Source organism: Rhizobium sp. 16-488-2b (assembly GCF_017741815.1).
GTDB lineage: Bacteria > Pseudomonadota > Alphaproteobacteria > Rhizobiales > Rhizobiaceae > Rhizobium.
This window is the reverse complement of record NZ_JAGHMF010000008.1, coordinates 1-398,541: the sequence shown is the minus strand read 5'-3', so window position 1 is coordinate 398,541 and position 398,541 is coordinate 1. Positions and strand designations below refer to the sequence as shown.

The window sequence follows — 398,541 nt, the reverse complement described above, 5'->3', positions numbered from 1 at the left end:
TCCCAAAGGGATTTACGCTGGCGCGGGGTGGAGCAGCCCGGTAGCTCGTCAGGCTCATAACCTGAAGGCCGCAGGTTCAAATCCTGCCCCCGCAACCAAATCCTTATCTCCCCAGAACCTCAACACTATCGCTGGCGGGAAGACTTCATCTTCCCTGGCGATGGTAGCTCCTCGTCCTGCGGACCATAACCTGAAGGCCGCAGGGTCTAAGCCTGACAACGCAACCAAAATCCCTTCCAAAAACACAATAAACATGAGACCTGTCGGCTCGCAGACTTATCCTGTAATAAAAATAGCGACACTGCCGCCCGAGTCCCTCATCGAGTTCGACCAACAGAAAATGGGAGAGGTAAGCTCGTCGGATCCGCTCCGGTTCGAAAGGTTGGTTAGTTCGGCGTGTCCAGAGGCTTTAACGTTCAGTCCGTGGCGAGCAACCGAGCCAATGTCTCCTCAAGCAACTCGGGAACAGCCGGCTTTCCGAGCCACATACCTTTGTCAAATGCGTGCCTTGCCTCATCGTCGACTTCGGCGCCGGAATAGACGACGAAGGGCACGTTTGCGTCGGACAGTGCTGCTACGACATCGATACAGAGACCGTCGTTCAATCTTGGATCGACAACCGCGACTTGGGGCTTGTTGGACGCCAGCCATATCAACGCCTCCGCTTGGGTGTCGAAAGAGGTTACTGAAGATGCGCCGTAGCCCCTGAGCATGTCTTCCATGTCGAGCGCAATGAAAGGCTCGTTTTCGAGGACGAGTACATCTCCAAGCTTCATCGCTGCGGCTCCCCTCCAATCACCACGTTGACCGAGATCTCCGTTCGGGCAATCGCACTTTACCGTGTCGCGAGCTGTTGCGCTGTTCTGTACGCTATCGGACGGTAACATCTGGTGGTCTCAAACGTTCTCCGCCTGAAATGGAGAATAATCTCATGACAGATACCACGGTGAAACGTCGGGCAACGTCAAATCTGGCTCAAAAGATCGAAGCGCGCGCCCGGACAGATAAAATTGCGCGCGAGACGATCGCTGAAGAATCTCGGCGCCGGAATGCCAAGACTGAACGGCTGCGGGTCGCGCGGATTCAGGCACAAGAACAAGAGAGGCAATTGTAATCGTGGGTGATCCGGATTGTCGTTCGATGCCCTGAGGATTTCAGCAACGGCGCCAGACCCTGAAGCCTTGGCGAATGTAAACGTGGGGAACAATCAGCGCAATTACCAGTTGATCACCGAGTTGCCAGTCTCTTCGGATAATGCCCATGACCTATGCCGTCCCTGCACCCGCGCTGCGGGCATTCAAATCTTCCTTCCGCTCAATCCCCCTACATTTCGCCGCTGCCTGTTTCATCGGCGCGCTTCTCACCGATATCGCCTATTGGCGAACGATGCAGATGATGTGGACCAACTTCTCCGCGTGGCTCCTGCTTGCCGGGGCTGTACTTGGTGCCGTCGGATTGCTGGCAGGGATGATCGATGCGGCGCGGGGTCTTCTTGCGCTGAGGACTGCGGCGGGTTGGCTCTATGTTGTCGGGAATCTCATCGTGTTTGGCCTCGCCATCTTCAACTCCTTCGTTCATAGCCGTGACGCCTGGACATCAGTGATGCCGCTCGGATTGGCTCTCTCTGTGGTGACTGTCTTGCTGGTGCTGATCGTTGCAGTGCTGGGCGCGCGCGTTCGACGCCTCGCTGCGGGAGGATGGTAAAATGAAGCTTCTGTCTCAGCGATATCGCATATTCACCGCCGGCCTGTTCGCAAGCGCCGGACTACTGGCGCTAGCCGGGTGCAGTGACAATGAGCCGGAGCCGACGGAGATCGGCCCTAACCCGAAACTTCCGGCCCAGGCCGAATATTTCGTGCCGCCGATGAACGTCGCGAAGGTGGTCGGCTGGAAAGATGGCGAGACACCGAAGGTGGCAGCAGGGCTAAAGGTCCAAGCTCTGGCCACCGGGCTTTCACATCCTCGTTCCGTCTACACGCTTCCAAACGGCGACATTCTGGCCGTCGAATCCACGGCGCCAAAGGGCGAGCCGATCACACGGCCCAAAGACCTGATCGTAGGCTGGGTGCAATCCCTGGCGACAGGAGGTGGCGGTGGCGGTGGCGGAGGCGAGGCCAGCAACCGTATTACGTTACTTCGCGACGCCGATGGAGATGGTGTGGCTGAGACGCGGGAGGTGTTTCTCGATCATCTGAGTTCGCCTTTCGGCGTGGCGCTGGTCGGAGGCGATCTCTATGTCGCCAACACTGACGCAATTATCCGTTACCCCTACCGCGAGGGCGATACCAAAATCAGCGACCCCGGCACGGTTCTCACCGAGCTGCCGGGCGGCCCGATCGACCATCACTGGACGAAGAGCCTCGTGGCTAGCGACGACGGTAACCTGCTTTATGTCGGCGTAGGCTCCAACAGCAACATCACGGAAAACGGCATCGAAGCGGAGAAGAACCGAGCCGCGATCTGGGAGGTCGACCGTCAATCGGGCCGTCACCGGATTTTTGCTGCCGGCCTGCGCAATCCTAACGGATTGAGCCTGGAGCCGCAGACGAAAGCGCTCTGGACCGTCGTGAATGAAAGAGACGAGCTCGGCCCGAACCTCGTGCCAGACTACATGACCTCGGTAAAGGATGGCGGCTTTTATGGCTGGCCATATAGCTATTACGGGCAGAATGTCGATCCGCGCGTGATGCCGCAGCGTCCGGATCTGGTCGCAAAGGCGATCGTCCCCGACTATGCGTTGAGCTCGCACGTCGCCCCGCTCGGCATGGCATTCTATACCGCCAACAATCTGCCCGAGACCTATCGAGGCGGCGCTTTCATTGGCGAGCACGGCAGTTGGAACAGGCATGCCTTCAACGGCTACAAGGTCGTATTCGTGCCATTCAAGGATGGAAAGCCTGATGGCTCGCCGCAGGATGTGGTGACCGGTTTCCTTAGCGATCAAAACCAGGCGCGAGGCCGACCCGTCGGCATTGGCGTTGATGGTAAGGGGGCGTTATTGGTCGCCGATGACGTCGGCAACACGATCTGGCGGGTGACCGCGCAGTGAACCGATACGATCGGCCGGTGAGAAGCCGGTGATTGCGCGGCGACGCATTGCGACAGAGGCCAGCAATTCGCTGACTGTTCTCGGCGTCTATTTCTGGCTGAGGCCGAAAATCGAACGGTCGTTGTTCGAGATCAGAAGACGGCCAGTTTGCGGGCGATCGGTTGTGTTTTTGGCCGGCCGCGCCTAAACATCGTTGAGATGTCAAAACGATCAGGCAGCGCCGACTTGCCGCTTCACGGCGGACGCGTTCCCCCATGGCTGGGCGAGCGCATGACCAAGCTTGGCGTTCTTATCGCGGAAGCGATTATCCACCACTATGGCCGCGATGAGTTCTTGCGCCGACTATCTCACCCGTTCTGGTTCCAGTCGTTTGGATCCGTCATGGGCATGGACTGGCACTCTTCCGGTATCACGACCAGTGTGCTGGGGTCGCTAAAACGCGGTTTGAAACCGCGGGCCAGGGAGCTTGGGCTCCATGTCTGCGGTGGCCGCGGCTCCCATTCGCGGAAAACGCCGGACGAACTTGTTGATGTCGGGCATCGCGTGGGTCTCGATGGCGCCGGGCTCGCCAATGTCAGCCGCCTCGTGGCGAAGGTTGATAGCGCTGCGGTTCAGGACGGATTTGATCTCTACCTGCATGGCTTCATCGTTGCCGACGACGGCAAGTGGGTTGTCGTGCAGCAGGGGATGAACGACGCGACCCGCCACGCGAGACGGTATCATTGGCTTTCCGAGGGGCTGGAAAGCTTCATCGATTCTCCGCACAGCGCGATCGAGGGGCGAACGCAGGGCGATATCATCAATCTCGCCGACAAGCGCGCGGAGCGTTCTCGCGGTGGACAACTGGATATCCTTGCTTCGCTCGGACCGGATAGAATTGTTCGGGAAGCGTCCGCGCTCGCCCGCAAAGTCGAGGCAGTACCTGCGCCGGAACCGACACAACTGTCGCTGCCACACCTGGTCATGCCCGCTCATCACGATGTCCGCGAGACGGATGTTAACATGAAGCGGCTGCATGGCAGCCTGGCGGCAGCGGCGGATCGCGGTCCCGTCGACTTCCAGGAGTTGCTGATGGTCCCAGGCGTGGGAGCGCGAACGGTCCGGGCGCTTGCGATGGTGGCGGAAGTGGTCCACGGCGCTCCCTGTCGTTTTTCAGATCCCGCGCGATTTTCGATCGCTCATGGCGGCAAGGACCGGCATCCGTTTCCGGTGCCGCTGAAGGTCTATGACGAAACTATCAGCGTCATGAGATCAGCCGTTGCGAAGGGGCGACTTGGGCGCGAGGAAGAACTTGCAGCCCTGCAACGCCTGGATATCCAGGCGCGGCAGCTTGAGCGTTATGTCACGGGGCCTGATCTCAAGGAGATCATCGCGGGCGAATTCCGAGATAGCGCGAGCTTCGGCGGCCGCAGCGTGTTCGGCTGGGAGGAATGACCGGTCGCATCTTGGCTGGTCATTCTCAAAGTGCTCTTGATGCTAGATCATGATCTCGCCGCCGGTCACTGGAATGACCGCGCCGGTCATGTAGCTCCCGAGCTCAGATGCCAGGAGCACATAGGCGCCCGCCAATTCCGCCGGCTGACCGGCGCGGCCGATCAGTGTTTGCTCGCCGAACTTGGTGGTCTTCTCCGGTGGCATCGTGGATGGAATCAGCGGCGTCCAGATTGGCCCCGGCGCCACGGCGTTGACCCGAATGCCTTTCTCGGCGACCATTTCCGCTAGTCCAGCGGTGAAATTTGAAATGGCGCCCTTGGTTGACGCGTAGGCAAGCAGGTGTGCCGACGGTTGTCGAGACTGGATTGATGTCGTGTTTATGATCGAACTGCCTGAGCGCATGTAAGGAATGGCGGCCTTCGACAAGAAGAATGGCGCGTAAATATTGGTCCGAAACGTCCGGTCCCATTCCTCGTCAGTGATGTCCCCGATATCGGCGTAGGTCCGCTGAAACGCGGCGTTGTTCACAAGGACGTCGATGGCGCCAAGTTCTCGCACAGTGTGCTGGACGAGATCCTTGCAGTGATCTTCCGACGTGATATCGCCTGGGACGACGACCGCCTGCCGGCCTGCGTCGCGGACCCACTTTGCCGTATCCTCGGCATCCTCTGTTTCGTCGAGGAAGGAAATCACGATATCGGCACCCTCACGGGCAAACGCTATCGCCACTGCCTTGCCGATGCCCGAATCCGCCCCCGTGATTAGGGCGACCTTTCCATCGAGCCTTCCGTTACCGCGGTAGGAACGCTCACCGTGGTCGGGAATGGGCTGCATCTGTGCCGTGCTGCCGGGTGGCTGTTGTCGCTGTTCGGGGTAGGGCGGTGCTGGTCTGCGGTCATCGCTCATGATTGCCTCCTGTCGCTGTTGGGAACCAAACCTCCGCGAGCGACAACAGTTCCTCATAACGACCATTTTCACGCCGGCGACTTTGGTCGTGATGGAACCTGTCTCCGAACTCTAAGTTTGCATTTGGAGATCGCGCTTGTGTCAACCGGACGCGACAGGGATGGTGAACGCAGCGGTTTTTCCGGTTTCTCGCTGCGGGCAACGAAACGCCAGGCGAGCATCCCACCTGTCCAAGCTGCGATTTCGCCTACGAGGTACCGGGCCGAGGGACGCAAGGAACAAAGCTGCGGTGGCGAAGTTAGGTTTCGTAGCAAAGGAGAATGCTAATGAATCATACAAATCACGTGCGTCTCAGCGCTGCCGAGTTGACGGCCGAAAATCTTCAAGGAGCGACCGTCTATGGCGCTGACGACCACAAGGTCGGCTCCGTGGATCACATCCACGGAACGAACTCGGTCGTTATCGATGTCGGCGGTTTTCTCGGGATCGGTGCGAAGCCGGTAGCCGTTCCGTTTTCGGACCTCGACTGGATGCGCGACGAAGATGGCGATGTCCACGCGGTGACAAGCTGGACGAAAGATCAGCTAAAGGCGATGCCCGAGCATCGCGATTGAGAAGGCTGGCCCGGTTCAATGCCGGGCCTTTTCATGGCCTATTTTTTGATCCCCGCGTGGCCTGCCTTGGTGCGATCCACATTCGCTACCGTCGTCGGTCACAAGCGAAGCTTAGCCTGCTAATGCCGGGCAAAGTTTGTACGGTAATGACAGAACCAGCGCGCGCTGGAACCTTCCGCGGGGAGCGATGTTTCTTTGCATCTGCAGGGAGGGAAACATGCCGATCACCAAGTGGGGAAATCCAGTTATCATCGTGAATGGGGTAAGCCGGGAGACTGTAGCAGGTCCCTTTGAAGCTATGATCCATCTGACGGATGGCTGGCCAGAGCGCACCAGCGCGTCATTTATCGAGGCTCGAAACGCGTGCCGTGCTGCAGTGGCAGGCCGCATCGACGGCGATGTCGCTCGCACCAAGTTTTTAGCTGCGGTGGAAGCGGCCAAGTTGCGTGTGCACTGACATTCATTTTCGTCGGGTACATTAGGAGCCGCTGCTTGGCGGGCTTCCAACTGAAAATGTTTCATCTGTGCGCTACCGTACAAAATTCGGCGGACGACTGCGGCTCGTTATACTCGTGGAGCATACGGGCGGCCAGCCATTCTTTAAATCGTCGTCAGCTCAAACCTGACGCGACTTGTGCTTGGCTGTCCTTGCCTTCCGCCGACTCCTTCATATTTCCCAAAGACAAACGCCCCTTGGCGACGAACTTCCAGGAACACACCTTGCCAGCAACTCTTTCTTCCGGAAACAAAGGCCTTGATATCATCCTGAAGGGTGGATTGCCGTCACGGCGCCTTTACCTTGTTGAAGGAGCGCCAGGTTCGGGGAAGACCACGCTGGCGCTTCAGTTTTTGCGAGAAGGCGTCCGTCAGGGTGAGCGAGCGCTCTATATCACGCTGTCGGAAACGGAGGAGGAATTGTCCGCCGTCGCGAACTCCCATGGGTGGGACATAAAGGAGTTCGACGTCTTTGAATTCAATTCGGCGTCGGACATTTTCGGCGAAGGACGCGAACAATCCATCCTGCATCCATGGGAGATGGAGCTGACCGAGACGATCCGGTTGATCCAGGATGAAGTCGAACGGGTCAAGCCGAAACGGGTGGTGTTCGACAGCCTCTCCGAAATGCGCCTGTTGGCACAAGACCCGCTGCGCTATCGCCGGCAGGTTCTTGCATTGAAGCAGTTTTTCTCGGGACGCGACACGACCGTGCTTCTGATTGACGACATGACCGGCAACGCGGAAGAGCGGGATGCTCACCTCCATAGTCTCTGTCATGGTGTCATCACCCTCGAACGTCTGACGTTGGATTTCGGCGCCGCCCGCCGCCGCATGCAGGTGCAGAAGCTGCGTGGCGTCGATTTCACCGCCGGATACCACGACTTCACCATTAAGAAAGGTGGGCTCGAAATCTATCCGCGCCTCATCGCCGCCGCCCATCACGCGGATTTTTCCGGAGAAGTGACGGCGAGCGGCGTGGTCGAGTTGGACCGTCTTTTGGGCGGTGGTCCGCGACGGGGAACCAGTACGCTTCTGACCGGGCCGGCCGGCTGCGGCAAGACCACGATCGCCCTGCAATATCTCTTCGCAGCCTGTGAGCGCGGCGAGCCTTGTATTGTTTATGAATTCGACGAACGGATCGGAACGCTGCTTGCCCGTGCCAAGGCATTCAGCCTCGACCTTCAGCCCCATATGGATAGCGGTCTGCTCGTTGTCGAGCAGGTCGACCCGGCGGAGATTTCTCCCGGCGAGTTTGCGACCCGCGTTCGCAGTGAAGTGGAGGCGAGGGGCGCGCGGGTGGTGGTGATCGACAGCCTGAACGGCTACATGGCCGCCATGCCGCAGGAGCAGCACCTGATCTTGCAGATGCACGAACTGCTGTCCTATCTCAGCCAGAAAGGCGTCGTGACTTTCCTGATCAACCCGCAGAACGGTCTCGTTGGAAGCATGTCGACCAACCTGAATGTGTCCTACATTGCGGATACCGTGGTGTTGCTTCGCTTCTTTGAGGCGGAAGGGCGTGTCAGAAAAGCAATATCCGTGTTGAAGAACCGCAGCGGAATGCATGAGGACACCATTCGCGAACTGCGCATTGATAGTGGCGGCATCAGGGTTGGCGAGCCGCTTGCGCAGTTCAGGGGAATTCTGACGGGGACACCCGAATACATGGGCGCGCGAGCCCCGCTGATGGAAGATCGCGAACGTGATGGCTGAGCGACTGCGAGAAGGTCGCCGAATTCTCGTCAGTGCTCCGTTTGGGCGCGATGCCGATAGCGTCGCGACGCTTTTACGACAGGAAGACTACGACGTCGTCGTCTGTCGCGATATCGCCGAGGTGGCCAACGCGATCGACGAGAGTATTGGCGCAATCCTCCTCACGGAAGAAGCCCTCGTCAAGGATGTCGATAAGCTCAGGTCGGCGCTGGACGCTCAGCCTTCGTGGTCAGATGTTCCTTTCGTGCTTCTGGCAGCGCCTCGCACCAGCCGAACGCCGAACGGGCGTCTGTCGCAGTTGGCGCTGTTTGATCTCGCAAGCAATAGCGTGGTTCTGGAACGGCCGCTTGGAAGGGCCTCGCTTTTCAGTGCCGTGGCATCTGCAATGCGATTGCGCTCCAAGCAGTTTCAGATGCGTGACCGCCTGGCGGAACTGGACGAGAGCGAAACCCGGCTACGCCTTGCCACCAGTGCCGCTGGTGTCGGCACTTGGGATTTCGACCTCATCACCGGTGAGCTGAGATGGGACAAGCGCTGCCGGGCGATGTTCGGAATTCTCTCCGATCGACAGGTTTCCTACGAAGCGGGCTTTTTGGCCGGACTACACCCCGACGACCGCGAGAGGTCAGACCAAGCCGTCAAGGATGCGCTGCGGCCCGGCGGTTCAGGAGAATATGAGATCGACTACCGGACGATCGGCATAGAAGACGGTGTCGAACGCTGGATCGCGGCGAAAGGCGGTACAATTTTCGTTGACGGCAAGGCCGTTCGGTTCGTCGGCACGGCCATCGACATCAGTGAACGCAAGCGGACGCAGGAGGCGCTAACTAGGTCGGAGGCTGCATTGCGTCTCGAGCGTGAGGCGCTCGATGATCTCAACCGAAATCTCGAGGCGCGTGTCGCGCAGCGCACCGCGGAACTCGAGGAGGAGATGGGGGCGCGCAGCCGGGCCGAGGAAGCGCTTCGCCAGGCGCAGAAGATGGAAGCGATTGGCCAGTTGACTGGCGGGATCGCTCACGATTTCAACAATATGCTGACCGGTATTATCGGCGGTATCAATCTCGCCAAGCGCCGCATCGCTTCCGGTCGCGTCGAGGAGGTTGGGCGCTTCATGGATGCCGCCACGGAGTCGGCGCACAGGGCCGCTGCGCTCATTGCCAGACTTCTTGCCTTCTCGCGCCGGCAGACTCTCGACGCAACGTCGCTTGACGTGGCAGCTCAGCTCCTCGCTACGAAGGAACTCCTGGAACGAACCCTTCCTGAAACCATCGCAATAGAGCTGAAAGTCACGGCTGACGTGGGATATGCCATGGCGGACGCCAATCAGCTTGAAAGCGCTCTGCTGAACCTTGCGGTCAACGCGCGCGACGCCATGCCTGATGGCGGGCGTCTTACGATCACCGCGGAGCAATGCCGGGTCGCGGCATCGGAAGCCGGTGGGCTTGACGCGGGGAACTACGTGATGATCGCCGTAGACGATACCGGCGTGGGGATGCCCCCGGAAATTCTGGAGAAGGTCTTCGATCCTTTTTTCACGACAAAGCCGATCGGGCAGGGCACCGGTTTGGGCTTGTCAATGATTTACGGCTTCGCGCAGCAGTCGGGCGGTCAGGTCCGCATTGACAGTTCCCCCGGACGAGGCACGTCGATCAAGCTTTATCTGCCGGCTGCATTGGGCGCTGAGACGCAAGAAGAGCAAGGCGATGCCGAAAGCCCTTCGGAGGGCAGCGGCCAGACCGTGCTCGTCGTCGAAGACGACGACGCTGTTCGTCTGTTGATATGCGAGGTACTCACCGACCTGTCATATCGTGTTCTTGAGGCCGAGGACGCCGATGCCGCGCTTCGCACACTGACTGCGACGGGGAAAATCGATCTTATGGTTTCGGATGTTGGCCTGCCAGGCATGAACGGCAGGCAGCTTGCCGACGTTGCGCGTCAGCATAGGCCGGATCTGCCGGTTCTCTTCGTCACCGGATATGCGGAAAACGCTGCCACCAAGGCAAGCTTCCTGGGAGCCAACATGGCTATGATCGGTAAGCCCTTCGCTGTTGAAGCGCTTGCATCGAAGATCAGTGAGATGGTGAACCCTGCCCAAGGGGTCGAGCAAGCGTAGCTGCTTAGGGCACATAATCAGAGACCACAGGGCCCGCTTCTGCAGGCCCTGGTAGCCGTGTTGCCAGCCGGGCGACCGAACGCCTCATCTACTTGCAGGTATTTGCCGGGTCGGTGCCGGTTGCATTGTTGGTGGTCGATGGATTGGTCGTTCCGCCAGCACTGCGTCTTGCGCAGTCATTGGCGTCGCCCCCGGATGCGCCGGAATTCTGGCCATTCATGTTGGTGTCGTTGTTCATTCCATTGCCAGTGTTCTGACCGCTGCCGCCGTTGCCGCTATTCGAGCCGGCACCGTTCGTGCCGCCTGTTACGCCGGTGCCGGTGCCGCTTGAGGCGCCAGAGCCTCCAGAGCCGGTACCGCCACTTCCCGATCCTCCGGATGACTGGGCCATGGCGGATGTCGCCAAGCCAATCGACAGAAATGAGACCGCGAGAATTTTCGTGAGCATCGGGATTTCCTCCATTTGATTGCTTACCCGAACCCAACTTGGAGAAGAGGTAGTAGTTCCCGCGAGAGGGACAAAGTCTGTCTAAGCGCGAGGTACCCACGCTACCCCGCAATGCATCTGATGCAGAAATGTCTGCCAGCGTACCCAAGAACATCAAGAACGGCAGGATGTTATACAGCCGACATATTTCAGCGTGTGAGGAATGTTCGCATGCCTCATCCGGTATCATCGAAGTCTCATGTTCGCCTCTGACCAATCAACCATGCACAACCGGCTGTTGGCTCGCCTGCCTAACGCAGAATTTCAAGCTATCCTTGGCAGTCTGGAAATGATCGACCTTCGACAGGGTCACGTCATCGTCAACGCGAACGGGCCCATCGACTACGTCTATTTTTTGTGTAGCGGTATCGGTTCAGTCATCACCGTGTCTTCGGATGGAAATCAGGCGGAGGCGGGGATGTTCGGGCGAGAAGGATTTTCTCCTACATCAGCGGGCGTCGGCGGGACTGTGAGTGTCCACGAGGTGCTGATGCAGGTCGCCGGTTGGGGCTACAGGATGACGTTGGACGCAACGCTCGAAGCAATCGCGTCCTATCCCAACTTCGCAAACCTCCTTGCGAGGTTCATCCAGACGTTTGCATCGCAGATCTCCTACACGGTGCTGTCGAACGTCAACTACCAGATCGACATACGGCTTGCCCGATGGCTTCTCATGTCACATGACCGCGTCGATGGTGACGAGATAGCGCTAACCCATGACTTCATTTCCCTGATGCTCGGTGTCAGGCGCCCGAGTGTCACGACTGCTCTGCACGTTCTTGAGGGAGAGAAATTCATCCGCTCCGAACGAGGTCTCATCACCATTCGCGACAGACGTGGGTTGGAGGAGTTTGCCGGCGATTCCTATGGCAGGCCCGAGGAAGAGTATCGGCGCCTCATTGGAAAATTCTAGCGCGGCAGATCGGACGGGCATGCAGCCGACGTTGGCTGACGTCCTATGCCGTTCTGTACGCTGGCAGACGATCGATTGCCTTCCGTTCATCGCCCTATATTCTTGGCCGCATGCAAAAAGCAGAGAGCCCACAGCTTCGCCGGCGCGAGTCCATCAGTGCTGAGGAGCGGCAGAGACGACGTGAAGCAACCTCGGAGAACGCACTGGCTGCAATCAAGGCCGAGGCGGAAGCGCGGCGCCTGAAGACAGAGCGCCTTCGAGCTGCGCGCGAGGCCGCTCCGCCTCCAAACGACGACGATGCCGTTGATCAGGTATGACGTTACGGTCGGTCACCTGAGGACTTAGTCAAATTTGATGACGTCTCGGAATGGAACTGTACTGAGAACGTTTCCCTTTTCGTCGGTAATCTCAAATCGCATCCCATCTATACGCTGATCATACAAAATAAGTTCGGCGACCATTTCGCGCGCGGATTTCGTTGCTTCTCGCCTCGCTGCTTCGAGCGATGGAAGGTCAATCCCTTCGTCGTCGGCATCGAAACTCTCGTCTGAACGGACATTGAAATAGAAAAGCATTTTGTCCTCCATAAGCGGACGAAACGAAGGCTGGCGGTCAGCGGTTCCATGGAAAGTAAACGGCATCAGCCGCTTATGGGACTCTCTAAAGCTCATTCTTCGTACCGGCGCCGAGCAAGCGCTCGAACTCGCGTTCAGGCAGCCCATAACAACCGGCCGCAAATCGCTCCAGACCCCTGCGGTTAATGACGATGATCGTTCCGCGGTTCGAACGAATAAGTTTGTGGCCTTCGAGAATGTGAAGCGCTGTCGTCACACTCGGTCGACGGATGCCGAGGAGAAAGGCGATGTATTCGTGCGTGATCTCAAGGACGTCTGCTTTCACCCGGTCGTGGCACATGAGTATCCAGCGAGCCAACCGCTTCTCGACACGAAATTTGGCGTTGGCGAGCGCGGTGTAAGAGACCTGCACGGCGAAAACGTGCATGAACTTGATGAACGGGATTTGAAGCGTGGCGCTTTGTTCAGTCGCCTCGCGCATCCTGTCCACGGCGATACGATATCCGCGGCCAGCAACCTGCATTTCTATGAGGTATGGCACCACCCTGTCGCCAATGACCGTTGATGTCGGCACAAACCCTTCGCTGCCAAACATACCGGCCTCCGCCTTCTTCCCGTCGGGGAGCACGCTCATTACGGCGCCGATACCACTATTGGGAAAGTAGACGTACTCAAGCAAGGTGTCAGGGCGAGCGATTGGAAATCGGGAAGGCATTTCAACTTCTTCCAGATATGGTGCCAGAAGCTTAAAATCCTGGTCGCTCAAGGATCGCAGAATCCGGTTTGACATCTGTGCTTTTTGCATTCGTTCGATCAACTCCGCCTGTCGATGCGCGTCACGGCTCTGACGCACCGCACTATCAAATTGTCAGGACAATTCGGACGACAAGGTCGAAGGGAGGAAAATGCTCGCTAGTGTCACGCGTGAAGGTCGACGGTTACTCGCTTTTATTGAGCTACACTCGGGACACACCGTGTTTCCACAAAACGCCAAAGTGCGGCGCCTATGATCGCCGGCAGGGACCAGCAGACACTGCATCAGTTTCAACCACTGCCCGGCGAGACGCTGGCCTCGTCCTTTTCGGGCAACGAACCTGTCCCTGGGGTCTTCGTCTCGTCGGTGAGATGATCTTGTGCATGCGGACCGGCGGCCGGGTGATCCTGAGGTTTTGCAGGCTTTCTGTCCGTTTCCTCGATCTCGCGTTGCGCCTTCTTGTCCTTGTCCATGACGCACTCCCTCGATCAAACCCGAGGAATGGGCTGGTCCAACCGGAGCCCGCCCATTTCACGCTCTTCGGGAGACTTCTCACCCTCAGCGACGTCGCGTTGATGGCCCGTAGGCAAAACGTCGTCGCGAATGTCGTCGGGCAGTTCCTGATCCAGTTCGTAGGCGCGAACGCGGGGCGAGGTTTCATGGGTGCTGCGCGCGTAGGTGCCTACGCCTGCTGCTTGCGTGGCTGCCTCTGCCTCATTGAGACCTGGCTCGCCGGTAAAGCTCGGGGCCGCCGTGACTTGGCTCGCTGTCCAGCCGTCTTCTCTCCATAGGTCGGCGCGCTCGTCCATGTCGATGGCGCCATGCTCGTCCAGAATGTCATGGGCGGTTTCGTATGTCGCATCGTCGACCGAGGCCGATACCAGGAAGCCACCCCGGCGAAGGCCTTCCGCATACATGGAGCGGTCCTCGTCAGGAAAGAACCAGTCCTTCAGCGCATCGAAGAAACCGCCGCGATCGTCTGCCGCGACATTGGCTTTCTCGGCATCAGCTTCGTAGCCGGCCATGAGGCGGGCATTTGCGACGCCCGCATCGTTGAGACGCTCGACAGCACTTTCTGCGTCGGATCGGGTGCCAAAGAATGCGGTGAGGGTGCTTTTCGCGATGCCGTGCGAGGCGTCGCTCGTGTTTTCGTTGTAAAGGTTGGCCATGGTTTCCTCCATCCATTGATATTCGGGCAACTCGCATGGGGCACCAATGTTCCGTGTGTTGCTGGAAGTTGACTCAGTTTGGCTCTGGGGAGCGCGGCTTCCGGGGGGAGTCTACCCGCGCGGTATGTCGACCTGGCCATTCTGCTCGCCATCCCAATAATATACGGACGACGCCGACACCTTTATCAGGACGAGGCCGGGCGTTTGGGTGCCATCAGGGAACCAGCGGCCGAGACCGGAAACCCAATGCGCTTCGAAGACCTCCTTATCCCTGACGATCGACGCCATTCCTTGGATCGCGATGAAGATGCCCGGCTTGCCCAGAAGGCTCGGAGGCTCCGTGAAGGTAAGAGAGACATCATCGATGCCGTTGATCTCGCTGATCTTGCGAGTGTCCTCATAAGAGAAGAACCAGGAAACGCCGTCGTACTCCACGTCGCCATTGTTGCTCATCGGGCGGCTGGAAATTTTACCCGACCCGCTCTGGGTCGATAGCATGCAGAAGTCGATCTTCCTGATCTTGGATGCGAGGTCTTCGAAAGTCATCGTGGACATGGCTGATCTCCCGTTTTCGTGTGCGGGATATCGTCCACGAGACCCGATTGTTCCGATACGCAGCAAACCTTTTGCGCAGACCGACGTTGTGTCTGTGGGCAACGAGGAGATCAGCAATGACCCAATTTGAAAACAGACAGAGCGAAAAGGTGACCGAAACCGCAACCGAGGCCAGACAGGGCAGCTATGGCAGGCCGGTCTTGATGGTGCTGGTCTGCAGTCTCGTCCTTGCGCTGCTTGCATGGGGTGGCGTTGAAATGTGGGGTGAGCGTCAGGACACCGACACCAACCCGACGGCGTCAACCAAGCAGGATCCGATCAATTCTCAGCCATCGGGACCCGGCGCCTTCGACAACAACGCGGCTGATGGTAGTGGCCGCCCCCCGCAGGCGACTGATCGCAGCCCCAACCCCTAGGGTTATGGAGGCACACCAACGCAGGTAACGATGCCAAAAAGCTTTGCAGTAGCTTTGCCCGCGCCAGCACATCGCCACGGCGAAGAGCGTGCGCGCGGGCTCTGCGGTCAACGTTTTGGGAGAGCATCCTCTTCATATTGCTGCGTCCCAGGAAGAGGCGGCAACCAATTCTCTCGCCGTTTCGTCCACACTTCCATTTCGGGAGTCAGTCCGCTTGGGGCGTTGTCCAGCGATCCAAAACGAATCTCGACGTCATCATCGTTTAGGCAAAATAGGCGTCCTCCGCAGCGCGGGCAAAAGCTCCGACCTGCGAATGTCGATATCTCACCGGAATAGGTGAACGCATCGCGACGCCAATGGGCGAAGGAGGTGAATGAAGATCCGCTTTCTTTCCGGCAGTCCGCGCAATGACAAATTCCTATACGAAAGGGTTCGCCATCAGCCTGGTACCGTACCGCGCCACAGAGGCAGCCTCCCAAAAAAGTCATGCCTGTAACCTCCTTGACTTTGCCTGCACCCCGATTGGCTATGCAACCAACTCTCCGCACTCGTCAGCGATGCGCTGGCGTGCGCGGTTGACGCGGCTTTTGACGGTCCCCGCCGCGCAATGAAAGTGCTCGGCAGCCTGTTCATAGGTGCCTCCATCGATGAAGACGAACTCGAAAGCGGACCTGAATGGCTCCTTGAGGCCACCGCACGCGCGTTCCAGTTCATGGCCGCGTAGTCGCCACTCTTGATCGGCAGCAACGCTGCCGGCGTCTGAGACGCACTCTTCCAATCCGACCATCTCACGCTTGCTGACGCGAAAACGCGTGCAGAACAGATTTCGCATGATTGTAAAAAGCCAGGATTTGAGGTTGGAACCGGGCCGAAATTTGTCGATGTTGCCGAGCGCTCTGGTCAGCGTTTCCTGAACGAGATCGTCTACATCGCTCTGGCTGCGGTGAAATGTTCTGGCAAAAGAATTCAGGGCAGGGATGAGGTCGACGACATCCTCTTCAAAGGAATTCGTCGTTTGTCGAGAAATCATAGCGCGTCCTCCAATGGATGAGGAAGCGTGCCAATGCAGCTTTGTTCCGTTCTTCCGACGCTCTGTACGGTTTCGACATGGCACGGGGGCATTGGCGGGGAGGACGTCTCTTCCGTCCATAGACTAAGTGTGCGGAACCGTACGCTCAAGCCTGTCGCAATTGCAAAGGCCGAGGGGCGCTACATTTCATCCCGATGAACGCGCAAGAAAACAAGACCGCGTTAATCGTCGAGGACGAACTGTTCATCGTGCTTGAGCTTGAGGAGACGCTGCAGGAGCTTGGATATGACGAGGTCGTCGCTTTTTCCGAGGTCGGTCCCACAATGTCTTGGCTTCGGTGCGTGATACCCGACATTGCAATCATTGATTACCATCTGAAGGGTGAGATCGCAGATGACCTCATCCAGGCTCTTGCGGGTTCAAATATCCCGACAGTCATCTACTCCGGCCGCTCGCTGGATCTCGACGCGGACAGCGACGTGCTCAAGGCGTGTGAGTGGCTTACAAAGCCGGCCGACGAAAGAATGCTTGCGACTGCGATCTCGCGAGCATGTGGTCTCGCAGAACCAGCGACCGTTCGCTAGTTTGGAATTGCATTCGCCGCCTCACGAATACGCGGGAACTTTGGCGGCCGTCATCGGTTGAACTTAGTCGAAAAGTTTGCGGAGGAGACGGCATGTCGTTCATGACGATCGATCGCTTGAAGGTGACCAATCATCTTCTCAAGCGCCTTCCAGAAGCGGCCTCCGGAACGTTACAGCCCCATATGGAGCGTATGAATCTGCCCGTGCGCCATTCCCTGATCGCGCCCAACCGCCGAACCGAATTCGTGTATTTCGTCGAATCCGGCATCGCATCTGTGGTGGCCAACAGCGAAAGCGGTCAGAGCGTCGAGGTCGGGCATCTCGGGCGTGAGGCGATGGCTGGCGGGCATGTGATACTCAAGGCTGACCGCACACCAACCAGCACCTACATGCAGGTCGGTGGCGAAGGAATCCGAATTCCCGTCTCGGCTTTCAACAAGGCTCTCGCGGTCAACGACGACGCCCGCGATCTTTTTCTGCGGTTCATGCAGTATCTGTCGATCCAGGTCGCTCAATCGGCTCTCGCAAACGCCCGCTATGACGTGCCGGCGCGCTTAGCGCGCTGGCTGCTGATGTCTCATGACCGGGTCGATTCCGACGATCTTCCGCTGACGCACGAATTCCTGGCACTGATGCTCGGCGTCAGGCGCTCGGGCGTAACAGACCAGTTGCACATCGCCGAAGGCATTCACGCGATCAAGGCCACGCGCGGCAATATCCGCATCCTCGACCGACAAAAGCTTATGCAGATTGCCGGCGACTGTTACGGGTTGCCGGAGCGCGAATATGCGCGCCTCGTCGCCGTCGACGAGCCAGTCATGTAGCAGCCAGATCGGACGACGCTGATGCCTATCTACTATTTTCATGTCGTCGGCCATGGAAGCCGGATCGAAGATCTGGAGGGTACGGACTGCGCCGATTTGTCGGCTGCGAAAGAGGAAGCGGTTGCCTGTGCGCGAGATCTGATGGCGCATGCCATCCGCCAGGGACGGGATATCTCGTCGCGATCAATCGAAGTGCGCGATGCCCGCGGTGGCGTCGTACTGACGCTGCCTTTTCGTCAGGCGATCAGCGAGGCCGAATAGTTCCATTCAACGGCTTGCGAAACAGGTCCTCATAGATTGCTTCCGGCGTACCGTAACTGCCGGCGGCGATGGTCTCCAGCTTCCGCCGGTCGAGAATGCGGACATTCCCACGGGTCGCCCTTATCGCATGTATGCCCTCGAGGATGTGCAGTTCGTTGGTGATGCCGGACCGTCGCACGCCGAGCATAAGCGCCAAGAACTCATGGGTGAGCGGGAGATCATCGCGCAACAGCCGATCTTGCACCATAAGCAGCCAGCGCGACAGCCTTTCGTTAATGCTGTAACGGGCGTTCGCCAAGGCGGAGTTGGCGAGTTGCAGTGCGGCATAGTGGTTGTACCGCAGCAGCAGTTCGAGCAGCAGCGCGTCGGCGTCGGTAGCCTGCCGCAGACAGTCTATAGGCAGAGCATAACCATGCCCTGCCACCTGCATGAAGGTCCGGTTCGGCGTTGTGTCGGCGCCAAGTACGATATGGGCGGCGGACATGCCCTCGAAGCCTATATGTCCAACCTCGACGCTTTCACCGTCGGCACTCATCGCGATCATCGAGGCGAGGCCGCTTTCGATGAAATAAGCATGGAAGGGCCGCTCGTTGGTCTGCACCAGTACCTTTCGCGACGGCAGTTCGACTGGTTGCAGATGGGGGATCAGGGCGGACAGACTGTTTTCAGGAAGGGCGCGTAAGATCCTGTTCCTGATGTCCGTCATTTCAAAGCCTGCCATTGCCATCCCCGAGTCGCCGATCTATCGGCCCCGGCGCTGACAATAGGCGGGAAAGGCTTGGCTATTCCATAGGGCGACCGCGTCTGTGCGGTTTCGACAATTGAGCGCCTGTGAGAGCTAAGCCTTTGCTTCTACGGAATTTGCGCTGTCATGTAATTGGCTGGGAACGGCTTTGGCGCTGGTTGTCGGGCTGGGCTCAGAGCGCATCGAGCGGATAGGTTATGCCTGCATAGTGAACAGGGTTTCCGGATCTGTCGCGGAAGCATCGGCCGAGCGCGACGACGTGTCGTGTTTCGCCAAAACCATCCTCCACTCGATACTCCTCAAAGTATGGCATGCCACCAATGACGGCGTCCGACATCGACTTGGCGACACGGCCTCGGTCGTCGGGATGAATACGGTCGACATAGCGGTCAACGGGCAGCCCGACCAGTGTCTCATCGGCATCGAGACCAAAGAGGTCGGCCAACGCAGTATCTGCGTAAAGAACATTCCTTTCCAGGCACCACGTCCAGATGCCGGGTTCATCCGTCAATTCAGTAGAATTCATCGTGTTATGCGCCTTTCAAGTTCGTTACCCCGGTAAGCGGCCACTCAACCCAAGGGTGGTTCAGCGAATAACTGGTGCGAGTCGCTGCGGTTTGCCAGCGATGGTCATGGAACGTACATTCTCGATCGCGAATTTAGCGAGTTGCGAATGGCGCTATGGCAAGGCACTAGCGTCAGGCAAGCACGTTCGCTTCGATCGCCGCGGCGATGACTGCCTCTTTGGCTGCCTCGCAGGGCATGCCGGAGGCTCGAGCTTGGAGGCATCGGCGCCGTGCTGTATCGAGCACAAGCGAATCCGTCAGTGGCCAGCGGTGGCGGAAGTAATGCAATGCCTCGTCTGGACCGTGGATGAGTTCGGAGTGGCCGTTGCCGATCCGCACGGAGATAGGCGCTGCCCAGTGAGTTTCCACGGGCTTGGCATTGATCGTCATGTTGCACGTCCAATCCGGGACGCCATCGTCCCTCACGGCGTTCGTCGCCTCCACACCGAACAACGACCGCGCGGCGGTGTTCCCCGGTTGAGATGGCCTTCTCGATTGTTGGCTCGGTGGGGCTGTCGGTCAGTTGATGGTCGAGCGATTTTCAAACCCGATGACCGAAAATTGCGACCTCAATCCATCGACGATCGCGGTCGCATCGCGACCTGAACGGCCGGACGTCCACCGGATTTCGAACATCAGTGCGTCGCTGTCATCAATCTCCTGCAGCGTGGTGAAGCAGGCGGTAGAATCTGGGGGCAATGCCGCTCGGATGTCCGGGATGGGAGCGCCCTTCGGGACCTTGATTGTCACTGAGCTCTTCTCTTCGCACGACATCCATCGCTGAATGTGTCTCAGCGGCGCGAGAACGAGAAGGGTGAGGGCCGTGGCGGCTGAACCGATGACGATCTGCCCGCCTCCGAAGCAGAGCCCGATCGCTGTTATCACCCAGAGCGTTGCCGCGGTCGTCACCCCGGTCGCGATGTCGCCGCGACGCAGAATTGCGCCGCCGCCGATGAAGCCGACACCCGTCAATATTCCGAGCGGAAAGCGCAGGATATCCATCGAGCCGTTGGCACTTTGGCTCGTGGCCAACAGCATGTTGGCCTGGATCATCGAGATGCAGGCCGCGAGCCCGACAAGGGTGGTTGTGCGCAGCCCGGCCGCGTGACCACCTTGTTCCCTGTTTGCGCCAATCAAGATGCCGGCCACCAGTGTCGCCCCGATACGCAGAGCGATCTCCGGCCAGTCGGGCGTGGTCGGCATCAGGTCAAGCACGGCGCGATCCTATTTTTCAGCGCGGCTGAGAAGAATACGCATCTCCTCGAAGCGGCGCTTGCGATCACCGTCGTCGACGGTCGGCGAATAACAGGTGCTGGATACGCAGAAGCGCGCTAGGTTGTGCGGCTTGTCCGCCTTATCGAATTCGCATTCGAAAATATCGGTCATCTCGGCCGGCGCCGTACCCTGGCGCGTCGAGTAGGACATGCGGACACCCGGTGGCTTCAACTCGGGAAAGGACTGGACTGTGCCGATGGCGAGCTGATCGGACATGAAGAAGCTCTTGGCAACGGATTTGCAGGTATCCTCGAGCTCGCTTGATTGCGCCATCGCTCCCGCGGGCATCGCGAACACGGCAAATGCAAAGAATATGATCGGCTTACGCACTGGTACTTCCTCCACTGTCTCTGCCGATGGAGGTAGAGCAGCGAGGCCAAAAGCAAATGGCGGTCCGTGCGATAGCCAAGAGGCACCAGACTGTCCATCTGCTAGGTGCCGTGTGAAGTATGCTTTCCGGGCAGGTCGAAGGCTACTCGTATCTATCGCGGAGCCCTGTGGTCCGATGGGCTTTGGCGGTGCAATGATTCGACCGCCTACGTCGTCATCGCATTGAGCTTGAAACGCCGCCCTGTCTCTGCAGGTCTTCCCGCGTATCGACATCGATGACCGCCGCTTCCCCAATCTCGACTTCCAATATGTCGAGGTCAGAGGTGTCAATCAGCGCCTTGGCACCGCGATCCCCCTGCAACGTCAAAGCTTGCGGATAGAGCGCCTTTGGTAGGATTACTGGATTGCCGGGAGTGCCAGCGTGGCTCGCGCGGATGATCGAACGCCCTTCTGAGCGTTCGAACGTCGTGATCAACCGATCCAGGTTCTCTACCGTGATGGCCGGCATGTCCGCCAGGAGGATCAGAGCTCCGTCATGATCCATCACTCCGGGGATTTTCAGGCCCGCGACCAGAGAGCTTGCCATCCCGGACGCAAAAGCCGGATTGAAGGCGACCGTGACGTCGAGGCTGGCAAGGCAATCCTCGATGTCTTCGTGACGGAAGCCCGTGACCGCATAGACATGCTCCGCCTTGCTTTCGGTCGCTCGCAAGGCGACACGCCGCACCAGCGGAATGCCGTCAAATTTCGCGAGCAGCTTATGGCCGATATCAGGCGACATCCGGCTCGATCTGCCAGCGGCAAGGATGACGATAGCGACTGAAATGCCAGGCCTGCGTGGTCGCTCTGGAAAGTCCCGTTCGTTGGTCATGCAGCACGCTCCAATCGTATCTCCCGCGCCTGCCGATCATCAGGCCTTTGAATGAATGCGCAAACCGTCCATGATCAGGCGAACGATCCTGTGTGCCCGTTCGCGCCAGTCGGGCGTGTCCGGGATCGAGTAGATGCCGAACAGCGTGTAGAGAACGTCGCCCGCTACGATATCGCCCTTCACCGTACCCGCCTCGATCGCTGCACGAAGAAGCTTTTCGAACGCTGCAGTCATGCGCGTCGTTCCCTCCGTAAAGAGAGCGGCGTTCGAGGTGAACAAGAGCTTCAGGCTTTTGGCCATGCCGCGTTTTGCCGCCATGTAGCTGACGAAACGGTGCATCCACTCATCGAGCGCAATATCGGGTGCCTTTTCGGCTAAGAGCTCGGCAGCGGCGCCAGCGAGCAACTCCAATTCATGTCGATAGGCCGCCTCGACGAGATGTTCGCGGGTGGGAAAGTGTCGATAAAGCGTACCGATGCCGACGCCTGCCTGCCGGGCAATCTCTTCAAGCGAAACATCCGCGCCGCGTTCAGCAAAGGCTTGCGAGGCAACCTCGACCAGCTTGGCGCGATTGCGTTGCGCATCGGCACGTAACCGCGGCTGTTCCTGCGCTTGCGATGCATCCTCTTTCGGTAACAATTTCCCACCCCACGACGGGGCTTGACGAAACTTCGCCAGCCACTACCTATAAACGGAGGCTCCTCCGTTTGTGTCGGGGTGCCATCCAATTTCTAGTGAGGATTGGGATGGATGTCATGTCCAAACTGGTGGAACGGGTTGCTATGTCAACCTGTGATGTTCGCGAATTCCAAGTGTTCCCGACGTTTGAGGCTAGGCACGCTGCGGTCGGTGGGAGCGTTTGATTATGATATCGACACACCGAGGGGATCGTAACCCAGAAGGTCGACAGGCGTTCCCTGAGCGGCTAAACGATCGACAGCCACAACTCGAACGACCTTTCGGCGAGAAGATATCGCCCGCGCCGGCCAAAGCGTTCTCGACGGATTCTACGGTCGAGGTTCTCGATTTCGCGGTGAAGGCAACGCTCGCGGGCCGACAAGTTGCGTTCTGCACGCTCGTCGAAATTCGCGGCGGTTCGTCACGTGCTCTGGGCGCTCATATGGTGGTGGCCGATGACGGCTTGTACTGCGGTTACGTCTCCGGCGGCTGTACCGAGGCGGCAGTTGCTGCCGAAGCCTTGCAGGCGATATCCCAAGGGTGTGATCGGTTCGTCATGCTGGGCGAGGGTTCCCCGTTCTTCGATATTGTCTTGCCGTGTGGAGGCGGGGTTACCGTTGCCGTTCACATTGTGCGAGACATTCGACCGATCCGAGATGTGATCGAAGGGCTGGGCTGTCGGCGATATGTTGGCTTGGCTTATAGTCCGAGCAACCAATCGCTTTCCGTCGTTTCAGGAAAGGCTGACACGGGTTGGGATGGTGAGGCTTTTCTGACATTTTACCACCCTGCTGTCCGAGTTCTCCTTTCAGGCCGCACGCTGGAGGTCGAGATTGCCGCGAAGGTGGCGCAGGCTGCAGGTTACGATGTCCTTCAATATGATGCAGCCGCCGGCGAGCCACCTGACGACACGCTGATCGATGCGGACACTGCCGTTGCGCTCCTACAGCACGATCTGGACCTTGAAATGCCGATTCTCGAAGCCGCCTTGCGTGGCCAGCCGTTTTATTTGGGTGCCTTGGGCAGCAGTCGAACCCACGAAAAGAGGATGGAGCGGCTTCGAGAACAGGGACATTCGCAGGAGGCGATCGACCGGATCAAGGCGCCGATCGGCCTGTTCGGCCGTGCCCGTGACGCCCATTCGCTGGCGCTTTCGGTGGTTGCGGATATTGCCGCTTGTCGCCAAGCCGCATTGATGCGGGCTTGACCGAATTTTGTCCGGTGGGCGGGCGCGTTGCTCGAAACCGGCAAAATTCTCGTCTCACGGGGGGATCAAATGGCCGCGAACATCCGTTTCGTTCCTGCGGCTCACCATTGCCAATGCTTTTCAAGCGCCAATGCTCTTCAGTCAAAGGAGATGTCTCATGCATTTTATCATCAATGGAGAGGATATCGAGGTGGAAGCGGACATCCGCACCTCATTGCTCGATCTCATGCGCAATTATCTGGGTTTGATGGGGACCAAGAAGGGTTGCGATCAAGGAGCATGCGGCGCCTGCACCGTGTTGGTGGATGGCGAACGGATCAATTCCTGTCTGGCACTGGCGGTTCAGTATCAGGGTCGCAGCATCACCACGGTCGAAGGGCTTGCGGTCAATGGCAATCTCCATCCGCTGCAGCAAGCCTTTATCGAACATGACGGCTTTCAATGCGGCTATTGCACACCGGGCCAGCTCTGTTCCGCCATCGGGATGGCGGGCGAGATCGAACGGAACATCCCCAGCGCTGTAACCGGCGATCTCACCGCAGCCGACACTCCGATCGACGAGCGTGAAATCCGCGAGCGCATGAGCGGCAATCTCTGTCGATGCGGCGCCTACAACGGCATTGTCGAAGCAATCTCAGAAACGTTGGCCCACCGGACGGCCGCTCCGACTGACGAAAGGGTGCGGGCATGAATATCTTTTCCTATCAGCAGGCGTCCGACGCCGCTTCCGCTATCACCCTGAAAAAGGCCGGCCCCGCCGCGAAGTATCTGGGCGGTGGCACAAACCTCGTCGATCTGATGCGTGAAACGGTCGAACAGCCGGAGATGCTCGTCGATGTCACACACCTTCCCGGCGATATCGAACAGCGTGCCGACGGCAGCCTCCTGATCGGCGCTTCAGCGAAAAACACGGCGCTCGCCGCGCATCCTGCGGTTCGGTCCGATTTCCCGTTGCTTTCGCGCTCCATCCTGGCGGGCGCAAGCGCGCAGATCCGTAACGTCGCGACGGTCGGCGGCAATATTCTGCAACGCACCCGCTGTCGCTATTTTTACGACAACGCGGCGCGCTGCAACAAACGCCAGCCGCAAGTTGGATGCGACGCGCTTGAAGGGTTCAATCGCTACCACGCTATTCTCGGTGCATCCGATAGCTGTGTCGCCACTCATCCCTCGGACATGTGCGTCGCTCTCGTCGCGCTTGACGCGGTGGTTCATCTGCAGGGACCGGCCGGTAGCCGCAGCATGCCGCTGGCAGAACTGCATCGTCTGCCGGGCGATCGTCCCGAGATTGAGACGGAATTGCAGCCTGATGAATTGATCACGGCTATCGAAATCCCGCCGCTCGGCTTTGCACACCGCTCGACCTACCGAAAGGTTCGCGATCGCGCCAGCTATGCCTTCGCGCTGATATCGGTCGCCGTCGCGCTCGATATCGACGAAGCGGGCACGGTGCGTGACGTGCGCCTCGCGCTAGGCGGCGTTGCCCACAAGCCATGGCGAGCGATGAAGGCGGAAGCCGCGCTGAAGGGACAGCTTGCCGGCACGGAAAGCTTCCGCGCTGCCGCCGAGGCCGAACTCGCCGATGCCGTCGCTCTCAGCGAAAATGGGTTCAAGATCGAACTGGCGAAACGCACGATAGTCGCCGTGCTTGACGAATTGAAGGGAGACAACGCATGAGCGTCCAACCTGAAGCCGATAGCAACAAGCCCGGCCGCTGGCAACCTGCTGTCACACCCGATCCGATGCTGCGCAAACATGGCGCTCTCGGGCAGCCTGTCTCGCGTGTCGATGGTCCTTTGAAGGTACAGGGAAAGGCGCGTTTTGCCGCCGAGTTTGCTTATGAAAACATAAGCTATGCGGCACTTGCCTTCACCAGCATTGCGCGCGGAAAAATCACCAAGCTCGACGTGGCGGCTGCGGAAGCGGCGCCGGGCGTCATTCTCGTCATGACCTATCACAATGCGCCGCGCATGACGGCGCCGTCGTTGATGATGTCTTCTCCGACGGCTGCCGGCGCCAGCGACCTGCCGGTGATGCAGAATGACGAGATCCACTGGAATGGCCAGCCCATAGCCCTCGTTTTGGCCGAAACGCAGGAGCAGGCGGATTATGCGGCCTCGCTGATCAAGGCGAGCTACGCAAGCCTGCCTGCCGTGACTTCGTTCGATGAGGCGAAACAAACGCCGCGGCAGTTGGAAACGCTGCTTGGTCAGCCGCCGGTGCTGGAGATCGGCGATGCCGAAAAAGCGCTCGCCAACGCCGAGGTCAAGGTGGATCTGACCTATCGGACCCCGCGGCACAACCACAATGCCATCGAACTGCATGCGGCGACGGTGGCCTGGAAGGGTGACGCGCTGCACTTGCATGATGCCAGCCAGTTGATTGATCTGACTGCCGGCCAACTCGGCGACATTTTCGGCCTCGAACCCGGCAAAGTGCGCGTGACCTCACCCTATGTCGGTGGCGGTTTCGGCGGCAAATGTCTGTGGGATCATCAAATCCTTGCCATCGCGGCATCCAGACTCGCCGAGCGGCCGGTGCGCATCATGCTCTCACGCGAAGGCGTTTTTCGGATTGTTGGCGGTCGCACGGTGACGGAGCAGAGAGTTGCACTCGGGGCCCGGGCGGATGGCACGCTGGATGCGCTGATCCATACCGGCACCGCGGCAATGACACTGCACAATTCCTGCCCGGAACAGTTCACCTTCCCGGCTCGCCATCTCTACGCGGCCAAGACATTCAAGCTCGCGCAGGATGTCGCCGACATGGACATGCTCGCCAACACTTTTATGCGTGCACCCGGTGAGTCCGTCGGGACCTTTGCGCTCGAATGTGCGCTCGACGAGCTGGCAGAAAAACTGGGCCTCGACCCGATCGAATTGCGTCGTCGGATCGAGCCGGAAAAGGACCCGACCACAGGCAAACCGTTTTCGTCACGCTACTTGATCGAAGCCTATGAACAGGGCGCCGAGCGTTTCGGCTGGCGGAACCGCAGCCGGACGCCGCGGCAGAAACGCGAGGGCGAATGGCTGATCGGCATGGGCTGCGCCACCGCGACCTATCCCTATCATCGCTTCCCTGGTGGCGCGGTAAAGATCAGGCTGACGGCGGAAGGTCAGGTCACCGTCTCGACCGCGGTGCACGACATGGGCATGGGCACGGCGACAGCCCAGGCTCAGCACATCGCCGCCCGTCTCGGAGTGCCGATGGAGAAAGTCACTTTTGAATACGGCGACAGCAGCCTGCCGCGTGGGGTAATCGCCGGTGGATCGACCCAGACTGCATCGATCGGCGGTGCGGTGATCGCGGCGACGGAAGTCTTTGTCGAGGAGTTGATCAAGCTCGCCGGCAACGACTCGCCACTGGCCGGACTTTCGCTCGCCGATGTCGAGCCACGCGATGGTGGTCTTGGCCATCGCGACGATCCGGACCGTTTCGAGAGTTATCAGTCCATTCTAAACCGTGCCGGCCGCGATGAACTGGCCTGTCAGGCCGAGGCACCGCCGCCGGCGGAGATGGAGGCCTTCTCCATGCACTCCTACGGGGCTCAGTTCTGTGAGGTCAAGGTCAGTGCCCTGACGGGCGAAATCCGCGTGTCGCGTTTTCTCGGCTCTTTCGACGCCGGCCAGATCCTTAACGCCAAGACGGCAACCAGCCAGTTCAAGGGCGGCATCGTGATGGGTATTGGTCTGGCGCTTACCGAAGAGACAAATTTCGACGAGCGGACTGGCAGGATCGTCAATGCTTCGCTTGCTGAATATCATGTGCCAGTGCAGATGGACGTTCCGACGATCGACATCTTATACACGAACACCCCTGATCCGCAGGCGCCGATGGGCGCGCGCGGCATTGGCGAGATCGGTATTACGGGGGTAGGCGCGGCAGTCGCCAACGCCGTTTACAACGCGACCGGCATCCGGGTGCGCGACCTGCCTATCACTTTGGATAAGGTACTTTGACGGCCGGGGCGCAGGCAGCGATGGAGTTTTCGTCGCCTGCGCGTCGCCAACGCGAGTTGGCATGATCGATTGCTGGTATGAGGCAATGATGTCCTTCATTGCCTCGCAGCCAAACAATTAGGTGGGCTTTGCCCTCGATCCAAACGATAGACGTGGAGGTCTGGAAGTATGCTATTGGCGGGCCAAGTCCGCGGGCTCGCGGTTCGCACACCGTCTTCGGGCGTGCCGCATGCGACATTGAGATAGCCGTTCATTGCGGTCTGGCGGAGGAGCAGCAATCGAAGCAATTACAAGTGTGTGTGTATTGGGCCCTCAACCAATCTTCTCGCCAGAAGCACACAGACTTACTGATGGTCCCAACATTGTCGCGACGACGTTGCCGGCGCGTTTGGCGTCCACGTGGCCGTATGATGGCTGCACAGTCATGGCTGCCGGCGTGCGGCCCAGTTCAAGCCCCGCCGCAGTATCCGCGGCATATGGGGATGATCGAATTCGGCGGCGATGTGACCGAGGGCTGAATAGAAGACGCGGCCGGTGCCAAATCGGCGCTTGAAGACGACCGGCATCGTGACGTTGCGGGCTGCCGGGTCATGTTCGCCGGTGAAAGTGGTGGTTGCGAGGATTTCGATCGAGGGGTCGTAGTGCAGGTAATATTGCTCGGACCGATAGTCGAAGTCTGGAATTCCCCGCATCACACAATCCTCCGGGCGCGTCACGGCAACACGAAAATCGATGATGTTGCCGGGATGGGCGACCCAGGTCACGCCTGAGACATAGCGGAACGGGGCGCTGTCCTTGAATGAGGTCGCGAGCGAGCCGTGGTGTCCACCGAGCCCAAGTCCTCCGCGTACGGCTTCCACGACGGCGTCGGCATGGGCCTTTTCGAGGCTCTCGCCCGTGATTACGGGTACGAGAAGATCGGCTTGAGCGAGCCTCGGCGAACCGAAGATGCCGAGATCGTTGGTGACTTCGGTCTGGAAGCCATCTTCGGCAAGCAGGCCGGCAACGATGCGAGCGCATTGCTCCGGCTCGTGACCCTTCCAGCCGCCCCAAACGATGATCGCCTTGCGCATGATCTTTCCCTATCTCTGATGTGCTGAACCGCCGGGCTGCGGCGCGCCGGCGGTCCACAAATTTGCACGATATCAGCTGCGGATCGTGGCTTTCCCTTCTTCGACCAGCCGCGCCGCCGCTTCGGCGGGCGTCGTGCGCTCGAACGCCAGCTCGTCGGCAATCGGGCGCAGCACGCGCTGGTCGAACTCCGTCGATCCCAAAGGCGCGGGTGCCGGATAGTCGCCCACCAGGTCCTTGAGCAGGTTCACGTATTTCACGGTATCCTGCTCTGTCGGGTTCAGGTTCGGCAAAATCGCCTCGCGGACTGCCGGCGACAGCGGCACGCCGCGCTCGACACCCAGGATCTTGCCGGCCTCCGGGTCATTGACGAAGAAGCTGATGAACTGTGCGGCGGCTTCGCCGTTCTTCGTGGTCGCACCAACGCTCCAGATGAGAGCCGGGCGATAGTAGTGGCCTGATGGGCCGCCTTTCTTCTCGCGGGGCAGCATGGTGATGGCGAGCTTGTTCTTCGAGAGGAGCTGGTAGCCCACGAGCTGGTTGGAATAGGCCATGCCCATTGCCGACTTGCCGAGCGCGAGGCAATTTGTGTCGATCGTGTTCTGGTCCAGCGTCTGCACATCGGCGGCGACGGTTCCGCCCTTCTTCCGCAGATCCTCCCAGAAGCTGTACCACTCCTTGGCGTCTTCGACGTCAAAGCCAAGCGTCGCGTCCTTGTACAGGCTCTTTCCGCGCTGGCGCAGCCAGGCGTCGAACACGTAGGTGTAGCGCGCGCCGTAGGGGCCGCCCGCGTAATTGGTCTTGCCGACCGCCTTCGTGAGCTCGACCGCCAGCTTGGCGTATTCATCCCAGGTAAGATCCGGCGTGGGCAAGGGGATGCCGGCCGTTTCGAATGCCGTCTGATCGAAGAAGAGCGCGAAGGAATTTAGGCCAAGACCCACGCCGTAGAGCTTTTCGTCCACGGTCGTCAGTCTCAGTATGTCCTTGCCGAAGGCATCGATCTTCAACGTCGAGGGCACGAATTCATCGAGCGGCAGGCAGGCGCCGCGCTTCGAGTAATCCGAGATCGTTCCGGGCTCGAGTTGGAACACATCCGCGATCGAGCGGCCGGCCATCTGTGTCGCGAGCTTGGTCCAATAGCCGTCCCCGCTAAGAGATTCGCCGATGATCGACACGCCAGGTGTCTTGCCTTGATAAAGCCGGGCGACGTCGAGCGTGCGCTTTGCCCGATCGTTCGAGCCCCACCACATGGCGCGCAGCTGTGTGTCCGCCGCGAAGGCCGGCATGCCGGCGCCGAGTGCAAGGCCGCTCGCCACGCCGGCGGAGCCCATCAGAAATGAACGTCGATTGATCTGCATGCTGATTCCTCCGGTTGTCTGCCCGGCGTCCTCCAACGCCTTTCGGGCATGTGGTGGGAAGAGTACGCAAAAACTTTCCGTTTGCAACAGAATACATTTATGTTGCAAATTTGCATAATTTGCATAACTCTGCGTTTATGAGTGATATTAAATCAAAGCGGCCGCGTCAGGCCGATATTGCCGCCGCCGCAGGCGTTTCCGTATCGACCGTGTCGCGTGTGCTGGCGAATGAGCCTGGTATCAGCGAAAGCGTTCGGCAGCACATCTTGCGCATTGCGGCCGAGCATGGCTACCAGACCAAAGGCTCCTCGGAACCAATGCCGGGTGGTCTTGCCTTGATTGCCAGTGACGGCGCAACAGGTGGGCTCAGCGTCTTTTACGAAACGATCGTGGAAGGCTTGCGCGTGGGTGCGGCGGAGGCGGGAATGTCCTTCGAAGTCCGGCTGGTGCGTGAGGATCGCGCCATGCCTGATGTCATTCGCGACCAGATGAAGGCCACGAACGCGGAAGGCCTGTTCCTGGTCGGTATCGATCCCAACCCTGCGCTTCGACAGTGGATCGAGGCGGAGAAGATTCCGGTCGTTCTCGTCAATGGCACTGATCCGCAGCTTCGCCTCGACGGTGTCTCTCCCGCCAACTTCTTCGGCGCCCTTCAGGCCGGCGAGAGGTTGCTTGCGGCGGGACATCGCAAAATCCTGCATTTCACCGGTTCACATCGCCATACCATCCGCGAACGCCTCAGGGGCTTCGACGCGGCGATCGCCACCGTGGAGGGAGCCGCGAGCCGGATGGTTCCGATGAGTTTCCAAGGCAGCGCCAGCCGGGAAGCTCATGAATTGATGGCCGCCATCCTGGGTGAAAACGCGGGCTTCACTGCCGCTTTCTGCATGAACGACTTCATTGCTGTCGGTGTTCTGGAGGCCGTCACCGAGGCGGGCCTTCGTGTGCCGGAAGACTTCGCGATCGTCGGCTTCGACGATCTGCCCTGCGCCTTGATGACCAACCCGCCGCTCTCCACCATGCGCGTCGATCGGGGCGCTCTCGGCCGCGAGGCCATCGGCTTGATGATCGACAGGTTCCAAGACCGGACAGCGCCGGCGCGTCACGTATGCCATGCGGTCGTCCCCGTTGTGGGGGGTACCGTACCAATGCCGAAAACCGATGAGTGATAGAGATGACCTATGATCCGGCCAGCGCCAATCCGTTAGCAGGCAACCCGCTGGAGACGCGCGAGGACATGAGCCGCGCGCTCCTCGACCTCTTCGATCCGTTGCTCCCCTATTTCTCGAAGGGCAATGCACGCGTTCGCCTGGATGGTGCCGGCGCCCATTTTGACCGCGCGGCCGCGGACTTGGAAGGGTTTGCCCGTCCTCTCTGGGGTTTGGCGCCGCTTGGAGCTGGAAAAGGCGATTTTGCCCATTGGCAGCGTTTTGCGGAGGGGCTTGCGAACGGCACGGATCCGGAGCACCCGGAATATTGGGGCGCGGTCAACGGGCGCGACCAGCGCATGGTCGAGCTCGCGGCGCTCGGTTTCGCGCTGGCGCTTGTCCCCGACAAGATCTGGGAGCCTCTGAGCGAGCCGGCGCGGGCAAATGTCATCGCCTATCTCAAGCATGCTCGGCAGTTCGATTATGCCGACAATAACTGGAAGTTCTTCCGCATCTTCGTCGACATCGCTCTTGATCGCGTCGGCGCCGAGTTCGACCGCGGCCTGACGAGGCAATATCTCGAGGAGCTCGAGGGCTTCTATATCGGTGACGGCTGGTATCGCGACGGGAACGTGCGCCGCATCGACCACTACATTCCCTTCGCCATGCATTTCTATGGGCTGATCTATTCCAAGCTTGTTGATGACGACTACGCGAAGCGCTACCGCGAACGTGCCGTTCTGTTCGCTAAAGATTTTCGCAACTGGTTTGCACCTGATGGCGCGACTATCCCCTTCGGCCGCAGCCTGACTTATCGTTTCGCTTGCGCCGGCTTCTGGTCGGCGCTCGCCTTTGCCGATCTGGAGGCGCTGCCCTGGGGCGAGATCAAGCACCTTTGCCTGCAGCACCTGCGCTGGTGGAAGGACAAGCCGATGACCAATCGCGACGGCATCCTGTCGATCGGCTTCGGGTATCCAAACCTGCTGATGTCGGAAAGCTACAACTCGGCGGGATCGCCCTATTGGGCGTTCAAGGCCTTTCTGCCGCTGGCGATCGCGGATGACCACCCGTTCTGGACCGCGAAGGAGAAGGCGCCTGCACCAAGCGAAAGCGTCTCGCCGCAGCGCCATCCCGGCATGGTGCTGATGCGGGCAGGTGGCGATGTCGTCGCCCTGTCTTCGGGACAAGAAAATCTCCAGATGCGGTTTGGGACCGAGAAATACGCGAAGTTCGCATATTCGGCACGCTATGGCTTCAGCGTCGAAGCCGATGAACGGAGCTTCGCCGGCGGTGCATTCGATTCCGCGCTCGCCTTCAGCGACGACGGATTGCACTACCGCGTGCGCGAGACGAACGTCGAAGCAAAGCTCGCCGGCGACGTGCTCTATTCAAGATGGTCGCCATTCAAGAGTGTTTCCGTCGAAACCTGGCTGATCCCCGCAGCGCCCTGGCACATCCGCGTCCACAAGATCAATTCGCCGCGCCCGCTGCAAACCGCTGAAGGCGGCTTTGCGATTGCCAAGCGAGACTTCGATCTGGATGTGCTTGAGGTAGGGCCGGGCAGCGCCCACGTCATCGGCGATGCCGACTTCTCCGGCATTGTCGATCTGGGTTCGACAGTGAAGCGAGCTGGGCTGGCGCAGAAAGCTCTGCCGAACACCAACCTGATCGTCGCCAAAACGCTTATCCCTCAATTGCGCGGTGAAATCCCGGCCGGTGAAACCGTCCTCATCACCGCCGTGCTCGCGTTGGATGACCCGGCCGAGGCTTCCGGCGCATGGACTACGCCTCCGGCGGCACCTGACATCTCGGCGCTTGAGGCCCGCATAGCGAAGGACGGCATAACCGTCAGCGCCATAGAAGCGCCGGGGCAGATGCTATGAGCCGACCGGGTATCGCGCTTGCCATGCACCCAGGGCGGACAGAGCACGTTCTCCCCGATCGCCTTCTCGACCGGCTGGAAAGTGTGGGCCGACTGCTCGACCGGGAGCCGTTGCAGACCTTTGTCGACGGACGCGCCAAGCGCATATTGCCCGAAACGGAAATCCTCATAACCGGATGGGGCGCCCCATATGTCGGCGGCGATGTGCTTTCGGTAGCCGTAGGGCTGAAGATGATCGCCCATGCGGCGGGAACGGTGAAGGGCTTGATCGACGAAGACGTGTTTCGCGCAGGCATCGCCATCAGTCATGCGGCCGAGGCGAACGCGGTCCCGGTGGCCGAATTCACGCTTGCCGCCATCCTCTTCGCCGGCAAGCAGGTTTTCCGATTTCGCGACACTTACGTCGCGGACCGCAACCGTGATCGCACCCATCCGATGCAGCGGCTTGCGATCGGAAACTACGACCGCACCGTTGGCATCATCGGCGCGTCGCGCATCGGCCGGCGCGTGATCGATCTGCTGAAGCCCTTCAATTTCAAGGTCATCCTTTTTGACCCGACGTTGAGTGCACCGGAGTGCGCGGCGATCGGGGCCGAGAAGGCTGACCTCGATACCCTGATGCGCGGCGCCGACATCGTCTCGCTGCACGCGCCCTCGCTGCCATCGACACGTCATATGATCGATGCCCAGAGGCTGGCGCTGATGAAGGACGGCGCGACGCTCATCAATACGGCACGCGGCGCCCTCATCGACGAGGCTGCACTTCTCGCCACGCTTTCGGCCGGTCGGATTGACGCGATCATAGATGTGACCGACCCTGAGATCCCGGAAGCAGCATCCGCGTTCTACGAGTTGCCGAACGTGTTCCTGACACCACATATCGCAGGCGCCGTCGGCCTCGAGCGGACGCGATTGGGCGAAATGGCGGTCGACGAGATAGAGCGATACGCGAGCGGTCAGCCACTCGAATACGCGATCACCTTGGCCGACCTCGATAAGATGGCTTGAGAGGCGGTCGTGTTCGTGCCAACTCGGTCTGACTAGCCGTTCAGTTGATACCGGAGCCGAGACAGATCAGAGACAGCGCTCCAGCACCAACTATCTTCCATTGCGGTCGGGCGAAATGCTATAGCTCGCATATGAAAATCCTCATCGTCGAAGACAATAAAGAGCTCGCCGATTGGCTCGCGAAGGCTCTGCGCCAGGCACAATATGCGGTCGACATTGCCTTCGATGGCGAGGATGCGGAATTGATGCTGAAGGTCGCGCGCTACTCGGCTGTTATCCTCGACCTTTCCATCCCGAAGATCGACGGCATGACGCTTCTGAAGCGGCTCCGGCAAAGCGGTGAGAGGGTTCCAGTCATCATCCTGACGGCAAATGCCAGCCTCGACGGTCGTGTCGCGGGTCTCGATAGCGGTGCCGATGATTACCTTGCGAAGCCCTTCGAGATCGCTGAGCTCGAGGCGCGCATAAGAGCAATTGTCCGCCGCGGACAGGATCGCGCCGCGCCGGAGGTGGTGGTCGGCGATCTTGTCTTTGCCGGTGCCACGCGACAGTTCTCCCTCAAAGGCGAACCGCTTGCGCTGACTCCCAGGGAGCACGCCGTTCTCGAACATCTGATAACGCGCGTCGGAACGACGGTCTCCAAGGCCGCCCTTTCTGAAAGCATCTTCGGTTTCGACGACGAAGCCGACCCGAGTGCCATCGAGATCTACGTCCACCGATTGCGCAAGAAGCTCGAGGCGAGCTCGGCCCAGATCGCGACGTTGCGTGGTCTCGGATATCTGTTGCGGGACGCGTCCTAGGATGCGTCGTCTGCGGGGCATGCTGATCGCTGTCTGGGCGCTGCGGCAGAGTTTGCGCGCCCAGCTTCTGGCCTGGGTTGTCCTCACCCTCATCGGCGCCATCTGCTTCAATCTCTACGAAAGCTACCAGACGGCCGACCAGACGGCGAAGCTCGTCACCGACCGCACGTTGTTGAGCTCCGCCCGGGTGATCGCGGAAGCGGTGCGGGTCGACGAGGGCGGCAATGTTGAGGCGGACATTCCGCCGGCCGCACTTGAGATGTTCGATACCGGCTATGGAGACCAGGTTTTCTACCAGATCATCACCGCCTGGGGAAACCTGATTGGCGGCTTTCCGGACCTGCCGCTGCCGACGGTCGACCGCACGGGGCAGGATCTGGCGTTCCGGAATTCGACCGTTCGGGCGCTGACGCTCAATCATCCTGTCGTCGGGCTTCCCGATAACGGTGCCATCTCCGTCACCGTCGCGAGCACCCATAACAGTCAATACGCTTTGCGTAGGCGCTTATGGTTGGATGATTTTTCCAAGCAGTTCGTGCTCGTGCTGCTTGCAGGAGCGGTTACGATCGTCGGGCTGCAGCGGGGGCTGGCGCCTGCGCTGCGGCTGCGCGATGCCGTGCGCGCCCGCGGACGCGAACGATTGGATCCGCTTTCGCCCAAGATGGTGCAGACCGAATTTCAGCCGCTGGTGCATGCCTTGAACGACCATATGGAGCGCGTTCAAAACCAGATGGCCGCACAGCGGCGATTTGTTTCGAATGCCGCTCATCAACTGCGAACGCCGCTGGCCCTGATGTCGATGCAGGCCGGCGTCGCGGCACGGGAGACGGACGACGCCAGCCGCGAAGAGGCGCTGCAGGCCTTGCGCGGCAGCATTCGCCATGTTTCCCGTCTTGCCAGTCAGCTGCTTACGCTGTCGCGCGCCGAGCCGGGCAGCCGGCGGCCGCGAAGCGAGACCATCGATCTCGCAACCACGGCCAGGGACATCGTCGCCGCGCATGCCGAGCAGGCGCTACAGCGCGATATCGATCTTGGCCTCGAAGTTTCAGATTCCGGTCCCGTCGAGGGCGATGGGACGATGCTGCGCGAGATGCTCGTCAACCTCGTCGACAATGCCATTCGCTATACCCGCCCTGGCGGCACCGTGACGGTTTCCGTTGCCCGGGCGGGTGATATCGCCGTGCTCGATGTCGAGGACAATGGACCGGGTATTCCAGCGGCCGAGCGCGAGCAGGTCTTCGAGCGGTTTTATCGGGTGCTCGGCACTGAGGGTGAAGGGAGCGGCTTGGGGCTGGCGATCGTTCGCGAAGTGGTCGACGGCGCCGGCGGCGAGGTCATTCTTGCCGAGGCGGATGGCGGCGGCCTCGTGGTGAGCGTGCGGCTTCCGATCGCGGTTGCGAAGCAGGGCAGGGATAAGCAGGCATAAAGAAGGTCGGACCTTTCGATCCGACCTTTAGAGAGCCTGGGAGGATGGGCGCTCTTACTGGGAGTCCATGTGCTGCTGCGGACGCCATTTGGCGAGGCGGTCTTCGATGATCGTCATGATGTATTCCGCGACAAGCGTTACAACCATGACCAGCAGGATCGCGGCGAACATGCCGGCCGCGTCGAAGGTGCCCTTGGCGATCGAAATCAGCTGACCGATGCCGAAACGGGCGCCGACGAACTCGCCGACGATCGCGCCGATGATGGCGAAGCCGAACGACACGTGCAGGCTGGCGAAGATCCAGCTCATGGCCGAGGGGATCACCACCGTGCGCGTGACCTCCCAGTCGGAAGCGCCGAGGATGCGGGCATTGGCGATCATGTTGCGGTCTGCTTCTCGCACGCCCTGGAAGGCGTTTGCGAAAACCACGAAGAACACCATGATGAAGGCGAGCGCCACCTTCGACGGAAGCCCGAGGCCCATGATCATGATGAAGATCGGGGCAAGGACGACACGCGGGATCGAATTGATCGCCTTGATGTAGACCGAGAAGATGTCCGACAGGAAGCGGTTGCGGCCAAGGCCGATGCCGACAAAGACGCCGGTGATCGAGCCCGCGAAGAAGCCGATCAGCGCCTCTTCCATCGTGACCCACAGATTGTACCAGAGCGAACCTTCGGTCGTGCCTTCCGTTGCCCATTCGTAGAGGCGTTGAACGACGCCGCTCGGGCTCGAATAGAAGAATGGGTCGATCCACTGCATGTTGGAGGAAAGCTCCCACATGCCGATGACGAAAACGAGGATGGCGATCTGCCAGAAGCGCACGAGCGCGTTGCGACGCTTCATCGCCTTCATTGCGGATGCTTCGATTTCCGCGTCCGATGTTCCCGGGCGGAAGAGTGCGGCGGAGCCGACGCTAAGAGTTGTATCAGCCATTGTCTCCTCCTCAGGCGGCTTCGCTTGCGCGGCGGTAGCTGGTTTCTACCTCTTCGCGCAGGTCGTCCCAGATCGTCTTGCAATAGTCGATGAAGCTCTGTTCGTAGCGGATCTCCGATACGACGCGTGGCCGCGGAAGATCGATCTGGTAAACGGATTTCACGGTCGCGGGGCCCGCCGTCAGCACGTAAACCTTGTCGGCAAGCGCCACGGCTTCCTCGAGATCGTGGGTCACGAAGATGACTGATGCCTTCCGTTCGGCCCAGAGCTTCAGGAGCTCTTCGTGCATGACGGTCCGCGTCTGCACATCGAGCGCCGAGAACGGCTCGTCCATCAACAGGATTTCCGGCTCGTTGATGAAAGTCTGTGCCAGCGAAACGCGCTTGCGCATGCCGCCGGAAAGCTGGTGTGGGTAGTGATGCAGGAACTTCGACAGGCCGACGCGAGCAAGCCAGTCCTTGGCGCTCGTTTCCGCTGCCGCCTTCGACTTCCCGCGAAATGACGGTCCAGCCATGACGTTGTCGATCACGTTCTTCCAGGGGAACAGCGCATCGGTCTGGAAGGCGAACCCGACGCGGCGGTCGATGCCGGTGATCGGCCCACCCATAAGGCGGACTTCACCGGCGCTCGGGCGGGCAAGGCCGGTCACGAGGTTGAGCGTCGTCGACTTTCCGCATCCGGTCGGGCCGACGACCGCGACGAACTCGCCGCGTTCGACGGTCATGTTGAAGTCGCGAAGCGCGGTCAGCGATTTTCCGGTCGGCGAGACAAAGCGGCGGCTGACATTGATCAGCTCGACGGCGGGCGTCGTTGTGTTTTCCTGTTGCATGGCGAATACCTATGCGTGCCTCTGCGGGCGTGCACGCAGTGCCCATAGCGCGCTGGCGGTCCCGCCGATCGGCGGGCCACCCGTCGCGACGGAAGTTACTTCGCGTTCTTGACGAACTCGGTCGTGTAGGTCTTGGAAAGGTCGATCTGCTTGCCCTTCACGTTCTTGGAGAACTCGGACAGCACGGCCAGAACCGTCCTCGGACCATCCTCAGGCATGACGCCATCAGGCGTGAACATGCCCTTACCTTCGTCGAGCGCCTTGATGTATCCGTCCTTGTCGCCGACGTAGAAGTCCTTCGGCATCTTGTCGGCGATTTCGGCCGCCGAATGCGTGTTGATGAACTTCAGCGTCTTTACGAAGGCGTTGGCAAGCTTCTGGGTTTCTTCCTTGTGCTCGTCGACCCAGGAGGTCTCGAGATAGAGCGAAGCGGCGGGATAGGTGCCGCCGAGGGCCTGGCGCGTTGCTTCAGGCGTACGCATGTCGACGAGAACCTTGGCTTCGCCAGTCTTCAGCATGCGCGAGATCGTCGGCTCGGTTGTCATGCCGGCCTGGATCTGGTCTTGCTGCATGGCGGCGATGAAGGTGCCGCCGGCGCCGACTGGAACCGTCACGACATCGCCCGGCTGCAGGCCGGCATTGGATGCCATGTAGAGCGTGAGGAAATTGGTCGAGGAGCCGAGACCGGTGACGCCCAGCGTTTTGCCCTTGAAATCGGCCGGCGACTTGATTTCGGGATGCTTGGTGGAAACGAGCTCGACTTCACCCGGAGCCTGGCTGAACTGGACGATGGATTCGACGAACTTGCCCTTGGCCTGCAGGTCGACACAGTGGTCGTAGAAGCCGACGACGCCCTGAACGGCGCCCGCGAGCAGCTGGTTCTCGGCATCGACGCCGGCGGCTTCGTTCAGAAGCTCGACATCGAGGCCTTCATCCTTGAAGTAGCCGAGGCTTTCGGCGAGCTTGGCGGGCAGGTAGATCTGCTTTTCATAGCCGCCGACCATGATGGTGATCTTGTCGGCCGCGTGCGCGGCGGGCGCGCCGAAGGCTGCTGCGGCGACGATTGCAGAAAGTGCGATTCCGTTGAAAAGGTTGCGTGTCAAACGCATGAAAGTCTCCTCCGAATATAATTCTGGCGCATCGCACTTCGTCACGAACATTGTGCCTCCTCCACGATGCAGCCTTGTAGCTATCCGGTCCAAGCTTTCAACCAGCTTTCAGCGCCGCGCCCCAGGTTCAAGAAAAGAGAACCTACCTGTTCTCTCGTCCCGAGCGCGATGCCGACGGTCTAATGGAATGATAGAATTTCGGCAGATCGCGATCACAGGAGCGTGATGGCTGTAACCATTCACCCAGAGATTACGAACAACGGCATGTGACCCTGTCGCATGGCGCGGCGGGCACGCATTTGGGAGACCACCATGAATACGCATCTTTTCACAACCTTTGCCAGCGTCACCCTGCTCGGCATTTCGCTGGTCGCCGGCGGCGCCAGTGCGCAGTCGAACTCGGACGCGATGAAGAAGCCCGACAGCATGAAATCGGACATGACGAATAGCGATAATATGATGTCTGGTTCCATGAAGGCCACCGGTATGAAGATGGGCAACACGAAGGCCGACTGCACCCACAAGGCCGGCATGGAAAAAAACAGCATGAAGAAGGCGGACATGATGAAGCACTGCGATGCGATGAAGTAATCATGCTGGCGCTCCTGCCGTTGCACCAGCTGGAGCGCCACCCGTCGGCAAGAGCGGCGTTGAGCATCACCTATACTATTGGTCGCTCTGTAGAAGATTGGTAAACAGGCCTTCTAAGGACAGGAGGGCTGTAAGTGTCCATGTTATTGAAAAGCTTAGCCGCCAAGCTTGGCGACGATCTCGTTCTTGCCGATGGTGAAAGCATGGATCGTTACCTGCGAGACTGGCATCGCGACACCGTCGGTGCGGCCCTCGCCGTGCTCCGGCCTCGATCGGTAACCGACGCTGCTGACGCGGTACGGGCATGCCGCGATCTCGGGCTCGCCATCGTGCCACAGGGTGGTAACACCGGTCTCGTGCACGGAGCGCTACCGCAATCGCCATCGGACCATGTCGTTTTAAGCCTGGAGCGGCTGAACACGATTCGCGCCATTGCTCCCGACGATTTCTCGATGACGGTAGAGGCTGGCTGCATCCTGTCCACGGCGAAGGAGTGCGCCGCGGAACACGGCATGTTCTTTCCGCTTGCACTGGGCGCGCAGGGTAGCTGCCAGATCGGTGGCAATGTCAGCACCAATGCCGGCGGGATCAATGTCCTGCGGTATGGCATGACTCGCGATCTTGTACTGGGCCTCGAGGTCGTGCTGCCGAATGGCGAGATCTGGAACGGTCTTTCGACGCTGCGCAAGGACAATCGCGGGATCGATCTGAAGCAGTTGTTCATCGGTTCGGAAGGCACGCTCGGCATCATCACGGCCGCCTCGCTGAAGCTCACACCCCTGCCGACGCAGCGTGAGACCGCGTTGCTCGCAGTAGCCTCTCTCGATGACGCCGTTGCGCTCTATCGCCTGGCACGGCGGGAATGCTGCGATCTGATGTCGGCGTTCGAGTTCATGCCGCCCGAGGCGTTCCCTTTGGCGCAGGCGGCCATGCCGGATCTGGTGATGCCGCTTTCCGGGGAATATGAGGCCTATGTCCTGATGGAGCTCGGTGGATCGGGGCTGGTCGACATGGCGGATCTGATGCGGCGGTTTCTCGAGCTCGGAATGGAAAAGGGCCTCATTCTCGATGGTGTCATCGCCGCTTCGGAGAGCCAAGCGAAGGCCTTATGGAGCTTTCGCGAAGGCATGGTCGAGGGGCAGGTCAAGCGTGGCCGTCATCTGCGCACCGATGTATCGGTCTCGCTCTCCAACCTTGCGGCCTTCGTGGCCGAGGCGGAAGCCGAGCTTGCACGCGTTCTACCCCAGTGCCTGTCAATATCCTACGGGCATGTCGGGGACGGCAATGTGCACCTGAATGTTCTGCCGCCGGCAGGAACGCCCGACGGCGAACGCGACATGATCATCAAGCGCGCCAAGACCATCATCAACGACGTTCTTTTCCGTTACCAGGGAAGTATCAGCGCCGAGCATGGGATCGGGCGTGAAAAGATGGATGACTTCCGCGCCGGATTGCAGCCGACGCAGGTGCAGCTGCTTGCCGCTTTGAAGACGGCGATCGATCCGGATTGGCGAATGAACCCCGGCGTTTTGTTCTGATTGGATCAGATCGGCTGCATCTTACGCATGTCGCTCAGCTGACGCTTCATCTGGTTGATGCGGGTCCGCTCGCTTTCGGGCCGGCGCATGGCGACGCTGGTCGAGAGGATGTCTATGACCACGAGCGCTGCGATGCGCGATATGGTCGGTGTATACATGTTCGTGTTTTCGAGCGTCTCCACGATCAATGCTACGTCCGAATAATGCGTCAACGGCGATTCCGAACCGGTCAGACAGATGACGATCGCGCCGTTGTCGCGCGCGATGCGGGCGATCTCGATGATCGATCGGGTGGTGCCGGTATTCGAGATGACGAAAGCGACATCGCCTTCCTTCATCATAGAGGCGACCATCAGTTGCTGGTGGGAATCGAGTTCGGCGCCGCACGGTACGCCGAAAAGCGGGAACTTCTGCTGCGCGTCGCGCGCAACGATGCCGGAAGCTCCAAAGCCGAAGAATACGATCGATCGAGCCGCGGCCAGAATGTCGATGGCCTTGTGAAGGGCGGTCTTGTCGAGCTTCGAGCGGGCCCAGTCGAGACTGGTCATGGTGTAGTCGAAAATTTTCTCGGCGATAACCTCGGGCTCGTCGGTGTCCAGAAGCACCGAGTGCGTTGCCGGCGTGCCAAAGGCGAGGCTTTGCGCGAGGCGGATCTTGAGATCCTGGAACCCATTGCAGCCGACCGCCGTGGCAAAGCGGAGGACCGTGGGCTGGCTGACCTCGGCTAGCGCCGCCGTTTCGCCGACGGTCGCATTCATGATCCGGCGCGGATCGTCGAGAACGACGTCAGCAACCTTGCGATCCGATTTGCGCAATTCGGGCCGCATCGTCCTGATGACTTCGATGATGTTGCGGCCGTTGCTGCTTCTGATGTCGCTATCCATCCGGATCGCCTTTCCTGCACTCTTAGCTGCGAAGGCTAGAAGCTTAGAGGTTTAAGAGCAAGGTCGCGTCGTGCAACGAGAGGCCGGTTACGACTTCTGCAGGGTGTATAAGATGTCTGTCTTGGCGCGGTGCAGGCCGATACCGGTAGTCGTGGCAATCTCGGCGTCGATTATCTCCGGCTGCTCGGTATTGAAATCGAAGAGCCCGTAATGATGTGCGATCAGGTCGGTCGCGCCCACATACCGGGTAACCGCAATCGCTTCGTGAAGCGAAAAGTTCCCAGGTACGCCGTTTTGCGAAAGCTCGGCGCGTCTGCCATTGACCGGCAGGAGAGCAACATCCGGCCGCAACCGGCGCACCTCGTCCTCAAGCCCGTCGAAGGGAATGCAGTCGCCGGAGTGCCAGATGCAGGTCCCTTCGGTCCGGATGGCATAGCCGAGAAATCGGTGGTTGCCGTCCGTGTCCGTTTCCAGCGTCTCATGCGCGGCGCGCGTCGGCATGATCTCGATATCCAGAGGCGGCGAGATGGGTTCGCTGGCGCGCGCGAGAATGAGCCGATCGCCTTGTGCGCCCGAGCGCTCCATGGCCTGGGCCGCAACCGCGCGGGGTGCGATCAATCTGGCGCGAGGATTGGCCGAGAGCAGCAATGGCAAGGTGCCGGGATCCATGTGGTCGGTGTGGGCGTGCGTACAAAGCACGAGATCGACATGTAAAACCTCGTCAGGGAGCACGGGCGGCGGCATCATGCGCACATGCGGTCGCGCCGTGTTTCGGTACTTTGCGGCCAGGCTGTCGGAAAGATAGGGATCGATGACAAGCCGCATGCCGGCAATGTCGATGACGAATCCAGCCTGACCGAGCCAGTATACTTCCACTTGCCCGGTCGTTGGCCGCTTCAGTCGCGCGGTCAGCGGTTCTTGTATCGGCGTTTCCTTCAACCTGGCGCGCATGGTGAGGCCTCAGGCTGACAAGACGGAGAGCAGGTTGTCAGCCGCTATTCGTGTGGCGCGGTCAACGCTTTCCGCGGTGAAGCCGCCTATGTGGCTCGTTGCGATCACGCGTTCATGCGCGGCCAGCTCAAGCGAAACAGGTGGCTCCTGCTCGAAGACGTCGGTGGCATAGGAGCCGATCTGCCCGAGATCGAGCGCATCGATCAAGGCGTCCTCGTCCACCAGCCGTGCGCGTGCCGTGTTGACGATGACCTGTCCTCTTTTCGCCGAGAAGATACGGCCTCGATCGAGGAAGGTGGAGCCGTCGCGGGGCAGGGGGCAATGCAGGCTAAGGATATCGGCCTCGGCAACGATATCGTCGACCTCGGCATAGGAAAATGCGCTCGACGGAAGATCGAGATTCGGTCGCGCCGGATCGAATGCGACAACGCGCGCGCCAAGCGCAATCACCATGCGGGCGACCTCCCGCCCGATCGCGCCGCAGCCGATGATGCCGACGGTGCGGCCATGGATTTCAGCACCCCGCAACCTCGGCCAGCCACCGGCCTTGATGCCGGCATCCGAATGCGGAATGGAACGCAGGGCGCTGAAGATCAGGCCGATGGTGAGCTCCGCCACCCCCATGGAATTGGCGCCCTCGGCGATCATCACCTTCACGCCACGCTCCTTGAGCATGTCGATCGGGAGGTTGTCGACGCCCACGCCGTTGCGGCTGATGACCTTCAAGGCCGCGGCCGCTTCGATGATTTTCGGGGTCACCGGCTCGACGCCGGCGAGCCAGCCGACGCAGCCGGGCACCAGATCGATCAATTCCTGCTCGTTCGGCATCGCGCCCGCGGTGGAATAGACGATCTCGAAGCCCTGCTCGCGCATCCGCTCGACATCGGGATGCGGCTCCTGCGTCAATGAACGCGGCGTGACGAGAATACGCTGGTTCATGCTCATCTCCCCGCAGCCTGAATGGCGATCTCGGATATACGATCGAACGAAAGACCCGATGTCGGGATCGCGACGTCGAAGACCTCGGCGATGACCTGCGTCCAGCCGTGGATGAAATAGGTCCAGCCGTCCTCGATGTGCAGCGATAGCTCTTTCTGCTGACGACGGGCCTGGTCGAGAAAGACGAGGTCGCCGCGGTAATTGAGATCCCAGACAACGGCACGTTCGGGGAAGACGGCGGCATCCGTCAGGGGTGAGCCGGGCGCGTCCTTGCCGAGGCCGGTGGCATTGATGACGAGCGAGCCGGGTTTCAAGGTGGCGAGAACCTTGTCGTTGTCTTCAGGGCGTTCGGCCAGCAGATACTCTACCGGCACGTCGAACTCGACCTGCTCGTGAATGCGCTTGATCTCGTCCAGACGATGCTGGCTGCGATTGGTCACGATGATACGCGACGGCACGTTCCTGCCGCGGCTCTTTCGCATCAGATGCCAGGTCAGCGCGATTGTCGATCCTCCGGCGCCCATCGAGAACAGATCGGCGTCGTTATCGGCGAAGTAGGTTTCTCCCAGAAAGCCGTCGATCGACAGGCCGGACGAGATCGGATCCTTGGCGTGGCAGATCAGCTTTCCGTCCCGTTTCGAAATGCAGCTGGTTTCGTCCATCAGCAGCGCATGCTGGTCGATCACGTCGAACATGTCCCTGCAAGCGTGAAAGAGGTCGATCTTGTGGGTGGTGACGAGCGCGCCCATGGACAGCGGGTCATCACGAATGAATTCGACTGCCTTGCGATAGGCAGCGGGATCGTCGTGCAGCTTGAAATCGATGCCCTTGATCGCGGCGCCCTTCAGTCCGAGATACTCCGCCCAGGCGGGAAAGACCTTCATGATCGAGCTTTTGCCTGTCGTCACGCCGATGAAGTAGAGCGTCGGGCTGGTTGCGGGTTCGTATGTGCTCACGCGCGCTTCTCCAGAGCTTCCTTTGCGACCTTGACGGCAGCTGCGGCGTTTCTCGCGATATCCTTGAAGCGGCCTTCACGAATGTCTTCGGTCTTGGCGATCCAGGTGCCACCCACCGCGATCACCTGGCGCAGCGCCAGCCACTCGCCGATCGTTGCCTCGGTGACGCCGCCCGTCGGGATGAAGCGAATACCGAGATGGGCGAAGGGGGCGGAAATGCCCGCCAGCGCCTTCGGGCCGCCCGCCACGCCGGCGGGGAAGAACTTCGCCAGTCGCACGCCGCGCGCGGCCGCAAGCGTCAGATCCGATGGCGTCATGATCCCCGGGCAGAAGGGCAGGTTCTCGGTTTTGGCGGCATCGACGATGTCGGGATCGAACCCCGGCGCCAGGGCGAAACGGGCACCGGATGCGATTGCCTTCTTCAGATTGGCCCGGTCGAGGATGGTACCTGCGCCGATGCACAATTCGGGGCGGGCGTCGCGCATGGCGGCCAGAACGTCGGCTGCGGCTTCGGTTCGGAAGGTGATCTCGGCCACCGGCAATCCGCCTTCAAGCAGCGCGTCGGCGAGTGCCACCGCATCCGAGGCGCGCTCGATGGCGATAACGGGAACGACGCCGAGACCGGCGATGAGGTCGATAGGATGTGTCATGGCATTCTCCGCAAGCTCTTGTCGATCAGGTGTAGGATTTCATCAGCGCGCGAACCGTTTCCTCGTTGCGCGGCTGATAGGCGGGGTTCTCGATGAGTTTCCAGCCGTCGGCTCCGTCGCTCACGACGCGGTGGCGCATGCCACGGGAGGATTCGATGATCCCGTAATCCTGGCCGCTATCAGAGGGGTAGGCGAAGACCATCACCAGATCCTCGTTGCCGATGTTGACGGAGCGGTGAATCCAGAAGGGGGGCACGTAGCAGATGGTCTGCGGCCCGATCTCGACGATGCGCGTCTCGCCTGCCGGCGATTCGAGCTGCATCAGTCCGAGGCCCTTCTGGCCGTAATAAATCTCGGGCCGGTCCGCCTTGGCGTGGATATGTCCGCGCGTCAGAAAGAATTCGTCGGCGATCTTGCCTGGGCTCATGCGCGTAACGCCGTAGATGAGGTCGCCGCTGTGCGTTCCCGGGCGGAAATCCTCCACGTCATAGACGACGACATCGCCGAGCTTTTCGAAAGCCGCGTCGAACGCAGCTTCGTCGGCGTAAAGCCCATTGAGATCGCTCAGGCGCTTCTCGTAGCGCCCGGTGTTTCCGCTCATTCCGCCGCCGATCGTGTCGACAACGCTTGAGACTGGTTCCCGCATCATCATGCATCCTCCGTTTGGTAGTGAAATTACATAAATAGATATGAAAACACGTGCAAGCGAAATTTTTAGGCTATATTGCACTGCAAAAACGTAGAAATTGAACAAAAAATATGTTGACGGGAAAAATTCATGTAACTACGCTACATTTTAGCCAGGAGATGGCTTGCGCTTGAAGGCGCTCACCCGGAGGAGAAACGAAAATGAAAAAGACTGTAATGACGCTTGCGCTCTGCGCAGCCGCATCGGTACTTGCCATGGCGACCGCGCAGGCGGCCGATTGCAAGATCGGCATCTCGATGAAGACGCTGGACGCGCCGTATTTCGCCGCACAGGAAGTCTCGGCGAAGAAGCATGCCGAAGAGCTCGGCTGCGAAGTAATCTCCGTCGATGGCCAGAACGATCTCAACAAGCAGGTCGCCGACGTCGAAGACATGGTCGCGCAGGGCATCGGCGCGCTGATCATCAATCCGCGCGACAGCAAGGGTCTTGTTCCGGCCGTCAACGCCGCCACCGCGGCGGGCGTCAAGGTCTTCGTGATCGACTCGACGATCGACGCGCAGGCGAATTTCGTAACCCTGGTCCAGTCCTCGAACTCGCAGAACGGCCTTCTGGTCGGTCAGTGGCTCGCCGATGCGACCAAGGGCAAGGAACTCAAGATCGCGCTGATCTCCGGTGACAAGGGCAATGAAGTCGGCCAGGAGCGCCGCTTGGGCGTGCTGGCAGGTCTGACCGAAGGCCAGCTGCGCAACGAAGGCCGTGCCAACTTCACGGTGGTCGGCCAGGGTTGGGGCGCCTGGACCAATGAAGGCGGCCTGAAGGCCATGGAAGACCTTCTGACCGCGAACCCCGACGTCAACGTCGTGCTCGGCGAAAACGACTCCATGGTGCTCGGCGCGCAGAAGGCGCTCGAGCAGGCAAACAAGTCGGGTGACGTGCTGTTCCTGGCGGCCGCAGATGGCCAGAAGGAGGCGTTGCAGGCGATCAAGGATGGCAAGTATGGCGCGACCGGTCTCAATGATCCGGCGCTCGTCGCCGCCACCGCCGTCGATCTCGCCAAGAAGGCGCTCGATGGCAAGCTGCCCGGCGATATCTCCAAGATCACCTACACGACGCCGACCGCGATCACCAAGGACAACGTCGACAAGTACCTGAAGAAGGACGCGGTATTCTAAGACCGGATCCTCCCTGTGGCCGGCGCGACTTCGTCCTCGCCGGCCATCCATTCAATGACCTCCGAAGCCGGCTCGCGCCGGTGCCGCCGCAGAGCGCGGCTTGGTCGTGACAGGCAGAATGTGACGCTATGGAAACTGTTGTTGAGCTGACCGGCATCCGGAAATCCTTCGGAGGGGTACGCGCCCTTCAAGGCGTGGATTTCGCGTTGCGCAGCGGTGAGGTTCACGCCCTGCTCGGCGAGAACGGCGCCGGCAAATCGACGCTGATGCGCGTTCTGGGTGGCGAATATGTACCGGAATCGGGAAGCGTGAAGGTTCGCGGGGCCGAGCAGCGGTTCAAGGGGCCGATGGACGCGCTCGACAAGGGCATCGCCATCATTCACCAGGAAATGGCGTTGGCGACGGATCTCACGGTGGCGGAGAACATCTTCCTCGCCGAGATACCCTCGGTCATTTCCTGGCGGGACCTGAACCGGCGCGCAGCGGAGCTTATCTCCAGCCTTGGCTTTTCGATCTCGCCATCCGCGACCGTGTCCGATCTGTCCGTCGCTCATCAGCAGGTCGTCGAAATCGCCAAGGCGCTCTCCAAGAATGCCAGCGTGATGGTGTTCGACGAGCCGACGGCGGTTCTGTCCGTGCAGGATGCCGAACGCCTGCTCGGCATCATCCGGACGCTGCGGGAGCGCGGCGTCGGCATCATCTACATCTCTCACCGCCTCGACGAGGTGTTCCGCATCGCCGACCGCATCACGGTCATGAAGGACGGTGCGTCGGTCCAGACCGTCGAGCGAAAGGACGTCGCGATCGATGACGTCATCCGCATGATGGTCGGCCGATCGCTGAAGGCTCTTTTCGGCGACGATCTCGAACGGCCGATCGGCGAGGAAGTGCTGCGGATCGAGGAGCTCTCGGATGGCGCGCGTATCCGTGGCGCGTCGCTCACGGTTAGGGCGGGCGAGATCGTCGGGCTTGGAGGCTTGGTTGGCGCCGGTCGTACCGAGCTGGTGCGCCTTATCTTCGGCGCCGAGAAGGCCCGTTCGGGCAAGATCTTTCTGCATGGCAAGGAAGTGCGCGTGAACAATCCGCGCGCCGCCGTTAAGGCAGGGATCGGGCTTGTTCCCGAAAGCCGGAAGGAGCAGGGGCTCGTTCTCGATTTTCCGATCCGCGTCAACGCGACGATGTCGAAGCTAGGGCCGCTGGTCAATGCGTTCGGTTTCGTGCGGCGGGCGGCAGAAGGCGCGACTGTCGAGAAGCTGGCAGCGCGCCTGCGCATCAAGGCCGGCAGCCTCAACGATCCCGCATCGAGCCTTTCCGGCGGTAATCAGCAGAAGGTCGTGCTTGCCAAGTGGTTTCACGCCGATGGCGACCTTCTGATCTTCGACGAGCCGACCCGCGGCGTCGATGTCGGCGCAAAGACCGAGATCTATTCGCTCATCAAGTCGCTGGCAGCCGAGGGCAGGGCGGTGCTCGTCATCTCGTCCGAACATATCGAGCTCTTCGGGCTGTGCGACCGCATTCTCGTCATGCGTGAGGGAGAACTGACGGGGTCGCTCGACCCGCAAGACTACACCGAAGAGAAACTGCTGAAGCTGGCGATGGTCAATACCGTCTCACAGGCCGAAGCCACCGCGACCAGCAACTGATTGGGTTAAAGCCGTGACCGAACTCACCGAAACCGCTCACCGTTCGCCTTCGCTGAACATTTCCAACATCCTGCACCGCTACGGCACGCTGGCCATCCTGATCGCCCTGCTGATCGTGGCGACCTCGATGTCCGACGTATTCCTGACCCAGCGCAACATTATCAACGTTCTCCGACAAAGCGCCGGCACCAGCCTCATGGCGATCGGCATGCTCTTCGTCATCCTCACCCGGGGCATCGATCTCTCGGTCGGTTCGGTGGCGGCACTGGGCAGCGTCTTGTCGGCGATCGTCATTCAGGACTACGGTACCGGCGGAGCGGTCGCGACCGCGCTGATCGCCGGCGCAGCCTGCGGCCTTGTCTCAGGTATCCTCGTCGCGTTCCTCAAACTGCCGCCCTTCGTCACGACGCTTGCGATGATGACTGTTGCGCGTGGTCTCTCCCTGATCGTCTCCGCTGGACAGCCCATTCAGATGGGCGACGCCGGGGTCTGGATCACGACCTTTGGCTCCGGCTCTATCGCAACCATTCCCTATCCCGTCATGCTAATGGCGGTTGTCTTCGTCATCGCCGGTATCGTCCTGACTTTCACGCGCTTCGGCCGCCTGGTAAAGGCGATCGGCTCGAATGTCGAGGCTGTCAGGCTGTCCGGTATTCCGGTCGCCTATTACACGACAGCGGTCTATGTGATCTCCGGAGTTCTCGCGGCCGCAGCCGGTATCGTTTCAACGAGCCGCACGGGCATCGGTTCGGCCAATATTGGCGTCGGTTCGGAGCTCGATGCAATCGCTGCCGTCGTCATCGGCGGCGCCAGCCTGATGGGCGGTCGCGGTGGCGTCATGAACACCTTCATTGGCGTGCTTGTACTTGGCATTATCGCTAATATGATGAACCTTGCCCGCGTGCCCGGCTATCACCAGCAGGTCTTCATGGGCTGCATCATCATCGGCGCGATGCTCCTGCAATATGCCTCCAACTGGTTTCGCAAGTAGTGTCCGCCTCCTGCAGGGGTAAATAGCATGCCAAGTGATCTCTTCCTTGCCATCGACGTCGGCACCGGCAGCGTTCGCGCCGCCCTCGTCGACACCAGGGGCAAAATTCTTGCGGTCTGCAGCCGCGAGCACGAGCAAATCGTTCCGCAATTCGGCTGGGCGGAGCAGCGTCCGGCGGATTGGTGGGCGGGCGTCGTCGCCACGGTCCGCGAGGTTCTGGGACAGGTTGCCGATGCGCGCTCTCGCGTGGTTGCCGTCGCCGCCTGCGGCCAGATGCACGGGACAGTGCTCGTCGGGGACGATGGGGAACTGGTGCGCGAGACCGCGCCGCTCTGGAACGACAAGCGCACCGTCGATTATGTAACGGCCTTCGAGGCCGCGCATGCGCCGAGCGATTATCTGGCCGATTGCGCCAACCCACCGACGCCCGCCTGGCCCGGCTTCAAGCTGCAATGGCTGCGCGACAACGATGCGTCGGCCTATAGCAAGGCATCCGCCGTGCTGATGCCGAAAGATTATGTCAATCTGCGCCTGACCGGCGAGATCGCCATGGATCGCAACGATGGCGGCGCAAGCTTCTTGATGGATCCCCGCAGCGGAGACTGGTCGCGAAAGATGATCGCGCTGCTCGGGCTCGACGCCGATAAGCTGGCGCCGCTTCGCAATCCGACGGAGATACTCGGTACCGTCAGTGAAAGCGCTGCGATCGAGACGGGGCTGCGCCAGGGCACGCCGGTGCTGGTTGGCGGGGCCGATTATCCGGTGGCCTTGCTAGGGTCCGGCGTCTGCCGTCCTGGCGTGGGTTCGGAGGTCATGGGAACGTCGGCGATCATCACTGCGATCGCCGCCAAGCCGCTTTTGGATCCCTCCATCTGCAACGTCGGCACCGTTGAAGGCAACTGGGGCGCCTTCATGCTGCTGGAATCCGGCGGCGACGCCATGCGCTGGGCAAGACGGGCGTTCGACGAGAAGAAGTCCTCCTATGAAGACATCGTCGCAAAGGCAGCCGAGGCGCCTGCCGGTTCCGACCGGCTGTTCTTCATGCCCTATCTCACTGGCGAGCGGCTTGGCGAGCATCGCAATGCGCGCGCGCAATTCTTCGGGATCGGTGCCGCGCATGGCCTTGCGCATATGCACCGCGCCGTTCTCGAAGGCGTCGCCTTCGCCACCAAGCGCCACATCAACATTCTCGATCGCATATCCGGTGCACCGCTTGAGCAGGTCATCGCGTCGGGTGGCGGGGCGAAAACCGAACTCTGGATGAAGATCAAGGCCAGCGTCTACGGCATTCCGATTCTCGTTCCATCCGAGCCGGAATGCGGCCTGGTTGGCTGCGCGATCATGGCGGCTGCGGCGACGGGGCATTTTTCAAGCGTCGAGGATGCAGCCGGGGCCTTTGTCTCCTACGCGCAGGAGATCACACCCGATCCGCGCTGGGCTGAAACCTATCGGCCGATGCAGGCCTTCTTCGAAAAGCTCTACGCACACAGCCAGGTCCTCTACGACGATCTCGACGGGCTGCCGCAATGACGGAAAGAGCCGTACTTTTCGACATGGACGGCACCCTCGTCGATAGCGAGGGGCTGCATTTTGATGCCATGAAACAAGCTCTGCTGCAGATGGGATATCGCGTGCCTGATGCGCTCGCCGATCGCATGACCGGCATGAGCGGTGCAGATTGCCACGCACTGTTGCGGGAGACGATCGGCTTCGAGCCATCCTTCGAAGACTATGTCGAAGGCAAGTATCGCTGCTATCTGGCGGACGCCGCCAGACTGGAGCGCCGCCATGGAGTCGATGCCGTTCTGAGACTGCTTGCGGAAACACGGACGCCCTTCGCCATCATTTCGAATTCGGACCGCATGCTGGTCGATGCCAACCTGCGGGCCGTTGGCCTGCAGCAGCCCGGCCTTGTGACCGTCAGCCGAAACGACGTGGTGCGCGGAAAGCCGGATCCCGAACCCTATCTCAGGGCGGCGCATCTGCTTGGCGTCCGCCCCGAAAACTGCATCGTGGTCGAGGACAGCATCCCCGGCGCCGTTGCCGGTCTTGCCGCGGGAATGACCGTCATCGGCTGGCCGGAGCCACACAGGACCGACCTCGTCTTTCCGCCGTCCGCGATCCTGGCCGATCCCAACGATCTGGCTTCGACGCTCGCCGGCATGCTCTCTCCTTCTTCTCTACAAACGACCCTTCAAGGATGCGACTGATGTATCTCGATAAGTTCAAGCTCACCGACAAGATTGCCGTCGTCACCGGCGCCGCGCGCGGGATTGGCTATGCCGCCGTCGAGGCGCTGGCGGAAGCTGGAGCAAAAGTCGTGCTGACGGACATGAACGATGCGCTTCTCAAGGATGCGACGGCGACGCTTGCCGCCAAGGGGTACTCGGTCGACAGCGTTGTGCTCGACGTTACCGATGTAAAAGCCGTGCAGGCGGTCCATGACGAGATCGTCGCCCGCCATGGCCGGGTCGACATTCTCGTCAACAATGCCGGCATCGCGATCAGCAATCATCCGGCCGAAACCATGGCCGACGACATCTGGAACAAGGTGATCGACGTCAACCTCAATGGCGTCTTCTGGTGCTGCAGGGCGTTCGGCAAGTCGATGCTCGATCGCAGCTCCGGCACCATCGTCAATGTCGGCTCGATGTCCGGCTTCGTCGTCAATCGCCCACAGGAGCAGGCGAACTACAATGCCTCCAAGGCTGCTGTCCACCATCTGACGAAGTCGCTCGCCGCCGAGTGGGGCGCGCGCGGCGTTCGCGTCAATTCGGTGGCGCCCACCTATATTGACACGGAAATGAACAAGTACGTCTACGAGGATGCCGAGATGTACCGTCACTGGGTCGGCGGCACCCCGATGAACCGGCTTGGCCGCACCGATGAGGTTGCCTCCGTTATCCTGTTCCTCGCCAGCGACGCATCCAGCCTGATGACCGGATCGATCGTGCTCGCCGATGGAGGCTACGTATGCTGGTGACGGCTGACATCAAGCCGCGCGGCACACGCTTCCCCGGCCGCTATATCCAGGCGGCGGGTGCGATCGGGCTGCTGGGGCAGGAAGCGCACTCCTATGGGAAACGGGCCGTGGCCCTGCTCGACCGTGGCATTTTCGGCATGCTCGAAAAATCCGTGTCGGACGCGTTCGATGGTCGCGCCGATGTCGAGGTCGTGCGTCACGGAGGAGAGTGCTCGGAAGCTGAAATCGCCAGCCTCGTCGCTCGTGCCAGGACTGCCGCAGCCGATGTCGTCATCGGTATCGGTGGCGGCAAGGCGCTCGATACGGCAAAGGCGGCTGCCCGCGATCTCCGATTACCAGTGATCGTGGTGCCGACGATCGCCGCTTCGGATGCGCCGTGCAGCGCGCTCGCGGTCGTCTACAACCAGGACGGCACGGTCGCGTATGACAGCTTCCTGCCTGCCAATCCCGACCTGGTTCTTGTCGATACGGCCCTGATCGCTGCCGCGCCCGCGCGCTTCCTGTCGGCCGGGATCGGTGATGCGCTGGCAACATGGTACGAGGCGGATGCGTGCCGTCAAAGCGGTGCGATGAACTGCATGAAAATGCCGGGTTTGCCGCTTGCATTCGAGGTGGCGCGGTTCTGCCGGGAAACGATCCTGGAATTCGGCGCCTCGGCGCTCTCAGAATGCGATGCGAAGACGGCTGGCCCTGCAATCGAGCGGGTCGTCGAAGCCAATATCCTCCTGTCGGGGATCGGATTTGAATCCGGCGGCGTGGCGGCCGCGCACGCGATCCATCACGGGCTTTGCGAACTGGAGGACGTGCATCATCACTTGCACGGTGAAAAGGTTGCGATCGGCGTGCTGGCCGGATTGAAGATCCAGGGCCGGCATGACGAGTTCATGCGGGTTCGCGATTTTTGCCGATCGGTCCGGTTGCCGACGCAGCTGGCGGATATCGGGATTGCCGAGGCTTCGCAGGAGAAGCTGGAAATTGTCGCTCGGCGCGCCTGCCGCGCCGGTGAAATCATCCACAACGAGCCGATGCCGGTCACCGAAGCGATGGTGATCGAGGCGCTGGCGGCGTTGATCTGATCGATGGAGTAAGAGTGATGGGTAGAAACGAGGCGTTCGCGCCGAATTTTCTTGATGGCCAGACGGTAGTGGTCTCGGGCGGCACAAGCGGCATCGGGCTGGCCGTTGCGCAAGGCTTCGCCGGTGCGGGGGCCCGCGTGCTCGCCACCGGCAGTTCCGAACGCCGGCTTGACGATGCCCGATCAAGCTCGTCAGGCTCTATCGTGTTCTCAAGGCTGGACGTTCGGGACGGCGTCGCGGTCGATCGGTTCTTTGCCGATTTGCCGTCGCTCGATGTGCTGGTCAATTGCCAGGGCATCGCGCGCCCGGACAGCGAGTGGGACGAGGATGTCTTTCTCGATGTCATGGACGTCAATCTGAGCAGCGCCATGCGTCTCTCCCGTGCCGCCTTTCCGTTGCTCAGGAAGAGCGGGGGAAGCATTGTCAATTTCGCGTCGATGCTGAGCTATCTGGCCGATGAAAGCGTTCCCGCCTACACAGCCAGCAAGACGGGCATCGTCGGGCTGACGCGTACGATGGCGCACAAGTACGGCCGCGACGGCGTACGTGTGAACGCGGTTGCGCCGGGCTATCACCGCACGGAGATGACGAAGCCGTTGTGGTCGCAGCCGGACAGCGAAGCGAAGATCGCCGAGCGATCGGCGCTGAAACGCTGGGGCACGGCAGACGATCTCGTCGGCCCGATCCTATTCCTGTGCTCGCCAGCCGCCACCTTCGTCACTGGTGTCACCTTGCCGGTCGACGGTGGTTACAGCGTCGGATGAAGAGATAGCTTGCTAAATCACGGCTGATTGAACCAATCCACGGAACCAGGGTTGTCATTGAAGTCGCTTAACTGAAATCTCCTCGGCGTAGACGCCCAGGAGATTTTGTTTTTGGACCTCCGTCTCAAGCTCGCCGCCACACAGCCTCTCAAGATAATTAAAGAACATGGCGGCGATGGTCGCCCGATGTTCGTTGCCCGTGTGAGTAAAACATTCTGTTTGCGACAGTATTTCGTCGCATCTCGCTGCGCGAATACAACCTAGTGGGCGTATATGATGCAACATCCTAAGCATGGCGATGAAGCATTTCAATGAAGCATTCTCAGCTTCAATGGTTGAATGACAGGGCCTCTTTGTCCGAATAGCTTTCCACTTGCGGCCCGCCAATACATCAACGATGTTGGCGGCTTCTGCATTCAAACGTTGTGGGGCGTGGCATGCATATGGACTGTAATTCCATTATTTGCGACATCTACGATGCAGCGACAAGCGACCAAGATTGGTCATCCCTGGCGCAACGTCTGTTCCGGTTCTTTGATGCAGAAGCGGGGACGTTTCGTTTCCGAGATGGCGGCGGCCGCTACACCAACGTCTTTGAGACATCCTCGACTGGCGAAGACAGGTACAGCGCCTACTATCTTCATATCGATCCGGTTCGATCGGCTATATCGCGGATTAAACCCGCTGCATCCGGGGCGGAGACCGTGGTGCTCGTCGACGAAGTCGTCGATGGCGAACGTTATCGTCGATCCGAGTTCTATCAGGATTTCGCCAAGCCGAATGGTCGGGAAAACATGCTCATCGGTCTCGTTGGCGACAGCGAGCACACCGTCATGAGCTTCTTTCGAGATGGAAGGGCTTTCGGGAACCGAGAGAGGAGTGCGCTGGCGCAACTCATGCCGCATGTCCGCCGCGGGCTGAGAATGCGCCAAAAGCTATTTGAGACGGAGCTTGCATCGCGCCTAACATATGCGGCTTTCGACGCCTTGCCCGGAAGTGCTGTCGTTGTTGATGGCGATTGCAATGTGCTGTTCGCGAACACAGCGGCTAACCGGACGTTGTCCTGCAAAGGATTTCCGATTTCTCTGTCCAAGCTGGCGACCGGAAGTACACGACTCGTGGTCGATCAGGGCGAGGGTGCGAAGCTTCGGCAAATAGTCCGCAGCGCTGCCAATGATGGGAGCGGTGGTGCAGTTCGGATCGAATTCGACGCCATGGAGAATGGTCGCATGGGCCAACTCGCTGTCTTTGCCACACCTTTGCCGGCGCATGGAAGCAGCCCCGCCGTTGGGACGCCGGTCCTTGTGCTAATCAATGACATCTCGCAGCCGCGATCGGCGCCGCCGCGCGTTTTCAGTGAATTGTTCGGGTTGAGCGCAGCCGAGGGCGCTGTAGCGGCAGCCCTGTTAGGTGGGCAAACGGCCGAGATAGTTGCGCGAGATCGTCAGGTCTCGCTCGACACAGTGCGCACACAGATACGGACGGTGCTGCGCAAGACCGACGCGGCAAACCTTCGTGACTTCGAGCGTATCGGCGCGCTGCTGGGAACCTATGTCCATTGAGCTTGGCACTGTGGTTTAACCTCATTCCGTTAGTCACCAGTTCTGAGGATGTAGCTTTTCGGCCGTGGTCGTAGGTAACGCACAAGCTCTTCGATTGGCGTTCGTCGGGATCGAAGAGCACTGTGGTCGTTTTTACGGAGGTCACGATGATTGCTGATACAATCAGGATTATTCTTGCACACTTGCCGGCGTTCCTTTTTATCGCCGCCATCATCTGCGCTACGTTGATCAAGCGCGATCAGCACTGGTCACGTCGATACCTGTCTTGGATCCTGCTGCTGGCCGTGGGTGTCGATGGCCTGTGGGCGGGTATTTTCCATGTGTTCTTCCCGGAGATAGCATCAGCGCAAATCGGATGGCAGCAGAGCCCGTTCGAGTTTGAAGTCGGTATTGCCGATACAGCACTGGGCGCGGTCGCCGTTCTGGCATTCTGGCGAAGCTTGTCATTTCAAAGCGCAGTCGCGGTCTATGCGGTCATCTTCTATGGTGGGGTGACTTTTGGCCATTTTGTGCAAGCGTTTCAGAACAAAGACTACGCAGCCGATAATTTCGGCCTGTTGCTCGCTCTTACGATTGCCCGTGCCATCGCGTTGTCGATCCTGTTGTGGGCAGCCTGGAAACAATCCCCATCCGAGCGACATCTGGAGAGCTACCGTGCTCGCGCATAGCTCCAAGGATGCCGGCGGCAGTTGATCGGGTTGCAAGGACTATGGGCTGGCGAGGAATTGAGCCATTGTCTCGCTTGATCGCGGGAGCAGTCTCGCCCTCGCCGGGATCATCCCGACGCTCCACCTCAACACGGGTCTGATATTGCCCGCTTTGACCTGCGTGCTTGGCTTGGCGTCGCGACGATCGTATGCGCTGTTCTGAACAAGATCAGTTGATCCTTGCGCAACTGAAATGCGATCAGGACGCGTCGCACGTCATGGTCGGCGGCGCGTTGTCACTCAACGTCGTGTCATACAGGCTCGCGGAACTCCCCTTGACCCACCAGACGTATTTCCCCGCCGCGTAGCGTGCTCCCGATCCGGAAATCACCGACGCGAACACCAGTGGTTGCGTCTGCTTGGGTACAGGTACCAACGCGAGAAAGTTCGGGTCGGCGTTGACGTAGGACACCGCAAGATTGCCTGCGGAGCCGCAGTTGTAGCTTACCTGCGTACGTTCGATTTTTGCCTTGCTGTGAAGCTCAATCGTTCCGCTTTCCGCGGCCGTGGCCAAGTTTACCAGTAGGCAGGAAGCGGTGAAGCAACTGATAACAGCCAGAAGTTTCATGTCTTGATCCTCAATTGCTCGCCCAAGGGCGGACGCGCATCGACAAACGCGGTGGTCACTGATCAGTTGCCGAAGCTCCGAGGTCATTATGTCTGATCCAAGGTCTGATTTTACCATTTTCTGCCCGATAGCCGCGAAATAATCGGATCTTGTTTTCATCGCATACCCAGAAGTGGTGATGCGGCATCGGATCGATATCGGCTATCCCCGGCCATCGGAGCACATCGACCGGCCATCAGTGGCCTGGGGCGCTCTCCGGTTGGCGGCCGACGCTCTCCCAAGACGACGATCGTCCGACAGACCAGCATTCAGCCATAGTCCAATCGAAATGCAGATTGAGTGCGCGCAACCCGTCCGCAGCATTCAACACATCTGGAGTGAACATGAATACGAAATTTGCAGTCATTCTTGGCGCTGCCGCACTGTTCGCGGCACCGTCTATCTCTACCGCAGCGCCGCTGATGCCTACGATCGAAGCACCTTCCGCGGTCACTTTGGTCGCTGGCGGTTGCGGCCCCAATGCGTGGCGCGGTCCTTATGGCGGTTGCCGCACCACCCCGTTTTATGGTCGGCTCCCGAACGGCTACTATCAAGAGCGCCCCGTCGCCAGCAACGCGTGCCCGCCCGGATACTGGCGCGGTCCTTGGGGGCATTGCCGCAACACGCCCTATCACGGTCGCCTGCCTAACGGCACCTGGAAGTAAGCGCGGAGCCGACAGATGACTGCCTCGAAACTCTCCGGCGGGCTTGCGCTCGCATTGGCCCTGGTTGCCACTTCCGTAGTCCCAGGCCATGCCGACGTTGCCAAGATCGGTATCCTCTCCTGTGACGTGTCCGAGAGCGTGGATGAAATCCTCGCTCGCAAGCAGTCGCTGACCTGCCAGTTCAAGCCCGATGGCGGCCAATCGGAAACCTATGTCGGAAACATAGACGAATACGGCGTCGAGATCGGCAAGGTCGATCAAGGACACCTGATCTGGGGCGTCGCGTCGGCGACGCGCGGTATCCCTCAGGGTGCGCTTGCGGGCACGTATGTCGGCGTCGCCGCGGGCGCCGCGCTCGGCGTGGGCGCCGGAGCGACTGCTTTGGTCGGCGGCAACGATCAGTCGTTTTCGCTGCAGCCGATCTCCGTCGATGGCGAGACCGGCATCAACATCGCAACCGGCGTCGTCAAGGTGACGCTCACGGCGGCAAACTGAACAATCCTCACCAACTCGGAGAACTGAAATGACCGAACTCACACTTTCACGCAGAAACATGCTTGCCGCTGCGGGCGTTGTGCTCGCCGCAGGCTCGGCTGCTGCCCTCGTATCGTCTCCTGCCATGGCGGACCAAGGCAATATGGACGCCGCATTGCGCCAGCTCCAGAACGCATTGAATTCGCTTCACCGGGCGACGCCGAACAAGGGCGGGCACAAGGAGCGTGCCGCCGAACTGGTCATGCAGGCTATGGCCGAAGTTCAGGCCGGCATCGACTATGCCGCCGAGCATGGTGGCGGCTGACCGCCGAGCCTTCCGCAACGGAACTCACAAAGGATTTCGACAATGATACGCATGAATCCAATCGGACTGTTGTTCGCCGGCTCGCTCACGCTACTGGCGGGAACCGCGCTGGGGCAGGATGCTGCCAAGGCACCGCATGTGCCCCTGCAAAAGACCGTCGGACAGGTCAGCCAGCAGGCGCCTGTCGCATCACTCCTCGTCGTCAACGCCGACGGCGCGAAGCTGGAAGGCGACAAGTTGGTCCTGACGGGCGTTGCCACCAACTCGATCATCTTCTCCGATCGTCCGACACGCGCCGCCGGTCACATCGCGACCGACGAAATCGTCAAGCAATGGGGCGCTGGCGCCGACAGCTTCGACAAGGATCCGCCGAACGCAACGGTGTCGGTTCTTGGCGGCGGCACGAATGTCAGCGACGCCGTGGTTACGCTCAGATCGCCCAAGCTTGATGGCACGACGCTGACGTTCGACGTTTCCGTGCTGGAAGGCAATCTGACCGGCGCGACCGGTCCTGCTGCCGTGTTCATCGATCATTGGCGCGGCTGGAACAACGCTGGCTGGTACGCACTCGGCGCCGCCTCCGGTGCGGCAATCGGCGCATCTTTGGCCGGGCCTCGCTACGTCGAGCCCTACTATCCGGCGCCGGCATACTATCCTCCTGCAAGCCCATGCCCTCCCGGTTACTGGCTTGGTCCATGGGGCCATTGCCGGGATACGCCGTATCATGGCCGTCTGCCGGATGGTCAGTGGCAGTGATGACGACAGGGGCGGCCATCGCCGCCCCGTCTCAAGCTTCATGCAGCGCTCTTTGAAATCAAGGAACTGGGCGAGTAGCCCCTTGTTGGACGACCATCATGACTCGAATCCGATTCGTAGAGCCGCGCAGGCACAGGTTGGTAAGGGCGAAGGACACGCTCCGGCTGTTGCTGGGATATGGACTTGCGGCTCTTGTCGTGTGGGGATTCCTTACCTTGGGTTCGGCGAGAGCCCAAGACGCGTTCTACCAGCCCGAGAGCGGTGAACTCGCAGGGCGTCCCGGTTCCGTCATCCGCTCGGAGGCCATGCCGTTTTCTCCGCAAGGTGCCACGGCGTCGCGTATCCTCTACCGTTCGGTCGGCCTGCACGGAGAGCTGATCGCGGTCTCCGGTGTCTTGATCGTGCCGGCCGATGGCAACAGCCCAAACCGTCCGATCGTCGCCTGGGCACATCCGACCAGCGGTGTTGCCACGGCCTGCGCGCCGTCTCTAACCCGCGGCGTCTATCGACAGATCCAAGGCCTTGAGCAACTGCTGCAACAGGGATTTGCTGTTGTTGCAACGGACTATCCCGGTCTCGGCGGCCCCGGTGTCCACCCTTACCTGATTGGCAACAGCGAAGGCCGCTCCGTGCTCGATTCCGTCCGTGCCGCGCGCGATCTGCTCGGTGAACGAGAGCCGACACGCTTTGCCGTCTGGGGCCACTCGCAGGGAGGGCAGGCGGCGCTTTACGCAGGCTTGTTGGCATCCACCTACGCGCCCGAGCTTAAACTGGTTGGCGTTGCCGCGGCAGCACCGGCAACCGATCTCAGCACGCTGATGCGCGACGACTTCGCCTCGAGCGGGGGCAGAGGGCTGACGGCCCTTACGCTTTGGTCCTGGTCACGGGTCTTCGACATCAAGCTCGACAATATTGTCGACGCGAATGCGATGCCCACGGTCGACACCCTTGCAGGCGGCTGCATCGAGACGATTTTCGACCTGTTGGAACGACGTCTCGAGGAACGCCCGCTAGCCAAGGACTTCCTGACGGTCACCGATATAAGCGCGGCGGAGCCGTGGAACGCCTTGCTGAAACGGAACACGCCCGGCCTCCTCCCAAGGCAGATTCCTATCTTCCTTGCACAAGGATTGGCCGATGGCATCGTTCGTCCCGACGTGACCATCTCCTATGTTCGCCGTCTCTGTGACAATGGCAGCAGCGTGGATTTCGTGACGCTTCCAAAAGTCGGACATGGCTTCATTGCACGTGACACAGCGAAAGACGCCGCCAAATGGATTGACGACAGGTTCGCAAGCGCAGCCGCACCCAGTGCATGCGCGCAGCTCCCGCAGGCAGTCGAAGCGGATTGAGCGATGAATGCTCATCTTCTCGCCGTCGGAACTTTTGAAACTCGGAATTCCTGTGGTCAAAGCCTTTGCCCAGGGATCTTCCAATGGTGTGAGCCTCCATCCTGATGATGCCCAAGGAGCGCGCATCCGCCTGATGGTCAGGTGATGTTCGTCAGTGGTCCGAAGAGTGGGGTACTCCGCAATCAATGCCGTCTATTCGCAATCGGGCGCAAGGCCCGATGTAATCGTCTATGGCAGCGACGAGATTGCGCGCGGCCTCATCGTTGGGGATCGTGCCGCTTCCTTGCCGCAGTGATTTCAATCGAGGCCATTAGGCCAAGCTGCTGCGTTCTTGGCTCTTTGGCGACAATCCGATCGGAGGATCGGAGCACAGAGACGTGCCGTGTCGACGCACGGCTTTCCGCGCTCATTATACACTTTCCAGCTTCGCGCGCGACGTTGCCAAACTCGCCGTGCCCGACATCGCTCGTGGGCGAGGTCCGGCATGAGTAAAGCCCTCTCCAGAAAACAATCAAATGCGAGATTGACATTTGTCGAAATGTAATTGACACTTGTAAAAATCGCTCCAATGGAGAGGGCGCGATAGTCCATCGATCCACCTGAACGGTAGACGATGTTGGGAGGAGTTGAGGTGGAATATCTTCTTGATGTCGAGGGACTGAAGAAGTCCTTCAATGGTGTCGCGGCCCTGCGCGACGGACGTTTTCAGCTCAAGGCTGGGTCCGTGCACGCGCTATGCGGTGGCAATGGCGCCGGAAAATCCACGTTCCTCAAGATCCTGATGGGCATCCACAAGCGCGACGCTGGCTCGATTCGTCGCCGTGGCGTGGACGTGGAGTTCTCCGGTCCGGCGGCGGCCTTGGCATCGGGTATCGCCATCATTGAGCAGGAGCTCAGCCCCGTTCCGCACATGACAGTCGCGGAAAACATCTATCTGGGCAGGGAGCCGTCGGGTCGTTTCGGCGGCATCGATTTCAAGACGATGAACCAGAATGCGCAGCGGCTGCTGGAGCAACTCGAGTTCAACATCCGCCCGACGCAGTTCATGATGAACCTGTCGGTCGCGCAGATCCAGCTGGTCGAGATCGCCAAGGCGCTGAGCCACGATGCTGAAGTGATCTTCATGGACGAGCCGACCTCGGCAATCGGCGAGAAGGAAGCGCAGCAGCTTTTCAAGACCATCGAGCGATTGAAAGCTGCCGGAAAGGGTGTCGTTTACGTCTCCCACCGCCTGTCCGAGATTTTCCAGATTGCCGACGCCTACACCGTGTTCCGTGATGGTTTGTACATCGGTGCGGGCGACCTTGCGGATATCGATCGTCCTGAATTGATCCGGATGATCGTCGGCCGTGAACTCGGCGAAGAATACGTCAAGACCAACACGCCGACCGACGTCACCGGGCTTGAGGTCGCGGGTTTGAGCGCGACGGGCAAGGTCGAGGATGTGTCCTTCGCCGTCAAGAAAGGCGAGATTTTCGGTATTTACGGGCTGATGGGCTCCGGCCGCTCGGAGATCTTCAATTGCCTGTTCGGTCTCGACCGGATGGACAAGGGTGAGATCAAGCTTGATGGCAAGGCGATCACCGTCAGCAAGCCGGTCGACGCGATGGAGCACGGGCTTGCCTTTGTCACCGAGGATCGCAAGCTGACGGGCCTCAATCTCGTCGACAGCGTCAGGGGCAACATCGCGCTCGCCAGCCTGCCGGAATTCAGCCCGGGCTTCGTCATGCGTCGCGGCCAGGAGCAGGCTGCCAGCCAAAAGATGATCGAACGCTTCGGTATCAAGACCGCGCGCGACACCATGGCGGTGTCGGGGTTATCAGGCGGCAACCAGCAGAAGGTCGTTCTCGGCAAGTGGTTCCTGCGCAACCCGAAGGTGTTGTTGCTGGACGAGCCGACGCGCGGCGTCGATGTCGGCGCCAAGCGCGAGATTTACCGCATCATCTGCGAATTCGCGGCCGCGGGAGGCACGGTGGTGATGATTTCATCGGAGATCGACGAGGTGCTCGGCATGTCCGACCGCATCCTCGTCATGCGCAACGGTCGCTCGGCGGGCGTCTATCCGCGGTCCGAGACCGACGCGCAGGCGCTGGTGCATCTGTCGACGTAATCGGCGCACCGCGAATTTCTCAATACGGATCGGCATGGGAAGAGGTCAGAAACAGTGTCCCTTACAGATAACAAACCAACGACGGGCTGGTTCAACTCGGATCGCCGCAGGCTGCTCATTCAGGAATACGGCATCTTTCTCGCCTTCCTGCTTCTGTCCGTGATCCTGTCGTTTTCCAACGAGTACTTCCTCACGGCCGGCAATATCTCGAACGTGCTGTTGCAGACGTCGATCAACGGTGTTCTCGCGATCGGCATGACCTTCGTCATCCTGACGCGCGGCATCGATCTGTCTGTCGGGTCGGTCGTGGCGCTTGCAGGCATCGTCAGCGCCAGTTTCGTCACGACCTCGGCAACAGCCGGTATTGCGGGTGCGCCTTATCCTGCAGCCGTCGCTTTGCTGGTCGGTATCGGCGTGGGCCTGGCCTGTGGCGCCATCGTCGGTTTCATCGTGTCCCGCTTCGCCGTTCCAGCCTTCGTAGCCACGCTCGGCATGCTGTCGGCGGCGCGTGGCATGACCCTGATCTATGGTGGCGGAAAGCCTGTGCCGGCGCTGATCCCGGAGTTTCGCTGGATTGGCACCGGAAACATCCTCGGCGTGCCTATGCCGGTGGTCATTCTTGCCGTCGTCTTCATCGTGTCCTGGTGGGTCCTGACGCGCACGCGCTTTGGCCGCTACATCTATGCCGTTGGCGGCAACCCGCATGCCGCGATCACCTCGGGCATCAACGTCACCCGCATCCGGTTCGCCGTCTACGGCATCTCGGGCTCGCTTGCAGGTCTCGCCGGCATGATACTGTCCGCCCGCACGGGATCGGCGCTGCCGCAGGCCGGCATCGCCTACGAACTCGATGCCATCGCAGCCGTGGTCATCGGTGGCACCAGCCTCTCGGGCGGTGTCGGTCGGGTTACCGGAACGCTGATCGGCGCGCTCATCATCGGCGTTATGAACAACGGCCTCGATCTGATGGGTATCCAATCCTACTACCAGCAGGTGCTCAAGGGCGCGCTCATCGTCGGCGCCGTCATGCTGGATCAGAAGCGAAATCAAGGTCTTTGACCTGATAATTCGGATCGCATCCGCGATCCGTTGGCAAACCGCGCGTCATACCGGCGACCGGACATCTCTATGGAGGAGAAACAGATGAAGAAGTTGATGCTCGCACTTATCGCCAGTGCGGCGATCCTTACTGCGCCTGCCATGGCCCAGGAAAAGAAGCTGAAGATCGGCGCCACGACCTACGGCCTGAACGCCGAGTTCATGCAGATCTGGTCGGCCGCGTTGAAGCAGCATCCGGCAGTGAAGAGCGGTCAGGTGGAGCTGACGGTGTTCGACGGCCGCTATGACGCGCTGGTCCAGCAGGAACAGTTCAACACCATGATCACGCAGAAGTTCGACGCGATCATCTTCGTGCCGATGGATATCGAAGCCGGTGCCGCTGCCGTTCAGGCCGCCCATGATGCCGGTATCCCTGTTGTCGGCTCCAACGCCCGCGTCAACTCCGATCTCCTGACCTCCTATGTCGGCTCGAACGACGTGGAAGCAGGCGAACTCGAAGCCAAGGCTGTTCTCGACAAGATGGGTTGCAAGGGCAACCTGGTCATCCTCGAAGGCCCGATCGGACAGTCCGGCCAGATCCAGCGCCTTGAAGGCAACGAAAAGGCGCTCAAGGCGTGCCCTGACGTCAAGGTTCTCGAAAAGCAGACCGCCAACTGGTCGCGCGCCGAAGCCCAGACCTTGATGGAAAACTGGCTGACGTCGCATCCGGGCCAGATCAACGGTGTCATCGGCCAGAACGACGAAATGGCGCTCGGCGCGATCGAGGCGATCAAGGCTGCAAACCTGAAGGTTGAAGACTTCGCAATCGCCGGCGTCGACGGCGTCACCGATGCCATCAATGCCGTCAAGCGCGGCGAAATGGCCTCGATCCTGCAGGATGCCAACGCACAGGCACAGGGCGCGCTCGATGTCGCCATCAAGGCCGCGAACAAGGACGCCAAGCCGGAATCGGCGATCTGGACCCAGTATCCGGAAATGAAGTGGGAAGATGGCGCCTCCAAGGACTATCTCGTCCCCTGGACGCCGGTCACCAAGGAAAATGCCGACAAGCTGCTTGAATCCCGCAAGTAACGAACGCAAAGCCAGGGCGGTATCACGCCGCCCTGGCATCCACATCGCAAGGGCTTGAAGAGATGACAGACACTGCTCCCCAGATTGACCTCAATTTCCCCCTGACAGGCAAGATTGCCGTCGTGACCGGCGCTGCATCCGGGATCGGCTCGGCGATCTCCGACGCGCTGACGGCAAAAGGTGCCACGGTAGCCGTGCTCGATATCAACGCCGATATCGCCGCTGCCAAGGCGACCGCGCTCGGTGGCGGTGCAAAATCCTTCGTCTGTGACGTCTCCCAGCCGGACTCGGTCAATCGCGCCATATCGGATGTCGTCGCCGCGTTCGGCCGCATCGACATTGCCGTCAACAGCGCCGGCGTCGTCTTCCTGGCGCCCGCCGAAGATCTGTCGCTCGACTATTGGGACAAGACGATCAACATCAATCTCAAAGGCAGCTTTCTCGTCACCCAGGCTGTCGGTCGCGCCATGATCGCTGCAGGAAAAGGCGGCAAGATCATCAATCTCGCGTCGCAGGCGGGTACCGTCGCGATCGAGGAGCATGTTGCCTACTGCGCCTCGAAATTCGGTGTCATCGGCATGTCGAAGACCTTCGCTGCCGAATGGGGCAAGTACGGGATCACCGTCAACACCATCTCGCCGACCGTGGTCCTGACCGAACTCGGCAAGAAGGCCTGGGCTGGTGAAAAGGGAGAGGCCGCCAAGAAGCGCATTCCGACCGGCCGTTTCGCCTATCCCGAGGAGATCGCCGCCGCCGCCGTTTTCCTGGTTTCGGACGGCGCGAACATGATCAACGGCGCCGATCTTCTGATCGATGGCGGCTACACAATTCTCTGAGCCGAAGCGCCAGGACATTTTCAAGGAGACTTCATGCAACGGTTCGTCAACAATCCCGATCTCGTCGTCGAGGATACAGTCAAGGGTTTCATCAAGGCCCATTCCGATATCGTGCGGCTTGCCGAAAATCCGCGCGTCGTTGTCGCCAAGAACGCGCCGGTGAGCGGCAAGGTCGGCGTGATCACCGGCGGTGGCTCCGGCCACGAGCCCGGCTTCATGGGCTACACCGGCAAGAACATGCTTGATGCCGTTGCCGTCGGCGAATTGTTCTCTTCCCCGACCGCCAAGAGCTTCCATGATGCCATTCGCGCGGCTGACGGCGGGGCAGGCGTGGTTTGCCTCTACGGCAATTATGCCGGCGACAATATGAACGTGAAGATGGCAACGAAGCTCGCCGCCAAGGATGGTATCGAGGTTGCGACCGTCGTTGCCAACGACGACGTCTGCTCGGCGCCGCTGTCGGAGCGCGAAAAGCGCCGCGGTGTTGCCGGCGAAATCTTCATGTGGAAGATCGGTAGCGCCAAGGCGACGCAGGGCGGCAGCCTCGAAGAGGTTCGCGCCGCTGCCCAGAAGGCGATCGACAACTGCCGCTCGATCGGCGTCGGCCTCGGCCCGTGTACCCTGCCGGCCGTCGGTCATCCGAATTTCCAGATCGAGCCGGGCACGATGGAGGTCGGTATCGGCCATCACGGCGAGCCTGGTGTACGCGTCGAGCCGCTGAAGCAGGCCGCAGACGTCGCGAAGGATATGTGCAAGATCGTTCTCGATGATCACAACCTTCCCGCCGGCACGGAGGTTGCGGTCCTCGTCTCGGGCCTAGGCGCCACACCGCTCAACGAACTCTATATCCTGAACGACACCATCGAGAGCGAGATCACCGGCCGGGGCCTCGTCGTCTACAAAACCTATGTCGGCAACTATTTCACATCGCTTGAAATGGTCGGCGCGACGTTGACGGTCTTTGCGCTCGATGCTGAGACCAAGCCGCTTCTCGACCTCGAAACGTCCTGCACAATCTTGCTCTGAGGAACTCTGACATGCAAACTTTCAAGAACGCCTCGGCGGGCGCGATCGTCCTTTCGCTGGCGGAACGCATCATCGAAAATCGGGCCTATCTCAGCGAGATCGACGGCAAGATCGGCGATGGCGACCACGGGGTCAACATGGCCAAGGGCTTTGGCATGGCGGCGGAGCGGCTTAAGGGGCAGGACCCCTCGCTCAGTGGTGCCTTTGAAACGCTCGGCACGCTGCTGATGACGGAGATTGGCGGCTCGATGGGCCCGCTTTACGGGGTGATGTTCACCGAATTCGGCGAGACGCTCGAAGGCAAGGACGCGGTGGACGCCAGGTTGTTCAGCCAGATGCTGCATGCCGGTCTGGATGGCATTCAGTCGATCGGGTCGGCCAAGGTTGGCGACAAGACGCTGATCGACGCCTTCGTTCCGGCGGTCAATGCCTTCGACGAGGCCACGGCGTCTGGGAAGTCATTCGCGGATGCACTCTCGGCCCTTGCCGACGCGGCCGAAAAGGGACGCGATTCGACAATCGACCTCGTCGCGAAAATTGGCCGTGCCAGCCGTCTCGGCGAGCGGTCGCTCGGCATTCTGGACGCAGGCGCCACCTCCTGCGCTCTCATTTTGAAGGAGATTTCCGTGGGCGTCTCTTCTCGCCTGGAAAATGCTTGATCTCGCAGTCTGTTTCCCAAGACAGCGCGGCCCGTCCTTTGGCGGTGGGTCGCGCGCCGCGCGGTTGCAAACGGGCCGCATTGGCGGCATCTTCCCGGCACATCTAAGCGGGAGTTCATTCCAGAGTGGCAACGGTTAAGACACAGCAGGCGAGAAAAGCCGGCGCAGGCAAGAGCGATCTCGCACAGGCACCGGATGCGATGCCGCTGCGCTATGGCGACGACCCCTATGTCTGGGCGTGCTGGCTCTATTACGAGGATGGGCTGACGCAGGGCGAGATCGCCGACGTCATGGGCATATCCCGCGCAACCGTGAACAGCTACCTCGCCGAAGCGCGTGAGCGCGGCATTGTCAACATCGCGATCGAGCCTGCCCGCCTTGCTTCACTGACGGTAGCGCAGGCACTCAAACGGCATTTTGGCCTGACGGACTGTCTTGTCGTTCCGAGCGAGGATACCGCCAGACCGTTGATCGACAGGATCGGTGCCGCAGGTGGTCAGGCGTTGCATCGGCTGGTCAAGTCGGGCGATACGATCGCCGTGTCGTGGGGGCGTACGGTGCTGGCGATAAGCGAGCACGCAGAGGTTCCCGGCTTGCAGGACGTGACGGTCGTGCAGGCGACCGGCGGTACGCGCGCGAGCTTTGCCTATACACCAGAGCTCTGTGCGACGGCGCTCGCCAACGCCATCAACGGCAAGCTGATCAATATTTCCGCGCCCGCCATTGTCTCCGCCCCCGGCGTGCGCGATGCATTTCTGCAGGAGCCCCTGATCGAGAGCCAGTTCGACGCGCTTGCCGCCGCCAACAAGGCACTTTTTGGTATTTCTTCGCTGCGTCCCAATTCCACCATCCATACCAGCGGCTTTTTCGAATCCGTTCCGCTGCAGGATTATCTTGCCAAGGGCGCCGTCGGCGTGGTGGCCGGTCGTTTCATCGATGTGCATGGCCGCGCGGTGGCAGGGCCGCTCGACGATCGAACGATCGGCATTTCCCTTGAGATGCTCAAGAACATCGATTTGCGTATCGCCGCCGCAGGTGGCTTCGACAAGGTGCCAGCCATCCTTGCGGCTTTGCGCGGCGGCTATGTCAACGTGCTGATCACGGATGCCGCGACCGGCCGCGGCATTCTCAATGCCGATGGCGTGACCGATATCGATCAGCGGTCGTCGCAGCGTCTGCGGCCCGAAAGTCAAGCGCCGTTGCCATCCGCTGCGCGAATGCGCGTGAAGAAGTTTCTGAACGATCCGGACAAGATCGTCGAGGAGATGCTGGATGGCGTGGTGCGTGCGCATCGCAATTATCTGTCGCCGATCGACAAATCCAATCGCGCCCTGATCGCGCGGGACGGGCCGAGACCTGGAAAGGTCGGCCTGGTCATCGGCGGCGGATCCGGACACGAGCCGGGCTTCCTGGGCTATATCGGCAAGGGGCTTGCCGATGCCGTTGCGGTCGGGAACATCTTCTCGTCGCCTCCTCCGATCCCCATCCTTCATTGCGCGAAGGCGGCATCGGGTGGCGCGGGCGTTCTTTTCGTCTACGGCAACTATGCCGGCGACGTGATGAACTTCGAGATGGCCGCGGAGATGGCCGAGACGGCGGGTATTCCAATCCGAACGGTTCTGACCACAGACGACATCACCTCTTCGCCAATCGAGGACCGCGATGGCCGCCGCGGCGTGGCAGGCAATTTCTTCACCTTCAAGATCGCAGGCGCGGCCTGCGATCGCGGTCTGTCGCTCGACCTTTGTGAAGCCGTGACCCGCAAGGCAAACATGCGGACCTATACGGTCGGCGTTGCGCTCGAAGCGTGCTCCATGCCGCAGACCCAGCGCCCCAACTTCGAGATCGGAGCGGAGGATATCGAGTTCGGCATGGGGATTCATGGCGAGCCGGGCGTCATTCGCGAGAAGATGATCAGCGCTGACGAGATCGTCGACAAGGTGATGGACCGGATTTTCGCCGAGATGAGAGCGGTCGAAGGCAGTCGTGTTGCTGTCCTCGTCAACTCGTTCGGGGCGACGCCGATGATGGAGCTCTACGTTCTGTTCCGGCGCGTCGAGCAGCGCTTGAGCGCCAAGGGCATCGTCATCGAAGCGAACTGGATCGGGCACTACTGCACGTCGCTCGACATGGTCGGGGCGTCGATCTCCATCATGGAGCTTGATGAGGAACTGACGGGGCTCCTGCATCATCCATGCGACACCGCAGTCTTGAAGATAACGTAATAAGCAGAGTGCGCCCGGCTCGTCGCCGGGGGCGTTCTGACGATGGGAGGGGAAACGATGGCAGAGAACGATGCACGCAAGCTGAACCGGATGTTCAACCGGATATCCAGCCTGATTGCCACGGAGAAGGATTACCTGACCGAGCTTGATGGCGCGATTGGCGACGCCGACCATGGCATTACCATGCTGCTCGGCTTTGGTGCCGTTTCCAGTGAACTGGCGCGATCCGATCTCGACGACATGTTGCCATCGGCGGTGATGACGATCGCCGCCTCTGTATTCCTCAATGCGGTTGGGGCCTCGACTGGCCCCTTGTATGCGACCGCCTTTTTGCGCGCTGCAAAGGCCTTGGAAGCGCGCCAGTCTCTGGATGTTGCTGGCCAGGTCGCCGTGTTGCAGGCGATGGCACTCGGAATACAAGAGCGAGGCAAGGGTCAACGTGGCGACAAGACCATGCTCGATACCTGGATCCCCGCAGCAGAAGCGGGCGGCGCTGCACTGGCGCGCGCGAGCGGGCCTGCGGAACTGTGGCGCGAAGTGGTCGCGGCAGGCGAGGGAGGTGCTGAGGCCACACGTTCGATGGTCGCGGTACGCGGACGTGCCGCCAGACTGGGCGAACGTTCACTCGGCCATGTCGATCCCGGAGCGGCTTCGGCGGTTCTCATTTTGAAGGCCATGGCGGAAGTTTTCGCGGATTGAGCTTTGTCAGGTGACAGCCTGCAGCAGTGCTGCCCGGTTCTGGGCCGCACACCTTAAGCGCATGTCCGTTTAAGTCGGTTCCGGAACCCTTGTTTCGGTGTCCGCCCACCGAGCGATCAATCAACCGATCACCACATTATCGAGCTGCCGCAGGTCGGCTAGAACCTCAAGTCGGTAATAATCTTCCTGATCCGAATTCGGCCATCGCTCGTTTTAGAGATTTGGCCAGCTGCCGCTTGACTCTATCGTTGATACGTATCAATAATGAATTGTTACGTATCAACGACGGAATTTAATGTGTCTGGTCGCAGAATAACGCAGAAGGAAGTGGCAGAGCGAGCCGGCGTTGCGCAGGCCACGGTGTCGCTTGTCTTGAACGGCGGCAGGGACAAGGTTGCGCCGGAAACGGCTGATCGCATCGAGGCTGTCATTGCCGAACTCGGCTATCAGCCCAACCGGTTTGCACAGGCGTTGCGCACCAGCCGATCGCATGTGATTGCCTGTGTCGTTCCGGATTTGACGAACCCATTTTACCCCTCGCTTGTCGTTGCCGTTCAGAAGGTTGTGCGCAATGCCGGCTATGAGGTGATCACGATCGACACCGAAGGCGAGCTCGCGAACGAGCGGCAGGTGGTCGCCGCCGCCTTGCAGGGGCGCTATGACGGTGTGGTTGGTGTCTTCTTCAACCTGTCCGCCCGTGATCTTGCGCCGCTTGGCAAGAATGGCGTCCCGGTCGTGCGCATCGAGGTGCGGCGCAAATCCGGCGGTTCGCTTCCGATAGATGATCTGTTTATTGACAACCAGGCTGCTGCGCGCGCCGTCACGGCCCATCTTCTCGGTCTCGGTCACCGCGCCATTGCCATGGTCGCCGCTCGTGGCGGTCCGCAAAGCGTTCGTCTTCAGGGTTATCTCGATGCCATGGCTGCGAGCGGCGCTGAGCCGATTGTTCTGGAGGCCACGCATTTCACCGTCGAGGCGGGCAGCGAGATGGCGGATCGCATCGTGGCGAGTGGGCGGCGGGTCACGGCCATCATTGCTGCCAACGATCTGATGGCAATTGGTGTCATCAAGAGTCTGCTTCGAAACGGGTTGTCGGTACCCCGCGATATTTCCGTCGCGGGCTTCGACGACATCATGGCCTCGGCACTTGTCACTCCAGGGCTGACAACGGTGGCGCAGTTCCAGGATCGCCTCGGCGCGCGTGCGGCCGAAAAACTTCTGTCGCGTCTGATTTCCCGTGAAACCGAACCAGCCCAGCCCGAGGAGATGCCGTTTGAGCTCGTCATCCGAGCATCGGTCGCTCCGCCGCCAGGCGTACAGAATTAATCCATCGAACAAGGGAGGAGTGAACATGACCAAGATGAAGACGAAATTGCTTGCCGCTGCCGCTATCGTCATCGGCGCCGCTCATATCGCCGTCGCCCAGGATCGCGTGACTTGGTGGTATGAGCAGGCGACCCCCGATCAGCAGAAGCTGATCAAGGAGAATATCGTCGAACCTTTCGACAAGGCCAATCCGGAGCAGAGCCTGAAGATCGACTATCGCGGCACCGAGCTCGACAAGCAGCTGCGCGTGGCCATGCTCTCCGGCAACGGTCCCGATGTCGTCTACACGGCGGGCCCGAGCTACGTCGCGCCGATGGCCCAGTCGGGCCAGCTCATGCCGCTCGACGATTATGCCGCCAAGTACAAGTGGCAGGATCGCATCCTGCCGGTCTTCCTGAAAATGGGCGAGTATAACGGCAAGCTCTATGCGCTGCCGAAGACCTATGAGACCGTTGGTCTCTTCTACAACAAGACCTTGTTTGAAAAGCACGGCTGGCAGGCGCCCAAAACGCTTGACGAGATGGAAACGCTCGCCGACGCGATGTTGAAAGAAGGCATCACGCCTTTCGCCGCCGGCAACGCCGATTGGCGCGGCGCCAATGAATGGTTCGTGACGCTGGCGCTCAACTCCGTCGCTGGTCCCGACAATCTCAACAAGGCGTTGCGTGGCGAAATGCCCTGGACGGCCGAGCCTTTCGTCAAGTCGATCGACCGCCTGAACTCGTGGTGGCAGAAGGGCTATTTCGGCAAGAACTACTTCTCGCTGACCAGCAGCGAGCAGGCGGCTGACGCGATGGCCTCCGGAAAAGCCGGCATGATGCCGACCGGCACATGGCAGTTCCAGAACGTTGCGACCTACGGCAAGAAAGCCGGATCCGAGGCCGGCTTCGTCGGCTTCCCGAGTGCGTCCGGCGATCCGATCTTCCCGCTCGGGATCGGCTCGACCTTCTCGATCGCGACCAAGGCGAAGAACCCCGAAGGTGCGGCCACGGTCATCAATTACGTCTTCTCGCCTGAAGTCTACGGCACGATGAACTCCGCCTGGCAGGGCGAGTGGAATATCCCGCTCAAGGATATCTCGAGCGTCAAGATGGCGAGTGAGGTGTCCCCGCTCTTTACCGAGACGATGAAGAACCTGTCCGCCTCGGTTGCCGACGGAAAATACGGCTACACCACCTGGACCTTCCTGCCGCCTGCGACCGACAGCTACATCATCAACGGCATCGAGGAAGTCTGGCTGAAGAAGATCTCGCCAACGGACTATCTGACCAAGCTCGACGAGTCCTTCCAGAAGGAATCCAAAGCCGGAAAGGCGCCTGCCGTCCCGGCTCGCTGATCAGGACCTTGTGAGGCGCGCTTAGCGCGCGCCTTCTGCCCGCCTTCCACCGGTTTCCGGTGGCGGGGCAGGCCGGATCATGCCCGAAAAGGTAATACACATGCACAGACTCTATGTTCTGCCGACCCTCATCATAAACATCGTGATCATCGCCATTCCGGCGCTGCTGACGGTGGCGCTTGCCTTCTTCGAATGGGACGGCATCAGCACGCCTGTCTTCGTCGGGTTGGACAATTTCGCGGCGCTGTGGGACGACAGCGTGTTCTGGACGGCGCTCACCAACAACATCATCTGGACGATCATCTTCCTGACGGTGCCGATCGGCATGGGGCTGCTGGCGGCCACAATGCTTTTGGTTGCCCGTCGTGGCTCCAACACGTTCCAGGTCATCTACTTCCTCCCTGTTATCATAGCCACGGCCATTACCGGCCGTGTCTGGCAGGGCATGATCTATTCGCCGGTGACGGGTGTTACGGGCCTTCTCCAGCGGTTGGGTATCGAAATTGCGAACCCGCTGACAGAAACATCCAGCGCGCTTTACGGCATCGCCGTCGTCGATCTATGGCACTGGTGGGGCTTCCTATGCGTCATCTTCTTCGCCGCCCTTCGCCAGGTGCCGGCTGAACAGATCGAGGCAGCCCGCATCGAGGGAGCAACCTTCTTCCAGATGATCCGCTACGTACTGCTTCCAGGCATCATGCCGACCATCACCCTGATGATGATCATGACCGTCATCTGGTCGTTCCTCGTCTTCGACTTCGTCTACATCCTCACCCAGGGCGGCCCCGCCTATTCATCCGAAGTGCTGTCGACGCTGGCCTATCGTTCGGCCTTCTACGATCTCGCCGTCGGCAAGGCGGCCGCTGTTTCCGTCGTTATAAGCCTCTTCGGGTTGGCTGCCACTGTCCTCTATATCCGCGCGCAAGCATCGGAGTTCGAACAATGAACATGACCGAGAGCCGCCTCACGCTCACGCTCGTCTATGCGACGCTGTCGTTGCTGCTGATCATCACGCTATTTCCCATCGTGCTGATGGTCCTGAATTCGCTGAAGGCGTCCGCCGAGATCGTGCAAAATCCGCTTGCCTGGCCGGCGGAACTGCGTTGGGACAATTTTACCCGCGCATGGTCGGATGCCAACTTTGGGCGCACGCTCGTCAACTCGGCGGTTTTGACCGGGATGACGATCATCCTCGTCTGCACCACGGGTTCGCTGACGGCCTATGTTCTCGCCCGGCGCAAGATCAAGACTTGGAAAATCCTCACCTTCTATCTGCTGGCAAGCACCACGGCGCCGATCCAGCTCTTTCTCTTCCCGCTCTACTTCGGCTTTGCCCGCTTCGGGCTGATCAACAACCCGATTGCCGTGTCCTTCATCTACACGGCGGTCTACTCGCCCTTCGCCATCATGCTTCTGCGCACCTATTTTCTTGCCGTGCCCAAGGAGCTTGAGGAAGCTGCGTTGATCGACGGGGCGACGCATTGGCAGGTGTTCCGGCGCGTCTTCTTGCCCATCGTCTCGCCTGGCATCCTCACGGTCGCGCTTATCATCGGGCTTTACTCGTGGAACGAGTTCCTGATCGCAACCACCTTCCTGCAGGATCAGGACAGGCTGACGGCCGTCGTTTCCTTCTTCCTGCTGTCCGGCCAGTACTCGTCCGACTGGGGCGAGATCATGGCGGCGGCCCTCATCATCATTCTACCCATCGTAATTCTCTTCATCCTGCTGCAGCGCCATTTCATCGAAGGAATGGCCGGCGGTTCGGTGAAGGGCTGACAAGGAGCTTCAGATGTCCATACCTGCAGACTACAACAACCGTGTCTACGCCGGCGTTCTCGGCAAGCTGATCGGCGTCTATCTCGGCCGCCCGTTCGAAAACTGGCGCTACAAGGATATTCTCCAGAAGCTCGGACCGATCACCTACTACGTCCACGAACGGCTGGGCGATCCGCTTGTCGTCACCGACGACGATGTCGGCGGCACCTTCGCCTTCCCGCGTGCGCTTGACGACTACGGCATCTCGCCCGACCTTTCCGCCGAGGATATCGGCAAGGCTTGGCTGAACTACATCATCGAGGAGCGCTCTATCCTCTGGTGGGGCGGAGCCGGCAACTCGACCGAACACACCGCTTGGCTCAACCTGAAGCGCGGTATTCCCGCACCCGCCTCCGGTTCGATCGAAACCAATGGCGCAACGGTCGCCGAGCAGATCGGCGCTCAGATTTTCATCGACGGTTGGGCGCTCGTTTCTCCAGGCAATCCGGCGCAGGCCGCAAAGCTCGCGCGCGCGGCGGGTTCCGTCAGCCACGACGGTGAAGCGGTCCACGCCGCGGTGCTTTGGGCTGCGATGGAGGCGGAAGCCTTCGTCAGCAAGGATGTCAATCATCTGCTGGACACCGGCCTGTCCTATATTCCGAAGGACAGCCTGATCGCCAAGCTTGTCGCCGATATCCGCCACTGGACATCCGGCAACGAGGATTGGGAGGAAACCCGCCAAAGGATCGAAGACAACTACGGCTACGACAAGTATCCGGGCAATTGCCATGTCGTTCCGAACCATGCGTTGATGATCATGGCGCTGCTGCATGCGCCGCATGATTTCCAGCGTGGCCAGATGATCGTCAACACCTCCGGCTGGGATACGGATTGCAATGCCGGCAATCTCGGCTGCCTGCACGGAATCATGCTCGGCCTCGACGGGCTGGACGCCGGTCCGGATTGGCGCGGCCCGGTTGCCGACCGGCTCTACATGTCGACGGCCGACGGTGGTCGCTCGATCGCCGATGCCGTTGATGTTGCTCTCTGGCTTGCCAATCTCGGTCGCAAGCTTGCCGGCCAGGCCGCCGAACCGGCACCCAAGGATGGTGCCAAGTTCCACTTCTCGCTGCCAGGCTCTGTCCAGGGCTTCCGTCCGCAGACGGCCGATACTGCGCTCGCCGATCTCAAGGTGAGCGGCACGGGCAACGGTCTGGCGATCGATTTTTCCGCGCTTGCCCCGGGCCGCGAGGCGGCAACCACCACGCCCGTGTTTACGCCGGCCGAAGTGACGAAGATGCGCACCTATGATCTGATGGCCAGCCCGCGCATTCATGCCGGCCAGGTGCTGAAGGCGCGCGTCAGCGCCGATGCAGGCAACAAGGGGATCGTTGAAGCTAAGCTGCGCATTCGTCATTATGACGGCACGGACAACCTCGTCACCATCGACATGCCGAATGGCGAGTTGCTGGCAGCCGGCGCATCCGCCTCGCTCTCCTGGACTGTGCCGGAGACCGGATACCAGCCGATCGCCGAGGTTGGCCTGGTGCTGACGACGGCTGACGGCCGGGCAAACGGTCGTGTCGTCATCGACAGCCTGACCTGGGACGGCTGCCCGTCAGTGACCTTCCGCCGGCCCGAGGGTGCCGGCGATTTCTGGCGCCGTGCCTGGGTCAGCAATGTGCATTTCTTCTCCAAGCACTTCCCGCAGGATTTCCGCATCAGCCAGAACCGCGGCGATGGCATGATCATGCAGGGCACGCGCGACTGGACGGATTACGCGATCGAGGCGGATTTGATGCTGCACCTCGGTGATCACGGCGGTCTGGTGTTCCGCTCGCAAGGGCAGCGCCGATACTACGCCGCGCTGGTCACCCGTGCAGGTGAGTTGCAGATCGTCAGGTGCAAGGATGAGCATCGCAAGGTGCTTGCTTCCGTCGCGCTCGACGTCGAATTCGAGAAGGCCTTCACGCTGAAGGTTTCGGCCAAGGGTGGTCATTTTGAGGCGCGCGTTGGCGATGTCCGTGTCGAAGCCGAGGATACGGCTTTCGCAGGTGGATCGGCCGGCCTCATCATCCATGAAGGCGCATTGTCGGCCACGCGCATCGCAATCGGCGCAGCGTAAGGAGTGGCAGTATGGCCAGCGTAACAATCGACAAGGTCGTCAAGCGCTACGGAAGCGCTGAGGTCATTCACGGCATTGAGGCAACCTTCAACGAGGGCGAATTCGTCGTCCTCGTCGGCCCGTCGGGCTGCGGGAAGTCGACGCTGCTTCGGATGATCGCGGGTCTGGAGGAGATCTCCGGTGGTGAGATATCGATCGGCAGCAAGGTGGTGAACAATCTGCCGCCGAAGAGCCGCGATATCTCGATGGTCTTCCAGAATTATGCGCTCTATCCGCATATGACCGTCGAGGAGAACATGGCGTTTTCCCTGACGTTGGCGGGCGCCAGCAAGGAGGAGAAGCAGAAGAAGGTGCGTGAGGCAGCTGAAATCCTTGGGCTGGTTCCGCTTCTTCAGCGCAAGCCGAAGGCTCTGTCGGGCGGGCAGCGTCAGCGTGTGGCCATGGGTCGCTCGATCGTGCGCAAGCCGCAGGTCTTTCTGTTTGACGAGCCGCTTTCCAATCTCGACGCCAAGCTTCGCGTGCAGATGCGTGGCGAGATCAAGTCGCTGCATCGCCGCCTCGGGACGACGATGATCTATGTCACCCACGATCAGATCGAAGCGATGACCATGGCCGATCGCATTGTCGTCATGCAGGCGGGCAAGATCGAGCAGGTGGGTTCGCCACTCGAGCTTTACGATCGCCCCGCGAATGCCTTCGTGGCGCAGTTCATCGGCTCTCCGGCCATGAACCTGTTTCCGGCAGTCGCCCGGTCGGGCGATCTTGTTCTGCAGACGGGCAAGGGAACAGGGCTGAAAGCGCCCGCCGGCGTCCGTGAGGGACAGACGGTACTGATTGGCAAGCGTCCGGAAGAAATCGCGCTCGTTGCCGAGGGCGAGCTTGGAGCCGTTGTTGAGAATATCGAGCCGACGGGGGCGGAAACCTTCGTTGAGGCGCGCCTCGGCGACCAGCTCGTTTCCGTCGTCTTGCGCGAACGACCGCAATTCGACATTGCGAGCCGGCAATACCTTTCGCTTGCCAAGGGCAGCGTGCATCTCTTCGATCAGGAGACGGGACGCCGGATCGCGTCCCCGTAGATCGCTTATCCAGGGTCGGCGCGCTGAGAGCCTTGCTAGCACTGGCGCGCCGGTCAGTCGGTTGCCTTCAGTCGGGTGCGACCTCGAACACCGCTTCGATCTCGACCGGAATATTGCTCGGCAGCGATCCGGCGCCCATCGCGGTGCGGGCATGCATGCCGCGCTGGCCGAAGACTTCGAAGAACAGGTTGGAGCAGCCGTCGATAACGAAGGGGTGGCGGGTGAAGCCGGGGATTGCGTTGACCATGCCCAGCACCTTCACGACCCTGGTGACCCTATCAAGGCTCCCCAAGCTGGATTTGGCGACCGACAGCAGGTTGATGCCGACCAGCCTGGCGAAATCTTGCGCCTGCTCGGCCGTGTAATCGCTGCCGACGACGCCCGTGTAGGGTTGGCCCGCCCCATGAAGGGGGGCGAGGCCGGAGAGAAAGAGCAGTCCGCCTGCCTGCACGGCGGGAAGGAACCGCGCGACGGGCGCGGGGGGCGGCGGAAGCGTTATGCCGAGCGCGACGAGGCGGTCTTCGATGCTCATCCTACTTCAGATCCGAGAACGAGGTTGCCACGAACAGTTCCGACTGCAGGTTGGTCAGCTTGGCCGAACCGCCCGGCGGCGGCCAGATGCCTTCCTTGCTCGCCTGCGCCCGTGCCGCCACACGCGCTTCGATCGTCTGATAGGGCCAGATGTGCACCATCTTCTGTGGGCCTTCCTCGATCGAGGCCATGTTGGTCAGGAGCGGCGACATCGCGTGCCGGCGCTCGATGATCTTTGCCCAAGCCTCTTCGGTTTCGGCAAGGCCGTTCGGCGCCAGCGTGTAGGTGCGGAATTCGTAGAACGGGCCGTAGGCGCCCGGCGTGATGGGTTTGGCGAAGGACAGCGGCTTGAAAGCCGTGTTCGTCACGCCCGCCAGCGACGCGGCGATGCCATAGGGATCGGCAGTCGTCATCAATCTGGCGCGCTCCTCGGTCAGCGCTTCGATCGTCTCATAGGCAGTCAGGAAGGCGAAACGGTTCAAGGTGCCGAACTCGCAGGCGAAGGCACCAAGCGGCGTGCCGGTGGACGAGAAGTTCGCGTATGTCTCCGGCAATACAGGCATGACGGCGCCGAGTGTATTGGGCAGCAGCGACAAAATCGTTAGGTCATAAATCATTTTCAATCTCGCTCATCCTTGAATGCTGAAAGGCTCTTCCAAAGTCACCTCCAGCTTGGTACGCCAAAGAAATACCATTTGCACGCCAAAAATTTACACGTCGATAGAATGAGGGAGCAGGCGAAATGATCGAGCGAGTATTGAAGGGACGGGTGGTCACGGCATCAGGTATTGTCGAAGATGGCTGGATCGCGATCACCGACGGAACGATCGTCGCCGTTGGAACCGGCGACGCGCCCGAGGCGGCGGAAATACAGGATTTCGGCTCGGCCTGGCTTCTCCCCGGAGCGGTCGACGGGCAGACCCACGCCGGAAGCCAGATCGGCTTCGCCGGCATGGCGCCGACGACCAAGGCCGCCGTCATCGGCGGCGTGACGACGATCGTCGACATGCCCTATGACCATCCGATCCCGGTGACGAAGGCTGTAGTGCTGCGGGAAAAGATCGCCGCGATCGGCGAGCACGCTGTCTGCGACGTCGCTCTCTATGGAACGATCCCCACGAGGCCCGACCTGTCGGACATCCGGGGCCTGATCGATGAGGGCGTCTGCGCGTTCAAGATCTCGTCCTTCGAAGCCCATCCGGACCGTTTCCCGCGGATCGACAATTCCGCCACGCTGGTGCTTCTCAAGGCGCTGGAGGGCACCTGCCTGCCGCTCGGCCTGCACAACGAGGACCAGGAGATCGTCGCGCATGCGACGAAGGCACTGAAAGAGGAGGGTAAGACCGGCGCGGAATATCACAGCCAGAGCCGGCCGCCCGTGGCGGAACTGGCGGCGACGAGCACTTTCTTCGAAGTCGCGGCGTCGACCGAGGCCCATGCCCATATCGTCCATATCTCGGTTCCCGAAGGCTTCGAGATGGCGCGCGCCTATCGCGAGCGCGGCGTCGCGGCCACCGCCGAGATGTGCGTTCACTACCTGCTCTTCGATGCGCAGACCGACATGCCGCGTCTCAAGGGACTCCTGAAGGTCAATCCGCCGATCCGGCCGGGGCAGACGGAGGCGCTCTGGGGTGTTCTGGAGCAAGGATTGTGCAGCTTCGTCTCGTCCGACCACAGCGCCTGGCCGCTCGAGCGAAAGACCAGTGCATCGATCTTCGACGTTGCCGCCGGCATGCCGGGCCTCGAGGCCATGGTGCCCGCTTTCTTCACGGCCGCGGCAAAACGTAAGGATAATGTTCAGGCCGCGATGCTGACCGCTGAGTATCTTGCCGACCGTCCGGCCCGCTTCTTCGGTCTCTCACGCAAAGGGCGCATCGCGCCTGGCTTCGACGCCGATATCGCGGTTCTGTCGCCGGAGGACTTTGTCTACGATGCGACGGCAAATCCCGATGGGCCTGGCTGGAGCGCCTACAACGGCATGACATTCACGGTTCGGCCTTCGGCAACCTTCGTGCGCGGCCGGAAGGTGTGGGACGGCGTTGCCGTCACTGATGCGGCTGGGTACGGGCGGTACGTTCCGCGCCGGAGCTGACGGCACGGGCGTCTATCTCTAGCGCATCGCCCCAGTCAGCCGATCGATGATCGCCAGCTTCACACTTTCGATGTGGTTGGCCATCGCGCTGCGAGCCTTTTCCTGGTCACCGCTGGAAATGGCGTCGAGAAGTGCTGCGTTCTCTTCCACGCCGAACTTGTACTTCGACGGGTTGCGATAGGCGTTGAAGACGTGGGTGCGCCTGCGCAGGTCGCGGATCATGCCCGCCAGCAGCGCGTTGCCCGCCGCATCCGCGATCTCGCCATGCAGCATGTCATCGACGTCCCATATTTCGCTGAGCGTAGGGGCGGGCTTTTGGCCAAGTTCCTGCAATGCCGCGCGGATTTCCTCGACGCGCGCCGGAGGGATGCGACCGGCGGCAAGCCGTGCGGCATCCGATTCCAGCAACTGGCGCACATGCAGCAGCTCAACGAAAGCCTCGGTGGAAAAAGGGCTGACGGTCACGCCGCGTCCCGGCTGCTTGTAGACGAGGCCTTCCGCCTCGAGCCTGCCGAGCACTTCGCGGATCGGCGTACGCGATGCATTCAGCCGGTCGGCCATGCGCCGCTCGACGATGACGTCACCGGGGCGCAACTCCCCCTTGATCAATATCTCGATCAACTGGTCATAGACCTGTTCCGTCAAATTCACACGGTCCGCCGAAAGTGCTGCGGCAAACTGGTCATGGTCAGATTCGGTCATGTAATCCCCCGATCAAAATCCTGCTATCCCCTAGCCCAGCTTGTGCTCCGCTGGAAGACGGCGGGAATAATCTTGGTATCCCATATCTGCTATTTCTCTACATCGATACATTATCATCGCAAAATCCCTTGCAAAACAGCACTTGGCAAACAGGAAAAGCCACGCTACAAATTGGTATACCAATGGCGTGCAAGTTGTCCGCCAAATTGATGGAGAGTGAATATGGCAGTCAACCCCTGGCGCGCGACCAGTATCCAGATGCGCAGTGAACGAGCGACTCAGGCGCCGGACAACCAAGCCGCCAAGGACGTCATGAAGCGAAATCTGGATCGTCTGCTTGGGCTGATCGAGCAAGCCTGCGCATCGAGTGAGAAGCCCGACCTCGTCGTTTTCCCCGAGTTCGCCTTGCAGGGGCCGCCGCTTTCCATGAAGGTTGGTCCGTGGATCGAGAGAGCCTGTTCGACCATTCCCGGTCCGCTGACGGAGCCGCTGCAGGCGCTTGCCAAGCGGGAAGGGATCTTCATCGCCGGCAACATGTTCGAGGCGCCGAGCGAATGGCCGGGCCGCTACTTCAACTCGTCCTTCCTGATCGGCCGTGACGGCGAGATCGTCGTTAACTACCGTCGCGTCAACACGGCGGCGTTTCCCTCCGTTCACGACTTCATGTCCGACTATCTGGACGCGACGCCTGAAGATCAGGTCTTCCCGATCGCCGATACCGAGCTTGGCCGCCTTGCGCTGATCCCCTGCGGCGAGATCAATGTCCCGGAGGTCGCGCGCTGTTACATGATGCAGGGCGCCGAGGTGATCCTGCACCCGACCAATTCCAAGTTCACGACCGGGCAGGAGGCGGCCAAGGTCGCGCGCGCCGCCGAGAACATGTGCTACCTGATCAGCGCCAACGTCGCCGGTCCGATCGGCTTTTCGCCTGACAATTCCATCGTTGGCGGCCGTTCGCACATCCTCGATCATTTCGGCGACACCATCGCCTTCGAGGAGAGCGCGGAGGAAGGCATCGGCGTTTCCGGCATCATCGACATCGAGAAGCTCCGCATCGATCGCCGCACCGATACCGGCACCCACAACCCGCTGCTGCGGGCTCGCTTCGAAATGTACCGCAGCTATTACCAGCAGGCGGCCTTCTACCCGCCGGACCATTTCCGCGACACGCCGATGGCCGATGCCGCCGAGACCAAGACGGCCGTCGAGATCTCACGCACCAATCTGGAGCGCGCCCGCGTTCTCGAACCTCTTTCCGAACGATAAGATCAGGAGACAAGGAATGATCACCGCAGAAGAAAATCAACAGCTCAGCCGCGTTGGCAAGGGCACGCTTATGGGCAACTTCTTCCGTCAGTTCTGGATGCCTGTTTGCATGTCCTCGGAATTGAAGGCCGATGGCGATCCCGTACGCCTGATGATCCTAGGCGAGAAGCTAGTGGCCTTCCGCGACAGCGAGGGCCGGGTAGGGGTATTCGACCATCGATGCCCGCATCGCTGTGCGTCACTGTTCTTCGGCCGCAACGAAATGGGCGGCATTCGCTGTGCCTATCATGGCTGGAAATTCGACGTCACCGGCAAATGTCTCGATCAGCCGAACCTTGAGGACAAGTCGAAATATCCGGCCGGCACGCCGGCGATCGCGTACCGCGTGAAGGAATCCGGTGGTCTCGTCTTCGCCTATATGGGCGAGCGTCAGGAAAATCCGCCGGAGCTGCCCGAGATCGAGGCTATCATGGGCGATGGCGATGACCGCAACATCGCGCTCACGCACCGCGACTGCAACTATATGCAGGCTCTGGAAGGCGATATCGATACCTCGCATCTGGGCTTCCTGCACGTTGGCGGCATTGATGGCGAAAAGCTCGATCTCTCCGATCCGGAAGTGTTCACCGTCACTGAAAAGGCGCCCAAGATTAACGTGACCGTGACCAGTTACGGCACCATGTATTCGGCCCAGCGCAATGCCTATGAAGGCACCGAGCATCACCGCTTTGCCAGCTATCTGTTTCCGATCTGGGTGACCTATCCCGGTGGCGATCTCGAAAATGCCGTAACGGCTAATGCGTGGGTGCCGATCGACGACGAATCAACCATGATCTTCAATATCGACCTGCGTCGTGCCTCGGGCGGCGGCAAGAAGAACTTTAAGTACAAGGATGGCACGCCTGTTGGCGGTCTCGCTCGCCCGCTCGAATACCTGCCCACCACCACCGATTGGAAGGGCCGTTGGCGCCCGGTCAAGGATCGCTCCAACGATTATGGCATCGATCGCGAATGGCAGCGCAATGGCGATAGCTACACCGGCGTCGTCGGCGTGCCGCTGCAGGATCAGATGATCCAGGAATCCATGGGCGCCATCGTCGATCGCGAGATGGAGCACCTTGCCGCCTCCGACCGCATGGTCATCCTCACCCGCCGCGTGATGCTCGATGCGGCCAAGGAATATGCCGCCACGGGCAAACTGCCCGACTTCGTCGACCATCCCGAATATGCCCGCGATGCCCGCGGCGGCGACATCGTTGTGCCCTATGGCACCGACTGGCTCGATGGCTATGAAGAGAAGATGGCCGAGGTCAAGGGCTACAAGCCCAAGATGGCCGCGGCCGAATGAGCGAAGGTCTCACGCTTGGATCCGGCGCAATCGTGCCGGATCTTTCCGCCCAAATTCCAGATTTCGGGGGAGCGGACATGTCCGACGCTCACCATCATGCGCCGGCCCATGCCAAGCCTTTGAGCGTGCGTGTCCACGCCATCCATATGGCGGCACAAACCATCCGCGCCGTTGAGTTCGTCTCCGCCGATGGTTCGCCACTGCCGCCCTTTTCCGCCGGCTCGCACATCAATCTCAAACTGCCCGGCGATCTCAGCCGCTCCTATTCGCTGACCAATGGTCCCGACACGACCGATCGCTACATCATCGCCGTCAACCGCGATGCTGCCAGCCGGGGCGGTTCCGCCTATGTCGTCGAGACGCTGACCGTTGGTGATGTGCTGACAATCGATCCGCCGCACAACACCTTCGCGCTGGTCGATGACGCCGAGCAGAGCGCCTTCTTCGCCGGCGGCATCGGCATCACGCCCATCCTGTCGATGATCCGGCATCTCGAAGCCTTTGGCCGCGCCTGGAAGCTCTTTTACGCCGCGCGCAATCGCCAGAGCGCGGCCTTCCTCGACGAGCTCGAAGCGCTCGAGGCCACAATGCCCGGACGTGTGCATGTCCATTTCGACGATGAGGCCGGCAAGGTCATGCCCTTGCTCAAGCTCGCTGTCGGCATTCCGAAGGCCGCCCATGTCTATTGCTGCGGCCCCAGGAAGATGATCGAGACCTTCAAGGCTTCGGCTGGCTGGCGCCCGGACGACAATGTCCATGTCGAGCATTTCGCCGGCACCAATGCCAGGCCGACGCAGGACTTCACCGTGGTGCTCAAGCGCCGAGGTCTGGAATTCTTCATTCCCGCCGGCCAGTCGATCATGCAGGTGCTGATGGACAATGGCGTTGCCGTTGCTCACTCCTGCGGTGAGGGCGTCTGCGGCACCTGCGAAACGGTCGTTCTCGAAGGCGAGTGCGACCACAAGGACAATGTCCTGTCCTCGCGCGAAAAGGACAGCAACAAGCTCATCATGATCTGCTGCTCCGGCGCCAAGAGCGATCGTCTCGTTCTCGATATTTGATCGAGTAAAATTTGCGTTGAAAGAGTAGCCCGGCGCGTCGCCGGGCTTTCTTCGTTTTGGTGCCTCTCGCGTGAGCATCGGAAACATTGCCGGCAATAAAAATGCCGCCTTCGCAGGCGGCATCTGTCTTGTGATTGGGGGGTAGCTTCAGTGCCGGTCGTCAGCCTCGGCGCTTCTCTTCCACGGGATCGCGATCCTCTCGATGCGTTCCAGAGCGGCGAAGAACAGAACGCCGATCAGTGAGATGATCACCACTGCAGCGAACTGCCGGGCGATATCGAAATTGCCGCCGGCGATCAGGATCAGGTAGCCGAGCCCCTTGTCGGCGCCGATGAACTCGGCGACGATCGCGCCAATGACCGAGAGCGCCGTTGCCAGCTTCAGGCCGGCGAAAATGCTGGGAAGCGCCTGAGGCAGGCGGAATTTCCAGAAAGTCTGCCAGCCGCTGGCGCCCATCGAACGCGAGAGATAGATCATCTCCCGCGATGCCGACTTCAGGCCCATCACCGAATTGATGACGATGGGAAGGAAGGACAACATCACGACGATCACGATCTTCGGCGCCATGCCGTAGCCAAACCAGGTCAACATCAAAGGCGCGATGGCGACCTTCGGAATGGTCTGGCTGGCGACGATCAGCGGATAGATCGCCTTTTCCATGAACCTGGAATAGACGATCATCACCGCGAGCGGCACGCCGACGGCAACGGAACAGAGGAAGCCGAGAAGCACCTCGCTCAGCGTCACCAGCGCGTTCGGAGCGAGGCGATGCCCATAGCTGACGATCTCCTCGAAGATCGCCGACGGGGGCGGCAGGATGAAGGCGGGAACCTCGGCGATACGGACGGCGAGTTCCCAGAGCACGAGAATGGCGGCGAGTGCCCAAAATGCCGGCGGCACGGCCGCAAGCGCGCGCGAAACCAGGTTTTGTCTGTACTCGGTGTGTGTGTCTGCAAGCTGCGCCATGATCAATATTCCTCCCGGAAAACGCCAAGCCCCTTGAAGATCGAAGTCAACTCCCGCGTGTAGGCGGTGAATTTCGGATCTTCGCGCATGGCAAGTCGCCGCGGCCGCGGCAGGTCGATGTCGATGATCCTCTCAATGCGACCCGGGCGCGGCGACATGACGACGACGCGGTCGCTAAGGAAGATCGCCTCCTGGATCGAGTGGGTGATGAAGAAGACCGTCATTTCGTTATCGGCGCACAGGCGTAGCAGATCGATCTGGAGCTGGTCGCGGGTCATAGCATCGAGCGCGCCGAACGGCTCATCCATCAAGAGCAGAGGCGGGCGGTGCAGCAGCGCACGACAGATGGAGACGCGCTGGCGCATGCCGCCCGAAAGCTCCTTCGGATAGGCATCCTCGAAATCCTGCAGGGACACCATCTTGAGCAGCTGCCGCGCCCGCTCTTTGGCCTGCGCCATGTCGGATTTGCGGACTTCGGCCTGCAGGAGGACGTTTTGGAGCGCCGTGCGCCACTCCAATAGCACGTCCTGCTGGAAGACGACGCCCGCGTCGGCATTTGGGCCGTCGATATGCTTGTCGCCGACCATGATGCGGCCGAGTGAGACGGAGGTCAGGCCGGCAAGCAGCATCATCAGCGTGCTCTTGCCGCAGCCACTCGGTCCGAGCACCGAAACGAACTCGCCCTTGTTGATCGATAGTGTCACGTCCTGCAGCGCGTGCACTGTACCTTTCCGGGTCTCGAAGGACTTCGAAACGGCGGAGATGGCGACATGCTTCGATTTGGTCGTTTTGGATGTGGTCTCAGGAATGCTGTGTTGTGATGGAATAGCGTTCATCTCTGCATCTGGGTCTAACCCCATCTCCTATAGGGCCCGCGGGCCGAGAAAATTTGGACGGGCAGGAGTGCCCGTTCAGATCGAGCGAATGGTGCCGCCGTCCACGCGGAGCATGCTGCCGGTGACGTAGCTGGCCGGCATGCCGGCAAGGAATGCGGCGACCGCGCCGAATTCCTCCACGGTGCCGTATCGGCCGGCCGGGATAGTTGCGGCGGATTCGGCGCCGATCTCCTCGACCGCCCGTCCGCTGCGCGCGGCCTGTGCGGCGTCGAGCGATTTGGTTCTGGCGGTTGCGATGCGCCCGGGCAGCAGCATGTTCACGGTCACGCCATCCTTTGCCACTTCGCCGGCGAGCGTTTTCATGAAGCCGACGAGGGTCGAACGGAGCGCGTTCGAGATCGGAAGGTGCGGGATCGGTTGAACGACGCCGCTTGAGGCGATGGTGATAACCCGGCCCCATTGTTGCGCGCGCATCGAGGCGACGAGATCGAGCGTCAGCGACAGAACCGGGCGGATCATCGCGTCGAACTGGCTTGAAACGACATCGACATCGACGGCGGAGGGCGGACCGGGAGGTGGGCCGCCGGTGTTGTTGACGAGGATGTCGACCGCGGCGTTTGCCTGCGCGGCCTCGCTGATCCTGCGAGCTGCATCCGGATCGGAAAGGTCGGCGACCGCAAGGTGGCAATTAGTTTGTTGGTCGTGCGGAAGGCTCCGGCGTGCTGCTTCCAGCCGCTCTAGCGAGCGACCGCTCAATGTGACTGTCGCACCCTCGGAGAGAAGCGCCTTGGCAACGGCGAACCCCAGCCCCTGGCTGGCGCCGAGCACCAAGGCGTGCTTGTTGTTTAGTCCGAGATCCATGTGGAATTCCATGCCTCAAGGCATCAGGATGAGATGAGGGTGGCGCCGCGCGCCACCCGGCCATGTCAGTTGGCAGGCAAATAGGACCCATCATAGATTTTGGCAGGCGTCAGGCCGGGCGCCATGCCGCTGTATTTTTCGAGCAAGGAGATCGTCAGGGTCACGTCCTCTGGGGCGATCCAGCCGTAGGGCTTGCCTTCCGATGCCTTGGTGTGCTCGTACTTCGGCATGTTCGCGATTTCCGCCTTGATGCCTTCTTCCTTGGAGTCGGGACGGGCATCCATCAGGATTTTCAGGGCGCCATCCGGATCGGCAGCGGCTGCGGCCTTGCCCTTCTGCAGGGCGGCGAGGAAGTTGCGGACCGTATCGCCGTGCTTTGCCAGATAGTCCTTGCGGACGATGACGCTGGAACCGAGGATGTTCACGCCGTAGTCGGCAAACAGCATCGGCGGCTCGATTGCGGATCTCTCGGCGACCTTATCGCCATCCGGGTTGGCCCAGCCATTGATGAAGTCGACGTCACCCTTCAGCAGCGCGACCCTGTCGCCGTTTCCGTTGATCATGATCACCTTGACCTTATTCATGTCGACGCCGTTCGCCTCGGCAAAGGCCTTGATCATGCCGTCTTCGAAGTTGCCGGCATCGGTGCCGAGACGCTTGCCTTCGATATCCTTCGGCGTAGTGATCCCGGAGCCCTTGAGGCTTATGACGGATGTCGGGTCCTTCTGAAGAAGCCCAGCCACCGCAATCAGCGTGTCGGCGCCGGAACCCTGTTGGGCCTGCGCCAGCGCGCCGAGACCGGCGATGCCTATTTCGAAGTCGCCGCTACCCACCGCTTGAATGGTGCCGGTGCTGCCGTTGCCGTCAACGATATCGACATCCAGGCCCTTCTCGCTGAAATAGCCTTTTGCCGCTGCGACGAACATCGGCGCATCGACACCACCCGCGACCCAGGCGAGGCGGACGCGCACCTTCTCACTTTCCGCCGCGGATGCCTGTCCTGCGAACGAGGCACAGAGCAGTGTCAATCCCAAGAGCGGCACGGCCAGGCGCTTCATTTTCTTCCTCATTTTGATCCCCATTTTTATGTTGGCATTCAGATGGTATGCCAGAGGAATATCGAGTGTCAATGTTGTATTGTTGCAATATTGAGCAGTGGCATTTTGTGGTGATTTTCTGGGCAAGGCAACGCCAAAAAGGATCGCATTCGATGAATTGGCGACCGATCGGTTTTCAGTTGCAGCGGGTGCCGCGAGACGGCGCGAAGCTCAAATCGCACTATAATAATTAGCATTTCGGCAGGTGCGTCCGGCCGTCCGGTTGCACCTGCCTCGCGCAGATTATGCTTCGATTTCGCGGATGATCCGTGCTGCAGTCAGGTTCGAAAGTGCTTTTTCCTGAACGGGATACAGCTCGGAATAGGTCTCGAACGCCTTCTTGTCCAAGGCGTCGGCGGGATAAGCCTCAGCCGTAGCGAAGTAATCGCGATACATCTCCCAACGCGTGCGGAGCAGGGCGTTGCTCATATTGGTGTCGCGCCGGGCGGCCTGGAGCGCCGCGATATCGATGATGGCGGTGGCCGAAAGGCTCTCGGCGTCCGATCTCTCGAAGGCGGCATAGTTGCCGTTGAAGTCTACGATCTGCGAATGCCCGCCTCGTTCCGCGTCCGAGAAGCCGATCTGTCCGGAAACGTTGGTGCTGATGAGATAGCACATGTTTTCGGCAGCGCGGCAGATCTTGGCGGCGTCCGCGCGCGCGTTCGCGGGTTCGTTCGAGGGATGAAGCAGAACCTCGGCGCCGCGCATCATGAAGACGCGCGAAAGTTCGGGCACGGCAACCTCGCCGCAAGGGAAGATCGCCAGCCGTCCGAGTTCGGTATCGACGACGGGGAAGATCCCGTCTTCGCCATAGGCTTCGCGATACTGGCTCAGGATATCGTGCGGCGAGGTCCAGCTCGCCGTGTTGATGCGCCGATAGCGCAGGATGATCTCGCCCTTCGGGTCGAGCACGAAGGAGGAGTTGAAATAGCGGTCGGGCCAGCGCGGATCGACCTCGAAATGGTTGCCGGCGATATAGATGTCATGTTTGCGGGCGATATCCGCGAGACGCTCGGTGATAGGCCCCGGGATCGTGGTGCATGCGCGCTCGATCCACTCGCTGACTGGCGTTGCGCGCGGTGGGCCTTGGAACACGAACTCGGGCAGGACGACGAGCTTTGGTGGCTCGGTGCTGCTACAGGCCGCCTCGATCAGGCGGATTGCCTCGCCGAGATTTTCCTCGATGATCTGCCACGCTTCCTCACGCGTCTTCGTGTTGCTGGCGATCTTGCTGTCCATCTGGATGCACGTCGCCCTCCAAGGCTTGACCGACATTGAAATCTCCTTAGTCAGTTGCGGTGCTCCAATGGAATACCAATGGGACACAATCGTCAATATGGCTCTGTCGTTCTCTCGTTTTTCGTCGCGGAGGAATTTCATTGTTCTAGGGTTGGTTATGGTATAGCGACGGTCGACCAAGATAGGATAACGACGTAATGTTTGCCAATAATGATCCGGCTGAGCCGAAGCTGCCGCTTTCAACGGAAAACGAGCCCAGCTTGAGCGAGTTCGCCTACGGGCAGATTCTCGATCTCATTCTGTCAGGACGACTGCAGGCCGGTGCCGTCCTGCAAGAGCGGCGGCTTGCGGATATATTGTCGATCTCGCGAACACCCGTGCGCGAGGCGCTCGGACGGCTCGAGACGGAAGCGCTTGCCATGCGCAGCCAGGGCCGAATGCTCATCGTCGCCGATGTAAGCGTCGAGACCTACATGAATCTGCTGGATATGCGACGCATCCTCGAAGTCGAAGCGGCCGCGCGCGCCACCGGCCAACTGGCCGCCGAGGACGCGGAGAAGGTGCGCGAGGCGATCCGATGGCTGCTGCAGCTTCCCAAGATCGCGCCGGCCGACCACTGGTCCGTTGATGACCTCGTGCACGGCACGATTGCTGAAGCGGCAGGCAACCCGATGGTCGCCGCGGCGATCCGCGACCTCAGGCGTCGCACCCATATCTTCAATACGGCGCGCATGCCGCATCGTCTGCAGCCCGGCGGCGGCGAGCACGTGGCGCTGATCGATGCCGTTGCCGGTAGTGATCCTGATTTGTCGAGGCGGCTGATGGGCGAACACCTCGACAATGTTCGCAACGCCATCATCGATTTCATCCTCGGCCGCCGGCGCGGCTGAGCCTTCGCTTAGCGGGTCAGCTCGGCGAGCCGCCGTTCCTGCCTGACGATCAGGCGTTCGACCTCCGCGATGGCCGTCGTGGACAGTGGAGCGCCGGGCCGCCGTTGGGCGGCGCTGCGAATGGCACCGCGTCGCGCAAGAACGTATTTGCGCGCGCCAAGGCCGATGCCCGGCTGCTGCTCGTAGCGAACCAAAGACAGATAGGCGTCGAATATATCCTGGGCGCGGTCCATCTCACCGCTGGCTGCCAGCGAGCAAACCTCGACCATCATCTCGGGATAGCCGAAGCCGGTCATCGCGCCATCGGCGCCGCGCGCCATTTCCTCGGGCAGGAAGATGCCGCCGTTGCCGCAGAGGATAGAGACCCGCCGACGGCCTTTTGCTTCGGCATCGCGGAGCGCGCTGATCTTTGCGAGCCCCGGCCAGTCCTCATGCTTCACCATGACGATGCTCGGGCAGGTCTCGATGATCCGGCCAAGGGTATGATTGCTGATCGACACGCCGGTCGAAAGCGGAAAGTCCTGCAACACGACGGGCACATCGGGGCCCAGCGTTTCAACGACCTGCTGATAATAGCCAAGGATTTGCTCGTTGGTCTTCAGGCTGCCGGGTGGCGCCACCATGACGCCCGCCCCGCCCATGTCCATCACCGCCTTGGTCAGCTCGCTGATCGCGGCCAGTCCCGGAGCCGAAACGCCGACGACCACGGGCTTGCCGGCGGCGCGCGCCAACGTCTGTCTCGTCACGTCCAGTGCCTCGGCATGCGTCAGTTTAGGCGCTTCGCCCATCATGCCCAGGATGGTCAGCCCGTCGGCGCCTGCTTCGAAATAAAAATCGGTGACGCGGTCGATGCTGACGGTATCGATCGCACCATTCTCCTCGAACGGAGTGACTGCGATGACGTAGACGCCTTTGCTGTCGGCGTGGATGAGTGGCATTGGCTCGTCCCTTAAGTGGCTGGGGATGCGTCCTATTTTTATTGGGACACATCGCCTAATGTTACTGGGAATGAAAATCGCTCAAGGGAGTTGTGCGATCTCGATTTTGGTATACCGTGGATATGCCAATCGCATAGGGTGAATCGAAATGTCAACAATCCTTATTTCAGGCGCCAACCGCGGGATCGGTTTCGAGCTTGCCAGTCAATTCGCCGCCGATGGCTGGACGGTGCTTGGCACCGCGCGAGACCCGTCCCAGGCCCTTGAGCTCTCGCGGCTCCCCCGCGCCGAAGTGCTTGCGCTCGATGTAACGCAACCGGCCTCGATCGAAGCGCTTAGCGAGACGCTCGGCGGCAGGCCGATCGACGTTTTGATCGCCAATGCCGGCATCGCGGTCAATCTGGCGGCGAAACCCGCGGAGATCACCGAGGCCGATTTCCTGCAGGTGGTCGAGACCAACACCTTCGGCCCGCTGGTGCTGGCCGCCGCCCTCAAGCCGAACCTGATGGCGGGAAAGCTGAAGATCGCCACCGCCATGTCCAGCTTGATGAGCTCGATCGGCGCCAACGACTGGGGAACCCAATATACCTATCGCGCGTCGAAGACCGGCCTGAATGCCGTCTGGTCGGCACTCGCGAGGGAATGGAAAAAGGATGGCATCACCTGCACCCTGCTGCGGCCCGGTCTGGTCGCGACCCGGATGACGAACTTCAACGGGATCGCCGTGGAAACAAGCGTGGCCGGCATGAAGAGGGTCGTCGAAGGCCTGACGGCAGACGATTCCGGCCGGATCATTGGCTATGACGGCACTGATGTGCCCTGGTAGAAATAGGATATCGAAGCAATGCCAACCATATTGATTACCGGGGCGGATCGCGCATTTTCTCTGGCGCTCGCACACCGATACGCAACGCTCGGCTGGCAGGTCATCGCCGCCGGCAGCACCACGATCGACGCCCACCTCAAGGAGAGGTTCGGCGATTTGGTCGAGTGCGTCCAATACGATCCGCTCGATGAGAGCTCCGCTGAAAGGCTGGCGGAATGGCTCGGCGGACGCGCCATCGATATGCTCTTCCTCGACGAGGGTATTCCCGACACGGACGACCGTCCGCCGGAGGCGATCGGCGCCGAACATTGGCGGCCGATCATGCTTGCCAATACCTTCGCGCCGCTTCATCTCGCAGGCTTGCTGGAAACCAACCTCAGAAACGGAGGGCACAAGATTCTCGCGGCGATATCGAGCCACAAGGCATCGATCGGCGACTACGATGGCGCGCACGGCTTTGCCTATCGTGCATCGAAAGCGGCGCTGAACCAGATGTGGCGCAACCTCTCGGTCGAATGGCGCCCGTGGGGCTGCATCTGCCTGCTTCTGTCGCCGGATGGGGTCGTCGACGGCGCTGATACGGACAGCGCCGCGGCGGGTGTCCAATCCTTCATCGAGACGGCCAAATCCGGCCATAGCGGCACGCACCACACCTATGACGGGCGACAGATTTCTTGGTAAGGCAGCTGGAGAAGCTTGGTGGTAGCTCGCGCTTCCTCACATCGCGTCATCAATCACCCAGCCTACTCGAAGGCTCTCTCGCTATGGTGCCAAACATCTCTCTTGGTTGGGAGAACTCGACTGTATAGGTCTCCTTGCCATCAGGCTGTTCGCAACCAAATCTCGTTCTCTCGCAGGCTGCACAAACTTCAGGATCAACCGTCGGCAGGCGGCCACGGGCTTGCGTACGATGTCGGACCTCCGGGGCAGTCCTCGCCGTAAAATTTACCGTAACGTACTTTCATCGATTTCTCATTGAGTGAAACATGAGCCCGGACAGCAAGGTTCTGAGAGTGATCCTTGCCACTGCGTGAACGAGCAATTTTGCAGGGCCCTCATGCCATCGAACTCATTCGATCAGCTGATGCCATCGGGACTTGCCCTGCCGCCCGGCCAGGTCAAGGAGGAATTGGATCGTATTCTTGATAGTCCGGACTTCAAGTCGACGACACGCCGCCGGAAGCTTCTCAGATATCTCGTCGAGGAGTCGCTGGCCGGTCGCGACAAGGGGTTCAAGGGCTATACGATCGCCACGATCGTGTTCGGACGCGATGAAAGCTTCGATCCTCAAAGCGACCCGGTGGTCCGGCTCGAGGCGCGGCGGCTGCGTCATGATCTCAACAGCTACTACGTCTCCGCCGGCCGCAACAGTCCGCTGCGGATAACCATCCCGAAAGGGCAATACGCGCCTGTCATGGAGTGGTTCGACAGCCCGAGTTTGCCCGACGGTTCGATCGCTCATCTCGAAGCGGTCAACAGGCCGGGCCCCGATACGGCGCCCGCCCCCGTCCCCGGGAACGTCCTGGGAAAAGGGCGTTTCGCAGGTCGCTCTCTCCTTTTTTTGATGGTCACGCTCTTGGTCGCGGCCGTGACCATCACCGCTGCGGTTCTTGACCGAAACGCGGCGACGCAGATCCATGGCCCAGCGCTGGCTGTTCTTCCTTTCAAGACGTCCGACGTGTCGCAGCCGGTACTTGGTGAAGGTTTCTCCGACGAGGTGCTGGCGAGGTTGAGCCGTTTTCCCGATATCCGTCTCTATCTCCCGCAGAGCGCCTTGGAGCCGACGGTAGATCCCGTCGAGGTGGGACGGCGGTTGGGGCTGACGTATGTGGTTGACGGCCTCGTTCAGTCCGTCGCGGGCTCCGACAGCGTCCGCGTGACCGTTCGTCTCACGGAGGTTTCGACGCGGCGGCTTGTCTGGATCGGGAAGTATGAACGGCCATATGCCAGCGGCGCCTTTCTCGCCATGCAGGATGACATAGCGACGTCGATCGCGGCCGCCTTGGGGAAGACGCAAGGAGACATGCGATCCCGCTAGTGCCTATTCCAATCGATGGAGCGCTCCAGTAACTCCTCGATTTCCAATTCGATCTCCTCGCTCAACCGGCGGAAATCGTCAGCCTTGCGCTCGTCTGCGATCCAGCGTTCCAGCGCGCATCGCGCGGTCGCGTAGTCCTCACACAGGCTGCGGAATTCGGGCGCACGGGCATAGAGGCGACGAATGCTCAGCTCGTGAGCTGGAAACCGGCTGATAATCGCTGACAATTCCTCCATGGCTACCATTTCCGCATAGGAACTCTGTTGCGATTATTGCGCGCGCGGGCCGCGGCGGTAGGTGCGCACATGTACGAACATGTTCACGGCTTGCCGCGCAGTGGACCGGTAACTAGCTTACCGGAGACAGAGCTGACCGGGCAGCAGCGGAGGAACAAAAGTGGCGGCACGTGAGGATATTCTTGACCTGGGCAAGCGTGTCGGACAGTCGATCATCGGCCAGGATACGATGGTTGAGCGGCTGCTGCTTGGTCTGCTCGCCAATGGCCATCTGCTCGTCGAAGGCCTGCCCGGCCTTGCAAAGACCAGAGCCATCAAAAGCCTGGCGAAGAACCTGGATTCGGAATTGTCGCGTGTGCAGTTCACTCCCGATCTCTTGCCTGCCGACATCACCGGTTCCGAAATCTATTTTTCCGAGGGCGGGAAGGGTGAATTCAAGTTTCAGCAGGGGCCGATCTTCGCGAACCTGATCCTCGCCGATGAGATCAACCGCGCGCCCGCCAAGGTGCAGTCCGCGCTGCTTGAAGCGATGGAAGAGCGGCAGGTGACCGTCGGTGGGAAAAGCTATCCTCTTCCCGATCTCTTCATGGTGATGGCGACGCAGAACCCAATCGAGCAGGAGGGCACATACCCCCTTCCCGAAGCGCAGCTCGACCGCTTCCTCATGCATGTCGAGGTCGGCTATCCCGACGAGACGTCGGAAGGGGCGATCATGCGTCTCAACCGTGACGAAGAAAACGCTTCTCACGAGAAGAATCCGCATCCGACGATCGCGCGGCTCAACCCCCAATCGATCTTCGATGCGCGCAAGGAGATCGGTACGGTCACCGTCTCCGAGCCTGTCGAAAAATACATCGTCTCTCTCGTGATCGCCACGCGCTACCCGGATCGCTACGACAAGGATCTTGCCAAGCAGCTGCAGGTCGGCGTCAGCCCGCGAGGAGTGATCGGGCTCGATAAGGTGTCGCGTGCCTACGCTTGGCTGCAGGGACGCGACTATGTGACTCCTGACGACGTCAAGGCGGTGGCGCACGACGTCTTCCGACATCGCCTCATTCTGTCCTACGAGGCGCATGCTTCCAACACCACGGCCGACCAGGTCATCGATCGTATCATCGAGCTGGTGGCCGTCTCATGAGTGGGGAGCGGGACCGCGAGGTTGGCGTCCATGTGACGACACAGCAGCTGGTCGCGCTCGAGGGGCGCGCGCGAGACCTTACATTTGTCCAGAAGGCGCGCAGTCACCAGCAGCTGGCCGGGCGCATGCAATCGGCCATGCGAGGCCGCGGTCTCGTCTTCGAGGAGCTGCGCGAATACCTTCCCGGCGACGATGTACGGTCGATCGACTGGCGTGTTACGGCCCGCACCAGCAGGCCTGTCGTCAGGGTTTACGACGAGGAGAAGGAGCGCCCCGCCATTCTCGTCGTCGATCAGCGTATCAACATGTTCTTCGGAAGCCGGCTGGCAATGAAATCGGTCGCGGCGGCGCAGGCCGCGATGTTGACGGCCTGGCGCATTCTGGGTTCCGGCGATCGCGTCGGCGGTTTTGTCTTCGACGACCAGACCATCAGCGACGTGAAGCCGCATCGCAGCCGAAATGCCGTGATCGCTTTCGCCGACAGGATCGCCAGCCTGAACGGCCGACTGAATGCGACCTACGCGGTTCCCCCGTCGCCGGCTGCGCTCGATGAGGTGCTGCACCGGGTGGCCGAAATTGCCCAGCATGATTTTCTTGTCGTGGTGGTCAGCGACTTCGACGGCCACAGCGAGACGACGCGCCAGCTGCTGCTGCAGCTCTCCTCGCGAAACGACGTGGTCTGTCTGCTTGTCTACGATCCCTTCCTGCTCGACTTGCCGTCCACCGGTGATATCGTTGTCAGCGGTGGAACGCTGCAGGCCGAGTTGCCGCTGGGCCAGCCGGCGGTGCGACGGTCCATCGACACGTTCGCCAAGGACCGTGGCGACGAACTTCGCGCCTGGCAGCGTCAGCTTGGGTTGCCGATGCTGCCGATCTCCGCGGCCGAGGAGGTCGCGCCTCAATTGCGCAGCCTGCTGGAGCAATCCGCCTGGCGGCAACGGAGGCGGTGATGGAAGAGGAGGCCCGACCGGATCCGATCACCGAGGCTGCCCTTCGCTCTCTCAAGGACATCGCAGTCCCGCAGCCCGTCTCCTGGATGCCGCAGACCTGGGGGTGGCTCGTTCTGGCGCTGATCCTGCTGGCGGCAATCCTGCTCTGGGGGTTGCTTTTCTACAGGCGCTGGCGCCGCAACGCATATCGTCGCGAGGCGCTGCGGCTTCTCGACGAGATCGCGGGCGATTTCCGAAACAGCCAGTCGCGCGCTGGAGCAAGCGCGCGGCTCGGGGAATTGCTCAAGCGAACGGCGCTCGCAGCCTGGCCACGCAAGACGATCGCGGCAGTGTCGGGCAATGAATGGGTCGGGTTTCTGAGCTCTCATGGCGAGATCGGCGACGCCTTGAAACGCTATCTCAACGATCTCGAATATCGCGGCGGCGCGATACCGGGCGCCGATGCCACGGATGATCTCCTGCGTGATGCGCGTCTCTGGATCGAGAGGCATCATGTATCAGCTTGATGTGCCATGGGCGCTGCTGCTTCTGCCTCTTCCGCTGCTGGTCTGGTGGCTGGTGCCTGCGCATCGCGAGACATCGGCGTCGGTCCGGCTGGCCTTCTTCGATCAGGTCGCCCGCGCCGCCGGCGTCGAGCCCACGGTTGGCTCGGTGGTGCCTAGGCGGTCCTGGGTGCAGGTCGTCGTCGATGTTCTCATCTGGTGCCTCATCGTCGCCGCCCTGGCGCGCCCGCAATATGTGGAACCGCCATTGGAGAAGACCGAGCCGCAGCGCGACATTCTTCTGGCACTCGACCTCTCGCAGTCGATGGATACCCGCGATTTCGTGGCACCCGACGGAGCATCGAAGGCGCGTGTCGATGCAGTGAGGACCGTCGTCGCAGACTTTGTCGCCAAGCGCCCCGGCGATCGTATCGGCCTGATTGCGTTCGGCGATGCTCCTTACCCTCTGGCGCCGTTCACGATGGACCATGCGCTGGTCGAGACACTGGTCGAGGGGCTGCTTCCCGGCATCGCCGGGCCGCGAACGGCGTTGGGTGATACGCTCGGTCTCGGCATTCGCATGTTCGAAAAGACCACGGTGCCCGAGAAGGTGATGATCCTTCTGACCGATGGTAACGACACGGCAAGCAAGATGCCGCCGCTCAAGGCGGCTGATATCGCCAGGACCAAGGGTATCCTCATCCACGCCGTCGGCATCGGCAATCCGGCCGCGACCGGCGAGGACAAGCTTGACACAGCGTCCCTGCAGAAGATCGCCGAAACCACCGGCGGGCGCTATTTCTTCGGCGGCGACCAGAAGCAGCTGCAGGATATCTATGACGAACTCGACCGGATCACGCCACAGGATCAGAAGCAGCTTTCCTGGCGGCCTCGCATAGAGCTCTTCCACTGGCCCCTTGGCGCAGCCGTGGCACTCGCCGTCGCATGGTACGGATTAACAGGCATGCTTGGCCTTATCCGCAGGAGGGCCAGCGCGTGATTTCGGACTTTCACTTCCTTCGTCCAGTGTGGCTCCTTGCTCTTGTCGTGCCGCCCATCATCATCTGGATGGCATCGCGGGCGGGGGATACTCGCAACCGCTGGAAAGGATTGATCGCGCCGCATTTGCTCGACAGCCTGATCGTTCAGCCGGATCTCAGGCATCGCTATGCGCCCGCCTGGGTTCTCGCCGCGCTGCTTGCGCTCGCGACGCTTGGCGTCGCCGGGCCGACCTGGAAACGCGAGGCGCCGCCGTTCGTCGCCGACACCGCCTCGCTCGTGATTGCTGTCGATCTTTCTCCCACGATGGATGCGATCGACATTTCTCCAAGTCGGATCGAGCGGGCCAAGCTGAAGATCGATGATCTGCTTGCGGCGCGCAACGGCGCGCGCACCGCGGTGGTTGCCTATTCCGGAACCGCCCATCTCGTCGTGCCGCTCACCGACGATGCGGAACTGATCGAGACCTATACCGATGCACTGGCAACCGCCATCATGCCGAAGCCGGGCAAGGACACCGTGGCCGCGCTGAAGCTGGCCGACGACCTCTTGAAACGGGATGGAACGTCGGGGACGATCGCGCTTCTGACGGATGGCATCGAATCGGCCGCCGCGGCGGGTGCCAAGCAGATCGGCAGCGCCATCGTCGTTCTCGGTATCGGCACGTCGGAGGGTGGCGTGGTGAAGCAGGCCGACGGTAGCTTTCTCGACAGTGCCGGCGGCGCTCGGCTGACGGCCAAACTCGATGTCGATGCCCTGAAAAAGTTCGGCAGCGATACCCGCGCGGATGTCGCGACCATCACCCAGGATGACGCCGATATTCAATGGCTGGCACAGCGTGTCCGAACCAATTTCGTCCAGCAGACGGCGACCCAGGGCGACCGCTGGCACGACCTCGGCTGGTGGCTGATCGCCCCTACGGCGCTGTTGTCGGCGCTGTCATTCCGGCGCGGCTGGCTCGTCAGGTTGTCCGTCGTCTTTCTAGCCATTCATGTCCTCTCGCCGACATCGGCTTCTGCCTTCGATTTCGCCGGCATGTGGCTGACGCCGGACCAGCAGGGGCGCCAAGCCTACCAGAAGGGCGACTACCCGACGGCTGCCGACCATTTTCGCGATCCGATGTGGAAAGGTACTGCGCTCTATCGCGCCGCCCGCTACCAGGATGCGCTCGACGCCTTTGCGTCCGTCGACACGCCGGAGAGCTGGTACAACCAGGGAAACGCGTTGCTGCATCTGGGCAAGCTCGAGGAGGCGGTCGCTGCCTATACAAAGGCATTGGAGCAGCGGACGGACTGGTCCGACGCCACAGCGAACCTGACGATCGCCCAACAGCTGCTGAAGCAACAACAGGATGCGGAGCAGGAGCAGGAACAGGACCCCAACCAGAAACCCGACAGCATCCAGTTCGACGACAAGGGAAAGAAGGGCAAGGCCGGCGAAATGGCGGTTGCCGAGCAGACTTCCGAGATGTGGATGAAGAACATCCAGGTCAGTCCCGCTGATCTCATGGCCAGGAAATTCGCGATCGAGGCAGGAGGAGCGCAGCCGTGAGAAAGGCAATCCTCTTCGCCGCTTTGCTTTCCGTCCCCTCATTCGCACATGGCGCCGAACCTTTCGCTCGGGCGACCGTGGAGGGGACAGGCGTTATCGTTGCCGGCCAGCAAGTCCTTGTCGATGTGGATGTTTACGTCCCGGACTTTTTCACGTCGCCGCCGCAGTTTCCGCTTTTCGATCTTCCCAATGCCCTGGTCACGCTTCCGGACGAGCGCTCGCAGAACCTCACCGAAACGATCGACGGCGTGCAATATACCGGCATCCGCAAGACATATGCGATCGTGCCGCAGGTCTCCGGCGCCTACACATTGCCGGCGTTTGGCATCGAGTTCGGCCGCACCTCCGACGGCAAGCAGACGAAGGTGACGGTGAACGCGCCGGCAGTGTCCTTCAATGTCGAGGCGGTGGCGGGAGAGGAGAAGCAGGTCACGTTCGCGGCAAGCAATCTTGTGGTCGAGCAGTCGTTCGATCCTGACGCTCGCTCCATGAAGGTCGGGGATGCGCTGACGAGAACGATATCGATCACCGCGCAAGATACCCAGGCGATGATGATGCCGCCGCTGGACCCGGGAAACGCAGACGGCCTTCACCGATATGAGAATGCACCCGCCATCCAGGATGGTATCGCCCTTGGCCGCAACACGGCCAGCCGGCGAACCGAAACATTTGTCTATACCGCCGAGAGGGAAGGGGCGTTCGTCTTGCCGGAGGTCTCCTATAGCTGGTTCGACGTGGCAAGCCACGAGAACAAATCCGCCTCATTGCCCGCGATGACGATCAACGTATCGGCTGCCTTGAGCCCCGCCGCCGAAATCAAGCCCGTGCTTGAGGATGCGCCCCGCGCGCTGCCCTATGTCCAGCGCCAGAAAGCCGCGGTCGCGATCGTGCTTTTTCTTGCGGTCTCAGGGCTGCTCTGGATCGGCTACCGGGCCTTGCCGACGATCAGGTCCCGGATCGATCGTGCTCGCGAGAGACGCCGCTCGTCCTATAGCCATCGTCTGAAGGGGCTACGAAAGACGATCCTGACCGCACCTGAAATGGAGGTCTACAACGCCCTTCAGCAATGGAGCCGCCACCTGGGGTTCCGCACGCTCGAGATGTGGGCGCGGGCAGGTTCCGACGTGTTGTCATCCCAAGTGGAGACGCTTTCGCGAAAGCTCTTCAAACAGGAAGGCGGCAATTTCGATCGCAAGGCTCTGGCGTCCGCCGTCGATGTCAGGAAAACGGCTGGGGTCGTCAATCAGCGCAGTCTTCCGCCACTGAACCCGGAACACGGCTACAGTACGAACGGTACGAACCTCTCGCGCGGTATCTAAAGCGACGCTACGGTCCGGGCTGTCAGGTCTGCACGGGTCTCTGTGGTGAACAAGAGCTGACACCGATCACACGTAACGCATGACCTACACGTCGCAATGTGTCGGAGTTCTACGCTCGATTTAACGCAACGTCCTTTTGCGGATGCGAGAAGTCGCGCTGTCTATCCTGGCACGGTTCCAATCGAGGAGACTACCAGATGGATAATACCGAAAGTGGCAACCGCGATTCCCAATCGGCATCCGTGAGCCGCCGCAACCTTCTGCTTGGCGGAAGTTCTCTTGCCGTAACCGCTCTGGCGGCTGCCTCCATGGGGAACACTGCCAGCGCTCAAGCACAACGGGCCGCCCAGCCGCAGTCGGGGACGGCAGGCAAGAAGCCGAATATCCTCGTCATCTTCGGCGACGATATCGGCATCCCGCAGATCAGTGCCTACACGATGGGGCTGATGGGCTATCGCACGCCCAACATCGATCGTATCGCCAGGGAGGGCGCGATCTTCACGGACTCTTACGGCCAGCAGAGCTGCACGGCCGGACGCGCCTCCTTCATTCTCGGCCAGGAACCGTTCCGCACTGGCCTCTTGACCATCGGCATGCCGGGCGATCCGCACGGGATCCAGGACTGGATGCCGACGATCGCCGACGTCATGAAGACCCAAGGCTACGCTACGGGCCAGTTCGGCAAGAACCATCTCGGCGATCAGGACCAGCACCTGCCGACGAAGCATGGCTTCGACGAGTTCTTCGGCAACCTCTATCACCTCAATGCGGAAGAAGAGCCGGAAGGCTACTTCTATCCCAAGGATCCGGCCTTCCGCCGACAGTTCGGGCCGCGCGGCGTGATCAAGGCCAGCGCGGACGGAAAGATCGAAGATACCGGCGCGCTCAATACCAAGCGCATGGAGACGGTGGACGAGGAGTTCCTGAGCGCCGCCAAGGACTTCATCGGCCGACAGGCGAAAGCCGACAAGCCTTTCTTCGTCTGGTTCAATTCGACACGCATGCATGTCTTCACGCATCTGAAAGCGGACTCGATGGGCAAAACCGGCAAGGGTATCCATGCCGACGGCATGGTGGAGCATGACGGCCATGTCGGGCAGCTTCTCGACCAGTTGGACGAACTCGGCATCGCTGACAACACCATTGTCCTCTACACCACCGACAACGGCGCCGAGCTTGCGCTATGGCCGGATGGCGCGATGACGCCGTTCCACGGTGAAAAAGGTACGACATGGGAAGGTGGTTTCCGCATTCCGATGATGGTGCGCTGGCCGGGCGTCGTCCAGCCCGGAACCGAGGTCAACGATATCGTCACCCTCATGGACTGGATGCCGACATTCGCAAGCGCTGCAGGCATCGCCAACATCAAGGAAGAGATGAAGGCTGGGTTCACCTCGGGAACCAAGACCTTCAAGGTGCACCTCGACGGCTATGACCTCGCCCCCATGCTGAAGGGCGAAGTGAAGACCGGGCCGCGTGACGCGGTCTACTACTTCGACCAGGGCGGCAATCTCAACGCCATCCGCTGGAACGACTGGAAGCTCAGCTTCGCGATCAACAGCGAGGGCAACATCGCCACGGCGACACGCGAGGTTCCAGCCTGGGCCAACATCGCCAATCTGCGCATGGACCCCTATGAACGCGGCCTGCACGAAGGCGGCGGCGCCATCGAGTTCCTCGCCCGCAACATGTGGCTCCTGGTGCCGGTGCAGGCGAAGATCAAGGACTTCTTCTCCGACTTCACCGAGTATCCCTATCAGGAAGGCAGCAGCCTGAACGCAAGCAACATCAACTACGGCCTGCTGCGTCAGCAGGCGGCCCTGAAACGGCTCAACGAGCTCGAGCGGCTCGCACCACAGTAACATCAGACGCTGCAAGACGCAGGGAGCTCACCGGCTCCCTGCGTCTCACCCTTCTCAGCAATGATCCGCGCATCAATGCCAATTGTCAGTAGCGCCCATGCAACACTTGAGTGCAATCTGTCTCCGGCCAGCTCTGGTCCGTGCGTGACCGCTTTCCTTCCTCGCGGAACGAGAGCAAGCTCAGGTTGACCTATGTCCCTTCATACTGCAGCCTTCGGGGGAAGCTGATGTTTCGTAAGTTTGGGTACGTCGCCGGCATTGTAGCAGCACTTGCCATGTCATCCTCAGCATTTGCGGCCGACCTCCTGCCGGCATCCGCTCCACAGCCTTTGCCGCAGGCCGCCAACGGCTGGTCGTTTTCCTTCTCTCCCTACTTCTGGGTGGCTGGGCTCGACGGAAAGTCCCAGGTGTTCGGCCTGCCGACCGTGGATATCAGCCAGTCATTCGGCGACATCGTTTCCGATCTCGACTTTGCCTTTTCGGCGGCCGGTGACGCCCGCTATGACAGGTACAGCGTCTTTACCGACATCAGCTATGTAAAAGTCACCAGTGATGCCGGCACGCCTCGCGGCGTGATCGCCGATGAGGTAAGCCTCAAGTCCGTCACCTTCACGGCCATGGTCGGCGGCGCCTATACGCTTTACGAGGATCAACAGACGCGGTTCGACATACTCGGTGGCGCGCGTTTCTGGCATGCGGAAACCCGCATCGGCCTGAGCGGCGGATCGCTCGGCGACATCTCGCGTTCCGACGATGCCAACTGGGTCGATGGTCTGGTCGGCTTCAAGGGAAGCCATTCGTTCACCGACACGATCTTCGTCACTGGATGGGGCATGATCGGTGGGGGTGGAGCGGATCTCGACTGGGATCTGCTCGGCGCGATCGGCTACCAGTTCAACGAAACGGTCTCGGCGGTTGCCGGATATCGTGCGCAGGGCGTCAACTACAGCAATGACGGCTTCACCTACGACATGATCCAGCACGGACCCATCCTCGGATTGCACGTTCGATTCTGAGCCGAAGGTCGGAGCGTGAAAAGATGACGACACGGTTGCCTCTGCTCGCCTTGGCGGGCCTTCTTGCGGCGATGTCGGCCGCCTCGGCGCAGGATGCCGATCTCGCGAAGAAGCTTTCCAATCCCATCTCCTCGCTGGTCAGCGTCCCGTTTCAATTCAACTATGACAGCGGCTACGGTCCAGAAGATGGTCACAAGGCGGTTCTCAACATCCAGCCAGTCATTCCGTTCGACCTCAACGACGACTGGGAAGTGATTTCGCGCACGATCGTTCCGGTGACATATCGCTGGCGACAGCGAAACCCAGTTCGGCCTTGGCGACACGCTGCAGAGCTTCTTCTTTTCGCCGAAACAGCCGGCACCCGGTGGCATCATCTGGGGGCTGGGTCCAGCCATCCTTATCCCCACGGCGACGGAACCGTTGCTTGGTAGCGAAAAGCTCGGTCTTGGCCCGACAGGCGTCGTCCTCAAGCAGGATGGTCCGTGGACCTATGGCGCGCTCGCCAACCATATCTGGGGGCTGGGTCCAGCCATCCTTATCCCCACGGCGACGGAACCGTTGCTTGGTAGCGAAAAGCTCGGTCTTGGCCCGACAGGCGTCGTCCTCAAGCAGGATGGTCCGTGGACCTATGGCGCGCTCGCCAACCATATCTGGTCCGTGGCGGGTGACTGAGGGCGGTCGGATATCAGCTCGACCTTCCTGCAGCCGTTCATTTCCTACACCACGCACGATGCCTGGACCTTCGCGCTGAACACCGAAAGCACCTATGATTGGGAAAGCAACCAGTGGAGCGTCCCGATCAATTTCTCGGTCTCCAAGCTCGTTGTTTTCGACAAGCAACCCATGAGCTTCCAGCTTGGCGCGCGCTACTGGGCGCAATCGCCGGATGGAGGTCCGAACGGCTGGGGCGTTCGCGCCGAAATCACATTCCTCTTCCCGAAGTGAATCCAAGGGTCGTCTTTGGTCGGTCCTCTTTCCGCGCTCACATGCGGTGACAAGGCACGCTTGTTACACCGCGTTTTACTGTAACGTACTTACGGCGCGGTCATTTTTCTGTTCGCTTGCCTCCCTGATCCATCCAATGCCTGGCCGTTTCGGCTTATGCTTGAAGGAGACTTGTCGATGGCATTGCGTTCTTTAGGTGTCCCTGGCCGTTGGGCGATCCTGGTTCTCGCGTCGACATTTCTGACGGTTGGCGCAAGCGCTTTTCATGCCCAAGAGCAGCCAACTTCTGCCCCCGCCAGCGCGCCGGCTCCAGCCTCAGCGACCGATACTTTGACCGACGCGGAGATGCAGGTGCTCGTCGCCAGGATCGCGCTCTATCCCGATGAGCTCGTCGCGCTGGTCACCTCCGCTTCGCTCTATCCGCTGCAGATTGTCGAGGCCTCCCGGTTCCTCGGTGAGGTCAAGAGCAATACTTCGCTGAAGCCCAAGGATGATTGGGATGGCAGCGTGGTCTCGCTCCTCAATTACCCCGACATCGTCAAGATGATGAGCGACGACCTCGACTGGACGCAGCAACTCGGCGACGCGGTCGCAGACCAGCAGAAGGACCTGCTGATCGCCATCCAGACACTACGCGACAAGGCGGTGGCGGACGGCATCATCAAGACCGACGGCAAGGTGAAGGTCGTTCAGCAGAACGACAATGTGGTCATCCAGGCCGCCAATCCCGAGAAGATCTACGTGCCGCAGTACGAGCCGCAAATGCTCTACGACGACGGCTACGCGCCGGCGCCGATCGGCTATTACCCGGACCCCTATCCCAACTACTATTACCCCACGGCCACCTATTTCGCGGGCTTCGTGACCGGTGCGATCTTCGGCGCCGTGGTCGATTGGGACCGATGGGGTGTCTGGGGCGGCCGGTTCGATGGCAACGATATCGACATCGATTGCGACCACTGCTTCAACCGGTTCGATCGCAACGGCAAGGTCAATTTCAACGATGTCGACTGGAAGAATGTCGATCGCAGCAAGATCAAGTTCGATCACAACCAGTTCGCCAACATCGACAAGACCAACATTCGCAACCGGCTGGAAGCGGGCGGCAATAACGACATTCGCACGAAGGCCAAGTCCGTCAAGGCAAGAGCAGCCAACGCCAACCACGCCCGAATAACGCCGTCCGCCATCAAGGACATCAGGGCCAACAAGATGGCCGGCGGCGGTGGCGATCTGCGCGATCGCGCTGTCAATCGCCCGGCGGGCGACCGTCGCGGCGTGATCGGCGAACGCGGAAACCGGGACATCGGAAACCACGCAATGGCGGGCAAGCGGGACGTGCGGCCGAACCGTCCCTCCGGCCTCGGCGAAGTCCGCTCGCGAAGCGCGGCCAACCTTCACTCGCAACGCGGCGGCCGCGCCATGGGTGGCGGACACCACGCCAGCCGACCGGAGTTCGCGGCGCATCGCGGGGGCGGAGACGGAGGTCCTCACTTCAGCGGCGGTGGCAGAGGTGGCGGTGGAGCCCACTTCAGTGGCGGCAGCCGCGGTGGTGGTGGCCATGCCCGCGTGCCCCATGGTGGACGTCGACGCTAATCGAACCGAACGGAGTTATTGCCATGAGCGCTCATACCTCTCGAATTGGATTTCGTCTGTTCACCGCTGCAGCGCTGTCCGTTGTGTTATCGACCTCGATGACGTTTGCCGCCGAGAAGAACCTCGTCGATCTCGTGTCGAAGCAATTGCCGACCGAATACGACAACGCGGACGCCGCACTGGCAGCGTTCAAGGAAGCAGTCATCGCCTCCGACCTGGATAAGCTGGCCACCATCCTCGGCGTCGACGCGGCACACCTCAAGGCGACCGCCGGCGTGACGGAGACGCTGGCGGCGATCAAGGATGGGATCGGAAAGCGGATTGGTCTTGAGGAGAGGAACGGCCAAAGCATTGTCGATGTCGGTGACATCATGTGGCCGTTTCCGTTCCCGATCGTGAAGTCAGAGAACGGCAAGTTCGCCTTCGATCCTGTCGTCGGCATCGAGGAGATCATCAATCGCCGCATCGGTGAGAACGAAATCCAGACGATCGAAACCGTGCGCGGCTATGTCGATGCCCAGCAGCAATATGCAGCCGCCGATCACGATGGCGATGGCGTGCTCGAATATGCGCAGAAGCTCGTGAGCAGCCCCGGCCGGGCGGATGGCCTTTATTGGCCGGAGAGCGAAGGCCTCGGCGCAAGCCCGGCGGCGCCCTATCTCGACTACGTCCAGTTCGACAAGTCGAAGGACAACAACGGATACTTCGGCTACCGCTACAAGGTGCTGACCCGACAGGGCGGCAATATCGCCGGCGGCCCCTATGACTACGTGATCAACGGCAACATGATCGCCGGTTTCGCCCTGGTCGCGTGGCCGGTGAAGTATGGCGAGACGGGCGTCAACACCTTCGTGGTCAACCGCAACGGCATCGTCTACCAGGCCGATCTCGGGGCCGACACCGACAAGATCGCGCGGGCCATGAAGCAATTCAATCCGGGCGATCGCTGGTCGGTGACCGAGGACTGAGGATGGTGAAGACGAAGCTTGTGGCACAATCGACGAGCGAGGTTGCCCTGCAGCAGGACCGGCTGGAATATCTGGCGTCGCACGGCGGGCCATTCTTCGAACTTCAACGACGGCTCAATCTCGTTCACGAACGCAATCTTCATACAGGCCGCCGCATCCTCCTGTTTGTCGCCGCCGCATGGGTTATCCCGCTGCTTCTGACGCTGCCAACATTGGCCTCGCAGACACCAACGGTTCAGGCCTATCTGACCGACCCCGGTCCATGGGCGCGCTTCTTCGTCGGCATCGCAGCTTTTCTGGCGGCGGAACAGGCGGTGGAAGCAGGATTGCGACGCAAGTTGGGTCAATTCCTCCGCGCGCCTTTGATCCCGGCTGCGTCACAGGGATCGGCTATGATCGCACTGGATAAAGCTATGGCGCGCCGCAACTCCGCCCTTGCGGAAACCGCATGTCTCTCGCTTGCGATCATCTCCGCGTTTCTGGCCTTCGCAACCTTCAAGCAGGCGCCGTCGACGAGCTGGGCAGCCACGGTGACCGGTGACGTCCGTCATCTCACCCTTGCGGGCTGGTGGTGCGTCTTCATCAGCATTCCGCTGTTCATCTTCCTGTTCACGCGCGGTGTGTGGCGCCATCTGGTGTGGGCCGATCTGCTCAGAAGCATTGCGCGTCTCGACTTGAGGCTGGTCTCCACGCATCCCGACGGCAAGGGCGGCCTTGCCTTCGTCGGGGAATATCCGAACGCCTACGTTCTCTTTGTATTCGGTGTGAGCTGCGGCATGGCAGCCGCGGTTGCCAAGCACCAGATGCAGGCCGATCTATCGGCAGCGACGCTCACGACCATCATGGCCGTATGGTTGCTGATCGTGCTCGCCTTCTTTGCCTATCCGCTGTCGGCCTTTTCGAGACCGCTCCGGCAGATGAAGGACCGAACGCTGTTGACCATGTCGGCTCGGGCGACAACGCAACAGCGCGCTTCCGAGCGTAAGGCGATCGGTGAGAACGTGATCGCGCCGGACACGGATGAAGCCGCGCAATCGATCGACCCGGTTGATCTCACGAAGCAGTACGAGCAGACGCGCAAGCTGTCTTCGATGATCGTCAACCGCAAGACCCTGCTGCCGGTCGCCGCAGCAGCTCTGATCCCCTTCGCAATCGCCGGGGCATCCAGGCTGCCCTACAAGGAGGTGTTCTCCGTACTGAAGAAGCTTCTGCTTATCTGAACATAGAAAGACCCTCCCAGAGCGCGGGAAGCGGGCTGGCTTCCTGCAGGCGCTGGCCGTATTCCGAAACCTTGATCGTTGCAGGAGAGGCTGTGATGGCAATACACCGTGTTTGGTTGCTGATGCTTGGCCTTGTCGGTTCGATTGGTCTGCCGGGGATCGGCCAGGCCGAGACGCCGAAACTCGCCGCAAAGCCTGTCCTGATCGAGAAGCACGTCATCGATCTCCAGGCGATGAAGGAACGCCGCATCGTTCGGGTGCTCGTGCCGTTCAGCAAGACGGTATATTTCATCGACAAGGGGCGCCAGTTCGGCACGGCGGTCGAGTTCGGGCGGGAGCTGGAGAAGGTCCTGAACAAGGATCGCAAGAAGCAGATCGACCATATCACCATCGTCTTCGTGCCGATGCCGCGCGACAGGCTGCTGCCGGCGCTGAACGAAGGCCTCGGCGATATCGTCATGGCCAACCTCACCGTGACCGACGATCGCCTGAGGGAGGTCGATTTCACCGATCCGCTCTATAGCGATGCGCAGGAGGTCCTGGTCGCCGCCCCAGGAAGCCCAGCGCTGGCGAGCATCGATGACCTCTCGGGCAAGCATGTCGCCGTCCGGCCATCGAGCAGCTATCACGAGCATTTGCTGGCAAAGAACAAGGAACTGACGGTCGCCGGCAAGCCGGAGATCGTCATCGATCCCATGGACGAGAGCCTGGAGGACGAAGACCTGATGGAGATGGTCAATGCCGACCTGCTGCCATTTACGATAGTCGATGGCTACAAGGCCGACATTTGGTCGCATGTCTTCCCTGACATGAAGGTACGCGATGATGTCGTATTGTCGTCTCAGGGAAAGATCGCCTGGGCCATCCGCAAGAACAGCCCCGAGCTGATGGCGGAATTGAATGGCTTCGTGGCAACCCACAAGGTGGGCACCACCTTCGGTAACATGCTGCGTAACAGCTACTTCAAACAGGACAAGATCGTCAAACGAGCCTATTCACCATCAGACGTCGAGCGCTTCCAGACGCTCATCGAAATCTTCCGCAAATACGGCGACACCTATACGTTCGACTACCTGATGCTGATGGCACAGGGATACCAGGAATCGCAACTCGACCAGTCCCGGCGCTCACCGCGTGGGGCGGTCGGCATCATGCAGATGCTGCCATCGACGGCCAAGGACAAGGTCGTCGGCATCAGCGGCATCGATAAGGACCCGGATCGCAATGTCGAGGCCGGCGCGAAGTACCTACGTCACCTCGTGAAAACTTACATCAACGACGAAGCGCTTACGGCGAAGGACCGACAGCTTTTCGCGTTCGCAGCCTACAACGCCGGTCCTGGCAATCTCCGGAAATTTCGCGAGAAAGCAAAAACGATGGGCCTCGATGCTAACATCTGGTTCGGCAATGTCGAAAATGGCGCGGCGGCGATCGTCGGACGCGAGACGGTGCAGTACGTCAGTAACATCTACAAGTATTATGTGGCGTATTCGCTACTTGCAGAGCGGATGGACGAGAGAAAGCAGGTCGGGTTGCCGCGGGCGGATTAGGCGATCTCGGATCACAAGGACGCTGCTTCCAAATATGCGGTGCGATCGGATGGAGGCTTGGAACCACGGCGCTCCAGGCGCCACCTAAGCCGCCTTCTTCAAGAAGTATAAAAAATAATACGACGGCCGTAGGTGCGGTGAACAGTGTCCACGGTGCCGCAGCCGAATGGCGGTTCCAATGCTTCCACAGACAATGATCGTCCAGCCGAACAGCTAATAAAACATCCGGCGGAACGGCATGATGGCGGCCCCCATTGCCGCCGCGTCGCTTGCGATTTCCGATACGATCAGCTTCGGGCCGCCGCGGTGTACGCCATAGCGAGGGCGGTCGAAAATCTTCGTCCGTTCGATCAGCATTGACGCCAAAGCGGGTGGGATTTGGCCGCCGAAGACGATCGCCTGCGGGTCCAGCGTGGCGCGGATGGCGTTGACAAGCCGGATATAGGCCGGCGTCACCTCGTCCACCCATTCCGATACGCCGGGCCAATTACGATCGAAATGGCGGCGCATATAGTGGATTGAGGGAACGTCGATACCATTCCCGTTTACCCGATCGATCAAATATTGCAGGGCGGGACGGCTGTCCGTCTCGATCTCGTCATAGAGGCCTGAGAATTCGCCGGCATTGCCGTTGCCGCCTTGCAGAAGCTCGCCATCAATAATCACGCCGCCGCCAAAGCCATAGTTGAAGCTCAGATAGGCGAAATGCCGGATGAAGCGGCCGATGCCGAACATCGATTCCGCTATGGCACCGGACTTTCCGCCGTTGATCACCCATGCCGGCCGATCGAACAGCTCCGTGATGATCGGCCCGAGTTCGATCATCGACCATTCGTGAAGCGGGAGCGGCGCGTTGTGACGTGTGCCGTCGACATGGTAGCCGGCGATTGCAAAGCCGATGCCGAAGAAATTGTCCTCGGCAAGATTGTTCTGGCGCTGCAGTTCCTCGACCTGCTGCTTCACCAGATGAAGAGCGTGGTGCATCGTCAATTCACGCAACGGCACTTCCCGCTCGCCAAGAATTTTTCCGGCCAGATCGATGAGGCAGATGCCGATGATGTCGGTGTTGACCGAGATGCCGCAGGCATAAGCGTGGGCGCCGTTCAGGTTCAACATCGGGCTTGGTTGACCGCGTCCCAGGCCCGGTTTCGCTGATCCGAGCAGGATGACATCACGCTCGGCAAGGTGATCGAGGATGCGATGGACGGATTGCTGCGTCAGGTCGGTATGGCCGGTGATTTCCGATCGGGAGATGCCGGGATTGCGCCAGATCAGCTGCAACAACTTGCGCTCGTTGGACGAAACAACCGTCGTCTCGTGCAGTCGCAGAAAGCGTGGGGCAATCAATGCCTCCGGTACGTAAACACCTGCCAAGCCCAGAAACCTTACTGCAAAAGTGTAATAATCGCATTGCCCTTGATGCAACCTGAGCCTGATTACCGGCGAATGCCGGTTCTTTCAAGCGATTTCAGCCGTCACGCAAATGTTACACACAAAGTGTAGTAAGCCGCCGTCAGAGATCGAGCGAGGCTCGGTCGACCCGAAAAGACGAGGGCGATGATGAACAAGTTTACTTTGGCGGCCATAGCCGCCGTAATGGCCGGCGCAGGCTCGGCACAGGCGACAAACATCGAATTCTGGTATGGCAACACCGGTCCGGTCGAGACCGCGATCAAGGCTCAGTGCGATGCGTTCAATGCTTCGCAAAGCGAGCATCATGTCAACTGCGTTGGCCAGGGCTCCTACGAAGTGTCGATGCAGAAGGCGATTGCCGCCTATCGCGCCAAGAACCACCCGGTGCTGATCCAGTTCTTCGATGCCGGCACGCTCGACCTGATGCTGTCCGATGCCGTCGAGCCGGTCCAGGACCTGATGCCAGATGTGAAGTGGGACCAGTATATCGCCGGTGCCCGCGCCTATTACGAGACTTCGGGCGGCAAGCTTTTCGCCCAGCCGTATAACTCTTCGACGCTGCTGTTCTACACCAACAAGACCGAGCTTGAAAAAGCCGGCATCACCGAGACCCCGCAGACCTGGGAAGACGTGATCGAAGCCGCACGCAAGCTCAAGGCAGCTGGCCATGCCTGCCCGTTTGTCACGGATGGCGATACCTGGCGCGTGCTGGAGCAGTTCTCCGCCCGTCACGGCTTGCCGATCGCCACCAAGCACAATGGTTACGATGGTCTGGATGCGGAATATGTGATCAACACCACCTTCGCCGCCAAGCACCTCGCAAACCTGCTTGAGTGGCGCAAGGAAGGTCTCGTTCGCCTGGCTGCGGATACCAAGGCCGGCAATTACACCGCCGCCTTCAATGCCGGCGAATGCGCGATGATGGAGCAGTCTTCCGGTTCCTACGCCGCCGCTGCCAAAGCATTCGACGGCAAGTACGAGCTCACCGTCACCATGGCGCCGATGTACAAGGGCTACGAGCGCCACAACACCTTTGTCGGCGGCGCCTCCATCTACATCATGAAGGGTCACGACAAGGCCGAGATCGACGCCGCCAAGGCGTTCCTCGACTTCCTGCGCAAGCCGGAACAGCAGATGTTCTTCACCGCCAACACCGGTTACGTGCCCGTCACCACCGACGTTCTCGATGCGATCGCCAAGAGCGACGAGGCGACCTCGCCAAAGTATGCCACGGCCAAGGTCGGCGTCGAATCCATGAACCAGCCGGCCACCGCCGATACGCGCGGCATCCGCCTCGGCTTCTACGTGCAGTTCCGCGAAGTCTTCATGGAAGAAACGCAGAAGGCCTTTGCCGGGCAGCAGACCATGCAGATTGCGCTCGATAACACCAAGAAGCGTGGCGACCAGCTGCTGCGCCGCTTCGAGCAGACCTACAAGGGCAAGAAGCTTCCCTGATCCGTTCGCTCAGCCTTCGTCGCATGGGGCGTCTTCCGCCCCATGCCTTCTCTTTTTTGGAAGTGCCTTCATGTCGTCGGATTCCTCTCTGTTCAGCCATCGCTGGCTGCCGGCTCTTCTGCTGGCCCCCATGATGCTGCTGATCGTGCTGTTCTTCTATGTGCCGGTCTTCCAGGCCTTCTATTGGTCGTTCTTCCTTGAGCAGCCCTTCGGCGGCGGCTCGGAATTCGTGGGCTTGCAGAATTTTCAACGCGTGCTCGGCGATCCCGAATTCTGGGCGGCGACCGGTCGCACGGTCATCTTCATGCTGACGGCATCGTCGCTCGCGGTTGTCGTGCCGCTGTTGCTGGCGATCGCCGCCGATCGCAAGATCGGCATGTCCTATCCGGCCCGCAATATTCTTGTCTGGCCGAAGGGCATTGCCGGCGCCTCGATCGGTGTGGTCTTCGCCTTCATCTTCAACCCGTTCGTGGGGCTGATGGCGCCGCTCAATGCGCTGTTTCCGGGCTTGTGGAACCCCGGCATCGATGGCACGGATGCGTTCATGACGCTGGTCGCCGCGCATGTCTGGAGCGGCATTCCGTTCAACTTTGTCATCCTGCTTGCAGGCCTGCGCTCCATCCCGCCCACCATGTATCAGGCCGCCGCCATGGACGGCGCCGGTCCCTGGCGCCGTATCTTCGATGTGCAGCTGCCGCTGATCATGCCGCAGCTGTTCCTGACCTTCGTCCTGGAATTCACCGAAAGCATCACCTCGGTCTTCGCGCTGATCGACACCATTACCGGCGGTGGTCCGGGCGGCTCAACGACGCTGCTCGTCTACAAGATTTATGTCGATGGTTTCCGCGGTTTCGATCTTTCCGGCGCCTCCACCCAGACGGCCATCCTGATGGTCTTCGTTCTTATCCTCGCAGCCTGCCAGTTCTACTTCCTCGGCCGGCGCATCAATTACGAGCGCTGAGCCATGGTCGAAAACGCACGTTCCATCAACATTGCCGCCAGCATCCTGCTTGCCATCGGCATCCTCTATATCGTCGGGCCTTTGTACCTGACGCTGTCCACCGCATCGCAGTCCTATGAATATATGCTGCGCAACGGTCTGGCATGGGTGCCGGGCACCGAACTATTTGCCAATATGGGCAAGGTCATTCACGATACGCGCATCCCGATCCAGATGCTCAACAGTATGATCGTGGCCTTCTCCAATGCGCTCACCACCTGCGTCCTGTCCTTCCTGTCGGCCTATGCGATCGTCTATTTCCGCATTCGCTGGGCGGGTGTGGCCTTTGCACTGATCCTCGCCACCATCATGCTGCCGCTCGATATCCGCGTCATCACCACCTATCAGGTGGCGTCCAACATCTTTTCACCACTGAATGCTGTGCTCGATTTCACCGGCCTCAACAGCCTGATCGAGGTTGCTTTCGGTTCGCCTGTCCATCTCGAACTCAGCGTGCTCGACACCCATTTCGGCCTGATCGCGCCGCTGGTGGCGCATGGCACCGGCACGTTCCTGTTCCGCCAGTTTTTCCTGACCCTGCCGAACGACCTGTTCAAGGCGGCGCGCATGGATGGGGCAGGGCCGATCCGTTTCCTCATCGATATCCTTCTGCCGCTCGCCCGCACCAGCTTTGCCTCGCTGTTCGTGCTCACCTTTTTGAGCGGCTGGACGCAATATCTGTGGCCGCTGGTCGGCGCCTCGACACCCGACATGCAGACCGCCGTTGTCGGCCTTGCCCGCCTCGTGCCGGATGCCGACGGCCAGGTGCCCGATTTTCCGATGATCATGGCCGGTGCCGTGCTCGTTTCACTCGTTCCCCTCACGATGATCGCCCTTTTGCAGCGCTTTCTCGTCCAGGGCCTCGTTCTTTCGGAGAAATGATCCCATGACCGCCATCGACACCGCCATTCGCGCCGCCGCGGCCGAGATCGATCTGATCGGCGTCACCAAATCTTATGACGCCAAAAACACCATCATCCCGCCGATCGACGTGACCTTGCGCCCCGGTGAATTCACTGTCGTCCTCGGCCCGTCGGGTTGCGGCAAGTCCACGCTTCTGCAGATGATTGCCGGTCTGGAGCGTGTCTCCGGTGGCAAGATCGTCATCGGCGGTCGTGAAGTGCAGGATCTGGAGCCCAAACATCGCGGCTGCGCCATGGTGTTTCAGAACTATGCGCTCTATCCGCACATGACCGTTGCCGAAAACATGGCCTATAGTCTCAAGGTCGCCGGTGTTTCCAAGGCCGAACGCGCCGAGCGCGTTGCCACGGTCGCAAAAATGCTCGGCCTTGCCGATTTTCTCACCCGCAAGCCGGGACAGTTGTCCGGTGGCCAGCGCCAGCGTGTCGCCATCGGCCGCGCCATCATCCGTGAGCCCGGCGTGCTGCTATTCGATGAGCCGCTGTCGAACCTCGATGCGCAGCTGCGCCACGACATGCGCGTCGAGCTCGCCGAACTACATCGCCGCATTGGCGCCACCAGCGTCTTTGTCACCCACGATCAGGTCGAGGCGATGACGCTGGCCGACCGTATCCTCATTCTCAACAAAGGCCATATCGAGCAGTTCGATACGCCGAAGGCGATCTATCACCATCCGGCTTCCGGTTTCGTGGCCAAGTTCATCGGTTCGCCGCCGATGAATATCCTGCAGGTCGAAGGTGATGGCTCGGTTCTGCGGCTGGCAGATGGTCAGGCGGTGGCGAATTATGCGGGTAAGGGCAAATTCCAGCTCGGCATCCGCCCGGAAGATATTGCCGTCAACGAGGGCGGCTCGATCAAGACGGAAATCCGGTATCGCGAAGACCTCGGCTCGCACGAAATTCTGGAAACCAAGATCGCCGAGCAGAATCTTCGGATCGCCATGCCCTTCGGCGTCGAGATCGATACGACGCAAACCTTGTCGCTCTCCTTCCCGCAGGCACGCCTGCATCTCTTTGAAGGTGAAAGCGGCCGCGCCATTGCCAATGCCTTCGGCGACGCTCAACCGGCTTCGGTGAAGGAATACCAGTGAATTACCGAGAGTTTATTGCCGACAAGACCCGCGATTGCGCCGTGGTTGCGCATCGCGGCATCTGGCGCAATGCGCCGGAAAACAGTCTGTCTGCCATCCAGCGTGCCATCGATACCGGTTATGATGTCGTCGAGATCGACATTCGCCGCAGCGCCGATGGTGGCCTTTTCCTGCTGCATGACGACACGCTGGAGCGCATGACGGGTCTCGATCAGAGGCCGGAGGCGCTGGCTTCGAGTGATCTTTCGGTTCTGCGCCTACGCGACCGCGATGGCGGCGAAAATAATGCCTTCACGCTGGAAAGGTTGCCGAGCCTCGCAGAGGTTTTTGAGCTGACGCGCGGGCGCATTTTTCTGCATCTCGACGTCAAGGATCGAGAGGTCATCCCGGATGTGATCGCTCTCGCAAAGGCCATGGGCGTCGAGCATGAGGTCGATTTCTGGGCCGCGCTGAAAACCGAAAAGGATCTTGGCTGGATCGGAAAAACGATCCTTCCGCATGACGTTCTTTTTCTGGCAAAAACCCGGCTCAACGTGCCGGGGGCAGCCACCCAGCTGGCGCTGTTGCGTGAGCTCTCCCCCGCCGTCTGCGAAATCTATTTCGACAGGCTGGAAGAGCTGACCGCCGTGAAGGACCTCACTCGCATCACCGGCATGGCGCTCTGGGTGAACACGCTCGACAGCGTCGCCTGCGCCGATTTCACCGATACCGCGGCCCTTGCCGATCCCGATGTCGTCTGGGGACGGCTGATCGATGCCGGCATTTCGGTCATCCAGACCGATGAGGCCGCTGCCCTCAAATCCTATCTCGCGGCCCGCCGCGCCTGAATACTCTCCAAGGAAAAATGAAATGACGCATTACGTAGATTATATCGCCGACCAGAAACGCGATCCCGCCATCGTTGCCCATCGCGGTGCCTGGCACGGCGCGCCGGAAAACAGCCTCGCGGCCATCGAGCGCGCCATCGCCGTTGGTGCAGACGTTGTCGAACTCGATATCCGCAAGAGCGCCGATGGCGAACTTTTCATCATGCACGACGACACGCTGTTGCGTATGGCCGGTATCGATCGTGATGCCGAAACCTTCACCATTGCGGAACTGCAGGCCATCGCGCTGCGTGAAGACGATGGCGGCGAGCATCGCGCCACGACCGATCAGCGCATCCCGACACTGAAACAGGCGCTCGAAATCATCCGTGGCCGCATTTTTGCGGATCTCGATCTGAAAGATCGCGGTCTTTTCTCCGAAGTCGCCGCCTGCGCCCGCGAAATGAATGCCGCATCCTATGTGGACCTGAAGACCCGCGTCATGACGCGCGAGGAACTGGATTGGGTCCGCGCCCAGAATATCGATGGCGTTGCCTTCATGGCGATGTCGAAATTCACGGCAGAAAGCATCCATGAAACGATGGCGCTGCTGTCGGAAATCAAGCCTTTCATGTGCGAAATGCGGTTCGACAGCCTCGAAACTATCAAGACCAACCGCCAGACATTCCGCGATGCCGGCATGGCTCTGTGGATGAACACACTCAATATGGAAGCCAGCGGCGAATGGGTGGATAAGACCGCGCTTGTCGATCCCGACCGCATCTGGGGCCGGCTGATCGATGCCGGAATCAGCGTCTTCCAGACCGACGAGCCCGAGGCGCTCAAGGCCTATCTGGAGGCGCATCGGGCATGAAAACGATCGACGACGACCTGCTCAAGGAACTGATGAACTATGTGCGCGAGGCGGCGGCGGGAGAAATCCTGCCACGCTTCCGGTCGGTTTCGTCGGACAGCATTCGCGCCAAGACGGTGGCCGACGATATCGTCACCGATGCCGATATCGCATCCGAGCGCGTGCTCAGCGAAAGGCTGAAGGCGCGGCTATCAGGTATCACCATCGTCGGGGAAGAGGCCGTGTCGGATGATGCGTCCATTCTCGAACGTCTAGCCGATGCCGAGCTCGCCGCCGTCATCGATCCGGTCGACGGCACATGGCATTTCGCGCATGGAACGCCGATGTTTGGCAGCATCCTGGCGATCGTCTCCGGCGGCAGGACCATCGCCGGCATCATCCACTATCCGGTGTTGGGCGATTTCCTGGTCGCACGCCCGGGCGAGGGCGCATGGCATGTGGCGGCAGACGGCGCCCGCACGCGTCTCACGGTCGCCGCGCCAAGCCCCGTTAGCGAAATGCACGGCTTCATTCCGCTGCACATGTTCGAGCCAGAATTGCGGATCAAGCTTGCACCGAAGCTGCTGAAGTTCCTGCGGGTCACGACATGGCGTTGCTCCGCATGGGAATACCGCATGCTGGCAACAGGGGCGATGAGCTTCTGCCTCAACGAGAGCCTGAAGCCTTGGGATCACGCCGCCGGCGTTCTCATCCACGCGGAAGCGGGTGGCCATGCGGCAACCGTTGCAGGTGAAGTGTACCGGCCAACGATGACGGAAGGCCATCTGCTGGCGGCGCCGGACGAGATGTCCTGGCATGCCATTCGCGAGGCGTTGTTGATGGAGTAGGCAGAGTGCATCGATTTCGTACGAAACACGCTGTATCTCCTTTTTTCACACTTCGGCTGGTGCTTACCTTGACGCGCTGGCCGATCATTCGATTGATGAAATGGACCACGTCCACGCTGAAAACCTTGAGGCCGAAGCGCCGGATGATTGCGCGAACCACGGTGGCAAATTCCGTTCCTTCGTCAATAAAGGGCTGGGTTGCCTCGTGCGCCCGCGCCCGCGCAATCGCGGCCTGGAACGTCTCGAGCGCGTGGACATGCTTGCCCGCGTTCCAGGCGGCGTGCGTCGCCAATAATTCCGCGGTTAGGAGATGGTATCCCTTACTCCGGCGGCGGCATTTGTCGATCACGACCTCAAGGGTGACAAACGCCTCCGCCGAACGCTTCTGCAAAATGAGCAGACGTGCGAACACCGAGTCGAAGTCATTGGTTTCCCGCCAAGTCCAACTGCCGTCTCCTCGCGTAGAGCCTTGTCGAGCGCCGACAGCGGCTCGTCGAGCAGGAGAACGCGCGGTTCGGTGACAAGCACGCGCGAGGCGCTGAGTTCACCGCCCGACAGCTGGCGCTGGAAACGATCTTCACAGCCTGAGGTTGGCTATCTTGCGAAAACCTTCGTGACAATGGGCCCCCTCCCCGAATTCCGACTGCGTCTTTTGGCACCATGCTGCTGTTGGATTGCTCAGATAGGCAAACCGTGCCGCTGGGCGCGTTTTCATCTTCGCGGTCGATCTGGCGCACTGGAATACAATCGGCGAGCGAAACCAGTGCTGGGTGGATGGCGGAATGTTCGCGATGAAGCTGGCGCTCGGCCTGCATGCGGAGGGGCTTGGAACCTGCATGCTCAACTGGAGTGCGGCGCGTGACCAGGACCAGATGCTGCGCCGGAATTTCCGACAACGAGGTGGTTATCACCTTGATTGGATTTGGCCATATGCGTGCGGATTTCAGGGTGCCAGTATCCCGGCGCAACCTTGTCGCTGATGCTGCGAACCGAACCCGCTTTGACCTGATGTGGCCATGCCAAAGCGGGTCCAAGCGATTGATTTGCAACATGCCAGTTAGAGCGCGATGCATCAGGGCATCCTGCTTATAAGGATGATGTCGTGATGGCGTCAGCTGCGGCCGTGGCGATCGGAAACTGCGAAGCCACTAGCTATTGAGCAAGGCATTCGCAACGGCTACACCAACGCCGACTGTGCAAGGACACTCGACGGCTGACGTGACATCGCATCGCGTGGATGTCACGCCGGAATGAATGTAAAGACAGGATATGACGAATGACGCTTTCGACCATGCCACCGATATTCGATGGTCATAACGACCTTCTTCTGCGGCTTTACCTCGGCGAGACGACCGCGACGAAGGTGCGCGAGGGCGGTGCGAATACCCAGATCGATCTGCCTCGCGCCCACAAGGGTGGATTTGCCGGCGGTATGTTCGCCATCTTCACGCCCGATCCGCCAGGTGAGACGCAGGGTGTCGACGGTATGATGGGCGCGACATACGACCTGGCGCTGCCGGACCGGCTCGATCCCGATCCGGCGCTGCGCGCCGCGATCGCGCAGGTCTCCCATTTTCTGGAGCTTGAGCAGACCGGCTCGATCATCGCCTGCCGCACGGCGGCCGAGATCGATGCGGCGCTCGACAAGCCGGAGATGGCGGCCGTCCTGCACCTGGAGGGTGCGGATTGCATCGATGCGGATTTGAGGTCGCTGCACGTCTTGCACGCGCTTGGCCTGCGCAGTCTCGGTCCGGTCTGGAGCCGCAAGACGCGGTGGGCGGAAGGTGTGCCGTTCCGGTTTCCGTCGACAGGCGATACCGGGCCGGGATTGACAGAGGATGGCAAGCGTCTCGTCAGGGAGTGCAACCGATTGGGCATTGCCATCGATCTGTCGCACCTCAACGAGAAGGGTTTCGACGATATCGCGGCGATGACCGATGCGCCGCTGATCGCCACGCATTGCAATGCCTACGCGCTATGCCCGCATGCCCGCAATCTGACGGATCGGCAGCTCGATGTCATCGCTGAAAGCGGCGGCATGGTCGGTGTCAACTTCGCTGCCGCCTTTCTGCGTCCTGATGGCCAGATGAATGCGGATTTCGATCTCGATGTCGTGATCCGTCACTTCGATTATCTGATTGGCAAGCTTGGCGAAAACGGCGTCGGCTTCGGCTCGGACTTCGATGGCGCGACTATCCCGCGCGATATCGCCGACGTCTCGGGGTTGCCGAACCTGCGCAAGGCGATGGTCGACGCCGGCTACGGCGAGGCGCTGATGAAGAAGCTCTGCCACGAGAACTGGACCGACGTCCTTCGCCGGACCTGGGGAGGCTGATCGCTCCTCAGGGCTCAATCACCTGGAGCGTGCCTGCTGTCACGCGGCCGTGGCGGTCGTGCCATAGGTGACGCCCTTCTCCTTCAGCCAGCGGCGATAGGCGATTGAACTTGCGTCGGCGCGGGTCGGGATTTCGGCCCGGGCTTCCATCGGGAGTAGCGGAGGTCGCTGGTTTTCCAGGATGATGCGGTCCTGCAGGAAGATCAGCTGCTGGAAATGCACGAGTTCGGTCGTCGTCGAGACATCGTCGATCAGGAACATGACCGGATGGGCGATGCAGCGATCGGGGTCGAGTGGCTGGACGAACAGGCAAATCACGTCCCAGCGGTTGGCGGAGTTTGGACAGGTCTTGTAAAGCAGCGTGGTGAACGGCGTCATGACCCGGTAGATATAGTCGGTCATGATCCCATTGGTTGCTGAAAGCGCTGCTTGCGGCTGAAAGAACTGACAGTTGGTCGCCCAGACCTCATCAACGTCGCGACGGATCTCGGCATTGTAGTGCATGACCTCCGTATGCGGCTCTGCGCCCAGAATATCCGTGTGGACGAACGGGAAATGCGCCATGTCGAGGAAGTTCTCGATGATGCGAAGCCCTGACGCGCGCACCATGACCGCACCGCAATTGACCACTCGACGATCGTCTTCATCGGCTTCCGGTAGCGCGAAAAGTCCACCCTTGGGCTCACCAAGCGTTGCCCAGACAAGGCCGAAGCGGCGGATGATGGGCAGCGGTTGATCGGCATCATCGGCCATGACGACGAGAGCGCCGTCAACGGCGCGGTCGATCGTCAGCCCTGTGCCCAGCAGACGCGTGTTCGTGCGGCCGAAGGCGATCTCTTTTTCTGTGCCAAGCGGATACCACTGATCGAGGGCCGCCTTGTCGGAACATCTCATGACACGCTCTCTTTAATTGCTATGAATATCATCTTTCGCAGTTCAGTGGTCTGTCGGCAATGCCTCGTCGGCCAAAGAGCCGAGGTGTCGAGGGTCATCGGACGTCACGGTAGTAGGGTACGCCGATCGCCGCCGGAGCGGCCATGATCCGGCGCATGCGCTGCCAGGCAAAGACCGGCACGATGATGAAGGCCATGGTGCCGAGATAGGGGAGCATCGATAGGAAGGCCGGCGCAACGGGCCAGCCGCGCGCCTGCCCAACGAAACCGAGCGCCGTGATGAAGCCGAACAGCAGGCCCGAGAGCGCAGCCGGGATCGGTCGGTACCCGGCAAAAATGACGAGCGCGACGGCGATCCAGCCGCGCCCAGCGACCACACCATCCGACCAGGACGGCACGAAGGTGAGCGTCAGGTAGGCGCCGGCGCCCGCTGCCAGCGCGGAGCCGGCTGTTACATAGGCGAAGCGGATGAGATTGACCGGGATGCCCGCGGCGTCCGCCGCAGCCGGATTTTCGCCGACGGCCCGCAGGTTGAGACCGTGACGGGTACGGAACATGAGATAGCTTAGGCCGACCGGCAGGATGATGAAGATCAGGTAAAGCAGGATATTCTGCGAGAAGAAGGCCGGGCCGATGACCGGGATCTTGCTCAGGAGCGGCACCTCGATCGGCGCAAACGTTGCGCGAGCCGGCATGCCGGAATAGGCGCGGCCGATGGTGGAGGCGATACCGCTGCCCATCAGCGTCAGCGCCAGGCCGCAAAGCACCTGATTGGCGCGCAGGATGACGGTCGCGAAGGCGAACAGCGCGCCGAACAGCGCGCCGACCGCGAGAGCGGAGAGGAAGCCGATCGTGGGCGAGGGTATCGCGGCAACGGTTGCGATCGCTGTCAGTGCGCCCATGGCCATCAGGCCTTCAACGCCCAGATTGACGACGCCGACGCGCTCGGCAAGAACCTCGCCAAGTGCTGCGAGCGCCAGTACGCCGCCTGCCAGGAAAGCCGTGGTGAAGAGGCCGGTCAAAAGATCCATGTCGCTCTCCTCAAGCCTTGTCACGCGCGATGCGGTAATGGGCGAGCTCGTCGCCAATTGCCGTCAGAAACAGAATGAGGCCGGTGATCGCCAGAACCGTTGATGTCGTCAGGCCCTGCGTTTGCAGGATGATGCCGGAGTTCAGGATGAAGGCCATGAGTGCTGCCGAGAAGATCACGCCGACGGCGGAGCTTCTGGCGAGAACAGCCACCATGATGCCGAGGTAACCGTAGTTGTTGGAGATGCCACCCTGCAGACGGTGCACCGTGCCGGCAATCTCCAGCATGCCTGCAAGACCAGCAATTGCGCCCGAAAGCAGCATGACGGTGATCAGGTGGCGGCGCACCGGCATGCCGGCGTATGTGGCAGCCGACGGATTGGAGCCGACGAGCCGCACTTCATAGCCCCAGCGGGAGAAGGCAAGCAGGCCGGCGACAAGCAGGGCCACAAAAATTGCGATCGGCAGGCCCCAGTGGATCGAACCCCAGAATTCCGGGATTTCGGCGGAAAGGCGCGGCGTTGCGGAATTCGCCATCTTGTCGCGCCAGGCGTTGGTGGAGACGAAATAGACAAGCAGGATCGCCACGAAGTTCAACAGTAGTGTGGTGATCAGCTCGTTGACATTGGCATAGGCGCGCGCAAGCGTCGGCACGAGGATCCAGACGGCTCCGCCAACTAAGCCCGCGACAAACATCAGCACAAGAATGAGTGCAGGCGGGCCCGGCACGAAGAGGCCGACCGCCGCGGCAGCAAAGGCACCGGCATAGAACTGCCCTTCCGCGCCGATGTTCCATGCACCGATCTGCTGCGCGACGGCAACCGACAGGCCGGTCAAAATCAGCGGAATGACGAGAACGCCGAGGTCTTCCATGCCGAAGCTGGAGCCGAAGCTGGCGTCGACGACCTCGGAGGCAAGTTCAATGGGATTGGCGCCTGTTATCGCCAGAATGATACCGGCAAAGACGAGCGCGAGAACGATGGCGGCTGCGCGTGCAGCCAGCGCGATGCCGGGCGAGGCGGATGGCAGGCGCTGCAAACGGAGGGAGCCTGCCATGCTATGCGACCTCACGGACCTGGGTGCGGCCACCCATCAGCAGGCCGATTTCGTCGATGTCGGTCTTGTCGTTGTCGACGATCCCCATGATCTTCCCTTCATAAAGCACGGCAATGCGGTCGGAGAGGTTGAGCAGCTCTTCGAGTTCCTCGGAAATCAGGACGATGCCGGCACCGGCATCGCGCAGCTCGACGATGTAGCGCAGCATCGTGTTGATGGCGCCGACGTCGAGGCCACGGCTCGGATAGGCGGCGATCAGGACCTTGTCGGCAATGCGCATCTCGCGCCGGGCGACAAGGCGCTGCTGATTGCCCCCGGACAGGTTGCGGATCGGCATGGCGAAATCGGGAATGGCGACCTCTGCGGCGGCGGCGATCTCCTTGGCGAGTGCGGTTGCAGCACCCGGCTTGTAGCTTCCGCCTGATGAAACCGGCGGCTTTTTGTATTCGCGCATCACGGCATTGACGGTGATGCTCAGCGCCGGTGCAAGGCCGCTGTGCAGACGGTCTTCCGGAATATGGCCGATGCCGCTTTCGGCAAAGACTGCGGCGTTACTCTTGTCGACCGGTTTGCCTCCAATCAGGATCCTGCCGGCGCTCACCGGGCGAATGCCGGTCAGGACCTGGCTGAGCTCGCGCTGGCCGTTGCCGGCGACACCTGCAACGCCAACGATCTCGCCCGCCCGAACATCGAGCGAGATGCCGTGCAGCGCTTCATTGCCGCTGTCACCGGTCGCCGAGACATTTTCGAGTGAGAGCACAGGCTGTGCCGACATCGGGGCCGCGCCTGCCGGGCGCTGGCGCATGTCGGCCAGCACGATGTCACGGCCAACCATGAGCTTAGCGAGCATGCGCGGATTGCAATCGGCCGTGTTTTCGGTGGCGATCTTGCGACCGCCGCGCAGAATACTGATGCGGTCGGAAATCTCCAGCACTTCGTCCAGCTTGTGGCTGATGAAGATGACCGCATTACCGGCAGCCACGAATTCGCGCAGTGCCTTGAACAGTTCGCGGGCTTCGGCGGGCGTCAAAACAGCTGTCGGCTCGTCGAGGATGAGAACGCGTGCCTGCCTGGCAAGTACGCGCAAGATCTCGACGCGCTGCTGCTCGCCGGTCGAGAGATCGCTGACACGGGCGCAAGGATGGGTCTTTAGATTGAATTTTTCGGCCAGGGCGGCAGTGCGCTGCTCCAGCACTTGCGCGGAGGCACGGCGCGGTGTTTGCGACCAGCCGAGATGGATGTTCTCGGCAACCGTGAAAGCCTGGACGAGCTTGAAATGCTGATGCACCATGCCGATGCCTGATGCGATTGCCTGCAGCGGCGTCGCGAATTGCTTGGCGTAGCCGTCGATGATGATCTCGCCGGCGTCCGGCTGGTAAATACCGGTCAGGATGTTCATCAGGGTCGACTTGCCGGCACCATTTTCGCCAAGCAGCGCATGGATTTCACCCGGCATCACCTCCAGACCGACATTTTCGTTGGCAATGACGCCTGGAAAGTATTTCGCGATGTCCTTCAGCTGGACGAGAGGCGGAGTTCCTGCAGGCGGCGTATAACGGGTCGCATTTTCGATCATGGAATGGCACCGGAGCTTGAAGGCGGGGAGCCCGGCCGGCTAGCACGACCGGACTCTTGGCTTGGGAGGCCGGATCAGGAGGTAAGGCCGGTAACACCCTCGACCGACCAATCCCAGTTGTAGAGCTCGAGCTCGGTCATCGTCTGTCCGGCGGCGACGCGCACCTTGCCGGTGGAATCCTTCAATTCGCCGGTGAACGGCGACCAGCCGCCCATGATCTTTTCGCGCACGGCATCGGCCGCTGCGGCAACGTCTGCCGGAACCTTCTCGCCCCACTTGTCGCGGTCAACGCCGGCGCCCATCGCAAACAGCTGCTCGCTCGGCGCCCAGGTACCGGCAAGACGCTTGCCGACCTGATCGACGTAGAACTTGGTGAAATCGATCAGGATCGACGAGACGTAGGAGTTCGGCCCGTAGCGACGGATGTCGGTGTTCCACATGGCTGCCCAGACGCCGCGCTTTTCGGCGACCTGCAGGTAGCCCGCTTCGTCCATGATGCCGAAGAGGAAGTCGCAGCCATTGTCGATCAGGGCCGTACCGGCCTGCGTTGCCGCCTGCGGATCGAACCAGGAGTTGATGACGATCGTCTGCACCGTTGCATTCGGGTTGACGGTGCGTGCGCCCATCAGGAAGGCGTTGGTCGACGCGTAGACGGAGGCAACCGGGAAGGAGGCGACATAGCCGAGCTTGCCGGTCTTCGACAGGTGGCCCGCGGCAACGCCGAGCACATAGGTCGGATACCAGTGGGCCAGGTAGTACCAGCCGAGATTGTCCATCGTGACGTGGCCGTTGCATTCCATGAATGCCACATCGGTCGCGCGCTTGACCACCTCATGTAGGAAGTCGCCGTTCGACGAGGTGTCGAAGATCATGTTCGCGCCTTCAGAGACGAACTGGCGATAGGTGCGCGTCGCGTCGGCGGAGTAGGGGATGTTTTCGACTTCAAGGATCTTCTTGAGCTTCGGATAGGTTTCCTTCACGGCCAGCAGGCCCTGGTGGTGTGCCCATGTCCAGCCCTCGTCGGAGATCGGTCCGACATGCCCGAAGCCGATGACGGCGTCTTCTTCCTTGATTGCAGGCAACGGCGAGGCGGCTAGAGCCTGGCGGGCGAGGCCAGTCGGGAGCATCATTGCCGCTGCACCAGCGGCACTCATGTTCAGAAATCCGCGGCGGGAAAGCGTACGCAAGTCAATCATGTGATCCCCTTCTGGTTTTACGCGGTTGGCCGCGTTTCTGATCTGTGACCGTTCGGTCCTGCCGTTCTCGACGCAACAATTATGCCAGTTGCCACACGGCAGCTGGTCCGTCCCGAAGCGCATCCGCGCCGTGGCCTTTCAGCTGCTCTCGATCGCGGCGGCTGCCCGGATGGCGACGTTGCCCAGTGTCCTTTGCGCACGGCAATTGCGGGCCGGAAACAACGGGACCAAGCGAGACTGGCAAATCGTCAATGTTCCGAATAGTGCAAATTTTCTGATGACCCCGATGCGCAAAAGGCAACAAGGCGCAACGGAAAGTGGCTTGAATTTCATTCCAGACAATGCCTAAAATGCCCAAAAGTAAAGCATGGTTATTTTTTATGCAATTCGCTCCAATTTTGAGCGTGACAGGCTGCGGGGTGGCGACGATGAGCGAGCGATGTCCGGACTGATTCAAGGCGCATATTTCACCTTCCGAGGGCAGATGGTGTGCGAGAGCTTTACCGCATTTGCGCTCCACCGCGCCCGCCGGCTGGATCTGGAGATCAGCATCGGCGCTTGCGATACGGCGTCGGCCACCCTCTCGGTTCGGGGGCAGGAAGATCTGGTCGATGCGTTCGAAATGGCCTGCAGCCTCGGCCCCTATGATTGCATCATCCTCGATATCGAGCGCGGAACCGCGTGAACAGGAGCAAATTATGAAACTGAGTGAGGGATGGGTACCGGTCGGGCTGTCATCGTCGATCGAAGCCGGGACATCGGCGGGCACAACGATCGAAGGCAGCGAAATCGTCCTCTGGCGCGACAATAGCGGCAATGCACATGCCTGGGAGGACCGCTGTCCGCATCGCGGTATGCGGCTCAGCTTCGGGTTCGTGCGCGGCGATCATATCGCCTGCCTCTATCACGGCTGGCAATACGATACGGCGGGGCAGTGCCGCTACATCCCGGCGCACCCCACACTCGACGTTCCGCAGACGATCAAGGTTCCGATCTACCGCGTCGAAGAGAAGTACGGCATCATATGGACGACGACGGCAGAGGATGCGGCAATCCCGGAGGCCGGTGCTACGGAGATCACGCCGGTACGCAGCCTCTATGTAGATCGACCGATCGATGACGTCGTTGCCGCCTTCGAGACGGCTGGAATGACGGGCCTCGGCATCAATGCCGGCAAAGTCGTCCATGGCGACGACGTCCTGTTTGTCGCATTTCAGGCAACGACCGAGGCCAAGACTGCCGTTCACATAGTCCTTTGCGGCTCTATCGCGGTTTATGGCGGTGCGAAGCAGAAGCACTACGCGCAATGGGCCGAGAGACTAAGGTTCGAGCTCGAGGCTGAGCAGCGTGTGGCAGAGGTCGCCTGATGTCTGATATCACGCTCTACAACTACGAACTCGACGAACAGAGCTATCGCGCGCGTCTGGCACTTTCTATGCTGGGCCTTGAGTGGACGACAATTGCGGTTGATATGTTCCCTGGCGCGGAGCAGAAAAAGCCCGCGATGCTGGCACTGAACCCGCTGGGTACGCTCCCCGTCGTTCGCGATGGCGACCTTGTGCTGCATGGCACCGCGGCAATCCTGCTCTATCTCGCCAAGGCCTACGATCCGGCCGGAAAATGGCTGCCGGAAGAACCGGCATCCTTTGCCGCCGTGGCGAAATGGCTCGGCTTCAGCGAGACAGCTATCGCCCCCGCCGTCGAAGCCCGACTGCAGGCGCTGTTCGACACATCAGGCGATGCAGCCGCACTACGTCAGGCCGCGCGCAAGGCGTTTCGCATCATGGACGACCACATGACCGCGCGTCACTTCGACGGTAGGGAGTGGTTCGTCGGCGATGGGCCGACAGTCGCGGATCTGGCGCTCTTTCCTTCCTTCGCGCTCAGCCGCGACTATGGCGTCGAACACGATGAATATCCTGCGCTTCGCCGTTGGATCCGCCGTTTCCGCACCTTGAAGGGCTTCCACACGATGCCGGGCATTCCCGACTACCACTGATTTTCCGATCGGAGTTTTCATGAGCCCTTTGACCCGTTTTTCCGTGCAACCGCTTTCGACACTGACACGCACTTTGGCCGACGTCGCCTTCGGGCGGTCCGATCCGGACCTCGTCATCCAGGGAGCGCGCGTGCTGTCGACCTATTCCGAGCGCATCCTCGGCGACAAGGAAATCTGGGTTTCGAATGGGCGTATCGCGGCGGTGAAGCGCTCGGGCACCTACCGAGGGGGGACGGCCAAACTCTATGACGCGCGCGGTGGCATCATCGCGCCGGGCCTAGTTGATCCGCATATCCACATCGAATCCAGCATGGTGACCGCCTGCGCTTACGCGGAGGCAGCACTTCTCAACGGCACAACCACGATCTTTTGCGACAGCCACGAGATTGGCAACGTGATGGATGTCGTCGGCGTCGAGGCGATGCTGGAAGACGCGCGCCATGCGCCCTTGTCGATCTTCCTCACGGTCCCGAGCACCGTGCCGGCGACTTCCCCGCAGCTTGAGACCGCCGGCGGCGATCTGACGCCCGACAAGATCGCCACCCTCTTCGATAAATGGCCGGAAGCCGTGGCCTTGGGCGAGAAGATGGATTTCGTACAGGTCGCGATGGGCGACGAGCGCAGCCATGCGATTTTGGCCGCGGCACTGCAGCGCGGACGCCCGGTCTCCGGCCATGTTTACGGCCGCGAATTCGTTTCCGCCTATGCCGCAGCCGGCGTCACCGACACACACGAGGCAATTGATCGCGACATCGCAGACGACTTGCTGGAAGCCGGCATCTGGCTGTTCCTGCGAGGTGGCCCGCCCACGACGCCGTGGCACAGCCTGCCGCACGCTATCAAGACGATCACCGAGCTTGGCGCCTCGCATAAGCGCATTGCGGTCTGCACCGACGACCGGGATGCCGACGACCTGCTGCTCTTTGGCCTCGACTGGGTGACGCGCGAAGCCGTCAAGGCGGGCATGACCCCGGAACAAGCCTGGGCCATGGGCTCGCTGCATGGGGCAACGCGCTTCGGCATGGAAAACGACATCGGTGGCCTCGGCGGCGGTCGGCGGGCAGACCTCGTCCTGCTCACCGACGACCTGAAGCCGGTAAACACATGGTACGGCGGCGAACTGGTCGTCGAAGACCGCAAGGTGACACCCGTTCTCGAGGAGGCGCTGTCCAAGCCCTATCGCTATCCTGATGCTGCCTATCACACGGTCAAACTGCCGAAAAATCTCAAGCTGACCCCCGACCTCCCGACCGAACCGGTCATCGCCCACACCATCAAGACCGAACTGCCCGGCATCACGCTTGGCCATTCCAAGGTCACGCTGGAACCTGCCAATGACTGGCAGACCCATTTCGATCGTCACGGCCTCTGCTTCGTCACCGTCGTCGAGCGCCACGGCAAATCCCCAGGTAACGTCGCTCACGGTCTCCTGCACAGTTTCGGGCTCAAGAGGGGTGCGGTGGCCTCGTCTGTCGGACACGACAGCCACAATATCATCGTGGCGGGCACCGACGAGGCAGACATGCAGGTCGCCATGCAGGCGATCGAGGAAAAGCAGGGCGGCGTCTGCGTCGTCATGGATGGCAAGGTTACCGCCATGGTGCCATTGCCCATCGCAGGACTTCTCTCAGACAAGCGCGTGCACGAAGTCGCCGAGGAGGTCAAAGCACTGAAGATCGAATGGGAAAAGGCGGAGTGCACGATCGCCTACATGGGCTTCAACCTGATCCCCTTGTCTGTCATACCGGAGATCCGCATCACCGACAAAGGTCTCGTTCTGGTGCCTGAAATGGCGATCCAGCCACTCTTCGAGACGATCTGATGGATCCATACCGCCTGGGCCTTGTTGCAACCCGCATCCACTACTTCCAGCTGGTTGCAAGGCTTGGCTCGATCCGCCAGGCCGCCCAGGCTCTCAATATTGCGCCGTCCTCGGTAAGCCGTATCCTGCGGCAACTGGAGGACGAACTTGGCACATCCCTGTTCGAACGCGTGCGCCAGCGCCTCAAGCTGACGAGTGCCGGTGAGCTCATGCTTTACCGCGCCCGTCTCAGTCTCTCCGAGTTGAACCGCGCCTGCAGCGAAATCACCGATCTGCATGGCCTGCATCGCGGAACCGTCTCCGTCGCCGTGATCGAGAGCGTGTCGCGCGGCCTGATGCCGGATGTGCTTCAGGAGTTCTGGCAGCGCCACCCCGGCGTCACCGTGAACGTCGGCGTCATGGGTTCGCAGCAAGCCGTCAATGCGGTGGCCGAGGGTGAGTGCGATCTCGCCGTGGTGTTCGATATCAAGGTGCCTCGCAATGTTCGACGGATCGCAACAGTGTCGTTGCCGCTCGGCGTCCTCGCCTTGCCCGACAGTCGCTTTGCCGAGAGGGAGGAACTGCGACTGTTCGATCTTGCGGGCGAACGCGTCATTCTGTCGGACTCCAGCCTGACGCTTGGTGCCTGGCTCGAAGAAGCCTTCAGCCGCTCGCTGGTAGACATCAAGCAACGCAGCCGCACCAATTCGATTGGCCTGATGGTGGATCTCGCCAAGCGTAACCTTGGCACGGTCTTGCAGACGCGTGTCGGCATCGAGCAGGAGATCGCCGACGGAACGCTGACATTCATACCGCTGCGTGATCCCAAGCTCAGCCCGCGCAAGCTGATGCTTTTGTCGCGCTCGGAAAAGGAGATGTCCGACGCGGCCTCCGCTCTCGGCAAGCTGCTGTCGCAGGCGATCGAGCGCTTGGGCGAGAGAGGGATATGAGTTGTTGCGTTGAACGCATCACTTGGATCGGAAATTACAGACTATTCGGAACATCTTCAGTTTGCGACCTTCGCCCCGAAATGAGGACGCACCATGAAAAAATCTGCAGTTGATGCCATCATCCGGGGCCTGAAGAAGGCCGGCGTGAGCATTGTTTGTTACCTTCCCGATTCCCTCTTCAAGGAGTTGTATCCAGCCCTCGACGCCGACCCTGATATCCGTACCATCCGGGTCACCAACGAGGGTGAGGGCGCGGCCATCTGTGGCGGTGTGTTCCTGTCTGGAAAGCGCGCGGCGTTGATCATGGAGAACTCCGGCCTGCGGGCGTCGGTCGAGCCGCTCGCCCGCATGGGTCTCGGCGCCGGCATCCCTGTCGTCATGCTGATGAGCTATCGCGGTGAGATGGGGGAAAACAACTGGTGGGCCATTCCTCACGGCATCACCATGGAGCCGGTGCTCAACGCGCTGCGCATTCCCTATCAGGTGGTGCGCGAGGAAGAACGCATCGAGCGGGCGATCGCCGACGCGTATGAATGGTCCTATGCCGCCTACTACCATTCGGCCGTGGCTCTGGGCGGGGAGATCGTTCGATGAAGCGCTTCGATTGCATGATGGTCCTTTCCGCCCGGCTGAAGGACGAACTGGTCATTCTCTCGCTCGGCGCCAGCGTCGACGAATGGTACAACGCCGCGCCGCACATGCGCGAAGCAAGTCTGTTCCAGCAGCAGCTCGGCTGCGTTACGCCGCAGGCCTTCGGCCTGGCAGCCGGTCTGCCGCAGCGCCGCATCGTCTCCCTCGATACCGATGGCGGAATGATGTTCAATCTCGGCATCCTGGCCACGCTCGGCAACGAGCAGCCGAAAAACCTCTTCGTCGTCGTCTGGGACAACGAGTGCTACCAGTCGATCGGCGGACCACCGACCCACACGGCCTCCGGCCGCATCAACATCGCTACCATCGCGCGCGGGGCAGGGGTCGAACAGGCCCATACCGCCCGAACGCTGGACGAATTCGAGGCGCATTGCGAAGCGGGTCTCAAGGCGGACGTTCCCTATGTCGTCGTCGCCAAGGTCGCTGGCACGGTCCAGCCGAATATCAAGCGCAAGCACAGCGACGGTCGCGAGGACAAGTACATCTTCGTGCGCCATGTCGAGGCGACCGAAGGCATCGTCATCATGGGCCCCAGCGAACACAACTGAGACCCAGCGAAGATAAGGAATGCCGCATCCAATGCCTGCTCCTGCTATCCCGACAAAGCCCATTGCCGCAGCCTACGACTATATCGTCGTAGGCGCCGGCTCGGGTGGCTGCGCGGTTGCGCGGCGGCTGATCGACGGCAGCGATGCAACTGTTTTGCTGATCGAAGCAGGCGGCCCCGGCATCGGCGTTGCCGAAATCGACAATCCGGCCTCCTGGGTGCCGCTGGGGCGCAGCAGATATGACTGGGGATACGACTACGCGCCGAACCAGCGCGTCAATGACCGGACCATAGGCATTCCGCGCGGCAAGGTACTTGGTGGTTCGAGCAGCATCAACGCAATGATGTGGTATCGTGGAGACCCGCGCGACTACGACGGCTGGGAGGCGGTCGGTGCGCAAGGCTGGTCGTTCAAGGACGTCCTGCCCTATTTCAAGCGTGCCGAGGACTGGGAAGGCGGCGCATCCGAACTGCGCGGCGTCGGTGGTCCTCTGCGCATCGAGCGCAGCAAAGCGCCTCATCCAGTCGCCGAAGCCATGCTTGGCGGTTCCGCGGAACTCGGCATCCCCATCATCGACGACCCCAATGGCCCGTCCAACGAAGGGGCGGCGCTTTCCAACCTCAACATGTCGTCAGGCGAACGCTGGAGTTCGGCGAGAGGCTACCTCTGGCCGATCTTCGAAAATGAACGTCTGACGATCCTGACCGATGCGCTGGCGATCGGTCTCGGCGTCGAAAATGGTCGCTGCGTGTCGGTCGAATACCTCCACGCGGGAGAGGTGCGGGAGGTCCGAGCAACCACGCATGTCATCCTGGCGCTTGGCGCGATCGACACGCCGCGGCTCTTGATGATGTCGGGCATCGGCGATCCCGCGGAGTTGAAGCGGCTTGGTATTGATGTCCGCCTTGCTCTTCCCGGCGTCGGCCAAAACCTCCAGGATCACCCGCTGGTCCAGGCCTGCGTGTTTCGTGCCAAGCAACCGCTGGGCCCGGTGCGCGACAATGGCGGCGGCGCGGCCATCAACTGGAAATCGTCTGCCGCTTTGGCCCAGCCGGACCTGCATGCCTTTCCGGTGCAAGGCAACAGCGCTGAACCGCGCATTCGCGAACTCTATGACCTATCGGGCGATGTGTTCTCAATCGGCTGCGGACTGATGCACTCGAAGAGCGTCGGCTACATGCGGTTGCTGTCGGCGGCACCCGGCGGCGCGGTCGAGATCCAGCCAAACTATCTGGCGGAACAAGGCGACCTCGATGCGCTGGTAACCGCTGTCGAAACAATGATGGAGCTTGCCGCGACACGAACCTATGCCGATTGGTTCGGCGGCTACGCGGCACCATCGCGGCGGCTCTCTCGGGCTGCAACAGTCGACTACATCAGGAATGCCTGCTCGACGTTTTTCCATGTCAGCGGCACCTGTGCGATGGGCAGCAGCGAGGCAGCCGTCGTCGACAGCAGGCTGCGGGTGCGCGGTATCGATGGGCTGAGCATCGCAGATGCCTCCGTCATGCCGATCATCCCCACCTGCCATACCCATGCGCCGGTAACGATGATCGGCGAACGCGCCGCCGACTTCGTTCTCGAGGAGGCCTGAAACTTGCATGTACGGCATGAACCCGAAACGAACTGGATGATGGCATGAGCACGGATAAGCAGATTGTCGCCGGCGACTACCTTTTGACGATGGACATTGAAAACCGCGTCGTGTCGGGTGGCGCTGTCCTTATCGACGGCGGCGTTATCGAAGCAGTCGCCCCGCTTGGCGAGCTTGTTGCCGCCAATCCCGACGTCCCGGTCAGGAAAGTCGCCAACTCCGTAATCATGCCGGGACTGGTCAACGCTCACGCGCATTCCGGTTTTCTACGGGGTACGGCGGAACACCTGCCGGTATGGGACTGGCTGACGCTGCATATCAACCCGATGCATCGGGCCCTTCAGCCGCATGAAGCCGAGGCCGCATCCTGGCTCTGCTACGCCGAATCCGTCCTCGCCGGCACGACGACCATTGTCGACATGTGGCGGTTCATGGAGGGCAGCGCCAAGGCCGCCTGCGCGATTGGCAACCGCCTCGTGGCCGTGCCTTATGTCGGCGAACATCCGGAATATAACTACTTCGATACGCTCGACATGAACGAGGCGATGATCGAGGCTTGGCACCGGAAGGCCGATGGCCGCGTGAATGTCTGGGTGGGATTGGAGCACCTGTTCTATGCCGACGAGGCGGGCCAGCAGCGCGCGATCCAGCTCGCAAAGACCCATGACACCGGTTTCCATACCCACTGCAGCGAAGCAGAAATCGAGCTTGCCGAATTCGACAAGCGCTACGGCAAGCGCCCGATGTACGCGCTGGCGGATCTCGGTTTCTTCGAGGCGCCGCGCACCATGATCGCGCATGGCGTCTGGCTGGATTCCGCGGAGGTGGAGTTCATTTCGAAATACAATGTCTCGATCGCCCACAACCCCGTTAGCAACATGAAACTCGCCAGCGGCGTCGCCCTGGTGGGAGAGATGCTTGCCGCCGGCGTTCCTGTTGGTATCGGCACGGATGGCGAGAAGGAAAACAACAACTTCGACATGTTCGAGGAAATGAAGGTTGCTTCCCTGCTCGGCAAGCTGAAAGACCTTGATGCCGCCGCCATGGACAGCTGGGACGTGCTGCGCATGGCGACCATAACCGGCGCCAGGGCGATCGGGCTCGACCACGAGATCGGCTCGCTCGAGCCGGGCAAGCGTGCCGATCTGATCGCCGTGCGCACCGACACGCCGCGCATGACGCCGCTTTTCGGCGAGGGACCTTACTTCAACCTGCAACACAATCTCGTCCATGCCGTGCGTGGCGGCGACGTCAGCCTCACAATGGTCGATGGCAAGGTCCTTGTCGAAGACGGCAAGCTGAAGACCGGCGATCTCAAGGAGATCATCGCCGAGGTCCACCGCATTGCATCACCGCATTTTGCCCGCCGCGCAGCCTGGCTGGCCGAGAACCGCGAAGGCACCGCACAATGGACCAAGGCGAGCTGAGGAGGCGGCTGTGGCGAAGACGACCGACCGCGCGGCACTGAACGAATGGTACGCCGTCGAAACCTCGTCGGACCTGACTACAACGCCGATCCGCACGCGCCTGCTGGGACAGGACATCGAGCTTTTCCGCCGAGAAAACGGTGAGGTGGTCATTCGCGAGATCGATGCCGGCTGGCCTTCCGGTCCAGCACTTCCGGTCCGCGAGAAATATGGTTGTGTATGGACGACGCTCGGGCAACCCAACAAGGAGGTCTTCGACATTGCCGAAGCCTTCGAAAGCGACCGCCGCTTCGTGCCGTGTGGCTGGGTGAAGATGCGCGCCTCCGGACTGAGGGTCGTCGAGAACTTTCTCGACATGGCGCATTTTCCATTCGTCCACACGGATATCCTCGGATCCGAACCGCATACCGAGGTGCCTGGCTATCTCAGCGAAATCCGTCGCGACGTCGATGAGGTCTGGGCGACGAACTGCACGTTCTTCCAGCCACGCATTGCCGCAATCGAAAGCGAGGGCGCTTTCGTGCAGCTTACGTATCGCGTGCCCACGCCCTTCGTCGTCATGCTCTATCGGGTATGTCCGACTGCACCCGACCGGCTCGATGCAATCGCGCTCTTCATCCACCCGATCGAAGAAGACCTCTGCCGCGCACAGCCGGTCATGTATCTCGTCGACAGCAGCTCGACACAGACGGCTCTGCTCAATTTCGAGCAGGTCATCTTCCTTCAGGATCGCATCATCGTCGAAAATCAGCGCCCGCTGCTTCTGCCGCTCGAGCCGCGGCAGGAGATTCCAACACGCGCGGACAGCTCTTCCGTCGCCTACAGGCGCTGGCTGAAGGAAAAGGGCGTGCGCTTCGGCACGATCGGAGCACCCTGAGCATGACAACGGGCAAACTCTCCGTGCTTCGTCCGACAGCCTTGCGGCAAACACCGGCTATCATTCCATCATACGCTGCGCACTCAGCGCCGCAGACAGACTTCGCACCACTCGATCGGTCGAAAGTACCGGAGACCATCAATCATGACCTTGTCCATCCCCTCCCTTGAACCCTCCACCCAGGGTGCTCGAGCGTTTCTGTCCAAGCAGCGCAAAACGCTTCTGATCGACGGCGCATGGTTCGACGCGTCGTCCGGCCAGACCTTTACGACATATGACCCCGCCAACGGTCGCCTGTTGGCGGAACTGGCGGCGGCAGGTGAGGCCGATGTCAATGCCGCCGTCGCCGCTGCCCGGCGAGCTTTCGAGAGCGACGCCTGGCGCGGGCTTACCCCGTCGGCACGTGGAAAACTGCTGTGGCGGATTGCGGATCTCATCGACGCCCATGCGGACGAGCTTGCCGAACTGGAGACGCTTGATCAGGGCAAATCTCTGAAAACCGGTCGCTTTGGCGAAATTCCGGCGGCGGCCGAGCAGTTTCGTTACTTTGCAGGATTTGCGACCAAGATCCTGGGCAAGACCATCCCGACATCGATCGGCTACCAACCTGCCGGCAGAAAGATATTCGCCTATACGACGCGGGAACCCATCGGTGTGGTCGCGGCGATCACGCCGTGGAATTCGCCAATGCTGATGGCGGCGATGAAGCTCGCGCCCGCGCTGGCGGCCGGTTGCACCGTCGTTCTAAAGCCTGCCGAGGAAACGTCGCTGACAGCCCTCCGGCTCGGTGAATTGATGATCGAGGCCGGATTGCCGGCCGGCGTTGTCAACATCGTTACAGGCCTTGGCGAAGCGGCAGGCGCGGCACTCACGGGCCATCCCGACGTCGACAAGGTGGCCTTCACCGGCTCCACCGAGGTCGGAAAGCTGATCGTCGGCGCGGCGCGGGGCAACCTGAAAAAGCTAACGCTCGAGCTTGGCGGCAAGTCACCGGCTATTGTTATGTCGGATGCTGATATGGATCTCGCCATACCCGGCATAGCGCGCGGCATCTTTGCCAACGCTGGGCAAGTCTGTGTCGCAGGCTCGAGAGTCTATGCGCATCGCGCTGTCTATGAGCAGCTAGTGGAAGGACTTGCTCGAGAGGCCGACAAGCTGAAGCTCGGGCACGGTCTCGATCCGCAGACCGACCTGGGGCCGCTGGTTAACCGCAAGCAGGCCGATCGTGTCGCCGGCTTCATCAGCGAAGCGACGAATGAGGGAGTGGAGATCATCGCCGGTGGCGCACAAGTGGGCGAGGAAAAGACCTTCTATCGGCCAACTGTCGTTACAGGTGTGCGCCAGGATTTGCGGATGATGCAGGAGGAAATCTTCGGGCCCGTGGTCGCGGTCACCCCGTTCGACGATGTCGATGAGGCGATCAGCTACGCCAACGATTCACCCTATGGGCTTGCCGCAAGCGTTTGGACGGCCGACCTCAGTGCCGCACATCGGCTGTCCGCTCGGGTTCGTTCCGGCACGGTCTGGATCAACTGCCACTCCTATTTCTCGCCGGAACTTCCCAAGGGCGGACACAAGCAATCGGGGTGGGGGTATGAGAATGGTGCTCCGGGCCTGGAAAACTATTTGGAGCTCAAGACTGTCTGCGCGGTAATATGAGATACATGACGTCCGATGGCAGCGGCTGTTCCGTTCCATCGGTCATCCCGACGAGGAAAATTTTCAGCGCATTGGAAGACGGCCAACTCGTTGTCGGATCCGCCCGGCAGTCTGTGCCAGCAGTGCTGACGGAAACGGAGATCTCACGTGTGCTATCAAGCGCTTTCCCGCCGAAGGACCTGGAAACCAGTGTCGTGGCTTACCCCGCGGTGGTCGATGCCGCTCGCGCGCTCCATGATCATTGTCATCGCCCGCTGTCCCATCTCATATGTATGAGGCTGTAGTGTCGTAATTCCGGGCGTGATTTCCGAAGCAATCTCATAATCGCCCCAGCCGGCGACCGCTAGGCGGTCGGGAACCTTCCAACCACGGCGGCCGCATTCAAACAGGACACCAGCGGCCACAATGTCTGTAGGGCAGATGATTGCGTCGACGTCTGGATCGATCGCGCATAACCTTTCAAGCGCTTTTGCTCCGGCACTGAACCCATCTGCTTCATCGACAAGAACAATCCGGTGGCTGCCAAGCCCAGCGCGTTCCACGCATCGCTTGAAAACCGGCACACGCTCGGTATAGCGACGGGAAACATCGCTGTCATAGGCTACAAACCCGATCCGCTGGCGCCCCGTCTCGATAAGAAGCGACGTAATTGCATGCGTTGCATCAGCGGTCGAATAGCCGACGGCCATGTCAAAGGGGTTATTATATACCCAGGACTCAACGACCGGAGTTCCTGTCTTGCGCAAGAGGGTCAAGGCATCCATCTCATGTTCGTCGCCAACGAGGGCGATGCCGGCGACACGCAAGCCGACAAATGTTCGGATCGCCGCCGCTTCCTGGTTAACCGTGTCCGCCAATTTCAAAATCAATTGATAGCCTTGGCTTGTCACGCGATCCTGCATGCCGCGAACATAGTTGTAAAAGCTCGAGTTCTTGATCGAGGGAATGACGGCGCCGATGACGCGGCTCTGGCCAGACGCAAGATTGCCGGCGGCGTGGTTCGGCACATACCCCAGTTCGGAGGCGATCTTCAGCACACGCTGGCGGGTTTCCTCCTGCACGCGTTCGGGGTAGCGGAACGTGTTTGAAACCGTCATCGGCGATACGCCGGCCGCTACGGCGACCGATTGCATCGTGACAGTTTCATCGTTCCGGGGCTTCGTCATGGTGTGGCCTTGAGCTTAATTCTACATCTAAGTGATCACGAAATATGCACTGCTATAAATGACGGCAAAATGAGAAAAGCAATCCTTGACAGAAGTCAGGTGCAGAATATTGTAGCGCTACAAAGCGAAGATAGCAGTATGTCTGTTTCGAATTTGGGGCGGATGCGAGAGGCCGGGAACTATTCATGACAGTAGCAGGGCTTGAGAGCGATACGGGTCTGTTGCTGGCGGGGATCCACAAATCCTACGGAAAAGTCACTGCCGTCAAGAATCTTGACCTGCATGTGTCGGCAGGCGAGCTGGTTGCCCTGCTCGGGCCGTCGGGTTGCGGCAAGACGACGACGCTGCGCATGGTCGCCGGTTTCGAGGCGCCGGATTCCGGATCGGTGAAGATTGGCGGCGACGAGATTTCGCAGCTGCCACCGCACAAGCGCCATCTCGGCATGGTGTTTCAGAACTACAGCCTGTTTCCGCATCGCACGGTTGCCGAAAACATCGGTTTCGGTCTGCGCATGGCCGGCATGCCGAGGGTGGAGCGTGACGGCAAGGTCGCGGAAATGCTCGATCTCGTGCAGCTTCGGGGGCGCGGCGACGTTTATCCGTCAAAACTGTCGGGCGGCCAGCAGCAGCGCGTCGCGCTGGCGCGCTCCCTGGTGGTCAATCCGAAGGTTTTGCTGCTCGACGAACCGCTTGGCGCGCTCGACAAGTCGCTGCGTGAAAGCATGCAGTTCGAAATCCGCGGCATGCAGCAGCGTCTTGGCATCACGGCGCTTCTCGTCACCCACGATCAGGAAGAGGCCATGTCGATGGCCGATCAGGTGGCGGTGATGAACGGCGGACGTATTCTGCAGATAGGTGCGCCGACGGATATCTACGACAGGCCGAAGAGCCGCTTTGTCGCCGAGTTTCTCGGGACGTCGAACATTTTTGAAGGCGCGGTCGGTGAAGACGGCGCAACGCTGAAGGTTCCCGGACCACAAGGCTTGATGGCTCTCCCCTTGCCCGAGCGGCGGCCTGCCGGCCAGGGACAGCTTCTCTCTGTTCGTCCCGAAAGGATGTCGCTGGCAACAGGTGAAGCCGCAAGCGGCTTTGAGGCCCGCATCGTCGGAGCGGTCTTTCGCGGCAATTATGCCGCTTATCAGGTTGCGGTTCCCTCTCTCGGTCGCGAGCTTTTCGTCTACCGGCAGGCCGATGGCCCGCTCGGCTCGACCACCTATCATCTCGGCCAGGCTGTGACGCTCGACTGGGCGCCGCAGGATGGCGTCGTCGTCAACGCGTAGTAATTTTGAAAGTGATGCAAATGCAGAAAACTGGTGCGCGTATCGGGATCGACGTCGGTGGGACCTTTACCGACTTCGTTCTGTCCAACCCGAACGATGGCAGCCTGACCTATTACAAGGAGCCATCGACGCCGGACGATCCGTCGCGCGCCCTGATCGAGGGGCTCCAGAGCCTGTTGACGAAGGCCGGCATGACATCCGCCGATGTCGGCACGCTGATGCACGGCACGACGATCGGCCTCAATGCGATCATTCAGCGGCGCGGCGCCACCATCGCGCTAGTGGTGAGCAAGGGCTATCGCGATATCCTCGAAATCGCCCGCAGCCGCATGCCGTCGTCGTTCGACTTCCATGCGAGCAAGGAAGAGCCGCTGGTGCCGCGCTTGCGCATCGTCGAGGTCGATGCCCGTTTGTCCGCGCATGGCGAGGTCACGAAAGCTGCCGACGAGGCAGAGCTGGACCGCGTGGCCGCGGAACTCAAGTCGCTCGGCGTCGATGCCGCCGCCCTCGTGCTGATCAACGGCTATACGACGCCGTCGGTCGAAATCGGCATGGCGAAAACGCTGTCGGAAAAGGCCGGTGGCCTGTCGATCACCTCTGCTGCCGCCATCTGGCCGGAAATCCGCGAATACGAGCGCACGCTGGTCGCCTGCCTCAATGCCTATATCCAGCCGCTGATGCAGCGCTACTTCGCCGGTCTCACGAAGGGGCTGGAACGCGATGGCGTGGTCGCCCCGATCCTTGTGACGGCGTCCAACGGCGGCTCGCTCAGCCTCGTCTCGGCGGATGAACGCCCAGTCGAAACCATTCTGTCCGGCCCTGCCTCGGGTGTCATGGCCGCTGCCCGTCTGGCGCAGGCGGCTGATGTCAAGTCGATCATCACCTTCGACATGGGCGGCACCTCTTCCGATATCGCGGTGGCGCAGGCCGGTTCGGCAGAGCTTGCGACACGCACAGACATCGGCGGCCTGCCGCTGGTTCTGCCGGTTGTTGATGTGTCGGCCATCGGCGCCGGTGGTGGTTCCATCGTCTGGGTGGATGCCCACGGTCTCCTCAAGGTCGGCCCCCAGAGCGCTAGCGCGATGCCCGGCCCGGTTTCCTATGGTCGTGGCGGCAAACAGCCGGCCGTCACCGATTGCTATCTGGCGCTCGGTTATATCGATCCCGCCGGCTTCCTCGGCGGCCGCATGAAGCTCGATATCGACGCCGCACGCGCAGCGCTCGGCGAAGTTGGCAATCGCATCGGCCTGACCGGTGACGATGGCGCAGCCCTTGCCGCCGAAGGTGCGCTTGCCGTCACCACCGCCGGCATGGCGACCGAGCTCTACAAGACGCTTGCCTCGCGTGGTCTCGATCCTGCTGCCTTCGCGCTCGTGCCCTTCGGCGGCGCCGGCCCGACCCATGCGAACCTTCTGGCCGAAGAGGCCGGTATCGGCCGCGTCGTCATCCCGCCGGCCGCCGGCACGTTCTGCGCGCTCGGGGCTGCGGCCGCCGACCTGCGCCGCGACTTCGTCCGCAGCCTGCGCCGCGCCGTCGACGATGCCAGTGCGGCCATGATGCTCGACGTGATGAAGGAGCTGGAAGACGAAGGCAGCGCTTGGCTCGACCGCGAAGGTGACACCGGCCAGACCCGCCGGTTCGAACGTGGCGCCGACATGCGCTATGCCGGTCAGGCTTATGAACTGCGCGTCAAGCTGGATGAAAATGCCCGCGGCGCTGCCTCGATCTGCGAAGCCTTCCATCTGGAACATGAGCGCATCTACGGTTTCCGCGATACTGAGACCGAGGTCGAGCTCGGCACCGTTCGCCTCGCCGTTGTTGGCGTGACCGAAAACATCACCCAGCCGGAAATTGCCGCCGGTACGGGCACGCCTTCTGCCAAGGGCGAGCGGCCGCTGTTCCGTGCCGGCAAATGGGTTTCGGCCGGCGTCTATGACCGCAGCGCGTTTGGCGCAGGCGACAAGATCAGCGGCCCGGCGATCATCGAACAGGACGATACGACGACCGTTCTTCTTCCCGGCTGGTCGGCCCGCGCCGATGCTCTTGGAAACCTCCATCTCGAAAGACATGCGCAATGAAGCTTGATCCCGTCACGCTCGCCATTCTCGGCAACAAGCTCGCCGCCGTCAGCGAGGAAATGTGCCTGACGCTGCAGCGCACCGGCCGCACACTCTATGTCAAGGAAACGGCAGACTTCGCCTGCGCGCTCGCAGGCCTCGATGGTCGCTTCTTTGCCTATCCGCGGTCAATCGGCGTCTCCGGCTTCGTCGGCCTGGAATGCGCACCGTCGATCGCTGCCGTCGGCCCGCTGGAGCCGGGTGATGTCATCCTGACCAACGATCCCTACCGATCGGAAGGTCTCGCCACCCATCTGCCCGACCTGCATATGATCGAACCCTATTTCCATGACGGCAAGATCGTCGCTTACGGCTGGTGTTTCGTGCACTGCTCGGATGTCGGCGGACGCGTGCCATCCAGCATTTCGCCGGTCAACACGGAAATCTTCCAGGAAGGCCTGCGCATTCCGCCGGTCAAGCTGATTAAGAAGGGGGAGATGAATCCCGACGTCGCCCTCTTCCTCAATGCGAACAGCCGCACGCCGGATGCCAATATGGGCGATATCCGTGCCATGCTGGCAGCGCTCGCCGCCGGTCGCCGCCGTCTGGAACAGACGATCGGCCAGCATGGTGTCGAAACCGTCGCCACCGCCGCCGTCGATCTCGTCGCCTATTCGGCGGAAAAGGCGCGCAGCGTACTGAAACGCGTGCCATCAGGCACCTACAGCTTCTCCGACTATCTCGACGACGATGCGGCGACCCGCTTGCCGGTGCGTATCGCCCTGTCGGCGACCTTCGAGGACGGCGAGGTGCATCTCGATTTCACCGGCACCGACCCGCAGGTCGCGACCGCGATGAACATTCCTTCGCGCGGCCGCCCGCATGCCTGGCTGACGCTGCGCGTGCTTGCGCTTGTCAATACGCTCGACCCGACCACGCCGCTCAATGTCGGCATGCTGGCGCCGGTCAAGATTACGGCTCCCGAAGGCAGCCTCGTCAACCCGCAGGAACCGGCGGCCGTTGGTGTGCGCCATGCCGCCGCCATCCGCGTCAACGACGTGCTGAACGGCGCCTTCGGCAAGGCGCTGCCGGATGTCATGCCGGCTGCTTCCTCCGGCACGGTCATTCCCGTTGTCATGGCGGAGCCGGACGGCCGTGGTGGACGGCGCGTGCAGGTCATCGAGCCGATGATCGGCGGCACCGGTGCGCGCAAGGGCCGCGACGGTATCGACGGTCGCGACAGTGGCATTTCCAACCTTGCCAACAATCCGGTCGAAACGGTCGAGGCCGAACTTGGCATCGAGATTTCCACCTACGCGCTTCGCCCTGATTCCGGCGGCGCCGGTCAGTGGCGTGGCGGTTGCGGCATGGAACTGACGTTCCGCGTTTTGACGGATGACAGCAACGTGCTCGGCCGTGGCCTGGAGCGGCTGCTGTTCCGCCCCTGGGGCTCGAATGGCGGCAAGCCCGGCATGCCGGGCCAGCTCATCCTCAATCGCGGCAAGGTCGGCGAACGCCATCTCGGCAAGATCGACGTCCTGACCGTCAATGCCGGTAATACCGTCACCTTCCTGACCCCCGGCGCCGGTGGGTGGGGCGACCCCGCCAAGCGCGATCCCGAAGCGGTGCTGAAGGATGTTGTCAACGGTTTCGTCACAATCGAGGCCGCCGCAGCAGAGTATGGCGTGTCGATCGTCGATGGCGCCGTGGATGTGGCTGCGACGACAGGCCTGCGCAAGGACATGACGGCCAGCACCGGCCTTACCGCCCAGGGCGCCGAGCGCGAGCGGTGGGATGAAGCCTTCCCGGCAAGCGTGATGGATACGCTCAACCGCGCGCTGGTCATGCTACCCGGCGCCGTGCGCCAGCGTCGTCGCCGCGAAATCTTCGATGCCGTTCTCTCGGAACTGCCGGAAGGCTTTCCGCGTATTGCGGCCAGCAAGTCTGCCGTCGATGCCGCTCGGCAAAAACTGGAAGCTGCCGCCGGCAGCTTCTGATGCGCATGCAAACCGAATTCCCGATGCCACCTCGTTCCAGCTTTGGAGAACTGTGATGACGACAATGAAGAGAAGACATTTCCTCGGTGGCAGCGCCATGGTTGGCGCCGGCCTGATGGCTGGAGGGCTGCCGCGCTTGGCCAATGCCCAGTCGAAGGAAATCACCGTCACCGCCTTTGGCGGCGTCTGGGAAGAGGCGGTCCGCACCTGCTTCGTTGCGCCTTTCGAGGCTAAGACCAAGGCCAAGGCGAATGTTTCGCTCGGTGGCCCGCCGCAATGGCTGGCACAGGTCGAGGCCAATCAGGCGAAGCCGCCGGTCGACGTGCTGATCATGACCCCCGACTTGGCGCTTACCGCCGCCAAGGCCGATCTCGTCGATACGATCTCCGTCGACAAGGTGCCGAACCTCGCCAAGATCCCGCAGCAGCTGACCGATAGCGTCATGGGCAAAGGCACGCTGTTCGACTACGGCGTCGGTGGTATCACCTTCCACAAGGAGCGCGTCAAAAACCCTCCGAAGTCTTTCGCCGAATTCGTCGATCGCGTGTCCTCGGGCGATCTGATCGCCTCTGTCCCGTCGATTTCCTACGCCGTCACGCCGATCATGCTGATCTGGGCCATGGCCAAGGCGCTCGGCGGCGGTGTCGAGAACGCCGATCCCTTCTTCAAGGCGATGGAGAAGATGAAGTCCAACCTCGTCTTCTGGGGCGGCCCGAACGACTTTTTCAACCACCTTTCCTCGGGAGAGGCTGATTGCGGCATCTATTTCGACGGCCGCACCTGGAACCACTATGACAGCGGCGCCACCTGGATCGACTTCATCAACCCGGAAGAGGGGGGCTCGCTCAACGGCGTTGCCGTGCAGAAGCCGAAGAATGCCGATCCGCTCGCCTGGGATTACATCAACGAGATCCTCGACGCGCAGAACCAGACTAAATTCGCCGACATCATGAACTACGGCGTCACCAACAGCGACGTCGTCTACAGCGACAAGCTGAAGCCGCGCGTCACACCCTGGCAGAAGACCGCTTTCCCGCCCTACGAGCAGATCGCCCAGGTGCGCAACGAATGGGTCGACCGCTGGAACCGCGAGATCGGCCGCTAAGGTCAGGATGGGCTGCCCTCGCTATCGAGGGCAGCCCGCTAGCCGCCAACGGAAAAGAGCAATGAGCCAGACCAGCGTAGAACAGCTTCCGGCCAAACGCCGTTCCCGCCTGCTGACGCCACATCTCATGGCGCTTCCGGCGGTGCTGTTTCTGGTCGTCTTTTTCGTCCTGCCGCTGATCGACAACGGCATGCGTAGCATCGTTTCAGACGACGGCAGCTTCACCCTGTCGCGTTACGTCTCGCTGCTCACCGATGGCTTTTATCTCGGCATCATCGGCCAGACGGTGCTTCTGTCGGCCGGTGTCACGATAATCTCCATCGTGGTCGGCTATCCCGTCGCCTATTTTCTCGTTCGAAAGGCTGGCCGTTTTGCGGGCCTGATCATCTTCCTGCTGATCGCACCGCTGCTCACCTCCATCATCATGCGCACTTTCGGCTGGCAGGTGCTTTTTGCGCGCCGTGGTCTCGTAAACAATCTGCTGGTCGATCAGTTGGGCATTCTCTCCGCGCCGCTGCGCCTGACCAATTCGCCGGAAATCGCCATTGCCGCGCTCGTCCACGTTCTCGTACCCTTCATGGTTCTGTCGATCGCGACGGTACTTCAAGGCATCGATACACGGCTGGAAGAGTCGGCAAAGATCCTCGGCGCCAATCGGCTGCGCACCTTTTTCGAGGTCACGCTACCGCTGTCGCTCGATGGCATCGGCACCGGCGCCATCCTTGTCTTCATGATCGCCAACGGCAGTTTCGTCACGCTGGTCCTGCTCGGCGGCGGCATCCAGACGCTGCCCTTGATGATCTACCAGCAGTTCAACACGACGCGCGATTTCGGGATGGCGAGCGCCATGAGCACCATTCTACTCGTTATCGCGGTCTTGTGCCTGTTCCTGCAACTGCGCCTCGTGCGCCGCAAGGGAGCCTGAGCGATGAGACGCGACTGGATCAATATTGGCCTTGCAGCCTTCGTCGTCCTCTTCTTCGTCTTCATGCTGGCGCCGATCCTGATCGTCGTCGTCGTGTCCTTCACGTCCGCCGGTTACGTCTCGTTTCCGATCCCTGGCTGGTCGATGAAGTGGTTTGCGCGGATTTTCGAATACCAGCCGTTCATCGATGCGCTGATCGTCAGTTTCCAGATCGCCATCGGCGCAACGCTCGCCTCCTGCCTGATCGGCGTTCCGGCGGCGATCTATCTGGCGCGCTCGCGCAGCGCCTGGGCGAGCGCCGTCATGACGTTTCTGCTGTCGCCGCTATCCATGCCGATGATCGTCATCGGTTTCGCCTCGCTGTTCTTCCTCTCCTGGCTCGGCGTCGGCATCTCGTTCACCGCGCTGCTGATCACCCATACCGTCGTCTGCCTGCCTTACATCGTGCGCACGGTGGCGGGCGTCTATGCGGGCATGCCGCGCTCCTATGAAGAGGCGGCGGCCATTCTCGGAGCTAATCCGCTTTTGACCTTCTGGCATGTGACGCTGCCGCTGATCCGGCCGGGCATCATGGCGGGATCGCTGTTTTCCTTCCTCACCTCCTTCGACAACCTGCCGATCAGCTATTTCTTCGGCAGCGCCAGCACAAACACGCTGCCTGTTGTCATGCTGAGCTATATGGAAAACCAGTTCGATCCGACCATCGCGGCGCTTAGCACGCTGCAGCTTCTTCTCGCCGTGGTCGCACTCCTGATCGTCGATCGCGTTTACGGCATCGAGAAAATGACGGTGGCCGGATGAGCATTCGGCTTCCCGTCGATCACGTCGTCGTCCTCGTGCCAGATCTTGATGCGGCGGGCGCCGCCTTTGAGGCTGCCGGCTTGCATGTGACGCCGAAGACTATGCACAGTGCAACCATGGGTACCGCCAATCGATGTGTGATGCTTGACGGAAGCTATATCGAGATCATGGGCATCGTCGCCGAGACGTCCGCCAATGCGACATGGCGAAAGCTCCTGTCCGATGGTGCCGGCATCCGCGGGCTCGCCCTGCGCAGCAACGATATCGAGGTTTCCGCACGGGTACTGGCGCAGCACGCCACCCCTGCCGCACCCGTGAGGCAATTCTCCCGCATGACCGCCGATGGCGAATTGCGCTTCTCGATCACCCGCATCGACCCGGCCGCCACGCCCGGCCTGCAGTGCCTTGTCTGCCAGCATCACACGGCGGACCTGCTGTGGCTGCCGCAGACGATGATGCATGCAAACGGCGCCGCACATCTCGCCTCCATCGCCTTGCCACAGGCGGGCTCGCTTTCTGCGCTTCCGGATGATGAAGCCGGCGCATCCACCGCCATCGAGACGGGCAGCGCTCGCCTGACCCTGTCAGGTGCAAGCGCGCAATATCACGATCTCCGTGCGAGCTGTGGTATCGAACTGGAGATCGTCCCGGTATGACGTCATGGCCTTCGGATAAGCCGTCCCCGCTATGGATGTCGCTGTCGCGCGAGACATTCGAGGCACCGTCGCTGAAGGGCGAGGCGAGGGCCGACGTGGTCATCGTCGGTGGCGGGATTTCCGGCCTTGCGACGGCACTCGAACTCGCTCGCCGCGGTCGCCGCGTCATCGTGCTGGAAGCAACACGCGTCGGTTATGGCGCATCCGGACGCGCCAACGGTCAGGTCATTTCCGCGCTCACTCGCCACGGTCCCGATGCCGTGCGAAAAGTCTGGCCGGGTGAACGGGGCGAACGTTTTATCCAGCTGGTTAAGGGCGCTGCCGATCAGCTTTATGATCTGGTGGAACACTACGGCATCGATTGCGATGCAAGCCGTAGCAGCTGGGTACAGCCGGCCCATTCGCCCGGCCGTGCCAAACGGGTGGCCGGGCTCGCCGCCCAATGGGCCGCCAGCGGCGCCGAAACCGGCGCGCTTTCCGCATCACAGATTGCCGAACGGCTTGGCACGGATGCCTATTGCGGGGGCTGGGAACATCGACGCGGCGGTCACATCAATCCCTACGCCTTCACTGTCGGTCTGGCCCGCGCGGCGGCATCGGAAGGCGTGATCATTTGCGAAAACAGTCCGGCAACGCGCCTGTCGCACAAAGACGGTGGCTGGATCGTCAATACGCCGCAAGGCCGGGTTATCGCCGACAAGGTGGGGCTTGCGACAGCGGCCCATACCGGCGATCTCTGGCCTGAACTGCGCCGATCGATCGTGCCGGTCACATCCTATCAGGCCGCCACGGATCCGCTCGGTCCACTAGCCGAGAAAATTTTGCCGAATGACGAGGCATCGTCGGATACGCGGATGGACCTGCGCTATTTCCGCAAGACACGCGACGGGCGGCTCGTCTCCGGTGGTGCGCTCACCTTTCAGATCGGTGCCTCGCGGCGGCTCCCGGCCATGGTCGGCAAGCGCCTGAAAGAAATGTTCCCGGCGCTGCCGGAAAATCCGATGACCTCCTTCTGGGGCGGTCGCATTGCCATGACCGTCGATCGCCTGCCGCGCCTTCACCGGCGAGATGACGGGCTCTGCGCCTGGATCGGCTGCAACGGACGCGGGCTGGCACTGGCCTGCGCCATGGCGCCGGTTCTTGCCGATGCGATCGACGGCGTGGCCGACGAGGAACTGGCGCTTCGGCCGACCGCACCGCCTGCGGTTCCCTTCCATGCCTTCGCCTCCCGTTTCGCCCGGCTGATCCTGCCCTGGTACCGGTTCAAGGACAGTCGCGAGGTCTAGGCAATCGGCCAGCTGCCTGGCCGTTTCGGACCTGCTCCCCATCATTCCCTGTGAAAGTTCAAGATGACAGATTTGATCGAAACCCTGGTCGGTGAAAATTCCGACGACCGGCTGAAACAGCTTCTGGCCCGCCGTGCCGAGCTGATGGTCTTGACCGAGGCGAGCCGCAAGGCGGTGCTGACACCGGCCGAAGCCGGCGGTCTTTCCCATGCGCTGAGGGCGCTGATCGCCGTTCGCGCCTCCGAGCGCCTCGGCGACATGCGGATGAAGGATCACTATTACGAACACTTCACCCAGTGCGAGGATTTCTACGATCTGGTCGGTCTCGTCGAGCCCGATGCCCGGTCCGGTGATCCCTGGCTGCAGGCGGTCCTCGATCACGCCGATATGCTGACCTGCCGCCCGCGCACGGCGACCAAGGGCGATATCGAAAAGCTCTATGCGGCAGGCGTCAGCGACGCCGATATCGTTCGCCTTGCCGAACTCGCCGCTTTTCTCGGATATCAGGCCCGCCTCGTCGCCGGCCTGCGCTTGATGGAGATCGCCCGATGAGCGACGCTGTGCACGACTACACGACCGAGGTTCTCGACTGGCGGCCCTTCGTCAGGCCGATCGATCTGGAGACGGCGACGCCGGAACAGCTGGAGGCGTTGAAGATCACGCCGGCCAACAAGAAGGTCTCGGATTATGTCCTGACGCTTGCCCATGATCCGGAATCCTTGCTGCATCGTTCGCCGCTGTTCAACGGCATCATGTATGGCAGGGATGGGCTGGATCGCGGCGGCCGCGAACTCGGCGCAATCGGCTCCTCGATCGTCAATCGCTGCATCTACTGCATCGCCGTGCATGCCCGTCATTTCAATCAGGCGACCAAGACGACCGAAATCGTCGAGGAAATCTTCGCCCACGAGACGGAGGCCAAACTGCCGGCGCGCGAGCAGGCAATCTTCGATTTCTCGGTCAAACTCTCCGCTTTCCCGCCGGCTGCCACTGCGCAGGATATGGGGTGCCTCAAGGCCGTCGGCCTCGACGAGACAGAAATTCTCGATCTCATCCTGTCGACGGCGATTTTCGGATGGGCGAACAGGCTGATGCATACATTGGGCGAACCCATATCCCATACCTGAACTTGAGTGCCTCTTTGCTGGAGATCTGAAAGCGCTTCTTGGGGTGCGGATGCATTCACACGGCGAAATTCTGACGCTCGGCGAAGAGCGTCGGGCCGCACTTGACGCGGCCTTAGGATATTCAGCGGGTTACTTGAAACCCTCCTCCAGCTGGCACCAGATGGCGAGCAATGGCTGAGAGGTGCATCGTATCGCGAATGTCTGTTTTGCCTCGACCGCAAAAACCGATCCAGCGTCAGCTTTCAGCCATTCTTCCCCGTCGATGCAAATCTCAGAGGGACTTAGAAGTACGAAGGCCTTGGAGCGGGCCTGCACATTGTCGGGAAAGCGCGTATACGGTTCCATAAGGATCAGACAAATCCGAATGTCCGGGCGGGTTTCAATTCCCGACGGGCCAACCAAGACGCTGTGTGCATGTGCTTTCGAGAAGTTCACGCTGGCAAATGGCCCGGACCGACCGCTTTGCCAAACGATGTATCGACTTAGATGGGCGAGTTCCGTGGCCAAGCTTCGAAGTGGCAAACCGGACTTTTGAGCGTGGCGTAAAGCGGTTTCGAACGATTGCTTGCGCTGCGCCGCTTCATCGAGATTGAAAACACCCGTTCGTTCGGTCCGCTGAAGGACCTTGCCCGCGATGAAGCTTGCCGTTGGACACGCATTGGAGGAGAGCATTACAGACGCAAAGGCAGTCAGAAAGCGTTGTAAAGCATCGGGACGACGAACCGCGCCGCGCACGACGAGCCTTGCCACCACGCCGTCCTTCTCTGTCACAAGGAGGTCCGCGGAGTGGTCGGGTTTCTTGCTCATACACTAGGATCCACATCTTTCTGCTCTTCGCGATCATCTGGGTGATCCGGCATCTACATCAGGGCCTGTGTTAGCCGTGATCGCGATCGTGACGCAAGCCCAGCAGCGACCTTGACGGCTCTTAGCGCCAGGTGACTATAACAAATGACCGGAAGTCGCATGACGGTCTGTCGAAGTCGTACCGGTGGCTCACTCTGGGCCGCCTTTGAAAATCCGAACGAGTTCCTGAATGATGGTCCGCTCGGCATCGGAGAGAGCCCGATCCGACGAGAATATGATCGACAGGGCACCGGGGACTTCGTCTCTCCTGATGGGCACCGTAGCAAGGAGGCCGGCCTCGACATCCTTGCGCACGGAGGAGGCGGGCAGAACGGTGCACAGGCGCGAACTGCGCACCATGGCGATTGCGAGCGCGAGCGAGCCCACCTCGATGACCGGCGTGACGCTGACCTTCTTCGCCTTGGCGGCCTGCGCGAAGATCTGGTGGATGCTTAGCTGCCCGGCTCCGAGAACCAAGGGAAGACTGCAGACTTCGGCCACACTCATTTCATGCCGGTTGGGAAGGGAAACCGAGGGGTGTGCCACGACCGAAAGCGGTTCGCTCGGACCGAGCGATATACGCGACGCCTGCGCTTGAGCCGCTCCGACGATCGCGAGGTTGAGGTCGCCGGCCTTGACCTTTTCATGAAGCATTTGGTTCGAGCCCTCGCTAACCTGGAGCTTCCAGGTCGGATGGCTGGCGTGAATGGCTGTTATCGCGCGTGCAATCTTGTCAGTCAGGGCGCTGTCGTGGCCGGAACTGGGTAGGGTGCCGATCTTGATGCTCGCCTGGGTATGAGCCGCAACATCCGTGGATTGCCTTATCAGCCAAGACAGCCGTTCCTCGATCGCCAGCGTGAAGGGCAGCAGTCTCGAACCGGCGGCGGTCAACGTCTGGCCTTCGTGGTGGCGCTGCAGCAGACGGCCCCCGATCGACGCTTCCAGCTTGTGAATTTGCGCCGAGACAGCTGATTGAGATCCGTGGGCGGCGCGCGCTGCCGCGGCGATACCGCCGGTGCGGTAGCTCAGGTTGAAGTACTGGATTTGCCTAGTGGTCATCTGGGGATCGAAATCGACGCTGCGTTCTGCCGATCCCAGTTCCCGTTTGAGAATCTCCAGGAAAAGCCGACCCTTTCCGGATGACGCGGTTTCCTGGAAGCCGTGGAGCGGGGAACCGAGGAAGGGAGCAAGTGGTGCCCAATCCAGTCGCGACAAGCCCATGCGATCGGCGATCAGGCTTGCCGGCATCAGAAAGCGGGTCTGCGGAAACTCCTGGAGCAGACGTCCCAGCTGGCTCGGATCGTCCTCAACGAACTTCAATCGGCCATCAAGGGAATGGTTGTGCGCATAAGTAGAAATTGCCTGCAACAGGTGCGGCCGCATTTTCATCACGACAATCGGCGCATCCACCTGGGATAGCCTGATCTCCCTGTCCGCGCTGCCGGTCATGATCCAAGGGTCATTGGCCAGATGAAAGGCGTCGCCCGTCGCGCCATCGGGCTGCTGATAGGATATCGAGATGGTTTCGTCACTGCCGGCAAATGCAACGCCTGATTTTTCCGGGAAGATATCGTCTTGCGGTCGGTCCTGCAGGCCGGCGAAGCGCCATTCCACGAAGGTCTCCGGGTGCCGCTTCGTCAGCTCCAGTGTCGCCCGCACCAGCGCCTTGGAAAAGCGGCCGATCGCGGGGCTGAGGTCCAGCCGGACAACCAGCCGATCGAGCTTCGAATGCGGCAGGGACAGCGTGCCGCGCGCGTAGGATTCAAGATAGAGGAGCTGGCAGGCGTTGCGGAAAAGCCAGAAAGCAGCCGGAAGCAACCCGAGGGAGCTTCCTTGGCGCACGAACAGGCGCAGCCCGAAACGTTCCTCCAGATTGTGCAGGGCGGTGCTGAGCGCCGAAGGCGTATGCCCAAGGGCCAATGCGGCTTCCGAAACCCTGGAATGCTGGCACGCTGATACGAAACTCGCCAGAAGCCGCAGTTCGACACTGATTTTGTCCATGCCGGAAAGGATATGCGCCGCCATCGGGACTCTCAAGCGCGGATTTTCAGCATCCTGCGGTCGTGTGGCTCATGGATGGGGAGAGGGGACGTGGCGCCCCTTTCCCCATGGCTTGCTCAGCGCAGCGCGCCGATCGCCGCTTCCACCGTGTCGAGGACCTTGCCTTCGGTGACCATCGCGAATGCCGGCTTGATCTGCTTTTGCATGTAGCCATCACCGTCCTGCAGCGGGATGACCGCGGCGAGAGCGTCGTAGAGCGCCTGCGTGCCCTTGCCGAGCTTGAAGCCGCCGAGCGGTTGGCGGGTCAGGAAGATCGCCTTCGTCGCCAGCAGGCATTCGACGCCGATGATCTTCGGCAGGTTGTCGAGAACCTGCTGGGCCTTGCGGCATGACCACGCCGCCATCGACACATGGTCTTCCTGGCTGCTCTTGGTGGGGATCGTGTCGGCAACCGACGGGAAGGCGAGTGTCTTGTTTTCGGAAGCGACGGCGGCGGCGGCGGTCGAGATGATGCCGTAGCCGTAGTTCAGGCCGATCGGCTTGCCGGCGAGGTTCGGGGGCAGGCCGTAGTTGAGCGTCGTGTCGCAGAGCGCGAAGAGGCGGCGTTCGGAGATGTTGCCGATCTCGACAAGCGCGATGGCCATGAGGTCCATCGCAAACGCGATCGGCTCGCAATGGAAGTTGCCGCCGGAGAGGAATTCGAGTGCACCCGTTTCATTCCAGAAGACCAGCGGGTTGTCGGTGGCGGCGTTCAGTTCGCGGGTAATGATCGTCTTGGCATGCTCAAGCTGGTCGCGGCAGCTGCCGTGGACCTGCGGCAGGCAGCGGAAAGAATATTGGTCCTGCACGCGCGGATGATAGGTGGGGTGCAGGATGTCGTCCTCTAGATGGACGGCGCGCGCCGATTCCGACGCCCGGCGCGTTCCCTCGATGAGGCGGCGGATGTTCTCTGCGGTCAGGATTTGTCCGGGCTGCTTGCGGACCTCGTGGATACGAGCGTCGAAGGCAGCCTGCTCGCCGCGGATCGCTTCCAAGCTGAGCGCGCCGATCGCATCGGCGGTCTTCATCAGCCGCTCGGCGTCGAACAGCGTCAGCGAGGCCATGCCGGCGCACAGGCTGTTGCCGTTGATGAGCGCGAGGCAATCCTTCGCCTTCAGCTCAAAGGTGACTGGCGAGATGCCGGCGAGTTCGAGCGCCTTCGGCGCCGGCATGCGTTCGCCGTTGTAGATCGCTTCTGCTTCTTCGTATCCGATCAGCACGGAAACCATATGGGCCAGAGGAGCAAGGTCGCCCGACGCGCCGACCGAACCCTGGATCGGCACGACCGGGTGAACGCCCTTGTTGAGCATCTGTACGAGGCGATCGACGACTTCCATGCGAAGGCCCGAGACGCCGACGCAAAATGCGTTGATGCGCACGGCCATCATGGCGCGAACGATTTCCTCCGAGGCCGGCTCGCCGATGCCCGAGCAATGCGAAAGCACGATGTTCAGCTGGAACTGCTCGTTGTCCGCCTGGTTGATCTTGTAGTCCTTCAGCTTGCCGACGCCGGTGTTGAAGCCGTAGGTCGCAGGCGCGTTTTCGGTCAGCCAGTTCTCTTCGATATAGGCGCGCTTCTTGGAGATTTCGGCACGCGCGGCAGGCGCGATCTCGACCTGCACGTTTTCGCGGGCGATCTTGACGACCTGCTCGATTGTCAGGCTGTCGCCGTCGAGAATGATGGTTTCCATTTTTCAGTGTCCTTCAGGTGATTGGGGCTCGACCTTGCTGTGTCGAGGATGTTTCGGGATTGGTCAGGGCGCGTCGGGTTGCGTGTCGAGCCGCACGAGCGTGCGGGTCAGGAGGTCAGCGGCGAGCGCAATGGCTTCGGTATCGGTCCACTCTTCCGGCGTATGGCTCTTGCCGTCCTTTGACGGCACGAAGATCATCGCGGCGGGGGCAAGTTGGGCCACGAAGGCGGCGTCGTGACCGGCGCCGGATGCGAGCGGCAAGGTGCCAAGCCCAAGGTCGCCGGCACCGGATTCGATCACGCCGCGAAGAGCCGGATCACAGGCAACGGCGAAGGTTCTGCTCAATCGCTCGACGGCGATGACCCTGCAGCCTTCCTGCGCCGCCGCCTTCTCAGCCAGTTCATCGGCAAGCGCCAGGAAATCGTCCATCGCCTGGTCGTTCTCGGCGCGGATATCGACGATGGCTTCGGCAGCACCCGGCACGACATTCGCGCCGCCAGGTTCGAATTTGATGATGCCGGTCGTGGCGGTGAAATGGCCTTTGGCCTCGACAGCGCGCGCCGCATCGCGCAGTCGCACCACCAGCGCCGCCATGGCAATTCCGGCATCGGCGCGCATCGTCATCGGCGCGGTGCCTGCATGAGCGGCTTCGCCTTCGATGCGGATCCGCAGACGCGCGATGCCGGCAATGGCGGTGACGATGCCGATCGGCACGTTCAGCCGTTCAAGAACGGGACCCTGCTCGATATGAATTTCGACGAAACGGCCGATATCGGTGCGCTGATGCTGACGGATACGCTCCGGCGCGCCGCCGACGCGGCTGATCGCATCGCCAAGCTCCTCGCCGCCTGGGCCTTTCATGGCCAGATGCTCCGGACCGAGCGCGCCGGCCATGCCGCGGCTGCCGACGCAGGACAGGCCCCATTCGCTGGGCTCCTCGGCGAGGAAATCGACGAGTTCGATCGTATGCCGCGGGCGATAGCCCGCCTCGCGCAGAACCCGGATGGCCGCAAGCCCGCAGAGGATACCGGCAATGCCGTCGAAACGGCCGCCGCTCGGGACGGTGTCGCTGTGCGAACCGGTCATCAGCACCGGCAACGTCGGGTCGGTACCCTGCCAACGGCCGATCAGGTTGCCCGACGCATCGATTGAGGTGGTCAGGCCTTCCTCGGCAAAACGCTTCTCGAGAAACGCGCGGCCCCTGAGGAACATCGGCGTGAACGAGCGCCGGGTCCAGGGGATGCCCGGCTCGGTGATATCGGCCAGCGCGTCGAAATCCTGCTGCAGTCGGTCCCGGTCTGTCTTGTGAAAGGATGTCATCGGAGCGTCACGCGGCCGGCGTCAGAGCGTTGACGCTCGGGCGGATGAAACGGCCGGCGCCGGGCTTTGCCAGAACGTCGGTGCTGTCGAAAATCAGGCCGCCGCGCTGGAAGGTGGCGATCGCCGCATGGCGGATGCGGCGGCCTTCATAGGGGCTCCAGCCGACGACGTTGTGACCGCTGGCCGCCGGGTCGTAGAGACGCGGGCGTTCGGCAAAGACGGCGATGTCGGCATCCAGCCCGATCGAGAGCGAGCCCTTCTGGTCGGCGAGACGGAAAAGGCGAGCCGGATTGGAGGCGAGCAGACGCGGCGCATGGGTGAGCGGCAGATTGCGATCCGTCAGGCCGTCGAGCAGCAGGCTCGGCAGCACTTCCAGGCCCGGCATGCCGGAGGAGTTTTCCAGCATCACCTTCGAGGACTTGGCCGACAGGCTCCAGGACACATGGTCGGTCGAAACGATGGTGACGTGGCCGGCGGCCAGATGTTCCCAGATCTTCTCGCGCTCCTTTGCCGAGCGGATCGGCGGATTGCATTTGGCACGGCCGATCAGCCGCGAAACATCCTCCTCCTCGCTGCAGACGAGATAGTGGATGCACGCCTCGATCGTCGCATCGACGCCCTGCTGGCGATAGGCCTGCGCCATCTCGTAGCCGCGGCCCACAGAGCAATGCACGATATGGGCGGAGCAGCCGGTGGCTTCGGCAATTTCGTAGACCTCGGCGATGGCAAGCGTCTCGGCAATCGCTGGTCGGGAATCGCCGTGGGTGCGGTAGTCGGTGCGGCCGGTCGCCTTGACCGCCTCGCTCCAGACCTTCACGCATTCGTCGTTCTCGTTGTGCACGCCGGCGATGAGGCCGGTCTTGGCGACTTCGGAGAAAGCGGCGTGAAGCAGCGGCGTGGGGATGCGTGGGAAGCGGTTCGGATCCGTCTCGAAGGTGGAAAACTTGAAGCCGATTGCGCCGGCCTTAGCCATCTCGGCGATGTGCGCGGCCCCTTCCGAGGGACGAATGGTGCCATAGAGCGCGAAATCGACACGGGCCTGCTCGGCGGCGCTATCGGCTTTTTCCTTCAGGAGATCGGCGGTGCAGATCAGCTTGCCGCCGGCGTCATAGGGCATGTCGACGATGGTGGTGACGCCACCGGCGGCAGCGGACCGTGTCGACCAGACGAAATCTTCCTGATCTTTCTGCGAGCGCGAATGCACCTGGCCGTCGATCGTGCCCGGCAGGACCAGAGCATCACCGAAATCATGCGTTTCGCGCGCGGCCGGCGGCGTGCCGGCGCCGAGCATGGCGATCTTTCCGTCGCGGATGGCAACAAAGCCGCCTTCGGTGACGCCGTCCTCGTTGACGAGTGTGCCGCGGATCACTGTGTCGAAATCGCTCATGATGCAGTCGTCTTTCTTGCTGGATCGAGTTTGGTATGCTGGTGGTCGGGCGGGCATGCGATCTTTGCGAGCCTGGTGATGACCGCGTCGAACAGCGAGAGGCAGTCACGCCGCTGTTCACCGGGCACTCCGCGCTCGATCAGGTAACGGTCGGCGAGATCATGCTCGCGCGTTCCCCTAGCGGGGCTGACCGGAAACGCTTCCGCCAGTCGCGCGACATGAACCCGTTCGGCCTGCAGTTCGATGCGCTTGATATCCCCGCGCAGGGCAGTCTCGGCGCCGGCCGCGCAATGGCCTTTCATGGCGCGCCGAAGGGTTCGCAATGGCCGCACCACAAGCTCGCGCCAGCTTGCTGCGTCCGCCAGGAACTTGTCGAAAGCCTCATGCTCACAAGACATCCCACGTCGATCGGCAATGACCAGAAGCAGAAGAACCGGAACGTCGGCGTCGAATTCGTCCTGCAGGGACAGGCAGAGCTGCGCAATCCTGCTGTCGGCGTAAAGCAGGATTATGTTGGGCCAGACATTGGTGGTGAAGCCTGTTTGCTGCATCGAACGCTCCTATGCCGTCTTTGCCGTCATGCCGGGCGCTGCCTCGTCATGCGGAAAATGGCAGGCGACCAGCTGGCCGCGAGGCGCCTTCGTCAGCGCCGGCTCTTCGTCCGTGCACCGGGCCGCCGCACGCGGGCAACGTGTGCGGAAGGCGCAGCCGGTCGGCGGGCGGAGACGCGAGGGGATCGCGGTGCGTTCCGTGTCGGGCTGGATTTTGCGGCTGGCATCGACGACCGGAACGGCTTCGAGAAGTTTGCGTGTGTAGGGATGCGCCGGGCGATCGTAGATCTCTTCTCCGGTGCCGACCTCTACGATGCGTCCCATGTAGAGCACGGCGACGCGGTCACTGACGTTCTTCACGACTGCCAGATCATGCGAGATGAAAATAAGCGCGAGCTTGCGCGCCTCGCGGATATCCTGCAGCAGGTTGATGACATGTGCCTGCACCGATACGTCGAGCGAGGCCACCGGCTCGTCGCAGACGATCAGTTCCGGCTGCACGGCGAGCGCCCGCGCAATGGCGATGCGCTGGCACTGGCCGCCGGAAAACTGGTGTGGTTTGCGACCGGCGATGTCGGATAGCGCAAAGCCCACATCGGCCAACGCGGCTTCGACGCGGGTCTTGCGCTCGGCTTTTGACACGCCTTGGATGATGAGGCCCTCGGCGACGATATCCTCGATCTTGCGGCGTGGATTGAACGAGGATACCGGATCCTGGAAGATCATCTGCAAGCGGCCGCGCATGCGACGCATGTCGCGCTTGGAGAGCTTGGCGATGTCGGTGCCTTGATAACGGATGGAGCCGTTCCATTGCGTGTTGGCATCAGGTAGCAGCCGAAGTACCGCGCGGCCGATGGTCGTCTTGCCGCTGCCGCTCTCTCCGACGAGCCCAAGCGTTTCACCGGGGGCGACGTGGAGCGAGACATTGTCCACCGCGCGCATCACCTTGCCGGAACGGGTAAATTGCACCGAGAGGTCGGTGATACCAAGCAGAGGCGAGGGGGCTGCGTTGGCGGCTGTCGTGTTCGTGTTCTCACCCATGTGCGAGCCCACCTTTTGCAATGATGTCGGGCTTGACTGACGGACGCGCGGTCGCATCCAGCGGGAAATGGCAGGCGAAGCGATGGCGTTCGTCCGCGCCGGTGGCCATATCGGGCATGGAGACATGGCATGGCCCCTGGGCAGCGCCGCAGCGCGGTGCGAAGGGACAGCCGGCCGGCTGGTTTGCAAGGCTCGGCGGTTGGCCGGGGATGGTCCTGAGGCGTGTATGCGCCGGCTGGTCCATTTGCGGCATAGCCGAGAGAAGCGCTTCGGTGTAGCGGTGCCGCGGATTGCGGAACACCTCGGAGGTCGGACCGTATTCGACGATGTGGCCACCGTAGAGCACCAGGATCTCGTCGGTGCGTCCGGCGACGACGCCGAGATTGTGCGACACCAGGATCATCGACATCTGTCGTTCCTGCTGGATGGTCTGCAGGAGATCGAGCACCTCCTTCTGCACCGTCACATCGAGGGCGGTGGTCGCTTCGTCGGCAATCAGAAGGTCGGGATGGCAGATCAGGCCGGCGGCGATCATGATGCGCTGCTTCATGCCGCCGGAGAAATGATGCGGATAATAGTCGTAGCAGTCTTCGGGGTCGGCGATGCCGACAACGGCGAGAAGATCGATTGCCCGCTGGCGAGCCTCGCTGCGCGTCAGGCCGATATGCTGCTGGCAGGCCTCGGAGATCTGCCGGCCGATCGGCACATAGGGATTGAGCGAGGTCATCGGGTTCTGGAAGACGATACCGACCTTGCGGCCGATGAAACGTGCACGCTCGCGCGGTTTCATGGTCGACAGGTCGCGCCCGTCTACGGAAATGCGCCCATCGACGCGAACGCTGCCCGGCGCGATGCCCATGATGGACTTGATCAGCATGGATTTCCCAGCGCCGGATTCGCCGACGATGCCGAGCGCCGTGCGGCGGCTAACGGAAAAATCGATATGCTGCAGCACCTTCAGTGGCTGCGGGCGGGCCATGATCTGGCAGGACATGTCCTGGCAGGAGAGAATGGGCTGGTCTTGATGTTGGCTCATCTCAGTTCCCCCTCTCGCGGCTGTTGAGGCGCTGCGCGAGGTAGTCGCCGACGGTGTTGAGGGCGTATACAGTGAGCACGATTGCCATGGTCGGCCCGACGATCAGTACCGGGAAACGGCTGAGCAGATCAGTCGAGCTGGCGATCATTCCGCCCCAGCTCGGCGCCGGCGCCGGAATGCCGTAGCCGAGAAAGCTCAAAGATCCCTCGGTGATGATCAGGCCCGCCATCAGCGTCGGCATGACGGCCGTCAGCGCCGGGACGAGGTTTGGCAGGATTTCCTGCATCATGATGCGGGCGTCCGTGGCGCCCATGGCGCGGGCCGCCAGCACGTAATCCCGGTTGTTCTGCGAGATGACGCCGGCCTTGGCCACACGGGCATAGGTGCCGATATCGAGGATGCCGAGAATGAGGATGATGGCGCCGACGGACGTGCCGGTGGCGGTGACGAAGGCAAGCACGACGAGCACCGAGGGCAGGGCCGACATGGTGTTGGCATAGAGATCGACCATGCGCTCAAGCATGCCGCGGTAGTAGCCGGCGAGCATGCCGAGCAGCAGGCCGACGGACACCGAAAGACAGGTGGCGACGCCGACGATCATCAGCGACGCGCGAGCACCGTAAAGCACGCGTGACAGGATGCTGCGGCCGATATCATCAGTGCCGAACAGGCCGTTCAACGTCAGATCAGGCAACTGCGAGAAATCGCCATACGGGAATTTCGGGCTGACGAGACCGGGAATGAAGTCCACGAAGAGCGCGATCAGCACGAGAAAGACCAGGAAGGCCGCGGCGAGCATTTCGAAGACGGTGCCGCCGGGCAGCCGCAGCCGGCTGGTGGCCGGCATTGCGGCGCGGGCGATGCTGGCCAGTGTGGCCGTTCCGCTTGCGGGGGATTGGGGCGTGGCGGTCATGATACGGTGACCCTCGGGTCGATGATGGCATAGCCGATATCGACGAGCATGAAGACGATGACGAAGATGACGACGGTGAGCGACAGGATCGCCTGGACGAGCGGGATGTCATGGCTCTTGACGGCTGTCAGCACGGTCCAGCCGATGCCGGGCACGGCGAAGTAGCTTTCGACGACGAAGGAGCCGGCCAGCATGTAGGTGAGCGACAGACCCATGACGGTAAGGATCTGCGGCATTGCCGGGCGAAGCACGTGCCGGAACATGATGTAGCCCAGCGAGAGGCCGCGCGCGCGTGCCACCTGCACGAAGTCTTCCTGCAGTGTGGTGATCATCTCGTTGCGGGCGACGCGGTAGAGGTAGGCGGTCTGGTGCAGGCTGAGACAGATGACCGGCAGTGCCACGTACCAGAGATTGGCGATCGGATCATCACTGAAGTTGGCCCAGCCCGTGGCCGGCAGCCAGCGCAGCACGATCGCGAAGACATAGGAGAGAAGCACGACGATCACGAAGGTCGGCACCGCAAGCAGGATCGATGATACCGAGCGCAGGATGCGATCCGCGAGCTTGCCGGGATGGCTTGCCGTATACATTGCCGTAGGAATGCCGATCAGGGACAGTGCCATTGCCAGAAAGGCGATCTCGAAGGTAACGGCGGCGCGATCGAACACGACGCTGATAACCGGCTGCTGGCTGAACAGGGTTTGCCCGAGGTCGCCTCGCAGCAGATTGCCGAGCCAGATCAGGTAGCGTTCCCACAGCGGCAGGTCATAGCCATAGGCACTGTTGAGCGCGGCGATCTGTTCTGGCGTGGCGTTGTCGCCCAGGATCAGCTGCGCGGCGGAGCCGGGCGCCAGGCTGGAGAGAGCCGTGGCGCCGAAGGTGACGAGAATGAAGACAGGGATCCCCGCCAGGATCCGTGTCGAGATGGCCTTCGCATAAGGCTTCAACCCGGTCATCAAGCGCCAAACTCCTTCTTCCGTTCGAGTTGTCCGATCATGGAGCGCTGGCGGCGATCGCCAGCGCTTTTCTGTGCCCGCACCTCTAAAAGGTGCAGGCTGATCGGTGTCAGATCTTCTTCCATTCGTCTTCCGCAGCCATCCAGCCGATGTCGCGCTCCAGCAGTTCACGCTGCTCGGCCTTGCTCAGGCCGCCCATCGTATGCTCGTCGGAATAGCGCGTACTCTGCTCCTTGAAGACCCGATGGCCGAAATCCATCATGCCCCACATGGAACCCTTTTCGAGGTAATGCATGGTCACGAGGTTGAAGCCGAGAGCCGCGATGTCCTCAAGTTCGACGAAGGCCTTGCCGTCCTGCGTGGCGACGTCGCCGAACATCTTCCAGCCCGGCAGCACCTTGGCAACCTTCTGGCACTCATCGAGCGTGCGGAGGCCATGCACGTAGGTCATCTCGCAGCCGAGTTCGGCTGCGCGGATGCAGCGCTCGATGGCGTCGTCGAGGCCCAGTTCGAGCTTGGATTCGGTGCGGGCGATGACCACGCAGTCGGTGCCTTCGCAGGCGTCGAGCGCTGCCTTGAGCTTGGCCAGCCACAGTTCTTTCGAGATCACCGGGTGTTCGATGTTTCCGTCGAGCTTGCCGGCGGCGGTCGCTGCTTCCATGGCGCGGCCGAAGCGGGCGTAGCCGCGCTCGTTGGGGGTGTCCTCGAGCAGGATGGCGGCGGCGCCCGCCTTGGCGAGGCGACGGCAGGTGCGATAGGCCTGCGCCACGTCGCCAAAGCAATCGTCGGCGTCGATGATGAGCGGCAGCGGCGAATAGTCCGAAATACGGTCGGTCGCCCAGACAAGCTCTTCCTGGTTGTGAAGGCCCATGTCGGGAACGCCCGACATGCTGAAGCCGAGCGACGCGCCTGAGAGCAGGATCGCCTTGAACCCCGCCATCTCGGCCGCCTTGGCGGAATAGCAGTCCCAGACGCAGGGCGTGAAGACCTGCCCGGCCGACATGAGTTCGCGGAATGTGGTTCTGGGCCGTTTGTCAAACATTGAATGTCACCATCGACGAGGTTGTAGGGGGCGATCGAGATCGCCGGATGTTGCGGGCCGCATTTCATGGCCGGCGAGGGAGCCTGGTCCCACCCTCAAGTGGGGCCAGGTTTGCGGTTTACTTCGTCGTGCAGGCGTCCTTGCAGACGAACAGGAATTGCTTCTGCAGAATGCCGCCGTTGGAGGGGACGATGCCGCCCGTGTTGTTGCGGATCAGCAGATTGCGCGCCTCGGAGCCGAAGATGTAGAGGGGCAGGTCCTGGACGACCAGCTTCTGGACATCGGCGTAGGCCTTCTTTACGGCCTCGGGATCCATGGTCGCATTGGCGGCGGCAAGCGCCTTGTCCATGTCGGGGCTGTTGTACTTGCCCCAGTTGTCGTTGCCCTTGGAGCTCAGGAGGTTGCTGATGATCGGCTCCGCGCCGTTTGCCACCAGCACGCCGCCGTCGATGCAGAGATCGAAGTTGCCCTGCACTTTGCAGGTCGGCGGCAGCATGGCCTGGTCGACAAGCTGCAGATCGACCTTGACGTTTTCGTAGGCGCTCAGGCTCTGCTGGAGGTAGGAGCCCATCCGCTTGAGGTCTGAGTTCGAATAGGTGACGATCTTGATGTCGAACGGCTTGCCATCCTTGGCGAGCGCATTGAACAGCTCCTGAGCGTGCTCGGGATTGTACTCCGGCAGCTTGTAGGTGGCGTCGTAATAGGGCGAGTCAGCCGTAAAGTAGTTCGTCGGCATGACGTAGCCGTCGATCTGCGTATAGGCCTTCATCAGCCGCGGGCGCTGCAGCGCTTCATAGAAGGCTTCGCGGGCGCGATGGTCTGCGAAGACGCCTTTCGCCTGATTGAAATAGGCGCGGTAGAGGCCGGACAGCGGAACCTCATGCGTGGTGACGCCTTCGGCCGTCGCGTTCGAGCCGAACTGGTACATGTAGCCCGCCATCATCGTGGCGCCGCCCTGGACGACCGTCGAAATGCGGCTGTTGGTCTCGGGAATGACCACGAACTTCAGCGTGTCGAGATAGGGGCGTGGCTGATCCCAGTAGCCGGGATTGCGCTTCAGCGTCATCGAGACGCCCTGGTTCCAGTTGTCGAGCACGAAGGCGCCCGCACCGACCGGCTTGATATCCGTCTTCTTTTCAGCCGCCTTCAGCGCGGCGGGCGAAGCGATGAAGGGCGAGAGATTTGCAAGCGTCGAGGCGAAATTGCGGTCCGGGGTCGCGAGCGTAATCTCGATGGTCAGAGGATCGACGATCTTGATGCTCTTGTTCCAGCCGGAGACGAAAGCCTGTGCCGGGGAAAGCGTGGCGGGGTCGGCGACACGATCCCAATTGAATTTCACGGCTTCCGCATCATAGGCGTTTCCATCCGTGAATTTGAGGTTGGGGCGCAGCTTCAGCGTCCAGACCTTGGCGTCCGGGCTCGTCAGGCTTTCCGCCATGCCGCCCTGCACCACGCCCTTGACATCGACGTAGACGATGAAGCCGTAGATCGCATCGAGCATGTCCATCGGACCGCCCGGGAAGGTGGAATTGGTGATCGCCGGGTCCCAGCTCTTGATGTCGGATCCGTTGATGATGGTGATCTCGCCGCCCTTCACGGGCTGCTCTTCGGCCATCGCATGCGTGGCGCTCAATGTCGATCCGCACAGCATCGCCAAGGCGAGCGCCGCGGCGCGAACCGTCTTCGGGCTATGTGTCCTTACGCTGAAAAATCTGTCAGTCATGAAAATTTCTCCAGTTTTTGCCGCTGCCTTTGTCAGTCGGCGTTCCCCTTTTTCTGCCTGGACCGAGACTTTCGCCACGACCCGACTGCGCTTCCGTCGGTCTCCCTAGGAAAGATCTCCCTTTTTCCAGCGGCGAACGTTCGGATGGTCGATATCGAAGAGATCGAGCGCGCGTCCCACGGTCTGGTTGATCAGGTCGTCAATGGTCTTCGGCTGCGTATAGAAGCCCGGCACCGGCGGCATGATGACGGCGCCGTTACGCGTCGCCTGGTCCATCAGCGCGATATGACCGGCATGCAGCGGCGTTTCCCGGACCATGAGCACGACGCGGCGGCGTTCCTTCAGGCAGACATCGGCGGCGCGGGTGATGAGGTCGTTGCTGTAGCAATGGGCAATGCCGCTCAGCGTCTTTACGGAACAGGGCGCCACCAGCATCCCGTCGCATTTGAACGAACCCGAGGCGATGGATGCGCCGATGTCCTTGTGACTGTGATAGACATCCGCCAGCCCGCGGATTTCGTCGGCATCGTAACCGACGTCTTCCTCGACCGCCGTGCGAAGGCCCGCAGGCGACATGACGAGGTGCGTCTCGAAACCGCCCACTTCGCGCAGCATCTCAAGCGCGCGAATGCCGTAGCAGGTGCCGGACGCGCCGGTTATGGCGACGATCAGCCTGCGCATGGGAAAGCTCCGGGCGATGGCGCCGCGTTCGCGATAAGGCCGATCAAAACGAAACTCCCGGCGCGATTTCGGCAAGCAGGTCCCGCATGCGATCATAGGAGGCAGCCGGCGGCTGCGCCTTGTCGTAACCTTCCTTGCGGTCTCCCGCCTTTCGGGTCGCATCGTAGCCGGTCTTGGCGACGACGAAGCCGTCTTCTTGTGGTTCCGAACGGTCGGCGGGCAGGCCGTTGACAATCAGGATATCCCGGTCTGCGCGCATGCGTGTCGACTTCGCCAGTTCGACGGCGGCGATATCCCAGGGATCGACATCGGAATCGACGATCGTGACGTTCTTGATGATGCTGACGGCGCCCCAACAGACCGCCATGGCGCGGCGGGCCTGGCCCGGTCTCGGGTTGTTGATCTGCACCACGACATTGTTGCGCCCGCAGCCGGAAGCCGTCACGGCGACTTCGCCGACGTTCAGGATCACGCGCGCAAGCTGCGCCTTCAGGCTCGCGGCGATCGGCACGGCGCCGAGATAGATGTGTTCCGCATGATAGCCGGGCTGGATGACCTGGAACATCGCATCGGACCTGGATGTCATCGTGTGGAAGGTCGCCAGTACGCCGCTGCCATAATCCTCGTACATGCCGTGATATTCGGAGACGAGCCCCTCGACGATCGGCTTGTCGGCATGAATATGTCCCTCAAGCACGATCTCCGCTTCCGCCGGCACGAGAATGTCGCTCTTCAGGCAGCGGGTCATGCGGACCGGCTCTTTGAACAGCGCGCCTGCGCAATGCATCTCGTCGTCGCCGAGGCTGAGGTAAAGGCACGCAGCGAGCTGGATGATCGGATGGGCGCCAAGCACGACGGCAAAGGGCAGCGGGTTTCCATTTTCGGCCGCCTTGCGCGCCATGATCGCGAGATGATGATTGGGCGCGATGCCGATCAAGGCTTCGTTGGGGCCGAGAACCTTCAGGCGCGCGTAAGACGCATTGCCGAGACCGGTTTCAGGATCGCGGGCGACCATCAGGCCGGCGCTGATATAGGGACCGGTTTCCTTGTCGAAGAACGTGGGCACAGGCAGGCGTAGCAGGACTTCGCTATCGAAAATTTCTTCCTGCACCGGGGCCTTGTCGACGACGACAGGAGCGATCGGCTTGCGGATCGAGTCGAGCAGCGCTGACTGAATGTTTTCGCGCGGCACGTTCATAGCCATGGCGATGCGGTCGAGATCGGAAAGCATGTTTCCGAACACCGGTAAGTCATAACCCTTGATACGGTTCGCCTGAACCGCGAAAGTTTCATGCGTCAGCGACAGGAGCGCGGACAGGTCGTAGACCGGATCGATCTCTTCATTGACGGTCAGCAGCTTGCCCTGGCCGGCAAGCTTGGCGAGCAGCGACCGGCATGATTGATCGGTCTGTACGGAAACTGGAACGGATCGAGACGCGTTTCGTTCGGCCAGTGGAGTAATCTCGCGGGTCAATCAGCGCTCCATTGCAGGTCTGTGCAGATGGAGGGATCATGGAGCTAAGTTTTCATCTTGTACACGCGCATAAAATTCAATTGGCACATCGGAAATTTCGAAGTCATTTACCGATAATTGAAGGCGATTAAATTACATGTAATCTATGGGTGTATTTTCTGTGCGCCTTTGATTGCGCAATTCCCATGAAATATGTAGTATTTTCAATAGGTAAGATCCAGAGGCGCCCGGCCTGAAACGATCTCTGAGAGTTGGTTTTGCTCAAAATAACGACATCGCCTGCGTAATGGGCCGGCGTTGACAGATTGGGCGATCGATCCGACATTCCTCTCAAGCCGCTGGGCTTGCTTATACCCATGGATCGAGGGGGAATGATAATGACTGCGCTCAAGGTTGCGCTCGTCACCGGCGCTGGAACCGGTATCGGCAAGGCGATTGCCTCGGCACTTCTCGACGATGGCTATCACGTCGCGATAACCGGTCGCCGGCAGGACGTGCTCGAAAAGGCCGCGTCCGAATGGCGGGATGCATCTGCCCGTGTGCTTGTCGTACCCGCTGATATCTCGGTGCCTGCCGATGTCGATCATCTCTTTTCTGCCGTGCGCGAAAAGTGGGGCAGGCTCGATCTTCTCGTCAACAATGCGGGCAGGTCCGCTCCTTCCGTGCCATTGGAGGAGGTGACGTTCGACGCCTGGAATGCCGTTGTTGGCGTCAACCTGACAGGCGCCTTCCTGTGCACGCAGGCTGCCTTCCGGCAGATGAAGGCGCAAGCGCCGCAGGGCGGCCGGATCATCAACAATGGATCGATATCGTCGATGACACCCCGTCCGCTGTCAGCACCCTATACGGCCACCAAGCACGCGATCACAGGATTGACCAAGTCGACGGCGCTCGACGGGCGGCCCTTCAATATCGCCTGCGGGCAGATTGATATCGGCAATGCCGGCACGGATATGACCCGCGGCATGGCGGCCGGCGTCTTGCAGGCCGACGGCCGAACAGCGGTGGAGCCGACCATCGACGTCAGCATCGTTGCAAATGCCGTGGTACACATGGCGGCGTTGCCGCTCGAGGCGAATGTTCTCACCATGACCGTCATGGCGACAGGAATGCCTTTCGTTGGTCGTGGTTAGGCATAAGCTTACGGCTCGACCTCAAGCCCCGACATGGAGATGGACGTGAATTCCGAACTGTTTGACCTTTCAGGCCAGCGTGCGCTGGTCACCGGCTCCTCGCAGGGTATCGGCTTTGCGCTCGCGCGTGGCCTGGCGATGCACGGCGCGGAAATTGTGCTCAACGGGCGAGATAGAGCGAAGTTGAATCACGCGACCCAACGCTTGCAGGACGCCGGCGTCACGGTTTCCATTTCGGAATTCGACGTGACCGATGCCGATGCCGTGAAGCGTGGCGTGGATGCGATCGAAGAGGGCATCGGGCCGATCGATATCCTGATCAACAACGCCGGAATGCAGTTTCGCACGCCGCTTGAGGATTTTCCGGTAGACCGCTGGGAGCAATTGCTGCGAACCAATATCTCAAGCGTCTTTTATGTCGGCCAAGCCGTGGCGCGCCACATGATCGGCCGCGGGCGCGGAAAGATCGTCAATATCGCCTCCGTGCAAAGCGAGCTCGCCCGTCCCGGCATCGCGCCTTATACGGCGACGAAGGGGGCTGTGAAGAACCTGACCCGCGGCATGTGCACGGACTGGGCAAGGCACGGGCTGCAGATCAACGCGCTGGCGCCCGGCTATTTCAAGACGCCGCTCAATCAGGCGCTCGTCGACAGCCAGGAGTTTTCGTCTTGGCTGGAAAAGCGTACGCCGGCCGGACGCTGGGGCGACGTCGGGGAGCTGGTCGGCGCGGCCGTCTTCCTGTCATCCAAGGCCTCCTCCTTCGTGAACGGCCACACGCTGTATGTCGATGGCGGGATCACCACAAGCCTTTGAGAAAGACGCCGCAGCGCCACCAGAGATGCTGCACGCCATGCTTCGGCCCGTAGGCCGGGCAACAAACCAAACGCTAAGAGGAAATTGTGAGCAAACCCGATATTCTGCTGGTCGGCCCGTATCCCGACGGAGATCTCGCCGAGCTGGACGCGCTTTATACCACGCACAAGCTTTACGAGGCGGCCGATCGCGACGCCTTTCTGGACCGCCACGGTGAAAGCATCCGGGCAATCGCCACCCGGGGAGAGCTTGGCGCGTCCGGTGAGCTGATCGGCAAGCTGCCGAAGCTGGAAATTATCTCGGTCTACGGCGTCGGATACGATGCCGTGGATGTGGATACCTGCAGGGTACGGGGTATCCGCCTCACCAACACGCCGGATGTACTAACCAAGGATGTTGCGGATCTCGGGATTGCCATGATGCTCTGCCTGTCGCGCGGCGTACACGGCGCCGATCGTTGGGTGAGGGATGGCAGCTGGCAGCAGAAGGGCTTCTATCCCCTGCAGAATCGCGTCTGGGGAAAGAAGGCAGGCATTCTCGGCCTCGGCCGCATCGGCCTTGAGGTGGCAAAGCGCCTGCGTGCCTTCGACATGGACATCGCCTACAGCAGCCGGAGCGAAAAGCACGACGTCGAGAACATGCGCTTCGTTGCCGATCCGGTGGAGCTAGCGCGCCAGTCGGATTTTCTGTTCGTGACGCTCGCTGCGTCGGCCGCGACCCGCCATATCGTCTCGAAGGACGTCATCAAGGCTCTCGGGCCGCAGGGCATGCTGATCAACGTCTCGCGCGCGTCCAATATCGATGAAGAGGCCCTGCTCGGTGCTCTGGCAAGCGGCCGTCTCGGATCCGCGGCGCTGGATGTCTTCGAGAATGAACCGGCGCTTGATGCGCGTTTCAAGACGCTGGCGAACGTGCTGCTGCAGCCGCACCAGGCCTCCGCCACGATCGAGACCCGCAAGGACGTCGCCCAGCTGATGCGCGACAATCTCGCCGCTCATTTCGCCGGCGCCAAGCTCCCGACACCCGTAATCTGAGGTCCGCCACATGAAAGCCGTCGTCATCCATGCCGCCAAGGACCTGCGTATCGAGGAGCGAGAGGTTGAAGCCCCGGCGCCCGGGCAGGTGGACGTGGCCGTCGAGGCCGGAGGCATCTGCGGCTCTGACCTGCACTACTATAACCACGGTGGTTTCGGCGCGGTGCGGCTGCGCGAGCCGATGATCCTCGGTCATGAAGTCGCGGGAACCATCAAGGCGCTCGGCACCGGCGTATCAGCACTTGCCGTTGGTGACCGGGTCGCCATTTCACCGAGCCGCCCCTGCAATCAATGCGACTACTGTCTGAAGGGGCAGCAGAACCACTGCTTCAACATGCGCTTCTACGGCAGCGCGATGCCGATGCCGCATATCCAGGGCGCCTTTCGCCAACGTCTAATTGCCGATGCCTCGCAATGTCACAAGGTGGCCGAGGGCATCTCGATCAACGAAGCGGCGATGGCGGAGCCGCTCGCCGTGGCGCTGCATGCGGTCAATCGCGCGGGTCCGCTGATCGGCCGGCGCGTGCTCGTGACCGGATGTGGGCCGATCGGAGCGCTTGCCGTCATCGCCGCCCGCGCTCACGGGGCGCGCGAGATCGTCGTCACCGATGTCATGGACGCGGTGCTTGCCAAGGCCATCGAGGTCGGCGCGGATAGGGCCATCAACGTTGCCCTCGATCCCGACGCATTGCCCGGCTACGCTGCCAACAAGGGCTATTTCGATGTCCAGTTCGAGGCTTCGGGAAATCACGCGGCCCTTCGTTCCGGGCTGGAAGTGCTGAAGCCGCGCGCCGTCCTGATCCAGCTCGGGCTTGGCGGCGATGTCTCTGTGCCCCAGAACATGATCGTCTCCAAAGAGATCGAGCTGAAGGGTACGTTCCGTTTCCACGAGGAATTCGCGCTCTCCGTGGATCTCATAAATCGCCGACTTGTCCATCTTAAACCCTTGCTGACCAAAGTCTTGCCGATCGAGGACGCCGTTACCGCATTCGAAATCGCCGGCGATCGAACGCAGTCGATGAAGGTGCAGCTCGCATTCTAGATGTTTAGTTCCCCGCGTTTAGTGGAGCGGATCGACGATAAATTGTTCGGGCTGTGAAGCCGATGCTTTGCAGTGGAACAATGCCGAAAGGGTGGAGTTGCATGCGTGCCGAAGCCCAGTATTGCGGCGACACGGTTATAGTTCGGAACGTCGAAAACGGCCGTATGCTACCGTAAGATACGTTGGTCAGCGTGCCCGGTCTGCCTATGCTGCATGTGCGAGATAACTGAGTGCTCTGCAAGGCCAGGGCGCATTCATAGAGCGGATGCATAACGAAGATAATCTCACACTGCATTAGCTCTTTGAGCGATCGCCAAAAAGCGATGAACCAGGAGATTAGGCATGCGGTATTCTTCCCATCTCCCCACACCAGATTTCGCCACTCAATTCGGTCCAGCCGCGGTTGCGTTCGACTATGCGTTGGATGCGGCGCAACGCTCCGTTCTGTTTTGGGATGTCATGCGACAGCGCGGCAACCAGTATCGCATGCATGCCAAAGCAAACGCGCCGCATGTGCTCAATTTCACGCCCGAGCTCGTGTTGGATGGGCGCACATTGGAGCGACCCGTCAACTACGCGCTGGTCCGCATCCTTCCGCCCGAGGACATGACGGTCGACGATCTGCGCCGCCCCTTTGTCGTGGTCGACCCGCGCGCCGGGCACGGGCCGGGGATCGGCGGGTTCAAGGCCGATAGCGAGATCGGCGTTGCGCTGAAAGCCGGGCACCCCTGCTATTTCATTGGCTTCCTTCCGGAGCCGGTTGCAGGTCAGACGATCGAAGACATCGCTCTGGCTGAAGCGATCTTTCTTGAGAAAGTCATTGCCCTGCATCCACAGGCCGACGCCAAGCCCTGCGTCATCGGCAACTGCCAGGCCGGTTGGGCCGTGATGATGCTGGCCGCGATGCGGCCCGAACTCTTCGGCTCGATCATCATCGCCGGTGCGCCGCTGTCTTACTGGGCGGGTGAGCGCGGCAAGTATCCGATGCGCTATACGGGAGGGCTGCTCGGCGGCACATGGCTGACCGCGCTCACGAGCGATCTCGGCCACGGAGTGTTCGACGGTGCCTGGCTCGTGCAGAATTTCGAAAACCAGAACCCGGCCAATACGCTCTGGACCAAGCAGTATAATCTGTATTCGAAGATCGACACCGAGGCACCGCGCTATCTCGGCTTCGAGCAATGGTGGGGCGGTCATGTCAGTCTCAATGCCGAAGAGATCCAGTTCATTGTGGATGAGCTCTTCGTCGGCAACAATCTTGCCGCTGGCCGTATCGAGGCATCGAATGGGGAGGCGATCGATCTTCGCAATATTCGCGCGCCGATCGTCGTTTTCTGCTCGAAGGGTGACAATGTCACCCCGCCTGCTCAAGCGCTCGGCTGGATTTTGGACCTCTACGACGATGTGAACGAGATACGCTCGCACGGGCAGACGATCGTCTATACCGTGCACGAAACGATCGGCCATCTCGGGATCTTCGTGTCCGCAAGCGTTGCCCGCAAGGAACACGGCGAATTCTCCAGCAATATCGAACTCATCGACGCACTGCCGCCCGGGTTGTACGAGGCGATTTTCGAAGCGAAGACTGATGAAACCGTCGGCGGAGACCTCGTCGAGGGCGATTGGATCATGCGCTGCGAGGCGCGGACGCTGGATGATATCCGCGCGCTCGGATGCAATGGCCCGGAGGACGACCGGCGCTTTGCCACCGTCGCGAAGGTCTCGGACATCAACCTGTCGCGCTACCGCGCTTTTCTTCAACCCGTCCTGCGCGCCATGGTGCCGGATTGGGCGAGCCGCAGCCTTCGCGAGATGCATCCGCTGCGGCTGCAATACGAGGTGTTTTCGGACGTCAATCCGTTGATGGCGCCGATTGCGGATCTCGCCGCCGAGGTGGCCGAAGAGCGCCGTCCTGTCGCTTCAGGCAATCCCTTCCTGGCAATCGAACAGGCGGTCTCTCGCCAGGTCGTCGAGAACCTGGATGCATGGCGGCAGGGTGTGGAGATGCTGAGCGAGGCGACGTTCCTTTCTGTTTATGGATCGCCGTTCCTGCAGGCCGCGGTCGGTATCGACAGTTCGGACGCCAGGCCACAGCGGCGGGCAAGCAAGACAGCGTTGCATGCGCGCGTCCTGAAAGAGCGGATTGAGGAACTAAAGGCACAGATGGACCGAGGCGGCCTTCGCGAGGGCTTGGCGCGTAGCCTGCTCTACGTGGCGATGGCAAATGGTGCTGCCGACGAGCGCGGGTTTGCCGCGATCCGCCGGATGCGCCGCGTCGAGGATGGGATGCCGGCCATGACGCTGGCGGAGTTCAAGGCTTTGATCCGCGACCAGTTTCTCATGCTTGTCATCGATCAGGAGGCGGCCGTTAGCGCCATTGTCCGGCTGTTGCCGTCCGAGGATGGTGTGCGCCGTGAGGCGCTGTCCTCGCTGCGGGAGGTCCTGAACGCGCGCGGCGCGTTGACCGGTGAGGCCGAGCAGCGTTGGCAGAGGATTGTCGGCATCTTCGACATTTCCGAAGAGCCGGTCGTCTCTCCTGCAGCGCCCACGGCAAAAGCGGCGCCGGTCAAGGCTATCCGCCGTGTAACCTAGCCGACTGGATTATTGAAGAACCCAAGCTTTGAACGCGTCTTCCAGCATGGAGCATGTGAAAATGTCGAACTTGGAAAACGTTGGCGACGTCGGCCGGCACGAGAAGTACGAGCGGCTCATCGCGAAGGCCAAGCAGGTTCCCGCCATGACCACGGTCGTTGCCCATCCATGCGATGAGACATCGCTGCGCGGCGCCATTGAAGCCGCCGAGGTCGGACTGATACACCCGGTCCTCGTTGGCCCTGCTGAGAGAATACGCGGCGTCGCGAGATCGCATGGTCTCGACATTTCGCCGTTCGAACTGGTCGATGCCCCGCATAGCGACGCGGCTGCCGCTAGGGCCGTCGAGATCATCAGGGAAGGCGGCGGCAATCTTCTGATGAAGGGAAGCCTGCATACGGATGAGCTTTTGCGGGCTGTCACATCATCGGCGACGGGACTGAGGACCGCACGACGGATCAGCCACGTTTTCGTGATGGATGTGCCCGGGCATTCGGAAACGCTCTTCATCACCGACGCGGCCATCAACATCGCGCCGGATCTCGATGCCAAGCGCGATATCATCCAGAACGCGATCGATCTTTTCACCCAGATCGGGCTCGGCACGCCGCGTGTGGCGATCCTATCGGCCGTCGAGACGGTCACCTCGAAGATCCCCTCGACGATCGAGGCTGCCGCGCTCTGCAAGATGGCGGAACGCGGACAGATAACGGGTGGCATTCTGGACGGGCCGCTTGCCTTTGACAATGCAATCGATCCGGAAGCGGCGAGAATAAAGGGCATCCGCTCTCCGGTCGCCGGCCACGCCCAAATCCTCGTCGTGCCCAATCTCGAGGCCGGCAACATGCTGGCGAAGAACCTGACCTTCATGGCGCGGGCGGATGCGGCGGGCCTCGTCCTTGGTGCCCGCGTGCCGATCGTTCTCACCTCGCGGGCGGATTCGGTGCGCACGCGCCTTGCCTCTTGCGCTGTCGGCGTATTGCTCGCGGAAGCGCGCCGCCGTTCCGCGCCGGTACAGGGCGGTTGATGCCATGGACACGATACTGGTGGTGAATGCCGGCTCATCCAGCCTGAAATTCGAAGTCTTCTCTGCTGCTGGCTCGCTCACGCGACTGGTCAAGGGGAAGATGGATGGGATCGGCACCGCGCCGCATCTCTCCATAAAGAACGCTGAGGGTGACCGACTGGCGAATGAAGACTATCCGCGCGAGGACGTCCCGGATCTGCCTTCGGCAATGCGTTTGGTTGGACAATGGTTGCGGGAGCGGCTTGAGGGGCGGCTGATCGCGGTCGGCCACCGGGTCGTGCACGGCGGGCCGAACCATGCTGGACCGGCGAAGGTAGATGAAAGTCTGCTGCGGGAATTGGCGTGGTACACCCCGCTTGCGCCGCTGCACCAGCCCAACAATCTCGCGCCCATCCGGGTACTGCTGGAACGACAGCCTGACTTGGCGCAGGTCGCTTGCTTCGATACCGCCTTCCATCGCGGGCATGATCCGATGACCGATCATTATGCGATACCGACGCGATATTTCGAGGAGGGCGTCAGGCGCTATGGTTTTCACGGCCTGTCCTACGAATATGTGGCGGGACGGCTGGAGGAGATTGCGCCTGATATTGCCAGCAGGCGTGTCATCGCTGCTCATCTCGGCAGCGGCGCGTCGCTGTGCGCGCTTTATGAAGGCCGAAGCGTGGAGAGCACGCTGGGCTTCACGGCGCTCGACGGCCTACCGATGGGGACGCGATGCGGGCAGATCGATCCCGGCGTGCTGCTGTATTTGCTCGAGCAGCATGGAATGTCTGCAAGCCAGCTGCAGGATATGCTCTACAAGGAATCGGGGCTCAAGGGGCTCTCCGGCATCAGCAACGATGTGCGTGATCTGCTCGACAGCCAAGAGGCCGGTGCGGCGCTGGCGCTCGACCACTTCGTTCATCGCATTGGTCTCAATGCCGGCGCGCTTGCGGCCGCGTTGAGCGGGCTGGATGCATTCGTGTTCACCGCCGGAATCGGTGAAAATTCGCCCGCGATGCGCGAACGGATCGCCAAGAAACTCGGCTGGCTCAGTGTATCGCTCGACACGGAGCGCAACAATGCCGGCGAACTGCTGGTGTCGAGCGATGACAGCAGGGTCAAAGTCTTCGTCATCCCGACCGACGAGGAGCTGATGATCGCTCGGCACACGCTGGCGCTTATCACCGCTGGCGAGACGGAGCCTGCCGACACGCACTAGCTATGTGGATGGAAGAAAGGGCTGCAGATGATCCCGACGGTGAAGGCTAAGCTTCTTGAAGGAAAGCGCGGACTGGTGGTTGGCATCGCCAATGATCAATCGATCGCCTGGGGTTGCGCGCGGGCATTCCGTGCTCTGGGCGCCGAACTGGCGGTGACCTATCTAAATGACAAGGCCAAGCCGCATGTCGAGCCGCTCGCGCAGGCATTGGACGCGCCGATTCTCATGCCGCTCGACGTCTCCGCGCCTGGCCAGCTGGAAGCGGTATTCGAGCGCATCACGGCGCAATGGGGTGAGCTCGATTTCGTGGTGCACTCCATTGCCTTCTCGCCGAAGGATACCTTGCAGGGGCGCGTTGTCGACGTGCCTCACGACGGATTTCTGAAGACCATGGATATTTCCTGCTGGTCGTTCATCCGGATGGCGCATCTTGCCGAACCGCTCATGAAGCAGGGCGGCACACTGTTCACCATGACCTATTACGGCAGCCAGATGGTGGTGAAGAACTACAACATTATGGGCGTTGCCAAGGCCGCACTGGAGAGCGCCGTCCGCTACATCGCAGCCGAACTGGGGCCGAAGGGCATTCGGGTACATGCCATTTCGCCCGGTCCACTGGCAACCCGTGCCGCCTCCGGCATTCCGGAGTTCGACGAGCTTCTCAACAAGGCCCAGGAGACAGCGCCGGCACGCAGCCTTGTCTCGATCGACGATGTGGGGATGGCGACGGCATTCCTGGCGCATGACGCAGCGCGGCTCATCACTGGCGACACGATCTACATCGACGGTGGATACCACATCATCGACTAACTCTCTCTCGTGTCGGGATGTATCAAGCTCCGGCAGCAAGCCGCCCAAGCTGGAATTTCGATATAAGGGATGAACGGCCGATCGCGTGTCTTTTCACCGAACATGCGCGCAACGGCTGGCAAGTCTGCCGCCTCCCGTAGCCGGCTCCGGCCCTTGCGGTGCTCCGAATGGAGGCTAGCATTTCACGGACCGCAGGCCAACCGCAACTGGTCTGCATCGGGAAAGGTCCGTCGTCGACGTTAGCGCCTCTGCGCTGGCGCTTGTTGTCGCTGGTTCAAGGGCAGCACATCCTGGAAGCCGATCTCGGGGCAGCCGCGAACATTGGCGAAAATGATGTCGCGGCGTTCGCCCCATTCCGTCAGTCCCCGGAGCGTCAGCGTGTCGTTGTCCTGATAGACGATATCGGTGCGGATGATACCGGCCCGCCGCGCGAGGTTCTTCGCTTGGCTGACATTGCACTGCCCCTCGGACGGCGCCACGCTCCATATGGAGGTTCCCCGGCCGTCGTTCTGCCAGCCTTGGGCTGCCACGAGCGTTGGCGCCAGCGTGGTCAGAAGCAGGAATGTCGTGCGGAACGTGGCTCTCAAGATCGGCGACCCCATGTTGCGATGAGCCATTCTTAGCATGGGATCATGACCACGACGGAAACGCAGCCGGTAAAATTAGCCGGGAATGGAAACGCATGAACAAGCATGCGATTTCAATTCGGGCAATTGAATAAATCAAAATATTCGATATACAACAGCAATACGCATTTCATCTTCCGCGAACGGGATCCAAATGAGCCGCAACTTTCTTGTCGTCGATCCCGAGGAGGGCATGCCCATTTTGAAGGGGCTGGCATCGCCGGCAAGGGTTTCCGTATTGAAGCTCCTGCATGAAAAGGGGCCGCTCAACGTCAACGAAATCGCTGATATCCTTGAGCTACCGCAGTCCAGCGTCTCGACTAACGTGCAGATGCTGGAGGAAGCGGGGCTGATCCGCACCGAGACCCAAAAGGCGCGCAAGGGCAACCAGAAGGTCTGTCACAGCGTCTATGACGAGATCCTCGTCGTCTTCAAGAATGAAATCAAGGAAACCGAACCGGATGCGATCGAGGTGGCGATGCCGCTTGGCCTCTACACCAGCTATGACGTGACGGCACCTTGCGGTCTCTGCTCGGTGGATGGCATCATCGGTCTGCTCGACGTGCCCAACACATTCCTTGATCCGGATCGCATGAAGACGGCGCTGATCTGGTTCACGCGCGGGCATGTCGAATACCAGTTTCCCAACAATGCCAGGCTGACAAACACCCGTATCCGCGAGATCGAGTTCGTCATGGAGCTGAGCTCGGAAGTGCCCGGCACCAGCGCCGACTGGCCGTCCGATATCACGCTCACCGTCAATGGCATCGACATCGGCACCTGGACGTCACCTGGCGATTTCGGCGACAAACGCGGGGTTTTCACGCCCGATTGGTGGAAATTGAAGGGTTCGCAGTACGGCAAGCTGAAGAGCTTCCGTATCAACGACGAGGGCGCCTTCGTCGATGGATTGCGCATTTCCGACGTGGCGCTCTCGGACCTGAAGCTCGACGAACATCACTCGATTCGCCTGCGCATCGGCGTTCGCGACGACGCCAAGCACCCTGGCGGCATCAATATTTTCGGTCGCGGCTTCGGCAATTATGACCAGGACATACTGCTGCGTATCAGAACACGCTAGACTGTACCCGATTTTCTGAATTTTGCCCTTGACCCCGGCCGAGGCTTCCGCTTTATTCAGCTCAAATTGTGATATAGATCACAAAGAATGATATAGTGGAGGATATCATGAAGGCTGCGGTCACCGCGCACAGCAAATACACAATCTCGGACATCGACCCGCGCCTGTATGGCTCGTTCATCGAGCACCTTGGTCGCGCCGTCTACACCGGCATCTACGAACCCGACCATTCGACCGCCGACGAAAACGGCATGCGCAAGGACGTGATCGATCTCGTCAAGGAACTCAACGTTCCGATCGTGCGCTATCCCGGGGGCAACTTCGTTTCGGCCTATAACTGGGAAGACGGCATCGGCCCGAAGGAAAGCCGCCCGACGCGTCTCGACCTTGCCTGGCACACCTCCGAGAGCAACCAGGTCGGCATGCACGAATTCGCCGAATGGTGCGTCTCCGCCAAAACCGAGATGATGCTGGCCGTCAACCTTGGCTCGCGCGGCCTCGATGAAGCCCGCAACTTCCTCGAATATGTGAACCATCCCGGCGGCAGCGAGTGGAGCGACAAGCGCATCGCCAACGGCCGCTCAGAGCCCTGGGACGTCAAGCTCTGGTGCCTCGGCAACGAAATGGACGGCCCTTGGCAGATCGGACACAAGACAGCCGACGAATATGGCCGCCTGGCGCATGAGACCGCCAAGGCCATGCGCGCCTTCGACAGCTCACTGGAGCTGGTCGTCTGCGGCTCGTCCAATGCCCACATGCCGACCTATCCGGAATGGGAAGCGACCGTTCTCGATCACACCTACAACGAGGTCGATTACATCTCGCTGCACATGTATTTCGAGAACCGCGCCAAGAACACGGCCAATTATCTGGCCCGTAGCATCGAGCTCGACAACTACATCGGTACGGTTGCCGGCGTCATCGACTACATCAAGGCGAAGAAGCGCTCGACCAAGGACGTCTACATCTCCTTCGACGAGTGGAACGTCTGGTATCATTCCAAGGAGCGCGACAAGGCAACGCTCGCCGGCGCCAACGGCTGGCCGCATGCCCCGGCGCTGCTCGAGGACGACTACAATTTCGAGGACGTGCTGCAGGTCGGCTGCATCCTCAACACCTTCATCAACCGCGCCGATGTCGTGAAGATCGCCTGCCTGGCGCAGCTGGTCAACGTCATCGCTCCGATCATGACGACGCCGAGTGGTGCCGCATGGCGCCAGACGATCTTTTATCCGTACTACTTCGCTTCCGTCTATGGCCGCGGCACGGCGCTGAAGCTGATGGTCGACAGCCCCGCTTACGAGGTCGAGGATGTCGGCAGCGTTCCCTATCTCGACGTCTCGGCCGTCCACGACAAGGACGCCAAGACCGTCACCTTCTTCATCGTCAACCGCCACGGCACGGAAGCGCTCGATCTCGACGCCAGCCTGCTTGAATTCGGCAACCTCAAGGTCATCGACGACCAGGTCGTCGCCCATTCGGATCTCACTATCACCAACACGGCCGAAAAGCCCGACAATGTGGTGCCGGTGAAGGCCAGCGGCTCGACATTCGTCGATGGAAAGCTGACGGCGAAGATCGCGCCATTGTCTTATCGCGTGATCCGGCTGCAGGCCTGATCAATTAAATCACGATAGCTGATACATATCGAAGATATGTTGACATCGTAATTGTATGATTTAACGTCGGCGCACCAGATTTGACGTGCCACTGGGAGGAGAAGATGGGAGCAACTGCTTCTGTTTTGGCACCATCATGGACGGAAGGCGGCCTGCTTGCCAGAGCAGGCGCCATTCGCGCCGTTTCGTGCCAGTCATGTGTTCATATCGAATTTTCGGATTCTGACTGCAGCTTGGGAGCAGCCGGATGACGGCGAATATCGAAATCATCAATGTCAGTAAGCGCTACGGCTCGATGACCGTGCTCGACGGCCTCTCGCTGTCGATCAAGGCCAACGAGTTCATGGTCTTCCTCGGCCCCTCCGGCTGCGGGAAATCCACGCTTCTGAGGATGATCGCCGGGCTAGAGAGCGTCGATGAAGGCACGATCTCGATCAACGGCGAGCGTATCGATACGCTGCCACCCGGCCAGCGCGACATCGCCATGGTCTTCCAGAGCTACGCGCTCTATCCGCACATGACGGTTGCCGACAACATGGCCTTCGGCCTGCGCAACATCGCCGTGCCGGCCGACGTGATTTCGGCACGCGTGGCGGAAGCCGCCCGCATGCTGGAGATCGGCCATCTTCTGGAGCGCAAGCCTGGCCAGCTCTCGGGCGGCCAGCGCCAACGCGTCGCCATCGGCCGCGCCATCGTCAAGGAACCGAAGGCATTCCTGTTCGACGAACCCTTGTCGAACCTCGATGCGGCGCTGCGCGTGCGCACCCGCGTCGAACTCGCGCAGCTTCGCAACCGTGTGAAGTCCACGATGATCTTCGTGACGCACGACCAGATCGAGGCGATGACGCTCGCCGACCGCATCGTCGTCATGAACAACCGCAAGATCGAGCAGATCGGCTCGCCGATGGAGATCTATTCCCGTCCGGCCAGCCGCTTCGTCGCCACCTTCGTCGGCTCGCCGACGATGAATTTCCTCGACGTTGGGATCTCCGAAGAGAGCGGCTTCGTCAGCGCCAGCCTGCCTGATGGCACGCAGCTCAAGACCGCCATCCGCGCCGCCGGCCTCAAAGGCGGCAGCCATGCGCTCGGCATCCGCGCCGAGGCGGTGAAGCTCGCAAACGGCGTTCCGGCCACCACGACGGGCAAGGTCGATGTGCTTGAGCGCCTTGGCGACCGTACGCTGCTCTATACCAGGCTGAAGGACGGCAGCGTCGTTGTCGCCGAGGATATCGGCAACAGCCGCGTCGCGATCGGCGACGAGGTGGGGCTGACGCTCGATGGCAGCAGGACGCATCTCTTCGATGCCGAGGGTCGCGGCTGGCACAATGAGGAGCCGGGCCATGGCTGAGACAACGCTGTCAGGCACCGGAACGCTCACCAAGGCTTCCGCGCGCCTGAAGGTGCAGAACATCAACGCGCCGCTCTGGCGCAACGCGGTCTTCGTTCTGCCCTATCTCTTCTTCTTCGTGACATTGCTGGTCGTGCCGCTTTTCTGGGGCATCTGGCTCAGCCTGCACAAGGCGGATGCCTTCGGCGTCGGCCGCTTCGTCGGCATCGACAATTACTTCCGGCTGTTTCGCGACAAGATCTTTATCCAGGCGATCGGCAACACCTTTTACTTCGTGCTGCTCACCGTGCCTGCGCTCGCCATCATCGGCCTGATGCTGGCGCTCGCCTTGAACCGCAAGACGCGGACGGCCGCGGCCCTGCGCACGATCTACTTCTCGTCGTCGGTTCTGTCTGTCACCATCGTCACACTGATCTGGCGCATCGTCTTCATCGGCAATTTCGGCCTGCTCGCCACCATCTACGGCTGGTTCGGCGCCACGCCGCCAGCGTTTTTGTCCGATCCGAAGTTAGCGATGATCGGTATCGCGATCGCGACCATCTGGTGGTGTATCGGCCTGCCGATGATGCTCTTCCTCTCCGCCTTGCAGCAAATCCCCGGTGATATCTACGAGGCGGCGGCGCTCGACAATGCCAGCCGCTGGCGCACGCTCTGGTATATCACGCTGCCCTCGATCCGCCGCACCTTCGCGCTGGTCGTGATCATCCAGATCGTCCTGCAGTTCCAGCTGTTCGGCCAGGCCAAGCTGATGACCATGGGCGGCCCGAACAATGCCTCCAAGCCGATCGTCTTCTACATTTACGAAGCGGCCTTCACCAAATGGGATCTCGGGCTGGGCGCTGCGGCTTCAGAAATCCTCTTCATGCTGATCCTTATCGCTGCCATGGCGCAGTACGTCATTTCGCGCCGGAAGGGAGAAGAAGGATGAGTGTCGCAACAGGTGGCAATATGGTCGGCCGTTCGCTGGGTGACCGCGTGATCCTCTTCCTCGCCATCCTCTGCGCGCTGGTCATGCTTGCGCCGGTGCTGTGGGTGATCGGCCTTTCGCTGAAGGATAACAAGGAACTGATGGCGGACATGAACTCCGTCTTCAACGCGCCCTATACGATCAACAACTATATCAACATCCTGGCGACCTCATCGGTCTTCCGCTGGGTGCTGAACAGCGTGATCGTCGCCGGCGGGCTCACCATAGGCACGTTGGTGCTCTCGTCGCTCGCAGGCTACGGTTTCGCGCGGCTGAACTTTCCCTATCGCAACACGCTGTTCATCATCGTGCTGCTGGGGCTGGCGGTTCCGGAACAGGCGGTGCTGATCGCCCGCCACCAGCTGTTCAGCTGGCTGAAGTTCCACAATACCTATCACGGGCTGATCCTGCCCGGCCTGTCGGCGCCTTTCGGCGTGTTCCTGATGACACAGTATTTCCGCGCCATCCCGAAGGAGCTCGACGAGGCGGCACTGCTCGACAATGCCAGCCGCTTCAAGATCTTCTGGAAGGTGCTTTTGCCGCTGACGGTTCCCGCGCAGGCGACGCTCGGCATCTTCACCTTCCTCGGCGCCTGGAACGACTACTTCTGGCCGCTGATCTCGGGCACCAAGAAGGAAATGTATACGCTGACGGTCGGCATCGCCTCGACACAGACCAACTTCGCGCAGTCGGAAGGCCTCGGTTTCCTGATGTCGCAGGCGGTCTTTGCCAGCGCGCCGATCCTCGTTCTCTACCTGTTTTTCCAGAAATACATCGTCACGGCAGTCTCCGGCGCCGCTGTGCGCTGAGGCTAGACGCGATGAAGTTGCAACCGGCTTCCGGGGAGGAGGCCAGCCAAAGGGGCAAAGCCCCAAAGAGGAGGAGAAGGGCATGACATATCATTTCAGGAAATACATGCTGGCGGCGGCGTCCGTGATCGCGCTCGTCGGCGCGTCGCCGGCATTCGCCGCAACCGAGCTCACGGTGCAGCGCTTCTTCGGCGCCTGCGATGCCGATTGGGGCAAGAACACCGATGTCAGCAAGGCGGTCGGCGAGTGCGGCATCATCACGTCGCTGATCAACAAGTTCAACGCCGACAATCCCGATGTGCACGTTACAGTGACCACGGTCGAATGGCCGGGGTATGATCAGTTGACCGCGCAGTTTGCCGCCGGCGATCCGCCCGATATCGTCACCATCCACCAGTCGGTTCTCGCGGACTATCAGAGCAAGGGCCTGATCATGCCGCTCGATGACGTGCTGAAGTCCGTCGGCGTCGCGCCGACCGATTTCACCGACGCCAGCCTCGGTGGCGTGACCAAGGACGGCAAGATCTACGGCCTGCCGATCGACAACTGGACCATGCTCTACCACATCAACTTGGACCTCTTCAAAAAGGCGGAACTGGTCAACGCCGACGGCACGCCGAAGCTGCCAACCAGCCCGGAAGAGCTGCTCGCTCAGGCCAAGCAGTTCAAGGAAAAGACCGGCAAGCCCTACTTCGTTCAGAACCTCGCCAACGAAGTCGCGCTCTACACGCGCAACCTCTACACCTATCTCTTCCAGCAGGATTCCGCCTTCTTCGCGGATCCGAAGCAGGTGAAGATCAATACGCCCGAGGCCAAGAAGGTGCTCGAGATGTACAAGGCGATCTACGACAATGGCGACACGGTCAAGGATCTCGACTACGCCGCCAGCATCAATGCCTTCCTCGCCGGCGAAGGCGGCGTGCATCTGAACGGCACCTGGGTTATCGGCGATTACAACGCCTCATCCGAAACGGCAGGCACGGCGCTCAACAAGGGCGGCTACGCCGTCTACCCGTATCCGCAGCTCTTCGCCGGCAAGAAGGCGCAGTATGCGGATGGCCATAGCTGGGCCGTGTCGACCAAGGATCGTTCCGATGAGGAAAATGCCGCGATCGGCAAGTTCCTGAAGTTCTTCCACGACAATGATTTCGACTGGTCGCGCACCGGACACCTGCCGGCGGTCAAGGCTGTTCTCGACTCCAAGGAGTTCAAGGCGCTGCCGCATCGCGACACGATCGCCTCGATCGCGACGCTCGGCACGGCATTGCCCTCGACCGTCCAGCGTCAGTTCGCGATCCAGGACATCATCGGCCAGGAAATGAGCGCCGCGATTACCGGTCAGAAGGACGTCGATGCCGCGCTTACCGACATGGAGTCGCGCATCAACGAGTTGCTCGCCAACATCTAAGGCTCACTCTCTCCCGAGCCGAAGAGCAGATGCCCGCCGCAGGTCTCGCGGCGGGCATTTTCGTTTTTGTTTACTTGCCAAGGCCGATCTTGCCGTCCTCGTAGATCCGGACCTTAACGTCCTCGTAGGAATGAAGTGTTGGATGCGAGGTCTCAATATCGTGGTGCTGCGTCGCCGTAATGACCAGAACATCGGAGCCGGCGGCTTCGCCCGCGAGGATACCCGCCTGCACGTCTTCGAACACCAGGCATTCGCTCGGGCTGAAGCCCAGACGCTCGGCGCCCAGGATGTAGCATTGCGGATTGGGTTTGCCGATCTCGACATCCTCGGCGGTCACGATGAACTTCGGGATCGGCAGGCCGGCTGCTTCCAGGCGCTTGTGGGCCAGCCGAAGCGGCGACGAGGTGACGATCGCCCAGCGGTCGGTCGGCAGCGCGGCGAGGAACGCTGCAGCGCCCGGCAGCGCGAAAACGCCTTCGACATCGTTGATCTCGGCTTCGGTGATGGCGGCGGCTTCCGCGACCGGATCAACACCCGGCAGGTTCAGCTTGGCGATCGTATCGACGCCACGCGCGCCGTGCATGGTCGGAAGGAATGCCTCGACATCAAGCCCCTGCCGCGCGGCCCATGCGCCCCAGACGCGCTCGGCGGCGAGAAGAGAGCTCAGGATCGTGCCGTCCATGTCGAAAAGGAAGGCGGAGTAGGGGCGGTCGAAGCAGGAAGGCGTGGTATCCGACAATGGACGAGCTTTCTCATCTGTGACGGACAAACGTGCTTGCCCATCTTCGTTTTCTCGCCAGCGGGGATACCCGATCCGCCCTGACATTGAAACCGTGCAGAAAGAGAAAACCCGAGCTCCAAGCGCGGATCAGTGTAGATCCAGGCTGAGTTGCTGCCCCTTGATCTTGGGGAGCGGCAGGCCGATTTCGATCTTGCCGAAAACGCGGCGTCGTCGTTCGGCATCGCGCTCTCGCTCCGCCCGCGACGCGGCCACGACCGCCAATGCGTTTGCTATGACTTCCTCAGTTCTTGTCATACGCTTACCTCGCTATTTGTTCTTGTTATGTTCTATTTTTGGAAGAGCGTCAATAGCGGTCAGCTTGAGCACGCTTTGCGAGGGATTGGCTGCGGAGACACGCCATGCGCATCACCGGGATTTACAGGGCTTATTGTTTGCCTTCGGGATGCGTCGCATCCTTCAGATCCGCGAGGCCACGGTATCCATCCTTGCTGCCGACGGATGCGGCTGCATTGAAGATGCGCTCGGCGTCGCCGTACATCTGCAGGTTCATGTAGCTGTAGCCCCTGAGAACCATCAGATCGATGCGTTCCTGCTGCAGTTGCGCGCGCTGGTCGAGATAGACAAGCGCCTCGCGATAGCGTTTCGCCGTGAAGGCGGCGAGCGCTCGATCGGCGAGGATGGAGACCTGTAGTTCCGCTGCCCGCTGGCGCGTCTGCGGCGCCTTGGTCGCCGCGACGGCGGCATTGTTGGAGAGGCCCGCACGCAGATAGGCGAGGCTCTGGCCATAGGCCGCGTCCTCGCGGACCTTGCGGGTCGGGCTTGCGAGTGCCGCCTCGAAGGCCTCGACGGCTTCCATCGGGCGGTTCAGGTCCATCAGGCACCAGCCGCGGGTCAGCGCGTTTTGGGGATCGAGCAGGCGGGCGTCGATCGTCGTCGAGCATCCGCGGGTCTGGCGGGCGCCGCGCTGGGCATTGGCGGGTCGCGACGCCTGCTGAATTGGCTCTGCCTGCCGCGGCGCGGGGCGCTGGGCCGGAGCGACTGCAGCCACGACGGGAGCGGGCTCGGTGATCACTTGCGGTTGGTAGGTCTGCGCCTGCGGCGCCTGGGCCTGTTGCGGTTGGACTTGCTGAAGCTGCGGAGCCTGGCCAGGTCCGGGAAGCGGCGCGCGCACTTGCGGCGTCAGGGCCGAGGTCTCGCCGAGTTGCGCGATGCGCGCCGAGCGTCCCGCCCACAGGCGCTGCACTTCCGCGACGCCTCGGTGGTCGTTCAGTTGCTCGCGCGTGATCACCAGGCCGTAGGCCGACGGTTCGTCATCCGGCTTCCAGCGCAGCGCCGTTTCAAACCAGCGCGCAGCCGTCTGCGGCTGATTGAGCGAGCGTGCGTACCAGCCGAATTGCTGCGCTGTCGGCACGTATTTCTGCGAGATGATCTCCGTCGCGATGCGGCTCAGCACCTCCTCGGGAATATTTGCCGGCGGCTGCAGTGCCATGAGGTTAGCGGTGGCGGCGAGATAGGTCGCGGTGGCATCCTTGGAATCGCCGCGCCACTTGTACATGACGTCTTCGGCTTCCTGTTCCTTCTTCTCCGCGATCAGCGCCAATGCCAGGCCCTGCGAAGCGCTGGCGGAATCTTCCTTTGCGCGCGCGGCACGGAACCACTTTTCCGCGTCGGTGTAATTCTCGCGGCGCAGGTGGTACCAGCCGAGCAGTAGATTGTCGGAGGCGAGCCCTTGTGTCTCCGCCAGTCGCTGCACCAGCGTCAGGTAGTCGGGCGATACGGCGAGGTCGGGATTGGCATTGCCGGCAGCGACGAAATTGCGCGCGAGATCGTTGCGAATGCTGTCGAATTCACGACCGCCGTTTCCATCCGGACGCTCAAGCCCGAGGAGAACCTGCATCGGCGCATATGGCAACAGGCCGGACGCCTTTTGCATGGTCGCCAGACGCTCCTGCGGATTGGTGCAGGCCTTCAGAATGTAGGTATAGGCGTCTTGCGCCCGCTGCGTACGGTCGGTGCGGGCGAAGGCTTCCGCCACACGCCACAGCACGTCGATATCGGCGCAGGTGAGCAGGCTTGGCGTCGCCGCGCCAATCTGCACGACGGTCGCATATTGTTTCAGATCCGAGGCATTGACCAGGCGTGCACGCGCTTCCGCGACGTCCAGGCGGTCAAGCAGGTCGGCCGGCGGTTGCCAGCCGGCTTCGGCGGCCTGCCGGTCGGCGATCGACTTGCGAAGTTCGGCGTAGCGGCCCTCGGAATAGAGCTGCCACATCGCCTCGAGCTGCTTGTCGCCACTCTGGGGAACGGCGAGCGGATCCGCCGGGGGCACCCAGTTCGGATAGAGCGCCTGAAGGCGCGATATCTCGGCCTGCAGCCTCGCCTTGTCGCCGCGGCTCGCGAAATAGCGAAGCGCGCTTTCGTCGACCTTTGGCGCTGCAGGTTGGGCGTTCGCAGGCGCGGAGGCCGGTTTCTGCGCTGCCGGTTGTTGTGACTGCGGCTGCGGCTGCGGTTGTACTTGGGCGACGGCGTCTGGCTGCGGGGCGGCGGGTTCGCCTTGCGGCTGCGCGTTAATCGGGGCTTGCGCGCCTGCCGTTGCCTGTATCTGCTCGGCGATCGACTGCATGTCCGCCGGCTGCTTGGACGCGCCGTCAGGCCCGCTGATCCGCCCCATCAGCATCAGTTGAGGCGCCGCCGCGGGCTGGTTGAGGCCGAGCATATCCTGAATGGCGGCGCGATCCTTCAGAGCGGTGACAAGACCTGCCACCACCACTGCGACCGACACTGCGACAAGCGAGGATTTCAAAGGCACTCTGGATGTTTCTCCGCGACGAAGGCCAACCCCAGGAGTTGAAGGGTCGATGGATAGTAGAGCGATGGCGCGAACTGCCGGGACGACGCGGGCAGCTTCGTTCCTTGTGCTACACAGGCCACAACATCGTTAACAATTCGATAACCAGCGTCATCAAGTGATTGTTTCGGCTGGCCGTCTTTCAGGTTGATCGTTGCTGGAACACCATTGCCGGCGGTCATGCCCGACGATAATCGTAAGAGCAGTTCCTTGTCCGAAACTCCCGCCCGGGCGAGGTAAAGCGGGATACGGATGGCGTTGTAGCCGAACTCCGCATCGAAACCCTCGGCCGGTTGCGGCTGACGGTGAAGGCTAACCCAATCTGCCGGCAGCTTGCGCGGTCCGAACTGCATGGTGCGGAGCAATGCCAATCCGTCCTCGGTCAGCGCACCCCACGCGTCGGAAGGGGCGAGCAGCGCCATGACGGGAATGGCCTCGTAGATCCAGTAGGAGGGGTTGATGACCGGGCCATCCTTGCGGCCGGGAGCGTTGAAGCCCTCGACACCGGGGAGAAGGATCGTGCGCCCGCCCGATTTGACGACGGCGTTGGCCAGAAGCGCGTTTGCGATCTTGGCGGCGGCTTCGAGGTAATCGTTGTTCTTCCAGGCAGAGCCTGCCAGCGCCAGCGCATAGGCGATCAGCATGTCGCCATCGGATGCATTGTTGGCGTCGGTGACATGCGGCTTGGCCGATGGATCCCATTTCCAGACGGCAAGTCCGTCGTCGCGCAGCAGCAGCTCGGTGCGGGTAAAGTACCAGATCTGCTCGAAATCGGCCTGGTCGTTGGCCAGATAGGCGAGCCACATGCCGTAGCCCTGGCCCTCGCTATGGCTGATATTGCCGTTGGCATTGTCGATGATGCGACCGGTGGGGTCGAGGAACTTTGCCTTATAGGCGCTCCAGGACGCGGCATCGATCTTCGCTGTCTGCGCGAAAGCGGGCTGCTGCAAGCCGACCAGCGATGCGAGCACCACCGCCACCACTATGGTCAGCCACCCCCTCATTGGCGGCGGCCCAGTCTTCCGAGCATGCCGGCCGTGGCGACGCCAATCAACAGCGACAACACGACGAGCAGCACCGCGTAGGACAGCACGTTTGTCGAGAGCCAGTTCGCCGCGATCAGGCGATAGTTGGCGAAGGTCCAGCTCTCCGTCGCGATGAAATCGAATCGGCTGACCGGGACGGTATCGATCTTGCCGGTCGCGGCGGAATAGGTCGTCACGTGGCCCTCGATCTCGGGCCAGTTCAGCTGTGACGTCATGGCATCAGCGCCTTCCCTGAGATCTTTGGCGGATGGCGCGGTCACGATCGTCCAGGTCCCGTTACCGGCCGTATTCGCGCCTTGCGCGATCAGGAAGCTGTTCGTGTTGGAGGGCGTAAACACCTGCTCGGCGCCGGGTATGAACTGCAGCGTGCTCAGCGAAATATCGAAGTTGCGACGCAGCCATTCCTGGAAGGAGGTGATCTGGCCCTGCCACACGCCGCCGCTCACCTTGGAACGCCATTCGTCGAACATCACGTTGGTCTCACTGGGCGTCGTCTGCGTCGCGGCGAGCGGCCGCCATGTTGCCTGGCTGGTCGTCGCGATGTTGAGCTGCGAAAGCACCGCCTGCGGCATCTGCGAGATGGAGCCGACGAACATGGCGTCGCGGTCGCCAATCGCACCCGGCGAGGCGGCGGGTTCGACGTCGATCGGCCGGCCGGCCATCAAGGCCATCTGGCCGAGCACGGTTGCCGTGGCGGAGAGCGTGTCGGGGTCTACGCGGTCGATGAAGAGCGGTGTCGGAGAGGCGGCACGGCTGTAGGGGTAACCCGTTCCGGCGAGTGCTGCCAGATTGGGGCGTTGGCCGACCCGTGCGAAGTCGGGCATGTGAAACTCGCTGGTGTCGAACAGCGCGAAACGCGGTCCCGCGCCGGCCGCCGTTCCCGGCACGCACACATTGTCCTCATCCGTCTGCAGGATTGTTTCGATCGATACCGAGTTCAGACCGGGCTTGAAGTGTCGCATCGTCACGCGGATCGGCAGGTGGCGATAGATGCCGCCGCCTTTCGTGGTGATTGGTAGCGTCGAGGCGATGTTGCCGTTGACGTAGACATCGATATGGCTGCCCGGCAGTACGCTCTGTGTATAGGCGGCATCGAGCAGGACCGTCGCCTCGCCATAGGCGTTGGCGTAAAAATCGGCCGGGACAGCGATGTTGAAGGTCGTGCGGAAGCGCCGTCCGGAGAACTCGGTCGATTTGACACCCAATTGCGAGAAGGCGATCGTTCTGTCAGCAAAGATCAGCGGCGCATCGGGGGCGGTCCAGCGCTGCGTGGCCAGCGCGTCCCGACGCACCGTGACGGCGCGGTCGGTGGTGGAGACGATGGTCTCGATGGCTGTTGCTATCGCCGGCCAGGATGGTCCCGTAATCAAAAGAACAGTCTGGCCGGAGCGCGGATCGGTTGCGAAGGTTGCAAGCGGCGCCGTCTGCGCGGCGACCGGCACGGCAAACAGTGGCTGCAACTCGCTGGGCGTGCCAACCACGACCGTCATCCGGCCTGGAGACGAAGCGGGCAGGGAGCCGCTTGTAAACGACATGGTCTGGTTCGGCATGCCGCTCAGGATCGAGAGACCTTGCACCAGCCTCAGGAGCGGCTTCGTGGTTCCCGGCTGCTCAAGCGCGGGAACGACAAAATTGAACGCGGTCTGGCCGGCGCCGTCGACGCCGATCGCGCGGATCGCGTCGGTGCTGGAAAACTTCGCAGCCTCTTCGCCGACGAAGGTCAGATAGGTCTGCGAGGGGTCGATATCCGACCAGAGCTCGTACGTCGATTGCACGGTACAATCGGTGCGGTGGCGTTGCTTTGCTTCGATCGTGAGCAGGTTAGCCCCCGGTTGCAGCAGGCGCGGCGGGATGCTGAGGGAGACGGTGGACGCCCCATCCGACGAGCCGACGGGCTGCTCTCCGATGACCCTGTTGTTGATCAGGATCGTGAATTGCGAGCTCTCCGGCGCGACGACGATGGCGTTCTGGTAGGTGAAGTTGAAGGTCGCCTGTGCCGCTGCCTGCTCTGGCGTCAGGTAGACAGACCACGACTTGCGATCATATTCGCCGTCCAGCCCAAGCTTTGCGAAGGGCACGACGTAGCGGCGCGATGTGCCGGGAGGCAGCGGGGCGGGAGCCGTTGCGGCCGCCGATTTCTGCGGTGGTTGTGCTGGTGGCGTTGCGGCCTGCGCCGCGGGTGTCGGCGGCGATGCTGGCCCTGGCTGCATGGCGGGTGCATCCGCCTGCGCTGGCGGAGATGCCGGCTGTTGCGCGGTCGGTGTCGCGGGAGTGACGGCGAAAGGCTGCAGAGGCGTCACGGCTGCCGGCGGGGCAGCGGGTGCGGGTGTCGCGGGCGGCTGTGTTGCGACCGCCGGCGCCGGCGTTGTTGTTGGAGCGGGGGCAGGGGGTGTCGCCGGAAGCGTCAAGCGCGGCACGGCGGGAATCGCCTCCGGCGGACGTTCGCCCGACATGTCGAAGGGCGACGTCTGCGCGTAGGCGAGAGCCGTGGCGGCAAGCAGGAAGCCGAGGGATGTGGCGATCTTGCGCATCAGCCATTCACCTTCGAGACTTGCCGCTGCTCCTCACGCTCCGGCCGCATGCTGCGGAAGAAATAGACGAGACCTCGGCTCGTTTGGTAAAAAGCAAGGCCTACGAACCAGATCGTTCCGCGGATCAGACCCGGATTACGCCGACGGCCCTCCTGGAATTGCGTCCACTGTGCCGAGTTCGCAAACATCAGGTCGGCGATCAGCCGGTGATCCAGCGCGCTCTTCGGGACATACTGGCAGCCCACCGCAAGCAGCCCGTCCGTCGGTTGGATATTGCGCACCACGAGCGGCAGCGTTTCGAGATCAGCACCGCTGAACGGACGGAAACGAACTTCGCCTTCGACGCCGACCAGCGACTGTTCCAGCTGCTTGTCGAACACGTGCAGGCGAGCGCCATGCACCGACACGTCCTCGATGGACGCCGTGTACCACTTGCTATTGATGCCGAACTCCGCCCGGCGGTTGACGCGCACGCGGCGAGAGGACGCGCGTTCGCCGCGTTCAGACACGACGCCCAGCGCGCAGCCGGCCATGATCAGGTTGATCAGGTTCCAGCCGCCGACAACGAGCGTGACGTCGGCCTTATAAGGCTCGGTATAAATGCGGTAGATGGTGACGATCAACGCGATGATCTGCACCGCGAAGATGACGAAGAAGGGACGGCTGATTTCCGACAGGCGGCTGACGGCGATCGACTCGTCCTTGGCGGTCACCTTGAAGGTCGGCTTCCTCGGGTTCAGCATGACGGAGATTACCGCCGGCAGCAGATGCACCGTTTGCACATACTCGTAGAGCTCGGAAATCCATGGCCAACGGAACGAACCATAGAGGTAGTTCTGCATGATGAGGTTCACGAGCATGTAGGCGAGCGTATAGGCCAGGAACTCGCCGCCGGAGGCGGTGAAGATCTCAAGGTCGAAGAACAGGTAGCAGAGTGGCGCGAACAGGAAGACCGTGCGCGGGAAGGGGAAGAGCCAGAAGAGTGTCGACGACATGTAGCAGAAGCGCTGCGGGATCGTCAGCCCGCGCTTGAGCAGCGGAAAGCGGAACCTGAGGATCTGCATCATGCCCTGCGCCCAGCGGCTGCGCTGGCCGATGAAGCTCGCGAACGTCGCCGGCTGCAGGCCGGCAATCAGCGGCTTGTCCACATAGATGCTGTTCCAGCCGCTTCCGTGAAGTGCCAGCGCCGTCTCGCAGTCCTCGGTGATACTGATGCCGCTGAAACCGTTCTGCGATTCCAGCGCCTTGCGGCTCAGAACCGCCGCGGAGCCGCAGAAGAAGGCCGCGTTCCACTTGTCGAGGCCGCGCTGGATGATGCCGTAGAACATCTCGTTCTCGCTCGGCATGTTGTCGAAGGTGCGCAGATTGCGCTCCAGCGGATCGGGATTGATGAAGAAGTGCGGCGTCTGTACCAGGAAAAGCTTCGGATCGTCGTCGAAATAGCCGACGGTTTCGAGCAGGAAGTCGCGCGCAGGCGCGTGGTCGGCGTCGAAGACCGCGATCAGCTCGCCGGTCGAATGCTGCATGCCGTTGTTCAGATTGCCGGCCTTGGCATGCTCGTTGCGCTCGCGCGTCAGATAACGGACGCCGATTTCCTCGCAGAGTTGCTTGAGCTCGTTGTGGCGCGCGACGGCTGCCTGCGCCTCCAGCAGCTTATTCGAATTGCGCTTCTGCACCGTCCCGCCATCGTCGAGCAGCCAAACGGTCAGCTTGTCCGCCGGATAGTCCATCGCCTTGGCGGCCGAGAGCGTGTTGGCGAGAAGGTGGGAATCTTCGTTATAGGTGGGCACGAAGACATCGACATGCGGAAAACGCTGGAGCTTTCCCACGCGCGAAGGACGTGGCGGCAAGGGGGTGGCGACGATGAAGAGGCTGAGCGCCAGCATGGCGACGCTATACATTTCGGCGAGATAGAGCAGCAGGCCGGGAATGAAGTTTTCCGGCTGGTTGACCGGGGGCAAGGTGTTGGTCGTTCGCCAATAGACATAGCGCATGACGATCGCCGTACCAAAGGCGAGCGCGATCAGGCGCCACGTGCCTTCACCCTTGAGCCCCTTGATGATCGCCATGACGGCGACCACGGTGATGCTAGCGATCAACTGCGCCTGCAAATTCACCGGCAGGGTCACCAGCGCGACCACACAGATCGCAACCACTGCCCAGATCAAGATGCTGCGGGCCTTATGCATCGGCGTTCCTTCAAAGGCATTGCGCCGGGCATCGTCTCCGATGCCGGCTTAGCTGATCGTCATCTCTGGCAGGCGGCATTTGCCACCGTGTTGCCAATGCATTCCGGCGACGGCACGTTCACGCCACTCGCTGTCATCGTCTGTTGCGGGGCTTGCTGGCGCGCCGAAGTGTGAGGCAGATCGGCAGCGTCCATCGGCGCCTGTGGCACGTTTTCGGAAAGGTCAGGTCCCGGCACGCGTGGGCCGATGGCTGGCGGCAAGGCAGGCGCCACAGGCGCGCTGGCGGCCGGTCGAACGGCTGCGCGGCGCACCGGCGCGGGCCGTGAGTAGGTCTGCGTCGGGGCCGGTTCGTAGCCGATCGGCATCGGCGTCGAGCGATAGCCGCCCTCGTCGGGATAGATCGGATTTCCGGGACGCCCAACGGTCGGGTCGCCGCCTTGCATCGTGCCGTAGGGGTTCCAGATTTCGCCGTTGAAGGTGCCGATAACGGTGTATCCGTACATCACGCCCAGCAATTGGCGCTCGGTTGCGCGCGCATCACATAGGCGCAGGCGAACCTGGATCATACCGAAATTGCGGGCCTGGGTCTGGTCCGAACGGCTGGAACGGATTTGCTGCCATCCGTAAACGCAGATATCGCCGCTACGGCTGGTGCCAGAGGCATAGCCGAAGGGGCCGTAGCTGTTCTGCAGGAACGTCGCGGAGCGGGCCATCCGCACACCGGGGATGGCAGTCGCCATCTCGCGCGCAATAGCGCTCTCATTGACCATCTTGTAGGTGGAGTTCCCGGCGCCGGGATTTTCGCCGCGCCCGCCGAGAAACTGCACTTTCAGGAAGTTCTGGCCGGAAACCGAGGACGATGTGAACAGCGAAATGGATTGGTCGACGCCATTGCCGCGTTTCTGCTCGACGACGCTTACGATCGACGGTCCGCCGGGCGGCGGTAGGACAAGCGCCTTCTCGCTCGCGATTGTCTCAGCGGCGCTCGGTTGTCTGATATTTCCAGTCGATGTGCAGCCGGCCGCAAGGCCAGCCAACCCAGCAAGGGCAATCAATCTTAGCAAACCCATGTTTCCGATCGCCGCAATCGTATTTCCCCGTATCCGGCGCAATTTTGGCGCCCGGTCTTCGAATCAACGACCTGACGGCCGTTAATCATTCTAAACGACGGATATGGTTAACCAATCGTTAAATTAGGAGTTATCGGGGTGGAGCCGATTGAGTTCGCGAACACAAAAAGTTGCTTGCGTCGATACGTCGCCATCCGGGCGACGATGCTTTGGCATCCGGCGTGTTCGCACAAGGAGATTAGATGCGCCTAATAATGAAGGTAAAAAAATACTTTAGAGCGCATTGATGATGCCGAAAACTCATCCTGAGCAGACCGAAAGCGCGCAGGCAAATTCGCTGTTGCGGTCAGTCGGCGGTCATTCATGAACGTGCTTCATGGCCTTATGCGGATTTCGGCATCTTAACATGTTCGGACCTAGCTGTTACGTAAATGCCAGGACGGGGCTCAGGCTCCGGTCGGGTGTTAAATACGGGATATAAAACAAGAAACCGGGAACAGTGGCGAAATATCCAGCTGTTTCCGCATCGACGTGCGCAGGTTCTTCGAGACAGGCGAGCGGCAAGCGGACATCGCTTTGGCCGCTTGCGGGTGGAGTCTCTAAGGCCAATTTTCACAATGGAATACAGTCTGGCGGAGGGCCAGGGGAGGAGGAAACGAAGGCTGCTCGGTTAAATCGAGCCGAAGTAAAGGCGAATATAGTGCAAAACAAAAATCAGCGGCATTTTTCCACCGTTCGCAGCGGCGTGCTCGTGGCGGCTGTTTCGATATTCATGTCCTCCACGGCAATGGCCCAGCAGGCCGCAGCCCCACCACCCCCATCCGTCACGACCGTCAATGTTTCCGCGAGCTCGGTCCCGCTCAGCTATGAATACGCCGCTCGTGTCTCGGCGTTTCGCCAGACGGAAGTGCGCGCCCGCGTTAGCGGCATCCTGTTGAAGCGCAATTTCGTTGAAGGCGCCCAGGTCAAGGCCGGCGATGTTCTGTTTCTCCTCGATCCAGCACCCTATGAAGCCGCGCTGATGCAGGCGCAGGCCGGGCTCAAGCAGGCACAGGCACAGCTCAGCCAGGGTATCCGCGAAGAAAAGCGCAACATCAGCCTCTTCGACCAGAAGGTCGGCAGTCAGAAAAGCCGCGACGATGCGATCTCGGCGCGCGAACTTGCCGAAGCAGCCGTCGCTTCCGCCGAAGCGCAGGTCAGGACCGCCGAGCTCAATCTCGGCTACACCAAGGTAACCGCTCCGATCAGCGGCATCACCAGCCTTGAGCAGATGTCCGAAGGCAGCCTTATCAGCACGGATTCGAGCCTGCTGACCAATATCACTCAGCTGGACCCCGTGTACGTCAACTTCTCATTCTCGGATTCCGAGGCGCGCGAAGTCCGCCATCTCATTGATTTGATGAAGGCGAAGGGCCAGGAGCAGAAGCTGCGCGTAAAACTGACCTTCGGCGATGGCTCGACCTACGACCACGAAGGCGTCGTCGACTTCACCTCGGCGACTGTCGACGTCAATACTGGTACCATCCAGGCCCGTGCGATAATCGACAATCCGGATCGGCAGCTCATCCCCGGCCAGTTCGTGCGCGCGACGGTCAGCGGCGTGACCGCAGATGATGCGATCGTCATTCCTGAGGTGGCGCTGTTGCAGGGGCCGCAGGGTCAGTTCGTCTACACCGTCGGCAAGGACGGCAAGGCGAAGGTCAATGCGGTCACGCTCGGCCAGAAGGTCGGCAGCAACTGGATCGTCAACTCGGGCCTTCAGGCTGGTGAGCAGCTGATCACCGAAGGCGTCATCAAGGTGCGCCCAGGCTCGGCCGTCAACGCAACGGCTGAAGCGGCCGCGGTGAATACCGGCAAGGATACGAAAGAGACGGCTTCAAACTGATGGGTAACAGGTTCTTTATCGACCGTCCGGTTTTCGCGGCGGTCATTTCCATTGTCATCGTCCTGGCGGGCCTTTTGGCTCTGCGGGCGCTGCCGATCGCACAGTATCCCGAGCTTGTGCCGCCGCAGGTCGTCGTCACCGCGAACTATCCCGGCGCCAGCGCCGAGACGGTCGCACAGACCGTTGCCGCTCCGCTGGAGCAGCAGATCAATGGCGTTGAGAACATGCTCTACATGCAATCGACGAACTCCAACAGCGGCACCATGCAAATCACGGTGACGTTCGCGCTTGGCACGGATCCCGACCAGGCCGCGATCAACGTCAACAACCGTGTTCAGCGTGCGACCTCGACCCTGCCGCAGGAAGTGACCCGCCAGGGCGTCGTTGTCGCGAAGCGCTCGAACTCCATTCTGGCGTTCGTGGCGATGTTCTCCAACAATACGCAGTATGACCGCGCCTATGTCGGCAACTATGCGCTCCTGAACGTCATCGACGACCTGAAGCGTCTTCCCGGCATCGGCGACGTCAACGTGCTGGGTGATATCGACTACTCCATGCGCGTCTGGCTGCGACCCGACAAGATGGCACAGTACGGCCTGACGCCGAGCGACGTGTCGACCGCCATCCAGGAGCAGAACTCGCAGTTCGCGGCCGGCCGTTTCGGCGATCAGCCGAGCGCAACCGGGCAGCCCTTCACCTACAGCGTTTCGACGCAGGGCCGTCTGACGGATCCCGAAGCCTTCGGAAACATCATCCTGCGCTCGACCAGCAACGCGGCGACGCTGCGGCTGAAGGATGTCGCGCGCATCGAGCTTGGCACCAAGAGCTATGCTGTGCAGAGCAGCTTGAATGGTACGCCGGCCGTTCCGATCGCGATCTATCTGCAGCCGGGCGCCAACGCGTTGAACACGATGGAAGCGCTTTCGACGCGCTTGGCTGAACTGAAGAAGTCGTTCCCTGATGGTATCGACTATCGTATCCCCTACGATACGACGAAGTTCATCCAGGTCTCGATCGAGGAAGTCATTCATACCTTCTTCGAAGCGATCGCGCTTGTCGTCATCGTGGTGTTCCTGTTTCTGCAGAACTGGCGGGCAACGCTCATCCCTGTGATCGCGGTTCCGATCTCGATCATCGGCACTTTCGCCGGCATGTATCTGCTTGGCTTCTCTATCAACCTCTTGACGCTCTTCGGACTGGTGCTCGCGATCGGTATCGTCGTCGATGACGCGATCGTGGTTCTTGAGAACGTCGAGCGCTTGATGACGGTGGACAAGCTGCCGCCCAAGGATGCGGCGATCAAGGCCATGGGCGAAGTCACGGGGCCGGTTGTCGCAATCGTGCTCGTGCTGTGCTCGGTCTTCATCCCGGTCTCCTTCATGGGCGGGCTTGCGGGCCAGATGTACAAGCAGTTCGCCGTCACGATCGCCATCTCGGTGATCCTGTCGGGTATCGTGGCCTTGACGTTGACGCCGGCGCTCTGCGGGCTGATCCTGAAGCCGGGTCATCATGAACCGGCGCTGCCGTTCCGCGTGTTCAACCGCGCCTTTGACCGTCTGACGTCGGGCTATACGGCCGGCGTTCGCTTCTTCGTCAAGCGTTTCGCCATCGGTCTCGTCCTCGTTGGCGCCCTGCTTGGCGCGACTGGCTATCTCTTCTACACCATCCCGGGATCGCTCGTTCCCAACGAAGACCAGGGTTGGGTGCTGCAGGTTGCCGTACTTCCGCCGGCAGCAGCGCTTCCGCGCACCGAAGCGGTCATGAACCAAGTGGTCGAAAACACCTCGAAGCTTGAAGGCGTTCACGACGTCTTCGCGGTCTCCGGCTACGATATTCTCGCCGGCGGCATCAAGAGCAGTGCCGGTGTGTCCTTCATCATTCTTGATGACTGGAAGGAGCGCACCACCGCGGCGCTGGACGCCCGCAACATGGCGGGGCCGATCATCGGCGCCAACAGCGGGATCAAGGACGGGATGGTTCTCGCCTTCAATCCGCCGCCGATCCAGGGCCTGAGCACCACGGGCGGTTTCGAAGCCTATGTTCAGGACCGTGGCGGCAACGGCATCGCGAACCTTGCCGAACAGGCGAATGCTCTCGTGGCCGCGGCTTCGAAGCGCCCTGAGCTGACAGCCGTGCGCACCACCTTCGATGCCAGCGTTCCGCAATATCACGCGGATCTCGATCGCGAGAAGGCAAAGGCGCTCGACGTGCCGATCAACACCGTGTTCGATGCCATGCAGGCCACGTTCGGTAGCCTCTATGTCAACGACTTCACGCTCTATGGCCGCAACTACCAGGTCAATCTGCAGTCGGAATCGGCTTTCCGCCAATCGCCTGACGATCTTCGCCAGGTCTTCGTCCGCTCGAACAACGGCAGCATGATCCCGCTGGATGCGCTGGTGAAGGTCACCCGCATCATCGGCCCCGACCAGGTCGAACGCTTCAACGCGTTCAACTCGGCCAAGGTCACCGGCAACCCGGCTCCTGGCTATACGTCGGGCGACGCGATCCGCGCGTTGCAGGAGGTCGCCAACGAGACCTTGCCGGCAAGCTACCAGATCGCCTGGACAGGTTCGGCCTACCAGGAACTGGCAACGGGTGGCGCGGGAACGCAGGCGATGCTCTTCGGCATCATCATGGTGTTCCTGATCCTGGCCGCTCAGTACGAGAAGTGGACGCTACCGTTGGCGGTCATTACCGCCATCCCGTTCGCGCTGTTCGGTGCGTTGCTCGCAACGATGCTGCGCGGGCTGACCAACGACGTCTACTTCCAGATCGGCATGGTCACGCTGATCGGCCTGGCCGCCAAGAACGCCATCCTCATCGTCGAGTTTGCCGTTCTGAAGCGCCAGGAGGGACTGACGGCCGCCGAGGCTGCGATCGAAGCAGCCCGCCTGCGTTTCCGTCCGATCGTCATGACGTCGCTGGCATTCATTCTGGGTGTCGTGCCGTTGGCGATCAGCACGGGTGCGGGCTCGGCCAGCCGTCACGCCATCGGAACCGGCGTAATCGGGGGCATGCTCGCGGCGACGTTCATCGCGACCTTCTTCATCCCGATGTTCTACCGCCTGATCGCCTGGAAGGCGCCGAAGCAGGCCGATAGCCCGCAAGCGGCTCCCGGCAACAACCCGGCGATCGTTCCCGGCGAGTAACAACGGTCTTTCGAACAACGGGCCGGCGCGGACATGATGTCCACGCCGGCCCGAACTTTTTCTAGGCCAGAACCATTTCTGGGGCGGAGCGAACGTGCGATGGCGGTGTGCGGATCTTTTTAACGCCGCAGCGCTAATATGCGCCCGCACACATGTTCTCTAACCCCCAGGGACCTTACATGAAGACGATTATCGTCGGGGCGCTTCTCGCCGCCCTCATACCCGGCATCAGCCAGGCCAAGACGCTTGCATTCCCGAGCGACGCCCCCATCGCTCAGATCGCCATTCCAGATAGCTGGGAGCCCGAGGAAACGGAAACCGGGATCCAGGCGACGTCCGATGACTCGGCTATTTACCTCTCGATCGACGTCGCCGACGAAAAGAGCACCGACAAGGTCATCGACGATGCCATTGCCTTTCTTCAAAAGAACGGCGTGAAGGTCGACGGCTCGACGCAGAAGAAGTCCGATGAGCCGATCAACGGCATGGACATGACCAACTTCGACTGGACCGGCACCGACAATGACGGCGCAGTCAATATCGGCCTCTCGCTGCTCTCGCCCAAACCAGGCAAGCTCCTCGTTATCACCTATTGGGGATCGCAGGGAACGCAGGAGGCGCATGGGCCTGAACTCCAGGCAATCATCAGCTCCCTAAAACCGGCAGCCGAGTAACATCGCGCAGGCACGGCTCTGCCGTGCCTGCCTTTTCCCCCCCGAGGTCACCGTGCGCTTCTTCAAATCATGTCTTATTCTGTCGCTCGCTGCGCTGTCGGCCGCGAGCCCGTCATGGGCCGACTCGTACAAGGCCGTCAGCAACACCGCCATGTCCGTTACCGGCGATATCTCGATGGACGACTTCAGCATCACCTTTGAAACGGGTGATGAGCTTTCGTTTTCCAATCTGGTTGCCGATCACTTCATGGTCGACGGCGAGCGAGTAGCAGCGTCCGTCTATCGCGTGGCCGATCCTTCGGACCCCGAACTGCTGAACGGCAATCGTCTCTGCGGCTCCGGTCCGGTCACCTATGTCGCAAATTGGTCCGCTGGCGATAGCTTGTCCGCGATCGCGGTGTTCACCGGTCGTCATGCGCCGAAGAGCTCCGACGAAATGTGCGCGTCCTATACGTTCGAGGAAGGCGTCGAGGAGTAGGCGCGCTCGCACTGCCTACAGCGGAATCGGTGCGGCGGGCACCACGTCATACGGTACCCTGGCTTCATCGGCGGCGGCGATAAAGGCGAGGCGCGCGTCTTCCGGCGATGCCTTGCCGATCGCGACACCGTCGCACACTTCCAAGGCGGAAAAGTAGGCTTTGCCTTCGGCGACGGGCCAAGCGGTGAAAAGCAGTTTGAGCGCTTCACGGGTACTCGTGACGGTATAAACGGCGCCACTGCGCCGGCAGGCGATCAGAACAGGGATCATCCATGGTCTCGTGTCCAACGCTCTATACCCCTCGAAGCGCATTTGATTGGCGGTAGCCGTGCAAAGCTGCCACCGCGCCCTTAACATATAGTATGTTCTTTATGCATCAAGCGTGGGCGCCCCGGTACCGCGCATGGAAAAAAACCCGGTGCGAGGGGCTGCACCGGGCTTTTGGTTGGACTGCATTGGGCTTGCTGATCCAGCAACGCGGATTTCAATACGTTGCGGAGATAAAACCCGTCAGCCGCAAAAAGGTTCCCGAAGAATATCGGGCCGCGCCGAACGGGTTATTCCTCGGCGACGCCATTCATCAGCCCGTCGAATACTTCGAGCATTGCGTCGGCGATGGCCTGGCCGAGCGCGTTGCCGGCCTGACCGATCCCGGCGTCGTCCATGTCGCGCGCCGCAAGTGCAAGCGCCGTTCCCTGTTCGCTGACGATCAGCTTTGCGCGCTCGATCGCCCAGAGCGAAAAGTCGTTGCGGTTGTCAATCGTTACGGTGTCCGGTTCCATGGCCAATTCCTCTCATTCGCTTGCGCGCTTATTAGCCTCTTTGGCGGGAATATCGAAGCACAATCCTCGCTACGGCCACAACGCGCTCAGGTCATGAGTGGGCGGCTGGATCGACGCTTGCCGCGACCGCGGCAGGCGAGTGTGCCACATGATAACAGTCGAACCGTCAGTTTGGGTCGAGGTTTTTCATGCCGCGGCGCGTATGCCGCAGTTCAACGATCTGGCGCATCTGTGCCAGTCTAAGTTCCAGCGCTGTCCTGTCCATCGACGGGGGCAGCTTGCTGAGTTCATCCGCAAGGATATCAATCTCCTTGAGGAGGAACGGTAAATCGAAACCTTCATGTTCCATGTTTTCCGCCATGCCATTCATGCAAGCGATTCTTGCTTGCATCGATTTACATGCTTCGCTGTCACGGCTAGGCGAGTCTCGTCCAACGTTCTTAATATCCAATAAACTATAGCCGTTGGCGTCCCGAAATGACACCTGATAGCGCCAAGAGAGCACGAACGCGCGCGCTTTCCTACCCGGCACATGGTCCGGGTTGATAAACGTGTTCGAGCGGCCGAATGTCTCGATCGCTCGAATGCATTTCTAGAGCTTGTGGCGTGTCTTGTCTGATGCGGGCCGGTCAGGCAGCGTCCAGCGGCGTGTTCGTAAAGAAGCGCGAGAAGTCGGGCGCGGCCGTAAGCGCCTTGCCGTCGGCATCCTTAAGGATTTTCGACTGGAACAGATAGTCGCCGATCGCCTTCATCTTGGCCGAATCGATGCGACCGGTAATCCCATCCTCCGAACGGAAGTAATACCCCGCGATCAGCGCCTTCAACGAGGCCTCCACAAGCGCACGATTGGTCAGTGCGTCGCTATTGGCCGCGATCATGAGCTCGACCGCGTCGTCGGGGTGATCCACCGCGAAGTCGTAGCCTTTGCGGGTCGCCTGCAGAAAGGCACGGGCGAGTTCCGGCTTTTCGTTCAGAAATGCTTGGCTGGAGGCGAGCAGCGTGGTGTGCTCGTCCGGAACGCCATAATCGGCGTAGCGGAAGGCGCGTTGCTTCACACCCTCGAGTTCCGCCTGCACGCCTTCCCAGGTGTAGACCTCGAGCGTGAAGTCGACGCTGCCGTTGGCCAGCGCCTGATAGGCGGAGGTGCCGAGCGTCACGGTCTCGAATTCGCCCTTGCCGCCATCATGCCGGATGAGCGAACCGATCAGCGCGTTCTCCCAGGCGCTGCCGAAGCCGCCATAGGTCTTGCCGTCGAGATCCCTCGGGCTGCGAATGTCGTCGCGATCGGCATTGAAGACGAGACGGCCGGTCTCAGTCTGGACGATGGCGTAGGTCGCGACGAGATCAGCGCCAGCTGTCCGCTGGGTCATGAGGCCGATGGCGCCGTCAATGCCGAAATCAGCGACATGATTGGCGACGAGCGTGCCGGCCGAGGTGTCCGTATAGGGCAGGATTTCCACGTCGAGGCCCGCATCGCGGTAAAATCCCTTGTCGCGGGCCACGAAGAGGCCGATGTGGTTGGTATTGGGCGTCCAGTCCAGCGCGACCCTGACGGGGCGCTTTTCTTCGCTGCGGGCCGGCTTCGACAGAAGCGGCGACATTGGCAGCGTCAGAGCAAGACCTGCGGCTGAAGCCAGGGCTGCGCGGCGGGTCAGCATCGGTTTTTTCATCGTGGTTCCTCCAGGTTGGTCATTGTGGCGTCGTTCGGGGCATTGAAAAGCGTGTCGAGAATGTCAGCCTCGATTTCGGCCGCAAGCGCCCGCGCTGCGCCGTCCAAGATGCGCGGGCGTGGCAGATCGATGGTGATCTCGCGGATGATGCGGGCCGGGCGAGGTGAGAAGATATAGATGCGATCGGAGAGATAGACCGCTTCGCGCACATCGTGAGTGACGAGCATCGCGGTCCAGTCGTGCTGCGACCACATCTTCTCCAGCCAGCGCTGCATGCCGGCACGCGTCAAGGCGTCGAGCGCGCCGAAGGGTTCGTCGAGCAAGAGCATCGGCTTGTGCTGTACCACGGTGCGCAGCAGTGCCGCGCGCTGCCGCATGCCGCCGGACAATGCCGCCGGATAGTGCTGTTCGAAGCCGTCGAGGCCGAATTCGGAAAACAAAGGCAGCACCCGCCGGCGCGCCTCGGCGCGGCGTATGCCCTGGACCTCGAGGCCGAGCGTGGTGTTGTCGATTATGCGCCGCCACGGCATCAGCGCGTCGCGCTGCGGCATGAAGGCGAAGGGGCGGATCGTTCCGTCGAGTGTCTGGCCGTCGAAGCGCATGCTGCCGCCTTCAGGCCTACGCGCGCCGGTCAGCAGCTTGAAGAGTGTGGATTTGCCGGAGCCCGAAGGCCCGAGAATGGATACGAATTCGCCGGGTTTGACCGTCAGCGAGATGTCCGCCAAAACAGAGGTTTCGCCGTAGCGGCAGGTGATGTGCTCAAGTTCCAGGCGTGGCGCGGTCATCGGGCGCTCCCCTTTCCGCGTCTCGCCCATGGCATGGCCAGATGTTCGGCGATGACGGTGAGGCCGAACAGAGTGAGGGTCAGCACGGCGCTGACGAACACGGCGGCCAGCACCAGGTCGGGCCGGAAATTGTTCTTGGCGTTCAGCATGTAGATGCCGAGCCCTTTGGCAGCACCCGCATATTCCGCGAAGATCGCGCCGACGACGGCATAGGTGATGGATATACGCAGCCCGGCGAAGAAGAAGGGCAGGGCGGATGGCAGCCGGGCAAGCAGGAACTGCTTCCAGCGCGGCGCCCCCATCGAAGCCACGAGTTGCTGCAGTTCGTCTTCGGTCGATTGATAGCCCTGGCAAAGCGCCACTAGCATCGGGAAGAAGGTGACGAGTGCGACAAGCAGAATCTTCGGCGTCAGGCCGAAGCCGAACCACAGAACGATCAGTGGCGCGATGGCGACCAGCGGCAGCGTCTGGCTGATGATGAAGAGGGGAAACAGCGCCCGACGAAGCGGCTGGCAGAAGTCAATTAGCACCGACAGGATGAAGGCGGCCGCAAGCGAGCAGCCGAAACCGGCGAGCGTCGCCCGCAAAGTCGGCAGCGTGTTGTCGAACAGGGCCTGCCGGGACTGGAAGGTCTGCGCGAGCACGCGGGACGGCGAGGGCAAGGTCGTGGGCGAGATGCCGGACAGGCGGACATAGGCTTCCCAGGCCGCCACCAGAAGGCAGACGGCCGCGATCGCCGGCAGAGCCCGGCTTAGACCGGTACGGATATGATGGTGCAGGCCGGAAACGACCTGCCGCGAAGGCAGACGTGATGTCGACATGATAGAACCGTTTTGAACGCGAGCGTGGGGCGGCGCTTAGCGCTTGGACGGGCTGTTTGCCGAAACGGTAAGGTCGATCGTCACATGGCCCGCCGGAGGGCCGAAGCGCACCAGCGCCTCGTGCACGGTCGAAAACACCGCGCCGGTGTCGCCGCGCAGCTTCGTGCAGAAGTTCTTCGATTTCTCGAAGACGCCCGAATTCTTCAGGAAGTCGATGCAGCCGTAGATCTCGTCCATGTGGCCGTCGATCCCGAGCGTATAGAGCGAGAACTGCGCGGCCGTTTCCTGGCCGATGACAGGCGCGTCCTTGACCGCTTGGTGCGCCCTTGCCTTGCGCTCGTCGAGCGGCGCCATGGGGCCGGTCAGTTCGGGCGTCTGGCAGATCGGGTCGTCAGGCTCTCCCGGGCAACCGCGCGAGATGGTGGCGTGTAGCACGCAATGCTTGCCGCTGCTGGCGGCCGCCGCGAACAGATCGCGCATGGCGGCGAAGACCACATCGGGCGTGCCGATGATCAGCGTAGAGATATCATCGGTCTCGATCCGCAACCTGTCACGATGGGGATCAAGCGCGGAAAGCGCACGGGTGATGACACCGACGAAATCGTCGGTCATGGGATACAGTGAAATCTGCGCGCCGGAAAACATCGCTCTACCTCGCTCCGCTGGCATTATCCAGATCAGCTTGAGAGTCCACGATCATGCGACCGTATCTCAGCCCCGGCATTACGGAGCACCCCTGTGATGTCGGGGTGATACGCCAAAGCCTCGACGAGCGCAAGGGCCATGTCGTGGACAGAGAAGTCATGATTTTTATTAGGCCCGCTCAAATTCCCGATGCGGGGAAAGCGGTTTGCTGGCAGAGGCTTAGGAACGCTTCGCGAGTAGAGTGTAGCGCAGCATGAAGCAAAACCACCGCGAAATATGGCGAAAAAAGGACAGAATTTCTAAGCCGGTCCGCAAGCGGGGGCGGTGGTTCCTCGCGATCTGGAGGCGGTCCGATTAGTTTCACCGCATAGTAAAACACCGGAGCGATAGATGAACCGCCTTCTGATTCTCGGCACAGCACTTGCTGCCCTTTTCTCCGTTCAGGCCCATGCCGCAGAGCCGACGAAGCTTCTCAACGCATCCTATGACGTGTCGCGCGAGCTTTTTGCTTCGGAGAACGAAGCCTTCATCAAGCAGCATCCGGGCATCACGATCGACCAGTCGCATGCCGGCACCTCCAAGCAGGCGCGCTCGATCATCGAGGGCCTCGAGGCCGACGTCGTGACGTTCAACCAGTCGACGGACATCGATTTCCTCGCGAAGAACGGTTTCGTCTCCAAGGATTGGGCGAAGGCTTTCCCGAACAACGCGTCGCCATTCTATTCCTTCCCATCCTTTCTGGTGCGCGCCGGCAACCCGAAGAACATCAAGGACTGGGGCGATCTGGCGCGTGACGACGTGCATGCGGTCTTCCCGAACCCGAAGACATCGGGCAATGCGCGCTACACCTATCTCGCCGCCTATGCCTGGGCCAAGGAAGCGTACAAGGGTGACGAAGGCAAGATCGAAGCCTACATCACCAAGATCTTCGACAACGTGCCGGTCTTCGACACCGGCGGCCGCGCGTCCACGACCACCTTCGTCGAGCGCGAGACCGGCGATGTCCTGATCACCTTCGAGGCCGAGACGCGCGGCATCGAGAAGCAGTACGGTTCCGACAAGGTTCAGGGCGTGATCCCGTCCGTCAGCCTGCTTGCCGAATTCCCCGTCGCCGTGGTCGACAAGGTCGCCGCCAAGCATGGCTCAGAAGCGCTCGCGAAGTCCTATCTCGACTTCCTCTACACCGAAGAAGGCCAGCGGATTGCCGCGCAGTTCGGCCATCGCGTTCGCGATGAGAAGGTGATCGGCGAGTTCAAGGACCAGTTCCCGGCGATCCGCCTCGTCAATGTCGATGATACCTTCGGCGGCTGGGAAAAGATCCAGAAGGAGCATTTCGCTTCCGGCGGCATTCTCGACAAGCTTTATGGCAGCCGGTAAGCCCTAACCGGATATCACATCGCTTGGCCCGGCTGGCGTTTGCCCGCCGGGCCGCTTTCGTCATCGTGCTTGCAGAGCAGGACTTATGAAACAGGGAATGACCGCTTGAGACGCAATGTCCTGCCCGGATTACGCCTGTCGCTGGGTGTGACCCTTCTCTATGTTGGCCTTATCGTCGTCCTGCCTCTGGCTGCCCTGGTGTTCAAGGCCGCAAGCCTTGGGCCAGAGGACTACTGGCGCATCGTGTCATCCTCGCGCGCGCTCGCAAGCTATCGGGTCACGGTGCTCTCGGCGCTCGGCGCCACAATCTTCAACCTGTTTTTCGGCTTCGCGCTTGCCTGGGTGCTGACGCGCTATCGCTTCCCCGGCTGGCGGCTTGTCGATGCGATGGTCGATCTGCCATTCGCGCTGCCGACGGCCGTGGCCGGTATCGCGCTGACGACGCTGTTTGCGGCAAACGGCTGGTTCGGCTCGGTGCTTGAAGGTATCGGCATCAAGGTCGCCTATACGCCGATCGGCATCATGGTCGCCATGTGCTTCACCAGCCTTCCCTTCATAGTGCGCACGGTGCAGCCGGTTCTTGAGGATCTCGATCCTGCTTACGAGGAGGCCGCGCAGTCGCTGGGTGGTTCGGATTGGACGATCTTCCGCAAGGTCATGCTGCCGCTGTTGATGCCGGCGCTGCTTGCCGGCGTGTCCTTGTCCTTCGCCCGCTCGCTTGGTGAATTCGGCGCCATCATCTTCATCGCCGGCAACCAGCCGATGTCGACGGAGATCACAGCACTGCTCGTCTTCATCCGGCTTGAGGAATACGACTACCAAGCCGCCGCCGCGATCGCCTCCGTCCTGCTGCTGACAGCCTTCCTCATGCTGGCACTGACCAACTGGATGCAGGCGCGGGCGCTCCGATACACGGTGAGGAACTGATCATGAGCAGCATTCCCACCCGCCGCAAACCTCCGCGCGTCGGCGATCAGCCGATCGTCCGACGCACCTTGATCGGCTTAGTGCTCATCATCGGCGCGTTCCTCATCCCGGCGCCGCTCGTGATCATCGGGGTCGAAGCCTTCGCCAAGGGCTGGCAGGTCTATAGCGCCACGATCAGCCATCCCGATACGCTGCATGCGATCATGCTGACGGTGCTGACCGCGCTGATCGCCGTGCCCATCAACACCGCCTTCGGCGTCGCGGCCGCGTGGTCGATCACCAAGTTCGATTTCTGGGGCAAGCGCTTCCTGCTGGTGCTGATCGAGGTGCCGTTCTCCGTGTCGCCGATCGTGGCCGGCGTTGCCTATCTCTTCGTCTACGGGCTGCAGGGCATCTTCGGGTCGACGCTCGAGGCTTATGACATCAAGATCCTGTTCGCGATTCCGGGGATCGTGCTCGCCTCGATGTTCGTGACCGCACCCTTCGTTGCGCGCGAACTTATCCCCCTGATGCAGGCGCAAGGGCGCGATCTCGAAGAAGCGGCGACGTCGCTTGGCGCGTCCGGTTGGCGCACGTTCTTCTCGGTCACGCTGCCGAACATCAAATGGGCGATGCTCTACGGCGTCGTGCTTTGCAATGCGCGCGTGATGGGCGAGTTCGGCGCCGTGTCTGTGGTCTCGGGCAATATTCGCGGCCAGACAAATACGCTGCCGCTGCACATCGAGCTGCTCTATCACGATTATCAGGCAACCGGCGCCTTCGCCGCAGCCTCGATCCTGGCGGTCATCGCCATCTTCACCATCATCGCCAAGGTAGCGCTTGAGCGCCAGGGCGCCGGCCGCCGCTCCAGCAGCGCCAAGCCCGCCGCGCGTCCTGTCCTTGTTGCCCAGCCAGCAGAGAAAAATTCATGAAGATCCGCCTCGACCACGTCGTCAAAACCTTCGACACGTTCCGCGCCGTGCGCGACGTCTCGCTGGATATCCGCAGCGGCGAACTTCTCGCGCTGCTGGGGCCGTCGGGTTCCGGCAAGACCACGATCCTGCGGATGGTCGCCGGCCTCGAATATTCGGATGGCGGCCAGATCTTCTTCGGCGACCAGGATGCGACCGACATTCCGGTGCGCGATCGCGGCGTCGGCTTCGTCTTTCAGCATTACGCGCTCTTCCCGCACATGACGGTCGGCGAAAACATCGCCTTCGGCATGAAGGTGTCGAAGGTCAAGCGCGACAAGGCCGCGATTGAAGCGCGCGTCACCGAGCTGCTGCGCCTCGTGCGGCTGGAGGGGCTGGGCGACCGGTTCCCGGCACAAATCTCCGGCGGACAGCGCCAGCGCGTGGCGCTTGCCCGTGCGCTCTCCGTCGATCCGAAGGTGCTGCTTCTCGACGAGCCGTTCGGAGCGCTCGACGCCAATGTCCGTCACGATCTGCGCCGCTGGCTGCGCGAGATCCACCACGAGCTCGGCATCACCACCATCTTCGTGACCCACGATCAGGAAGAGGCGCTCGATCTTGCCGACCGTGTCGTTATCCTGAAGGACGGCAAGATCGTTCAGGAGGGCACGCCCGAGCAGGTCTGCCGCGATCCGCAATCGGCCTTCGTGATGAAATTCTTGGGTGATGCGAACGTGTTGCCGGCCGAAATTCGAGCCGGCGTCGCGTACGCCGGCGGCGCTTCGGTTGCCGCACCCGGCATGGCCGATGGCACTGGCGAGATCTATGCGCGCCCGGCCGACCTCGATTGGTCCGGAGACGGCCCCGGCATCGGCGCCAGCGTCGACCGTGTTCTCGACCGGCCGGATGGTCGCCGCATTCTGGCGAGCACCGAAAGCGGCGTGCAACTGGAATTCGACGTCGAGCCAGAGCGCTCTGTCCGGGCGGGAGATCGCGGCTTCGTGACGGTACGCCGCGCCAAGGTGTTTGGCGCAGCGCAGGCCACAGTCTAAGCGATCAGATGGCGCCGTCGACGATGACGAGCGGCGTTCCCTGCGAGCAGTGTTCGATGCGAGCGTCGATCTTGTAGATATCGCGCAGCATGGTCTTGGTGATCACGTCTCCGGTCTTGCCACTCGCCGCCATCTTGCCGTTGCTGATGACGACGGTGTTCTCGCAATAGCGCAGCGCGTGATTGAGATCGTGAAGCGCGATGAGGACGATCATGCCGTCGCGTTTGGCCGTGGCGGAGATGAAGTCCAGCACCTCCACCTGCCGGTGCAGATCGAGCGCCGAGGTCGGCTCGTCCATGAGCAGGACTTCCGGATTGCGGATGAGCGCCTGGGCAAGCGAGACCAGCTGGCGCTGACCGCCGGAAAGTTCGCCAAGCCCGCGAAAGGCGAGATCGTCGATGCGCAGCGCCTTCAAGAGCCGGTCGATCGCCGCCAGTTCCTCGTCAGCCACTCGCCAGCCGCTGCCTTGCTTGGCCGACAGCAATACTGACTCGTAGACCGTCAACACGGCGTTGGCGCCGGTGTCCTGCGGCATGTAACAGATCGTTCTCGGGCCGGCCTCGGTATCGGAGAGTTCGACCAGCCCCGGTCCCTTGATCAGCGAGGCGATGCGCTTGAAGAGCGTGGACTTGCCGGCTGCGTTCGGCCCGATGATCGCGGTGACGCTGCCGCCGCGAAGATCGTCGATCCCGACATCCTGGAGCACCTTGACCCGACCATAGGTCGCGCCAACGTTTTTGAGCGCGAGCGCTACCATGCGCGTCTCCTGTTACTGAAAATGAGGACGAAGAAGAACGGCACGCCCACCAGCGCCGTAATCACGCCGATCGGCAGGATGGCGCCGGGAATGAGCACCTTGCTCACCACCGATGTTACGGACAGAAGAAGCGCGCCGCAGATGACGGCTCCCGGCAAGAAGAAGCGTTGATCCTCGCCGACGACCATGCGCGCGATATGCGGACCGACCAAGCCGACGAAACCGATAGTGCCCACGAAGGAGACGGGTATGGCGGCGAGCAGGCTGACGATCATCATCGTCTGCAGCCGCAGGCGACGCACATTGACGCCCATGCTGGCCGCCTTGTCGTCGCCGAGCCGCAGTGCGGTCAACGCCCAGGCATCCTTCATGAACAGGGGAACGGTCACGACGAGAACGGCGGCCGTGAACCAGACCTTCGGCCATGTCGCCTTGGTGAGGCTCCCCATGGTCCAGAATACTACGGCTGCGAGCGCCTGCTCGGAGGCCAGATATTCCAGCAGCGACAAGGCCGCGTTGAAGGTGAAGACCAGCGCGATGCCGAGCAGCACGATGGTCTCGACGCTCACGCCGCGCATCGTCGACGCGAAATGAATGAAGAGCGCCGCGGCCATCGCCATCAGGAAGGCGTTGAGCGGCACCATGTACTGGATGGCGCCGGGAAACAGCGAAACGCCGCCGACCAGCGCAAGCGCTGCACCGAAGCTCGCGGCCGCCGAGATCCCCAGCGTAAACGGGCTCGCGAGCGGGTTGGAGAGGATGGTCTGCATCTGCGCGCCGGCAACCGACAAGGATGCTCCGACCGTAACCGCCATCAGGGCGATCGGCATGCGGATATCCCAGATGATCACCCGCAGCTGCGCGGCCACTGCACTCGGGTCGGCAAGTGCGGAAAGCACGTCCGAGAGCGAATAGTTGGCCGGTCCGAGCGCCATATCGAGCGCGATGCTGAAACACAGCGCGATGGTGAGCGCGAGCAGGATCAGGATGCGGCGCAAGGCAAGGGCGCGATATTGCACGCGCCCCGTTGTCGATGTCTCGATGGCGCTGACAGCCATGCTCACATGTCCTTCAGAGAGACAAAGTAACCCTGCTTGTAATCCAGCGGCAGGAAGCGGGCGTGCATTTCCTTGAAGGTCGCTTCAGGATCGAGATCGGCGAAGAGATCCGGATGCAGCCACTTCGCCATCTCCTGGATCGCGACGAACTGATAGGGGTTGTTGTAGAACTGGTGCCAGATGGCATGCACATTGCCATCGGCAACGGCCTTGACGCCGGTGAAGGCGGGGCGCTTGGTCAGTGCCTCGAGCTTCCGTTGAGCTTCCTTCAGGTCAGCGCCGTAACCGACGCCCACCCAGGCGCCGCCGGGGACGTACTTGTCCCAATTGCCGCCGGTCACGATGATCTGATCCGGGTTGGAGGCGATGACCTGCTCCGGATTGACCGTTCCGAACGTGCCGGGGATGATATCCTTGGCCATGTTGATGCCGCCGGCGATCTCGACCATCTTGCCGAAATTCTCGTTGCCGAAGGACATGCAGCAATCATCCGAATAGCCGCCGGCGCGCTCAACGAAGACCACCGGCTTTTTCGGGTTGTTCTTCTCGAGCACATCGGTCACGCGCTTGATGCTGTCGGCGCGGAACTTGATGAAATCCTCGGCGACCGCTTCCTTGCCCATCAGCTGGCCCATAACGCGCATGCTCGGCTCAGTGTTTTCCATCGGCTTCTCGCGGAAATCCACGTAGACGAGGGGAATACCGACCTTGCCGAGCTTTTCGATATAGCCTGCTTCTTCCGTCGCGGTCTTGGCGTCGATGTTCATCAGGATGACGTCGGGCTTCAGCGCCACGGCCTGCTCGATATCGAAGGTGCCATCCTTCATGCCGCCGAATGTCGGCAGCTTGGCGATATCAGGATACTTGGCAAGATAGGCGTCATAGGATTCCGGATCCGCCTTGGGCAGATCGTCGCGCCAGCCGACCACGTGTTCGAAGGGGTTTTCCTTGTCGAGCGCGGCGAGGAAGTAGATCTGCCGGCCTTCGCCGAGAATCATATGCTTCACGGGCGTGTTCACCTCGACGCTTCGCCCTGTCACGTCCTTGATGGTGACGGTATCGGCCAGGGCCGGCAAGGCGGTCGAGAGGAAGAGGGCGGCGGCTAGTGCTTGGATTTTGCCGGTAAGGCGCATTGGTGGGTCACTCCCTTGGAATTGACCCCCGTTTATTATTTTATGAGTTTATTAGTCAAGTTACATCTCGCGGCTTGCCTGAAATTGTAGGCCTTCTGCGTCACTCTCTGCAAAAGTCCTCGGAGGCGCTTGATCAACAGGCCTCGCGCTGCAGGTCCAGCTTCTGCTGATTACCATTCCGGTCCGCCATCTCACGTGCGGCGAGTGCCGAGCCGACGGCAATCAGCACCGGCTGTTCATACCCGATGATGGCAATGCCCTCGTGAAGTTCTTCAAGCGAACCGCGCCAGTCACATTGCGTGGGCTGGCTGACATCGCTCATGACGATGACGGGCGTGGACGGCGAAAGCCCTTCCGCGATAAGCCGCTCGGCAATTAACCCGGCCGTCCGACCGCCCATGTAAAAGACGGTGGTCGTGCGCGGATCGGCGACGCTTGCCCAGTTCACATCCGCGGGCAGGCCGCCATGGCGGGAGTGGCCGGTGATGAAGCGCACGGATTGGGCGTGATCGCGATGGGTGAGCGAGATGCCGAGACGGGACGCCATCGCGCTCGCCGCCGTGATGCCGGGAACGACGTCGACGGGGATGCCTTCTCGGTCCAGATGCGCGATCTCCTCGCCAGCGCGGCCGAAGATCATCGGGTCGCCGGATTTCAGCCGAACGACGCGCTTGCCCGCCTTGGCGAGTTTGACCATCATGTCGTTGATATCTTCCTGACGGCAGCTTGTGCGACCGCCGCGTTTGCCGACAAGCATCCGCTTGGCTTCCCGGCGGGCAAGCTCCAGCACCTCAGTGGAGACCAGATCATCGAACAGGATCACATCGGCCGCCTGCAAAGCCCGCACGGCCTTGAGCGTCAACAGTTCAGCGTCGCCGGGGCCGGCTCCAACCAACGTGACGCGGCCTTGAGATGTGTGGGCGGGCGCTCCCCGAAGCCTTTCGGCTTCCTCGAGAAGCAGCCCGCCAACGCCCTCCTCCGGCGTATCCGAACTTGAAAAGGCGCGATCGACGAATGTCTCCCAGAAGGCGCGGCGCAAGGGGCCCGGCGCTAGCCGCTCGTTGATCTGATCTCGCAGCGCCTGCGCCAAGCCCGCCCAACCCTTCAGCGCCTGTGGCAGCAAGGTTTCGATCCGCCGGCGGATCGCCTGGGCAAGGATCGGGGCGGCGCCATCCGTCGAAATGGCGACAACGACGGGCGAGCGATTGACGATTGAGCCGAACTGAAACTGGCAATAATCAGGCTTGTCGATGACGTTGACGGGTACGCCCATGGCGCGGGCAGCTTCGAAGAAGCGTTGGGCTTCGTCGCCATCTTCGCAATCGCCGATCGCGAGGGCAGCCTCTGCGAGGTCAGCTGCCCGCCATTCCCGCTGATGGTGGCGAATGTTTGCGGATGAATGCTCCGGCCTGCGTGCGACAAGGGCCGTGCACACATCGCCGAGGTCTTCGGCGAATATCTCGACATGAGCGCCGCAGGCCGCGAGCAACTCGGCCTTCCAGGCCGCCGCATCCGTGCCGCCGGCAACCGCGACGCGTTTGCCTTCCAAGGCCCAAAAGACTGGGAGCTTGGAGAGCGGCTCCATGCGGGCCGGCCTATCATTCCGCTGCTGCTGCAAGACATCCATCGATGATCCCCCTGATTTCCGCGCGGCAGGAGCCGCAATTGGTTCCGGCCTTGGTCTGCGAACCGATCGCCTCGACGCTGTGGCAACCGCCGCGCACGGCGGCGATGATTTGGTTGACGCCGACGCCGAGGCAGGAGCACACGGTGGCACCAGGATCCGGCATGTCGGCGCCGGGCCGGCCGGCGACCAGCGCGAAGCGCTTGCGCGGCTGGTCGTGCGACGCGACAAGCTGCGCGATCGCCCAATTGCGCGCGACGGCCACCGGCTGCCGGGCAATGAAGAGGGCGGCGAGAAGCCGGCCGCCATCGAAGAAGGCAAGCCTGACGTCTCCTGATTGCCGATCCACGTAACCGAGCGGCTCGATCTCTTCGGGAATGGCGAACGTGCGGCGACACCAAAGCGACCAGTCTTCCACCTGCTGATCGACGGCGATCTCGAGCCGCCAGCCACCATCGGCCTTCGCCAGCGCCCAATAGGGAGCATCAAGTCCGTCGGGCTTGGCTGCCGAAACGGCGAAGCCGTACGACGCAACGGCGAAAGGCCTTGCCGCGACCGCGACATTCTTGGAGGCCGGCTGGCCGGATACTGGATCGGTGATCGGCGCGACGACGGCGTCGATCCGGGCCTTGGCGGCGAACTGGTCGTTCCAGTGCATGGGCACGAAAATGCTGCTGCGGGCCTGCCGCTCGGTGATCAAGGCGCGCACGATTGCCTTGCCATGCGGGCTTTCGATTTCGACCAGCGTCGCATTGCCGACGCCGATCTCGATCGCGTCGCGCGGATGCAGCTCGGCGAAGGGCTCGGCGATATGAGAGGAGAGCCGGGCGCTTTTGCCAGTCCGCGTCATCGTGTGCCACTGGTCGCGAATGCGGCCGGTGTTGAGGGTGAAGGGGTATTCGGAATTGGTTCGATCGCAGATGACGGGCTTGAGGGCGACGAACCGTGCTCGTCCATCCGGATGGTAGAAGCGACCATCAGCAAAGAAGCGCTTATCGCTACCCCCCTCTGGCCTGCCGGCCATCTCCCCCACAAGAGGGGAGATCGGCAGGACGCCGTCGCTCGACACGGGCACAACATTTGAACTGGCCGCAAGGTTTGCGTTCCGACGAAGGTCATCCCGCTCGTGATCTCCCCCCCTGTGGGGGAGATGCCCGGTAGGGCAGAGGGGGGTATCTCTCCCCGTGGCTGGCCATTGGAATGGCGACATGAGGCGGTAGCTTTCCTCATCGATGGCTGCGCAGGCTCCAATATCGAAGTCGCGGCTCCCGTCGTTCTCGAAGGCGGAGAGGGCGGCATGTTCGGCAAAGATGTCCGCCGGCGAGGTATAGCCGAAGCCATCGAAGCCCATGCGGCGTCCGACCTCGGCCAGCTGCCACCAGTCGGCGCGGGCGTCGCCCGGCACGTCCAGGAAATCGCGCTGGCGCGAGATGCGGCGCTCCGAGTTGGTGACGGTGCCGTTCTTCTCGCCCCAACCGAGCGAGGGTAGCAAGATATCTGCATGGCTGGTGGTGTCGGTGCCGCGCAAGACATCGGAGACGACGACGAAGGGACACGATTTGATCGCGGCTTCGACGGTATCGGCATCCGGCATGGAGACGACGGGGTTGGTCGCCATGATCCACAGCGCCTTGATCCGACCATCCGCGACAGCCTTGAACATGTCGACCGCTTTCAGGCCGGGCTTTTCCGCGATGACAGGTGACTGCCAGAAGCGCTGGACGCGGTCTCGGTCATTGGCGTTTTCGATCGCCATGTGGGCGGCGAGCATGTTGGCGAGGCCGCCGACCTCGCGGCCGCCCATGGCGTTCGGCTGGCCGGTGAGCGAGAAAGGCCCCATGCCGGGTCGGCCGATGCGGCCGGTGGCAAGGTGGCAGTTGATGATCGAATTGACCTTGTCGGTGCCCGATGAGGATTGATTGACGCCCTGGCTGTAGCAGGTGACGACTTTCTCCGTCGCCGTAAACAGGCGGTAGAACTCGCGCAGTTGCATGGCCGGCAAGCCGGTCTGTTCCAGGATGTCGTTTGAGGAGAGCAGCGCGGCGGTGGCGAAAGCCTCGTTGAAGCCGCTGGTGTGCTCCGCCACGTAGTTCTGATCGATCGCGCCAGCCGAAATGAGATGCGCGAAAAGGCCCATGAACAGCGCGACGTCGCTGTCGGGGCGAATGGCCAGATGCAGGTCGGCGATATCTGAAGTCATCGTTCGACGCGGATCGATGACCACGACCTTCATGCCTGGGCGCGCGGCCTTGGCAGCGGCAAGACGCTGGTAGATGACCGGATGGCACCAGGCGAGATTGGAGCCGGTGAGAATGACAAGATCGGCCAGTTCGAGATCTTCGTAGACGCCGGGAACCGTGTCGGCGCCGAAGGCGCGTCGATGACCGGCGACGGAGGACGACATGCAGAGGCGCGAGTTGGTGTCGATATTGCCGGTGCCGATGAAGCCCTTCATCAGCTTGTTGGCGACGTAATAGTCTTCGGTGAGCAGCTGGCCGGAGACGTAGAATGCTACGGAGTCCGGGCCGTGTTCGGCGATCGCCGTCGAGAAACGGTCGGCGACGAGATCAAGGGCGGTGTCCCAATTCGTTTGCTGTCCGCCGATTTCGGGGTAGAGCAGGCGTCCGTCGAGATCGATGGTTTCGGCGAGAGCGGAGCCCTTGGAGCACAGGCGGCCGAAGTTCGCTGGATGGTCGGGATCGCCCTTGACGGAGACGGCGCCATCATCGGCGACCGTTGCGATCACACCGCAGCCGACGCCGCAATAAGGACAGGTGGTCTTGGTTTCAGTGGGCATGGCGGTGCCCCCTCAGGGTGTCGAGAGCATGGTCACCCCCCTCTGTCCTGCCGGACTGCCGGGGTCGAGCCACGGGTCTCGACCCGCGCTTCGCGCCCCCCACAAGGGGGGAGATCGACTCGTCGCTTGCTCCCCAACCAAATAGTGAGCGTGGAGCGAGTGGGTGCGCCCAGCCAATCTCCCCACCTGTGGGGGAGATGTCCGGCAGGACAGAGGGGGGTAATCTCTCCACCATCGCTCAACTACTCCGCCGCCATCATCAAGCTCTCGAACGCGATAAACAGCGCCCCATCCTCGTTCCTCACCGGAATGGTCCTGACCTCGCCCTCATCCGCCCCGAACGCCTTGCCGGTTTCCAGCGAGATCACCCAATTGTGCAGCGGGCAGGTGACCGCCTTCGCATGCACGATCCCCTGCGACAGCGGCCCGCCCTTGTGGGGGCAATGGTCTTCGATGGCAAAAACCTCGTTCTCCGCCGTGCGGAAAACGGCGATCTTGCCCTGAGGGGTCTTCACGCAACGGGCGCCGCGCAGCGGGATGTCGGAGATGTCGCCGATCGAGATCCAGTTCATGTCCATCTCCTCACTCCGCTGCCTGGGGAAAGCCGATCGTCGCCATCGGCTTGAATTCGTGCTTGTCCTTGCCGGAAACGCGCTCCGACCAGGGATCGACCTGGGCGAATGTCTGCGAGAAGACGAAGCGGTCGTAATAGGCCTTGCGCTTTTCGGCATCGCCGATGATCTGGCGGCGGATTTCCTCCAACCCGACGCGCTTCGCCCACTTATAGATGCGCTCGAGATAGCGGGCCTGCTCGCGGTACATCTGCGTCAGCGCCACGATGTGCTCCAGCGCCTCGTCTTCGGTCTTCACGAGGCCCAGAACCTCGGTGCCCTTGATGTCGAGACCGGCAGCGCCCGCGAAGTGGATCTCGAAGCCACTATCCACGCAGATGACGCCGATATCCTTGCAGGTTGCTTCCGCGCAGTTGCGCGGGCAGCCGGAGACGGCGAGCTTCAGCTTGGCCGGTGTCCACGAGCCCCACATGAATTTCTCGATCCGGATACCGAGGCCGGTGGAATCCTGCGTGCCGAAGCGGCACCAGTCCGAACCGACACAGGTCTTCACGGTGCGCAGCCCCTTGGCGTAGGCCTGTCCGGAGACGAAGCCGGCCTTGCCGAGATCGGCCCAGACGGCCGGCAAGTCTTCCTTCTCGATCCCCAGCAGGTCGATGCGCTGGCCGCCGGTCACCTTAACCATCGGGATCTCGAACTTGTCGACGACATCGGCGATGGCGCGCAATTCGTTGGCGTTCGTCACGCCGCCCCACATGCGCGGGACAACCGAGTAGGTGCCGTCCTTCTGGATATTGGCGTGGACGCGTTCGTTGATGTAGCGCGACTGGTAATCATCGGCGTATTCGTCCGGCCAATCGCAGACCAGATAGTAGTTGAGCGCCGGGCGACACTTGGCGCAGCCGCAGGACGTCTTCCATTCGAGTTCCTGCATGACGGCGGGGATCGTCTTCAAACCCTTGGCCTTGATCAGGCGCCGCACGTCGTCATGGCCGAGTTCGGTGCAGGTGCACATCGGCGTCACGGCAGCCGGATTGTAGCTGTCTCCGAGCGTCAGCGACATCAGCTGCTCGACCAGCCCGGTGCAGGAGCCACAAGAGGCGGAAGCCTTGGTGTGAGCACGGACGTCATCGAGCGAGGTCAGTCCCTTGGCCGATATCGTCGAGGTGATCTTGCCCTTGCATACGCCGTTGCAGCCGCAGATTTCCGCATCATCCGGCAAGGCTGCAACGGCCGCCATAGGGTCCAGCGGCGACCCTCCCTGGTAGGCCTGACCGAAGATCAGCGTGTCGCGCATCTCGGAGATGTCGGTCTGCTTCTTCTTCAGATCGTTGAACCATGCGCCATCGGCTGTCTCGCCGTAGAGCACGGTGCCGATGATACGGTTATCCTTCAGCACCAGGCGCTTGTAGACGCCGGCGGTGGCGTCGCGCAGGACGATCTCTTCGCGGTCGTCGCCATCGGCGAAATCGCCTAGAGAATAGAGGTCAATGCCGGTTACCTTGAGCTTGGTCGGCGTGTCCGAGTGAACGAAGGCCGGCGAGGTGTCGCCAGCAAGGTGCGAGGCGGCGATGCGGGCCATCTCGTAGAGTGGCGCGACGAGGCCATAGACCATGCCGCCGACCTCGGCGCATTCGCCGAGCGAGAGAATATCGCCATCCGAGGTGCGCATGCCGTCATCGACGACGATGCCGCGATTGACCGCAAGACCGGCCTCCTTCGCGAGGCCGACATTCGGCCGGATGCCGACGGCCATGACGACCAGGCTCGCCGGAATGATGCGACCGTCGTCGAGCTCGATACCCTCGACCTTGCCGTTGCCGACGATCGCCTTGGTGTTGGCCTTGGTGATGACCTTGATGCCGCGTTCCTCGACGGCCTTCTGCAAGAGATAGCCGGCGGCGGGGTCGAGCTGGCGCTCCATCAGCGTCGGCATGACATGCAGCACGGTCACGTCCATGCCGCGCTGCGCGAGGCCGGCCGCGGCTTCCAGACCAAGCAGGCCGCCGCCGATGACGATCGCCTTCTCGCGCGATTGCGCCGCCAGCAGCATGGCCTGTACGTCGTCGAGATCGCGATAGGTGATGACCCCCGGCAGGTCCTTACCGGGGACAGGGATGATGAAGGGCACGGAGCCGGTGGCGATCACCAGCTTGTCGTAGCTCTCCGTCACGCCGTGGTCCGAGGTCACCGTCTTGGCATCGCGGTCGACGGCGACGATCTTGTGGCCCTTGTAGAGCGTAATGCCGTGATCGATGTACCAGCCGTCGCCATGGATGACGATCTGCTCGTAGCTCTTCTCGCCGGATAGAACCGGCGACAGCATGATGCGGTCGTAATTGACGCGCGGCTCGGCGTTGAAGATCGTGACCTGATACTGGCCCGGCGCCTTCTCGAACAGGTGCTCGAGCATGCGCCCCGGCGCCATGCCGTTGCCGATGATCACGAGTTTCTCGATGCGGGTTTCTGACATGGGGTTACTCCGCGGCTTCGACAAAGCGGTGGCGTTCGTAGAGGAACTTCAGCACGGCTTCGCGGCATTTGAGGTAGGTTCGGTCGGAGGCGAGATCGATGCGGTTGCGCGGGCGGGCTATCGGCACGTCGAGGACTTCGCCGATCTTCGCAGCCGGGCCGTTGGTCATCATCACGATGCGGTCGGAGAGCAGCACGGCTTCATCGACGTCGTGGGTGATCATCACCATCGTGTTGCCGAGCCGTGCGTGGATTTCCATGACCGCATCCTGCAGATGCGCCCGCGTCAGTGCATCGAGCGCGCCGAACGGCTCGTCGAGCAACAGGATTTTCGGCTCCATGGAGAGCGCCCGGGCGATGCCGACGCGCTGCTTCATGCCGCCGGATATCTCGGAGGGACGCTTGTCCTTGGCGTGGGCCATCTGCACGAGATCGAGGTTCGCCATCACCCAGTCGTGGCGCTCGGCCTTGCTCTTGGAATTGCTGAATACTTTGGAGACAGCGAGATTGACGTTTTCGTAGACGGTGAGCCAGGGAAGCAGGCTGTGGTTCTGGAAGACGACGGCGCGCTCGGGGCCGGGGGCGTTGACCTCGCGGTTTTCCAGCAGCACGGCTCCCGAGGAGACCGGTGTCAGGCCGGCGATGAGGTTCAGCAGAGTGGACTTGCCGCAGCCGGAATGGCCGATGATCGAGACGAACTCACCCTTGGAGATGGTCAGGTTGATGCCCTTGAGCACCTCTGCGCGCACACCGGCCCGGTCGAAATGCTTGTCGATATGGTCGAGCTTGAGATAGGCGGTCATGGTCGTTCCCTTCAATTGGCCGAAGCGCCGCGGGTGATCAGCTTGCCGACCGCCGCCACCAGCTTGTCGAGCGCGAAGCCGACGACGCCGATGTAGGCAAGCGCGACAATGATGTCGGGCAGGCGGGACGAGTTCCACGCATCCCAGATGAAGAAGCCGATGCCGACGCCGCCGGTGAGCATTTCAGCGGCGACGATCGCCAGCCAGGACAGGCCGACACCGATGCGAAGGCCGGTGAATATGTAGGGGGCGGCCGAGGGCAGCATGATCTTGAAGAAGAACTCGATCTGGTTCAGCCGCAGCACCTGGGCGACGTTGCGGTAATCCTGCGGGATGTTGCGCACACCGACGGCGGTGTTGATGATGACCGGCCAGATCGAGGTGATGAAGATCACGAAGATCGCCGAAGGGTTGGCGTTCTGGAAGGCAGCGAGCGATAGCGGCAGCCAGGCAAGCGGCGGCACTGTGCGCAGCACCTGGAAGATGGGGTCGAGGCCGCGCATCGCCCAGACCGACTGGCCGATGACGGCGCCGACGATGACGCCGACGACAGCCGCCAGGCCGAAGCCGTAAGCCACGCGCTGCAGCGAGATCAGCACGCGCCAGCCAAGCCCGATATCCTGCGAGCCGTAGTTGAAGAAGGGGTAGGCGATGAGGTCGAAGCTTTCCTGCCAGACCTGATGCGGGGAGGGCAGCGAGGCGGTCGGCGACGAACAGAGCACCTGCCAGACACCAAGCAGGATGGCGAGCACGACGAGCGGCGGCAGCACGTTGCGGGCAAGCGTTGCCGCTATCTTCGCGACGTTGATCTTGGCGACCGGGCGCCTTGCGAGCGGCAGGATGGTGGCGGTGTTCGTTGCGGTTGCCGATGTCGCGATCGTTTGTTTCTTGGCCAAAGCGGGCATTCTACGCTCCTCTTGCGGGATGGAAGAGCCGGCGCGGTCCACGCCGGCGGCACGGATCAGGACGCGACCTTGATCGTCAGGCTGTCGAGATAGGCGGAGGGATTCTCCGGATCGAAGACCTTGCCGTCGAAGAACGTTTCCTTGCCGCGCGAGGACGACGCCGGGATGTCGGCGGCAGCAACGCCGAGGTCCTTGGCGGCGGCGCGCCAGATGCCCTCGCGGTTGACCTCGTCGACCAGCTTCTTGATGTCGGTATCCGGCGCGAACTTGCCCCAGCGGATATTCTCGGCGAGGAACCAGCTATCGTGGCTCTTGAAGGGATAGGAGACGCCACCAGCCCAGAACTTCATGTAGAGGTCGGTACCCTGGGCAACGCGGCCATTCCCGTAGTTGATGTCGCCCTTGAGGCGGCCGAGCACGTCCTTGGGCGGCACGTTGAACCACTGGCGCTTGCCGAGCAGCGTCGACATCTCTTCCTTGTTGTCCATGCTGTCGCACCATTGCTGGGCTTCCATCACGGCCATCAGCAGCGCCTTGGCGGCGTTCGGGTTCTTCTCGACCCAATCCGAACGCATGCCGAGCGCCTTCTCGGGATGGCCCTTCCAGAGTTCGCCGGTCGTTGCCGCCGTGAAGCCGATGCCCTGGTTGACCAACTGTTCGTTCCAGGGTTCGCCGACACAGAAGACGTCCATGTTGCCGACCTTCATGTTCGCCACCATCTGCGGCGGCGGGACGACGATGGTGGAGACATCCTTGTCAGGATCGATGCCGCCGGCGGCGAGCCAGTAGCGGATCCAGAGGTCGTGCGTGCCGCCGGGGAAGGTCATGGCGGCCTTGATCTCCTTGCCCTCGGCCTTCTTCTTCTCGAAGGCGGCCTTCAGCTTGGAGGCGTCGAGCTGTACGCCGGTATCGGCATATTCCTTGGCGACCGAGATGCCCTGGCTGTCGTAGTTCAGCCTGGCGAGGATGGTCATCGGCACCGGCAGGTTGTTCTGCGTCACCTTGCCGGTGTGCATGAGATAGGGGAGCGGCGAGAGGATGTGGGCGCCGTCGATGCCGTTTGCCGAACCGCCGAGAACGAGATTGTCGCGCGTGGCGCCCCAGGACGCCTGCTTGGCGACATCGACATCGGGCATGCCATGCTTGGCGAACAGGCCCTTCTCCTGCGCGACGATGAGCGGCGCGGCATCGGTGAGCGCGATGAAGCCGAGCTTGACGCCGGTCACCTCGGGGCCGGCGCCAGCGGCGAAGGCGCCTGACGGGAAGGCGCTGCGCACCGCCGTGATAAGGGCTGCGGTTGCCGTCGTTTTCAACATGCTGCGACGTGTGATGCCGGTCGTGATTATCTTGCTCATTGCGCAGGTTCCCTCTGCTTGGTGCTGGCCGGAATTTGGGAATAAAAAAACGCCGCTCGGCAGATGCGTCATCGGGAGGGAGGGTCCCGGACTGCAAAGGCCTTGCGACGTCGATGTCTTTTGCAAGCGCTTATCGCGCGCTCATCTCGCCCCGATCGCCGTTGACCGGTGCGGTTTTAACGAAGCAAACGGTGTGCCAGTTCTAAGATGAGGTTTTATGTGATTGAAACTAGAACGTAAAATCGGCAGATTCGTATCTGCTCAATTTTTCACCCCGATTTTCCGATGGCAATGTTTTGTGCGAATGCCACCGCGGCGGCATTCCGGTGTGCAAGCTATTTGTGCACAGCAGCAAACAATCAGTGGTCGTCCGAGGCCTTCGGTGGCGATTGAACGCTGCGGACCGCGAAGCCCGAGACGTAGTCCGCGAACCGCGACGGATCGAAGACGTGACCGTCCATGAACCGGTCTCCGTTCGTGTCTCCCTCGATGCGGATGTCGGCATCCGCAGGGGCGCTATCAGGGCCGAGTGCCGCCCGGTAGAGATCGGGACGATAGGCGGAGGCCGCTGCCCTGGCGTTATTCAGCGACATCTCGGCCTGACCCCAGCGCACCATCTGGCTGTAGATCCAGAGCGCCTGGCTGGGGCGCGGATAGTTGGCGAAGCGACCGTGGAAGAGGAAGTAGTCGTCGATCACACGGCGGTTGCCCTTGGCGTCAAGACTGAACTCGCCAGCCAGCACATGCCTTATAATCTCTACGGGGGCCGCGATATATCGGGGATCGGCGAGCGCCTCCGCCAGCGCATCGTGATTTTCGACGCGGTCGCACCAGCGCGCGGCAGCATCAAGCGCAACGATCAGCCTGGACACGGTGTCGCGATTTGCATCGGCCCAATCCGGGCGCATGCCGATCACCTTTTCAGGCGCCGAGGGCCAGATATCCTGCTTGGCGGCGACGATCCGGCCGACGCCGCGCTCGGAAGCGATCATGTTCCATGGCGCGCCGACGCAGAAGCCATCGATGGCGCCGGCGGCCAGCGCGTCCGAAGTCAGCGGTGGCGGCACCACGACCAGCCGCACGTCATTGTCGGGATCGATGCCGCCGGCGGCGAGCCAATAGCGGAACTCGTAGTTGTGGGAGGAGAAGGGGTAGGTCATGCCGAGCGTCGGCATGGGTTCGTCGCGTGCTTTCATCTCGCGCACGACCATCGCCAAGGCGCGTGCGCTTTCGAGCGCTGTCGGCATTTCGGAAAGTCCCGCCGCCTGCTGCATCCGCTCAAACAGCGTCGTCGACAAGGTGATCGCATTGCCACCGCGCCCGAGCGAGAAGGGCGTGATCGTCGGCGACGGGTTGGATCCGAGCGCGAGCGCCGAGGCAACCGGCATCGGCGACAGCATGTGGGCGATGTCGAACTGGCGAAACGCCAGGCGGTCGCGAACATTGGCCCAGGAGACATCCTTGACGAGGTCGAGCGTCAGCCCTTCCTTTGCGGCAAATCCGAATTCCGCGGCTGCGATCAGGACCGAGGCATCGACAAGCGGGATGAAGCCGGCGCGCAGCGTTCGCGAGCCTTCGGTCGCCGTGCTTGTCGGTGCGGCAAGGCTGCCACTGGCATTGTCGGTCATGATCTTGTCCATCCCGGTTTCCTCCGGACATCAAGCATATGATAGGCGCCAGCGCTCACATCAATAGCCCTGCGGCGGTGATGACGCTCTGCGCGATATCGGCGATCTTCTTCTTCTCGTTCATGGCTGTCTGACGCAGAAGCGCGAAGGCCTCGTCTTCCGACAGCCCGCGCATCTTCATCAGGATGCCCTTGGCGCGGTCGATGATCTTGCGCTCTTCCAGCGCCGACTTGGCGTCGGCCAGTTCGCGCTGTAGGCGGTTGAAGGCATTGAAGCGGCTGACGGCCATCTCGAGGATCGGTTTCACCCGCTCCTTTTTCAGGCCGTCGACGATGTAGGCCGATACGCCCGCGTCGACCGCAGCGATGATCGAGTCCTCATCGGACTTGTCGACGAACATGGCAATCGGCCGCGCAACGGCCCGCGAGATCTGGAAGATGCTCTCAAGCATGTCGCGATTGGGGTTTTCGATATCGATGACGATGACATCGGGATTGATCTCCTCGATGCGCCGCGCCAACCCGTTCATGTCGTCGACGATGGTCACCCGCTGATATCCGGCTTCGCGCAGCCCCAACTCGATAATGGAGGCCCGAATGCTGTTCTCATCGATAACCAGCACATTCAGGCTGGACTTGGCAGGTTGAGACGTTGCCACTGGCAGTCAGCATTCCGTTCACGAGGGCGTCAATCTTGCATTTCTGAAATGCGGGAGATCGGCCACAAAATCAAGCAAATATTGAAGTGCGCAAAATATAGGCATTTTGCGCGGCGGCCGCCGTCTCGGTTGTGCGCGTAAAACCAAAACGTCATCGGCGAAAAAGATACAATTTTAAAGATTTCGTAAGCTAATAGTATGACAAATCTACCTCGGCAGTCTGGGAGGAGCTATTCGCCATGAGGGTGGGAGTTCAGCTGCCATGACCCTTCACATATCGGCAAATGCCTATGTCTCGCCTGGTCCGCGATATCGCGGTTCTGCGCGCGTTGATGACATCAAGCCATGCCAGCGTCCCGTCAGGCTTCCCAATGAGCTTTCTCCAAAACGCTAAGATCCGCACGAAAATTGTCGCCGTGATTGCCTTGATGGGTATCACTGCCATCGCCGGCCTTGCCTATGTCAGCATGCAGTTCAAGAACGCCGACAGCCGCTATGCGAGCTTCCTGTCGCATGAGAGCATGGCCGCGACCCTCAATGCCCGGGCCACCGGTGGCTTGTTGCAGCTTGGTTTTCAGCTCGGCCTGATGATGATCAACGATCCCGCATCGCCGGAATTCGCTGCATCGATCAAGATCTACAATGACAATCTGGCGCTGATGAAGGAGCGCATCGTGACCACCGGCCGTCTGGTGGAATCGCGTGCCGAGCCCGCCGCGGCGATGTTGACCGCGATCGCCGCGTTCGATGAACTCGGACAGCGGGTCATCAGCCTGGTGAAAGAGGGAAAGCGTGATGAGGCTGTTGTCGTCATGCGCGAAGCCGGCAATCGTCTGACGGCTATTCTTCCGCTTTTTGCCGGTGGAAATGACCAGCTGATCAAGATGATGGAAGAAGGAACGGCCGACCTTCAGGCGACGACCGACCACACGATCGTCACCGGCCTGTCGACGCTCGGCGTCGCGCTGGTCGCCATCGTCCTTCTCGGCCTCTTCGTTGCAGCGCGCGGGATTACAGCGCCGATCGATCGCCTGCGGGAGCGCATGAGAGCACTGGCAGCCGGCGATACCGCCAGCGAGACGCCCGGCCTGGAGCGCAAGGACGAAGTCGGCCAGATGGCTGCCGCCGTTGCCGTATTCCGCGACAACGCACTCGAGCGCTCGCGCCTTGAGCGCGAAGCGGATGAAGGCCGTTCGCTTTCGGAGCAGGAACGCCAGGCACGCGAGGCCGCCAAGGAACAGGATGCCGCCAATACCAGGGAAGCCGTCGATGCGCTCGCCCTTGGCCTCAGCCGCCTTGCCGACGGTGACGTCTCCTACCGCATCTCCAAGCCGTTCGTGGATCACCTCGATGCGCTGCGCAATAGCTACAACATGTCGCTCGACAAGTTGCAGGCAGCACTTCAGGAAGTGGGCAAGAACGCTGGCGTGATCAATTCGGGAGCCGCCGAAATTCGCTCCGCCGCTGACGATCTCGCGCGTCGCACCGAACAGCAGGCCGCCTCGCTGGAAGAGACCGCTGCCGCACTCGAACAGATCACCACGACCGTCAGCGACTCCACCAAGCGGGCGGAAGAGGCCAGCATCCTTGTGGAACGCACGCGCTCCGGCGCCGAGAGGTCGGGTGGCGTTGTCCGCAACGCGGTTGCCGCGATGAACGAGATCGCCAAGTCATCCGGCGAAATCAGCAATATCATCGGCGTGATTGACGATATAGCGTTCCAGACCAACCTGCTTGCACTGAACGCGGGTGTCGAAGCGGCGCGCGCTGGTGAAGCCGGCAAGGGCTTCGCGGTCGTCGCCCAGGAGGTGCGTGAACTTGCGCAGCGATCCGCCAAGGCCGCGAAGGAAATCAAGCTCCTGATCACGACGTCCGAGAACCAGGTCAACACCGGCGTCGATCTCGTCGGCGAAACCGGTACGGCGCTCGTGCAGATCGAAGCGGAAGTAACCGAGATCACAAAGCACGTCAGGGCGATCGTCGAGGCGGCACGCGAGCAGTCGACCGGTATCCAGGAGATCAATACCGCCGTCAACAGCATGGATCAAGGCACGCAGCAGAACGCAGCCATGGTCGAAGAGACGAACGCGGCCAGCCATAGCCTCGCGAAGGAAGCCAGCGCGCTGAACACGCTGCTCGGGCAGTTCACTCTCGATCAGCGCAGCCGTCCATCCACGCAAGTGTCGCTTGGTTCCGCGACCGAAGCATCGCGGCCCGTGGCGTCGCCGGCGCGAGCGTTGACCCAGCGGTTGACGTCGAGCTTCAGAGGCGGAAACGCCGCAGTCGCCGTCGCGCAGAATGATTGGGAAGAATTCTGATCTAACTGTTGCCGTGAGGTCTCACGGCGCCGCTTAAAGAATTGGATCGGCCAGGGAACTGGCCGATCGAACAATAAGTAACCTCGTTGGCAATCAGGCGCTCTTCGGTTCGGCCTGCGGTGCTTGCTGATGCGGGACCAATAGACATGCCGGGACGATCAGTACTGCAATCAGCATCATCACCATGAAGGTCGCGTGCAGCGACTGCTGCAAAGCCAAGCGAATCTCGTCGCCGCCGCCAAGGGCTGCGCCGGTACCGTTCAGCAGAGCCCGCAGTTGCTCGGGCGTGATCGCCTGCCCGTTGTTGGCGTGTGCCAGACCATAGGTCAGAACCGCGCCCAGCACAGCGGCGCCGAGCGTGCTGCCGAGATTGCGTGAAAACACGTTGGAAGCGGTGGCGCTGCCCCGGTCGGAAGCCGTCACGCTCTCCTGGGTCAGGATGAGGGCGCCGATATTCAGCAAGCCCATGCCGAAGCCCATGATGAGCGAGCCGGCAGCCGCCAGCACGGGAGAGCTGGATGGTGCCAGCAGCACGAGCAGGCACGTTCCGACCGGTATGAAGAGGCTCCCAACGATCATGATCGGCCGCAGACCGAAGCGGGTAAACTGGCGTGACGCGATCGTCGCGCCGCAGGGCCAACCGAGCAGCAGCATGGTCAGGGCGAAGCCAGCCACAAGCGGCGAGCGGTCGAGCACGGTCTGCACATACATCGGCAGGAAGGTCGTCAGGCCCATGATCGACATGCTGGCGAAAAAGACGGCCAGGTTGGCGAAGGCGATCGGACGTCTCAGCCACAGGTCTGGCGCGACCATCGGCGCTTCGGCGCGGCGCTCCTGCCAGATGAAGGCGACAAGCGCGAAAAGGAAGATGATGAAGGCCGCGATTGTGTAGCTGGAGAGGCCGTTCTCCACCTCGGTGAGCGCGATCATCAGCGCGGAAATCGAGACGGCGAAGAGTGCGGCGCCAAGCACGTCGATCGAGACGACGCGCGGCCGCTTTTCCTCGTGCAGGAACAAGATGAAGCACAGCGCTGCCAGAAGCCCCACGGGTATGTTGATCCAGAAGATCCAGGCCCATGGGAGGTTGTGAATGATGATGCTGCCGAGAAGCGGCCCGACGACGGCAGACAGCGCCCAGACGCTTGCGAGGTATCCCTGCACCTTGCCACGCTGGTTGCCTGGGAAAAGATCGGCGACCACGGTCATCGCGACAGGCTGAAGGGCGCCGGCGCCGATACCCTGCAACAAGCGAAACGCGATCATCGAGGGCATGGACCATGCGAAACCGGCGAGTATGGAGGCCAGCAGGAACAGCGCGATGCCGACCAGCAGCATCGGCTTGCGGCCATAGATGTCCGCCAGCTTGCCGAAGATCACGGTTGTCGCGGTCTGCGTCAGAAGGAAGGACGAAAAGACCCAGGAATAGAGATTGATTTGGCCGAGCTGGGCTGCGATCTGCGGCATAGCCGTCGAGACGATCGTCGCTTCGATGGCGATCATCGCCATGCTTGCCATGATCGCGACAACGACCAATCCGCGATGCGAAGTTCTTTGTGTCATAGGAGGCTTTCGAGGCAAACGTCGGCGTAGACGACTGAGCGAGCGCCGACGGTTATTGGGTAGTGCCCTTACTATTCCTCGCAGCCGCCGCGTCAAGAGCATTTGGCCGTGAACTTGTCGTGAGTGGTTAGATGAATGGGAAGGGGAGCGCGTTGTCTTCGCGCTCCCCGAATTTCCTGTCAGGACGATTGTCTAAGGCTCGGCCACTACTTCCCGGCCTCATGCGCGGCGGCCTCGATGACGGCCGCGACCTTGTCCGGCTGCGAGGCGAAGACCGCGTGGCTTGCCTTGATCTCCGTTACCGCGCTTCCCGCGCGCTTTGCCATGTCGCGCTCGAGCTCGGGGTTGATCGAACGGTCGTCCGTTGCAACCACGGACCAGCTCTTCTTCGCCTTCCAGGCCGGATCATCGCCGATCTTCGCCGTGAAGGCCTGCTTTGCCGCGAAGACCTGTGACTTGGCGAGAAAGGCAGCTTCATCCTTGGGCAAGTCGGCGGCGAAGTCGTTGGCGAAGGCGGCGGGGTCGAGGTAGAGATATTGTCCGTCCTTCGTCTCGCGGATGCTCATGCCGCCCGCCGGCTTGGAGCTTGCCAGCGACAGCAGGCTCTCGCCCTTGTCCGGCTGGAAGGCCGCTACATAGACGAGGCCAGCGACATGTGCGTTGTGACCGGCTTCGGTGATGACCATGCCGCCATAGCTGTGGCCGACAAGCAGGGTCGGGCCATCCTGAAGATCAAGCACGCGGTTGGTGGCGGCAACGTCATCGGCGAGCGAGGTGATCGGCTCCTGCACGATCGTGACGTTGAAGCCGCGCTTCTCCAGGATTTCGGTTGCCTTGCGCCATCCGGAACCATCGGCGAGCGCGCCGTGGACGATGACGATGTTTTTCACCTCGGCGGCCTCTGCCGCGTAGGCGACGACACTGGTGGCGAATGCAAGGGCGAGGGTGGCGATGATGCGACGGTTCATGGGAGTGTCTCCTTTGGATCGATGTGTAGGTTGGGTAGAGGTCAGCCGAAGGTGAAGGCGTAGGCTTCGACGCCGGGATCGAGAAAGCGGATCTGGAAGTTGTGCGCCTCGACGTCGCCGGCCTGGCGGACAAGCTGATAGAGCCTGGTCGACGTCACCGTGCCGTTGCCATCGGCATCGGTGTCCGCGCCGTGGTCGGGACCGGGCGCCTTACCGTCGATCGTGACCTGGAAGCGGACGGGCTTTCCCGATGCATCCGGGCCGAGCACGAGGTGCAGGTCGCGGGCGCTGAACCGGTAGGCGATGCCGCCATCCGCCTGCTCGAGCGTTGCCTGCTCACGACCGATCGTCCATGCGCCCGACAGCCCCCATTCGTTGAGACCGAGATCGCCGACCGAATAGGTTCTGCTGGCATCGTTGTGCAGGCCCTCCGGCGAGGCGAAGTTGGTGGCCTGTTCGTAGCCGATGTAGGTCTCGCCGGAACGGATATCCTTGAGATCGGGGCTTGCTTCCGCGCCCTTGGCATCCGGCGCTACCGTGCTGGCGGCCATCTTCGCGCTGCCGGTTTCATGGATCAGATCCTGGATTGCCTGCTCGGTCTGGCGATAGTTGCCTTCGCCGAAGTGGTGGTAGCGGATCTGGCCCTTGGCATCGATCAGGTAGTGGGCGGGCCAGTAGTTGTTCTCGAAGGCGCGCCAGATCTTGTAGTCGTTGTCGATGGCGACCGGGTAGGTGATCTTGGCGTCAGCGACGGCCTTGCGGACATTGTCGATCTTCTTCTCGAAGGCGAACTCCGGAGCGTGCACGCCGATCACGACGAGACCCTGATCCTTGTACTTCTCGGCCCAAGCGCGGACGAAGGGCGTGGTGCGGATGCAGTTGATGCAGGAGTAGGTCCAGAAGTCGACAAGGACGACCTTGCCGCGTAGTTGTTCGGCGGTCAGCGGCGGCGAGTTCAGCCATTCGACGGCACCGTCGAGCGATGGGGCAATGCCTTCGACCGGCAGGCTTGCCTTGAACGGTAGGTTGCCGACGGCGGCCGTCATCGCGCCGTTGCTCGCGACCTCAGCGGGTGCCGCCAGATCACGCTTTGCGTTGAAGCGGTCGAGAACTGCCTGTTCGAAGGATGTCGTACTAGCATAGGACAGCCGAGCCAGAAGGCCGGTATCGGCGCCGAGTGCGATTGCGGCCACGCCGGCAAGGACTGCTGCGCCGAGAACCTGGCGAACACGCTCGCTGACACCCAGGGACCGCTTCATGCCGGCAAACACCTTGCCTCCGAGGAGCAATGCAACGGCAAGCGAGGTGGACGCACCGGCTGCGTAGGCGATGAGCAGGAAGGTCGTCTCCAGATTGGCGCCCTGCAGTGCGGCGCCCGTCAGAACAAGCCCAAGGATCGGGCCGGCGCAGGGCGCCCACAAGAGACCGGTCGCGACACCAAGGATCAGCGAGCTCAGCGCCGTCGGCGCGGCGCCCGGCTTACCGGAGGCCTTCATTAATCGGTTGCCGAAATCGACGACCGGCTGCGTGATCGTGCTTGCGACGCGCGGCGAGAGCAGGCTGACGCCGAAGATGGCGAGCAGGGTGAGTGCCGCGAGGCGACCATATTCATTGGCGTGGATCGCCCAGCTCCCGCCAACCGCTGCAAGCGACGCGACAACCGCGAAGGTGGCAGCCATGCCGATCAGCATCGGCAATGTGCTGCGGACAAACGGCTGGCCGGCACGGGCGAAGACGAAGGGGAGGATGGGCAGGATGCAGGGGCTGAGGATGGTCAGCGCCCCTCCGAGATAGGCAATGATGAGAAGCGTCATCGTCGTTTCCTTTGAGACCAGGTTCGGATGCTGAAGGGCGACTGGCTCGATCAGCAGTGACGCCAATCTGTTGTGACGACGTATCCGGGATGTGTCCGGCCCCTAGGAGAAGTGTGTCGAACTGTAGCGATCGCGGGCCGTGCTACAGAGCGAAACAATCGGCGGCGAAAGGGCTTGGCGATTGTATCGCAATGTATCCGGACGCGCCGTCGCTACAGTCGCATGCAATAACGGTCCGCCGGCGACACATCGGGGATACACGCCGTCGGCTTTATGGCGATCATAGTCAACACGGACAGGAGAGAGACCCATGACCAACGCAATCAACCTCGACCGCCGCCGCTTCTTCGGCATTGCCGCAATGACCGTCGCCGCTGTCGAGTTCGGCGCCGCAACGCTCGCAAACGCGCAGACCGCTGCTGCTTCGCCTGCAAGGAAGGTCGGCGGGCACCAGTCGTTTGAATCGCTCAAGCAGATCAAGGCCGGCGTGCTCAATATCGGCTACGCCGAGGCCGGCCCTGCAAACGGTCCCGCCGTCCTGCTCCTGCATGGCTGGCCTTATGATATCTATAGCTATGTCGACGTCGCTCCGATCCTTGCAAATGCGGGATACCGCGTGATCGTCCCCTATCTTCGCGGCTACGGCACCACGACCTTCCTATCCAAGGATACGCCACGCAACGGCCAGCAGGCCGCGCTTGCAGCAGACATGATCGCGCTGATGGATGCGCTCAAGATCGAGAGCGCGATTGTCGCCGGTTATGATTGGGGTGCCCGCACCGCCGACATCATGGCCGCCCTCTGGCCGGAACGCTGCAAGGCGCTGGTCTCCGTCAGCGGCTACCTGATCGGCAGCCAGGAGATCAACAAGAAGCCGCTCGCGCCCAAGGCCGAACTTGCCTGGTGGTATCAGTTCTACTTCGCCACCGAGCGCGGCCGCGCAGGCTATGCCGCCAATACCCGCGACTTCGTACGGTTGATCTGGGAAACCGCGTCGCCCACCTGGAAGTTCGACGACGCGACCTTCGATCGTTCGGCACCGGCCTTCGACAATCCCGACCACGTCGACATCACCATCCATAACTATCGCTGGCGTCTTGGGATCGTCGAAGGCGAGGCGAAGTATGATGCCTATGAAAAGAAGCTGGCCATGGGTCCTGTCATCACCGTGCCTACCATCACCATGGAAGGCGACGCCAATGGCGCGCCCCATCCCGACCCGTCGGCCTACAAGGCCAAGTTCTCGGGCCGCTACGAGCATCGCAACGTAACTGGTGGCATCGGCCACAATCTGCCGCAGGAAGCTCCCGAGGCTTTTGCCCAGGCCGTGATCGACGTCGCGTCGTTCTAAAGCGATCGGCCACCCGCGCGAAATCCCCTTTACTCGCGGTGGCCGACGCGAAATTAATGCTGACTTTACGAGCGCGAATCGTGTGAAAGACGAGACATGGAGCACATCGACCATATTCTGATCGTGGACGACGATCGTGAGATTCGCGAGCTCGTATCGAGCTACCTGAAGAAGAACGGCCTGCGCACCACCGTTGCCGCCGATGGCCGCCAGATGCGCAGCTTTCTCGAAGGCAATTCCGTCGATCTGATCGTGCTCGACGTGATGATGCCGGGTGACGACGGCCTGGTGCTGTGCCGTGAGCTCAGGGCCGGCAAGCACAAGGCCATACCCGTGGTCATGCTGACGGCGCGTGACGACGAGATGGACCGGATTATCGGCCTTGAAATGGGCGCCGACGACTATCTGCCGAAGCCCTTCGCCGCGCGCGAGCTTTTGGCGCGGATCAAGGCGGTGTTGCGCCGGACGCGCATGCTGCCGCCCAATCTGCAGATCACCGAGGCCGGTCAGCTCCTGACCTTCGGCGACTGGCGTCTCGATACCGTCGGCCGCCACCTGCTCGACAAGGAGGGGACCGAGATCGCCCTGAGCGGCGCCGAATACCGGCTGCTCCGTGTCTTCATCGATCATCCCCAACGCGTGCTCAATCGCGACCAGCTGCTCAATCTGACACAGGGCCGCGATGCGGAGCTGTTCGACCGCTCGATCGATCTTCTGGTGAGCCGCGTGCGCCAGCGGCTGGGCGACGATGCGCGCGAGCCGACCTATATCAAGACGGTGCGCGCCGAAGGCTATGTCTTCTCCGTTCCGGTTGAGATATCGGAGCCGAGGACATGAGCGAGGCGCGCCCTCGCATCGGCTGGTGGCCGGGTTCGTTGCGTTCCCGGCTCTTTCTCATCCTGTTTGCCGGTCTGGCAATCGCCTATGGCCTGTCGTTCAGCATCCTCTTTGCCGAACGCTACATGTCGGCGAAAGCCGTCATGCTGGGCACGCTGGAAAGCGATCTCGCGACCTCGATCGCCGTCATTGACCGCCTTCCGGCCAATGAGCGGGCCGACTGGGTCGATCGCCTGAGCCGTGGCAACTATCGCCTCGTTCTCGGTCCGGGCCTGCCTGGCGTGTCCGACATGTCCGGCCGGGGCGCCGAGATCGCGGAACGGATCGAAGAAGCGGCGGGCCACAAGTTTCCCCTCAAGGTCGAGTCCATCCCCGGTGACGGCAAGAGGCTTCAGGCCCATCTGACGCTGTCCGATGGTTCGCCGCTGACGATCGACGTCACGCCGCGCGGCGTCATGCCGTTGGCGGAGTGGCTGCCTTATGTCTTCGCCGCGCAGATGGCGCTTCTCCTCATATGCACCTGGTTTGCCGTGCGCCTGGCCATTCGTCCGCTGAGCGCGCTTGCCGCCGCCGCCGATACGCTCGATCCGTCCAAGAAGGGCGAGCCGATGAGCGAGCGGGGCCCGAGCGAAGTCGCCCACGCCGCCCGCGCCTTCAACGCGATGCGCGACCGTATCGCGCATTATCTGGAGGAACGCGTGCAGATCCTGGCCGCGATCTCGCACGACCTGCAGACACCCATCACCCGCATGCGGCTACGCGCCGACATGGCCGACGACACGCCCGAGAGGGAGAAGCTGGTCAACGACCTGCGCGAAATCGAGCGACTGGTGCAGGACGGCATTGCCTATGCGAGAAGCTCGCATGGCAGCGGCGAGAAAAACTCCCGTATCGATCTCTCCTCTTTCATCGACAGCATCGCCTACGACTATCAAGACACTGGAAAGGCCGTGACCGTGCTTGGCGTCGTTCAAGGCACGGCCTCGACCAAGCCGCATGCGCTGCGGCGGATACTCACGAACTTCATCGACAATGCGCTGAAGTTTGCGGGCAGTGCTGAGATTGCCGTCGAGCGGAGCATGGAGGGCGATGTTGTCGTCACCGTTCTCGATCGCGGGCCCGGTATTCCCGACGATATGCTTGAAAGCGCCATGCAGCCCTTCTTCCGGGTCGAGACATCGCGCAACCGGGATACAGGCGGGACGGGGCTCGGGCTGGCGATTGCCCAGCAGCTCGCCGGAACGATCGGCGGCTCGGTGCGGCTTTACAACCGCACGGATGGCGGCCTCGCGGCCGAGGTCCGGTTCCGCTAAGGCCGGTCCTCTTCGCCGGTGGCTGGGCGCTTTTTGTAAGCCTGAATGTCCCCAAGCCGTTGCGTACGTTCTGATACACTTCCGCCATTTTCCGAAACACGCCGGATACGCGGATCCATCAAAACACTCCCTGTCAGCCAACGTCGCCCAAGCGATAACAAAAGGCGACGCAACAAAGGAGTGTTCCATGACCAAGATTGATACCGTTCTCTACACCGGCAAGACCCACACCACAGGCGGCCGCGAGGGGGTTGCCCGCAGCGACGACGCACAGCTCGACGTTCGCCTGTCGCCTCCCGGCAGTGGCAAGCCGGGCACCAATCCGGAGCAACTGTTCGCGGCCGGCTGGTCGGCCTGCTTCATTGGCGCGATGACCAAGGCCGCTGGCAAGCGCCAGCTCAGGCTCCCGGCCGAGACGGCGGTGAACGCCGAGGTCGATCTCGGAACGACCGATGGCGCCTATTTCCTGCAGGCGCGCCTGGCAATCAGCCTGCCGGGGATCGATCCAGAACTCGCGCGCGCGATCGTTGAGGATGCGCACCAGACATGCCCCTATTCGAAGGCAACGCGCGGCAACATCGCCGTCGAGCTGACATTGGTCTGAGTGGGCGGCAAGGGAGACATTGCAATGAAGATAGCTGTCTTTGCGGTCATGATCGCGGCGGTCCTCGCATCGCCCTGCATCTACGATGTCATGTCGAACGAGCCATCGCCCCTTGCCGTGATCATCGGTTCGCCTCTCCATGGAGCAGAGGCGAACCGGCCAGGGTGACGACCATGTGCTCTATGAAGGCACGGACGCGGTTGGGCAGCGGCCCGCCGCCCACGTAGACGGCGTGAACCAATTCCAGGTCTCCTGGATTGTGTTCCTCGAGCAGCGGCACCAGCCGTCCGGTCCTGATGTCGTCTGCCACATGAAACAGACCAATGCGGGCGATGCCAGCGCCCGCGAGCACCATCTGCTTCATCGTCTCGCCGTTGTTGACAACGATGCTGCCCTTCACTGGCTGGCCAACCTCGCGTCCCGCGACGCGAAATGGCCATGACGGTCTCGCGCGCCGGAAATTGAATGTCAGGCAGTCGTGTTGTTCGAGATTCCCGGGTGTTGCCGGATATCCGCGGCGTTCGAGATAGCTCGGCGCGGCACAGACCACGCGTCGGCTTTGTCCCAGTTTGCGGGCGATCAGCCCGCTGTCTGGCATATTGCCCATCCGGATGGCGACATCAGTCTGCTCCGCCACCAGATCGACGATGCTGTCGGTCAGGCTGAGGTCAACGATCAGATCGGGATTGCGGGCAATGAAATCCGGTATGGCCGGCACCACGAACATCGTACCGAAGGGAATGGTTGCGTTGATCCTGAGCCGACCCCTGATCGCACCTCCCGCAGCTTCCTGATCCGCATCGTCTAGCGCTTGCAGGATTTTCAGCGCCGCATGGTGATAGGCTTCCCCTTCCTCGGTCAGGGTCAGGGCGCGGGTCGTGCGCAACAGGAGCCGCGTGCCGAGCCTGGCCTCTAGGCGCGCGATCAGCTTGCTGACCGCCGATGGCGTGAGGTCGAGGTTGCGGGCCGCGGCGGAGAAGCCGCCATCGCGCACAACGCGCGCAAACACTTCCATCTCACCGGAGCGCTCCATCAGGATACGTGGCATTGATGATCCTTGTTCACAGGTGCATGTTCTCTGAAAGCAATAGTCCATTCGGCGGCAAAGTCATAGATTGTGTTCATCAACACAACACTTGGAGCCCCGCAATGGACATGCAACTCACCGGAAAGTCCGCACTCGTGACCGGCGCCACCGCCGGTATCGGTCTTGAAATCGCCCGTACGCTCGCGGCGGAAGGCGTGCGCGTCATCATCACCGGGCGCGACGGCTCCAAGCTCGATGCGGCCGTCGCCGCCATTAAGGCAACCGGCAAATCCGACGTGACCGGATTGCTGGCCGATGCCGCCAGTGCCGAAGGTGCTCAAATCATCGCCAAGGCGGCGCCTGCGGTCGATATCCTCGTCAACAATCTCGGCATCTACGAGAGCAAGGCCTTCGGCGATATCACCGATGCCGATTGGAGCCACCTGTTCGACGTCAACGTCATGAGCGGTGTGCGCCTGTCGCGGACGTATCTTCCCGGCATGCTGGAGCGCAACTGGGGGCGTATCATCTTCATTTCGAGCGAATCCGGCCTCGCCATTCCGCAGGACATGATCCACTACGCAACGACCAAGACCGCTCAACTGTCGATCTCGCGCGGACTGGCGCAGTTGACGCGCGGCAGCAACGTCACCGTCAACTCGGTCCTGCCGGGACCGACACGTTCAGAAGGCATCGAGGCGTTTCTGCGCAGCCAGGCCAGCGACCCGTCCGCGCCGATCAAGCAAATCGAGGCCGAATTCTTCGCGACGGCGCGTGCCGCGTCGATCTTGCAGCGCATGGTGGATGCCGAAGAGGTGGCCAACCTCGTGGCCTATCTCGCCAGCCCTCGCTCATCGGCCACGAACGGCGCTGCGCTGCGTGCCGAAGGCGGCCTCGTCAACACCATTGCTTGAGGACGATCGATGGCCAACGAACCGCTGACCATTATCGCCATCACCACCGCCAAAGCGGGCAAGGAAGTGCTTCTTGGTGAAGCCCAGGAAAAGCTTGTTGCCGAGACATTGGTCGAGGATGGTTGCCTGCGCTACGAACTGCACCAGTCGCTCGACGACGGACGCGTTCGCGTCTTCGTGGAAAGCTGGGAGAGTGAGGCCAAATGGCGCGCTCATATGGAGGGCGCCGCGATGCGACGTTTCCATGCGCTCGGCGTCGGTGACTACTTTGCTGATTTCGCGCTTCACCGGCTGACCAAGGTTGCCGGCTGACGTTGACTGCTCGGAATGCCGCGCTAACAGAGATGGAGAACGCCGCCCTTGGGCGGCGTTCGATTGTATGTATCAGACTGTACGTCTTGCTCGGCTGTTAGCCTATCGCCACGCTCGTCTTGTGGCGCCGTCGAAGAACAGACACCAAGATGCCGCCGGCCAGCACGACCACAAACGCTGCCGCAGCTATCGCGGGCAGGATGTAAGGCTGCATCTTTGCTAGCAGGGGTACCGGGCCGCCGCTACGTGCGATCGCGACATCTTCCATCGTCACATGTGCTTCAGGATTGCCGAAGCGTTTGAGCACATAATTTGAGATATCTGCTATCTCTTTGTCACTGAGCGGCGTGACGTAGGAGCCGGGACCGAAGCTCGGCATCAGCACCTCGTGTTCACCTGTCGTCCTCTCGACACCGTTGAGAATTGCCGCGACGAGATTGGCGGGCTTGCCCGCTCCCGTCGCCGTGTTGTGGAACAGTGAGGGATAAGCCTGGTTTTCGCTGCCCGCGCCATCCGGCTGATGGCAGCTCGCGCAATAGCCGCTGTAGAGTTCCTCCCCGTTGCGAAGGCTGTTGTGCTCGTTTGGTCGGTAGACGCCACGGATATTCGCTTCGTCGCTGTGGGCGGAGCCGAACGCATGGGCAGGCTGGGCGTCGGCCTGATCACGAATGGTCGGTACGGTTTTCAAATACTTCGCAAGAGAACGGAGATCGCTTTCGGGAAGGTATTGCAGACTGTTCTGGATGGCTTCGGCCATCCCGCCCGCGGCCTGGTTCTTCCCGTCGGCGTGGCCGGTGCGGAAATACTGCACGAGTTCGTCGTCGCTCCATCCGCCGATACCGCTGACAGGATCAGAGGTGATGTTCGGCGCATACCAGGGACCAACGAAACCGCCGCCAAGGAAGGCGCCGCCGTCTTCGCCCATCAGCAGGCCGCGCGGCGTGTGGCACGAGCTACAGTGGCCGAGCGCGCCAGCGATATAGGCGCCGCGGTTGATCTCCGCGCTCTTCGTGGTGTCCTCGACGTAGGGGTGCTTGGTCGCGTAAAGCAGATTCCAGCCCGCCATCGACAAGCGGATGTTAAACGGGAACGGCAGGGCGGTTTCCTGCTTCGGCGCGGTATCGACGGGCTCTACGCTATTCATGAAATAAGTGTAGAGCGCGCGAATGTCGTCGTCAGTCATCTCCGCATAGGCGCTATAGGGCATGGCCGGATAGAGGTGAGCTCCATCCTTACGGATGCCCAAGCGCACGGCCCTCGAGAAATCCGCCTCGCTGTAGTTGCCGATACCGGCAGTTTTCGAGGGAGTGATGTTGGTCGAGAAGATCGTGCCGAGTGGCGAGACGATCCCGTATCCGCCGGCGAAAGGCTTGCCGGTTTTGGGGACTGTATGGCATGCCATGCAGTCCGCGCCGGTGGCGACCATGCGACCTTTTTCGATAAGTGCGGCCTGATTCTCGGAAGCAGATTGAGCGAAGGCTTGGTTCGCGCCCCCCGCGGCAGTGCCAAGCAGCAGTGCGGCCAGCGCGGCATTCTTCATCTTATGTCGTATCCGCATCGTCATGCTCCCAGCACGTGAGAGATGTCGTCGGCGGCCTTTATGCCGAGCGCCGCCATTGTTAGCGTGCTGTTGACCACGCTGGCGGAGGGAATTGCTGAGCCGCCGGCGATCCAGAGGTTGGAGTGGTCGTGCGCACGGCAGTTTCCGTCGACGACCGAGGAGGTCTTGTCGCTGCCCATGATCGCGCCGCCCATGATGTGGTTGTTTGCGTTGAGCGATTTGGTGATGTTGACGTCGGTCGCATTGAAGAGCGAGGCGATGTGCTGCAATTGCAGGACGGCCGCGTCATAGCCTTTGCGGACATAGTCGCCAACATCGTAGTAGACATCGGGGCACGGAATGCCGTGCGGATCCACGCGAGTCTTGCTTAGCGTGATGCGGTTCTTCGGATCTGGGAGAGGCTCGAGACTGATCGACAGATCGACACCGTGGATCGTGCGCTTGCGGATTTCGGCATCGAGTTCGGCGCCAACCAGCCCCTGCTTGAGCGCCGCGCTTGTGGCGCCGGTCACCTGCGTGATGTTGTTCAGGATCATCTTGTTGGCCGAATATTCCGAGCGGAACGCGCCGTCGCGCGGGCCAACGAGGCAGCTGCTTTGAGCCGGACCGCGGCCTATCCACAGCGGTTCTTCCGCCTGGAAGAAGCAATGGAAACCGGAATGGTCCATCATGTTGCGACCGACCTGATCGGAGGAGTTGGCGATGCCGGCCGGATTGCGCTCATTGGCCGCCGCCAGCAGCAGGCGCGGCGATTCCATCGAATTGCAGGCAATGACGAAGGCTTCGCCCGTCGCCTTGTGGGAACGATGTTCGTTGTCGTACCAGTGGACGGCGGTGACCCGATTGTTCTCGTCCGTGTCGATCTTGTAAACCACCGATTCCGCGAGCACGACCGCACCCTTGGCTTCGGCCGATTGGACCGAATGGATGCCGTTATACATGGCGCCGATCGGACAGATGGGCTGGCAGTTGTTGTTGCCGCAGCAGGTCGGTCGACCATTCCACGGACGCGTGCTCCGGCCCTGCGGGATTGGTACCGAACGATAGCCATGAGCGTTGACGATTTCCGCGAAGCGCTTGTCGCCATAGCTCCATGGCACCATGTCCATTGGGTAGGGACGGCTGCGCTCGGCAGGCGATTGTAGTGCCGGATCGTTTGGCCCGGCGACCCCCATGGCCTCCTCGGCACGACAGTAATACGGCTCGAGTTCATCGTAGGAGATCGGCCAATCGATGCCGACACCGTAGGTGGAGCGCATCTTTAGGTCGACAGGCAGATGTCGCCAGCTTGAGGCCGCCCAATGCCAGGTCGTTCCGCCGACGGTCTTCAAATATCCCTGCTTGAAGCCTTTGCCGTCAGGGCCGGACAGCTCCACATAGTTGTTCTCCGGCCAATAGAGTGGCGCAGGCGCCCATTTCGACTGCGGGTAGAGGCCCTGGAAGTCCGAGCCGGCTCGGTTCTTGAACGGCATGTTTCGCCAGTTTTCGACCGCCTGGGCGCGCTCGATGCGAAGTCCTGCATCCAGAACCAGAACGCTTTTTCCCTCGCCGGCCAGTTGGTCCGCGATCAGAGCGCCGACAACGCCGGAGCCGACAATCACGACGTCGGCCGTCGCATCGCCGTTCGAAAAGACGGGAGATTTCATGATCAGAGCACTTTCGGATTGTTGATTGGCATGCGGGTCATTTCCGGCGGCAGGCCGGTCCACCACATCGGACCCTTGTTGCAGTAGGTCGGCACGGTAAGTCCGTCCTCGACGGGGCGATACATCAGTGCGTCCTTGTAGGCGACGACCACAGGTCCCTTCTTGGTGTCGACGGTGCCGGTGTACCAGGCGGTCAGAATGGCGAGCAGAAGTTCGCCGTGGCCGGCCTGTTCGGCGGCTCGCTTGAAGGCGTTCGCATCCGGCTGCGCACCGGCGATGGCGGCCAGCGCGTCCAGTGTCGCGGCAAGATCGCTATGATCGGATAGCAGCGCCTCGTAAATACGATCCGACGTAGTTCCCGACAGAAGAGGCTTTGCCGTGATAGCCTTGGAGACGGCATAGAATTGCGGGTTCTTGGCCAGGGCTGCTTCCTGCGCCCACAACGCGGATGGCATTACTGCGGACAGGACCAGCGCGGCCGTGCCTGACAGTAGGGATCTTCGGCTTACTTGGGGAGCCAGGTGCCAGGCGTCGGCCGGCGTTTCAGAGGGACTGTTCATAATTTATCGCTCCAGAAGGCATGCGAGATTGCGCCCGCAATGCCATCGGCAAGGTGGTTGTGATCGAGGGATCGATTTCGGCGCGACGTCCATTTCAGAGGGGCGAGGGTCGAAATGACGCAGGTCTTTTCGTATTTAGATCGATCTAAGTCAATGCGTTATTGTTGCATGTGCGAAATGCGTGCGCTGCAATGCGATGACGCATTGCAGGTATTCTATTTCGGTGGACCGCGTAGGAGCGAGGTCGTATAGGCGGGACATGCTGATGGGAGGAGTTGAGCATGGCAAGCAGCCCTGACATTCATCGACAGGTCACTTTGATCGATGTCGCTAAGGAAGCAGGTGTTTCTCGTGCGACGGCTTCGCTTGTCATCAGGGAAAGCCCGCTGGTTTCATCGGAGACCCGCAAGAAGGTCGAAGCCGCGATCGAAAAGCTTGGTTATGTTCGAAACCTCACCGCGGCCCGACTACGGGCAGGACAGAGTCGCGTGGTTGGGCTCGTCATTCCGAATCTCGCGAACCCATTCTTCTCAAGATTACTGGCTGGCATCGAAGAGATACTTGATCAGGCCGGTCTCGCTGTTCTGCTGGCCAACAGCCACGACGATCTCGGCAGGCAGCACGACGTGTTGCGCCGGATGCGCGAGCACGGAGTCAATGGTGTCATTGTCTGCCCGGCCGCCGGCACGCAGCAAAATTGGCTATCTGACAATGCTCTCGGCCCGATGCCGGTTGTTCAATTGCTGCGCTACGTTACCGATCAACTGGACTACGTTGGGGTCGACTATGGCCTCGGTGTACGGCAAGCAGTGAACTATCTTGTTGGGCTAGGGCATTCTCAGATTGTCTTCGCGGTTCACGGTGCCATGCATTCGGCGTATCGCGAGCGCGTGGATGGTTTTTCGGCGGCCATGGACGAGCATTCCCTAAAAGGCAATTCACTGCTGGCCATGCCCATGCGCCTGACCGACATTCCGGCGGCCACGAAGTCCATCTTTGAGTTCAATTTGGATTGCACGGCAACATTGTGCTTCAACGACGTCATCGCGATCGGTTTATCGGCCGGCCTGCACGATCTTGGCATCACGATCGGTCGTGATCACTCGCTCGTGGGCTTCGACGACGTGCACAATGGCGAAATCATCAGGCCGCCCATCACGTCGGTTGCCACGCATCCGACGGAGATTGGCCGGATGGCGGGACGCAGGATGTTGGAGCGCCTTCAGCAGCCAGCCGAAACAGCTCGTCGGGTCGTGCTGAAACCAGAGCTCATGATCCGCGAGTCCTGTACCGCAGCCCCCGCGCTCAAGGGAAATCCGCAATCCGGGCAATAACCAGCCTTTACGGAAACACATGAGCCACAAGGCTTTCTCATCTTCTATACGCCCAAGGTGCTGCTGGGCGTCACACCGTTAAGATGGTAATTGCCGAGGGCGGCGTGGTATTTCCGATGCGCGGGATATTGCAGCGCGCGGGTGTCGGTCGCGTGGCAGAGGCGATCGAGGCCGCTGCCGACGGATGATGCTGCGGCGAGTTCAATCAAAGTTTCGTAAGCGTCGATAGCAATCTCCGAGGTCAGAACCTTGGCCGCGCCCGCAGCAAGCGTGGCTGCCGTCACGTTTTCTTGGGTCGTTTCGATCTGCGCGATGTCGGCCTTGAGGCCGGCGCTCTCGATGAGGGCAGTCGCGGCCTCCAGCTGAACGGCCAACTCTCCAACGCGGGTGAGAGACCTAGCATCTCCTGAACTTTCATGGGCTCGGCCGTAAGCTGGCGATCGAGAGCGCATTTTGATGACCGCGATCACGTCTGCAAAGCGCCTTCGAGCCACCCCGAGGTCAACGCTAGCGTCAAGGATTTGACCCAATGCTCCAACCGCCGTGGGGCGCTCAAAGCTCTTGTGGTGCGCGACCACGGCGTCAGCATGGATGTAGACATTGTCCAGAACCGCTGCGCCGCTAGCATGGTCGCTGACGGTTCGCGCACCTTCTGTCCCATGTTGGATGAACGATATGATCAACCTATCCTCGTCGTTCAGCGCGACGATGGAAATCCAATCCGCGAACGCCACGTTTGCGACATCGCGCCCGCGCCCGTTGACGCGATAGCCCAATCCATCTCGGGTAATCTTGAGCTCCTCATAGGTGGCGGCCTCCGAATCGCGTTCGGTCGACACACCGACGAACCTGTCACCGGCAAGCGCACGTCCGAAGAAGAAGCGCTTCTGCTCTTCCGTGCCGTCGGTCCGCAACGCCTCAAGAATGTAAAAATGGCTCTCAACGATCCGGCCAATCCGGGCATCGGCTTCAGAGATGATCGCGGTGATCTTCGCGAGAACGGTATTGGATATGTCGATGCCGCCATATTCCGGAGGAACGGTAATGGCCAATAGCCCGGATTGCGATAGTGCTTCGAATTCATTGCCGCTTAGTCGCCGATACTGATCGAACGTCGGTGACTTTTCCCGAAGGCGGCTGGCGAACTGGTTCGATGTCGCGATCACTTCTTCCTCGCTTGCCAGTCGGGCGGTCAGCTGGCGAATTCGACCCGTTGCATGAGGTATCCTGTCCATCTCGTGCTCTCCCAAGCTGCGTCGAATAGGGATGAAATATCCTCAGGCGAAAGAAAAGAACATTAAATCCATAAACTACTCGAGGTGAGGAAAGTCATTTCGTGGGCGTCGCGGATAGCGCGGTTCAGCGGGGCAGCAACGCGGCTTGCCGTAAGAGCCCCAAATCGTGGCCTCACAAAAAGGGGCTTGCCATCGCGGTTATTATTTCTATGCTTTTAGTAGATAATTATGCCTTCATCCCGATCCGTGATTTACCGGCGCATGCTGCCGGACCAATGCAGGAAAGGAACTGACGCATGACACAGCTCCCCTCCCATTTTTCCAGACGACCACAAGATCGACAGACACGTTCACTCTTCAAGGTCGCAATCGTCGGCCGTGGCTTCACCGGCATCCTGACCGCCATCGCGCTGCTTAGGACGGTCAAACGGCCGTTCCATCTTGTCATGTATGATCCGCAGCAGACGGTCGATATCAGCAGGAGCGTGAGCCAATCGGCGACGACGTTGCTCAACAGCCGGGTTCGCGATCTGTCCGTCGATCCCGGGGTTCGCGACGATTTCAGCAGATGGCTGGAAGCAGAGCAGAAGCTTGGTGAAGCCGTCGGTTGCGAGCGAACGGGCCGCGATCAGTCATTTGTATCAGGAGAGCTGTTTTCCCAGTACGTGCATCAGCGCTTCTCAGAAGCGTTGCAAAGCAGGACCGATGTCGTCGTGCAGATCTGTCCCGAGATCGTGACGGGCCTCGATCACAGCGAGGAATTGGGCTTTTCGCTTTCGTTTGGCGAGCGGCAAAACGCCCGCTTCGATACGGTATTTCTCGCCACTGGCTACGGACTACGTGAGAATACAGCGGAAGGACAGGCAGGTCCTGCTGGTGACAATGTCGTGGTGATCGGCGCCGGCGTTCGGGCAGTCGATCGGGCCCTTCGCCTGTTGGCCAATAGTCAGGCACGACACGTCACACTGATATCGGCTTCGGGTTTCCTGCCGCAATCGCATGCCCGCTCGGCCGTGGGGCCGATCGTGTCCGAGGAGCCGTTTCCGCGCACGCTTCGCGGTGCCTTCCGGCATCTGCGTCGGGCGGCGGAGGTCGCCAATGCAGATGGCTCCGGCTGGCAAGGGATCATGAACGGCTTCAGGTCGCGTGCCCATGACTTGTGGCAGGAGTTGAGCGCGGAGGAACGCGGTCGCTTCAAGCGCCATGTGCGCGCCATATACGACAGCCATCGAAATCGTCTGCCGCCCGAGCACTTCGAGCGCCTTCATCGGGCTATTGCAGACGGTGCCATTACGCTGCGCAAGGGCAAGGTTGAACGTATCGCGTCGAATGGTGTGCTTTTTTCAGGACCGGCAGGTCTTGAGGTACTCTACGCCAGCCGGGCCGTCGATTGCCGGTCCAGGCCAACGGATCTGGAATCGCCGCTGTATCGTTCCGTTCTGCGCGCGGGCCTCGCAAGGCGTGACGTGGTCGACCTTGGCATTGTCGTCGATCGCTGCGGTCGAACTGCATCGGAACCGCAGGGCTCCAAAGGCTTGTTCGCAATGGGCCCTCTCGGCCTGGGCAGTCTGCCGGATATCGACCTGGTGCCGGAGATCGTTATCCAAGGGCACGCCGCTGCTGTCGCGCTCGACAATTGGATCCATGAGCTCTCGCTTGCCGAGCAACGCCTGCCTGATGAATAACCCTCAGGCTTTTCGATTTCGATCGATCTGCCTGGCGAGGATGCACATCAGTTCAAACATCATCGTTGCGCCTGCGATGGAGGTCATACCCGCGAGGTCGAACGGCGGCGCCACCTCGACGAGGTCGGCGCCGACAAGGTTCAGCCCATCCAAGAGCCTGACCATCTGTTGAGCCTCGCGGGTGCTGAACCCGCCGATCTCGGGCGTTCCGGTGCCGGGCGCCATGGAGGGATCGATGGAGTCGATGTCGAAGGTCACATAGGCGGGGTTTTGACCGACGATCGCTCTGACTTCCGCCATCACCTCCTCGGCGCCCCGGCGCACGAATTCTTCCATATAGATGATGCGGACACCCTGCTCGACGGCCCAGCCGTGCTCATCTGGACTATATGTCGATCCTCGAATTCCGATCTGCACGATCCGCCGTGGATCGAGCAATTTCTCTTCGATCGCCCGGCGAAATGGCGTTCCGTGGGTGTATGGGTTGTCGCCGAAATAGGTATCGTTGGTGTCGGAATGCGCGTCGAAATGGATGAGACCGACCGGACCGGTTTTCGCTACCGCGCGAAGCACCGGCAGCGTCGTCAGATGGTCGCCGCCGACAGACAACGGAATGGCGCCGGCTGAGACGATCTCCGCGATGCCCTCTTCGATCAGGCGCAGGCCATCCATCAGATCGATCGGATTGACGGCGACATCGCCGACATCGGCTATGTTGGCGATCTTGAAGGGTTCGATCTTGAAGACGTGATGCGTGCTGCGCATGAGGCTCGAATAGTTTCTGACCTCGCGCGGCCCATGCCGGGCGCCGGCCCGGTTCGTGGTTCCGCCATCCCACGGAATGCCGACCAGCGCGATGTCGAGGCCCACGGCCGAGTCTACCGCCGGTAGCCGCATGAATGTCGCGTGGCCTGCAAAACGCGGAACCTTGGCGGCATCGACAGGCTGGTGAAATTTATTGCTCATGCGTCAGGTCCTGTTTGAATTCTTCATTATCGCGGGCAACAACTTGCCACGGGAATTATCGAAGTAAATCAAATTGTTTGCGGACTGAGTAGAGTTCGATGCCACGCACCTGACGTCAGGCCTCTACCCGATTTCTGAGATAGCCTTCCTCCAGCAGGATCTTCACCGTCATCGCCGCGTTGTGGCGCATCTCGATTGCGGCGTGATCGGAGTAGAAGGCGTTGTGGGGGGTGATCACCAGGCGCCCCGCGAGCCAATCTTCCCTGTTGCGCCACGCGGTCAGAAGAGAATGGTCCCGTGGCGGCTCCTCGGCCAGCGTATCGATCGCGGCTGCCGCCAGATGGCCGGTTCGCAGCGCGGTCTCAAGCGCATCGAGATCATCGAGCAACTCGCCGCGTGCCGTGTTGACGAGGATCGCTCCGGGCTTCAGCCGCGAGAGCGTCTGCGCGTCCAGAAGACCACGTGTTTCGGGATTGACAGGGCAGTGGAGCGTTAGGATATCCGCCTCGGCAAGGAGTTCGTCTATCCGGTCGACGCGATCGTAGCCGATCGCCTTTTCATGGCCGCGCGGTTGGCCGGGATCGTAGCCCAGGATGCGGAAGCCGAAAGGCTTGAGGCGATTGATGACAGCCGTGCCGATCCGCCCGACGCCGATGACGCCGACCGTGGCGCGGTTGGAGCGCGGGAGCGGCTTCAAGCTGTGAACTTGCCAGCCGGACGTGTAGCCGCGAGCACGGGCGTCATGTTCCCACAGCCGACGGTGCAGCGAGAGTATCATCGCGACGGCGTGGTCGGCGACCTCCTCGGTGCCGTAATCCGGATTGTTCGCAAACGGGATACCGGCGGCCGAAAGCGCCGGCAGATCGATCTTCTCATAGCCGACGCCATAGCGCACCACGCCCTTGCAGCGCGCAAGATGGGCGATGCTCCTGGCCCCGAGCCGCGCACCCCAAACCATCAGCGCATCCAGGCGGGCAAGGCGCTCCGGCGAAAACAGCGTTTCGTCGGTGGTCGCGAAGTAGTCGCTCTCGACCTCGTCGCCCAACAGCTTCGCCTCGAGGTCAGGCGTGCCGAACATGTGGTCGGTGATGCCGACCACGTATTTCCTTTGTCCTGTCATGCCTAGTCTCGCCTCTGGCTCTGCCTGAATATCTCGAAAAAACGCATTGCCAGATGCGGTACCGCTCGACTATTCCGCGGCGATCGCCGTGGGCGCGGAGCGGGTGCGCACTAGCGCGGCTGCCTGGATCAGCGCCTGTTCGACGCGGCCAGTGATTGCGGGCGAGGGGGCGCCATCGGTGAAGTCGCGGCTCGCGGCATAGACGGCGGTCGGGACGACAAAGGCCTCGAAGAAGGCAAACAGCGGGCGGAGCTGATGCTCGACCATCAGCGCGTGCCTATCGCCGCCACCGGTTGCGGTCAGGATGATCGGCTTGCCGCGCAGGTCGGCCGGATCGAGCAGGTCGATCACATGCTTGAAGAGGCCGGTATAGCTTCCCTTGTAGGTCGGCGAGCCAATGACGAGGGCGTCCGCCTCGATGATCGTGCGGATCACTGCCTGGGCCTTGGTATCGAGATCGGCGATCGAGCGTGCGGTCGCCAGCGCCGGGCCGAAATCCTCGACATCGAATACCACATGATCGAGACCCGCGCGCTCGGCGAGCGACGCCGTTACGCTTTCGACGAAGCGCTTGGTGCTCGAGGGGCGGGTGATATTGCCCGAGAAGCCGACAATAAGATCGTTGCTCATCAAAGTTCCTTTCACGGGCCTTCCCGTTATTCGAGGGGTGCGACTGGCCTGAATGCCGGTCCGCACATGCAGATGTTTCAGATGCAAGAAGATGCCGCGACGGTTTCTCGCTACGCCGTCTTGAGCACCGGTATGGCCGCAGAGCGCTCCAAGCGAGCGGCCTCCTCGACGTTCCATTTCTGATAGGCGGCGCGGCCCAGCATCGAGATCGACGTGTCCTCCTGCGGCGCGTGCACCAGCACCGACTGAACGTCCCTGAAATGCCGCTCGATGCCGAGATCGGCATTGAGGCCGGGATTGCCAAGGCCGCGCACGGCGAGCTGCACCGCCTCGCGCAGCTGGCGGCCGGCGATCAGGCGGGCCCGGATCAGCCTTTCGGCAGCACCATCCGTCGATGCGAGCGCGCCGAAGATGATCTCGCGGGCGCCGGAAACAAGAAGGTCGATTTCGCCCGATAGCGTGACGAACCTCTCGGTCCGCGCGATCGGGTGGCCGAGGTTGGAGGGAATGCGTTCATGCGCGAAACGGATGAAGGCCGATTGTGCGGCCTCGGCGGCGCCGAGATAGATCGCAGTCAGCGCGAGGTTCATCGCGGCGTGGGCGCGGTTGTCCTGCTGGGCAACGGATGGGTCGACCAATTCCAGCGCGTTTTCCGTGGGGATCTCGACATCGACATATTCGACGTCATGGGAGCCCGTCGCGCGCATGCCGAGGCTCTTCCAGTTCTCTATGACGCGAATGCCCGGCAGGCCGTTCGGCACGACGAATGTCCCGACCCGAGCCGAGAGCTCATCTGTGTGCGCCCAGACGAGGAAATGCGTGAGGCCATACGCACCGGTCACGAAACGCTTGCGGCCGGTGATCGCCCAGCCGTTTGAAGTGCGGCGCGCGACGGTGGCGGGAAGCCCGCCACGGGCGGGGGAGCCCAGTTCCGGCTCGACGCGGGCGGCATTGAGGAGCAGCGGACGCTCCTTCGCCTCGGCCAGCAGGCGCCGATAAAGATCATCGGGCCAGTGGTTCTTGGTCGCTTGGCCAAGATGGTTGAAGATCGTCATGGCGCTGATCAGTGCCACCGATGGATCGCCCCGGCCAAGTGCAGCGAGGATATGGGCGGCATCGCTCAGCGTACCGCCCTTGCCGCCGTAGCGGCCGGAAACCGTGCTTTCGAGCAGCCCGGCTTCATGGACGGCACGAATGCCAGCCCAGGGAAACTGGCCTGTCTGATCGGCTTCGGGTGCAGCTTCCGCAAGGATGCGCACGGCGTCATCAAGGGCGATCTGGTTATAGGGCATGCTGAGGCCTTCTGGCTGTCGGAGTGCATCCTTCTCGTCTCGGGAGGATGCTTTTCAGGCGGACGCTGAGAGAGAGCTGCGGTCCGGCGCAATGGACGGACCGCATGCATCATGCGGCGTTCTTCTTCTTGGCGTTCTCCCGCTCGCGGATGCCCTCGCGCACCAGCGGCAGGATGTAGCGCCCGTAGTCGACCGCATCGTTGAAATTGTCATAGCCTCGGATCGAGATCAGGTCGGCGCCGAGGTCGATATAGTCGAGGATCGAATCGGCGATGGTGCGCGGCGAACCCACGAGTGCTGTGGTCGCGCCGCTTGCATTGGTGGCGGTTACCGTCGGATACCAGAGCGCGCGGTCATGCACGTCGCCGCGAGCCGCGATATCGAGCAGGCGCTGCGAGCCCACATTGGCTGGCGGCGTCGCGTTGATCGGCGCGCGCGCCAGGCCCTTCTGGCGGTTGGCGGTCAGCTGATCGAGAACCTTGTGGGCCTTCTCCCAGGCGAGTTCGTCGGTTTCAGCGACGATCGGGCGGAAAGTGACCCAGATGCGCGGACGATCCGTGCGGCCGGCCTTCGCGGCTTCGGCGTAGATCCGGTCTATCTGCTGTTTGGTCTCCTTGAGCGGCTCACCCCAGAGCCCGAAGATGTCGCAGAGCGAGCCGCCGATGCGATAGGCCGCATCCGAGGAGCCACCGAGCGAAATCGGGATGAGACCGTTGGTGGGGCGAACGGCGCTGCGGAACTGCTTGAACTGATAGTATTTCCCGTCGAAATCGAAGGGCTCCTTGGATGTCCAGGCGAGGCGCAAGATGCGGATATACTCTTCCTGCCGCTCATAGCGCTCTTCCTTGCTGAGGAAGTCGCCTTCACGCGCCTGCTCATCGTCGCTGCCGCCGGCGATGAAGTGGACGACGACGCGGCCGCCGCTCAGCTGGTCGAGCGTCGCGAGCGATTTCGCCGCCACGGTCGGGTAGACCGTGTTCGGCCTCAGCGCGACGATGATCTTGATGTTCTTGGTATGCGCCAGCACCGTGGCGCCGAGCGTGAAGGGATCGAAGGACGAGGAGGAGTAGGGAATGAGGGTGTAGTTGAAGCCGTAGTCGTCAAGGGCGCGTGCGTAGCGTTCCAGAAAGAGCGGGTCGACGGGCGCATCCGGCAGCGGGTTCAGGTCGTTCGACGCGTTTGGAAAGCTTACGCTGATGAATTCCGCGGTCATGGGAGCTCCTTGATGGTGACGGCCAGTGCTTGGACGTTAAGCAGTGGCGAATTGAGAATGAAGAGAGGCATTTCTATTTCTATAGAAAAGATAGAATATTTTGCTGCCGTGCGGCTTTGAGTGAAGGCGGTGGTCGTGATGTCTGCTCTGCGTGGGGCTAAAAGCTGGGTGTCCAGCCAAGTGCTGGCGCGACCGTGCGGGAAAGGTCGGTCAGCAGCCTGATGTTGTCGGGCAGGCCAAAGGCGGGGGGCAGAAACAGCACCACCTCGTCGGCGGCCGCAATGCCCGGGTCGTTGAAGACGGCGTCGATCACCTCGTCGGGCGCGCCTTGAAACACTGGCGAGATCCTGAGATCGGCGGATTGCGTCGGCGGTGCGAGCGCGCCGTTGGGGCGCGATGCGGCAATGCCCTTGGTTCGCCGTTCGAGATCGTAGGCGGCGTATTTCTCGCGCAGTTCGGCGCTCGTGCCGACAAGGATCGAGGCGGCGACGGCGACCGGAGGCGGTTCGGTTTTCCAGAGCCTGCGCCAGGTCGACCGGTAGGCTTCGATGATCCGGGCCTGGTACTGGCCGAAGGTCTCGCCCTCGTCGAGGTCGTGCAGCACGGTTCCCGAGATCAGGCCGATGCCGAGTTCGGCCGCCTGCACGGCCGAGCTCAGGCTCGCCGAGCCCTGGCGGATACGCGCGCGCAATGTCGGGCTGTGGGGCGTCACCCGTAGCTCGGCGCCCGCAGGCGCACCCTGGCCTGGTTCGGTCACCGTATGAAGCACCTGACCCGAGATCGCCGCGAGAAACCGCGCCTGGCGGCGCTTGGCTTCCGTGCGTGCATCGGTGTCCGTGGCGCCGAACACGGCGTCGAAGGCAGCGCTTGCGCCCGTCGAGATCGCCAGCTCCAACCGGCCGCCGATCAGGAGATCCGTGGTGCCGGCGGCCTCGGCAAGCAGGATCGGGTCCTGATAGCGCATCGGGATCACCGCCGATCCGAGCGTGATGCGGCTGGTGTGCTGGCCGGCGGCGGCGAAGAAGGGGAGTGGCGAGGACAGATAGTGGTCGAAGTGCCGCTGGTAGGCCCAACCCGATTGGTAGCCGAGCGCCTCGGCCTGCCTGAACAGCTCGATACCATCCTTCAGGCCTTGCGCCGGCCCGGTGTCGTCGCTGAACGACACGCGGGTATTGAAACCCAGCCGTTGCTTCGGCCGGAAGCCCACCGGCACGGTGTTGGCGGATGCGGCGATGGTCATGCGATTTGTTCCTGACGCTTGACTTGCCGGAGCTTGCCGCGCGGCGCGGGGGCGGCTTCGGCGATCCCCGCGGGGATCGATTCCAGCAGGGACGCGGTGTAGGGATCCTTCGGCGCGCCGAAGATTTCGGCGACCGTTCCATGCTCGACGATACGACCTTGCCGCATGACCGAGACGGAGTGCGCGAGCTGGCGGACCAGGGCCAGATCGTGCGAGACGAAGACATAGGTCAGGCCGAGCTTTGCCTGCAGCGACAGCAGCACCTCGACGATATCGGCCTGAACGCTGACATCGAGCGCGGAGGTCGGTTCGTCGAGCACGATGACATCAGGTCTCAGCACCAGCGATCTGGCGATCGCCACGCGCTGGCGCTGGCCGCCTGATAGCGCGCCCGGCTTGCGGCCCAGCAGATGCTCGCCAAGCCCGACATCGGCCAGGGCCTCGCGGACGCGAAGGTCGCGCTCCCCAGGCGTGCCGATCTTAAACCTGTCGAGCGGTTCGCGAACGAGGTGCTCGACTTTCCAGGTCGGGTCGAGCGAGGTGAACGGGTTCTGGTAGACGAGCTGCAGGTGGCGCCACACCGAGCGCAACGCGGTCCGGCTTTGGCCGGTCACCGTTTCACCGGCGACGGTGATCGCGCCGCTGTCGGGTTCCTCCAACCCGAGCAGCAGCCGGATGGTGGTCGTCTTGCCGGAGCCGGATTCGCCGACCAGCGCATGCGTGGTCCCCGCGGGGACCTCGAAGGAGATGTCGTCCACCGCCGTCAGCGTCTTGCCGTCGACCGTGAACCGCTTCGTCACGCCGCCGACGGTGATCTTCGGCACGCGGCTGCTGTCCTTGAGAAGCGCGAGGCCGGGGTCGCGAAGCCTGGCGTAGCGGTTCGGATTGAGCGCCGGAACATCGGCATGCAGCTTGCGGGCATAGTCGGATGCCGGCGCGGCGAAGACCGTCGATGTCCGGCCGGCTTCCTGCACGGTACCGTTCTTCAGCACGACCAGCGAATCGGCTCGTTCGGCGGCGATCGCCAGGTCGTGGGTAATCAGGAGAAGGCTGATGTCGAGCTCGTGCTGCAGGCGCGATAGCAGATCGAGGATCCGTTTCTGGATGGTGACGTCGAGCGCCGAGGTCGGCTCGTCGGCGACGAGAAGCGTGGGGCGGGGCAGCACAGCGAGCCCGATCAGCACACGCTGCAGCATGCCGCCGGAAAGCTGGTACGGGTAGGATTCGTAGACGCGGGCGGGATTATCGAGGCCGACCTGCGCGAAGGTTTCGAGGATGAGCGCCTTGCGGATCGCCGCGTTGGGCTCGTCGGTCAGCGTCGCGGCCTCCATCGCCTGCGCGCCGATGGTGCGAACGGGATTGAGTGCGTTGCCTGGATCCTGAGGTACGAAGCCGATCTTGCGTCCGCGTAGCGGCCGAAACTGGCGCTCGGATTGCGCCAGTATGTCCTTACCGCCGAACACGATCTTCCCATTCGCCGCGCCGCCGCTGGGCAGCAGCCGCAACACGGCGCGCGCGATCGTCGATTTGCCCGATCCGGATTCGCCGATGAGCGCAAGGCTCTTGCCTTGTCCGAGTTCGAAATCGATGCCATGGACCACCTGCTGGCGTCCGTAGGACACCGAGAGATTTTCGACGGCCAGGAGCGGTGCCGCGCCAAGCGAGACGACTGCATCGTGGTTGGCGATGAAGGCGGTGTTCAGTCTGTTTTGCGAAGCCATCGGCTGATCCTGTTCACAGAGAGGACGGTCGCGATCGTGACGAAAGCGGGTGCATAAACGAGCCAGGGCCATTTGAGATAATCCTTGCCGATCGAGATCAGCAGGCCCCAATCGGAGGCTGGCGGCGGGTCGCCATAGCCGAGGAAGGCAAGGCTGGCGATGACGAGGATGGACTCGCCGAATTGCAGAACGGCGAGCGGCAATACCGAGCGCGAGGCGTTCGGGAGCACATGGCGCAAGAGGATGTACCAGCGCGAACCGCCCGACAGGAACGAGGCCTCGACGAAGGTCGACTGCCGGGTCTTGATGACCTCCGAGCGCGTAACGCGCGCGAAGAAGGCGACGGCCGAGACGCCGGTCGCGATGGCGGCGTTGATGGTCTCGAAGCCGATGGCTGTCACCACGATGACCGCCAGCAGAAACTTGGGAATGGACAGCAGCACGTCGACCAGTCGTGCGAAGACGATATCGACCCACCCGCCGAGAAAGCCGGCGACCAGCCCGATCAACCCGCCCGCCACGACGCCGATGACGACGGCGACGAGCGCGCTGGAGACGGACGAGGCAGTGCCGAAGACTACGCGGGCATAGACATCGCGGCCGAGATGATCCGTGCCAAACCAATGCGCGAAGCTCGGGCCCAGCAGCTTGTCGGCGGGAACACCGACAACAGGGCTATGGCTGGTGAACAACTGCGGCGCGATCGACCATCCGATCACGATCGCGATAATCGCGAATGATAGCACGACGGTGGCAGGGAGGCGCAGAGCAGCGAGGCGGCCGGCGCCTGCGTTCGAGAGGGAGAGATTGGAAACGAGGCTCATGGATGCACCGCCGTGGTCGTGCCGAGCGCGCTGTCATCGGCCGTTGTCTGTCGACGCTTCGCGGCCCCGAGGAGTTTCACGCGAGGATCGAGCAGCGGGTAGAGAAGATCGGCGATCAGGTTGACGAGCACGAAGACGACAGCGCCGAGCGAGACGATCGCCTGCAGAACCGGCAAGTCCTGCGTGCTCACCGATCTCTGTACAAGGCTGCCGACGCCGGTGCGCCCGAACACGGTCTCGGTGATCAGCGAGCCGCCGAGCAGCTCGCCGATGGTCAGCGCCACGACGGTGACGACGGGCAACGAGGCGGGCTTGAGGAGATGCCGGACGAAGAGGCGCATCTGCCCGATACCCCGGCTGCGGGCAACGGCTGCGTATTCCTGCTCCGCTTCCTTGTCGAGATTGGCGATCAGAACTTCGGCGATCTGCGCGGAGACGGGAATGCCGAGTGCGACGGCGGCAAAGAAGGTCGCCCAGGCGCTGTCGGGGTTGATCACCCTGAAGAGGCCGAGTTGGAAGCCGAAGACGTGGATCAGCACTAGGCCGATGACGAAATTCGGTACGGAGAGAAAGAGCGACGGAAAGCCGCGCAGCACCCCCTGTCCGAACCGCTTGGGCACGAAGCGGGTGCCGTAGGCGACGGCCAAGGCGAGCACCAGTGCGACCGCAAGGCCGGCCGCCGCCAGGATGAGCGTCGAGGGCAGCACCTCTCCGATCAGGGTGGCGACGGGCCTGTTAGAGCGCATCGACATGCCAAGATCGCCGGTCAGGAAGCCGGAAAGCGCGTTCCACAGCTGCACGATGACAGGCTTGTCGAGGCCCTGCGCGGCGATGATCTCGGCGATCTCTTCTTCGCTGAAGCCGTTTTGCGGGTTGCGTAGGACGCTGGTGATCGGGTCGCCAGGCAGGATGCTGACGACCACGAAGGTGAACACATAGGCCAGCAGGATGACGACGGCAGCCTGGCCGAGCCGTTTGGCGGCGTAGGTTAGGTAGACATTGTTCATGCCGATGCCTCACATGTTTCAGGTGTTCGCGCGTCAGCCGACGAGCGAGGCCGTGTAGTAGCTGGCGTAGGCGACGCCGTTGTAGACCTCGCCCTTCAGCTTTGGCGACTGCACGTAGATGCGCTGGACGATCTGCGTGCGTGGGATGAAATAGCCCTGGTCAAGGATGTACTGCTGCAAGTCGTCGAGCAGCGGCTTGCGTTCATCGATGGAACCGGCGCCGGCGATCTTGTCGCGCAGGTCGTTGAGCTTGGCGTCGCGGTCGTCGAGCGCAAACCAGTTCTCGCCGTTGTTCGCGTTCGTCAGGATGCTGGCGACCGTGCCGGCGTCGATGAAGCTGCGCGTCACCTCGTAGGTCGGGACGGCGGCGCCGCCGAACTTCACCTTTTCGCCGAAGGTGACGACATCATAGGCCCGGATTGCAACCTTCCAGCCGATCTTGCCGAGTTGCTGGGCGATCAGTTCGTCGACCGACTTGGAGGTGGCGAGATAGGGGTTGGAATGGATGGTCAGCACCAGCGGCTTGCCGTCCTTGCTGCGAATGCCGTCGGCGCCCTTCACCCAACCTGCCTCGTCGAGCAGCTTTTCGGCCTTCTCGGGATTGTAGCTCAAAAGATCGCTGTGGTCGGTCGCGCCAGGCACGTTGCTCTGGATGAAGGACGTCGCCAGCTTCCAGTCCGGCGTATAGACGGTGTCGATGATTTCCTGCCGATTGATGGCGGCCTGCAGGGCCTGGCGAACCTTGATGTCGTCATAGGGCGCCAGCTTGGTGTTGACCGCCCAGCCGTTGACGAAGCCGAGATAGCGCGGCGTGGCGATGGTGAAACCTTCATCCTTGAGCGACTTCAGCTCCTGGGGCGAGGCGTTGTAGGCGATATCGGCCTGGCCGGATTGAACCGAGGCGACCCTGAGGGATGGTTCCGACACCAGCTTGTAGGTGATGGAATCGAGGAAGGCAGGACCCGTGTGGCCGACGGCTTCCGGTCCCCAGTTGTAATCCTTGCGCTTGACCAGCGTGACGTGATCGCCCTCTTTCCAGCTTTCCACCACAAACGGGCCGCTGCCGGCCGTCTTGCTGAGGTCGGCCTGCTCAGCGGCCGGCAGCGCGATGCTCTTGGGAGAGATCAGGATCGATCCGTGATAGCCGAGCGTCGGTATGAAGCCGAGCGTCGGCTTCTTGAAGAAGACCTTCACCGTGCCTGCATCGACGGCCTCGGCGTGATCGTAGGTCTTGGGGAAGAGGCCTATCGGATTGATGCCTTCGTTCTTGCGCCCCGCGTACCAGATATCGAGATTGGCGACGACGGCTGCCGCATCGAGCGGCGCTCCGTCCGAGAAGGTCACGCCGCTCTTCAGATGAAGCGTGAATTCGGTTGCCTTGTCATTCTGCTCCCAACGCTCCACCAGCCAGGGGCTGACCTTGCCGTCCTGGTCGACGTAGAGCAGCTTGTCGGTGACGTGGCCCCAGATATGGCCCTGAAAACTGGAGATCGCGCTGTTGTTCGGGATCCAGGTGTCGCCGAGGGAATCGATCAGAAAGGTGATGTCGCCACCCTCGCTCGGCGCGTCGGCGGCCTGCGCGAAGCGGGTTGCCGAGGCAATTAGTGCTGCACCTGCGGCCACGGATGTGGTGATCAGCAGGCGGCGTCGGGAGAGGGAAAGCAGGGAGGAACGTTCGGTCATGGGTGATCCAGATGATGGAGTGATATCTTGGTTATGCGTCGGGTCGCGGACACGCGCGGGCGCAAGGCCGCGGTGAAGTGCCGCGACTTGTAAGGGTGCATGAGCGATAGGTGCGGGAGGAAAGCCCGGCGTTATCGGGCCGGCATGGTGGAGCACATCGCGTGCGGACCGTGCGTTCTCGTCTTTGTGTCGGTCATGAAAAGCTCCCTCGTTTCGGCTTTAAGTTCATCACCGACAGCCTAGCAGCGCATCCCGTCGGAGAAAGACTAGTTATTCTTTTTCTATGGAATTTATAGATTAATTTGCCGAGATTCTGGATGCTGTGTGGATTGGTGTTTCAGGGCGTTTTCCAAGAGCGGACCTCACGTCCGATCGTCGAGTGCGGCCCCGATGCCGGCATCGTCTTCGCGCGCTACGAAGCGCATCGGCTCGAAGATCCGCACTGGCGGCAATGGGCCGGTAAAGCGCTCAAGTTCAACCCTCGTGATCTGCCCGGTCGGGCCCTGTGCGAGCTTCGACGTGCCGATGTCGCGCGTCAGGATATTCGGATTTCCGTGAATGCACATGGTGGTTTCCGCTTCAGGATCGGCGGGCTCGAACCACGCGCCCGTTGCCAGCTGCATCACGCCCGGCCGCACGTCGTCGCTGAGGATGGCGGCAGCGAGGCAGCTGCCGCGCTCGTTGAACAGCCTGACGATATCGCCGTCCGAAATCCCGCGCGTGATCGCATCGGCGGGATTGATCCGGATGGGTTCGCGACCGTGGATCTTCGTCGAGCGGCTGAAGGCGCCATAGTCCAGCTGGCTGTGCAGGCGCTGGTAAGGCTGATTGCAGATCAGATGCAGCGGATAGCGGGTTTCGTCCCCGGCTTCTCCTCTTGAACCCGGCGGATACCATTTCGGATGGCCGCCGCAATCGTCGTAGCCGAAGCGCGCGACCCTCTCGGAGAAGATCTCGATCTTTCCCGACGGCGTCTGCAGCGGAGAGGCGTCCGGATCGTGCCGGAACCCGTTCGCCGGACCGCCATCGTCAGGCTTGATGGGAAGGGACAGCTCACCCCGCTGCCAGAATGTCTCGAAATCCGGCGCCTCGTGGCCGCCGGCGGCGAGCGCCTGGCGCGTCGTCTCGAACAGAAAGGCCAGCCATTCGCGGCTCGTGCGGTTTTCGGTGAAACGCTCGAACTTGCTGAGCCGCCGCGATATCTCGGCAAAAATCTCGTAGTCGTCCCTGGCTTCGCCAACCGGCTCGATCAGGCGCTTCATCGCGATCATCAGCTGGTCGCGATCCGCAGCGCCGATGTCGTCGCGCTCCAGCGTCGTGGTTGCCGGCAGCACGATGTCGGCATGTCGGGCCGTCGAGGTCCAGGCCGATTCATGCACGATGATCGTTTCCGGCCGCCGGAACGCTGCGCGCAGCCGGTTGATATCCTGGTGATGATGAAACGGATTGCCGCCCGCCCAGTAGACAAGGCGGATATCGGGATAGCGAAGAGCCTGGCCGTTATAGTGAAACGCTTCGCCCGGGCCGAGCAGCATGTCGGCGATCCGCGCGCAGGGAATGAAATCGGGCACCGGGTTCTTGAACTGGTTGAGCGTCGGCAACGGCACGGCGAGAAGCCTCTTGCCGATATTGCCGAGGGCGCCGAGCGAATAGGAATAGCCGCAACCATCCAGCCCGATCTGCCCGAGCATGGCCGCAAGCACGATCCCCATCCACACCGGTTGCTCGCCGAAGTCAGCGCGTTGCAGCGAGTGGCTGACGGTGATCAGTGTCCTGGATCGCGCCATGGCGCGCGCGAGCTCACGGATGGCGTCAGCGCCGATACCGCAGATCGAGGCCGCCCATTCGGCGGTCTTCGGCGTGCCGTCCGCGCGGCCGAGGAGATAGTCCTCGAAGCGGTCGTAGCCGACGGTGTAGCGGTCGAGAAACTGGCGATCGTGCAGCTTTTCGGTGACGAGCACATGGGCGAGGCCGAGCATTAACGCCACGTCGGTGCCGGGAACGACGGGCATCCACTCGGCATTCACCTCGGCTGGAAAATCATCGGCCAAGGGGCTGACGAGCACGAAACGCGCGCCGCGGGCGCTGGCGCCTTTTAGCTTCGGCAGCACGACATGGTTGCTGATGCCGCCGCCATGCACATCGGCGTTCTTGATCGCCATGCCGCCGAAGGCGACGACCAGCTCGCTGCCGCGCTCGATCGCATCCCAAGTGACGCTCTTGCGGTCGAAACTGTCATAGGGGCCGAGCACATGCGGGATGATGACCATCGCCGCGCCGGAGCTGTAGGTGTTGACGGAACGCACGTAGCCGCCGAGCACGTTGAGGAAGCGATGGATCTGGCTCTGCGCATGATGGAAGCGGCCGGCGCTCGCCCAACCGTAGGAACCACCAAAGATGGCAGTCGGGCCGAAGGTCTCGTAAACCCGGCGAAGCTCCGCTGCGACGAGGTCGGCCGCCTCCGACCAGCTGACTTCGACATAGTCGTCGGCACCGCGCTTTTGCGCATGGCCGGGCTTTCCCTCAAGCCAACCCCGCCGGACGGCCGGCCGCCTGATGCGCACCGGACTATCGGCAATCGCTGCCAGATTGCCCAGCAGCGGCGACGGATGCGGATCGTCGGGGTGTGGCTTAATCTCCAGCCGGCCACCTTCCATTCGGCCGGAAAACGCGCCCCAGTGAGAGCTGTGAGGTTTAAACGCATTCATGTCGAAACGCCCTCGTAGTCACGGCCGGTTGGAGAAAATATGGGATCTATTGCGGAAGGATCTTTCCGGGGTTCATGATGTTCTGGGGATCTATGGCGCTCTTGATGACGGCCATCAGGTCGACGGCATTGCCGTGTTCCTCGCGCATGTAGGCGATCTTGCCTGAGCCAACACCATGTTCGCCCGTCGACGTTCCGCCGACAGAAATCGCGTATCGCACCATCTTCTTGTTGATGGCCGCGAGCTCCTCGAGTTCGGCGCTGTTGTCCGGATCGACCGCGAAAACGACATGATAATTGCCGTCTCCCACATGGCCGAGAATGGCGGCGGGCACGCTGCAGGTCTCAAGCAGCTCCCGGGTCTTTACGATGCAGCCGCTGAGTTCCGACACCGGCACGCAGACATCGGACGACCAGCCTTTGGCGTTCGGGCGCTGCGACACGACGGCGTAGAATGCGTTGTGGCGTGCCTTCCAGAGACGGTTGCGATCCTCGGGCGCATTGGCCCACTCAAAATCCCGGCCGCCATTGTCCTCGACGATGGCCTCCACCATCTCGACCTGTTCCTGGACGCTGGCGGGCGAGCCGTGAAACTCGAAGGCCAGCGTGTCCTCGATTTTCAGCGACAGGCCCGAATAGCCGTTCACCGCATGGATCAGCCCACGGTCCATCAGCTCCATGCGGGCGACGGGTATGCCGAGCTGCACGACCGCGATCGCGGCTGCGACCGCCTGCTCGACGGTTTCGAACGAGCAGAGCGCCGCGGAGATGGTTTCGGGAATGCCGTAGAGCCGCAGCGTCACTTCCGTGATGATGCCGAGCGTGCCCTCGGAACCGACGAAGAGCCGCGTCAGGTCATAGCCCGCCGACGATTTGCGCGCCCGGCCGCCGGTGCGGATGATCTGGCCATTGGGGAGCACGACGGTCAGCGACAGCACGTTCTCGCGCATCGTGCCGTAGCGCACCGCGTTGGTGCCGGACGCGCGCGTCGCGGCCATGCCGCCGATCGAGGCATTGGCGCCCGGGTCGATCGGGAAGAAAAGCCCCATGTCGCGGAGATGGGTGTTGAGCTGCTCGCGGGTGACGCCGGCCTCGACCGTGCAGTCGAGATCCTCCGCGCTGACGCGAGAGATCCTGGCCATGCGCGATAGATCGATAGAAACGCCGCCGCGCACCGCCGTCAGATGACCCTCAAGTGACGTTCCGGCCCCGAACGCGATGACCGGCACGCCCTCTGCCGCGCAAAGCCGAACGATCTGTGCCACTTCTTCCGTGCTCTGAGCGAACACCACGGCATCCGGGATCGCCGGCGTGTGGTGGGATTCGCCCCGGCCATGCTGTTCGCGGAGTGCCTGCGCCGTCGAGAAACGGTCGCCGAAGAGCTGCCGCAGTGTTTCGCCAAGCGACGACGGAAGGGTGGATGACATGATCAACTCCGCAGAAATAGTCTCAAAACAGACAAGCCGGGCCGCATGTCTGTGAAGCCCGGCTTGTGATTGGCTCAGGCGACCAGCTTTTCGCCCTTGAGGTGGCGTTCGAGGAAGGGGAGGCTGTCCTGGCCCCAGTAGAGCTCGTCCTCATAACGGTAGGTCGGCAGGCCGAAGACACCGGCTGCCTTGGCGGTTTCGTAATTGGCCTTCCAGACCGCTTGCACCGCCTCGCTCGCACCCTGCTCGTTCAACGCCGCGCCGTCGAAGCCCGCCGCGTCGGCGATCGCACGCCGAACGGCGGCATTGCCGATATCCTGACCACCGGTCCAGAAGGCTTCCTGCAGCGCGCCCGCCAGCTTCAGCCAGTCCTTGCCGCCTTCTATCGCGGCGATCACCATGAAGCCGGCCGGCGTCGGGTCGGAGAGCGCTCCGCGATTTTCGAAGTTCAACACCTTGCCGCGCAGGGCCGCCCAGCGCTTCAGGTCTTTCATCCAGTAGGCGCGGCGCGCCTCCGGGCGGTTGCGCGAATAGATGCCGCCATTGTCCTCGATCAGCGGAATGACATAGGGCTTGATCACCGCATTCTGCTTTGCAGCGAGTTCGGCGAATGGGGCGAGGCCGATGAAGGCCCAAGGCGAGCCGACGCCGAAGAAGTAGTCGATGGTCTTTGTCATTTGATGTCCTCTGGATGTTGTTGTCGCCGTTGGCGGATATTTACTGCGCGAGAGCGAGACCGGCGTCGCGGATCAGGATGCCGAACTGCTCGTTGTCGTCCTTCGCGCGCTGGCGAACCTGTTCGAGGGTCTCGATACCGGGGATGAGGCCGAAACTGGTGACACGCTGGCGCACGTCAGGCTGCTCGAGAATGCTGTTGATTAGGCTGTTGAGGCGGGCCTTGACCGCGTCGGGAGCCTTGGCCTGGATCGAGACGGTGTGCCAGCTGCGCGGCGCCCAGCCGCTAATGCCGCCTTCAGCTGTGGTGGGGAGATCAGGCAACTGCTGCCAGCGGGTGTCGCCAAGAACCGCGATGCCCTTCAGCGTGCCGGAAGCGATGTGCTCGGCGGCTTCCGGCCCGATGAATATCTGCGCTTCATTGGCGAGCACGGCCTGGAGTGCCGCCGGTGCGCCGTTGTAGGGGATGTGCAGCAGCTCGATGCCGCCCTTGTTGGAAAGCCAGACGCCGCTCAGATGGCCGACGGTTCCCTTGCCCGAAGTGCCATAGGCCAGTGCGCCGGGGTTGGCCTTTGCGTACGCGATGAGTTCGCCGAGCGTGTTGGCGGCGACAGCGGGGTTGACCGCGATCACCATCGGCGCATCGCCAACCAGTACCAGCGGAACCAGATCGTCGAGCGGCTTGTACTGAACCTTGGTCACCAGCGGAATGATGCCGTAGAAGCTGTTGGTAGACTGTAGCAGCGTGTAGCCGTCGGCCGGCGTGGTCATGAAGTAATTGGCGCCGATCGCGCCGCCGGCACCCGGCTTGTAGTCGTTGATCACCTGCTGGCCGGTCAGCGACGTCAGCTTCTCGCCGAGCAGGCGGGAGATGTTGTCGCTCATGCCGCCGGCATTGTAGGGCACGATGTAGTCGATCTTCTTCGTCGGGAACTCCTGGGCGAAGGCCGGAAGGCCGAAAAGTGCGGTGGCCGAGAGGAGAGATGCGGCGGAGAGGAAGCCGCGACGGGTCGGGTTGAAGGTCATGTCGTGAGATCCTTTGCGCGTCACTCGGCAAATGCCTTTTGCCGGAATTTCTGGATGAAGGGGAAGCAGATGCTGAGCAGGAGCAAAGCCGTGGCCACGAGCATTGCGAAGCTGATCGGGTGGTTGACGAAGATCATCAGGTCGCCGCGCGCTACCAGCATCGAACGGCGGAAATATTCTTCCATCATCGGCCCGAGCACGAAGGCGAGGATGAGCGGCGCCGGCTCGCAGCGCCACTTGTTGAGGAAGTATCCGAGCACGCCGAAGATTGCCGTCAGGTAGACGTCGAAGGTCGTGAACTCGACGCCGTAGATGCCGACGATGCTGACGGTGAGAATGGTCGGGAACAGGAACTGATAACGGATCTTGAGGAGTTGCACCCAGATGCCGACGAGCGGCAGGTTGATGACCAACAGCATCAGGTTACCCACCCACATGCTGGCGATCAGGCCCCAGAAGAGCTCCGGCTGGCCGGTCATGATGCGCGGTCCCGGAACGATGCCATGAACCATCATCGCGCCGACCATCAACGCCATGATGGCGTTGGAGGGGATGCCCAGCGTCAGCAGTGGCAGGAAGGCGGTCTGCGCGCCGGAATTGTTGGCAGCCTCGGGCGCCGCAACGCCTTCGACCATGCCGGTTCCGAACTTCTGCGGCGTCTTGGAAACACGCTTTTCCGCCGTATACGCCATGAAAGACGAGAGCAGGGCGCCGCCGCCGGGAAGCAGGCCGAGAAACAGGCCGATCAGCGTACCGCGAATAGTGGCGGGCGTCGCGCGCTTGGTTTCCTCGCGGGTCGGCCACAGGCTGCTGATCGGGTTGAGCGTCGGCGGCTTCTCGTTCCGCACCGCGTTTTCGAGCGTCACCAGAATGTCCGCGACGCCGAAAAGACCGACAACCAGTGGCACGAACGGAACGCCGTTCAGGAGTTCCATAAAGCCGAAGTCATAACGGTATTGGCCCGAATTGATGTCGGTGCCGGCAAGGCCGAGCAGCAGGCCGAGAAAGATCATGGCGATGGCGCGCAGCACCGATCCTTGTGCAAGCACGACCGAGGTGATCAGACCAAGGAACATCAGCATGAAATACTCAGGCGCGCCGAATTTCAGCACGGCGGCTGAAAGAATGGGTGCGAAAGCGGCCATGAAGAAGGTGGCGACGGTGCCTGCGAAAAACGAGGCCACGGCTGCAACGGTGAGTGCCGCGCCGCCGCGCCCGTTGCGCGTCATCGCGTGGCCGTCAAGCGCGGTTACCACGGACGAGGCCTCGCCCGGCAGGCGCAGAAGGATCGACGTGGTCGAGCCGCCATACTGCGCGCCGTAATAGATGCCCGCTAGCGTGATGAGGCCGGTCTCGGGCGGCAGGCCGAAGGTAAGCGGCAGAAGAATGGCGATGGTCGCCGTCGGGCCGAGACCCGGAAGAACGCCCACCAGCGTGCCGATCAGGCAGCCGGCGAGGCAGAAGAATATGTTGGTCGGCGTCAGCGCGACGCTGAGACCAAGGGCGATACCGCCAAAAACATCCACGCCGCCGATCATCGCAGGACCTCCGGCAGGACGGGTATCTGCAGGCCGAGCAGCCAGGCAAAGAGCGCGGTCGCGAAGGCGGCAAGCGCGATTGCCGTTGCGAGGATCGTCAGCGGCTGCGAGCCGCGATGGCTGAAGCCGGCGATCGTCACCATGAAGAAGGTCGCGACCGGCAGGCCGAGCGGCGAAAGCGTCGCGGCGAATACTAGAATGGAGGCCGTGACCAAGCCGATGATGCGCAAACGGGCGATTGCCGTCGGCGCCTCTTGCCCGTCCTCTTCCACCTCAGGCAGATCCTTGCCGCGAAACAGGATGACGAGAACGCCCATGAGGATCATGCAGCCCGAAATGCCCTTCGGGAAGAAGCCTGGTCCCATGCTGGTGAAGGTGCCGGTGTCATAGTCGCGCGCAACCCACAGTGCGGCGAGCCCGATCGCGATCAGGAAGATACCGAGCGGGACATGTGTGGCGTCGCGCCGGCCATTGGTCGTGTTAACTTGCAAACTCATTCCTCCCGGCCTGCAACGTCAGTATCCGCGCCCGGCGATGACGACATCGGTCAGCGTCTCTCCAGCCAGATAGCGGTCGAGATTGCCGTGCAGCTTGGCAGCGATGCGGTCTGCATTGTCTTCCGAAGACCAAGAGATATGCGGCGTCAGGCGAATTCTCGGATGGGTGTAGAAGACGTGACCAGCCGGTAGCGGCTCGGGCGCGGTTACATCGAGCGTGGCGGCCGAGACCTGGCTGCTCTCGAGTGCCGCAAGCAGGGCATCGTCATCGAGCACTTCGCCGCGGCAGATATTGATGACGTGCAGGCCGGGCTTGGCGGCGGCAAAGATCTCCGCGTTGACCGAACGGCGGGTGGCCTGCGTCAGCGGCACCGCCAGAACGAGGTGATCGACCGAGCCAACCATCTCCTTCAGCGATGCGAAGAACCTTACGTTGCCGGCTTCCTGCGGCGCCTCGCGCTTCACGGCGGAAACCGTCATGCCGAGCGCATGGAGCTTTTCAGCAGCCCGGCGGCCGATCGCGCCGTAACCGTAGATGCCGACCGATTTTCCGGAGACGAGGCCGAGCGTGCGCTTCGTCCATTCATCGGCAGAGCGCGCAAGCAGTCCGTCGAACATCTGCTTTTCATGGCCGAAGATAGTTGCGACGACATATTCCGCGATCGCTTCGGCCGAGATGCCGCGACCGGTGGTGACCAGCGGCGCCTCGAAAACCCAGTCGGGGAATGCATCAATGCCCGCAGAGGCGATCTGCACCCATTTCAGATTGAACGGCCAGCCATTCGGCTTCTGCCGAGGTGCCGCGCCCCAGCCGCGAAAGAAGGTGAAAAGGAAGTCCGCGTCCTTCGGCACATCCCATGCCGATGCAGTGTCGCTATAGGGGAGAACCGTCGGCCGGCTTATGTGGGCGCTCAGCTTCTCAGCCTGCTCGGGGTCCAGATTGCAGGCGATAACGGGCGGCCGGTTTTCGGTCCAGCCGGTCTTTGATGACATGATGTGAGCCCCATTGCGCAATTCGTCTTATCGTTCTAACCAATAAGGTAGAACGACCGTTCTAGTGGGCTACTTATCGCATGAATCGGCTTTCGCCGAAGGAACAGTTTTCCAATTGCGGGCCGCAATTTGGAATATTTGCCGGGCTGTCCGGCCTAATGTTGCGGTAGTCAAGTTGTTGTTTCTTTGTCGGTTCGGTGCACGTTCCGGCGGATCAGGAGAATGTTGCATGCGTGTTGTTGCTGGTGGTGACGCACTGTTTTCCGGTGGAAATCTCGCCGGTCGCCTCGATGAAAAACTGCTTGAATATCTCGGCGAGTGCGATGCCGCCTTCGTCAACGCGGAGTTCATCTGCCCCGCCCGCACCACGGCGCCGGCGCCGCGGCGCTTCATGACTGCCGTTGGCATCGAGGCGGTGGACGAGCTGACATCGATCGGCATCAACCTGCTCTCCTTCGCCAATAACCACACCGGCGATTTCGGCCCGCAGGGCGTCATCGATACGATCGAGGCCTGTGAAGCGCGCGGCATCATTCACAGCGGTATCGGCAGGAGCCTTGAAGAGGCGCGGCTGCCGCACTTCCTCGACACGAGCGATGGCCGCATCGCGCTGATCTCGACGGGAACCACCCGCTCGACCGAATTTGCGGCCAGCACGGCGGGCACGGGCATACCGGCGCGCGCCGGTCTCAATCCGCTTCGCTGGGGCCGCGCCTATGTGCTTCCGGAAACCGAGTTCCAACAGCTGCGGCGCATCGACGAGATGCTCGGCATCGCCGGCGGACGAAAGGAAGTGATGGATGTCGAGGTGATGGCGGATCCCGGGCCGGATCGCCTGCCTTTCGGCTCCGTGTTCGAAGGATCGCTGCAGTTCGAGCGCGGCTCGCACGCGCATATTCGCTATTACGCCAACGAGAAGGATGCCAAGGCCATCCTCGAAAACGTCCGCGATGCCGCCAACCGCGCGGAAATCGTGCTGCTCAGCCTGCATGCGCATGAAGGGACGGAGGAGAATTGGTATTCGCCGCGCCCGGCGCCGTTCCTGGAGGATTTTGCCCGCCGCGCCATCGATGCCGGCGCGACTGCCGTCATCGGTCACGGTCCGCACATGCTGCGCGGCATCGAGTTCTACAAGGGCAAGCCGATCTTCTATTCGCTCGGCAGCCTGCTGATGGAATTCGAGGCCGGCATGCAGAAGATGACGCCCGAGATGTACGAGGCCTACGGTTTCACGAAGGATGCGCTGCCGTCGCATCTTCACATGTCGCGTGCGCGCAATGCCGCCGGCGAGCCGATCGGCTTTTATGGCGACGCGCGCTTCTCGAAATCCTGCATCGCACTGCTCGATATTGTCGACGGCAAGGTGAGCGTCCGCCTTGTGGCTCTCGATCTCGATCTCAACAGAAAGCGGCCGTCGGAACGTGGCCTGCCGGCCTGCGCATCTGTAGATCTGGCGCGCGAAATTGCCGCCGATATGGCCGAGATGAGCAAGGCTTACGGCACCACCATTCACTTCAACGAAAGCGATGGCCTGATCGACGTTCTGCCGGGCTGACCGCTCAGGCGTCCGACATGAGATGGGCTGCGATCGATCTGGCGGTCGCAGCAGCCCCGGCCTCGCGCCGCAAGGCCGAACTTGCCAGTGCGCCCTCGTAAAGCAGCAGGAGCTGCTCGGCGAGGGCCTCATCGGGCTTCTGCATCAGGCTGAGGAAAAAGCTCTTCAGAAAATCCTTGTGGCTGCGCGCCGCACTCTGGATTTTGGCCGATTGCGGATTCTCGATCGCCGCCAGGAAGAAGGCGCAGCCGCGAAAATTCTCGGCGCTGGTTTTCTGCTCCAGATTTGAAAAAACATCCAGAGCCGCTGCCGTCCCTCTCCTCCCACCCACCACATCGGCGAGCTGATCGCGGACTGCCGCATCACGCTGCTGCAGATAGGCGACGATCATTTCCTCCTTGCTTGCGAAGTGCCGGTAGAAGGTCACTCTCGTTGTCTGCAGATGCTTGATCAGCTCCGCCATGCCGACGAGATAGGTGCCGTTTGCGTAGAAAATGTCACCTACCTTGGCGAGCAAGTCATCGCGACTGGATTTGGTCTCCGAAGACATTGAGCAGCCCGCAGCGTGAAATAAACGTCAAGAAGGCACTTTTGAAGTTGTCGCCCAGCGCGGTCAATACCCCACGTCCGGCGTATCGCTGTTTGCTGTCGTGTCATGCCTTAAGCTTCATGAATTCAAGGATAGCCGCACAACCTGGCAAAGTTGGCTTGAAGTCGGATCGTAGTTCGACGGGTTTTTCGCGGAAGACGTGGCCCGGGTGGCATGCATAGCGGCCGCCGAAATGATCCTCGATATTTCCGTCGAGTGATCGGGACGCCATTGGCCACCTCGGTCAAATGGCCCGGCTGCAGCCAAAGATTGGCAAGGCGGAGCGCAACAGTCTGCGCTCCGCCGAACGCTTAAGGTTTTAAGTTGCTGGCCGCGCGGCGTGCCTTGACACCCGATGCCAGTGTCTCGAGGGTTTGAACTGTTGTCGGCCAGTCGATGCAGCCGTCCGTGACGCTCTGGCCGTAGACGAGCGGCTTACCGGGGATCAGGTCCTGCCGCCCGCAGACGATATTGCTCTCGACCATTGCGCCGATGATCGCATTATTGCCGTCGGCTAGCTGTTGCGCGACGTCCTGCAGGACGGTGGGCTGGTTCTCCGGATTCTTGCGGCTGTTGGCGTGGCTGGCGTCAATCATGATGCGCGGGTCGAGCTTCGCGTCGCGGGACGCGGCCATTGCTGCCGCGACGCTTTCGCGATCATAGTTCGGTTGCTTGCCACCGCGCAGGATGACGTGACAATCCTCATTGCCGCTCGTCGATGCAATCGCTGCGCGTCCGTCCTTCGTTACTGCCGGAAAGTGATGCGGCTGCGAAGCGGCCATGATGGCGTCGAGGGCGATACGCACATCACCGGTGGTGCCGTTCTTGAAGCCGATCGCCGAGGAGAGACCCGAGGCGAGCTCTCTGTGGACCTGGCTTTCAGTCGTGCGCGCACCGATGGCACCCCAGCTTACAAGGTCGGCGATGTATTGCGGCGTGATCGTATCGAGGAACTCGCAGCCCGCCGGCAGGCCGAGTTCATTCACATCGAGCAGCAGCTTGCGGGCGATGCGCAGACCATCCTCGATCCGGAAGCTGCCGTCCAGGCCGGGATCGTTGATCAGACCTTTCCAGCCGACCGTCGTCCGCGGCTTTTCGAAGTAGACGCGCATGACAATCTCGAGGTCGTCCTGCAGCCGGTCGCGCTGTGCCTTGAGCCGCTTGGCGTAGTCGATCGCAGCAACCGGATCATGGATGGAGCAGGGGCCAACAACGACGAGAAGCCTGTCGTCTTTCTTGGTCAAAATATCATGGATGGCGCGGCGTGCGCCGAGCACCGTCTTGCTGACAGCCTCGTCACGCGGCAACTCATCGATGATGCGTGCAGGCGAGGAAAGTTCGACGATATTGGTAATGCGCAGGTCGTCTGTGGGGTTCGTCACGGTATTGGTCTCCAGGAGGTCATACCGGGCGCATAAAAAAACCGCCAGGTTGACTAGCGGTTGGTCGGGTGAAGTTGCGTCTCTCTTGACTACGCACGTTCCCGCTTCCGCACCGAGGCACGGAAATAATAAAATCGGGAAACATAGGCGCAAGCGATCGACATGACACCTTGCTACAGCAAGCCAAGCGACTTGTCACTGCCGATCTTCATTCCTCGCCCGCAATCAAGTTGGTCAGCCGGCGGTTGAAACCAGAAAATTGAGTGAGCATCTCACCTTTTTTGGATCGACAGCGGCCCCGGCACTTAGTTAAATCCCGATCTCGAAAAGCGGTCGCTCTGTAGCTGAAGCTCTGACGGTTGGAGGCCGCGCGGACGCTGACCGATGATGTTTTTCCGCGCCGTCAGAGAGAGGCGATGCGCGAACTAGAATCGGACCGGTCATCGTTGATGCAAAATTCTTTGATCTCACCGAACCATTGGAGATTGAGCCTTGGGGAACGACTAACGCTGGCCTGGCAGTTCGCGTTCGCCGGCTTGCTCGTATTGCTTGCCGGCATGCTTGCCATCGGGGCTTGGGTCACGTCAAATCTTGAACAGGGCTTCGTCCAGAACCGAGCCGATAGCACGGCGCTATTTGTCGACAGCATCGTTTCGCCGTTGGCTCAGGGTCTGGGCACAGGACCAAAACTCCCGAGCACGGACGAACAGGCTTTGGCCCGAGCAATCCAGGACGGGCCACTCGCCCACAGAATCTATTCTTTCAAAATCTGGACGCGCGGCGCGACCGTGGCCTATAGCAGCGATCCGGCACTCATCGGTCGAACGTTCGAACTGCGAAAGTCGCTACAGACGGCCCTAGACGGGAGCGTCTATGCCGAATTCGACAGGCTCGAAGGCGAAGAGCACCTTGTCGAGAGGCGCAGCGGTCTTGAGTTTCTCGAGGTCTATAGTCCCATTCGCGATGCCCAGACTGGCGAAGTCATCGGCGCCGCCGAGTTCTACGAGCCGACGAGCGGTTTCACCTCGGAGCTTCACAGGGTACGGATGCACAGCTGGCTTGTGGTGGCAGCCGTCACGGCGGCGATGCTTGCTCTGCTATTTGCAATCGTCGCCCGCGGCAGTGCAAGAATCGAGAAACAGCGAAAGCGGCTCGACGACCAGGTCGTTGAACTGTCCCGGTTGCTGGCAAGCAACACCGTCTTGCGCAAGCGCGCCGATGAGGCGACCCAAAGGACCATAGCGCTTAATGAACGATATCTGCGGCGCATTTCGTCTGACCTGCATGACGGTCCGACCCAGCTTCTCGGCTTCGTCATCATGAGACTGGAGGCGATCAGAAAAGGAAAAGGCCGCGATGACGATGACGTCTTGATCAAGCGGTCGGTGACGGAAGCGATCAACGAGATCCGAGATCTTTGCCGAGGTCTGCAGCTTCCGGAATTGGAGGCCCTTTCAGGTCGAGAAGTTGCTCTGCGTGCCATCAGCGCCCATGAATTGTTCACAGGCAACAAGATCGAAGCGGATCTTACCGATCTTGAGGTCCGCAATCATGGCATGAAAATCTGCCTGTATCGCTTCCTGCAGGAAGTCTTGAGCAATGCATCCAGGCATGCCAAGGCCAACCGAATTGTCGCGTCTGCTTATATGAAAGAAGGCACACTCGTTGTGCGCGTCGAAGACGACGGCGTTGGATTTCAGCGCGGATCAGCAGGCCAGGGGCTTGGACTGGCAGGTCTTCAGGAACGCGCGGCAAGCCTGGGTGGCGTGGTTGATGTCATCGCCGACGGAAATCGAGGGACGATTGTTCAGATGGTGCTGCCATGACTGTTGTCCATGAAGTTGACATTTTGCGGGTCTCCATTGTCGATGACCACCCCATGTTTCGGATGGGTGTCGTTCGAGGGCTGGAAGACGAAGCTGGTGTTGAGGTCATCGCGCAAGGCTCCACCGCTTCAGATGCCGTTGCCATCTTCAGTCAGTTTCGGCCAATGGTGAGCATTCTCGATCTGTCCATGCCGGGAGGAGGGCATGCGGCAATACAGGCGATCCGGCTGATTGACGATGACGCCTTGATCGTCGTTCTGACGGCTTCGGAGCAAGAGGCTGATGTCTTCGACGCGATGAAGGCAGGGGCCAGAGGATACGTTCTAAAGGGGGTCGAGGCAGGTGATCTCGTCTCCGTGCTGCGCGCTGTTGTCGATGGACAGACCTTTGTCTCTCCCGGAATTGCTGCCCGCGTTCTCGCCGAGATGCGCGCAAAGCCCATCACAGTTGATAGTGCTGGCACCGACGATCGCTCGCCCAGCGCAATGCCCGATCTTACCGCACGCGAGGAACAAATCCTGTCCCTCGTTGCGGAAGGTCATAGCAACAAGGAAATTGGCTTCTTGCTCGCGCTGAAGGAGAAATCCATCAAGCATGTCATGACCCGGGTTCTAAAAAAGCTACAGGTGCGCAACAGGACCGAGGCGGCGCTTCAGATGCGGGAATGGCAAAGCGAGGACGCTGCCCGACGTTAACTGTCGCATCGTTGCCTCGCATACGGACCATGGTCCGCATGGCCAGATTGCCAACTTGGATATAAGTGGAGTGTTGCTGACAAGAATTGGCCTGGGGGCTCTATCGTCATCGCACTGGAGGCAGGTACGCAGCGATCGTGCCGGCTCAAACGCTTATTGGGGGCATTTCATGACCACACGCGCTTACCTCACATCTGCAATTTTCGCGGCGACCGCTTTGACCGCTCCGTCGCTTGCATCCGCGGTTGAGATCAACGTCTACACAACCCGCGAGCCGGCACTGATCGCGCCTCTTTTGGAAGCCTATACGAAGGCTACCGGCACGAAGGTCAATACCGTCTTCTTGAAAGATGGGCTGGCTGAACGCGTCGCTTCTGAAGGCGCGAGCTCGCCGGCTGACATTCTGATGGCCGTCGATGCCGGCAATCTCGTCGATCTCGCCGAAAAAGGCGTGACGCAGCCGATCGAATCCTCCGTGCTCAACGGCGCCGTGCCCGAGCAGCTGCGCGATGGTAAGGGCCATTGGTTCGGTCTGTCGATGCGTGGTCGCGTGCTTTACGCTGCCAAGGACCTCGATCTCGCGTCGTTCAATTATGAGGATCTCGCCGATCCCAAGTACAAGGGAAAGGTGTGCATTCGCGCTGGTCAGCATCCCTACAACACGGCGCTTTTTGCCGACTACATCGCACATCATGGCGCCGAAGAAACCGAGAAATGGCTGACAGGCGTCAAGGCGAACCTGGCGCGCAAGGCTGCTGGAGGCGACCGTGACGTAGCTAAGGATATCCTCGGTGGCATTTGCGATATCGGCATTGCCAACACCTACTATGTCGGTCTGATGAAGGCTGGCAAAGGCGGTGAAGAGCAGGTCAAGTGGGCCGACGCGATCAAGGTTGTCCTGCCGACCTTCAAGGATGGCGGCACGCAGGTCAATGTCAGCGGCGCAGCGGTTGCAAAACACTCGCCGAACAAAGCCGAGGCCGTGAAGTTCCTTGAGTATCTCGTCTCTGATGACGCTCAGAAGATTTATGCCGAAGCCAATTATGAGTATCCCGTCAAGGCCGGCGCCGGCGTTGATCCGATCATTGCCTCTTTTGGCGAGCTGAAGATTGACAACAAGACGCTGGCGGAGATCGTCAGTCACCGCAAGCAGGCGAGCGAGCTTGTCGACAAGGTCGGGTTCGACAATTAAAGGAACGGGAGGGCGCCTTCGGGCGCCTTCCACCTCATATTCGATGGATTTTTTCGTGTCCGCCATACGTTCGGCCGCTCCAAGTTCCTGCCGCGCCGGCAGAAGCTGGGTTGCGCTTTCCGTAATCGCTGCGCTGATCGTCGTTCTACCTGTTGCCGGTCTGGCTCTGGAAGCATTGAAAGGCTCCAGCGGCCTTTGGACGCATTTGCTTTCCAGCATCCTGCCGGTGGCTTTGGCCGACACCGTTATCCTGCTTACCGGAGTGGGGCTCGTTACCGCGCTGCTTGGTACCACCACTGCTTGGCTGGTCACGGCCTATGATTTTCCAGGGCGACGAGTGCTTGAATGGGCGCTGCTGCTGCCACTCGCCGTGCCGACCTATATCATCGCCTACGCCTATCTCGATATCCTGCACCCGATCGGTTCGGTTCAAGGAGCGATCCGCTGGCTTCTGGGTCACGAGACGCCAAGGCAGTTCCGCCTGCCAGATATCCGCTCGATGACAGGCTGTATCCTACTTCTTGGTTTCGTGCTCTATCCCTACGTTTACATTCCCACGAGAGCGATGTTTCTCACCCAGTCGGGCAATCTCGTTGATGCGGCTCGCACGCTCGGCATCTCACATCGTGCGGTGTTCTGGCGCGTGGCGTTGCCCCTCGCGCGGCCGGCAGTTGCCGTTGGCATAGCTCTCGCGTTGATGGAGACGCTGAACGATGTCGGCGCAGCCGAGTTCCTTGGCGTGAAAACCATGACTGTATCGATCTACACGACGTGGATCACGCGCACTGATCTGCCCGGCGCCTCGCAGATCGCGCTCGCCCTGCTGCTGATTGTTGTGGCTTTGATGGCGATCGAGCGCTGGGCGCGGCGAAAGCAGCGCTATGCGACGGATGCCCGGCGCAGCCGTGGCCTGACGCCACAGAAGGTGGAGCCGCTGAAGGGCATCCTGTTTCTCGCCGCCGGTTCAGTTCCGATCGTGCTTGGCTTCATCGCACCCGGCATCTATTTGGCATCCGAGGCGTGGAAACGCTACCAGTTCGCGGGTCTGTCACCGCGCCTTCTCGACGAGGCGATCAACACGATGACGATTGCTGTGCTCGCAACTGTTGTGACGATCGCTCTTGGCCTCGTTGTCGCCTATGCTGCTCGCATTCGGCCGGGCAGGACGTCGGGCGTCTTGCTTCGTCTCTCCACCATCGGTTACGCGGCGCCCGGAACCGTTGTCGCGATCGGCGTTCTGATCGTCGTTGCCGGCTTCGACCAACTCATTGATAGAACGGCGATTGGTTGGGTCGGTGTCTCGACAGGGCTTTTGTTCATGGGGTCCGGCGCGGCCGTCGTTTATGCCCTGACGGTCCGTTTTCTAGCGATCTCAGCCGGAGGGATCGAAGCAGGGCTGTCTCGGATTCCTGTGTCGTTCGATTACGCATCTCGCACCCTTGGACAAACGACTGGTGGCACGTTTCGCCACGTGCATCTGCCGCTGTCCAAGGCGGCCATCTCGGCTGCTGCGCTGCTGGTTTTCGTTGACTGCGTCAAGGAGTTGCCGGCGACGCTTCTCTTGCGTCCCCTCAATGTCGAAACCTTCGCCACTCATCTCTACGGTGAAGCGGCTCGCGGCACCTACGAGGAAGCATCGATCGCGGCGCTTGCCATCGTCGCAATCAGCATACTGCCCGTCATTCTGCTATCCCGCGTTGGTCGACAGCCAACTTGGCATTCTTCGAACCCTGGATAATTGCACGCGATGAACACTCACTCGAACGAGATCTCGGTCCGTCTGAAAAACATCAAATGCAATTTCGGTCTGACAACCGTGATTGACAATCTGTCGCTTGATATTTCAAAGGGCGAGATCGTCTCGCTGGTGGGGCGGTCCGGATGTGGAAAATCAACGCTTCTGCGTATCATCGCGGGCGTACAGGCCGTGAATGGCGGATCTGTCGAGCTGGGTGGAGAGATGGTGGATGGATTTAGTTTCATCGAACCCGAGCATCGAAGCGTCGGTCTTGTGTTTCAGGACTACGCACTGTTCCCCCATTTGAATGTGCGCGACAATGTTCTTTTTGGGCTAAGGCACCAAGCGCGGCGCGGTGGGCACGAGATTGTAACGACGATCTTGCAGCGCGTCGGTATCGAACACCTGGCTGAGCGGTTTCCGCATTCCCTGTCAGGTGGCGAACAGCAACGTACGGCACTCGCCCGCGCACTAGCGCCCGAGCCTGCGATCCTGCTGATGGACGAACCTTTTTCCAACCTCGATCAAGGTCTAAAGGAGCGCGTTCGCGCAGAAACCTTGTCGCTTTTGCGCGGCCTTGGCGCGACGGTAATCATGGTAACGCACGATCCGCACGAAGCCTTGTCCTTAGGGGATCGCGTTGTCCTGATGCGTTCAGGCAAAATCGTGCAGTCGGCAGATCCGCGTCACCTCTATCACAGGCCGAATAGTGCTTACGCAGCGGATTTCTTTTGCCCGTCAGCAAAAGTCCAGGGTGAGGCCAGGAATGGGTTTATCGAAACGGCATTAGGACGGTTTGTTCGCCCAGCCTGTGAGGTCGAGGACGGACCTTGCATCTTGTTCATTCGGCCTCACGCCATCCGTATCTGTGACGAGTTTGATGGCCTGCGGGCCCGCATCATCGATCGTGCTTTCCTTGGCGACCGCGAACGACTTACCTTGCGCTTTGACGGTATAGCTGAGACCATGGTCGCCGATGTGACGGAACCTTTGCCGGCCGACCTGGGTCATGTCCGGGCAAAAATCGTGTCCGAGCGTCTGCTGGTGTTCTGAGACGCGAGGCAGGCCGAATGTCATTTAACCAGCATGATCCTCATGTCGTTTACGTTCGTGCCTGTCGGTCCAGTATGGAACAGGTCGCCAATAGCGTTTAAAGCGCTGCAGCTGTCGTTACCGTTGAGCAGACGGTGCGGATCTAGCCCGGCCGCGCGCACTCGCCTAATCGTGTCTCCGTCGACAAAGGCACCCGCATTACTTTCTGATCCATCGATCCCGTCTGTGTCGGCGGCCAATAGGGCTCGAGCCATTTGCGCGGTACCCTTGCCGGCGCTGACAACAACGGTGCGCCCCTTCGGCTTCGCGGGTAGATTTCCTTTAATGCCCGTTAGCGGATCGGCGGCCTTGACGGCGGCGTCGAAGAGTGAGGCCAGAAGGGCGCGGGGATCTGTAATGAAAGTCATTGTCCGTAGCCATTGCCGACAAACGGAGAGAGCGATGGGGGCAATGCGCCCCCATCGCCTGGCCGTGACCTGCTAGTCCACCACGATAACCTCATGGTCGACGATGGCGTCGACGACGAAGGTTACGTAGTTGCCGTCGGTCTTGCCTTCGACGGTCTTACCGCCAACACGCAGGTCGATCTTCGCGGGCGTCTTTTCGATGCGAAGGCGGACAGTGACCGGGCCGATTGGAACGAGGTCATATTGTCTTCCCGGGACGTTCGAAAGAAGGAGCCTGTTGTTCAGGTGAAGGATCTTGCGTCCACCCTGACGGTAGAGCTCAGCACTGACGACACCGTGGGTGCCGGACAGCTCCACCTTTCGTTCGTCGCCGATCGCATAATTCACTGCGTTGGCAATAATCAGTGCGTGGTCGGGATTGGCGTCACGCCCATAGCAGCGATCCAAATCGGCCACGAACCAGATCAGCTTGCCGCCGCTGGACGTGGTTTTGAGCGTGATGGCCGGAATGTTTGACTTTGGTTCTCGCATCCACGACGTTTCCGGCGGAAAGATCGGGAAGTCCGAAATGTAGGTTGCCAGCACCTCGGCCGACGCATCCACTTCAACCGTCGGAAGGAAGCCGCCGAATGGGATGGTGTCGGTCTCTTCGAGGCCCTGGAAAATAGGACTGCGCTCGGCTGCATGTTCCGGCGCGGTCCGATCCTTCGGCCCATATGTAGAGGAGCGGTTCTCCGGAGCCAGGCGCAGGTAAGTGTGGCGCCCCCAAGTCTCGATATCGGGATTGATCGGACCCGTTCCGCCAACGCTTCCTTCTCCCAATCGGACGCCGAACAGCTCACCGAGTGCCAAGTTGCCGCGCTGGTCTCCGTAATGCGTGGCTTTTGACGTCTCGCCAGTTGCAATGACCGAGCCGCCCTTGGCGACGAACTTCTCGATGTGCCGGACCTGCTCATCACTAAGTGCGCCGACGTTCGGCAGGATGATGCACTTCACCCGCTCGATGGCGGTTGCGATATCGTCTGCGTGCAGCGGCACGTAGGAAATCGCGTGACGATCGAGAGCTTTGACAACGCCTCGGAACGGACCAATGGTCTTTTGCTCGACGTCGTCGCGGCCAAAGAAATCCTGATTCTGCTGGCTCCAGACAACGCCGACCTCTGGTGTGATCTCGCGATTGACGAGAACATCCTGGTTCGCCTCATGCCACTGAAAAATCGGCTCGGCGGTCTGGTACTGGCGCCTGTCTTCATGCGACGCGCCGATGTGGTGCCACCATGGCTGAATGCCACCCGCGAAACCGGATGTCGCCCAGAGACGAACTTCGGGCTTCGGCATGGATGACAGTCTGAAGACCGGAGCCCCAAGCTGGTACTGAGGTGTCGATTCAGGGATGAGCTTGTCCCAGCCCGCTAGCTCGTGGAGCCGTTTGCCAGCCTCGGTGTTCTGCTCGAAGCCGTCGATTGCATTGCGACGTTGGTGGTCGAGCATGACGATCGGGGTGTGTTTGAGGATCTGCTGCAGGTCGATAAAGCGCTGCGAATTGTGGAGCGGCTCGCCACTGATCATACCCATCCAGGCGCAGTCTGGGCCGCCAGCCTTGCGCGTCACTTCATTGTTGAACTTCCAGAGTTCGGTACGGCGCTCGAAGTTCCAACGCAGCCATTTGCGGTAATTGCCATCGTCCCAGTCATGTTGCTTGGGGAGTTCGTCGCCACCGTAAGCACGGAACTGCGTTTTGCAACTGTCGCAGTAGCAGATGTATTTGCGCGGAAGCCCCGCCCAGCTGTTGTCAGAGAAGCCGTCCGGCTGACTACGCTCGATAATCTCTTCCATGATTGCAGGAAGATATTCCTTGTAGTAGGCGGAGCCGATGCAGGTTACATACTTATCCGCGAGGCGGTGGGGTTCGCCATTGATGTCGCGGCACACCCACTCCGGATGAGTTTCAAAGAAGTCTTGGGCCACGCGGTTCGAGTCCATGCGCGCAATAACCGCGAGGCCCTCGGCACGAGCTTCCTTGACGATCTCGCCGTAAAGGTCGCGACCATCGAGCTTTACCGCGCGGTGATGCAGCTCGAACTTCGAGGGGTAATAAGCGACGATGCCGCCGGCGTTGACGATGACGCCCTGAACGCGGGTCTTGCGCCAATGCTCTTGCCAGAAGCTGCTGTCGTATCGCTCAGGGTCGCACTCGACGAGATTCGTCTGCCCCCATCGCAGGGCCGTCTTATACCAGGGATCCTTGCTCATTCATTCCTCCGCAAGTGGGTTGGTGTCGAGCAGAGAGCTACTCAAAATGATTGGGCGCGCTAGTCGCTCGGACCCTTCTTTCCGCGATACGGAAGGGAAGTCAGGATTTTTTCAAATCTCTTCCACGATGCGGAAAAGCCCCTATCAATAGCCTTGCACATCGGCGTGACAGCGCTACCGTCTGCCGAATTCCGGAGGAGGAACCTGTGGCTCCGGCAGATCGAAGATGCCCAAGGGAGGGAACAAATGAATCAATCAACCCGACGCGACTTCCTCAAGACCGCCAGTGCGCTGACCGCAGCGATGACCATGACTGCAGTCATGGGCGGACGGGCCCATGCGCAAGGGACTGATACCATCAAGATAGCCTTCGCAGCCCGCGGGCTTCGTACCATGGACCCGATCAAGTCCATTCAAGGCGTCGACAATTGGGCGATCATCGCGATCTATGACAAGCTCGTCGATCTTCCGCGATGGCATTTCCCGTCGAAGCAAGACGAACTTGAACCCCGTCTTGCGACTGCATGGTCGAGTTCGGAAGACGCGAAGACGTGGACCGTTGAGCTTCGAAAAGGCGTCAAGTTCCACAAGAACTATGGTGAGTTCACCTCGGAAGACGTGAAATTCACCTTCGAGCGGGTCATTGACGAGAAACGCGTGGGAGGTGTTCGGCCGAAGTTCCAGAACATTCAGGGCGTCGACACGGATGGTCCGAATAAGGCGATCTTCCACCTGAAGTCGCCTGATCCGCTGTTCCTGCTTGGCGCTCTAAGCGATTACGATGGTGCGATCCTCAGCAAGAAAGCCGTTGAGGAACTCGGCGAAGATAAAGTGGCGACCAATCCGATCGGGACGGGCGTCTACATGCTCGAGTCGATCGCTTCCGATCCCTCTCAGGGCGTTACGCTGACGGCTAATCCCGATTACTGGGACCAGCCCGCTGCAACGCCGAAGCTCCAGTGCATGTATATTGCCGACACGACAGCGCGGACGCTCGCTCTGCTTTCCGGCAATGTCCACATGATCGAGGGCGTTCGCGCTCCGGGTTGGGCCGATTCAATGAAACAACGCGATCCGACCCTGCTGTTTGATGTCGTCAGCCCGGGAAGCTTGTTCACGATCCACTTCAATCTGACCAAGAAGCCGTTCGACGACCTCAAAGTTCGCCAGGCGCTGTTCTATGGCATCGACCGCGATGAGATCGCGACCGCAATTGCTCCGGTTAGCAAGCGCATCTACGGTCTCAATCCGCCCACCTTCCCGGGCGGTTTCACCGAAGAGACGCTTCCTGCCGAGGTCGCTTACAAGTACGATCCGGACAAAGCGAAAGCGCTTCTTGCCGAGGCCGGGTTCGATGACAATCTCAGCTTCAAGGTCGATACGTCACAGCGGGAAGACTATTCGTCCGTGATGCTGATGATCCAGGACCAGTTGCGTCGCATTGGCGTCAATATGGACCTGAATATCAAGGATCACACTGCGTTTCATGCGGACCAAAACCAGGGAACGAACACCCTCACGCAGCAGTCGACAGCCTTCGCTCCGGTGCCGACTCAAGTCTTCCTGACGTACCTGCCGAAGACCGTCGAGGTGAAGTCCGATGGCAAAGGTGGCACGAACTACAGCCACTACGGCGTCGCCATGCCCGGCATTGACGATCAGTTGAACCAAGCGCTGGCCGAGCCGAACCTGGACAAGAGGTTGGCCGCGGTCCAGCAGATAGACGTGCAGGTTCTGAAAGATGCGGTTGTCATGCCAGTGGTAACCAACGGTTTCATGATCGTTCGTTCACCGAAACTCGAACTCGGCTTCAATGTCGAGTCCGGATACGTGAACTGGCCTCTATCGCAAGCGCACTCAGCTTAAAACGCGATTGCCGTTAGGATTGGCCGGGCGAGGCGGCCAATCCCAGACTTTCAGATTCTGGGAGGAGTAGTTCCGTGTCGATTTTGGCATCGAACATGAAGATCTGCATTCCGTCGGGATTGCGTGATGAGGCTGGTGCGATCCTTTGGGCTGCCGACGAGCTGGTTCACGCGCTTGAACTGCATGATGTCCGGGCAGAGATCGTGTCCGCGGGCGCAGGCGCTGACGTCGTCGCGGAAGTTGACCAACTGTCCGTCGCCTCGAGGGAGGGGCTTTTACTACCATTAGCGCCAGAGAGCCTTGCACTGATCAAGAGCGGAGAGCAAATCTTCGCCTGGGGTTCGGACATCCGGGGTCTGGTTTACGCTCTGACAGAGCTCGCAGACAGGGTGCGCACGTCGAAGTGCGGCGAGCTCTTTGCGGGAACGTTCCCATTGGTCGAGACGCCGACGGCTCGCGTCAGGTCGATGGCTCGCCTCTTTTGTGCCGAGCACGAAGACAAAGTCTGGTTCTACAGCAAAAATCAGTGGCGCGAATATCTGTCGATGCTGGCGTCCAACCGCTTTAACCGTTTCTCGCTCACTCTTGGGATGGGTTACAACTATCCCTATCACAATCCTTGGATATCAGACGTCTACTTCTACTTCCCGTATCCGTTTCTCTTCTCGCTCCCCGGCTACAATGTGGATGTGAAGGAGCTGCCCGCGGATGAGCGCGAACTCAATCTCGAGACGCTCAAATTCATAGGTAGAGAGGCTGCCAGACGCGGACTGGAGTTCCAACTGGCGCTTTGGACGCAGCGCTACGATTTCGATGATGTCCCCAATGCCAACTACACGGTTCGCGGTGTCACAAGCGAGAACCTTGCGCCGTATTGCCGGGATGCGATCACGCACGTCCTGAAAGAAGTCCCGCAGATTACGGGGCTGACCTTCCGCGTTCACGTTGAAGGCGGAATTGCGGAAGGCGAGTATGGTTTCTGGGAGACTGCGTTTTCCGGGGTTGCAGCCTGCGGTCGCCCGGTCGAAATCGACATGCATGGGAAGGGCCTGGACTTCAAGCTGATCGATCTCGCGCGTCGATCGGGAATGCCAGTGGCAGCGTCGCCAAAATATCTGGCGGAGCATATGGCCCTGCCGTACCATCAGTCCGCTATTCGCGACCGTGAGCACCCCCCTGAACAGGCCAGGAGCGCAAGGGAGAAGCTCAGCGAAGGGTCGCGCAAGTTTCTTCGATACTCGTACGGGGATCTTCTGGACGTCGACAAGGACTATAAGGTCATCTACCGCATCTGGCCTGGAACCCAGCGCGTCTTGCTATGGGGCGATCCCGCCTTCGCGGCCGGATATTCGAGGAGCTCGATGTTCGCGGGATCCGATGGTGTGGAGTGGTGCGAGCCGCAAAGCTTCAAGGGGCGGATGGGAACAGCGGTGCCCGGACAGCGCTTCAGCTATCAGAAGCGGGGGCTCCCCACAGCTCAGGACTGGAAGAAATACGAGTACCAGTACCGTGTGTGGGGACGACGACTGTACAATCCAGAAAGCCCCAGTGAAGGATGGATGCGCTGGCTGGACCGGGAATGCGGGGAGGCTTCAGAAGCGTGCGAGCAGGGGCTTTCTTGGGCGAGCCGCGTACTCCCGCTGATCACCCTGGCACATGGACCATCCGCATCCAACAATCACTATTGGCCGGAGATCTACACGAACCTCGGCTTCATTGAAGGCGAAGCGGGCGGTCGAGCTTATGGATTCGACATGGAGGGGCCAACCCGCTTTGGGAATGCTCCGACCTTCGATCCGGTGCTCTTCGCAAATGCGCGGGAATATGCCGAGGCGCTTCTGAGCGGCAAAGCGATGGAGAAATACTCCCCGCTCGATGTTGCCGACTGGTTGGACGAGATGTCTGCCGGCTGCAATGCCGCCGCAGACACCGCGTCCTCGGCTATTGGCTGGGACCGTGCCGAGACCCAGCGCATCGTCTCCGATGTGAAGATCCTCGGCGCTATCGCAGGCTACTTCGCAGAACGCTTTCGCGCAGCCTGTTGGGCGGAGTTGTTCATTGCGACAAAGGCGACCAGCATGATCTCCCCGCTCGTCAAACACGCGACGAAGGCTGTCGAGCACTGGAGGCAGGCTTCCAGCGTTTCGAAGGGGCTCTACCACGACGACATCACCTATGGCCCTCAGTCCTGGCTTCGCGGGTCCTGGCATTCTCGGCTTCCGGAAATGGAAGCCGAGCTTCTCGACCTGGTCGCGCTCCAAGGTTACGGCGGGACGGAGAGCGTCCCAGCCGATGGCGCAGCATCAGCCGCCGCCAAAGCGATCAATGGCCATAAGGCACTGCGTCGTCATGTTGGGGAGCTCGAGTATCCAGAAGAATTCACCGCAGGTGAACCGCTTCGAGTGCGCCACAAGGCAGCGGGCGATGCGGCCGTCACTCTGCACTATCGCCACGTCAATCAGGCCGAACGCTGGGAGACTGTCGCGATGGAGCGGTCCGGCGACACCTATCTTGGCGAGATTCCAGGTGCCTACACGGCAACCAAATATCACCTGCAGTTCTTCATAAGCTACACCTCAGGCGGAGAGATGAAGATCATTCCTGGTTTGGCCCCGGATCTTGCGAACGAACCCTATGCCACCTCGCTACAACGGGGCGCCAATGGTGACGGGAGGTCACTGTGATAAAATACATTCTCATGAGGCTGCTGGACGCGATCCCAACAGTCTTCCTCGTTCTGCTTCTCGTCTTCATCGCCATGCGCATCCTGCCGGGCGACCCGGCTATCGCTGCACTTGGAGATGCTGCCACGCCAGAGCAGTTGGCATTGTTCAGAGAGAAGATGGGATTGAATGCCCCGCTCTGGCTCCAGTTCATCAACTTCCTGAAGGGAGTGCTCACGCTCGACCTCGGCACTTCGATGATGAACAACCAGAACGTCGTCGGTCTGATATTCTATAATCTGCCGTACACGATCGAGCTCACTCTAGCCGCTATGCTCATGGGTGTCGCAGCCGGACTGCCTCTAGGGGTGTTCGCGGCGAGGAACCGCAACAAGGCGCCGGACAGCTTTGTTCGCGGATTTTCCCTTATCGGCTATGCGGTTCCCGACTTCTATCTCGGCGCGCTCCTTTTGATCGTATTCGCCCTCAATCTCGGCTGGTTTCCGATCAACGGTGGCGGCGAGGGTTTCATCGACCGGATGTATCACATCTTCCTTCCCGCGCTGACGCTGGCATTCGTCAAGGCGGCTTTTGTCGGACGGTTGAGCCGCACGGCGCTCCTCGAGGTTCTGAGCAAGGATTTCGTCAGGACCGCCCGTGCCAAGGGCGCCACTGAAAACCGCATTGTCTATAAGCACGGACTTCGCAATGCGCTCCTGCCTCTTACCACCGGACTGGGTCTCAGCACGCTTGCGACCCTATCTGGTTCAGTTGCCATCGAGTTGGTGTTCAATCGTCCCGGCATCGGAAAACTGCTGATCAGCGCGATCGCCGAGCGAGACTACGCGATCATCCAGGGTGGGATCGTCGTTCTCGCCATGTGCGTGGTCCTGATCAACCTGCTGATGGACATCCTCTACATCATCGTCGACCCGAGAATAAGGATGCAGTGATGAGCACGGTATCGGAAACGTCTTCCCATCTGATGGCGCCGCAGCCAGGCCCGTTTCACGCTCTTAGATCCATCCTCCTCCGGCGTCCCGGCACGATCGCAGCAACGCTTATTGTATGCGCCCTCGTCGTTGTGGCCGTGTTCGCTCCATGGATCGCTCCCTATGACCCGCTTAGCCAATCAATCATCAAGGTCAACAAGATGCCAAGTTGGACCAACTGGCTGGGGACCGACCAATTTGGCAGAGATGTGCTTTCGCGCATGATTTACGGATCGCGCAATTCTCTCCTGTTCGGCCTGATTTCGCCTTTCGCAGCTGCAGTCGTCGGAACCACGATTGGTGTTATCGCGGGCTACTTCGGTGGCGTCGTCGATCGTGTCATCTCTCGTCTCATCGATCTGCTCCTTGCCTTTCCCGAATTGCTTCTCGCAATCATGATTGCCGCCGTCCTTGGTGGCGGCTTCTGGAACGTCATCGTCGTGATCACGGTTGCCTTCGTGCCAGGCTTCGCCCGTGTTGCCAGAGCGCAGACGCTTTCAGTCAAGCACGAGCCTTATGTCGAGGCGGCGGTATCGATGGGTGTCAGCACCCCCTGGATCATCTTACGGCACATCATTCCCAACATCATGGCACCGATCGTCGTCTTGATGATGCTCTGGGTAGCATCCGCAATCCGCCTCGAGGCGTCGCTGAGCTTTCTCGGCATTGGTACGCAGCCGCCGAATCCAAGCTGGGGCAACATCATTCGTGACGGCCTCAACAATATATTCGGCTCCTCATGGCCGATCATCGGCGCAGGGGCCGCGATTACCCTGGTGGTCCTGTCCTTCAATCTGATCGGCGATGCCATTCGCGACGCCATCGATCCCTCGACGTCTGACTGATCCGGAGTATTTCATGGTTCAATCTATCAACATCGCACAGGCCGCCATCCGTCCGGAAACGTCCGCGCCGGCACTGCAGGTTACCGATCTGCGCACGTCGTTCAGGAACGAGCGCTCGTGGACGCCCATCGTCAAGGGTATCAGTTTCGAGATTGCACCCCGCGAAACCTTGGCGGTTGTGGGCGAATCGGGTTCCGGCAAAAGCGTGACCGCGCTTTCGATCATGCGGTTGCTGAACCCGGAATCATCTCGGATCGAGGGCTCCGTGAAACTCGGTGGACGCGAGCTTCTCCGTCTTCCCGAGCACGAGATGCGGCGGGTCCGTGGCCGGGAAATGGGAATGATTTTCCAGGAGGCAATGACGAGCCTCAATCCGTTATCGCCGATCGGCGACCAGATTGCGGAGGCGTTGACGATCCACGGTCAACTGAGCGGCGCTGCAGCTCAGGCCGAGGCTGTTCGAATGCTTGAGCGCGTCCGCATTCCAGCAGCCAAGGATCGGGCGAGGGATTTGCCTCAAAGCCTATCTGGTGGCATGCGCCAACGCGTGATGATTGCGATGGCACTGGTATGCAAACCAAAGCTTCTGATTGCCGATGAACCCACGACTGCTCTCGATGTCACAATCCAGGCGCAGACACTGCAGCTTATCAAGGAACTGCAGAACGACGTCGGGATGGGTGTCCTGTTCATCACTCATGACATGGGCGTTGTTGCGGAAATTGCCGATCGAACCGTCGTCATGCTGGGAGGCGAGGTGCTCGAGACTGGCGTTACCTCCAACATCTTCGATCATCCCCAGCAGACCTATACGAAGACGTTGCTTGCTGCGGTGCCAAGGCTTGGGACCATGTCTGGAACTGGTCAGCCAGAGCACTTTCCGCTGATTGACAAGGCGACGGGTGTTCTTCGAGAGCCCGTCGACCGACCTGACACCGTTGATCGAGCAAAACCACCCGTGTTGTCGGTAGAGCATCTGGTGAAGCGATTCGACCTTTCAAAGGGCTGGTTCAGCGGTCCCGTTGCCAGGGTTCATGCTGTCGAAGATGTCTCGTTCGACCTTCGTGCAGGAGAGACGCTGTCGTTGGTCGGTGAAAGCGGTTGCGGCAAGTCGACAACTGGTCGGGCCATCATGCGTCTTGTTGAGCCGCAAAGCGGTAAGGTTACGATCGATGGCGTCGACATAACGTCCCTGGATAAGAAGCAGATGCGCCAGGCGCGTCGCAACATCCAGATGATCTTCCAGGACCCGTTCGCGAGTCTGAACCCGAGAATGCGGGTAGGGGACGCAATTGCTGAGCCGTATCTCACCTATGATCTAGGATCTCGAAAGCAAGCACGCGAAAAGGTCGCGGACCTACTCACAAGGGTTGGACTGTCACCGGATGTAGCCAATCGCTATCCTCAGCAATTCTCTGGGGGCCAGAGGCAGCGCATCTGCATCGCCCGCGCTCTTGCATTGGAGCCGAAGGTTATCGTCGCGGATGAATCGGTTTCCGGACTGGATGTCTCAATCAAGGCTCAAGTCATCAACCTGCTTCTTGACCTGCAGGAGACGCTGGGTTTGTCGTATCTATTCATCTCGCACGACATGGCGGTGGTAGAGCGCATGAGCCACAAAGTTGCGGTCATGTACCTCGGTGAGATCGTGGAAATGGGACCCGCCAGCTCGGTTTTTTCTAACCCGCAGCACCCTTACACAAAGCGTCTCATGGCGGCCGTGCCGATCCCTGATCCGTCGCGAAGAAACATGGTTCGCGCACTGCCGGGTGATGAACTGAGAAGCCCAATTAGACCGGCCGATTATATTCCGCCAAAGCGAACCTACCGAAACATCACCGCCGATCACTTCGTGCAGGAGTGGGATGAAGCGCGGTAGAAATTATCGATCCGAGGCCGCCATCGACAAGGCAGCCTTCGATTGGGAGGCAATTTCCGAGCGGGCGGTGCTCTCCCGCTCCATGATATCGAAGCCGATGTCGACGACGGTTTCTACGATGTCGCCACCATCAAGGCGATGGCGAATCGCCGACATCGCCTTATAACCGCAGCGCCAACGGTGGATGCGTACGCTGCTCAACGGCGGGTGTGCTGCTTCCATGTAATCGAGGTCGTTGAAGCCCGCGATCCCCACTCTGCCTGGAACTTCCACGTTCAGCGATTGGCAAGCGAAAAGCGCGCCCAGTGCGAGAATGTCATTGTTGCAGAAAACCGCATCGAGATTCGGGTGTCGTTCCAGCGCCTCGAACATGAGCTCCTTGCCCATCTGCGCAGAAAGGAAAGATTTTCCTCCCTGTTCGGTAATGGGCGGAGGCGTGGTGGATGTGCTGCCACGCTGTACCACGAGAGACGGATCGTATATTCCAGCCTCCTCAAGAGCTCGCTTGTACCCCTTCAATCGCCCGCTCGAACGGTCGCTCAGCCAAGCCGTCAGGAACGCGACCTTTTGATATCCCTGCAGCACCAAATGCCGGGTCATCTCATATCCGGCCCGTTCATGAGAGAAGCCGATAATCTGTTGGATAGGGTTGTCGCAGAGATCCATTATCTGGATAACTGGGCACCCTGCGTTCTCCAACATTTGTCGCGTGGCCTCGGATTGATCGGTGCCAGAGACGATAATTGCTGCGGGTTGATGGCGAACTATGCGAGAGACCAAGTGCTCTTCGATCTCTGGATTGTATCCAGTATTCGCGACTTCGATCCGCAACGGGCTGTCTGCTAGACCGTCGTAAATGCCGCGGACCACGTCCGAGAAAACACTCTGAGTAAGCGAGGGAACTAACACTGCGACAACATCGCTGCGCTTGGACGCGAGGGCACGCGCATTGAGATCGGGAACATAGTTCAACCGTCTGATGGCTTCATCAATAACCTTGCGAAGAGTCGGAGAGACCTTGTGAGGCTCGCGTAATGCGCGTGAGACGGTGATAGCGCCAACGCCCGCAAGTGAAGCAACATCCGAAATCGTTGGTCGTGAGCTTGAACGTCTCTTCGCCATTTAAAATCCTCCATCCACCCCGACTTCAAGCTAGAGCTTGAACGACATTCAAGGTCAATCATCGCCATTGACGAACCATAATGGCAGCGCTACCATCATGCAATCCTAAAAGGCTGGAATTGCATCGTGTGTCGAGGAGGGCGCTAAGATGGATAAAGATCTTTCGGGTCGGATTCAGTCCGTAGATCGGGCTATGATGATCCTGGAGGCATTGGGCAGCTTTGACAGTGGCTGCCGTCTAACTGATTTGTCCAAGGCGACGGGACTTTCCCTAACAACCGCTCATCGTCTCCTTACCACACTCCAACAACGTCGATTTGTGCAGTTCTCCAAAGGGGAAAACCTTTGGTTCGTAGGTGCCGGGGCCTATGCGGTCGGCTCATCCTTCTTCAAAGATCGTAGTATCGTCGCATCAGCCGCGCCGTTTTTGCGTCGGCTGCGAGATCAGGCTGGCGAGACAGCAAACATCGGCATCGTCGAGGACGGCCAGATCCTTCTTGCCGACCAGGCGAAGGCCAAGGATAGCTGCAACGCAATCTCTGCCATCGGTGCACGCACTCCAATGAGTGCTTCGGGAATGGGCAAAGCGTTTCTTGCGTCTTACCATCCGGATGAAGTTGTCGCACTGACTCGAAAACAGGGCTTGAACCGCATCACATCCAAGTCACTCACCAGCATTGATGCATTGGGAAGGGAACTGAAGCGGATCGAGGCCCAAGGCTACTCATTGGATGATGAGGAATACCGTGTAGGCCTGCGGTGTGTCGCTGCTCCGGTCTACAATGATAGGCACGAAGTTGTTTGCGCCTTATCAGTTTCAGGTTCGTCCCGCAGGATAACAGCGGAACGGCTTTCCTCGCTTGCTCAGTTTGTCAAGGATGTTGCCTCCGATTTCACCCTCCACCTTGGCGGAAAAGTTTACCGTTGAACTCGTTCTAAAGGTTTTAGTGGCTCCGCCGCGTTCTTGTAGATCCGTTGAGGGTGCCACGGCGCGCGATGTCATCGATGACATCACTCGTTGACGAACGAGCGCCGCCGTCCTATCGCTTGCCGGAGGAAACCGGGAGGATGGCGGTGAAAAATCCCACGTTGATCGAAGTGGCGAAGATGGCCGGAGTCTCCACAGCCACCGTCAATCGCGTACTCAAGAGCAATGGCTATGTTTCCGATGAGGCACGCCGCAAGGTCGAGGAGGTCGTGCGGCTGACCTCCTATCAGCCGAACATCGTGGCGCGGGGGCTGCGCACGAGCCGCAGCTACACCATCGGCTTCATCGTCTCGTCGATAACAGTCAACCCGTTCTTCGTGAACGTTGCGCGTGGCTTCGAGGCGGCGGCGCTTCGGGAGGGCTACAGCACCATCATCGTCAACCACGGCGGCGACGCCGAGCGCGAGGCGAATGCGGTCCATTCGTTCCGGCAACGGCAGGTCGATGCCATCGTCTTCAATCACGCCAGCGGGCCGGAAGCGGTGCAACTGGCGCTGGCCGCCAACATTCCTGTGGTGGAAATCGAGCGCGCCACCACGTCGGACGCGCCTTTCGTGCGTGTCGACAACTATGTCGGCGCTCGCGACGCCATGAGGCATCTGATCGCTCTTGGGCATAGCCGGATAGCCTTCCTCGGCGGCGATCCCGCCTTGTTCTGGCCCGACCCCGGCCGCGGGCGGTCCGTCGAGGATGACAGGCTTGCAGCTTACACCGACGCGCTGACCGAAGCACGATTGCCGGTGGATCCCGCGATGATCAAGCTCGGGCGCTACAACAACGAGCCCCCGCTGGCTTCGAGTGCCGAGGGGTATGAACACGGCCGTCGGTTGCTCCTGCTTCCGCAGCGGCCGACGGCGATCTTCGCCACCTGTGATATCCTAGCGGCCGGCGTGCTGCAGTCCCTCTATGAAGCCGGTCTGTCGGTGCCGCGCGACGTTTCCGTCGTCGGTTTCGACGATACGCTGGCTGCCAATCTGACGCCGCCGCTGACGACCGTGGCGCAACCGATGACGGAGCTCGGCGAGGCCGGGTTCGCGTTGGCTCTCGCCGGAATTGAGGGGCGTGCGACGGATCGCTCGCTGCTCTTGCAGACAAGTGTCGTGGAACGCGCCTCGACGTCGAAATTTCCGGCCTGATACAAAATCGTTGACCCCTCATAAGAGGAGTGTTAACGATGACACATGTCAACGATGACATAGCCGCCGAGGAGGGCGGTCTCGGAACCTTGGAGGAGGGACCCATGAGGAAGTTTGCTGTCTGGACAGCGGGGCTCGCAGCCCTGCTGAGTGCATCTTCACTGTCGCATGCCGCCGAGAACGTAACGTTCTGGCAGTTCAGCACCAACCCCAACGACATTGCCGCCTGGAAGGCGGCGATCGAAGGGTTCGAGGCGAAGAATCCCGATATCAAGGTCAACATGGAGATCGTGCCGTGGTCCGAGCAGCAGCAGCGGCTGGTGAGCGCGTTGACCGCCGGCGGACTGCCTGACGTCTCCATGCTCGGCAACAACGTGGTCGCACAGTTTCAGGCAGCCGGCGCGCTGGAGCCACTGGATGCCTACTTCAAGGCCTATGACGCCGAAAACAAGACTGATGTCGCCAGCAACGTATGGCCCGGTGACAAGGGATATTACCATCTTGCCGATCACTGGTGGGCTTCGCCGGTCTCAGTTGAAACGCGCGCGCTCTACTTCCGCAAGGATCTGCTGAAGAAGGCCGGCATCGACAAGGCGCCGGAGACCTGGGAAGAACTGGCCGCGGCCGCCAAGAAGCTGACGGGCGACGGCGTCTACGGCATGGGTCTGTCGATGAGCCTCGACTATTTCACCGTGCAGAACTTCATGAGCGCCTATCTCGGCTATGGCGCCTCGATGCTGACGACGGACGGCAAATGCGGCTTCGACACGCCGCAGTTCAAGGATGCGCTGACGACCTATGTCAACATCTACAAGGACAAGGCCACTCACCCTGATGCAAGCACGATGGACGGAAACACCTTCCGGCGTGGCTTCCTGGATGGCAAATACGCCATGATCCTATCCGACCCGAGCCTTTATCGCGATCTACAGAAGGAAAAGCCTGCGTTTCTCGATCAGGTCGATATCGCCATGGTTCCCGCCGGTCCGAAGGGCCGTGACGGCTTCCTCGGCGGCTGGCCGCTCGTGCTGTGGAATGCATCGGCCAACAAGGACGCCGCCGCCAAGTGGATTATGTACGCCACGCATGGCGAGGGCCTGAAGGCGCTTGCGACGGCTGGCGGCTTTATCCCCGGCAGCATCGAGATCGCCAAGCAGGCGCCGTGGGATCAGTTCCCCTACAAACTCTTCGTCGAGCAACTCCAGAACGCTCGTCCCTATCAGTATCCGCACGAGGCCATTCCGCAAATGGGTCAGCTCGAGGTCGATACGATTCAGAAGGCCGTTCAGGCGGTGGCGCTTGGGCAGCAGGACGTAGAGGCGGCAACCAAGCAGCTTTGCGTCAACATCGACAAGACGCTCGCCCGCTGATCCCGTTCCTGGAAAGCTGGAGGCTGCCATGGCCGTCGACACTATCGAAGCATGGGGAGGGGCCGGGATGGCACGCAAGAGGCAAGCCCGGTTCAATCCGCTCCCCTACGCGTTGATCCTGCCTGCGGCCTGCGCGGCATTCGCGATTGCCGTCGTTCCCCTGGCCTATGACGTGTGGCTATCCTTCCAGGACTGGTATCTGCTGCGCAACCCGGTGCCGGCCTGGGGCGGCCTCATCAACTATCGGGAACTGTTGACGGATGACGCGCTTTGGTCGGCATTCATCCGGACGGTGATCTGGACGTTGGGGACGGTCGCAGTCGAGATCGCGATCGCCCTTCCTCTCGCGCTGCTACTCAATCGGGAAACGCCGATCGCGCGGTTGGCGTCGGCGGTGATCCTTTTGCCCTGGGTCATGCCGTTCATCGTGCTTGGCTATGGCTGGCGGTTCCTGCTCGACAGCCAGGTCGGCCCGATCCACCATGTTCTGCATCTGGTTGGGCTGGCCGGAGACAGCAATGTCTTCACCGATCCGAACAAGGCTTTGGCCGTGATCATCTTCATATCGGGTTGGAAGGGCGCCCCGTTTCTCGTTCTGGCTTTGCTGGCGGCGCTGAAGGCAATCCCGAGCGAGCTATACGAGGCCGCCGCCGTCGATGGCGCCGGACCGCTGCACCGTTTTGCCGCCGTAACCTTCCCGGCGATACGAGACACGCTCGTCATCATCAGCCTCGTTCTCGGCATTCTTGCCTTCTACAGTTTCGACCTGCCGTGGATCATGACCAAGGGCGGGCCTGGTGATGCGACGACGACGCTCGGGATTGCCATGTTCAAGGCGGTCTTTGTCGATCTTCGCCCGGCCTATGCCGCCGCGATCAGCATCGTCATGCTCGTCCTGCTGTTCGCCTCGGCCCTGCTCACGCTCCGTCTGCAGAGGAGGCAATCATGAAGCGCAGCTACACACAGGAAGTCATGCTGGATTGCCTGACGGTGCTGGCGCTGGGCCTGATGCTGCTGCCGATCCTCTGGGTGTTCATCGCATCGATCAAGCCCGATCAGGACATCATGAGCGGCAGTCTCATTGCCGGCTCGTTCACCTTGAAGCACTTCGAGGCAATCCTCGCCCGCAGCGATTTCCTCGTAGCGCTCAGGAACAGCCTGATCGTCGGTGCGGTTACGGCGGTGGCGACGCTGATACTCGCCGTGCCTTCCGCCTATTCGCTGAGCCGCTTCAAGTATCTCGGCCGCGACATCATCGGGTTTCTCATTCTCGGCACGCAGATGCTGCCGGCCGTGGCCGTGATCGTGCCGATAGTCATGATCGCGCGTAGCCTCGGCCTGACGAACAGCCTGGGCGCCCTGGCCTTCATCCACCTGTCGCTCGGCCTGCCGATCGCCGTGTGGATGCTCAAGGGCTATGTCGACAGCGTGCCTGTCGAACTCGAGGAGGCTGCCCTCATTGACGGCTGCTCGCGGCTCGGCGCGCTCTATCGCATCACCTTTCCCCTGATCCGGCCCGCGGTCGTGGCCGTGGGAACCTTCGCCTTCGTGCTTTCATGGGGTGAGTTCCTGATGGCGCTGTCGCTCATCACCAAGGTCGAAGTCAAGACGCTGCCGCTGGCGCTGCAGACGCTGTTCGATCCCTATTCGTTCAGCTGGGGCGAGGTCATGGCCGGTGGCGTCGTGATCGCCGCGCCTGTCGTCATTCTCTTTCTCATGTTCAGGAATCAAATCGTCGGCGGCCTCAGTGCCGGTGGCGTGAAAGGATAATTTTCATCATGCGCACGCGTTCACTCTATTTCACCGGGCCAAGGGCAACCACGATCGAGGAGGAGGATTTGCGCGCGCCAGGTCCAGGCGAGGTTCAGCTCACGGCGATCGTTTCCGGCATCAGCGCCGGTACCGAGCTCAACGTCTACAGGGGGCTGGCGCCGCAATGGCGGCAGACGATGGATCCGAAGACGCGGCTGTTTTCGTCAACGAACGGCTCGTCCTGGACGTGGCCGGCGCGCTACGGCTACGCGATGGTCGGGCGCGTGTCGGCACTTGGTCAAGGCGTGACGTCGCTTTCGGAGGGCGATCTAGTCTATTCCTACTCGCCGCATGGCGATCATGCGGTGGTCGGTGCAGACGCCGTCATCCCGCTCGGCGATTTGCCGGATCCGGAGATCGGCGTGTTCACCGCCAATATGAACACAGCCTATAACGGCCTTCTCGACGCCAATATTCCACTGGGCGCCGACGTGGTGGTCATGGGACTGGGCGTCATCGGCCAGATCATCGTGCGGCTTCTGAAGAGAAACGGCGCGCGGCAGATCATCGCCGTGGATGGCGTTGCCTCCCGCCGGGAAGCCGCCAAACTCGGCGGCGCGACCCATCTGCTCGAACCGTCCGCGACGGTGGCGGAGGCGGTGCGCGATATCACTGACGGCCGTGGTGCGGACTTCTGCATCGAGGTGTCGGGTGCGGCGCCGGCCCTGAATTCCGCCATCCGCACGGTCGGATTCAACGGCACGGTGATCGCGCTTTCCTGGTATGGCGGCACGTTCGAGACGCTGAGCCTATCGGGCGAATTCCACCATAACCGGCCTCGGATCATTTCGTCGCAGGTCGGTGCGGTCAATCCGCTCCTGGGGCCTCTTTGGTCCATGAGCCGCCGGTCGGAGATCGCCCAGGAATTTCTCCGCGAATATGCTGCGGACCTCAAAGGTTTCGTCACCCACCGCTTCCCGATCGCCAAGGCGGGGGATGGCTATGAGTTGGTGGACAACAGGGCCGCTGACATCATGCAGGTCTTGATCGACTATCGATTGAACTGAGGGACGAGACCATGAAGCTATCTGCCTGCATAGAATGGATTTTCGCCGACGAAGCCGAGACTTTCGGCGACCGTATCCGGCTGGCCAAGGAAAACGGCGTCGAGGCCGTTGAATTCTGGAAGTGGACGAACAAGGATCTCGACCAAATCGAGGCCACACTTCAGGCGACCGGCGTCGGGCTTACGAGCTTCGTCGCCGAACCGATGATCCCGTTGACCGATATCGCCAACCAGGGCGCCTTCCTGCGCGGCCTCGAACAATCGATCGACGTTGCCAGACGCCTTGGCGCCAAGACGCTGATCGCCCAGGCGGGCGATGATCTGGCGTCGGTGTCGCGTGCTGCGCAGCGAGCCGCCTTGGTCGCGACACTGACGCGGGCAGGCGAGCTGCTGCAGGGAACCGGTATTCGGCTCGGCGTCGAGCCACTGAACACGACGATCGATCACGTTGGCTACTTCCTGCCCTCGACGCGCGAAGGCCTGGATATCGCCGACGAGACCGGCCGCGACGAGATCGGCATCATCTACGACCTCTATCATTCGGCGGTGATGGGCGAGGCCACCGAAACGGTCATCGGCGCGGACATGCGCAAGGTCTTCCACGTGCACATCGCCGACCACCCCGGCCGCAATGAGCCGGGTTCCGGCACGATCGACCTGAAGGAAAGATTGAACTGGCTGTTTGCCAATGGATACTCTGGCGCTGTCGGATTGGAGTATCGGCCAATCAAGCGCTCATCCGAGACGATCCGCGATCTCAGCTCACTTTCGAACTAGTATGGAAAACGCTCACGAAACCATAGCATGGCGTGTCTGAAGATGAACAAGGGAGTGAGTTTCAGGGACATCGTAGCGTAGATGAGATTAGAAATGACTTTTCGGACTTACCTGAGGCGGATCGGGTTATTAGCGCTTGTAGCCTTCGCACCTCCTGAGAGTATTGGAGGATCCATGTCGCGATGGCATCGGTCAAGCCTGCGTTTATTCAGCATACCTACGCTGACGGGAACGTGCGAGGCGTAATCTGCTTCCGCCCTAAGCACGGATAATTCGGAGGTCCGACACAGGCAAGCTCCCAGTACGATCCGTGCTCATTGTGGCTGCGGTTGGGGAAACGTCCAGTTTCCATTCAGCACCTGCGGCTGCGGTCGATAGAGCCGGACGGTGTAATTCCACCCGGCTTCGACAGGCAGGCAGTTGGGAGTTTTGCCATTGCAGCCTCCAAACTGGATCGTAATCGACCCGTCGCTTTCCTTTGTAGCGGTCAGATTGTTGACGGAATAGGCCTTCTGCGGATTGGGCACGAAGAAGCCTTCACTGTTGTAGCGGCTAACCGACCAGAAGCCATCGACGGGTACGTTCGCGGGAACGTGTAGCGTATAGATTGTCGTGCCATCGTTATTCTCCGGCGTGATCGCGATATAGGTCGCCTCACTGTCGGGATTGCCACCCCATCCAGCCGCAGTTCCGATTAGATGATTGATGGGATCAACGTCACTTTTGCTTCCGAACGCCCGGTTGAAGCTGTCCATGGTGGCGTTCAGCGCCAAGAGGGCGCTGCGCACCTTGTCCTGACTGGCCTTATCCCAGGTGGGCAGCTCCAGCTTACCCGGACCGCCGGGTTGTTCCACCTTGATGGCGTCCTGGAGCTTGTGAACCTCGTCGGCATCGCCTTCCTTGCTGGGGTCGACCAGGGTGCGAACTGCCGCAAAGACGTACCGCGTCCCAACGGCGTCCTTGGTGAGCGCATGACTCCCCGCGCCGTGAAACACGCCGGTCACATAGTGATCCTGATTCACCGTCATCAACGACATGAAACGGTTGCCCGCATCCGGCATCGTAATCGTAACAGGCCCGGCCTCAAGGTCGAATACGCCGCTGGAATACAAGGTATCGCGGTTACCGCGCACGACTGTCTGGTGCTCCACGTCGAAGGGCTCGCGACGATGGAACATCTTGCCGATACCGGCTTCCTTGGCGGAAACCGCGAAGTACATATCGCTTTCCGCTCGAACGAAGTTGTCGGGCGTCACCTTCGTTCCGTCGTCGGCCAGTGCTGAGCCTGCCACGAGACAGAGGCTTGCAAACAACATCTTCGAAATCGTGATCATGCTAACCTCCGTCGGGTGCCGCAGCCTTGCGGCAGGCATCGTGATGCAGAGGTCGAATAAGCCACGGAGACAAGACACGCATAAGTACGCAACAGTAAGCGATGGCGTAAATGACCGCTGGTGGCTGCGGGTGCAAAGTTGTCGAAGACCGGGCAGCCATACAACAAGGAATCTCCCGATTTTTCCGACATGGGTCGATCAAGCGCTGGCCTGTCACGGCGCGCAGTTTTTTCGTAAAAGCCGTTGCTTACGCCCTGAAATCAAGGCGTTTGTGCCTCGTTGCGTTGAAGCTAGGCCATGGCGTCAAGCGTCGATCATCGAGATCTAACCCGCATCATTGCCAGCAGCCTATTTTTCGCGCCCCGAAGGATCAAGTCGTGACCGTCGCTGTTCTCTCGAAAGGAGACACCTGTCCACTCGCCCGGTTCGACGTTCCCCAGATAGACAACATGCCTGCTCGCAACCATCCGAGAGTGTATCTCTCCCGCTTGGAACAAAGCCCGATCCGCGAGGGCGCTATAACTCGGGAAATAGAGAAGTCCAACGGCATTGAAGTCCGTTGCCGGACAAGGCAGCACGGCTTGCTCTCGTGCGAAATCTTCGAGATCGAGATCCTGTCGAAGCACGTTTCGTGCGACAAGAGCAGCCCGCTCGGCGACGCGCCTGACCAGAGAAGGGGCGTCAGGCGGCATTGCCAGTGCTCGAGGGCTACGACGGACGACCGAGCGGTTGCTTCCCTCAACCGAACGTCCGACGAATGTCGACACCAATACCATCCGCCCAATATCGTGGCCGTCCGCCTCGATACGAAGGAGTGATGCCAGCCGTCCGCTTCCGACGCGAAACAGGTGTGCCGAGAGGGTCAGGTCGCCGCCCAGCCGCGGACGTTCCGGTTGCGAAAGCTGCAGGCTCGTCGCACAAAAGGCCGCATAGAGAGGGTCGCCGTCGCGGCAGGTGAACACGGCCTCTTTCTGCCCCATGGCGCGGGCGATGAGGCGCCAATGCAGATCACCGGCGCGCCGCTTCAGCCACTGTTCAGACAGGCCTCGGTAGCCCATCTCCGCCATCCCGAGGACGTGTCGCTCGATCAGACCCGACACATCCTGTTTTAGAAAGGGCAGGGCGGTCATGCAGCAAGCCTGTTCTTCTGGCGGGCGACAATTTGCTCAGCGAGATACCGGCTGTCCTCGTCGATGCCGAGGAACCGTCCGGAGCCCCAGGTGTTCAGCCAACCCAGCCCGATGAAGTACAATCCAGGCGCATCCGTCACGCCACGGCGGAAGATCGGTTTTCCACGCTCGTCCAAACAGTCGACCTTGAGCCACGAATAATCCGGACGGAATCCGATCGCCCAGATGATGGAAGAAATCCCCGCGCCTGAAAGATCGACCTCGGTGATCTCCTGTTCAGGACGCCAGACCTTCTCGAAGGGCGGCTCTTGCGGGACGTCGAGCCCCTGAGCGGAGATCCAGGCGTCGATCTGCTTGCGGATGCCCAGATAGCTTTTGTCGGCGTCGTCGAGGTTCTTCTCCAGATCCGGCAGGAATGCCATCGTCGTTCCCGACGCTCCCGCCACAGACCCATACAACTGGACGCCTTCCAGTGCATATTTGCGGAGGTCGATCTCCTTGCCGCCGTCGCGTCCGGACATGTAGTGGTTGGTCTGGGTGAGAGCCTTCAAAGGATCAGGGTGACGATCAATGGTGACGGCGTAGGTGCCTGCATCATAGAGCCAGTTCGTGGCGTCCCGCCCGCGATACATGCGCGGACTGCGCGGTGCGGGTCCGACCGCCAGATGCACCGGTCGGCCCTCCAGATGAAAATCGTCCATGATCTGGACCCCGGACTGACCTGTTCCCACAATCAGCGTGCCGCCATCAGGCAATTGCGAGGGGCGACGATAGTCGCGCGAATGCATCTGAACAATGGAAGGGTCGAGGTCGGCGGCATAAGGCGGCACAATCGGATTGTCGTAGCCGCCGGTGGCAATCACCACCTGATCTGCAGTCATGTTGCCGACCGTTGTCTCGATACAATATCCCCCATTTTCGCGGGGCGAAACATGCGTCACATCCACACCTTCGCGCAGTGGAGGATCGAAACTCTCGGCGAAGCCGTCCAGATAGTCGACGATCTCCTGTCTGAGCATGAAGCCGTCCGGATCAGGGCCGTTGTAGGACCATTCAGGCAGGCGGCACTGCCAGTTCGGCGTAACCAGGCAAAACGTGTCCCAGCGATTGTTGCGCCAGCTTTCGAACCGGCGATGGCGCTCAAGCACGATATGCTCGATTCCCGCTCGCATCAGGTACCAACTGACCGAGAGCCCGGCCTGGCCGCCACCGATGATGAGGACGGGTACATGTGGTACAATGGCTTCGGTCATAGCAAACCCTTTCATGACATCGAGAGGCAGGTAACCTGGCCATCGGCCGGTTGTCCTGCGGCTGTCGTTTCGATCTTTTCGAGTTGGTCGAGTGCTGATGAGCAGGCAAAGCCGAATTTTGCAGCAACGCGATCAGATGCTTCGTGCAGCCCCGTGCGGGCACGTTCGACGAAATCCGTCAGAGCGTAGGTGCTGCCGGCTTGGAGATGCTGCCTGATCACGGTCGAGGGAGAGTAGCAGCTCTCCTCCTCGCCGCCGGGCCAACGAATGGTGAAGCGGACTTCAGGCATGGGCGATCTCCTTTGATAGCGAGATGTAAGGGTCTGCGGCATAGTCCCAGAACGTGGTCCGTTGGCCACTGCAGGTCAGATCGATCCGGGAGCTGTCCGTTGCGCGACCGATGCTTGCGGCGCAGATGTCGCGCGCAGCGAACGCGGCGCAGACCTCTTGCGCCCGTTCCGGCCGAACCGAAAGCAGGAAGCCGAAGCTCGGAAAAGTGCGTAGCCAGCGATCGATCAGGACGCCTGACGGCAGCGGAATATCGGAGAGCGCAATATCGAACCCGCAGCGAGAGGATTCCGCGAGCATAAGTGCCGTGCCCACGATCCCGCCTTGGCTGATGTCCTTTCCGGCATCGACAAGACCTGCATCAGCCAACTCCGGCAGAAGTTCATAGTCGCCGCGCAATCTCTCGTAAGGTGCATCGAGGGCCGCGCACCAGTTGTCGAAGCGTGGCCGGTATTGTCCCCGATGATCGATCGCGGCGATGAGTGCATCCCCTGGCATAGCTGCAAAGCTGGAGATGAGCCGGTTCGCGCGACCCGTGACGGAGACCGCAAGATTGAGTTCGGGACTGCGTAGATTGGTGTGCCCGCCGACGATCGGAACCCCGTAGGCCGCCGCAGCGTCGCGCAGGCCGGACAGCAGGGGCTCGGCGGAAACCGGATCCGGAGCCCAGACCGCGTCAAGCAACGCTGTTGCACGTCCTCCCATGGCGGCGATATCCGATAGGTTGACCATCACGCCGCACCAGCCGGCGAACCAGGGATCGTCCTGCACGAACTGCGGCATGAAACCTTCACCGGCGAAAAGGTCCCAGCCTCCGTTGCGCCCGGGGATTGCCGCGGCATCATCGCCGGGCATCCCTGTCGTTCCCGCCGACAGCGATAGCGCCCGTGTCGTGCCGGCTATGTCCAGCTTGCTGCGGATCGATGGATGGGCTGCGAGCCCGGTTGCTAAGGCGTGGACGTCCATCACGCTCTCCGCGCCCGAGCGCACCAACCGACGGTCGGATCGCATGTCGGGGGATAGTGCGAGAGGGAGGCCAGCATGTGCATGTGGGGGACGCCGTGCAGATCAATCTCTCCTGCCGGTTCCCAGTGCAAGCGGCGGAAGAGAGGTACGTTCTGGATCTGGACATGAGCATGGAACTCGCTGCATCCGATCCCGTTCGCGGTCGATACCGCTAGGCGGATCAGCTCGGCTCCCAGCCGGCCGACCCGGCGATAAGACGGCGCGACCGCAAGGCGGGAGCCCCACCAAATGCCGGGCGTCGGCTCATGGATCCTCACTGTGCCCACGACCTCGGCAGGCTCAGCCGCCAAGGTCGCGATCGCCACAAGTGGAAGCGCGGTCTTGTCGATCTCGTCGTGGTCACTGTCGGCGAATATATGCTGCTCTTCGACAAAAACCTGTCGCCTGAGATCAAAGGCTCCGGCCACTTCCCATGTCTCCGATGCGGCACGGATGATAAATTCGGGACTAATGAAGGCAGAATGATCCATGAGGCTCATGCGGGGATCCTCAGTTTCTCATAGGTCGAAAGGGCGGAACAGGCGCCGCATTTGCCGCAGCCCGCCTTGATGTCGGACGCCTTCAGCCCACCGTCGATGACGATCTGGGACAAGGGCGAGAGAATGGAGGCCATGAAATCGGCGTTTGGTGCGGGATGGCTTTCGAGGGGTGTCCCGGAGATGGGCACGAAGGGGACGACGAATGGATAGACGCCCATGGCCACGAGCCGCGTCGACATGTCGAGGATTGCTTCACGCGTATCACCCAGTCCTGCGAGGATATAGGTGGAGACCTGTCCTCGCCCGAACACCTTCACCGCAGCCTCGAAGCTGGAGAAGTATTTTTCAAGCGGAACGCTGGCTTTGCCCGGCATGATCCGCTCCCGGACTTCCGGCGTCACCGCTTCGAGGTGCATTCCCAACGCATCCGCGCCGGCAGCCTTCATCCGCTCGTGCCATGTGTCGTCTTCTGGAGGCTCGCACTGAACCTGTATGGGAAGATCCACGACCGCCTTCACGGCGCGGGCACTCTCCGCCAGCACGGCGGCGCCACGATCTTTGCCCGGCGGGGTGCCGGTGGTCATCACCATATGCTTGACGCCGTCCAGTTCGACGGCTGCCTTCGCCACTTCCGCAAGCTGTGCCGGCGTCTTGTGCGCAACGGTCCGACCGGCTGCCAAGCTTTGGCCGATCGAACAGAACTGACAGGTCTTCTTGCGGCTTTCGTAACGGATGCAGGTTTGCAGGATCGTGGTCGCAAGCACGTCACGAGAATGAAGGACCGCAATTTTGTTGTAGGGGATGCCGTCTTCGGTCATCAGATCGTAGAATTTCGGCCGATTCGGGAAGCGGATGCGGGCGACTTCGGATCCTTCCCTCGTAATGCGGGAGCGACCATCGGTGTCCGGCGCCTCCACCAGATAGGGGCTGTCGAAGGCGGGGGCCGTGTGGACCGGCACCATGACTGTCGTATCACCAAAGTTGACGGCCTTGTGGTCGGAGGGCCCGGCGCCCCCGCGTCGGCTCTCATGGCCCACACGCGGATCGACGAGACGCATGCCTTTCGTCTGCAGATCATTGATGAGTTCTGGATCGATCGCTGGCAGTTCACGCATCCTGAGGCTCCTCGAGGGTCGTATTTCCGTCGCCGTCGGTCGCGGCGCCTTCCGAAGGTGTCACCTGATCCAAAGGTTTCGCCGGCCGCGCATCGTGGACCAGATGCAGCAGTTCCGGCCGCGCGTAGTGGCCGACGGAATCCATCATTCGCTTACGCTTCGTGATGAGCCGCATGTCCAGATCCCCGATCAGGATGCCTTCGCCCGAGGTCAGTGGCGGCACGACATGGCGGCCTTCCGGAGTGATGATGCATGTCATGCAACCGTCCCTCAGACCTTTCTGCAGGCTCGGGTCCGGATGGATGGAGGCTATTTGCTCCTCGCTCAACCAGCCTGTGGCGTTGACGACGAAGCAGCCGGATTCGAGCGCGTGGTGGCGCATCGTTACCTCGATCTGCTCGCCGAAGATCGGACCGACCAGAGATCCCGGAAAGTGCGAGGCATGGATCTCCTCGTGCTGGGCCATCAACGCGTAGCGGGCAAGCGGGTTGTAATGCTCCCAGCAGGCCAACGCACCCATGCGTCCGACTGCGGTGTCGACCACCTTCAGCCCAGCGCCGTCACCCTGTCCCCAGATCATCCTCTCGTGATAGGTGGGGGTGATCTTACGGCGCTTGAGTTTCAAGCTGCCGTCGGCGTCGAATATTAGTTGGGTGTTGTAGAGTGAGCCATGGTCGCGTTCGTTCACACCGAGCACGATCACAACATTGCGTTTACGGGCGGCATCGGCCACGGCGCGGGTTTCCGCGGACGGGACAGTGACAGCCTCCTCATAGAGCCGCAGGTGCTCTGGCCCCTGCTGCATGGGCGGCAGGACAAAACTGAAATACGGATACCAAGGCACAAAGGTTTCCGGAAACACAATCAGCTCGGCGCCCTTGTCGGCCGCTTCGGCTATAGCATTCAGGACGCGCTCAACAGTTCCGGCCCGCGACGTGAGGTCGGGAGCGATCTGGACGGCGGCCGCACGGACGATTTTGGACATGACTGGCTCCTTGGCAGCACAAGGTAAAGGAGGCGCCCCTTCGGGTCCGAGGGGGCGCCGCGGACGATCAAACGGTCCAGGTGTCGATAATCAGCGCGTTGGCCTTTTTGTGCAGCAGCACGCAGTCCAGCACGTCCTGCGGCAGGATCGGGATGATGCCGGGGATCAGGGCCGGCTCGCCGTGCCCGTAGAGTGCCTGAAGGGCGAAGCGACATGCATAGACCTTGCCGCCTTCCTTCATGAAACGTTCGAGGTTCTTGTTGAAGTTAAGATGTCCCGGGAAGGCCTCATCACCCAGCTTGGGAAAACCTCGCTGAATTCCAAGTGTAACGCCTGGTCCGTAGAGCAGGATCGAAGTCTCATAGCCTTTCCGCTGAAGGCGGATGGCGTTGAGAATGTTGACGAGGCCGATGGAGCCTTCGAATGCCATCGTGTGGAAGGTGACGAGCGCCTTTTCACCAGGGTCGGCCTTCACATCCTCGAAAACCTTGGACTCGTAATCGACAAAGAAGTCACCATCCTTGTGCGGCTGCTGCGTTACTTCAGGCATGTCTGCATCTCCTTACGGCGGGGTTGATACAGAAACGATACGGATGAAATTGTCTGAATCAATAAGCAGTTCAATATCCATACAATAATTAATTCATGCCACTGAAAGATGCTTATCAGATATGCGGAATGCCTAATTTTTTCTCTAAATTGCGCCTGTTTTGCTTTATTTTTATGCTTTAATCGGGATTGATCGGCGGGATAAAATGAGGAATAATTGGTCCATACAATACGATACAATCATTAACTGGGGCATCGATAAATGTTAAAGTGGCTTCCTGATCTACGATCCGACGGCAAGCCTCGATACCTGCAGATTGCTGATGCAATCGAAGGCGCAATCAAGCGTGGAGAGATAGCCGCGGGTGATCGACTACCGCCGCAGCGTAAGCTGGCGGAACGGCTGGGCATCGACTTCACGACCGTCAGCCGGGCCTATACTGAAGCGCATGCGCGTCGATTGGTCGAAAGCCATGTTGGTCGAGGAACCTTTGCGATAGACCAGGGAAAGTCTTCACATAGTGTGCAGCCGCGGCGTGCCCGGGATGAAGACCTCTCTATGAATATGCCGCCCGAGCCGCAGGATCCCGATCTCCTTGCCCGTATGCAAGACGGTCTGCAGACCGTTTCCGCGAACCTCATCTCCCTGCTACGCTACCAGTCGACGACCGGCGGTGAGCAGGACAAGGCCGCGGCATCTTCCTGGCTATCGAAGCGAGGTATGGTGCCCAGTCTTGAACGGATCGCGATCACACCTGGAGCGCATGCCACGATGACGGCGCTTCTTTCGACGATGACACGACCCGGTGATGTCATCCTTTGCGAAGCGATAACTTATCCCGGGCTGCGTGCCATCGCCGCGCGCATGGGCCTTCAGCTGGTGGGAATTCCCATGGATGACTGTGGAATCACGCCGGATGCCTTGGATGCTGCAATCCACCTTCATCAGCCTAAGGCTCTGTATCTGAATCCAACGGTTCAAAACCCGACCACGCTGACGATTCCGCGAGAGCGCCGCATGGAGATCGCAGAAATCCTTCTGCGTCATAGGCTCTCGCTAATCGAAGACGATGCATATGGCTTTATACCAGCTGCTGCCCCGGTGCCATTCGCGACACTCGCGCCAGACCTTACCTGGCACATCGGAGGGCTCGCGAAATGTCTGGGAGCGGGCCTTCGCCTCGCCTACACCGTCGCCCCCAATGCCAGGGCCGCATATTCTCTTGCCCAGGCGCTTCGAGCCAGCGCCGTCATGCCTTCCCCGATCTGCATGGCGCTTGCCACTCGGTGGATCGAAGACGGAACGGCCGATGCGATCCGCCATTTTGTAAGGACGGAAAGTGCCGTCCGTCAGAAGATGGTGGCGGATACTCTTCGGGGGTTTGAAATCAAGGGTGAGCCGGAAGCCTTCAACATATGGCTCAAACTCCCCAAGGGGGCGAGCAGGGCCGAACTCATGGGCCGAATGGCCGGCCGTCATGTCGGCCTTATGCCTTCCGACGCGTTCACGGTGATGGGGACACCCGACGAGCACGTCAGAGTGTGCCTTGGTGGGGTCATTCAGCGTGAAGAGTTGCGGGCAGGGCTCCTGTTTATGGCCAACTCGCTCTCCGACACCGGATGGATGGGCTAGGTTCGAGCATGAGTATCGCGTTTTGCCCACAGGGCGAAGTCCGTGGAGGATAAGCGCCCGAAATGGTGACATCGGGCGCTATTGTCAGGAACGGCCTCTATTTCAAACGGTCAGCAAGCTTTTCAATTGCAGTCTTCGCGCATGCTTCATCGAGATTTCCGCCAGGTGCACCAGCGACGCCGATGGCGCCGATCGTGTCCTTTTCGATCTTTAGAGGTACGCCCCCGGCAAGAACAAGGAAGCCTGGAATGTCGACCATTCCAGCAGCGCCGGGATTGTTCTTCACGGTATCGGCAATGCCGCTGGTGGGGTTCTTCGAAGATGCGGAGGTGAACGCCTTTGCAATGGACGCCTGGACCGTATGAGTGCCGGCATTTTCTGCTCGAACGAGTGCCAGAGGCGTACCTGCGCGATCGACCACCGCAGCCGAGACGTTGTAACCCTGGGCTGAGCAAGTAGCCACGGCGGACTGCGCGAGTTCGACTGCCAGCGCGGTGCCGATGCTGGTCTGCTTGACGGTGTCTTCGGCAAACGCCGGAGCAACCGCTCCGGTGACGAGAGCGATCGAAAGCAGGGCGGATTTCATCGGAATATCTCCTAGGTGTTGTCGTTGCTTCGACAAACCTATTCGGTCGGGTGAGCGCCTTGAACTGGCATCTCCACTGAAGGGTATCAGTAGAACTACCGATACGCGGCAAGCCAGATACGCGTTTGCTCGGCGACTGCGGGCGTCCCCAACTTCAAGGCGAGGCTGGCCCGATGACTGTCCACTGTTCGCACGGAGACGTCGAGAGCCGATGCGATGTCCTTGCTGCCAAGACCTTTCGACACGAGCTCGATCACTTCGCGCTCGCGGGCCGTGAGGCGGTCAAGGAGGTCGAGAAACTCTTGGCGGTCAAGGAGCTCGGCGAGTTCGACTTCACAAGCGGTGATCGCTTCGATCAGAACGTGTTCGTCGACGGGCTTGGTCAGAAAGTCCGTTACCCCGGCCTTGAACGCCCGACGGCATGCCTCGACGTCGCCATGTCCCGTTACGATGACCGCGGGCCAGTTGATGTTCATCTCGGCCAGCTTTTTCAAAAGCTGCAGCCCGCTGGTTGCGGGCATCCGAAGGTCTAGGATTAGGACGCCGGGCTTTGCAATATTCATGTGGGCAAGCAGATGCGCTGCATCAGGAAATGCCGTCACCTCCTTCCCGTATGTTTTAAGCAGCAGCGTGAGTGCTTCCCGCACGGAGGCGTCATCATCGACAAGATAGATCATGCGGCCTCTCCGACTGGCAGACGAATTGTGAAGCAGGCTCCGCCGTCGTTCCGTGCTTCAATCGTACCATCCATCTTTTCGATCAAACGAGCCGCGAGCGGCAGGCCGAGCCCCATCCCATCGGACTTGGTCGTGAAGAACGGTTCGAAGATACGGGGCAGCGAAACGGGTTCGATGCCGGGCCCGTTGTCGGAAACCGTTATGACTATCTGTCTGCCTTCCGGTTTGGCGGTGAGGGTAATGCGCGGCCGAACCTGCGACACCACGGCGTCGGCAGCGTTGCGGATCAGATTGTGGATGACCTGCTGGAACGAAATGACATCGATCGCCACGACAAAGCTTTCGGTCGGCATACGGATATTCAAAGTGATCCCGCGCCGCGCCATGTCAGCTTCAACCAGACGTAGCGTCCCTGCGAGAGCTTCAGAAAGCGGGACTTTCTCCATTTGTGCAGCCGCGCCGGATATATAGGCTCGCATCCTTTCAAGGATGTCGCCCGCCCGCTTCGCTTCACGAACGTTGGCGTCAAGCGCCTGCTCGAGGATGTCCGATCGACCAAGGTTCATCGCCCGTCGCGCAGCCTGACTTTGGCTGAGTATCGCGGCGACCGGCTGAGAAAGTTCATGAGCGATGCCCGAGGCCATTTCGCCAAGGGAATTCACGCGTCCCACGTGGGCGAGCTTTGCATCTTGCTCAAGCAGCCGGACGCGCTGCTCTTGAAGGCGACGTTGCCGGCTCGAATCTCGGTAGAGCGCGGCCAGCCATATGACTGCAGCAATAGCAATGAGAGCCGGCACAATGAGCCGTATCGGAAATAGCTCACCAAATCCAAACCCACGGCCGATCTCCAGGAGCAGGGGCTGCGCAGGATTGCCCGACATCTGTTCCGCTGACGCCATGCTGATTGGTCCGCCTTCAATGTCATGGGCGGCGAGAACGACATCTCCGAGCGCCAGACTGACCGAATATTGGGCTGGCAGCTGCGCGACACCTAGCAGGGCTTCAGCATCTATACGAAGTCTTAGCAGTCGATCGGGCGCAACCAACTTGAACAGATAATAGGCATGTTGCGTGGCGGCGGGCCTGACAGTCGTCTGACCAATTTTGTCCAGTTTTGGAAGGTCGTCTGTAACTTCTGCGCTCTGAACCAGAGGGCCGTTTTTCCCGCCATAGGTAACCAAGTGAATTTTGGCGTCGTCGACGTGCAGGGTCGAAATTTCGTTGATACGAGGATAGCGCGCGAGAATGTTTTGAGAGAGCCCCTGCATGCTTGCAGAGGGTTCTTCCGGCGACATTCGAATTATCGCTCCGAGGGCAGACAAGTGGGCGTCGTGCTGCGCAAGTTTCTCCGCCAACAACGTTTCGGCCGTCCTGGCGTGGTCGTAAAGCTCTGAAAGCCCAGCGCGGTACTGAACCATGCCCAGCAAGGCAACAGCTATAGCCGATACGAAAACCCAAAGCATGACCAGCATGGCAATTGGGAAGCGAGAAACTGAAGAGGGCCCCATGACGCGACGACCGTTAATTTTGCAGCTATCCGTGTAACAGACTGAGAGCTGGCTCTGACGCACTTTTGCTGACGCTTAGCATGGCATGCTCTATCGGGCCATGCCGCTTGTGCACGGTAAGGTCGGTTGCTCTTCCACTCGGCCGGCTCGTCACACGTTTTCGCGCGTGTAGAGATTGAATGGGACGATCTTCGTATAGCTGGGATTCGCTTCCTTCGAAGCAACCGCGCTGATCATCCCGCTGATTGCCTCGCTGGCAAGCTGGGCAAGCGGATGCGAGATCGACAAGGTCAGTGCCCCGTCAAGCAAGGCTGAGCGCACATTATCCATCAGTTCGTATCCGACGACGACAAGCGTGCCAGCTCGGCCCGTCGTGCGCAGTGCTGCCAGCACGCCGCTTATCCCTCCACCAGCCACATAAAGCGCCGCGAGGTCGGCATGGTCACTCAACAGTCGTTCCGTCATCTCCTCGGCGACGGCGGAAGACTCGAACGTCGACAATGGTTCCAACAGGGTGAAATCACTACCGTGCTCGCGGAAATAGGAACGGAAGCCGGTCTCGTTCATCTCCTGGTTTCGGAACCGCGGATTGCCAACCAGGAGCGCGATTTTTCCCGGAGATTTACAGATATTGTGAACGGCCCAAGCGGCGGTCCGTCCGACTTTCCAGTGATCGAGGCCAATGTAGTGAATCTGCCCCGTGGCGGCGAGCTGTGAGATCAGCGCGAAGACGGGAATGCCGCGTGCCTGGATTTCCTCGATCGCTTTGGTGACGACGGGATGCACTGCGGTTGTAATGGAGATGGCGTCGCACTCGCTTGCAAGTGACAAGGCGCGCTCCGCAGTGTTCTGGGGAGACAGATCGTCCAGGTGTTCGACCCTGAGCTCGATGTCGAAGGCTTCTTGTGCTTGCGCCGCGTCCAGTAGGGCACGTGCGACGAGCTGGTAAAACGGGCGATGCGGTTGAAGAAGGATTACGCCAAAGCGGTATCGCGGCCGCGCTGCGTTGTTGCGCGCCGCAATCGCTCCCAGCCCGTAAAATCCGATTGCCTCAGCTGCCTCGCGTACCTTCGCGCGCGTCTTTGGGCTGACGCTGTCCGAACCGGCCAACACCCGGTTGGTGGTCGCGATCGAGACACCGGCCCTGGTAGCCACATCGCGAATTGTTGGTCTTCTCATCACCACTCCGTGATATGAAATGTATCATCTGCGCAAGCTTCTGAGATGAATGATACGAACGTGTCTCACGATAGAAATGCTCCTTGATTTAACCTGCGTCAAGTTGGCATTATTCGAGGCACAGGAAGGCGGGTGAACCCAACAAAGGTCGCTCGCTTTGGGAGGAATTGGTCTCGATATGTTTGGTTTGATCGCTTTGGGCGCTTGCCCGAAGACGGTGAAACTGTGCGCAGATGCCGGCCTCCCGCCATTATGAACATTGGACAAGCGGCGTCCGGGAGGCATGACGATGGATGATCTCAAATATGGTAAGCGCAACAAGCGCGGCGACTGGGCGCCGAACGGGCGAATCGAGATAGCGCCGTTCTGGTCGTGGCCACCGAAAGTTCCGTCCATCTTGAAATGGCTGCCGGAATATGTCTGGCCGTGGAATGCCTTTCACATGGCGACGGCGCTTATCTACTGGTTCTATGTCGTGCCGGACGTCGAAACCATGAAGACGCTGAGTTGGGGCTGGGCCTTGTGGCTCTATGCTGTGAATGCGGCGGCGATCTTCGTGTTCTACGGCTCCGTGGAGTTCTTCTTCTACGTCAAGCGCAAGCAAGGCAATCGGTTCAAGTACAACGCCAAATTTCCCGGTGAGCAGCCGTCCGATGTGTTTTGGTTTAAGAGCCAGAACATCGACAACTTTATGCGCTCTTTCTTCCTGTCGATCCCGCTCTGGACGGTAGTTGAGGTGGCCTTCCTCTGGGTGTTCGCCAATGGCTGGGTGCCGTGGCTCACCTGGGCCAACAACCCATACTATCTTGCGCTTCTCGTCGCTGTCGCACCGATGATTCACGAAGTGCACTTCTTCATCATCCACCGGCTGATCCATTGGGGACCGCTCTATCGCTGGATCCATTCGGTCCACCACAATTCGGTGAACCCGTCGCCCTGGTCATCGCTCTCCATGCATCCGGTCGAAGGCTTTCTCTACCACGCTGTGGCCTTGTGGCACCTTGTGATCCCCTCGAACCCAATCGTTGCCCTGTTCCAGCTTCACATTGCGGGCTTCGGCGCGGTCAACGGACACATCGGCTTCGACAAGCTTGAGGTCACCGAGGATACGCCGCTCGATACCCATGCCTATGCCCATTACCTGCACCATAAGTATTTCGAGGTGAACTACGGCGGCGACGGCCTGATCCCACTCGATAAGTGGTTTGGCACTTGGCACGACGGTACCAAGGAGGGCGACGTGCAGATGGAGGCTCGCTTCGAAAAAAAGAAGGCGCGCATGAATGCCAAGGCGGCCCGCGCCAGCTCATAAGCTTCGGACGATCTCAAGGTGCCCGCGAGGAGGCGGCCCCGAAGGACGCGCATCACAACTTTGAACCCGCCATCCGGCGGAAACTGGGGGAGGAAACCCGATGACACTGCTGAAAACCATGACCAAGGCCCTTGCGACCACGGTTGCCATCTGTCTCACCGCAGGCGCGGCGCTGGCGGCCAATATCGCCGTGGTCGGCGGCAAGACGGACGACGCTTTCTGGACCAAGATCAAGAAAGGTGTCGACGACAGCCGCTTCGTCATCGAGGCCAATGGCGGCAAGGTGACATACCTTCAACTCCAGACCTACGACAATCTCGGTCCCGACGCCGCCGGCTTGGTGCGCACCGCGATCAGCCAGGGCGTAACCGGGCTGGTCATCCCGAACTGGGTTCCTGAAGCCGAGGACGAGGCGATCAAGGCCGCAGCCAGCGCCGGCATCAAGGTCATCCTCATGAATGCCGGCTCGCTCGAAAAGGCGAAGGAACTCGGTGCGATCAACTACGTTGGTTCGGATGAATACATCGCCGGCGTTGCTGGTGGTGACTATTTCGGCAAGGGCGGCCAGAAAAATGTACTCTGCGTCAACACGTTGCCAGGGAGCGCCAACCAGGAAGCCCGCTGCAAGGGCGTGATTGACGGCATCACCAAGGCGGGTGGCACTGGCAAGCAGTTGCCGCTGCCGGCAACGAGCTTCGGCGATCCGACAGCGATTGCAGAAGCCGTCAAGGCGACACTGATGCAGGACGGCACGATTGACGGCGTCATCACGATCGGTGCCGGTGATGCGGACGCGGCGGCAAGCGGCATCCAGCAGGCCGGCAAGGTCGAGAGCGTCAAGCTTGGTTCGTTCGACTTCAATGAAGCGGCGCTCGACCGTATCAAGAACAAGGCGCAGTTCTTCGCCATCGATCAGCAGCCCTACCTGCAGTCGCTGTTGTCGGTCACGCTGCTTGCCTCTCACATCGATTTCGGCACGGACCTTCCGGTGAAGCCCGTCCTGACAGGGCCGGGCATCGTCGATGCCTCCAACATCGACTCTACGCTGCAGGGCGTATCGAAGGGCGCTCGCTAAGAACGCGCGCTCGCCGGCCGCTCCCTGATCCTCCCAGGGAGCGGCCTTACGACAACCCGCAAGGCGGGAAGGGGAACTATCATGAGTTTGAAAACAGCAAGCCAGCCGATCGCCATGGCTCAGACACCAAAATCAACACCTGCCACCAGCTTTTCCATTGGCAGCTTGTTTCGCAGACCCGAGGCTGGCGCCTTTCTCGGCCTCGTCGCCGTCTTCGTCTTTTTCCTCGTCTTCGGGAGCATGGACTTCCTGAAACCGGCGGGAGCCGCGAGTTGGCTGAACGTTGCGGCCAATCTAGGCATCGTCGCCTTTCCGATTGGGCTGCTGATGATCGCCGGCGAACTGGATATTTCCATCGGCTCGATGATCCCTGCTGGCTCGATGACGGTCGCGATCATCTCCGGCTATTATGGAATGCCCATTTGGCTCGGCATCGCCGCCTCGCTCGGCCTGGGTGTGCTGGTTGGTCTGATCAACGGCTACTTGGTTATTCGCACCAATGTGCCTTCGCTGATCGTCACCCTCGGAACGCTCTTTGCGGTAGCGGGCCTGGTTCTCGGCCTTTCCGTCCTTCTGACAGGCACAACCAGCGTCGCGCTGAAAGCGCCGGAGCTGGCGAAGTTCTTCTTTGGTCAATTCGTTGGCAACACGTTTCAGGTGGTCATTTTCTGGTGGCTGGCACTAACGGCGATTTACGTGTTCTTCATACACCTGTCCCCGTTCGGAAACTGGATCTTCGCTATGGGTGGCGACAGGATCAGCGCTCGCAATGCCGGCATTCCGACGACCAAGCTGACCATTGCGCTCTTCGTTCTATCCTCGACCAGCGCTGCTTTTGTCGGCATGTGCCAGGCGATCCTGTTCAACTCCGCCCAGGTCTCGGCCGGCATGTCCTTCATCTTCAACTCGATCATCTCGGTGGTCGTAGGCGGCGTGCTTCTGACCGGTGGCTTCGGCTCCATCATCGGCATCTTCTTCGGCACCATCACCTTCGCCGTCGTCAACCAGGGCATCTACTTTACGTCCTTCGACCGCAACTGGTCGAGCCTGATCATCGGCGTGATGTTGCTTCTGGCGGTGCTGATGAACAACACCTTCCGCAGCATGGCGCTGTCCTATTCGCCGAAGAAGAAGAAGTGAGGTCGGTCATGTCTAAGCCCATCCTGACACTTAGAAATATCTGCAAGTCCTTTGGCCCGATCGATGTCCTTAACGACATCTCCCTGGATATCTGTCCCGGCGAAGTGCTCTGCCTGCTCGGCGATAACGGCGCCGGCAAATCGACCCTGATCAAAACGCTGTCCGGCGTCTACCGTCCGAACTCTGGCACTATGGAAATGGATGGCAAGCCTATCGAGTTCAGCGGTCCGCGTGATGCGAGTGGCCGAGGCATCGCAACGGTTCATCAGTTCGGCGGGACCTTTCCGCTGATGTCGATCGGCCGCAGCTTCTTTGTCGGCGTCGAGCCGACCAAGGGCTGGGGGCCGTTCAAGGTGTTCGACCGCAAGAAGGCCAACGATATCGCCGTCAAGGCCATCCGGGATTTTGGCATCACCCGTATCGATGACGGTGATCGGCTGGTCGGCGGCCTGTCGGGAGGAGAGCGGCAGTCGCTCGCGATTGCCCGTGCCGTCCACTTCGGCGCCAAGGTGCTGATCCTCGACGAGCCGACGGCAGCGCTCGGCGTAAAGCAGGCGACCCATGTGCTCCGGATCGTCAACGAGGCGAAGCGCCGGGGGCTGGCGGTTGTCTTCATCACCCACCAGGTGATGCATGCCATGGCCGTGGGAGATCACTTCGCGGTGCTGATCCGTGGCGCGATCGCGGCGGATTTCCGCAAGGGCGAAAAGACCCGCGAGGAGATCACCGACCTGATGGCTGGCGGCGAGACCATGGCCGAACTTGAGGCCCAGATCGACGGCTACCGGACCGCGCATGACGGCCATTCGCCGCAGCTTTCCAGCGCGGCCGGGTGATGTCGAATGTTCATGAACTGCAATACCGAAGGATGAGATGATGGGGACCTGGACCCGCGCCTGTGCAACCGACGACGTCGAGCTCGAAGAGCAGATCCGTTTCGATCAGGGAGGACGCACCTTTCTGGTGATCCGCAGCCCCGAGGACGAGTTCTTCTGCATCGACGGAATCTGCACCCACGAGCATGTCCATCTTGCCGACGGACTGGTGATGGACGGCACCATCGAGTGCCCGAAACACAGCGCGCATTTCGACTACAAGACAGGCGAGGCGAAACGCGCACCCGCCTGCATCAACCTGAAAACTTGGCCTGTGAAGGTCGAGAATGGCGATGTTTTCATAGAGATCTGACATGACACAATTTGCATTGGCAGCCTGCGCTGAAATGATCTGGCGGGATCGCCCCATCGAGTGGCGCGCATCCGTTCTGAAGGAAATGGGCTTCGGCGTCGGCCTCTGGAACTGGCCGGAGCATGACCTCGCCAAGCTCGAGGCGACCGGCGCGTCCTTCACTATCATGAATGGCTACCTCACAGGGCGCCTGACTGATGATGAGGGGGCCGAGGAGCTTCTCCGCAGCGCGCGCGAAACGGCGCAGGTCGGCAAGCGGCTTGGCGTTCAACGCCTCAACCTCCACGGAACTGGTCTGGGCGAGGGCGGTCTGCCTGTTCAGCCGATCGAGGTGGTTACCGGCGCCATGTGGCTGAAGGCGAGCGACACCTTGCGTCGTATCGCCGATATGGCCGAAGAGGAGAACGTGATCTTCACGCTCGAGAACCTCAATCTGCCTGTTGATCATCCGGGTGTCCCGTTCGGTCGAGCCGAGGATACGCTGGCGCTTGTCTCCAGCATCGACCACCCACACCTGCGGCTCAATCTCGACCTCTATCACGCGCAGATCGGCGAGGGGAATCTCATTGAACTTTGCCGCAAATCCTTGCCGTGGATCGGCGAGATTCAGGTCGCCGACGTTCCTGGCCGCTGTGAGCCGGGAACGGGCGAGGTAAACTGGCACGGCATCGCCAAGGCGCTCAAGGCCATGGGTTATAACGGCCCCGTCGGCATGGAAGCCTTTGCTTCCGGTGATCCGGAAGCCGCACTCACTGCCTTCCGCAACGCATTCACGGTGTAGTCCAATGGTTCACAAGAATACCCGACCGACGGTCGCCGACATTCGCGCCATGAAGGCCCGCGGCGAAAAGATCTCAATGCTATACGTGACAACGCTTGAGGAGGCCGCAGCTGCCGATGCGGCGGGCATTCACATGTTGTCGATCGAGGGCCGTTTCTTCTCGCCGGAGATGCGCGAGGCCGCCGGGCGCTGCTTCGTCCAGGTCGGCCTTCCTTACGGCGGATGGGGCAAATTCGAAGGACGTCCGCTGGCGACCGCCGAGGACTATCTGCGCGCCGCCTTTCATTTCTCCGCGATGGGCGGGGACTGCTTCTATTGCGCGGCCTCGCTCGATATCCAGAAGGTGCTTTGCGACAACCATGTTCCCATTGTCGCGCATGTCGGCTTGATCCCGTCCTACATCACTTGGACAGGTTTCCGTGCCGTCGGCAAGACGGCGAGGGAGGCGGTCGACGTGTTCCGCCACGTCAAGCAGCTTGAATCGATCGGATGTTTCGGCGCTGAGCTGGAAGTGGTGCCGGATCGTGTCGGCGAACTGATCTCCAAGAACACCTCGATGATCATGCTCGGCATGGGCGCGGGACCTGGTGCAGACGCGCAGTATCTCTTCGCTGAAGACGTGCTTGGCCATACAGACGGCCATCGCCCCCGCCATGCAAAAACCTATCGAAACTTCGCCGCCGAATTCGAGCGGCTGCAGAAGGAACGCGTGTCCGCATTCCGGGAGTTCATCGCCGACGTGAATAGCGGTGCCTATCCGCAGCCCCAGCACAATGTCGCGATTGGCGACAAAGAATTCGACGCCTTCAAGACCGAACTCGGTCTCTAACGAAAAGGAATATCCTATGCTTAAAGTTGGTCTTCTTGGCGCCGGCCGTATCGCAGGCGTTCATGCCACTGCTATATCTGGTGATCCAGGCAGCACGCTCGCCGCCGTCTCCGATATCAACACGTCCGCTGCGGAGAAGATCGCGGCCCAGTATGGCGCCGAAGTGCGCAGCACGGACGCAATCCTGGGCGATAGCACGATCGACGCCGTCCTGATCGCCACCTCGACCGACACCCATTCCGATCTCATCGAGAGAGCAACAGCGGCGGGCAAGGCGGTGTTGTGCGAAAAGCCTGTCGATCTCAGCCTCGAGCGCGCGCGGGCTTGCCAAAAGGTCGTCGCAAAAGCGGGCCGCCCCGTGATGATCGGCTTCAACCGTCGCTTCGACCCGAATTTCGCCGCGTTGAAGAAGGCTGTCGAGGCTGGCGAGATCGGTAAGCCCGAACTGCTGTCGATCACCTCCTTCGATCCTGCACCCCCGCCTGTTTCGTACATTAAAGTCTCGGGAGGCCTTTTCCGCGACATGATGATCCACGATTTCGACATGGCGAACTTTATTATGGGTTCGGCACCGGCAACAGTGACGGCGATCGGTTCTTCGATTGTCGACCCTGAGATTGGCGGCGCCGGTGATGTCGACACCGCTGTCGTGACGCTGACCTATGCCGATGGCCGCATTGCCGTCATCAAGAACAGCCGGCGCGCAGTCTACGGCTACGACCAGCGGCTGGAGCTTCTCGGTTCCGAGGGGCTTCTCCAAGCCCAGAACATGCTCGAAAACACCGTGGTAAAATCGACGACACAGGGCGTGACCGGCGCCAAGCCGACCTATTTCTTCCTTGAACGCTACATGCCAGCATACGCAGCAGAGTGGGCAGCCTTCGTGGAGGCGGTCGTGGCTGGCAAGTCCCTGCCGGTGACGTTGGACGATGGTGTTGCCGCGCTTGCGATGGCCGAAGCGGCGACCCTGTCTGTGAAGTCCGGCAACCCCGTATCTCTCGCGAGTGTGATTGGTTGAATTCCGCCGGACGACCAGGTTCCACGCGGCGAATTGACCGCGTGGTACTCTCTGGCGTCGCTGACCTATTAAGGACTTCAAGAAATGCTCTCACCTGCAGCCCAGAATTGCCACCCAAGCGTAAGCGATCTCAAACAGCTGATTGCGTCGCGGAGCATCACATATCCAATGTCAGCGCAGGGGGCGATGAGGCTCTTGCTCGATCACCCTGAGATTGTCGCATTCGGCACGTTGCAGTCCGTCGCCCAAAGGTGCGGTGTTTCTGGCACAACGGTCACCCGCCTTGCGTCCCGCAGCGGCTATTCTGGCTTCAAGGAAATGCAAGCCGCGTTCCGCCAGCATCTGGTTTCACTCGCCGGAACGCGTGATCCGCTTGCCGACAACCGGAGATCCGTTCAATGAACTCCATAGTTATCGTCGGCGCGGGAGAATGCGGCGGCCGTGCTGCGCTGAGTTTGCGCGAACGCGGTTACACGGGCGCAGTCACGCTGATCGGCGCCGAGGATCACCCCCCCTATGAGCGGCCGCCTTTGTCCAAGGACGGCATCGTCGGCAATGTGGATCCGCGCTTCGTCGCTGGTCTTGGCGATTATACCGCGAAGCAGATTGACCTGCGGCTCAGCGCATCCGTCACTCGTCTCGATCGTGCGAGCAGGGTGGTCGAACTCGACGATGGGACGCTTGTACCCTACACGAAACTGCTTTTGGCAACCGGCGCCCGCGCACGAAGTCTGCCGGGCAGTGAGGTCAACAGCCCGCGCATCCTGTCGCTGCGCACGCACGCCGATGCTCTCCGTATCCGGCAGCATCTGACGCCCGGCAGTCGCCTCGCCATCCTTGGTGGAGGGTTCATTGGCCTGGAACTGGCGGCAAGCGCCCGACGCCTCGGCGCCACCGTCGTTCTGCTGGAAGGGTTGCCGCGCATCCTCTCACGCGGAGTTCCCGCCGAGATCGCCGCGGCTGTAGCGGCGCGGCATTCCGCCGAGGGCGTCGAGATCATCTGCAGTGCTCGAGTTGAGACGTTGCGTGCCACGGATGAAGACATTCGTTTGACACTCTCCGACGGCGGTGTGATCGAGGCGGATCTGTTTGTCGTCGGTATCGGGTCGCTCCCGAATGTTGAACTTGCGGCCGAAGCAGGCTTAGCGATCGACAATGGCATTGCCGTCGATCGGCATTTGCAGACGAGCGACCAGGATATTTGGGCTGCCGGAGATTGCTGTTCGTTCCCGCTTGCGCACTACGGCGACCGACGCGTTCGTCTCGAGTCCTGGCGCAGCGCGCAGGAGCATGCATTGATCGCCGCCGCCAATCTTCTAGGCGCAAGCGACACCATCACCGCGGTGCCGTGGTTCTGGTCCGATCAGTTCGATCTCACGCTCCAGGTCGCGGGCCTCTCAACGGGCAGTACGCGAGCCGTTCGGCGTGACCTCGGCAACGGAGCCTTCATCATTTTCGAAATGGATGATGCGGGCCTGCTGCTGGCGGCCAGCGGCATCGGCCCAGGCAATGCTGTCGCGCGCGACATCCGCCTTGCCGAGATGCTCATTGCTTCAGGCAGATCAATCGACGCCCAGGCGTTGGCGTCACCCGACGTCAGGCTCAAGGCGCTGCTCGCCGCCTGAGCCTTGGTTCATGCATCACGTGCCTGGGCTTCAATGCCCACACCACTCCTTTGATATCCTGTTCACGAGATCCATCGATGAAAAGTCACGTCCTGACCGTTTCCTGCCAATCGACCCGCGGCATCGTCGCCGCCATCACCGGCTACCTCGCCGACAAGGGCTGCTACATATCCGACTCTTCACAGTTCGACGACCAGGAGACCAGTCTTTTCTTTATGCGTCTGACCTTCCTTTCTCAGGAAGGTGTGTCGGAAGAGGAGATCAAGTCCGGTTTCGCACCTGTCGCCAAGGCCTTTGCCATGACCTATCGGTTCAACGACAGCGATGAGCGCATGAGGGTTCTGCTCATGGTCTCGCGCTTTGGGCACTGTCTGAATGATCTTCTCTATCGTTGGAAGATCGGCGCGCTGCCGATCGATATCGTTGGTGTCGTCTCCAACCATTTCGATTACCAAAAGGTGATCGTCAATCACGATATCCCGTTTCACCACATCAAGGTGACCAAGGAGAACAAGCCGGAGGCCGAAGCACGGCTGATGGAAATCGTCACATCATCGGGCGCCGAGCTGATCGTCCTCGCCCGCTACATGCAGGTTCTATCCGATGCCGTCTGCAAGAAGATGTCTGGCCGCATCATCAACATCCATCACTCGTTCCTGCCGAGCTTCAAGGGTGCCAATCCCTACAAGCAGGCCTTTGAGCGCGGGGTGAAGCTGATCGGCGCGACGGCGCACTATGTCACCGCCGACCTCGACGAGGGGCCGATCATCGAGCAGGACGTAGCCCGCATTACGCATGCGCAATCAGCCGACGACTACGTCTCGATTGGCCGTGACGTGGAGAGCCAGGTGCTTGCCCGCGCGGTGCATGCGCATATCCATCACCGTGTCTTCATGAACGGCAACAAGACCATCGTATTCCCGCCGAGCCCGGGTTCATACAAGTCCGAGCGAATGGGCTGATCGATGACCGCCAAGATTATCGATGGGAAGCAGGTCGCCGCGTCAGTGATCGAGGCTGTCAAGTCCGCGTCGTTGAAGGTGGGCGAGCATGCGGGCCTCAAGCCTGGACTTGCCGTCGTCATCGTCGGAGATGATCCAGCCAGCCATGCCTATGTGGCCGCGAAGAGCCGCATGGCGAAAGAATGCGGTTTCAGGTCCGTCCAGCACACATTGGCTGAGGCGACCACGCAGGAAGAGCTCGCAGCCCTCGTTGATACACTCAATGCCGACGCCGCAATCCACGGCATTCTCGTCCAACTGCCGCTTCCCAAGCACTTGGCTTCCGATCCAATCATCCAAATGATCAAGCCCGAAAAGGATGTCGACGGCCTGCATGTCGTCAATGCGGGCAAGGTGACGACGGGCGATCTCGAAGGCGGCCTCGTCTCATGCACGCCTGCTGGCGCCATGGTTCTCGTGCGCCTGGTACACGGTGAAGACCTCTCGGGGCTCAATGCCGTCGTGCTCGGCCGTTCGAACCTCTTCGGCAAGCCGATGTCGGCCTTACTCCTTGCAGCCAATGCGACAGTGACGACAGCGCATTCGCGGACAAAGGACCTCCCTGCAATCTGCCGCGAGGCTGATATCCTCGTAGCTGCCGTCGGCCGGTCGGAAATGGTGAAGGCCGATTGGATCAAACCCGGCGCTACAGTCATAGACGTCGGCATCAATCGTATCGCAGCGCCCGAAAAGGGCGAAGGCAGGTCACGGCTCGTCGGCGACGTTGCATTTGCCGAAGTCGGCGAGGTGGCGGGAGCGGTCACACCGGTCCCCGGTGGGGTTGGCCCGATGACCATAGCGATGCTGATGGCAAACACCGTCATCGCGGCGTATCGCAGCGCCGACATGCTGCCGCCCAGATTAGGCGCGCTGTAAGATTTTCCGGCGAACCAACTGGGACGCCGAACAACGAAAGCAGTTCGGCGGCATTGCTGGCGGGACGCTCGGGTTACGGCGCATGATAGGGAAAGGGCGCTCCGCCGCGCCTATTCCGTTGCTTCAGGCAAATGATGGCAGTACGTCGTGTGCCAGCGCCTCTAGCTGTGAAGACGGATCATCCCCATTCGGCAAGAGGTTCAGCATGAGGTGGTGAACGCCGTTTGCCCGTAGCGCCTCAATGACTTCAGGCAGTTGGCGGCTGCCGACCCGGTATCCCAGATCGATCGGTTCGGCGGGCATGAAAGGTTTTTCAGTTAGCTCGATTCGGATAGCGACGCTGAAGCTCCGAAACGCACCGTCGGCGGAATTGGAAACCGCCTGGCGCCATAGCGCGTGTCGATCTCGCTGGACTTCTGGTGGGCGATGGTAGGTTGCCCATCCTGACGCATTGCGTGCAATCCAGTTGAGGCTTTGTCCTGCAGATCCTATCGCGATCATCGGAATATCTGAGAACGGTGGCGGCCGCATCTCGAATCCGGGATGGCCAGAGATGCTGTCAGTTTGGATTTGCAGCGGCCGCTCGATCGCGCTGGAAAGTACTTGCCAGTTGTCGCGGAACAGATCGCGCCTGTCTTCCGAGTCCTTGCCGAAAGCGACGAATTCCTCGCGGCGATCTCCGGAGCCGAGGCCGAGCACGAAGCGGCCCCCAGAGAGATGGTCCAGTGAGATTGCGGCCTTCGCCACATGCAGCGGATGGCGAAGCGTCAGCACGGTAGCTGCGGTGCCGATGCTGATCCTGCTCGTCGCGGCGGCAATGGCGCCCAGCATCACGAAGGGATCGGGATGGCCGAAGTTCTCTGGATACCATGGACCGTTGAGCGGAACATCGCGCACCCAGACTGCGGCAAATCCCAGGGAGTCGGCCAGTCGCGCGGCTTCTAACTGCTGTTGGAAGTCAATGTCAGGCGAGTTCGTTTCGCGCGCGGGGAGCACCAGGCCGATCGAGATCCGATCCTGTTGGAAGATTGATGAATACCCGTTGGGCTGGTCAGGCATCGGGCTTCCTTTCGGACGGCGGCGTTGGACGGTGAACGCATTGATATGGCCGTCTTAACGAAGGCGCCGGACGATGTCGATCTCGCCCGGCGCTGGTTGTTCCGCGGCGTCAGCTCTACACCGCAGCCCGATCAATCCCAGCTGATTATGGAATGATCTTCAGTTCGCGAAGCGACGCGAAGAAGGATGCGAACATCTCCTCGCTGTCGATGCAGCCATGGAATCCAGCCTTGCGCGCCTTGATTGTGCTTGAGACGTTGTCGAAGCCGCTTGCGAAGATGAAGTCCGCGAAACGCCATGAGACCAGTTGCTCGTAAGAGATGTTCTGCAGGCCGTATTTGGCGACGATCGAGTCCCAGAGCTCGGTCTTGTCGGTCATGTACTCGGCGAGCGGCATCGGAACCGGATCGGCGACTTCCATGTCGAACATGCGAGCGATACGCGGCCACATGTGCTGCCAGCGGAATTGGTCGCCGTTTGTGATGTTGAAGATATCGTCCCGCGCTCCGGGCGTCAGACCTGCCCAGACCGTGGCGTCGGCAAGGAGATCTGCGGAGCTCACCTGGTACATCGCGGTATAGGCTGCCTGGGTGCCTGGGAAGCGAAGCGGAATTCCCAACTCCTTGGAGATGGTGGCATAGACGGCGATAGCGACGCCCAGGTTCATCGGGTTGCCGTTCGCGTAACCGATAATCGCTTCCGGCCGAAGCGATGTCCAATGCCAGGACTTGCCGACCTGCGCGCGGCGGAGGAAGTCTTCCTGGTCATAATAGAAGTTCGGAGACATCAGGCGAGGATCGTCTTCGCGGGCAGGGGTCTTGAACGGGCCAAGATCGGAGCCGTAGGCCTTGCCGCCTTGGTAGAAGGCAACGTGCTTCAGGGAGGGCGAAGCCGCTTCAACCACCTCAACCAGGTTCTGGACGAGAGCGACGTTGACCTTCGAACGTTCCGATGCCGTCGACTTCTCGACATAGGCGGCGAAGACGACGTGGGTTACATCCTTGAGGCCACCCAGCTTCTTTTCGACATCTGCTCTGTCCAGCAGGTCGACAGTGATCCCTTCGACCCCTGCAGGCAGTTCCGCGCTGCGGCGTGAGAGACCGTAGACCTTGGTATCAGGGGTGTTTGCCCACGCAATCGCGGATGCTTTCCCTGAAACGCCGTGCACGCCGGCAACGACTACAACGTTCTTGGCTGTCACGTGATGCTCCTTCTTTGAAAACTCTTTGCAGACACTTTGCCTGCGACCGACGTCGCTATTCGAAGGCCAAAGATGCTCGATGCGGAATTTAGGTCGCTGCAGAGCTCAACACAATCTCGACTGGAGGTCAGAGACTCTTTCGTTTTTAGCAAGAGTGCGAGCGGCGCCAGGCAGGCGTTGACATCGGGCGCCGCAAGCGCGACCGGATGGTCAGTTTCCGCGGTTCGCGCAGAACTGGGCGTAGGGCGCTTCGTAAAACTCGATGATAGTGCCCCAAGGGTCCTGGCAGTAAACCAGTCTCATCTGCTCCTCGTCGAAGAGCTTCCACGTCTTGGACAATACCTTTCCACCATTGCTCTGAATCCTTTCAGCAGTCGCGTCGATGTCGGCTGTCGTCAGGCAGAAATGGAAGATGCCCGAGCGGGCGTAGTCAAAGGTGTTCTCGGGCACATAGGTTTTGGGCTCGTGAAACTCGAACATCTCGATGCCTACGCCACATCCCGTGGTCAGATGCGCGATACGCACCTTTTTGAAGCGGTCGCCGAAGATGTCCTTAACGACATTGCCGTAAAGCGTGCCGTCGTCCGTTGCCTCGGCTGGCTCCGACAGAACGTAGCATTCGAGGACGTCGCGATACCAAGGGAACGCGGCGTCCAGATCCGGAAAATTGATGCCAATGTGGTTCATGGCGAAAAGGTTCTTCTTCATGGACTGCTCACCATTGATCTGTCGGTTGCAACCACGGGCCAAAGCGTTGCTCTCGCCCGTGGCCTTTCGGCTTATCGGATCTGCGGACGGAAGGGTGCCGAAAGATTGTTGCGGCTCTTCAGGTACTCCCGGACATATGCGTCCGTTCCAATGATGGCGCCTGCGACCATGTCGGCATCCACCTTGAACGGCATCCAATGGATGGACTCGCCGGGCGCCGTAGCGGCCTCGGACACGATGCGGAGCTTGTCTTCGGTGAGGCCTGCAAGGCCGATCTGCTCGAGCGTCACAGGAAGGCCGAGCGGCAGCGAGAATTCGATGAACTCATCGAGATCCGCGTCCGCGCGGCCTTCGAGCGTGAGCTGAACCAGGATGCCGAAGTTGACGATTTCGCCATGCATCGCGACGTGGCTCTCCGTCAGGTGTGTAATGCCGTTGTGAACCGAATGAGCACCCGAAAAGCCACCGCTCTCGAAGCCGACGCCGCTGTGGAAGGTGTTGGTTTCGACAATGAGTTCGACCGCAGGCGTCACCGCATGAGCTTCGACCGCCTTGAGAGCGCTGAGGCCATACTTGCGGCAGTTGTCCCAAGCAAGCGCGCCGAGCGCGAGGCCAGCACTCGACGGGCGAGCGCCGAGAATGGTGTGCGAGCCTGCAATCGCGCACATTGCTGACTCGAACTTCGTGGCGACCGCATCCGCCATACCGGACGCAAGAAAGCGTGCAGGTGCCCTGGCGACGGCTTCGGTATCGACAAGCACGAGATCCGGGTTCTTGCCGTGAAGCTCGTAGCTGTGGAAATCGCCGTTGTCCTTGTAAAGAACCGACAGCGAGCTGGTAGGTGCGTCCGTTGAAGCGATCGTTGCGAGCGTCACCCACTTGCATCGCATGCGGGCGCCAACGGCCTTCGCGACGTCGCACGCCTTGCCGCCGCCCATGCCGATGATTACGTTGGAATCTGCTTGCTGCGCACTTGCCAGCGCCTTCTCCACCTGGCCGATCGATGCCTGTCCGCTAAACTCGAAGCGGTTGAGTTCGATGCCTCCAGCATTGCAGGACTTCGTGACACGGGCGCCAAAGTTGTTCCAGACGAAGCTGTCGCAAATAAGCGTGACGCGCGTTCCGAGATCGCCGATATATTCATGCATGTCGTCAATTATCCCCGGCCCCTGAACGTACTTGGGCGGCGATACGAACATGATCGGGGGGCGCTTGGCCGGAATCCTGGCAGTCATTTGGGTCTCCTCCTGAATCGCATGCTGATTAGTTGTTGTTCTGTAGATCTCGCACCCATCAAAATGCTTACGCACTTCGCGTTATTGGTTCGGGTCGCGGCAGCCATCAATTTCATGGCTTTGCCCTGTCGAACCGCCCAACCAGATCCCGCTCATTCCCGGGAGGATCTATGGGCCTGCGGGGGCCGGACGCCTCAGCCTAGACCGGCAATGCGTTGTTCGGGCTGTCCAGGAATTCAACCGTCACGAACTGGAGCGGCGTCTCGCCGATATTCTCGAGGTCGTGCTGCATGCCATCGCCTTCGTCGAAGGTAAGGTGCTTCGTGTCGCCAGCCGCGTAGCTTACTTCGACGGTGCGGCCATCGGAGTAGTGAGAGCGGGCGCGGCCGGGGTTCAGTGCAGTCCAGAAGTAGTTGAGGACGTGGCTATGAAAGCCGAAGCGTTCGCCGGGGGCGAGTAGAAGATGCCAGACGCGAACCTTGTCTGTTTCGGAAACGAGCTTCTGCCCGACACGCCCGTTTGCGCGGCTGCCTTCAAGCTCCCGAACCAGCGCGTCCGGCCAGTTGGTATTGGTGTCAATTCCAGCGGTCTCGATCATGACAGTGTCCTTCCTCCATGACGTGTCAAAGATGAAGTTCAAAATGATCGATCGATAAATTTTGTCAACTGGCAATCATGAGATTGCTCTCATGCTCATCCGGCAGCTGCCCTGCGGATTTTCTTCCGACGGGAGATGAATTCCGATTCTGCGCCATCCAGGAAGGCATCTACCCTGGCATCAACGATCTCGTCCAAATTCTCAGGTACATCAAGCTGATAGACGTACTTTCGTACGCCGATATAGAAGAAGCTCGAGTGGAAGGACCACAGGATTTCGTTGTCAAGCGAGCGGTTGTGCTCGTCGGCACTATCGATGCCGATCGAGGCATAAAGTTCGTTCAAAATAATCGGAAAGGTGCGTTCCTGAAGCATCGCGAGGTATCTACGATTTATCGTTTGATCGTTCAGTGCGCCGAGCAGGAAGATGCGAATCCAATTGCGGTCGAGAATGCTGTCGCAGTAGTTCCTGAGGTAGCGCTTCAGGCGATCTCGGAAAGGCGCGTCGCGGTTCTGGAGCTCTGTTTGCCACTCTCCTTTCCAGCGGGTGAGGAAGATCTCCTTGTACACCCGGTCGATCAGGTCGTTCTTCGTCTTGAAGTACCGATAGAGCAAAGGTTGCGTGATGCCGATATGCTTGGCGATTTCGCGGGTGCTGGCCTGGAAGCCGTAGTCCGAGAAGAACTCGATAGCCTTGCTGACAATCTGCTGTTCCCGTTCTTCGGCGGACAGGTAGGACTTCGAACTTTTCTCGCGTGGCAATGCATCCTCCCCATAGTGGACAAACTATTCGTGTGCGTATCGATACTACGAAACGCGAGCGCAAGCCAGATTTCATGAAGCAATTTAGCGGGTTTGGGTGACAAAAATGATCAAACGATAAATTTCGCTTGACGATGATCAATTCTTGCAGGACCCTGTGCCCAATCCGAGACACTAGACATTGGGAGGATGTGCGGATGGCGAGGTTGTACGGCAGGGTTGCTGTTATATCGGGCGGTGCCCTTGGGATGGGACTTGCTCATGCGAAGGCGCTTGCCAAGGAAGGCGCCAAGATAGTCATTGCCGACATTAACGAGGAAGCGGGAGCAGCAGCTGTTGCCGAACTGGGATCCAAAGGCACAGAAGCGGTTTTCGTGCGATTGGACGTTACGTCGGAGGAAAGCTGGAGTGAGGCGGTCAACCGCGCTGTGAAGGCATTTTCCAAGGTCGACATTCTCGTCAACAATGCCGGGATCTACCTGTCCGGCACGGTGGAGAACACATCGCTAGATGTTTGGGAGCGCACGATGGCGGTCAATGTCCGCGGTGTCTTCCTCGGCTCGAAGACCGTCATTCCGCACATGCGGGCAGCAGGCGGTGGGTCTATCATTAACATCTGCTCGAACTGGGGCATCGTGGCCTTCCCGGATGCGGCAGCCTACGTAGCCTCGAAGGGCGCCGTGCGTCTGCTGACCAAGGCGACCGCAAGCGAGGTCGCGAAGGACAACATCCGCGTGAACTCCGTCCATCCGAGCTTCACGATCACGAACATGACGAAGGACCTGGTGAACGAACCCGAGACCGTCAAGGCACTCGTCGGTCCGTCGCTGCTCGGCCGCCCAGCGCGGGCGGAGGAGATCGCCAGCACCGTCGTGTTCCTCGCATCCGACGAATCTTCGTTCATGACGGGCAGCGAGCTGGTCGTGGACGGCGGATACACGGCCGTCTGACGACGGTCGTGCCTTCGGGAAGGGAGTTCCCGAAACCAACTGGGAGGAAACTATGAAATTGTCGAAAGTTCTGATGCGATCGGCCGTGTGCCTTTCGCTACTGCCCTCTGTTGTCTTCGCGCAGACCTATAAGCCGGAATGCTTCCGACCCGCGTCGTCGGCGGTCAAGACGATCAAGCAAGACGCCCGGCAAGGTCCGTACAGGATCGCCGTCGTCAACGGGTTCGCTGGCAACGACTGGCGCATCAACATGATCCAGGCTGCCAAGGCGTGGTCCACGCTGCCAGATGTCAAACCCGACCTGAAGGAGTTCAAGGTTATCAGCACGGGCAATGACGTCTCCGCACAGATCGCCGCGGTCGACAGCCTGATTGCCGCCGGCTTCGACGGCATTGCATTGAATGCCGTCAATCCGACATCGTTTGGGCCCGTTCTCAAGCGAGCAAAGCAGGCAGGAACGACAATCGTTCCGTTCGACAACGTGCTCGACGTCGATACCGTCGTCCAGGTCAACGAGAGCCAGGTCGAACTCGGTGAGATCAAGGCCAAGGACGTAGCCGCGCGCGTCACGAAGGCCAACCCGAAGTTCCTCGAGGTCCGAGGACTTCCCGGGAATTCGGTTGACCGCGACAACCACGATGGCATGCGGTCGGTTCTCGACAAGGTGCCAGGAGCGACTGTCGTCGAAGTCGTCGGCAACTGGGACACAGGAACAGTCCAGAAGGTCGTCGCCGATGCGATCGCCACCAGCGGGCCATTCGACGGCATCGTTTGCCAGCATGGATGTGCTGGTGCCGTGCGGGCGATGATCGCCGCCAAGCATCCAGTCGTCCCGTTGGGTGGCGATGCCGAAAACGGAACCCGGATTGAAATGGCGAAGAACAACGTTCCCGGTATCTCGGCAGCTCAGGCGCCCGCGATGTCTACTGTGGCGCTGTCGGCCTTGATCGCATCGTTGAAAGGCGAGGCACTGCCAAGCTTGATCGGCCTTGAAATCCCGACCGCGAAGTCCGAAGAGCTGAAGGACGGCGAGACCTATTTCACCAAGCTCCCCGCCACTTTCTACGCTGCGACATCGTTTCCGGGCTGCGGCCTGAACTTCACCTCGGACGATATTCTGAACCAGACGCCGGACAACTTCTGACAAGTCGTTGCCGCGCAGGACCACGCCAGCAATGGCGTGGTCGAACTCTGGAGGAGAGAGGAATGCAGGTGGTTTCAATAAAGCCGACCTTCGATGGGCTGCCCCGCCCAATCGTTCAGCTTCGAGGCCTTAGAAAGGTCTATGGTGGCGTTGTCGCCTTGGATGCTGTCGATCTGATGCTCGAGAAGGGGAAGGTACACGCCATCCTTGGAGAGAACGGTGCAGGCAAGAGCACGTTGATCAAAATTCTTGCGGGCGTCACACCGCCGACTGCGGGCGAGATGGTTCTGGATGGCGAGCCACGCATGGTTCGCGATCCCCGAGACGCGGTCAGGCGTGGCATCGCCTGCGTGTTCCAGGAACTGTCCCTGATCCCCGATCTTTCCGTCGCCGATAACATCTTTCTCGACAGCGCGGATCGTGGATTTGGCTTCTTCAGCCGACGGGCGCAACGGCGCGCGGCGGCGGAACTGCTGGCGGAGATGGGATGTGAAAATATCGATCCCGGTGTGAAGGTCAGGGCACTTCCGCTTCCGCAGGCTCAGCTGGTCGAGATCGCGAAGGCGCTCGCCAAGCGACCGCGGGTGCTTATTCTCGACGAGTCGACCTCGGCACTGGGCGACCGCGAGGTGAAGATCCTCTTCTCGATCGTCCGCAAGCTGAAAAGCCAGGACGTTGCCATCGTTTACATCTCGCACCGCATGCACGAGATAAAGGAGCTTGCCGACACCTGCAGCGTATTCCGGAACGGCAGAAGCATAGCGACATTCGCGAACGGCACCCGCTCCGAGCCCGAGATCATCTCCATGATGATCGGGCGCGACATCAGCCAAGTCTATCCTCCCAAGCCCAAGCCCAAGCCCAAGCCAGCAGATGGCACGCCCGTCCTTTCGGTGCGTGACCTCCGGTGGCACAGGAAGCTGGCTGGCGTCTCGTTCGAGGTGCGGCAAGGCGAAATCTACGGTATCGGCGGGCTGGACGGTCAGGGTCAGAAGGAGACGCTGGAGGCCATCTATGGGGTGCTGCGCGGTGTTTCCGGCGAGATTTCGATCGGAGGCCGGGCAATCCCCAAGGACCCGAAGAATGCTCTCTCTGGAAACCCGGGCGTCGCGCTCATTCCCGAAGACCGAAAGACGGAAGGCCTGCAGCTAAGCCTTTCGATCGCCGACAACCTCATTGCGGCGTCGCTCGGTAAGGTGTCGTCGCTGGGTGTCATTCGCTCCAAGGCCAGAACATCTCTCGTCGACGAGCTCGTCCGGCGCTTGCAGATCAAGGTTGGGTCCGTCAACAACAGCGTCGACACACTTTCTGGCGGCAACCAACAGAAGGTCGTCATCGCAAAGTTTCTCGCTACGCGACCGGACGTCCTTCTGCTGAGCGATCCGACCCGCGGCATCGACGTTGGTACCAAGTCGGAAATCTACAAGTTGCTCCGGCAACTGACGGAAGCGGGAGCTGCAATCGTCCTGCACTCAACCGACTACGACGAACTCATCGGTCTCGCCGACAGGGTAGGCGTCTTCTACCAGGGGAGGATCGTCCGCGAGTTGGGCGATGGTGAAATCACCGAGGAAGCCATCCTGGCGCAGTCATTTGGAATTGAACCCTTGCAGCGAGGTGCGCGGCAATGAGTATCTACACCGATAGCGGATCCGAGGCACGAAGCGACCTGTCGCGCTTCTTCAAGCACGAGTGGCGCCTCTGCCTCACGATTGCTCTCTTCGTGATGAGCTTCGCAAGTTTCGTGACGATCCATCCAAGGGGATTGTCTGTCATCTCGATTACCCCGTGGGCAAACCAGGTCGTTCCGTTGGCGCTGGCAGCTGTCGCCCAGTTCTTCGCGGTGGTGACGGGTGGCCTTGATTTGTCCGTCGGGGCGATCATCACGCTCTCGAATGCCGCAGGATCCTATCTGCTGGACGGCACGCCATTGCAGATCGCGGGCGGCGCCGCGCTGATCCTCGGGATCGGCACTCTCTGCGGCTTCGTCAACGGCGTGGTGATTACCGCCGGGCGCGTCGAGCCGATCGTCGCGACGCTTGCGACCGGTGCGATCTACGGGGGCATTGCTCTCTATCTCAGACCTTCGCCGGGCGGGACCGTCAACGAGACGCTGGGTGACCTCTTCACCTACCAGACTTTCGGAGTGATCCCAACGTCGCTGGTGCTTCTGGCAATCGTCGTAGGCGTCATCTGGATACCGTTGAGCCGGAGCCTGCTCGGGCGATCCTTCTACGCGATAGGGTCCAACCTGAACGGAGCGTACATGTCCGGCCTCAAGCCTGCCCGGTCGAAGATCTTCGCATACTCTTTCGCGGGCTTCTTCGCCAGTTGCGCGGGATTGTTCCTGAGCTTTCAGACACTCTCCGGCGACGCCTCCATCGGCGTCCCCTACACACTGAACTCCATCGCTGCGGTCGTTCTTGGCGGGGCATCTCTCGCCGGGGGCATCGGAACGATCTGGGGTGTCATTCTCGGGTCGGCTATTCTTCGGACGGTCGGTGCGATCGTCATCTTCACCAGCCTGCCAACGCTCGCGCAGCCGCTGTTTGAAGGAGTTGTTTTACTTCTCGCGGTGGCAGTCGGCGCCATCGAGTTCCTGAAATCGCCGAGCAAGATGGAGGGCATGAGATGATCGCAGATCTCCGCAAAAATGTCGGCTTCGAGGTTCCCTTCCTGCTGATTTCCTCGATCTTGCTCATAGCGATCGGCAGCTTCGGGTTCCCCGGCTTCCTTTCGGTCTCATACCTCATGCAGCAGGCGCAGATAGCCTCGTTCCTGGGCGTGATCGCAATCGGGGCATTCCTGGTGATCATGATCGGCCAGATCGATCTGTCCGTGCCGTGGACAATCACCGCGGCCGCCATGGTAACGACATCCGTCACGGGCTCGGGCGAGGGAACCGCCTGGCTGGCAATTCCCGCAGGGCTCGCAACCGGGATTGCAATTGGCGTTGTGAACGGTGTCGGCATCGCGGTGCTTCGTGTCCCGAGCATGATCTGGACCTTGGGTGTGAATGCCGTCGTGCTCGGCTGCTGTATCCTCTTCACTGGCGGTTTCGCTCCTGCGGGCCAAGCTTCCGACCTCATGAGGACGCTTGCGGTTGGCAGCGTATTCGGGCTTCCAAGCAGCTTCCTGTTGTGGCTGGTCCTTGCAATCGCCGCCGCGGCATTTCTTAAGTTCACGGTACTCGGGCGCGCGGTCATCGCCATCGGCAACAGCGAGCGTGCCGCCTATCTGTCGGGCGTGGACACCCGAAGAGTGATCATCACCTGTTTTGCGGGTGCCGGTATGATGAGCGCGATGGGCGGCCTGCTTCTGGTCGGCTATTCCAATCAGGCTTACCAGGCGATGGGCGACCAGTTCCTGCTCCCCGTCATCGCATCTGTCGTCGTAGGTGGAACACGTCTGCAGGGTGGAAAGGGATCGGCTATCGCCGTGGCGCTCGCAGTGCTCTTTCTGAGCCTGCTGACAAGCGTCCTGTCGGTCTTCCAGGTCGATGGCTCGATCAAGCAATGCGTCTACGGCGCCGTGATGCTGATCACGCTCTTCATCTACGGTCGCTTCCGCAACAGGGGTGCGAGAAGCCTCTGATGGTTGAGTAACGCTCTGAATGCTCCAGCGCCGTCACGGACGCACAAGCGGACCTCCGGCCATTCAACAACAGGCACCTGCTTAGCCACTTCCTCCATCCAGAGGAATTGGCTAAGCGCATCCGAAACGAATGCAAACATGCAGAATAGACCACCTAGAAAATGAGCGCACTGGTAGTAGGTGTGGAGCGGCTGGTTTGGCGCCGAGAACATTCGGTCCCGCCAGCGCTGCCACACGAATTCCTGCTACTTTACGATGGCCGCCGTCGATGACGACGGCCGTCAGGTCACGGTTCCGAATTGGCGCCCGTCCCTAAATATCGCCAAGCTGGCATCAGGCGGCCGAACTGCGGAGAACACTGCGAAGAGAATTTTCTGAGTGGCACGTGATCGTCGCATCAAGACTCGAGACGGCGCCGCCATCCAGCTGAAAGTGAGCAGTTCGATGCCTGGGCGGAGATTATTGCGGAAATAGAAAGAGACCGTATATAAAATCCGGTATTATTTCTGAATTCATCTCAAACTACATGCTCCCTGAACAATTCGTTCGACTGACGGCGTCCTGAAGCGCCTGTCGCAGTCCAAAGAGGATGTTGAGAAATGGATACCAGGGTAATAACCCGTGAGCGCGATCTCGGTGCGCGTGTGGAAGACCAGAGCCACAGCACGAGACTCCCCCTTGCAATCTATATGTTCGCTCTAAGTGCGTTTGCGCTTGGCCTTGCGGAATTCGTACCTATCGGCTTGTCGGAAGTCATCGCGCGGAGCCTCATGGTGAGCGGTGAATCGGTTGGGGCTATCGTCAGCATCTATGCTCTTGGGGCGACGATCGCTGCCCCGATCCTCAGCGCGCTGACCGCGGCTTGGTCGCGCAAGAACGTGATGATCATTACGGCGGTCATCTTTAGCGCAGGAAGTCTATTTGCAGCGCTGTCTTCCGATCTGCCCACCATGGTTGTGGCACGCTTCTTTGCTGGCGTTGGTCACGGCCTGTTTTTAGCGGTCGCGACAAGCGTCGCCACCAAGATTGCTGGGCCTCAACGGGCTGGGAGCTCTGTAGCAATTGTGTTCGGCGGTTTCACCCTGGCGTTGGCCCTGGGCGTTCCACTCGGAACCTGGCTTGGTAAATTTGTCTCTTGGCGGCCGATGTTTCTCGGAATCGCTGGGTTCGGCTTCCTGGGACTAATCGGGCTTATGTTCACCATGAAAGCTGACAGTAAGGTGACTGACGCGAACTCAGTCGATGCTGCGCTGCGCGGGCTTCGAGCACTCTTTCACCCTCGGCTGCTCGCAGGCGTGCTAGTGACAGTCCTTGCATACGTAGGCTCGTTCGGAGTGTTTACCTACATTGCGCCGATGCTTATTCAGGTGACAGGCGCGGCGCCGACTACGGTGAGTGCATTCATGCTGATCTATGGTGTCATGGCTGCCATCGGCAACGTCGTTGGCGGGAAACTTACCGATAGGCTTGGTGCGGATCGAGCAAGTCTTATCGTTGTTGCGGGCATCGCCGCGACCGCCGTGGCGATGTACTTCATGTCTACCGTGCTCTTGGCGATGGCCCTCTTGACGGCAGTTCTCGGGCTTCTAACTTTCGGCGCCGTACCGCCACTTCAGGCCCGGCTCCTCGCCGTTGCCGAGACGTATACGCCACAATCCGTCGGCGTCGCCGCAGGCCTGAATATCGCTGGCTTCAATTCCGGCATCGTTTTCGGATCAGCGCTCGGAGGCGTTGCAATGGGTGCGTTCGGCGTTGCTTCAACCAGCCTGGTCGGAGCAACCGCTGCAATTCTTGGAATTATCGTGCTCGCGGCGCAACTCAAGCGATAATTCAGCATTATCGACATGCGCCCACGATCGCAGGTTGCTGATTTGGCAGCCATTCGATTGGGGCGCTGTCGTCAGCTGATGGCAACCACAGTCAAATCACGTTGGCTCAGTGAGGCAAGACGGCCGAGTTTTGACCGCATACGGTCGCGGCGGAAGACCCTGTGTTTTCTCACACGCCGATTACCAAATCTCGATCTGCTTCATAGGAGGCTCGTTTATGAGCTGGTTCAACGAATCCATCATGGCCCAGAAAGGCGTTGCCAAAGGCAAGGCTGGCACCGAATACTCCCTGTCCGTAGAGGCCCAGGGCGAATACCATTATCTGTACAGCCCGCATATCGAGCCAGTCCTCAAGGTCGATCCTGGTGCGGTGGTTGTCGCGGAAACGCAGGATGCTTTTTACGGAAAGATCCAGCACGAGACGGACAAGCCGAGCGAAATCATCAACCTTCGCCAAGTGAACCCGCAGAACGGTCCGATCTACGTCAACGGCGCCGAGAAGGGCGACTGCATAGCGGTCTACATCAAGTCGATCCAGCCTCGCGGCCCACAGCCCCGCGGCACCACCTATATCACTCCGGGCTTCGGTGGGCTTGTTCCGAACCGTGATACCGCGATGCTTTCCCCGGCGCTCCCGGAAATCGTGCGCAAGCTGCATGTGGACGCCGAGCGCGGGACCAAGTGGAGTGACGATCTGTGGCTGCCGTACGAGCCGTTCATCGGCACGATCGGCACCTCGCCGGAAGTCGAGTCGATCTCGTCCCTGGTGCCGGACTACTACGGCGGCAACATGGACCTGCCGGATGTCACCCCTGAATCGATCATTTATCTCCCGGTCAACGTCGAAGGTGGTCTGGTCTATTTCGGCGACTGCCACGCGACGCAGGGCGATGGCGAGCTGTGCGGCACAGCGCTGGAACACGAGGCGACGGTCACTCTCCAGGTTGACCTGATCAAGGGCTGGACAATCAACACGCCGCGTCTGGAAAACGAGAAGCTCTACATGTCGATCGCCTCCACGCGACCGATGGAAGACGCGACGCGTATGGCATACCTCGATCTGATCAAGTTCCTTGCCGCCGACTTCGGTCGCGACGAACTCGAAGCCTACATGCTTCTCACGCAGGTCGGGCGTGTCCGATTGGGCAACATGGTGGATCCAAAGTACACCATGGGCGCATCCATCGAGAAGAAGTTCGCCGGAACACTGCGCTGATCTAGACTGCGCGAAATGTGTCGCACACCTACGTCTGCAAGGCACTGGAAACGCGCTAACACTGAAAGGGCGGCCTTGAGAGATCGGGCCGCCCTTTTACGTTCGACAGTGTCGCCTTTCAGGTGTCAAACCGTCGTGAAGCCACCGTCGACCATCAGGATGGTACCGTTGACATAAGCGGACATGTCCGATGCCAGGAATATCGCAGGTCCGACCACATCGTCGGTGGTGCCGGGGCGGCCGAGCGGCGTGTGATCGATCATGTGCTGCCATCCGCTGCTGGTGCGCAGTTCCTCGTTCAGCTTGGTCGTGATGATGCCAGGGCCAATGGCGTTGACGCGAATCCCGTCCTTCGCCAGTTCTACTGCCAAGCCCTTCGTGAGACCAAGCACCGCGTGTTTTGAAGAGGTGTAGGCGACCGATGCTGGTGTCGTTGCGTGAACGAAGGACTTGATCGATCCCATGTTGATGATGCGGCCTTTCGTGGCGCGAAGCGGCGGCAGGAATGCCTGGGTGACCTGGAAGACACCATTAAGGTTGATCGCCATGATATCCTGCCAGTCTTTGCGGACATCCTGCGGATCAGCGGTAAAGGCGTTGAAACGGTTGATGCCTGCGTTGTTCACCAGGATCGAAACCTGACCGACTTCCTTGGCAATGCGTGCAGCGACTTCATGACACGCCTCGTTGTCGGTTACATCCAGCTGGTAGGCGCTGGCGAAGTCACCGTTGCTGCGGATTTCAGCCGCGGCGCGGAAGGCGCCTTCGCCATCGATATCCAGAAGCACCACATTGGCGCCTTCACGCGCGAACCCGGCAGCGATTGCCTGACCGAGGCCTGTGGCAGCGCCCGTGACGACCGCGACATTGTTTTCTAATAGGGGCATGAACGTAGGTCTCCTCACCAAAACGCTTGTCGTAGATATGCGAGAATTTCGGTCGCGTTTTACCGTTGCCTTTGTCGGCTCAGCTACGCTGAGTTCAAAGGCGGATGATGTAAAGAAAACGTCCGCAATGGGCCTTGGGAGGAAATCCATTGCGGACGGAGCAAGCTACATCAAGCTTAGTTCAAGCAACGGCTCACGTGCTCGCTGCAGACGCTCGTCGAGCGTTAGCCTTCACGAGGACGAGGAGCGTCGGCGCCGTTCCACCAGTAGGCGTCGAGCGAGTACTGGACGCGCTGGAAGATCTTCGCATACGTGATCTTGCCATCCTTGATCTCGTAGAGGTGCATGGAGTCCCAGCTCATCGTGACGCCACGGCGGCGGCCCGTCGGAAGCTCGTAGACCATCGCGACGTCGTCATTCGCCATGATGTAGGCGGGGTTCACGCCAAAGCTCTGGTCCGTGAGGCGCTTCACACCCTGGAAGAACGTGACGATGTCGTCCGGACCATGATAGTCGCGAGCCAGCGGGTTGTGACCGGGGTACTGCCAGATCGCATCATCGCTGAAGCAGGATGCGATGCCGTCCCAATCGCTCTCGGTGCGAGCCTTGTAGAGCTTGGCAATGAGCTTTGCGTTTGGGTGGTCGGCGATAAATGATTCCGACATTGTTTCCTCTTTGGTTGTTGGATGGTCTAGTTCAGAAGTTCGACGGTGATGAATGCGAGTTCGCCATCACCGATATTCTCGAGGTCGTGGACCATCACGGCACCGCCCTCAAAAATGAAATGCTGGGTATCCCCGCGCTCGTAATCCACCTCGAAAGTGTCGCCGCTCTCGTAATGGGAGCGTGCCGAGCCGGGCGTGATCGCGGTCCAGAAGTAGTTGGTTGTGTGAATGTGGGCGGGAACCCGTTCGCCGGGCGCAAGCCGAATCTCCCACACGCGAGTGGTCGGCGTTTCAGCGAGGAGCTTTTCGCCGATCTGCGGGTTCGACCTCGCGTTGGCGATCTCTGTTTTCAGGCCGTCCGACCAGCCGTCGAATGCTGTTCCGACCTTCTTCGCTACAGCGTTGCCAAATTCCGATTTGGAGATCTTTGGCTTCGTATTCGTTGATGATGTGTTGATTTTGTCCATGATCGCTCCCTCGATTTCGGAGGAAGCATACGGATCGGGCGCCCGAAGTGACAAGCGAAGGACTGTGCCTCAGACAGCAAGGACACTTGCAGAATTTGCAACGATCCGAGCGCGAAATGCGCAATTGGCGGCGCGGATCATACCCTAGGCTTCAAGATCCGTTTCGCTGCCATAGCCGTGGAATCCGGGATGTGCGCGGATCTGGCTCTTAAGGAAGCCAGTAAATTCGCGTATATTGGGCTGACCCTTGAAGCGCTCGGGATAGACGCTGTAGATGTCGGTTGTCAGGTAGCTACTGGATGCAAGATAATCTGGCAGGATCCTTACAAGGCGGCCCGCTCCGAGGTCGTCGTGTACCTGCCATGTGGGCTGAAGGACGATGCCCATGTCCTGTCTGGCGGCGCTCACCAGGCTTGCGCCGTTGTTCGCAACGAAAGTGCCGGAGACGCGAACTTCCAGAAGTTCGCTTGGCCCCTGGAATATCCATCGGCCTGAATTGCCACCGCTGGGATAGATCAAGCAGTTGTGGGCGCGCAGATCCTGCGGGGTCTCGGGAGTTCCGAATTTTGCAAGATAGGTTGGAGAGGCGCACACGACGCGGATGTTGCTCGCAAGCCGCTGTGCGATCAGCGGTGAATCCTGGAGGTTGCCCACCCGCACTGCCATGTCCACGTCGTCACTGTCGAAATCGACGAACTCGTCGGAAAGGGTTGCCATGATCTGGATCGACGGGAAACGACGGAGGAACTCTGGGATCGCGGGGAGGATGACCTTCTGGCCGAGATCTACCGGAAGGCTGACGCGCAGCGTTCCTCCAGGTTTCTTGCTGCCAGAGGAAAGTGAGCTGTGGACCTCGTCAAGATCGAGGAGCATTGGCTTCACATGATCGTAGTAGGCTTGCCCAGCTTTGGTGAGCTTGACGTGCCGCACGGTTCGTATGAGGAGGCTGGCTCCGACCTTGTGCTCGAGCGCGGCAAGATTTCGAGATGCCGACGACGGTGTCATGTTGAGAGCGTGACCGGCGGCGGAGAGGCTCTTCATCTCAACCGCCTTCACGAAAAGGCGAATAGCTAGAAGTGTGTCCATGAAATCCATCCGAGTGTCATGCGTTCTCCCAATCCCGTGCGACCTAATGTTACAATCATAAGCGTTTCGCCGAAGTTGATGGTTCAGCAACCTCGCCCCTCCCGCGTTTGCAAGAAGACGCTTATGTTCCACATTTACAAGGATCTAGCGGCAAAAAAGCGAACGACGACATTGCAGTGGGCGCAAGTATAGTTGCTGAATCCGATCGGAGGCCGCTCTCCCAAAAATTAAATGTTCGGCTAATCTAGCATGATGAAATTTGCCACGATGCGGCTGACCCTGGAGGGAGGGCACCGCGACACAGTCGGGCAGGGAGGCATGCTAAATGACAATAGAAATCTCTGGCATCAAGAGAGCGGGCCATTTCGTCGCCGTGCCGCGCCAGCAACGCATTATCCTTGGTACGTTTGCTCTCGCCGACGCGACGCAGGACGAATTTGATGCTGTGCTCGACACGTATCTCGAAAGCGGGGGCGAGTGGATTGATACGGCATTTGCCTATGGATACGGTTCCGCAGAATTGAAACTTGGGTCCTACATCCGGCGCCGCGGCGCCAACGTCCGCATCTCGACGAAAATCGGACATTTTCCCGAGGCTCCCGGCTATCGTCGACCGGGCGCGGTAAACGACGCATTCGCCGCAATGCAGGAGCGTCTCGGACGCTTGCCCGACCAGATACTGCTGCATGAGGCGGACTGGGTTGTGTGGTGGCGCGACGATGGGCAGCCGTTTCAGATCCTGCCCGAAGGAGCAATGACGCCTGAGCTTCAAACGGCGCCGGCACTTCTGGATGTTCAAGCGGCTGCGGCGCGGGCGGGCATCCGGTGGGGTTTCAGCGGCAATAATGCGCCGACTCTTGGACGTGCCTCCTATCGTGTAACGCCCGATGTTGTGATGGTTGCCAAGCAATACGACCTACTCTGGCGGTCAGCCGAACCCCTTGTCGAGATCGCTTCTATGAAAGAATTTGATCTTTGGCTTGCCTCTCCGTTCCATCAGAGCTGGCTCTTCAGACTGCCTGAGCTGGCGCGGTTCGGTGACGAAGCGAACCCGCAGATCGCACGTGGCGCGCGGGCACTGGAAGAACTTACGTCCGCAACCGGACGCGGGATTGTCGATCTGGCAATTCCCTTCCTCCTGGATCGACACTGCGACACTCGGATAGTTGTGGGCGCACGAAGTGCCGAGGAGATCGCAGGGGTGATCAACGCAACGCGTGAACCGTTGCCGATCGAGGTAACTGACGCGATCGACCGGATAGGTTTCATCGCATCACCAATGAAATCGCCACAGCAGCTAAACTAGCTGCCAGCCGTAATTCAACAGTCAGCTTGTAGCATCCAACGTCCGCATCCACCGCGGGAGCGACGGCGCGCGTCAGCATGCTACACGGTCACGTCAGGGAGGAATGAATGTCTGACTTCGAGAATGCCGTTATCCGGAAGGTGAGTAGGCGCCTGCTGCCAATCCTCTTCCTGTCCTTCGTTGTCGCGATCATCGATCGCGTGAACGTAGGTTTCGCAGCGCCGCACATGAGCGAGGAACTCGGGTTCACGGCAACTGCCTACGCCATCGGCGGCGGCATCTTCTTCATCGCCTACTTCCTATTTGAGATCCCCAGCAATCTCATGCTGGAGAAAGTTGGCGCGCGCCTTTGGATTGCCCGGATCATGATCACCTGGGGCATCCTATCGGCCGCAACTGCGTTCGTATGGGACACATCGAGCTTCTACACGATCCGGTTCCTTCTGGGCATTGCGGAGGCTGGTTTCTTTCCGGGGATCGTCCTCTACCTCACCTATTGGTTCCCCGAACGGCACCGCGGCAAGGGGCTCGGCGGCTTTATGGTTGCTGCACCCGTCGCCGTCGTGATCGGTTCGCCGCTATCGGGCCTTCTGCTCAATATGGACGGGATAGGTGGATTCCATGGCTGGCAGTGGATGTTTGTCATCCAGGCGATCCCGGCCGTCTTGATGGGGGCTGTCGTGTTGCTCGCGCTCCCGAGCAAGATGAAGGATGCCAAGTGGCTGAACAAGGCCGAGAAGGACTGGCTCGAACAAGAGCTGGCACGCGATGAGGCACAACAGGCGGACCACTCGCTGAACGGCTTCAAACAGGCGATTACGAGCGGCAAGGTTCTGGCTTTCGGCCTCGCATATGTGGGCATTATCTGCTCGGTCTATGGGATCGTCTTGTGGCTCCCGACTTTGCTCAAGGGCTTCGGTCTTTCCAATGTCGCCTCCGGCTTCGTGAATGCAATTCCCTACGCAATCGCCTGCGTTGCTCTCACTTTCTGGGCTCGCCATTCCGACCGCACGAAAGAGCGCTCATGGCATGTGGCGATCGCCGCATTCGCCGGATGTGCTGGCCTGCTCGCTACCGCAATGCTCGACAATCATCTGTGGCAGATGGTGGCACTGGCTTTCGCGGCTGCGGGCATCTATTCGGCCCAGACGACTTTCTGGACGCTTCCCCCTCAGTTTCTCAAAGGCAAGGCGAAGGCAGGTGGTATCGCCCTCATCAATTCCATCGGCAATCTCGGTGGATTTGCAGGCCCCTATGCCGTCGGTGCTGTGAAGGATGCGACGGGCAGCTTCGTTTACGGGATCGTCATGCTGAGTATCTTTGTCGGGCTCACCGGAATTGCGATCTTGATCATGACGCGCGGGCAGAATGAAGAACGGGCTGAGGGCCAGCTCTCGGCAAATTAAAACGCGGGCCGGAAGAAGGGAGGCCGCTCTCGCTGCCTCCCTTCCTCAATTTCGGGTTCGGCGCAAGGTCAGCAGGACCCGTCAGATGCACGGTCTGCTTGCCAAGTTGGTATGCGCCCAGCGCAACGAGCTCGGGCAATAGACGCAATCACTCGTGGGGGCTTTACCAATATCGCTCCGCAGGGCATGGATGAGAGGCGTAGATGCACAGGGCGATCTCCAACGTTCGCCCTGCCGAAGTGACAGACTAATGTGCGGGACCAGCTTCGATTTCGGTCAGAGACAAGCACGGGCGCTGGCAGAAAAACGTTCAATCAAGCAGGAAGGCGAGATCAGATGATAAAGCATACAGTGTTCTTCAAGCTCTCTCACGCGAAGGGGTCTACCGAGGAGCGCGAATTTCTCGAGGCAGCCCGCGTGCTCACTGAGATCCCGGGCGTGCAGAACTTCCAGAGCGTACGCCAGACGAACTTGAAAACAACGCTCGATTTCGGGTTCCTGATGGAGTTCGCCGATCAGGCAACCTACGACAGCTATAATGCGCATCCTCTTCATGTCGCTTTTGTCGAAGAGCGCTGGAAGAAAGAGGTCACAAGCTTCTCGGAGATTGACTACGAGTTGGATTAGGACCGGGACAACGCGGCGCCGGAGGCGTATTGGCGTGCAGGCATCGTTTGGTCCAAAAAAGGAAGGCGAATCCCTGTGCGTCAGTTCCGTGCTCATTGGAGTCGGGTGCTACCATCTACGCCGTGCGCGATCCAACGCACCAACAAATGTCCGGCCGAGTCAAAACTTTAGCCGCTTCGGCCAAGCTGCTTCCCTTATCGTTTGGGCGTCAATGCACAACACGAAAGAGGGAATATGTCTGTTTCAATGGCTTACCGCACCCGTATTGCAACGTGTGGCTTGCGAAGCTGCGGCCGTGCCGCAGTGCCATTTTCTGCAACGGCGCTTGCGGCAGCCCTGATCTTTTCCAACGCCTATGCAGACCAGGCGTCGCCAGCGGCTTCAACGGCGACCATCGTTTCCAAGGGTGTCACCGATCCGAGCGGTCTGGTAGGGGTTGATGCCGCCAAACTCCAGAAGGCGCTGTCTGCCGGTCAGATAACGTCCGTGAAACTGGTGCAGGCTTATCTCGACCGCATAAAGGCCTATGATGCGCCGCACGAAGGCATCCCAGGCCTGCGCGCAGTCATCGACCTCAACAAGGATGCTCTCGCGGACGCGAAGGCGCTCGACGAAGAGCGCGCCGCCGGAAAAATTCGCGGCCCGCTCCACGGCATACCGATCCTCGTCAAGGAAGTGATCAACATCAAGGGGATGTATACGCCTGTCCGCGAAGAGAGCTTCAAAGATCTCATGAATCCGATCATCGCGCCGAGTGACGCGTTCACGATCAAGAAGTTGCGCGACGCAGGAGCGATCATTCTTGCACACACCAGAAATGGCGAAGGGACGAACAATCCCTTTGACCAATCGAAGCATCCCGGTGGTAGCAGCGCGGGCAATGGCGCTGGTATCGCCGCTGGATACGCCCCCTTGGGACTTGGTGAGGATACGGGTGGCTCTACCCGCATTCCCGGCGCATGGACGAGCACGGTGGGCTTCCGTCCCTCCACGGGAATGGTGAGCATGGACGGCTCTTGGGCATATTCCTATTGGTCGGACACCCTTGGGCCGCAAGCGCTGACGGTCTCCGATGTTGCGACCATGATGGATGTCATTGCTGGATACGATCCAACTTATCCCTCCAGCGTCAAGTTCGACCTGCCGAAGACCTTCGCCGCGAAGCTCGACAAGGACTACCTGAAGGGCAAGACCATCGGCATACTTGAGCCAGCTCGGCGCGCGTCGGAACAGAACGTCGTGGCTGCCTTTGATGAAGCCGTGAAGAAGTTCGAGGAGGCGGGAGCAAAGGTGGTGTCGATGGACGTCGACATTTCGCCAGATCCCAAGACGGCTGAAAAGGACGGCACCCAGGCTCTGCTCGAAGCTCCCGGCGGCGGGCTTGCGGGTTGGGTCTTCCCGACCGCGGAAGGTGCCGCCGATCGCTTCTTCGCCAGCCTTGATGCCGATGACTCGGACGTCGCCAAGCTTGCCGAGCCAACCGACAAGTTGACGCAGCATGATCTCGATGTGGCCGCAAAGCAGCCGTTGACGCCAGCAGACGACGAAGCGCTGGGCAAGGATCTCGAGAACAACCGCAAGAGCTTGCGGAACTGGTACGGCAAGATAGTCGAGAAATACGGCGTTGATTTTGTCGTCTATCCGACCATGCGCACGCTGCCTCCGGCTGCTGCCCTACCCAAGGGAACCTTCAAGCCCCAGAACACGCAGATTGCTCCGTTCCTCGGCTATCCTGCGATTTCCATCCCAGGGGGTTACGTCGACGATCTGCCATTTGGCGTCGAGATCATGGGCGTCAAGGCAGGCGATGATGCGGACGTCCTCGGAGCGGGTTTCGCGTTCGAACAAGCCTCGAACTTCCGCCGTGCTCCGGCGTCCACCCCGGCCCTTAAGGGCGAGATGGACCTCATCAAGTAAAATCAAGCCGGGCTCGCTGTCAGCGAGCCCGGTTTGCCGCCTAGGTCAATTGTGACGCTCGCTGAATGCTTGGAATGATGTTGCAGCGCAGCAATTTCTGAGTTACGCATATTCATCGAACACAATTGTACTCATGGCTCAAATCGTGGAATCAAGCACTAATATTTTCTGCTTTTGTGTGGTTCGTCGCTACTGCCTGGTTGTCCAGGCGTGACTAAAATGGATGATATTGACCGCCGGATCCTGCGTATTCTGCAGCGCGAGGGCCGGGTCCAGAATACAGACCTTGCGACGAGGGTAGGGCTGTCACCCACTCCCTGTTTGCGCCGCGTCAAATTACTTGAGGAAGCGGGGATCATCGAGGGCTATGTAGCGCACCTTGACGCAGCAAAGATCGGGCTACACCTGACATTGTTCGTTCGAATCTGGCTGACCGGGCAGGATGCCGACACGGTCGATCACTTCACGTCCCAAATCATCAAACTGCCGGAAGTGGTCGAGTGCCATCTGATGGCTGGGGACTGCGACTTCATTCTGCGTGTCGTAGCATCGGACCTCGATGCCTATCGGAAATTTCAGATCAACCATCTCTCGCGCATAGAGGGTGTAAAGAATCTCAAGACCGAGATTCCTATGCAGCAGATAAAGCTGACGTCCGAGTTGCCCGTCTGACCCCGTTTCTGATTGCAGAGCTAAGGCTCGCTCGTCGCCTCGCCAACGACGCCTCATTCACGATGCATGAGAACGATGAGGTGCCAATCGATGCGATTGAAGCCTTGCCGCTATCTCCAGCTTTAGGCTGGTTGAAGATGACGCCGCCCGGTGGGCCAGGGAATTGACGCCTCACCGAATCCCGAGAGGCTTACCTCTGTCAGGGCGTATATCTCGCCTACCTTGCTGGTGCGCATCGCAATTCCAAAGAGGGCAGTCGAATGGCAGCCACAGTCAAGCTGGGGTGTCTTCGCCGAGCAAGACGAGAGGAGCACACCGTCATAACTTCGAATTGTCTAATGCATGGACGGGAGCCGGGCAGGTCTCGCGAACATGAGAGAAACGACAGTCGGACGCCACAAGGTGTCGGTACATAAGAAGGGAACTACGACAATGCTGAAATCCAAAATGTTGGCGAGTGCCGCCGCTCTGGCACTGATCGCCCTGGTGTCGGGTATAGCCCACGCCGAAGACCCAATCAAAATCGGCCTGCTTGAAGATTCTTCGGGGGACTTCGGCCCGATTGGCATTCCGAAGGTGCATGGTTCCGAACTGGCTGTCGAGGAGATCAACAAAGCCGGCGGGATCATGGGCCGGCAGATCGATCTGATCTATCTCGATCCGCAGAGCGACAACGCCCGCTATCAGGAGTTCGCGCGCCGGCTGATCGACAGGGACAAGGTCGACGTGCTTATCGGCGGTATCACATCCGCCTCTCGCGAAGCTCTCCGACCGATCATCGACAAGGGCGAAACACCCTACTTCTATACCAATCAATACGAGGGCGGCGTCTGCGACGCCAACACCTTCGCGACGGGTGCCGTGCCTGAACAGCAGTTCTCGACGCTCATTCCCTACATGGTGAAGAAATTCGGCCCGAAGGTCTATGTCATCGCGCCGGACTACAACTTCGGTCATTTGGCGTCGGAATGGAACAAACAGATCCTGGCGCAGGACGACGTCAAGGGCACGCTTGTCGGCGAAGAGTTCATCCCGTTGGGCGTCAGCCAGTTCGCTCAGACCATTCAAAACATCCAGAAGGCCAAACCTGACTGGATCCTTGCAGTCCAGGCTGGTCGCGCTCAGGACAGCTATTTCGAGCAGGCCGCGGCCGCGAAGCTTAACATCCCGATGGCCTCATCGGTGAAGGTCATGCTCGGTTGGGAGCACAAGGTGCTCCCGCCGCCCGCACTTTCCGGCATGCATGTCACGGCCAACTGGTACGAGGAACTCGACACACCCGCGGCCGAGGCGTTCAAGAAGAAGTGGCACGCCAAATATCCGAACGAGACCTACATCAACGACATGGGCTACAACGCCTACTGGACGATGTATCTCTACAAGGAGATGGTCGAACGAGCCAAATCGACCAAGCTCGAGGACATGCGCAAGGTCGTAGCGCAAGGCGACGTCTGCGTCGAAGCGTCCGAAGGCAAGATCTGCATGGATCCCAAGAGCCAGCACATGTCGCACAACATGTATCTCCTCTCGGTCAACGACAAGCACGAAGTGAAGCGCGAGCAAGATTTGGGCGTGATCCAGCCGTTCTGGCTGGGCTCGGTCGGCTGCGATCTGACCAAAAACAATCCGCAGGAGCAGTACAGCCCGGATAACCTTCCTCAGAACTGATTAGGACGGATGCACGCGGCGCTCAAGAGACGGGGCGCCGCGAAGCCATTGAACTGGTCTCGAGGTGCATAAAATGCTGGGCGAAATTTTCTCCTACATCTATCAATTTGCCGACATATTCGCCTTCCTCGTTCTGGCGTCGGCTGGTCTCGCCATCGTGTTCGGCATGATGGGCGTCATCAACATGGCGCATGGCGAATTCATCATGTGCGGCGCCTACGTAACCGTGGGCATGGTCAACCTGGGACTTCCCCTTGTGCTGGCCCAGCTGTGCGGCGCGCTTGCCGCGGCGGTATTGGGCGTACTGGTCGAAATCGTTGTCATTCGCCGCTTCTACAGTCGGCCCGTCGATACGCTTCTGGCGACCTGGGGCTTGAGCCTCATCGTTACACAAGGCACGCTTCTCGTGATCGGGCCGAGCCTTTCAGGGATTGGAACGCCGCCAGGAAGCTTTTCGGTTGGCGATTACTCATTCTCGACATACCGCGTCATTCTCTTCGCCGCCGCCATTGCCGTGCTTGGCCTCCTATATCTCCTGTTCATGCGAACGCGTTTCGGCGTCCTTGCGCGTGCCACGATGCAGCAGCCCTCCATGGCTCGCGCGCTCGGTGTGAGGATCAATTGGATCTACGCACTCAGCTTTGGACTTGGGGCTGGTCTGGCAGGGCTCTGCGGGGGGCTTTACGCGCCCACCATGAGCCTCGTTCCGACAATGGGCGCTACCTTCGTGACGGATAGCTTCGTCACGGTCGTGATCGGGGGCGCCAATGTGCTCCTCGGAACAGCGCCAGCCGCCATCATCCTGTCATTCATTCGTACCGGCCTCAACGCTTGGCAAGGACAGGTCATTGGCCAAATCGGGATGTTGGTGGCCGTCATTCTTGTCATCCGCGTTCTGCCAGACGGCGTGACCGGCTTGGTCAATCGGCATCTCCGCTGAAATCTAGGATTTCTACCATGCTCAAACTCATCAATGGTCCACAAACACTCGGGACGGGACGTCGCTTCTGGGGCAGCTTCGTGGCCGTCCTGCTTGCAGCCCTGGCCTTTCCGCTTTTTGCCGATCCCTATGATGTTGGCAACTTCGCCTACTTCTTCGTCTGGCTCTTCATGGCCTTGGGCCTCTGCGTCATGTGGGGGTACGGCGGTATCATGTCCTTCGGGCAGACGTTCTTCTTCGGTATCGCGGGATATGCGTATGGTGTTATCGCCATCAATCTCGGTGGGCGGGGCTTCACCACCTTCGAAGCTCTCTTGCTCGGAGTTGCCATTTCCGTCGTCGCCGCCGGCATACTCGGCTATTTCATGATTTATGGGCGTGTCGGGGGCGTATTTTTCGGCATAGTTACGCTCGCGGCCACGTTGGTGCTGACCTTCTTTCTCAGCCAAACGGCAGGTCCCGAGTGGGCGATCGGCAAGGCGCGCCTCAATGGTTTCAACGGAATGACCGGGATGAAGCCGCTGAACATCACGTATGGCGATATCAAGATCTATTTCGAAGGGACGAACCTCTACTATCTTATGATCGCCCTTCTCCTGGTGGTCTATTTCGGGCTCCGGATTCTCTTGAACTCGAAATTCGGCAACGTGATCGTTGCAATTCGCGAAGATGAACAGCGTGCAGAACTATTGGGTTACGACGTGCGGAAGTATCGTCTGATCACGTTCTGCATAGGCAGCGGTCTCGCTGGTCTCAGCGGCGCCCTCTATACGGCCTGGGGACAATTCATCACTCCGACGACCATCGGACTTCCGGCAGCGACGATGCCGATCGTCTGGGTCGCCTTCTCCGGCAGGCAGGAGATCACCGCCACGCTTGTCGGGTCATTCTTCTTCCTGTTCGCCTACCAGCTCATCACAATCTACAGTCAGCAGGCGGCCCTCATCCTCACCGGCGTGATCCTTCTTGTGACAGTCATGTATGTGCCTGAAGGGTTCGTCATCGGGTTCATCAAACGGGTCGGCCTGCTTAGCCGTCGCCGACGCCAGGAATCCGCGGCTGTCCTTGGCACGCCCGCAGGAGACGGCGCCCATGGCTAAGCTTCTCGAAACGCACTCGTTGTCGAAATCGTTCGGAGGCTTGGCGGCTGTATCCGATGTCACTTTGTCGGTTGATCAAGGCGACATCCATTGCATCATCGGTCCGAATGGCGCCGGAAAAAGCACGTTCTTCAAGCTCGTCGTAGGAACCTACCAAGCTACCTCCGGTCGCGTGGAGTTTGACGGTGCGGATGTGACAAGGGAGATGCCATTCAGCCGGGTGAAACGGGGGATGAGTATCAAGATGCAGAAGCCCTCTGTCTTCAAAGAGTTGCCTGTTCGTCAGAACATTCACATCGCCCTACAGCACCACGTCGCTTATGGAGAGCTGAAATCCGAGGAGGATCGTTTGCTGGAGTTACTCGATCTGTCCGCAAGCCACAGCAAGCTCGCAGGCGAGCTGTCACATGGCCAGCAGCAATGGCTCGAAATCGGAATGGCTATGGCTTTGCGTCCCCGGCTTCTTTTGCTCGACGAGCCGACCGCGGGGATGTCTCCGGAAGAAACGCACAAGACAGGCGAGCTGATCCTTCAGCTGAACAAGGAAGGCACGACGATGCTCGTCGTCGAGCACGACATGGCGTTCGTCCGCCAGATCGCGAAGGCCGTCACGGTCCTCCACTTCGGACGAAAGTTCGCGCACGGATCGATTAACGACATAATCGCTGACGAGCGTGTGGCCGAAATCTACCTGGGAAGAACCAACCATGAGCACTGATGCCGTCCTCCATGTCGAGAATTTATGGGCACGATACGGAGCAACCCCGATCCTACAAGGTGTTGACCTTTCCGTGTCGAAAGGTGAAATCGTCAGCTTGATCGGTCGCAACGGGGTCGGGAAAACGACAACGATGCGATGCCTGATTGGCCTGCTTGGAGCGGCGTCCGGCAGTGTGCGACTGCTTGGACGTGATATCACCAAGCTCTCCGCCGATAGCCGCGCACGTCTTGGAATCGGTTACATTCCGCAGGGACGCGACGTCTTTCCCCGCATGACGGTCCAAGAAAACCTTGAGGTTGGGCGCTCGATCGGCGGTCCGGCGGGCAAGAAGCTGCCGGAACTCGTTTTCGAGTCATTTCCTCGCTTGGCGGAACGCCGCAATCAAATGGCTGGAACCATGTCGGGTGGCGAGCAGCAGCAGCTTGCAATCGGGCGTGCGCTGATCGGAAATCCCGTTCTGATGCTTCTGGACGAACCGTCCGAAGGTATTCAGCCGTCCATCGTCCAGCTCATATGCAACGCACTAAGATCCTTCAGCCGTGAGTTGGGGACGACAGTCCTTTTCGTGGAGCAGAACCTCGACACAATTCTGTCATTGAGCGACCGCTCCTATGTCATGGAGAAAGGCCGGATTGTGGGCACGATCGCATCAGGCGAAGTGACGAGCGAGACGGTGCGGCAAAATCTGATGCTGTGAGAGGGCGAGGCTGGAGCCACCCAGACAGTGCAAACTATTGGAGAGCAGGCGGGCCGGGGGGCAGTGCCCGGCCTCATTAGGCTTGCATTATCATTCCGGCGCTGGACAACTCCAAAACAGACGGAGTTGCATATCAATGTCAGAAACATACGACCGCGGTCGCGCCTTCGAACAGCGCGTTTTCGAGGTTCTCACGTGCCTCAAGGGCAATTTCCCATAAGACGTTTGGATATTGGATCATCCGGCAGGGGAGCGGCACCATTAGGCGCCTTCGCACTATCGCCTCTAGTGTGAAACGTTGCTGCCTGGATCCGCGTTAGCCAGCCGATGGCCTTCGCGAGCCTCAACCCCGCGAAGGACGGCCCCAGGCGTCACCCCGAACGCCAACTTGAACGCGCGCGCGAAATGCGAGAGGTCGTTGAAGCCGCACTGATAGGCTGCTTGAGTCACCTGCGCAACGCGCCGCTCCGACAGCAGGGCGAAGCTTGCGTCGAGCCTTCTCTTCCACACATGCTGCATTACCGTTCTGCCGTCGGCGGCGAAGGCGCGGGCAAGCGTTCTTGAGGATGTTCCCGTGGCGCTCGAAATGGTTTCGATGCTCAATTCATAATCATCCAGTTGCGCATCGATGAAATCGGAGGCCTTCCGACGAACCATCTCATATCTGTTGGAATCGCCGCCGGCGTCGCCGGCCGAAGACTGCTCCATCGTGACGATCAACAAGTCCATGAGGGCCGACGCAAACCGGGTTTCGGCGGAGTTTGCACTGGAGTTGGCCTGCATGCGCAAAGCTTCCTCAGCGATCTGGTGCAGAAGGCCAGTCATCGGATTGTCCTGTGCAAGCTCGACCCCAGTCAGCCGTTCCGCTTGAGGGAAGCGAGCAAGAAACCGTCTACGAGGAATGCGTAGAATCAGGGATGTGATTGCCCCCATCTCATGTTTAAACGGTCTGCCCGCATCGAGAAGAACGATTGAGCCAGCGGTGGCTTCGACCATTCTGCCATTTTGACAGTATCTCATCGAACCTTCCTTGAGGAACGTTGCGACGAAATCCTCATCAGGCGCACGACGGACGATCTGTGCGGTCCGGACGAAGGTATGCGGCTGCGCCTTCATTTCGCAGATTGTCAGCCCGGCCAAGGGACCGCCCCGGAGGGAGCCCTGAAAACTATGAGGATCTCCGTATTTCGCCTCTGCGGGGATCAATTGAGCGGCAACACTGTCATGCCAGTACTTGGCGCGTTGGCTCTGCGAAAGATCGGCGGTGGAGTAATGAAATGACATGTTCCGTAACCAGCAAAGGGCGACCGAACATCGGTCACGCGCGGTTTCATCGAAGCAAGGCTTATGCCAGTCGGCCGCTATCTGCCGACACAGGTGACGCTGTATGCGTCTCTTTGCATCTCTTCCGCGAATAGTCCCGAAGCCTAACTATCGAAACTGGTATACGCTGGATGCTAAGTCTCAAAACTTATGCAAGAGCCACTTTCGATGTCAAGTTTGTGGCATGCTCAAAAGGCTCAAACTTCATTACAATCAAGGTGGTTGACGACATCTGCTTAAATCTTGGACACAGGACTTTTGGCTGTTCTGAATAACGGAAAAGGGTTTTGGTGGTGGGCATATATATATATGTCTTCCGGTGCCTAACTGTTGAAGAAGGCACCGGATGAATCTCAGATCGGCTGCGGCGGGAGCAGATCGATTCCAGCTGATTTATGCTGTGGCTGGGATCCAAGCCTTATAGTCAGTGTACCCTTGCCGGCTGCCACCAAACAGCGCTGCTCCATCGAAATCCGCTAGAGGCAGCTGCTCAGCAAGCCGGCGGGGAAGATCCGGATTGGCGACGAAAGGGCGACCGAAGGCCACGAGATCGGCAAGCCCACTTTCGAGAATGGCATCCGCGCGCGCTTTGTCGTACTTGCCTGCCACGATGATCGGGGCCGTAAAACGGGAACGGATCTCACGACGAAACTCATCGGTGAATTCCGGTGCGTCGTCCCAGTCCGCCTCGACCAGGTGGAGGTAGGCAATCTGCTTGCTGGCGAGATAGTCTGCCGCTTCCAGGATCGTCGGCAAGATATCGGGGCAGGCCATGCCGCGGGCGGTGAGGAACGGCGCCAGACGGATTGCCGTCTTGTCTGATCCCACCTCGTCAGAAACTGCATCGACCACATCCTTGAGGAAGCGAAGACGCTTTTCGCGCGAACCACCGAATTCATCGGTACGGACGTTGGAAGTCGTGCGCAGGAACTGGTCGAGCAGGTAACCATTGGCGCCGTGAATCTCGACACCGTCGAAACCAGCGGCGATCGCATTGCGCGCGGCACGGCGGTAGTCATCGACGATCGCGTGGATCTCCTCCACCGCCAACGCGCGCGGCGTCGGGCAATCGTACATGCCACCGACCCCGGTCTCCTGATCTACCATCCAGATCGATCCCTCAAACGGGACGGCCGATGGCGCAACTGGGAGATCGCCGCCGTGAAAAGCCGGATGCGACATACGGCCGACGTGCCAGAGCTGTAGGAAAATGCGGCCGCCTGCGTCGTGAACCGCGCGTGTGACCAGCCGCCAGCCTTCGACCTGCTCGTCGCTGTAGATGCCAGGGGTGAAAGAGTAGCCCTTTCCCTGCGGCGAAATCTGGGTCGCTTCGCTTACGATAAGGCCAGCACTTGCTCGCTGTGCATAATATTGCGCGTTCATTGCGTTCGGCGCATCGCCAGGCTGTGTGCTGCGCGCGCGTGTCATCGGGGCCATGACGATGCGGTTCGTCAACGCGATGTCACCCAGGGCGCTGGGCTCGAAGAGTCTGTTGGACATGCTGTCTATCTCTTTTCTTGGAAGGATCGGTGGGATGCGGTGGGGATGGGATCAGTTGACCAAGGCGCCACCGTCGATGTCAATCACGGCGCCAGTCATGAATGGATTATCGATCGCGAGAAGATAGCCGCGAGCGACATCCTCTGCGCGGCCGTAGCGTCCCGCCGGCAGGTTGGCTGCAGCGCGCTCCAACATTGCCTGCCGGGCCGCTCCGTCCATCGCCTCATATGCTTCGGTGTCCGTCAGGCCAGGGCTGACGACATTCACGCGGATGGGCGAGAGCTCGCGTGCAAGGATTTTCGCCACTGCCTCCAAGGCGGAATTCATGGCCGTCTTCACAAAGGTGTTCGGCACGGTGCGGCGCGCGAGGAATCCGGTGGTGAACGTTATCGTCCCGCCGTCCCGCATTTGGCGGGATGCTGCCTTGGCGACAGCGAGACTGCCCCAGAACTTGGTATCGAATGCAGCCTTGGCATCCGCCAGATCGACATCAACGAGCTTGCCGCCCGGAGCCTGGGATCCGGCGGTGAATACGAGGTGATCGATCGGGCCGAGTGACGAGAAGTATCTCTCGACGGCTTCAGGATCGGCGACATCGAGACCCGAGCGTCGGCTGGCAATGATGACGCGGCCCTCTCGCTTGCTGAGTTCATCAGCGACAGCGCGACCGATACCTGTGTTGCCGCCGACGACAACTGAGATGGTGTTTTGGTGAAAATTCATCGTTTCACTCCTGTGGTAAGGGTTCAGAAAAGACGGCTTCCAGCAGAGGTCCTCCGGGAGCGTGGAAGAATAGGCGACGCTCCTGAATCTCTGGCAGGTCCATTTTGGAATAGCGTACGTTGAGACGCTCGAGCTTCGTGCGGAAAGCCTGATATCCCTCCAGCCTGAAGCCGACATGATCGATCGCCTCGGCCGGATGGCCGACGCCATAGCCGGGGGAGCCGATTATGTGGACCAGCGGTGCGCCGTTCGCGTATAGCCAATGGCCCGGTATTCCTTGGATCTTCGCCGGGCGAGGACCTTCCGTGAGATCGAATACGGTTTCGAAAAACTCACGAGTACCTGCAATGTCTCGCGTTCGGATGGTCACATGATCAAGCTGCATGGCAGTCTCCTTGCTTGTGGAGACATATTTATTGCTTACGGCATCCCTTGATAATTGCCTTGATAGCGAAATGATATTTCGGTAAAACCGAAATATGTTGCTTGATAATCTCACCCTTTTTTTGACGATCCTCGAGAAAGGCAGCCTTTCGGCTGCGGGCCGCGAGTTGGGGCTGTCTCCCGCCTCGACCTCAGAACGCCTGACATCGCTGGAAGCCTATTACGGTGTGACACTGTTGACGCGTACGACCCGGTCGATCAGCGTTACGGACGAGGGCCGAGTGCTCGCAGAAGGCGCGCGCCGTCTGTTGGCCGAAGCTGATGAGCTGGAATCCCAGGTGCGCCTCGGAGCGCAGACGATATCCGGCCCCATCCGGCTCAGCTGTCCAGTCGATCTCGGTCACAACCGGATTGTCCCTATCCTGGACCGCTTTTTGGAACTGCATCCAGCGGTGACGATCGACTTGAACCTGACTGACAACTTTGTCGATCTGGTCGGGCAGGGCTTCGATTTCGCGGTTCGGTATGGCGCTCTCGCAGATAGCAGCCTTAAAGTCCGGCAGCTGGGCGAGAACCGTCGGGTGGTCTGCGCTTCACCAGAATATCTGCGCCGCAACGGCACTCCCATGCACCCTGACGACCTTATGCATCACGACTGCATTTTGATGCGGTTCGGCATGAACATAGACCGGGTGTGGTCGTTCGTGGTCGATGGGTCGACAAGGCAGGTCACCGTCCGCGGCCGCCGTGTAGCGAACAACGGCGAGCTGGTAAGGTGCTGGAGCCTAGACGGACGCGGACTCTGCCTTAAATCGATCTGGGACGTGCAGGAGGATCTCAAATCCAATCGTCTCGTTGAGGTGCTGGCGCCCTTCTCTGCTGGAAACACTACGCTTCAGATCGTCTACCCACCCGTGCGGGTTCAGCCTCGTCGCGTTCGAGCACTCATCGATATGATCTCCGCCGACCTAAAGCCACACCCCTGAAATACGGCTTCAAGTCATCCGGGGCTGCGCGGGCCAGTCGCTTGGAGCACATCGACGTCGACATGGATGAAGACGCGCTTGCAGCGTTGGGCCAGATCGTCGAGCGCGCGGATCATCGCGCCTTCGAGGCCGTATTGTTCGAAGGCGGGCTTGTGGACCTTGGCGCCGATCGCGATAGCCGCTGCGCGCCGCGTTTTCGGGGCGAACTGCTCGTGAAGCCCGACCGTTATGATGCGCTCTTCGGGGATTTCGCGAACGGGTTGCTCAGGCGGCCTTGACCACCTCCAGGGTATCCGACAGGAGCTTGCGTGTGTAGTCGGTGGCGGGCTGATCCATGACCTCGTCGGTGGATCCGAATTCGATGATCCTGCCCGCGCTGAGGACCGCCACCTGATCTGCGAGGCTTCTTACGACGCCAAGATTGTGCGTCACGAAAATCATGCTGAGGCCGTCGGACATAAGATTTCGGAGCAGTTCCACGACCGCGGCCTGGACGGATACGTCGAGAGCGGACGTCACCTCGTCGCAAACCAGAATCTCGGGGCCGCAGATGAGTGCGCGAGCAATCGCAGCGCGCTGTTTCTCACCACCGGACAGTTCGTTCGGAAAACGGTCTGCGTAGGTGCTCGGTAGGGCAACGCGCTCCAGAACCTCTTTGATCGCCCGTCGCGCGGCCGCGGTGTCTCCACCGAAGAAGTGGCGGTGGACGAGTTCAATTGAGCTTCCGATCGTCCGGCGCGGGTTCAGTGAACCGTAGGGGTTCTGGAAGATGTACTGAATTCTCCTTCTGTCCTCGGCTGTCCGGCCCGAATGTCCAGGGCGGAGTGCCTTGCCGTTGAAGAAAACGTTTCCATGCCAGCCGTCATGCAGGCCGGCGATGCATCGGGACAACGTGGATTTTCCGCTTCCGGACTCGCCAACGATGGCGAGACACTGGCCGCCGCGAACACTGATGTCGATGTCATGCAGAACGGTATGGTCGCCGTATGAAGCATTGAATCCGGATACCTCGAAGATCGGTTTGCGCTGATCCACTTCAGCCCGGCCGGGCGCGATCAGAAGACCGCGTTCCTTCGACTGTTCTCCTGGAAAATGGCATCTGACGACATGGTCCGTGTTCGCAAAGGGCACAAGATCGGGGTTCATCAAGCATGCATCGGTTGCGATGTCGCATCGGGTGCGGAATATGCATTCGGGGGTGGATCGGACGATGCCCGTGGACGTGCCGTTACCTATCGCCCGCAGGGTTCGTCTCTGCTTGGCCGATGGCAGGGCGTCAAGGAGCGCTTCGGTATAAGGGTGCGCGGGTTTATCGAACAAAGCAGATGAACTCGCCTTCTCCATCACCCGGCCGCCGTAGAGCACAAGGACCTGATCTGCTACGTGGGAGATAAGGGCTAGGTCATGCGACACGTAGACGGCGGCGATCGAATACTCTGCGCACAGGCGGGCCACGAGCGAGATGACGTCTTTCTGAACAGACACGTCCAATCCGGTGGTCGGCTCGTCGAGCACGATCAGGCGAGGGTAGGCGGCAATCGCCATCGCGATTCCGATTCTCTGCTGTTGCCCGCCGGAAATCTGGGACGGATAGCGCTTCAGGAACTCACGCGTGGCTGGCAGCCCGACATCGGTCAGGATCGCAGAGGCTCGTTCGAGGGCCTGTTTCCTCGATATCGCTTTCCTCCCGTGAAGCAATCCCTCCAGAAGCTGTTCGCCGATGCTCAGCGCCGGATTCAGGGATGCGTTAGGGTCTTGCGGAACATAGGCCACCAGGTCGCTTCGCCTCGCCCGGCGTTCGGCAGCGGACAGTGCGAGGAAGTCGATGCCATCGATCTCAACCTTGCTGCCGTCGGCAATTTGAGTGCCGCTTCTGGCATATCCGAGCATCGCCAGCGAGACCGTTGTCTTGCCGGAGCCAGATTCCCCGACCAGACCCAGCACCTTTCCGGGCTCGATCGAAAACGAGACTTCGCTTACCAGGGGTTCGCCCGTGGACGCCAACTCGACGCGCAGGTTTTCAACTACGACACTCATTTCGCCGCTCCTTCGGTTCTGCCAAGTACGCGGGACACGCCTTCAGCGAAGATGTTGCCTCCGACGGTGAATGCAGCAATCGCAGCCACCGGGACGAGCACGGCCCAAGGCTGGGTTGAGAGAGCATTCCGGTTTTCGTTGATCATCAGACCCCAGTCGGCGTCGGGGGGCTGTATGCCGTAGCCGAGGAAGCTGAGACCCGCGAGAGCGGTAATCGACCACATCAGACGAAGGCCCACTTCGACGAGCAGCGGGGAGGTGATGTTTGGGAGCACTTCGAACAGGATGATCCGAGCGCCGGGCACTCCGATCGCCCGCGCATGCTGGATGAACTCCCGTTCCACGACAGCGAGCGCCGCGCCGCGGAGCACGCGGGAGGCCGTTGGCGCGAGGGAGACGCCGACGACGCAGACAAGCAGCAGCTTCCCTGGCCCGAACATGGTGACGAACAGGAGGCTGAAGACCGTCGTCGGGAAAGCCAGCTTCACATCGACTATTCGCATGATGGTCTCGTCAACCCAGCCTTTGTAATAGGCTGCCCACAGACCCATTGCGGTTGCGAGGGCGATTGCGATTGCCGTCGTACAGAGGGACATCCAAACGAGGCTGACGCCACCGTGCAGGAAGCGCGAAAGGACATCGCGACCGAGCGCGTCGGTCCCGAGTAGAAAGTCGGGCTGGGGAACGTCGAACGGAATGCCAACGAGTTCCGAGGCCTCGTATGGCGCAATCAGAGGACCGAAAAGCGCTATGCCGATCACGGCCAGCATCAGAACGAACCCGATTTGGATCCGCCCTGAGCGAAGGATCCGTGCGGATGTTGACGAGGGCGCCCGAGCGACCTCGAGTTTCGCGGCTACATCGCTCATTTCAGGGATCCTCGGCCGGGTGGCGTCAGCGCAGCCGCGAAAAGGTCGGCAACGATGTTGGCGATGAAGAAGGTCGTGGCGATCAATAGAACGATGAACTGTACAACGGTGAGGTCGCGGTTGCCGACTGCATCCGTCAATGCTGTGCCCATGCCCGGAAAATTGAATACGTATTCGACCACCACGATCCCGCCGACGCTTACGGCAAACACCGTGGCGGTCGCCTGAAGGGTGGGCACCGCGGCATTAGGGAGGGCATGGCGAAACAGGACGCGCTTTTGTGATAGCCCCTTCAGTATGGCGAACTGGATATAGTCCGTGGAAAGCACATCGATGACCGATGCCCTGACCAGCCGGTAGAGGTAAGTCGTCTGAAGCAGGAACATAGTGAGGCACGGGAGCACGAAGGCCTGTGCGCGCGTCGCAATCGACTGCTCGGGAGAGATGAGCGACACCGCCGGGAGGATATGCATCAGATTGGTGCTGAAGATGACGACAAGCAGGACGCCAAGTACAAACTCCGGAAGAGCGTTCACGCCGAGCGAAATTGCCATCAACCCCTTGTCGAACCACGAGTCCTTATAATAGCCAGCGAGGAGCCCAAGCGTGATCGAGGTCGGCAACGCAAGAATAATGCTGACCGTCACCAGCGTGAACGTGTTCGCTATCCTGCCGGAGAGAAGGCTCCAGACAGGCTGGCCCGCCGTCACTGACATGCCGAGGTTGCCCGTTAGGATCCCGCCGAGCCAGGTGAGGTATTGCATGATGACGGGCTGATCCAGGTGGAGTTGGCTACGAAGGTGCGCCAGTTGCGCGGGCGTCGCGTCCTCGCCGAGCATCATGGCAGCGACATCGCCCGGGAGAGCCTGTGTCGCGGCGAAGATTAGCGCTGATACGACTATCAGGAGAAGCAGGCCGATCAGGATGCGCCTGATCAACCATGACCATCTGTTTTTCATTGCAGTCACCTATTTGCTGTCCAGCAGCTCCATGCCTTGGGACCGGACGGGCGGCCGCGCACGCCAATCGGACGACGTGCGACCGCCCTCGGTTTTTCGTCGTTTAGGAAAGCGAGACATCCTTGAGGTGATAGAGTGGCGAGTCGACGCTGTACGGCACCAGTCCATGCACGTTGGAGCGGTAGCCATTCAGCGTGTTGGAGAAGCCCCAGATGATGCTGCCGCCGCGCTCGTATTCGATGGTGCGCATCTTATCGATAATCTCGCACCTTTCCGTCTCGCTGGACGTGGCCATCGCCTGGCCATGCAGCTTGATGAACTCCGGGTCGTCCCAGTGAGAGACGTTGAATGGCGTCTTTGGCAGAAGACCGCGCGTCGCCATCGGGAGGTAGAGGTCGGTGAGGAAGTCGATAGCGAATGTCCAGTTGAGGAAGCCGCCGACATAGGCGGCCATGTCCACGACCTTGACGTTGATCGTGACGCCAGCCTTGCGCGCCTGCTCTGCGAACACTTGAGCGCATTCGACCTGTCCCGCGGTGCCGTTGGTCGTGACCAGATCGATCGTGAAGTTCGACTTCCCCGCCTCTGACAGAAGGCGCTTCGCTTCGTCGATATCCTGCTCGCGCTGGGGAAGGGTGGATTCGCCGCACGGCGCAATCGTGCGCCCGACCATGTCGTTGCCAACGGATCCGAACCCCGCGAGGGCGACGTTGACCATCTGCTTCCGGTTGGCAATCAGTCGCATCGCCTGTCGCACCCGCACATCGTTGAACGGCTCGATGTCGGTGCGCATGTAGATCGGCAGGTAGGTCGGCGACGGGTTATTGACGAACTTGATTGGCGCGTCGTCCTTGATGGTGCGGGCTTCAGCGAACGGCATCGAATAGGAGATGTCGACCTGTCCACCGCGCAGAGCGTTGATGGCGGCAGTGCTGTCATTGATGTTGAAGATTGCGAGCTTGTCAGCGTGCGCGCGGCCGCGGAAGTAATCGCCGAATGCTTCGAACATCGATTCCTGGCCCGGCGTGAATGACACGAACTTGAAAGGACCGGTGCCGACGGGATTCTTCGGGTCGAAGTCGCGGACGACCATCCGGAGATAGCGGTTTGCCCAGATGGAATCGAACGATCCGTATGGCTTCCCAAGCTTGAACAGAACGGTGTGATCATCCACCTTGGATATACCTGCCGGGTCGATGAACTTGACCAGACCCGAACCCTTGGTGGGTGCTGCGGGATCAAGGATACGCTTTACCGAGTAGATGACATCGTCGGCGACGAACTCCGCGCCGGAATGCGTCCTTACGCCCTTCTTGATGCGGACGGTCCATTCCGTGGCGTCCGAGTTTGGCGTGAACGACTCGGCGAGAACCAGCTGGATCGTAGAGTCCGGACGATATTCGGAGAGGCCGTCGAAGAGGTTGGTGAATCGGACGGCGTCGGCGATGTATCCTTGAGTGACGTGGGGATCGAGCGAGCCCGTGGCTGACCCTGGCGCTGCGACCTTGAGAGTGCCACCCACCTGCGGGGTCTGCTGCGCCAAAGCCGGGGAGATACCCGCGGCGCCCGCAAATCCAAGCGCCGCACCATAACCCAGGAGCTGGCGGCGGGATAGGTTATACTGGAGTTTCGTTTGATCGGACATTGCTTCCCCATCTTGATCTTGTTGTGATGGCTCGCGCGGATCAGCGCCTGATTGACAAGCGACCGGTAAGCGGAGCATCAGCAAAGACTAGGAAATGGCGGGAGCTTGGTCTTGTCTCGGACTGTCACGCGGCTTGACTGTGCGTGCCAGAGCTTGCTTCAAAGCATGCCTGCGAGGCGGATAGATCTGTTTCTGCGCGCGGCGCGACCGCCCGTATCGCGTGAGATCTACGTCAACAGATGGGCGATCTTGTGCTCCCACTCGGCGCGGAGTTGCTTTGTCAGGAAGTCGATTACAAGCCTCACCCGTGCCGCTGCCAGACGCGAATGGGGAAACACCGCCGACACGGGTGTTGCAGGCGGTCGTGTTTTGGGCATGACGATCTCGAGATTGCCGGAATGAACATCCTCGGCAACGTCCCAGATTGACTTCATCACGATCCCGGCACCCTCGAGCGCCCAAATGTGGGCGAGATCGCCGTCGTTCGTCGTCAGGTCGCCGCCGACTTTGACGGATTTGCCGTTCTCGAAGGTCCATCGGCTAGCCGGCGGCGAGCCATGCAAAATGCAGTCATGAAGCGCGAGCTCCTCGATTGTCGTTGGTCGTCCTCGTTTGTCCAGGTAGGTCGGGGAAGCGCACATGACATGGGCGTTGGGGGCTATTGCTCGTGCGATCAGGCTTGAATCCTGCATCGCACCAAAACGGATTGCGATGTCGAAACCCTCGTCAACAAGATTGACGATGCGGTCACTCCCATCGAGGTGAATGCGAAGCCCGGGATGATTGGATTCGAATGTCCTGAGCAGCCCCGCGAGCTTTCTGCGAGAAAAGGCGAACGACGTGGTAATTCGAAGAAGGCCGACGGCTGTGCCCTGATCCTTTGAAACCTCGGCCTCAGCCTCCTCTATGTCCGTCAAGATCCGGCTGCAGCGCATGTGGAATGCGACGCCTTCGTCGGTAAGGGAAAGCTGGCGCGTCGTCCTGTTCACAAGTCGAACGCCGAGCCGTTCTTCCAGGCGCGTGAGCCTGCGGGAAACCACGGGGAGCGATTGGTCGAGCTCCGCCGCAGCCGCCGAAAGGCTCCCGGTGTCCGCGATCCGCACGAACGCAATCATATCTGAGAGGTGGTCGCTCATCGTATTGTTGCGATTATTACAAGAGAGCTGAGTGCGGTAGGTTCATTATTGTGAAATCGCTCAGGGTGCAAGAGCGGCCGGGGGACGATGGGCTATGGGAATGACTGAAACCGGGATCAGTGACGCGCGTGCAAGCGATGCGCGAGCCACCGTATTTTGATAACTGCCGCTCCTGACGGCGTTCCAAGGTAATCGAGGTCCGCAGTCTTCACGCGATGAAGACTGGCCTAGCCCATTTTAGCCGCCCATCCACCCCGGGGGCACCTCTGGCTCGAAGGTGATGCCACGTCCCAGAATCAATCTCAAAACAATGCGATCGGTGGCAACGGGGGAAGATCTTATCCAATTCGGCTATATCGTCCGGGCTGAAAAGATGACCTGCAGCCGTCGCGTTTTGCGCGACCTGTTCCGGGCGCGTTGCTCCGGCGATAACCGAGGCTACGGACGGGCGAGAGGCTAGCCAGGAGAATGCCACCTGAATCTCGGTCAACCCGCGTTCTTTCGCAAAGCTACCAAACGCGGCAAGTTGCTCGAAATTCGCGTTATTGAAATCTTCCTGACGAAAATGCGAAAGCCGAGAACCTTCCGGTGCCCTGCCGCTCGAATACTTGCCGGTGAGCAATCCGCTGTGGAGCGGATAGTAAGGCAGAACGCCCAACCCGAACTCGATCGCTGCGGGCACCACTTCAAGTTCAGCCCGTCGATCCAGCAGATTGTAGTGGTTCTGCGATGCTACGAAGCGTGATGTTCCCAACTCACGCGCAATATATTCGGCCTGCGCGATCTGCCACCCTGCCATATTGGAATGTCCGATATAAAGAATCTTACCCGCGCGAACCAGGTCGTCGAGCGCTGCAATCGTCTCCTCGATAGGGGTGGTTCTGTCAGGCGTATGAAGCTGATAGAGGTCGATGTGATCGGTCCCCAGCCGGCGGAGCGAGGCTTCGACTGCACGCCGGATGTAGCGACGCGAGCCGCGCACACCGAAGTCGCGGCCGTTCGCGCCCTCCGTGTCCATGCCGAATTTCGTTGCAATTACAACCTCTTCTCGGTACCCTTTCAAGGCTTTTCCAAGCAGTTCTTCACTTAGGCCGGGCGGGGTTCCATAAGTGTCGGCAACATCGAAAAAGGTTATGCCAGCATCAAGAGCGGCATGGACGACTGCCTGGCTACCGACCTCGCTATCGCTTGCTGTATTCGGTCTTCCCAAGTTACTGCATCCGAGGCCAACATTTGAAACGGTGAGTCCCGAGCGACCAAGCTGGCGATAGTTGATCGATTTCATGCTTTACTCCTTTGATAGGGGATTGTTTCTGTAAGATCGCAAACGCCCAGTGAAGCGACCTTGGGTCATCAACAGGCCGCCGAGGATCAGGAGGCCGCCGAGAGGTTCGTTCCAGTGCAATCGTTCTCCGAGGAGCAGGATTCCAAGAACAACACCGACCATCGGTACGGCGTAGGTGACCGTTGCGGCCGGAGCGGCACCCCACATTGCGATGATGTCGGTGTGCCAGATGTACGCGATCCCCGTACCTAGAAAGCCAAGCAAAGCCATGCTCGCGATGATGGGGATGGTCAGCCTTACCGGCTCGAGGCCGCCGACAAACGGGGCAAGCAGCAGGCCGAGAACGGCAGCGATTCCAATCTGGCCGGCTGCAATGGTCGTCGCATCGTATCGTCCAGACTTAAGGAGCTTGCGGCTCAGCGTGAAGGCGACGCCATAGCAGAGGTTTGCACTCAGGCAGGCCAGATGCGCTAGCGGTGCCAGATGGCCTCCCGCATCGGTGAAAGCGTTCCACGGTGTGGCGAGAACCACCACGCCGATCGCGCCAATAGCCAAGCCCCCGATCCGCCCGCCTACCAACTTTTCTTCGGGGATCACCAGCAGCGAGACGAGCAGTGTCGCAAGGGGGGCTGTTGCATTGTATATGCTCGACAGGCCTGATGGCAGAAACTGTCCAGCCCATGCGTAGAGAAGAAACGGCAGCACGCAAGCGAAGACGGAGATCAGCAAGAGCGCCAACACTACGCTCGGCTCGCGCGGCCAACGTCGCTTGGTCACCTTCATGACGACCGCGAGAAAGGTTGCGCCGAGCACAAGCCGGGCCATCATAATCTGGCCCGGCGAAAGGCCATCAAGGGCAACCTTGATAAAAAGAAAGCTGGCTCCCCACAGAAGGGCCAATGCGACGAATCTCGCTGCTATCCCGTCAAGATGGAAAACCGTTCGTTCCAATGCCACTCCGCGATGCCCGTCAAGTTTGCAGTTGGCCCTATTTCATCGATCCAGTATAATGAGTCAAATCGATGGATCGAATAGAGGCATGAGCGGTTTCGATGCAGTTTACACTTCGTCAGCTTGAGGTGCTTGTCGCCATCATCGACCATAGAGGTTTCAGCGCGGCTGCGGAGGCTCTGGGGATGGGCCAGTCCTCGGTGTCGCATTCGCTGGCTTCATTGGAGAAATTGTCGGGTGGCGAGTTGGTGCGTCGATCGAGCCCCGCGACCATGACTGCGTTGGGCCACGAATTGGTGTCACATGCGCGCGCGGTGATCGCCGCCGCTCGTACTTTGGAAGCCGCCATGGCAATTGATCGCGACACGGATACACCGCCTCCGGTCCGGTTGGCTATTCCTCCGACTGCCGCGAGAAGCATCCTCCCGAAAATGATGCTCACGTGGCGTGAACATGCCCCGAAGATCCGCGTCGAACTGTTCGAGGGCTTCGATGACGAAATCAGGGATTGGTTGGATACTGGCTCGGTCGATGCCGCGATCCTGATCGATCCGGACAGGCCATCGCCCGGCGCCATCACTATCGCAACCGACGGCTTCCAGGCCGTTTTGCGAGCAGATCATCCTCTCGCTGGGGAGCAAGAAATTACGCTGGACGATCTGCTCGACGATCCAATTCTCGCCTCGGCAGGGGGCTGCGAGGTTCATATCGAGCAGATGCACCGTCTCGCGGGATTGGAGTTCAAGCCTGCACAGCGTATCCGCGATCTATCCACGCTCCTCTCCATGGTGGCGGCGGGTCTCGGTGTCGCAATCGTACCCTCGCTCACCGCCAGCATGTTGCCAGATGGTCTTGTTCTCGTCCCAGTATTCCCCCGAGTAGTCCGTGCATTGGTCTTCACTGGGCCCGACCGCCGCCCATGGCACCCGTATGTCGGCCTCATGCGCGACATCCTCAAGGAGGATCGTCAGGCGGCATAGTTTGCCGCCATCTGATTTACGCGGAGGGCGGTCGATGAAACAGCAAATAGTCTCCAGCGTTCGCGCCCTGTCGGTAGAGGGCCTTTCCCAGCGCTATCTGCCTGGGTTCCCAGCGGGCCAGGGCTAGGTCGATGTCGTCCGGGAATGCCAGTAGGGCGTCCGCGAGATCCAATGCATTGGACGCTGCCTTGGAGGTGCTGGCGGCAGTATGGGGACGGGGGATCGCCGCAGCGTCGCCAACGAGTATCACTCGGCCCTTCACCATTTCGTCAGATGCCAAGTCGCGGATTGCCTGTGCAAAAGGCTGCTCCGTGGCATGGACGACATCGCGAAAACCAGGCGGCAGCAGCGTGGTGGCATCGCTTCGCATATGAGCAACCCACTTGTCCGCGAGCCTGCCCTCGGGTATCGAGTAGCCTCGCTGGCGACCGTCTCGATCGGTCATGATATCGGCCAGTTGCTCGCTATCTGCGACGCGATACCAGACCCAGTTGTAGAGCCGGTGGCCCTCACGTACATCGTTCTTTTCGCCGGGCACCAGGTAGCCGAGGATGTGCGATCCGGTGTTGTTGGCGAAGCCGAAGTCCCCGTGAAGTGTTTCGCGTGAGATCGGCGGCATGTCATCTTCCGCAACGAGGCCTCGCCACGCAAGATATCCGGCATAGGTCGGCACGACTTGCGGCCAGTACTGTCCCCTCACGCGTGAGTTTCCTCCGTCCGCAGCGACCAGAAGATCACCGGTTTCGCTCGTCCCGTCACTGAAGTATGCGGTGACAGTTCTCTTTTCTGCATCCTGCTCGATGCGGCGCAGGTCTTTTGCCTGATGATAGTGAGCGTCTCCGAACGCGGACTTCAGTGTGGTGTAGATTAGTGACCAGGACGTTTGTGTCTGGGGGGCTATCTGCTCGGATTGAATCGACCCATCGGGCCGAAACACCGTGCGCTTGCGAGAGCGCACACCGAGATCGATCAACCCGGAATCGATGCCAATCCGGCGGAAAACCTCAACGACGTCGGGTTGCAGGACAATACCGCCACCCCTGCTGTCGAGTTCGCGAGCAGACCGCTCATAAATGTCGACGTTCCATCCTATGCTGCGCAGCAGATTTCCGGCAAACAGGCCTCCTAGCGATCCACCGATAATGAGGGCGCGACGTTTGTGCTGGTTGGTCGATGCTTGCATGGCGGTTATCTCCGTCTCGTTTCCTTGAGCCGATGATACCTGACGCGATTTTGTTTATAATCGATCCAATTTCGGCAACACCTTTGCGGTGATCGCAACACCATCGTGCCCTGTTGCTCATCGCGCCGGTGGCACCCGATCAAGGCTTTGCGATCCGGTCCCAATAAGGTGGCGTTCCGAAATGTCTTGCGAGGAAGTCAAGGAAAGCGGCGAGCTTGGGCGATCCTCGGCGATTCTGCTGGTAGACCGCCGATATAGTACCTTGATCACCTTTTGGTGCTGGCGACCACTCTCCAAGGACTTGCACCAGTCTTCCAGCCGCAATGTCTTCGCCCACAAGCCAGGTGGGCATAAGGATCAAGCCAGCACCTCCAATCGCGGCCTCTCGCAGGAACTCTGATCCGGTGGATCGCAGACGTCCGGATACGGCAACCTTCTCCATTTTCCCATTTCGGGTCAGCGTCCAGGAGCTGTCACCGGTGAGATAATCGAACACCAGACAATTGTGCTGTCTCAGATCCTGTGGTGTCGCCGGGACACCGTATTCGCTGAGGTAAGCCGGGCTCGCACAAATAACGCGGTGATGGGGAGCCAACTTGCGGACAAGCAGGTTGGAAGACGCGAGTGGGCCGAGACGAATTGCAACGTCAATCCTTTCGTCTACAAGATTCACGACCGAATCCGTCAGTTGAATATCAAGACGCATGTTCGGGAACCGCTTGAGGAATCTCGGCATCGCAGGTGCGATGTGTAGTCGCCCAAATGCGACTGGCATCGTCACACTCAGGAGGCCGCTGGGCGACCCAGACAGTTCACTGATCGCGCGATCGGCATTGTCGAGATCCTCGAGAATGCGTCGGGCATCGTCGTAATAGTGTGTCCCAGCCTCGGTCAGGGTTACGCTCCGCGTCGAGCGGTTCATGAGCCGCGTGCCAAGGCTCTCTTCCAGCGCGTTCAATTGTCGTGTCAGCGATGACGGAGCCACTCCGAGCCGGCGGGCGGCCGGAGCAAATCCGCCATGATCGACCACAGCCACAAAACTTGCCAATGCGGTAAACCTATCCATGCCTCACCATTGCACGCGTCGCAAAGAAGCTCTCCCTCCAGCGCTCATTATCATTTCTCCATGGCGGAACAAATATGGGCAATGAAACATGGAGACATTCCGATGACAGTGACCGTTACAATCACATCCGACTTCATCTGCCCTTGGTGCCTCATTGGCGAGCGGCGGCTTGAACAGGCGATCACCAGACTCCCTGAAGGCGTCAACGTTCAACTGAAGTGGCGGCCGTTTGAACTCAACCCGGAGATGCCGGGTGAAGGCATGGACCGCAAAATCTATCGTTCTCTCAAATTTGGCAGCTGGGAGCGGAGCCAGCAGTTGGATGCTCAGACCGTCGCAGCGGCCAGGGACGATGCAGTCGCCTTCAACTACGCCTCGATCAAGCGGACTCCCAGCACTCTGCTTGCCCATCGCTTGATGGCGCTTGCGGAAGAAAATGGCTTGGCTACTCCCGTCGCCAAGTCGGTCTTCTCCGCCTATTTCGAACAGGGCCGAGACGTCGGCTGCGCGTCTATCTTAGCGGACATAGCTGAGGAAAATGGCCTTGAGCGCGAAAGCGTGGCAGCCTTTCTCGCCAGCGATGCCGGGACGGATCAGATTCGAGCATCTCAATGGGCACAGCAGGCGGAAGGTATTCGCAGCGTACCGCTATTCGATATCGAGGGGGAAATCATAGGCGGTGCCCAATCCGTCGATACCTTCGAGGCGGCTCTGTTGAAGGCCAGCGGCAAGAATGGCGACTGCGCCGATGGCGTCTGCACAATCGCCTGAGCCAAGTGGCCACTAGACGCGACCGGTGGGGGGCGGCGATGTCCGTGTCCCCGCCGACGTGGTTGTCGCCAGCTCGATCCCCCGAAGGACTATGAGAGGCGCGCGCTCTTAGTGCGCTGAATTCGCTATTTCGTCTTCTCTTGATCCTTATGCCACTTGATCGCATAGAACATGCCTATGCCCAGCACGATGATCTTCAGTGGAAAGAAGACCAAGGGGAACCAATCTACCCAGTCGCTTGTCATGACCAATTACCTTCACAAATTGAATGGATGAAACAACACATACAATGTTGCCATCATTCTGCCCAGGTGCGTTTTGTCGCAGGTTTATCGCGCCTGTGGGGAGATAGTGTGTTCTTCCGAGTTGACATCAAGATCCACAATCATCCATACAATACGTGCATTTTCATGGATTGCATGGACGAGGGCGATTGAACCGATGACAGCGACTTATTGGAAGCCTCGGCTCGGATCGCGCGAAGGGCCGATTTACCTTTCCATCGCCGACGCGTTGTCCGAGGACATCGCTGCCGGACGTTTGGCGGAAGGGGTAAGGCTGCCAACGCAACGTCGATTGGCCGAAGATCTTGGCATCGACTTTACTACCGTGAGCCGAGCATATTCAGAGGCTCGTAGCCGGGGACTGATCGAAGGCAAAGTAGGGCAGGGAACGTACGTGAAGTTCCGGCGCGGCGAGCGGGCGCCCTCGGGACCATCGGGTGTCGTCGACATGAGCATGAACCTGCCTCCTCGTTTTTCCGATCCCCTGCTGGAACGCAGGATGTGGGATGGCATGAGCGGAATCCAAGGGCAGGGGATGGATCTTCTGCTTCGATATCAGGAACCTGGCGGCACCATCGACGATCGGGCAGTAGCTAACGCGTGGCTGTCTAGACGGCTTCCGGAAGCATCCGTCGCCCGCGTCCTGATCGCTGCGGGTGCTCAGGGAGCGCTGCACGCAATCCTCAGCGTCCTGGCCGAACCCGGCGATACCATCTGCGCGGAAGAACTCACCTACCCCGGCCTTCGCTCGATCGCGTCCCACTTGCGCCTAAGGCTGGCTCCAGTCGCTATGGACGCTAAGGGGCTCGTTCCAGAAGACTTCGAGCGTGTATGCCGCAAGGCAAAACCGAAGGCCCTTTACTGCATGCCGACGCTCCACAACCCGACGACGCGAACAATGCCCCTGCAACGGAGGCTGGCCCTTATTGAAGTGGCGCGGAAGTTCGGCGTTCCGATCGTCGAGGATGACGCCTACGGCGCGCTCGCGCCCTCATCGTGTTCGCCGTTGGCGGCATTGGCACCGGAGGTCGTATATCACGTCGCGAGCCTCTCGAAGTGTCTGTCCCCCGCTCTCAGAGTGGCATATGTTGCCGTCCCGGAAGGCCGGGCTCAGAGGATCACGCACGCTATTCGCGCTTCCGCCTCCATTGTGTCTCCCTTGACCAGTGCCTTGGCATCTCATTGGATCGAGACCGGAGTTGCAGACGCCGTGCGGGAAGCGATTTGCCAGGAGAACGTCAAGCGCCATGCAGCGGTAGTGGAGACGTTTCCCTTCGAATTCGAGTTGGCGCCGGGCGGCTTCCACCTATGGCTCAAGGTTCCGGAGCCGTGGACCCGCGGCGAGCTTGTTTCTAGACTGCGCTCTGTCGGGATCGGAATCGTTACCAGCGATGCATTTGCCGTTACGGCAGCACCGGAAGCCGTCCGGCTGGCGCTTGGCGCACCACCCAGCATCGAAGAACTCAAACGTGGACTGATGGTGCTCACCGATCTTCTGTCCCAACCGCCCGCCATGTCGACAATGGTCATCTAAGGTCGATTGGCCCGGCGCTTGCCACAGGCATCCGCTTTGTCGGAGAACGGGCGAACAATAAAACCGAGCGCGAAGACGGCCAATGCGGGAAAGAGCGGACGCCAGCGGATCTTCGGGGATGCGCGCCATGAAGGCTGCCATCAGGCCATAGATGCTCCAGTCATACCACTCCAGCGCAACGGTCCCCGCCCGTGCCGAAACATCGCGCAACTTCGGAATTGGTCTGCTTTTCCGTCATGCCCAATCCTCGCGATCAACTGCGTATTCGAGCGGCCGAAATTTTGCGAATCTCACCAAGGCCCGATGGGGCCGAAGCTGCGACGAGACGTGCGGTCCGCAAGGGCCGCGCGCTTTGGCGAAGAGCAAAAGAGATGGTCAGTCGCCGAAGACGGACTTGAGGACCGCGTTTGCGCTATCGGCCACCTGATCGCCGTCCGTGAACAGGGCGCGCCAGGAGGAAACCCCTTTTGCGACATCGGGGCCACTGACAGCGCTGGAGAAAGCCTCGGCGCCGATGATCTCGCGGTAACCGCTGTCCTTTAGAATTTGCAGCATCGGGCTGAAATCGATCGCACCGCGATCGAGAAGGCCACGGTCGTTCTGGTCCATTTCGAAATAGACGAGATAGGGGAGCGCGCGCTTGAGCGCGGCAAGCATGTCCGTTTCCTCGATGTTCATGTGGAACGTGTCGAGATGCAGGAACAGATTGTCGGAACCGCTCAGCTTGACGAAGGCGATGGCGTCATCGACCGTGTTGAACATGTTGGTTTCATAACGGTTGAGGATTTCCATCGCCAGACGGATGCCCATCGGCTTGGCTTCCTCGGCCAGAACCGCCAAGGCCTCGGCCGCCACCTTGCGGTGTTCGTCGGTTGCTGCGGCCTCAGCCTTTCCAAAAAGCCCGTAAATGATGCCGCCCATATGGTATGCGCCCATGTCCCTGGCGAGCTTCAACGAAGCACGATGCCGCTCAAGCCCGCGCTTGCGGGTGTCGGGATCAAGACTGGAAATATCGGCATCTGGAAGCTGTGTCGCGGTTACGACCGGGGCAATGCCATGGCCACCGAAAATTCGGGCAATATCGGTGGGATGGATGGTGGCATGGTCACGCATTGGGATGACGACATGGTTGAAGCCCTTGGCCTCTGCCTTGGGGGCGACTACTGCGGCCGCTTCAGGTGTCCAGACCTTGATCCAGGCATAGGAGTGAATGCTCTTTTTCATGACAATTCCTTTCGCATCGGGCACCGGCCAACGCTGTATCCGATTGATCAATCGAGCTGTGGTTACAGCTCAGCGTCGAGCGCGTTCATCTGTTCGATGAGCGTGTTTCGCCAAAGCGGACTGTTCGCCAGGGCCGCCGGGAAGAGCCCCGGCAACGCGATAAACGGTTGAAGGCGATCGGATACGTTCGCACTCGCGCACGACGCACGTGCTGCTCGCAGAAGTTCGGCGGAACGGGGATCGTCAAGGCGATCCTGTCGAAGCACAAATGCCAACCATAAGGCGGTGACGTATGCAAAGCCACCGATATCGCCGCCAGCTTGCAGCGCGTCAACCGCCGGCGAGAATATCCGTTGTGGGAGTTTTTGCGTGCCGTCCATGGCGATCTGCGCGGTCCGGTGTGCAATCGTGGGATTGGCGAAACGGCTCAGGAGATCATCGATATAGACTGCGATCCCAATCCCTGGCACGGGGTCAAGCGTCTTTGCGGCGATTTGCATATGCTGGCGGACACGTTCCCTGTGTTTGGCGACAGCCATGACATCACGAACATAGTCAAGACCGTGAAGCTGCCCGAGATAGGCGATCAGGGAATGCGAGCCGTTGAGAAGCCGAAGCTTCATCTTCTCGTAGGGGGCGACATCGTCGACGAAAAGCGCGCCGGCTTTTTCCCAGGCAGGGCGACCCGATACAAAGTTGTCTTCGATGACCCACTGGATGAAACTTTCGGTTTCCAGAGCCAGCGTGTCGTCGACACCGAGCAGGCCGGCTGCCCGATCGCGGGTATCCTGTGCCGCGGCTGGGACGATACGGTCGACCATCGTATTTGGAAATGTCGCTCGGCTTTCGATCCATTCCGAAAGACTCGGATCTCGTTCCCGAGCCATATCCAGCACGAGCTTTTTGACGACATCCCCGTTAGAGGGAAGGTTGTCGCAGCACAGGATCGTGTAGGGGCTATCACCGGCCAAGCGACGACGTGCAAGCCCTTCAACGAGGAAGCCGATCGCGCCGGTTGGATTGTGAGGGTTTTGCAGATCGTGTGCCACTGCAGGATGGTTCCGATCCAGACCGCCGCTTGCCGGATCCAGGCCATAAGCCTTTTCCGTGACCGTCAGGCTGACGATGCGGATCTCGGGATCGGCAAGTTGACGCAGGACAGCTTCTGCTTCGACCGAGGCCGCGAGGGCGCCGACGATCGAGCCAACGACGCGTATATGGTCACCCTGTGCGTCGCGGGTCGTGACCGAATAGAGCATATCCTGGGATCTGAGATCGTCAACGATATCGCGGGACCGCAGACTGACGCCGATGATACCCCAATTTCCCCCTTCACTTGCCATGGCGTCTTCGGTGTAGATCGCCTGATGTGCACGGTGAAACGCGCCGACGCCAATATGCAGGATTCCCGCTTTGAAATTCGCAGGCTGTATTGTCGGCGCTTGAACACCTGCCGGAAGTTCTGCGCTCTTTGACAGTTTCTGCATGTCTAGTTCATCCCATGCGAGGAATGCGAAAGCGCACGCTCGATCCCGCGCAATTCCGCAAGGCCTTTCAGGCGTCCGATCGCCGGGTAACCGGGCTGCGCACCGCGCGTCAGGTCATCGAGGATTTCCTGGCCGTGGTCGGGACGCATAGGGATCTGATTATCGGCACGGCCTTCGGCCTTGCGACGTTTTTCTTCCTCAAGCACCGCGGCGACGACGGCGACCATATCGGTATCACCTTCCAGATGCTCGTCTTCATAGAACGAGCAGGGAGTGCCGGCATCTTCCCGCTTTACGTTGCGCAGATGCAGGAAATGGAGGCGCGGGGCGAGTTTGCGGATCATCGCCGGCAAGTCGTTGGCGGAACGCGCACCGAGCGAGCCGGTGCAGAAGGTGACGCCGTTGGCCTTCATATCAACTGCGGCGAGGACCTTTTCATAGTCTTCGAGCTTGGAAAGGATCCGTGGAAGGCCGAGCAGCGGCCACGGAGGATCGTCGCCGTGTGCACAAAGCCGCATCCCAAGCTCTTCGGCAACAGGAGCAACTTCCGAAAGGAAATCGATCAGCCGGTTCTGCAACGCGGCCGCATCAATGCCGGCATACCGGCGCAAATGGGCGCGCAATTCGTCGAGCGAATACACTTCCGTGGACCCAGGCAAGCCTGCACCGACATTGTTGGATATGGAGCGGATGTCGGCTGGCGACATTGTCTTGAAACGTTCGGACGCTTCAGCAACAAGATCGGCCTGGTAATCGGCTTCGGCGTCCGGCCGCTGCAGGATATGGAGATCGAAGGCGATGAAATCGATGAGATCGAAACGCATCGTTTTCGCGCCGTTCGCCGTTGTCCAGCGTAGATCGGTGCGCGTCCAGTCGAGAACCGGCATGAAATTGTAGCATATCGTTTCGATGCCGGCGGCTTTCAGCCGCCGCAGGTTTTCCTGCCAGGCGGCGAGATGAGCCTTGTAGTCTCCCGTTCCTGTCTTGATGTCTTCCGAGATCGGAATGCTCTCGACAATATCCCATGACAGTCCGCCGGCAAGAATCTGCTGCTTGCGCTTCTCGATTTCCTCGGTGGCCCAGACCGAGCCGGTAGGAAGGTGATGGAGTGAGCTGACAATACCATGAGCGCCGGCCTGCGCAGCATCCTCGACACGAACCTTGTCGACAGGTCCGAACCATCGCCACGTATGTCTCATCTATAAAATCTCCGCGTCTGAAATATCTGGTCGTATTGCCAATGACTCAACCGTCCCAGCCGAGATGGCTGAGGAAGTCGCGTGTGCGCTCGGCTTGCGGATTGTCGAAAATCTGCGCAGGCGGCCCCTGTTCGACGATACTGCCGCGGTCGAAGACGACCACCCAGTCGGCAACCCGGCGAGCGAAAGTCATCTCATGCGTGACGACGATCATCGTCATGCCTTCTTCGGCGAGCCGCTTCATCACGTTCAAGACCTCGCCGATGGTCTCTGGGTCGAGGGCTGAAGTGGGTTCGTCAAACAGCATGACCTCCGGCTCCATCGCGAGAGCCCTGGCGATAGCCACACGCTGCTGCTGGCCACCCGAGAGGTTTGCCGGGTATTTGTCGGCCTTGTCCGAGAGCCCGACCTTTTCGAGCAACGCAACTGCGCGCTTGCGCGCGACCTCTTCCGAGACCTTCAAGACGGTAAGCGGGCCGACGGTGATGTTCTCCAGTACGGTCTTGTGAGGGAATAGCTCGAAGTTCTGGAAGACCATGCCCATCTGCTGGCGGACCTTACGAATGTCCGCCTTGTTGGACGGGAGAGGCTTGCCGTCGATAAGGATTTCGCCGCCCTGGATCGCTTCGAGCGCATTGGTCGTGCGCAGAAGCGTCGATTTGCCGGAACCCGATGGTCCGATCAGGCAGACGACTTCACCCTTGTTGACGCGCGCCGAAACCGATCCGATTGCGACGAATTCGCCGTAGAGCTTCCGGATTTCGCGATATTCAACGACCGGGGTCTGATTGGCATTCTTGCGGTTCTGGAGTTCTGCGGCCATGGCAGTCATTCCTTCACTCCCCATTTCTTGTAGATGCGGTCGACCAGCTTGGCTTGCGGATACCCCAGCAGCCAGTAGATCACCGCCATTGCGGTCAGCATTTCCAGAACCCGGAAGGTTTGTGCGCGAACTTCCAGGGCAGTGTGGGCAAGATCACCGACGGCGATGACCGAAACCAGCGACGTATCCTTGAACAGCGATACCCATGTGCTGGCGAGAACCGGCAATACGCGCCGCGCGGCCTGAGGCAACACGATCTTTATCATCGCTTCCGTCTGGCTCATGCCGAGCGCGAGAGCGGCCTCGGTCTGTCCCTTTCGGATCGAGTTGATGCCGGCGCGGAAGGTTTCCGAGTTATAGGCGGACACGTTCAGCGATAGCGCCAGCAGACCTGTTGCAAAGGGCGATAGCGACACGTCGGTGAACACCGGCAAGACATAGAAGGTCCAGTAGACGAGCAGGATCAGCGGGACATTGCGAAAGAATTCCACGAAGCAGGCACTCAGGCTGCTGACGAGTCGATTGCTCGACAGGCGCATCAGAGCCAGAACGACACCGCCGGGGATGGCGATCAGCATGGTGCAGAACGTCAGGGCGAGCGTAATGCCAACGCCTTGAGCAAGAGCACCCGAATATTGCCAGACGACACTCCAGTCGAGGTTCATGAGCGTCCCCTATAGCCGATGTTTTTGTAGAAAAGGTCGATGAGACGCGTGGCCGGAAACAGGATCAGGAAGTAGACCACCATCGCGACGGTGAATGCCTCCATCGGCCGGAAACTCTGGCCAGAAACGGTTTCCGTACGCTTCATCAGTTCCGGTACCGCGATCACTGCGGCGATGGCCGTATCCTTGATGGTGATCGAAATGATCGAGCCGATCGACGGCAGCATGCGGATCAGGGCCTGCGGCAAGATGATCTTGCGCATCACCTGAGCTTCCGACATGCCAAGGACCAGGCCGGCCTGAGTCTGGCCTGCGCGGACGGAGCCAATGCCAGCACGCACGATTTCGGCAACGAACGCTGAAATGTGGAATGTCAGGGCAACCAGCGCGGCCCAAAATGGCGGAAGGTTGATGTTGGTCAGAAGCGGCAGTGCGAAGTAGATCCAGACCAATACCACGAGAACCGGAATGGCTCGCATGGAGTCGATATAGAAGACGAGGGGCATCGATAGCCATTTCGGGCCATACATTCGCCCAAGCGCGACAGCCACTCCGCAGATCAGGCTCAGTATCACTGTCAATGCACTTAGAAGCAGTGTGAGCCCGAGCCCGCCAGCGAGATATTGCCAGCTGTCCAGGACAGCCGAGAAATCAAAATCCATGACGCAGTTCTCCGACCCGCGCCCCGACGGGGCGCGGAAGATGAGAGAGAGGGTGGTAAGGTGCCCGAGAGTGTCGACCGCGGGCGAGTTGCGATTACTTCATCGTCTCCACAGTGCGCGCTTCATCAGCCGTCAATTTCGGCTGCATGTCCTTTTCGACGGCGCGCAGCCACTCGAGGAAGACGTCCTGGCCCTTGTCGATTGCCAGGCCGACAGGCGCTGCCTTCTCGTTGGAGTCCTGGCAGTTGTTCTCCTTGGGGAGAGCAGTCAGGCCGGGAACCTTCTTGTTTAGAAGAACCCACTGGACGCGATTGATTGCGGCTGCATCGGCGCGCTTGGCCATGATCTCTTCGATCGGCGCCGGCGCGCTGGACGAGGTGACGCCACGCAGCTTCGCGTTCGGGAAGCGTTCCTTGACCCAGTTCTCTTCAGCTCCACCGATAAAGTAGGCAACGGTGAAGTCGGGCGCGTTGACCGCGTCGACCGATGCGGCTTCGGAGAATTTCTTGTTGTCCTTGCGGCCGAATATGCAGACGCTCGTTTTCGAATAAAGCACGAAGTCGACCACTTTCAGGCGTTCGGGTGTTTCAGCGAGCGGGGTGATGCTGAGATCGACCTGATTGGAGGCAAGGACCGGTACTTTCGTTTCGTGGCTTACCGGCACCGGCTGAAGCTTCACGCCGAGTTGGGTGGCATACTCCTGAGCGAGCAGCCAGGCCGGGCCTTCCCATGGCTCTCCAGAGCCAGTCGTGTTCTCGACAAGCCAAGGCGTATTGGCGAGAACGCCTACACGCAGAACGCCCGCTTTCTTGATCGCGTCGATGCGCGGGCTGGCACCTGCCGCCGGTACGTCTGCCGCTTTCGCGATGCCTCCCGATACGACAATCGATGCCGCAAGCGTCAATGCAGAAAGAACTTTCAAACCCAACATGTTTTCCTCCCGAGTTAAGTTTATGACGTGGATATTGGTGTGGTCGACGTTCCCATATTTCCCTCGAACAACTCGGGCCTGTTTTCCGCGAGCTTTTCGATTGTCAAAAATACTGATTGCAGATGCTCGCGCATGGCGGCTTCGGCACCCGTCGTATCTGCTTCAATAACGCGAGAAACGATCATCTCGTGTTGATCAAAAATGCGATTTAGCCAATCACCGCTCTCAAGTGACAGATAGCGCACACGGTCGAGCTGTGCTTTCACACCCTGGATGAGCTCCCAAATTGCCGGATAGCCGCCGAGCCCGATAAGGTAGGTATGCATCCGATCATCGGCATCGAAGAACTTTTCGAGGTCGTTATCGCGAATGGCGCGCTTCTGCAGCGTCAGGAAATCCTGAAGGTCATCGGCGGCTTGAATGCTCATGTTGCCCGCCGCGAGAACAATCGTCCGGCATTCCAACGTTTCGCGTACAAACTGGCTGTCATAGACAGCGCGCAATTGGATCGGAGCAACGAAAGTGCCAACCTGCGGCACGATGCGGAGCAGTCCCTCGTCGGCAAGGCGCCGGAAAACCTCCCGGACAGGAGTACGACTGACGCCGAGTTGCTCAGAGAACTGCACTTCAGAAATTGCGGTGCCAGGCATGAGTTGAGCGGCCATGATGCGCTGGCGCAATGCGGCGTAAATCTCGCGCGCAACAGGTCCAGAGCGGGGCATCGTCACTTCGTTCATCGCATGTTTCTCCTCTTGCATACTAGTAATCAAGTGGCCGATCTTTGTCAATATTCCTGTTTTGAACGCTTGAGCGATCCTTTATTGAAATAAATGACGTAATATATACATATGCTTAAGCGATTGGATGCGAAACTTCTGATCATCCGGCGGGATCGGCCGACGTAAAAATCGAAGGAATAAGTAATAGAGAAACGCAGCTTGCACATCAGTTCTGAAAGCTGTTGGCGTCAGTGCGTATCGGGGCGCTCAAGCGCTACCGAGCTTCTCCAAAGCGCAAGCATGCTTCAGACGGGCGATTGGTTGACATCTTGCCCGGCTAGGGTGCTGGTGAGCGCGAAACCCAGGCAATCCTGCAGGCTCCTGACCATCGGCCGCGCGCCGTGATCCATCTTGTCGATCATGCGCGCAGACATCTGACGCAATTGGAGAAGCAATTTGCCTAGCAGTTCTCGGTGACGACGACGGCAAACGGCACGATGGTCTGGAAAGGCTGATGCGGTGTTGGCGATGTGATCAACTTGATCATTGCCTGCACGGTACGCCGTGCGATCTCATCGACCGGGTGGGCAAGAATGACGTCGATTTCACCCGACGACAGCCGACTGCGCGTGCGGCCGGTCATTTCGCAACCAATCACCATCACATCCTTTCGGCCGCGCCTCAGCAATTCCATACAGACACCATCGAGGCCGCCGCCGGCAACGAATAGAGCGGCGAGATCGGCATGCTCATCGAGAAGGCTGCGGGTGATGGCCTCGGCGGCACTGTCGTCCTCATGGGTGACGCGCGATTCGAGCAGGGTGAAATCCGCTTGCTGAGATCGCAGAAAACCACGAAAACTCGCATCATGAACCTGCTGGCAGGTGTACCGCTCCGAACCGGTCAGCACCGCGACCTTGCCGCTCCGGATGACGCGATGACAGAACCAGCCAGCCGTGCGGCCCAGCTGCCAGTCGTTGGAGCCGACAAAACCGATCCTGGCCGGCGAAGAAATGTCCGAAATCATGGTGATGACAGGGACGCCGCGACGCTCCAGTTCGCCCACAGCGGTGCTGACGGCCGGGTGATCCACGCAAACGCAGGCGATCACATCGCATTGCTCGCCCAGTTCCAACAGCGCCCTTGCAGCATTTTCCGGATCAGTATCGTTCAGATGCCGCACCACGGCCTGCCCGCGCAGGTTCACGGCCTTGCGTGCCGATCCCGACAATTCCTCCGCCAGATCGCGATAAAGCTGCCGGTCCGCGCTGTTCAGGAGAAAGCCGAACCGGCGTTCCGGGGCGTCCAGCACAAGCCTGCTGCGAATGCTTTCCACTGCGTAAAAACCGATCTGCTCGGCAACCGCCAGAACATGCTCGATCGTTGTCGGCTTCACCTGGCCGCGGCCGCTGAGAATACGATCGATCGTGGAGACACTTACCTGCGCTTCGCGAGCGAGATCATCAATGGTTTTGTGGCGCGGCACGTTGATTACCTTCATCAAATGGACCGCGCCTCCTTAAAGAGGATTGGTCCGCGCCGTCAAACGCAGTTTGCCTGACAGTGTGTTCGATGATCTCGGCAATCGCTCTAGACAGCCCACGCCATCAGAAAGACGGCATAGAATGAGGGAAATACCTTCATCTTGAGGGAATTTGCATGTGTCAAATTCTGGTGACTTGCCAGCCGCCATGCGCCCAATTAGCGCAGTGCAGACATGTTTTGAGAGACTTCTTTGACCACACATATCCGCTCCTTCAATTAACCCAGTTTCCTGTCGGACACGGCCTCATTTCGCCACGCGCGTCGCCCTCCCAGCGGCGCGCGATTGCCTTTGCGTGCCTCCGCGTCCGAGCTAATCTTGAAAGGAATGATACATGAAGCGTAGAGACCTGCTTCGCTCTTTCGGAGCGGCAGTCACCACCTCGGCTCTGGTTTCACCGTCGGCCGCCGTAGAAATGAAGGGTTTCCCGACCCAGACCTCGATGTCGCCGGATCACCTGCCAAAGCCCGCCATGAAAGGCGGTTCGTTCCGCGTGTTCCGCGAGGAAAATGACCGCAAGACACTGGCCGCCGTCTTCGACCGCATGATCCCGAGTGACAAGTTCGGCCCCTCCGCCAGCGAAGCGGGCTGTCTTGAGTTCCTGGACGACCAGCTTGCCGGACATTACGGCGAGGGTCGCGCCCTTTATCTCGAAGGGCCGGTTCGTCCGGAAACCGAAGAGGCGATCATGGGTTCGCCGCAGTTTACCCAGACGCCGCGCCAGCGTTACGAGGCTGGCCTGAAGGCGCTCGAAGCCTATGCGCAGGCAACCGACGGCGTTGCATTCCATGCCCTGTCGCCCGACCGCATAGACGAGATCCTTGCCGGGCTTGAAGAAGGCAAGATCGAACTGCCGAACGGCGTTCAGGGCAAGTGGTTCTTCGAGCTCATGCTGCAGAACGCCCGCGAGGGATATCTGGCCGACCCGATCTACGGCGGCAACCGCGACATGGTTGGCTGGAAGATGATCGGCTTCCCGGGCGCTCGTTACGACTACCGTCCGTATATCGAGAAGCGCGGTGAGAACCTGAACCTCGTTCCGGTCAGCCTGATCCCCAACGACTGATATCCCCTTCAGGAGAAAAATTATGACGATTGAACGTCCCAAGGCGGATGTGGTCATCTGTGGGCTGGGCTGGTCCGGCTCGGTCATGGCCGAGGAACTGACCCGCGCCGGCCTCAATGTGGTTGCGATCGAACGCGGCGCATGGCGCGACACCTCCACCGACTTTCCGCCTGCCGTCGACCCGGACGAGCTGCGCTGGCACACCCGCCGCGAGCTGCTGCAACCTATGAGCGTCGAAACCACCACGTTCCGCAATCGCATGGACCAGACGGCCGCACCCGTGCGCAACTGGTCGGCCTATCAGTTCGGCTGGAATGTCGGCGGCGCCGGCACCCACTGGGCCGGCATGTCCTGGCGTTTTACCCCCTGGGATTTCGAGATCGCTACCCAGACCCGCGAGCGCTATGGCGCCGCCAAGGGAGAGGGCCTGCAATTGCAGGACTGGGGCGTAACCTACAAGGACATGGAGCCCTATTACGACCGGTTCGAGCGCATCGCCGGCACCTCAGGCATTGCCGGCAACATCAACGGTGAAATCAAGCCGGGCGGCAACCCGTTCGAAGGCCCGCGTTCGCGCGAATACCCGACCCCGCCGCTGAAGGACACGTTCTGGATGCGCGAGTTCCGCGAAGCATCCGACCGAATGGGCTACAATCCCTTCACCATTCCGGCCGGCAATATCAGCCAGGCATTCGTGAACCCGCTCGGCGTGACCATGGGGCCCTGCACCTATTGCGGCTTCTGCGACTTCCACGGTTGCGGCAACTTTTCCAAATCCTCGCCGCAGGCCTGTATCCTGCCGGCGCTGATGCGTCGGCCGAACTTCACCCTTCTGACCGAGACCGAGGTTCTGCATGCCGTCAAGCATGACGACGGCAAGACCGCAAAGGGCGTGAAGTTCATCACCAAGGAAGGTGCCGAAGGGTTCCAGCCGGCCGATATCGTCGTCATCACCGCTTATCAGATGGACAATGTCCGCCTGATGCTGCTTTCGGGCATCGGCGAGCAATATGATCCGATCACCGGCAAGGGTACCGTCGGTCGCAACTACACCTATCAGACCTGCGGCACGGTCAACGGTTTCTTCCCGGATAAATACACCAACCCGTTCATCGGTGGCGGCGCGCTGGCCGTGCAGATCGACGATTTCAACGGCGACAACTTCGACCATTCCGGCCTCGATTTTATCGGCGGCGCCGGCATCATGGGCTATTCCACCAACGGTCGCCCGATCCAGAACATGAACAACCTGCGCCCCGGTTCCAAGCGTTGGGGCTCGGCCTGGAAGGAAGCCTATGCGCGCGACTACAATCAGGGCGCGGGCATCTTTATCCAGGGCACGTCCATGCCGGTTCGCGATGCCTATCTGGATCTCGATCCGGACTACCGCGACCGTCACGGCCAGCCGCTGTTGCGCCTGACCTTCGACTGGAACCAGAACGACAAGAACATGCTGAAATACACGGTCGATCGCTCCGTGGAGATCATGCGTGAAGCGGGCGGTCAGGACATCATCGTCGACAACCAGGCCGAACACAGCTGGAACCCCTACATGCAGCACTCCTCGCACACGATCGGCGGGGCTGTGATGGGCGCGGATCCGACCACCTCGGCGCTCAATCCCTTCCTGCAGAGCTGGGACGTTCACAACGTCTTCGTGGTCGGCGCCTCCGCCTTCCCGATGAACGGCGGCTACAACCCGACGGTGACGGTCGGGGCGCTCGCCGTGCGCGCAGCACAGGCCATTCATCAGACCTATGTGAACAACCCCGGCCCGCTGGTGAAGGGATAAGATCATGGCAAACTGGAAAAAGATCGGTGGCGGCATTGCCGTCATCGCCGTGGTTGCAGCAGCCGGCGCCGGCTGGTGGGCGTGGAACAGCCTCAACACCATGGCTTCGGCGGTTGCCGACGACACCACGCCTCTCGCCGAGTTCAAGAGCACCGATGCAGAGGCGATCAAGCGCGGCGAATATGTGATGCGGCTGGGCGACTGCGCGGCCTGCCACACCCGCGAAAGCGGCAGCTTTGCCGGCGGCTACGAGATCAAGACGCCATTCGGCACGCTGATAAGCTCCAACATCACGCCCGATGCCCAAACCGGCATCGGCAACATGACCGAGCGCGACTTCTTCAACGCCGTTCGCCAGGGCATGGGCCAGCACGGCATGCTGTACCCGGCCATGCCGTTCACCGCCTATCGCAAATATACCGATCAGGACATGCACGACCTGTGGGCCTATATGTCGACGGTTGCGCCGGTGAAGAACGACATCGACGAAAATGCCGGCATGAACTTCCCCTTCAACATCCGTCTCGCGATGGCCGGATGGGACATGCTGTTCTTCGACAATACCGGCTTCACCGCCGATGGCGGCAAGGACGAAGCCTGGAACCGCGGCAAATATATCGTCGACGGCGGCGGTCACTGCGCCGCCTGCCATACGCCACGCAACGCTCTGGGCGCCGAAATGAGCTCGGCCTATCTGCAGGGCGGCAATATCGGTGAATGGTTCGCGCCCGATCTCACCCCCAACCCGCATGTCGGCCTGGGCTCGTCCTCGGCGCAGGATATCGCCAACTATTTGAAAACCGGCTCCGACGGGACGGCTGTCGCCGCAGGTCCGATGGCGGAGGCCGTCGAACATTCGACGCAGTACTTCACCGATGCCGACGCGCTGGCAATCGGCACATACCTCAAGTCTCTTCCGGCCTCGCCGGCAAAGGCTGCGGTGGCCATGCCGACCGGAACGCCAGCAATGGTGAAAGCGGCCCTGGCCTATGAAGTCAATTGCTCGGCGTGCCACGGTCTTGAGGGTGAGGGCATCGAGGGCATGGTCCCGGCCTTCAAGTCGAACCACGGACTTCTGGCGGATGATGCCACGAGCCTCATCCATGCCATGTTGCGCGGTGCCCGTGCAGCGCATACGCATGATCGCCAGACGGCTGCGGGCATGCCGGCGTTCGACTGGAAGATGGATGATCGACAGGTTGCCGATGTTCTAAACTATGTCCGCAATTCCTGGGGCAATGCTGCTGCACCCGTTGAACAGGGGGAAGTGGCTCGTCTTCGCGAATTCTTGGGCGCCAATGAGAAGATGCAGACACCACACTGATCTGCCGATGAGATCTCTCGATGTGCCGATAACGGTCATGATGGGGATAGGAAATCGTGTGAGGTAGAAAACAATAGAGCGGCGTGAGCCGCTCTATTGCGTTGTGGCCGGCAGTTGTCTTTGCTGCTGCGAGTAATAGGTTGCATCTGGAGGATATTCGATTGGACCGTTTTGATTGTGACCGCATGTTCATCACGGTGCTGGATGTGGGAAGTTTTGCGGGTGCTGCCCGTCGACTTGGAACAAGTACCAGTCAGGCCTCCAAACTCGTGTCCAAGCTGGAAGCGGACCTTGGGGTTCAGTTGATCAACCGGTCGAGCAGGGCTCTGTCGCCCACCGAGGTCGGGCGAGCCTATTACGATCGGATGAAGGGCCTCATGGAGGAAATCGCTCTGGTCGATGCCTCGGTGCGCAATGCCTCCGGTTTGCCAACGGGAAAAATCCGCCTGACCGCGCCGATGTCCTTCGGCACGATCTGCCTCGCCCCACTCCTCTATGATTTTGCTGCCGATTATCCCGAGATCCAGCTGGATGTCAGTTTTTCCGATCGGGTCGTGAACCTGATCGACGAAGGGTTCGACATGGCCGTCAGGATCGGCACGCCGTCGGACTCCACCCTGATTGCCCGAAAGATCTGCGATGCGCGTTTCGTGATCGTGGCCGCTCCGGCCTATCTCGAGCGTCATGGAACGCCTTCAAGTCTGAAGGCTCTGAGCGAGCACGAATGCATCATCGACATGAATTTTCGTGATCCGAACGCCTGGCGCTTCAAGAAGCACGATATCAACGAAGCCGCTATCGCCAATGTATCCGGGCGCCTGAGCTTTTCCGATGGCGAAGCCTGTCTCGGGGCGGCAGTTGCCGGGCTGGGCATTGCCCGCGTCCCCAGCTTTATCGCCGGTCCTTTCATTCGCGAAGGCTCGGTCGTTCCTATCCTTGCCGATGTCGAAATGACGCCCCTTGGCGTCCATGCGCTCTATCCGCCGTCAAGGCATCTGGCACCCAAGATCAGAGTGTTGCTCGATCACCTTGCTGCCCGCTTGCGCGGGAAACCGGAATGGGACCGCGGTTGGTGATCGTTTCCTAAATGGAAACATAGCGCGGCTAAATGATGGGATGGTGATCAAAATGGAACCGAAATAAGCTCCTTTTATTCCAACAAGGCAACAAGGAGTGTCTTTCATGTCCATCGCAATCATCGGTACCGGCAACATGGCCAAGGGACTTGCCGGGCTTTTTTCACAGGCCGGCATAGCCGTTACGCTCGGTGCACGCACCGTGGAGAAGGGAACGGAGGCCGTCGCGGCGCTCGGCAATGGCGTTGACGCTTCCGATATCGCCCATGCCGTCGCCAAGAAGGACGTCGTCATTCTTGCCGTGCCTTACGATGCAGCCGCCGATGCGCTCAAGGCCGCCGGCGACCTGTCCGGCAAGATCCTTATCGACATCACCAACCCGTTGACCGCGGATTACATGGGCTTGACCATTGGCCATGGCACCAGCGCGGCCGCGCAGATCGCAGACATCGCGACCGGCGCCCGCGTGGTCAAGGCATTCAACACGCTGTTCGCCCAGGTTCTCCAGGGCGGCGGAAAGGTCGGCGGCGCCGCTGCCACCGTCTTCATCGCAGGCGATGACGCAGCCGCCAACGACACGGTGGCAGATCTCGTGGTGAAGATTGGCCTCAAGCCCGTCAAGACGGGCGCCCTGAAGCAGGCCCGCTACCTGGAGCCGGTCGCCGGCCTCAACATTTCGCTCGGCTACGGCCAGGGTTTCGGAACGGCGATCGCTCCGACATGGTCGGGCATTGCCTGAGCCGGACATTCAGCCACTTCGCAGTCTTCTTCTCACACGGGAGTTTAACATGAGACATGCCCTGAAGTCGGTTGTCGGCGCCATCGCGCTCGCAAGCGTCTCGACACTCGCTCTTGCCCAGGACCGGCCGGCCGACATTGTCAGCTCGATCAAGGACGGCGTGCAAGCGCTTCAATCAACGCCCGCCCAGGCGCGTCAGGCAGGCCGGTTCGCATATGACAAGCCGACGCCGGAAAACAGCGTCATGCTGTTCATCGACCACCAGGTCGGCCTGATGGCTTCGGTTCGCGATTTCAAGAACGCCTCCGCCTATAAGGGCAACGTGGTAGCACTGGCCCAGATGGCCAAGGCGCTGAAGATCCCGGTGCTGCTGACAACGTCGAACGCCCAGTGGCAGAACGGCGATATGCTTCCTGAACTGAAAGAGACCTTTCCGGATCAGCCGATCATCCGCCGGACCGGCATCATCAACGCCTACGAGGATCCGACCTTCCGCAAGGCGCTCCTCGACCTGCTGAAGAAGACCGGACGCACCCACATCATCATTTCGGGTGTCACGATCGGCACCTGCGTAGCCTTCCCGACGCTGTCGCTGATCAATGATGGGTATCAGGTCTTCCCGGTCATCGATGCCTCCGGTGCCTGGAGCGATTATGAAGCGGATGCGGCAATGTCGCGCATGAGTGGCGCCGGTGCCCAGCTCGAGACGGTCTATGCGCTCGGGGCCGAACTTCAGGCTGACTGGAAGCTCCCGTCCGGCAACGACATGCTTGCACCGTTCGTCAATGGCCTTCCTGAATATGGCTGGGTCGTCCAGAACTTCTGGAGCAATGCCAACACGCGCACCGTGCCCGACCCGTTCGGCATGGTGAAGTAATCGACACTTCGCGTGCTGACAGAAAACGGGCGCATCGACGAGATGCGCCCCCTTCGATCCAATCTTTTCGGAAATGATCTGCGATATGGAATTCGGCCTTTATACATTCGGCGACTTGCCCCTTGGCACGCGTGGTCCCGAGGCATCGCGCCAGCGCCTCTCGGAAATCGTCGCAGCCGCGAAACTCGCCGATGAAGCCGGCCTCGCGGTCTTCGGCATCGGCGAGCACCATCGTCCCGATTACGCCATCTCCTCACCGGAAGTGGTTCTCGGCGCGCTGGCCAATGCCACCCGATCGATAGCCCTGACGACGGCTGTCACCATTCTTTCGTCCAACGATCCCGTCAGACTTTTCGAGCAGTTCGCGACGACGGATCTTCTGTCGGACGGCAGGGCGGAAATCACCGTCGGACGCGGCGCATTTATCGAATCCTTCCCGCTGTTCGGCTACGATCTGAATGACTACGAGGCTCTCTATGACGAGAAACTCGACCTGTTTCTGAAGATCGCCCAAAGCGAGTGCATCACGTGGGATGGCCGGTTTCGCTCCGCCCTGCGCGAAGCCGTGATCGCCCCGCGTCCGCTGCCAAGCGCGCAGTCGAAGATCTGGATCGGCGCCGGCGGCACGCCGGCCAGCGCCGTACGTGCCGGTCGCGCCGGATTGCCGCTCAATCTTGCCAATATCGGCAGTCCGCCGCAGCGCTTCAAACCATTCATCGATCTCTACCGCCAATCCTGGCTGGAGGCGGGGCATGAGGCCGGCGCGGAAAAGGTTGCGATTTCGGCGCATTTCCATGTCCAGAAAGACTCGCAAGACGCGCGTAACGAATTTTATCCCTATTACGCCCGCTATATCGGCCACAACCTGCCCGCCGGCGACGATGGCTGGAAGGTTTCGCGTGACGATTACGAGCGCCTTCGGGCTCCTCACGGGCCGCTCTTCGTCGGCAGCCCGCAACAGATCATCGACAAGGTCCTCTACGAGCATGAGCTGTTCGGGCACGACCGCTTCATGGCACAGCTCGATATCGGCGGCCTGCCTTATCCCAAGGTCGCGGACGCCATCGAGCTGCTCGCCACCGAAGTCATGCCGGCGGTCAACAAGGCGTTGTCCCAGCCGAAACCGTAAGCGCGGACACGATCACTCCGTATTCGAGAAGTCGCCGCCATCCCGGATCAACTGCTTGAGGAGCGCGATATGGCGCGAACCGTCGGCCAGGCGATGATTGAGGATTATCGGTGAGGTCGCGTGTTTTTCCTTGATCGCGCGGTAGTGGACGTCGGAACGCATCTGACGGGCCGAAGACGGGATGATGCATATCCCGGCTTCGGTGGCCACGAGACCGAGAGCGGTCTGGATTTCACGCACCTCGTACACGCCGGCAGGGCGCACATCGTCTGCCTGCAAAATGTTCAGGATCTGATCGGCGTAGCTTGGGCGTGGTTCCTTCGGATAGACGATGATCATCTGACCGCTCAATTCCTTCAGGGAGACCGGAGCTGTCGATACCGCAAGCGGTGTTCCCTTGGGCACAGCCACCATCAGCCTTTCTTCGTAAAGCACCGTTTCAACGACATTCGGATCGCTGTGGCGCAAACGGGCAAAACCCACATCGATCCGCCCTTCCTTCAAGGCCGGTATCTGCTGGATGGAGAGCATCTCAAGCAGCTGTATATCCAGCTCCGGCGCCTGTTGGCGCAGCTTCCTGACAAGGGATGGCAGTCCGCTATAGAGAGTGGATGCGACAAAGCCGATGGAGAAGACGCTGTTCTGCTTCAGCCCGACCCGGCGCGTCGCAGTCCGCATCTGTTCCACTCGTCCGAGCACCTGTAGTGCCTGTTCGTAGAAAAGGCGTCCGGCATCCGTCAGCCTGACAGGACGACTGCTGCGGATGACGAGTGCGACCCCCAACTCCTCCTCGAGCAATTGTATCTGCCGGCTGAGCGGTGGCTGGGCGATGTTCAGCTCCTGCGCAGCGCGGGTGAAATTGCGCTCGCGTGCGACGGCGATGAAATAGCGAAGTTGGCGCAGATCCATGGATGGCTCCCTTAGGCGCGGTCATTCTGCGGCAAAGGGTATGTTGCCGTGAAAATCCGCCGCAGGGCCGATCATATCGTATGCATCATACTTTAAAAGTATCGTATTAGATTTAAACGGTGTTGGACGCGACTGTCTGTCAGGCGCAATCTTGCCGTCATGAACACCACACTCGCCTCTCTCGCCCCGACATTCTCGACCGCTCCCGTCATCGAGCGTATCGAGACGCTGCTTGTCGATCTGCCAACCATCCGCCCGCACAAACTCGCTGTCGCGACGATGAACGGCCAGACCCTGATGCTGGTGAGAATTCATTGCAGCGACGGTGTCTGGGGTATCGGCGAAGGCACGACGATCGGTGGTCTCGCCTATGGCGGCGAAAGCCCGGAAACGATGAAGGTCGCCATCGATACCTATTTTGCGCCGGTCCTGATCGGGCAGGATGCAACGCGCATCCAGATGCTGATGGCGCGTATCGGCAAGATGGTGAAGGAAAACCGCTTTGCCAAGAGCGCCGTCGAGACCGCGCTTCTCGACGCCCATGGCAAGCGACTTGGCCTTCCGGTCAGCGAGCTTCTCGGGGGGCGGCGGCGCGACCGCGTGCCGGTCGCATGGACGCTTGCCTCGGGCGACACGAAAAAGGATATCGCTGAGGCCGAGCATATGCTCGACCTGCGCCGTCACCGGATCTTCAAGCTCAAGATCGGCGCCAAGGCGATCGAGGAGGACATCGGTCATGTCGCTGCCATCAAGCGTGCGCTCGGTGACAGGGCGGCAGTGCGTGTCGACGTCAACATGGCCTGGAGCGAAGGGGAGGCCGCCTACGGAATGGCGGCGCTGGCCGATGCGGGCTGCGAACTGGTCGAGCAACCGGTTGCCTCGGCCGCGGCCCTGAAACGCCTGGCAAGACGCTTTCCCGTCGCGCTCATGGCGGATGAGTCCCTGACCGGACCGGAATCGGCCTTCGAGATCGCGCGGGTTTCCGGCGTCGATGTTTTCGCAATCAAGATCGAACAGAGTGGTGGCCTTTTCAACGCCCAGCGCGTCGCCGCCATCGCGGATGCGGCCGGGATCGGCGTTTATGGCGGCACGATGCTGGAAGGGGCTGTCGGCACGATTGCGTCGGCACACCTTTTCGCCACCCTCGCGCATTTGCAATGGGGCACGGAACTGTTCGGGCCGCTGCTTTTGACGGAGGACATCCTGCGAACACCGCTGGATTACAGCGATTTCGAATTGACCGTGCCTGTCGGGCCAGGCCTCGGTATCGAGCTTGATGACGATCGCATTGCGTTCTTCGCCCGAGATGGCCTCACCCGAAGAAAGTGAAGGAGACGATATGCTGTATCACGTTCGCATGGACGTCAAAATCCCACGCGATCTGCCGCCGGACGAAGCGGCGGAGATCGTCGCTCGCGAAAAAGCATATTCCCAGGAACTGCAGAGCTCCGGCAAGTGGCGCCATATCTGGCGCATCGCGGGCGAATACGCGAATTTCAGCATTTTCGACGTTCAGAACCATGCCGAACTGCATGCGCTTCTGACCGGACTGCCGCTGTTCAAGTTCATGGAGATCGAAATAACGCCGCTGTTGCGGCACCCGTCAGCGATCCGGGATGACGATAGCTGAAACGCATTGCCGCCGGGAACGACAGTCCGGGCAATTGCAAGGATCAAGAGGAGGATGAAAATGAGCGTGACGATTTTTGAGCGGCCTGAAATCCAGGCCTTTCTGCAAACCCTGAGTGGACTGGACAACGATTCCGGCAGTCCGCGCCTGAAACAGATCGTGCATCGCATCATGTCCGATCTTTTCAAGGCGATCGACGACCTCGACATCACGCCGGACGAATACTGGACCGGCATCGCCTGGCTGAACGAGATCGGCGCCGCCGGGCAGGCCGGCCTCATCTCACCGGGACTTGGCCTCGATCACTTCATCGATGAGCGTCTCGACGCGATAGACGCATCGCTCGGGATCGAGAACCCGACGCCCCGCACGATCGAAGGTCCGCTTTACGTTGCCGGCGCGCCTGAAACGGAAGGTTTTGCCCGTCTCGACGACGGTACGGATACCGATGGCCATACACTGATCATGCACGGCACGGTTTTTTCTTCGGATGGAAAGCCGCTTCCGCGTGCCAAGGTCGAGGTCTGGCATTGTGATACGCGCGGCTTCTATTCGCATTTCGACCCGACCGGAAAGCAGGCGCCTTACAACATGCGCCGCACGATCATCACCGATGATCGCGGCTGTTACAGGTTTCAGAGCATTCTGCCGAGTGGTTACGGCGTCCCGCCGGGAAGCCCGACAGAGAAGCTCTTGTCGGCACTTGGTCGGCACGGCCAGCGCCCCGCGCATATCCACTTCTTCATTAGCGCCGAAGATCATCGCAAACTGACGACGCAGATCAACATCGAGGGTGATCCGCTGATCAATGACGATTTTGCCTATGCGACCCGTGATGGCCTCATTCCTTCGGTGATCGAACGGACGGACGAGGCGAGTATCCATGCCAACAACCTGAATAGTCCGTTCGCGGAAATCGTTTTCGACATCCATCTGACGGCTCTCGTCGATGGCATCGACAATCAGGCCAACGAACAGCGCAAGCGCGCCGGCGGCTGACCGATAACGATGCCGGCAGCTCCCGATACGGAGGTGCCGGCATCCGTTCCGCCAACGGGCCGGCGGACAGATGACATGTGGCGCGACAAGGGGAGCGTGCGATGCCCTATCTGAAACTTGCCGACCACGATCTCCACTATCGCATCGATGGTGATGCGACGGAAAAGCCATGGTTGGTATTCTGCAATTCTCTCGGTACTGATCTGACCATGTGGGACGAGCAGGCAGAGGCGCTTGCTGACGATTATCGTATCCTGCGCTATGATCGTCGCGGACATGGTCGCTCCACAACTCCGCCGCCTCCCTACGCGCTTCACGAATTGGGAGCGGATGTTCTGGCGCTGCTAGATGCTCTGGGCATAGACCGCGTGCATTTCTGCGGCCTGTCGATTGGCGGGCTGGTCGGGCAGTGGCTGGGTATCAACGCGAGCCGCCGTCTGGACAAGATCATTGTCTGCGCCACCGCCTCGAAGATCGGCACGGCCGAGAGCTGGATGGCACGGATCGACGCGGTTCGGGCAAACGGCCTCGCCTCGCTTGCGGACGCGACGAGAGATCGCTGGTTTTCCCCTTCCTTCAATGCGCGCGAGCCCGGGCGCGTGGCGAATATTCTGGACAGTTTTGCGGCGAGTGATGTCGACGGGTATGTCGGCTGTTGTGCCGCACTTGCGTCCGGCGATCTGAACGACCGGATCCGGCATATCGCAAACCCGTTGCTGGCCGTTTCCGGGATCGACGACCCCGTCTGCCCGCCGGCGGATTTGATGGCGATCGCAGGATCGGTTGCCAATGGCCGGCATATATCCCTGCCCGGGCGACATCTCTTGAACGTGGAGTCCGCTACGTCGTTCAATACGGCAATCGCGCGGTTCCTGGCGACAGGAGGCCAGACGGCAGGATCGTGTTCCACCACCGCAGACACCCGATGAGATCCCCTTGATCCAGAGATCAGCACCGGTTTCGGACGCGAGCCGTGCGCCGGTCTGGACGCACGGCTCGCGAATGTTGCTTCGATCGTAAAGTTACACACCCGGCTTTGCCGATGTGAGCCGTGCATCGGATCCCGCCGGCTGCTCGCCGGGATAGAGGAGGCCGATCTCGGCGCGGATGGAATCGAGCACTTCCATGATTGTGACGCTCTCCTGCGGCGGCATGAGCGAGGATGTCTCGCCCAGTGCCACAAGCCGCTCCATCTCGAGCGCCTGGTACTGCATGCCACGCCCCTCGACCGGTTCGTCGAATGTCTCGATCACCGTCCCTTGCTGGTCGACGACCTTGAAGGACGTCGGCGTGTACCATACCGGCGCGATTTCGATGCGAGCCTTCGAGCCGTAGACAGTCGCGGCATTCGGCCCCGCGCTGTCCAGGGCGGAAGCGGTGGTCGAGATCGCGCCGCCGGCATGCTTCATCAGCGTTTCGATTTCCGCGTCGACGCCCGTGGCCTGGAAGCGTGCGGCCGTATCGATCGATACCGGTGGCCCCAGCACGTCAATCGCAAACGAAATCGGATAGATACCAAGGTCGAGCAGTGCACCGCCGCCAAGTTCCGGCGCATTGAGGCGATGACCCGGATCGCTCGGGAGGAACTGGCGATGCTCGGCGGAGACGGCACGCAGCTCTCCCAATGTTCCGGCCTCGATGATCTCGTGAATGCGCCGCATATGCGGCAGGAAACGGGTCCACATGGCCTCGAGAACGACGAGGTTCTTTTCGCGGGCGCGCTCGACAATCCGGCGGGCTTCGGCCGCGTTGAGGGTGAAGGGTTTTTCCACCAACACATGCTTGCCCGCATCAAGGGCCATCAGCGCCGCCTCGGCGTGATGCGGATGCGGTGTGGCCACGTAGATGATATCCACCTCGGGATTGGCGACCAGATCCTGATAGCTGCCATGGGCATTGGCGATGCCGAACCGTTGGGCGAAATCCGTTGCCTTTTCCTTGGATCGGGACCCGACGGCCACGACTTTTCGTCCGGATAGGATCAGATCCTGCGTAAACAGTTCTGCGATCCATCCCGTTGCGAGAATTCCCCAGCCGAGTGTTTTTTCCATTGCATCTTGCTCCTTACGCGGTTGATGGACATCTGGCGTTTGTTTGTTTCAGTCGATATGACGCGCGCGCCCCGCGAGCGGCGCAAAAACCATAACAAGAATAGAGGCGAGGATAAGAAGGGCGAGGGGACTGCTCCAGCCCCCGGAAATGTCATGCAGAATGCCGAAAAGAAGAGGTCCTGAAGCTGCTCCGATATAACCGATGAACTGTCCCATCCCGGAAAGCGCGGCTGCCTGATGGTGGTCCCGTGTCCGCAGGGCAAAGAGCGAAAGGCTTGTCGTCATCGCCACGCCTGCGCCGAGGCCCAGCAGGATGATCCATGCAAGATTTGCCGCCGGCGCAAAAAGCATCCCCGCCGTTCCGGCCAGAAGCAGGATGCCGCAACCGAAGCCCAGCCAGACCTGATTTTTCGAACGGCGAATGAGTGGGGCGCAGGCGAGGTTCGTTGCAACCGAGACGATCTGATAGGCCAGAAGATAGACACCTGCAGTCTGAGCCGTCAAACCCTGTGTCCGCGCATAGGTCGCGAACCAGTCTACGATGGAATAGAACACCAGCGAGTGCATGGCGAAAAAGAGTGAAACATACCACCCGATCGGGTGTTTCCAGGGAGAGCGGAATGCAGCCTGATGCCCGTGACCAGATTTCGCCTTGTCATGTTTTCCGGGCTTTTGAAGGGGCAGCCATGTGATCACCGCCGCCAGCGCCAGGATTGCCCATGCCCCTAGCGACCAGCGCCAGTCCGACCCGGGCAGATGCGCAATCGGGACGGCCAATCCTGCTGCAAATCCTGCCGTCGCAGCCATCGTTGCCGCATAGACGGCGATGACGCTGCCCGCCTTGTGACCCGAGAAAGAACGCTTGACGAGCGCCGGCAGCAGGACGTTTGCCATCGCGATGCCCGCGCTCAAAACGACCGTTCCCGCCCACACCATGAACGGCGATCCCAGAGATCGCATCAGCACGCCAAGAAAGATCGCGACGGCAGCCGAAGCAAGCGTCCGTTCCAGGCCAAAACGCGCGCTGACACGGGGGGCGACCGGCGACAGGATCGCGAATATCAGCAAGGGCAGGGCATTGAGTGCACCTGCTCCGGCACCGTCGAGGCCGAGAGCCGCCTGGATATCCGGCAGGACAGGCCCGACGCTCGTGACCGGTGCGCGCAGATTGGCCGCCATCAAGTCGATGCCGATAAAAATAAGGGAGGTGCTGTGGGTGGGTCGGTCGTTAACGGACGAACTGATAGACATGAGTCAACCTTGCACTTCGGCACAAAGAGCTGCCGAAGGTGTCGCGTTGGTTGACGTTAACGCTTACGTGACCATAACAATGTCGGCCATCTGACGTGCTGACTATAGGGATGCATCCCGTGTGTCAAGAACCGGATTCAGGCTGAAAGGGCGGTCGCGGCAAGTGTAGGGAAGCTCATCAATGCCTGTGCGGCGCCATTCGTTGTTGATGCTCGGCAGCCGGCAATCCGGCATCGTACTCTGGTGGTTCCTGAGATCAATTTGAGCAATGATGACCGGCTGCCGCTGAAATGACAGCGGAGCCGGCCCTTTCTTTTTTCTTACTCGCTATTTCAGAACTTCGGCGAGGAAGCTCCCGGCGCGTGCAGCCCCCTCGCCGGAAATCGTGTGAGGCAACCCGGGTTGGATCACCGTTTCGACCTTCATGCCGAGCGCCTGCAGCGCGGCCGCGGCGCGGGTGCTTTCAGTCGATGGTATGACCGGATCGGCGTTGCCGTGAACCAGCAGGACGGGTGTCGCGGTTGCCGGCTCTAGGGGCAGGGGCGATGCCAGCCGCCCGGAGAAGCCAACCACAGCACCGACCGGCCAGCGTCCAGAGGCGACCGCGTCGAGCGCCATAATCGTGCCTTGGGAAAAACCGACGAAGGCGACGCGATCCAGCCGGCCGGAAAAGCCGTTTTCCTCGACGATCGCAGCAATGACGGCATCAAAGGAAGGCCTTGCGTCACGGATGCGTCCGGCACGGTTCTCTTCAGTGACGCCGGCGACGCTGAACCATTGGTAACCCGACCCGAAGCTTGACGGGCTTGGTCCGTCGGGCGAGACGAAGACGGCCCCGGACAGGGTGTTCGCCCAGGCATTGGCCAGCGGCGCAAGATCATTGCCGCTGGAGCCGACACCATGAAGCATGATGACCAGCTTATCATCTGTTATTGTCGACATTGTTTCGTCCTTCATGCGTGTCGAAACGGCAATTGCGGTCCGACCGGGACGATGCCCGTCGGGTTGAGTGCCCTGATCGAATAATAACCGCGCTTGATGTGATCGATGTTGACGGTGCCACGCACGCCCGGGATGTCCAGAACGCGATCCAGGAAGTGGCTGAGCCGGGTGTAATCCGCCAGACGCCGAAGGTTGCACTTGAACAGTCCGTTATAGGCGGCATCGAAGCGGATTAGCGTCACGAAGAGGCGTATATCGGCTTCGGTCAGGCATTCGCCGAAGAGGAAGGGGCCCTGGCCCTCCAAGCGTGCCTCCAGTTCGTCCAGCATCGCGAACACGTCGGCGAATGCCTCTTCGTATGCGACCTGCGTGGTTGCGAAACCTGCCCGGTAGACCCCGTTGTTGAGCATCGGGTAGATGCGATCGTTAAGCGCGTCGATGTCTGCACGCAGGTGATCCGGATAAAGATCGATGCTTTCATCTGCAAGGGATCCGAAACCGGTGTTCAGCATGCGCAGGATGTCTGCGGATTCGTTGTTGACGATGGTCCGGCGGTGCTTGTCGAAGAGGACCGGAACGGTCGCCCGGCCGGTATAGACCGGGTCAGCGCTGGTATAGATCTCGTGGAGATAAGTCGCGCCATTGATGAGGTCCTTGTCGGAGCCCGGATAGTTCCCGAAACGCCAGCCTTGGTCGGACAGCGCCGGTTCGACGACGGACACCGTGATGGCACTCTCAAGCTTCTTGAGGGCGCGGCCGATCAAGGTGCGCGATGCCCAGGGGCAGATCAGCGCGACATAGAGATGGTAGCGACCCGCCTCGGCCTTGAAACCGTCTTCACCGGTGGGTCCGGCACTGCCGTCGGGCGTGATCCAGTTTCGAAAACCGGAGATCTGACGGACAAAACCGCCTTTGGCGTCCGTCGCCTGGACCGGATGCCAGTCGGCCGTCCATTTGCCTTCCACGAGCATGTTGAACTCCTTTTTCTTTTCTTACGCCGGGGTAACGATTGAAATTTCAGTTCCCCAGGGGTCTCTGAGTGCCAGCATCTGCGTTTCTCCGTCCGCCGTCACCTTCTCGTCCCTGACGCGCGCACCGACCGAATGGAAAAAATCGGCTGAGGACACGATCTCGATATTGGCGAGACCGGTGCTCGGATAGTCGCGCGGCGCGGCACCGCGGCTGTTCCAGATGTTGGTTGCCAGGTGATGGTGGTATCCATCCGCGCCATAGAAGGTACCGCCGGGATAGCGTGAGGTCACGGCGAAACCGAGTACGTCGCGATAGAAGGCTTCTGCCGCCGGTATCGCGCCGACCTGGAGATGAACATGGCCAACGGTCGAGCCTTCGGGAAAACCCTTCCATTCACCGGATCCGCTTGCGGTGATCAAGGCGTCGATATCGAGCGGGTCGCTCGGCATGTCGACAAGGCCGTCCTTCCATTCCCATGACAGGATCGGCCTGTCCGCGTAGATCTCCACGCCGTTGCCTTCAGGATCGGAAAGGTAGAGCGCCTCGCTGACGCTGTGATCGGATGCGCCCACCACGGGTGGCCGGGTCTTCATTGCATGCTTGACCCAGCGTCCCAGATCAGCGCGGGAGGGAAGCAGAAAGGCCGTGTGGAACAGTCCTGCTTCGCGCGGCGAGCGGCGGCGCGCTGCCTTGTCGCGCTGCAATTCCAGAAGTGTCTTGCCTTCTACGCCAAGTCTGACCATCGAGGGGTCGCTGTGAAGAAGGTGGAGGCCGACCGCCTCCTGATAGAAGGCACTCACCTGATCCAGGTCGTTGACCGTCAAGGTGACTTTGCCGATGCTTGTCTTTGAACCGTGTTCAGCGCTCATGTCTTTCTCCGTACGTGTGGGTGTAGACGCGATTTTAACGACGGACCGGGGTCGGGCGAAGTGCTGCCGCACCGTCGCCGATCAGGGCGAGAACGATCAGGCCGACAATCCAGAAGGCGGGAAATTCCCAGCCGCCCTTTGCGTTGTCGAAGAAGAAACCTGCAGGTCCGTGAACGGTAAAGATCGCGCCGAGCAGAACGGGGATCATCACGATGGCGGCGAGGCGCGGCCAGATGCCCAGGATCAGCGCGACGGCGCCGGCGAGCTCCCAGACGATGGTTACGTAGGCGAGCCAGCCCGGCAGGCCGAGCGAACCAAAGAAGCCGGCAGTGCCCGCCGGAGTGAAGACGAAGATCTTGAGGCCGGCATGGGCAAGGAAAAGCAGGCCAAGCGCGACGCGCAGAATGAGTGCGGCATAAGGTGCGGTGCGAATATCAGTCATTGTCGTGTCTCTTTTCAAGGGATTGATTGCTTGAAATGACATATGACACAATTCCCCGCAGGAGATTATCCCGCCGCAAAGCGAGATATTACTTCCGTTTTGGAAGGAATTATCGCCAGCCATCGTCCCATTTCGGCTGCCCCCGAAACGCCGTCACCAGATAATCGACCAGAACCCGCACCTTCAATGCGAGGTGCCGTGCCGGCGGATAGACGACATAGAGACCAATATCGATATTGCCACGAATGCTGTGCCGGCATTCGCTTGTGGCGAAGATGCCTCGTAGACACGACATGTCAACGCGCTGTCAGAGCAGGGGGTGAATTGGGAGGTAAGAGACCCGTCCGGGAATTGGTGTCGATTGACTGGGCCGATGATGATGCCGCAAAGGCGTTAGAAGCATGATGAGAAAGATAGCGCCGTACCTCGACCTAAACGTAGACCTAGACCGCAATTGGCTTCCCATCCGACGTTGTTTACAATAGCTGATTGAAAGGGTCGCCGTATTGGTTTCGGCCCGTGACCAGACTCCAAGCACTCATTTCGCCAGGCTCGTTTTATTGCTTGGCGATTGATCTGATCTGGCAGACAAGCTGTCCAGGACATCCATGCCAGAATGTTCCATAACATATCTTATGCGATCTTTGTATGTAGCGGCTATTTAGTAATGCGACAGTTGGGCCAGTTAGAGATGCGACAGTCTCGCCTCTCGACGCACTGGTCAAAGCCAACGTTGGGAGCAAGGATG

The 398,541-nt window shown here is 60.7% G+C and carries 370 protein-coding genes, 1 tRNA gene and 6 pseudogenes; 204 read left to right on the top strand and 173 right to left on the bottom strand.

Annotated features, from left to right (window positions below; all coding sequences use genetic code 11):
- Positions 1–21: 21 nt before the first annotated feature.
- A tRNA-Met gene (locus J5286_RS10570) sits at positions 22–98 on the top strand.
- A gap of 318 nt (positions 99–416) precedes the next feature.
- On the opposite strand, the gene J5286_RS10565 is transcribed toward J5286_RS10570, so the two are convergent.
- Positions 417–776, bottom strand: a complete 360-nt coding sequence (locus J5286_RS10565) for a response regulator (RefSeq protein WP_209190294.1) — start codon at positions 774–776, stop codon at positions 417–419.
- Positions 777–931: 155 nt separating this feature from the next.
- Between J5286_RS10565 and J5286_RS10560 the strand changes: the two genes are divergently transcribed.
- The 4 genes from J5286_RS10560 (at position 932) to J5286_RS10545 (ending at position 4,483) form a co-directional block, all read left to right on the top strand.
- A complete protein-coding gene (locus tag J5286_RS10560; protein ID WP_209190293.1) occupies positions 932–1,114 on the top strand; it encodes a hypothetical protein in 183 nt (60 codons plus the stop codon).
- 146 nt (positions 1,115–1,260) lie between these two features.
- On the top strand, positions 1,261–1,704 hold the full coding sequence (locus J5286_RS10555) for a DUF2231 domain-containing protein (RefSeq protein ID WP_209190292.1): 444 nt from the start codon (positions 1,261–1,263) through the stop codon (positions 1,702–1,704).
- Position 1,705: 1 nt separating this feature from the next.
- A complete protein-coding gene (locus tag J5286_RS10550; RefSeq protein WP_209190291.1) occupies positions 1,706–3,049 on the top strand; it encodes a PQQ-dependent sugar dehydrogenase in 1,344 nt (447 codons plus the stop codon).
- A 198-nt stretch (positions 3,050–3,247) separates the two neighbouring features.
- On the top strand, positions 3,248–4,483 hold the full coding sequence (locus J5286_RS10545; protein ID WP_209190290.1) for a DUF763 domain-containing protein: 1,236 nt from the start codon (positions 3,248–3,250) through the stop codon (positions 4,481–4,483).
- 42 nt (positions 4,484–4,525) lie between these two features.
- On the opposite strand, the gene J5286_RS10540 is transcribed toward J5286_RS10545, so the two are convergent.
- On the bottom strand, positions 4,526–5,389 hold the full coding sequence (locus J5286_RS10540; protein WP_209190289.1) for an SDR family oxidoreductase: 864 nt from the start codon (positions 5,387–5,389) through the stop codon (positions 4,526–4,528).
- A gap of 326 nt (positions 5,390–5,715) precedes the next feature.
- On the opposite strand from J5286_RS10540, the gene J5286_RS10535 reads away from it, so the two are divergent.
- The 4 genes from J5286_RS10535 (at position 5,716) to J5286_RS10520 (ending at position 10,327) form a co-directional block, all read left to right on the top strand.
- Positions 5,716–6,003, top strand: coding sequence for a PRC-barrel domain-containing protein (locus J5286_RS10535; RefSeq protein WP_209190288.1), 288 nt, complete (start codon positions 5,716–5,718; stop codon positions 6,001–6,003).
- Positions 6,004–6,220: 217 nt separating this feature from the next.
- Complete coding sequence (locus tag J5286_RS10530; protein WP_209190287.1) at positions 6,221–6,460, top strand: DUF982 domain-containing protein; 240 nt, start codon at positions 6,221–6,223, stop codon at positions 6,458–6,460.
- A gap of 263 nt (positions 6,461–6,723) precedes the next feature.
- Positions 6,724–8,214, top strand: coding sequence for an ATPase domain-containing protein (locus tag J5286_RS10525; RefSeq protein ID WP_209190317.1), 1,491 nt, complete (start codon positions 6,724–6,726; stop codon positions 8,212–8,214).
- A complete protein-coding gene (locus J5286_RS10520) occupies positions 8,207–10,327 on the top strand; it encodes an ATP-binding protein (protein WP_209190286.1) in 2,121 nt (706 codons plus the stop codon). The genes J5286_RS10525 and J5286_RS10520 overlap by 8 nt, the downstream gene beginning before the upstream one ends.
- Before the next feature lie 88 nt (positions 10,328–10,415).
- Here the strand turns inward: J5286_RS10520 and J5286_RS10515 are convergent, their stop codons facing one another.
- The gene (locus tag J5286_RS10515; protein ID WP_209190285.1) at positions 10,416–10,775 is read right to left on the bottom strand and encodes an oxidoreductase; all 360 of its coding nucleotides are present in this window, start codon (positions 10,773–10,775) and stop codon (positions 10,416–10,418) included.
- Between the two features lie 238 nt (positions 10,776–11,013).
- Between J5286_RS10515 and J5286_RS10510 the strand changes: the two genes are divergently transcribed.
- The gene (locus tag J5286_RS10510) at positions 11,014–11,727 is read left to right on the top strand and encodes a Crp/Fnr family transcriptional regulator (RefSeq protein ID WP_209190284.1); all 714 of its coding nucleotides are present in this window, start codon (positions 11,014–11,016) and stop codon (positions 11,725–11,727) included.
- Between the two features lie 341 nt (positions 11,728–12,068).
- Here J5286_RS10510 and J5286_RS10505 read toward each other — a convergent pair whose 3' ends face one another.
- From J5286_RS10505 to J5286_RS10485, 5 genes are all read right to left on the bottom strand, one after another.
- Positions 12,069–12,398 (bottom strand): DUF6894 family protein, encoded by a 330-nt coding sequence (locus J5286_RS10505; protein WP_245205694.1) that lies wholly within the window; start codon positions 12,396–12,398, stop codon positions 12,069–12,071.
- Positions 12,388–13,107 carry a Crp/Fnr family transcriptional regulator gene (locus J5286_RS10500; RefSeq protein WP_245205692.1) on the bottom strand — a complete coding sequence of 240 codons (720 nt, stop codon included), beginning with the start codon at positions 13,105–13,107 and terminating at the stop codon, positions 12,388–12,390. The genes J5286_RS10505 and J5286_RS10500 overlap by 11 nt, the downstream gene beginning before the upstream one ends.
- A gap of 239 nt (positions 13,108–13,346) precedes the next feature.
- Positions 13,347–13,529: a hypothetical protein gene (locus tag J5286_RS10495; RefSeq protein ID WP_209190283.1), complete on the bottom strand. Its 183-nt coding sequence runs from the start codon at positions 13,527–13,529 to the stop codon at positions 13,347–13,349.
- Between the two features lie 15 nt (positions 13,530–13,544).
- A complete protein-coding gene (locus tag J5286_RS10490) occupies positions 13,545–14,225 on the bottom strand; it encodes a hypothetical protein (RefSeq protein ID WP_209190282.1) in 681 nt (226 codons plus the stop codon).
- Positions 14,226–14,336: 111 nt separating this feature from the next.
- Positions 14,337–14,780, bottom strand: a complete 444-nt coding sequence (locus tag J5286_RS10485) for a pyridoxamine 5'-phosphate oxidase family protein (protein WP_209190281.1) — start codon at positions 14,778–14,780, stop codon at positions 14,337–14,339.
- 116 nt (positions 14,781–14,896) lie between these two features.
- Between J5286_RS10485 and J5286_RS10480 the strand changes: the two genes are divergently transcribed.
- Positions 14,897–15,196, top strand: a complete 300-nt coding sequence (locus tag J5286_RS10480; RefSeq protein ID WP_209190280.1) for a hypothetical protein — start codon at positions 14,897–14,899, stop codon at positions 15,194–15,196.
- A 107-nt stretch (positions 15,197–15,303) separates the two neighbouring features.
- On the opposite strand, the gene J5286_RS10475 is transcribed toward J5286_RS10480, so the two are convergent.
- Complete coding sequence (locus J5286_RS10475; protein WP_209190279.1) at positions 15,304–15,684, bottom strand: GFA family protein; 381 nt, start codon at positions 15,682–15,684, stop codon at positions 15,304–15,306.
- A 38-nt stretch (positions 15,685–15,722) separates the two neighbouring features.
- Positions 15,723–16,226 (bottom strand): sigma-70 family RNA polymerase sigma factor, encoded by a 504-nt coding sequence (locus J5286_RS10470; protein WP_209190278.1) that lies wholly within the window; start codon positions 16,224–16,226, stop codon positions 15,723–15,725.
- Between the two features lie 194 nt (positions 16,227–16,420).
- Here J5286_RS10470 and J5286_RS10465 point away from each other — a divergent pair, with 194 nt between their 5' ends.
- From J5286_RS10465 to J5286_RS10455, 3 genes are all read left to right on the top strand, one after another.
- Positions 16,421–16,810, top strand: a complete 390-nt coding sequence (locus J5286_RS10465; protein WP_209190277.1) for a response regulator — start codon at positions 16,421–16,423, stop codon at positions 16,808–16,810.
- Positions 16,811–16,932: 122 nt separating this feature from the next.
- Entirely contained in the window at positions 16,933–17,634 is a 702-nt protein-coding gene (locus J5286_RS10460) for a Crp/Fnr family transcriptional regulator (protein ID WP_348529253.1), read from the top strand.
- 21 nt (positions 17,635–17,655) lie between these two features.
- Entirely contained in the window at positions 17,656–17,895 is a 240-nt protein-coding gene (locus J5286_RS10455) for a DUF6894 family protein (protein ID WP_209190275.1), read from the top strand.
- Here J5286_RS10455 and J5286_RS10450 read toward each other — a convergent pair.
- The 7 genes from J5286_RS10450 to J5286_RS10420 all read right to left on the bottom strand — a co-directional run bounded on the left by J5286_RS10450 (position 17,879) and on the right by J5286_RS10420 (position 22,321).
- Complete coding sequence (locus tag J5286_RS10450) at positions 17,879–18,616, bottom strand: Crp/Fnr family transcriptional regulator (protein ID WP_449090055.1); 738 nt, start codon at positions 18,614–18,616, stop codon at positions 17,879–17,881. The genes J5286_RS10455 and J5286_RS10450 overlap by 17 nt on opposite strands.
- Positions 18,617–18,812: 196 nt before the next feature.
- Positions 18,813–19,151 carry a PAS domain-containing protein gene (locus J5286_RS10445; protein WP_247749721.1) on the bottom strand — a complete coding sequence of 113 codons (339 nt, stop codon included), beginning with the start codon at positions 19,149–19,151 and terminating at the stop codon, positions 18,813–18,815.
- A gap of 187 nt (positions 19,152–19,338) precedes the next feature.
- On the bottom strand, positions 19,339–19,596 hold the full coding sequence (locus tag J5286_RS10440; protein ID WP_209190272.1) for a DUF982 domain-containing protein: 258 nt from the start codon (positions 19,594–19,596) through the stop codon (positions 19,339–19,341).
- Between the two features lie 129 nt (positions 19,597–19,725).
- The gene (locus tag J5286_RS10435) at positions 19,726–20,409 is read right to left on the bottom strand and encodes an MgtC/SapB family protein (RefSeq protein ID WP_209190315.1); all 684 of its coding nucleotides are present in this window, start codon (positions 20,407–20,409) and stop codon (positions 19,726–19,728) included.
- A gap of 21 nt (positions 20,410–20,430) precedes the next feature.
- Entirely contained in the window at positions 20,431–20,811 is a 381-nt protein-coding gene (locus J5286_RS10430) for a hypothetical protein (RefSeq protein ID WP_209190271.1), read from the bottom strand.
- Between the two features lie 214 nt (positions 20,812–21,025).
- A complete protein-coding gene (locus J5286_RS10425) occupies positions 21,026–21,682 on the bottom strand; it encodes a nucleotidyltransferase family protein (RefSeq protein ID WP_209190270.1) in 657 nt (218 codons plus the stop codon).
- A gap of 39 nt (positions 21,683–21,721) precedes the next feature.
- Positions 21,722–22,321, bottom strand: coding sequence for a TetR/AcrR family transcriptional regulator (locus J5286_RS10420; RefSeq protein ID WP_209190269.1), 600 nt, complete (start codon positions 22,319–22,321; stop codon positions 21,722–21,724).
- A gap of 226 nt (positions 22,322–22,547) precedes the next feature.
- On the opposite strand from J5286_RS10420, the gene J5286_RS10415 reads away from it, so the two are divergent.
- The 4 genes from J5286_RS10415 to J5286_RS10400 all read left to right on the top strand — a co-directional run bounded on the left by J5286_RS10415 (position 22,548) and on the right by J5286_RS10400 (position 27,526).
- Positions 22,548–23,567 (top strand): XdhC family protein, encoded by a 1,020-nt coding sequence (locus J5286_RS10415; RefSeq protein WP_209190268.1) that lies wholly within the window; start codon positions 22,548–22,550, stop codon positions 23,565–23,567.
- Positions 23,568–23,724: 157 nt separating this feature from the next.
- Entirely contained in the window at positions 23,725–24,258 is a 534-nt protein-coding gene (locus J5286_RS10410) for a 2Fe-2S iron-sulfur cluster-binding protein (RefSeq protein WP_209190267.1), read from the top strand.
- Positions 24,255–25,244, top strand: a complete 990-nt coding sequence (locus tag J5286_RS10405) for an FAD binding domain-containing protein (RefSeq protein ID WP_209190266.1) — start codon at positions 24,255–24,257, stop codon at positions 25,242–25,244. The genes J5286_RS10410 and J5286_RS10405 overlap by 4 nt, the downstream gene beginning before the upstream one ends.
- Complete coding sequence (locus J5286_RS10400) at positions 25,241–27,526, top strand: xanthine dehydrogenase family protein molybdopterin-binding subunit (RefSeq protein WP_209215342.1); 2,286 nt, start codon at positions 25,241–25,243, stop codon at positions 27,524–27,526. Before J5286_RS10405 ends, J5286_RS10400 begins: the two co-directional genes overlap by 4 nt.
- A 422-nt stretch (positions 27,527–27,948) precedes the next feature.
- Here J5286_RS10400 and J5286_RS10395 read toward each other — a convergent pair whose 3' ends face one another.
- Both J5286_RS10395 and J5286_RS10390 read right to left on the bottom strand, forming a co-directional pair.
- On the bottom strand, positions 27,949–28,599 hold the full coding sequence (locus J5286_RS10395) for a ThuA domain-containing protein (protein WP_209190264.1): 651 nt from the start codon (positions 28,597–28,599) through the stop codon (positions 27,949–27,951).
- 72 nt (positions 28,600–28,671) lie between these two features.
- Positions 28,672–29,955, bottom strand: coding sequence for an ABC transporter substrate-binding protein (locus tag J5286_RS10390; RefSeq protein ID WP_209190263.1), 1,284 nt, complete (start codon positions 29,953–29,955; stop codon positions 28,672–28,674).
- Between the two features lie 137 nt (positions 29,956–30,092).
- On the opposite strand from J5286_RS10390, the gene J5286_RS10385 reads away from it, so the two are divergent.
- From J5286_RS10385 to J5286_RS10365, 5 genes are all read left to right on the top strand, one after another.
- A complete protein-coding gene (locus J5286_RS10385) occupies positions 30,093–31,124 on the top strand; it encodes a LacI family DNA-binding transcriptional regulator (RefSeq protein WP_209190314.1) in 1,032 nt (343 codons plus the stop codon).
- A gap of 5 nt (positions 31,125–31,129) precedes the next feature.
- Positions 31,130–32,986, top strand: coding sequence for a DUF2264 domain-containing protein (locus tag J5286_RS10380; RefSeq protein WP_209190262.1), 1,857 nt, complete (start codon positions 31,130–31,132; stop codon positions 32,984–32,986).
- Positions 32,983–33,993 carry a hydroxyacid dehydrogenase gene (locus J5286_RS10375; RefSeq protein ID WP_209190261.1) on the top strand — a complete coding sequence of 337 codons (1,011 nt, stop codon included), beginning with the start codon at positions 32,983–32,985 and terminating at the stop codon, positions 33,991–33,993. The genes J5286_RS10380 and J5286_RS10375 overlap by 4 nt, the downstream gene beginning before the upstream one ends.
- A gap of 131 nt (positions 33,994–34,124) precedes the next feature.
- On the top strand, positions 34,125–34,793 hold the full coding sequence (locus J5286_RS10370; RefSeq protein ID WP_209190260.1) for a response regulator: 669 nt from the start codon (positions 34,125–34,127) through the stop codon (positions 34,791–34,793).
- A 1-nt stretch (position 34,794) separates the two neighbouring features.
- Positions 34,795–36,219, top strand: coding sequence for a sensor histidine kinase (locus J5286_RS10365; RefSeq protein WP_247749720.1), 1,425 nt, complete (start codon positions 34,795–34,797; stop codon positions 36,217–36,219).
- Positions 36,220–36,273: 54 nt separating this feature from the next.
- On the opposite strand, the gene J5286_RS10360 is transcribed toward J5286_RS10365, so the two are convergent.
- The 3 genes from J5286_RS10360 to J5286_RS10350 form a co-directional block, all read right to left on the bottom strand.
- Positions 36,274–37,155 (bottom strand): ABC transporter permease, encoded by an 882-nt coding sequence (locus J5286_RS10360; RefSeq protein ID WP_209190259.1) that lies wholly within the window; start codon positions 37,153–37,155, stop codon positions 36,274–36,276.
- A gap of 10 nt (positions 37,156–37,165) precedes the next feature.
- Complete coding sequence (locus tag J5286_RS10355; RefSeq protein WP_209190258.1) at positions 37,166–37,984, bottom strand: ABC transporter ATP-binding protein; 819 nt, start codon at positions 37,982–37,984, stop codon at positions 37,166–37,168.
- 95 nt (positions 37,985–38,079) lie between these two features.
- Entirely contained in the window at positions 38,080–39,093 is a 1,014-nt protein-coding gene (locus J5286_RS10350; protein ID WP_209190257.1) for an ABC transporter substrate-binding protein, read from the bottom strand.
- A 312-nt stretch (positions 39,094–39,405) separates the two neighbouring features.
- Here J5286_RS10350 and J5286_RS10345 point away from each other — a divergent pair, with 312 nt between their 5' ends.
- The gene (locus tag J5286_RS10345; RefSeq protein ID WP_209190256.1) at positions 39,406–39,684 is read left to right on the top strand and encodes a hypothetical protein; all 279 of its coding nucleotides are present in this window, start codon (positions 39,406–39,408) and stop codon (positions 39,682–39,684) included.
- A gap of 140 nt (positions 39,685–39,824) precedes the next feature.
- Complete coding sequence (locus J5286_RS10340) at positions 39,825–41,222, top strand: FAD-binding oxidoreductase (protein WP_209190312.1); 1,398 nt, start codon at positions 39,825–39,827, stop codon at positions 41,220–41,222.
- A 5-nt stretch (positions 41,223–41,227) separates the two neighbouring features.
- Here the strand turns inward: J5286_RS10340 and J5286_RS10335 are convergent, their stop codons facing one another.
- The 6 genes from J5286_RS10335 to J5286_RS10310 all read right to left on the bottom strand — a co-directional run bounded on the left by J5286_RS10335 (position 41,228) and on the right by J5286_RS10310 (position 46,254).
- On the bottom strand, positions 41,228–42,106 hold the full coding sequence (locus J5286_RS10335; RefSeq protein WP_209190255.1) for an SIS domain-containing protein: 879 nt from the start codon (positions 42,104–42,106) through the stop codon (positions 41,228–41,230).
- Between the two features lie 87 nt (positions 42,107–42,193).
- Entirely contained in the window at positions 42,194–43,057 is an 864-nt protein-coding gene (locus tag J5286_RS10330; RefSeq protein ID WP_209190254.1) for an MBL fold metallo-hydrolase, read from the bottom strand.
- A gap of 9 nt (positions 43,058–43,066) precedes the next feature.
- Positions 43,067–43,996 (bottom strand): phosphoglycerate dehydrogenase, encoded by a 930-nt coding sequence (locus J5286_RS10325; protein WP_209190253.1) that lies wholly within the window; start codon positions 43,994–43,996, stop codon positions 43,067–43,069.
- 2 nt (positions 43,997–43,998) lie between these two features.
- Entirely contained in the window at positions 43,999–44,952 is a 954-nt protein-coding gene (locus J5286_RS10320; RefSeq protein ID WP_209190252.1) for a shikimate dehydrogenase family protein, read from the bottom strand.
- On the bottom strand, positions 44,949–45,602 hold the full coding sequence (eda, locus tag J5286_RS10315) for a bifunctional 4-hydroxy-2-oxoglutarate aldolase/2-dehydro-3-deoxy-phosphogluconate aldolase (RefSeq protein WP_209190251.1): 654 nt from the start codon (positions 45,600–45,602) through the stop codon (positions 44,949–44,951). Before eda ends, J5286_RS10320 begins: the two co-directional genes overlap by 4 nt.
- Before the next feature lie 25 nt (positions 45,603–45,627).
- Positions 45,628–46,254, bottom strand: a complete 627-nt coding sequence (locus tag J5286_RS10310) for a glucose-6-phosphate isomerase family protein (RefSeq protein WP_209190250.1) — start codon at positions 46,252–46,254, stop codon at positions 45,628–45,630.
- 197 nt (positions 46,255–46,451) lie between these two features.
- On the opposite strand from J5286_RS10310, the gene J5286_RS10305 reads away from it, so the two are divergent.
- The 10 genes from J5286_RS10305 to J5286_RS10260 all read left to right on the top strand — a co-directional run bounded on the left by J5286_RS10305 (position 46,452) and on the right by J5286_RS10260 (position 57,110).
- Positions 46,452–47,423 (top strand): sugar ABC transporter substrate-binding protein, encoded by a 972-nt coding sequence (locus J5286_RS10305; RefSeq protein ID WP_037179307.1) that lies wholly within the window; start codon positions 46,452–46,454, stop codon positions 47,421–47,423.
- A gap of 128 nt (positions 47,424–47,551) precedes the next feature.
- Entirely contained in the window at positions 47,552–49,066 is a 1,515-nt protein-coding gene (locus J5286_RS10300; protein ID WP_209190249.1) for a sugar ABC transporter ATP-binding protein, read from the top strand.
- A gap of 13 nt (positions 49,067–49,079) precedes the next feature.
- On the top strand, positions 49,080–50,057 hold the full coding sequence (locus J5286_RS10295; RefSeq protein ID WP_449090054.1) for an ABC transporter permease: 978 nt from the start codon (positions 49,080–49,082) through the stop codon (positions 50,055–50,057).
- Between the two features lie 27 nt (positions 50,058–50,084).
- Entirely contained in the window at positions 50,085–51,587 is a 1,503-nt protein-coding gene (locus tag J5286_RS10290) for a xylulokinase (RefSeq protein ID WP_209190248.1), read from the top strand.
- Positions 51,584–52,267, top strand: coding sequence for an HAD family hydrolase (locus tag J5286_RS10285; RefSeq protein ID WP_209190247.1), 684 nt, complete (start codon positions 51,584–51,586; stop codon positions 52,265–52,267). Before J5286_RS10290 ends, J5286_RS10285 begins: the two co-directional genes overlap by 4 nt.
- A complete protein-coding gene (locus J5286_RS10280; RefSeq protein ID WP_209190246.1) occupies positions 52,267–53,040 on the top strand; it encodes an SDR family NAD(P)-dependent oxidoreductase in 774 nt (257 codons plus the stop codon). The genes J5286_RS10285 and J5286_RS10280 overlap by 1 nt, the downstream gene beginning before the upstream one ends.
- Entirely contained in the window at positions 53,031–54,116 is a 1,086-nt protein-coding gene (locus tag J5286_RS10275; protein WP_209190245.1) for a glycerol dehydrogenase, read from the top strand. Before J5286_RS10280 ends, J5286_RS10275 begins: the two co-directional genes overlap by 10 nt.
- A gap of 17 nt (positions 54,117–54,133) precedes the next feature.
- A complete protein-coding gene (locus J5286_RS10270) occupies positions 54,134–54,880 on the top strand; it encodes an SDR family NAD(P)-dependent oxidoreductase (RefSeq protein ID WP_209190244.1) in 747 nt (248 codons plus the stop codon).
- 437 nt (positions 54,881–55,317) lie between these two features.
- Entirely contained in the window at positions 55,318–56,442 is a 1,125-nt protein-coding gene (locus J5286_RS10265) for a helix-turn-helix transcriptional regulator (protein WP_209190243.1), read from the top strand.
- 146 nt (positions 56,443–56,588) lie between these two features.
- On the top strand, positions 56,589–57,110 hold the full coding sequence (locus J5286_RS10260) for a DUF6790 family protein (protein ID WP_209190242.1): 522 nt from the start codon (positions 56,589–56,591) through the stop codon (positions 57,108–57,110).
- A 238-nt stretch (positions 57,111–57,348) separates the two neighbouring features.
- On the opposite strand, the gene J5286_RS10255 is transcribed toward J5286_RS10260, so the two are convergent.
- Positions 57,349–57,717, bottom strand: a complete 369-nt coding sequence (locus tag J5286_RS10255) for an MliC family protein (protein WP_245205679.1) — start codon at positions 57,715–57,717, stop codon at positions 57,349–57,351.
- A 461-nt stretch (positions 57,718–58,178) separates the two neighbouring features.
- On the opposite strand from J5286_RS10255, the gene J5286_RS10250 reads away from it, so the two are divergent.
- The 20 genes and pseudogenes from J5286_RS10250 (at position 58,179) to J5286_RS10155 (ending at position 78,631) form a co-directional block, all read left to right on the top strand.
- Complete coding sequence (locus J5286_RS10250; protein ID WP_209190310.1) at positions 58,179–58,421, top strand: GCG_CRPN prefix-to-repeats domain-containing protein; 243 nt, start codon at positions 58,179–58,181, stop codon at positions 58,419–58,421.
- 15 nt (positions 58,422–58,436) lie between these two features.
- Positions 58,437–58,916: a DUF992 domain-containing protein gene (locus J5286_RS10245; RefSeq protein WP_209190240.1), complete on the top strand. Its 480-nt coding sequence runs from the start codon at positions 58,437–58,439 to the stop codon at positions 58,914–58,916.
- Positions 58,917–58,944: 28 nt separating this feature from the next.
- Complete coding sequence (locus J5286_RS10240) at positions 58,945–59,220, top strand: hypothetical protein (RefSeq protein WP_052214222.1); 276 nt, start codon at positions 58,945–58,947, stop codon at positions 59,218–59,220.
- 42 nt (positions 59,221–59,262) lie between these two features.
- A pseudogene (locus J5286_RS10235) lies at positions 59,263–59,892 on the top strand (hypothetical protein); the annotation flags it as partial.
- Positions 59,893–60,191: 299 nt separating this feature from the next.
- The gene (locus tag J5286_RS10230) at positions 60,192–61,328 is read left to right on the top strand and encodes an alpha/beta fold hydrolase (protein WP_245205667.1); all 1,137 of its coding nucleotides are present in this window, start codon (positions 60,192–60,194) and stop codon (positions 61,326–61,328) included.
- Positions 61,329–61,335: 7 nt separating this feature from the next.
- Positions 61,336–61,473, top strand: coding sequence for a hypothetical protein (locus J5286_RS10225; RefSeq protein ID WP_209190238.1), 138 nt, complete (start codon positions 61,336–61,338; stop codon positions 61,471–61,473).
- Positions 61,474–61,959: 486 nt separating this feature from the next.
- A complete protein-coding gene (locus tag J5286_RS10220) occupies positions 61,960–63,438 on the top strand; it encodes a sugar ABC transporter ATP-binding protein (RefSeq protein ID WP_209190237.1) in 1,479 nt (492 codons plus the stop codon).
- Between the two features lie 54 nt (positions 63,439–63,492).
- Positions 63,493–64,497: an ABC transporter permease gene (locus J5286_RS10215; RefSeq protein WP_112942327.1), complete on the top strand. Its 1,005-nt coding sequence runs from the start codon at positions 63,493–63,495 to the stop codon at positions 64,495–64,497.
- Between the two features lie 84 nt (positions 64,498–64,581).
- Complete coding sequence (locus J5286_RS10210; protein WP_018897678.1) at positions 64,582–65,568, top strand: substrate-binding domain-containing protein; 987 nt, start codon at positions 64,582–64,584, stop codon at positions 65,566–65,568.
- A 62-nt stretch (positions 65,569–65,630) separates the two neighbouring features.
- Complete coding sequence (locus tag J5286_RS10205) at positions 65,631–66,404, top strand: SDR family oxidoreductase (RefSeq protein ID WP_209190236.1); 774 nt, start codon at positions 65,631–65,633, stop codon at positions 66,402–66,404.
- Positions 66,405–66,437: 33 nt separating this feature from the next.
- Positions 66,438–67,430, top strand: coding sequence for a dihydroxyacetone kinase subunit DhaK (locus tag J5286_RS10200; protein WP_209190235.1), 993 nt, complete (start codon positions 66,438–66,440; stop codon positions 67,428–67,430).
- Between the two features lie 11 nt (positions 67,431–67,441).
- Complete coding sequence (gene dhaL / locus J5286_RS10195) at positions 67,442–68,089, top strand: dihydroxyacetone kinase subunit DhaL (protein WP_209190234.1); 648 nt, start codon at positions 67,442–67,444, stop codon at positions 68,087–68,089.
- Positions 68,090–68,289: 200 nt separating this feature from the next.
- Positions 68,290–70,314 (top strand): bifunctional sugar-binding transcriptional regulator/dihydroxyacetone kinase subunit DhaK, encoded by a 2,025-nt coding sequence (locus tag J5286_RS10190; RefSeq protein WP_245205761.1) that lies wholly within the window; start codon positions 68,290–68,292, stop codon positions 70,312–70,314.
- 57 nt (positions 70,315–70,371) lie between these two features.
- Positions 70,372–71,013 carry a dihydroxyacetone kinase subunit DhaL gene (gene dhaL, locus J5286_RS10185; protein WP_209190232.1) on the top strand — a complete coding sequence of 214 codons (642 nt, stop codon included), beginning with the start codon at positions 70,372–70,374 and terminating at the stop codon, positions 71,011–71,013.
- A 297-nt stretch (positions 71,014–71,310) separates the two neighbouring features.
- On the top strand, positions 71,311–72,339 hold the full coding sequence (locus J5286_RS10180) for a LacI family DNA-binding transcriptional regulator (protein WP_348529249.1): 1,029 nt from the start codon (positions 71,311–71,313) through the stop codon (positions 72,337–72,339).
- Between the two features lie 25 nt (positions 72,340–72,364).
- Positions 72,365–73,675 (top strand): ABC transporter substrate-binding protein, encoded by a 1,311-nt coding sequence (locus J5286_RS10175; protein WP_209190230.1) that lies wholly within the window; start codon positions 72,365–72,367, stop codon positions 73,673–73,675.
- A 100-nt stretch (positions 73,676–73,775) separates the two neighbouring features.
- The gene (locus J5286_RS10170) at positions 73,776–74,621 is read left to right on the top strand and encodes a carbohydrate ABC transporter permease (RefSeq protein WP_018897686.1); all 846 of its coding nucleotides are present in this window, start codon (positions 73,776–73,778) and stop codon (positions 74,619–74,621) included.
- Positions 74,618–75,451, top strand: coding sequence for a carbohydrate ABC transporter permease (locus J5286_RS10165; protein ID WP_209190229.1), 834 nt, complete (start codon positions 74,618–74,620; stop codon positions 75,449–75,451). Before J5286_RS10170 ends, J5286_RS10165 begins: the two co-directional genes overlap by 4 nt.
- A 13-nt stretch (positions 75,452–75,464) precedes the next feature.
- Positions 75,465–77,555 (top strand): ADP-ribosylglycohydrolase family protein, encoded by a 2,091-nt coding sequence (locus J5286_RS10160; RefSeq protein ID WP_209190228.1) that lies wholly within the window; start codon positions 75,465–75,467, stop codon positions 77,553–77,555.
- An 11-nt stretch (positions 77,556–77,566) separates the two neighbouring features.
- A complete protein-coding gene (locus J5286_RS10155) occupies positions 77,567–78,631 on the top strand; it encodes an ABC transporter ATP-binding protein (RefSeq protein ID WP_209190227.1) in 1,065 nt (354 codons plus the stop codon).
- 67 nt (positions 78,632–78,698) lie between these two features.
- Here J5286_RS10155 and J5286_RS10150 read toward each other — a convergent pair whose 3' ends face one another.
- Complete coding sequence (locus J5286_RS10150; RefSeq protein ID WP_209190226.1) at positions 78,699–79,163, bottom strand: RidA family protein; 465 nt, start codon at positions 79,161–79,163, stop codon at positions 78,699–78,701.
- Position 79,164: 1 nt separating this feature from the next.
- A complete protein-coding gene (locus tag J5286_RS10145; RefSeq protein ID WP_209190225.1) occupies positions 79,165–79,779 on the bottom strand; it encodes an NIPSNAP family protein in 615 nt (204 codons plus the stop codon).
- Between the two features lie 125 nt (positions 79,780–79,904).
- Between J5286_RS10145 and J5286_RS10140 the strand changes: the two genes are divergently transcribed.
- A complete protein-coding gene (locus J5286_RS10140) occupies positions 79,905–81,254 on the top strand; it encodes a dihydroorotase (protein WP_209190224.1) in 1,350 nt (449 codons plus the stop codon).
- Between the two features lie 18 nt (positions 81,255–81,272).
- Here J5286_RS10140 and J5286_RS10135 read toward each other — a convergent pair whose 3' ends face one another.
- Complete coding sequence (locus J5286_RS10135) at positions 81,273–81,956, bottom strand: GntR family transcriptional regulator (protein WP_209190223.1); 684 nt, start codon at positions 81,954–81,956, stop codon at positions 81,273–81,275.
- A gap of 222 nt (positions 81,957–82,178) precedes the next feature.
- Between J5286_RS10135 and J5286_RS10130 the strand changes: the two genes are divergently transcribed.
- From J5286_RS10130 to J5286_RS10120, 3 genes are all read left to right on the top strand, one after another.
- Positions 82,179–83,222, top strand: coding sequence for a nitrilase-related carbon-nitrogen hydrolase (locus J5286_RS10130; RefSeq protein ID WP_209190222.1), 1,044 nt, complete (start codon positions 82,179–82,181; stop codon positions 83,220–83,222).
- Between the two features lie 16 nt (positions 83,223–83,238).
- Positions 83,239–84,570 carry a Rieske 2Fe-2S domain-containing protein gene (locus tag J5286_RS10125; protein WP_209190221.1) on the top strand — a complete coding sequence of 444 codons (1,332 nt, stop codon included), beginning with the start codon at positions 83,239–83,241 and terminating at the stop codon, positions 84,568–84,570.
- A gap of 77 nt (positions 84,571–84,647) precedes the next feature.
- Positions 84,648–85,631 (top strand): PDR/VanB family oxidoreductase, encoded by a 984-nt coding sequence (locus tag J5286_RS10120; protein WP_209190220.1) that lies wholly within the window; start codon positions 84,648–84,650, stop codon positions 85,629–85,631.
- A gap of 147 nt (positions 85,632–85,778) precedes the next feature.
- Here the strand turns inward: J5286_RS10120 and J5286_RS10115 are convergent, their stop codons facing one another.
- From J5286_RS10115 to J5286_RS10095, 5 genes are all read right to left on the bottom strand, one after another.
- The gene (locus tag J5286_RS10115; protein WP_209190219.1) at positions 85,779–86,597 is read right to left on the bottom strand and encodes an ABC transporter permease; all 819 of its coding nucleotides are present in this window, start codon (positions 86,595–86,597) and stop codon (positions 85,779–85,781) included.
- A 2-nt stretch (positions 86,598–86,599) separates the two neighbouring features.
- On the bottom strand, positions 86,600–87,433 hold the full coding sequence (locus tag J5286_RS10110) for an ABC transporter ATP-binding protein (RefSeq protein WP_209190218.1): 834 nt from the start codon (positions 87,431–87,433) through the stop codon (positions 86,600–86,602).
- Between the two features lie 75 nt (positions 87,434–87,508).
- Positions 87,509–88,294, bottom strand: coding sequence for an SDR family NAD(P)-dependent oxidoreductase (locus J5286_RS10105; protein WP_209190217.1), 786 nt, complete (start codon positions 88,292–88,294; stop codon positions 87,509–87,511).
- A gap of 65 nt (positions 88,295–88,359) precedes the next feature.
- A complete protein-coding gene (locus J5286_RS10100; RefSeq protein ID WP_209190216.1) occupies positions 88,360–89,364 on the bottom strand; it encodes an ABC transporter substrate-binding protein in 1,005 nt (334 codons plus the stop codon).
- A gap of 270 nt (positions 89,365–89,634) precedes the next feature.
- Entirely contained in the window at positions 89,635–90,666 is a 1,032-nt protein-coding gene (locus tag J5286_RS10095; RefSeq protein ID WP_209190215.1) for a nitrilase-related carbon-nitrogen hydrolase, read from the bottom strand.
- A gap of 161 nt (positions 90,667–90,827) precedes the next feature.
- Between J5286_RS10095 and J5286_RS10090 the strand changes: the two genes are divergently transcribed.
- Positions 90,828–91,520, top strand: a complete 693-nt coding sequence (locus J5286_RS10090; protein ID WP_209190214.1) for a GntR family transcriptional regulator — start codon at positions 90,828–90,830, stop codon at positions 91,518–91,520.
- Positions 91,521–91,528: 8 nt separating this feature from the next.
- On the opposite strand, the gene J5286_RS10085 is transcribed toward J5286_RS10090, so the two are convergent.
- Positions 91,529–92,458, bottom strand: coding sequence for a dihydrodipicolinate synthase family protein (locus tag J5286_RS10085; protein WP_209190213.1), 930 nt, complete (start codon positions 92,456–92,458; stop codon positions 91,529–91,531).
- Positions 92,459–92,606: 148 nt separating this feature from the next.
- Between J5286_RS10085 and J5286_RS10080 the strand changes: the two genes are divergently transcribed.
- The 3 genes from J5286_RS10080 (at position 92,607) to J5286_RS10070 (ending at position 95,322) form a co-directional block, all read left to right on the top strand.
- Positions 92,607–93,284 carry an SDR family oxidoreductase gene (locus J5286_RS10080; RefSeq protein ID WP_209190212.1) on the top strand — a complete coding sequence of 226 codons (678 nt, stop codon included), beginning with the start codon at positions 92,607–92,609 and terminating at the stop codon, positions 93,282–93,284.
- An 18-nt stretch (positions 93,285–93,302) separates the two neighbouring features.
- Positions 93,303–93,965, top strand: coding sequence for an SDR family NAD(P)-dependent oxidoreductase (locus J5286_RS10075; RefSeq protein ID WP_209190211.1), 663 nt, complete (start codon positions 93,303–93,305; stop codon positions 93,963–93,965).
- Positions 93,966–94,341: 376 nt separating this feature from the next.
- Positions 94,342–95,322, top strand: a complete 981-nt coding sequence (locus tag J5286_RS10070; RefSeq protein WP_209190210.1) for a hypothetical protein — start codon at positions 94,342–94,344, stop codon at positions 95,320–95,322.
- Here J5286_RS10070 and J5286_RS10065 read toward each other — a convergent pair.
- Positions 95,319–95,558 (bottom strand): hypothetical protein, encoded by a 240-nt coding sequence (locus J5286_RS10065; protein ID WP_209190209.1) that lies wholly within the window; start codon positions 95,556–95,558, stop codon positions 95,319–95,321. The two genes, J5286_RS10070 and J5286_RS10065, sit on opposite strands and share 4 nt — an antisense overlap.
- A 160-nt stretch (positions 95,559–95,718) precedes the next feature.
- On the opposite strand from J5286_RS10065, the gene J5286_RS10060 reads away from it, so the two are divergent.
- The 13 genes and pseudogenes from J5286_RS10060 (at position 95,719) to J5286_RS09995 (ending at position 111,154) form a co-directional block, all read left to right on the top strand.
- Positions 95,719–96,696 (top strand): AAA family ATPase, encoded by a 978-nt coding sequence (locus J5286_RS10060; RefSeq protein WP_209190208.1) that lies wholly within the window; start codon positions 95,719–95,721, stop codon positions 96,694–96,696.
- Complete coding sequence (locus J5286_RS10055; RefSeq protein WP_209190207.1) at positions 96,693–97,646, top strand: DUF58 domain-containing protein; 954 nt, start codon at positions 96,693–96,695, stop codon at positions 97,644–97,646. Before J5286_RS10060 ends, J5286_RS10055 begins: the two co-directional genes overlap by 4 nt.
- On the top strand, positions 97,646–98,152 hold the full coding sequence (locus J5286_RS10050) for a DUF4381 domain-containing protein (RefSeq protein ID WP_209190206.1): 507 nt from the start codon (positions 97,646–97,648) through the stop codon (positions 98,150–98,152). The genes J5286_RS10055 and J5286_RS10050 overlap by 1 nt, the downstream gene beginning before the upstream one ends.
- A complete protein-coding gene (locus J5286_RS10045; protein WP_209190205.1) occupies positions 98,139–99,128 on the top strand; it encodes a vWA domain-containing protein in 990 nt (329 codons plus the stop codon). Before J5286_RS10050 ends, J5286_RS10045 begins: the two co-directional genes overlap by 14 nt.
- Positions 99,125–100,678, top strand: coding sequence for a VWA domain-containing protein (locus J5286_RS10040; protein ID WP_209190204.1), 1,554 nt, complete (start codon positions 99,125–99,127; stop codon positions 100,676–100,678). The genes J5286_RS10045 and J5286_RS10040 overlap by 4 nt, the downstream gene beginning before the upstream one ends.
- Entirely contained in the window at positions 100,675–101,997 is a 1,323-nt protein-coding gene (locus J5286_RS10035) for a BatD family protein (protein ID WP_209190203.1), read from the top strand. Before J5286_RS10040 ends, J5286_RS10035 begins: the two co-directional genes overlap by 4 nt.
- A gap of 197 nt (positions 101,998–102,194) precedes the next feature.
- Positions 102,195–103,859 (top strand): arylsulfatase, encoded by a 1,665-nt coding sequence (locus J5286_RS10030; RefSeq protein ID WP_209190202.1) that lies wholly within the window; start codon positions 102,195–102,197, stop codon positions 103,857–103,859.
- A gap of 227 nt (positions 103,860–104,086) precedes the next feature.
- Positions 104,087–104,875, top strand: a complete 789-nt coding sequence (locus tag J5286_RS10025) for a hypothetical protein (protein WP_209190201.1) — start codon at positions 104,087–104,089, stop codon at positions 104,873–104,875.
- A 71-nt stretch (positions 104,876–104,946) separates the two neighbouring features.
- Positions 104,947–105,820 (top strand): annotated as a pseudogene (locus J5286_RS31725) (transporter).
- 177 nt (positions 105,821–105,997) lie between these two features.
- Positions 105,998–107,416 carry a DUF3300 domain-containing protein gene (locus J5286_RS10010; protein ID WP_209190200.1) on the top strand — a complete coding sequence of 473 codons (1,419 nt, stop codon included), beginning with the start codon at positions 105,998–106,000 and terminating at the stop codon, positions 107,414–107,416.
- A gap of 23 nt (positions 107,417–107,439) precedes the next feature.
- The gene (locus J5286_RS10005; RefSeq protein WP_209190199.1) at positions 107,440–108,384 is read left to right on the top strand and encodes a DUF2950 family protein; all 945 of its coding nucleotides are present in this window, start codon (positions 107,440–107,442) and stop codon (positions 108,382–108,384) included.
- A 5-nt stretch (positions 108,385–108,389) separates the two neighbouring features.
- Positions 108,390–109,604 carry a hypothetical protein gene (locus J5286_RS10000; protein WP_209215341.1) on the top strand — a complete coding sequence of 405 codons (1,215 nt, stop codon included), beginning with the start codon at positions 108,390–108,392 and terminating at the stop codon, positions 109,602–109,604.
- A 95-nt stretch (positions 109,605–109,699) separates the two neighbouring features.
- Complete coding sequence (locus J5286_RS09995; RefSeq protein WP_245205664.1) at positions 109,700–111,154, top strand: MltF family protein; 1,455 nt, start codon at positions 109,700–109,702, stop codon at positions 111,152–111,154.
- A 213-nt stretch (positions 111,155–111,367) separates the two neighbouring features.
- On the opposite strand, the gene J5286_RS09990 is transcribed toward J5286_RS09995, so the two are convergent.
- Positions 111,368–112,528, bottom strand: a complete 1,161-nt coding sequence (locus J5286_RS09990; protein ID WP_209190197.1) for an ROK family transcriptional regulator — start codon at positions 112,526–112,528, stop codon at positions 111,368–111,370.
- Positions 112,529–112,711: 183 nt separating this feature from the next.
- Between J5286_RS09990 and J5286_RS09985 the strand changes: the two genes are divergently transcribed.
- From J5286_RS09985 to J5286_RS09955, 7 genes are all read left to right on the top strand, one after another.
- Positions 112,712–114,022 carry an extracellular solute-binding protein gene (locus tag J5286_RS09985; protein ID WP_449090053.1) on the top strand — a complete coding sequence of 437 codons (1,311 nt, stop codon included), beginning with the start codon at positions 112,712–112,714 and terminating at the stop codon, positions 114,020–114,022.
- 70 nt (positions 114,023–114,092) lie between these two features.
- Positions 114,093–114,983, top strand: a complete 891-nt coding sequence (locus tag J5286_RS09980) for a carbohydrate ABC transporter permease (RefSeq protein ID WP_209190195.1) — start codon at positions 114,093–114,095, stop codon at positions 114,981–114,983.
- A gap of 3 nt (positions 114,984–114,986) precedes the next feature.
- A complete protein-coding gene (locus J5286_RS09975) occupies positions 114,987–115,904 on the top strand; it encodes an ABC transporter permease subunit (protein WP_209190194.1) in 918 nt (305 codons plus the stop codon).
- A 4-nt stretch (positions 115,905–115,908) separates the two neighbouring features.
- Entirely contained in the window at positions 115,909–117,033 is a 1,125-nt protein-coding gene (locus tag J5286_RS09970) for an ABC transporter ATP-binding protein (protein WP_209190193.1), read from the top strand.
- Positions 117,030–117,860 carry a glycerophosphodiester phosphodiesterase family protein gene (locus J5286_RS31615; RefSeq protein WP_209190192.1) on the top strand — a complete coding sequence of 277 codons (831 nt, stop codon included), beginning with the start codon at positions 117,030–117,032 and terminating at the stop codon, positions 117,858–117,860. The genes J5286_RS09970 and J5286_RS31615 overlap by 4 nt, the downstream gene beginning before the upstream one ends.
- Before the next feature lie 22 nt (positions 117,861–117,882).
- Positions 117,883–118,713: a glycerophosphodiester phosphodiesterase family protein gene (locus J5286_RS09960; RefSeq protein WP_209190191.1), complete on the top strand. Its 831-nt coding sequence runs from the start codon at positions 117,883–117,885 to the stop codon at positions 118,711–118,713.
- Complete coding sequence (locus J5286_RS09955; protein WP_209190190.1) at positions 118,710–119,540, top strand: inositol monophosphatase family protein; 831 nt, start codon at positions 118,710–118,712, stop codon at positions 119,538–119,540. Before J5286_RS09960 ends, J5286_RS09955 begins: the two co-directional genes overlap by 4 nt.
- Before the next feature lie 453 nt (positions 119,541–119,993).
- Here J5286_RS09955 and J5286_RS31195 read toward each other — a convergent pair.
- Positions 119,994–120,128, bottom strand: a pseudogene (locus J5286_RS31195) (polyamine ABC transporter ATP-binding protein); the annotation flags it as partial.
- 194 nt (positions 120,129–120,322) lie between these two features.
- Here J5286_RS31195 and J5286_RS09950 point away from each other — a divergent pair.
- Both J5286_RS09950 and J5286_RS09945 read left to right on the top strand, forming a co-directional pair.
- Complete coding sequence (locus J5286_RS09950) at positions 120,323–120,520, top strand: hypothetical protein (RefSeq protein ID WP_245205662.1); 198 nt, start codon at positions 120,323–120,325, stop codon at positions 120,518–120,520.
- Positions 120,521–120,816: 296 nt separating this feature from the next.
- Entirely contained in the window at positions 120,817–121,875 is a 1,059-nt protein-coding gene (locus J5286_RS09945; protein WP_209190189.1) for a dipeptidase, read from the top strand.
- 39 nt (positions 121,876–121,914) lie between these two features.
- Here J5286_RS09945 and J5286_RS09940 read toward each other — a convergent pair whose 3' ends face one another.
- The 5 genes from J5286_RS09940 to J5286_RS09920 form a co-directional block, all read right to left on the bottom strand.
- Positions 121,915–122,769: an aromatic ring-hydroxylating oxygenase subunit alpha gene (locus tag J5286_RS09940; protein ID WP_209190188.1), complete on the bottom strand. Its 855-nt coding sequence runs from the start codon at positions 122,767–122,769 to the stop codon at positions 121,915–121,917.
- 94 nt (positions 122,770–122,863) lie between these two features.
- Positions 122,864–123,799: an ABC transporter permease gene (locus J5286_RS09935; RefSeq protein WP_209190187.1), complete on the bottom strand. Its 936-nt coding sequence runs from the start codon at positions 123,797–123,799 to the stop codon at positions 122,864–122,866.
- 10 nt (positions 123,800–123,809) lie between these two features.
- A complete protein-coding gene (locus J5286_RS09930) occupies positions 123,810–124,853 on the bottom strand; it encodes an ABC transporter permease (protein WP_209190186.1) in 1,044 nt (347 codons plus the stop codon).
- Between the two features lies 1 nt (position 124,854).
- Positions 124,855–126,429, bottom strand: a complete 1,575-nt coding sequence (locus J5286_RS09925) for an ABC transporter ATP-binding protein (RefSeq protein ID WP_209190185.1) — start codon at positions 126,427–126,429, stop codon at positions 124,855–124,857.
- Positions 126,430–126,503: 74 nt separating this feature from the next.
- Positions 126,504–127,625 carry a BMP family ABC transporter substrate-binding protein gene (locus J5286_RS09920; RefSeq protein WP_209190184.1) on the bottom strand — a complete coding sequence of 374 codons (1,122 nt, stop codon included), beginning with the start codon at positions 127,623–127,625 and terminating at the stop codon, positions 126,504–126,506.
- Between the two features lie 25 nt (positions 127,626–127,650).
- Between J5286_RS09920 and J5286_RS09915 the strand changes: the two genes are divergently transcribed.
- From J5286_RS09915 to J5286_RS09860, 12 genes are all read left to right on the top strand, one after another.
- Positions 127,651–127,974: a hypothetical protein gene (locus J5286_RS09915; protein ID WP_209190183.1), complete on the top strand. Its 324-nt coding sequence runs from the start codon at positions 127,651–127,653 to the stop codon at positions 127,972–127,974.
- A 90-nt stretch (positions 127,975–128,064) separates the two neighbouring features.
- The gene (locus J5286_RS09910; protein ID WP_245205651.1) at positions 128,065–128,310 is read left to right on the top strand and encodes a hypothetical protein; all 246 of its coding nucleotides are present in this window, start codon (positions 128,065–128,067) and stop codon (positions 128,308–128,310) included.
- Between the two features lie 13 nt (positions 128,311–128,323).
- Positions 128,324–128,992 carry a Rieske (2Fe-2S) protein gene (locus J5286_RS09905; protein ID WP_209190182.1) on the top strand — a complete coding sequence of 223 codons (669 nt, stop codon included), beginning with the start codon at positions 128,324–128,326 and terminating at the stop codon, positions 128,990–128,992.
- Positions 128,992–129,624 (top strand): glutathione S-transferase family protein, encoded by a 633-nt coding sequence (locus J5286_RS09900; protein WP_209190181.1) that lies wholly within the window; start codon positions 128,992–128,994, stop codon positions 129,622–129,624. Before J5286_RS09905 ends, J5286_RS09900 begins: the two co-directional genes overlap by 1 nt.
- A 19-nt stretch (positions 129,625–129,643) precedes the next feature.
- Positions 129,644–131,446, top strand: a complete 1,803-nt coding sequence (locus J5286_RS09895; protein ID WP_209190180.1) for an adenine deaminase — start codon at positions 129,644–129,646, stop codon at positions 131,444–131,446.
- A complete protein-coding gene (locus J5286_RS09890; RefSeq protein ID WP_209190179.1) occupies positions 131,446–132,375 on the top strand; it encodes a LysR family transcriptional regulator in 930 nt (309 codons plus the stop codon). Before J5286_RS09895 ends, J5286_RS09890 begins: the two co-directional genes overlap by 1 nt.
- Positions 132,376–132,468: 93 nt before the next feature.
- Positions 132,469–132,969 (top strand): thiamine pyrophosphate-binding protein, encoded by a 501-nt coding sequence (locus J5286_RS09885; RefSeq protein WP_209190178.1) that lies wholly within the window; start codon positions 132,469–132,471, stop codon positions 132,967–132,969.
- The gene (locus J5286_RS09880) at positions 132,966–133,574 is read left to right on the top strand and encodes a thiamine pyrophosphate-dependent enzyme (protein WP_209190177.1); all 609 of its coding nucleotides are present in this window, start codon (positions 132,966–132,968) and stop codon (positions 133,572–133,574) included. Before J5286_RS09885 ends, J5286_RS09880 begins: the two co-directional genes overlap by 4 nt.
- 31 nt (positions 133,575–133,605) lie before the next feature.
- Positions 133,606–135,168 carry a GMC family oxidoreductase gene (locus tag J5286_RS09875; protein ID WP_209190176.1) on the top strand — a complete coding sequence of 521 codons (1,563 nt, stop codon included), beginning with the start codon at positions 133,606–133,608 and terminating at the stop codon, positions 135,166–135,168.
- Positions 135,169–135,212: 44 nt separating this feature from the next.
- Complete coding sequence (locus J5286_RS09870; protein WP_209190175.1) at positions 135,213–136,595, top strand: amidohydrolase family protein; 1,383 nt, start codon at positions 135,213–135,215, stop codon at positions 136,593–136,595.
- Positions 136,596–136,605: 10 nt separating this feature from the next.
- Positions 136,606–137,472: an aromatic ring-hydroxylating oxygenase subunit alpha gene (locus tag J5286_RS09865; protein ID WP_209190174.1), complete on the top strand. Its 867-nt coding sequence runs from the start codon at positions 136,606–136,608 to the stop codon at positions 137,470–137,472.
- 144 nt (positions 137,473–137,616) lie between these two features.
- Positions 137,617–139,131 carry an aldehyde dehydrogenase family protein gene (locus J5286_RS09860; RefSeq protein WP_209190173.1) on the top strand — a complete coding sequence of 505 codons (1,515 nt, stop codon included), beginning with the start codon at positions 137,617–137,619 and terminating at the stop codon, positions 139,129–139,131.
- Positions 139,132–139,286: 155 nt separating this feature from the next.
- On the opposite strand, the gene J5286_RS09855 is transcribed toward J5286_RS09860, so the two are convergent.
- Entirely contained in the window at positions 139,287–140,297 is a 1,011-nt protein-coding gene (locus tag J5286_RS09855) for a LacI family DNA-binding transcriptional regulator (RefSeq protein WP_245205649.1), read from the bottom strand.
- Between the two features lie 185 nt (positions 140,298–140,482).
- Between J5286_RS09855 and J5286_RS09850 the strand changes: the two genes are divergently transcribed.
- The 10 genes from J5286_RS09850 (at position 140,483) to J5286_RS09805 (ending at position 151,531) form a co-directional block, all read left to right on the top strand.
- The gene (locus tag J5286_RS09850; protein WP_209190172.1) at positions 140,483–141,577 is read left to right on the top strand and encodes an ABC transporter ATP-binding protein; all 1,095 of its coding nucleotides are present in this window, start codon (positions 140,483–140,485) and stop codon (positions 141,575–141,577) included.
- A 20-nt stretch (positions 141,578–141,597) separates the two neighbouring features.
- Entirely contained in the window at positions 141,598–143,655 is a 2,058-nt protein-coding gene (locus J5286_RS09845) for a hydantoinase/oxoprolinase family protein (RefSeq protein ID WP_209190171.1), read from the top strand.
- Positions 143,652–145,631: a hydantoinase B/oxoprolinase family protein gene (locus J5286_RS09840; RefSeq protein ID WP_209190170.1), complete on the top strand. Its 1,980-nt coding sequence runs from the start codon at positions 143,652–143,654 to the stop codon at positions 145,629–145,631. Before J5286_RS09845 ends, J5286_RS09840 begins: the two co-directional genes overlap by 4 nt.
- A gap of 55 nt (positions 145,632–145,686) precedes the next feature.
- On the top strand, positions 145,687–146,736 hold the full coding sequence (locus J5286_RS09835) for a substrate-binding domain-containing protein (RefSeq protein WP_209190169.1): 1,050 nt from the start codon (positions 145,687–145,689) through the stop codon (positions 146,734–146,736).
- A 61-nt stretch (positions 146,737–146,797) separates the two neighbouring features.
- On the top strand, positions 146,798–147,661 hold the full coding sequence (locus J5286_RS09830) for an ABC transporter permease (protein WP_209190168.1): 864 nt from the start codon (positions 146,798–146,800) through the stop codon (positions 147,659–147,661).
- Between the two features lie 3 nt (positions 147,662–147,664).
- Positions 147,665–148,462 carry an ABC transporter permease gene (locus J5286_RS09825; RefSeq protein WP_209190167.1) on the top strand — a complete coding sequence of 266 codons (798 nt, stop codon included), beginning with the start codon at positions 147,665–147,667 and terminating at the stop codon, positions 148,460–148,462.
- Positions 148,459–149,118 carry a VOC family protein gene (locus tag J5286_RS09820; protein WP_209190166.1) on the top strand — a complete coding sequence of 220 codons (660 nt, stop codon included), beginning with the start codon at positions 148,459–148,461 and terminating at the stop codon, positions 149,116–149,118. The genes J5286_RS09825 and J5286_RS09820 overlap by 4 nt, the downstream gene beginning before the upstream one ends.
- Positions 149,115–150,404 (top strand): NAD(P)/FAD-dependent oxidoreductase, encoded by a 1,290-nt coding sequence (locus J5286_RS09815; RefSeq protein ID WP_209190165.1) that lies wholly within the window; start codon positions 149,115–149,117, stop codon positions 150,402–150,404. The genes J5286_RS09820 and J5286_RS09815 overlap by 4 nt, the downstream gene beginning before the upstream one ends.
- A 63-nt stretch (positions 150,405–150,467) precedes the next feature.
- Entirely contained in the window at positions 150,468–150,956 is a 489-nt protein-coding gene (locus tag J5286_RS09810) for a CMD domain-containing protein (RefSeq protein ID WP_209190164.1), read from the top strand.
- Positions 150,953–151,531, top strand: coding sequence for a peroxidase-related enzyme (locus tag J5286_RS09805; RefSeq protein WP_209190163.1), 579 nt, complete (start codon positions 150,953–150,955; stop codon positions 151,529–151,531). Before J5286_RS09810 ends, J5286_RS09805 begins: the two co-directional genes overlap by 4 nt.
- A gap of 129 nt (positions 151,532–151,660) precedes the next feature.
- Here the strand turns inward: J5286_RS09805 and J5286_RS09800 are convergent, their stop codons facing one another.
- The 15 genes from J5286_RS09800 to J5286_RS09735 all read right to left on the bottom strand — a co-directional run bounded on the left by J5286_RS09800 (position 151,661) and on the right by J5286_RS09735 (position 168,220).
- Complete coding sequence (locus tag J5286_RS09800) at positions 151,661–152,338, bottom strand: dimethylsulfonioproprionate lyase family protein (RefSeq protein ID WP_209190162.1); 678 nt, start codon at positions 152,336–152,338, stop codon at positions 151,661–151,663.
- 189 nt (positions 152,339–152,527) lie between these two features.
- Positions 152,528–154,402: a LysR family transcriptional regulator gene (locus J5286_RS09795; protein WP_209190161.1), complete on the bottom strand. Its 1,875-nt coding sequence runs from the start codon at positions 154,400–154,402 to the stop codon at positions 152,528–152,530.
- 92 nt (positions 154,403–154,494) lie between these two features.
- On the bottom strand, positions 154,495–156,108 hold the full coding sequence (hutH, locus tag J5286_RS09790) for a histidine ammonia-lyase (protein ID WP_209190160.1): 1,614 nt from the start codon (positions 156,106–156,108) through the stop codon (positions 154,495–154,497).
- A 63-nt stretch (positions 156,109–156,171) separates the two neighbouring features.
- Positions 156,172–157,428: a Zn-dependent hydrolase gene (locus J5286_RS09785; protein ID WP_209190159.1), complete on the bottom strand. Its 1,257-nt coding sequence runs from the start codon at positions 157,426–157,428 to the stop codon at positions 156,172–156,174.
- A 7-nt stretch (positions 157,429–157,435) separates the two neighbouring features.
- Positions 157,436–158,815, bottom strand: coding sequence for a hydantoin-5-propionate amidohydrolase (gene ertD / locus J5286_RS09780; RefSeq protein WP_209190158.1), 1,380 nt, complete (start codon positions 158,813–158,815; stop codon positions 157,436–157,438).
- Positions 158,812–159,366 (bottom strand): TIGR02444 family protein, encoded by a 555-nt coding sequence (locus J5286_RS09775; protein WP_209190157.1) that lies wholly within the window; start codon positions 159,364–159,366, stop codon positions 158,812–158,814. The genes ertD and J5286_RS09775 overlap by 4 nt, the downstream gene beginning before the upstream one ends.
- Positions 159,367–159,375: 9 nt before the next feature.
- On the bottom strand, positions 159,376–160,407 hold the full coding sequence (locus J5286_RS09770) for an ABC transporter ATP-binding protein (RefSeq protein WP_209190156.1): 1,032 nt from the start codon (positions 160,405–160,407) through the stop codon (positions 159,376–159,378).
- Positions 160,400–161,443 (bottom strand): ABC transporter ATP-binding protein, encoded by a 1,044-nt coding sequence (locus J5286_RS09765; protein ID WP_209190155.1) that lies wholly within the window; start codon positions 161,441–161,443, stop codon positions 160,400–160,402. Before J5286_RS09765 ends, J5286_RS09770 begins: the two co-directional genes overlap by 8 nt.
- Position 161,444: 1 nt before the next feature.
- Positions 161,445–162,356, bottom strand: a complete 912-nt coding sequence (locus tag J5286_RS09760; protein WP_245205642.1) for an ABC transporter permease — start codon at positions 162,354–162,356, stop codon at positions 161,445–161,447.
- Entirely contained in the window at positions 162,353–163,312 is a 960-nt protein-coding gene (locus J5286_RS09755; RefSeq protein WP_209190154.1) for an ABC transporter permease, read from the bottom strand. The genes J5286_RS09760 and J5286_RS09755 overlap by 4 nt, the downstream gene beginning before the upstream one ends.
- On the bottom strand, positions 163,312–163,437 hold the full coding sequence (locus J5286_RS31510; protein WP_280638461.1) for a hypothetical protein: 126 nt from the start codon (positions 163,435–163,437) through the stop codon (positions 163,312–163,314). Before J5286_RS31510 ends, J5286_RS09755 begins: the two co-directional genes overlap by 1 nt.
- Positions 163,422–164,354: an isocitrate lyase/PEP mutase family protein gene (locus J5286_RS09750; RefSeq protein ID WP_209190153.1), complete on the bottom strand. Its 933-nt coding sequence runs from the start codon at positions 164,352–164,354 to the stop codon at positions 163,422–163,424. The genes J5286_RS31510 and J5286_RS09750 overlap by 16 nt, the downstream gene beginning before the upstream one ends.
- Before the next feature lie 118 nt (positions 164,355–164,472).
- Positions 164,473–166,077: an ABC transporter substrate-binding protein gene (locus tag J5286_RS09745; protein ID WP_209190152.1), complete on the bottom strand. Its 1,605-nt coding sequence runs from the start codon at positions 166,075–166,077 to the stop codon at positions 164,473–164,475.
- A gap of 105 nt (positions 166,078–166,182) precedes the next feature.
- A complete protein-coding gene (locus J5286_RS09740) occupies positions 166,183–166,758 on the bottom strand; it encodes a UbiX family flavin prenyltransferase (RefSeq protein ID WP_209190151.1) in 576 nt (191 codons plus the stop codon).
- A gap of 43 nt (positions 166,759–166,801) precedes the next feature.
- Positions 166,802–168,220, bottom strand: a complete 1,419-nt coding sequence (locus J5286_RS09735; protein ID WP_449090056.1) for a UbiD family decarboxylase — start codon at positions 168,218–168,220, stop codon at positions 166,802–166,804.
- Between the two features lie 389 nt (positions 168,221–168,609).
- On the opposite strand from J5286_RS09735, the gene J5286_RS09730 reads away from it, so the two are divergent.
- From J5286_RS09730 to fabI, 8 genes are all read left to right on the top strand, one after another.
- On the top strand, positions 168,610–169,365 hold the full coding sequence (locus J5286_RS09730) for an SDR family oxidoreductase (RefSeq protein ID WP_209190149.1): 756 nt from the start codon (positions 168,610–168,612) through the stop codon (positions 169,363–169,365).
- Positions 169,366–169,404: 39 nt separating this feature from the next.
- Positions 169,405–170,178 (top strand): SDR family oxidoreductase, encoded by a 774-nt coding sequence (locus J5286_RS09725; protein ID WP_209190148.1) that lies wholly within the window; start codon positions 169,405–169,407, stop codon positions 170,176–170,178.
- An 86-nt stretch (positions 170,179–170,264) separates the two neighbouring features.
- On the top strand, positions 170,265–171,212 hold the full coding sequence (locus J5286_RS09720; protein ID WP_209190147.1) for a 2-hydroxyacid dehydrogenase: 948 nt from the start codon (positions 170,265–170,267) through the stop codon (positions 171,210–171,212).
- Between the two features lie 10 nt (positions 171,213–171,222).
- Entirely contained in the window at positions 171,223–172,254 is a 1,032-nt protein-coding gene (locus tag J5286_RS09715; protein WP_209190146.1) for an L-idonate 5-dehydrogenase, read from the top strand.
- A 342-nt stretch (positions 172,255–172,596) separates the two neighbouring features.
- Entirely contained in the window at positions 172,597–174,846 is a 2,250-nt protein-coding gene (locus J5286_RS09710; protein WP_209190145.1) for a DUF3141 domain-containing protein, read from the top strand.
- Between the two features lie 61 nt (positions 174,847–174,907).
- Positions 174,908–175,873 carry a phosphate acetyltransferase gene (locus tag J5286_RS09705; RefSeq protein ID WP_209190144.1) on the top strand — a complete coding sequence of 322 codons (966 nt, stop codon included), beginning with the start codon at positions 174,908–174,910 and terminating at the stop codon, positions 175,871–175,873.
- Between the two features lie 4 nt (positions 175,874–175,877).
- Positions 175,878–177,077 carry an acetate/propionate family kinase gene (locus J5286_RS09700; RefSeq protein ID WP_209190143.1) on the top strand — a complete coding sequence of 400 codons (1,200 nt, stop codon included), beginning with the start codon at positions 175,878–175,880 and terminating at the stop codon, positions 177,075–177,077.
- 27 nt (positions 177,078–177,104) lie between these two features.
- Positions 177,105–177,887 (top strand): enoyl-ACP reductase FabI, encoded by a 783-nt coding sequence (gene fabI, locus J5286_RS09695; RefSeq protein WP_209190142.1) that lies wholly within the window; start codon positions 177,105–177,107, stop codon positions 177,885–177,887.
- A 239-nt stretch (positions 177,888–178,126) separates the two neighbouring features.
- On the opposite strand, the gene J5286_RS09690 is transcribed toward fabI, so the two are convergent.
- On the bottom strand, positions 178,127–178,474 hold the full coding sequence (locus J5286_RS09690; protein ID WP_209190141.1) for a hypothetical protein: 348 nt from the start codon (positions 178,472–178,474) through the stop codon (positions 178,127–178,129).
- Between the two features lie 193 nt (positions 178,475–178,667).
- On the opposite strand from J5286_RS09690, the gene J5286_RS09685 reads away from it, so the two are divergent.
- From J5286_RS09685 to J5286_RS09660, 6 genes are all read left to right on the top strand, one after another.
- Positions 178,668–179,594 (top strand): ArsR/SmtB family transcription factor, encoded by a 927-nt coding sequence (locus J5286_RS09685; protein ID WP_018898037.1) that lies wholly within the window; start codon positions 178,668–178,670, stop codon positions 179,592–179,594.
- A 107-nt stretch (positions 179,595–179,701) separates the two neighbouring features.
- Positions 179,702–181,213, top strand: a complete 1,512-nt coding sequence (arfA, locus tag J5286_RS09680) for an arabinosylfuranosidase ArfA (RefSeq protein ID WP_209190140.1) — start codon at positions 179,702–179,704, stop codon at positions 181,211–181,213.
- Positions 181,214–181,460: 247 nt separating this feature from the next.
- Positions 181,461–182,561: an ABC transporter ATP-binding protein gene (locus J5286_RS09675; protein WP_209190139.1), complete on the top strand. Its 1,101-nt coding sequence runs from the start codon at positions 181,461–181,463 to the stop codon at positions 182,559–182,561.
- Positions 182,554–183,489, top strand: a complete 936-nt coding sequence (locus J5286_RS09670; RefSeq protein WP_209190138.1) for a carbohydrate ABC transporter permease — start codon at positions 182,554–182,556, stop codon at positions 183,487–183,489. Before J5286_RS09675 ends, J5286_RS09670 begins: the two co-directional genes overlap by 8 nt.
- Positions 183,486–184,337, top strand: coding sequence for a carbohydrate ABC transporter permease (locus tag J5286_RS09665; RefSeq protein WP_112949450.1), 852 nt, complete (start codon positions 183,486–183,488; stop codon positions 184,335–184,337). The genes J5286_RS09670 and J5286_RS09665 overlap by 4 nt, the downstream gene beginning before the upstream one ends.
- An 82-nt stretch (positions 184,338–184,419) precedes the next feature.
- Positions 184,420–185,745, top strand: a complete 1,326-nt coding sequence (locus tag J5286_RS09660; protein WP_209190137.1) for an ABC transporter substrate-binding protein — start codon at positions 184,420–184,422, stop codon at positions 185,743–185,745.
- Between the two features lie 70 nt (positions 185,746–185,815).
- On the opposite strand, the gene J5286_RS09655 is transcribed toward J5286_RS09660, so the two are convergent.
- The 7 genes from J5286_RS09655 to bcsN all read right to left on the bottom strand — a co-directional run bounded on the left by J5286_RS09655 (position 185,816) and on the right by bcsN (position 196,171).
- Entirely contained in the window at positions 185,816–186,484 is a 669-nt protein-coding gene (locus J5286_RS09655) for an HAD-IA family hydrolase (RefSeq protein ID WP_280638460.1), read from the bottom strand.
- 129 nt (positions 186,485–186,613) lie between these two features.
- Positions 186,614–186,781, bottom strand: a complete 168-nt coding sequence (locus tag J5286_RS09650; protein ID WP_165936891.1) for a hypothetical protein — start codon at positions 186,779–186,781, stop codon at positions 186,614–186,616.
- Between the two features lie 130 nt (positions 186,782–186,911).
- A complete protein-coding gene (locus tag J5286_RS09645; RefSeq protein WP_209190305.1) occupies positions 186,912–189,290 on the bottom strand; it encodes a tetratricopeptide repeat protein in 2,379 nt (792 codons plus the stop codon).
- Positions 189,287–190,339 carry a family 8 glycosyl hydrolase gene (locus J5286_RS09640; RefSeq protein WP_209190136.1) on the bottom strand — a complete coding sequence of 351 codons (1,053 nt, stop codon included), beginning with the start codon at positions 190,337–190,339 and terminating at the stop codon, positions 189,287–189,289. The genes J5286_RS09645 and J5286_RS09640 overlap by 4 nt, the downstream gene beginning before the upstream one ends.
- Positions 190,336–192,912 carry a cellulose biosynthesis cyclic di-GMP-binding regulatory protein BcsB gene (locus tag J5286_RS09635; RefSeq protein ID WP_209190135.1) on the bottom strand — a complete coding sequence of 859 codons (2,577 nt, stop codon included), beginning with the start codon at positions 192,910–192,912 and terminating at the stop codon, positions 190,336–190,338. Before J5286_RS09635 ends, J5286_RS09640 begins: the two co-directional genes overlap by 4 nt.
- Positions 192,912–195,101 (bottom strand): UDP-forming cellulose synthase catalytic subunit, encoded by a 2,190-nt coding sequence (gene bcsA, locus J5286_RS09630; protein WP_209190134.1) that lies wholly within the window; start codon positions 195,099–195,101, stop codon positions 192,912–192,914. The genes J5286_RS09635 and bcsA overlap by 1 nt, the downstream gene beginning before the upstream one ends.
- Before the next feature lie 59 nt (positions 195,102–195,160).
- Complete coding sequence (gene bcsN, locus J5286_RS09625) at positions 195,161–196,171, bottom strand: cellulose biosynthesis protein BcsN (protein WP_209190133.1); 1,011 nt, start codon at positions 196,169–196,171, stop codon at positions 195,161–195,163.
- 772 nt (positions 196,172–196,943) lie between these two features.
- On the opposite strand from bcsN, the gene J5286_RS09620 reads away from it, so the two are divergent.
- The 4 genes from J5286_RS09620 (at position 196,944) to J5286_RS09605 (ending at position 202,360) form a co-directional block, all read left to right on the top strand.
- Positions 196,944–198,056, top strand: coding sequence for an efflux RND transporter periplasmic adaptor subunit (locus tag J5286_RS09620; RefSeq protein ID WP_245205741.1), 1,113 nt, complete (start codon positions 196,944–196,946; stop codon positions 198,054–198,056).
- Complete coding sequence (locus tag J5286_RS09615) at positions 198,056–201,208, top strand: efflux RND transporter permease subunit (RefSeq protein WP_209190132.1); 3,153 nt, start codon at positions 198,056–198,058, stop codon at positions 201,206–201,208. Before J5286_RS09620 ends, J5286_RS09615 begins: the two co-directional genes overlap by 1 nt.
- Before the next feature lie 179 nt (positions 201,209–201,387).
- On the top strand, positions 201,388–201,882 hold the full coding sequence (locus J5286_RS09610) for a hypothetical protein (RefSeq protein WP_018898052.1): 495 nt from the start codon (positions 201,388–201,390) through the stop codon (positions 201,880–201,882).
- Positions 201,883–201,934: 52 nt separating this feature from the next.
- Positions 201,935–202,360 (top strand): hypothetical protein, encoded by a 426-nt coding sequence (locus tag J5286_RS09605; RefSeq protein WP_209190131.1) that lies wholly within the window; start codon positions 201,935–201,937, stop codon positions 202,358–202,360.
- A gap of 15 nt (positions 202,361–202,375) precedes the next feature.
- On the opposite strand, the gene J5286_RS09600 is transcribed toward J5286_RS09605, so the two are convergent.
- From J5286_RS09600 to J5286_RS09570, 7 genes are all read right to left on the bottom strand, one after another.
- Entirely contained in the window at positions 202,376–202,630 is a 255-nt protein-coding gene (locus J5286_RS09600; RefSeq protein ID WP_209190130.1) for a DUF982 domain-containing protein, read from the bottom strand.
- A gap of 287 nt (positions 202,631–202,917) precedes the next feature.
- Positions 202,918–203,142 carry a hypothetical protein gene (locus tag J5286_RS09595; protein ID WP_209190129.1) on the bottom strand — a complete coding sequence of 75 codons (225 nt, stop codon included), beginning with the start codon at positions 203,140–203,142 and terminating at the stop codon, positions 202,918–202,920.
- Positions 203,143–203,308: 166 nt separating this feature from the next.
- Positions 203,309–203,512, bottom strand: a complete 204-nt coding sequence (locus tag J5286_RS09590; protein WP_018898056.1) for a hypothetical protein — start codon at positions 203,510–203,512, stop codon at positions 203,309–203,311.
- 259 nt (positions 203,513–203,771) lie between these two features.
- Positions 203,772–204,812: an ABC transporter substrate-binding protein gene (locus tag J5286_RS09585; RefSeq protein ID WP_209190128.1), complete on the bottom strand. Its 1,041-nt coding sequence runs from the start codon at positions 204,810–204,812 to the stop codon at positions 203,772–203,774.
- Complete coding sequence (locus J5286_RS09580; protein ID WP_209190127.1) at positions 204,809–205,597, bottom strand: ABC transporter ATP-binding protein; 789 nt, start codon at positions 205,595–205,597, stop codon at positions 204,809–204,811. Before J5286_RS09580 ends, J5286_RS09585 begins: the two co-directional genes overlap by 4 nt.
- The gene (locus tag J5286_RS09575) at positions 205,594–206,418 is read right to left on the bottom strand and encodes an ABC transporter permease (RefSeq protein ID WP_245205640.1); all 825 of its coding nucleotides are present in this window, start codon (positions 206,416–206,418) and stop codon (positions 205,594–205,596) included. Before J5286_RS09575 ends, J5286_RS09580 begins: the two co-directional genes overlap by 4 nt.
- A 36-nt stretch (positions 206,419–206,454) precedes the next feature.
- Positions 206,455–207,063: a YkoF family thiamine/hydroxymethylpyrimidine-binding protein gene (locus J5286_RS09570; RefSeq protein WP_209190126.1), complete on the bottom strand. Its 609-nt coding sequence runs from the start codon at positions 207,061–207,063 to the stop codon at positions 206,455–206,457.
- Between the two features lie 390 nt (positions 207,064–207,453).
- Here J5286_RS09570 and cysP point away from each other — a divergent pair, with 390 nt between their 5' ends.
- The 4 genes from cysP (at position 207,454) to J5286_RS09550 (ending at position 211,309) form a co-directional block, all read left to right on the top strand.
- Positions 207,454–208,440, top strand: coding sequence for a thiosulfate ABC transporter substrate-binding protein CysP (cysP, locus tag J5286_RS09565; RefSeq protein ID WP_111560607.1), 987 nt, complete (start codon positions 207,454–207,456; stop codon positions 208,438–208,440).
- Between the two features lie 105 nt (positions 208,441–208,545).
- Positions 208,546–209,367, top strand: coding sequence for a sulfate ABC transporter permease subunit CysT (gene cysT, locus J5286_RS09560; RefSeq protein WP_209190125.1), 822 nt, complete (start codon positions 208,546–208,548; stop codon positions 209,365–209,367).
- Between the two features lie 2 nt (positions 209,368–209,369).
- On the top strand, positions 209,370–210,278 hold the full coding sequence (gene cysW / locus J5286_RS09555) for a sulfate ABC transporter permease subunit CysW (RefSeq protein WP_209190124.1): 909 nt from the start codon (positions 209,370–209,372) through the stop codon (positions 210,276–210,278).
- Complete coding sequence (locus J5286_RS09550; protein ID WP_209190123.1) at positions 210,275–211,309, top strand: sulfate/molybdate ABC transporter ATP-binding protein; 1,035 nt, start codon at positions 210,275–210,277, stop codon at positions 211,307–211,309. Before cysW ends, J5286_RS09550 begins: the two co-directional genes overlap by 4 nt.
- Before the next feature lie 4 nt (positions 211,310–211,313).
- Here the strand turns inward: J5286_RS09550 and J5286_RS09545 are convergent, their stop codons facing one another.
- From J5286_RS09545 to J5286_RS09485, 13 genes and pseudogenes are all read right to left on the bottom strand, one after another.
- Entirely contained in the window at positions 211,314–212,066 is a 753-nt protein-coding gene (locus J5286_RS09545) for an ABC transporter ATP-binding protein (RefSeq protein ID WP_112981283.1), read from the bottom strand.
- Positions 212,060–213,124, bottom strand: coding sequence for a FecCD family ABC transporter permease (locus J5286_RS09540; protein ID WP_209190122.1), 1,065 nt, complete (start codon positions 213,122–213,124; stop codon positions 212,060–212,062). Before J5286_RS09540 ends, J5286_RS09545 begins: the two co-directional genes overlap by 7 nt.
- Positions 213,125–213,126: 2 nt before the next feature.
- Entirely contained in the window at positions 213,127–214,257 is a 1,131-nt protein-coding gene (locus tag J5286_RS09535; RefSeq protein ID WP_209190121.1) for an ABC transporter substrate-binding protein, read from the bottom strand.
- A gap of 133 nt (positions 214,258–214,390) precedes the next feature.
- On the bottom strand, positions 214,391–215,884 hold the full coding sequence (gene cysG, locus J5286_RS09530; RefSeq protein WP_209190120.1) for a siroheme synthase CysG: 1,494 nt from the start codon (positions 215,882–215,884) through the stop codon (positions 214,391–214,393).
- A pseudogene (locus tag J5286_RS31610) lies at positions 215,856–216,875 on the bottom strand (molybdopterin dinucleotide binding domain-containing protein); the annotation flags it as partial. The gene cysG and the pseudogene J5286_RS31610, both read right to left, overlap by 29 nt.
- Positions 216,876–217,049: 174 nt before the next feature.
- Positions 217,050–218,678: pseudogene (locus tag J5286_RS31605) on the bottom strand (molybdopterin-dependent oxidoreductase); the annotation flags it as partial.
- Positions 218,679–218,920: 242 nt separating this feature from the next.
- On the bottom strand, positions 218,921–219,256 hold the full coding sequence (nirD, locus tag J5286_RS09515; protein WP_209190119.1) for a nitrite reductase small subunit NirD: 336 nt from the start codon (positions 219,254–219,256) through the stop codon (positions 218,921–218,923).
- 4 nt (positions 219,257–219,260) lie between these two features.
- The gene (nirB, locus tag J5286_RS09510) at positions 219,261–221,723 is read right to left on the bottom strand and encodes a nitrite reductase large subunit NirB (RefSeq protein ID WP_209190118.1); all 2,463 of its coding nucleotides are present in this window, start codon (positions 221,721–221,723) and stop codon (positions 219,261–219,263) included.
- Positions 221,724–221,727: 4 nt separating this feature from the next.
- Complete coding sequence (locus J5286_RS09505; RefSeq protein ID WP_209190117.1) at positions 221,728–222,525, bottom strand: ABC transporter ATP-binding protein; 798 nt, start codon at positions 222,523–222,525, stop codon at positions 221,728–221,730.
- A gap of 11 nt (positions 222,526–222,536) precedes the next feature.
- The gene (gene ntrB / locus J5286_RS09500; protein ID WP_112437281.1) at positions 222,537–223,430 is read right to left on the bottom strand and encodes a nitrate ABC transporter permease; all 894 of its coding nucleotides are present in this window, start codon (positions 223,428–223,430) and stop codon (positions 222,537–222,539) included.
- A gap of 56 nt (positions 223,431–223,486) precedes the next feature.
- Positions 223,487–224,785, bottom strand: coding sequence for a CmpA/NrtA family ABC transporter substrate-binding protein (locus tag J5286_RS09495; RefSeq protein ID WP_209190116.1), 1,299 nt, complete (start codon positions 224,783–224,785; stop codon positions 223,487–223,489).
- Between the two features lie 359 nt (positions 224,786–225,144).
- Entirely contained in the window at positions 225,145–226,425 is a 1,281-nt protein-coding gene (locus J5286_RS09490; protein ID WP_209190115.1) for a CmpA/NrtA family ABC transporter substrate-binding protein, read from the bottom strand.
- Positions 226,426–226,468: 43 nt separating this feature from the next.
- On the bottom strand, positions 226,469–227,071 hold the full coding sequence (locus tag J5286_RS09485; protein WP_209190114.1) for an ANTAR domain-containing response regulator: 603 nt from the start codon (positions 227,069–227,071) through the stop codon (positions 226,469–226,471).
- Between the two features lie 371 nt (positions 227,072–227,442).
- On the opposite strand from J5286_RS09485, the gene J5286_RS09480 reads away from it, so the two are divergent.
- Positions 227,443–229,389: a methyl-accepting chemotaxis protein gene (locus J5286_RS09480; RefSeq protein ID WP_209190113.1), complete on the top strand. Its 1,947-nt coding sequence runs from the start codon at positions 227,443–227,445 to the stop codon at positions 229,387–229,389.
- A gap of 93 nt (positions 229,390–229,482) precedes the next feature.
- On the opposite strand, the gene J5286_RS09475 is transcribed toward J5286_RS09480, so the two are convergent.
- The 3 genes from J5286_RS09475 to J5286_RS09465 form a co-directional block, all read right to left on the bottom strand.
- On the bottom strand, positions 229,483–230,949 hold the full coding sequence (locus J5286_RS09475; RefSeq protein ID WP_209190112.1) for an MDR family MFS transporter: 1,467 nt from the start codon (positions 230,947–230,949) through the stop codon (positions 229,483–229,485).
- A gap of 206 nt (positions 230,950–231,155) precedes the next feature.
- The gene (locus J5286_RS09470) at positions 231,156–231,917 is read right to left on the bottom strand and encodes an alpha/beta fold hydrolase (protein WP_209190111.1); all 762 of its coding nucleotides are present in this window, start codon (positions 231,915–231,917) and stop codon (positions 231,156–231,158) included.
- A 41-nt stretch (positions 231,918–231,958) separates the two neighbouring features.
- Positions 231,959–233,731 (bottom strand): cytochrome c biogenesis protein DipZ, encoded by a 1,773-nt coding sequence (locus tag J5286_RS09465; protein WP_209190110.1) that lies wholly within the window; start codon positions 233,729–233,731, stop codon positions 231,959–231,961.
- 310 nt (positions 233,732–234,041) lie between these two features.
- On the opposite strand from J5286_RS09465, the gene J5286_RS09460 reads away from it, so the two are divergent.
- The 4 genes from J5286_RS09460 to J5286_RS09445 all read left to right on the top strand — a co-directional run bounded on the left by J5286_RS09460 (position 234,042) and on the right by J5286_RS09445 (position 237,836).
- Positions 234,042–235,082: an alpha/beta fold hydrolase gene (locus J5286_RS09460; protein WP_209190109.1), complete on the top strand. Its 1,041-nt coding sequence runs from the start codon at positions 234,042–234,044 to the stop codon at positions 235,080–235,082.
- 96 nt (positions 235,083–235,178) lie between these two features.
- Positions 235,179–235,919: a response regulator gene (locus tag J5286_RS09455; RefSeq protein ID WP_018898117.1), complete on the top strand. Its 741-nt coding sequence runs from the start codon at positions 235,179–235,181 to the stop codon at positions 235,917–235,919.
- A complete protein-coding gene (locus J5286_RS09450) occupies positions 235,916–237,232 on the top strand; it encodes an ATP-binding protein (RefSeq protein ID WP_209190108.1) in 1,317 nt (438 codons plus the stop codon). Before J5286_RS09455 ends, J5286_RS09450 begins: the two co-directional genes overlap by 4 nt.
- Positions 237,233–237,419: 187 nt before the next feature.
- Positions 237,420–237,836 carry an organic hydroperoxide resistance protein gene (locus J5286_RS09445; protein ID WP_209190107.1) on the top strand — a complete coding sequence of 139 codons (417 nt, stop codon included), beginning with the start codon at positions 237,420–237,422 and terminating at the stop codon, positions 237,834–237,836.
- Positions 237,837–237,957: 121 nt separating this feature from the next.
- On the opposite strand, the gene J5286_RS09440 is transcribed toward J5286_RS09445, so the two are convergent.
- Positions 237,958–238,884, bottom strand: coding sequence for a LysR family transcriptional regulator (locus tag J5286_RS09440; protein ID WP_209190106.1), 927 nt, complete (start codon positions 238,882–238,884; stop codon positions 237,958–237,960).
- Between the two features lie 101 nt (positions 238,885–238,985).
- Between J5286_RS09440 and J5286_RS09435 the strand changes: the two genes are divergently transcribed.
- Both J5286_RS09435 and J5286_RS09430 read left to right on the top strand, forming a co-directional pair.
- Complete coding sequence (locus tag J5286_RS09435; protein WP_209190105.1) at positions 238,986–239,777, top strand: SDR family NAD(P)-dependent oxidoreductase; 792 nt, start codon at positions 238,986–238,988, stop codon at positions 239,775–239,777.
- Between the two features lie 9 nt (positions 239,778–239,786).
- The gene (locus tag J5286_RS09430) at positions 239,787–240,089 is read left to right on the top strand and encodes a putative quinol monooxygenase (protein ID WP_209190104.1); all 303 of its coding nucleotides are present in this window, start codon (positions 239,787–239,789) and stop codon (positions 240,087–240,089) included.
- A gap of 97 nt (positions 240,090–240,186) precedes the next feature.
- Here the strand turns inward: J5286_RS09430 and J5286_RS09425 are convergent, their stop codons facing one another.
- From J5286_RS09425 to J5286_RS09415, 3 genes are read right to left on the bottom strand one after another with little or no spacing between them, the layout of a single operon-like run.
- On the bottom strand, positions 240,187–241,629 hold the full coding sequence (locus J5286_RS09425) for a cytochrome c (RefSeq protein ID WP_245205627.1): 1,443 nt from the start codon (positions 241,627–241,629) through the stop codon (positions 240,187–240,189).
- Between the two features lie 20 nt (positions 241,630–241,649).
- The gene (locus J5286_RS09420) at positions 241,650–243,296 is read right to left on the bottom strand and encodes a GMC family oxidoreductase (RefSeq protein ID WP_209190102.1); all 1,647 of its coding nucleotides are present in this window, start codon (positions 243,294–243,296) and stop codon (positions 241,650–241,652) included.
- A 2-nt stretch (positions 243,297–243,298) separates the two neighbouring features.
- Positions 243,299–243,856, bottom strand: coding sequence for a sugar dehydrogenase complex small subunit (locus tag J5286_RS09415; RefSeq protein WP_209190101.1), 558 nt, complete (start codon positions 243,854–243,856; stop codon positions 243,299–243,301).
- Between the two features lie 281 nt (positions 243,857–244,137).
- On the opposite strand from J5286_RS09415, the gene J5286_RS09410 reads away from it, so the two are divergent.
- On the top strand, positions 244,138–245,190 hold the full coding sequence (locus J5286_RS09410; RefSeq protein ID WP_209190100.1) for a LacI family DNA-binding transcriptional regulator: 1,053 nt from the start codon (positions 244,138–244,140) through the stop codon (positions 245,188–245,190).
- A 44-nt stretch (positions 245,191–245,234) separates the two neighbouring features.
- On the opposite strand, the gene J5286_RS09405 is transcribed toward J5286_RS09410, so the two are convergent.
- Entirely contained in the window at positions 245,235–246,425 is a 1,191-nt protein-coding gene (locus J5286_RS09405; RefSeq protein ID WP_209190099.1) for an acyl-CoA dehydrogenase family protein, read from the bottom strand.
- Between the two features lie 296 nt (positions 246,426–246,721).
- Between J5286_RS09405 and J5286_RS09400 the strand changes: the two genes are divergently transcribed.
- Positions 246,722–248,110 (top strand): FAD/NAD(P)-binding protein, encoded by a 1,389-nt coding sequence (locus tag J5286_RS09400; RefSeq protein WP_209190098.1) that lies wholly within the window; start codon positions 246,722–246,724, stop codon positions 248,108–248,110.
- A gap of 3 nt (positions 248,111–248,113) precedes the next feature.
- On the opposite strand, the gene speB is transcribed toward J5286_RS09400, so the two are convergent.
- From speB to J5286_RS09315, 17 genes are all read right to left on the bottom strand, one after another.
- Positions 248,114–249,076 carry an agmatinase gene (gene speB / locus J5286_RS09395; RefSeq protein WP_209190097.1) on the bottom strand — a complete coding sequence of 321 codons (963 nt, stop codon included), beginning with the start codon at positions 249,074–249,076 and terminating at the stop codon, positions 248,114–248,116.
- A gap of 115 nt (positions 249,077–249,191) precedes the next feature.
- Entirely contained in the window at positions 249,192–250,196 is a 1,005-nt protein-coding gene (locus tag J5286_RS09390) for a C-terminal binding protein (RefSeq protein WP_209190096.1), read from the bottom strand.
- Between the two features lie 69 nt (positions 250,197–250,265).
- Positions 250,266–250,826 carry an FMN reductase gene (gene msuE / locus J5286_RS09385; protein WP_209190095.1) on the bottom strand — a complete coding sequence of 187 codons (561 nt, stop codon included), beginning with the start codon at positions 250,824–250,826 and terminating at the stop codon, positions 250,266–250,268.
- Positions 250,827–250,936: 110 nt separating this feature from the next.
- Complete coding sequence (locus J5286_RS09380) at positions 250,937–252,118, bottom strand: acyl-CoA dehydrogenase family protein (RefSeq protein WP_209190094.1); 1,182 nt, start codon at positions 252,116–252,118, stop codon at positions 250,937–250,939.
- 109 nt (positions 252,119–252,227) lie between these two features.
- Positions 252,228–253,331 (bottom strand): LLM class flavin-dependent oxidoreductase, encoded by a 1,104-nt coding sequence (locus J5286_RS09375; protein ID WP_209190093.1) that lies wholly within the window; start codon positions 253,329–253,331, stop codon positions 252,228–252,230.
- A gap of 157 nt (positions 253,332–253,488) precedes the next feature.
- On the bottom strand, positions 253,489–254,571 hold the full coding sequence (locus J5286_RS09370) for an LLM class flavin-dependent oxidoreductase (protein ID WP_209190092.1): 1,083 nt from the start codon (positions 254,569–254,571) through the stop codon (positions 253,489–253,491).
- Complete coding sequence (locus J5286_RS09365) at positions 254,568–256,292, bottom strand: dipeptide ABC transporter ATP-binding protein (RefSeq protein WP_209190091.1); 1,725 nt, start codon at positions 256,290–256,292, stop codon at positions 254,568–254,570. The genes J5286_RS09370 and J5286_RS09365 overlap by 4 nt, the downstream gene beginning before the upstream one ends.
- Entirely contained in the window at positions 256,271–257,116 is an 846-nt protein-coding gene (locus J5286_RS09360) for an ABC transporter permease (RefSeq protein WP_209190090.1), read from the bottom strand. Before J5286_RS09360 ends, J5286_RS09365 begins: the two co-directional genes overlap by 22 nt.
- The gene (locus J5286_RS09355) at positions 257,113–258,123 is read right to left on the bottom strand and encodes an ABC transporter permease (protein WP_209190089.1); all 1,011 of its coding nucleotides are present in this window, start codon (positions 258,121–258,123) and stop codon (positions 257,113–257,115) included. The genes J5286_RS09360 and J5286_RS09355 overlap by 4 nt, the downstream gene beginning before the upstream one ends.
- Before the next feature lie 33 nt (positions 258,124–258,156).
- Positions 258,157–259,806, bottom strand: a complete 1,650-nt coding sequence (locus tag J5286_RS09350; RefSeq protein WP_209190088.1) for an ABC transporter substrate-binding protein — start codon at positions 259,804–259,806, stop codon at positions 258,157–258,159.
- Between the two features lie 362 nt (positions 259,807–260,168).
- Positions 260,169–262,514 (bottom strand): molybdopterin guanine dinucleotide-containing S/N-oxide reductase, encoded by a 2,346-nt coding sequence (locus J5286_RS09345; protein ID WP_209190087.1) that lies wholly within the window; start codon positions 262,512–262,514, stop codon positions 260,169–260,171.
- A 46-nt stretch (positions 262,515–262,560) separates the two neighbouring features.
- On the bottom strand, positions 262,561–263,940 hold the full coding sequence (locus J5286_RS09340; protein WP_209190086.1) for an FAD-binding oxidoreductase: 1,380 nt from the start codon (positions 263,938–263,940) through the stop codon (positions 262,561–262,563).
- Between the two features lie 74 nt (positions 263,941–264,014).
- Positions 264,015–264,617: a 2-hydroxychromene-2-carboxylate isomerase gene (locus J5286_RS09335; RefSeq protein ID WP_209190085.1), complete on the bottom strand. Its 603-nt coding sequence runs from the start codon at positions 264,615–264,617 to the stop codon at positions 264,015–264,017.
- 40 nt (positions 264,618–264,657) lie between these two features.
- Positions 264,658–265,641, bottom strand: a complete 984-nt coding sequence (locus J5286_RS09330) for a Bug family tripartite tricarboxylate transporter substrate binding protein (protein ID WP_209190084.1) — start codon at positions 265,639–265,641, stop codon at positions 264,658–264,660.
- Positions 265,642–265,661: 20 nt separating this feature from the next.
- Positions 265,662–267,179 (bottom strand): tripartite tricarboxylate transporter permease, encoded by a 1,518-nt coding sequence (locus tag J5286_RS09325; RefSeq protein WP_209190083.1) that lies wholly within the window; start codon positions 267,177–267,179, stop codon positions 265,662–265,664.
- Positions 267,176–267,676 carry a tripartite tricarboxylate transporter TctB family protein gene (locus tag J5286_RS09320; protein WP_209190082.1) on the bottom strand — a complete coding sequence of 167 codons (501 nt, stop codon included), beginning with the start codon at positions 267,674–267,676 and terminating at the stop codon, positions 267,176–267,178. The genes J5286_RS09325 and J5286_RS09320 overlap by 4 nt, the downstream gene beginning before the upstream one ends.
- Before the next feature lie 18 nt (positions 267,677–267,694).
- Positions 267,695–268,669 (bottom strand): NAD(P)-dependent oxidoreductase, encoded by a 975-nt coding sequence (locus J5286_RS09315; protein WP_209190081.1) that lies wholly within the window; start codon positions 268,667–268,669, stop codon positions 267,695–267,697.
- A 229-nt stretch (positions 268,670–268,898) separates the two neighbouring features.
- On the opposite strand from J5286_RS09315, the gene J5286_RS09310 reads away from it, so the two are divergent.
- Positions 268,899–270,224 (top strand): CapA family protein, encoded by a 1,326-nt coding sequence (locus J5286_RS09310; RefSeq protein ID WP_209190080.1) that lies wholly within the window; start codon positions 268,899–268,901, stop codon positions 270,222–270,224.
- Positions 270,225–270,228: 4 nt separating this feature from the next.
- Here the strand turns inward: J5286_RS09310 and J5286_RS09305 are convergent, their stop codons facing one another.
- Both J5286_RS09305 and J5286_RS09300 read right to left on the bottom strand, forming a co-directional pair.
- The gene (locus J5286_RS09305) at positions 270,229–270,774 is read right to left on the bottom strand and encodes a TetR/AcrR family transcriptional regulator (protein ID WP_209190079.1); all 546 of its coding nucleotides are present in this window, start codon (positions 270,772–270,774) and stop codon (positions 270,229–270,231) included.
- A 350-nt stretch (positions 270,775–271,124) separates the two neighbouring features.
- Entirely contained in the window at positions 271,125–272,195 is a 1,071-nt protein-coding gene (locus J5286_RS09300; RefSeq protein WP_209190078.1) for a 3-deoxy-7-phosphoheptulonate synthase, read from the bottom strand.
- Between the two features lie 416 nt (positions 272,196–272,611).
- On the opposite strand from J5286_RS09300, the gene J5286_RS09295 reads away from it, so the two are divergent.
- The 5 genes from J5286_RS09295 (at position 272,612) to J5286_RS09275 (ending at position 278,699) form a co-directional block, all read left to right on the top strand.
- Positions 272,612–274,021, top strand: a complete 1,410-nt coding sequence (locus tag J5286_RS09295; RefSeq protein ID WP_209190077.1) for a sensor histidine kinase — start codon at positions 272,612–272,614, stop codon at positions 274,019–274,021.
- Positions 274,018–274,716: a response regulator gene (locus tag J5286_RS09290; protein ID WP_209190076.1), complete on the top strand. Its 699-nt coding sequence runs from the start codon at positions 274,018–274,020 to the stop codon at positions 274,714–274,716. Before J5286_RS09295 ends, J5286_RS09290 begins: the two co-directional genes overlap by 4 nt.
- Positions 274,717–274,885: 169 nt before the next feature.
- Positions 274,886–275,908, top strand: coding sequence for a Fe(3+) ABC transporter substrate-binding protein (locus tag J5286_RS09285; protein WP_209190075.1), 1,023 nt, complete (start codon positions 274,886–274,888; stop codon positions 275,906–275,908).
- A gap of 55 nt (positions 275,909–275,963) precedes the next feature.
- Positions 275,964–277,646, top strand: coding sequence for an ABC transporter permease (locus tag J5286_RS09280; RefSeq protein WP_449090052.1), 1,683 nt, complete (start codon positions 275,964–275,966; stop codon positions 277,644–277,646).
- A gap of 9 nt (positions 277,647–277,655) precedes the next feature.
- Positions 277,656–278,699 carry an ABC transporter ATP-binding protein gene (locus J5286_RS09275; protein ID WP_209190073.1) on the top strand — a complete coding sequence of 348 codons (1,044 nt, stop codon included), beginning with the start codon at positions 277,656–277,658 and terminating at the stop codon, positions 278,697–278,699.
- A gap of 20 nt (positions 278,700–278,719) precedes the next feature.
- Here the strand turns inward: J5286_RS09275 and J5286_RS31600 are convergent, their stop codons facing one another.
- Both J5286_RS31600 and J5286_RS09265 read right to left on the bottom strand, forming a co-directional pair.
- The gene (locus J5286_RS31600; RefSeq protein ID WP_209190072.1) at positions 278,720–279,106 is read right to left on the bottom strand and encodes an MOFRL family protein; all 387 of its coding nucleotides are present in this window, start codon (positions 279,104–279,106) and stop codon (positions 278,720–278,722) included.
- Between the two features lie 72 nt (positions 279,107–279,178).
- On the bottom strand, positions 279,179–281,359 hold the full coding sequence (locus J5286_RS09265) for an alpha-amylase family protein (protein ID WP_209190071.1): 2,181 nt from the start codon (positions 281,357–281,359) through the stop codon (positions 279,179–279,181).
- A gap of 165 nt (positions 281,360–281,524) precedes the next feature.
- On the opposite strand from J5286_RS09265, the gene J5286_RS09260 reads away from it, so the two are divergent.
- The 5 genes from J5286_RS09260 to J5286_RS09240 all read left to right on the top strand — a co-directional run bounded on the left by J5286_RS09260 (position 281,525) and on the right by J5286_RS09240 (position 289,604).
- On the top strand, positions 281,525–283,225 hold the full coding sequence (locus J5286_RS09260) for an ABC transporter substrate-binding protein (protein ID WP_209190070.1): 1,701 nt from the start codon (positions 281,525–281,527) through the stop codon (positions 283,223–283,225).
- 74 nt (positions 283,226–283,299) lie between these two features.
- Positions 283,300–285,909 carry a hypothetical protein gene (locus tag J5286_RS09255; protein WP_209190069.1) on the top strand — a complete coding sequence of 870 codons (2,610 nt, stop codon included), beginning with the start codon at positions 283,300–283,302 and terminating at the stop codon, positions 285,907–285,909.
- Positions 285,906–286,841, top strand: a complete 936-nt coding sequence (locus J5286_RS09250) for an ABC transporter permease (RefSeq protein WP_209190068.1) — start codon at positions 285,906–285,908, stop codon at positions 286,839–286,841. Before J5286_RS09255 ends, J5286_RS09250 begins: the two co-directional genes overlap by 4 nt.
- Complete coding sequence (locus J5286_RS09245; protein ID WP_209190067.1) at positions 286,841–287,725, top strand: ABC transporter permease; 885 nt, start codon at positions 286,841–286,843, stop codon at positions 287,723–287,725. The genes J5286_RS09250 and J5286_RS09245 overlap by 1 nt, the downstream gene beginning before the upstream one ends.
- Before the next feature lie 13 nt (positions 287,726–287,738).
- Positions 287,739–289,604 (top strand): ABC transporter ATP-binding protein, encoded by a 1,866-nt coding sequence (locus J5286_RS09240; RefSeq protein ID WP_209190066.1) that lies wholly within the window; start codon positions 287,739–287,741, stop codon positions 289,602–289,604.
- Positions 289,605–289,607: 3 nt separating this feature from the next.
- Here J5286_RS09240 and J5286_RS09235 read toward each other — a convergent pair whose 3' ends face one another.
- A complete protein-coding gene (locus tag J5286_RS09235; RefSeq protein WP_209190065.1) occupies positions 289,608–290,726 on the bottom strand; it encodes a LacI family DNA-binding transcriptional regulator in 1,119 nt (372 codons plus the stop codon).
- Positions 290,727–290,874: 148 nt separating this feature from the next.
- On the opposite strand from J5286_RS09235, the gene J5286_RS09230 reads away from it, so the two are divergent.
- The 7 genes from J5286_RS09230 (at position 290,875) to J5286_RS09200 (ending at position 297,815) form a co-directional block, all read left to right on the top strand.
- Positions 290,875–291,654, top strand: coding sequence for an IclR family transcriptional regulator (locus tag J5286_RS09230; RefSeq protein WP_209190064.1), 780 nt, complete (start codon positions 290,875–290,877; stop codon positions 291,652–291,654).
- 146 nt (positions 291,655–291,800) lie between these two features.
- Positions 291,801–292,850 (top strand): LacI family DNA-binding transcriptional regulator, encoded by a 1,050-nt coding sequence (locus tag J5286_RS09225; RefSeq protein ID WP_209190063.1) that lies wholly within the window; start codon positions 291,801–291,803, stop codon positions 292,848–292,850.
- 104 nt (positions 292,851–292,954) lie between these two features.
- Entirely contained in the window at positions 292,955–294,220 is a 1,266-nt protein-coding gene (locus J5286_RS09220) for an ABC transporter substrate-binding protein (RefSeq protein WP_209190062.1), read from the top strand.
- Between the two features lie 28 nt (positions 294,221–294,248).
- Entirely contained in the window at positions 294,249–295,169 is a 921-nt protein-coding gene (locus J5286_RS09215) for a carbohydrate ABC transporter permease (RefSeq protein WP_209190061.1), read from the top strand.
- The gene (locus J5286_RS09210; protein ID WP_209190060.1) at positions 295,166–295,990 is read left to right on the top strand and encodes a carbohydrate ABC transporter permease; all 825 of its coding nucleotides are present in this window, start codon (positions 295,166–295,168) and stop codon (positions 295,988–295,990) included. The genes J5286_RS09215 and J5286_RS09210 overlap by 4 nt, the downstream gene beginning before the upstream one ends.
- Before the next feature lie 8 nt (positions 295,991–295,998).
- Positions 295,999–297,039: a zinc-dependent alcohol dehydrogenase gene (locus J5286_RS09205; protein ID WP_209190059.1), complete on the top strand. Its 1,041-nt coding sequence runs from the start codon at positions 295,999–296,001 to the stop codon at positions 297,037–297,039.
- A gap of 11 nt (positions 297,040–297,050) precedes the next feature.
- Positions 297,051–297,815, top strand: a complete 765-nt coding sequence (locus tag J5286_RS09200) for a TIM barrel protein (RefSeq protein ID WP_209190058.1) — start codon at positions 297,051–297,053, stop codon at positions 297,813–297,815.
- 314 nt (positions 297,816–298,129) lie between these two features.
- On the opposite strand, the gene J5286_RS09195 is transcribed toward J5286_RS09200, so the two are convergent.
- From J5286_RS09195 to J5286_RS09155, 9 genes are all read right to left on the bottom strand, one after another.
- Positions 298,130–299,149 carry a DUF1214 domain-containing protein gene (locus tag J5286_RS09195; protein WP_209190057.1) on the bottom strand — a complete coding sequence of 340 codons (1,020 nt, stop codon included), beginning with the start codon at positions 299,147–299,149 and terminating at the stop codon, positions 298,130–298,132.
- Positions 299,150–299,463: 314 nt separating this feature from the next.
- The gene (locus J5286_RS09190; protein WP_245205624.1) at positions 299,464–300,279 is read right to left on the bottom strand and encodes a Pnap_2097 family protein; all 816 of its coding nucleotides are present in this window, start codon (positions 300,277–300,279) and stop codon (positions 299,464–299,466) included.
- Entirely contained in the window at positions 300,276–301,532 is a 1,257-nt protein-coding gene (locus J5286_RS09185; RefSeq protein ID WP_209190056.1) for an MSMEG_0569 family flavin-dependent oxidoreductase, read from the bottom strand. Before J5286_RS09185 ends, J5286_RS09190 begins: the two co-directional genes overlap by 4 nt.
- An 11-nt stretch (positions 301,533–301,543) precedes the next feature.
- Complete coding sequence (locus J5286_RS09180) at positions 301,544–301,822, bottom strand: MSMEG_0570 family nitrogen starvation response protein (protein ID WP_209190055.1); 279 nt, start codon at positions 301,820–301,822, stop codon at positions 301,544–301,546.
- Positions 301,815–302,786: a sll0787 family AIR synthase-like protein gene (locus J5286_RS09175; RefSeq protein WP_209190302.1), complete on the bottom strand. Its 972-nt coding sequence runs from the start codon at positions 302,784–302,786 to the stop codon at positions 301,815–301,817. The genes J5286_RS09180 and J5286_RS09175 overlap by 8 nt, the downstream gene beginning before the upstream one ends.
- Positions 302,786–303,325 carry an MSMEG_0567/Sll0786 family nitrogen starvation N-acetyltransferase gene (locus J5286_RS09170; protein WP_209190054.1) on the bottom strand — a complete coding sequence of 180 codons (540 nt, stop codon included), beginning with the start codon at positions 303,323–303,325 and terminating at the stop codon, positions 302,786–302,788. Before J5286_RS09170 ends, J5286_RS09175 begins: the two co-directional genes overlap by 1 nt.
- Positions 303,322–304,440, bottom strand: coding sequence for an MSMEG_0568 family radical SAM protein (locus J5286_RS09165; RefSeq protein WP_209190053.1), 1,119 nt, complete (start codon positions 304,438–304,440; stop codon positions 303,322–303,324). Before J5286_RS09165 ends, J5286_RS09170 begins: the two co-directional genes overlap by 4 nt.
- Positions 304,433–305,425 carry a Nit6803 family nitrilase gene (locus J5286_RS09160; protein ID WP_209190052.1) on the bottom strand — a complete coding sequence of 331 codons (993 nt, stop codon included), beginning with the start codon at positions 305,423–305,425 and terminating at the stop codon, positions 304,433–304,435. The genes J5286_RS09165 and J5286_RS09160 overlap by 8 nt, the downstream gene beginning before the upstream one ends.
- Positions 305,426–305,492: 67 nt before the next feature.
- Entirely contained in the window at positions 305,493–305,975 is a 483-nt protein-coding gene (locus J5286_RS09155) for an MSMEG_0572/Sll0783 family nitrogen starvation response protein (RefSeq protein WP_148147409.1), read from the bottom strand.
- Between the two features lie 261 nt (positions 305,976–306,236).
- Here J5286_RS09155 and J5286_RS09150 point away from each other — a divergent pair, with 261 nt between their 5' ends.
- Complete coding sequence (locus tag J5286_RS09150) at positions 306,237–307,607, top strand: aminotransferase-like domain-containing protein (RefSeq protein WP_209190051.1); 1,371 nt, start codon at positions 306,237–306,239, stop codon at positions 307,605–307,607.
- Positions 307,608–307,704: 97 nt separating this feature from the next.
- Here J5286_RS09150 and J5286_RS09145 read toward each other — a convergent pair whose 3' ends face one another.
- From J5286_RS09145 to J5286_RS09130, 4 genes are all read right to left on the bottom strand, one after another.
- On the bottom strand, positions 307,705–308,193 hold the full coding sequence (locus tag J5286_RS09145; RefSeq protein WP_209190050.1) for a GlcG/HbpS family heme-binding protein: 489 nt from the start codon (positions 308,191–308,193) through the stop codon (positions 307,705–307,707).
- A gap of 95 nt (positions 308,194–308,288) precedes the next feature.
- Positions 308,289–308,870 carry a response regulator transcription factor gene (locus J5286_RS09140; RefSeq protein WP_209190049.1) on the bottom strand — a complete coding sequence of 194 codons (582 nt, stop codon included), beginning with the start codon at positions 308,868–308,870 and terminating at the stop codon, positions 308,289–308,291.
- Entirely contained in the window at positions 308,867–310,342 is a 1,476-nt protein-coding gene (locus J5286_RS09135; protein WP_209190048.1) for a sensor histidine kinase, read from the bottom strand. The genes J5286_RS09140 and J5286_RS09135 overlap by 4 nt, the downstream gene beginning before the upstream one ends.
- 186 nt (positions 310,343–310,528) lie before the next feature.
- Positions 310,529–311,557, bottom strand: coding sequence for a LacI family DNA-binding transcriptional regulator (locus J5286_RS09130; protein WP_209190047.1), 1,029 nt, complete (start codon positions 311,555–311,557; stop codon positions 310,529–310,531).
- 289 nt (positions 311,558–311,846) lie between these two features.
- Here J5286_RS09130 and J5286_RS09125 point away from each other — a divergent pair, with 289 nt between their 5' ends.
- The 12 genes from J5286_RS09125 to folD all read left to right on the top strand — a co-directional run bounded on the left by J5286_RS09125 (position 311,847) and on the right by folD (position 322,402).
- The gene (locus tag J5286_RS09125; RefSeq protein WP_209190046.1) at positions 311,847–312,869 is read left to right on the top strand and encodes a sterol desaturase family protein; all 1,023 of its coding nucleotides are present in this window, start codon (positions 311,847–311,849) and stop codon (positions 312,867–312,869) included.
- Positions 312,870–312,987: 118 nt separating this feature from the next.
- On the top strand, positions 312,988–313,944 hold the full coding sequence (locus tag J5286_RS09120) for a substrate-binding domain-containing protein (protein ID WP_209190300.1): 957 nt from the start codon (positions 312,988–312,990) through the stop codon (positions 313,942–313,944).
- A gap of 114 nt (positions 313,945–314,058) precedes the next feature.
- The gene (locus J5286_RS09115) at positions 314,059–315,084 is read left to right on the top strand and encodes an ABC transporter permease (protein ID WP_209190299.1); all 1,026 of its coding nucleotides are present in this window, start codon (positions 314,059–314,061) and stop codon (positions 315,082–315,084) included.
- 8 nt (positions 315,085–315,092) lie between these two features.
- Positions 315,093–315,920 (top strand): ATP-binding cassette domain-containing protein, encoded by an 828-nt coding sequence (locus J5286_RS09110; RefSeq protein WP_209190045.1) that lies wholly within the window; start codon positions 315,093–315,095, stop codon positions 315,918–315,920.
- A 40-nt stretch (positions 315,921–315,960) separates the two neighbouring features.
- On the top strand, positions 315,961–316,272 hold the full coding sequence (locus tag J5286_RS09105) for a MocE family 2Fe-2S type ferredoxin (protein WP_112821241.1): 312 nt from the start codon (positions 315,961–315,963) through the stop codon (positions 316,270–316,272).
- 1 nt (position 316,273) lies between these two features.
- Positions 316,274–317,053 (top strand): TIM barrel protein, encoded by a 780-nt coding sequence (locus J5286_RS09100; RefSeq protein ID WP_209190044.1) that lies wholly within the window; start codon positions 316,274–316,276, stop codon positions 317,051–317,053.
- 4 nt (positions 317,054–317,057) lie between these two features.
- Positions 317,058–317,882 carry a 3-methyl-2-oxobutanoate hydroxymethyltransferase gene (locus J5286_RS09095; protein ID WP_209190043.1) on the top strand — a complete coding sequence of 275 codons (825 nt, stop codon included), beginning with the start codon at positions 317,058–317,060 and terminating at the stop codon, positions 317,880–317,882.
- 16 nt (positions 317,883–317,898) lie between these two features.
- The gene (iolG, locus tag J5286_RS09090) at positions 317,899–318,900 is read left to right on the top strand and encodes an inositol 2-dehydrogenase (protein WP_209190042.1); all 1,002 of its coding nucleotides are present in this window, start codon (positions 317,899–317,901) and stop codon (positions 318,898–318,900) included.
- A gap of 84 nt (positions 318,901–318,984) precedes the next feature.
- Positions 318,985–319,302, top strand: coding sequence for a MurR/RpiR family transcriptional regulator (locus J5286_RS31720; protein WP_209190041.1), 318 nt, complete (start codon positions 318,985–318,987; stop codon positions 319,300–319,302).
- Positions 319,299–320,525 (top strand): NAD(P)/FAD-dependent oxidoreductase, encoded by a 1,227-nt coding sequence (locus J5286_RS09080; protein WP_209190040.1) that lies wholly within the window; start codon positions 319,299–319,301, stop codon positions 320,523–320,525. The genes J5286_RS31720 and J5286_RS09080 overlap by 4 nt, the downstream gene beginning before the upstream one ends.
- Positions 320,526–320,602: 77 nt before the next feature.
- Entirely contained in the window at positions 320,603–321,487 is an 885-nt protein-coding gene (purU, locus tag J5286_RS09075) for a formyltetrahydrofolate deformylase (protein WP_209190039.1), read from the top strand.
- A 3-nt stretch (positions 321,488–321,490) separates the two neighbouring features.
- A complete protein-coding gene (gene folD / locus J5286_RS09070; protein WP_209190038.1) occupies positions 321,491–322,402 on the top strand; it encodes a bifunctional methylenetetrahydrofolate dehydrogenase/methenyltetrahydrofolate cyclohydrolase FolD in 912 nt (303 codons plus the stop codon).
- A gap of 123 nt (positions 322,403–322,525) precedes the next feature.
- On the opposite strand, the gene J5286_RS09065 is transcribed toward folD, so the two are convergent.
- Positions 322,526–323,461 (bottom strand): TIGR03571 family LLM class oxidoreductase, encoded by a 936-nt coding sequence (locus J5286_RS09065; RefSeq protein ID WP_209190037.1) that lies wholly within the window; start codon positions 323,459–323,461, stop codon positions 322,526–322,528.
- A gap of 24 nt (positions 323,462–323,485) precedes the next feature.
- Between J5286_RS09065 and J5286_RS31500 the strand changes: the two genes are divergently transcribed.
- Entirely contained in the window at positions 323,486–323,617 is a 132-nt protein-coding gene (locus J5286_RS31500) for a hypothetical protein (RefSeq protein ID WP_280638456.1), read from the top strand.
- On the opposite strand, the gene J5286_RS09060 is transcribed toward J5286_RS31500, so the two are convergent.
- From J5286_RS09060 to J5286_RS09040, 5 genes are all read right to left on the bottom strand, one after another.
- Positions 323,607–324,662 (bottom strand): SDR family oxidoreductase, encoded by a 1,056-nt coding sequence (locus J5286_RS09060; protein WP_209190036.1) that lies wholly within the window; start codon positions 324,660–324,662, stop codon positions 323,607–323,609. The two genes, J5286_RS31500 and J5286_RS09060, sit on opposite strands and share 11 nt — an antisense overlap.
- 210 nt (positions 324,663–324,872) lie before the next feature.
- The gene (locus J5286_RS09055) at positions 324,873–325,370 is read right to left on the bottom strand and encodes a VOC family protein (RefSeq protein ID WP_209190035.1); all 498 of its coding nucleotides are present in this window, start codon (positions 325,368–325,370) and stop codon (positions 324,873–324,875) included.
- 71 nt (positions 325,371–325,441) lie between these two features.
- Positions 325,442–326,605 (bottom strand): glycerol dehydrogenase, encoded by a 1,164-nt coding sequence (locus J5286_RS09050; protein ID WP_209190034.1) that lies wholly within the window; start codon positions 326,603–326,605, stop codon positions 325,442–325,444.
- A gap of 199 nt (positions 326,606–326,804) precedes the next feature.
- Entirely contained in the window at positions 326,805–327,203 is a 399-nt protein-coding gene (locus J5286_RS09045; protein WP_209190033.1) for a cupin domain-containing protein, read from the bottom strand.
- A gap of 95 nt (positions 327,204–327,298) precedes the next feature.
- Positions 327,299–327,964 (bottom strand): TetR/AcrR family transcriptional regulator, encoded by a 666-nt coding sequence (locus J5286_RS09040; protein ID WP_209190032.1) that lies wholly within the window; start codon positions 327,962–327,964, stop codon positions 327,299–327,301.
- A gap of 197 nt (positions 327,965–328,161) precedes the next feature.
- On the opposite strand from J5286_RS09040, the gene J5286_RS09035 reads away from it, so the two are divergent.
- The 8 genes and pseudogenes from J5286_RS09035 (at position 328,162) to J5286_RS09005 (ending at position 336,697) form a co-directional block, all read left to right on the top strand.
- On the top strand, positions 328,162–328,914 hold the full coding sequence (locus J5286_RS09035) for an SDR family NAD(P)-dependent oxidoreductase (protein WP_209190031.1): 753 nt from the start codon (positions 328,162–328,164) through the stop codon (positions 328,912–328,914).
- 52 nt (positions 328,915–328,966) lie between these two features.
- Complete coding sequence (locus tag J5286_RS09030; RefSeq protein ID WP_209190030.1) at positions 328,967–330,058, top strand: sugar ABC transporter substrate-binding protein; 1,092 nt, start codon at positions 328,967–328,969, stop codon at positions 330,056–330,058.
- A gap of 62 nt (positions 330,059–330,120) precedes the next feature.
- Positions 330,121–331,689: a sugar ABC transporter ATP-binding protein gene (locus J5286_RS09025; protein WP_209190029.1), complete on the top strand. Its 1,569-nt coding sequence runs from the start codon at positions 330,121–330,123 to the stop codon at positions 331,687–331,689.
- Positions 331,686–332,693 (top strand): ABC transporter permease, encoded by a 1,008-nt coding sequence (locus tag J5286_RS09020; protein ID WP_209190028.1) that lies wholly within the window; start codon positions 331,686–331,688, stop codon positions 332,691–332,693. Before J5286_RS09025 ends, J5286_RS09020 begins: the two co-directional genes overlap by 4 nt.
- The gene (locus J5286_RS09015; protein WP_245205622.1) at positions 332,690–333,652 is read left to right on the top strand and encodes an ABC transporter permease; all 963 of its coding nucleotides are present in this window, start codon (positions 332,690–332,692) and stop codon (positions 333,650–333,652) included. The genes J5286_RS09020 and J5286_RS09015 overlap by 4 nt, the downstream gene beginning before the upstream one ends.
- A 201-nt stretch (positions 333,653–333,853) precedes the next feature.
- Positions 333,854–334,082: pseudogene (locus J5286_RS31595) on the top strand (hypothetical protein); the annotation flags it as partial.
- 169 nt (positions 334,083–334,251) lie between these two features.
- Positions 334,252–335,481, top strand: coding sequence for an MFS transporter (locus J5286_RS09010; RefSeq protein ID WP_209190027.1), 1,230 nt, complete (start codon positions 334,252–334,254; stop codon positions 335,479–335,481).
- Positions 335,482–335,698: 217 nt separating this feature from the next.
- A complete protein-coding gene (locus J5286_RS09005; protein ID WP_209190026.1) occupies positions 335,699–336,697 on the top strand; it encodes an acetamidase/formamidase family protein in 999 nt (332 codons plus the stop codon).
- Positions 336,698–336,822: 125 nt separating this feature from the next.
- Here J5286_RS09005 and J5286_RS09000 read toward each other — a convergent pair whose 3' ends face one another.
- The 4 genes from J5286_RS09000 to J5286_RS08985 all read right to left on the bottom strand — a co-directional run bounded on the left by J5286_RS09000 (position 336,823) and on the right by J5286_RS08985 (position 339,802).
- Positions 336,823–337,584: an SDR family NAD(P)-dependent oxidoreductase gene (locus J5286_RS09000; protein WP_209190025.1), complete on the bottom strand. Its 762-nt coding sequence runs from the start codon at positions 337,582–337,584 to the stop codon at positions 336,823–336,825.
- A gap of 224 nt (positions 337,585–337,808) precedes the next feature.
- Entirely contained in the window at positions 337,809–338,249 is a 441-nt protein-coding gene (locus J5286_RS08995) for a nuclear transport factor 2 family protein (protein WP_209190024.1), read from the bottom strand.
- A 26-nt stretch (positions 338,250–338,275) separates the two neighbouring features.
- On the bottom strand, positions 338,276–338,716 hold the full coding sequence (locus tag J5286_RS08990; RefSeq protein WP_209190023.1) for a cupin domain-containing protein: 441 nt from the start codon (positions 338,714–338,716) through the stop codon (positions 338,276–338,278).
- A 144-nt stretch (positions 338,717–338,860) separates the two neighbouring features.
- Positions 338,861–339,802: a LysR family transcriptional regulator gene (locus J5286_RS08985; protein ID WP_209190022.1), complete on the bottom strand. Its 942-nt coding sequence runs from the start codon at positions 339,800–339,802 to the stop codon at positions 338,861–338,863.
- A gap of 325 nt (positions 339,803–340,127) precedes the next feature.
- Between J5286_RS08985 and J5286_RS08980 the strand changes: the two genes are divergently transcribed.
- The 10 genes from J5286_RS08980 (at position 340,128) to J5286_RS08935 (ending at position 350,856) form a co-directional block, all read left to right on the top strand.
- Positions 340,128–341,108, top strand: coding sequence for an aldo/keto reductase (locus J5286_RS08980; RefSeq protein ID WP_209190021.1), 981 nt, complete (start codon positions 340,128–340,130; stop codon positions 341,106–341,108).
- Between the two features lie 107 nt (positions 341,109–341,215).
- A complete protein-coding gene (locus tag J5286_RS08975; protein WP_209190020.1) occupies positions 341,216–342,514 on the top strand; it encodes an MFS transporter in 1,299 nt (432 codons plus the stop codon).
- A gap of 336 nt (positions 342,515–342,850) precedes the next feature.
- Positions 342,851–343,141, top strand: a complete 291-nt coding sequence (locus tag J5286_RS08970) for a Dabb family protein (RefSeq protein ID WP_209190019.1) — start codon at positions 342,851–342,853, stop codon at positions 343,139–343,141.
- Between the two features lie 303 nt (positions 343,142–343,444).
- Entirely contained in the window at positions 343,445–345,058 is a 1,614-nt protein-coding gene (locus tag J5286_RS08965; RefSeq protein ID WP_209190018.1) for an amidase, read from the top strand.
- Between the two features lie 219 nt (positions 345,059–345,277).
- Complete coding sequence (locus J5286_RS08960) at positions 345,278–345,730, top strand: Lrp/AsnC family transcriptional regulator (RefSeq protein ID WP_209190017.1); 453 nt, start codon at positions 345,278–345,280, stop codon at positions 345,728–345,730.
- 432 nt (positions 345,731–346,162) lie between these two features.
- The gene (locus J5286_RS08955; RefSeq protein WP_209190016.1) at positions 346,163–347,398 is read left to right on the top strand and encodes an urea ABC transporter substrate-binding protein; all 1,236 of its coding nucleotides are present in this window, start codon (positions 346,163–346,165) and stop codon (positions 347,396–347,398) included.
- A gap of 73 nt (positions 347,399–347,471) precedes the next feature.
- Positions 347,472–348,338, top strand: a complete 867-nt coding sequence (locus J5286_RS08950; RefSeq protein ID WP_209190015.1) for an ABC transporter permease subunit — start codon at positions 347,472–347,474, stop codon at positions 348,336–348,338.
- 17 nt (positions 348,339–348,355) lie between these two features.
- Positions 348,356–349,438, top strand: a complete 1,083-nt coding sequence (locus J5286_RS08945; protein ID WP_209190014.1) for an ABC transporter permease subunit — start codon at positions 348,356–348,358, stop codon at positions 349,436–349,438.
- Positions 349,431–350,156 carry an ABC transporter ATP-binding protein gene (locus J5286_RS08940; protein WP_209190013.1) on the top strand — a complete coding sequence of 242 codons (726 nt, stop codon included), beginning with the start codon at positions 349,431–349,433 and terminating at the stop codon, positions 350,154–350,156. Before J5286_RS08945 ends, J5286_RS08940 begins: the two co-directional genes overlap by 8 nt.
- Complete coding sequence (locus J5286_RS08935) at positions 350,146–350,856, top strand: ABC transporter ATP-binding protein (RefSeq protein ID WP_209190012.1); 711 nt, start codon at positions 350,146–350,148, stop codon at positions 350,854–350,856. The genes J5286_RS08940 and J5286_RS08935 overlap by 11 nt, the downstream gene beginning before the upstream one ends.
- Before the next feature lie 285 nt (positions 350,857–351,141).
- On the opposite strand, the gene J5286_RS08930 is transcribed toward J5286_RS08935, so the two are convergent.
- The 4 genes from J5286_RS08930 to J5286_RS08915 all read right to left on the bottom strand — a co-directional run bounded on the left by J5286_RS08930 (position 351,142) and on the right by J5286_RS08915 (position 354,787).
- A complete protein-coding gene (locus J5286_RS08930; RefSeq protein WP_209190011.1) occupies positions 351,142–352,140 on the bottom strand; it encodes an AraC-like ligand-binding domain-containing protein in 999 nt (332 codons plus the stop codon).
- Between the two features lie 432 nt (positions 352,141–352,572).
- Positions 352,573–353,679, bottom strand: coding sequence for an alkene reductase (locus J5286_RS08925; protein WP_209190010.1), 1,107 nt, complete (start codon positions 353,677–353,679; stop codon positions 352,573–352,575).
- Positions 353,680–353,730: 51 nt separating this feature from the next.
- A complete protein-coding gene (locus J5286_RS08920) occupies positions 353,731–354,402 on the bottom strand; it encodes an SDR family oxidoreductase (protein ID WP_209190009.1) in 672 nt (223 codons plus the stop codon).
- Between the two features lie 4 nt (positions 354,403–354,406).
- Entirely contained in the window at positions 354,407–354,787 is a 381-nt protein-coding gene (locus tag J5286_RS08915; RefSeq protein ID WP_209190008.1) for a VOC family protein, read from the bottom strand.
- 94 nt (positions 354,788–354,881) lie between these two features.
- On the opposite strand from J5286_RS08915, the gene J5286_RS08910 reads away from it, so the two are divergent.
- Complete coding sequence (locus J5286_RS08910) at positions 354,882–355,772, top strand: LysR family transcriptional regulator (protein WP_209190007.1); 891 nt, start codon at positions 354,882–354,884, stop codon at positions 355,770–355,772.
- A 41-nt stretch (positions 355,773–355,813) separates the two neighbouring features.
- On the top strand, positions 355,814–356,050 hold the full coding sequence (locus J5286_RS08905; RefSeq protein WP_209190006.1) for a hypothetical protein: 237 nt from the start codon (positions 355,814–355,816) through the stop codon (positions 356,048–356,050).
- Here the strand turns inward: J5286_RS08905 and J5286_RS08900 are convergent.
- The 7 genes from J5286_RS08900 to J5286_RS08870 form a co-directional block, all read right to left on the bottom strand.
- Positions 356,037–357,809, bottom strand: coding sequence for an ABC transporter ATP-binding protein (locus tag J5286_RS08900; RefSeq protein WP_209190005.1), 1,773 nt, complete (start codon positions 357,807–357,809; stop codon positions 356,037–356,039). The two genes, J5286_RS08905 and J5286_RS08900, sit on opposite strands and share 14 nt — an antisense overlap.
- Positions 357,806–358,579: an ABC transporter permease gene (locus tag J5286_RS08895; protein ID WP_245205619.1), complete on the bottom strand. Its 774-nt coding sequence runs from the start codon at positions 358,577–358,579 to the stop codon at positions 357,806–357,808. The genes J5286_RS08900 and J5286_RS08895 overlap by 4 nt, the downstream gene beginning before the upstream one ends.
- Positions 358,580–358,674: 95 nt before the next feature.
- On the bottom strand, positions 358,675–359,637 hold the full coding sequence (locus J5286_RS08890) for an ABC transporter permease (protein ID WP_209190003.1): 963 nt from the start codon (positions 359,635–359,637) through the stop codon (positions 358,675–358,677).
- A gap of 103 nt (positions 359,638–359,740) precedes the next feature.
- Positions 359,741–361,282 carry an ABC transporter substrate-binding protein gene (locus tag J5286_RS08885; RefSeq protein ID WP_209190002.1) on the bottom strand — a complete coding sequence of 514 codons (1,542 nt, stop codon included), beginning with the start codon at positions 361,280–361,282 and terminating at the stop codon, positions 359,741–359,743.
- A 227-nt stretch (positions 361,283–361,509) separates the two neighbouring features.
- Complete coding sequence (locus J5286_RS08880; RefSeq protein WP_245205698.1) at positions 361,510–362,397, bottom strand: LysR family transcriptional regulator; 888 nt, start codon at positions 362,395–362,397, stop codon at positions 361,510–361,512.
- A gap of 229 nt (positions 362,398–362,626) precedes the next feature.
- Positions 362,627–363,694, bottom strand: a complete 1,068-nt coding sequence (locus J5286_RS08875; RefSeq protein ID WP_209190297.1) for an aldo/keto reductase — start codon at positions 363,692–363,694, stop codon at positions 362,627–362,629.
- Positions 363,695–363,706: 12 nt separating this feature from the next.
- Entirely contained in the window at positions 363,707–364,654 is a 948-nt protein-coding gene (locus tag J5286_RS08870; RefSeq protein WP_209190000.1) for a DMT family transporter, read from the bottom strand.
- Between the two features lie 101 nt (positions 364,655–364,755).
- Here J5286_RS08870 and J5286_RS08865 point away from each other — a divergent pair, with 101 nt between their 5' ends.
- Entirely contained in the window at positions 364,756–365,634 is an 879-nt protein-coding gene (locus tag J5286_RS08865) for a LysR family transcriptional regulator (protein ID WP_209189999.1), read from the top strand.
- Positions 365,635–365,650: 16 nt separating this feature from the next.
- Here the strand turns inward: J5286_RS08865 and J5286_RS08860 are convergent, their stop codons facing one another.
- Together J5286_RS08860 and J5286_RS08855 are read right to left on the bottom strand one after the other, a co-directional pair.
- The gene (locus J5286_RS08860; RefSeq protein ID WP_209189998.1) at positions 365,651–366,817 is read right to left on the bottom strand and encodes an FAD binding domain-containing protein; all 1,167 of its coding nucleotides are present in this window, start codon (positions 366,815–366,817) and stop codon (positions 365,651–365,653) included.
- 139 nt (positions 366,818–366,956) lie between these two features.
- Entirely contained in the window at positions 366,957–367,883 is a 927-nt protein-coding gene (locus tag J5286_RS08855; protein WP_209189997.1) for a LysR family transcriptional regulator, read from the bottom strand.
- Positions 367,884–367,943: 60 nt separating this feature from the next.
- Between J5286_RS08855 and J5286_RS08850 the strand changes: the two genes are divergently transcribed.
- A complete protein-coding gene (locus J5286_RS08850) occupies positions 367,944–368,654 on the top strand; it encodes a DsbA family oxidoreductase (protein ID WP_209215340.1) in 711 nt (236 codons plus the stop codon).
- A gap of 441 nt (positions 368,655–369,095) precedes the next feature.
- A complete protein-coding gene (locus J5286_RS08845; RefSeq protein ID WP_209189995.1) occupies positions 369,096–370,472 on the top strand; it encodes an aminotransferase-like domain-containing protein in 1,377 nt (458 codons plus the stop codon).
- A gap of 375 nt (positions 370,473–370,847) precedes the next feature.
- On the opposite strand, the gene J5286_RS08840 is transcribed toward J5286_RS08845, so the two are convergent.
- From J5286_RS08840 to J5286_RS08800, 9 genes are all read right to left on the bottom strand, one after another.
- The gene (locus J5286_RS08840; protein ID WP_209189994.1) at positions 370,848–371,696 is read right to left on the bottom strand and encodes a sugar phosphate isomerase/epimerase family protein; all 849 of its coding nucleotides are present in this window, start codon (positions 371,694–371,696) and stop codon (positions 370,848–370,850) included.
- Positions 371,697–371,758: 62 nt separating this feature from the next.
- Positions 371,759–373,183, bottom strand: coding sequence for a mannitol dehydrogenase family protein (locus tag J5286_RS08835; RefSeq protein ID WP_209189993.1), 1,425 nt, complete (start codon positions 373,181–373,183; stop codon positions 371,759–371,761).
- Positions 373,184–373,185: 2 nt separating this feature from the next.
- Positions 373,186–374,382: a mannonate dehydratase gene (gene uxuA, locus J5286_RS08830; RefSeq protein WP_209189992.1), complete on the bottom strand. Its 1,197-nt coding sequence runs from the start codon at positions 374,380–374,382 to the stop codon at positions 373,186–373,188.
- Between the two features lie 46 nt (positions 374,383–374,428).
- On the bottom strand, positions 374,429–375,205 hold the full coding sequence (locus tag J5286_RS08825; RefSeq protein ID WP_209189991.1) for an amino acid ABC transporter ATP-binding protein: 777 nt from the start codon (positions 375,203–375,205) through the stop codon (positions 374,429–374,431).
- 5 nt (positions 375,206–375,210) lie between these two features.
- Positions 375,211–375,870, bottom strand: coding sequence for an amino acid ABC transporter permease (locus J5286_RS08820; RefSeq protein WP_209189990.1), 660 nt, complete (start codon positions 375,868–375,870; stop codon positions 375,211–375,213).
- A complete protein-coding gene (locus tag J5286_RS08815; protein ID WP_209189989.1) occupies positions 375,867–376,532 on the bottom strand; it encodes an amino acid ABC transporter permease in 666 nt (221 codons plus the stop codon). Before J5286_RS08815 ends, J5286_RS08820 begins: the two co-directional genes overlap by 4 nt.
- A 94-nt stretch (positions 376,533–376,626) precedes the next feature.
- Positions 376,627–377,463 carry a substrate-binding periplasmic protein gene (locus J5286_RS08810; protein ID WP_209189988.1) on the bottom strand — a complete coding sequence of 279 codons (837 nt, stop codon included), beginning with the start codon at positions 377,461–377,463 and terminating at the stop codon, positions 376,627–376,629.
- A 20-nt stretch (positions 377,464–377,483) separates the two neighbouring features.
- Positions 377,484–378,200, bottom strand: coding sequence for a GntR family transcriptional regulator (locus J5286_RS08805; protein WP_209189987.1), 717 nt, complete (start codon positions 378,198–378,200; stop codon positions 377,484–377,486).
- A 442-nt stretch (positions 378,201–378,642) separates the two neighbouring features.
- Entirely contained in the window at positions 378,643–379,683 is a 1,041-nt protein-coding gene (locus tag J5286_RS08800; RefSeq protein ID WP_245205696.1) for a LacI family DNA-binding transcriptional regulator, read from the bottom strand.
- A 376-nt stretch (positions 379,684–380,059) separates the two neighbouring features.
- Between J5286_RS08800 and J5286_RS08795 the strand changes: the two genes are divergently transcribed.
- The 7 genes from J5286_RS08795 (at position 380,060) to J5286_RS08765 (ending at position 387,728) form a co-directional block, all read left to right on the top strand.
- Complete coding sequence (locus J5286_RS08795; protein WP_245205615.1) at positions 380,060–380,791, top strand: gluconate 2-dehydrogenase subunit 3 family protein; 732 nt, start codon at positions 380,060–380,062, stop codon at positions 380,789–380,791.
- Between the two features lie 22 nt (positions 380,792–380,813).
- The gene (locus J5286_RS08790) at positions 380,814–382,583 is read left to right on the top strand and encodes a GMC family oxidoreductase (protein WP_209189985.1); all 1,770 of its coding nucleotides are present in this window, start codon (positions 380,814–380,816) and stop codon (positions 382,581–382,583) included.
- Positions 382,584–382,587: 4 nt separating this feature from the next.
- Entirely contained in the window at positions 382,588–383,907 is a 1,320-nt protein-coding gene (locus tag J5286_RS08785; protein ID WP_209189984.1) for a c-type cytochrome, read from the top strand.
- A gap of 161 nt (positions 383,908–384,068) precedes the next feature.
- Positions 384,069–384,983: a LysR family transcriptional regulator gene (locus J5286_RS08780; RefSeq protein ID WP_245205613.1), complete on the top strand. Its 915-nt coding sequence runs from the start codon at positions 384,069–384,071 to the stop codon at positions 384,981–384,983.
- 106 nt (positions 384,984–385,089) lie between these two features.
- The gene (locus J5286_RS08775) at positions 385,090–385,722 is read left to right on the top strand and encodes an NADPH-dependent F420 reductase (RefSeq protein ID WP_209189983.1); all 633 of its coding nucleotides are present in this window, start codon (positions 385,090–385,092) and stop codon (positions 385,720–385,722) included.
- A gap of 49 nt (positions 385,723–385,771) precedes the next feature.
- Entirely contained in the window at positions 385,772–386,599 is an 828-nt protein-coding gene (locus J5286_RS08770) for an isochorismatase family protein (RefSeq protein ID WP_209189982.1), read from the top strand.
- A gap of 85 nt (positions 386,600–386,684) precedes the next feature.
- Positions 386,685–387,728, top strand: coding sequence for an LLM class flavin-dependent oxidoreductase (locus tag J5286_RS08765; protein WP_209189981.1), 1,044 nt, complete (start codon positions 386,685–386,687; stop codon positions 387,726–387,728).
- Between the two features lie 12 nt (positions 387,729–387,740).
- Here J5286_RS08765 and J5286_RS08760 read toward each other — a convergent pair whose 3' ends face one another.
- Positions 387,741–388,637 (bottom strand): LysR family transcriptional regulator, encoded by an 897-nt coding sequence (locus J5286_RS08760; protein WP_209189980.1) that lies wholly within the window; start codon positions 388,635–388,637, stop codon positions 387,741–387,743.
- Between the two features lie 159 nt (positions 388,638–388,796).
- Here J5286_RS08760 and J5286_RS08755 point away from each other — a divergent pair, with 159 nt between their 5' ends.
- The 4 genes from J5286_RS08755 to pcaD all read left to right on the top strand — a co-directional run bounded on the left by J5286_RS08755 (position 388,797) and on the right by pcaD (position 392,195).
- Complete coding sequence (locus tag J5286_RS08755; RefSeq protein WP_209189979.1) at positions 388,797–389,966, top strand: muconate/chloromuconate family cycloisomerase; 1,170 nt, start codon at positions 388,797–388,799, stop codon at positions 389,964–389,966.
- A gap of 10 nt (positions 389,967–389,976) precedes the next feature.
- Positions 389,977–390,267 (top strand): muconolactone Delta-isomerase, encoded by a 291-nt coding sequence (catC, locus tag J5286_RS08750; RefSeq protein ID WP_209189978.1) that lies wholly within the window; start codon positions 389,977–389,979, stop codon positions 390,265–390,267.
- A gap of 60 nt (positions 390,268–390,327) precedes the next feature.
- Positions 390,328–391,266, top strand: a complete 939-nt coding sequence (gene catA / locus J5286_RS08745; RefSeq protein ID WP_209189977.1) for a catechol 1,2-dioxygenase — start codon at positions 390,328–390,330, stop codon at positions 391,264–391,266.
- A 101-nt stretch (positions 391,267–391,367) separates the two neighbouring features.
- Entirely contained in the window at positions 391,368–392,195 is an 828-nt protein-coding gene (gene pcaD / locus J5286_RS08740) for a 3-oxoadipate enol-lactonase (protein WP_209189976.1), read from the top strand.
- A 93-nt stretch (positions 392,196–392,288) separates the two neighbouring features.
- Here pcaD and J5286_RS08735 read toward each other — a convergent pair whose 3' ends face one another.
- From J5286_RS08735 to J5286_RS31180, 7 genes are all read right to left on the bottom strand, one after another.
- Positions 392,289–393,317 carry a Gfo/Idh/MocA family protein gene (locus tag J5286_RS08735; RefSeq protein ID WP_209189975.1) on the bottom strand — a complete coding sequence of 343 codons (1,029 nt, stop codon included), beginning with the start codon at positions 393,315–393,317 and terminating at the stop codon, positions 392,289–392,291.
- A gap of 48 nt (positions 393,318–393,365) precedes the next feature.
- Positions 393,366–394,568 (bottom strand): CynX/NimT family MFS transporter, encoded by a 1,203-nt coding sequence (locus J5286_RS08730; protein WP_209215339.1) that lies wholly within the window; start codon positions 394,566–394,568, stop codon positions 393,366–393,368.
- Positions 394,569–394,895: 327 nt separating this feature from the next.
- Positions 394,896–395,510, bottom strand: a complete 615-nt coding sequence (locus tag J5286_RS08725) for an alpha/beta hydrolase (protein ID WP_209189973.1) — start codon at positions 395,508–395,510, stop codon at positions 394,896–394,898.
- Between the two features lie 11 nt (positions 395,511–395,521).
- The gene (locus J5286_RS08720) at positions 395,522–396,481 is read right to left on the bottom strand and encodes a glutathione S-transferase family protein (RefSeq protein WP_209189972.1); all 960 of its coding nucleotides are present in this window, start codon (positions 396,479–396,481) and stop codon (positions 395,522–395,524) included.
- A gap of 21 nt (positions 396,482–396,502) precedes the next feature.
- Complete coding sequence (locus J5286_RS08715) at positions 396,503–397,351, bottom strand: VOC family protein (protein ID WP_209189971.1); 849 nt, start codon at positions 397,349–397,351, stop codon at positions 396,503–396,505.
- Between the two features lie 34 nt (positions 397,352–397,385).
- The gene (locus J5286_RS08710; protein WP_209189970.1) at positions 397,386–397,793 is read right to left on the bottom strand and encodes a DoxX family protein; all 408 of its coding nucleotides are present in this window, start codon (positions 397,791–397,793) and stop codon (positions 397,386–397,388) included.
- Between the two features lie 109 nt (positions 397,794–397,902).
- A complete protein-coding gene (locus tag J5286_RS31180) occupies positions 397,903–398,088 on the bottom strand; it encodes a hypothetical protein (protein WP_245205612.1) in 186 nt (61 codons plus the stop codon).
- Positions 398,089–398,541 lie beyond the last annotated feature (453 nt).

What these genes read in the sequence shown, in the direction of transcription:
- J5286_RS10565 (WP_209190294.1), bottom strand. Translation starts at nt 776, where the DNA reads ATGAAGCTTGGAGATGTACTCGTCCTCGAAAACGAGCCTTTCATTGCG.
- J5286_RS10560 (WP_209190293.1), top strand. Translation starts at nt 932, where the DNA reads ATGACAGATACCACGGTGAAACGTCGGGCAACGTCAAATCTGGCTCAA.
- J5286_RS10555 (WP_209190292.1), top strand. Translation starts at nt 1,261, where the DNA reads ATGACCTATGCCGTCCCTGCACCCGCGCTGCGGGCATTCAAATCTTCC.
- J5286_RS10550 (WP_209190291.1), top strand. Translation starts at nt 1,706, where the DNA reads ATGAAGCTTCTGTCTCAGCGATATCGCATATTCACCGCCGGCCTGTTC.
- J5286_RS10545 (WP_209190290.1), top strand. Translation starts at nt 3,248, where the DNA reads ATGTCAAAACGATCAGGCAGCGCCGACTTGCCGCTTCACGGCGGACGC.
- J5286_RS10540 (WP_209190289.1), bottom strand. Translation starts at nt 5,389, where the DNA reads ATGAGCGATGACCGCAGACCAGCACCGCCCTACCCCGAACAGCGACAA.
- J5286_RS10535 (WP_209190288.1), top strand. Translation starts at nt 5,716, where the DNA reads ATGAATCATACAAATCACGTGCGTCTCAGCGCTGCCGAGTTGACGGCC.
- J5286_RS10530 (WP_209190287.1), top strand. Translation starts at nt 6,221, where the DNA reads ATGCCGATCACCAAGTGGGGAAATCCAGTTATCATCGTGAATGGGGTA.
- J5286_RS10520 (WP_209190286.1), top strand. Translation starts at nt 8,207, where the DNA reads ATGGCTGAGCGACTGCGAGAAGGTCGCCGAATTCTCGTCAGTGCTCCG.
- J5286_RS10515 (WP_209190285.1), bottom strand. Translation starts at nt 10,775, where the DNA reads ATGCTCACGAAAATTCTCGCGGTCTCATTTCTGTCGATTGGCTTGGCG.
- J5286_RS10510 (WP_209190284.1), top strand. Translation starts at nt 11,014, where the DNA reads ATGTTCGCCTCTGACCAATCAACCATGCACAACCGGCTGTTGGCTCGC.
- J5286_RS10505 (WP_245205694.1), bottom strand. Translation starts at nt 12,398, where the DNA reads ATGAGCTTTAGAGAGTCCCATAAGCGGCTGATGCCGTTTACTTTCCAT.
- J5286_RS10500 (WP_245205692.1), bottom strand. Translation starts at nt 13,107, where the DNA reads ATGCAAAAAGCACAGATGTCAAACCGGATTCTGCGATCCTTGAGCGAC.
- J5286_RS10495 (WP_209190283.1), bottom strand. Translation starts at nt 13,529, where the DNA reads ATGGACAAGGACAAGAAGGCGCAACGCGAGATCGAGGAAACGGACAGA.
- J5286_RS10490 (WP_209190282.1), bottom strand. Translation starts at nt 14,225, where the DNA reads ATGGCCAACCTTTACAACGAAAACACGAGCGACGCCTCGCACGGCATC.
- J5286_RS10485 (WP_209190281.1), bottom strand. Translation starts at nt 14,780, where the DNA reads ATGTCCACGATGACTTTCGAAGACCTCGCATCCAAGATCAGGAAGATC.
- J5286_RS10480 (WP_209190280.1), top strand. Translation starts at nt 14,897, where the DNA reads ATGACCCAATTTGAAAACAGACAGAGCGAAAAGGTGACCGAAACCGCA.
- J5286_RS10475 (WP_209190279.1), bottom strand. Translation starts at nt 15,684, where the DNA reads ATGACTTTTTTGGGAGGCTGCCTCTGTGGCGCGGTACGGTACCAGGCT.
- J5286_RS10470 (WP_209190278.1), bottom strand. Translation starts at nt 16,226, where the DNA reads ATGATTTCTCGACAAACGACGAATTCCTTTGAAGAGGATGTCGTCGAC.
- J5286_RS10465 (WP_209190277.1), top strand. Translation starts at nt 16,421, where the DNA reads ATGAACGCGCAAGAAAACAAGACCGCGTTAATCGTCGAGGACGAACTG.
- J5286_RS10455 (WP_209190275.1), top strand. Translation starts at nt 17,656, where the DNA reads ATGCCTATCTACTATTTTCATGTCGTCGGCCATGGAAGCCGGATCGAA.
- J5286_RS10450 (WP_449090055.1), bottom strand. Translation starts at nt 18,616, where the DNA reads ATGGCAGGCTTTGAAATGACGGACATCAGGAACAGGATCTTACGCGCC.
- J5286_RS10440 (WP_209190272.1), bottom strand. Translation starts at nt 19,596, where the DNA reads ATGACGATCAATGCCAAGCCCGTGGAAACTCACTGGGCAGCGCCTATC.
- J5286_RS10435 (WP_209190315.1), bottom strand. Translation starts at nt 20,409, where the DNA reads ATGCCGACCACGCCCGACTGGCCGGAGATCGCTCTGCGTATCGGGGCG.
- J5286_RS10425 (WP_209190270.1), bottom strand. Translation starts at nt 21,682, where the DNA reads ATGACCAACGAACGGGACTTTCCAGAGCGACCACGCAGGCCTGGCATT.
- J5286_RS10415 (WP_209190268.1), top strand. Translation starts at nt 22,548, where the DNA reads ATGATATCGACACACCGAGGGGATCGTAACCCAGAAGGTCGACAGGCG.
- J5286_RS10410 (WP_209190267.1), top strand. Translation starts at nt 23,725, where the DNA reads ATGCATTTTATCATCAATGGAGAGGATATCGAGGTGGAAGCGGACATC.
- J5286_RS10405 (WP_209190266.1), top strand. Translation starts at nt 24,255, where the DNA reads ATGAATATCTTTTCCTATCAGCAGGCGTCCGACGCCGCTTCCGCTATC.
- J5286_RS10400 (WP_209215342.1), top strand. Translation starts at nt 25,241, where the DNA reads ATGAGCGTCCAACCTGAAGCCGATAGCAACAAGCCCGGCCGCTGGCAA.
- J5286_RS10395 (WP_209190264.1), bottom strand. Translation starts at nt 28,599, where the DNA reads ATGCGCAAGGCGATCATCGTTTGGGGCGGCTGGAAGGGTCACGAGCCG.
- J5286_RS10390 (WP_209190263.1), bottom strand. Translation starts at nt 29,955, where the DNA reads ATGCAGATCAATCGACGTTCATTTCTGATGGGCTCCGCCGGCGTGGCG.
- J5286_RS10385 (WP_209190314.1), top strand. Translation starts at nt 30,093, where the DNA reads ATGAGTGATATTAAATCAAAGCGGCCGCGTCAGGCCGATATTGCCGCC.
- J5286_RS10380 (WP_209190262.1), top strand. Translation starts at nt 31,130, where the DNA reads ATGACCTATGATCCGGCCAGCGCCAATCCGTTAGCAGGCAACCCGCTG.
- J5286_RS10375 (WP_209190261.1), top strand. Translation starts at nt 32,983, where the DNA reads ATGAGCCGACCGGGTATCGCGCTTGCCATGCACCCAGGGCGGACAGAG.
- J5286_RS10370 (WP_209190260.1), top strand. Translation starts at nt 34,125, where the DNA reads ATGAAAATCCTCATCGTCGAAGACAATAAAGAGCTCGCCGATTGGCTC.
- J5286_RS10365 (WP_247749720.1), top strand. Translation starts at nt 34,795, where the DNA reads ATGCGTCGTCTGCGGGGCATGCTGATCGCTGTCTGGGCGCTGCGGCAG.
- J5286_RS10360 (WP_209190259.1), bottom strand. Translation starts at nt 37,155, where the DNA reads ATGGCTGATACAACTCTTAGCGTCGGCTCCGCCGCACTCTTCCGCCCG.
- J5286_RS10355 (WP_209190258.1), bottom strand. Translation starts at nt 37,984, where the DNA reads ATGCAACAGGAAAACACAACGACGCCCGCCGTCGAGCTGATCAATGTC.
- J5286_RS10350 (WP_209190257.1), bottom strand. Translation starts at nt 39,093, where the DNA reads ATGCGTTTGACACGCAACCTTTTCAACGGAATCGCACTTTCTGCAATC.
- J5286_RS10345 (WP_209190256.1), top strand. Translation starts at nt 39,406, where the DNA reads ATGAATACGCATCTTTTCACAACCTTTGCCAGCGTCACCCTGCTCGGC.
- J5286_RS10340 (WP_209190312.1), top strand. Translation starts at nt 39,825, where the DNA reads ATGTTATTGAAAAGCTTAGCCGCCAAGCTTGGCGACGATCTCGTTCTT.
- J5286_RS10335 (WP_209190255.1), bottom strand. Translation starts at nt 42,106, where the DNA reads ATGGATAGCGACATCAGAAGCAGCAACGGCCGCAACATCATCGAAGTC.
- J5286_RS10330 (WP_209190254.1), bottom strand. Translation starts at nt 43,057, where the DNA reads ATGCGCGCCAGGTTGAAGGAAACGCCGATACAAGAACCGCTGACCGCG.
- J5286_RS10325 (WP_209190253.1), bottom strand. Translation starts at nt 43,996, where the DNA reads ATGAACCAGCGTATTCTCGTCACGCCGCGTTCATTGACGCAGGAGCCG.
- eda (WP_209190251.1), bottom strand. Translation starts at nt 45,602, where the DNA reads ATGACACATCCTATCGACCTCATCGCCGGTCTCGGCGTCGTTCCCGTT.
- J5286_RS10310 (WP_209190250.1), bottom strand. Translation starts at nt 46,254, where the DNA reads ATGATGATGCGGGAACCAGTCTCAAGCGTTGTCGACACGATCGGCGGC.
- J5286_RS10305 (WP_037179307.1), top strand. Translation starts at nt 46,452, where the DNA reads ATGAAAAAGACTGTAATGACGCTTGCGCTCTGCGCAGCCGCATCGGTA.
- J5286_RS10300 (WP_209190249.1), top strand. Translation starts at nt 47,552, where the DNA reads ATGGAAACTGTTGTTGAGCTGACCGGCATCCGGAAATCCTTCGGAGGG.
- J5286_RS10290 (WP_209190248.1), top strand. Translation starts at nt 50,085, where the DNA reads ATGCCAAGTGATCTCTTCCTTGCCATCGACGTCGGCACCGGCAGCGTT.
- J5286_RS10285 (WP_209190247.1), top strand. Translation starts at nt 51,584, where the DNA reads ATGACGGAAAGAGCCGTACTTTTCGACATGGACGGCACCCTCGTCGAT.
- J5286_RS10280 (WP_209190246.1), top strand. Translation starts at nt 52,267, where the DNA reads ATGTATCTCGATAAGTTCAAGCTCACCGACAAGATTGCCGTCGTCACC.
- J5286_RS10275 (WP_209190245.1), top strand. Translation starts at nt 53,031, where the DNA reads ATGCTGGTGACGGCTGACATCAAGCCGCGCGGCACACGCTTCCCCGGC.
- J5286_RS10270 (WP_209190244.1), top strand. Translation starts at nt 54,134, where the DNA reads ATGGGTAGAAACGAGGCGTTCGCGCCGAATTTTCTTGATGGCCAGACG.
- J5286_RS10265 (WP_209190243.1), top strand. Translation starts at nt 55,318, where the DNA reads ATGCATATGGACTGTAATTCCATTATTTGCGACATCTACGATGCAGCG.
- J5286_RS10260 (WP_209190242.1), top strand. Translation starts at nt 56,589, where the DNA reads ATGATTGCTGATACAATCAGGATTATTCTTGCACACTTGCCGGCGTTC.
- J5286_RS10255 (WP_245205679.1), bottom strand. Translation starts at nt 57,717, where the DNA reads ATGAAACTTCTGGCTGTTATCAGTTGCTTCACCGCTTCCTGCCTACTG.
- J5286_RS10250 (WP_209190310.1), top strand. Translation starts at nt 58,179, where the DNA reads ATGCCTACGATCGAAGCACCTTCCGCGGTCACTTTGGTCGCTGGCGGT.
- J5286_RS10245 (WP_209190240.1), top strand. Translation starts at nt 58,437, where the DNA reads ATGACTGCCTCGAAACTCTCCGGCGGGCTTGCGCTCGCATTGGCCCTG.
- J5286_RS10240 (WP_052214222.1), top strand. Translation starts at nt 58,945, where the DNA reads ATGACCGAACTCACACTTTCACGCAGAAACATGCTTGCCGCTGCGGGC.
- J5286_RS10225 (WP_209190238.1), top strand. Translation starts at nt 61,336, where the DNA reads ATGCTCATCTTCTCGCCGTCGGAACTTTTGAAACTCGGAATTCCTGTG.
- J5286_RS10210 (WP_018897678.1), top strand. Translation starts at nt 64,582, where the DNA reads ATGAAGAAGTTGATGCTCGCACTTATCGCCAGTGCGGCGATCCTTACT.
- J5286_RS10205 (WP_209190236.1), top strand. Translation starts at nt 65,631, where the DNA reads ATGACAGACACTGCTCCCCAGATTGACCTCAATTTCCCCCTGACAGGC.
- J5286_RS10200 (WP_209190235.1), top strand. Translation starts at nt 66,438, where the DNA reads ATGCAACGGTTCGTCAACAATCCCGATCTCGTCGTCGAGGATACAGTC.
- dhaL (WP_209190234.1), top strand. Translation starts at nt 67,442, where the DNA reads ATGCAAACTTTCAAGAACGCCTCGGCGGGCGCGATCGTCCTTTCGCTG.
- J5286_RS10190 (WP_245205761.1), top strand. Translation starts at nt 68,290, where the DNA reads ATGCCGCTGCGCTATGGCGACGACCCCTATGTCTGGGCGTGCTGGCTC.
- dhaL (WP_209190232.1), top strand. Translation starts at nt 70,372, where the DNA reads ATGGCAGAGAACGATGCACGCAAGCTGAACCGGATGTTCAACCGGATA.
- J5286_RS10175 (WP_209190230.1), top strand. Translation starts at nt 72,365, where the DNA reads ATGACCAAGATGAAGACGAAATTGCTTGCCGCTGCCGCTATCGTCATC.
- J5286_RS10170 (WP_018897686.1), top strand. Translation starts at nt 73,776, where the DNA reads ATGCACAGACTCTATGTTCTGCCGACCCTCATCATAAACATCGTGATC.
- J5286_RS10165 (WP_209190229.1), top strand. Translation starts at nt 74,618, where the DNA reads ATGAACATGACCGAGAGCCGCCTCACGCTCACGCTCGTCTATGCGACG.
- J5286_RS10160 (WP_209190228.1), top strand. Translation starts at nt 75,465, where the DNA reads ATGTCCATACCTGCAGACTACAACAACCGTGTCTACGCCGGCGTTCTC.
- J5286_RS10155 (WP_209190227.1), top strand. Translation starts at nt 77,567, where the DNA reads ATGGCCAGCGTAACAATCGACAAGGTCGTCAAGCGCTACGGAAGCGCT.
- J5286_RS10150 (WP_209190226.1), bottom strand. Translation starts at nt 79,163, where the DNA reads ATGAGCATCGAAGACCGCCTCGTCGCGCTCGGCATAACGCTTCCGCCG.
- J5286_RS10145 (WP_209190225.1), bottom strand. Translation starts at nt 79,779, where the DNA reads ATGATTTATGACCTAACGATTTTGTCGCTGCTGCCCAATACACTCGGC.
- J5286_RS10140 (WP_209190224.1), top strand. Translation starts at nt 79,905, where the DNA reads ATGATCGAGCGAGTATTGAAGGGACGGGTGGTCACGGCATCAGGTATT.
- J5286_RS10135 (WP_209190223.1), bottom strand. Translation starts at nt 81,956, where the DNA reads ATGACCGAATCTGACCATGACCAGTTTGCCGCAGCACTTTCGGCGGAC.
- J5286_RS10130 (WP_209190222.1), top strand. Translation starts at nt 82,179, where the DNA reads ATGGCAGTCAACCCCTGGCGCGCGACCAGTATCCAGATGCGCAGTGAA.
- J5286_RS10125 (WP_209190221.1), top strand. Translation starts at nt 83,239, where the DNA reads ATGATCACCGCAGAAGAAAATCAACAGCTCAGCCGCGTTGGCAAGGGC.
- J5286_RS10120 (WP_209190220.1), top strand. Translation starts at nt 84,648, where the DNA reads ATGTCCGACGCTCACCATCATGCGCCGGCCCATGCCAAGCCTTTGAGC.
- J5286_RS10115 (WP_209190219.1), bottom strand. Translation starts at nt 86,597, where the DNA reads ATGGCGCAGCTTGCAGACACACACACCGAGTACAGACAAAACCTGGTT.
- J5286_RS10110 (WP_209190218.1), bottom strand. Translation starts at nt 87,433, where the DNA reads ATGAACGCTATTCCATCACAACACAGCATTCCTGAGACCACATCCAAA.
- J5286_RS10105 (WP_209190217.1), bottom strand. Translation starts at nt 88,294, where the DNA reads ATGGATCTCGGACTAAACAACAAGCACGCCTTGGTGCTCGGCGCCAGC.
- J5286_RS10100 (WP_209190216.1), bottom strand. Translation starts at nt 89,364, where the DNA reads ATGAGGAAGAAAATGAAGCGCCTGGCCGTGCCGCTCTTGGGATTGACA.
- J5286_RS10095 (WP_209190215.1), bottom strand. Translation starts at nt 90,666, where the DNA reads ATGTCGGTCAAGCCTTGGAGGGCGACGTGCATCCAGATGGACAGCAAG.
- J5286_RS10090 (WP_209190214.1), top strand. Translation starts at nt 90,828, where the DNA reads ATGTTTGCCAATAATGATCCGGCTGAGCCGAAGCTGCCGCTTTCAACG.
- J5286_RS10085 (WP_209190213.1), bottom strand. Translation starts at nt 92,458, where the DNA reads ATGCCACTCATCCACGCCGACAGCAAAGGCGTCTACGTCATCGCAGTC.
- J5286_RS10080 (WP_209190212.1), top strand. Translation starts at nt 92,607, where the DNA reads ATGTCAACAATCCTTATTTCAGGCGCCAACCGCGGGATCGGTTTCGAG.
- J5286_RS10075 (WP_209190211.1), top strand. Translation starts at nt 93,303, where the DNA reads ATGCCAACCATATTGATTACCGGGGCGGATCGCGCATTTTCTCTGGCG.
- J5286_RS10070 (WP_209190210.1), top strand. Translation starts at nt 94,342, where the DNA reads ATGCCATCGAACTCATTCGATCAGCTGATGCCATCGGGACTTGCCCTG.
- J5286_RS10065 (WP_209190209.1), bottom strand. Translation starts at nt 95,558, where the DNA reads ATGGAGGAATTGTCAGCGATTATCAGCCGGTTTCCAGCTCACGAGCTG.
- J5286_RS10055 (WP_209190207.1), top strand. Translation starts at nt 96,693, where the DNA reads ATGAGTGGGGAGCGGGACCGCGAGGTTGGCGTCCATGTGACGACACAG.
- J5286_RS10050 (WP_209190206.1), top strand. Translation starts at nt 97,646, where the DNA reads ATGGAAGAGGAGGCCCGACCGGATCCGATCACCGAGGCTGCCCTTCGC.
- J5286_RS10045 (WP_209190205.1), top strand. Translation starts at nt 98,139, where the DNA reads ATGTATCAGCTTGATGTGCCATGGGCGCTGCTGCTTCTGCCTCTTCCG.
- J5286_RS10030 (WP_209190202.1), top strand. Translation starts at nt 102,195, where the DNA reads ATGGATAATACCGAAAGTGGCAACCGCGATTCCCAATCGGCATCCGTG.
- J5286_RS10025 (WP_209190201.1), top strand. Translation starts at nt 104,087, where the DNA reads ATGTTTCGTAAGTTTGGGTACGTCGCCGGCATTGTAGCAGCACTTGCC.
- J5286_RS10010 (WP_209190200.1), top strand. Translation starts at nt 105,998, where the DNA reads ATGGCATTGCGTTCTTTAGGTGTCCCTGGCCGTTGGGCGATCCTGGTT.
- J5286_RS10005 (WP_209190199.1), top strand. Translation starts at nt 107,440, where the DNA reads ATGAGCGCTCATACCTCTCGAATTGGATTTCGTCTGTTCACCGCTGCA.
- J5286_RS09995 (WP_245205664.1), top strand. Translation starts at nt 109,700, where the DNA reads ATGGCAATACACCGTGTTTGGTTGCTGATGCTTGGCCTTGTCGGTTCG.
- J5286_RS09985 (WP_449090053.1), top strand. Translation starts at nt 112,712, where the DNA reads ATGATGAACAAGTTTACTTTGGCGGCCATAGCCGCCGTAATGGCCGGC.
- J5286_RS09980 (WP_209190195.1), top strand. Translation starts at nt 114,093, where the DNA reads ATGTCGTCGGATTCCTCTCTGTTCAGCCATCGCTGGCTGCCGGCTCTT.
- J5286_RS09975 (WP_209190194.1), top strand. Translation starts at nt 114,987, where the DNA reads ATGGTCGAAAACGCACGTTCCATCAACATTGCCGCCAGCATCCTGCTT.
- J5286_RS09970 (WP_209190193.1), top strand. Translation starts at nt 115,909, where the DNA reads ATGACCGCCATCGACACCGCCATTCGCGCCGCCGCGGCCGAGATCGAT.
- J5286_RS09960 (WP_209190191.1), top strand. Translation starts at nt 117,883, where the DNA reads ATGACGCATTACGTAGATTATATCGCCGACCAGAAACGCGATCCCGCC.
- J5286_RS09955 (WP_209190190.1), top strand. Translation starts at nt 118,710, where the DNA reads ATGAAAACGATCGACGACGACCTGCTCAAGGAACTGATGAACTATGTG.
- J5286_RS09950 (WP_245205662.1), top strand. Translation starts at nt 120,323, where the DNA reads ATGTTCGCGATGAAGCTGGCGCTCGGCCTGCATGCGGAGGGGCTTGGA.
- J5286_RS09945 (WP_209190189.1), top strand. Translation starts at nt 120,817, where the DNA reads ATGACGCTTTCGACCATGCCACCGATATTCGATGGTCATAACGACCTT.
- J5286_RS09940 (WP_209190188.1), bottom strand. Translation starts at nt 122,769, where the DNA reads ATGAGATGTTCCGACAAGGCGGCCCTCGATCAGTGGTATCCGCTTGGC.
- J5286_RS09935 (WP_209190187.1), bottom strand. Translation starts at nt 123,799, where the DNA reads ATGGATCTTTTGACCGGCCTCTTCACCACGGCTTTCCTGGCAGGCGGC.
- J5286_RS09930 (WP_209190186.1), bottom strand. Translation starts at nt 124,853, where the DNA reads ATGGCAGGCTCCCTCCGTTTGCAGCGCCTGCCATCCGCCTCGCCCGGC.
- J5286_RS09925 (WP_209190185.1), bottom strand. Translation starts at nt 126,429, where the DNA reads ATGATCGAAAATGCGACCCGTTATACGCCGCCTGCAGGAACTCCGCCT.
- J5286_RS09920 (WP_209190184.1), bottom strand. Translation starts at nt 127,625, where the DNA reads ATGATTGACTTGCGTACGCTTTCCCGCCGCGGATTTCTGAACATGAGT.
- J5286_RS09910 (WP_245205651.1), top strand. Translation starts at nt 128,065, where the DNA reads ATGTCCGGACTGATTCAAGGCGCATATTTCACCTTCCGAGGGCAGATG.
- J5286_RS09905 (WP_209190182.1), top strand. Translation starts at nt 128,324, where the DNA reads ATGAAACTGAGTGAGGGATGGGTACCGGTCGGGCTGTCATCGTCGATC.
- J5286_RS09900 (WP_209190181.1), top strand. Translation starts at nt 128,992, where the DNA reads ATGTCTGATATCACGCTCTACAACTACGAACTCGACGAACAGAGCTAT.
- J5286_RS09895 (WP_209190180.1), top strand. Translation starts at nt 129,644, where the DNA reads ATGAGCCCTTTGACCCGTTTTTCCGTGCAACCGCTTTCGACACTGACA.
- J5286_RS09890 (WP_209190179.1), top strand. Translation starts at nt 131,446, where the DNA reads ATGGATCCATACCGCCTGGGCCTTGTTGCAACCCGCATCCACTACTTC.
- J5286_RS09885 (WP_209190178.1), top strand. Translation starts at nt 132,469, where the DNA reads ATGAAAAAATCTGCAGTTGATGCCATCATCCGGGGCCTGAAGAAGGCC.
- J5286_RS09880 (WP_209190177.1), top strand. Translation starts at nt 132,966, where the DNA reads ATGAAGCGCTTCGATTGCATGATGGTCCTTTCCGCCCGGCTGAAGGAC.
- J5286_RS09875 (WP_209190176.1), top strand. Translation starts at nt 133,606, where the DNA reads ATGCCTGCTCCTGCTATCCCGACAAAGCCCATTGCCGCAGCCTACGAC.
- J5286_RS09870 (WP_209190175.1), top strand. Translation starts at nt 135,213, where the DNA reads ATGAGCACGGATAAGCAGATTGTCGCCGGCGACTACCTTTTGACGATG.
- J5286_RS09860 (WP_209190173.1), top strand. Translation starts at nt 137,617, where the DNA reads ATGACCTTGTCCATCCCCTCCCTTGAACCCTCCACCCAGGGTGCTCGA.
- J5286_RS09855 (WP_245205649.1), bottom strand. Translation starts at nt 140,297, where the DNA reads ATGACGAAGCCCCGGAACGATGAAACTGTCACGATGCAATCGGTCGCC.
- J5286_RS09850 (WP_209190172.1), top strand. Translation starts at nt 140,483, where the DNA reads ATGACAGTAGCAGGGCTTGAGAGCGATACGGGTCTGTTGCTGGCGGGG.
- J5286_RS09845 (WP_209190171.1), top strand. Translation starts at nt 141,598, where the DNA reads ATGCAGAAAACTGGTGCGCGTATCGGGATCGACGTCGGTGGGACCTTT.
- J5286_RS09840 (WP_209190170.1), top strand. Translation starts at nt 143,652, where the DNA reads ATGAAGCTTGATCCCGTCACGCTCGCCATTCTCGGCAACAAGCTCGCC.
- J5286_RS09835 (WP_209190169.1), top strand. Translation starts at nt 145,687, where the DNA reads ATGACGACAATGAAGAGAAGACATTTCCTCGGTGGCAGCGCCATGGTT.
- J5286_RS09830 (WP_209190168.1), top strand. Translation starts at nt 146,798, where the DNA reads ATGAGCCAGACCAGCGTAGAACAGCTTCCGGCCAAACGCCGTTCCCGC.
- J5286_RS09825 (WP_209190167.1), top strand. Translation starts at nt 147,665, where the DNA reads ATGAGACGCGACTGGATCAATATTGGCCTTGCAGCCTTCGTCGTCCTC.
- J5286_RS09820 (WP_209190166.1), top strand. Translation starts at nt 148,459, where the DNA reads ATGAGCATTCGGCTTCCCGTCGATCACGTCGTCGTCCTCGTGCCAGAT.
- J5286_RS09815 (WP_209190165.1), top strand. Translation starts at nt 149,115, where the DNA reads ATGACGTCATGGCCTTCGGATAAGCCGTCCCCGCTATGGATGTCGCTG.
- J5286_RS09810 (WP_209190164.1), top strand. Translation starts at nt 150,468, where the DNA reads ATGACAGATTTGATCGAAACCCTGGTCGGTGAAAATTCCGACGACCGG.
- J5286_RS09805 (WP_209190163.1), top strand. Translation starts at nt 150,953, where the DNA reads ATGAGCGACGCTGTGCACGACTACACGACCGAGGTTCTCGACTGGCGG.
- J5286_RS09800 (WP_209190162.1), bottom strand. Translation starts at nt 152,338, where the DNA reads ATGAGCAAGAAACCCGACCACTCCGCGGACCTCCTTGTGACAGAGAAG.
- J5286_RS09795 (WP_209190161.1), bottom strand. Translation starts at nt 154,402, where the DNA reads ATGGCGGCGCATATCCTTTCCGGCATGGACAAAATCAGTGTCGAACTG.
- hutH (WP_209190160.1), bottom strand. Translation starts at nt 156,108, where the DNA reads ATGGAAACCATCATTCTCGACGGCGACAGCCTGACAATCGAGCAGGTC.
- J5286_RS09785 (WP_209190159.1), bottom strand. Translation starts at nt 157,428, where the DNA reads ATGACATCCTTTCACAAGACAGACCGGGACCGACTGCAGCAGGATTTC.
- ertD (WP_209190158.1), bottom strand. Translation starts at nt 158,815, where the DNA reads ATGAGCGATTTCGACACAGTGATCCGCGGCACACTCGTCAACGAGGAC.
- J5286_RS09775 (WP_209190157.1), bottom strand. Translation starts at nt 159,366, where the DNA reads ATGCAGCAAACAGGCTTCACCACCAATGTCTGGCCCAACATAATCCTG.
- J5286_RS09770 (WP_209190156.1), bottom strand. Translation starts at nt 160,407, where the DNA reads ATGGGTGAGAACACGAACACGACAGCCGCCAACGCAGCCCCCTCGCCT.
- J5286_RS09765 (WP_209190155.1), bottom strand. Translation starts at nt 161,443, where the DNA reads ATGAGCCAACATCAAGACCAGCCCATTCTCTCCTGCCAGGACATGTCC.
- J5286_RS09760 (WP_245205642.1), bottom strand. Translation starts at nt 162,356, where the DNA reads ATGACCGCCACGCCCCAATCCCCCGCAAGCGGAACGGCCACACTGGCC.
- J5286_RS09755 (WP_209190154.1), bottom strand. Translation starts at nt 163,312, where the DNA reads ATGACCGGGTTGAAGCCTTATGCGAAGGCCATCTCGACACGGATCCTG.
- J5286_RS31510 (WP_280638461.1), bottom strand. Translation starts at nt 163,437, where the DNA reads ATGGAAGAAGATCTGACACCGATCAGCCTGCACCTTTTAGAGGTGCGG.
- J5286_RS09750 (WP_209190153.1), bottom strand. Translation starts at nt 164,354, where the DNA reads ATGTTTGACAAACGGCCCAGAACCACATTCCGCGAACTCATGTCGGCC.
- J5286_RS09745 (WP_209190152.1), bottom strand. Translation starts at nt 166,077, where the DNA reads ATGACTGACAGATTTTTCAGCGTAAGGACACATAGCCCGAAGACGGTT.
- J5286_RS09740 (WP_209190151.1), bottom strand. Translation starts at nt 166,758, where the DNA reads ATGCGCAGGCTGATCGTCGCCATAACCGGCGCGTCCGGCACCTGCTAC.
- J5286_RS09730 (WP_209190149.1), top strand. Translation starts at nt 168,610, where the DNA reads ATGACTGCGCTCAAGGTTGCGCTCGTCACCGGCGCTGGAACCGGTATC.
- J5286_RS09725 (WP_209190148.1), top strand. Translation starts at nt 169,405, where the DNA reads ATGGACGTGAATTCCGAACTGTTTGACCTTTCAGGCCAGCGTGCGCTG.
- J5286_RS09715 (WP_209190146.1), top strand. Translation starts at nt 171,223, where the DNA reads ATGAAAGCCGTCGTCATCCATGCCGCCAAGGACCTGCGTATCGAGGAG.
- J5286_RS09710 (WP_209190145.1), top strand. Translation starts at nt 172,597, where the DNA reads ATGCGGTATTCTTCCCATCTCCCCACACCAGATTTCGCCACTCAATTC.
- J5286_RS09705 (WP_209190144.1), top strand. Translation starts at nt 174,908, where the DNA reads ATGTCGAACTTGGAAAACGTTGGCGACGTCGGCCGGCACGAGAAGTAC.
- J5286_RS09700 (WP_209190143.1), top strand. Translation starts at nt 175,878, where the DNA reads ATGGACACGATACTGGTGGTGAATGCCGGCTCATCCAGCCTGAAATTC.
- fabI (WP_209190142.1), top strand. Translation starts at nt 177,105, where the DNA reads ATGATCCCGACGGTGAAGGCTAAGCTTCTTGAAGGAAAGCGCGGACTG.
- J5286_RS09685 (WP_018898037.1), top strand. Translation starts at nt 178,668, where the DNA reads ATGAGCCGCAACTTTCTTGTCGTCGATCCCGAGGAGGGCATGCCCATT.
- arfA (WP_209190140.1), top strand. Translation starts at nt 179,702, where the DNA reads ATGAAGGCTGCGGTCACCGCGCACAGCAAATACACAATCTCGGACATC.
- J5286_RS09675 (WP_209190139.1), top strand. Translation starts at nt 181,461, where the DNA reads ATGACGGCGAATATCGAAATCATCAATGTCAGTAAGCGCTACGGCTCG.
- J5286_RS09670 (WP_209190138.1), top strand. Translation starts at nt 182,554, where the DNA reads ATGGCTGAGACAACGCTGTCAGGCACCGGAACGCTCACCAAGGCTTCC.
- J5286_RS09665 (WP_112949450.1), top strand. Translation starts at nt 183,486, where the DNA reads ATGAGTGTCGCAACAGGTGGCAATATGGTCGGCCGTTCGCTGGGTGAC.
- J5286_RS09660 (WP_209190137.1), top strand. Translation starts at nt 184,420, where the DNA reads ATGACATATCATTTCAGGAAATACATGCTGGCGGCGGCGTCCGTGATC.
- J5286_RS09650 (WP_165936891.1), bottom strand. Translation starts at nt 186,781, where the DNA reads ATGACAAGAACTGAGGAAGTCATAGCAAACGCATTGGCGGTCGTGGCC.
- J5286_RS09640 (WP_209190136.1), bottom strand. Translation starts at nt 190,339, where the DNA reads ATGAGGGGGTGGCTGACCATAGTGGTGGCGGTGGTGCTCGCATCGCTG.
- J5286_RS09635 (WP_209190135.1), bottom strand. Translation starts at nt 192,912, where the DNA reads ATGCGCAAGATCGCCACATCCCTCGGCTTCCTGCTTGCCGCCACGGCT.
- bcsA (WP_209190134.1), bottom strand. Translation starts at nt 195,101, where the DNA reads ATGCATAAGGCCCGCAGCATCTTGATCTGGGCAGTGGTTGCGATCTGT.
- bcsN (WP_209190133.1), bottom strand. Translation starts at nt 196,171, where the DNA reads ATGGGTTTGCTAAGATTGATTGCCCTTGCTGGGTTGGCTGGCCTTGCG.
- J5286_RS09620 (WP_245205741.1), top strand. Translation starts at nt 196,944, where the DNA reads ATGTCCTCCACGGCAATGGCCCAGCAGGCCGCAGCCCCACCACCCCCA.
- J5286_RS09615 (WP_209190132.1), top strand. Translation starts at nt 198,056, where the DNA reads ATGGGTAACAGGTTCTTTATCGACCGTCCGGTTTTCGCGGCGGTCATT.
- J5286_RS09610 (WP_018898052.1), top strand. Translation starts at nt 201,388, where the DNA reads ATGAAGACGATTATCGTCGGGGCGCTTCTCGCCGCCCTCATACCCGGC.
- J5286_RS09600 (WP_209190130.1), bottom strand. Translation starts at nt 202,630, where the DNA reads ATGATCCCTGTTCTGATCGCCTGCCGGCGCAGTGGCGCCGTTTATACC.
- J5286_RS09595 (WP_209190129.1), bottom strand. Translation starts at nt 203,142, where the DNA reads ATGGAACCGGACACCGTAACGATTGACAACCGCAACGACTTTTCGCTC.
- J5286_RS09590 (WP_018898056.1), bottom strand. Translation starts at nt 203,512, where the DNA reads ATGAATGGCATGGCGGAAAACATGGAACATGAAGGTTTCGATTTACCG.
- J5286_RS09585 (WP_209190128.1), bottom strand. Translation starts at nt 204,812, where the DNA reads ATGAAAAAACCGATGCTGACCCGCCGCGCAGCCCTGGCTTCAGCCGCA.
- J5286_RS09580 (WP_209190127.1), bottom strand. Translation starts at nt 205,597, where the DNA reads ATGACCGCGCCACGCCTGGAACTTGAGCACATCACCTGCCGCTACGGC.
- J5286_RS09575 (WP_245205640.1), bottom strand. Translation starts at nt 206,418, where the DNA reads ATGTCGACATCACGTCTGCCTTCGCGGCAGGTCGTTTCCGGCCTGCAC.
- J5286_RS09570 (WP_209190126.1), bottom strand. Translation starts at nt 207,063, where the DNA reads ATGTTTTCCGGCGCGCAGATTTCACTGTATCCCATGACCGACGATTTC.
- cysP (WP_111560607.1), top strand. Translation starts at nt 207,454, where the DNA reads ATGAACCGCCTTCTGATTCTCGGCACAGCACTTGCTGCCCTTTTCTCC.
- cysW (WP_209190124.1), top strand. Translation starts at nt 209,370, where the DNA reads ATGAGCAGCATTCCCACCCGCCGCAAACCTCCGCGCGTCGGCGATCAG.
- J5286_RS09550 (WP_209190123.1), top strand. Translation starts at nt 210,275, where the DNA reads ATGAAGATCCGCCTCGACCACGTCGTCAAAACCTTCGACACGTTCCGC.
- J5286_RS09545 (WP_112981283.1), bottom strand. Translation starts at nt 212,066, where the DNA reads ATGGTAGCGCTCGCGCTCAAAAACGTTGGCGCGACCTATGGTCGGGTC.
- J5286_RS09540 (WP_209190122.1), bottom strand. Translation starts at nt 213,124, where the DNA reads ATGGCTGTCAGCGCCATCGAGACATCGACAACGGGGCGCGTGCAATAT.
- J5286_RS09535 (WP_209190121.1), bottom strand. Translation starts at nt 214,257, where the DNA reads ATGCGCCTTACCGGCAAAATCCAAGCACTAGCCGCCGCCCTCTTCCTC.
- cysG (WP_209190120.1), bottom strand. Translation starts at nt 215,884, where the DNA reads ATGGATGTCTTGCAGCAGCAGCGGAATGATAGGCCGGCCCGCATGGAG.
- nirD (WP_209190119.1), bottom strand. Translation starts at nt 219,256, where the DNA reads ATGGACATGAACTGGATCTCGATCGGCGACATCTCCGACATCCCGCTG.
- nirB (WP_209190118.1), bottom strand. Translation starts at nt 221,723, where the DNA reads ATGTCAGAAACCCGCATCGAGAAACTCGTGATCATCGGCAACGGCATG.
- J5286_RS09505 (WP_209190117.1), bottom strand. Translation starts at nt 222,525, where the DNA reads ATGACCGCCTATCTCAAGCTCGACCATATCGACAAGCATTTCGACCGG.
- ntrB (WP_112437281.1), bottom strand. Translation starts at nt 223,430, where the DNA reads ATGCCCGCTTTGGCCAAGAAACAAACGATCGCGACATCGGCAACCGCA.
- J5286_RS09495 (WP_209190116.1), bottom strand. Translation starts at nt 224,785, where the DNA reads ATGAGCAAGATAATCACGACCGGCATCACACGTCGCAGCATGTTGAAA.
- J5286_RS09490 (WP_209190115.1), bottom strand. Translation starts at nt 226,425, where the DNA reads ATGGACAAGATCATGACCGACAATGCCAGTGGCAGCCTTGCCGCACCG.
- J5286_RS09480 (WP_209190113.1), top strand. Translation starts at nt 227,443, where the DNA reads ATGAGCTTTCTCCAAAACGCTAAGATCCGCACGAAAATTGTCGCCGTG.
- J5286_RS09475 (WP_209190112.1), bottom strand. Translation starts at nt 230,949, where the DNA reads ATGACACAAAGAACTTCGCATCGCGGATTGGTCGTTGTCGCGATCATG.
- J5286_RS09470 (WP_209190111.1), bottom strand. Translation starts at nt 231,917, where the DNA reads ATGAACCGTCGCATCATCGCCACCCTCGCCCTTGCATTCGCCACCAGT.
- J5286_RS09465 (WP_209190110.1), bottom strand. Translation starts at nt 233,731, where the DNA reads ATGACGCTTCTCATCATTGCCTATCTCGGAGGGGCGCTGACCATCCTC.
- J5286_RS09460 (WP_209190109.1), top strand. Translation starts at nt 234,042, where the DNA reads ATGACCAACGCAATCAACCTCGACCGCCGCCGCTTCTTCGGCATTGCC.
- J5286_RS09455 (WP_018898117.1), top strand. Translation starts at nt 235,179, where the DNA reads ATGGAGCACATCGACCATATTCTGATCGTGGACGACGATCGTGAGATT.
- J5286_RS09450 (WP_209190108.1), top strand. Translation starts at nt 235,916, where the DNA reads ATGAGCGAGGCGCGCCCTCGCATCGGCTGGTGGCCGGGTTCGTTGCGT.
- J5286_RS09445 (WP_209190107.1), top strand. Translation starts at nt 237,420, where the DNA reads ATGACCAAGATTGATACCGTTCTCTACACCGGCAAGACCCACACCACA.
- J5286_RS09440 (WP_209190106.1), bottom strand. Translation starts at nt 238,884, where the DNA reads ATGCCACGTATCCTGATGGAGCGCTCCGGTGAGATGGAAGTGTTTGCG.
- J5286_RS09435 (WP_209190105.1), top strand. Translation starts at nt 238,986, where the DNA reads ATGGACATGCAACTCACCGGAAAGTCCGCACTCGTGACCGGCGCCACC.
- J5286_RS09430 (WP_209190104.1), top strand. Translation starts at nt 239,787, where the DNA reads ATGGCCAACGAACCGCTGACCATTATCGCCATCACCACCGCCAAAGCG.
- J5286_RS09425 (WP_245205627.1), bottom strand. Translation starts at nt 241,629, where the DNA reads ATGAAGAATGCCGCGCTGGCCGCACTGCTGCTTGGCACTGCCGCGGGG.
- J5286_RS09420 (WP_209190102.1), bottom strand. Translation starts at nt 243,296, where the DNA reads ATGAAATCTCCCGTCTTTTCGAACGGCGATGCGACGGCCGACGTCGTG.
- J5286_RS09415 (WP_209190101.1), bottom strand. Translation starts at nt 243,856, where the DNA reads ATGAACAGTCCCTCTGAAACGCCGGCCGACGCCTGGCACCTGGCTCCC.
- J5286_RS09410 (WP_209190100.1), top strand. Translation starts at nt 244,138, where the DNA reads ATGGCAAGCAGCCCTGACATTCATCGACAGGTCACTTTGATCGATGTC.
- J5286_RS09405 (WP_209190099.1), bottom strand. Translation starts at nt 246,425, where the DNA reads ATGGACAGGATACCTCATGCAACGGGTCGAATTCGCCAGCTGACCGCC.
- J5286_RS09400 (WP_209190098.1), top strand. Translation starts at nt 246,722, where the DNA reads ATGACACAGCTCCCCTCCCATTTTTCCAGACGACCACAAGATCGACAG.
- speB (WP_209190097.1), bottom strand. Translation starts at nt 249,076, where the DNA reads ATGAGCAATAAATTTCACCAGCCTGTCGATGCCGCCAAGGTTCCGCGT.
- J5286_RS09390 (WP_209190096.1), bottom strand. Translation starts at nt 250,196, where the DNA reads ATGACAGGACAAAGGAAATACGTGGTCGGCATCACCGACCACATGTTC.
- msuE (WP_209190095.1), bottom strand. Translation starts at nt 250,826, where the DNA reads ATGAGCAACGATCTTATTGTCGGCTTCTCGGGCAATATCACCCGCCCC.
- J5286_RS09380 (WP_209190094.1), bottom strand. Translation starts at nt 252,118, where the DNA reads ATGCCCTATAACCAGATCGCCCTTGATGACGCCGTGCGCATCCTTGCG.
- J5286_RS09375 (WP_209190093.1), bottom strand. Translation starts at nt 253,331, where the DNA reads ATGACCGCGGAATTCATCAGCGTAAGCTTTCCAAACGCGTCGAACGAC.
- J5286_RS09370 (WP_209190092.1), bottom strand. Translation starts at nt 254,571, where the DNA reads ATGACCATCGCCGCATCCGCCAACACCGTGCCGGTGGGCTTCCGGCCG.
- J5286_RS09365 (WP_209190091.1), bottom strand. Translation starts at nt 256,292, where the DNA reads ATGGCTTCGCAAAACAGACTGAACACCGCCTTCATCGCCAACCACGAT.
- J5286_RS09360 (WP_209190090.1), bottom strand. Translation starts at nt 257,116, where the DNA reads ATGAGCCTCGTTTCCAATCTCTCCCTCTCGAACGCAGGCGCCGGCCGC.
- J5286_RS09355 (WP_209190089.1), bottom strand. Translation starts at nt 258,123, where the DNA reads ATGAACAATGTCTACCTAACCTACGCCGCCAAACGGCTCGGCCAGGCT.
- J5286_RS09350 (WP_209190088.1), bottom strand. Translation starts at nt 259,806, where the DNA reads ATGACCGAACGTTCCTCCCTGCTTTCCCTCTCCCGACGCCGCCTGCTG.
- J5286_RS09345 (WP_209190087.1), bottom strand. Translation starts at nt 262,514, where the DNA reads ATGAATGCGTTTAAACCTCACAGCTCTCACTGGGGCGCGTTTTCCGGC.
- J5286_RS09340 (WP_209190086.1), bottom strand. Translation starts at nt 263,940, where the DNA reads ATGTCATCCACCCTTCCGTCGTCGCTTGGCGAAACACTGCGGCAGCTC.
- J5286_RS09335 (WP_209190085.1), bottom strand. Translation starts at nt 264,617, where the DNA reads ATGACAAAGACCATCGACTACTTCTTCGGCGTCGGCTCGCCTTGGGCC.
- J5286_RS09330 (WP_209190084.1), bottom strand. Translation starts at nt 265,641, where the DNA reads ATGACCTTCAACCCGACCCGTCGCGGCTTCCTCTCCGCCGCATCTCTC.
- J5286_RS09325 (WP_209190083.1), bottom strand. Translation starts at nt 267,179, where the DNA reads ATGATCGGCGGCGTGGATGTTTTTGGCGGTATCGCCCTTGGTCTCAGC.
- J5286_RS09320 (WP_209190082.1), bottom strand. Translation starts at nt 267,676, where the DNA reads ATGAGTTTGCAAGTTAACACGACCAATGGCCGGCGCGACGCCACACAT.
- J5286_RS09315 (WP_209190081.1), bottom strand. Translation starts at nt 268,669, where the DNA reads ATGTCATCAAAGACCGGCTGGACCGAAAACCGGCCGCCCGTTATCGCC.
- J5286_RS09310 (WP_209190080.1), top strand. Translation starts at nt 268,899, where the DNA reads ATGCGTGTTGTTGCTGGTGGTGACGCACTGTTTTCCGGTGGAAATCTC.
- J5286_RS09305 (WP_209190079.1), bottom strand. Translation starts at nt 270,774, where the DNA reads ATGTCTTCGGAGACCAAATCCAGTCGCGATGACTTGCTCGCCAAGGTA.
- J5286_RS09295 (WP_209190077.1), top strand. Translation starts at nt 272,612, where the DNA reads ATGCGCGAACTAGAATCGGACCGGTCATCGTTGATGCAAAATTCTTTG.
- J5286_RS09290 (WP_209190076.1), top strand. Translation starts at nt 274,018, where the DNA reads ATGACTGTTGTCCATGAAGTTGACATTTTGCGGGTCTCCATTGTCGAT.
- J5286_RS09285 (WP_209190075.1), top strand. Translation starts at nt 274,886, where the DNA reads ATGACCACACGCGCTTACCTCACATCTGCAATTTTCGCGGCGACCGCT.
- J5286_RS09275 (WP_209190073.1), top strand. Translation starts at nt 277,656, where the DNA reads ATGAACACTCACTCGAACGAGATCTCGGTCCGTCTGAAAAACATCAAA.
- J5286_RS31600 (WP_209190072.1), bottom strand. Translation starts at nt 279,106, where the DNA reads ATGACTTTCATTACAGATCCCCGCGCCCTTCTGGCCTCACTCTTCGAC.
- J5286_RS09265 (WP_209190071.1), bottom strand. Translation starts at nt 281,359, where the DNA reads ATGAGCAAGGATCCCTGGTATAAGACGGCCCTGCGATGGGGGCAGACG.
- J5286_RS09245 (WP_209190067.1), top strand. Translation starts at nt 286,841, where the DNA reads ATGAGCACGGTATCGGAAACGTCTTCCCATCTGATGGCGCCGCAGCCA.
- J5286_RS09240 (WP_209190066.1), top strand. Translation starts at nt 287,739, where the DNA reads ATGGTTCAATCTATCAACATCGCACAGGCCGCCATCCGTCCGGAAACG.
- J5286_RS09235 (WP_209190065.1), bottom strand. Translation starts at nt 290,726, where the DNA reads ATGGCGAAGAGACGTTCAAGCTCACGACCAACGATTTCGGATGTTGCT.
- J5286_RS09230 (WP_209190064.1), top strand. Translation starts at nt 290,875, where the DNA reads ATGGATAAAGATCTTTCGGGTCGGATTCAGTCCGTAGATCGGGCTATG.
- J5286_RS09220 (WP_209190062.1), top strand. Translation starts at nt 292,955, where the DNA reads ATGAGGAAGTTTGCTGTCTGGACAGCGGGGCTCGCAGCCCTGCTGAGT.
- J5286_RS09215 (WP_209190061.1), top strand. Translation starts at nt 294,249, where the DNA reads ATGGCCGTCGACACTATCGAAGCATGGGGAGGGGCCGGGATGGCACGC.
- J5286_RS09210 (WP_209190060.1), top strand. Translation starts at nt 295,166, where the DNA reads ATGAAGCGCAGCTACACACAGGAAGTCATGCTGGATTGCCTGACGGTG.
- J5286_RS09205 (WP_209190059.1), top strand. Translation starts at nt 295,999, where the DNA reads ATGCGCACGCGTTCACTCTATTTCACCGGGCCAAGGGCAACCACGATC.
- J5286_RS09200 (WP_209190058.1), top strand. Translation starts at nt 297,051, where the DNA reads ATGAAGCTATCTGCCTGCATAGAATGGATTTTCGCCGACGAAGCCGAG.
- J5286_RS09195 (WP_209190057.1), bottom strand. Translation starts at nt 299,149, where the DNA reads ATGATCACGATTTCGAAGATGTTGTTTGCAAGCCTCTGTCTCGTGGCA.
- J5286_RS09190 (WP_245205624.1), bottom strand. Translation starts at nt 300,279, where the DNA reads ATGACCGCCCTGCCCTTTCTAAAACAGGATGTGTCGGGTCTGATCGAG.
- J5286_RS09185 (WP_209190056.1), bottom strand. Translation starts at nt 301,532, where the DNA reads ATGACCGAAGCCATTGTACCACATGTACCCGTCCTCATCATCGGTGGC.
- J5286_RS09180 (WP_209190055.1), bottom strand. Translation starts at nt 301,822, where the DNA reads ATGCCTGAAGTCCGCTTCACCATTCGTTGGCCCGGCGGCGAGGAGGAG.
- J5286_RS09175 (WP_209190302.1), bottom strand. Translation starts at nt 302,786, where the DNA reads ATGGACGTCCACGCCTTAGCAACCGGGCTCGCAGCCCATCCATCGATC.
- J5286_RS09170 (WP_209190054.1), bottom strand. Translation starts at nt 303,325, where the DNA reads ATGAGCCTCATGGATCATTCTGCCTTCATTAGTCCCGAATTTATCATC.
- J5286_RS09165 (WP_209190053.1), bottom strand. Translation starts at nt 304,440, where the DNA reads ATGCGTGAACTGCCAGCGATCGATCCAGAACTCATCAATGATCTGCAG.
- J5286_RS09160 (WP_209190052.1), bottom strand. Translation starts at nt 305,425, where the DNA reads ATGTCCAAAATCGTCCGTGCGGCCGCCGTCCAGATCGCTCCCGACCTC.
- J5286_RS09155 (WP_148147409.1), bottom strand. Translation starts at nt 305,975, where the DNA reads ATGCCTGAAGTAACGCAGCAGCCGCACAAGGATGGTGACTTCTTTGTC.
- J5286_RS09150 (WP_209190051.1), top strand. Translation starts at nt 306,237, where the DNA reads ATGTTAAAGTGGCTTCCTGATCTACGATCCGACGGCAAGCCTCGATAC.
- J5286_RS09145 (WP_209190050.1), bottom strand. Translation starts at nt 308,193, where the DNA reads ATGAAATCCGCCCTGCTTTCGATCGCTCTCGTCACCGGAGCGGTTGCT.
- J5286_RS09140 (WP_209190049.1), bottom strand. Translation starts at nt 308,870, where the DNA reads ATGATCTATCTTGTCGATGATGACGCCTCCGTGCGGGAAGCACTCACG.
- J5286_RS09135 (WP_209190048.1), bottom strand. Translation starts at nt 310,342, where the DNA reads ATGCTGGTCATGCTTTGGGTTTTCGTATCGGCTATAGCTGTTGCCTTG.
- J5286_RS09130 (WP_209190047.1), bottom strand. Translation starts at nt 311,557, where the DNA reads ATGAGAAGACCAACAATTCGCGATGTGGCTACCAGGGCCGGTGTCTCG.
- J5286_RS09125 (WP_209190046.1), top strand. Translation starts at nt 311,847, where the DNA reads ATGGATGATCTCAAATATGGTAAGCGCAACAAGCGCGGCGACTGGGCG.
- J5286_RS09120 (WP_209190300.1), top strand. Translation starts at nt 312,988, where the DNA reads ATGACCAAGGCCCTTGCGACCACGGTTGCCATCTGTCTCACCGCAGGC.
- J5286_RS09115 (WP_209190299.1), top strand. Translation starts at nt 314,059, where the DNA reads ATGGCTCAGACACCAAAATCAACACCTGCCACCAGCTTTTCCATTGGC.
- J5286_RS09110 (WP_209190045.1), top strand. Translation starts at nt 315,093, where the DNA reads ATGTCTAAGCCCATCCTGACACTTAGAAATATCTGCAAGTCCTTTGGC.
- J5286_RS09105 (WP_112821241.1), top strand. Translation starts at nt 315,961, where the DNA reads ATGGGGACCTGGACCCGCGCCTGTGCAACCGACGACGTCGAGCTCGAA.
- J5286_RS09100 (WP_209190044.1), top strand. Translation starts at nt 316,274, where the DNA reads ATGACACAATTTGCATTGGCAGCCTGCGCTGAAATGATCTGGCGGGAT.
- J5286_RS09095 (WP_209190043.1), top strand. Translation starts at nt 317,058, where the DNA reads ATGGTTCACAAGAATACCCGACCGACGGTCGCCGACATTCGCGCCATG.
- iolG (WP_209190042.1), top strand. Translation starts at nt 317,899, where the DNA reads ATGCTTAAAGTTGGTCTTCTTGGCGCCGGCCGTATCGCAGGCGTTCAT.
- J5286_RS31720 (WP_209190041.1), top strand. Translation starts at nt 318,985, where the DNA reads ATGCTCTCACCTGCAGCCCAGAATTGCCACCCAAGCGTAAGCGATCTC.
- J5286_RS09080 (WP_209190040.1), top strand. Translation starts at nt 319,299, where the DNA reads ATGAACTCCATAGTTATCGTCGGCGCGGGAGAATGCGGCGGCCGTGCT.
- purU (WP_209190039.1), top strand. Translation starts at nt 320,603, where the DNA reads ATGAAAAGTCACGTCCTGACCGTTTCCTGCCAATCGACCCGCGGCATC.
- folD (WP_209190038.1), top strand. Translation starts at nt 321,491, where the DNA reads ATGACCGCCAAGATTATCGATGGGAAGCAGGTCGCCGCGTCAGTGATC.
- J5286_RS09065 (WP_209190037.1), bottom strand. Translation starts at nt 323,461, where the DNA reads ATGCCTGACCAGCCCAACGGGTATTCATCAATCTTCCAACAGGATCGG.
- J5286_RS09055 (WP_209190035.1), bottom strand. Translation starts at nt 325,370, where the DNA reads ATGAAGAAGAACCTTTTCGCCATGAACCACATTGGCATCAATTTTCCG.
- J5286_RS09050 (WP_209190034.1), bottom strand. Translation starts at nt 326,605, where the DNA reads ATGACTGCCAGGATTCCGGCCAAGCGCCCCCCGATCATGTTCGTATCG.
- J5286_RS09045 (WP_209190033.1), bottom strand. Translation starts at nt 327,203, where the DNA reads ATGATCGAGACCGCTGGAATTGACACCAATACCAACTGGCCGGACGCG.
- J5286_RS09035 (WP_209190031.1), top strand. Translation starts at nt 328,162, where the DNA reads ATGGCGAGGTTGTACGGCAGGGTTGCTGTTATATCGGGCGGTGCCCTT.
- J5286_RS09030 (WP_209190030.1), top strand. Translation starts at nt 328,967, where the DNA reads ATGAAATTGTCGAAAGTTCTGATGCGATCGGCCGTGTGCCTTTCGCTA.
- J5286_RS09025 (WP_209190029.1), top strand. Translation starts at nt 330,121, where the DNA reads ATGCAGGTGGTTTCAATAAAGCCGACCTTCGATGGGCTGCCCCGCCCA.
- J5286_RS09020 (WP_209190028.1), top strand. Translation starts at nt 331,686, where the DNA reads ATGAGTATCTACACCGATAGCGGATCCGAGGCACGAAGCGACCTGTCG.
- J5286_RS09015 (WP_245205622.1), top strand. Translation starts at nt 332,690, where the DNA reads ATGATCGCAGATCTCCGCAAAAATGTCGGCTTCGAGGTTCCCTTCCTG.
- J5286_RS09010 (WP_209190027.1), top strand. Translation starts at nt 334,252, where the DNA reads ATGGATACCAGGGTAATAACCCGTGAGCGCGATCTCGGTGCGCGTGTG.
- J5286_RS09005 (WP_209190026.1), top strand. Translation starts at nt 335,699, where the DNA reads ATGAGCTGGTTCAACGAATCCATCATGGCCCAGAAAGGCGTTGCCAAA.
- J5286_RS09000 (WP_209190025.1), bottom strand. Translation starts at nt 337,584, where the DNA reads ATGCCCCTATTAGAAAACAATGTCGCGGTCGTCACGGGCGCTGCCACA.
- J5286_RS08995 (WP_209190024.1), bottom strand. Translation starts at nt 338,249, where the DNA reads ATGTCGGAATCATTTATCGCCGACCACCCAAACGCAAAGCTCATTGCC.
- J5286_RS08990 (WP_209190023.1), bottom strand. Translation starts at nt 338,716, where the DNA reads ATGGACAAAATCAACACATCATCAACGAATACGAAGCCAAAGATCTCC.
- J5286_RS08985 (WP_209190022.1), bottom strand. Translation starts at nt 339,802, where the DNA reads ATGGACACACTTCTAGCTATTCGCCTTTTCGTGAAGGCGGTTGAGATG.
- J5286_RS08980 (WP_209190021.1), top strand. Translation starts at nt 340,128, where the DNA reads ATGACAATAGAAATCTCTGGCATCAAGAGAGCGGGCCATTTCGTCGCC.
- J5286_RS08975 (WP_209190020.1), top strand. Translation starts at nt 341,216, where the DNA reads ATGTCTGACTTCGAGAATGCCGTTATCCGGAAGGTGAGTAGGCGCCTG.
- J5286_RS08970 (WP_209190019.1), top strand. Translation starts at nt 342,851, where the DNA reads ATGATAAAGCATACAGTGTTCTTCAAGCTCTCTCACGCGAAGGGGTCT.
- J5286_RS08960 (WP_209190017.1), top strand. Translation starts at nt 345,278, where the DNA reads ATGGATGATATTGACCGCCGGATCCTGCGTATTCTGCAGCGCGAGGGC.
- J5286_RS08955 (WP_209190016.1), top strand. Translation starts at nt 346,163, where the DNA reads ATGCTGAAATCCAAAATGTTGGCGAGTGCCGCCGCTCTGGCACTGATC.
- J5286_RS08950 (WP_209190015.1), top strand. Translation starts at nt 347,472, where the DNA reads ATGCTGGGCGAAATTTTCTCCTACATCTATCAATTTGCCGACATATTC.
- J5286_RS08945 (WP_209190014.1), top strand. Translation starts at nt 348,356, where the DNA reads ATGCTCAAACTCATCAATGGTCCACAAACACTCGGGACGGGACGTCGC.
- J5286_RS08940 (WP_209190013.1), top strand. Translation starts at nt 349,431, where the DNA reads ATGGCTAAGCTTCTCGAAACGCACTCGTTGTCGAAATCGTTCGGAGGC.
- J5286_RS08935 (WP_209190012.1), top strand. Translation starts at nt 350,146, where the DNA reads ATGAGCACTGATGCCGTCCTCCATGTCGAGAATTTATGGGCACGATAC.
- J5286_RS08930 (WP_209190011.1), bottom strand. Translation starts at nt 352,140, where the DNA reads ATGTCATTTCATTACTCCACCGCCGATCTTTCGCAGAGCCAACGCGCC.
- J5286_RS08925 (WP_209190010.1), bottom strand. Translation starts at nt 353,679, where the DNA reads ATGTCCAACAGACTCTTCGAGCCCAGCGCCCTGGGTGACATCGCGTTG.
- J5286_RS08920 (WP_209190009.1), bottom strand. Translation starts at nt 354,402, where the DNA reads ATGAATTTTCACCAAAACACCATCTCAGTTGTCGTCGGCGGCAACACA.
- J5286_RS08915 (WP_209190008.1), bottom strand. Translation starts at nt 354,787, where the DNA reads ATGCAGCTTGATCATGTGACCATCCGAACGCGAGACATTGCAGGTACT.
- J5286_RS08910 (WP_209190007.1), top strand. Translation starts at nt 354,882, where the DNA reads ATGTTGCTTGATAATCTCACCCTTTTTTTGACGATCCTCGAGAAAGGC.
- J5286_RS08900 (WP_209190005.1), bottom strand. Translation starts at nt 357,809, where the DNA reads ATGAGTGTCGTAGTTGAAAACCTGCGCGTCGAGTTGGCGTCCACGGGC.
- J5286_RS08895 (WP_245205619.1), bottom strand. Translation starts at nt 358,579, where the DNA reads ATGCTGGCCGTGATCGGCATAGCGCTTTTCGGTCCTCTGATTGCGCCA.
- J5286_RS08890 (WP_209190003.1), bottom strand. Translation starts at nt 359,637, where the DNA reads ATGAAAAACAGATGGTCATGGTTGATCAGGCGCATCCTGATCGGCCTG.
- J5286_RS08885 (WP_209190002.1), bottom strand. Translation starts at nt 361,282, where the DNA reads ATGTCCGATCAAACGAAACTCCAGTATAACCTATCCCGCCGCCAGCTC.
- J5286_RS08880 (WP_245205698.1), bottom strand. Translation starts at nt 362,397, where the DNA reads ATGATTGCGTTCGTGCGGATCGCGGACACCGGGAGCCTTTCGGCGGCT.
- J5286_RS08865 (WP_209189999.1), top strand. Translation starts at nt 364,756, where the DNA reads ATGCAGTTTACACTTCGTCAGCTTGAGGTGCTTGTCGCCATCATCGAC.
- J5286_RS08860 (WP_209189998.1), bottom strand. Translation starts at nt 366,817, where the DNA reads ATGCAAGCATCGACCAACCAGCACAAACGTCGCGCCCTCATTATCGGT.
- J5286_RS08855 (WP_209189997.1), bottom strand. Translation starts at nt 367,883, where the DNA reads ATGGATAGGTTTACCGCATTGGCAAGTTTTGTGGCTGTGGTCGATCAT.
- J5286_RS08850 (WP_209215340.1), top strand. Translation starts at nt 367,944, where the DNA reads ATGGCGGAACAAATATGGGCAATGAAACATGGAGACATTCCGATGACA.
- J5286_RS08845 (WP_209189995.1), top strand. Translation starts at nt 369,096, where the DNA reads ATGACAGCGACTTATTGGAAGCCTCGGCTCGGATCGCGCGAAGGGCCG.
- J5286_RS08840 (WP_209189994.1), bottom strand. Translation starts at nt 371,696, where the DNA reads ATGAAAAAGAGCATTCACTCCTATGCCTGGATCAAGGTCTGGACACCT.
- J5286_RS08835 (WP_209189993.1), bottom strand. Translation starts at nt 373,183, where the DNA reads ATGCAGAAACTGTCAAAGAGCGCAGAACTTCCGGCAGGTGTTCAAGCG.
- uxuA (WP_209189992.1), bottom strand. Translation starts at nt 374,382, where the DNA reads ATGAGACATACGTGGCGATGGTTCGGACCTGTCGACAAGGTTCGTGTC.
- J5286_RS08825 (WP_209189991.1), bottom strand. Translation starts at nt 375,205, where the DNA reads ATGGCCGCAGAACTCCAGAACCGCAAGAATGCCAATCAGACCCCGGTC.
- J5286_RS08820 (WP_209189990.1), bottom strand. Translation starts at nt 375,870, where the DNA reads ATGAACCTCGACTGGAGTGTCGTCTGGCAATATTCGGGTGCTCTTGCT.
- J5286_RS08815 (WP_209189989.1), bottom strand. Translation starts at nt 376,532, where the DNA reads ATGGATTTTGATTTCTCGGCTGTCCTGGACAGCTGGCAATATCTCGCT.
- J5286_RS08810 (WP_209189988.1), bottom strand. Translation starts at nt 377,463, where the DNA reads ATGTTGGGTTTGAAAGTTCTTTCTGCATTGACGCTTGCGGCATCGATT.
- J5286_RS08805 (WP_209189987.1), bottom strand. Translation starts at nt 378,200, where the DNA reads ATGAACGAAGTGACGATGCCCCGCTCTGGACCTGTTGCGCGCGAGATT.
- J5286_RS08800 (WP_245205696.1), bottom strand. Translation starts at nt 379,683, where the DNA reads ATGAAGGTAATCAACGTGCCGCGCCACAAAACCATTGATGATCTCGCT.
- J5286_RS08795 (WP_245205615.1), top strand. Translation starts at nt 380,060, where the DNA reads ATGAAGCGTAGAGACCTGCTTCGCTCTTTCGGAGCGGCAGTCACCACC.
- J5286_RS08790 (WP_209189985.1), top strand. Translation starts at nt 380,814, where the DNA reads ATGACGATTGAACGTCCCAAGGCGGATGTGGTCATCTGTGGGCTGGGC.
- J5286_RS08785 (WP_209189984.1), top strand. Translation starts at nt 382,588, where the DNA reads ATGGCAAACTGGAAAAAGATCGGTGGCGGCATTGCCGTCATCGCCGTG.
- J5286_RS08775 (WP_209189983.1), top strand. Translation starts at nt 385,090, where the DNA reads ATGTCCATCGCAATCATCGGTACCGGCAACATGGCCAAGGGACTTGCC.
- J5286_RS08770 (WP_209189982.1), top strand. Translation starts at nt 385,772, where the DNA reads ATGAGACATGCCCTGAAGTCGGTTGTCGGCGCCATCGCGCTCGCAAGC.
- J5286_RS08765 (WP_209189981.1), top strand. Translation starts at nt 386,685, where the DNA reads ATGGAATTCGGCCTTTATACATTCGGCGACTTGCCCCTTGGCACGCGT.
- J5286_RS08760 (WP_209189980.1), bottom strand. Translation starts at nt 388,637, where the DNA reads ATGGATCTGCGCCAACTTCGCTATTTCATCGCCGTCGCACGCGAGCGC.
- J5286_RS08755 (WP_209189979.1), top strand. Translation starts at nt 388,797, where the DNA reads ATGAACACCACACTCGCCTCTCTCGCCCCGACATTCTCGACCGCTCCC.
- catC (WP_209189978.1), top strand. Translation starts at nt 389,977, where the DNA reads ATGCTGTATCACGTTCGCATGGACGTCAAAATCCCACGCGATCTGCCG.
- catA (WP_209189977.1), top strand. Translation starts at nt 390,328, where the DNA reads ATGAGCGTGACGATTTTTGAGCGGCCTGAAATCCAGGCCTTTCTGCAA.
- pcaD (WP_209189976.1), top strand. Translation starts at nt 391,368, where the DNA reads ATGCCCTATCTGAAACTTGCCGACCACGATCTCCACTATCGCATCGAT.
- J5286_RS08735 (WP_209189975.1), bottom strand. Translation starts at nt 393,317, where the DNA reads ATGGAAAAAACACTCGGCTGGGGAATTCTCGCAACGGGATGGATCGCA.
- J5286_RS08730 (WP_209215339.1), bottom strand. Translation starts at nt 394,568, where the DNA reads ATGTCTATCAGTTCGTCCGTTAACGACCGACCCACCCACAGCACCTCC.
- J5286_RS08725 (WP_209189973.1), bottom strand. Translation starts at nt 395,510, where the DNA reads ATGTCGACAATAACAGATGATAAGCTGGTCATCATGCTTCATGGTGTC.
- J5286_RS08720 (WP_209189972.1), bottom strand. Translation starts at nt 396,481, where the DNA reads ATGCTCGTGGAAGGCAAATGGACGGCCGACTGGCATCCGGTCCAGGCG.
- J5286_RS08715 (WP_209189971.1), bottom strand. Translation starts at nt 397,351, where the DNA reads ATGAGCGCTGAACACGGTTCAAAGACAAGCATCGGCAAAGTCACCTTG.
- J5286_RS08710 (WP_209189970.1), bottom strand. Translation starts at nt 397,793, where the DNA reads ATGACTGATATTCGCACCGCACCTTATGCCGCACTCATTCTGCGCGTC.
- J5286_RS31180 (WP_245205612.1), bottom strand. Translation starts at nt 398,088, where the DNA reads ATGTCGTGTCTACGAGGCATCTTCGCCACAAGCGAATGCCGGCACAGC.